Raw genomic sequence first — 461373 nt, 5'->3', positions numbered from 1 at the left:
CGGCTGCGATGACCTTTTCAATAGGTTGAATCGCACCAGTTTCATTATTTGCCCACATGACCGCTGCAACAGCGGCTGGCGTGCTTAACGCATCAACATTTGCAATCGCTCCATGAGAGTCGACGGGAAGGAAATCTAAGTTGGCACCATGCGCTTCCAATGCTTTGACTGTTTCTAACACGCCTGGATGTTCAATTGTTGTGGTCACAATCCGGTTGGGAGCTTGTCCCTGACGGGCCTTCCACAAGCCATGGACCCCAATATTGTCAGATTCGGTGCCCGAGGCTGTGAAAATTACTTCAATAGGCTCACAGCCCAACAACTGAGAGATCTGTTCACGTGCCGTATCAAGCACGCTGCGAGCAGCACGGCCAGAAGCATATTGGCTAGCAGGATTAGCCATGCCTGCGTACTCGAGCCATGCAGCACGAGCTGTCTCACGGATTGGAGTTGTTGCGGCATGATCAAAGTAGCGAGTCTGCATGTTGAGGTAGTTTACTACCGTCTCGTGCTCACTCTACGTCCACGCCGCGATAATGGCTGTTCGTTTATGTGCGGCTGAGTTAACGAAGTTGGATTATTTCGGCGCACTAATTCTGAAAAAATTTGCAGACTTACTAAAAGTGCAACGATGGCGCATGCAGCACTGGGGCGTTGCCATGGGCTCAACCACGCGAAAAATGAACACTACGACGAGCCACCAGATCCACGACTTGGTGACCAACGCATAAAACAGCACCATGAATGTGACAAGACCTGTGATCACCATAGTGGATACGAAACATCCACGTGATCTAATCAATCATCATGACGCCCTTCCTTCATCGTGCTTGATATGTGCTACCTCTATCAATGCGCATAGAAAGCCGCTATGAAGTGCTAAAACACCGAACGCGAGCTATTTTCTAGTCAAAATAACCCGCGTTTGGATATACCACTACTTTTAAGAGCGTTGAGCAATTTCTTTGACGAGCAACGGTGCGATCTCATGGATATCACCGACGACTCCAAGATCTGCAATCTGGAAGAATGGCGCATCTGCATCATTGTTGATAACGACGATTTTCTTCGACGTCTGCATGCCTGATGTGTGCTGGATAGCTCCGGAAATACCCAAACCGATGTACAGATCCGGAGAAACAGTCACTCCCGTTTGTCCCACCTGATATTGCGCTGGATAGTAACCCAGATCTACTGCATCGCGGGTGGCTCCAACTGCACCGTTGAGGGCATCAGCCAGTGGCTCGACAATAGTGGTGAAGTTTTCTGCGGATTCCACGCCTCGACCACCAGCGATCACGACCTTAGCGGTACTTAGATCAGGTCGATCCCCCTGAGCCGCGGGGGTAAAGGAACTAACCTTGACGTCTTTGACGCCGGTTGCAGGAATATCCATCACAGACACTGCTGGCTGCGATGGCGCTGGAACAGCTTCCACAGCACCTGGACGCAAAGTATAGATCGGGCTCGCACCACCCACAGCTGCGGAAACATCGACGGTATCACCGAAAATCGACATCACAGCTGTGCGATCTGCGTTCACGCCTACAACGTTGCACAGCACTCCGGAAGCTAAACGGGCTGCCAGACGGCCCGCGATTTCATTGCCATGAGCTCCGGAGTCCAGCAGAATTGGACCCGGTTGGGCTGCTGCCAGCATAGACAACGCATCAGCCTGTGGAATAACAACTCGACTGTCCGCATCTGCGACCTGTGCGGCCACAATGGCTGTTGCACCGTATTCAGCAATTTGGCTGACTAGTGCTTCATGGCTGCCTGGTGTGCCAACTACAACTGCAGTTACATCACCTAGCGGACGGGCGGCAGTAATAAGCTCTCCGGTTGCGGGAAGAACCTGACCATTTGCGTGTTCTACGAGGACATAAACAGTAGACATATCTGTTCTCCTAAACCTTAAATAAGCTTTTCCGCAGCCAAGAAGTCTGCAATCTTTGCCGCTGCTTCAGCAGAGGATGTGTTAATAACTTCACCGGCGACACGGGCTGGTCGTTCCGTTGCAGCCGTGACTACAGTTGCTGCGTGCGCCAAACCAACTTGTTCAGGTGCTACGCCAATGGATGACAACGCCATGCGGGTAATCTCCGCCTTTTTCGCCGCCATAATGCCTTTGAAATTAGGGAACCGTGGTTTATCTGCTTTTTCGGTTACAGAAATAATCGCAGGCAGTGGTGCCTCAACCGCAAAATCACCATCATGAGTTTCTCGAATGCCTTTGACTACACCATCGACTATAGCCACGGAACGTAGGTGTGTTAATGCAGGCTGTTGGCGATATTCGCTCAAAATTCCAGGTACAACGCCCATTGAGCCATCAGAAGATGCAGAGCCCGTAACAACCATTGCAACGTCAGGGATTTGATTAATCGCGTTATGCAATGCCCAAGCAGTACCCAGAACATCAGAACCTGCGAGGCTGTCGTCGGAAAGCAACACCGCACGATCTGCACCCATCGCCAATGCCTTGCGTAAAGCTTCTTCGGCATTTGTTGGCCCTAAAGACAACGCCACGACTTCGTATCCAGCATCTGGGTTGTCGTCGCGAAGCCGCAATGCCTGCTCCACTGCGTACTCGTTAATCTCATCGATGACTGAATCCACGTTCGTGCGATCCAACGTGTAATCAGCCTCGAGCTTTTTCACCGACCACGTGTCGGGAACATTTTTGACCAGAGCCACAATAGCGGGCATTGGTGCCATTCCTTCCTCATTGTGCGCACAAGCACCGACGCAGTGCTCGTCCGCATAGATGAATATCTATTTGTTTTTTATAGTGCGCTTGGACCCTTGTGGGCCACGCGCCCGACTAGTCTAATGCAGCGCACAAACTTGTGCTTATCGTGAGCATGCATCTGGCATTTTCTTCCTATATCTGTGAATGTTCGCGCGCATGGCAGATCAAAGCTACACCTTTTCGACCAATGCGGGTACATATCACTGCCATAGGAGTATTGCCCTTGAGCTTGAGTTTCTTTCGCAATTGATCCGGATCCACATCCACGCCTCGTACTAGGATTTCTAGGCTTCCGGCATCGTGAGCAACCAAAGCCGATTTCAGCTGTTTAAGCCCCACCATCTCAATGAATCTAAAGCCGCTTCTCCCCTGCGGAATGAGATCACCAGTGAGATAAGCAATGTGCTCATCAAGCATCCATAATTGTTCACGCGCAGCATAGTGTTGGACCAGTCCCGCACGTACAACTGCACCATCGGGGTCGATGATAAAAGTCCCTGGATCCCCAGCGGGTACTTCACCACCGTGGCGGTCGTTGAGGACGTCGACACTTTGATCTGGTCCAATCATGATGGCTTCCCGAGTCAATCCTTCCGATAACTCTGGTGTGTAGAGGCACGCTTCTTTTACGCCACCAGCAACGCTTACAACGCTGACCAGCCCGTCCCATTCTTGAAAATCCAAGCCCGGCGCGCATTTGATTGCCATCGGTGCGGCTGTGGTTGTAGTTATGCGCCAATGGTCAACCAATTGTGGCAGCGGTGGAATGAGTTGGTCGGGCTTGGTGATTCTGCGTCCTCCTGCACGCCGAGCGGGGTCTGCGATGATGACGTCGCTGCTTGTCGACGCTCGTTTTAGTGCGTCTGCTTGAAAAAATAGACCATTAGGCACATTTTGTCGTGCCATAAGGAGGCGTGACATATCGAGGTCGCTGCCGTGGTACGCCATACCGAGATCAGTAATTGCTGCTCCCTCTGTACCGATGGAGCATGTTACGTCGTGGACTATTGCTTCGGATCCACAGACACGGTGGATGCGGTGCGCTCGTTGCTGAGCCACAGCTAGTGGCGTTGCTTGTTGTGCGGAATCGTGGCACATCAGCCAGTCGTGCGGGAGTTTTCCCTGCGCTGATGTTCGAGAGGCGCATAGTTCCATTGCTGCTCGACCATTGGCGCCGAAATGTTTGTGAAACGTTGCGGCGTCTTTTACTGCTGTCGCTTTGGTCATCTCATGGTCGCGAGTGATCGCGCCTGCTACAGCTGTTATTTCTGCATCAAGGTCGAGGAGGAAATGCACCTCGTCGGTGGTGTAACTCACTGGTTGGTGTTCTCGTTTTCAGTGTTTTTTAAAAGTGTTGTTTTAGAAGCGTTCGGGAGGGGTAAAACTATAGAATTCTTCAAAGCGCGGATCGTCTACGGGATCGCCAATGATGGGTGTCATGTCTGCGCGGCGAAGAAATTCTAGTACGTCGCGCACACAATCGAATCGACTGAGGATCAGTAGTTGTGCCCATGTTGGGATTACGAGTCGTATGAGTCCTGCCCGCCATCCGTCGAGGATGAGTGATGGGGAAAACCAACCGGTTGATGCTGCTTCGCGGGTATTTCCGTCGGGTTCTTGTCCAGGGGGTTGTACTGCGACGAAAGCAAACATATCGAATCGTTTTTCGTCTGTTTCGGGGCTTACCCATCGGGTGGAGGGGCGTAGCCATTCAGAGCGTAACGTGAGATCATGTCGTGCCAAGACTTGAGAAAGCGATAGTCTGTGACTTTCCAACGCCAACCGTTGAGGGTGGTATTGCGTGGCATCAGGGATGGGAGTGCCGTCTGAGTGTGTGGCTAGCAGGGTGCCGGTTTCTTCAAAGAGTTCGCGTGCTGCTGCGAATAATAGTGCGCGTGCTCGGTTACGGTTTGTGCCGAGTGAGCGAGCCCAGTGCATGAGGCTTGGCCCACCAAAGGTTTCGTGTTCTGATTCGACACCATCGAGTTCGAAGTCACGGGGATCTACTCCGCCGCCTGGGAATACGGTGGCATTGGGAAACGTCGGCATCGATGAGACTCGTTCTTGAACATAGACTTCGAGTCCAGTGGGGGAATCTCGGATCATGAGCACGGTAACGGCTAGTTTTGCACCGTCGAGCCCTTCAGTGAGGTCCACTGGTGTACTCATGGGAGTTGCTCACCTCGATTCCCAAGTCCGGCGTAGTCGCAAGATATTCTACAGCGTGTTTGATTTGTCGACAGTCCGCTAGCGACGGTGACTACGGGCAGTGCGCTGACGGCGCGCGAAATAACGGCCGTCGATCTTGTCTACTTTGATGGGCTGATGGAATGCCTTGGTGAGGTTTGCACTGGTAAGGACTTCGTCGATAAGCCCTTGGGAGACTACTTCGCCTTCGTCTAGGAGTAGTGCGTGAGTAAAACCTGCGGGAATCTCCTCTACATGGTGCGTAATCATGACCATCGCCGGTGCGTCGGGATCCATTGCTAGTTGAGCAAGGTATCCCACGAGGTCCTCTCTGCCACCTAGGTCCATGCCTGCGGTGGGTTCGTCGAGAAGCAAGAGCTCGGGATTGGTCATAAGAGCGCGGGCAACTAGGACTCGTTTTCGCTCACCTTCGCTTAAAGTCCCCCATGTTTGATCTGCTAGGTGGTACGCACCGACTTGTTCTAGGATCTCAATGGCGCGATCGTGATCCCATTTGTCGTATTCTTCGCGCCACCGCCCCAAGATGGCGTACCCTGCCGAGATCACGAGATCAAGGACTTTTTCGTTGGTAGGAATTCGGTTTCCTAACGCTGACGAAGAAACACCGATCATCGCTCGCAAATCGCGCATATCTGTTTTACCGATGCGCTCCCCCATGATCCACAATGCACCTTTTGAGGGGAATTCTTCGGCAGCCGCCATCCGAATGAGTGTGGTCTTGCCCGCACCATTTGGTCCGAGGATCACCCACCGCTCATCCAATTCGACTTGCCAGGTGATAGGCCCTACCAGCGTTTTTCCACCCCGAGTGAACTCAACCTCTTCAAAATCGAGAAGGAGATCGGGGTTACGCGGATCATTCTTCGGGTTCGTCATAGGTTCCATCATGACGGATTTCTCACTGTGCATGTGGAATAGACACAGCTTGACTACTCTAAGAGACAAGGCTCGGGAAGGATTTTCCCGACAGTGAACAGTCCCCTACGCATAGAGGAATCGGCATATGAGTTCGAAGTCCACACGACTTGCTATTGAAGATGTTCGCCCCAAGGTTTCGTGCGGGCGACGACCGTCGAAAGCCGTGGTCGGGGAAATGATTCCCGTCAGCGCTTTGGTGTGGCGCGAAGGCCACGATGCCATTGCCGCCACTCTCGTGGTAACTGATCCGACAGGTCAAAGTTCCTCCATTGCCATGGCGACCAAGAAGTTCGATCCCGACCGTATGTGGGCAAGTTTCGTTCCTGATCGCCCCGGTACGTGGACTTTTAGAGTCGATGCTTGGTCTGACGCCGTAGCCACGTGGCGCCATGCAGTGACCACAAAAATTGAGGCAGGTCAAAGCCCCGAGGAACTTTACAACGACATTGAGCATGGGGCTGCCCTATTTGAATCAGCCATCGCTAGTGCACCTAAGGCCGAAAGAAAGACTCTAGCGCCAGCGTTTACTCGGGTCATCAACGCACTGCGCAGCGACGCTCCCCTGCGCACCCGAGTCGCTCCTGCACTCAGCGCAGAAATCACGTATCTGCTGGCTGAGCATCCTGTGCGCGAACTGCTCACCCGCGGGCACACCTACTCAATTTCCGTTGAACGTACTAAGGCCCTGTATAGCTCATGGTACGAACTATTCCCGCGCTCAACTGGCGGCTGGGACGATAACGGTCAGCCTGTTCACGGCACATTCGTTACCACAGCTCAGGCTTTGGATCGAGTGGCTGCCATGGGTTTTGATACTGTCTATTTCCCACCAATCCACCCCATCGGTGAGATTAACCGCAAAGGCAAAAACAACACACTCATTGCCCTACCTGGCGACGTAGGGTCACCATGGGCAATCGGCTCTGCTGAAGGTGGCCACGATTCAGTGCACCCCCGTCTAGGAACTATCGACGACTTCCGCGCGCTCATCGCCCGTGCACGCGAGCTGAACCTTGAAGTCGCACTTGATTTAGCGTTGCAAGCTGCACCTGACCATCCATGGGCGAAATCTCACCCAGAGTTTTTCACCGTACTTGCTGACGGATCTATTGCTTTCGCAGAAAATCCACCCAAGAAATATCAAGATATCTACCCATTGAATTTTGATAACGCACAAAAGAAGATCTATGCCGAAATTCTGCGCGTCGTCCTTTTCTGGGTTCAGCAAGGTGTGACCACCTTCCGCGTAGATAACCCTCACACCAAACCAGCAAACTTCTGGGAATGGCTTATCGCCAAGGTTCATGCCAAGCACCCCGAAGTCATCTTCCTGGCGGAAGCTTTTACCCGCCCGGCGCGACTCTATGGCCTAGGCAAAGTGGGCTTTAGCCAGTCCTACACCTACTTCACGTGGAAGACTTCGAAGACTCAGCTGCAGCAATTCGCCGAAGAAATCGCTGAGATGGCTGATGTTAGCCGCCCCAACCTGTTTGTTAACACCCCCGATATTTTGCACGAGTCACTGCAGTATGGCGGTCGCGCCATGTTTGCTATTCGGGCAACGCTTGCAGCAACCATGTCGCCGGTATGGGGTGTGTACTCCGGATTCGAGCTCTTCGAGCATGAAGCAGTAGCCCACGGTAGTGAAGAGTATGCAAACTCCGAAAAATACGAACTACGGCCTCGCAACTTTGACACTGCCCGCGCAGCGGGTAATTCTCTCGAACCGTATCTCACTTTGCTCAATTCGATTCGTGCACAGCACCCTGCTCTCCAGCAGCTACGTGTGATCGATTTCCACCCAACCGATAACGACTCCATTCTTGCCTACAGCAAGGTTGATCCGGTCACCGGCGACACCATCGTGGTAGTAGTCAACCTAGATCCTGACCATGCTCAACAGGCAACACTTGAACTCGATATGGAAGCCCTTGGGCGCGACACCACAGAATCCTTCGATGTCACCGATCTGGTGTCCGGACAGCAATTCCACTGGGGACAACGTAATTTCATCCGCCTCGATCCGTGTGCCAACGTAGCTCATATCGTTGCTATTCCACCTGCACCGAATAGCCGCAAAGCGCAACTATCGTGGCGCGGAGAATCCGATTATCGGAACTAATAACAGTCAACATCCGCCTCATATCGACTTAACGTAAAGAAAGTACTTACTCTCATGGTTTCTCCTACTCAGATCACACCAGTCCATCCTGATGTCCTCCACGCCCTCAAAATCTGCCAGTACCACGATCCGCACGGAGTATATGGCTGGCACGAGGTAGATGCTGAACGCGCAGTTATCCGTACCCGCCACATCGGAGCAGAACGCGTGGAAGCATTACTCAGCGACTCCACTGTGGTAGAGCTCGCCGCCGTAGGTGACGACATCTTTGAAGCAATCGTTGACCACGATGCTTCCTGCGATTATCGCCTACGAATTCACTGGCAAGGTGGACAAGTAACCGAGCAAGCCGATGCATACCATTTCCTGCCAACGCTAGGTGATCTTGACCTCCACCTCATCAACGAAGGCCGTCATGAGCGACTTTGGGAAGTACTCGGCGCAAACCCGACCACTATCACCACGGCCATGGGTGACGTTGAAGGTACTGCCTTTGCAGTCTGGGCACCTAACGCAAGCGGAGTTGCTGTCATCGGCGACTTCTGCGGATGGAACCCCAGCCAATACCCTATGCGGAGCCTCGGCTCGACCGGAATCTGGGAGCTGTTCATCCCTAACATTGGCGTGGGAACAGTCTACAAATTTGCGATCCACACCCACGAAGGTCATCGTCTCGACAAGGCAGACCCCATGGCAAAGCGTGCCGAGGTAGCACCGGCAACCGGCTCTATCATCGCTTCCTCCTCCTACACGTGGAATGACGATACATGGATGACCAATCGTGCGCACACCGACCACGACAACACTGCGATGAGCGTCTACGAGGTCCATCTTGGTTCATGGAGCCAAGGCCAAAACTACGAGGAACTAGCCACCAACCTTGTCGACTATGTCAAGGAAATGGGCTATACCCACGTGGAGTTCCTCCCTGTAGCAGAGCACCCCTTTGGTGGTTCATGGGGCTACCAAGTTTCTGGTTACTACGCTCCTACCTCACGCTGGGGTACCCCAGATCAGCTTCGCTTGCTTATCGACGCCTTCCACCAAGCAGGCATCGGCGTAATCGTCGACTGGGTACCAGCACACTTCCCCAAAGATGCCTTTGCACTCGGCCGCTTCGATGGTCAAGCTCTTTACGAACACCCTGACTGGCGCCGCGGTGAACAAAAAGACTGGGGCACCTACGTTTTCGATTTCGGCCGCAACGAAGTCCGCAACTTCCTCGTCGCCAACGCTTTGTACTGGCTCGAAGAGTTCCATGTCGATGGACTCCGTGTCGATGCTGTGGCCTCCATGCTGTATTTGGACTACTCACGCGAACCCGGTGAGTGGCTTCCTAACATCTACGGTGGCCGTGAAAACCTCGAAGCTGTTCAGTTCCTCCAAGAAATGAACGCCACCGTGCACAAGAGCCACCCAGGCGTGATGACCATTGCTGAAGAATCCACCTCATGGCCAGGAGTTACCTCTCCAACGTGGGAAGGCGGCCTCGGTTTCAGCATGAAATGGAACATGGGCTGGATGAATGACACACTCGAATACTTCTCACACGAGCCTATTCATCGCATGTACCACCACAACGACATCACATTCTCCATGGCGTACGCATACTCTGAGAAATTCGTGCTCCCCTTCAGCCACGACGAAGTAGTTCACGGCAAAGGCTCGCTGTGGACTCGAATGCCAGGCGACGCATGGAACAAAGCAGCGGGTCTACGCACCTTGTATGCCTACATGTACGCTCACCCAGGCAAGAATCTGCTGTTCCAGGGACAAGAATTCGGCCAAGTGAAAGAATGGTCCGAAGAACGAAGCCTTGACTGGGGTGACATGGACGGTTGGGAAGGCGAATACCACCGCGGTATCCGCACCCTAGTGCAAGACCTCAACGCACTGTACAAAGACTCCCCTGCGCTCTACAGCCAAGACAACAACCCAGCAGGATTTAGCTGGACAAAGTCTGACGACGCAGCAAACAACATCTTGTCTTTCGTGCGCTACGGTGCTGATGGATCCAAGATCCTAGCTGTATTCAACTTTGGTGGAGCAGATCACCCAAGCTACAAATTAGGTGTGCCTGAAGGCGGAAACTGGAAGTGCATCCTCAACACTGATGCAGGCATCTACGAAGGAGAAGACAACTACCTCGACAGCGACGTCATGGCGTGGGACACCGACTGGGATGGCTATCAGCATTCCCTCACAGTGCATATACCTGCAATGAGCGGCCAGCTCTATCGTTGGGAAGCATAATCACGCTGTTGTAAGAAGGTACGTTGCCGACCAGCATCAAACTGGCCGGCAACGTACCGTTCTCGCTTTTACTAGTTACTACCCGCGCTTTTCTTAAAAAGTTTTTCGGAACCTACAAAACTCTGGCTCACTTCTGATTGCGCGGCATAAACGGGGGTATTTCGAAGCATTTTTCTCAGAACTTCACACCAAATCGCTTCCAAACCGGCCGTTTGAGTAGATTTGGTGTGAAGTGCCTTCTTTTTCGGGGGTGAGCGGGGGTGGCGCGCGCACCAACGCCCACCAACGCCAGCCAATCCCAGCCAAGCCATGGTTATGGAAAACGTCCCACTCCGCGTAGTGCCACGCCCGAACCCCCGGCGAACTAATCAATGCACTCTAAAACCGGAAGAGCCCATTAACGATCAAAACAATTTGCTTGCCATTTTTGATCGGGCAGCCTGCACACGAGAATCACTAGGCTCAAACACCGAATACAATTCCAGCAACCGCGTCCTAACTTTCTCGTTAGGCAACAGTTCGATGAGACGATCAAACGCTTCCTCTACTTTTCCAGTCGTGATCTCTGCATCAGCAGCAGCGAATGCTTTATCCACGTCCTGTAGATCAGCATCTGCAACAGCAATAGGATCGACGCTCCGGTCAGCATCCTTCAGACGCGACAACAATCTGGCGTTGTCTCGCGCTTGCAAGGCCATCTGATTCTTTGGTTCATGGCGCAAAATTTCCTCATAAACCGCAATGGCCGCATCAAAATCGCCAGCATTCAATGCCTCAGTAGCAGGTTCAAAGCGAGGATCCTCTGCTGGCTCTGCTTCTGCATCATCACCTGTGATGCCCGGTAGTTTCCCTTCGACGGCTTTAACTACGGCAGCTGTCCATTGCTGCAACGCTTCCATTGGCTGACCGCCCTCAAAATTAGCCAAAGGCTGACCTTGAGCCAACGCCACGACCGTCGGCAAGCCCTGAATGCCAAACATTTGGGCAACCTGCGGAGTAGCGTCCGCATCAATATAGGCGAAAATGAAACTCAAGCTTGCGCCGCTGGCAATCTGGCTAAGATCCGCTCGTAACTGTTCCGAGTCGGGGCTTCGTGGAGTACCAATCAACACCACAACGGGAACCTGCATGGAACGCTTAATAAGCTGCTCTTCCACGTTATCCATAGTGATGGTTACTGTGGGCTCCACCTCAGTCACAGACGACTGACCCGCTCGCTGTGCTTGAGAACGCGCCTCCGCACGAGCTTTTACCTCTCCTAGATCAATCGCACCTGCAACAAAACGATTGGGCGTTGTCATGATATTTTTCACTCCTCAGCAAAGTATTTACCTGTGCCAGCCTACGTTCTTCCACCAATTTTTGCGTGGTCGATCGTTTTATATGAAGTAAATCGAAGTATCACTTAAAATAACACTCAGTTTTATAATTTCTGAGCGTGCAGTGAGGGGCGATGGAAGAAAAGGTCCACAACCTAATGAACAAGATGCAGGATCGGCACCTGCACATGAAGGCTGCGTGGTATGGACCTGTCCTTTCTCCTCTTCTCCTAGTGGCAGGTGTGTGCCTGCTAGTCTTTGGCATCATCATCTTGCCTACCCCAGCCCCTGGTTGGCTCTGTATTTTTATCGCGCTAGGAATACTTTCTCTGGTGCATCCACCTACCCACAGGCTTACAATCTGGCTAGCATCCAAGCTGGATATCTTCTTTGCTTGGTACGGTCAGCGCCATCCAGCAGTGCGAACCAGCCTCGTTGGATTATTGATCCTCTTTATGGTGTTGGTAATGGGCGGAACCTACCTATTCATTGCACCCGCCCACTGGCCAAGTATTTAGCCTCAATAAGGCAAAGAAAATGATCCGCTCCTAGTGAACTTGCATCGCAATGATTGTTAGCTCACTAGAAGCGGATCAGAATTTTTCGGAAGGATTTTATTTCTTCAGTAAGTAGTCGTGAAGGTCCGAGACAATCTCCATAGCGCCTGTTGGCCCTAGACCAAGGAACCACACATCGTCATTAACGCGGTGGGCCTTACCCGCAGCCACTGCTTCAAGGTTTTTCCATGCCGGCCCCTCAACTACAGCGGTTTCCCCTGTAGCATCTGGCTTTCCGTAGGAAGTATAGAAGATGACCGATCCTGCAGCTTGATCGATGTTTTCTGGAGAAATTTCAACAGCAAGATCATCAACGTTTTGTTTTTCTGGGCGAGCAAGCCCAGCATCGGCAAGAACAACACCGATCAACGACTTGTTTCCATACAGCCTCAGCTTGTTAGGCATAAACCTAACGAGAGAAACCTCAGTATTTTGAGGAACGTTATTCTTTAACTCAGCAACGCGGTCAGCATACTCATTCAGTTTTTCTTCCGCTTCTTTTTCCATACCAAGTGCCTCGCCAACGAGGAGGAAGTTTTCCTTCCATGGAGAACCTGGTCGGATGGAAAAAACCGTAGGCGCAATGTCAGAAAGCTGCGGATACAGTTTGTCGGCACGCAATTGCGAACCAATAATCAGGTCGGGCTTCAAAGCAGCAATTGCCTCGATATTAAGCTCGTTGATAGTGCCAACTCGCTCCACGTCTTTTACCTTATCGGCGAGATAGCTCGGCACTGGATTAGCACCCTTGGTAGTGGTCATTCCTACTGGGGTGATCCCAAGAGACAAGACGCTATCTAATTCACCGGTATCAAGGACAACAACACGCTCGGGCTTTGTTGTGATCTCCGTTGTTCCAGCAGCATGAACGACGGTACGTGGGAATTGACCAGGTTGTGCATCACTACCAAGCTTGGCAGTTTCTTGATCAGCGGTGCTAAAACGCTGGCCACCCACGGCAACATCAGTGTTACCTTGAGCGTTAGTCGAGGAATTGTCAGAAGAAGAACACGCTGCGAGGGACAGCATCATTACAGTGGCTGTGGCGAGGGCAAGGAAAGGACGCATTGCTTTCGCACGAGATCGGGATATTTCGAACATGTTGGACAGGTTACCCTAATTTCAAATTAATTGGTTAGAATTATCTAATGCTTCGACAACCTCGTGTCCGGCTACCATTGCCTTTAGTTATCACTTTCCTTGTAATCATCCTCCTCTGCATGATCATTATGAGTTTAGGAGTCGGGGCTCGAAATATTACCTCACCTGACATACTTGCAGCTCTTAGACACTACGGCGACCCAACAAACAGCCACATCATCTGGGGACGCCGAATCCCCCGCACGCTCATCGCCATTGCAGCCGGTGCGTCACTGAGCCTCGCAGGTGTGCTAATTCAAGCATTAACCCGTAATCCCCTAGCGGACACCGGTGTATTCGGCATCAACGCCGGCGCAGCTTTTACCATTGTCATCGGCATAGCTCTAGCTGGATCGCTAAGTCACATCAGCATATTCGCGCTCGCGCTACTAGGCGCAATCCTAGCCGGAGCATGCGTATACGCACTCAGTATGAACTCATGCAAAGGCTCTGACCCCTTACGTCTCGTACTTGCCGGTGTAGCGCTAAGCGCAATACTCACTGGCATCGGCGACGGCTTATCACTAGTGAATCCCCAAGCATTTGATCGACTCAAGAGCTGGATGGTCGGCAACATCGACGCCGGTTCTTATCAACCCGCAGCCGTAGCAGGGGTAGGACTAATCCTAGGGATTCTCGTCACTGCAACATGCATGAGACAACTCAACGCATTATCCCTAGGAGACGAGTTGGCCATCACCATGGGGGCGTCGATAGCAAAAACTCGGCTATTCACATTCATCGCAATCGTCGTACTCGCTGCTAGCGCCACTGCCGCAGCTGGGGTAATTACGTTTCTAGGGCTTATGGTTCCGCATATCGCACGATGGATCGTAGGCCCCAACCTCCTACGCTTAGTGGCCACCGCATCTCTCATCGGCCCCATCATCGTGCTATCAGCCGATATCCTCGGCCGAATCATCGTTCCAGGCGAATTCCCCGCCGGCGTGGTCGTCGCATTCATCGGCGCACCATTCCTCATCGCTTACGCGCAGACGAAACGCAAGGAGATTTAGCATGCGTGCACTCGTCATACTCTCCTCCTTCCTCCTAGTCACCGCGGCATACAGCTTGGTAATTCCCGGAGCCGGACTAAGTACTTGGCAGCTTCTCACCAGCGAAACCCCATTAGCACACACGGTTGTCATGCAGTGGCGCTTGCCTCGAGTGGTCACCGGAATCCTAGTAGGCGCAGCACTCGCCATAGCAGGGTCACTATTCCAATCCCTCACACGCAACCCGCTCGGATCACCTGACGTCATCGGATTTTCAACCGGCGCCTACACCGGCGTAATCGCAGCCTTCCTCCTTGGATGGTCAGGCTTTGGTGCCACCATTGTCGGTGCGCTCATCGGCGGTCTAGCAGTTTCAGTCGTGGTGATCGCACTGTCAGTCCGAACGCGTATCGACGGCCTCCGCATCATCCTAGTAGGCCTAGGAATCTCAGCAATGCTCTCGGCCCTCAATAGGTGGCTAATCACCCGCGGAGAACTCGACACAGCACTGTCTGCTGCAAGTTGGGGTGCAGGCTCACTCAATGGACTCCGCTGGACCATAGCGATACCAGCCTGCTGTGTCCTAGCAATTCTTATCATCACAACCATTCCATTGCGGCGATTCCTCGATGTTCTTAGCCTAGGAGACGATCTCGCTGTAGGCCTCGGACTTCGATTGCAGTTAACCAAGCTCCTCCTCCTAGTCGGTGGAGTATTCCTCGTGGCAGCAACCACCGCTGTCGCAGGCCCCATCGCATTTGTGGCTTTGGCGTCTCCACACATTGCCTGTGCACTAACGTCGTCTGCACGAACCCCACTTGTAGAGACGTCGGTAATCGGCGCTTTGCTTATTATCGTTGCCGACCTCATCGGCCAGCGACTTTTCTACCCCACCCAGCTTCCTGTTGGCCTCGTCACCGTCACCATCGGTGGCATGTACCTGCTGTGGCTCATAGCCCGCGGCTCGAAGGAGAACTCATGACCAGCACTTCCCCCATTCTTCGTACCGATTCCGTCACATTGGCGTGGGATAAGCACACAGTAAGTACTGATCTCACGGTCGAGGTGCCGCAAGGACAATTCACAGCCATCATTGGGCCAAATGGTTGTGGAAAATCCACACTATTAAAAAGCTTCGCCCGAATTCTTCAACCACACACTGGGCAAGTATATCTAGGTGACAACCCGCTGGATTCTTTGCACACAAAATACATAGCCCAACGTATCGCTTTGCTGCCACAAACAGCACTTGCACCAACTGATATTACTGTCGAAGAACTCGTAGGCAGAGGTCGTTTCCCCTACCAAACCCTTCTGCGACAGTGGTCAACTAAGGATGCTCAAGCAGTTGATTCCGCCCTCCTAGCAACCGGCACGGCACAACTACGCCACCGCCGCGTTACTGAACTTTCTGGCGGCCAACGTCAACGAGTCTGGCTCGCAATGGTGCTGGCCCAAAACACACCCGTAGTTCTCCTAGACGAGCCCACAACGTATCTCGATGTAGCCCACCAATACCAGCTTTTAGAGCTCGCCCGAGCACTGCGGCAACAGCTCGGACGAACTATTGTGACCGTCTTGCACGATCTACAACAGGCTGTTAGATATGCCGACCATCTTATTGTGATGAAAGGTGGCGCAGTCTATGCCGAAGGCGCTCCAAGCAGCATCATGACACCACAATTGATTTCCGAGGTATTTGAAATCAATGTTGATGTTCATACCATCGACGATCATGTGGTGATCGTGCCCAAAAGCATGCCTCAACCTGATGTATCAGTCCTAGAAAATCTGCAATAGGTTTAGCTCTCCGAATCCCCTGCAAGCACACGCTCCACCGATGCTACCTTCTGCTGCAATTGCCCTGTGTAACTTGGTCGGATATCTGCCTTAATAACAAGGCTTGCCCGAGGAGACACAGCAAGAACAGCGTCGGTGGCTTTCTTCACCACAGCCATGACTTCATCCCACTCCCCTTCGATCAAAGTAAACATGGCATTTGTCTCATTCGGCAGACCAGATTCGCGAACAACTCGGATGGCCTCTGCTACTACATCAGCCATTTCTGCCTTGTTATTTGAGGTTTCGGTAGGTGCTACAGAAAATGCAAGAATCATGTCAATGAGCATAGTCTCACACTCCAAATATGGTTTGAATGCACAAAATCCGCACACATGACAGTCGATGTAGCTAAAGTTGGAAACCATGAGTACCGATATTTCAGCCATTGATATTCCACACGAGCTCGTTATCTGCCTAGACCACGTAGGCATCGCAGTTCCAGACTTCGACGCAGCCGTCGAATTCTACCGTTCTGCATTCGGCTGGGTTAACCACCACGATGAGGTTAACGAGGAGCAAGGCGTTCATGAGGCCATGATTGGCCCTAAGAACCTCAAGGAAACCGATGGAATGATCCAGATTCTCGCTCCATTGAACGAAGAATCCACCATTGCTAAGTTCATCGATAAGAAGGGCCCAGGCTTGCAGCAAATGTGCCTGCGCACCTCAGACATCGACGCGCTCTCTGAGCACCTCAAAGCTCAGGGCGTTCGCCTTCTCTACCCAGAACCAAAGAACGGCACCGCTGGCGCTCGTATTAATTTTGTTCACCCAAAGGATGCCGGCGGCGTCCTCCTAGAGCTCACCGAGCCACAGAAGTAAGGCGTTTCTAGCCAAGAGCGGCCGGTATCCCTTTGACTGCAAGGGGATACCGGCCGCTCTTTTGCATTAGCTGTTTATTAGCGACGTTCCCAACATGAACGATGCCAGTGGCGTCGATCGTCAGCGCCTCGAACAGAATCTTTGGGCCACGCCACAATATGCGCAATTCCCGGAGGAATATTTTGATTACATCCTGGACATACGTAGAACTTCACGGCAGCATGCGAACCCATATGCCGCATCAAGTACAGTTCACCATTAGTCCACTGCGGACCCTCTACAACCTGAGTTCCGTAGTAAGTTGCGCCATCTCGCGGTAAAGCGCGTAATTCCGGCACTGCTCTTCTATTTCTTCGCCCCACGTTAGATCAACCTCTCACACAAAACTAACTAGAACAGTCGCAGTTCTGTCGATTCAATGCCACGCAGAGAATCATAATCAAGTGTGACGCATCGAATTCCACGGTCTTCAGCCAAAGTCCGAGCCTGCGGTTTAATGTGCTGGGCTGCAAATACACCTGCCACTGGTGCGAGTAAATCATCACGGTTAAGCAGCTCAAGGTAACGACTTAATTGCTCAACGCCATCAATGCCACCACGGCGCTTAATTTCGACGGCGACGGAGCCACCTTTATCATCACGGCACAGAATATCGACGGGGCCAATTGGTGTGGGGTATTCCCTACGCACTAACGAGTAGCCGTCGCCAAGCGTTTCAATATGCTCAGCTAGAAGCTCTTGGAGATGCGCCTCAACGCCGTCTTTTTGTAGCCCTGGGTCCTCACCCAAGTCGTAATACATATCGGAGTGCAGTGCTTCAATCGTGATACGCAGCTGCTCACCTTTTTTATTTTCAACGATCCATAGCGGAATCGATTCACCAGTCTCCGATTCCTCATGCGTCGTTTCCGTTAACGTACACGGAGGTGTCATCCAGTTCAGAGGCTTGTATGCACGGTCATCAGCATGAATAGAAACAGATCCATCAGCTTTGACCATGAGTAGACGATCGGCCATCGGAAGGTGAGCTTCGAGGCGACCAATATAATCGACAGAACAACGAGCAATGACAAGACGCATGCTCAATACCCTATCGTGTTAGGGCTATTTACGCTTATTCTGGTCGACTTTGCGATACAAGGCGTTGTAGTCGATCCGTTCTTGACGTCGACTAGGAGCGGATTCAATCCACGAAACAAAAGCCATCGATGCAGATTTGTCGAGTGCTACTTCATATTCTCGAGCCAAATACTTAATCTTGTGAACCGTCGCATCGGAATGAAGCAATAAAATTTCGGAATCTTCAAGTGGGCGTGCCCCCAAATAATCCACTTGCTGGCGATCCACGACCAAATCTGGCCCAGGTTTGAGGGAACGGAGCTTGAAATACTGCAATCCTTCGCCGTGATACCTCATGGATCCATGACGCCAATGTCGGCCACTAGGAGACGGTAACTCACGAATAACTACAGCAGAGCCGCTACATCGTACGTATAAAAAACGCCATGCAGCGACAGCAAGCAGCACGGCGAGGACCAATAAGAGAAGGGTAATACCAATGGCGAACTTCATCACATTGCTCCTTGCGGCGAGGCTGAGAATGTCAGAACAGCTAAAACAACTGCACAAAAAATAGTTAATCTGATATTTTACTACGGTTACCAGCGGGAACAAACTTAATCATTTTTAAAAGTGAAGCTCAATAATATAAATTCACCGAAAACCCCTGCGAGGCTCCCAGACTTAAGCTGAGAATCCCACAGGGGCTTACGAATGGAGAGGGGCTTGTGCCCTTTTCCTAGGCCTCTGCCTTACGACGTACGGCCTTGAGCTCTGCTTCTGCACGAGCCTTGGAAATTTCGTCATCGGCCTGGAGATGCGACTCGGACTCAGCGGTATTAACCTCATCAGCCCAAATAGCGTACTCCGCAAGAATGGTGACCTTTTCCTTAGAAATGGAGAGGAAACCACCCTGGACGGCGGCGACGAGCTTGTCGCCGTCGACCGGACGGATAGTCACAACACCGTTGTCCACCAGTTGGGCGAGCAATGGTTCGTGGCCGGGCAGCACACCGATCTCACCTTCAACGGTCTGTGCAGTAACGATGCTGGCCTTTCCAGACCACAGCATACGCTCTACTGAAACCAGTTCCACGGTGATGTCAGCCATGTGCGTGCCTCCTCTACTTCTCGGTCATCTTCTTGTATGCAGCCTCGACGTCGTCCAAGCCACCCAAGCCGTTGAAGGCCTGCTCTGGGTAGTGGTCGAAGTCGCCGTTGCAGATGCGCTCGAATGCGTCGATGGTGTGAGCCAGCGGCACGTAGGAGCCTGGGATGCCGGTGAACTTTTCAGCAACGAAGAAGTTCTGGCCCAAGAAGCGCTCAAGGCGACGTGCGCGCTGAACGGTGATCTTGTCCTCTTCAGACAGCTCGTCCATACCGAGGATGGCGATGATGTCCTGGAGTTCCTTGTTCTTCTGCAGAATGTTGATCACGCGCTGTGCAACTGCGTAGTGACGCTCGCCTACGATACCTGGCTCGAGGATACGAGAGGTAGAGGTCAGCGGGTTCACTGCAGGGTAAATACCCTTGGAAGCGATTGCACGGTCAAGCTCGGTGGTTGCATCCAAGTGAGCGAACGTGGTCGCAGGAGCTGGGTCGGTGTAGTCGTCGGCAGGAACGTAAACGGCCTGCAGAGACGTAATCGACTTACCCTTAGTAGAGGTAATACGCTCCTGGAGAACACCCATCTCGTCAGCCAAGGTTGGCTGGTAACCCACGGCGGAAGGCATACGACCAAGAAGGGTCGAAACCTCGGAACCGGCCTGGGTGAAACGGAAAATGTTATCGATGAACAGAAGCACGTCCTGGTGCTGAACATCGCGGAAGTACTCCGCCATGGTCAGACCGGACAGAGCAACGCGCATACGGACTCCTGGTGGCTCGTCCATCTGGCCGAACACGAGAGCGGTGTCCTGAAGAACGCCCATTTCTTCCATTTCGAGGAAGAGGTCGGTGCCCTCACGGGTACGCTCACCAACGCCAGCGAAGACGGAGGTACCGGAGAACTCGCGAGCAATACGAGTGATCATCTCCTGGATGAGCACGGTCTTACCCACACCTGCACCACCGAACAGACCAATCTTGCCGCCCTTAACGTAAGGGGTGAGCAAGTCGATGACCTTAATACCGGTCTCGAGGATTTCGGTCTTACCTTCGAGCTGATCGAATGGTGGTGGATCGCGGTGAATTCCCCACTGCTCACCATCGCGGCCGAGACCTGGCTCATCCAAGCAATCGCCCAGTGCGTTGAAAACGTGGCCTTTAACAACGTCGCCAACTGGCACGGAGATTGGCTTGCCCGAGTCGGTCACAACAGCACCACGGACGAGGCCGTCGGTAGGGGCCATGGACACGGCGCGAACGAGGTTGTCGCCCAAGTGCTGGGCAACCTCAAGGGTAATGGTCTTAGCGACTGCCTCGAGGGTGACCTCGACAGTCAACGCGTTGTACAGTGCCGGCAGCTCGCCACGCGGGAACTCCACGTCGACGACCGGACCGATGACGCGCACGACGCGGCCGGCGACGGACGCCTGCTGCGTGTTCTGCTCTTCAAGAGCTGTGGTCATAATCTAGTCACTTTCTCCGCTATCGCCGAGTGCGCTAGCACCACCGACGATCTCTGTGATTTCCTGGGTGATCTGTGCCTGACGGGCCTGGTTGGCAACACGCGAAAGGTCCTTGACCAGGGCCGTAGCGTTGTCAGTTGCAGACTTCATAGCGTTACGACGCGATGCGGACTCTGCCGCAGCAGCTTCTAGGAACATTGCGAACAAGCTGCGTGATACGTACTGCGGAAGCAGTGCTTCCAGCAAGGTATCTGCGTCTGGTTCGAATTCAACGTCCGGAGTCGGCTCGCCAGATTGATCCAAGATGCCATCTGCTTCTGGGATTTCCACAGTCTCGATGACTGGCTCAATCGGCAAAAGCTGATGTGCACGTGCAGTTTGAGTCAACATGGACTCGAACTCGGTGTACACAACATGGACTTGGTCAAAGCCTTGGATTTCTTGGCCCTCATCGGTGTTCAAGCCATCGCGGTACCGTGCGGTGCCGTTAGAGCTGGCGTTGAAACCGTCAATGAGGTGGCGACGAACGTCGTGTGTTTCTTCCCAAGAAGGATCCTGGGAGAAACCGGTCCAAGCACCCGCAACCTCTTGGCCACGGAACTTGTAATAACCAACACCCTTGTTACCGGTGACGTAACGAACAACTTCATATCCGTTTTCTTCGAGCAGCTTTTCAAGTTCTGCTGCTTTCTTGAAAACGTTGTAGTTGTAGCCACCAGCCATACCACGGTCACTCGAAACAACGAGGACTGCGGCACGCTTTCCACCCTCACGCTCGCGGAGCATGGGGTGCTCAAGGGAGCTAGCTGCAGCGAGACGCTCCATCACTTTGTGGATCTCAGTAGCGTAAGGCTGAGAAGCCTCTACCCTAGCCTGAGCCTTAGTGATGCGCGACGTCGCGATCAGCTCTTGAGCCTTGGTGATCTTCTTTGTGGAGTTCACTGACCGGATACGGTCGCGCAGCTCACGAAGATTTGCCATGGTTCATTCGCCTCCCTTCTTTTCCTTGATGGTCGTTTTCAGACTGTAACGTCTTACTTCTTCACCGAAATCGTGTTCTTCTTCACCTGGTCTGCAGACAATGCCTCGACCTCTGGCTCGTTAATCACGGGGGTGCCATCAGTGGTCTGGAAGGTGCGCTTGAAATCCTCGGTTGCAGCGACGAGCGCAGCCTGGGATTCCTCAGACAGCTGAGCGCCGCCGGCGATCTGCTCGAATACCTGTGGTACAGCAGCGTGCAGGTGATCGATCAAATCAAACTCGAAGCGACGGATGTCTTCGACGGGAACGGTATCGAAGTGGCCGTTGCCTGCAAGCCAGATGGAAACGATCTGGTGCTCAACAGACTGAGGTGCGTTCTCTGCCTGCTTGAGCAACTCGACCAAGCGTGCACCGCGGTCAAGCTGAGCCTTGGAAGCAGCATCGAGGTCAGATGCGAAGGTAGCGAATGCCTCGAGGTCGCGATAAGCAGCGAGATCCAGACGCAACGAACCGGAAACCTTCTTCATACCCTTGGTCTGAGCTGCGCCACCAACACGGGAAACGGACACACCGACGTTAATAGCCGGGCGAACACCCTGGTTGAACAGATCGGACTCGAGGAATACCTGACCATCGGTGATGGAGATCACGTTGGTAGGAATGAAGGCAGAAACGTCGTTTGCCTTGGTCTCGATGATGGGAAGTGCCGTCATGGAACCTGCGCCCATGTCGTCGGAGAGCTTTGCAGCACGCTCCAGCAGACGGGAGTGGAGGTAGAAGACGTCACCTGGGTAAGCTTCGCGTCCTGGTGGGCGACGAAGCAGCAAGGAGATGGCACGGTATGCCTCTGCCTGCTTGGTCAGATCATCGTAGATAACCAGGACGTGGTTACCCTGGTACATCCAGTGCTGGCCCAATGCAGCACCTGCGAAAGGTGCCAACCACTTGAAGCCTGCGGAATCAGAAGCTGGTGCAGCAACGATGGTGGTGTACTCCAGCGCACCGTGCTCTTCTAGGGTCTGACGAACGGCAGCAATGGTCGAGCCCTTCTGGCCCACTGCAACATAGATGCAGCGAACCTGCTTGCTCTTATCTCCGGACTCCCAGTTAGCCTTCTGGTTCAAGATGGTGTCGATGCAGACTGCAGTCTTACCAGTCTTGCGGTCACCAATGATCAGCTGACGCTGACCGCGACCGATTGGGGTCATTGCATCGATAGCCTTGATGCCGGTCTGCATTGGCTCTTCGACTGGCTGACGCTGCAGCACAGAAGGTGCCTGCAGTTCGAGGACACGCTGTTCCTCAGCCTCGATAGCGCCAAGGCCGTCAATTGGCTGGCCTAGTGGGTTGATGACGCGACCAAGGAACTTCTCGCCAACCGGAATCGAGAGGACCTCGCCGGTTCGCTTGACTTCGTCGCCTTCTTTAAGGATTTCGTAGTTACCCAAAACCACGACGCCGATACGGTCGGTGTCAAGGTTCTGTGCGACGCCGATGACGCCGCTTGGGAACTCGAGGAGCTCATTTGCCATAACTGAAGGCAAGCCCGAAACCTGGGCAATACCATCAGCTGCGGAAATGACCACGCCGACCTCCTCACGGGAGGCCTCCGCGGAGTAGCTCGAGGTGTAGTTCGCAATCGCGCTACGGATCTCATCGGAGGAGATCGTAAGCTCCGCCATGTTCTTCCTGCTCTCGGTAGTTTCTTCCAGCATTATTTCTATTTGTGTTGTCGCGTTAGCTTACGCGAGGTTCGCACGGAGACGCTCGAGCTTGCCCGAGGTCGATCCATCGATAACTTCGTCGCCAACTCGGATGACCAAACCACCGAGGAGGCTGGGATCAACCTCAGAGTGGATGCTCATCGCACGACCATAAATGCGCTCTAGCTTCTGTGCCAGTGCCTGGTTTTGTTCGTCATTGAGACGTCCTGCGCTTACGACGTGTGCTACGGAGTGGCCCTGCAATGCAGCAGCCTCCTTAGATAGCGCATCAATATCGTCGATCGCATTGGACTCACGACGTCCAATAACCTGGAGTGCAAGGGCTTCAGTCACAGCAGTGACTTTGCCGTACAGCACCTTCGCCAGCAGTTCACGCTTCTTTGCACCGTCTGTGCTGCGGTCATCGAGCAAGAGAGTCAACTCTGGCTCCTTGTCCAAAATGCGGGAGAGGCGGAAGAGTTCGTCTTCAACCTGGCCCAATTGTCCTTGACCTTCAGCGGAACGGAGAAGTGCGCGGCGGCCCAACGTGACCAGACCATCACGGAATTCGCGAGGGTTAGACCACAGTTCGCGTGCAGAGGTAACGAGAACCTCTAGCGTCGCAGGGCTGACTTTTCCGGCGAACACAGCAGAAACCAATCCAGCGCGATCTTCGGCAGACTTCGCGGAATCTGCGACAGCAACGCGCAGTGCGCGGTCGCCATCCAGAACCTCTACGACGTCGAAAAGCTCTGCGCCAGTGTGCGCTGCAGTAGCGATAGCGTTTTCCTTGGCCTCCCACAATGCCTTGTCGAGGTCAGAGGTAACGCGTGCTAGTGCTTCGCGGCTCGCTGCGTGCATGGTGCTCACTTTCCTGCGGGAGACACGGTGTCGAGCTCAGCCAAGAACTTATCGATCGTGCCGGAACGCTTGACTTCGTCGGAGAGCTGGTCTCCAAGCAGACGCTCTGCAAGGCTGATCGAGTTCTGGCCCATCTCGCGACGAAGCTCAGTGACAACCTGCTCGCGCTGTGCTGCCAATTGCTTCTCACCGGACTCGATGATGCGGTTGCTCTCCTCGGTGGCCTTTGCCTTCATTTCAGCTTCGATCTGCTTGCCCTTTGCACGAGCTTCTTCGCGGATCTCTGCTGCTTCGGCACGTGCCTCGGCGAGCTGAGCATTGTACTTCTCAAGAGCGGCTTTTGCTTCAGCCTGTGCAGCTTCTGCACGCTGAATGCCACCCTTAATCCGGTCCTCACGTTCGGTCAGGACTTCCTGATACTTCGGACGAACGAACTTCCAGAAGAGGATCAGGACGATAATGAACACGACGAGCGACCAGACGATGTCGTAGCTCGCAGGGAGCAACACGCTAGGGTGATCCTCCAGCGGTAGTGCCTCGCCTTCAGCGAGGTAATTAATGACGTTCGTCATAATCTCGGCTTTCGTGTCGGACGGTTATTAAAGGATGAAGCCTGCAACCAGACCAATGAGGGCGAGAGCCTCAACGAATGCAATACCAAGGAACATGGTGGTACGCAGCTGGCCAGCCATCTCAGGCTGACGTGCCATGCCCTCGAGAGCCTTACCAACAAGGATGCCGATACCAAGGCCAGGGCCGATGGTAGCAATGCCGTAACCAACAGTTGCGATGGAGCCGGAGACTGCGGTGTCAGAAGCAGCAAGGATGACTTCGTTCATGAGAGTGTCGTTCCCTTTCTAGGTGCCCAGTTATTTACTAGGCAATATGAATAATGTAGAGATTGTGATCCGCGGGTCCGCGGGGTCAGTGTTCGTCGGCGTGCAACGCCAGTTCGATGTACACGGCAGAAAGCAGAGCGAAGATGTACGCCTGCAAGAAAATCACCAGCATCTCGAACAGCGTGAACGCGATCCCCGCAACCAAAGTTACGGCGGACAGCGCAGTCCAACCATTCAGCTGCCAGAAGAAGAAGTTCGTGGCAGAGAAAAGAAGCACCAGAATGATGTGTCCTGCGAGCATGTTGGCCATAAGACGAAGAGTCAGTGTGGCCGGACGCAGAACGAATGTCGAGAAGAACTCGAGTGGCACAACGAGCAAGTGAAGAACTGGCGGAAGGTTAGGAATAACCACCGAAGACTTCACATACTTGAAGAAGCCGTAGCGCTTAGCACCTGCGTAGATGAAGGCAATGTAACCGAACAGAGCCAAAACGAGTGGCATACCAATGCGCGCGTTTGGCGAAATGTTCAGGAATGGAATGACCGAAGGCAGGTTGCAGAACAAAACCACGAAGAAAATGGTGGACAGAATTGGCAAGAAGCGGTTGCCCTCTTTCTTGCCCAGAATGTCTTCTGCAATGTGAATTCGGACGAAGTCCAAAAGGTATTCAGCAACGTTTTGCAAGCCGGAAGGAACAAGCTTCGGGCTACGCATAGCGACTGCGAAGAAGATTACAAGGACCAACGCCATAAGCAGGCGGACGAACATCAGACGGTCGATTGTGAACCAACCGTTCGCCACATCGGCGAACCAGATGGGATCCGGGAAAAATTCGTGATCCAAGGAGGGCGCGTGAAACTCGCCCTTCATGGCCAAAGTTGTAACGCTCAGCGTTCTCTCCCAGTTTCGGGCCGCATATACCTGAGATCAAGCATGCGGTGCGATGGACGTCTGAAAACTCTCTGCAATCATCACGGACTCCGTCGCACATCAGCATGATGATCGCAGGGGACATGGCCTGAGAAACCGAAAATGATCTACTCAAACAACCCGCGGAATACCCTATCAGGCATTAATGTGAAATTCCCACCTGCGTCGGGGGGATAGTTTCCCCTTGTGAATCCATCATTCAAACACCGCCCTTTAGCGGGCAAAATGCAAATTTGTTACCTCGGTCACAGAACATGTGTAGGGGTACCCACCCTCCCCCACCCGACACCCCTAAACAGGCATAAACGCGCAGCAAGGAACACACTAACGGCAATTTTCCTGGCGCCGATTAAGTATGACAAAAAACAAAAAATGAGGTCTATGTCTCCTAGACCTCATTTGTATGATTTTTACCCCCAATCACACTATATATTGTCCGGCGAAACATACGTCACCCGTGACGTAATAACCCCCCATACCTCCGTTCCAAGCACAACAACGAGCGCGATAATGGTCGTGACTACGAAGGCCACTGGATCATAAAAGTCCATTCCACGCAGGATAATGAGCACAATAAGCAAGGCGACGAGCTTAAGAAGCCATCCACCGAGCACCACTGCTCCCGTCGTCGCTGCAGACGTATTGGACGTTACCAAGACGCTCACAACTGTAAGAAGGACAAATCCACCGCCAACAGCAGCACCAAGCACTACTCCCCAGATTCCTGGCAAATCACGGAACCGACCCCATAAAACCAGTGAAATTAGGGTGATTGCCACCAATGCTATGGTTCCAAATTTGAGCGCTCGTAATAACGGCCTGCGGTGGTCGTCGAACTGCGAAGCGTTCGATTGGTCAGATGTAATCACGAAACTTTCCTTTGAGTCTATGAGAGCGGATGTTCACGACGATGCGCTTCCTTTTGGGCGCGTATGACCGGCCCCCTACTGGCAAGTACTGCGAACACGATAGCCGTAATCACACCAACGGTGGCAAAAACGGGGGGAACAATCGAGAACGCAACCGCACCAAAAGCGACCACGGACACCCAAAGATAAAGCACCAGCACGACCCGCCTATGCGTATGCCCCAAAGACAATAGCCGGTGATGCAGATGCATCTTATCGGCAGAAAACGGTGATTTTCCTTTGCGAACACGCCGGACAATGGCCATCACCAAATCAAGCATCGGAATAAAGACTGCCGCTATCACCACAATGATCGGAGACATCAAGGCGATTACGTCAACTGTGCCGTACAGACTCATATCGATCTTGCCGCTAGCCGACGTTGACGCTGCCGCAAGCAATAATCCGATGAGCATGGAGCCAGAATCACCCATGAAAATGCGAGCCGGCTCAAAGTTGTGCGGCAAAAATCCTGCACACATGCCTACGAGGGAAGCCGCAATAATTGCTGGTGGATATGCCGATACCATGCCACCTTGATCGTGGAGAACCGTCATAGAAAACAACAAGATAGATAAACCAGCGATCATGCCCAAACCAGCGGCTAAACCATCGAGGCCATCCACAAAGTTGATTGCATTAATCAAAGTGACCGTAAACAGCACCGTGACCAAGGTCGAAACCACCTGATCAAGAACAAGCGTCGAGCCACCACCAAATGGCAGATAGACCAAAGTCCATGTAAGCCCCAAGATGCTCATGACGGCCGCACCTAGAACTTGACCCGCAAGTTTAGTAATCGCGTCCAGTTCAAACAGATCGTCGAGAATACCCACGATGACGATAATCGCACCGGCCCAGAAAACGGCGCTCATCTCCGGAGTAACCGGCTTGAACCCTCTAGTCAAGGCTGGAAGCTGGTCGGCCAAGAATACTGCGCCGATAAAACCAGAAAACATCGCCACACCACCAAGCCGCGGCTTGGGCTGGGTATGGACATCTCGCTCACGGATTTCACCCATTCGCCCGCTTTTGACCACAGCGTAGCGAACTATCCCCGTGGTCAAAAACGTCAGCGAAGCTGCAACCAGAATGATCAGTGCAAGCTCACGCATGGGCACACCGGCAACACCGGCACCAGCACCCATCTATCGAAGCGTCTCCACGTCGACTTCCAATACTTCTGCGACTCGTTCCGCTGAGATCGCGCCTTCACGAAGAATTCGCGGATGATCACCGGACAGGTCAACGATTGTCGACGCAGTTCCTACGGGCGTCTCACCAGCGTCAAGATAAACGCTTACGTTGTCACCCAACTGACGCTGTGCTTCTTGAGCAGTGGTGGGTGGAGTCTGACCAGAAATGTTCGCAGAAGATACCGCCATCGGGCCTGTTTCTCGCAAAAGTTCAATGGCAACTGGGTGCAACGGCATCCGCAGCATCACAGTGCCGCGGGTATCGCCGAGGTTCCACTGCAAACTTGGAGCTTGCTCCACAACGATGCTGAGCCCACCTGGCCAAAACGCCTCAATGAGTGTTCGCATTTGATCGGAATAGCTGTGCACCAATCCACGAGACGTATCCCAGCTACCAACCAATACTGGTACTGGCATATCGGGGCCACGGTGCTTCGTTTCTAGGAGTTTTGCTACTGCGGTGTTATCAAAAGCATCGCAACCGATTCCATAAAGCGTATCGGTGGGAATGACCACTAGTCGGCCATCTTTTACAGTACTGATGGCTTGCTGGAGGCCAGCTTCACGAGTTTCCGCGTCACTGCAGTCAAAGATTCTGCCCACGTTCGAAAGTCTTTCTCTTCTCGATAGTTTTCGGTCCCTCGATGCTACGGGGGATGCTAATTGTTCTGCATCGCTTCAAAACAAAGATATACATTTGAAGCCACTTCTTAGGGAATCTTACTCGCAACTACAAACCTACTGCGGCCAGTGAGGTCCTTCAGCGGTTCAATGTTGCTAAATCCACCATGATCTATGAGCGCTTGTTGCGTTTGCTCAGACGTTGAATCATCATGCTCGATGCCCACGAGCCCACCAGGGGCCAACAGCCGGTAAATCACTGGAATCATGGCGTTAATGGTGTCCATTCCCGAATCACCAGAAAACACCGCCATACTGGGGTCTTGGTACACTTCGGGCTCTAAATCATTACTTAATGGCACATAGGGTGGATTACTCACGAGGAGATCTACTGCCCCACTGAGGTGATCTAAGATCTCTGGATCTGTAACGTCACCTTGAACCAGATGGACTCGGTCAGGAAGATTTCTACGAGCAAATGCCATGGCTGCATCAGATAGTTCCACAGCCCATACCGAGCACTCAGGATGTTCGTGCGCAATGTAAGCTGCTAACGCCCCTGACCCAGTGCATAAATCGACCACGGTGTCCTTGGAGTCAGTATGACGAACTGCCCAATCGGCTAGCACCTCAGTTTCTGGACGCGGAATAAAAACACCTGGGCCCACATGAAGTTCCAATGGGCCAAACCACGTCACTTGGAGAATGTGTTGGAGTGGCTCACGGTTTTTCCTTCGCTCAACCCATTTCCAGAAGTGCTCTGGAACATCATGATCGCCTTTAAGGAATAACTCCATAGGTTGGCAGTTCAGTAAATGCGCCGCCATAAGGTGGACGTCGTTACGCGGCGAGGCCACCCCCGCTTCAGCGAGAATGGCCTCCGCCTTGTGTAATGCCTGAGCTAGCACGTGGCTATTCCGCCTCGAGCCTCTCGGCACGCTCTGCTGCCTGCAACGCAGAGAACAGATCATCAAGATCACCGTTGAGTACGGAGTCCAGGTTATTGGCCTTGTATCCAATGCGGTGATCCGAGATGCGGTTCTCTGGCCAGTTGTAGGTACGGATTCGTTCCGAGCGGTCCATAGTACGAATCTGTGCAGCGCGACCCTCAGCTGCTTCTGCTTCTGCCTGTTCTTCTGCCATAGCTTGAAGACGAGCAGCGAGCACCTGCATAGCACGAGCCTTGTTCTGGATCTGCGAACGTTCCTTTTGGCAGGTCACAACCAATCCCGTAGGAAGGTGCGTAATACGCACAGCGGAGTCTGTGGTGTTCACGCCCTGACCGCCTTTACCCGAGGAACGGTAGACGTCGACACGCAAATCCTTGTCGTCGATCTCGACCTCAGCTACCTCATCGGGCTCAGGGTAGACCAGTACACCTGCTGCCGATGTTTGGATGCGGCCTTGAGACTCAGTGACAGGCACACGTTGTACGCGGTGAACGCCACCTTCAAACTTGAACACGCTCCACGCACCATCACGAGATAGAGTCTTCGAGCGAATGGACAAGGTCATGTCTTTGACGCCACCCAAATCAGATTCAGACAAGCCCAGAACCTCGACCGTGAAACCATGCTTTTCCGCGTAGCGTTGGTACATACGCACGAGTTCACCAGCGAAAAGTGCAGCTTCTTCACCACCGGCACCCGCTTTGACTTCCATCACGATGTCATCACCATCGTGAGGATCGCGTGGTGCAAGCAGATCAGCGAGCTGTTCCTCCAAAGAAACGATTTCTTCGGCAAGACGTTCGGCCTCAGCGGCGAACTCTTTATCCTCGTAGGCCATTTCCTCAGCGGCTTCGTGGTCGTCACGAGCCTGCACCAACTTGTTGTTTACGTTGATGATGGGCTGCAACTCCGAATAACGCTTGGATAGCTTACGGAATAGCGTTTGGTCACCCATCGTCTCTGGATCAGCCATTTGGGCTTCAATGCCCTGGTATTCCGAGACGATGTCGTCAACTGCAGAAACCTGAGACATTAGTCCTCCTCAGCATCCGCAGCCATCGGCGCAGAACTTGCTACCTGCATCAAGAATTCACCATTGGACTTGGTCTTCTTGAGCTGCTTGATCAACAAATCGATAGCCTGCTGATTATCCAAAGCAGAAAGCATGCGGCGGAGTTTGTGCATAATGCGAGCTTCTTCCGGAGCCAGCAGCAACTCATCCTTACGGGTACCCGATGGGTTGACGTCGACAGCTGGGAATACACGGCGCTCAGAAATCTTACGATCCAGCTTCAGCTCGGCGTTACCGGTGCCCTTGAATTCCTCGAAGATCACGGTGTCGCCGGCAGAACCAGTCTCAACCATGGCCGTGGCGATAATCGTAAGCGATCCACCATTTTCGATGTTGCGAGCCGCACCAAGGAAACGCTTTGGTGGGTACAACGCGTTGGAGTCCACACCACCGGAGAGAATTCGGCCGGATGCAGGTGAGCTGTTGTTGTAGGCACGGCCAAGACGCGTAATGGAGTCTAGGAGGACAACAACATCCTGTCCCTGCTCCACAAGGCGCTTCGCACGCTCAATAGCGAGCTCTGCAACAGCGGTGTGCTCGCTTGGTGGACGGTCGAAGGTCGATGCAATAACTTCGCCCTTCACAGAACGCTGCATATCGGTAACTTCTTCCGGACGCTCATCCACCAAAACAACCATGAGGTAGCACTCTGGGTTGTTGGTAGCAATAGCGTTTGCGATATTTTGCAGGATCGTGGTCTTACCAGCCTTAGGAGGAGACACGATCAAAGCACGCTGACCTTTACCAATCGGCATGATCAAATCGATCACACGGGTAGTCAAAACCTTAGACTCGGTTTCGAGGCGCAGACGCTGGTTGGGGTACAACGGGGTGAGCTTAGCAAACTCAGGGCGTGCCTTTGCTTCTTCCACCGTCATCCCGTTGACTGAATCAACGCGTACCAATGGGTTGTACTTCTGGCGGTTACGGCCACGGTTGTGTCCGCCGTGGTTGTTTTCGCCATTCATACGAACTTGGCCCACAATTGCGTCGCCAGAACGCAATCCCAAGCGGCGAATCATCTGGTTGTTCACATAGACGTCAGCGGCACCGGCGTGGTAACCGGAGGTACGCACGAAAGCAACATTGTTGTCCACGATGTCCAAGATGCCTGCAACATTTTGCAAGACTTCATCTTCACGTGGTTCGTTGTTGTTATTTTCGCGATTATCACGGTTATCATCACGGTCACGGCCACGACGGTTACGACGATTACGACGGTTGCGGTCCCCACGATCGTTACGATCGCCACGCTCCCCACGCTCGTGTCGATTGCCACGGCGGTTGTCCTCACGACCATTGTCGTGAGAGTCCGACTTGGTGGATTGATCAGCTTGATCAGAACGAGCTTGCTCGTTGCTGTTGTCTGCTACCTCAGAGGATTCTGGTGCGACGTCGTTGCGAGAATTCTCATTTTCTGGCTGAGATGCTTCGCTCTCATCTTTAGCGCCAGGGCGATTGTATTCGCGCTGCTCACGACGAGCACGGTTACGACGGGCACGTCGAGCGGCAGAACGAGACTCGTAGTGGTAGTTATCTTTATCCTCAGAACCTGCCTCAGCAGACTGCTCTTCAGAAGATTTGTCAGTAGCTTCTGCTACGCGAACCTCAGCGGGTTCCTCCTGCGTTGTTTTCACAGACGTCTTTACTGCACGACGACGGCGTGGCTGACGCTCGGACTCACCAGCTGGAGCTTCTTTTTCTTGTTTTGGCGCAGGATTCTGTTCTGCAGGCGCAGCAACTTCTGTTACCACTGGCGCTGGCTCGGAACCGGCATCTTGGGCAACGTGCTTAGTCGCACGACGACGTGCTGGACGTTCCTTCTTTGGTGCATCTGCTTTGTTCTCTTCCGAGGGGGCCACAGATGTTGGATGAGCGGCAGAGGTACCGTTAATAGCCGCAATTAGATCACCCTTACGCAGGGCGGACGTACCTTTCAGGCCCATTTCTGCGGCAATTTTGCGCAGTTCGGGCAAACGCAGAGCAGCGAGATTACGCTGTGCGCTGTTATCTGTATTAGTCACAGATGTCCTTTCATTGCGTGATCAGCAGTCAAGGAGTCACTGGGAATAGTTCAACCAAGACACAACCGCTGACAGCATTCTGTGGAATTGACTGGATTCAAACGGGTAAAACCACCGAAATTTCGGCGAGAATCCGTGGCATACCACGACCGATCACCATAAATGTAGCGGATAGCGATGGTGAGGTGTGCCGAGTAATGAACTTCTGCTGCGAAGAGGCTATACACACTGGCGGTTCGGTAAGAAGTAAACATCGAACCGTGGGCAAGCACAGAAAATTTCCGTGAAGTTCGTAGCGATTCTAACCCATAAAGTAGGTTTAAGTGAACTTTGTGCCAAAAACACAACTATGGTGATTATCATGCTCAGCACAATGCAGGACATTCCGCTTAATCTCGCGCGCATTCTCACCTACGGTGCCACCGCCCACGCGGACACAAAGATCACCACCTTTGATGGCGAGGTAGCATCAGAGACGACATATGCGGAAATTGCCGCACGAGCTGCGGCTTTCGCCCACGCGCTTCACGACGAACTGGGTATTGACGATGACCAGCGAGTCGGATCGATGATGTATAACTGCGCAGAACATCTCGAAGTTCTTTTTGCGGTTTCTTGCATGGGTGCTGTATTCAATCCGCTGAATAAGCAATTAATGAATGATCAGATTCGCCACATCATTAATCATGCTGAAGATGAAGTCATCGTTGCTGATCAACGCCTCGCTAAACAACTGGGTACGATCCTGCATCAAGGATGCCCTAGTGTGCGTGCCGTGATCTTCATCGGAACAAGCCCTATCACGGATGCAGCCACGGAAATACCCGAAGGAATTACCTGCTACTCCTACGAATCGCTTCTCGACGGTCGCAGCACCGTCTACGAGTGGCCACAAGTTGAAGAAACCACAGCAGCGGCGATCTGCTACTCCACCGGCACCACTGGAGCACCCAAAGGGGTGGCATATTCCCACCGTGCGTTGTATCTCCAAGCGCTAAATCTTCGCACCACAGACTCGCTCGCCGTTACCCACGGGCAGTCATTTTTGTGCTGCGTGCCGATCTATCACATCTTGAGCTGGTGCGTCCCCATCGCAGCCTTCATGTCCGGCACCCCCCTCGTATTCCCTGGGTCTAGTGTATCGGCTCCCTCCCTTGCACACATCATCGCTACTGCGCATCCTCGTGTCGCTCACGGTGTTCCCACGTTGTGGATCCAGCTCATGGTCCACTACATGCGCCACTCTCCTGAACGTATGAGCCTGCAAGAAATCTATGTGGGAGGTTCCGCTGTACCGGCGATCTTGATCAAGCTTTGGGAAGAACGCTACGGCGTCGATGTAGTCCACGTGTGGGGCATGACCGAAACGGTTGCAATCGGTACAGTGGCACGACCACCATCGGGAGTTTCAGGGGAAACCCGACTGAACTATCGCATTAGCCAAGGTCGGTTCCCCGCCACTTTGGAATATCGCGTAGTCAATGATGGTGAAATCATGAGCTCGACCGACCGTAACCAAGGTGAAATTCAAGTCCGAGGAAATTGGGTCACCGAACACTACTACCACTCAGCGACCGAGGACAATGGCGGTGCCGCGTCGATGTTCCGCGACCACGAAGTAGAGGATGCACCTGAACAGTTCACTGAGGATGGTTGGCTTCGCACAGGTGATGTTGGTTCAGTAACTCGCGACGGTTACCTCACCATCCATGACCGCGCTCGCGATGTCATCCGCTCAGGCGGCGAATGGATCTACTCCACAATGTTGGAAAACGAAATCATGGCAGCAACAGTCGTCGTTGAGGCAGCAGTAATTGGATATCCCGATCCTAAATGGGGCGAACGACCGCTGTCAGTGACAGTCTTAGCTGCAGGTGTGGAACCGAATAAAGAAACAGCTGAACGCCTACGCGAGGGGTTACGCGATACGTTCCCCAACTGGATGCTTCCGGAATACTGGACGTTTGTTAAATCCATTGACAAAACATCCGTGGGCAAGTTTGACAAAATTGACCTGCGCCAACACTTGGCTGATGGCGATTTTGAAATCATTGCACTTAAAGGCCCAGGTAGATCCTCCCATAGCGATTCCGCCGAATAACGACTACCGCCCTCCTAGAGACTTGACTAGGAGGGCGGTAGTTAAATTGGCATGCGGTTATCTAGGCATCGACTTTCACCGATACAGCATCTGCTACATCCAAGGACAGCACACGCAACCCAGCTTCACGCGCGTCATCGAGAACAGCCTCGTCAACTGGCTCAGTATGAAGCACCATGATGGTCGGCCCAGCCCCAGACAAGTAGGCAGCATAGCCACGATTGCGGAGTCGGTTGACCCATTCCGCCGTCACAGGCAAGACATCTGCACGGTACGGCTGATGCAGTCTATCGCGGGTACCTTCCCACAACAGCTCTGGATGGTGCTGCAAAGCTACTGTCATGACGGCACAACGCGAAACATTAAATCGCGCATCTAGGTGAGTAACGTCGCTAGGCAAAACTCGACGAACAGCTTCCGTTGACGCATGGAAATCAGGAACCAACGCTGTCGCTTTAATTCGGCTATCGACGTTAATCGTCACCGCCTTGAATTGCGGTTCAGTACGTCCGTCGACTGGAATTTCAGTCCATGAAACAACCGCATTACCTAGTACTGAAGCAGCGGCATTGTCTGGATGCCCTTCGAATGCTGAGGAAAGCTGAACCACACGGGCGTCGTCAAGCGGGAATCCAGCTAGACCATTTGCCGCCGCAACACCGGCAACAGCAGCAGCCGCAGACGAGCCTAAACCACGTGACTGTGGAATGTTGTTATGGCAGACAACTCTTAGCCCAGGTACCTGTACATCAGCAGCCTTCAATCCCGCACGGATTGCTTTGACAACAAGGTGGGAACCATCAAGGGGAAGCTCTCCTTGGCCTTCACCAAAAACCTCGACTTCAAGACCGTGGTCAGTGACCTCCACTTCAACGGTGTCATACAAAGACAATGCCAACCCCAAAGTGTCAAAGCCTGGGCCCAAGTTTGCCGACGATGCTGGCACCGTGACCGTTACTTTTTTACCTACCGGCAGCTCTATAGCCATGGGTTTACTCCCCTGCTAGACGAATAACGCTGTTGATCTTTTTCACCGAGTCAGAATTCTTAATCTGTTCAACGGTTGCTTCAAGTTCCGATTCCTTGGCCGTATGCGTAACCACAATCAAGCGGGCATGACCATCTTTTTCAGCCTGACGCACAGTGCGCAACGAAATACCATGGCTAGAGAATGTCTTAGCAAGATCCGCTAATACGCCAACGCGGTCTTCTACTTCCATATCGATATGGAAGCGTGTAGGGACCTCACCGAATGGTGCAATGGGAAGATCCGCATAGGTGGATTCGCCTGGGGCACGCCCACCAAAAACCTTGTTGCGAGCAGCGCCGACAATATCGCCGAGCACCGCCGATGCCGTTGGGTTACCACCAGCACCATTGCCGTAGAACATAAGTCGGCCTGCGGCTTCAGCTTCAACGAAAATTGCGTTGAAGGACTTGTCTACGCTGGCCAGGGGGTGATTGCGTGGGACCAAGGTGGGATGAACGCGCGCAGAAACCTTTTCTACGCCATCAACATTGAGCCGCTCGCAGATAGCAAGCAGTTTGATGGTAAAGCCTGCTTCCTTGGCTGCGTTGATGTCGTCTGCCGTGATCTTCGAGATTCCCTCACAGTACACATCCGCATAAGTTACGCGTGTATGGAATGCCAAGGATGCAAGAATAGCTGCTTTCGATGCTGCGTCATGGCCTTCAACATCTGCTGTTGGGTCTGCTTCTGCATAGCCCAATCGGGTGGCTTCTGCGAGCATGTCATCATAGCTTGCACCCGTAGAATCCATGGCGTCCAAGATGAAGTTGGTCGTTCCGTTAACAATGCCGGCAACCGACTGGATTTGGTCACCAGCCAAGGAACGACGTAGTGGGCCAAGCACTGGGATTGCAGCGGCAACTGCGGCCTCGAAGTAGAGGTCAACTCCGGCCTCGTCAGCTGCAGCAGCAAGCTCCTCTGAATGAGCCGCGACCAGCGCCTTGTTTGCTGTCACCACAGACTTTCCGCTGTGTAGAGCCTCAAGAATGAGCTCACGCGGATAGTCGATTCCACCGATGACTTCCACAACGATATCTACGTCATCACGAGCAATAAGCGAGCGCGCATCGTCTGTAAGTAGTCCTAGTTGATCGGCAAGAGATCCACGGTGCTTTTCCACACTGGAGGCAGCAACACCCTTGATCTCAAGCGGTCCACCGGCGCGATGTTGGAAATCATTATGATTCTCGGTGAGGAGACGAAGAACTTGGCTACCCACTGTGCCATAGCCCAAAATCGCGATTCCCACAGGTGATCCTTCACCTTTGCCAGGGTTAAACGTTGCATGATGCTGTGAGTCAGGGTTCATAGCACTCCTCGTAGAGGTTCCTATAGCGGAACAGGTGGGCATTAGGTTTCCCAAATTGTAGCAGCGTTCCGCTTCCCACTTCGGTGCCATGGGGGCACGATACTTCTCTTTACCCCCACTTCACCTGCAATTACAGGAAAAATAAGAACCCCATTTCACGCACAATATATGCATAAAATGGGGGTATTTGGACGTTCGTCTCACGTTACGGGACGTCTAACTGCAATAGATCGTCTATATTTTCCCGTTTCACCATCACGCTTGCTTGTCCGTCGAGCACACTCACAACCGCAGGACGCCCCATCATATTGTAGCGACTGCTCATAGCAAAGCAATAGGCACCGGTAGCAGCCAATGCCAACAAGTCGCCCTCGCGAATATCATCAGGCAGCATCGCATCGTTGATCAAAATGTCTCCGGATTCACAATGCGAGCCCACTACTCGACTCGAAATTTGTGTTCCGGTGATGTTTCTGTTAATCACCCGCGCATCATACTCAGCCTCATAAAGAGCAGGACGAATGTTGTCGCTCATGCCACCATCCACTGCTAGATAACGACGCGTCTGCCGGTCAGTCACGTGGACGTCTTTAACCGTGCCTACCTCATAAACCGTAACGGTTGAGGGACCAGCAATGGCTCGCCCAGGCTCAACGAGGACTTCCGGTGCACTGATACCGATTTCATCAGCCGCAGACTGTACTGCTTTGAGCAAATCTTGAGCCACTGCAGCAACATCCAATGGTGTTTCATCTTCGGTATACGCAATTCCGTATCCGCCACCGAGGTCAAGCTGCTCTAAATCCACACCAAGTTCACGGTGAATTCTGGAGTACAAATCGAGAACACGCTGAGCTGCCAAGCTAAATCCCTGAGCGTCAAATACCTGCGATCCCACGTGACAATGCAGACCAATGAGGTACAAAGACTCAGACGAGATAGCGCGCGCTGCCGCCGCATATGCTGAACCAGAGGCCAACGAGAAACCGAATTTTTGGTCTTCGTGGCTAGTAGCGATGAACTCGTGAGTGTGGGCTTCGATACCAGGTTTAACACGCACCATCACAGGCTGTTGGATACCTGCCGCACCAGCAATTTCCTCAAGGCGTTCGAGTTCCACCATGGAGTCGATGACGACATGTCCCACACGGGCGTCGACAAGCGCTTGCAAAAAGGCACGATCTTTATTGTTGCCATGTGCCGTTATGCGTTGCGACGGAAAACCTGCTCGCAGTGCAACCTGTAGTTCCCCATGAGATGCGATATCGAGGCTTAAGCCTTCTTCTTCAACCCACCGAGCAATTCGGCGAGTAAGAAACGCTTTGGATGCGTAGTGGACCTTATCCGCGCCGCCAAAAGCTGCTGCCATGTCACGACAACGGCTTCGGAAATCTGCCTCATCAACGACAAATACAGGAGTCCCATATTCCTGAGCGATGGACGCCAAAGATACACCGGCGACACTGACATCTCCCCCAGCCTCACGTGCAGCATGTCTTGGCCACACGTGGGAAGGCAGTGCGTTGAAATCCATGACTACATACGCTCCGGCGCAGATACTCCGACAAGCCCCAGCGCATTAGCCAATACCTGACGCGTCGCGTTAGCCAGCGCCAAACGTGCAGTGTGAATAGGCTCAGCAGACTCGCCTACTTTAGGCAAAATCTGGCAGGAATCGTAGAAACGATGGAACGTACCAGCAAGATCCTCAGCAAAACGCGCAATGCGGTGCGGTTCGCGTAGCTCTGCTGCAGCCTTCACTACAGCTGGGAACTCACCGAGTGTACGGATCAAATCGCCTTCACGGTCATGAGTCAAAAGCGAAAGGTCAGGATCGATTGCGGTGATACCGAGATCAGCAGCTTTACGTGCAATCGAGCACAAACGTGCGTGACCATACTGAACGTAATAAACAGGGTTATCACTGCTTTGCTGCTCCCACAGCTGCAAGTCAATATCCAAGCTAGAATCAACCGAAGAGCGAATCATCGAGTATCGAGCACCGTCGATTCCGATTGCTTCCACCAGATCGTCCAAGGTAATAACGGTGCCTGCGCGCTTAGACATACGGACAGCCTTGCCGTCACGCACAAGGTTAACCATCTGACCGATGAGGACCTCGACGTTGGAAGGCTCGTAACCCATCGCAGCTGCTGCCGCACGAAGACGAGAAATATAACCGTGATGGTCTGCACCAAGCATGTAAATGCACAGGTCATGACCGCGGTCGAACTTATCCGCAACATAAGCAATGTCACCGGCAATGTAAGCAGCATCGCCATCAGACTTGATCACTACGCGATCTTTGTCATCACCATATTCAGAGGACTTAAGCCACCAAGCGCCCTCATTGAAATACAGGTTGCCATTGTCTTTCAGCGTCTGAATAGCTTTATCTACTGCTCCCGATTCGAACAACGAGTTCTCGTGGAAGTACACATCGAAATCAGTACCAAACTCATGGAGAGATTCCTTGATGTGCGCGAACATCATCTCAACACCAGTTGCACGGAACCCTTCATTGAGATCCGCTTCGGCCAGAGCCAACACATCTGGGTGCTGCGCAACTACTGCATCAGCGATTTCCTTGATGTAATCTCCGCCGTAACCATCTTCTGGAGTTGGCTCCCCCTTGGCCGAAGCCACCAACGAGTTAGTAAAGCGATCAATCTGACGTCCGTGGTCATTGAAGTAGTACTCACGGGTGACCTGTGCACCGGAGGCTTCCAATACACGGCCCAAAGAGTCTCCTACCGCCGCCCAACGTGTTCCCCCCAAGTGAATTGGGCCAGTTGGGTTCGCAGACACAAACTCAAGATTGACGCGACGCCCCTGATAAAGATCGGAATGCCCGAAGGTAGCTCCCGCCTCCAGAATTTTCGCCACAATCTCACCCTGAGCGGCTGCCGCCAAGCGGATATTAATAAAGCCAGGGCCTGCGATCGACGCCTCGTCGATTGCCGTGTTGGCAGCGAGGGAGTCAGCAAGCACCTGGCCTAACTCTCGCGGATTCATCCCAACTTTTTTAGCAATCTGAAGAGCAACGTTTGTTGCATAATCTCCATGCTCTGGGTTGCGTGGGCGCTCCACCACGACAGTTTCAGGGAGCACCGTGGTGTCGAGCTCACGCGCCGACAAAACATCAATTGCTGTTTGTTTAATTAGTTGAGAAAGATCCGCAGGTGTCATGGGTTAGAAGTTTAGCCCACAACCATCCATCCGAGAATTGGGGTGGACTGAAGGTACGCAATGATGCAGATGTAGACCAGAAGTCCGAGGGAGTATTTCCACGCCTGAGCCATGATCTTGCGTTCGCCGTTTTCCATGTTGACAGCGTTGGCAGCAATGGTCAGAGTCTGCGGGCTCATCATCTTGCCCAAGGTTGCACCAGCAGTGTTGGCACCCACCAGTAGAGTTGGGCTTACACCCACCTGGGTTGCGGTGGTGGACTGCATTTGCGCAAACAACGCATTGGCAGAAGTTGCAGATCCTGTCACCCACGTACCAATCCAACCCAGCAGCGGCGAAAGCAGTGGGAAGATAGTGCCGGTAGCTGCCAAAAAGGCACCAATAGAAGCAGTCTGGCCTGAAAGGTTCATCACATAAGCAAGACCCATCACAGCAGCAATGGTCAAAGCGGAGAAGCGCATCTTGTAGGCACCTTCAGCCAATTGGCTAAAGCCCGCTTTGAACGACATTGGGTATGCACCATTGCTGTTCTTAGCCGCTGCGGAGTACACGAGAACTGTGATCAAACCGCAGAAGAAGAGGATCGTGCCAGGGGTAGACAACCAGTTGAAGTTAAAAATGGTGTTAGGAATTGGCTCGCCGGCTTGGTTGACCAAGTGGCCATGAAGTCCAGGCCACTGAACCTTAATATCTGTCGATTTCAGAGCAGCTGGGATGTTAACGCCTATCTTCCACAAGCTGGTGATCGAGAACACCACGACAACGAGAAGATATGGGAACAGCGCAAGGAATGCCCGATCAGCAGACAGGTGAATGGTCGAGGCATCAATCTCAGAAGCTTGATCCTCTGGAGTCTTTGGCTTCCAGATACGCAAGAACGCAACACCGCAGATGAGGGAAAGTAGGCACGCGACAACGTCGGTAAGCACATAAGAGAAGTAATTAGATGCCAAGAACTGGCCGCCACCGAAGGTGATACCCAGCAAAAGGGCCATTGGCCAAGTCTGGCGAACACCACGGGTGCCATCCATGATCAGTGCCAAAATGAACGGGACGATTAAGGCAATGAGGGAAACCTGTCGTCCGGCCATAGCAGCAACTTGCTCGCCTGGGATCTGAGTGAGCAGACCACCAGTCGTCACAGGAATACCCATGGCACCAAATGCCACAGGCGCACAGTTTGCAACGAAGGTGACAAGAACAGCCTTCATCGGCTTAAGACCAATGGCAAGCAACATTGCCGCAACGATCGCAATAGGTGCGCCGAACCCAGCAAGTGCTTCCAATAGGCCGCCAAATGCAAAGCCAATAAGCATGGCCTGAACTCGCATATCGCCGCGGCCGATCTTGGAGAAGATCGTACGAAGGTCTTCAAAACGACCTGATTTAACGGTGAGATCGTAGATCCAAACCGCCATCCAAATGACGTAAACGATTGGGAATAAACCGAAAGCTACGCCTTCAGCGAAGGAAAGAAGTGCTAGGTTAGCGGGCATCTTGAAGAGGAAAATACCAACAAGAAGCGCCACTCCAACGCTTGAGAGTGCCGCCCAGTGGGCTTTCATCTTGAGCACCATCAAGAATATGAAGAAGCCGATTAGCGGCAGGATCGCGCATAGCGCCGAGAGACCGAGGCTACCGCCCACGGTATCTATGACTGGTGTAAACACGAGGCTTAACTCCCATCATTGGGGGGACAAAAAGTTCACTGATTATTGTGCGCTTTTTTAGCCCATAAGTCATATTTGGGGAAGATTATGATTCCAAACACAGGGTCTGGGTGGACCATATAGTCCAAAAATTGCCCCTTCGCCTTGTATTTATCACCACAATTTAGACCGACGTTGAAGCATGCTACTTGTTCCAATTTGGGTGTCATCGGAGGTCTGTTGTTACATATCCGCACCCTATGCCCATTTCCGTTCGGAAATCCGGAATTAGAAAACAAAAACGTTTCGTTAATAACTGCAGGTTAGGACACACTTACACACTTTGTTTTTCTAGTTTCATCAGTAAGATTGGTTATGTCCAGTGGCATGTCGCGCTTCCGATTCTGTGGAAGTAAAAGAACCAAAGCCACATATCCATAAAGCAAGGAGCAAGTACCGTGAGAGTTGCGCTCTTTTCCACTTGTATCGGCGACGCAATGTTCCCCGATGCATCCAAAGCAACCGCACTCGTGCTTTCCCGCCTCGGCTATGAAGTCGTATTCCCTAAGGGACAGACATGCTGCGGCCAGATGCACGTCAACACCGGCTACCAAAAAGAAGCCATCCCACTAATCAAGAACTACGTGGACGCATTCGCTGACGATTCCATCGACTACGTAGTTGCACCTTCCGGTTCTTGCGTAGGCGCCGTGCGCGAACAGCACGAGCACATCGCAGACCGCTACGGCAACGCCGCACTGAAAGATGGTGCACACATCGCCGCAAAGAAGTCCCTCGATCTGTCGGAATTCTTGATCGATGTTGCCGGCGTTGAAGACGTCGGAGCTTTCTTCCCACACAAGGTCACTTACCACCCATCCTGCCACGGCCTTCGCTTCATTGGCCTAGGTGACCGCCCATACCGACTACTGCAAAACGTTGCCGGCATGGAACTTATCGAGCTTCCAAACAAAGAAGAGTGCTGTGGCTTCGGCGGAACCTTCTCCCTGAAGAACGCAGAAACCTCTGCTGCCATGGTGTCTGACAAGACCCGCAACATTGAGCTGACCGGAGCCGAGTACATCACCGGTGGCGACTCCTCTTGCTTGATGAACATTGCAGGCAACCTGTCCCGCAAGCATGTAGGAATCCGTGCCATCCACATGGCTGAGATTCTTGCCTCCACCAAGGAAAATCCTTGGACCCCGACCACTGCCGCTTACTCCCGAGAGGTCATGCTGTGAGTATTTCACTTGGAACCCCAGCGATGCCACCACGCGCATCGGAGCGCAGCCAGCTGCGCGGTGACGAGAACTTCGTCCACGCCGCTCACCATGAGCTATACAATGCAACCCAGCGCCGAAACCTCACCAAGGCAACGACCACCATTCGCACCAAGCGTCTGAACGTCACCGCCGAGATGCCTGACTGGGAGGCAGTCCGCGAAGCTGGTTCCGGTATTAAGCGCGATGTCGGACAGCGTCTCGACGAGCTCCTCGTTCAGTTCGAAGAAGCCGTAACTGCCCGCGGTGGCCACGTCCACTGGGCACGCGACGCCAAAGAAGCAGGCGACATCGTTACCAAGCTGGTTGAAGAAACCGGTGAGAAAAACGTTGTCAAGATCAAGTCCATGGCAACCATGGAAATCGACCTCAACAACCGCCTCCGCGAAGCCGGCATTTCCGCCCGTGAAACCGACTTGGCTGAGCTTATCGTTCAGCTAGGCAAAGACAAGCCATCTCACATTCTGGTTCCGGCAATTCACCGCAACCGCGCCGAGATCCGCGACATCTTCATTCGCGAAATGCCCAACACCGACGACTCCCTTTCTTCCGAACCTGCAGAGTTGGCAGAAGCATCCCGCTCCTTCCTACGCGAGCAGTTCATGAAGGCAAAGGTTGCCATTTCAGGAGCCAACTTCGGTATCGCTGAAACCGGCACCGTGACCATCATGGAGTCCGAAGGCAACGGCCGTATGTGCCTGACTCTTCCTGAAACCCTGATCTCCGTCATGGGTATCGAGAAGATCATCCCAACCTTCCAAGACCTCGAGGTCTTCTTGCAGCTGCTGCCACGTTCTTCCACCGGCGAGCGCCAGGCACCATACGTTTCCACTTGGTCCGGCGTTACCGAAGGCGACGGCCCGAAGAACTTCCACATCGTGCTCGTTGATAACGGCCGTACCGCAGTACTCTCCGACGAGATCGGCCGCGAAGCACTCAAGTGCATCCGTTGCTCTGCGTGTTTGAACGTATGCCCAGTCTACGAACGCGCTGGTGGCCACGCTTACGGTTCGACCTACCCAGGTCCTATCGGCGCCATCTTGTCCCCACAGATGACCGGTATCAAGGATAAGCATGATCCAAATGCTTACCTGCCATACGCTTCTTCCCTATGCGGTCGCTGCAATGAGGTTTGCCCAGTGAAGATTCCATTCACTGACATCCTTCTCGAGCTGCGCCACAAGAAGATTCAAACCGACGCTCCAAAGATTGAGAAAGCAATGATGGGCGCCATGCAGCTCGCATGGGGCAACTCAACCATGTGGAACATGATCACTCGCATGGTATTCATGGGTCGCATCATGGGCGGCTCAAACGGCAAGATCACCCACCTGCCAAGCTTCTTGGCTGGTTGGACAGACGTTCGCGACACCGCAGTCCCACCAAAGAAGTCCTTCCGCCAGTGGTTCGAAACCGAGGAAGCACAACAGCTGCTTGCCGACGCTCGCCGCGACGGCATCCACCCAAATAATCCAGAAGTTAACCAGAAGAAGGAGAACTGAGATGGATGCCAAAACCGAGATCCTCGAGCGTATCCGTAACGCTAACAAGCTAGCCAAGGCTCCTGAGGGAGCATACCCAGTTGTCCGCGAATACATCACGAACACTGATATGCCACGCGAGGAGCTCAAAGAGCTGCTCGTCGACCGCCTCCTAGACTACAAGGCGCAGGTTGTCGAGTGCACGGACGCCGAGCTCAACGATACCGTGGCTAAGATCCTCAATGATCGCGATGCTAAGGACATTCGTTTCGCGCCTGGCTTGGACACCGCACTGTTCGAAAGCTTCAACGGCACTGCTACCCCAGACTCCGCAGACGTTGATCCTCGCACACTCAACGATGTCGATGCAGTTGTAACCGACTCTCACGTGACTTCCGCACAAGCCGGCACCATCTGCTTGGTTTCCAACGAAGTCTGTGGCCGCCGCGCCCTGACTCTTGTGCCAGACTGCCACGTATGCATCGTCCGCATGGACAACGTTGTCTACGGCGTTCCAGAGATGGTTTCCCGCCTCGACCACACCCGTCCTAACACGATGATTTCTGGTCCTTCCGCAACCTCAGACATCGAGCTCAATCGTGTCGAAGGTGTGCACGGCCCACGTACCCTCATCTGCGTAGTCGTCAGCTAAATTCTAATTTAGGCCGAAATAAACCGCGCGGCTCAAAGTCTTTCCTTGCTTGGCTTTGAGCCGCGTCGCTTTTTTCGTCCAAATAGGTTAAAATAAATCCCGCTGCTTAACACAGCCTGTCTCCGTAGCTCAGTGGATAGAGCATTGGTTTCCGGTACCAAAGGTCGCAAGTTCGAATCTTGTCGGGGACACAATTTTTATAGAGGGTTTCACGAAACTGTTCCAATCTTTTCACAAAACCCCGCGCCGGCCGAAAGAAAACGGCCGCGAACGCAAAAATGACCCGCTCCGTTCGTTCGGATGAACTGCTCCCCATAATCCGGACTGAGAAATCAGAAACCAGATTGTGGGGAGTTTCTCTATGCATCCACGCAGTAAACTCAGTCAGGCTCAGCGTGAGCTGGCAGTCGACCTATTCGAGGAAGGCTACGGCTCGCGGGCAGTGGCTAACCGCCTCGGGGTCAGGCGTGAGCAAGTACGTCATCTCGAAGACCGGTTCCGGTTACATGGCAGACTATGTCTGGTGAGCAAACGAACGAAGAGGCAGTACTCCTTCGATGCGAAAATGGAGATCCTTCGCCGCCATAAAGCTGGCGAATTGAAATCCGATCTTGCCAAGGAATATGGCTTGTCGTCGCCTGCCCTGATTAACCATTGGGTATGGCAGGTCAATAAAGGTGGCCCTGATGCTTTACGGCCGAAACCCAAAGGCAGGCCTAAAGGCTCAGCTCGGCCTGCACCGGTGACGGAAGAAGATAAGCTGCGGCGTGAAAATGAGCTTCTTAAGGCGGAAGTGGCGTACCTAAAAAAAATTGAGGGACTTGAGGGATCAACGACGAGGCTGAAAGTTGCGGCCATCATCACCCTCAAGTCCGATCACCGCCTGGATGACTTGCTTGCCGTCTCTGGCCTGGCTAGGTCAACGTTTTTTTGATCACCAGCGTCGTTTTGACCTGCCAGACAAGTACGCCGACCTCAAGGAACAGATTACGACGATCTTTTACGACTCCAACGCCACGTTTGGCTATCGCCGTATCTGGCGTGCGCTGCGCAACAACAACACGATCGTCAACAAGAAGGTGGTTCGCAGGCTCATGCGCGAGCAAGGATTGGTATCGAAGATCAGGCGTAAGAAGTACAACTCCTACCGTGGCACTGTCAGCCACATTGCTGACAACGTGCTTGGCCGACGCTTCATCCAAGACGCACCGAACAAAGTGTGGGTTAGTGACGTCACAGAGTTCCGGGTAGCCGGCACCAAGGTATACCTGTCGCCAGTCATGGATCTGTTTGACCGAACCATCTTGGCGCATACTCTGTCTACGTCACCGAATACTCAGCTCACATCACGCTCGTTGGCCGATGCCATTGCCATGTTTAGTCCGGGTAAAGGACTGATTGTGCACACTGACCAAGGCTTTCAGTACCAACACGCAAGCTGGCGCACCCTGATTAAAAGCGTTGGCGGTGTGCAGTCAATGTCACGCAAAGGCAATTGCTACGACAACGCGGTGATGGAAAATTTCTTCGGACACTTGAAATCAGAGATGTACTACGGCGCGTTTTTCACCAGTGTCGATGAGCTCTGCCAAGCTATCGATGATTACATACTGTGGTACAACACGTACCGACTCCAAGAACGATTCAAGGGTCTGGCTCCGATGCAATATCGGAACCAGACCCTTGCAAAGACCCTAACCGTTTAGAATTAACCCAGTCCGGAAAACGAGGCTCAGTTCAGGAGGGGTCATTTTTCTTCGTCTCAGCGCCGTTTTAGGACCAATTTCGGCACTCGCCCACGATCTCTAGGCCACGGGCTTCTTCCTCGTTGTTTGAGGACCAGCCGGTGGCCTTGGTCGGGCTACGCTGCCAATGGCGGGGCGTTCGGGTTCGCTGGGTCGTTCGTCTCGTCACGGCCTCGGGTCTCGACTGCCAGCTCAGTGTTGTTTTGGCGTTACTGCCGATTTTGTAGGCCGAGTTTCTATTTCCTTTTCCATGGCTAAGCATGAAGGAATGATGTCTCGAGACAGCCGACGTCGGGATCTCGGGCAATTCTTGCCGGTAAACTGCCCACCGGTACGATATATCGAGACATACACACAGCTAAAGCCGGAACAGTGTCACGAGACATGCAGAACGAGGTCACCGAACCAGACTCTGTCGTTGATACGAAGTGAAGTCATCAGTCGCGACATAGTTGACAGTTCAGTCGCGACAAGGTGGACAAACCGATATCTCGGTTTTTATCTTTTGGGCGCCGGTCTTGTCGTTTTCAGGCCAGGGGTGGTTGGCCCGCGATCACCGGGCCTCCATGGGTGTGCTCACCTTGGCCTGAGAGCGGCTGTCCATCGGGTGTACTCGATGAACCGTAGAGGCGCTTGCACACAGAGGCTGTGCTTCGTTCGTTCGATGGCGGGGTTTTGCAGCGCTCCATGGCGGTCTTGTTGCTGCGATCACGCAGGACTGGCTGCGGGTAGTTGTTGGGGTCTGAGCCGAGAGGGGTGCGTCCAGTCGAGGCCGTTTGGAATGCTGCCGCTACGTCAGAGCCCGAAGGCTCCGCCGCTGACGAGGATCACGATGCCGAGTCCGATGAGAACGATGGGAAAGAGGATGTGCTCCCAGCGTTCGAGCACTTCCGCGATCGGGGGACGGGTGGCGACGAACTTTGCCAGGGCCACCAGCACCGCAACGAGCACGAGGAAGATAACGCAGTAGGCGACTACTGCGAGAGGTTCCACGCTGAGGAATACAGGGGTGTAGACGCCGATGTTGTCGCCACCGTTGGCAAAGGTGACGCCTGCGACTGCCCCCACGCCGACCTTCTTGCCGGCAACCTTGGCCTCGTCGTCATCGTCGTCATCGTCTCCGCGCCAGGTCTGCCATGCGGCCCAGAGGCCGAGGCCCAGAGGGATGAGACCAAAGTATGGAATGGCTGCCGGGGGCAGAAATGCTCCGGCGCCGGTGGTCACAAGGATCGCGGCGACGAGGATGCCCGCGAATCCGAGGTACTGGCCGGCCAGAATGCGGGCGGTGGTGCCGCGCTGGCCTGCCCCTCGCGCGAAGAAGAGGGAGAGCACGATGATGTCGTCGATGTTGGTAGCTGCGAACAGGCCTATCGCCTGCAAGACCGAGGTGAGGATCATGCGTCCTCCCCAGCTGCGTAGCACCCGGGAAGCGTGCAGACGGGATCGATGCACGGGGCGTCTTCGTCTACTGCCAGGGTGGCATCGACCAGTGCTGTCAGTGCCTGTGCCAGGTGCGGATCGGCGATCTCGTATCGTGTCCGACGCCCCTCTGGCTCGGAGACGACAATCCCACAATCGCGCAAGCATGTCAGGTGGTTGGACACGTTCGGGCGTGTCAGGTCCAGATCTCGGGATAGTTCCGCCGGGTAGGCGGGATGGTCGAGCAGGGTCAAGATGATCCGGGATCGAGTGGGGTCGGCCAGTGCACGACCCAGGCGGTTCATCACGTCGAGACGCGAAGCAATAGTCAGCATGCGCTGAACTATACAGCGATCGCTGAACTAGTCAAGTTCCGGATAGCGGTGCAGCTGTGTGCGCTGCTCAAGAGACAGTGGAAGTAGCCGAGATGGCAGAGATTCCGGCAAAGTTGCGATAGCTTCGCCAGATCGAGATCCAAGTTGCGCACGAGCCTGGCGTAGTTCGCGAGATCCGTTTTCAGGCCCCAAGCAATGACCCGAACGGGACAAAACTCGATGGCCTCATCATCTTGAACCGGGAAGGTTCGTACAAACTTATCTACCCCATCCGCAGCCACGACTCGATTCTCGTTGGCAGCGGGGACACCTCGGGGTTCGACGACGGTTCGAGCCGTCAAAGAGAGGCTTGCCGGATAGCTTGTCGAGAGGGACAACGAGGGAGACAACACTGGCGACGGTGCATACTTGGTTGAACCACGCTCGTTTCTGGTGATCGGCCCATGTGCGATTTGTGCCGCGCCGAAGGCAACCGATTTGGCTCGAAGTTCCGTAGCTCTGAAAGTTTCCGCTCGAACCGTAAGTCACCGGAGGTGCTCACCTTTGACGAACTCGTCGAGCGTGCACGGTGGAGCGTGGACCTTGCCGAGAGGCAGCAAGAGGCTGAAGCGGAATTTCCTGACTTCCCGTTCTAAGGAGCGCTCCTGCTCAGGTCGTATAATTGACTTCTGTCGTGTAACCGGAGGCGAAACTGCGTGTAACCGGGGTGTAGCCGCGGACCTGGTATAACCGGTCGGGAGGTTTCATAAAAGCCTCTTATAAAAGTCGGAACGTACCTCAGTTACGCTCCGACTTTTACTTTTCCCCTATCACATAATCCAGGTGTCCGATTAGAACCAGCATGATCGGGCATGTAGAAACAAGCGATATTTGCAACGCTCAAACGACAAAAGCCGCACACTGTGATTCGTGTGCGGCTTCCTTCCCCCTCCTAGCGACGCGGCATAATGAGCCAAGCAATCACATAAAGGATAACCTGTGGCCCTGGTAGGAGGATGGAGCAAACAAACAAAACGCGAAGCAGCGCGATGTTAATGTTGTACGTCTCGCCGATTCCCGACAACACTCCTCCTACCCACTGCTGGCTGTTACTACGGGCGAGCGGACGGTTAAGGCTGTTGGAGAAGTTCATTATTCGAGCCCCTTCATGTGGTTCTAGCTGTTTGCGCTTGCATAATTAATTATCCAAATGAATGGGTTTGTCCGCATCGGGGAAGTCCCTGAATAACACCCTGATTTAGTCGTCTAGTGGATTTCCCGTAGACGCCCCACACTGAACATCGATCACTTTTTGGAAATAGCCACGCAACACTGCGGCTTCTTCCTCGGTCATCACATCAAAGATTAATTTGCGGACTACATCAACGTGCCCTGGTGCAGCCTCACGGAGACGCTTCTCCCCTTCTGGAGTCAGCTCAACGAATACACCGCGTGCATCATCTGAGCATTTCGTTTTTGTGACTAAGCCACGACGCTGCATACGGGTAATTTGATGCGACGTTCTACTTCTGTCCCACTGAAGCGATTCGCAAAGATCGCGAAGGCGAATCTCATGCCCTGGTCGCTCCGAAAGGCTAACAAGGACTGAAAATTCTGGAGTAGTCAGTCTTTGACTGGACTGTAGTTCTTCGTCGATTCCCCTTGTCACTTTACGCTCCATTGCTAGAAAAAGGCGCCATAGGGATTGTTCGTCTTGTGTTAGCCATCGTGGGGTTGTCATGTGGTTCAGATTAGACCGAAAATCCGTAAATGGAAAATAAACATAATGCCCCCTGCCTGCGGATTATCTCGTAAACAAAAAACCTTAAGGAGTTTTGTTGACACGTCAATTGAGTCGTGTATAGTAATCCACGTCAGGGCAATGATGACACGACACCATAATTGTGTGAGTTTTATATGGCCCTGATTCTTATCAAGTCAGATATTTGTAATCTATTACCAACTTTATTTAGGAGACTCCCATGCATAACCTCAACGGAACCTACGTGCTCGATCCAGCCCACTCTGTTATCGGCTTTATCGCTCGCCACGCTATGGTGACCAAGGTTCGCGGCAACTTCGGCGAATTCGACGCTACCTTCACCATCAACGATGAAGATGTTCAGGCTTCTGCAACAATCAAGTCCGCATCGATCACCACCGGTAATGCCGATCGTGATGCACACGTTCGCGGAGATGATTTCTTCTCCACCGAGGCTTTCCCTGAGCTCACCTTTACTGCTACCGATGTAGTAATCAAGGACGAGGACTCCGCTAAGGTCACCGGCGACCTCACCATCAAGGGTGTTACCAAGACCGTCGTCCTTGATGTTGACATCGAGGGCATTGCAGAAGATCCATTCGGCAACGTTCGCTTGGGCTTCGAGGCCAAGACCAAGATCAACCGTCGCGATTTTGGTATCAACTTCAATGCTCCTTTGAATACCGGCGGCATGCTGGTTTCCGATGAGATCAAGATTGAGATCGAGGGATCTGCAATCAAGCAGGCTTAATACTTTCCTCTCAAGATTTAGGGCTCTTAGACGGTGGCCTCTTTCAGTTTCACACTGAAAGAGGCCACCGTCTTTTTTATTGCATAAGGTCAGAGATACGCAGCTCATGCTTTCCGGCTACGTAGTCATAGCGCTGCGGCATACAAGTGAGTACGAATACTTGCTGGTTATGGCCTTGACGTGAAAATAATGTAGCCATCATCTCCAGCCGGTTGGAATCGGTGGATCCTAGGGCATCATCAATAAATACTGGGACTGTTTCCCCACCTTGTGAGGCAAGATCAGCAACCGCAAAACGCTGCACAATAGAAAGCTGTTCTTGGGCACCTCCTGATAGCTCATCTACCCCAACGGTTTGCTCCTTCATGGTACGTTTCACCACGCTGAGATCTGGGCCGAGCTCGAAAACTACACCTTTACCAAAAACTGGTGCAGCAAACTCTGTGAGTCGCTGTGTAAACGGAGCAGCGTATTTTTGGCGTGCTATATCGCGGTGCCGGATGAGAGTCGTGTACAACAACATGGCTGCTTGTGCCCGATGATGCACTGCTTCTAGGGCTCGTAATGCTACATCTCGTTGAGCTAACGCAACATCAAGTTGCTCAGCTGCTCCTGCGGCGTAATCGATCTGTGTTTGAAGTGCTTTGAGGTTCGCCTCGCAATCTCGAATGGTATTTTCCAGCGATTCAACCCTCGCAGCGGCACCAGCGTAAAGATCCTTGGCAACTTGGAGATTGTCAGTTTCTCTAAGCTCAGCAAGATGATCTTGCTGTCTTTTGAGCTCAGCGGTTACGTTGTGAAGCTCGGAGTGTAAAGCTTCAAGCGGCCGTTGTTCTTCCTGTGCTTTTATCTTTTGATCACAGCGGTCAAGGTTTTCGCGTTCGGCTTCTACACGCGCTTTCACCGTTGCATAGCGCACCTGTATATCGTTGGAATCCCAAGCAGCCAATTCTTTCTGATACGCATCTGCATCTTGTTGATATTGGAGATACTCTTTTTCTGCATCATCGATGAGCTGCTGGAGATCGTCGCTTTCTTGAATGTCGAGCTCAGCTACTTGCAGCTCCGCGTCAGCGATGTCACGTTCGAGATCAGCCTTATCGCCAAAGCGCATCGCTATCTCGTTTTTGCGCTTATTTAGGCTCTGAAGTTCTTTTTCTGCATCAACCCACGCTTCGCGTTGCAACCGAAGCGTTGCGATATCTTTCGCATCACCTAGGGCTGCACGGAGTGTTTCTTGAGTTTCTGCTCGTTTTTGTTCGAGTTGTTCTCCTTGTTCACCTGGTTCAATGGTGAGGGAAACATCGCCAATTACAGCGGTTAGTTCCGAAGTAATACGCGTAGTCCACTCTGTATCGTTTAATGCGACGGCTTCACCATCAATCTGAATTGTTATGGGCTGAACAGCGTTTATACGCATGGTAGCGGCGTGAGCTTCAACCACATATGCGGCAGCCTTGGCTCGATCATTGGCTTCTTCTGCCGCGCTTAATTGAGCACCAGTAACTTCGGGAACAGTACGTAATTCTTCTAGTTGTTTCGAGACAGTAAGAAGCTCTTGGTAGGAAGTACGCAATGTGTCAAGCCGCAGCGATTCCTTTAGTTTTTCCAACCGTTGTCGCATTTTTTCGGCGTCAGCACGTGCTTTTTCATGCTGAGAACGCAACTTTTCGCGTGCTTCGCTTAATGAGTCGGTCTTTTCTTTCAGATCCAATTCCTCTTGGATCCGTATCTGAAGGGCTTCGCTTAGTCGGCTTTGTTCTTTACGCAATTCCTCACGGGCATCAATATCGGATTGAAGAATTCGTTCCTGATCTTGGGCAATTTTTAACTGAGCACTGGCGTTTTCCAGCTGTTGGGCAGCTAATTCTGCAGTCTTGAGCTCTTGTTCTCGAGTAGTCAGGGTGTCACGTGCATTTGGAAGATCTTGCTGGGCCCGATCGCGGTCACGTTGAAAACCTGCTACTGATTCAACACGTCGATCTAGGGTTTCCTTTTGTTGAGTGGCCGCAAGTACAGCTTGTTCCGCTTCGGCGACAGTTGTTTCGGCTATGCCTAATTCGCCACCTTTTTTAGTGGCACCCGACTTGGTGAAGTAACGGTCTTTTTCTTTTTCCACAGCCAGGATTAATGCATTGTCCTCGTTACTGGCGTGGTCCGTGGCACCACCAAGGGCCTGTGTAACAGAGGAAATACCTGCGGCGCTTAGCATGGACGTGATGTCGCCTTGTTCCACGAACAGCGCAGAAAAGAGGTCGTAGTCAAGGTGTGCATCAAGAAGCCCAGATAATTGCGAGTCTGCTTCTTTGCCCGTGTAATTTGCTGGTTTCGGTTCAAAAATCGTAAGTTCGGAACTTTTCTTTTTGTTAAACACCTTGCTTACGCGGAATCGCACTGGGCCTAGGTCTGCTTCCAAACAAATGCGCGTTCCAACATCGTGGCCTTTGGGTTGGATAGCTTTGACGCTTTGTTTGTTGGTGTCATGATTTTCTCCCAACACCAACTTGATTGCTTCCATAATTGTTGATTTACCGCGCTCGTTTTCACCACTGATAACGATGACGCCGTTGGAAGGTAGATCTGTTAATACCAGATGCGTGATGGCACGCATGTGCTCGATCTCAAGGGAACGGATACGCACTAATCTTCCTTTGCTAGTCGAAACAGCAGTTTGAGGGCATCATGTGCAACCGGATCGTCACTATCGACGAGCTCGTGCAACGTTTGTTGAGCAAAACCGCTAAGCCCCAATTGGTCAAGCTCATCTTCCCGAGGTTCTAGGTGTAAATCCATGAGTCGCCGACGCTCATAGAGTGCGGCAAAGATAGGTCGTAATTTTTCACACTCCGTTTCGAGGTATTGCATTGTCTGCATGGAAACAGTGCCACGAAGCGCGTATTTCACTACCGTATTTTCCTTTTCGGAATACGCAGTTAAGTGCGAAATAAAGGCTTGTGCATCGTCAAAAGAGTTAATGTCCCATGTGACAGCCTCAAAGGTCCACTTTCCAACTGGCACTTTTTCCACAGATACTTGATGGTCTTCAATGGCAACCATCAGCACATTTCCTGAGTCTATCTCCCCACCGCCGCTAGGAAATTCAACAAAATCTGTAGTCTCTGGAGCGCCGGAGTACCAGACCTGACCTGTGGACCCCAAGCTTTCTGTCGAGTGAGTGTCACCAAGCGCCAAGTAATCGATAGCCCCTTCACTGATACGTTGCTCAACGAAGGCGAGATCAATAACATCCGGTTTCATCTCATTATCGCGGGCAAGTGTTTGTCCATGCCCTACGGCGATACGAGTAGTGGTTCCAGCAGTAGAAAGTTGTTCCAAGGCTAGCCGAACAAGGTCACGCGTTGCTGTTTTTGCAGTCAGTGGCGCCCCCACTAATTCCACTCCTGGTCGAATAACTATGGGTTGAGAATGCGAAATGACATGGACATGGTCGAGTACTTCGGTTCGCGCGAGTTGGGAATCCGCAGTGAGGGGATCATGGTTGCCCGGAAGCAGGTACACCGGTACAGAGACCTTTTTGAGTGCTTCCATGGCGCGTCCAAATGTGGCAGGTTTCAGAGAGTTATGTTCGAAGATGTCTCCTGCCATCACGATGAATTCGCAATCGTGTTGGGCCGCGATCTCTCCTAGCTTGGTGATGGCGGCGATACGGTGGGCGTCGAAACGCGCTTGTGCGTCTGAATCGAGGAATCGCCGAATCATGCCGATCTGGAGATCGGAGGTGTGAAGGAACCTAACTGTCATGAAATTGTTCTATCATTCACCCGTGACACGCTTACCCCTTTTCGTGGGTGAGATGGTAGTAGATGTCTTCGATGTCGCTCACTGCCCGAAGCTCATCAATGTTGGTGTAAGACACGAGCCTCATAGCTTTATGCAGCAACGATGCATCAGAATCGTCTAAAGCTGGGGCGATTTTAGGCTCCGGCAAGGACGGTAAATCGCGGCCTTGCCAGAATCTTTCTTTCAGGTCTTGAGTGCTCGCCGCACGTGCTTGCATCGTTACGGCCTGCTCCAACTGGGCTAGATCTAGCCCGCGAAGTCGAAAGGCCAGCAACGGATCCGCTTCAACTTTTTCAGAGGCCACCGTCACCACAGCGACTGAATGTTTACAGCACACGACGTGATCTGGGCAGTCACAACGAAACGTCACTTGGGTGCCAAGCAACAAATCCAAAATATCTTCTGATAGCTGACCATGACGTGCAGCGTTAAGGCCATCAGGCGAAGCAGCAATGTATTGGGTGATCTGGCTTAAACCGTCGGTGCTTAAATACGGAAATGCGATGCTGACTTGGAATGGGAGGTTTTGGGATCCGGCGACGTCGGCAGTAATGAGCGAGTTCCCAAACTTCACGTTGAGCACATGGCCGGAACGTGCATAATCACGCCCGCGTTTTAACCTGCCGGCGTCTGCTTCCTGCGTAGCCAAGTCGCGGATTCGCAAAGCAACTGGGGAAAAATTGCGGGACTCGACGATCTCTGGCGCCTCGGGTTCAGTGCGAACCGTTGTTTTTGCCCCGAAATTTGCATAAATAACGTTGTCCACTCGCGCGTGTCGACGTCTCTTGTCCTGGGGTGTTTCCTGCTGTGCCATCTATTCCCGTCCTCGATAACTCATGAGCATAGCGAGTTCTTCCGCAGACAGCTCGGTGAGCCAGCCTTCGCCTTCACTGACTACAGCTGAAGCCAATTGAGTCTTACCATCCAAAATATCTTGAATGGATTCTTCAAGAGTCCCAGCGGTAATCATCTTGTACACCGTGACATCTTTACGCTGACCGATACGAAATGCGCGGTCAGTAGCCTGGTTTTCTACAGCAGGGTTCCACCAGCGATCCATGTGCACCACGATGGAGGCATTGGTGAGGTTTAAGCCCGTGCCGCCAGCTTTCAGCGAAAGAATCATTGCCGGAGGTCCATCTGGAGTCTGGAATTCTTCTACCATTCGATCGCGTCCTGTTTTACTCACACCGCCGTGGAGGAATGGAATCGTGGTGCCAAAGTAGTCACTGAGATACGGGACGAGAAGATCACCAAAGGCGCGGTACTGCGTAAAAATCAGAAGTTTTTGATCGGAATCAACGGCGTCATTGATAAGATTCATGAGCTCAGCAACTTTGCCAGATCGGTGTTTGCCTTTAATCGTCATGGCCGAGCCGTCGCCAAGGAAATGCGCAGGATGATTACAAATCTGCTTGATCTTAGTCAGGGCAGACAACACCAGGCCTCGCTTGTTCATCCCCTCAGCCTGATCAAGCTGAGTTTTCACACTATCGACGTAAGCTTTGTACAAAGCAGCTTGTTCCGAGGTCATATCTACCGTCACAACAGTTTCAGTCTTTGCCGGAAGATCATCCACAATCGCGGAATCGGTTTTCAGGCGCCTCAAGATAAAGGGTGCAGTTAATGCTCGCAAGCGCTCGGTCATGTCTTCATCATGTTCGCGTTCAATGGCACGTGCGAAATGATTTCGGAAGAACGAAGCGCTGCCCAATACCCCTGGATTGCAAAAATCTAAGATGGATCGCATCTCTGATAGGCGATTTTCTACCGGCGTTCCGGTCAACGCAACGCGATGTTCTGAGGGAAGCGAGCGTACTGCTTTGGATACCTTTGTTGCCGAGTTTTTAATGTGCTGAGCTTCGTCGAGTACTACGCGTCGCCATGTAATCTTGCCCAAAAGCTCAAAGTCGCGCGCCGCAGTACCATAGCTGGTCACGATCACATCACGGGACTGAGCCAGCTGAATAAACTCATCATCCGCTTTTCGCGAGGTTCCGTGGTGCACTGCCACACGCATGGTGGGCACAAACTTGTGAGCTTCACGCGACCAGTTGCCCACGACAGACGTAGGTGCAATCACAAGCGTGGGACCACGCTGTTGTTCACTGCGTTCAACGGCTTCTAAAGAAAGCAGCTGAAGCGTTTTACCCAAACCCATGTCATCGGCAAGAACAGCACCTAAATGATTGTGTGCCATCCAGTAGAGCCAATCTACTCCCCTGCGTTGATATTCACGCAGATCAGCATGAACGGTATCGGGAATGGAAACACGTTGAGGCGCCGGTGAATCTTTCCCCATGCTCCCGCCCGCGAGGCTGGCGTGCCACGGCGATCCCGTGTAGGCAATCGGCTCATTTTCTTGTGCTTTGAGGGCGAGTTCCCGTAACTCTGCGAGCGTTACTTGTCCGAATTCCGCGAATTCATTGTTAAATTCCTCGGCAAGTTTTTCTGCACGCGCCTCCAGCATCGGCCACCGTGGGTCGTCGTTAGCCTTGGCAAGTTCTGCTTCCATGACGGCGGTATCAAGGGCTTGTTTTTTGCGCTTACGGGATTGCGCAGCGACGTCTTTCATGTAGTCGCCGATGCGTCGAATAGCTGCGGTATCAGCCATAACCCATTCGCCGCGCAAATGGATAAGCCCCGACTTGGAACGAACGAGCTCCACCATTTCGGCTTCGGTCAACTCGATGTCTCCGACCGACATGTGCCAGTCGTAGTCCACTATTTTGTCCAAACCGATGGTGGCTTGGGTTGATGCTTCCGCGGGATCGCTGAGACGCAAATGTGCTTTCGTTACTTGTTGGTCCCATGATCGTGGCAGCAAAACGTTAAATCCGCGTGATTTCAGCCGTGCCGCGGCATCACCGATAAATTCGACAAGCTGATCTGTCGTGACATAGCAATCCCAGTCCCCTGCGCCTTCCTCACGCTGAAGCTCAAAAAGTTGAGTGGGGGTGACATTAGAATCAGTACCCTGTTTTTCCAGGATCGGAGCAACGAGAATTACTTCACGCCTCAGTGCTTTTAAGCGTTCTTTTGTGGCTGAGTCGTAATGCGACAACATGATCGGCTGCGGGGAATCCACACCGGAGCGAACTCGGACACGAATGGGCCAGAGCATATCCGCAGGATCGATTCGATCTTCACGATCTTTCGAGGGTTCTTCCACGATAAACACCAGTTGCACGTTGACTGATGTCATGGAATCGCGCCACTCATTAAGCGCTGAAACAAGTTGTGCTGTGCCACGCCGCAACGGAGTACTCCGCATAAGAGCTTCGGGGAAGCTATGCCATTCGCTCGAACGCGGAGTGTCAAGCAAATCCTGCAATAAGGAGTTAGCTATCCAATGCGGAAGTTCATCTGCAATATCTTCTGCCACAGACGATCCTGCATTAGCAATGAGCACCCCAGGGGCCGCTGCCGTCATTTGTGCAATCCATCCGCGTTCTTGGAGTCCCGCAGATAGCTGCCACGTGGGCCACCATTGATGGTCAGCGTATCCCAATTTGATGGTCAATCGACCAGCACGAACAAATTGTTCTAGGCCTTGATAAAGACGCACCATCCACATCAAATCTGGCGCCAAGGTTGCGCGTTGGGCACTGCTTGCCACCATGGGCGTTATGGCTGCGATCTGAGAGAGCACCCTGACTGCTTGCTCTGGAGTAAAAGCTATGGTGGGCAGTTGGAGGGTAACCTCCCTCCCCTTGGGGGTAAGCAACTTAGTTTTCACTTGATGTGTAAATCGTTTGCCTCGAATCAGCGTTGCGACGCTATCCGGAAAAGTGTTATCCGGCACCGCATCAGATAACACGATTTTGTGCCCTTCCACCTGCTCAATCCACAAATGCAAGCCAGAATTCTTCAGCCACAATGCATGGAGTAGGTGCGTGCTCATTTCATCATTTCTACCAGTTCGAAGACTTTTGGGGAGTAACGGATTTAAAATACACCGCTTCGTGTCTACCTTCCTCCGACAGTTTTTCCGTGAGTGTCACAACGACAGGGTAAAGTTTTCACGTCAATTGTTTTTCGTCGCGTTCGTCGAGCACACGGTCCTTGTCTCAGATATTTCATCTCCGTGCGTCGTTCGATCAGGCACCACGTGAGGAGGCTAGAGAGGATGACCGAACATACGTGGTTCATCGTCGCCATCATCATTTATATGGCGGTGATGTTAGCTATCGGTTATTGGAGCTACCGCAAAACTGACCAGTATGACGACTATGTGCTTGCGGGGCGCGACCTCAACCCCTTTGTTGCCGCACTGTCTGCCGGTGCCTCTGATATGTCCGGTTGGCTGCTCATGGGTTTGCCTGGCGCGCTGTTTGTCACCGGCATGTCGGAACTGTGGATCGCCGTAGGTTTGTTGATTGGTGCATGGGCTAACTGGCGCTGGGTGGCACCTCGCTTGCGCTCCTACTCGGAGGTTGCTCAGAATTCAATTACACTTCCGTCGTTTTTTGAAAATCGCCTTGAGGATTCCTCGCGAATCCTTCGCATTGTCAGCTCGTTGATCATCATTGTGTTTTTCACCTTCTATGTATCTTCGGGCATGGTTTCGGGTGGCCGCTATTTCGAGTCAACATTTGGCGGTGCGTATCTCGACGGCATGCTGATCGTTGCTTGTATCACGGTCATTTACACCTTTATCGGTGGTTTTTTGGCTGTGTCCTACACGGATGCAGTTCAGGGTTCCATCATGTTTGTGTCGCTCGTTCTCGTTCCAGTAGCGGCACTGTTGTATCTGGACGATCCCAGTTCAATTTGGACATGGGCAACATCGCATGACTACGGCCCGTACATGGATGGCGTAGGTAATCCGCATTATTTCTCAATGATTTCTGGTGTTTCAGTTGCTGCGGTGATCGGTAACCTTGCTTGGGGTTTGGGCTATTTTGGCCAGCCCCACATCATCGTCCGTTTTATGGCTCTGCGTAAGCCATCAGATGCGGGCCAAGCACGGTGGATCGGTACAGCATGGATGTTGTTGTCCATTTTGGGCGCAACGTTTACCGCGATTATTGGCACGGCATTTTTTGGCCAAAATCCTCATGTCGAGGTTGTTGATAAGAAAGCATACGAAACAATTTTCTTGGACATGGGTCGCGTACTTTTCCACCCGCTTATCGGCGGTTTGATTCTTACCGCGGTTCTAGCAGCGATTATGTCGACGATCGCTTCACAGCTCCTAGTCACCTCCACCTCGTTGATCGAAGACCTATTTAAGGCCTTTAAAAAGAACCTTCCCAGCGAGACTGTGATGATTAACCTTTCTCGTACTGCCGTCATGGCAGTAGCCATTGTGGCCGGCGTATTGGCTATCGACCCCCAAGATTCCATTCTGAACCTAGTGGGCTTTGCATGGGCTGGTTTTGGTTCAGCGTTTGGTCCGCTCGTGCTGCTCACTTTGTACTGGAAACGTTTGAATTTCGCAGGCACTATCTCAGGCATGGTTACCGGCGCTGTGGTGTCGTTTGCTTGGGGAATGTCGCCTCTAGGAGATAGCTTGTACGAAATCGTGCCTGGCTTCTTCAGCGGATTGTTCGTGATGGTTGTGGTGTCACTAGCCACCCCTGCCCCACCTGCATCTGTACGTTCTGCTTTTGACCGCGCCACTAAGCTGACAAAAGTTTCACAGGCACACCCAGAGCTAGAGGTCAGCGAAGTTCAAGAAAAGTTGCTCTAACAGGGAACCAAATAATGCGCTTTATACGTCCAAACATGTATGAAGCGCATTTTCTTTACCCTCCTAGTCGCGATGACGTGTTTCGCGGTGTATTTGTCGATTCCCCACGGCTGGTATTTTCATGATCTGCGTGAGGTTTCCCACCGCGTGACGGTTATTGGGTATGAGCGTTCGCAGTTCGGTGATGGTTGGGCGCTACAAAACAGTGGATGTTCCACGCGAGACGAGGTGCTAGCAGCCACGCTTATCGACGCCCATCTCACCGTCGATTGCTCACTTACTCGAGGATACGGCGATGATCCTTATTCGCTTCGCCCTATTGCTGTCCATCCAGGCCACGATCGAGAGCCTATTGAGCTCGACCATGTATATCCGCTTTCTGCCGCGTGGGACATGGGCGCATTCGCTTGGGATAAGGAGCGGCGAATAGCGTTTGCTAATGATCCGTTAAATCTCGTGGCCGCCTCCAAACAACAAAATCGTCAAAAATCTGACAAGCTGCCCAGTGAATGGCTACCCTCGGCACGCAAGCAACGGTGCTGGTACGTCAACCGATTAGCCGATGTGGCACGTAAATACGATCTACCTCTTAGCTCCGCAGATCTAAGGGTCATGCGCAGACAATGTTAAGATGTGTTTTTAATCTCACCCATCGTATGAAAGGCTCGTGCGGTTCCTATGAACTCCGTCCTGATTTTGCTGCATGTACTTACAGCTATTTTGTTCCTCGGCCCCGTCACGGTGGCTGTTTCCACTTTCCACACCCGTGCCTTCGCCGCACACAACGGCAATGAGACGGCCAAGGGCGCTGCTGCGGTGTTGTACAAGATCACGCAGACCTACGGCATGCTCTCCCTCCTAGTGCCACTGGTGGGCTTTGCTGTGATGTTCACCAACGATTCTTACTGGAGTAACGGTGTTTACCACGCTTCTATGGCACTGTCTGTGATCGCATGGGCCCTGCTGATTTTTGTCATCATGCCTAAGCAAAAGAAGATGATGGGCAACCTGGGCCTCCTAGAGGCTGACGAGCAGGCCGAGGGTGGATTTGAGATCGCCGATTGGAAGAAGGCTAAGGGCCAACTGTCAATGTTTGGCGGCATCTTCTCCTTGATCTGGGTGATCGTAGCAATCCTGATGGTTGTTATTAAGTAGTTGTAATCACTCATAAAAATCCACACCGGCGATGATTTACTGCCGGTGTGGATTTTTGTATTTTCTAGTGCTAAAGAGACTGCCACGCTGGCTCTAGCCCAGCTTTTGGTTTTCTCTTCGAGAGCGCTTTACTGAACTTCCCACCCTGCTGGTGTGGAGGTCAGAGTCAGTGCGTCGACGTGGTCAAAGGGGTGTGTGCACAAATCCATGGCGCTGCGCTTGTATTTGTGGGTTTCGTATTCACCGTTGGCGGCGTGCATCACGATGAAATTCTCAGAGTCTTTGGCGCCTTGTTCAGGAATGTTGAGGTCTTTCATTCCTAGGCGGTCCGCAGCGGCTTCACGGTCTTCGTAGGGGCATACGGAGCTGACGCTTACCCATTCGCCATCGTAAACATCGTGCACGGTGACTGTAACTGGTGATTCTTTCCCTTTGAGCGCTTGCTCGAGGGGATCGTGTTGCAGGAGCCAGACCATTGTGACGCCAAGGGCTAGGAAGGCGATGAACACGGAAATGACTGCAAATATGTTGCGTTCCACGGTGATTGTCTCCTATCGAGTCGGAGGCTGCGGGGAATGAATAAGGGAGCACGGATAACTACCGTACTCCCTTATTTCAGTTTTCTTATTAGTCGCGGTATCCGCCGCGGCCACCTCGGTAGCCACCGCGATCACCACGGTCGTTGCGGTCACGTCCGCCACGGTATCCGCCGCGGTCGCGTCCGCCACGTCCACCACGACGATCGTCACGGTCGAAGCGGTCGCCGCCACGGTATCCGCCGCGGTCACCGTCGTCGTTACGACGTGGTGGTCGGCCATTGTCCTTTTCGATGTGGATCAATTGGCCGGAGATACGGGTATCGCTGAGGCGATCGATCACGCTTGGATCCATGTTCTTTGGTAACTCGACCAAGGTGTGGTCAACGAAGATGTTGATGCGACCGAAGTCCTTGTTGGACAGGCCACCTTCGTTTGCCAGAGCACCAACGATGGCACCAGGGCGAACATGCTGGCGCTTACCAACTGCTAGGCGGTAGAGCTGCATGTCGTCGTTACGCTCGAAGCGGGAGCCACGGTCACGGTCACGGCCGCCACGGCGGTCATCGCGGTCGAAGCGGTCGCGTCCGCCACGACGATCGTCGCGGTCACGACGCTCGCGGCGCTTTTCTGGTGGTGGCTCCTTCATCAAGAATTCGGAACCAGCGCGTGCCTGGGTAGCCAATGCGGCGGCGATGTCTTCTAGTGGAACATCGTGCTCTTCCGCGTAGGACTTAATCAGGCTACGGAAGATTGCTACCTGATCGTCTTCAAGAGACTCGGTGATGGAGTCAGCAAACTTTGCCTTGCGGGACTCATTGACCTCATCAACGGTTGGCAGATCCATTTCGATCAGCTTTGCGTTGGTGGCGCGCTCGATGGAACGCAACATGCGACGCTCACGTGGAGTGACGAACAAGATTGCTTCACCAGAACGACCTGCACGACCGGTACGACCAATGCGGTGGACGTAGGATTCCGTGTCGTTTGGAATGTCGTAGTTGAACACGTGAGTGATGCGTTCAACGTCGAGGCCACGGGCAGCAACGTCGGTAGCAACGAGGATGTCGAGGCGACCGTCCTTGAGCTGGTCGACGGTGCGCTCACGCTGAGCCTGAGCGATGTCGCCGTTGATAGCGGCAGCGGAGAATCCGCGTGCGCGAAGCTTTTCAGCGACTTCTTCAGTTTCATGCTTGGTACGCACGAACATGATCATGGCTTCGAACTCGGTGACCTCAAGGATACGGGTCAAGGCATCGAGCTTGTTGCGGTGTGCAACGTTGAGGTAACGCTGAGTGATGTTCGTGTTGGTGCGGGTCTGCGACTTCACCTGGATCTCATGAGGATCCTTCATGTAGTCACGGGACAAACGACGAATACCATTTGGCATGGTGGCAGAGAACAAAGCAACCTGCTTGTCCTCTGGGGTGTCCTCCAAAATGCGCTCAACGTCTTCCTGGAAGCCCATGTTAAGCATCTCGTCTGCCTCGTCCAGAACGAGGAAGCGGAGGTTGGAAATGTCGAGGGAGCCCTTCTCCAAGTGGTCGATCACACGACCTGGAGTACCCACGATGATCTGTGCGCCACGGCGCAGGCCGGATAGCTGAATGCCGTAAGCCTGACCGCCATAGATTGGCAGCACGTGGATGTCGCCCAAATGATCTGCGAAGGACTGGAAGGAGTCTGCAACCTGCAAAGCAAGTTCGCGAGTTGGGGCGAGGATCAACGCCTGTGGGTGGCGCTTCTTGACGTCGATACGCGACAAGATTGGCAACGCGAATGCTGCCGTCTTACCTGTACCCGTCTGCGCGAGGCCCATAACGTCATGCCCCTGCATCAACACCGGAATGGTCTGCGCCTGAATTGGGGATGGCGTTTCGAAGCCAACCTTAGCGACTGCCTTCAGGATTGCTTCTGGGAGACCTAGAGCCTCGAATCCATCTTTTTCTGCACTGTCCGCTTCTTTCTGAGCGGAGTCGGTGGCCTCAGAAGTGTTCGCAACCCTGGAGTCGTCTACATCGGCAACGACATCATTATTGATGGTGGTGCCTTCGTCTACCTGCGAATTATCCTGAGATTCCGACAAAATCTTAATGTCCAGCTCGTTCTCGCCGCTGGTGGCGTTATCGGTAATGCTCATTGCCCCACCACGCTACGCCACATCCACATGTTTTACCTAATCATTGAATAATTAGTGTCGCACCTTACACAGTTGCACGCTTTGCGACGTTTCCCCACTGACTACCTACAGTAAATACAGCGAAGTTGATATAAAGTGCGTTCTGTCCGCAGAGCATTCCTGCTCTTGGTAGCATTCAACACGATTCTTTTCAAAAATTATATCGGAGTGACATGAAAAAGCGCATCAAAGTTACCGGCGCAGTTCTCACACGCAACGGCCTCATTCTCGCAGCTCAACGCGGACAATCTAAGAACCAGGGAAAGCTATGGGAATTCCCTGGAGGAAAAATTGAGCCAGGCGAAACCCCAGAAGAAGCACTCCAGCGCGAGCTGCACGAAGAATTACGTTGCGACGCTCACGTAGGCAAATTCATTACTACAACGGAATTTGAATATGACTTTGGAATCGTCGAGTTATCAACTTATTTCTGCACGCTGAATGGATCCGAGCCACAGCTGACTGAACACGAACAAATCAAGTGGCTACGTCCCAGTGAACTCGCTCAGCTGGACTGGGCACCTGCAGATATTCCTACGGTCAAACTTTTAGAAAACTTCACCAACTAAGCGACTAAATATGTCTACTGCCGATTCAGCTCTTCCCTTTGGTGTCTATGAAACACCCATTACTCGTAGGATTTCTGAACGTCTTACAGAAACTCAAAAGCTTTCCCCGGATTCAGTGGCCGAAATCAAGTCACTTGACGATGAAGAGGTAAAACGCCGCTACACCGACGCGCTTGCCCGAGAGTTTTCGCTACGCTTCGAAGCCAAGCTATCAAGCCTTAATGAGGAAAAGGAACGCATAGCGCTTATCAATTCTATGGCTGCGCTTCTAGATACTGATTCCAGTGTTGATTCTGAACAGCTACTTACGTCGATCCGTCCGACTTCTTTAATACAGGCGCCCCAGCTACCAGAGCAACCACTTTCCTCCCTGGCGCTCTTAACAAATGCGAAAAATGAATCCAATATGGATCTCGAAATCCGCCGTGAGCTGGAAACAGCTGATTCGGTTGACCTTCTATGCGCTTTCATAAAAACTGGAGGGCTTCGAGTGCTTGATGAGCCTCTTCTTAAGCTTCGCGATCGCGGTGTTCCCCTTCGCATCATCACCACGACGTACTGCGGTGCTACCGATAAGGAGGCAATTGATAGGCTCGTGGAAAAATACGGGGCGGAAATTAAGATCTCGTACGAGACAAATATGACGCGTTTGCATGCTAAAGCATGGTTATTTAAACGCAACTCGGGATTTGATACTGCATACATCGGAAGTTCAAATTTGTCTGCTTCAGCGTTGGTTAACGGCATGGAGTGGAATGTTCGTACTTCGTCAGGTAAATCCCCTGAGATTGTTTCGAAATTTATTGCAACATTTGATTCGTATTGGGCCGATAAACACTTCGTTTCTTATGATCCACGCACTGATGGACAGGAACTCGAATACGCACTTCAACGAGATCGTTTTGCTAGCGGTGGAAGCGATGAGCTCGCTATATCAGGGTTAGAAGTAAAGCCATATCCTTATCAACAAGACATGTTGGAAAGTCTGCAAGCAGAACGCGAGCAACATAATCGACATAGAAACTTGCTTGTAGCAGCAACTGGCACAGGTAAAACTGTCGTTGCAGCCTTAGATTACAGAAACATGTGCGATGCATTGGGTAGACGTCCCCGTTTACTTTTCATTGCACATAGAAAAGAAATTCTGCAACAAGCACTTCGTACCTTCCGCGAAGTACTATCAGACGGCAATTTTGGAGAACTACTTGTTGATGGCGTTCTTCCTAAAGAATGGACTCATGTCTTTGCAAGTATTCAATCCTTAAATACTTCCCGAATGGAAGCATTAGGAAAAGACCATTTCGAGTTCATCATTATTGATGAGTTCCACCATGCCCAAGCAATCTCTTATCGCAAGGTCATGGATTATTTCGAGCCTCAAGAGTTACTCGGGCTAACTGCTACTCCTGAACGTGGAGACGGAATCAATGTCAAGGAATTCTTCGATTACCGCGTAGCCCATGAGCTACGAATTTGGGACGCTCTTTCGCTTCAATTGCTTGCCCCCATGCAATATTTTGGTGTGAATGATGATACTGATCTGCAGTCAGTTGCTTGGGACAAGCGCAAGCATGAATATGCGGTATCAGCCCTGAATGAACTTTATGTTGCGCGTGGAGAAAAACGGGCAAGGCTTATTTTGCAGTCATTAAACAATTATGCATTCGGTTTATCGGGAGTAAAAGCACTGGGTTTTTGCGTTTCTGTAGAACACGCAACATTCATGGCCGCATATTTTAGTAAACAAGGTGTGCCTGCAGCCGTGCTGAGCGGGCAAGATAATGCGACAACCCGACGCAACCGACTAGATGATCTGAAAACTGGACGTATCAAAGTTATCTTCTCTGTAGACCTTTTCAATGAAGGCCTTGATATTCCAGAAATTAATACCGTCCTCTTACTTCGTCCTACTCAAAGCCCCGTACTATTCCTCCAGCAAATTGGCCGAGGCCTTCGCCTTTATCAAAGGAAAGAATCCTGTCTCATTCTGGACTTTGTTGGTTTGCACAGCCAGGAATTTGATATGGAAAGCCGTTTCCGAGCCCTAACTGGATTTACAGGAAAAGAACTCGTTGACCAAGCCGAAAATGATTTCCCTGCTATTCCGGCTGGCAGCAGCATTATCCTAGATAAATTAACAAAGGAACAAGTCCTTAAAAACCTGAAACAGGTGACACGGACAACATCCAAGCGGATGATCAGTTTAACCGGTGAAATCGGATCAACTTCATTACGCAAATTCATCGATTCAACTGGCATTCCTGTTATGGACGTTTATCGGCCTAAAGACTACAGCTGGAATTTCTATCTGGGGCAAGCTGGTCTAGCAGACAAAGCTGATCCACGTAAGGATCTACTTCTCAACCGAGTCAAGTCGTTCCTTCATATAAACGATTATCAGAGAGCCAATGCATATCGTGACATTATTGCTTCGACTGCGAATACGATCGGTTCCCTTCCCCTCGATCTACAGCCTTACGCGAAAATGTTGATCCTTAATATCTGGGCGAACAGGCCACAGAAAGTCATTCCTGCCACATTCGATAAAGCTTTAGAAGAAATCCACAGACATCGTGCGTTTTGCAAAGAACTATCCGAATTGCTCGAAATTCAAGTTGAAGACAGCAAAGTAAATCCTGCGCCTCTCAAGGGTGACCTAGGAAATACCGTGTTGTTATCGCATGCGCAATATTCACTTGCGGAACTAATGGCAGTTTTAGAAGATGGAGAAGAATTGCCGATTATGGCAAAACTTCCTCGAGAAGGTGTTCGCAAACTTAATAATTTTAATGCCGATCTGTTTCTTGTTACTTTGCAGAAAAGCGATAAACATTTCAACGAAAAAACCTCTTACAAGGACTACCCGATTTCTCCTGATTTGTTCCATTGGGAGTCTCAATCTCGAACAGCTATTAAATCGCCTACTGCACAGCGCTATATCCATCATAAAGAGCTCGATCACTCACTACTTTTGGCAGTAAGAAATGCCAATAAAAATGAAGTTGGTCTTGCGGAGTCATTCACCTTGTTAGGTCAAGTAGATTACGTTTCCCATAAAAACGAGAAGCCAATCCAATTTGAGCTGGCGCTCCAGCGAAGCATGCCACAGCACCTCTTCATCCAAGGCCGTGCAGTGGTGTAACTAAAAGCCCTTCGCAGTCACACACATGATTGCGAAGGGCTCTCCCCTATGCCTTAGCTCAGGCGTCGCGCGCCTCGACCCGGCGAGGCCACCACAAATGTGGGTTCTGGATAGCCTTGGCGTTGCGCAGCGTCTGCAATCGCTGTTGCTACTTCTTCTACTCGGTCAGCGGCGACGAGGGTAATCACCGAGCCACCGAAGCCACCACCTGTCATTCGTGCACCATATTGCCCAGCCGCATCGAATGCTGAATCAAGCTCGGGTGTAGAAACCTCATATTGGTCCCGTAACGAGATATGGGAGTCCTTCATGAGCTCGCGGAAGCGATCAAAGTTCCCCGCATCAAGCGCAGTTGCAGCTTCAGCGGTGCGTTCAGTTTCTTCCACGATGTGCTTCACGCGGCGAACTACTACATCAATATCTTTGTTGTTAGCAGCGGCCCATTCGCGGGTGCGATCAAGGATGTCTCCTGTGGAATTCACGCTGCGAATGGTGGCATTCTCCCCTCCTAGAGCATGAGCGACTTCATCGGTCACGCCACGTCGAGAAGCATATTGGCCGTCGTTAAGCGCGTGCGGAGCATTGGTGTCTGCAATGAGCAGAACCAAACCCCGCGACTCAAGGTCGAAGGGTACCAGCCGAAATTGATTAGTGTGAAAGTCGATGACAAGGGCTTTGCCTTCTTCACCAAAAATTGAAGCCCGCTGGTCGAGTCCGCCTGTCGACGCCCCCACGACCTCATTTTCCGCACGAATTGCTGCCTCGACTAGCTCGGCGCGTGCGGCTGCGTCTGGTGCGTGTCCGACTGCGAGCTCGTATGCTGCTACTCCTATAGAGCATTCCAGTGCGGCTGAGGAGGATAGTCCGGAGCCCACCGGTACGTCGGAGACAACTGCGATGTCGAGGCCGCTGCAACGTGGGATCACTCCTGATTGCACGCCTGCCCACACTGTTCCTACAACATAGCCTGCCCATGAGTCGGGGTTGAGCGGGCCGACTTCAGCTAGGGGGATGCTCAGGCGTGCTGGTTCTTTGGCACCTGGAATGAGCGATACGACGTTGAGGAGGGCGTCGTCACGCTGACGTACTGCTACGGCTGTGTTTTGTTGCAGTGCGAAGGGGATGGACATTCCGCCGGCGTAATCGACGTGGTCACCGATGACGTTGACGCGTCCTGGTGCTGCCCATACGCCTTCGGGTTCGTTGCCGAAGGCTTGGGTAAACAGTGCTCGGGCGTCGGTGTCTAATTGTTCGGGGCTTCGGGTGTTAATCCAGCGTGGCATGTGGCCATACCTCCTTGAATCGTTGTGCGATGCGTTCTGGGGTGGTGTCGTTGATCCAGACCCCTTGGCTTGATTCTGAACCGGCGAGGAACTTCATTCGGTTTGGCGACCTCATTAAGGAAAACAGCTGCAGGTGGAGGCGGCCAAATGGGCGCAGTGCTGGGTCTACTGGTGCTTGGGTCCAGCCTGCGATGTATGGGGTTTTAGCTACTCCTTCGAAGAAGCTGTCCACTGCCGTGTAGAGGCGCTTGAGTAGTGCTGCTAGGTCGTCGCGTTCCACGTCAGTGAGTTCGGTGAAGTCAGCTACGGCACGAAGCGGCATGACCATTGCTTCTACTGGCCATTTTGCGGCTGCTGGGACGAAAACAATGAAGTGCTCTGTGCGTTCAATAACTCGTGTTTGTGCAGCAGTTTCTTCGCGGATGATCGCATCGAAGAGATCATGGCCGTCGTGTGTTTCCGCATAGTATTGTGCACTTTGAACAATTGCTTGTAGCCGTGGGGAAAGGAACGGGTAGGAGTAGATCTGCCCGTGCGGGTGTTGGAGTGTTACGCCGATTTCTTCTCCCCTGTTTTCAAAGGGGAACACCTGTTGGACGCCAGGCAAGGCGGACAGCGCCTCGGTTCGATGTGCCCAAGCATTGATGACAGTGCGAATACGTGACACCGGCAGATCCTTAAAGGACTTGTCTACATCTGGGGTAAAGCAGACTACCTCGCAACGGGCAAGGGCTGGTCGACGTGGATAGAGGTCTATCCCATCGACATAACTTTCCCAATCCTCTCCTACTGCGATGTTCATAGAAAACGACGGGAATCGGTTTTCAAAAACAACGACGTCATACGTAGGCGACGGTATCTCTGTAGGAAGGTTGCCAGGCGTTGTCGGTGCAAGCGGGTTTTCATTCGCTGGTGGCATAAACGTGCGGTTCATGCGGTGGGCTGCGTAAGCCACCCACGTGTTTGTGAGGGGATCGTGGCGGATCTCCGACAGTGGCTGCGTGTGGGGCAGGTCCCTGGAATCGTGAAGAACTCGTTCTCCCTCGCGCAGCTCGTGGTCATCGAAGTAGATGATCTCGCGACCGTCGGCAAGCGTGGAAGTAGTCACGTTCATTATTTTTCACCTGCGGATTCTTCAATAACGATCGGGCGAAGTTTTGCCCAAGCGAAAAACACCACACCAACGATGACCATGATAAGGCCCGCCCACAAATTATCTTGAGCGTTTTTAGCCACGCCCGTATCTGGATTGATACCTGGGTCAAGAGCAAAGCTACAAAGCACCAAGATCACTCCGTAGAGTCCGATCAATGCTCCGATGACATTTCTGATATCAAATGCGCCGGCGAGGTGAGTGTGTGATCCCGCTGGTTTTTGCGTTGTATTGTTATGCATTTTCCTCTCCTCCTAGGCAAAGATAACGTTGAGAGCGATGACCAAGATTAAGCACAGCATTCCTAGTGGAACGGTGCGGCGGTACCACGGCTGGCCGTCTTCGGAATGGTCCTCGAAATGGTCCTTTGGGGTAACAGACTTTACAAAGCCCACCAGCTCGTGATCCGGCTTCGGCTGGGTGAACATGGTAACGATCACGGAGACGAGGATGTCGACGCTAAACGCGATACCGGCAGCAACGAATGCAGTGCCTTGTCCTGGCAGATTAAGCAGCGTTGCAGAAGATTCAGTAAAGGTAGCCAAGTACCAGTAGAAGATTGCCGACGCAGTACCTGCCACAAGGCCGGTCCAACCTGCGTGAGGAGTCATGCGCTTCCAGAACATACCCAAAATGAAGGTGGCAAACAGTGGTGCGTTAAAGAAACCGAACAGTGTTTGCAGATAATCCATGATGTTGCCAAAGTTCTGGGCAAGCAACGCAGTAAACACTGCGATCAAGGTGGCGGCAACAGTGGCAAGGCGTCCGAACTTCAGGTAGTAGTCATCTTCGCGATCTTTGATCACATAGGTTTGCCAAATGTCATAAGAGATCACGGTGTTAAATGCCGAGATGTTAGCAGCCATACCAGCCATGAACGAGGCTAACAGACCTGCAATAGCAACGCCGAGCAGACCGTTGGGAAGAAGGTCACGCATGAGATACAAGATGGCGTCGTTAGGCTTGCCGGCAGGATTATCACCAATCAGCTCAGCAACAGTGACCGATGCGACCATGCCAGGAAGTACCACGAGGAATGGAACAAACATCTTAGGGAACGCACCGATAATCGGAGTCTTGCGAGCAGCGGAGATCGACTCCGATGCCATAGCGCGCTGCACCTCAACGAAGTTGGTTGTCCAATAACCAAATGACAGCACAAAACCCAAGCCGAAGGTAATACCAATCACCGAGATCACTGGGTTATCAAAACCCGAAATCTCTACGCCTGGCCACGTGTGGAAGTTGTGCTCGATAGCAACCTGTTCCTTTAGGCCCTGCCACCCTCCTACTCGATTAAGACCAATGATGGTGATAGGAAGCAGCATGGCAAGAATGACAAAGAACTGCAGCACCTCGTTATAGATCGCGGCAGACAAACCGCCCAAAGTGATGTACGACAACACAATGACCGCGGCCAATACGAGGGCGACCCACAGCGGCCAACCGAGAAGTGCGTTGACAACCTTCGCTAGGAGGAAGAGGTTCACACCGGCGATCAGCAGCTGTGCCACAGCGAAGGACACAGCATTGACCAAGTGAGCTGCGCTACCGAAACGGCGGTGCATAAATTCAGGAACCGAACGGACCTTGGAGCCGTAGTAGAACGGCATCATCACGATTCCTAGGAACACCATGGCAGGTACTGCGCCGATCCAGAAATAGTGCATGGTTTGGAAACCATATTGTACGCCATTAGCCGACATGCCGATGATCTCCACAGCGCCTAAGTTGGCGGAGACAAAGGCAAGACCTGTGACCCAAGCTGGCAGCCCGCGCCCAGATAGGAAAAAGTCAATGGAGGAGGACACGCGAGCTTTCGCAGCCCATCCGATGCCCAAAACAAATACAAAGTACAAGGCGACAAGCAGGTAATCGACCCACGTCGCGTCTAGCCTCAATGCGGTATCCATGAGGATCATCCTTATGTTGTTGATTTTTAATGCTGGTTAAGAGTGCTTGTTATATGCGGAAATCGTGATCGTTCCGTGCCACGGAGATGCCGCGCCGATCGTGTCGATTCCCAAGTTCAGTCCGTTTGGGGATGTTGTCATCGGTTCCACAGCCACCGACCGCCCACGCCCTGGATATGGCATTTCCCATGCCGGATCTGGAGTAAAAATCTGGAACCACGGGAATTGTTCGCTGCAGTGCATGGATACTCCCACCCCCTGCGATTCCAGGACTGTTGTTACGGGAGTGCGCTCGGCCAAGAAGCAGTCGTCGAGAAGCTTTCCCGCCATGGGCAGGCCACCGGAAACGTCGTTAGTAGGTTGAACGAGCTCACCGGTAGGAAGGTTGCGATCATCAAGCATCCATTGCTTATCGACGCCCACACGAAGCGTGGTCTTATCAACCTCTGCGCCTTGGGCCGATAAATAGGTATGCCATCCAAAGCCAAAGGGCACAGCCTCATGCGGCGTCGTAGCCGTGAACTGTGCCCTTAAACCGGAATCCGTTAGTAAATAATCAGCCGCAAGCTCAATAGCCCAAGGCCATCCCTGCTGTGGCTCAATAGTGGTAGAAAGCAATACCCTCTCTGGGCGAATAAGCTCAACCTTCCACACAATGTCTGCCACAAAACCATGGATCGCATTATTACGATCCGGCTCAGTAATCGGCAGCTGATAGCTTTGACCTTGAAAATCGTAGGCACCAGCGTCAGTTCGATTAGGCCACGGTGCTAAGACAACGCCCGCGTTGAGTGGCGGAAACGCATCGTCTGGGTAGGTTTCCACCAACGGGCGACCGTCGTAAGTAAGGGATTTAATTCCGCCACCATAGGTGGCGATCTGCGCTAGATAGTGCCCAGAAGAAATAGTAATAACGGGGGCACGGTTGCTTGGTTGTTCTCCTATTGAATCCATTTCATGTCATCCTCCCTAGTCAAGCAGACTTTCTATAGTCGGGTTTACGCTTGTTATAACCAGAGTGCAACGGTTTGCACTTAATAGGTCTGACATGTCGAGGAGGTCACATATTTTTACCCCCATAATCGGCAAAAATCGCACCAATACTGGGAATGACTTTCAAACCACCCTGCGAGCATAAGCGTTAAAAGGTCTTATACATCCCCCATCTTCGACAAAAATAAACATCCCATTGCTTTTTCGAACACTTGTTTGTATGATAATCCGTATACATGTTCGATGGAGGTTATAGTCTCAAGCCATGAAATTCATTCAGAACCTAACAAAGATCCACCAATCCACCCCTCATACGGCGCACGCACACCGAAGTGACAGTGCTGTCGATTCCCAGGTCGCTTCTACTTTGCGCGAAGACACCGTGGCACGTTTTTCCATGCTCATGAAGCACCCTCGTTCCCTCGCCCGCCCCACAGTAACGTGGCGTCCGCCTTCGCTTAAGCTTGTTGGACTTCACAGCACAATATCTCCGCAACCCCACTTGGTGGCTTCTATTAGCCGGCGACGCATTGGCCCAAACGTCAAAGCACGGCTCAAAGGTTTTGGCGTACGCCAACAACCCGCTTATCTCATGAGCGTGCGGATAAGCGATTCGAAATCCAATAACGTGTCATTCGAACACGCAGAACAATGGATGCTTCAGCTCGTAGGCCCCCAATACGCCGAATGCATCCATATGATCACAGATCATGGACAGTGCCCAGTATTCGTCTGGATCGTCGGAGGAGATTTCCAACCACTGCCATCACCAGCATCGATGTTTCAGACGTTCCAAGCAGCTGCTTAGCCTAGTTGCTAGGCGTCCTCGTCTTCGTCATCTTCGTCAAGATCATCAAATTCGAGATCGTCATCATCGCCTAGCAAATCCTCAGACTCAAAGCTGGTTCCCTCGGATTCAAGATCAGCCTCAGCAAATTCCAACGGAGCCAGCTGTTCTTCCCAATCATCAGCATTTTCAAGAGCAACGGAAAGGACATCAAACAGTTTGTTGCAATCAGAATAGGAACCGAGCTGCAGAACTTCCCCAGCTTCTTCTGTCAGCTCAGCTGCAACATCATAAAACAGGCGATCACGCTCTTCATCGCTAAGCGCATCATTGCTTTGATCACTCCACAGCTCATCAATTGCTTGATCAACCAAGTCATCAAAACTTTCACCGAATGCTACAAAAGTCACCGTGGCGAGCGCCTCACCATCAACAACATCAACAACAACCTGCAGCTCCGAGCTTTCAGCAACTTCAGCATGCACCATATGCGGATCATGCGGATCCTGGAAAAACTCCAGCTCCGCAATACGATCATCAGTGCCTTCCAACAGATCACGCAGCACCGTCACAACTTGGTCCGTCGCAACATGCTCGGCAACCGTGCGCACAGCATCTTCGACCGAGAACACAACACTAACCAGTGCTGCCTCAAACTCATCGTCGTCTTCATCCACGTCAGCAGCAGCGATATACACATTTGCTGCTGGCACCACCGAGTCGATCTCCACAAACTGAATCTCAAGATCAGAAGTAATAGGAACAAACAACACGTCATCATGTACACGAGACTCGATACCCTCGTTATCAAGCGCCGTAGCCAAATCTTCAAAGAAGCTCATTGTGTGTCAACCCTTTCTGAGGTGCTCAATGCCGGCCCCTAGCCTATCGTTAAAAGCTCTCCGAAGCAGCAATCAGGGCATTCTTTCGCACATCTTTGTCCTGATGCGGACACGATGTGCACTTACCAGCCGTAGGCGAATGATAAATCATGCAACACGACACACGGTGCGCCACCACATAATCAGGTTCAACACCTGGATCGATAGGAGCAAAACAACCATCGCAGATCTGCTCAAAGTTATGCTGCGGTATCGCGGCTTTAAACTCCGCTACATCCCCTCCTAGAGAATCAACCCCCTCGCGAAGACCCGCCACCAATTCACGAGCCGTATCTAACGCCCTTGCAGTTTCAAAGTCATCATTCCCAGCAGCTATAGCGGGCTGCACAGCAGCATCAGCAACCACCGCCCACAACGGTGCTGGGCGCATACCAGTCAGCCGACATATGGCAACTATCAATGGTGCAACGGATACCGCCAACGCACGGCCAGACTCCCGCACACTATCGGCGCAGACGTGGGGACGAAAACCAAACCAATACCCAGTATCGTCACGATGAAATACAGTCGACTGGCGTATATCCAGCAACGGCACCACATCAATGCTGACCATCGCCGTTACCGACGGATTGAGGGCGTCGCCAAGCAAACTAAAAAGCCACAACTGTGCAGCGTGCTTATCCGTAGGCACCCCAAAGATGTGCTGCGAAGCCGCAATCGCCGTTTTCACCGTGTCTTCCAAATACAAATGCTCAACATCCACCACGTTTCCCTGCGAGACGCTGGGATCCAACGAAGGGCGAAAACGCTCATGCTCAGCCATTAATCGATCAAATGCAGCATCTAGAACCGAGTCCATATCCGCCTTCCTGCAAAGCTATTGTTCTAATTCCAACGGAGCAAAATAAGTAGGTTCCTCATACAAACCCAGCGCGCGCAGGAGATCCTCGCGCCCCAAACCCCACTCGGTCATATCGTATTCGGACCACGCACGGCGGCGCTGCGAAAACGGGTCATAAATCACCCGCGACTCCTGATCAAATACCATCGTCGCCCGACCAGGCTCTGTATCGCCAGCAGTGTGATACGACGGCCAAGCCTCACTAGGCTGACCATGATGAATAAACCGCGCCCAATGAAACTGCATCTGCTCACCAAGCTGTTCTAAAGCAACCCGTGAATTCCGAACATTAAGACTCGACATCCGAGAAGCATTCATGTCACCAAAAATCGGGGTCAACTCCATCGAATGCATAGCCCCCAACCCCAGCCAGCGCAACAGTGCCGGAGCAAAATCAAAGCGATACATCCACGTCTGAGCAACCGTCGAATGAGCCTGAGCCGCTGCAATACTCGGCGCCCAAAAAACACCATCCGCAATCAACTGCGCAAAATCTCGCCGCCGCTTAGCGCCCTGATACACACCCAACACATGATCGGCGCTATGAGGATCAAAGGTAGTAAGCACTCGATGCGCCGCCCTCGTGCGCGCCTTGGAACGCAAATACATGCCCTTAGCAAACGACGTCTCATCCACATTCGTCCCCACAAGAAGAGGAACCTTCAACTGCTGACCACGCTCAAAAACCTTTAGCGGATGTTCAAACAAAGTAGTGCCGTCCACCGTCGGCGAATAACACGAATTAAGATAAATCAGTTCCCTACTCCGCCACATCATCGACTGCCCTGCGCGGATGATGTCTGCCACCGGGAGGCCGCGGAGCTCTTTCAGAGTGTTTACTCCTAGACGCTGTGCGAGCATCCCCGCCCACAGGGTCGACTGTGCTTTGGAATGAATAGCTGCGATGGGCGGTGATTGCGCGATAGCTTTGTGGAAGAGTCCCATCGCGGTTGGCGTACACATCAAAGTAAGCACTGCCGCACCACCTGCGGATTCGCCCATGACGGTGACGTTAGTGGGATCCCCGCCGAATGCTTGGACGTTGGCTTGAATCCATTTCAGGGCAAGAAGCTGGTCCAAGATTGCGGGGTTGGCTACGCAATCGTCTCCTAGCGAGCGCAGGTCGAGGTATCCCAATGCGCCGAGGCGGAAGTTGATGGCAACGTAAACAACATCCATGCTGGTTGCTAGGTGGTGCCCACGTAAGAGTTGTTCGTGGCTGGATCCGTAGACGAAGGATCCACCGTGAAAGTAGACCACAACTGGCAGGGGGCGGTCGTGGTCTGGTCGCACGATGTCTAGGTTGAGGCAGTCTTCGGAACCACGAATGCGATCACTTGGACCATAGGTTGGCTGCGCGGCTACAGACGCGTAGTGCGTGCAGTCTTTTATTTCTTTCCACGGGTGCGGGGATGTTGGGGCGCGGAAGCGGTCGGCCCGCCCGTAGGGAACGCCACGCCAAGTGCGCACCGCTGGGGTGGTGTCGGTGGCTGTGGTGCTTAACCCTCCTACTCGGCCAGACGTGGTACGTACTACGTCGTTGGGGGTCCAATCACTCATATGTTTTAGAGTAGGTGACATGGTAAATCTCGTCGACCGAAATACCGTTTTGTGTGTCTCATTGGCCGCACGGCCCTCAAATCATGGGGTGCGCTTTCATAATTGGCTATATGACCAGCTGGGATTGAACTTTATCTATAAGGCAATCGCACCGGCAGATATTACTGCTGCCGTGGCTGGAATTCGCGGATTGAACATTCGTGGCGCGGGTGTGTCCATGCCCTATAAGCAGGACGTTATCCCGCTGATAGATGCGCTTCACCCCTCGGCACAACGCATTCATGCTGTGAACACGATTGTTAATGACGACGGTGTACTCACCGGATATAACACCGATTATGTCGCAGTTGCCTCGTTGCTTAAGTCCCATGAGATTCCCGCTGATATGAGCGTTGCAGTCCGTGGTTCAGGTGGCATGGCCAATGCGGTTGTGGCAGCACTAGCTGACCATGGCATGACGGGCACTGTGGTTGCGCGCAATGCAGAAACTGGTTCCGCATTGGCACAGCGCTATGGTTGGAAGCATTCCACCGAGGTGCCGGCTAAAACCAGCATGTTGGTTAATGTGACTCCCCTTGGCATGTACGGCGATCATGAACATGTGCAGGCGTTTAGCAATGCCGAGATCGATGCTGCGCAGGTGATCTTCGATGTCGTTGCCTATCCGGTAGAAACTCCACTGATAAAGGCAGCTGAGTCTAGGGGCAAAAAGATTATTAACGGTGGTGAGGTGATCTGTTTGCAGGCTGCTGAGCAGTTTGCGCTCTACACCGGAGTAACTCCTTCTGCTGCGTTTGTGCGCGCGGCAGAAGATTACGCACAGCAGGGTTAAGCGACTCTTCCGGTTTTAGAGTTCATTGATTAGTTCGCCAGGGGTTCGGGCGTAGCACAAGATACTAGGGTCCTTGGCTTTGTCCGTACAAAACCAAGGACCTACTGTGCAACCTAACGGAAATGCCATCGTCGATACCATCTGCCGCACCGCAGAACACAGTGATAGTTACCGTTATTGAAGCCGAGCCCGTCGAGCCATGAGCGCGCTCATTGACACGCTTGTTGGCATGAAAGACGCTGTGGTCGCTGAGATCGTGCAGCTAGGCAGGACTATGAACAAGCGCCGCAAGGGCATCCTCGCCTACTTCGACCACAAACAATGCACCCTAAAACCGGAAGAGCCACCATTCGGGGGTATTTCGAAGGATTTTTCTCAGAACTTCACACCAAATCGCTTCCAAACCGGCCGTTTGAGCAGATTTGGTGTGAAGTGCCGTCTTTTCGGGGGTGAGCGGGGGTGGCGCGCCCACCAGCGCCCACCAGTGCCCACCAACGCCAGCCAAGCCCAGCCAAGCCATGGTTATGGAAAACGTCCTACTCCGCGTAGTGCCACGCCGCCAACATCCGACACAAAATCAATGCACTCTAAAACCGGAAGAGCCGGTTAATCCCTCTCCTAGAGACGATCGTTGCAGGATTGTGATCAATTGTTGGAACGATCACTGTCCGCTATCCGTTGAACCATGCGTAACCTCGAACACAATGTAAGGAAGAACATTATGGGTTTTGTACGAAAAACGCTGGGATCCCTCGGGGATTCTGTGATGTTTGGTCGCCGCGATTCTAAAGAGCAGGCGGTTACCGACGCATTTGGTTCTGATTCCCAGGCCTTGATTGCAGAATCCGGCATGGCGGGCAAAATCTTGGTTAATTCCTTGGATCGCGTGGTTCATCTTCAGCGCAGTGCCATCACCGGCTATGTCGATTGGTTACGTTCTAAGAACCCAGAGGCAAGCCCTGCAGAGATTCAAGACTTAATGAATAAGCACTTCGTCCGCCTAGCCACAGGTTCGGGCGCTGGTGCTGGTACTGCAGCGGCCATCCCTGGTATCGGTTTTGTTACCGGTGCTCTTACGATTAGCGCAGAATCTTTAGTGTTCCTCGACGCGGCTGCTTTTTATACCGTGGCATCGGCTTATTTGCGTGGCGCAGACATCACGGACCCGGATCGTCGTAAAGCGCTTATCTTGGTGGCATTGTCTGGATCACAAGGCACCGCGCTTGTCGACGCCTCTCTCACCGCCACCAGTTCTGTCAGCGCGATTTCGCGTATGAGCCCTGGCAATGTGCGGGAAGTTAACAACCAACTAGTCAAGATTGCGCTGAATCAGATCAGCAAGCGCATGAAACAAGCGTGGATCGGCAAGATCATGCCAATGGGAATCGGCGCAGTGTTGGGTACGATGGCTAATCGCAAGCTGGCCGCTAAGGTAGTGCACAGCACATCAGAATCTCTTGGCGCATTGCCCAGTGCTTTTGATACCCCGGCACCGAGCGAAGATGAGGTCCAAGAATCCGTCGCGTTGCTCGCCTCACAAGTAAAGGAATAAACCAGATATGTCGCCCAACGTTGGCTCCAAACTTCGTGCCATGTTGTGGCGACAACCGTGGATCGTCATCGCCGCTGTCATCTCCACTGTGATGACAACGCTTTTCGACGCCACCATCCCCCTCCTAGCGGGCTCCGCGGTAGATACTGCCACCGGTTCTCTAGGAGGGGGAAATGCCGAAGTTCAGCGTGTGGTCTGGATTTTGGTCGCCACCGCTCTCGCCCGCTACGTTTTCCAATTCGGGCGGCGATTTTTCGCAGGCGTGTTATCCAACACCTTCCAGCACACCCTGCGCGTCAGCGTTCTTGATTCCTTACAGCGTCTCGACGGCCCCCAGCAAGACAAACTGCGCACCGGTCAAATAGTCTCACGCTCAATTTCTGACCTCAACCTTGCACAAGCAATGGTGGCCATGTTCCCACTGCTGATCGGGCATGTGCTCAAAGTGGTCATCACCATAGGAATTCTGGCGTGGATCAACGTCTGGCTCATGTTCATCGCAGTCGCCTGTATCCCACCGCTGGTGTGGCTCTCACTCCGATCACGCACCACATTGTTTGCCGCAACGTGGTCGGCGCAACACAGCGTTGCCAATCTAGCCACACACATCGAACAAACCGTAAGCGGTATCCGCGTTGTGAAAGCATTCGCGCAGGAGTCACGAGAGCTCGATCGCCTAGACGAGCTCAGCACGCAGGTCTACGCCGAACAGATGCGCTCGGCGCGACTTTCTGCCCGTTACCGACCACTCGTTCAGCAACTTCCTACACTCGCACTGGTCATAGGCATTGGCTTAGGTGGTTGGCTCGCCCTCGATGGGCATATCACTATCGGCTCATTCCTAGCTTTTAGCACCTATCTCACGTCCATGACATCGGTGGTGTCCATGCTTGCCGGCATGGTCGTTCAAATGCAGATGGGACTTAGTTCATTCGACCGCGTTATGGATGTTGTCGACATGACTGCCGAGCACCCCGATCCGGAACATCCTCTGGACCTTCCTGCAGGACCGTTGTCACTCGAACTTGAAAACGTGCACTTTGATGGGATTCTCAATGGCACGACCCTCACCGTTCCCGCCGGCGATACTGTAGCTATTGTTGGCCCACCCGGCTCCGGAAAAACAATGGCCGTGCAGCTACTATGCGGTTTTTATCGCCCCGAGAGCGGGCAGATCCGGCTAGGAGGAGTGGATACTACCCAGCTGCGTCGCCATGACTTACGCAGCGCCGTTTCCTGTGTTTTTGACGATCCATTTCTCTATTCCGCCAGTATCCGCGACAACATCGCTATGGGACGAAACGTCACCGATGTTGAGATCGAACGTGCTGCCCGCATCGCACAAGCCCACGACTTTATTACCGCACTTCCCCACGGGTACGACGAGATCGTAGGTGAACGAGGCCTCACGCTTTCTGGTGGTCAACGCCAACGTATCGCTATCGCACGAGCGGTGCTCGAACGTCCGCGCGTGCTCATTTTGGATGATGCAACCTCAGCTATCGATGCCACCACTGAGCACGCCATCTACGAGCAGGTCAGCACAGAGTTATCGGATGTCACCATCCTCGCAGTAGCGCACCGGAACTCTACGCTATCCCTAGCAGATTCGGTTGCACTTATAGATAACGGACGCATCGTCGATCACGGCAGCCTTAGCCATATGCGCGCGAACCCCCAGTTTGTCTACCTCATGGACATGCAAGAACACCTGCGTGAACGCAACTCCCATGAGCCCTTTGTTCCCTTTGACGACGGCACCGAACCCGAGTGGACACAACTCTGGCCAGAAATCGCATCCTCTCAACACGACTCACGCCTCACTATTAATTCCTCAGCCATGAAAGCGGCGGCATCCGTAGCAGGTGCCAACCCCGCGGCGGGCGGACGGGGACGCGGCCGCGGCGGCATGGCGGCGTCGATACCCGCAACTCCCGAGCTCCTCGCCCGCGTGGATGCCCTCCCTCCTACTCGCGACACACCAGGCCCGCGCCCACTCCTCGATCACGACCACGGCAAGGTAACTGCGCATCAACTTTTTGCCTCAGTGCGTTGGCTCATTGTGGTTGTCATCGGCCTCTACATCGTGGGTGTGGCAGCCAGCTTGACCATCCCCACCTTGGTGCGTGCTGCCATCGACCGCGGCGTCACAGCACATAATCCATTAGCACTGTGGATCGTCACAGGAATAGGAATCAGCGTGGTGATTGTGGCATGGCTTGCCGACATCGCCACCACCATCGTGACCGCTCGCACCGGCGAACGCTTGCTGTACCACCTACGATTGCGCTCCTATGCACAACTGCAGCGTCTTGGCATGGACTACTTCGAAAAAACCATGTCGGGAACCATCATGACGCGCATGACCACCGACATCGAAGCCCTCAATAGTTTCTTACAAACAGGGCTTGCCCAAACTGTCGTCTCCCTCACCACGCTGCTAGGAATCCTCGCCCTCCTAGGCGCGACCAGCCTGCAACTGTTTGCTATCGCGGTCATCGGCGTGCCCCTCATCGGCGTTGCCACCGTCTTTTTTAAACGCATCTCCTCACGGCTCTATACCCAAGCTCGCGAACAAATAAGCGGGGTCAACGCATTATTCCAAGAACACATCGGTGGTCTAAGAAGCGCCCAGATGGCACGTATGGAAGACGCTGCACTCGCTGATTTTTCCACACAAGCAGCACGTTATCGCGCCACCCGCATCAAAACCCAAACCGCAGTCGCCGTGTACTTCCCAGGTATCAACGCCGTGAGCCAAATCCTTCAAGCAGCTGTACTCGGAGTAGGCGCACATCTGGTAGCACATGGAGAACTCGCCGCCGGTGTACTCGTTGCCTTCCTACTGTATTTGGATCGCCTCTACGGCCCGATCCAGCATCTCTCCCAAGTTTTCGATTCCTACCAACAGGCACAGGTGGGTTTCCGCCGAATCTCCGACCTGCTTTCTACTCCTAGTAGCGTTCCCAACGAAGGACGCCTAGTTCCGGCGCAAAGCGAAGACGAAGGAACCGACATCACTTTTCATAACGTCGGTTTTTCCTACTCTCACGACAGTGCTGCCGTGATCGACGACCTCACATTGACGATCCAACCTGGTTCCACAGTGGCCGTAGTCGGTCCCACTGGTGCTGGAAAATCAACCATCGTGAAACTCATCGAGCGCTTCTACGACCCCACAACGGGCAAGGTGGCGTCGAAACGCCACGATATTCGCGACTACGACATCCACGCGTGGCGACGCACCGTAGGATTCGTTCCTCAAGAAACCCACCTGTTTACCGGCACCGTTGCCGAAAACATCGCCTATGGTCTACCCGACGCCACCGCTGAAGAAATCACCGACGCTGCCCGCCGAGTTGGAGCCCTGCGCGCAATCGCTGCCATCGACGGCGGCTTCCGCGCCACTGTTGGCGAACGCGGCCAAGGGTTATCTTCAGGACAACGTCAGCTCATTGCCTTGGCACGAGCAGAGATGATGAAGCCAGAAATCTTGCTTCTCGACGAAGCCACCGCAACGCTTGATCCTGCAACCGAAAAAACGATCTTGTCTGCCGCCGAACGGCTCACGCAAACACGCACCTCGGTCATTGTTGCTCACCGATTAGCCACCGCCGCGAAAGCAGATCGGATACTTGTGATTGCGAACGGGGCCGTTGTTGAAGATGGCGACCATGCAAGCCTACGCACTTATGGGGGTATTTACGCCACAATGTGGGCACACGGCGAACAAGAAATCCCGCGATAAAGGCGCGTACAATAGGTGAAATCCCACTGTGCACGTATGGGGAGGCGATTTTCTTTCTCAGCAGTTCACAGTTGGAGGAAGAAAACCGATAGCCTGTAGTGAAGCTATTACAGTGTGAATAGACGTTAGAAATCTCACAAAGAAATGAGGCGAGCACCTGCAGTGAGCAGCGCTAGTACTTTCGGCCAGAACGATTGGCTGGTAGACGAGATGTTCCAGCAGTTCCAAAAGGATCCGCAGTCCGTAGATAAGGAATGGCGCGACCTTTTCGAGAAGCAGGGTGCCCCGAGCACACCGGGAACTGAGGCTAAGAACACCTCCTCACAGCCAGCCGCCCCCGCAAAGAAGCAACCAGCACCGGCCAAGAAGCCAGCACCAACTACGGCTTCTGCCCCAGCTTCCACCGAAGCTAAGGCTGCACCAAAGCCAGAGAACAAGAAGCCTGCCAAGAAACAGCGGCCTTCCCCACTCGAGCGCACAGGCGAGCTGCCCACAGCTGGTTCCTCCGCAATCAAGGGCATTTACAAGGCAATTGCTAAGAACATGGACGAGTCGCTCGAGGTTCCTACCGCGACCACCGTTCGCGATATGCCAGTAAAGCTGATGTGGGAGAACCGCTCCATTATCAACGAGCACCTCAAGCGCACCACCGGTGGCAAAGTCTCCTTTACCCACATCATCGGCTACGCAGTGGTCAAAGCAACCATGGCCCACCCCGATATGAACAACTACTACGAAGTTGTTGACGGCAAGCCAACTCTCAACACCCCAGAGCACATCAACATGGGTTTGGCTATCGACGTCCAGCAAAAGTCCGGTGCCCGCGCACTGGTCGTTGCTGCCATTAAGGAAGCCGAAACGCTTTCCTTCGCCGAGTTCGTCGCTAAGTACGAGGACATCGTGGCACGCTCCCGTGTGGGCAAGCTCACGATGGATGATTACTCCGGTGTGACCATCTCTTTGACCAACCCAGGTGGCATTGGTACCCGTCACTCCGTACCTCGTCTTACCAAGGGCCAAGGCGCCATCATCGGCGTTGGTTCCATGGATTACCCAGCTGAATTCGCAGGTGCATCCGCAGACCGCCTCGCAGAGCTAGGTGTTGGCCGCTTGGTCACCATCACCTCTACGTACGATCACCGCATCATTCAGGGCGCGGAATCCGGTGAATTCCTGCGCACCATGAGCCAGCTTTTTATCGATGATGCCTTCTGGGATGAGATCTTCGAATCCATCGGTATCCCTTACGCACCGATGCGCTGGGCTTCTGATCTTCCTAACACGGGAATCGATAAGAACACCCGCGTGATGCAGCTCATCGAGGCATACCGCTCCCGTGGACACCTCATTGCAGACACAAACCCATTGCGCTGGCACCAGCCAGGCATGCCAGTCCCAGACCACCGCGATCTAGACATCGCCACGCACGGTCTTACCCTGTGGGACCTTGATCGATCTTTCAACGTTGGTGGCTTCGGCGGCAAGGAAACCATGACACTGCGCGAGGTGCTCGGTCGCCTCCGCGCCGCCTACACCCTCAAAGTGGGCTCGGAATACACCCACATTCTCGACCGCGATGAACGCCTCTGGTTGCAAGATCGCATCGAAGCGGGCATGCCGAAGCCTTCCTACGCTGAGCAGAAGTACATCCTGCAGAAACTCAACGCGGCACAGGCTTTCGAGGACTTCCTCCAAACCAAGTACGTTGGCCAAAAACGTTTCTCCCTAGAAGGCGCCGAGGCACTGATCCCGCTGATGGACTCTGCCATCGACACCGCCGCAGGCCAAGGCCTCGACGAAGTTGTTATCGGTATGCCACACCGCGGCCGCCTCAATGTGCTGGTCAACATCGTGGGCAAGCCACTTGCAACCGTATTCACCGAATTCGAAGGCCACATCGAGCCAAAGGCTGCCGGTGGATCTGGCGACGTGAAGTACCACCTCGGTGCTGAGGGCACTCACATCCAGATGTTCGGCGACAACGAAATCAAGGTTTCGCTTGCCGCTAACCCATCTCACCTCGAAGCAGTCGACCCCGTTATGGAAGGTATTGCCCGCGCAAAGCAAGACCTCCTCAACAAGGGTGACTCCACTGACGGCTACTCCGTTGTTCCTATGATGTTGCACGGCGACGCTGCATTCGCAGGACTTGGCATCGTTCAAGAAACCTTGAACCTCGCCCAGCTGCGTGGCTACACCGTCGGCGGCACCATTCACATCATCGTGAACAACCAGATCGGCTTCACCACCACCCCAGACTCCGGCCGCTCTAGCCACTACGCCACCGACCTTGCCAAGGCCTACGGCTGCCCTGTCTTCCACGTCAACGGTGACGATCCAGAAGCAGTGGTATGGGTTGGACGCCTCGCTACCGAGTACCGTCGCCAATTCGGCAAAGACGTCTTCATCGACATGATCTCCTACCGTCGTCGCGGCCACAACGAAGCCGATGACCCATCGATGACGCAGCCAGAGATGTACAAGCTGATCGACGCCCGCAACACCGTGCGCGAACAGTACAAGGAAGACCTCCTAGGCCGTGGCGAGCTGACCACCGAGGACGCCGAAAAGGTACAGCGCGATTTCCACGACCAGATGGAATCCATCTTCAACGACGTCAAGGAAACCGAAAAGAAGCCATTCGAGGCACAAGCTGGCATCACTTCCTCCCAAGAAGTTCCACACGGCCTTGAAACCAACATCACCCGTGAAGAACTCGTAGAAATCGGTCAGGCCTACGCCACAGCACCAGAAAACTTCGAGTTCCACCAGCGCGTAGCACCAGTAGCAAAGAAGCGCCTCGAGGCAGCTCAAAACGGTGGCATTGACTGGGGTTGGGGCGAGCTCATCGCCTTCGGCTCCCTCGCAGCAGGCGGCAAGTTCGTTCGCCTCGCAGGTGAAGATTCCCGACGCGGCACCTTCACCCAGCGCCACGCAGTGGTCTACGATCCACGCACCGGTGAAGAGTTCAACGGCCTCAACGACCTTGCTGAGCGCAAGGGCAACGGCGGTAAGTTCCTCGTGTACAACTCCGCCCTGACCGAATACGCTGGCATGGGCTTCGAATACGGATACTCCGTAGGTAACGAAGATGCCGTCGTCGCATGGGAAGCACAATTCGGTGACTTTGCCAACGGCGCCCAGACCATCATCGACGAATACATCTCCTCCGGTGAGGCCAAGTGGGGCCAGACGTCCTCCGTGATACTTCTTCTGCCACACGGCTATGAAGGACAGGGCCCTGACCACTCCTCTGCACGTATTGAGCGCTACCTGCAGCTCTGCGCCGAAGGCACCATGACCGTGGCACAGCCCACCACCCCAGCCAACTACTTCCACCTTCTACGCCGCCACGTACTCGGCGGACTGAAGCGACCACTCGTCGTATTCACGCCAAAGTCCATGCTGCGTATGAAGGCTGCAACCTCAAGCGTAGAAGACTTCACCCAGGTGAAGAAGTTCCAGTCCGTCATCAACGACCCACGCTTCGTTAACGGCGAATTGGACAAGAACAAGGTCAAGAAGATCATGCTGGTTTCCGGCAAGCTCTACTACGACCTTGCTAAGCGAGCACAAAAAGACAAGCGTGACGACGTAGCCATCGTCCGCATCGAAATGCTCCACCCAATCCCATTCAACCGTCTCAAAGAAGCCTTCGACTTCTACCCGAACGCCGAAGAAATCCGCTTCTGCCAAGACGAACCAGCAAACCAAGGCCCATGGCCATTCCTGCACGAGCACCTACCAGAGCTCATCCCAGGCATGCTGCCAATGAAGCGCGTCTCCCGTCGCGCACAGGCCTCCACCGCCACCGGCCTATCCAAGGTCCACGCAGTGGAACAGCAGCACTTGCTCGACGAAGCATTCGCTGACTAAGAATTGAAAGGGCGGCCCCTCCTAGAGGGGCCGCCCTTTTTGTTTGATGTGCTTTCTACTCATCAAATAGTTTGTCATTGACAGCCGTTGCCGCACTGCCATGCGACTGCGCATAACTAACTAGCTCATCAAAATCAATCTGCGCCAACCGTGCAGTCACATGATTCAACGTTGCTAACTCACTACGATTAAACACCGGCATGCGATACAACGGAACAATATTTTGCGGAAGAAACTCTTGGTCCTGCTTGCACGCCATCGCATTGGAAGGATCCGTCGCATCAACACGGTTGCCTAAGCGAGCCATCAGCTCCTTATAAGTACGATCACGCCACTGCCCTCGGTTGGAACCAAAGCGGTCCTCATCGGTCGTGTATTCCTTACTTAGCTCTGCCGCAGCCTTCGCATCATGAGCTTTAAGCTCTCGGCCAGTACAACTGATATACAAATCCGCACGCCCAGTAGACAACATGCTCGCCGAATCCGCGCTGTCTTTTTCCCCAACACGAACATGCACAACCGCTAGACGCCCCGCATCTTTAGTTAACGCCTGCTTGTATGCCTCACCAAGAACTGCCTGAGTCCAGTCGTCAGGATCAATAACAATGGAAACAACCTTGGTCTGATCAAAATTCTTTGGGGTTTCCGGCTCAAACTCAGCGCACGCAGCCCCTCCTAGTCCCACTGCAGCAACAGTGCCTAGGAGGAGGGTTTGGGTCACATGACCTCGTTTCATAGCGCCAACCGGCCCCTTTCCGCGTTTAGCAACGTTCATCTGCGTCTAGCTTATCGCGCAGAGCGCATGTAGTTAGCAATGGCATCCCGTGCTTCTCGTGCAGCACTCGGATGACAGAGGACGTCGTAACGCCCTGCGACGATATGCGTACTAGAAGCGAAGTCACGTTTCCCGTTCGTGGAAGCGTATTGCACGGCGGCAAGCCCCATACCAAACACGACGCCAAGCGGGATACCCATCATAAGTGCTGCTCCCCAAGTTCCTGACACCATGCCCATCACAACGGCGACAAAAAGGCCCATCCAAGCGCCGGAAGCAGCTCCGCCAATGAGTACCCTCCCCCATGTGAGTTTGCCCACTACTCGCTCTACTTCCATGAGATCTACACCCACGATGGTGAGCTTATCCACCGGAAAGTTGTTGTCCGCCAACATATCCACGGCCGCCTGAGCCTGCGCATAGGACTCAAATGAACCAACCGGCCAGCCTTCAGGCTTAGCACGATCACGCAGCTGGGCTGGGGTGTTGTCGCTAGGACGAGCATTGAAGTTGAGGGTCATCAGTATTCTCCTCGTGCGGTACGCACAACATATTCGTTCGGTGATGTTCTCCTCCTAGTCAACGACTGAGTCACAAAGATAGTTCCGATGTGGTTCATCGCCTTGAAGCACGTAGACTGGCCGTTATGAGTCAAGTGACACGTGTGTATGCAGGACGTCTCGCCGGCATGATTGTCCGCGGGCCCGATACTGATGCCATAGGCCGTGTACGCGACGTAATTGTCAATGTTCGCCCCAACGGCCAACCCTCGCGCGTTTTGGGTTTGGTTGTCGAGATGATGAACAATCGGAAGATCTTCCTTCCCATGCTTCGCGTTGCTGCTATCGAGCCTCAGGAAATTACGCTGGTTTCTGGATCAGTGTCGTTACGCGCATACAAACCGAGAAACGGCGAGGTGGCGATCATCGCCGATATCGTCGGCTCCAAAGTCCACATCGACGACCCCGAACTCGATCACCTCCACGGGCGCCCCGTCGAAGTCGCAGACATCGAGCTAGAACGCACCCGCACCCGCGACTGGGCAATCTCACGTGTTGCGGTCATAGGCGAACGCCCCAAATTCGGACGCCGCCCCGAACTGTTCACCTGCCCATGGTCGCACGTCCACGGCATCTCCGCAGGTGGTGTAGGAATCACCGACGCAGCCGCCGAACTCATCGCAGAATTCGAAGACATGCGCCCCGCCGACATCGCCACCGTCCTCTACGAGCTACCCGACGCCCAACGCGCCAACGTAGCCAAAGAGCTTGACGACGACCGCCTCGCCGACGTCCTGCAAGAAATGTCCGAAGACCGCCAAGCAGAACTCATCGAAACCCTCGACATCGAACGTGCCGCCGACGTCCTCGAAGAAATGGACCCCGACGATGCCGCAGACCTCCTTGGCGAACTCGATGACGACAAAGCCGACGTCCTCCTAGAGCTCATGGACCCAGAAGAGTCCGCCCCCGTGCGCCGCCTGATGAGTTTTAGCCCCGACACCGTCGGTGCACTCATGACGCCCGAACCACTCATCCTCTCCCCACAAACAACCGTCGCAGAAGCACTCGCGCTAGCACGCAACCCTGACTTGCCCACCTCACTGGCCAGCATTGTGTTCGTCGTCCGCCCGCCAACGGCAACCCCCACCGGCAAGTACTTAGGATGCGTACACCTGCAAAAACTCCTGCGCGAACCTCCTAGCGAGCTCGTCTCCGGCATCCTCGACCCCGACTTGCCACCGTTATGGGCCAGTGACTCCCAAGAAACAGCCGCACGCTACTTTGCTACCTACAACCTTGTATGCGGCCCCGTCGTGGACAACGACAACCACCTCCTAGGCGCGGTGGCCGTCGACGACCTCCTCGACCACATGCTCCCCGACGACTGGCGCGACACCGGCATTCGCCCCGACGAAACACCAAAGGAGGTGTAGCTCATGGCGGAATACAACAACCGTTCCGAGCTCGACACCCCATTTCTCAAACAACGCCGCAGCTTTCTCAAACTTGACGACGACACCATCGGCGCCTACGCCGAAAAAATCGCACGATTCTTCGGCACCGGCACCTACCTCATGTGGCAAACCGTCTTCGTGGTGCTGTGGGTTGCACTCAACTGCGGGGTTTTCGTTTGGCAATGGGACCCCTATCCCTTCATCCTGCTCAACCTTGCGTTTTCTACGCAGGCAGCCTACGCAGCGCCTCTCATCCTCCTAGCGCAAAACCGTCAAGAGGACCGCGACCGAGTCTCCTTAAACGAAGATCGTCGTCGCGCCTTTGAAACCAAAGCAGACACGGAATTTATTACCCGTGAGCTCGCCGGCCTGCGCCTTGCCGTGGGTGACATGGTTTCTCGTGACTACCTGCGCCACGAGCTCGAAGACCTACAGAACATGCTCGACCGCATCGAAGCCAAACTAGACGACGAAGCCGCATCGCGTGTCGCACTAATCCACCAAATTAACGAATCCGGCCACGAAGAGATCTCCGACCCCACCCAAGGTGACCTTCGCGAGCACGATAAAAACGAGTAACCTAACACATCGATGACACATACACTGACTGAATCTGACGTGCGCGCAGCCCTCGCCCGCGTCGAAGACCCCGAAATCGGCAAGCCGATCACCGAAATCGGCATGGTGAAATCCATCAACATCGACGGCAATAACGTCGACGTAGACATCTATCTCACCATCGCTGCCTGCCCCATGAAAAACACCTTGGTCACCAACACCAAGGCAGCAATTGAAGACATCGACGGCGTCGGCACAGTCAACGTCGGCACCGACGTCATGAGTGACGAACAACGTCGTGAACTACGAATGTCGCTACGCGGCAGCGTCGACGAACCCGTCATTCCCTTCGCACAACCCGAATCCACAACACGAGTATTCGCAGTAGCATCCGGCAAAGGCGGCGTCGGCAAGTCCTCCATGACCGTCAACCTCGCCACCGCCCTCGCCGCACACGGACTCAAAGTAGGCGTCCTCGACGCCGACATCTACGGCCACTCCGTACCAGGCATGCTCGGCTCCACCGACCGCCCCCACGCCGTCGACGACATGATCATGCCACCACAAGCCCACGGCGTAAAACTCATCTCCATCGCACACTTCGTCGAAGGAAACGCACCCGTCGTATGGCGCGGCCCCATGCTCCACCGAGCCATCCAACAATTCCTAGCCGACGTATTCTGGGGCGACCTCGACATCCTCCTCCTAGACCTCCCACCAGGAACAGGCGACATCGCCATCTCCGTGGCACAACTCGTCCCCAACGCAGAACTCCTCGTGGTCACCACACCACAATCTGCAGCAGCCGAAGTAGCCGAACGTGCCGGTTCCATCAGCATCCAAACCAACCAAAAAATCGCCGGCGTGATCGAAAACATGGGATCCATGGTCCTCCCAGACGGCAGCACCATGGATGTGTTCGGCAGCGGCGGCGGACAGGCGATGGCAGATCGGCTCAAGACCCTCACGGGTACCCCCGTCCCCCTCCTAGGCAGCGTGCCGCTCGACCCACGCTTGCGAGAAGGCGGCGACGCAGGCACTCCTATCGCAGTCAGCGATCCCCAGTCGCCAACTGGCGCTGCAATCCATAAGATTGCAGACAAGCTCGTCGTCCGCCGTGATTCCTTAGCTGGAAAACCACTCGGGCTAGGAGTTACTAGCCACTAAAACTAAGTGATGTCATCCCAGCTGAAGCCCGCCTTTGGCTGGGATTCTTTGTTGCTTGGAGTTTGAGGAGAGGCTGAATCACCAGCGGGCTGCGGATTTATGCCACGCTCGCGGTATGCCTCGCCTTCAGTGCCACTGGCCATGATCTTTTTCGGATCAAAGTTGTCCATGAAGTTTTCGTCCTCATCAAACAAAGCTTTAGTGAGCACCGCTTTGGGCCCCATGCGTTGAATAGACGCGATCTTGTTAATCGGTTCACGGAACTCATCAAACTCCGTACCCAAATTGCCATTGAGCTCTTCTTTGGCATTGTTAATGGCCTTTTTTGCCGCATAAATCGCAGCGCGAACGTCCTCGATAACTTTCGGGAGTCGCTCAGGACCAATGATGATCAATCCGAGAATGAGAACCGTGAAGATTTCTGGCCAGCCAATGGAGGAAAACACCCCTCCTACTCTAGCCTGTTGACCGAAATTTTAACGATCGTACTGTCGCAAGGCTTCGTTGCGTGCCTCACGAAGAGTCTTTGTAGTTTTGTAAATATTTCTAGCAACCCCATCCAATTTGTCTAGGAGGGATTGGGGGGATAACGGCACTTCCTCCGCCGTAGGCCCATCGGGGCAACAAGCAGCAATCGATTGCAGTTTGGCGATCAAATCAGAAGAAGGCCGCATGTCCGAATTGTTGCCGTCGCGAAGCCGATCGGCTGCGCGACGCTGGCGATGGATTTCCTCCCTGCACTCGGGGCAGTGAACCAGATGAATTTTGGCACGATGTGCTGCCGCGGGGCTGAGCTCGTTGTCAACAAAAGCTGCCACAGCCTCGGGGTTGAGATGCTCCACTGATGCGAAGTGACGCACCTTGTTTTTAGGGGAGTGTTCTTTTTTCATCTGGTAATAGTCACCTCCGCCATCGAACTGTACCCCGATTTTATCTCCCAGTGGCTAGGAGGAGTTGGGCACCTTCATCGCTGGTTGCTTGGTTCTCCAAATGTGCACGCAATTGGGAGCGTCCGCGGTGGATTCGGGAACGAACGGTGCCCATTTTCACACCTAAGGTGTCTGCGATTTCGTCATAGCTCATGCCTACGACGTCGCAAAGCACGACGGCGACGCGGAAGTCAGGGCTGAGGTCGTCGAGAGCCTTTTGAAGCGCTGGATCCAAGTTAGACACGTTGTACGCCTGCTCGGGCGTCATGTCCGTACCTGGAACGCGTTCGTAATCTTCAGGTAGGGCCTCCATACGAATTTTTGTACGGTGGCGCACCATGTCGAGGAATAAGTTGGTGGTGATACGGTGCAACCAGCCTTCGAAGGTTCCAGGTTGATAGCCTTTGAGCGACCGGAATACACGCATGAAGGTTTCTTGGGTCAAGTCTTCCGCGTCGTGCTGATTACCGGAAAGGCGGAAGGCTAGACGGTAAACGCTATCGGCGTGTTGGGCAACGAGTTCTTCCCATGAAGGCATGTCGCCTACGCCTGCGTCGAAAGCTGCGGTTCCAGTCAATTCCTCGGTGGCTACGTCGGCGTCGATGGTGACGTCGTCGGTGCTAGGGAGGGCGGAGCCGTGCGTGTATGTCATGGTTGTTGATTGTGCCGGACTGTTCTGAGGAAAACCAGCCAAGTTCCTGCAAAAAGGCTGGCAACGCATAATTGTTCTCAGATTGTGACCTTATGGTGATCTGTTTGCAGCATTCACACTGTTAACAGGCGTCACAACCTTTGGTGTTGGGCCCATGTCGCCACCACAATCCCCTCCTCCTAGACATACACTGTCGATTGTGAACGCTCCATCAGACTTTATTCGCAACTACATTGACTCCACGACCGACGTGAGTGACGCTTTAGCCACCGCGCGCGAGGATGCGCAGGAATTTGGGCTCCATGTCCCCGATTCCATTACGGGCCAGCTGTTGACCACGTTGGCGGGGGTATCGCGCGCCCACGGCGCTATTGCGGTTACCCCAGCAGCGAGTGTGGTGGGCCTCCACCTCCTAGCCGGCCTTGGCGAAAAAGGCATCTTGACGTGTATCGATCCGGAGCCTGAGCACCAAAAACGCGCCAAGAAAGCTTTCCGCGATGCGGGCTATGGTTCCTCACGGATTAGGTTTTTGCCCTCTCGTCCACTGGATGTGATGGGACGATTAGCACGAGGCCAGTATCAGGTCATTTTCGGCGAAGTAGCCCCTCTTGACCTTCGCGCATTTATCGACGCTTCCCTGCCACTGCTTGCCAGCGGCGGCGTCCTAGTTCTACCTGACACGCTTCTCGACGGCACCGTGGCTGATTCCACGCGCAAAGATCGAGAAACGGTTGCAGCTCGTGAGGCAGATGATTATGTTCGCAACCTCGATCAGGTTGTCGTGTGCCGCCTTCCACTAGGAGGGGGAACAACGCTTATTACCAAGCTTTAACGCTCGGTGGAAACTACAGAGGGAGGCGTCGACAAGCAATCGATGCCTCCCTTAGATTTTATACGACGGAGTTCTTACCGACGACTACCACGCCACCTGGGCTGATCTGGAAGCGTAGCTCATCGCGCTCACGATCAACGCCAATGACTTGACCGTCGGAAACGACCACGTTCTTATCCAAGATGCAGTGACGCACCACTGCCCCCTTGCCGATGCGCGCACCTGGCATAATCACGGAGCCTTCGACTGTGGCGCCTTCTTCCACCACAACATCAGTAGAGACAACCGAGTTACGCACAGTAGAACCGGACACGATGGAGCCTTGGGCAACCATAGAAGCCTGTGCGATACCACCCTGAACGAACTTCGCTGGTGGCAGGTCGCCACGCTCGGTGGAACGAATAGGCCACTGCTGGTTGTAGAGGTTGAACACTGGGTGCACAGAGATCAAATCCATATGCGCCTCGTAGAAGGCGTCGACGGTACCAACGTCGCGCCAGTAAGCCCGATCACGGTCGGTGGAACCAGGCACAACATTCTTGTTGAAGTCGTAAACATTCGCCTGACCCATGCTCACGAAATATGGGATGATGTCTCCACCCATATCGTGCTCGGAATCGGGATTGTTTTCGTCTTCTTTCAACGCCTGAATGAGGGCATCTGTAGAAAAGACGTAATTTCCCATGGAGGCAAACGTCATCGACGGATCATCAGGCGTACCGGGAGGATCCGCTGGCTTTTCCAAAAACTCAGTGATGTTGTTATTTTCATCTGCTTGAATGCAACCAAATGCGCTCGCTTCCGAACGAGGCACACGAATTCCTGCAACGGTCACGGCCTTACCTGAAGCAATATGGTCTGCCACCATTTGCTCAGGATCCATGCGGTAAACATGGTCAGCACCAAACACCAAAACATAATCAGGACGCTCGTCGTACACCAAGTTCAACGACTGCAAAATTGCATCCGCGGAGCCCATGTACCAGCGCTTCCCCAAACGCTGCTGCGCCGGCACCGACGCAATGTACTGACTGGTAGGGCCGCTGAACTGCCACGCCTGGGAAATATGGCGGTCAAGGGAATGAGACTTGTACTGAGTCAGCACACAAATCTTTAAATATCCGGCATTGACTAGGTTAGACAACACGAAATCGATAAGCCGGTACGTACCGCCGAAAGGAACAGCTGGCTTGGCACGATCTTCGGTGAGCGGGAACAGCCGCTTACCTTCTCCACCGGCAAGGACAATTGCTAAAACGTTCTGTTTACTCCTCACAAAGCCCAATCTATCGAGAATTTCCGCCCCGCGGGCAGGTTTGCCAACAATAAGACACAGAACACCCCACAAAATGGTCCATAGCCCGTTACTCTCGGAAGTATGAGAGTTGCGATGATGACCAAAGAATACCCACCTGAGATCTACGGCGGTGCAGGAGTTCACGTCGCCGAGCTCACCCGCCACATGCGCGACATTGTCGACGTCGACGTCCATTGCATGGGCGCTCCACGAAACGAAGACAACGTCTACACCTATGGCGTTGACCCTGAACTCACCTCGGCCAACGCCGCCCTACAAACCATGTCCACAGGACTACGCATGGCACACGCCGCAGCCCACGCTGATGTAGTCCACTCCCACACGTGGTACACGGGACTAGGAGGGCATCTAGCGGGGCTTCTTCACGAAGTACCCCACATCGTCACAGCCCACTCCCTCGAACCCGACCGCCCATGGAAGCGGGAACAACTTGGTGGTGGCTACGATGTTTCCTCCTGGTCAGAACAAAATGCCATGGAATACGCCGACGCTGTGATCGCAGTGTCAGCCGGAATGAAAGACGCTATTCTGCGTGCTTACCCGCGCATCGACGCCGATAAAATCCGCGTCGTACTCAACGGCATCGACACACAGCTTTGGCAACCACGCCCCACTTTTGACGACGCCGAACACTCAGTACTCCGCGACCTCGGGATCAAACCAGACCAGCCCATAGTCGCCTTTGTTGGCCGAATCACACGCCAAAAAGGCGTGGAACACTTAGTCAAAGCCGCTCGCTACTTCAGCCCAGGAGTCCAGCTCGTTTTGTGCGCCGGAGCCCCCGACACCCCAGAAATTGCGGCACGCACCCAACACCTCGTAGAAGAACTACAAGCAGAACGCGAAGGCGTTGTTTGGGTACAAGAAATGCTGAGCAAGGACAAGATTCAAGAGATCCTCACCGCCGCTGACGCTTTCGTCTGCCCCTCCATCTACGAACCACTCGGAATCGTCAATCTCGAGGCCATGGCATGCGCCACCGCCGTTGTCGCCTCAGATGTGGGCGGAATCCCCGAGGTAGTCGTCGACGGCACCACCGGAAGCCTCGTCCACTACGACCCCAACGACACCGATACCTTCGAACACGACCTCGCCGAAGCCGTCAACGCCATGGTCGCCGATCGAAAACGCGCCGCAGCTTTCGGTATAGCAGGACGCAACCGCGCAGTATCCGAGTTCTCGTGGGACTCCATCGCACAACAAACCGTCGATGTGTACTCCTCCCTCCTATAGAAAATAGGGGGTCCGCTGCAAAATCCCGCCCACACGACTATGGTGGGCGGGCATGGATGACCATAACGCGCTGCTCGCTGAGCGCCATACGATTTTCCAAAGCTCACTCATGACCGCCCTCCTAGACGGTATCTATGACGGTGAAATTTCCATCGGCGAATTACTGGGACACGGCAACTTCGGCATAGGCACATTTGATGCCCTCGACGGGGAAATGGTCATCCTCGACGGAGTCTGCTACCAACTTCGTGGCGACGGATCCGCCAGTGAAGCAGCGCTTACACAACGCAGTCCATTCGCCATCGCCACAAACTTTGTGCCACGGCTTAAAGCTCGTGTACCACGAGGCATGCACAGGAGCGAACTCAGTGACTTCATCACCTCCCTCCTACCCAGCGAAAACTACATGTATGCGGTACGTATTTCCGGAATGTTCTCATCAGTCAGCGTCCGCACCGTGACCAAGCAAGAACGCCCTTACCGCCCGATGACACAAGCGACTGGCGACGACGCCGAACTCGAATTCACCAACGTCTCCGGTGTCGTAGCTGGTTTTAGAACCCCCATCTATGAAAAAGGCATAGGCGTACCTGGCTGCCACGTCCACTTCATCGACACCGACCGCACCAGCGGCGGCCACGTCCTCGACTTCACCATGTCTGAAGGCACCATCGAAGTCTGCCCAGGAACCGACCTCCAGCTGCGCCTGCCGCTGACCCAAGACTTCAGCAAAGCATCCTTGGCGCCAGACGACCTCGACGCACAAATCCACGCAACCGAAGTGAAAGGCTAACCCACCGCGATGACACATCGGCCAGAACTCCATGTCACCCCAGAAATCGGAATCCTCGATGCCCCTGCAGGTGCGCTTTTCGACGGCACCACGTGGCACCTCTTCCATCAGTTCCGCCCCAAAGCGACAGCGCCCTCCCGCTGGGCCCACGACTACGCCACCACCGCCCCCTTTAACTGGGAAATCTGTGATGACGTTATCGCCCCACAAGGAGACGAAATCCGACTGCGCGCAGGATCTGTCACCTCTGATGGCAACACCACCCGCCTTTATTTCACCAGCATCACAAACGAAGGCGACTCAATCCATCTGGCCGAAATCACCGATCTAGACGCCACCACCTATGACGTCAACGATGATGCGACAACCACCGACCCCCACGTCACAAGGCTCGGACAAGTAGTCACAGACCAAGGCGGCTACACCAACTTCCGCTCCCCCTGTGTAGTTCCCAACTGGGTCACCGCCGATGACCGCGACGAAGGCCACTCCGGTTGGATCATGCTCGCTGTCACCGGCGACATGGACGAACCCACCCTCGTCATCCTCGACTCCGAAAACGGAACCGATTGGGAACTACGCGGACCACTAAAAGTCGTAGGAAACTCCGGCATCGAAGGCGAACGCCTCGTCGCACCACGAATCATTCGCCTCCGCGACGAAATCGACCAAAACGTCTACGACATCCTCATCGTCACCATCGAAATCGGCGGCATCGACCGCTCCGGCTACCTCGTTGGCAAACTCCACAACAACATCTTCACCGTCGTCTCCCCCTTCACCCGCATCGACTACGGACACGACTTCACCCGACCACGCAACACCAACTACACCTCCCACCTCAGCAGCAGCGTGGCCCCCGAACACCGCTACAGCCACGCCCACGTCTTCGGACTCATGAACGGAATCGGACGTCTCGACGACGCCACCACCCACCTCAGCTTCCGCGAAGAACAATGGGCCAACTGCCTCTCACTACCACGACGCATGACCCTCCAAGGCGGAAAGATCTACCACACCCCCGTCGCAGGGCTTCCCGACGCCATCCGCGACTCCGACCACGCAATCATGTGGACTGGCCTCCTAGACGTACCTCTAGGAGAGAAAGTAACCGTGGAGCTCGTCGATACCACCGGAAATATCGCCGCAAAGATTACTCACTATGGCGACCTCCTAGAGCTCGATCGCTCCATGAATCCTCACCACGAAGGCGATGACATCGCCGTTGCACCATTGACAGAAGACGACACCGACTCCGTAACAATCATCGTTGACGGTTCCACCGTGGAAGTCTTCGCTGACGGCGGACAAATCGCCATGGCTAGCCGTGTGTACTTCAACGGCTACTGTGAAGCCTTTACACCGCAGGCAAGCGACGGCGCTGACATCCTCCGCAGCGACGTGACAAAGCCACTCGGCTAAACGAGCATAAAAGATGGCGACGGGAATAATTCCCGTCGCCATCTTTTTGGTTAAGAACTAATCGATCTTGGCAAAACGTGTGATCATCGCACGCGCGGTCACGTCCATGACACTAGGGAGGGTGGCAATCCTCTCTCCTAGTACATCGGGGTGAATATGGCGAGCTGAGGGGCTCATACCGATCTGGGAGGCGATGGAGTCTTGATCTAAGTGCATGGTGAACTCAATGGGTTCTGGATCAGAAACAGGCACAAGGTTGTCTGCTGCTTGATCAATCATGCGTTGGACTTTGTCCTTTTCCACGCCGATAATGCCCAGAGGCTCGCGCAGTTCTTCGAGGTGACCTGCGTCGGCTGTCAATACGATAACTTGGCCGCCAGGTTTGAGCACACGGGCGAACTCGGAGGCGTTACGAGGTGCAAAGACAACGGTAATGGCATCGATAGAGGCGTCGCGAAGCGGCAATCGCGACCATGCATCTGCTACGACAGCGCCCACGCGTGGATGGCACTTGCTCAACATCTTCGCCGCTGGCACAGAAACGTCAATGCCAATGCCGCGAGAGTTCTCAATGTCATCCAGTGCATGTGCCAAGTAGTAGCCAGTGCCGGCACCGACCTCACAAATCACAGGAGAGGCATCATCCGGAACATTAGCCTCATCCAAGGCGAGGTGAACGGAATTACTCACGGCCTCGACGAATGGCGCGAAATGGCCACCCGAAAGGAACGTCTCGCGGGCGTGGATCATAGAAGAATCATCGCCAACGTATCGAATACCTGCACCGCCAGCGAGGATCACATACCCCTGACGTGCAATATCAAAACTATGGCCGGATTCAGACACCAGACGGCGGTTATCGTCGACAAGCGTCAACGCAGAACCATCCATGGGATCCGCAAGAACATCTACAACATGCGACAGCACCTAGGGCTACTCCTTATTGTGCAAAACTACTGCGAAACTTCTGTCAGCAAAGCACCCAGCTCTGCTGCCTCTTCTTTATTCATCTCGATGACCAAGCGGCCACCACCATCGGTAGGAATACGCATCACAATCTTACGACTCTCAAAAACCGCCTCCATTGGACCGTTTCCCGTGCGGGGTTTCATGGCTGCCATGCAGATCACCGATTCCTTACATGCTTATTCAAATAATAAAAGCCGCCACATATCACAAAGATACGAGACTGCATTTCAGTCTACCCTCATTTGAAACCCCGTGTCTGCCCCTTGAGCTGGTCAATCTCAGACTCCAAGGCCGCAATCACCTGATCTACCTGCTGCTGGTTATACCCCCACAGCGCCGAATCAAAGCGGACATCATCCACCCTGCCCCGACGAACCGCACGCTCATTAGACACCATCAACTGATCGACCTCCGGCAAAACCACACCATCGCCACGACCAAACACCGAACCAAACCCAAAGGTCAACACCACCACAGCCACCATCATGACTAGGAGGAGAACAATCCACCACAGCATCAACTCACACCTTTCCTACGCCACTTTCTAAGGAGGATATCGCAGGGCGCTGTCCAACCCCATCCAGCCCCGAAGCCACACCAGCACGCTGCAGAATTGTCGACGCCACCACGCGTGACATAGGAGCAAGCTCACGCAACGGACGGTGACGATGACCACGATGCCCAGCCTCAACCTCCGCAATCGACGCTGCACCGAAGCAGCGGAAGACGTCGATAAGCAAACCAACCTCAACGCCATATCCGCCAACAAACGGTAGATCAAGAGCTGCGCTGCGCCGAATGGCATACTCCCCTCCTAGAGGCTGACGCACAAACCCCAGCTCAGGGAAGAACGCCTCTAGGAGGGGGCGGGCGGTCAACTCGGTCACGCGCCCGCCGCCGCCAGACGCATCGCCACGGGTGTAGGCGGCTTTCGCAAGCATGACGGAATCGTCGATAAACGGACGAGCGAGGTCCTCGACAATAGTGGGCGAAATTTCTGTGAGATCAGCGTCTAAGAAGACAACAACATCGCCACGTGCGGCAGCAACGCCCCGCCATAGGGCTTCGCCTTTACCAGGGATCGGAGGCAAGGACACAACGTCGCGCCAATTAACGACGCTCGCTCCGGCCGCTTTCGCACGGGCGGCGGTGGCATCTGTGGAGTCGGAGTCGATGACGATGACCTCGTCACTCCCCCTCCTAGACAATGCGACCACATCGGCCACGGTTGCTTCCTCGTTGAGGGCAGGAATTACTACGGAGACGTTCATACAAGCCCCCGTGTGGTAGCCAGAGGTGACACGCGTCCTTGGATTGCGGCGGTCATGCGGATCACGTCGACGGTTTCTGCGACTTGGTGCGAACGAAAAGCCGCAACTCCATGAGCCGCTGCCCATGCTGTAGCTGCAAGGGTTCCGGCTACACGCTGATCGACAGGGCGAGCCAGTGTCTCTCCTACAAAATCTTTGTTAGACAAGGCCATCAGTACTGGCCAACCGGTTGCCACAATCTCATCGATACGCCGCAGCAGCTCCAATCCATGAAAGGTGTTCTTGCCAAAATCATGGGTGGGGTCGATAAGAATGCGGTCCTCAGGAACACCAAGGCGAACCGCCCGCTCAGCTTGAGCTGTTGTTTCCTCAATAACAGAGGCAACGATGTCGTCGAAACGCACGCGGTGCGGGCGGGTGCGTGGCGCTACGCCTCCCGTATGAGAACACACGTATCCCACGCGATAATGTCCCGCTACCTCGGCAAGCTCCGGATCATGGCCGGCCCACGTGTCGTTTACTAACGACGCCCCGGCGCGGATCGCCACATCAGCGACCTCGGCACGCCACGTATCTACCGAAATGGTGATCTCGGGGTGCGCACGGTGAACTGCGTCGATAACTGGTACCACCCGTTCAATCTCCTCACTAGGAGAGACATAAGGGCCAGGACCTGCCTTGACCCCACCAATATCGACGATCCCCGCCCCCTGCGCAATCACAGCACTGGCGCGTGTTATGGCATCTGCTAACGCATGGGTCGCACCGTGGTCGTAAAAGGAATCTGGGGTGCGATTAACGATCGCCATGACCGTTGCGCACTCGGGATCGTGTTGAAACGCACTCCTAGTCATCAACGTGCATCATTCTGCGGTGCGCTTGGCGAATGAACTCCACCGCCTCGTCGACCGAATCAGTGACTAAGAACAAGGACAAATCTTCCTCGGAAATCATGCCTTCTCCTACCAGGCGCTGCTTGATCCAGTCGACAAGCCCACCCCAGAAACTGGTGCCCAACAAAACGATAGGAAAATTGGTCACTTTGCCGGTCTGGACCATGCACAACACCTCGAAGAGCTCATCCAGAGTGCCCATACCGCCCGGAAGGCATACAAACGCCTGCGAATACTTCAAAAACATCGTCTTGCGTGCAAAGAAGTACCTAAAGTGCAAGCCCAGATCAACGTAGTCGTTAATGCCTTGCTCGTGAGGAAGCTCAATGCCCAACCCCACCGAATAACCATCGGCATCAAAAGCACCCTTGTTTGCGGCCTCCATAAGACCAGGGCCGCCACCGGTGATCACAGCGTAGCCGGCACGCACCAACCCCTCTCCTAGACAAACGCCTTGGTCGTAGTACGGGTGATTGGGTGCAACGCGGGCCGAGCCGAACACGGTTACAGCCGGAGGTAGTTGTGATAAGGCATCGAAACCTGCGACGAATTCACTTTGGATTCGCAGTACACGCCACGGATCGGCGTGCAACCAATCATGATCAGCAGGAAGCTCTAGGAGGCGTTGATCGTAGGTACTTGGCGATTGATTCTTTTTGCCTCGCACCAACACTGGCCCGCACAGATGACGTTCATTGCGTTGCGGTTGAGTAGTCATAAAGCAATCAGGCTCCTGTCGTCTGGGAATTCGTACTCGTGAGATAGTGCACCAGCGTGCGAGAGACTTCGGTAATCATGCTGACTGGGCATTGTTCGTCTTTTTTATGGCAATATGCCGGATCCCCAGGACCAAAGTTCACCGCTGGAACACCAATCTCAGAAAACCTCGACACATCCGTCCAACCGTACTTTGCGCGGAATTTTCCGCCTGTCGCCTCTAGGAGGGCGGCAGCTGCCGGACGATCCAAACCCGGACGTGCCCCTGGAACAGCATCGTCGATGTCATAGGTCACCCCCTCGGGTAGATCCAACACCTCCAGCATGTGGGCTAGGGCTTCGTCAACACTCCTATTAGGTGCGAAACGGAAGTTAACAAACATCCAGGCCTCATCGGGGATAGTGTTCGTGGCAACTCCAGACTCGCAATGCACGATGTTGAGGCCCTCCTGATAGAGGCAGCCGTCGACAAGCACTTCTTGGGCGTCGTATTGTGCGATATTCGTAATAACTGGCGCTAATTTGTGCATGGCGTTGTCTCCTAGCCACGACCGTGCCGAGTGTGCGCGCACACCATGGGCGGTGACGCGCAAACGAATCGTTCCTTGGCATCCAGCTTCGATCACAGCACCGGAAGGCTCGCCTAGGAGGGCGAGATCGCCACTTAACCAGTCGGGGTGAGCTGCCTGCACATGCCCCAGCCCGTTGTATTCACTAGCGACTTCCTCGCCCTCATAACAGACGACGGTCAAGTCCTTCGCCAGCGCTGGGTGGTTAGCCAAGGTGGCAAAGGCATGAAGATAGACAGCCATGCCCGATTTCATATCGACGGTGCCGCAGCCGAACATTACGTCGCCTTCCATGTGGCTAGGAACGTTGTCGGCTATTGGGACGGTGTCGATGTGGCCGGCGAGGATTACCCTTTCTCCTAGTCCTCGATGGGTACGAGCAACAAGAGTATTGCCGTGGCGTAGCACTTCAACATTGTCGATGGCATGAAGAGCCTGCTCGATGGCGTCGGCTATGTTCTTTTCGTAATGGGAGGGGCTTTCTATATCAACAAGTGCGCGGGTGAGGTCAATGGGATTCGTAGTCAAATCGAGCATGGCATCGACAATACCGCGCCTCTAGGAGGGGAAGCGCTAACTTCTTCAAATCATGCCTGCTCCGTTAAGGTATTTAATTATGAGTCAATTCGGTGCCACTGCCATCGGTATCGCCAACATTGCCATGAACGGCGAAGTCCTTGATACCTGGTACCCAACCCCAGAATTAGTCCCTGCCAGCACTTCTCCCTCCTACACGGAAAGGCTTGGAGCTCAGGATCTGCCACCTAAGCTTTTGAGCCTTGTGCGTCTCGACGAAGACCGTTTGGTGGAGCAAGTTGCCGTGCGAACCTACATTGGCGATTTAGATACCCCGCCTATCGACGCCCACGATGTGTTCCTGCGTCTGCATCTGTTGTCGCATCGTTTGGTGCGACCTCTCGAGATCAATATGGATAATGCGATGAGCATTCTTTCTCGAGTGGTGTGGACGAACAAGGGTCCTTGTTTGCCGGAAAATTTTGAAAACATCAGAATGTCGCTACGCAACCGTGGCCTTATTCACGTCTATGGTATTGATCGTTTACCCCGCATGGTCGATTATGTGGTTCCCACAGGGGTAGAAATCACCGAAGCGGAACGTGTCCGCTTGGGCGCCTATCTTGCAGAAGGCACCAAGGTTTTGCGAGAAGGATATGTTTCTTTCAATGCAGGCACCCTTGGCGCTGGTCGAATTGAAGGCCGTTTGTATTCCGGAACAGTGGTAGGTGACAACGTCGATCTCGGCATTTCGGCCTCGATTGTTCCTGATAAGCCCCATGCTCAGCTGCGCGTTGGTGCTAATTGCGTGTTCGGATTGGGTTCTGCTGTCATGGGGATCAACCTTGGCGACAACGTCCGCGTGGGCAACAATGTGGTGATCGACAAGGAGACGATGGTGTACTTTGCAGACCGCGACGTCACCGCCGCAGCTGCGATTCTTGACGGTCAATCGGACTGGCAAATTCATGCCGAAAGTGGCCGACCGGAGCCCGTCGTTCGCCCCACATAGACACCCCCGCATAAAATTAACTTGCCGTAGATTATATGCAACGGACCTTGGGAGTTTATTCTCAGATCTATGACACAAGCAACCACTGAGACCGAGCTTGGCACAGGCCTAAAAACTCGGCACCTAACAATGATGGGACTCGGCTCCGCCATCGGAGCCGGCCTCTTCCTCGGAACCGGCGTTGGAATTGCAGCAGCAGGACCCGCCGTACTCATCGCCTACGTCCTCGCAGGCATCTTCGTCGTATTCGTGATGCAAATGCTCGGAGAGCTCGCGGCCGCCCGCCCAGCCTCCGGATCCTTCTCCGTCTACGCCGAGCAGGCATTCGGCCACTGGGCCGGCTTCAGCCTCGGCTGGCTTTACTGGTTCATGCTCACTATGGTCCTCGGTGCCGAAATGACCGGCGCCGCAGCCATCATGGGTCAATGGTTCGGCATCGCACCATGGATCCCAGCTCTCATCTGCGTTATCTTCTTCGCAGTCGTCAACCTCGCACGTGTCAGCGGCTTTGGCGAATTCGAATTCTGGTTTGCTTTTATCAAGGTTGCCGTCATTATTCTCTTCCTCGTCATCGGCGTACTGCTCATCTTCGGGCTACTACCCAACTATGACTTCGTAGGAACCCAGCACTTCCTCGGCGACGGATTTATGCCTAATGGTATCTCAGGTGTAGCCACCGGCCTCCTAGCCGTCGCCTTCGCTTTCGGTGGTATCGAGATCGTCACCATCGCCGCAGCGGAATCCGAAGATCCCAAGACTGCCATCGCCACAGCCGTGCGCTCCGTGATCTGGCGTATCTCCTTGTTCTACCTGGGCTCTGTCCTTGTGATCTGCTTCCTCATCCCATTCTCCAGCATCGGAGGCGCCAAGAGCGCAGCAGACTCCCCCTTCACCATCATCCTTGGCATGGCCAACATTCCTGGTGTGGTCGGATTCATGGAAGCCGTGATCGTCCTCGCACTCCTTTCGGCATTCAACGCCCAAATCTACGCCACCTCACGCATCGTCCACTCCTTCGCAGAACGTGGCGACGCCCCCAAGATCTTCGCAGCCACCAACCCCTCCGGCGTCCCCATGCCAGCCGTACTCCTCAGCATGTTCTTCGCATTCGTTTCCGTAGGACTGCAGTACTGGAACCCCGCAGGCCTCCTCAACTTCCTCCTCAACGCTGTAGGCGGATGCCTGATCGTCATCTGGGTCATCATCGCCTTCGCATACCTCAAACTGCACCCAGAACTCGTCCGCAACGGAGAAATCACCACCGTGCGTATGTGGGGCTTCCCATGGCTCGGCTGGGTCACCATCGCAGGATTCCTCGGACTGACCGTCCTCATGCTGACTGACGACGCCTCCCGCAGCCAGATCACCTCCGTTACGGTCGTATTCCTCCTACTCATAGTCGTGTCATTCTTCACCAAGAAAAAGAGTAAGTAGACTTCCACCCATGACTTCAGCACTAGCAACAGGACTTGCCACCATCACCGCCGACGGCACCGTGCTCGACGCCTGGTTCCCAGCACCAGAGCTCACCACCGTCGACACCACCGGCACCACAGTATTAGACGGCGACGACATCCCTGAGCACCTCCGCCTCCTAGTCGGCGAAGACGCAGATCGCGGGGTGCGTCGACAAGCGATCACCACAACGATCGCTGACCTCGATGCCGCCCCCATCGACGCCTACGACGCCTACCTGCGTCTTCACCTTCTCTCGCACCGCCTGGTCAAGCCACACGGCCAAAACCTCGACGGAATCTTCGGACTGCTCACCAACGTCGTGTGGACCAACCACGGCCCCTGCGAAGTAAAAAACTTCGACATCACCCGCGCCAAACTCCAAGCACGCGGCCCTGTCACCGTCTACCTCGTTGACAAATTCCCACGCATGGTCGACTACGTCCTCCCCAGCGGCGTACGCATCGGCGACGCAGACCGCGTCCGCCTCGGCGCACACCTCGCCGAAGGCACCACCGTCATGCACGAAGGATTCGTCAACTTCAACGCAGGCACACTCGGCAGCTCCATGGTCGAAGGTCGAATCTCCGCAGGCGTCGTCGTCGACGACGGATCCGACGTCGGCGGCGGAGCCTCCATCATGGGCACACTCTCCGGCGGCGGCAAACAAGTCATCTCACTAGGAAAACGCTGCCTCCTAGGCGCAAACTCCGGATGTGGCATCCCACTCGGCGACGACTGCGTCATCGAAGCCGGCCTCTACGTCACCGCAGGTTCCAAAATCATCGTCCGCGGCGCCGTAGCAGAAGCCACCGGCCTCAACGACGGCGACACCACCAAAGCCCTCGAACTCGCCGGAGCCAACAACATCCTCTTCCGACGCAACTCCATCAGCGGTGCCATCGAAGCAACCGCGTGGAAAACCCAAGCAGTCGAACTCAACGACGCGCTCCACGCAAACTAACCGCACACCACCAAGGGAGCCCCTCCTAGAGAGCGGCTCCCTTTTTTACCGCAGAAAAAACACATGACCGAACACACCGCCCCAACCCTCACAAAAGGGCTCAAAGTCCGCCATCTGACCATGATGGGACTCGGCTCCACCATCGGCGCCGGCCTCTTCCTCGGCACCGGCGTAGGAATCAAAGCAGCAGGACCCGCCGTACTCATCGCCTACATCATCGCCGGATTCATCGCCGTCATGATCATGCGCATGCTCGGCGAAATGGGATCCGTCGTCCCCGCCTCCGGCTCCTTCTCCGAATACGCCGACGCAGGCATCGGCCACTGGGCCGGATTCATCCAAGGCTGGGTCTACTGGCTCGCCACCGTCGCAGTCCTCGGCGCAGAAATCACCGGAGCCTCCGGATTCGTCGCCTCATGGCTCGGCGTCTCACCATGGATACCAGCGCTCGTCTTCGTCGCATTCTTCGGACTCGTCAACCTCATGCGCGTCCGCGCCTTCGGCGAATTCGAATTCTGGTTCGCCTTCATCAAAGTGGCAGTGCTCGTCGTTTTCTTGATCATCGGCTCCCTCCTAGTACTCGGCCTCCTACCAAATCACGACTTCGTTGGGCTCAGCAATGTTCGCGCCGAAGGATTCGCGCCCACCGGACTAGGAGGAATCGCAGCCGCCCTCCTAGCCGTCGCCTTCGGCTTCGGCGGCATCGAAGTCGTCGCCATCGCCTCGGCAGAATCCGAAGATCCACAAAAATCGCTCGTCAACGCCGTGCGCACCACCATCACGCGTATCAGCATCTTCTACCTCGGCTCAGTAGCCATCATCGTATTGCTCTTGCCTTACTCGTCTCTAGGTAAGGCGAAAAGCGCAGCAGAAAGCCCCTTCTCCCAAGTACTTGCCATGGCAAACATCCCAGGAGTAATAGGCGTCATCGAAGTCGTCATTGTGCTCGCCCTGCTCTCCGCATTCAACGCCCAGATCTACGCCAGCTCACGCATGATGATGTCCCTCGCGGAACGTCGACAAGCACCAAGCATCTTCGCACGCGTCGACAACCGCGGAGTCCCACTGCCCGCCATCGTGCTCTCCGTCGTACTCAGCGTCATCATGGTGATCCTCAACTACGTCGACACCGGCTGGCTCCTCACCTTCCTACTCAACGCCGCAGGCGCCTCCCTCCTCACCGTCTGGACCTTCATCGCCGTCTCCCAACTCAAACTCCGACGACGCCTCGAAGCACTCCAAGGCAACCTAGCTGTACGCATGTGGGCCTTCCCAGGACTCACCATCGCCACACTCGCCATCCTCTTCGGACTCGCCGTCCTCATGCTTAGCGACGCCGGCGCACGCATCGAACTACTCTCCGCCATCGCCATGGTCGCCATCCTCTTCGCGATCAGCCTCATAGCAGTAAAACGCCCCTTTGACAAGGCCCTCCTGCCAGGAGAGGCTAGTTATCCACAGAACTCCCCCTCCTAGAGAACGCCTCTAGGAGTTATCCACAGAAAACGACGCCCAAGCCCGCCTCCACCACTAGGAGGCGGGCCATCGTCATTACCGTGCGAAGTATGAACACGCACGCAGTACTCCAGTTCCTCTCCGGAAACGGAATCGCCATCCTCCAGTTCTTCCACCAACTGATCCTTCAAGGCAAAACACAAGACGACCTCACACGCGACTATGCGCTCGATCGGGCGTGGGTGGGATCGGTAATGAAGCTCGCCAAGGAGCTGTTCGATCCCCGCCCCTCTCCTAGTCGCGAAGAATGCATTTCGGTGGCTAAGGAGCTAGGACTTGGGATTGAGGTTCTCAAAGCCATCAATCCTGCGCTAGGAAGACTCAACAAGAAAGCCAGCGTCACCAAGGACGATCTCCGCCTCCGGCTTTATCGCGAAGCCCGCGGCATGACGCCCGCCGAGGCAAAAGCACACGCCAACACCCGCGTCGTCGCCCTCAACGACGCATGCGGAGCCACCCCACGCAAACCCGCCGTCCGCATCTCAAAATCCACCGACGCAGCAGGGCAACGCCACATACACGCATCGCTTGACGACGCCACCGCTAGCGCCGTCGCCGAAAAACTCCACGCCGGCGCCCGCTGGCTCACCAAGAAAACCCCCTCCCTCTCCTACTCACAGGCCATGGCGGAAATCTTTGCCATGTCCATCCTGGACAGCCCCGCTCTAGGAGGGAGGAAACGTCGCGAAGGGCTCATCCTCCTACCTGCCGACGGCTACACGCACCGCGGTAACGGAATGCTCGCAACCACGGACGGCAGCCTGATACCCGCGCACAAACTTGCCGAACACCTCCTAGAGGAATACGGCTATGCCATGCTGTATGCGCTCAATGATGAGGGCGTCCCTGAGCCGGTCGACCTGTATCGCACAAAGCGTTACGCCAACGATAAACAGCGGCTCATGATCACAGCGGACCAGCTCACCTGCAGCCATCCGGATTGTCATCGGCTAGCCAATAACAGTCACATCCACCACTGCACAGCCTGGGAGCGTGGCGGTGAGACCAACGTAAACAATTTGGTTGCCGCCTGCGCTACGCATAATCGTCGCAACGATGACGACCCAGAACGGCACAAAAACGGCTACTTTCGACGCATGCCGCATAGCGGATGCGCAGGATTTCAGCCAGCAGATCCCAGCCTTCCTCCTAGACGCACCAGAGTGCCCTTCGCGGCCTATTCTGCGCGAGTGTGGGCATGCGATCACTTCGGAGTGACCGTCTAACTCCTCCTAGTGAGGATCGGCGGCAGCGACTACTTGGACCTTGGGGTTACGGAAAGTCCACAGCTTGTTGATCACAAAATTGACCGGCATCGCAACCAGAATTGAAATCGCGTTCGCCCAGTAGAATTTGGTGCGCAGCCCAGAGGAATCGTCGAAAATTTCTGTAGGAAGAGACAGAGGCGATTCAACATTCATGAGCAACGTGAGCATAATCTGACTAACAACAAACGCGCCAAGACCAGTAATAAAAAACAGGAAAAACCCTCGCCACCACGACAACGTTGCGGCTTGTTTAAACGTCCACATGCGATTGAGCTGATAATTCCACGTGTTGGCGACCACAAAAGCAATCGTCATAAAAACGTGATACCAGCGGATATGAAACGCCGTGCCAAAAAGATTAAAAAACGGCTCATGCTCGCTTATGCCAGCAGTCCACCACGCAATCTTCTTCGACAACACCGCGACTAGGAGGTTCACGATCGTGCCCGAGCCACCAACCAGTCCAAACATAATGAACTGACGAAGATTGCCCAGCACTGAATCAGTTGCTCGGTTGGTCATGTCTTTCCTCCTAGAGACAGCGAACTTTTTGATTTTAGCCTCTAGCGAATCGCCTAGTCACATTGGACACGGGATCAACGAACTCCAAAGACGTGGCGTACAACTCTAATTTCTTGGAAAAATCGTAAATTCTGCGCCGCCGATCGACGGGATATGTGTCGTCGCCAATGATCGGACAACCTAACCACGCTAGGAGGACGCGAAGCTGATGAGTATGGCCTGTGGCCGGCTGGAGCTCAACAACCCCCTCTCCTAGTCGACGCGCCATCGTGCGAGTAGGAGGGCCTGTGGGGTCGGACGACCCGCGACCCCATTTTGCGCATTCCTAGTTCGATCTCTGTCCATTGTGGACCGAACGGGATCGGGCCCTCGACGTGGGCGATATAGCGCTTGGTGATTGCTCTGCGCTGGAAAAGCTGCTGGTAAGCGGCTCGTGTCTCGGGATTGGTTGAGCATAAAAGAATGCCGGTGGTAAGGCGGTCGAGACGATGTAGCGGCACGATGTGCGGGTTGTTTTCGTGAATTCGGGCGCGAGTTTGCACCGTCTCTGCCACGATTCGTCCATTAGAGGTTGCCGGCAGAAAACATGGCTTATTCACCACTAGGAGGTCAGGGGTGCGCGCAATGACCGTGTAGTCGAACGGGGTTGACGGCTCCTCCGGAACTCCTGGCCAGAACCATGCGGGGATGGGTTTCTCTAGGAGGGTGCCAAGGGCAAGCGGGGTCCCTGGGCTAAAGGGACTATCGCCTGCCGACGCCGCCACGTACTCGCCTTCGGGGACGACATCGTGGAGGACGACCTTCTGGTAACTAATTCCCCTTTTGGAGGCGGGCCGCCACTTTTTCGGCATTATCATCAGTAGTGGTCAGAGCGACACGCACGAAGTTGTGGGCGTCGGGGCCATAAAAGTCGCCGGGGGCGACCAAGATGCCATGAGAGGCAAACCAGTCGACGGTGGCACGGCAGTTTTCGCCGCGGGTGGCCCACAGGTACAGACCGGCTTCGGAGTGTTCGACGGTAAAGCCGGCGTCGATAAGCGCGCGCATGAGGAGCGCACGTCGACGGGCGTAGCGAAGCTTTTGGAGTGCTTCCTGGTCGTCGTCACGCAATGCTTCCACCATGGCGGCCTGGATGGGGCCTGGGACCATTAAACCTGAGTGCTTACGGATTTCGGTGAGCTCGGCAATGAGCGCCTCATCTCCGGCCAAGAAACCGGCGCGATACGACGCCAAATTCGACGACTTGGACAACGAATGAATCGCTAGGAGGTTGGAGAGGTTGCCATCGTTGACGCGCGGGTCCAAAATCGACACCGCTTCCCCATCCCACGCCAAACCGAGGTAACACTCGTCGGAAGCGACGATCACGTCGTTAGCCTGACCCCAAGCAACAATGGAACGCAGCTCCTCAACAGAAGCCACACGGCCCGTGGGATTCGACGGCGAATTGATAAAGACCAAATCGATGTCATCGTTGGACAGCTCATGGGGGGCGTCGCAACGCAGCGGGGTCGCACCCGCCATCAAAGTACCCACCTCATAAGTCGGGTACGCCACCTCAGGGATGACGACAGTACCGCGAATCCCTAGGAGGGTGGGAAGCAAAGCAATCGCTTCTTTAGTACCAACTACCGGCAACACCCCTCCTAGAGAAGTTGCGTGATAGCGGCGCTGGAGAGAATCAACAATGGCAGCGCGCAGCTCTTGGGTGCCAATAGTCTGCGGATAACCTGGCGCGGCCGCAGCCTCTGCCAAAGCCAGCCGAATCCCAGGGGCAACCTCGTCGACAGGGCTGCCGACTGAGAGGTTAATCAACCCATCGGGGTGGGAACTTGCCGTCTTTTTGGCGTCGGCAAGCGAGTCCCACGGGAAATCAGGCAAAGTAGCACCAAGAGGTACGCGCGTCATCATCGATCCTTACAACTAGCTAGGAAAAGTGGTTAAACCTGCGGTGGAAGCGACGCCACCAAAGCAGCGTCGAAATCCTGCGGCCCAAGCTTCGCCGCACCACCAGGAGAACCAAGAGAATCGAAAAACGCGGCGTTCGCATCGTTGTAATCGATCCATTCATCAGGGACATCGTCTTCGTAGAAGATAGCCTCGACAGGGCATGCAGGCTCGCAGGCGCCACAATCCACGCACTCATCGGGGTGGATATAGAGTGAGCGCTTACCCTCGTAAATACAATCCACGGGGCATTCTTCAACGCAAGCTCGGTCCATGACATCAACGCAGGGCTGTGCGATTGTGTACGTCATCGGTTAGATATTCTCCAATTCGAGTGATTGAGTGATGCGATTCATTATGTCACCTCCTAGACAAAAGAGGCCAACTGCCCCCAGCAACGCCAGCGCCTAGGAGGAGGATTGCGCGCAAATTCTGCCCCACAATCTGATCCCCAGTAATCCCAGGAGTCATGGTCAAAACCACAAAACCCGCGATCCAAACAAAAATTGGAATCAGGGCAATCGCGGGGGTACGCGACCACAGCAGTGATGTTTTAGTCAAAACTCTATTGAATAGAAATGCGACCACAATGGTGTAGGGCACTGGAAAACCGTCGATACGCGTATCGAGGTACACCACCTCTAGGAGGAGGGAGGTCAAAGCCCCAAGGGTAATCCAGAAGATTCCCCACGCAGCCTCTGCCCTACTGAATCCTTGATAAACATACGATTGATCAGCCATTCCTACCTCCTAGAGAAAACTGTGTGTTAGCGGATGCCCTCGGTGGGGTCATTGGAGGTCAGAGGTGTTCCTCCTCCTAGTTGATAGCATTCGATGTCTAGGAGGGGTTGGGCAATAAGGTTGCTGAGAGCAAAGACGAGGGGTGCGGCTTTGGGGTCGGCGACCCCTGCGATGGCGGCGTGGGGGTTGACGTCGGAAATGGTGGCGTCGGCAAGCCAAAGTTGGGTGGCGTGAGCGCGCATGGCTGCGGCTTTGGCGGCAAAGGCGTGGTCGTCGAGTGCGATGGTGAGGTCAACGTGGTCGACGCAGGCGACTTCGCCTGGAAGTGCACGGCGCCAGCCACTAGGAAGGGTGGTGATTGCCGCCATCCCCTGCTCGAGTTCCGTGCGCGGAGTCACTGCCCACAAGATTCGTGGAATGTCCATGTTTTCGGCCACGGTGTGGGTGATGTTGTGCGCACGAATGTGGTCGGGGTGTCCATAGCCGCCGTCTGGACCATAGGTGATCACAAGGTCAGGTTGGAGGCGTTCGAAGATTTCGGTGAGCTGCTCGATAGATTTATCGCCGGAGCTGATAAAGGCGCGTGGGTGTTCATTGGCGGGGTCGCCGATCATGCCGGAGTCCCGCCAGCATCCCGCCCCTCCTAGAAACTCGCCGCGCACGCCTAGGAGGGAGAGGGACTTGTGAAGCTCGTGGATACGGAATCCGCCAAGCTGATCTGCGTTTTTGTTGGTGAGCCCTTGGTAGGGTTCGCCGATAACTTCGCCTTCTTCGCCGAGGGTACATGTGACCACGGTGACGTCGGCACCTCGGGCAGCTAGGTTGGCGAGGAGGCCGCCGGTCCAGATGGCTTCGTCGTCAGGGTGTGCGTGTACTGCTACTGCTTTAAATCCGATGAGATCTCGCATTATTCCTCGTTGATGCTCCATTGCCCGATGGAGGTAAGTCCCATGGGCCAGTTGGTAAATTTCGTTCCTTTTCCTTCGGGTTGTGTGCCGAGGACTAGGAGGCGGGTGTCGGGTGCGATGACGGTGGTAAGGTGCTGCTGGTGGTCTACGTCAGCGGCGTAGGAATTGAAGTCTTCACGCGTCATGGCTCCGCTGAGCACATCGTTTATGTGTTGGTCAGTATCTGGGTCGCACCACAATGCGATGTTGACGTTGGTCGGTGTGGGAGCACACTGTAGTTTTTCCATGGCGTTAGCGGCACTCCATGTGATGATCGCATCGACAGCTGACGCGGCTAATTTTGAACCAATGAGGTCGGTGGTGTCGGTTTCTACCAACTGGGTTTTCACTGATTTTCGAGCCAGAACATCCGAGAGCACTCGGGCAGCCATCTGGGCTTCTGGGTCACTGGGATCTACTCCGATTCGCACCGGCCTTCCTAGAGACATCAAGTGATCCGCGTGTGGCTCATACGGCTGATCACCAACACCAAGATCAGTACTTCGCCCCATGGCAATGCGAGCAACGGTATGGACGTCGATAAGCGATTGAAGGTCAGCACGCTGCTTAAGAGTCAAATGGGTATTGGCTATCAGCTGAAGATTAAGCGAAGTGGTGGTCGTGCGCACCTGCGTGTTCGGCATGAGCTCAAATGCTTCCCTTGCCACCTCAGTAGGCGTGATATCAAGGAACTTGATCTGACCCGTACGTAAAAGCTCGCGACCTTGGGCAATATCAGTCACCTCGCGGAACTTGATGTTTTCCACGGTAGCCGGCTTTTCTCCCCAGAACCGATCATTGCGATTCAAGGTGACAATCCCCCGCTGACGATCAACACCTGCAAAAGAGTAGCGACCAGCGGAAGCAGGGATGCCGTCGGCAAGCACGGTGGAAAAATCAGAGTCCCCACCACGAAGCACGTGGCTGGGCAACAGATTATTAAAAAGTACGCGCCAATCGTGCAATGGCTGAGCCAAATCGACGTCGACTGTACGGCCGCCATCAGCTGAACGGATTTGCCCGATCGCACGATAGTACGGCGCACCTAGAGTGCCGGGCGTTTCGACGATCGCATGCCACAGGTATTCAAAGTCTGACACCGTGATTGGCGTGGCATCCGACCATTGGGCCTCTGGGCGGATCTTGTAGCGGATTGTTTGTACAGCCTTCGATCCACTAGGAGGGGGAACGTCGTCCACACTTTCTAACAAATCGCTATTGAGCTCACCGCCTATATAAGAACTCGGCAGCACTAAGGTTGCAAGGGATCTGACGAAGGTGGAGTCGTCGGCAAGCATGTGTGGATTGAGGCCGCCGTTGATAGGGTCGATGCCCACCGCGATCTCCGAGGTCTTTTTCGCCTTTTTCGCAGGCGTGGTGGTCGTGGAAGTAGGTTGTTCCTTCTCCACGGGTGCAGGTCCTGGATTGGCTGAACATGACACAAGCGCCGTAGCCAGTAGTGGAACGAGGATACGGTGTTTGTTTGACATGGAACCTATCTTACTTGTTACGAGCCTTTTCGCGTGCACGCGCGCGACCACGCTCGGTTGCATTTAGGATGACCTTGCGTACGCGCAGCACGTCAGGGGTGACCTCAACGCACTCGTCTTGGCCACAGAACTCCATCGCTTCATCCAAGGAGAGGCTACGAGCTTTTGCCAAGGTGACGGTTGCGTCTGCTGTTGCGGAACGCATGTTGGTCAGCTTCTTTTCACGGGTGATGTTAACATCCATGTCCTCGTCACGGTTGTTGGCACCAACAACCATGCCCTCGTAGGCTTCGGTGCCTGGCTCGACGAAGAAGTTACCGCGGTCGGCAAGCTGCTGAAGTGCGTAGGCAGTGATCTGACCGGAGCGGTCAGCCACGAGCGAACCGGTAGCACGGCCCTTGATTTCGCCAGCCCACTCGTCAAGGCCTTCGGAGTAGGAGTTTGCGATACCGGTACCACGGGTTTCGGTCATGAACATGGTGCGGAAAGAGATCAGGCCACGGGCTGGAACCTTGTATTCCATGCGAACCCACTCATCGGAGATGTTGTCCATGGACAGCATCTGGCCCTTCCTAGCGGCCATGAGCTGGGTGACGTTGCCTTGGTACTCGGAAGGAATGTCGATGACCATGTGCTCGTATGGCTCGAAGAGCTTGCCATCGACAGTCTGAGTAACAACCTGTGGCTTGCCCACAGTCAACTCGAAGCCTTCGCGACGCATGGTTTCAACGAGAACGGACAGAGCCATTTCGCCGCGGCCCTGAACCTCCCAAGCGTCTGGACGCTCAGTAGGCAAAACGCGCAGAGAAACGTTACCGATGAGTTCCTGCTCAAGGCGTGCCTTGACCACACGTGCGGTGAGCTTGTCGCCGCCACCACGGCCAGCAAGTGGCGAGGTGTTCACACCGATGGTCATGGAGATCGCTGGCTCATCAACGGTGATACGTGGCAGAGCCACTGGGTGCTCAAGATCAGCGAGGGTGTCACCGATCATGATGGAGTCGATACCGGAGATAGCAGCAATGTCGCCTGCAACAACCTCGTCTGCAGGAACACGGGTCACGCCAACGGTGCGCAGCAATTCTGCGATCTTAGCGGTCTTGGTGTGCTGGTTGCCTTCTTCGTCGTAGTGAATCCACGCAACTTGCTGGCCCTTCTTCAAAGAACCGGAGTGCACACGGATCAGGCCGATACGACCCAAGAAGGAAGAGGAGTCCAAGTTGGTCACGTGTGCCTGCAGTGGGCCATCTACGTTTACGGTTGGCTCTGGCATGACCTCGTAGATCACGTCGAACAATGCCTGCAGATCCTCAGCGTCTGGAACGTTTCCGTTGCCAGGGTTAACGGTGCTTGCCTTGCCCTCACGGCCGGAAGCGTAAAGAACTGGCAGGTCGAGCAGCTGCTCTGCAGCTTCGGCAGCCGCTGGATCATCGAGTGCCGATGCCAACTCTAGGAGGAGATCCTGAGACTCTTCGACAACCTCGTCGATACGAGCGTCTGGACGATCGGTCTTGTTCACCAAAATTACGACTGGCATCTTCGCGGCCAAAGCCTTGCCAAGCACGAAGCGGGTCTGTGGCAGTGGGCCTTCGGAGGCGTCAACAAGCAAAACAACGCCGTCCACCATGGACAGCGCGCGTTCTACCTCGCCACCGAAGTCAGCGTGGCCTGGGGTGTCAATAACGTTAATAACAACGTCATTGCCATCTTTGCCAGCACCGCGGCGACGCACAGCGGTGTTCTTTGCGAGGATGGTGATGCCTTTTTCTTTTTCAAGGTCACCAGAGTCCATCACGCGGTCAACAAGCTCAGCATGCTCATCGAAGGCTCCGGACTGGCGCAGCATAGCGTCGACTAGCGTGGTCTTTCCATGGTCAACGTGCGCGACGATAGCGACGTTACGAAACTCTGGACGTGTCAAAGAAATCTCCTGAAAAATTAAATATGCACTCTCATGCCTCAGTGGCCGCTTTTCGACGAACGCCTGGCAACCGCCATCACGGAAGTACGTCGAAATGAGCGCTTAGTACAGCGTGGATACATTACTCCACCAGAGCCCATTTCGCACCTCCCCTCCTAGAGAAATGCATTTATTACGAATTGGTAACGCTACTGCGGGTGTAGCCGATATCCCCATAGAGATGTACTCCAAACTCAAAAACACTTGAAAGCCATAACTCCAAGCCTCTACTGTGAATGAAGTACATTAATGTGACTAATGTTGCGCATGTGGCCTAAGGATTAGGATTCCCACATCGCACCAAAGAAGGGATTTTCGTGGGACGACTCGCAACCACCGCACTAGCTGCCACACTCGCAGCACTACTCCCCCTTAGTGTGACAACCACCCCTATTGCGAGTGCGCAATCAAGCCAGCAGGTTACGTCGACAAGCAGTACGTCACCACTGTTTCCCCTCGACGAACTCGGACGCCCCAAACCAGAAATCCTCAATGCCGTCCGCCATTTCGCAAGCACCCTCCCACCAGCACTACAAGCCCCCCTCCTAGCCACAGTCGCATTCTATGAAGGCACCGGCACCCCAACAGTTGCGTTGCCCCCTCAAGCACCGCGGTTCTTTCAAGGATTCTGGCCAAGCATTTCCCCACGGTGCATTAAAGGAGACCAAAGCTCAGTAGGATCCGTCATCGCCGTACCGGGTCCCACATCGATCCCAGCACCAGGAGCGGGAGCTGGACAATCCGCCTTCGTTTTCACCGCCCTAGGCACAGCACCGGCCACCGACACCCACACCATGACAGTGCACTGGTTCAACCTCTCCACACTGCGAGGAGGTGCAGCGCCACTAGGCAATAACGGAATAAACCCAGACGGCCCAGCCACAATCTCCGGAGTAGCCAACACCGGTCGCGGGCGCGTAATCGCCGTCGCAGCTGGCACCGTGGGCACCGGCGACGGCCCCTGCACATTCCTTCCTACGACCATGTTCTTCGAGGTGAAATAACCCATGACAGACCTACATCCAGTCAAAGAAGAAACCTTTAACATCACGGCGATGAACAACATCGACCCCAAAGGTTTTCACCGCGATGTAGACACTTACTCCGAAACCGAATTCGGCCTCTATATGGCCCGCGGCGCCAACCACCCGCGCTTCGGATACCTCGAATCTTGGCTTCTGCCCGAGATCAACCTACGGGCCAACATCTTCCACTTCCGCGACGGCATCGACGAACACCAAGACTTCTACTTCGACATCGCCGAAATCAGCCACGACGGCCATACGTGGCACACCCGTGACCTCTACGTCGACCTCATCAGCGTAGTAGGCGAACCAGTACGCGTCGACGACACCGACGAACTCGCCGCCGCCACCTCAGCAGGGCTTATCACCGCAGAAGACGCCGAAAAAGCCATCGATGCCACCCTCCTAGCCGTCGACGGCATCACACGCCATAACGACGACCCCATGGCATGGCTCGCCGCTATGGGATACCCACTAACATGGGCAAAAAACATCACGCTTAAGGAGGCCGAATGATTACCGTCTATCACAACCCCCGCTGCTCCACCTCGCGCAAAGCCTTGGAGTACATAGAACAACACAGCGACGACGAGGTGACCATCATCCGCTACCTCGACGCCCCTCCTAGTGAACAAGAGCTGCGCACTTTGCTTGCCGACGCCCACCTCAGCCCGCACGACGCAATCCGCACCAAAGAAGCCGAATACAAAGAACTCGGACTCAGCTCCACCACCCCCGAATCAGAGCTAATCAAGGCCATGGTCACCCACCCACGCCTCATTCAGCGCCCAATTGTGGCAACATGCAAGGGAACGCGGATCGCCCGACCAACCGAAATTCTGAAAGAAATTCTCTAGATGAAGAAACTTCGTACCCTAGCCGTAACCCTGACCGCAATCGCAGCATCAACCATGGCGACCATGCCAGCACAAGCAGTGATTAGTCCGACACCGTCACATCAAGTTTCGCTAGCGTACGTCAGTTTTGACAACATGCAGTGCACCGGCACACTCGTCAGCCCCACCGCCGTGCTCACAGCACGACACTGCCTCAACGGCGGCCTCGGCCACGTCCGACTCGGCGCCGATCACTTCACCGCCGTACGTGCCGTGGCACACCCCCAAGCAGACCTTGCCGTCCTCCACCTCGATCGCCCAGCGCCAATAGCGCCATCCGCAATCTCTGGACGTCACACCCAACCAGGTAACCGCTTCGGAGTTGCCGGCTACGGAAGCACCTTCACCGGCATCCCCATGGCAGCAGCTGCAACCATGCAACGCCGCGTCACCGACGTCCCCAGCCCCGACCGCCAAGCAGTCATGATCGAAAACCACATCAGCCAAGGTGTACTACGCCCAGGCGACTCTGGCGGCCCCCTCCTAGAGGGCAATCACGTCATAGGAGTACTCAGCATGAGCAGTGCATCCGGCCGCGTCGGCTGGTACATCCCCACCGCAGAACACGCCGACTGGATCGCGGCGGCAGCCGGAATCCCCGCACCGGGAAGCGTCGACAAGCCCGCTCCGCTCGTCGACGCCACAGCCTTCCCGACGCAAGAGCCAAGCCTCGCTAGCCTATCCTCCTAGCCGAATCGCCAGCGATCTCGGAAGCCAAGGAATCCTTCGGCATGTTAAAAAATGTAAAAGTTTAATGCGGGCACAAACGCGTTGAAAGAGCAACACACCACCATCGTTGAACATACTTGATTATTTCCCACTTTCCAGAATTTTAATGAGCATGCCCAGCTCGACATCAAGAACGCAGGGAAGATCTCACTAGCAATCGACGATAGGCCCTTCTTCGACAACCCGGAACATCTTGCCACGTACGACGGAACTACACTGGCAGGATCGTCAATATGTGGTGAATTCCCTGTTAAAGTAGGAAGAACAGAGGGTGTCAGTCCGTTTGTGTACGGGGACTGACACCCTCTGTTCAAATGATTCATCGAAGACGGTTTCACTTTTCTAGCAAAACAGCAAGACCCGCAAGATTTCATATATTGGTCAAGCGCAGCCACAAACTATCACTCATAGCTATGTAGCCCCCTATTAATTCATATCTCAAAGAGTATCCAAGCACTTTGACCATATTAACTTAAAATACAGAATCAGCCGTAAGACTAAATACAACATCCGTCAAGTAGCCCGACAATCAGACATAAGCTTTAATACTCATATCGACGACTTCTCTGAAATAGCAAATTTATAGAAAATAAAACAGAGAATGTCTACCCTTACTTCTAGCAGTAGAAAAATAACGTCAAAATATTTAACCACCACAATACAAAAGAATGAAATAGATTATCACCGTGGAATCTAAAACATATACTGTCACGCTGGAATAGGCGATTAAAATAGTCCACATTTCCATCACCTAAAGCTTTATCTTAAGATAACAGCCCTCCAATCATTAGAGCAGTCAAGCCTAAAGCAAATAATAAATTTCTTATACGAGAAGAAACAATACATAAGCTCGAACCACACTAAGAGCTTTCCAAAATCTGAAAGCGACCGAAATGGCCACACTTTTCGCCATTTACCAGTCAGCAAATCTTACACTTACACAAATTGAAATAATTTTCACCAGAAGAGTGCCGAATAGTAGCGTTTTTATATCTCAAAGAAAACTTCTTGCAAAATAAGGCATTGCAGTTCGTAATTGAGGACAAATGCTTTTAGTCTGCATACATCAACTACTGACCTAATTTATTTGTTTTAAGTGGATCTCTCACCCATATAAGGCTAATTACAAACAAAGAAACGCTAATAATAAACGCAACTTTCAGTGGTGGTTGATTTACGGCAAACATAATGAAGCGAATGGGCAGATTTCTGACGCTCTGCCACATCACTGTCTGAAGCAAAAACTGGCCAATAATAAACAGTATTAGGGTATCTGATCTTAAAAATTGTCCTACAACAACGGCCAGAGCTATTGAGCAAGTAGCAATATACGCAAATTGACTTGCTGGCCTAAATATCCCACACATTACCCATGGTACAATCCATAAAATTAGCAGAATTACGCCATTAATCAGTCGCCACGGGAATAAAGAAAAAAGCTCTAACCTCGTTCCTTCATTCCGAAAAAGCATTACCGGTGTCGCGCCATACGCTATCCCCGCTACCCCGTTAATAGTCACAAGATTTGTTCCATTTAACCAAGGTATATAAACAATCATATGACCTGCAGGCACTACTATCGCCAATAATATTAAAATAAAGCTTGTTGCCTGAATAACACGATGCGCCCTACAGTAAAGTCCAAATCTCGATTGCATATGCTTATAACCTCGTTGGACACAAAGAATGTTCAAGGCGATGCTCAACCGCCTCGATAGATACCAATTCCTCTGGATTCCATGCAAGGCCACTGCGAACGATCCCAATTTTTTCTAATGGCGTACCGCATATTTCAACTCCCGTTCTGGCCAACTCGATCGAACCAACATAGTCCACATAGTCTCCCAATACCCCAGGAAGAGTCCGTTGACCACTAAACTCAATGCTTGATTGATCGTCAGTTTCTCCCCAAACCACAGGCGCTGTTGCATACTCACTCCATTCATTAGGAATAATTTCAGCAAACTTTTCCCGAGCACGAGCATTAAGTGCGATACTATCTTTTGGTATTTCAGGCCAAGCACACACTCCGTCTATACAGACGAGGTCTGCACGGTTACGCGCTATCAAACCATTGTCAGTCAACGAGTGATTCGCCACCGCACTAATCACAATCAGAGCAACTCCTGCACAGCCTGCCATCACCGGTAACTTTTTGGATGATTGCATTTTAATGAGGGAAAACAACGCAATACTGAGCATACTTACACCCAAAATTACGCCACCTGCAATGACCACAGCACGGCGATCCAAATCTGCATCAAGTGAACAACATGCTAGGAAGTCGCCAGACAACCGCCGTATCGCTCCGGGAGCAATCATAGAAGGCAGAAGTGCATACCATCCGTATGACAGTACGCCAGCTAAGCCTACCGATATAGCTGGACGTAACGAAAAGCCTATTACGGTCCCGACAACTACCCATCCAATACCAAGTATGCAGGAATAACCAAGCATACCTATAAAAATAGAAGAATTGAGAGCTGTCAGATTTCCGGCAAGAAAAATAACCGACGCTGTGTAAGCAAGCGGAGGGAATAAAGCAAACCAAAGCAGTCGATCCAAAAGAATTTTTCGTACGGAATTAGCGGCTACCCCAATCACAGGCCGAAACCGAGATGCTTCCCATGCCACTGCCACAGCCATTGCTGGAATGATAATGTAAAACACGATTGTAGCATTCGCTAGAATCGAAGGAGTATATGCCACCACAGTCCACTGAGATAGCGGCAAAAACATACTAAAAGAGCGCCTATGCAACACCATAAAGAGGGACGTTTTATCCAGTGCGATCTAGGGAATTTCCACATACTACCTACGCTCCCTTTTCTTGAATGCTTTAGAAAGTATATGAGCTGGAGAATCTCCTTGCTGCAACGACAGATCTTGAAACTCAGCACATGAGCCATCAAATCGGATTTGACCAGCATCGAGAACGATCACGCGCTCAAACGGGAACTTCAAATCAGCGCTATCGTGAGTTGATACCAATAACGATTGTCCATATTCGACTATTTGACAATATAAGTCGCTAATCGCTTGCTTACTCACTGGATCTAATGCAGCGCTGGGTTCATCCAAAAGCAACATATCGGCACCGGAGTTTAGTGCGGTAGCAATGGCTAAGCGCGAACGTTCACCACCGCTTAGTTTTTCACAACGCTGATGCATTAGATGTTCAATTCCAACAAACTCAAGCCAGTATGACGCCTTTTGACGTGCAACTGACCAAGCTTGTCCACCCAACCAGCCAACATATGCACAGTATTCAACACACGTAAAACCAATGATGGGTTTAAATTGCTGCTCCACGCTAATAACCGATTTAGATCCGTTTACACGCCCCGCAGAAGGTGCTAAACGCCCTGCCAAAATTGATAGAAGTGTTGATTTTCCTGCGCCGTTTACCCCCAATAAAAGTGTGGCACGAGAATCGATCTTTAACGATGGTACATCGAGTAAAAGCTTTCCGGAGCGTCTAACTTTGACATTCTGAAGCTCAAGCATCGTCAGTAACCTACCTTTAGCCAGTTAATAGTCAGGCGATTCCAATCAAAAGTACCCACAACAGCATAGTAGTCACCAGCAGCAACTCGCCCCCAGTTACCACGGTCCCACTCCCTATAGCATCCGTTAAGAATACGGGTACCCAAATCATGGTCCGGCAACACTGGAATCTTTTTCTTCAGAGTAAATTCAACCCTACCTGGCGATCCGTGAGGATTATTCAAACAATTAGCGGCTGTAATTTCGGTGTTATACCCATCATAATTACGGTCATTCCAAGAGCGCGTAATAAATCCTGTACGCACACCGTCGAGACGAGTCTCAAAAAACCTTCTGCATGTGCTGAAATAGGCGATATGAGGGTAGTTGACGCCAGTAATGCGGCAACTAGGTAGTTCGACCTTAGGAAACTTGAAGCTAATCGATAATGGATATGATTATCACATGAGTTAAAGGAGCATTGTCATCACCCCGCCCGCGCTGTAGCGGCATAAAGTAAAAACTGCAGGCCGATGAGTTCACACTCACCGGCCCCTTAGTCATACGACAAAGCACCCCCACAGTTTTGACCACACACAGCCAGCCCGCAGCTTGACAAAAACATAGGGACACCCCCAATACGGGTGGCGCGTAACTCAGCAACGAACAAGCATATTGCTATACCTACCAATTGGTGCGTCCATGCAAGCAGCCCTATTTCATGGCAGCTCTAATCCGTCACTAAGATGAAATTACAGGTTTTCTCCCGTACCGAGCTCAACGCCAAGACCTGGAACAGAGTTGATCAGATCACGGGTGTAATCCTCACGTGCATTGAGGAACAGCTCGTCGGTAGTGCCCTGCTCTACTACGCGACCTTTTTGCATGACGACAACATGATCCGCTGTTTGACGCACAACTGCAAGGTCATGGGTGATGAACAAGTAGCTCAAATCCAACTCCTGTTGGAGATCAGCCAGAAGCTGCAGAATCTGGTTCTGAACAAGAACGTCAAGAGCCGAAACTGCCTCATCGAGCACAATCACCTCAGGGTTCAATGCGAGTGCTCGCGCGACGGCGATCCGCTGGCGCTGACCACCGGAAAGCTCATTCGGGTAGCGACGCATCGCAGAGCGCGGCATAGCAACCATATCAAGCAGCTCAGCTACGCGCTTCTCCCGCTCTTTTCGACTACCCACCTTGTGCACTAGGAGGGGCTCTTCGATACAGCGGAAAATCGAATACATCGGATCCAAAGAACCATAAGGGTTCTGGAACACTACTTGGAGCTTGCGGCGCATGTCGAAAAGCTCCTTCTTTCCTAGTGTGGAAAGATCGGTGCCTTTGTAATAGACCTTGCCCGTCGTGGGATCGATGAGGTTGAGCACCATGTTGGCCACGGTGGATTTTCCGGATCCGGACTCACCCACCAGCGCCAATGTGGTGCCCTTTTTCAGGCTGAAGCTGACGTCATCAACTGCTTTGAGTTCAGCTTTGTCACCGCGTTGGCCGCGAACGTTAAAGATCTTGGTGAGGTTTTCAACGCGGATGATTTCCTCATCGGTCTTCTTTTCCGTTGCAAGGATCTCCGAGCTTTCAACGCCCTTTTCTTGAGCAGATTGGATGCGCGCTGATGCCAGTGATGGTGCAGCTTTGACCAGTCGACGGGTGTAGGGGTGCTGAGGGTTTCGCAAGATATCGAGCGACGGGCCTGATTCCACGATACGACCACGGTGCATGACCACGAGGTGCTCTGCGCGCTCGGCAGCTAGGCCAAGGTCGTGGGTAATGAAAAGCACCGCGGTACCGAGCTCATGGGTGAGATTTTCTAGGTGGTCCAAAATCCGCTTTTGCACGGTGACGTCGAGAGCAGAGGTCGGCTCGTCGGCAATCAAGAGCTTAGGACGTGCGGCCAGGCCGATACCGATCAAGGCGCGCTGGCGCATACCACCAGAAAATTCATGAGGGTACTGCTTGGCGCGGCGGGCAGCGTCGGGAAGCCCCGCCTCCTCCAATAACTGGGTTACGCGCTCGTCCATTTGGGAGCCCGGCACCACGTTGTTGGCTTTGAGGGATTCTTTCACCTGCGTGCCAATGCGCCACACAGGGTTGAGATTGCTCATCGGGTCCTGTGGCACCAAACCAATGTGGGAGCCACGTAACTCCTGCATTTGTTTTTCGCTGTATGTGGTGATGTCTTGGCCATCGAAAATGATCTGCCCATCGGTCACTTTGCCGGTGCCTGGCAACAACCCGATGATGGACATCGCCGTAGTGGACTTACCGGATCCAGATTCACCAACAATTGCGACCGATTGTCCTGGGTAAATAGTTAGATCAATTCCACGGACTGCTTCAACGGTTCCGGTGGTGGAAGTAAAAGCGATGCGAACATCACGCATCTCTAGAAGCGGCTGTTGATTTTTCTCAGACATGATTATCGCTTCCTAGACTTTGGATCGAGGGCGTCGCGGACGGCGTCGCCCATCATGATGAAACTCAAGACGGTAAGGCCAAGGGCAACGGCAGGATAGAACAGCACCATGGGCTGCGTGCGTAGCGACGCTTGCGCCTTGGCGATGTCGCCACCCCACGACACGATGCTCGGTGGGAGGCCAATGCCTAGGAAGGACAAGGTTGCCTCTGCCACGATGAAAGTACCCAATGCCACGGTTGCATACACAATGATGGGTGCTGCGGAGTTAGGAAGAACGTGAGTGGTGAGAATACGCCACCTCGAGGCACCAACAGCGCGAGCAGCTGTAACAAATTCTTCGTTCTTAGTGGACAGCACCGCACCACGAGTAATGCGGGCAATGTTGGTCCAACCGAACAAAGCGAGCACGACGACAACAGTGATGATGGAGCGAGACTCTTTGAACATCTGCATTACAACGATGGCGGCGAGCACGAGAGGCACCGCGAAGAAAATATCTGTCAGGCGCGACAGCAAGGTGTCCAAGAAACCACCGATATAGCCTGCTGCGGAACCAATCGCGGTGCCGATTAGCACCACTGCGATGGTGGTGAGCACGCCTACGGCAACGGACGCACGTGCGCCGTAAATCATGCGGGAGTAAATGTCACAACCTTGACGATCGAAACCAAAGGGGTGACCAGGTACAGGTTTTGCCAACGACTTTCCCAGTTCACAGAACTGCGGATCAGTGGAGGTAAAAAGCTGCGGCACGATTGCCATGAGCAAAGCGAGGAAGATCAACGCTGCTGAAACCCAGAACAAAGGGCGGCGTCGTAAGTAGGTCCATGCTTCGCCCCACATAGAGGTTGGTGCCGATTCATCAGCAACGGCGTCGACAGCACCCAGACCGGTTTCGTCGACGCTGGAAACGAAATGCTCTTGGCCACGACGCGAAAAGTTATTGTTATGCATAGCGGATCCTTGGGTCAAGCAGGGCGTAGATTAAGTCCACGACCAAGTTGGCGATGATGTAGACGATCACGAGAACGGTGGTAAATGACACCACCGTAGTAGGTTCACCCTTCAAAATGGCGTGGTACATAGTTCCACCAACACCGTTAATGCCGAATATGCCCTCAGTCACGATCGCACCGGCCATCAAGGCGCCTAGGTCAGCACCCAAATATGTGGCCACTGGAATCAACGAGTTACGCAGCACATGGCGCATCGTCACGGTCGACCCCTTCAAGCCTTTAGCTCGCGCAGTGCGAACATAATCAGCAGTGAGATTTTCCGATACGGACTGCCTAGTCAAACGAACAACATAGGCAAAAGACAACGCACCCAATACGATGGCGGGCATAAGAAGCGACTTCACCGAGACATTTGAACCAACAGTTACAGGGAGTAATCCCCACTTCACTCCCACAAAGAACTGGAAAACAAAGCCAATCACGAAGGAAGGCACTGCAATAACGAGAAGCGAGAGGACCAAAACGGTGGAGTCAAATATGCCACCGCGACGCATACCGGCGATCACACCAAAAATAACACCGAACACAGCTTCAAAGATCAGTGCCATGACAGCTAACTTGATAGTCACAGGAAATGCATGAGCCATTGCTTCTGCAACTGGGCGGCCGGAAAATGTAGTACCAAAGTCCAGCTGAAAAATACCCTTGATGTAGAGCAGGTATTGAACGAGGAAGGGTTTGTCCAAGTTGTACTCGGCTGAGATGCGAGCGCGGGCTGCTTCGGTTAGGCCTCTGTCGCCGCCGAGGGCGGCCACTGGATCGCCAGGCATCAAGAAGACGAGTGCGTAGAGCAAAAGGGTTGCACCAAAGAACACGGGGATCATTTGGAGCAATCGGCGCCCGATATAACGCAACATATGTGGTTCCTTATTTCAACATCTAGATCCGTCGCCGAAGCCCCGCGTGTGGTGACGCGGGGCTCACGACGGAGTTCACGGGCAGGGGGTGTTATCCCTTGGTGATCTGTTCGTATGCTGCAACGGACTTCCAGTTGAAGGTCACGTTGGAGACTTTGTCAGAAGAGCCACCGTTGACGTTTGCGTACCACAGTGGGATAGCTGGGAGATCTTTGAAGAGGATTTCTTCTGCTTCTTGGTAGAGCTTGAGGCCTTCTTCAACAGACTTAGCGCCTGCGGCTTCTTCTAGCTTGGCGTCAAATGCAGGATTGCTGTACTGACCATCGTTGGAGCTTGCGTTTGTAGCGTAAAGAGGCTGCAAGAAGTTGCCGAGCAGTGGGTAGTCACCCTGCCAGCCGGTACGGAATGCTCCGGTAATGGTGTGGTTAGTGACTTCGTCGCGAAGCGACTTGAAGTCTGGGTATGGCTTACCGCTTGCTGCGATACCGAGGTTGTTCTTGAGCTGGTTTGCTACTGCATCAACCCACGACTGGTGGCCACCATCAGAGTTATAGGCAATGGTGAACTCTCCGGTGAACTTGGAGATCTTGTCAGCTTGAGCCCACAGTTCCTTTGCCTTTGCGGAATCAAACTTGACTACCTCAGAGCCCTTCAGGCCTTCCTTGTAGCCGTCAACGACTGGCGAGGAGAAGTCCTTAGCTGGGGTGCGGGTGTCTTGGAAGATCGTCTTGGTGATTTCTTCACGGTTAATTGCGTGAGAGATTGCTGCGCGACGCAGTGCACCTTCTTCACCAGAGAAGTGTTCCAGCTTTTCTGGGATGGTAAAGGACTGGAAGACAGCAGCTGGCTGGTTAACCGCACGATCGCCTAGCTCATCCTTATAGGTGGCAAATGCGGAGTCTGGAACTTGGTCGAGAACATCCAAATTGCCTGCGAGCAGGTCGGAGTATGCAGCGTCTTGGGATGCATAGAAGACAAACTTCACACCATCGTTTTTCGCTTTGCGATCGCCCTGGTATTCCTCGTTAGGAACGATGGTCAAGGACTCGTTGTGGTTCCACTCCGCTAACTTGTAAGGACCGGAGGACACAGGGTTTTCGCCAAATGCTGCCATATCGTCAAAAGCTACATCTGGTAGCGCGAAGAAGGCAGAGTAACCTAGGCGGGATGGGAAGTCGGATTCTGGCTGATCAAGTTCGACAGTGAAGGTCTTGTCGTCTACTACCTTGAGGCCTTCGAGCTCCTTGACACCTTCTTTAAAGCCTTTGATGCCTTCAAAGAAGGAAGCGTTGAGTTGATCGTTAGCGACGGCATAGTTCCACGTCTTAACAAAGTTCTCTGCCTTGATTGGGGTACCGTCGGAGAACTTCAGGCCATCTTTCAAGGTGATCTTGTAGATACGATCGCCTTCGAGTTCGATGGATTCTGCTTGCTCGTTGTGCGCTTTGCCCTCGGTGTCGTAATAGACCAGACCGCCATAGATGATGTCAACGACTCGGCCACCGCCGACCTCGTTCGTATTGGCCGGAATCAGAGGGTTTTGTGGCTCTGATCCGTTTGCCAAAACATAATTGTCACCCGAACCGCCAGTGCTTCCGGATGAGGAATCCGAAGAGCAGGCAGTCAGGCCTAGAGCTAGTGCCGCGGTCATGCCGACGGCGAGAGTCTTCTTTAGCGTCATGTGAGACCTCCCAAGGGATGTGGACATCATTCGCAACAGCGTCCGCGCGTTTGGCTAGAAGGAAACTTTCGTTGCTTGAGCAAGATCCTATCCCGTAACGCACATCACGACGAAGCCACTTATCCCCCTCCAAGTCACTAAAACTATCAAATAATAGTTTTATTTCATTAAAAATACCTTAGACCTGCATTTTTAAGAGTACGTGATTACATTCACAATGAAGGTGCAGTGCCGACGTCATCACCCCCTAAAGTGCCCCCGTCAGGGATACCCCCGTGTCACATCCGGCGTCTCTACCGTCGCAAAATGTCGAGCTTCTTGCTCAGCCCACATCTCCCACCATGGCTCATAAAACGGATCCCTGGCGAGCGCTCTGCTCCGTCGCATCTGCTCAGGGCCATCAAACAGCATGGTCAATACTGGGCCATGCTGCCGCGCCGCTCGAACAACGCTGGGGGCAAGACTACCCACCCCCTCAATAATTAAGTTCCGTTCGGGCACTTCCACCCACGGCCCCATGACGTTGTTCTCCCAATCCCAACGGTGATATCCTCCCGCTCCCTCTAGGAGGGCAGTAACGATCTCAACTCCAGCAGCCAATCCATGCCACCCTGGGTACAGGTCATCAAAATGCACGATGCGCATTCCTAAAATCTCGCCAAGAAATCCCGCGAAGGTAGTTTTCCCGGAACCGGAGGGGCCGTCGATAAGCACGATCATGCGCCGAGAAACCTAAAACTTCCTGTCACGATCGCCGCCACGATCGCGCTTGTCGACGCCGCCACGCACACCAGCAACAACACCGCATCAGCGGCACCCACCGTAGATTCCCGCGCCCACGTACGCTCAGATTTGCGCCCAAAACCACGGGCCTCCATAGCTGTCGCCAATTTGGAGCCGCGACGAACAGCGAGCACCAACAGGCCAAACACCATCGAAAAACTTGACCGAACCCGATTCGAATCATCAATGCCGCGCACCCGGCGCGCACGTCGCATCGACTGCCAGTCTCTAGTAAAAAGGCTGATCATTCGGGTGCTTGCGACAGCCGAGATGACAAAGCGATGTGGCAGACGAAGGATTTGTGCGAGGCCATCTCCTAGTTCGGTGGGGTCGATGTGTGCGAGAAGAACTATCGCTGGAAGCCCTACTGCCAGCACACGCACCATGATCGCTGCGGCTAGCTGGAGGGAGTTATCAGTAACGTGGGCAAAAAGGAACGAGAAGTATTCGTGTCCTTCGGGTCGACCATAAAGCGCCATGGATATTCCCGCGATGGGGGTAGCAATGAGAAGCGGGAAACCGCGCCGCAGCAGCGTGCCCACGCCAACACCTGCAAGTGGTGACAGCACGATCGTTAGGACAAGAGATACGGCCGCTGACACGACATCGACGCTGAGTAATAGCGGGGTGGTCAACAACATGAGTGCTGCTACTCGGGTGACGGGGTTGGTGGCTTGTAGAAGGTTCATAATGCAATCTCCTTGTCACCCAAGCAACGTCGGTAGAGCTCGTCGTGAGTGATCGAAACAACCGTGGTACCAGCATCGGTTAGCTCGCGCAGCAAGGTAACTAGCTCGATAAACGTCGTGCGATCTTGTCCAAAGGTTGGCTCATCAAGGAAAACTACATCTGGGGTGTTAACCAAAATGGTTGCCACCGACAATCGACGTTTTTGCCCGCCGGACAAGGTAAATGGGTTGGCCTCAGCTAAATGATCAAGCCGCAACCGCTCGAGGAGTAAATCAGCTCGAGCAAGGTGATTGTGGTCATGAAGCCCCACGCGCATTTCTTCCCGAACCGTCGCAGCTACAAATTGGTGCTCGGGATCTTGAAAGACGAAACCAAAACGCGAACTTAGTTCCTTGGATTTCCAACGCAGCGGATCGGTGTGCAGCCCGCGTGCGATGTTGTGGGCAACTTCTACTCGCCCACTGTGCGCAGGTAGCAATCCGGCGAGCGTGAGTAGGAGGGTAGATTTTCCTTTTCCGTTAGCACCGGTGATTACGGTGGAGGCACCAGCGGGAATATCAAAGCTATAAGTTCCTAGTGGTTGATTCCAGCCCACAGCTAGCTCACGGGCATGTATCGCCGTATCGCTGTGAGTAGGGGTCAGTGCCGCTGGTAATTGGGGGTCGTTTTCTGGTACCCAGATTCCTAATTCGCTCAGTTCACGGCCATGTTTGGCGATCACGTCGCGTGCGGGACCGTCGGCAAGCACCCTGCCATCAGGTCCTAGTGCGATAATGCGGTCGACATGATCTAGCCAAGTGCTCACGCGGTGTTCCACAACAATCATGGTGGCACCGGTTGTCTCTACTGCTCTGCTGATATTGGACACCACCTCCCGCACACCATCCGGATCAAGATTGGCAGTGGGCTCGTCGAGAAGCACAATATCCGCCCCCATCGCGATAACACCAGCAAGTGCCAATCGTTGCTTTTGGCCACCAGATAACTCGGATGTGGGATGATCCAACGGCAAATCTAGACCTACCTGCGCCAATGCTTGGGTAACTCGCGGCCAAATCTGATCGCGCGGAACACACATATTTTCGCACCCAAAGGCGACATCATCGCCCACGCGCGAGGAAATTACCTGCGAATCTGGATCCTGTAACACCATGCCAGGGGTTCCCGAAACCTGAAGCTCTCCGCTATGTTCGCCGTCCTCATCAGCCAAAACACCCGCAATAGCCGCGAGCAAAGTAGATTTACCCGACCCCGATGCACCCAAAAGAAGGACCCGTTCCCCACGGGAGATTTTCAATGTGAGATCGACAAGAGCAGGCTTTCGCCTACTCGCATGCCGATAACTAAACGCATGAGCGATGACATGATCAGTCACAGTATGAAGTCTTCCTATCGCTGGTATTACCCAGATCAGGTTCTACGGTTCGGCCAAACAGCCGTCTCAGCCACGTACAGCAAGCACATGGCACCCGGGCATCTCGTGTGTGCACCGGCGTTGATCGTAGTCGCAACGCGCCCATGTGTCATTCTAAAAAGGTGAGTAGGACCGCCATCATCAAAGAAATCGCCGGCATAAGCATCGTCGGTGTTACCACAGGACTCGTCGGAATCCTCACCACACTCCTTCTTCACACCGCAGAACACCAGCTCGCACACCTCACCCACACCACCATGGCACTCATCAGCCTAGGAGTAGGAGCACTTGCAGGAACATGCTGGTGGGCACTACGCCGACGTGGCCCCATCGTCACCGTCACCGCAGCACTATCCACCGATACGCCCCTACCCTTGTGGCGCACGCTTGCCGACGCCCTCCTACAACTGCTCATCGTCACCGCAGGAGCCTCACTGGGTAAAGAACAAGCACCTCGACAACTAGCCGCAGCCCTTGCAGAACGCATCGCCCCCGCCCACAACGACACCGACCGCCATCGTCGTATTCGGCTCCTCGCCGCCGCAGCTGGCGCAGGACTTGCAGCTATGTACCACGTTCCCATCGCCGGAATCTTCTTCGTCCTTGAGCTCCTCCCCGTTCGACGCGACCGCGCCACGATAGCGACCACCATCGCAGTGTGCGCCATTGCCACTACAGTCGCATCGCCGGTAGTTCCAGCGCCTTTGTACGGATTTCCTCACGAAGCGCTAGGAGTCAATGATTTCCTCCCCCTCCTAGTCGTGACAATTGTTGCCACAGTGGTTGCTGTGATGTGGCGTCGTCTGACAGTCACACAGTTGCAGCGTAGCTATACCGGCCCTTGGCTTGTGATTACTCTCCCACTAGCGCTTGCGATCACGTATGCGGTGGGAACATGGTTTCCTGCGGTTCATGGCAACGGTCAGCTCGTACTTGATGTCGCCTTCGGTACTGATATCACCGCCTTAATGGCCTGTGCACTTCTCCTCGCCAAATTGATGGCAACGCTTGTGTGCATTCGTGCAGGTGCTGTGGGCGGTGTACTGACACCATCACTTGCTGTTGGGGCGGCAGCCGGAGTGTGCGTTGCTATTCTTTTTGGCGCTCCGCACGCGGTCATGGCATTGGTTGCTGCCGCTATCGTGTTGGCGATTGCGCAACGGGCTCCGTTGTTTGGCGCGGCGATGGCTATTGAGCTCACCCACCCCGATATATGGCTTGCGGCCACTGTGGTAGTCACAGCGGCCGCAGGTTTTTGGTGTACGAGAAAAATCAGATAGCTAGGATTCCTAGACTAGACAAGTGCTCGGGCTTGCCTACCAGCAGCAAAGCGATCGAGCGCGCCAGTTTGTGCCAGTGCTTTGACTAGAAGGTAGCCAAGGACGCCAGCTAGAACAGCACCGGAAATAGCCATGCTTCCTAGGTAGGTCAGGTTAAAGACAGCGGATTTAGCAAGGTTTCCGGAGGTGAACAGTTCGAGGACGAAGGCACCGACGGCTGCGCCAACACCAGAAAGCGCTGCTACGACTAGTCCGAAGCGTCGATAAAGGAAAAAGGCGAACACGAGCTCAGCGCCGAGGCCTTGTGCTAGACCTGAGTAAATCGTTTCAATTCCCCACTGATTACCAATGCCTGCGGAAACACAAGCGGCGATGAGTTCTACGTAGATCGCCGCAAAGGGTTTACGAATGATAAGTCCACCCAACACACCGCCGATCAGCCAGATTCCAACAGCGATGCCGCCAAACCCAGGTGTGAAAGCGTCGGCCGCCGAATACCAGGCGTATCCGATGGTGTTCCACACCCAAAACAGCAAGCCAGTGGCAATAGCAATGACGGAGGCGATCACGATGTCAATGACACGCCAAGAATTCTTCGATCGGTTCATTATTCTTCCTATCGCCGGTATTACCCGGATCAGGTTCAACGGTTCAGGGGCGTGCACGTCTTCTCGCCCTGTCTCAGCTTTGTGGCAAACGTATGCCGTCCAGCACCCGTGATTTATAAAAATTGTGCGCTTAAAGCATACTCAGTCGCTGTGCTTATGAGAAAGTACGTTGCCTACTAGGTGATGGAGGCGAGCATCTACGCCTACACGCTGCGCCATTCGCACGACCGCACCAACTTGAGCATCGAGCTCACTAGGAAGACCATCGGCTAGATCTCGCTGCATAGAGCTAGTTGCCCCTTTAGGCTGCGCGTCAGCAAAAGCTAATACGCGATCGACCACATCTTCTGGAAAGTCCACACCATGTGCTTGGCCGGCTGTGACAACCTCGTTGATCAGAGATTTAAAATCGTCACGGTACGTTGTTCGCACAACACCCAACGGTTGGTTGACGAGCGCACCTAGGGCACCAAAGCAAGTGACGAACATCGCTTTGAACCAAATATCGGTCATGATCGCTGGGTGCACCACCGGTTCGATTCCGGCTCGATCTAAGACGTGCGCCAGCTTATCGACGATCCCACGTGTCGCCTCACTCATGCACCCGAAGGTAAACGTGAAAATTCCGCCGGAGAACTCCGCTTCGGCTGGTCCACGCTTGGTTAAAAAGCTGCGCACCACGCCCGGTATTACTCGGTCGACACCCAGCGCTTCTACGGCGATGTGGGGCATTTCCACTGAATTCTGAGTGGTAACCAACACGGCATTCTTGGGAAGATTTTTGGGCACATCCACGCTGCCTAAGGTCTTGGTCGCCAAAATCACCACATCGGCGTCGGGAACGTGGCTTAGGTCTTCTACCACCGGAACGCGGATGTCTCGCACACCGGAGGCGTCGTAAAGCCTCATCCCTCGACGTTGCAACGCCTCAAACGATTCCCCACGGGCAACAAAAGTGACCTTCGTGCCCGATTCGTGCAACAAACCACCGAAAAACCCGCCGACTGCGCCGGCACCAACGATCACAATATGCATGCCACCGACAATAGAGCAGTCCTGCGACGTAGACTGGAGGAAAGTTGACCATGTCACAAAGCGAAATTGAGGTTTCCCATGGCCGGTGGCTTAGCTGCCCTTTTAGATGATGTCGCACTGATTGCACGCACCGCGTCGGCAAGCGTCGACGATGTTGCTGCAGCAGCGGCAAAAACCAGCGCCAAAGCAGCAGGCGTAGTTGTCGATGACACAGCCGTGACCCCGCAATACGTTCGCGGCGTTACCCCCGCCCGAGAACTCCCCATCATCTGGCGCATTGCCAAAGGCTCGTTGGTGAACAAACTGTGCATCATCTTGCCGATCGCCCTCCTACTCAACGCGGTTGCCCCGTGGGCGCTCACCCCCATTTTGATGCTAGGCGGCGCATTCTTGTGCTTCGAGGGCGCCGAAAAAGTCTGGGAGATGGTGACTGGAAAACAACATTCCAGCGAAGAAGAAGCCGGTGCAAAAGACGAAAACACACTTGTCCGAGGCGCAATTACCACCGACTTGATTCTTTCTGCAGAAATCATGGTGATCTCGCTTAATGAAGTCGCAGACCAAACCATCTGGATGGAAGCGGCCGTTCTTGTTGCGGTCGGCATTTTTATTACGGCCGTGGTGTATGGTGCAGTCGCCCTCCTAGTCAAGCTTGACGACGTAGGACTTTTCTATCAGCGCAAAGATTCCGGTACTGCCCGCGCCTTCGGTGCTGGACTTGTCAAGGCAATGCCTGTGGTTCTTAACGCTATTTCTTTCATCGGTATGCTCGCCATGCTCTGGGTCGGTGGCCACATTGTTATCGGCGGATTAGATTCACTCAAGCTGTGGCCTGCACCCCACGATGTAATCCACCACTTGGCACATTCCGTGGAACACCTAGGTGGCGCAGTGGCTTGGACAACAGAAACAGTAGGATCGCTGATCTTCGGCCTGATTTTGGGATTTATTGTGGTAGCCTTCATCGCGCCTTTCCACAAAAAGAAGCACTAACCGGATCCCCTTCAACACAGCAAAACCGCGCCCCTTCGTCTCTAGGAGGGGGCGCGGTTTTTAATAGCTTTGGCAGTTAGCCACCGATCTTAAAGTCACACACATCGCCGTCGTGCATGACGTAGTCTTTGCCTTCCATACGCATCTTGCCCTGAGCCTTGGCTTCAGCAATGGAACCAGCAGCATCGAGATCATCAAAGGAGACAATTTCGGCCTTGATGAATTTCTTTTCAAAGTCAGTGTGGATAACTCCAGCGGCTTGAGGCGCCAAAGATCCCTGCTTGATCGTCCATGCGCGCGATTCTTTAGGACCTGCGGTGAGGTAAGTCTGAAGACCCAAGGTTGCAAAGCCGGCTTTTGCCAACGTGGCAAGACCTGGTTCGGTTTGGCCAACGGACTCGAGCAATTCGAGGGCTTCATCCTCGTCGAGTTCGAGGAGCTCAGTCTCAGTCTTTGCGTCGAGGAACACGGCCTCGGCAGGGGCTACGAGATCACGAAGTTGTTGCTTGCGGGCATCGTCGGTCAGTACTTCTTCATCGGAGTTAAAGACGTAGAGGAAAGGCTTAGCCGTCATGAGGTGTAGTTCGCGGACCAGGGCGAGATCGATCTCACCGTTTTTGGATGCTGCGAATAAGGTGCGGTCGTCTTCAAGAATGGCTTGTGCTTTCTTGGTTGCTTCGACGGTTTCGGCCAGATCTTTGTTCTTGCGGGCTTCTTTTTCAAGACGAGGAAGCGCTTTTTCTACTGTTTGTAGATCTGCCAAGATCAGCTCGGTGTTGATCACTGAGATGTCTGAGCTGGGGTCTACTCGACCATCAACGTGAATCACGTTGTCGTCAGCAAAGGCACGAACTACTTGGCAAATGGCGTCTGCCTCGCGGATATTCGCTAGGAAGGCGTTGCCCATGCCTTCACCCTCGGATGCGCCTTTGACAATGCCAGCAATGTCAACGAAGGACACCGTAGCTGGCAAGATGCGCTCCGATTGGAAGATCTCTGCGAGACGGTTCAGGCGAGCATCTGGAAGCTCGACAAGACCAACGTTGGGCTCGATGGTTGCGAAGGGATAGTTCGCCGCCAGAACGTCGTTGCGGGTAAGGGCATTAAATAACGTGGACTTGCCAACATTGGGCAGGCCGACGATTCCAAGTGTAAGGCTCACGAACTATCATACTAGCAAGCAGCCAGCAAAATGGCTCACCACCAGCGCTGTGCACGTATATCAGGGGGAGCTATCACAGAAGCGTCGCAACGCTGAACACATACTCCTGTAAAAATGGGATTTTTATCTTGCAAAAATCTCACACCACGGGACAAAAGGTGTTATCTTTAATACATCTCATTTCCCCTCAAGGCCCCCTCACCCATAGGGCATACCTTATTTATCCTCTCCTAGACACTTCGGCCGCACCACCTTTTCAGCCGCAATGATTCCTCACGGAAAAGAGAGGCTCGTTTTGTATTCCTTCGCCCCCGCGCACTTTGCGTCTGGGGGTTTGTACGAAAGGTACGCTCATGACAAGCACACGTGAGCAAGGCCAGCGCCGTGAGACGTTTTCCTCACGCTGGGTCTTTATTCTCGCTGCCATCGGCTCAGCTGTTGGCTTGGGCAATATTTGGCGATTCCCCTATGTGGCCTACCAAAATGGTGGCGGAGCCTTCCTATTGCCTTACCTCATCGCGCTTCTCACCGCCGGAATCCCGCTGCTGTTCCTCGATTTTGCCATCGGTCACCGCTACCGCGGCTCTGCGCCACTTGCGTTTCGACGTATCAAGCGCTGGGCAGAAGTCGGCGGCTGGATCCAGCTCGGTATCGCTTTCTTTATTACCATCTACTACGCCGCGATCATCGCGTGGGCAGCGCTTTATACCGTAAAGTCCATTAACCAGGCATGGGGCGATGATCCCAACGCGTACTTCTTTGGTGACTTCCTCCAATTCGACGAAACGGCAACCTTCTCCACTGACTTCGTAGGCCCCATCACCATTGCCCTAGCCTTGGTATGGATCGCAGCAATCATCGTCCTTGCCATGGGAGTAGACGCCGGCATCGGCCGAGTATCCAAAATCTTCATGCCCATCCTCACCGTGCTGTTTATCATCGTGGTGGTTCGCGCACTCTTCCTCGACGGCGCCGCCACCGGCCTCAACGCGTTTTTCACTCCGCATTGGGAAGCTCTTAAAGACCCCACAGTATGGGTAGCAGCCTACGGTCAGATCTTCTTCTCACTCTCCGTGGGATTCGGCATCATGCTCACCTACTCCTCCTACCTCAAGCCACGTTCCAACCTCACCGGCACCGGTCTAGTGACGGCCTTTGCTAACTCTTCTTTCGAAGTTCTCGCAGGAATCGGCGTCTTTGCCACCTTAGGTTTCATGGCAACTCAACAAAATGTTGCCGTCAACGAGGTAGCAACATCCGGAATCGGTCTTGCTTTCGTCGCGTTCCCCACCATTATTAATCAGATGCCTTTCGGAGCCGTGTTTGGGATCTTGTTCTTCGGCTCGCTTACCGTGGCTGGTTTTACCTCCCTCTTCTCCCTCCTAGAGGTTGTAGTTTCTGGCGTACGAGATAAAACGAACTTGTCTAGGAAAGCAACGGCAGTAACCGTGGGCATCCTCATGGCGTGCTTGTCCATTGTCTTGTTTGCAACTACGTCAGGCCTGGCCACCTTGGACATCATGGATAAGTTCACCAACAATGTCGGCATTGTTGCCATCGCACTCATCAGCATTGTGATTATCGACTGGATCTTGCGTCGAGTCGATGAATTCTCCTTGCATCTGAATATGGTGTCGTCTTTCCGCGTAGGCACGCTCTGGCGTATCTGTGTGGTCAATGTGACCACGTTGGTTTTAGGTTTTACCCTCTTCCAAGAACTAGCCAGCCTGATTTCTGAGCCCTATGGCGGATACACCAGCACTCAAGTTGCATGGTTTGGATGGAGTGTCATCGCCTTCATCATCGTCAGCTCCATCGTCATGTCAATGATCGGCTGGCCTCGTACCACGCCTATCGACGGCCCACCGGGGTCCGATTTCGGCGTCGAAACAGAAAATGAGCGCACTCCTAGTAAGCCCCAAAAATATGACCACGGAAAACACGGGAAACGTCGTATCGCGGGCTTTGCGATCGAGCAATACAGCAAGGAGGAACTGCACTAATGTCGACCGCAGCTATCCTGATGATGCTCTTATTCATCATCGTCATATGGGGCGGACTCGCTCTCGCCTTGATCACCCTGATCAAACATCCCGATGAAACCTCAGGAATCCTCGGCGAACACGACTTCGCCACTGACGACGTACTGATCGCTCAAGAACACACCTCTTAACACCCACGGGGGATGGCATAGAAAAAAGACATCCCATCATTGGGCATTGCTCTCCACGCTAACGCATGTGATGAGGCACAATAATTGCTGTGACTTCCGACATTCCCACCCCAGAAGAATCCGCACCAGATCGTGTGACACCACGCACCGAACACGCCGGATCTTCTACCGAGGCAACTGATGTCTTTGAGGCCATGTCTCCTCACGACGACCACGCCCGCATCGACCGCTCGGAAGTCATAGCGCACGGCGTTAAAGTTCTCTCCACATGGTGTATCCGCATTCTCATCATTGCAGCCACCGCATTTGCTACCTGGTATCTACTCAAGCAGGTGTGGCGCGGAGTACTGCCGGTCATTCTCGCACTGATCGTCTGCACCGTGCTGTGGCCGCCAACAATCTGGATGCGTCGCAAAGGCATCCCTAGCGGAATCGCCGCGCTCATAAGCATTTTGGCCAGCTTTGGATTCTTTGGGTTCCTCATCTGGATTATCGCCCCAGATGTAGGACGGCAATCTCAAACCCTGTATTTCCAAGCATTCGAAGGAATCCAAAAGATCCAACTGTGGTTGCAAGGACCACCACTTAGCCTCGATTCTGAAGAGCTGAACGACCGCATCAATGCCGCCGCCGGATGGTTCCAAAGTAAAAGCGGCACCATCGCTGGTGAAATCTTCTCCGGACTGGGAGTGGCAACATCCGTACTCGTTACCCTCGGTGTGGTCCTCGTCTTAACCTTCTTCTTCCTCAAAGACGGCGAAAAATTCCTGCCCTGGGTACGTGGGATCGTCGGAAAGCGCGCAGGCTGGCACCTCACGGAGCTCCTCGCACGATCGTGGATCACCCTATGCGGATTCGTACGTGCCCAAGCCCTCGTTTCGCTTGTCGACGCCATCGCGATCGGCGGCGGACTCCTCCTCCTAGGCGTACCCATGGCACTCGCACTCGCAGTGCTCACCTTCATCGCCGGATTCATCCCCATCGTCGGAGCCTTTGTCGCAGGAACTCTAGCCGTCCTCGTAGCACTCGTGTCCTTAGGCTTTACCAAAGCCGTGATCACACTCATCATCGTGCTCGCAGTTCAACAACTCGAAGGCAATGTGCTTTCCCCCATCCTGCAATCTCGCGCCATGAACCTGCATCCAGTGGTCGTCTTGGTATCCGTGACCCTCGGTGGCAGCCTCTTTGGCATCGTCGGAGCCTTCCTCGCAGTCCCCACCGCAGCCATGATCGCCGTCTTATTCCGCTACCTCCAAGACATGACAGCGCTACGAGCTGGCGAAAAAACCGCCGACGACATCAAATTTGTTACTCGCGCAGGCTCCATCACCGGAAAATTCGGCGAACAGAAAAACCAAGAACTAATCGCAGCGAAACTAAAATCCCAAGAACAACAAGCCTCTCCCCCTCCTAGAGAATCAGACACGCAACCAGATGTTGATCACTTCCTTGTTGTCCAAGGGATAAAAGCGAAAATCAGCGACCTAACACATCTGTTCCACAAACCCTGATTTTTAGGACACACCCCCTAGGCCAAAGTTCCCAACCACAGATCCCCTTGAGTAGGATAAACATCCGTGCAGAACAAGACAGAACATAAACGCCACAGCCAGGCACACACCACCTATGCCAACGACCAATTCTTTGGCATCTCTTTGTGGTCCTCTCTTGTTCTCATGACAGCCGCGATGGTCACTGGGCTGCTGATTTCTCAAGCAACAGGCAGCGTCGGCTGGCCTTTTCTCACGATCTTTGTCGCATTCTCGCTGTTTACGACACTCCTTACCCTTCCCAGTGGTCTATTCCTACTCGTGGCAAGCCTGCCGCTGTTTTTCGGTGTAGGAATTCTTGCCACAGCATGGCTCATTGTAAAAAGCTCAGCAGCTGAAGGCGCGCCTTTTAGCACAACGCAGCTTATTACTACTATTTATCCCATTACAGAGCATTTCCCCCTCCTAGCGGCAACGACCATCGGTGCGGGACTGATTGCTTATCTTCGTGTGTCGCTCCTCAAACGCAAATACAAGCGCGTTACCACTATCGCGGAGCGCACTCGACGTGCTCAAAGCGAGACTGATCGTCGGAATTACACGGCCGCGTCGAAGGCTCGCACACAAGCGCAACGATCTAGCAAACCGCAGCGCACTCGGGCCAGCAGCCGATCTCGCCGCGATAACAGTGTGACTGTTGAAGAGCTGATGCGGCGTAGGCAAGAACAGCAACAAACCGGTGCCAAGTCGTTTGCGCCAAGGCCTACACGTACTGCAGCTCAGCGTGAGGCCGCCAAGCGGGACTTGACTCGTCGCCTAGTAAATCCAGATCCCGAAATTCATAGAACTCGCACTTTCGACGACGACTTATACAGTTAAAATCGAAAGTTAGAAAGCACAAGGCGCCACACATATCCCATGTGTGGCGCCTTTTGTTTCGCTCTATGTGCGCGCAGGGCGCAAATCTCTAGGAAGGGCGAAGGTAATCTTTTCGGCCGCAGTAGTGATTTCCTTAACGTCATGGAAGCCACGCTCGTCAAGGAATTCTAGTACTCCGCGCACCAAGATCTCTGGCACGGAAGCGCCTGAAGATACTCCCACGGTGGTGGCACCATCGAGCCAAGACTCATCGATCTGGTGGGCGTAGTCAACCAGATAGGACGCGCCAGCACCGGCTTGTAGGGCCACTTCAACCAGTCGTTTGGAGTTCGAGGAATTCTGGGAGCCGACAACGATGACAACATCCGATTCTGCAGCAATTGCTTTGACTGCCACTTGGCGGTTTTGGGTGGCATAGCAGATGTCATCACTAGGAGGGTCTTGGAGGTGTGCGAAGCGCTCATGGAGCTTTTTCACGATCGTCATCGTCTCATCCACAGACAACGTGGTTTGCGAAAGCCAGATGAGTTTTTCGTCGTGAAGAAATTCGGGGAGTTTGTCCACGCTTTCAACTCCGTCGACAAGGTGCGTTACCTCTGGAGCTTCGCCTGCGGTGCCTTCAACTTCCTCATGGCCTTCGTGTCCGACTAGGAGGATATGGTAGCCGTCGCGTGCAAACCGTTTCACCTCGTTGTGCACTTTGGTGACCAAGGGGCACGTTGCGTCAAGAGTTTTCAGGCTCAGTGCTTCTGCTTCTTTGTGTACGGCGGGGCTGACGCCGTGAGCAGAAAATACTAGGTGGGCGCCTTCTGGAGCTTTGGTTGTCTCATCGACAAAGATGGCGCCGCGTTCGGCGAGTGTGTCCACAACGTAACGATTGTGGACGATCTCTTTACGCACGTAGACGGGCGCACCATATTTTTCTAGGGCCTTTTCGACGGTTTCGACAGCGCGATCCACGCCGGCGCAGTAGCCTCGTGGGGCTGCGACAAGCACACGCTTGTGTGCGGAGGCGGTGTCAGCGGACTCAGAAGCGGTGAGCTGATCGGGTGAAGTCATGCACACCAGCTTAAACTACTGTCCCACTGAGTGCTCCCTCCTGCCGTATGCTTGTGTGTTGGTTCCTGTTGAATACAGTTTGTTGCTCGCCGTGAAGAAGGGGGTTTAAGGTTTGGCTGCACAACCAAATGCACCGGAAAGTGCGTGGCCTGTTCGTGAGCTTAATTCCAAGGTAAAAAGTTGGATCGAGCGATTAGGTCATCTGTGGGTTGAAGGACAAATAACCCAGCTGAATATGAAACCCAGCTGGAAGTTTTCTTATATCACCCTGCGTGATCCTGAAGCTGAAGCCAGCGTGCAGCTCACATGCGCTACTTCGTTACTGCACTCGTTGCCTAGTCGGCTTCAAGACGGCGACCGCGTAGTGGTTTACGGTAAGCCAGCGTTTTATGAGGGCCGTGGCTCTTTTTCGTTGTGGGTTACCGATATCCGCCCTGTGGGCGTTGGTGAGCTACTGGCTCGTATCGAAAGATTACGGCAACAACTCGCAAGCGAAGGACTTTTCGATCCCGCATTAAAAAAGCCGCTGCCGTTTTTACCTCACACCATCGGTTTGATTACAGGGCGTGGCTCCGCCGCCGAGCGCGATGTGCTGGCCGTTGCCCACAGTAGATGGCCTGAAGTGAAGTTCAACGTGATCAATACTGCGGTGCAAGGTGCACGCGCCGTGCCAGAGATCATCGAAGCCCTACAGCGTCTCGACGCCGACCCTAGCGTGGACGTGATCATCATTGCCCGTGGCGGTGGCTCTGTCGAAGACCTACTCCCCTTTTCCGAAGAAGCACTCCAACGTGCCGTTGTTGCAGCGCACACACCAGTTGTCTCTGCCATCGGCCACGAACCAGACAATCCTGTTTTAGATAACGTTGCCGATCTTCGCGCAGCAACACCAACTGACGCTGCCAAAAAGGTTGTTCCAGATGTTGCTGCTGAACGCCAGCTCATCGCCGAACTTCGCTCCCGTAGCGCCGCAGCGTTACGCGGCTGGGTCCACAAAGAGCGCCAACAACTTGCCGCCGTACGCAGTAGACCAGCCCTTGCAGATCCCGTCCGCGCTATCACGCTGCATCGCGAGGAGATTGCTCGGTCAATTTCTTCTATCCGACGCGATATGCGTTACATGCTCAGTACTGAACGCGCCACAGTGGCGTCGCTACGCCAACAAGTCGCAGCCCTTGGACCTTCGGCCACATTGGCACGAGGCTACGCAGTCGTCCAAGTCGTGCCACGAGATGGCAGCGCTCCCGAGGTAGTGACCACCATTGGAATGTCACCACCTGGCAGCCAGTTACGCATCCGCGTTGCCGACGGCTCCATCACCGCCGCCGCAATGCAAACAATCCCAGCAGACTAAGACATACAACAGAAAGACGCATCTCCTCATGCCACATGACATCATCGGTCAAGGAACTGGAACCAACGCCTTTGCACCAGTAGAAGAACTCTCCTACGAACAAGCACGTGATGAGTTAGTAGAAGTAGTCCGGATCCTTGAACTAGGACAAATGGGTCTCGACGAATCACTCGCATACTGGGAACGAGGCGAAGCCCTCGCTAAAAGATGCGAAGAACACCTCAACGGGGCACAACAGCGCATAGAAAAAGCCTTGGGCGAGACATCCCAAGGCCACGAACAGTAAAACCAACGATTATTGTGAGGCGGGTCCAGGCAATGGGCTCGCCTCGATAATTTTGGTGATGACGCGATCGAATTCCGCACGGGGAGCTGCACCGCTGACAATCACACGTGCGTCTCCTAGATCGACGACCCAAATATCACGGACGTCTCTATCTTCAGAGCTATATTCCTCGACTACCTTCCCTCCTAGAGAATGCTCTCCGGAGCGGGTGCGCAGGTTGCCGTCGTAACGCTTGATGGCTTCATCTTTATCGACTCCCGTTTGGGCAAGCTGAACGTAGGAGTCCTTGTTTACAACCCACCCCACGACCGGCGCGCTTGCCTTGGCGATAGTTATGCGGCGGGCCGAGTTTGCCTGCCAGCCCTCGATCTCACCTGGATAGCGCACAGCGAAGTCTGCCCCACGCGCTTCCATTTCTAGGAAGGTCCGAGCGTCTACGCGTTGAATAGGGGCGTTATCTTTATTCCCACGATCGAAGCTGCACATTCCAGTAAAACCGATGGTCACTGCAACGATGAGCAAAATCGAGCCGAGCGACAAAATGATGTCCCGAGTGCCTTGGTAAATGCGAGGTTTTTCTACAGCCACGCACAACAGTATGGCATGAGTGCGCGTTAATCAGCGGATACGTGCGCATGGGTGTAGCTGCAGTAAGGGAAAGTGTCTGCAAGGTTACCTTTAAGATTTTTTGCCTTGCAGGTCACAATTACCCACTTTAGGGTGTGGCTTTCCAGTAAATTCTCACATAGCTTTGCAACAATTAGGCAGGTAGACAAAAACCGTGTGTTCGCGAGGATCTCCCCCGTGTCCCCTCGCTATGCTGTTCGCGTCACCATATAAGCAGTTCCCACTATTGAGATTTTTAACGTCATCCACAGGAGGCATTCCCTTATGACCAACCTCAACCCAGAGATTCCAGATCGCAACCTCGCCCTCGAGTTGGTTCGTGTTACCGAGGCAGCTGCACTGGCGTCTGGCCGCTGGGTCGGTCGCGGCATGAAGAACGAGGGTGACGGAGCAGCTGTCGACGCCATGCGTAAACTTATCAACTCAGTTCAAATGAACGGTGTGGTTGTTATTGGCGAAGGCGAAAAAGACGAAGCCCCTATGCTCTTCAATGGTGAGCAGGTAGGCACCGGCGAAGGCGCAGCAGTTGACATTGCTGTTGATCCCGTCGATGGCACTACGTTGATGGCAGAAGGTCGCCCCAACGCTATTTCCGTTCTAGCCGCCGCCGAGCGTGGTTCCATGTACGACCCATCAGCCGTGTTCTACATGCGCAAGATCGCCGTTGGGCCGGAAGCAGCGGGCACCATCGACATCAACGCACCGGTCAAGTACAACATCAAGGCCGTAGCAAAGGCTAAGGGTATTGCCCCAGACCAAGTCACCGTTGTTGTCTTGGATCGCCCGCGCCACGAAACCTTGATCAAAGACATTCGCGAGGCCGGCGCCAAGGTGCGCCTGATTCGCGATGGCGACGTTGCAGGTGCAGTTGCTGCTGCTCAAGCAACCAACTCAGTCGACATCATGATGGGTACCGGTGGAACCCCAGAAGGTATCATCACCGCATGCGCTATGAAGTGCATGGGTGGCGAGATCCAAGGTGTGCTGGCCCCCAAGGATGATGCGGAGGCCGCCAAGGCACGTAATGCTGGCCACGAGCTCAACCGCGTTCTGGGAACTCATGACCTCGTCTCTTCAGACAACTGCTTCTTCGTCGCTACCGGTGTGACTAATGGCGACATGCTCCGTGGCGTGAGCTACCGTGCGGACGGCGCAACCACCCGCTCGCTCGTTATGCGTTCTAAGTCCGGCACCGTTCGTTTCATCGAATCCACCCACAAGCTGCACAAACTGCAGGAATACTCCGTTGTCGATTACTCCCAGATTTCCCCACGGAAGTAGTGGCATCTAAAAAGTAATTTTTATCACCCACACCCCGTATCCTTTGCCCTAAGCACAGGTGAACGGGGTGTTTTTATTAGCTTACGTAGCCCCGTTACCATCGATTCACCTCACACCATCAGTATTTCCCACATCTTTGCCACATTTGGCTTGGTTTTTGGGCATACTGGTAGTCATGTGTGCACGTGTCCCGCTTACCCGAGCTACCACGCGCACAGATTTCTGCAACCTTCTACTGACAAAGGTGGATACAACTTATGACTGAGCAGCAGTACCGTATCGAGCACGACACCATGGGTGAAGTTAAGGTGCCTATCGACGCCCTCTGGCGCGCACAGACCCAGCGCGCTGTTGAGAACTTCCCAATTTCTGGCCGTGGCCTCGAAGCCGCACAGATCCGCGCTATGGGTCTGCTCAAAGCCGCTTGCGCTCAGGTTAATAAGGACCGCGGACTTCTGGCTCCAGAGCAGGCTGATGCAATCATCGCCGCAGCTACCGAGGTAGCCGAGGGCAAGCACGACGACCAGTTCCCTATCGACGTCTTCCAGACCGGTTCCGGCACCTCGTCGAACATGAACTCCAACGAGGTTATCGCCTCGATCGCTAAGGCTAACGGCGTTGAGGTTCACCCTAACGACCACGTTAACATGGGCCAGTCCTCCAACGACACCTTCCCAACCGCTACTCACATCGCCGCAACTGAGGCCGCCGTTAAGGACCTCATTCCAGGCCTGAAGGTTCTCCATGCCTCCCTAGCCAAGAAGGCTGCCGAGTGGGAGAACGTTGTCAAGTCCGGCCGTACCCACCTGATGGATGCCGTTCCAGTTACCTTGGGCCAGGAGTTCTCCGGCTACGCTCGCCAGATTGAGGCTGGCATCGAGCGCGTCGAGGCATGCTTGCCACGTCTTGGCGAGCTCTCCATCGGCGGCACCGCTGTAGGCACCGGCCTGAACACCCCAGCAGACTTCGGCCAGAAGGTCACCGCCGAGCTCGTTAAGCTTACCGGCGTTTCTGAACTTCGCGAGTGCGTGAACCACTTTGAGGCCCAGGCAAGCCGCGACGGCCTCGTCGAGTTCTCCGGCGCAATGCGCACCATCGCTGTGTCTTTGACCAAGATTGCTAACGACATCCGCTGGATGGGATCCGGCCCACTGACCGGCCTCGGAGAGATCCACTTGCCAGACCTGCAGCCAGGTTCTTCCATCATGCCAGGCAAGGTCAACCCAGTTCTGTGCGAAACCGCAACTCAGGTGGCAGCTCAGGTTATTGGTAACGACGCAGCCATCGCTTTTGGTGGTGCACAGGGCGCATTCGAGCTCAACGTCTTTATTCCAATGATGGCCCGCAACGTCCTCGAGTCCTCTCGCCTGTTGGCTAACACCGCCCGCGTATTCGCAGAGCGTCTTGTCGACGGCATCCAGCCAAATGAGGAGCGCATGCGCACCTTGGCTGAGTCTTCCCCATCGATCGTTACCCCACTGAACTCCGCTATCGGCTATGAAGCTGCAGCGAAGGTGGCAAAGACCGCGCTAAAGGAAGGCAAGACCATTCGCCAGACTGTCATCGACTTGGGCTTTGTTGATGGCGAAAAGCTCACCGAGGAAGAGCTGGACAAGCGCCTCGACGTTCTCGCAATGGCCAACACCGATCGCGACAAGTAAGACTTTAATCTGTCGCATCTGACAACAAAGTGCGCCTCCTAGTCACCTTCAGACTGGGAGGCGCACTTTCTTTTACCTGCAGTTTTGTAGACACATAAATTATCTTTTTGCACTCAGTGTACTTTTGCACTAGGTTTACCTGCTGTGAGTACGCAACCAGCTACATCTTTAAGAGCCACAAAGCGACTCAAAACCCGCATAAACGTTGAAGATGCCGCGACTTCACTCGTGCTTCGCGACGGATTCGACAACGTCACCGTCGAGGACATCTGTGCCGCTGCAGAAATCTCCAAACGAACCTTCTTTAACTACTTCGATTCCAAAGAAAATGCCGTCTTCGGCGACACCCAAGTCGACATTTTGCCGCAGCTGCGAGAAGAATTCCTTTCCCATCCACATGAGGATCTCCCCGAAGCAGTAATTCGACTTCACATGAACCTTGTGTTTTCCGGCAAGGATTTCGACCCCCACACCCGTGGGGAAATAATTCGACGCCGAAAAGCAATTCGCCATAACAATCCAGAGCGAAGCTTTAACTACAACGCCTTATACCACAAGGTGTTTGTCAATTTTAAGACGCTGGTCAACGAATACTTCAAGCGCTTCCCCGAGCAACGCCGACTAGGAGGGGATGTGGATGTTGAAGCAACCGCAGTAGTTCTTTCATCCAGCTACGCCATCCGCTTTGGTTTTACTTTATGGGCAAACAGCCCTTCCGCTAGTTTTTCTACCCTCGAGGAATCGTGCCTCGAGGCCTTGGTCCACCTTCGCACGATCAACAAAGGACTATAACGTGAGCACTCAATTGTCGCTGGAAAATATGCGCGAACCGGCCGCACACCATCGCCCTGTGGGCTGGATTATTGCAGCTTTGATGCTCAGTATGTTGATGGGCTCGTTGGGGCAGATGATTTTTGCTACCGCACTGCCAACTATCGTGGGGGATCTCGGCGGTGTGGAACACATGTCGTGGGTAATCACAGCATTTTTGCTGGGACAAACGATCGCCATGCCGCTCTTTGGCAAGCTGGGCGATGTAATCAATCGCAAGCCGCTCTTTATTTTTGCCAACCTGTTGTTCATGTTGGGATCACTCCTTGGCGGGTTGGCTACGTCGATGTCGATGCTGATTCTTGCGCGTGCCATTCAGGGAGTTGCCGGTGGTGCGTCGATGATTCTTTCGCAGGCAATCACTGCCGAGGTCACCACTGCCCGCGAACGCGGTAAATACATGGGCGTGATGGGCACTGTTTTCGGGGTGTCCTCAGTACTAGGCCCTGTGCTGGGTGGTTGGTTTACCGACGGCCCAGGTTGGCGCTGGGGCCTATGGCTTAATCTCCCACTAGGAGCTGTCACTGTGATCACCATTTGGCTCTTGTTGTCATTGCCAAGCAAAGACGTGAAGTTCCGACTGGATTGGTGGGGAACGCTCACCATGGCCATCGCTACGGCTTCGCTGGTGCTGTTTGTCACTTGGGGCGGTCGCGATTACGCTTGGAGCGATCCCATCATTGTGGGTCTTATTGCATCGTTTGTGGTCTTCGGTATTATTTTTGTCGCTGTAGAGCTGCGTGTCGACGATCCTTTGATCCCCATGACTCTTTTCCAAAACCGCAACTTCACGCTCACAACGATCGCGGGACTTGCTATCGGTGTCATAATGTTCGGATCAATGGCCTACCTACCAACATATTTGCAGATGGTGCACCATATGAGCCCCACCAAGGCGGGTCTAACCATGATCACGATGATGTCTGGGCTCATGATCTCCTCAATCGGAGTAGGAAACCTCGTTTCACGCACGGGTCGTTATAAGACATTCCCACTGATCGGGCAGATCATCACATCCATCGCATTGGTATTGCTCTCTCGGCTGCATTACAACGACTCGCTTGTCACCGTTGGAATATACATGTTCATCTTCGGTGTGGGCCTTGGCTGCACAATACAAATCTTGGTCCTGATCGTTCAAAATTCATTCTCACTCGCAATGGTGGGTACTGCCACTGGATCAAACAACTTCTTCCGCCAAGTAGGAGGCGCTGTAGGTTCAGCATTAATCGGATCGATGTTCATGACCAATCTCAAGGAACAGATCGGAACGCATCTGCCCACGGCAGTTCAGCAGGCTGTGGCTCAGGGCTACCCGATGGATGCCGTCGATAAGCTGCAAAGTGCAAGTAGACTCACGCCGGCATTTGTCAACCACCTGCCCCAGGTGATTCAAGATGCTATTGCTGTGTCGTACAACGACGCGCTTACCCCCGTCTTCCTCCTAGTCGCGCCGTTGTCGATTCTAGCGGCGATCTTGCTTGCCCTTGTTCACGAGACTGAGCTAAGCCAGACCATCGAGCGCTAGTATTTTAGGGTTCTACAGCTGCTGCCTCATGATCAGCGAGTTCTGGCTTGGGCAGCAGTTTTTCCCAAATATCAGTGTCGCGCCATTGGCCTGCCATTTCTCCGTATGTCATCTTGGCGAGGTGGCTGAAAGTACCCACTTTTTCAAATCCACGGGACGCGTGCAGTCTTGCGGATCCTTCATTTTCGGGGAAAATCCACGAGTGGATTGCCCAGAATCCAAGATGCTGGCAGACGTCGATAAGCTTATCCACGAGAGCACCCGCTACGCCACGGCCTCGGGCATCTGGGTGAATGTAGATCGAATCCTCGACAACACCTCTAAAAACCGTCCGTGAGGAAATGGGAGCGGCGGAAACCCAGCCGAGCACCTTGGAATCATCGGTTTTCTCGACGGCAACGAACAACGTCTCTGGGATTTTTGACGTAGAAAACTTTTCCCAACTAGGGGCTTCAATTTCATAAGATGCATGACCAGTTTCCAAGCCCAAAAGATAAATCTGTTGAACTTGGCCGAAGTCCGTCCTACGCAGTGGACGGATGACAAAATCGGGCTGCGACGGTGCGTTCATAATTTCTATCCTTGCTGAAACGTCGGTACCAAAGCAACCGAGTGTATGCGAACACCCAGCAATTGCGCACCCCCTGTACGCTTAACGCTTACGCCGGCCGCCCTTACGCACGGGTTTCTTCCCCGCCTCTTTCCGACGCTTCTGCTTCGCCAGCGTCTTTTCACGAGCTGATACTTTCTTGGCATTCGACTGCCTCGACGACTGCACAGTCCGCCCCTTAGCAATACCAACAAAATCTTGGATATCCTCGCCGTCGCGCTCCTTTTTCCACACCAACGCAATGCGAGTACGCGCCTGACCATACCGCTGCGGATCACTAAACTCGCGATGCTCCACGAGCTTGCCACTGAGAATCTTCAATAGCGGCCGCGGAGCAATCACCACGCCCACATTAGCTGCCACCATCTGCAATTGCGCACGAACAGCTGCGACATCAACCTCAAGACTAGGAGGGGTGACGTAATTAATCATCTCACCATCAAGATCACTTGGCTCTACCACGTCCAGCAGCGTCAAGGTGTGTTCTTTGGGCAATGCCACGCCCATCGACTCTCGATATAGCTCCACCACGTGCACGGTGTCGTCGTTGTCCACGCGAGAATCTGGGAGCCTAACGAGTGTTAGATCCGCGGTGGCGTCGACAAGCAACGAAAGGGGGTCGTCATCACTCAGGGTGCGCAATCCGCCATGATCGGTGCGTTCCTCAAACCGTGTGAACCACTTATTTGGCTCGGTTCCAGTGGCGAAACTTAGTGTCAGCATAAGAATCAATGCTACCGTTAACCCTGTGAATGAAGAATCTGTTAGAAAGCCGTCCGGCACAGCAATGAAGCCGCAGACCGCTGCAAAGAAGCTGGGCATCTTCCTGCCCGCCACGCCAGAGGAGTTCCAGAACAACGCTTTGACTCACGACGAGTTCGTGGAACTACAAGCTAATCCGCCCCAGTGGCTGCAAGATCTACGCCGTAATGGTCCACACCCACGTCCTGTGGTAGCCCAGAAGTTGGGCATCACGATCACCGCGCTCAAGCGTAATGATATGGACAAGGCTTTAACCACCGCCGAGATCAAATCCCTCCTAGAGAACCAGCCAGAGTGGCTTCGTGCTGCGCGTACGTCGTTGGCAGAAAATCGTACTACAGAAACTGGCAATGATCACGACGAAAACTAAGTGATACAACACGAAAGCCGCACATTCTGAAGGAGTTTTACCTTCACGATGTGCGGCTTTTGTTTGAGGTTTAGAGGAGCTTCCAGTCCTCAAGGCCCTCGTAGAGTGGGTACTGCTCGGCAAGCTTAGCGACGCGCGCGCGCAGCTGCTTGGTGTCAGCACCGGCGCCTTGGGCCAATGCGGTAGCGATGATGTCGGCAACCTCGGTGAAACCTGCAGCATCGAAGCCACGGGTAGCCAAAGCTGGTGTACCGATACGCAAACCGGAGGTGACCATTGGTGGACGTGGGTCGAATGGAACCGCGTTACGGTTCACGGTGATTCCGACCTCATGGAGGAGATCTTCAGCCTGCTGGCCATCCATCTGGGAATTACGCAGATCGACAAGAACCAAGTGGACATCGGTGCCACCGGTTAATACGTCTACACCTGCAGCCTTGCAATCAGCACCTGTCAGGCGCTCAGCGATAATCTGAGCACCATCAAGCGTGCGCTGCTGGCGATCCTTGAACTCCTCAGTAGCAGCAATCTTCATGGCAACAGCCTTAGCAGCAACTGCGTGCATCAAAGGTCCGCCCTGCTGGCCTGGGAAGACTGCGGAGTTCAGCTTCTTGGCATACTCCTGCTTGGACAAAATCATGCCCGAGCGTGGACCACCCAACGTCTTGTGAACGGTCGTGGACACAACATCAGCGTAAGGAACTGGCGATGGGTGCAAACCAGCAGCCACAAGACCAGCGAAGTGAGCCATATCGACCCACAACTTAGCGCCAACCTCATCAGCGATAGAACGGAATGCTGCGAAGTCTTGGTGGCGTGGGTATGCGGACCAGCCAGCAATCAGAACCTGTGGTTTCTCTTTCAAAGCCTGTTCACGGATCTTGTCCATGTCCAAGCGGAAATTATCTGGTTCTACCTCGTAGGCTGCAACTTCATAGAGCTTTCCGGAGAAGTTCAAGTGCATGCCGTGGGTCAGGTGGCCACCATGAGCCAAGGACAGGCCCATGATCTTATCGCCGGGGTTGGCCAGTGCCATCAACACAGCAGCATTAGCCTGTGCACCTGCGTGAGGCTGCACGTTGGCAAACTCGGCACCGAAGACTTCTTTGGCACGGTTACGCGCTAGATCTTCAACGATGTCGGCGTTTTCACAGCCACCGTAGTAGCGACGCCCTGGGTAGCCTTCAGCGTATTTGTTGGTGAATACGGATCCTTGTGCCTGCAAAACTGCGCGTGGAACGAAGTTTTCAGACGCGATCATCTCGAGCGTGGAACGCTGGCGGTCAAGCTCACCAGTGATTGCAGCCGCAATCTCTGGATCAAGCTCGGTTAGCGATTGGTAACGGATGTCATCTGTCATGACTTAAGGCCACTAACCCTTTCATCGTTTGTGGTCATATGTGCGCATCATGGATGTTAACGAGCGAAACGCAAGTAAGCGACTTTTGCGTTATACCTGCATCTTAACCATATATCTAACCATTGATAGATTTCCATACTCCACTCCCCCTTATGGTGTTTTTTCACACTGATTTTTTCCTCACGGGCTACGGAAGGCACAATAGAACCCATGGCTCGTGACAAAGACCTCAGCCCATATCTCGACTTTGATCGTGAGACGTGGCGTCATTTGCGCATGTCGATGCCCCAGGTACTCACAGAGCAAGAGGTCGTGGAACTACGTGGTATTGGCGAAAACATCGATCTCGACGAAGTCGCCGAGGTTTATCTACCGCTGTCGCGTCTGATTCATCTCCAAGTCCACGCGCGCCAAGAACTCACGCAGGCAACCGAGACCTTCTTGGGTGAAAAAGCACCCCACATCCCGTTCGTTATCGGCGTTGCTGGATCTGTGGCAGTAGGAAAATCCACCACAGCACGTTTGCTCCAAGTCCTTTTACAGCGGTGGGACGAACATCCTCGCGTAGATTTGGTCACCACCGATGGATTCCTCCACCCCACCGAGATTCTGAAAAAACGCGGCATTTTGGACCGCAAAGGATTCCCAGAAAGCTACGATCAACGCGCGCTATTGCGCTTTGTCACTGATGTAAAAGCCGGAAAAGCGCACGTTAAAGCCCCAGTGTATTCGCATACTCTATACGACCGTGTAGAAAACGAATGTGTCACGGTCAGCCGCCCCGACATTTTGATCGTTGAGGGTCTTAATGTGTTGCAGACCGGCCCCACCTTGTCGGTCAGTGACCTTTTTGACTTCAGTGTCTATGTCGACGCTGCCCTCGAAGACATCGAACGCTGGTATATCGATCGCTTCCTGAAACTCCGGCAGCTAGCATTCCGCGCCCCCAATGCCCACTTCTCCCACTACGCGGACATGGGCGATCGCGCAGCGACTGACGAAGCACGACGAATCTGGCAAACGATCAATCTCCCCAACCTTGTAGAACACATCCTGCCCACTCGGGTTCGAGCGTCTCTAGTGCTGTGCAAAGGCGCAGACCATAAAGTCGCTCGCGTGCGCATGCGCAAAATTTAAACGGAATTCTGACGTTCCAGCACCCAGTGCTGAATTGCATCGAGCTCGGAAAAATCTACCCAATCGGTATCACGCTGGAACATCGAAATCATGCTCTTGTCGTTTGCACTTTTCATTGGCTTGGCAGCCACCAATGCGACTATCGATGCCATCGTCGCCTTATGCCCTGCCTGCATCGTGGAATATTTCAAACTGCCAGGAAGATAGAACCGTCCCCACGAAGCTGGCACCATCGACGCTAGACAGTCTTTAGAGCGAGCCACACTAGGAAGGGTCATGCCTACAGCAGCAACGGCAATCTCCCGTGGGGAAACGCTGCGGGCAAATTTAACGGCAGGAATGCTGGGACCGTGCACTGGGCTAAGGGCTACGAGCGGCTGTGCATCGTGAGGAACTGGCGTATCAAAGTCACAAGCAGTGGTGCCCAAGCGGCGCGCTAGCTCGTGTGCGTAGCGCGCTGTGGAGCCATAAATGGAGTGGAAGCGAACATGAACCATGCTGGGAAATGGTCCCCTTCCTAGAACGAGAAGAATACGTGTGCGTTATTTACCGAAGCGTCGGCTTCGCTTTGAGTATTCTCGCAATGCTCGCAAAAAGTCAACGCGCCGGAAAGCTGGCCAGTACGTATCGGTGAACCAGATTTCTGAATACGCAGCCTGCCACAACAAAAAGCCAGAGAGGCGTTGTTCGCCTGAGGTACGAATCACGAGATCTGGGTCTGGTTGACCCGATGTATACAGATGCTTGGAAATGGAATCGACGGAGATTTTCTCGACCATTTCTGTAGCAGTCGTTCCTGCTGCAGCTTCGGCGTCGATAAGCTCGCGCACCGCATCGACGATTTCTTGGCGGCCGCCATAGCCAACGGCAACGTTGACGGAGACTCCGGTGTTGTCGTTGGTGCTTTCTTGGGCTTGGGTGAGACGCTGGGAGACGTCGTCAGGCAGTAAATCAAGGTGTCCGACAAGCCGCAGACGACAATTGGTTTCTGGAGAGGCGAGCTCATCTACGACGTCGCCAATGATGTCGAACAACATTTGTAGTTCGTCGGAGGCTCGACCTAGGTTTTCCGTCGATAGCAGGTAGACGGTTACGAGTTCAACATCAGTATGCGCACACCACCGCACCATTTCGCCAATTTTCTTAGCACCTACGCGATGCCCATGGGTAACATCGGCAAATCCGGCCTCACGAGCCCACCGGCGATTGCCATCACACATGATGGCAACGTGCTCAGGCTGCCGCACCCCTTGAATTTCTCGCATCAGTCGTTTCTCGTAGAAAGGATATGCAGCGTTATAAGCAAGGTCGCGGAGAGAGAACTTTTTTAGTGTGCGCATTATGATGTCTACTCCCTTAAGTAATCACAACCAGTACTTTTTACTTTGATCGAGAACTCCTGCTTCAGCCATTGCTTTATCAATCGCCTCATGATCAAACGGGTCGATTCCGTGAGTTTGGGCAAACAGATTCCTACGGTGCATGCGCGTGTAGCGGCGTCGAAACGCCCATCCGATGTAAAGCACCACGGCAAGCAGCGCAACAACGACGAACCAGCCGATGGGTGAGGCTTTGCCAAATTCCGACCCCACTGGCCCAGCACCATCTTGCTGTGCCACGATCAACACCGTGTTTGCCATGTCCGCAAATTGCTGTGTCACAGTTCTTCCTACTTCTTTCCACTCGCCGGAGTACGGTAATCGCATTCATCTTATGCGTAACGCGCACAAACCTCTAAGCAGAGGCCACTGTTTGCTAGCTTAATCTGCCGAGATATCGATTCCTTCAAAAAGATCATCCTCCGGCAAGGAAGTAGAAACGCGTGTGCGAGCTAGCTCAAATTCTTCTGTAGGCCACAATTGTTGTTGGGTTTCAATCGGTGTAGCAAAAAATGTGCCTGCCGGATCAATTTGCGTGGCGTGAGCTTTAAGAGCCGCGTCACGACGATCAAAATAGTCTGCGGCATACACCTGCGTTGTTACTCGTGCCATGATGTCTGCACGGTGCTCAAGCCAACGATCTAAAATCCCCTCATAAGGACTCGGTTTCCCTTGCTCAACCAGCAGATTATGGAACATCTCCATGCGTTGGCGAATAAAACCATGTGTGTAATAAAGCTTCAACGGAGCCCACGGCTGGCCTAGGTCAAGACGATAGTCGGGGTCACCCGCCAGATCCCACGCCAGCATAGATACCTCATGAACTTTCAGATGATCCGGGTGTGGGTACCCGCCGTTTTCGTCATACGTAACGATTACGTGCGGGCGAAACTCGCGAATAATCTCCACGATCTTCGCCGCCACTTCATCAGAATCTTCGAGTGCGAAACTTCCTGGCGGAACCGGTGGATGCGGTTCCCCCTCTGGGAAACCAGAATCGTGATACCCCAACCACCGGTGCTGGACGCCTAATTCTTTGACTGCTTGAGCCATTTCTTCACGACGAACCTCAGCAATCCTGCCCTCCACCTCGCTTTTATCGAGTGACGGATTAAGCACATCACCAAGTTCACCGCCGGTGCAGGTCACCACCATGACCTCATGCCCCTCAGCCACATATTTCGCCATCGTGGCTGCACCCTTACTTGATTCATCGTCTGGGTGGGCATGAATAGCAAGCAAACGTGCCGGAGACGAAAGTGAGCTCATGGTCGTTACAGTCCTTTTACCTTGGGGGATCTACATTGCTAGCAACACACAATGGCCACAGTTGCAATAAGTTGTCATCGCTTTAAGAGTATCAACTTCACCCATCATGAGAAGCCGGAACTATTACGGCATCACACTTTGTATTTAGATCCCGAATAATCATAAGTCGCATACAGGCGTGCGCCCCACGTTGCGGTTCTGAGCAAGAACAGGGCTACAATAAGGCACGCACCCCCTCAAGGGCGGTGATCAGGAATGATCAATCGCGCAATTCATCCACGTCAAGGAGCAACTTTTCACGATGCCTACTCCTAAGAATGACACTGAGCAGCCCCAGTTTCAGCCGCGTCAGCGATACGGATCAGGCTCAGCTGCCACCGCCTCAGATCGCGGCACGCTATCAGGAAAGCTCTTGGCAGTACTCCTTGTGGTTATTTTGGCAGCAATTGTCGTGGCGTTGGCAAAATACGTTCAGCACTCACAAATGACCAAAATCAGTGGTCAAACCGCCAATGTCCACGTGATTGACGATCACACTTTTAAGCTCACAGTAGACATCACGCGTAGCGACGTCTCCGTCCCCTCCTACTGCATCGTCACCGCACTGAACTATGACATTGCAGAAGTAGGCCGTCGAGAAATCTTCCTTCCCGCAGGTGGCGACTCCACCCGCCGAATTGATGTGGAGCTTCAAACCACCGAACCGGCAGTATCCGGAGACGTATACGGCTGCGCCACTGACATCCCCTTTTACCTAGACCAGAGCTAGCCACAACAACGCACAATGAGCATTCACTGTGCTAGAATCTGCCAGAAATACCACGCTTGAATGCACTAGGTGACTTTTTAGCCCCGCGCTCGCTGACTGCACAGTCCTGCCGGGGCTTCAATCGTGATCGCCTGCGTGGCTGCATGCAAAATACAAATGTGTAAGGACAAAGACTAAATGGCTGACAACCAGAAGCAGTACATCACCCCAGAAACCAAGGCAAAGCTCGAAGAAGAGCTCAATGCCCTGATCGCTCACCGCCCTGTCGTCGCCGCCGAAATTAACGAGCGCCGCGAAGAAGGCGACCTGAAAGAAAACGCAGGCTACGACGCAGCCCGCGAAATGCAGGATCAGGAAGAAGCTCGCATCAAGCAGATTTCCGAAATCCTTGCCAATTCCACCACCGAGCGTGCCGGCATCGTCGAGGGCGTTGCCCACATCGGTTCCGTCGTCCACGTTTACTACAATGGCGACAAAAACGATAAGGAAACCTTCCTGATCGGTACCCGCGCTGCAGCATCCGACAACAAGGACTTGGAGACTTACTCCGAGCAGTCCCCGCTCGGTGCCGCAGTCGTTGGCGCACAGGAAGGCGAAACCCGCCAGTACTCCGCACCTAATGGCAACACCATTAGCGTTACTATCGTTTCCGCTGAGCCTTACGATTCCTCGAAGGCCGCAACTCCACGTAACTCCTAATGCACAAGGGCACTATTTATGGTGCCCTTTGCTTATCGACGCTTCTCGCCGCCTGTTCCCCACCCCATCAGGTCGACACAGCCACAAAAGTAGTGACCGCGCAAAGCTTTAGCGCTCCAACGTCGACTACTCCCCCTCCTAGTCGCAGTACACCAGAAATTCCTGGATTTATCGACTGTCTAGGGCCTGCGATGGTAAAGCCCACCTCTATCACAATGGATTGTGCTTCTCACGATACAACGATCCAAGAAATTAAGTGGACTAAGTGGACTGAACAAGCGGCGTACGGAACCGGCCGTGTCAAAGAAAAAGGTTCCGCCCCACGTACCGTATCCATTGTGCTATCTCGACCTGTTCAAGGTGTAGGAGGCACAGTGTTTATCGACGTCTCTGTCGATGGCGAGGCATTAAGTTTATAAAGAAATGCGAGGGCGGTACCGAGTCCACACAACATGCGTTACTCGGTACCGCCCTCGCGTTTTTATTTGTTAACGCTGATTAAAGTAGCTCAGCAAGCGCAGGATCTCGGTGTAGAGCCAGACCAAGGTCACTGCCAAGCCCAGAGCCACGCCCCAAGCGTTCTTTGCTGGCGCACCCTGACGGATCAGACGATCTGCGATGTCAAAGTCTTGAAGGAAGCTCATCGCTGCCAAACCAATGCAGAACAGGGAGAAAATGATGGCGATTGGGCCGCCGGAGTACAGACCTAGGCTGTTACCAAAGAAGCCCAGAACCATGTTGCCCAAAGCTAGAACCAGCACACCAATCAATGATCCCGTGAGGATGCGGTTGAACTTAGGGGTTACCTTCACAGCACCCGTCTTATAAACGTAGAGCATTCCGAGGAATACGCCGATGGTGCCAAGGACTGCTTGACCGATCAAGGCACCAGCATTTTGGCCACCCACCATCGCACCAGAAAGCACCAAGGAAATGCCACCGACAAACAGGCCCTCAAATGCCGCGTAGGTCAAGGTCACTGCTGCCGAACCATATTTACGGCCAAAGGTGCTGATCAAGACGGTGATCAAGCCACCGATGGCACCAACGCCGGTAAGGATCAATGCAAGACCAGGGTTAACCGTGGCCAACGCAAAGTTAACCACGGCGAAGGCGATAATAACGCCGACGGTGATACCAGTTTTGGTCACCACATCGTCCACAGTCATAGGACGCTCTGCAGCGCCAGCTGAGGTAACGGGCTGACCATACTGGTCATACTGGGACATAGGGTTGAACGCTTGCTGCTGGTAGCCCGCTTGAGCATAGTTTTGGCGGGTACCCGTCAGAGAATTCAAGACCGGATTGCTACTGCGCATTGTGCGACACTTTCCTTTCAACGCCCTTGGCTCCATCTTTGCCAAAGGAACATCTTCGTACATCTGCAATAACGCATCGCAATGCTTTTTAGTTCCCTAGAAAAAGCTATTTTTAAAAATTTTTATGAACTTACACAGAAGGAACCAAAACCTGCTCAGCATCAGCACGTTCCTGTGCACTCAATCGTTGCAATTCCACCGCAGCAAGTGGGTTAACAGAAGCAGCTAGAACATCGCTCAGCGTTAAGTCGTCATGAGCCGCAGCAAGCGGGACGGGCAATGCTACAGAGCCAGCAGAAACGTCGAGACGCGTACTTGTACCAGAGGGAATGGTGACGGTCTCCCCCGCACCCATAAATCGACAATAACCAGGGGTGGTAACGGTCGCCGTTCCACTGTAAATCCATAAGGCAATGTCGTCCGAAGCCCGCGCAAACGTTGTGGTTGCTGGAATCATCGGCGGCTGTTGCTCGCACACAGCATGCATACGCGGCGAGGTAAAAGAAGAAGGAGTATCACCAGTATGACGCTTAAATGCGCGCGTAAGTGACGACGTCGCACTAAAGCCCACCATCTGTGAAACCTGACCGATCCGGAAATCATGAGCCAATAAATCAGCCGCCACAGACACACGCAATGCCGCACGCCATTCACTAAACGTAAAACCAGTCGACGCGACAAACTGACGCTGCAATGTCCTGCTACTAATGTTGTGAAGCTGGGCAAATTCCAACAACGGTGTTTGATCCGCCGGATAAGCAATCAACTTCTGAGCAACCTTCCGTGCTGCCTGCGGTTCAGGAACACGTGGCGGCCGCGCGCGATCGTCGAAAAGCGCTGCAATGCATTCCGATGGGTGCGTCTCACCTAATAGACTGCGCGAAAACTCGAAAATCATTCGCTTCGACCACGCAGTCCCCATATGCAGGCGACGAGTGTGTTCCCCGCCGTCAAAATCAGGAAATGCCATCGGCAAAACCACTCCATGCCCAGTAACAAAGGCACCGTGAGGTGCAAGAACAACATCACCAGCCATCACCTGGACCACCCGATCTGGAGCGTTAATCGTTGCGCTACCCTGATCGCACCACAGCACCACACAGTAACTATTGGTCGTCTTAATTGATGGAAGACTCACGAGCCGAAACCCCTTTGAACATACAAATGGCACCTATACGGTCTGTATAGATGCCATCAAACCAAAGGATGGTTACAAAGGCAAGCCTAAGGTTACTCCTTGCTCGTTGCGCTACGTACGATGTCGAATCGAATTCACCGACTGTGGCAGCGAACGACTCGACCGATAAGTCTGCGAGCTACCCGTAAGTCCCGCGCAAGGCCGCGACGACGACTCGGGAATATATCCCCACGAATTCTCGGAGTAGGGATCAAGCGGCTCTAAGTAGTACGAGGTTTGCATTGCAGCTGGCATTGCCTTTATCTCCTTCACGGCATTGGTTTTATATGTTGCTACCACCCTAAAAACTCCGCCTTGAACCGACCTATCTGTTTCCTGCCAAAAACCTGTGACTTTCTGAGAAACATTAAGCACAATCCGCCAATAATATGACACCGATCATCACCGCCCCCAAGCGACAGCCCCTTCATATGTAGCTAGCGCCAAACCCTGCAACACCTAAAGCAAAAACTGGACGTTAAATCAGCACTAGCGCACTGAACACTAGCAATTTTCGTCTTCGTAGCCGCTTCCCCTTCAAAGCGTGAAAGCTGGGTTAAGGGTCAAAAGGGGATGCGGACGGAATCTTGGAGGATTCCATTATGAACCGTTCCTACACCAACACGCAGAAGCGCACAGCACTGCGGGTCTACAAACGCACACAATCAGTGACTAAAACAGTCCGCGAACTCGGCTACCCAGGCAGATGGACCCTGTATAAATGGCTACGCGAGCCCAAACCCCACCACAACCACGTAAACAAGCCAAAACCCTGACCCACTACCCATACGAAGTCAAACTTCGCGCAGTAGAACTTTTCCACAATGGTTGGCGACCAGCTGATATTGCCCAGGAATGCTGCCTGCACACTCACGCCAGCGTCTATGCTTGGGCGCAACGCTACCGTGAGGAAGGACAATGGGGCTTGATGTCGAAAAAAGAACGCGCAGGCCATGGCCGCATCCCTACTAAAGCAGCACTAGAAAAATCATTGCCGGATAATCCAACACAGTTAAAACAGCAGATGGCCACGCTGCTGGTAGAAAAAGCCGTGTTGGAAAAGGAGCTGGAAATTATAAAAAAAGACGTAAGCGTCATCCCCGGTCAGCTGAGTAATAAGCACAAAACCGACGTGGTTGACGCTTTGCGTAGCACGTTTCCATTAGCAATGCTGCTCGCTGCTAGTGGTCTTGCTGCATCCAGTTTCTATTACCACCTGAAAAAACGACGCATGCCTGATAAGCACGCAGCTATTCGCAGCATGGTGCACCGCATCAGTTCTGATTCACATAATACCTATGGTTATCGCCGTATCTGGTGGCAATTACGACATTTAGGCATAACTATCAGTGAAAAAGTAGTTCGCAGGCTCATGCGCGAAGAAGCAATTACGGTGCGGTTTCCGAAGCGGAAGGTGAAATATTCCAGTTATCAAGGAGAAATTTCTCCGGCTCCGCCGAACCTGGTCAACCGTTGTTTTCATGCCACTGCTGCGAATACGTTGTGGCTGACTGATATTAGTGTTTTCGCTGCGAATGAGGGGCGGGTGTATTTGTCTGTGATTATTGATTGTTTCGATGGCAAAGTCGTTGCTGCTAAGACGAGTGTGAATCCCACTATGGAGTTAGCAGAATCTACGCTGCAGGCCGCTATTGATGCTGAGGGTCTTCCACCGGATGGTTCATTAGTGATTCATTCAGATCGTGGTGTGCATTACCGTGGTCGGAGTTGGCATAGTCTGACTGCGAAATATGGCATCGTTCGTTCGATGTCGAAAAAAAGGGGTGTAGTCCTGACAATGCGGCATGCGAGGGGTTTTTCGGGCGGATGAAAAATGAGATGTATTACGGCAAGAGGTGGCAGACAATCCAAGAGCTTGACGATGCCATTGCTGCTTATATCGAGTTTTATAACAATCATCGCATTAAAGTTAGTCTCAATGGTATGAGTATCGCGCGTTATCGCATGGCTGCGGTAGCGTGAGGTTGAAAGTGTCTAACAAAACGTCCGCATCCCCTTTTTTGACCCTTAACCCTGAAAGCTCAATAAGGTGCTAAACAAAAAGAACTACCTTGTGCTTTTGTAGCACGAGGTAGTTCTAATGGTGCCCCCAGTGGGACTCGAACCCACACTGAATCGATTTTAAGTCGATTGCCTCTGCCGATTGGGCTATGGGGGCAACACCACAACACTTTACTAGCTAACCCCACTGGGAGGAAATGCAGTGAGGTTAGTCCAGTTCAGAGCCGAAAAAAATTCCCCCCGTTATTCTTCAAGTAAACGAGCAACTATTCCATCAAGGATGTCTTTTTCCGAAATGGTCACGGAATCAGACACACCGAGCCGCTGCATCATCGCAAGGATCTGTTCGATTACAACACTGCCCCCTGCAATGACGTCTGCACGACCTAGGTGCATCACGGAATGCGCTGCGCGCTGCTGTGATGTCTCCCCTATCAAACGCTGAGTTTCCCCACGGAGACGGTCGGCGGTGTGCACCGAACCATGAATTCGCTGCGGGTCATAGGAATCAAGGCCCAAAGCGAGCGCAGCGACAGTGGTAAACGTTCCGGCGCAGCCCACCACCATCGAGGCCTGCATAATCGGCACATTGTCGAGCGCAACAGTCAGCTGCGTATCGACGTACTCCCGTGCTTGAGCGATCTCTTCCGCAGTCGGTGGATCGGATACCATAAGGCGTTCCGTGAGGCGTACACATCCCATTTGAGTGGAATACGCTCCTAGGATCTCACCGGTTTTCTTTCCCACTACAAATTCGGTTGATCCACCACCTAGGTCGATAACACATACGGGCCGATCTGTATCAGGAATGTCAGCTACTGCGCCGATAAAAGACAACTCGGCTTCTTCTGCACCTGAGATCACTTCTGCACATGCCCCTGGTACGACCGCGCCTAGGAGATCAGCAGTCATGGCAAAGAAATCATCCTTGTTGGAGGCATCACGAGTCGCTGATGTTGCCACCATGCGTACAGCTGTCACCTTGTGAGCCAGCATGGTATCCACATAGCCAGACAAGGCGACGCGGGCGCGTTCGATGGCTGCGGGATCGATTTTCCCCGTTGCATCGACGCCTTCTCCTAGACGAATGATCGTCATTTGACGGGTGATCTCACGCAGTCCGGTAGGCGTTTGCTCGCTAATCAGCAAACGTATGGAGTTGGTGCCGCAATCAACGGCAGCTACCACGCTCACTTGGAGGCGCCTGGAACGTCTGCGTGGCTGAAGTCGAATTGGTCAAGGCTTATGCCCAATGATTCAACAGTCGGCCAGTCTTGTGGGATCGCGGTGCCACGCAAACCTCCGTGATCGGCAGCCAAAGCTACAGCCTCGGTACCGAGACGGAAGTGGTCGGGACCTTCTGCCAATGCATAGGCGATCAACACGTGCAGGCATTTGACGCGATCTGGCATACCACCACCGGAGAAGTCGGTGCCAAGATCTTCGATAGCGTTACGCTTGGCTAGGAAGTACTCATGCGCACGCTCGTAGTCTTTGCGAAGCTCCTCATCGCTGTGCAGGCGATCCGTCATCCACTTCATTACATGTGCAACTTCAAGGCGTGACGCCTCAGCAGTCAGACGTGGCTCCGTGAGGTAGTAGAGGGTTGGGAACGGGGTGCCGTCGTCAAGCTTGGGGGTTGTCATCACCACACCAGGTACACCATCTGGGGTGTGGTAGGACACCTCGATAACTCCGCGGGGCTTGCGGCCTAGCTGCTCGGCAACAATGGCAAGATCAGATTCAGAAGCACTCATGCGGGCTATTGTCTCATGAAGCCCGCGCGTTTACCGATTCTTAGGGTTGCTCACTAGGAGGGTCTGCTGGAATCAATGGCAAATTCATCTGCGGTTGATCGCCTTGCTGCTCAGCTTCTTCAGCGGGCTCAACGATGGTCACGGAGTCCCACAGCTTTTCGTACCACGGATTTTTGGCCTTGGTTTCTTCTTTGGTGCTCACGTGCGAGCCTTGGTTTTCCAGCTCGGGAGTCATGACTCGATAGGCCTTTTCGCCAGGGGCGATAACTCCTAGGCGCTTACGTGCTTGTTCTTTAACGTAGGCTTCGGAATCATATTTTTCTAGCTCAGCGAGTAGGCGCTCTTTTTCAATCTGTTTTTCGGCGATCGACGCCTTCAACCGAGCAGTCTCAGCTTTTTGATCCATGTAGGTGTTCAGCGGGCGCAGGATAGCAACACATAGCACGATCACAATCGTGCCGTAGATAACCAACCAGCGGCCATCAACTTTCATGCTGGGGCGTGAAAGCTTGAGTCCGCGCGGTTTCTCTTCGCGGTTGACCACGGGAACCGCTCGTCGCTTTGTAAACACCATAGGTCACCTAGTTTAGCGCTGTTGTCAATCAAGGGTGGTGAAGAAAATTTCAGTCCCCACGGAGATAAAAATATCTTCGTGGGGACTGAAGTGTGTTTCGGGGTTAATTACGAGTTGTTATTAGCCTTGGAAACGTGGGAATGCTGAACGGCCTGCGTAGACTGCTGCATCGTCAAGCTGCTGCTCGATGCGCAGAAGCTGGTTGTACTTGGCAACGCGCTCGGAACGAGCTGGTGCACCGGTCTTGATCTGGCCACAGCCCAATGCGACTGCAAGGTCAGCAATGGTGGTGTCCTCGGTCTCGCCGGAGCGGTGGGACATCATGGTGCGGTAGCCGTTGCGGTGTGCGAGATCAACAGCGTCGAAGGTCTCGGTCAGGGTACCGATCTGGTTGACCTTAACCAGCAAGGCGTTGGCTGCCTTCTTCTCGATGCCTTCCTTGAGGCGTGCTGGGTTGGTGACGAAGAAGTCGTCGCCGACGATCTGGACCTTGTCGCCGATTGCGGCGGTCAGGGCGGTGTAGCCCTCCCAGTCGTCTTCCTGCAGTGGGTCCTCGATGGAAACAATTGGGTACTCAGCGATGAGCTGCTCGTAGACCTTTGCCATCTCCTCAGCGGTGTGCTCGCCGCCCTCGAAGTGGTACTTGCCATCCTTGTAGAACTCGGAGGAAGCAACGTCGAGTGCAAGTGCGACGTCAGCACCTGGCTTGAAGCCAGCCTTCTCAATTGCCTCAACGATGAGGTCGAGAGCTGCCTTGGTGGACTCAACAGAAGGTGCGAAACCACCCTCGTCGCCGAGGCCGGTGGAAAGTCCCTTGGACTTAATCACGGACTTCAAGGAGTGGTAGACCTCTGCACCCATGCGCAGAGCCTCGGAGAAGGACTCGGCACCGATAGGAGCAATCATGAACTCCTGAACATCAACGCCGGAGTCAGCGTGTGCGCCACCGTTCACGATGTTCATCATAGGAACTGGCAGAACGTGAGCGTTAGGGCCGCCGATGTAGCGGTACAAAGGCAGGCCAGCAGACTCTGCGGCAGCCTTAGCTACGGCGATGGATACACCCAAGATAGCGTTTGCGCCGAGGCGAGACTTGTTCTCGGTGCCGTCGAGAGCAATCATGGCCTGATCGATCAGGCGCTGATCGTCGGCTTCTGCACCAGCGATTGCGTCAGCGATTTCCTCGTTCACGTTGTTAACTGCATTGAGGACGCCCTTGCCGAGGTAGCGCTCGCCACCGTCGCGAAGCTCGTGAGCCTCGTGAACACCGGTGGACGCACCGGAAGGAACGCCCGCAACGCCGTGGGATCCGTCATCCAAGAAAACTTCGGCTTCAACGGTTGGGTTACCGCGGGAGTCCAAGATTTCACGAGCAAATACGTGCATAATGTCAGCCACTGTGTGTCTCCTATTGACGTTGTGTGGATGCAAGATTATTCATCCATTGCAAGTTACACACGCTAAAAATGTTGAACAAACAAAAACTACTTTGTCCGTTTTTAGCGTCCTTCAACAATTATGCCAACAAATCGGACACTTTGGAACGCTGTGAGAGTGAGTTATTGCACAGCTGGCTGTCGCAGGGCGTAAGAAGCGGCCGCATTTCGAACCTTAACGAGGTAGTCATTGGACATGTTGTAGGAATAAATAGCATTCGTCCAACCGTCCGCAGTTGCTAAGTCTCTTCCGTCACATAGGAGGTTCGCCGCAGCTAGAGCGGCATCATCGATGTTGTTGGGGTCAGCTACCCCGTCACCATTAGCGTCGCGCCCGTAGCGTTTCCACGATTCAGGGATAAATTGCATCGGCCCTACCGCACGATCGAATTGAGGATCCCCGTCAAGCTCCCCCGAATCGGTATCTTTTACCTCCGCGAACCCAGGTGACCCGTCGAGCGGCACACCAATGATCGGCGGAAGCACGTTGCCGTCGGCGTCAATACTGCGGCTATCAAAAAGGTGGCCTGAGTATGTTCCGTGACGAGTTTCCACAAAACCAAGCCCGGCCAATGTTCCCCAACTGAGGTGACATTCGGGCCACGATTGGGCAGCAACTAACTCCGCGTTGCCATAGGCACGTATCGCCGCCGAGCTTATCGACGTCTCCTCTGCAATCGGATCAGCCCAAAACGCCAACTTATCTGAGGTGCGTCCCGGTGCGTTGATGTCGATCTGCGGAACGGCTTCAGCGCGTGCCGGCGGCACATCCGTGGGGACATCTTCTAATTGCCGTATCGGAGATACCCCACTCATGATGGATAGGGTCCACCCGACGATGGCAATGACCATAATGACTGCCAGCACTACTCCTAGCGCGCACCCTGCGGCTTTTCTCAACCCAAGACTCCCTAGTTTGTTTGAGCGTGTGCAGATCGGTGTTTTCCGGCTTCCCAGAGACGTTCTTGTTCTTCTATGGGTACTACTCCGTCGGAGCCGTCGAAAAGATAGGGCGAGCGTTGTTGCATTTTGGTCACAAAGCTTGCGGCTACATCGTCGAGGTTAAATTCGCCATGTCGTGCACCGATTTCGGCGTGAAAGAGCACTTGGAGTAGTACGTCGCCAAGCTCGGAAACAATGTGGTCGGTGGTTCCGTGGGCAACAGCTTGCGCGAATTCTTCGGTTTCTTCGTCGAGATATTCCAGAAGAGATTCGTGGGTTTGGGTTTGTTCCCATTCCCCACGGGCTACTGCTCGGCGCATCACGTCACGTGCTTGACCTAGGGCGTCGTGCCGGCTGGGAACTTCAATAACGCTTGCTCCATTGTTGATGGCTTCGATCACTTGTGGATCCAACTCATTGGTGCTTACAAGCAGGTCATCGGTTGCGAAACGCACAATGTCGTCGAGGTTCCAGCGAACTTTTACGGGTACCTCGTCGGTGAATCGTAGCTGTCCTTCGAGCTTGCCTACCAAATTAAAGGGGATCATGGATGGCCAACGGGCGTCGAGAAGCAGAACGGTCATGACTGACATAGTAATCATAGAGGCTTTGATAGCGGGTACCCGCTCCGGTGCTGGGCGTTCGTGGCGATATTGATTCTGCGGCAATTTCTTGTAACCTTTAGCTTTACTTAACCGCGTTTAGAATTACTTCATTTATCTGTATAGAGGTGCACATGGCTGCCGTTCCTAAGGGGACAGAATCGATGACCACCCCGGCCACCATCGTCGAAGCAACTTCTGCCAAAAGCCATAGCGTCCGCATCTGGACACTCATTGGGCTCATCATCGGCTCTACCGTTGGCTCCGGAATCTTCTCCCTGCCCCAAAACATCGCCTCCGTAGCCGCCCCAGGCGCCATGTTTATCGGCTGGCTGATCGCGGGAATCGGCATGCTCGCCGTCGCCTTCGTCTTCCAAATCTTGGCACACCGTAAGCCACACCTCGATTCCGGCGTCTACTCCTACGTGCGTGCAGGACTCGGTGACTACATCGGATTTACCTCTGGTTGGGGTTACTGGCTCGGCAGCGTAATTGCACAGGTCGGCTACGCCACCCTGTTTTTCTCCACGCTTGGCCACTACGTTCCGCTTTTTAACAGCGACAACCGCGTAGCCTCCGTCATCGGCGTCTCCCTTCTTACATGGGTAATTTTTGGCATTTTGTCCATGGGCGTCAAACAAGCGGCCTTCATGAATGCCGTCACCACAGTCGCTAAGCTCCTCCCCATTTTTGCCTTCATCATCCTCGTCGCCTTCCTAGGCTTTAGCTGGGACAAACTTACTCTCGACTTCTGGGGCGAATCCACTGGCAGCAGCGTATTCGAACAGATCCAAGGCATTATGCTGTTCACCGTCTGGGTCTTCATCGGCGTCGAGGGCGCATCGGTCTACTCCAAGCAAGCCCGCACGCGTCGCGACGTCGGCCGCGCCACCGTCATCGGCTTTTTCACCGTGCTGGTACTCCTCGTCTCGGTTTCCACCCTCTCCTACGGAGTGCTCACACAAGCCGAACTAGCAGCCCTTCCCGATAACTCCATGGCCAATGTCCTCGAGGCTGTTATCGGCCCATGGGGAGCAGCACTAGTATCCATCGGCCTATGCTTGAGCGTGCTGGGCGCCTATGTGTCATGGCAGATGTTGTGCGCAGAGCCTGTTGCCATGATGGCTTTCGACGGCCTTTTGCCCCGCAAACTCGGCACCATTAATGCCACAGGCTCCCCTGTTATCGCACAGCTGATTTCCACCATTGTGATCCAACTATGGGTCTTCGTGTTCTTCCTCAACGAAACGACCTATATCTCCATGGTGCAATTAGCAACAGTTCTCTACCTGCTGCCCTATGTGTTCTCCTCGCTCTACCTCATTTTGTTGGCTACCCGCGGCAAAGGAATCTCTCACCCTGCCGCAGGCACGCGTTTCGACGACTCCGGCCCCGACGTCAGCGCAGCCGACAACCGCCGACACCTCTTTGTCGGTGCAGTCGCATTCATTTACTCCCTGTGGCTGTTTTACGCAGCCGACTTGAAATACGTGCTCTTCGGCGCGCTCGCAGTTCTGCCAGGATTGATCCCCTACGTGTGGACTCGCCTGTACACAAAAGAACGAGTGTTCAACGCCTTCGAATGGTTTGTTGTTGCACTCATTATCATCGCAGCAGGCTTTGGTCTTTCGGGGATCATGACAGGATCAATGTCGCTATAACCCCGACGCCTTAATCCCAAGGGCTTTGGCCAACATCAAAGCCCTCAATATAGCCACGAATCGCCTCAGTTACCGCGTTGACTCCAAAAACAACTTCAGCCGTGAGCTGTTCTTTAGTCAGTGCGAAGGGGCTACCCAAAATGCGATAGTCGGCGTGCACAATCGTGGCGTTGTTCCCGTCGATAGGCTGCGTGGTTGTAAACATCACGGGCCCTATGCAGTTGACGTTAAATGCAGTAACCCAACGATCGGCGTCACAGGGGGAATCGTCGATACGCGCATCGGCGGTTGTGAGCACACTAAGCACCACACAATTGTCAGAATCGGCAATAATGACCGAGATTCCATCGACATCCGTAGTGGCAAAACCAGCATCGTCGATATGTACGTCACCGCCCTTGGCACGGATCGCAGATACTACCGCCTCGCAGGTTACAGGGTAGAGCTGCGGCCCTGCGGTTGGGCGTTCTTTTTTGTTAAAAAACCACGCCATTGTTATTGCTCCTGTTCTAAGTCCGCACCAGTAGTCACCATGAGCGCTGCGTCAAAGCAGTGGAAGGCGAGCTGGAAGTAGGCATCAAGAATTTGGCATAGCTGCGTGTCAGACAGCGGATGCGATTGATGAAGGTGCAGCCGAAACTCCAATGTTTTGGTGCCATCGCCCATCACGACGGGGATGAGTTTCCCCACGGGGACACGAGCGTTAGTGGAGTTTATGAGCTCTTCGATTTCTTGCTGCTTGTGGTCGGGAATAATCCCGTACCAGTTTGTGCGGGCGGTAACTAGGGTGTCGTCGATAATGAAGACGGTTTCTCCGGAGGGGAATCCAGCACCGACGAGGCCATCGTCGTCGATGGCGGAATCAATATCGAGCTTGTTGAGTATCGCTTGCAGCGATTCGCGGGTGATGTAGGTGTCCACACCACCCAGTGTGTTCTACATAACACTGGGTGTCAATGGAGGGGGTAGCTCAACGATTAACGCATACGGTATTTCCTACGTCGCGCTTCTCTACGATCTTCGTAGTCCTCATCGTCATTTCGCGCTTGTCTGCGCGCCGCTGCCCGTTGCGCTACGCGCTCCGCACGCGCCGCAGCAGGGCTCATGGGCTGCGCCACCGAGATCACTTTATCCGGCAGCTTCTCCCCTGTCACAGATACACGATCGTGTTCAAACATCTCCGCTATAAAGTCAGCAACCCACTGCAATAGTTCAACATCGCGAAGCTGTTTGTCCGTTACCTTCGCGCCTTCTTTAGGAAATGGCACCTGGATGGCCTTAGCAGCAGCGCGATATGTAGCAGACGGTGCCAGACGCTTGAGACGCACCTGCTTAGAATCAGTCAATTCCACTGGGTGCAGCTTGATGCGTGTGCCCTGCACACCAATATCGCTTAGCCCTGTCGCGCGTGCTAAGTGACGCAGGCGCGACACCGCCAGCAGCCGCCTTACCTCGTGGGGAACGGGACCGAAGCGGTCTTTCATTTCCTCAACCACAAGCGCCAAGTCCTTATCATTGGCCGAGGCGGCAAGTTTACGATAGACCTCAAGGCGCAATCGTTCTGAGTTGATGTAGTCCTCGGGGATGTGGGCGTCGACAGGCAAATCGATGCGGATCTCCTTCGGCCCCTGCTCCGTGGCATCGGCAACCTTGCCATCTGCTAGCGCACGGTATGCCTCGACCGCTTCTCCCACCAAACGAACATACAGGTCAAAGCCCACTCCGGCGATATGACCAGACTGTTGCGCGCCCAACACATTGCCGGCACCGCGCATTTCCAAGTCTTTCATGGCCACCGCCATACCAGCACCAAGATCGTTGTTTTGCGCGATCGTAGCAAGACGGTCATAGGAGTTTTCCGTCAACGTGGCACCCTTGGGATACAAGAAGTAAGCGTAACCCCGCTCGCGGGAACGCCCTACGCGCCCACGCAACTGGTGCAGCTGCGACAGACCCATGTGGTGAGCATTTTCCACGATAAGCGTGTTGGCGTTCGCGATGTCGAGACCGGTTTCAACAATCGTGGTACAGACCAGAACATCGTATTCACGATCCCAGAATCCCTGAACAGTTTGCTCTAGTAACTCTTCGCTCATTTGCCCATGCGCCACCACAATGCGTGCTTCCGATACGAGTTCACGCAGTTCCCGAGCCTTTTTCTCGATGTCAGAGACTTTGTTATGCACATAGAAAACTTGGCCATCACGAAGCAGCTCACGCCTAATGGCTGCCGCTACTTGTTTATCTTCTTGGGCGCCCACGTAGGTCAAAATTGGGTGTCGATCTTCTGGCGGGGTCAAAATGGTCGACATCTCACGGATACCCGCCATCGACATCTCCAAAGTGCGCGGGATCGGAGTTGCCGACATCGTGAGCACGTCCACATGGGTACGCAATGCTTTGATGTGTTCCTTGTGTTCAACACCAAAACGCTGCTCCTCGTCCACGATGACAAGGCCCAGATTTTTCCACTGCACACCTGTTTGCAGCAGGCGGTGCGTACCGATCACAATGTCAACGGAGCCGTCGGCAAGCCCTTTAAGGATCTCCTTTGATTCACTAGGAGAGGTAAAACGGCTCAGCCCCTTGATCGTCACGGGGAATCCTGCCATGCGTTCTTCAAAGGTGCTCAAATGCTGTTGGGCCAGCAAGGTTGTAGGAACAAGCACCACGACTTGACGACCATCTTGTACCGCCTTGAATGCCGCACGCACAGCAACTTCGGTTTTGCCATAACCTACGTCACCGACCACCACGCGGTCCATTGGCGAAGGCTTCTCCATGTCCGCTTTCACCGCGTCAATAGCAAGCATCTGATCTTCGGTTTCCACATAGGGGAAGTTATCTTCCATCTCGTGCTGCCACGGGGAATCAGGTGCAAACGCATGCCCCGGCGCGGATTGCCGCTTGGCATACAGCTCGACTAGTTCACCAGCGATTTCTCGCACCGCTGCGCGAGCTTTCCTTTTGGTGTTCTTCCAGTCCGAGCCACCCATTTTAGAAAGGGTAGGTTTTTCACCGCCGACATATTTACTCAGCATGTCGAGGGAATCCATAGGCACATACAGTTGATCTGCTGGCTGCCCGCGTTTCGACGCCGCGTATTCCAACACGATGTATTCGCGCCGCGAAGTCTCATCACCGGACTGAATCACACGCTCGGTCATCTTGAGGAACCGACCGATGCCATGGGTTTCATGGACCACATAGTCGCCGGTTTTCAAAGCAAGCGGGTCCACACGGTGGCGGCGCTTGGCTGGGCGACGCTTCGCACCAGCAATGTCACCAACTCGGTTACCGGTAAGGTCAGTTTCTGTGATCACCACCAGCGGCAATGCAGGCTTCCCAGGTTGCTTTCGTACCTTGGGAAATACCAAACCTGCATGGCTCATCGCCTGATACAGTGTCACTTCACCCAAGGTTGGCTGCCAGCCAGGTGTTGCCACCTTCGTGGGGATTCCTTGTTCCTTAAAGCGTTCCACCATGCGCTTAATAGCGCCTTGAGCAGGAGCAATAAAGGCTGCCGCACCGCCGTCGCGCGTATGTGCAAGTAGCAGAGCCATCATCTGATCGATCTGTTCGAGATCGCCACGCGGCGTAGGTCCCGGCTCAAATTCCAACGGGAGGGTGTCGCCGTCTGAGGTTTCAAACATGCCAGGTGGCGCAAAAGTCCACCATGGCATGGTGTGCTTCTGTGCTGTCTTTTCCAGCGATTCATAGGAGCGATACGAGCTGGCATCAAGATCGAGGCCACGCGTTGCCACGGGAGCATCAGCGCCCATAGCAGCAGCCTCCCAACCAGCCGCCAAAAACTCGGCATCCGTAGCTTGAAGATCTGCTACACGAGTACGAATCTTTTCGGGACCGACCACCACAATATGGGTGTTTTCGGGCATAAGCTCAGCAAGGGTAACCATGGGTTGATCAACCAACGCTGGGATCAAGGCCTCCATGCCATCTGACGGGATAGAGTCAGAAATTTTAGCCAGTAGCTCCTGCAACGTTGGGTTTCCTTGAAACTTCACAGCGAGCTCAGCTGCACGTTGCGCAATTTCTTGGGTAATAGGCAGTTCTCTCGCTGGGAAAACCTCTACCCGCGACACATCCGAATCAGGAATCGCACGCTGATCAGCAACCTGGAATCCACGGATTTCTGAAACCTCATCGCCCCAAAATTCCACGCGTACTGGATGCTGAGCCGTTGTGGGAAACACATCCAAAATGCCGCCGCGCGTCGCAAATTCACCACGCTTAGCCACCAAATCCACATGGTGATAAGCCCGAAACACCAACTGCTGTGTTGCTTCTTCCAAACTGCATTCGGAATCAACTTCCAACACCAAAGGATCTCGACCAGCAACCTGTGAAACAATCGGCTGGCTGAAGCCACGCGCAGCCGTCACCACCACTGAATAGTCTGCAATATGCGACAAGATACGTGCTCGCTGACCAGCAATATCAGCACCTGGGCTCAAGCGTTCATGCGGCAACGTCTCCCATGCCGGAAACCACGTCACCTTTTCCCCCAACATGGCACGCAGCTCAGCAGATAAGTCCTCTGCCTCACGCCCCGTAGCCGTCACCACAAGCACTGGGGCGCGGTGTGCCAACGCAGCAATCGCCCACGGCCGTGCCTGATCGATGCCTGTGATATGCAGATGGGGTTCGCCTACATGCTGAAGCAGTCCCTTGATTTTTGGATCGGTGGCAGCAACTTTGAGCAAACCAGCAAGCATTGGTGGTTGTGCCGCAGGCACGGATTTATCAGGCACGAACATGCCCTCCCTTCGTGAGGAAACGATTCAGTGAGTCTAGCGAGTATTAGTGGGCGCCCAACGTCTCTGGAGGACTATCAATGTTAGACAACTGCGGGTTTGCTTCCATTCCGGCAAGCCCGTTCCAGCACAGATTTACGATGTGAGCAGCGACCTGCTCTTTCGTCGCCGCATTGGGTTCTTTACGACGGTCCAACCACCACTGCGCAGTCATAGAAACCATGCCCACCAGCGCTTGGGCATACAACGTCGCATTCTTCGGATTTAATCCAGAACGCTCAAATGCTTGACCGAGGATATGAGAAACCTGCTCGACTGCGTCGTTAAGCAAGGTGGAATAGCTATGATCTTGACCTGCTTTCATGTCCCGCACCAAGATCTGAAACGCATCCGTTTCTTCCTCAACATACGTCAACAACGCGACCACCGCTTGCTCAATGCGAGCACGTGAACGCCCCGTCTGCATGGAATCGGTGATGACCGATTGGAGTTTCACCATCTCACGATCCACAATCACGGCATATAAACCCTCTTTGCCGCCAAAGTGCTCGTACACCACAGGCTTGGATACCCCAGCGCGAGCTGCGATTTCCTCCATGCTTGCACCATCAAAACCACGCTCAGCAAATACCTCGCGACCAATCGCGATCAATTGCTCACGGCGCTGAATGCCACTCATCCGCTGTCGAACCATAATTATTCAGCCTACCTCCTAGAGGAGCACGGACACTGCAGACCTATGCGCCATGCAAAAATCCCACCGAATCTACACGATTCGATGGGATCGAAATGCTTCCCCACCAGGACTCGAACCTAGAATGACGGTACCAAAAACCGTAGTGTTGCCGATTACACCATGGGGAAAGGTAGTATCCAGGAGTGCTGACTACTTCCGGAAAGGTATCCTACATACTTTTTGTTCTCATGGGAAATCTGCCCCACTAACAGCAAAATTACGCCCATCTCCTATTGCCATTTTTTAAACAGCTCTGCATAACGGCCCCCAGCCTCTAGAAGGAAGTCGTGTGTGCCGTCCTCCACAATCTCACCGTTATCCATCACGATGATGCGATCAGCCAACTGTGCTTGGTCCAACCGGTGAGCAACGATCAGCGAGGTACGCCCTCGGGCGACCGCTGTTGCTGCGGCTTCAAGCTGCCGTGCATTTTCGCTGCCTGCTTCGGCGGTAGCTTCATCCATGATGAGCACCGGAGGTTGCAACAAAATGATGCGGGCCAGACTAATCTGTTGTTGGATTTCAGGTGCAAGCTCTGCAGCTCCTGCGCCGACCATGGTGTCGAGGCCATGTGGGAGCCAGCGTTGCCACATGGCTGATTGCGGATGCAATCCGACTTCGGCGAGAGCATCGAGGATGTCTGCATCACTTGCTTCGGGTTTGGCCATCGAGAGGTCGTCGCGAAGCGTACCGGCGAAGATATGTACTTCTTGACTAATAAGTGCCACGTGTCGCGAGGTCCAGGCGTCGTCGATAGTGTCGGTTGCGTGATCGCCGATATAGACGTGCCCACTAGTGGGACGCTGAAGCCCTGCGATAATTCCAGCTAGTGTGGATTTTCCGGCACCAGATGCCCCAACGAGTGCCGTGGTCGTTCCGGCAGCCAAGGTGAGGTTGATGGAATTAAACACGGTCGCACCACTGGGGTATGCAAAGGTGAGATCACGAACGCTTACCGTCGGCGGGGTGCGAAGATCCGCTGGGGTGGGTTTGGTGTGTTGTTGGTTCAAGGTAGCAAGGCGGACCGCACGACCGAGGCTGGTCAAAGCGTTTTGAATGTCACCGGAGAAAAACATCACGTTAAACACGTGCATTTCCATGCGTGACACCAATGTGATGGCCGCGGTTGCTTGACCAAAGGTGATGTGGCCATTGTGGGTTAGCCACGTTGCGATGCAAAAGCACACCACCACAATCGAGGTATAGGCGATAGTGCCGTGTCGTAGCAATCGTGTTACTAGCGGCATGCGGTCAGCAGCTTTGATTACTGTTTGCCACGAGGTGTGTTCTAAACGCCGTGTAGCCCAGTCGCGTAGTCCCAACGCACGCAGCGTGGGGAGCCCTTTGATGGTGTCTAAAAGCAAGTTGTTGCGTTGCGCCTCAGCATCAGAAAAGCTGTTGGTTGCTGTAGGAAGAAGCGCGAGGTTTGCTTTGGCGAAGGGGTAGATCGCCAGCATGACAACGATGAATGCCACCACAAAGCCCCAGTGGATGAGCCCTAACGCCACAAACGTAAAAGGGAACATAAGGCAGGTGATAATAAGGCGCACGCCGATCATATTTGCGATACGCACTGCCTCGTCAATGTCTTTGGTCAACCGAGTAATCACGTTTCCGGTTCCCAGCGCGACAATGTCGGGGATAGGCGCGCGCAGAGCCGATACCAAGCATGAGCGACGAACATCTACGCTCAACAGTCGGGCTCGCGAGCTCACGATATATTGGCCATAAGCACGACCGACCGTATCGAGGAACAATCCCGTAGCGATAACGACTATCATCAGCCAAAAGGCGCGCTGCCCTGTTCCGAATGGGAAACGTTCAATCCCATTGATGATGTCGACAAGCGCACCGATAGCAGACGACGTCACCACCATGGCCGTTAGCGCTACCGCAAAATTACCTATAAGCAACGCCCACCATGTCAACCTCGGACGAGACGGCAAGGTAGCCAAAAAGGCACCGATTTCGCGTATCGACGCCGGCTGCAGCAGCGCAGACTCAGTACCCGTAGCCATTTATGCCAGCTCCTTATCATCAATAACCGTGTCAGCCACCGCTGCCCACGCCCGCGAAGTCGTAATCACAATCGTGGTCTTTCCTTGACGAAACTCCTTCACATGTGCCGTCACGCGATCAAGAGTCACAGCATCGAGCCCCGTTGTGGGCTCATCCAGAATCAAAATCTCTGGATTCATCCCCAATACCCGCGCTAGGGCGACACGTTGGCGTTGGCCGCCAGACAAGTTGAGGCCGGATTCTCCGATAAGGGCACTCGGCACTCCCCCGTGGGGAACGCCACCAAGGCGTTTCACTACATCGGTACTACAACTAGCCTCAATCACCTGCTCTATTTCTTCAGACGAAAGCTGCTGTAACGGATCGATGTTGTCGGTAAGCGTGCCTTGGAAAACACTGACAGCGTGCGGTGCAGCAATAGCTCCACGGTGCTGGACGAGGTGTTCCGTAAGTTCGTGCACTGTTTCTCGTGCACGAGGAGTCGTAGGCGCCCAAACTGTGAGTCCAGAGTCAACGTGGATACTGCGCTGTGCTTCCCCGTGGCGAGGTTGGGCCAGTTGCTCCGACAGCTTGTTAATACGACGTCCGCTGGCAACCGCGCGTGCCCAGAAGTCGGTAAGAAATCCCAACGAATATCCCGTAATCGAAAGTGCTGGAACGGCAAGCAGCGTTACTGTGAGGAACTGTCCCGAAGAAATGTCCCCATGCATCGTGAGCCATCCGCCGTAGGACAGCACCGCGAGAGTAAAAATCATCGGGATCATTTGGCGAATCAAGGTGGTAATGGAAGACACCTTCGCGTCTTGAAGCATGACCGCCAACGCGGCCGCAGTGGCAGCGTCGAAACGCTGTTCACTAGCATCGACCGCGCCCAGACCTCGAACCACGCGCCCACCTTGGGCTAAATCTGTAGCCAACGACACCGACTCGGACTCCATATTGCGCCGCTGACCAGAAACTTTTGTAATCGCCTTACCCGTGAAATAAGACACTGCCGCCGTGGCCACGCCACCTCCTAGCACGGCCGCGCCCAGTGGAAGCGAAAACTGCGCAATGGCCACCACGGTGCCCAAAAGATAGGCAAACATGGCCACGGGAAAACTGAAATTCTGCTTCACGCTGACCAACTGTTGGACATCCTCGTCCACGGTATTTAACAGCTGACCTGGGGTGAGATCGCTCGGATGAGAGGTAGAAAGACGTCGCACCAGCGCGAAACGCACATGGTGAACACCGCGCTGAATAGCGATCTCAGTCACTGCATCAGCGGTGGACTGACACAGGTACACCATCCATAAAAATGCTGCGACACCAGCCATCGGAGCTAGAGCGTCGGCAAGCGTTCCACTGCCTAGCGTGCCGTCAACCGCGCGGCCTATCACCGCCGACACTCCCACCGACGCCAGCGATGAAGCGATCATCACTGCAACCGTGTAGATACTCACCCACGGGTACATCCACAATATTGACCATGCTGCCTTCGGCCCCGAACCCCATCCACGAGGTGGCAAACAGTCACGACTAACCGAGGGAGTGGCCGGCGCAAGCCACGACCACGTCACCATGCGTGGAGGAACCTGATTCGGCCGAGTAAAAAGACGCCATTGCATAAGAGTTAACCGTACACACCTGCGCCTAATAACCTAAGTGCGGATTCACCTCCGTTGGCATCGTTTCCCCACGGGTAAAAGCTTGGGCATTCGCATCAAAAATCCGCGCCACATGAAGTTCGGCTACATGATCAGAAGCTGCCATATGCGGAGTGATCGTACAGTTCGGCATGCTGTGTAACGCGTGAGAATCTGGTAACGGCTCGGGGTCGACCACTTCTAAGCCAGCACCAGCGATAACGCCTCGTTGGAGGGCATCGACAAGGTCGTCGGTTACAACAGTGGCACCACGGCCTACGTTGATAAAGATCGCAGAAGGCTTCATCTGTGCAAACACATCGCGATCAACTAGCCCTTTGGTTTCTTGGGTAAGCGGCAAAATATTGACAATAAAATCCCCACGCGACCAGAGCGCATGCGCATCTTTCATAGCGAAGGTTTCATCAGCACCCGCCACGCTGCGACCAGAACGGTTCACCGCAATCACATGCATGCCAAAAGGTTCTAAGAGACGGATCAGTTCTTTAGCGATTCCGCCCGCACCAAAGATCACCACGCAACGCGGCTCCCCTACCGAATGTAGCCACTGCTGGCTTCGATCAAGATCGCGGGCTACCCGCCACGTTCCTGCAAGCGCAAAAGCCTTATGGTGATGTGCCTGCGAAAGCATAAGCCCCAAGGCGGATTCAGCAACCGGTTGTGCAAAGCCACCAGCCATATTTGCCCAGCGAACCCCAGTATCGGTGATCACATGGGCGTCGATAAGCTGATTAACGCCTGTAAAACAATGCTGCACAAAACTAACTGAATCTGGGATTGTAGGGATCCGCAGCGGACGCGACTCCGTATTGATGTAAGCCTCAGCATGCTCAAGCGTATCGACGCGCTGATGCCCCAGCGCTTCAAGATCAGCAATCGTGCGCTGCCATACATGTGGACCCATAAAGTACTTCACAAGCCCCCATCATACGGAGATCAGCTACCCACGCAGCACCGCGCGTGCCGACGCCACCAAGCACAACGTCACCGTCCCCACAAGGCACAACGTCCCCACCGCACCCAGCCACACCAAGGGTTGAATCTGAGTACCCGCACCAAGCAACGTAGCCCCCAACGCCAAAGTACCGATGGGGAACGTCAACGCCCACCAACCAGGGCTAAACGGCATACGCTTACGAAAACCGCGAAGCGTAATCGCACACGCCCACGCCACCATGGGAATACCTACGACAACCATAATCCAGCCATAGGTGTGCGCAATCTGATGAACCGACTGCCCAAACCCCTGAACAAGGACGTGTTCTGCTTGCAACGCCATCGCCTGAGCAGCCGCAGTCGACTGGCCTACCATGCCCAGCGGAATCCATGCTGATGCCGAAGCAGCAACAGGGATCGTAGCAACTCGCCAAAAGTGGTGATACACACACGAGAAAATCACAGCACCCGCATAAAACGACAAGAAGAAACACGCCGCCGAGGCCACCTGCAGCCACAACACCACCCCGTGGGGAACGTGCGCAGCCAAATTAGCGCCAGTAGTCGACGACACCATCGGCGCCACTACTGCCAGCCCCCACACAGTCGTGGGATCACCACGATCTACTCCAATAAGTCGGAACGCAAAAACTAGCGCCGTAGATACGCCGACGACAGTTCCAAACACCCACATCCACGTATTTACTACCCAAATCGAATCGTGCCACTGCGGCAAATATGACGGAATGACCACTGTGGACGCCGACCCCACAGACAAATAGCCCATCGACACTGTGGACCAAAACGGTAGCGCCGTCATCGCACGAACCGAAGCCGTAAAAACCTGCGGATCCCGCATCACACGAACAATAAAACCAACGCTTAAAAATAACAGCAATGCCCACGCCACGATGAGGATTGCCAAAGCCAGATCATGTGCACCAGGCAGACGTTCAGCGTGAATCTGCAACAAGTTCGCCAAAATGCCCGTACCCATCACCGAGGGGAACCACACGGGACCAGGCCCAGGCAGTGGAAGATGTTGTGGCTGAGAAGAAGAATCAAGCGGGTTATTATTCACGAATCATTACTGTGGCACGCATTGATACGACAGTGGTAACACACGTTATTCACTCCCCCATGTGCACCGGATATAGCCATTGGTAGAGTGGCCAATGTGAAAACTTTTGTCGAGCCCACAGCTCTCGCACTACTCATCGCAGTCGACGAATACGGCAGCGTGAGCGCCGCTGCGGACATCGTGGGCACGTCGCAAGCAAATGCCAGCCGATCCCTCAGCCGTGCCGAACATCGCCTCGGAGCCCAACTCCTCGACCGCGGCCCCCAAGGCACCACCCTCAACGCAGCCGGACAAATCGTGGTCCAACACGCACGCACCATCATCCGCGGCTACCACGACCTCGAAGCCGCCTCTCGAAACCTCGGTGACTCCCCCGTGGGGCTACGAATCGCTGCCAGCAACACCATCGCCGATCACCTACTCCCACACTGGCTTCATGTTTGGGAAGGCTCAGTACTAGCACTAACCACCACCAATAGTTCAGAAGTAGTCGCTGGCATCCACCGCCGCCAATGGGACCTCGGATTTATCGAAGCCCCAGAATTTAGCGCCGGAATCCATCACAGTGTGGTTGCCCACGACGAGCTCATCGTGGTGTGCACACCCGATCACCCCATGACACAGCTCGACCACGTCACCATCACCGATCTATCTACCACCGCACTCATCACCCGCGAAAAAGGATCAGGTACACGCATCTGTCTCGAACGCGCCTTGGGACAACCGCCGCTGATCAAATTAGAAGTGTCATCAAATGCTGCGGTTCGATCCGCTGTCCTTTCCGGATCAGCTCCAACAGTTTTATCGCATACGGTAGTCAAAGACGATCTAGCTGCAGGATCACTTAAACGAATCCCCACGGAGGGAATCGACCTCACCCGTCCCCTGACTGCTGTGTGGTCAGGGCCACGAGCCCTTCCTCCTACTGCCGCACAATTGGTTGCAGTGGCGCGTGAGCTTTCGTGCACTGAGTCATCGCTATAAGCTAGTACGGCACACTAATTATCAGACGCGGTGGCGATGGAATAGACAGCCACCAGACTTTGCCTCTCCAAGGAGTATGTCACCTGTGAGCAATCCTCATTCCAGCGCAGTGATCGTGTTAGCGGCCGGAGCTGGCACCCGAATGAAATCCGCAAAACAAAAAACTTTGCACTCGATCGGTGGCCGTTCGCTGCTGGCGCATTCCCTGCACGCAGCAGCAGGATTAAGCCCACAGCGCATCGTGGCAGTTATCGGACATCGTCGTGAGCAAGTCCGCCCCGAGGTCGAGGCCGTTGCCGCCACCGTGGGCTGCGAAATCTCCGTAGCGGTCCAAGAGCAACAAAACGGCACTGGCCATGCGGTTCAATGCGCGATGCACGAACTCGAAGGCTTCGAAGGCACTGTCGTGGTCACTAACGGCGATGTTCCATTGTTGCGATCAGAAACGCTTCGCTCGCTTGTCGACGCCCACACCGCCGTCCCCACGGCCGTCACCGTGCTCACCATGTCGCTGAGCGATCCCACCGGCTATGGCCGCATCGTACGCAACGAAGAAGGAGAAGTCACCGCCATTGTTGAGCAAAAAGACGGTGATGAAGAAACCCTCAAGATCACCGAAGTCAACTCTGGTGTTTTTGCTTTCGATGCCGCCATTTTGCGATCCAGCCTCGGCAAACTGGATTCCAACAACGCCCAAGGCGAGCTCTACCTCACCGATGTTTTAAGCATCGCACGCACCGAAGGCCACCCCGTTCGCGCATACCGCGCACACGATCACCGTGAACTCGCCGGAGTCAACGATCGCGTTCAGCTCGCCCAAGCAGGAAAAATCCTGAATCAGCGTCTCGTCGAAGATGCCATGCGTAACGGTGCCACCATCGTCGATCCCGACACCACGTGGATCGACTCCGAAGTCACCATCGGACGCGACGTTATCATCCATCCGGGGACCCAACTTTTGGGGAATACCAGCATCGCGGATAACTGTGTGCTTGGCCCCGACACCACCTTGACCAACATGGTCATTGACGAAGACGCACATGTGATTCGCACCCACGGATTCGATTCACGCATCGGCGCCCACGCCAACATTGGCCCCTTCACCTACATCCGTCCTGGGACCGTTGTGGGCGAAAACGGCAAACTCGGTGGCTTCGTCGAAGCCAAGAATGCCCAGATTGGACGCGGTTCCAAAGTGCCACACCTGACCTACATTGGCGATGCCACGGTAGGTGAAGAGTCCAACATTGGTGCCTCCAGCGTCTTCGTAAACTACGACGGTGTGAACAAGCATCACACCACGATTGGCTCCCATGTACGCACCGGCTCCGACACCATGTTTATCGCTCCAGTCACCGTGGGCGACGGCGCATACTCTGGAGCAGGTACAGTAATTAAAGAGGATGTTCCCGCGGGAGCACTCGTCGTCTCCGGCGGCAAACAACGCAACATTGAAGGCTGGGTGGAAAAAAACCGCCCCGGCACTCCAGCTGCCGATGCCGCCCGTCAGGCACATGCCCACGAAACCAAGGAAGGTTAAGCGAAAACATGACTTCGCACAACTGGACCGCGAACCAGAAGAATTTGATGGTATTAACTGGTCGCGCCCACCCAGAGCTTGCCGACGCCGTCGCAAAGGAACTGGGCGTAGAAATCACCCCCACCACCGCACGCGACTTTGCCAACGGTGAAATCTTCGTCCGCTTCGAAGAGTCCGTCCGTGGCTGCGACGCATTCGTCCTCCAGTCACACACCCAGCCACTCAACAAGTGGCTGATGGAGCAGCTCATCATGATCGACGCCCTCAAGCGTGGATCCGCCAAGCGCATCACCGCAATCCTGCCGTTCTACCCTTACGCACGTCAGGACAAGAAGCACCGCGGCCGCGAGCCCATCTCCGCTCGCCTCGTCGCAGATTTGCTCCGCACCGCCGGCGCTGACCGCATCGTCTCCGTCGACCTGCACACTGACCAGATCCAAGGCTTCTTCGACGGTCCAGTCGACCACATGCACGCGATGCCAATCCTCACGGACTATATCAAGGGCAAGTACGATCTCGACAACGTCGTTGTCGTCTCCCCAGACGCAGGCCGTGTTAAGGTCGCCGAAAAATGGGCTAACACCCTTGGCGATGCCCCCATGGCATTCGTCCACAAGACCCGCTCCGTCGACGTAGCCAACGAAGTCGTCGCCAACCGCGTTGTCGGCGACGTAGCCGGCAAGACCGCCATCCTCCTCGACGACATGATCGACACCGGCGGAACCATCGCCGGCGCAGTCGGAGTCCTTCGCGACGCCGGTGCCGAAGACGTCATCATCGCCTGCACCCACGGCGTATTCTCCGGCCCAGCCCGCGAACGCCTCTCCCAGTGCGGCGCCAAGGAAGTCATCACCACCGACACCCTGCCACAGTCCACCGAAGGCTGGGACAACCTCACCGTCTTGTCCATCGCACCACTGCTGGCAAAGACCATCCACGAAATTTTCGAAAACGGCTCTGTGACCACCCTCTTCGAGGGCCAAGCTTAACCTCTCACGGAACACACAATCCCGCGCGCGAGTACCTCGCACGCGGGATTTTTCTCACTCTACCCACCCATCATGAGACAATAAACAACTGCACAGTTTCCCCACGGGAAGGAGAACCCCACCATGACCACAACCAACTCCTACACCGGCCAACTCGGCGCCTTCCTCACTCCCCACGGGGACACCTGTTTTCGAGTCTGGTCTCCCGACGCCGCAACCGCTGACCTCCTCATCGAAAACCACACCGTGAGCATGCACCCCATCGGCGATGGGGCATGGGAGGCGAAACTAAAGGGCGATCGCCACGGTCAACGGTATAGTTACCGTCTTTCCCTCCGTGGGGAAACGATAGAATCAGTAGACCCCTATGCTCGGGCGGTCACGGCGAACGGAACGCATGGGGTCGTCGTCACGCAATCTCATCCCGTGCCCCGCATGCCGTCCTTTAGCGAACCCACCGACGCCATCATTTATGAAGCACACGTACGCGACCTCAGCATCGCTCCCAACAGCGGAATCCACAACAAAGGCCGCTTCCTAGGACTCACCGAACGCGACACCCACACCACCGCTGGCAACCCCAGCGGCCTCGACTACATCCTGAGCCTCGGGGTCACCCACATCCAGCTCCTGCCCATCTTCGACTTCGGCTCCGTCGACGAAACCGGCGACCTTAGCTACAACGCCCAATACAACTGGGGCTACGACCCCATGAATTACAACGCGCCCGAAGGCTCCTACTCCAGCAACTCCAACGACCCCTTCACGCGCATCGACGAACTCAAACACACCATCCGCACGCTTCACGACGCAGGCCTGCGCGTCATCATGGACGTCGTCTACAACCACGTCTACGACACCACCACCTCCCCACTCGAACGCACCGCCCCCGGTCACTACTTCCGCATGACCGACGACGGCGCCTTCCACGACGGCACCTTCTGCGGCAACGAAACCGCCTCCGAAAACCCCATGATGCGCAAATTCATCATCGACTCCGTCACCCACTGGGCCACCGAATACGGCCTCGACGGCTTCCGATTCGACCTCATGGGCATCCACGACGTCGACACCATGAACGCCATCCGCACAGCCCTCGACGCCATCGACCCCTCCATCATCATCCTCGGCGAAGGCTGGAACCTCGGCAACCACCCACCACACATCCTCCCAGCCAACCAACACAACGCCGCCCACATGCCACGCATCGCCCACTTCAACGACTCCCTCCGCGACACCCTCAAAGGAAGCACATTCCACTCCAACTCCCGCGGACTACTCACCGGCGACCACAACCCCAAACACATGTGGACCCTCTTCAACAACATCAAAGGCGCCCAACACCTCCCAGGACTCAACTTCACCAGCGCCAATCACACCGTCAACTACATCGAAGCCCACGACAACCACACCCTCTACGACCGCCTCCACCTCCTCCTACCCAACACGCCTCACGACGAGCTCATCCGACGCTGCCAACTCGCCACCACCATCCAATACCTCGCCTGCGGAATCACCTTCATCCACGCAGGACAAGAATTCGCCCGCACAAAAAACAACACCGAAAACTCCTACAACTCACCCGACCACATCAACGCCATCGACTACGACCGCGCCGCACAACACCCCCACAGCGTCCAACTCCTTCGCGACCTCAACAACTTCAGAAAAACACACACCGAGCTGTTCCCCACCGAATACGACGACATCAACGAGCTCTACGAAGCAACGCTCGTGAGCGGTGACTTCCTCACCTACTCCGTGGGGAAACAAACAACAGTCGCCATTAACTTTTCAACGCAACCACGCTCGATCCCCACGGAGGGATACTTCGCAGTGCTTCTCGACGACCATGTGTTCCCCACGGACAAACAGATTGAAACGAACTCGTGGACGGTCGCTCCTCTCTCCGTAAGCATCCTCCAGCAAGTTAGTTGATAGAAAACCGCACGTTGTGGTATTGTTTCGTCCGTCTCGGCGAGGGCTGCGAATTTCTCTGAAACATCAAAGCCGTTATCGACGCGATAGTATTCAAAAGCTTTGTTTGCCTGCGAAGACTCGACGACGACATTTTCGAGTTGACCGCAGGCTTTATCATTCCTCGTGCACTTTAGGCGTGATACTGCGGTCGAAAAATACCAACGACAAGGAGTTATCACATGGCTGATTACACCACCATTGCTGCACAACCCCGTAACGAATTCGGCAAGGGCTTCGCTCGTCGTCTCCGCGTTGCAGGTCAGGTTCCTGGCGTCATCTACGGCGTAGACGTTGAGGCTCCAATCCACTTCTCCATCAACCGTCTCGAGCTGCACGCTGTTCTCCGCGCGCACGGCGTTAACGCCATCATCGAGCTCGACATCGAGGGCGAGAAGCACCTCACCATGATCAAGCACGTTGATCAGAACGTCTTGACCCTCAACGCTGACCACGTTGACCTCCTCGCCATCAAACGCGGCGAAAAGGTTGAGGTCGAGGTTCCTGTGGTTCTCACCGGTGAGACCGCACCAGGCACCACCTTGGTTCAGGATGCTGACGTTGTCCTCGTTGAGGCAGACGTTCTCTCCATCCCAGAAGAGATCACCTTCTCCGTCGAGGGCCTCGACGTAGATTCCAAGGTTCTCGCAGGCGACCTCGCAATGCCAGCCAACACCTCCTTGGTTGCAGACGCTGAAACCGTTATTGCTTCCGTCAACCATGAAGAAGTTGCTGAAGAAGCAGAAGAGACTGAAGGCGAAGACGCCGAAGAAGCTCCAGCTGCAGAAGGCGAAGAGTAAAAACTCTCGAAGCCGGCCTGTTTTGTACAGGCCGGCTTTTTGCTGCCACAATACCTTTGTGACTTCGCCATATCTGATCGTCGGCCTTGGAAACCCAGGACCGGAATACACAAAAACACGCCATAACATCGGTTACATGGCTATCGACGAACTCCTCACGAGAACCAGTCCCATGCCAGCCACGCTTACCGTGCATAAAAAGACCAACACGCTAGTGGCAGAAACTCGGTTGGGAACGCAGAAGGTTATCGTCGCAAAGCCGCGCGCGTTTATGAATCTTACGGGCCCTTCCGTGAGGAAACTCGCGGATTTCTTTACGGTAGATAGAGATCGCATCGTTGTCTTATACGACGACTTAGACTTGGAGTTCGGTGCCATCAAGTTTCGCCACGGGGGTGGGGACCACGGGCACAACGGGTTGAAGTCAATCACGCAGGCTTTGGGAACAAAGGATTATATCCGTGGCGGAATAGGAATCGGTCGTCCACCAGGGCGGATGGCTCCGAAAAGTTTTGTACTGAAGCCTTTTTCTAAAATTGAGCAGTCTGAATTGCCAATTGTGTGCGCAGATGCGGCAGACGAGGTGGAGAGGATTACCACTTCCGAGCTTTAGTTAAAGCTTGTTTGAGGGCGGCGTCGTCAAGCTTGAGGGCGCCGGATTTTTTGAGTCGGTGCAGTACAACTGGGCAAGTTTTGCAACGCGGATTGGACTTGCAGCATTTCTTTTTGTGCTTGCCTTTGGCGGCTTTTGATCGCAATTTCGCTAAGTCCATAGGCGAAAAGATATCACAGCCCGAAATGCCTGATTGCCCACGAGCGTGCAGACTTCTGGGCCAACACGTGATTGTTGAAACGAATCGATTTCGTAGGATCTGGGGGCTGCCATCCAATCCGGCCGTTGTGTTTATCCCTCACGTAGTGGCCGTTTTTGTGCTTCCCTTTGGCATGGTCGTCATCGTTGAGTGCATTATGTGGACCGCATGTTAGACAAAGATTCTTCAGATTCGTGTCGCCACCGTTTTTCCAAGCCTCGATGTGATGAGCCTGGCCGCGATACGCAGCACGGGTACACTGCGGATCCGCGCACAACAGTTGATCAGCTGTAAGAATCAAACGCTGTTTGTCATTAGCAAAGCGCTGCGTTCGATAAAGATCCACAGGCTCTGCCATTTCGTCGTAGACGATGGCATATCCGAAATCCGCAAGTAAATGATCAGCAAGCTCAGAAGCGTGAATCTTCGCCCCATCCGTAGAAACTAGCCACTGATCCCCCACGTGACGCCAGCCATCGGCGGGAATCATGATGAGTCCCTCACGGAGAGGACGCGATGACTGGGACACCGGAAAATCGCCAAGCAATGCATCGGAAAGTGCGTCGGCAAGCGCTTGTTGCATGGAGATTGTGTCGCTTTTGCGGGTTTTTGCCTTATCGACGAGTTTCGCTTCGATCGCCGTCATCGTTTCATCAGGCAAGCTCGTAATGAGGTATCGCATGCCATTGGCATCGGGGTGATGGGAAAACCTCGCATACCGTAGAGAATGCTGACGCGCAGGATTAGGGCCATTACGCTTTTCGAGTTGATCGTTGGCGAATTGTTTGATCGCTGTATACCCATTATCAACAGCAAACCGGTGAAGTTCGAGGCGAAATTCCTCACGGAGAGGGGCGTCAGCAAGCCGCCCTACTTTGCAGTTAATCAGTGCCAACACATCAATGCTGAAATTGTTCTTTTGAGCGATGTCAATAGCCTGAGCTCGCAGCTGTGGCTGGTCCGTGGGACCAAAAAGCGCTTTCGCTGTTTTCTGATAGCGCCCCACGCGAGTCGGATCGAAGCCCAAAACAGCGGCAAGGTCCTCTTTGGATTTCAGACTCGTCCCGTGAGCGAAGATTTCCTTCGCTAATTCGATCCCATGGCCCGCGAGCGCAGCCAGCTGTGCGGTAATGCTCATAGGCTCGGACTGTAACGTTTTTCAGAATTTGTTCAGCAGAAAAATTCCACATCCCGCCTTTCGACGTTTCCCCACGGGGGAGAGTTATTCACACTTACGGCTCTTCCCCCTTTTTTGTTCCCCACGGGCTGCCCATTTCTGGGATAATGGATGCCTTTCTTTTCCCCACGGGGAGGTGTGCCAGACTTAGGCCATGGGATTTTTTAGTGATGTTGTCGCTCGTATTCGTGGTGTTGGCCAATCGGGTTTGTCGGGGGCCGAGCCTGTGGATTGGGTTGTTGTGGGATTGGGTAATCCTGGGGTTCGGTATGCGTCGACACGCCATAACGTGGGTTATATGGTGATTGATGAATTGTTGGGGGCTGTTGGGTTGTTGCCGCTGCGGGGGTTTAAGGCGTCTGGTGCTGTCATTGAGGTTGGGGGTCGCCGCGTGTTGGTGGTGCGATCGTCGACGTTTATGAACACGTCCGGTGAGGCTGTGGGGCCAATTGTCCAAGAGTATGGGGTGTCGCCGGATCATGTTGTTGTGGTTCATGATGAATTGGATCTGCCGGCGCATAAGGTTCGTGTGAAGGTGGGTGGTAATGAGAATGGCCACAATGGGTTGAAGTCGGTGTCGCAATGGTTGGGCACTCGTGATTATGTGCGGATTCGTGTGGGGATTGGCCGTCCTCCCCGTGGGGAAACTGTGCCGGATTATGTGCTTGGTGCGTTGGATTCTGGTGCAGATTTTGATGCCGCGGTTCGTTGTGGGGCGGATGCGGTTCGTCTTGTGGTTGAGCGGGGTGTGAGTGTGGCTCAGAATGAGATTCATCGTCGTTGATTAAGAGGCGGATGAGGTTAGAATCGCTTCCATGATGAGTGAACGCACCTTTATTGTTACTGGCGCTTCGGATGGGATTGGGGCTGCTGCGGTACGGCGGCTGCGTCGTCAATTTCCTGGTGATCGTGTGATCATTGTTGGTCGTAATCCGGTAAAGACACAGGCTGTTGCGCGTGAGTGCGGGGTGCGTTTTCATGTGGCGGATTTTGAGGATTTGGGTCAGGTGAGCCGGTTGGCTGCGGAGCTTGGTGATCTGCCGCGTATTGATGGGTTGGCGAATAATGCGGGCGGGCTTTTCGACGGCCCCGTTTTCACTCGTGACGGGTGGGAGCGGACATGGCAGGTCAATGTGGTGGCACCGTTTTTGTTGACGTCGTTATTGCGTCCGCAATTGGAGGCTGCAACGGTGGTTCAGACGGCGTCGATAGCTAATATGTTGATGTCGTGGTTTCGTCCGGATGATCCTGATTCCTCACGGGGGTTTTCGTCTGAGAGGGCCTACGGCAATGCAAAACTGGGCGATATTTTGATGACTCGTTATTTCCATGCGCATGGTCTGCGTTCGGTGGCATTCCACCCTGGTGTTCTGGCTACGGGTTTTGCGCAGGGAACGTCGGGGGTATTGGGGCGGTTGTATTCGGGCGCGATCGGAAAGCGGTTTGATTCTCCTGATGCTGGTGGCCGATTGTTGGTTCGTTTCCTCACGGAGGAGGTGGAGTCGGGGATGTATTACAACAACAAACTTTCGGCAGGCTGGCAGCGTCCGATTGCGCGAAATCCCAAGGTTGCTTCTCGTGTTTTCGATGATCTGAGTTCGCAGCTTGGGGTGAGCTGGGGCTAAGATATTTCCTCATGAGTTCTGTTGCGCAAGAAGCCCATCGCCGTCGTACATTTGCTGTTATCGCTCACCCTGATGCTGGTAAGTCAACGCTGACGGAGGCGTTGGCGTTGCATGCGCATGTGATCAGCGAAGCTGGCGCGGTGCACGGCAAGGGTAATCGTAAGGCGACTGTCTCTGACTGGATGGAGATGGAAAAGGATCGTGGTATTTCGATCGCTTCGTCTGCGCTGCAGTTTGAGTATGCCCCCGAGGGCCATTCTGGCGAACCGTTCATGATCAACTTGGTGGATACCCCCGGTCACGCTGATTTCTCTGAGGATACGTACCGTGTGCTGACCGCAGTTGATGCGGCAGTCATGCTTATCGACGCAGCCAAAGGTCTCGAGCCGCAAACTCTCAAACTTTTCCGTGTATGTAAGGCCCGCGGTTTGCCGATCATTACTGTGATCAACAAGTGGGACCGCCCTGGCCGTACTCCGCTCGAGCTTGTCGACGAAATCGTCACCGAAATCGATCTCCAACCTACTCCCCTGTTTTGGCCGGTTGGCGACGCCGGTGATTTCCGCGGTCTTGCACGCATTAACCCCGATGGTGAAGCAGAAGAATACATTCGATTCCTGCGCACCGCTGGTGGATCCACCATTGCCCCAGAGGAGCACTACACGCCGGAGGAAGCCTCCTCCCGTGAGGAAACGGCATGGGACACTGCTGCTGAAGAAGTCGAATTACTGGCGGCGGATGGGGCTGTGCATAATCAAGAGCTCTTCTTGGAGTGCACCACCTCACCGCTGATCTTTGCCTCTGCCATGTTGAACTTCGGTGTGCATCAGATTTTGGATACTCTCTGCGAGCTCGCACCGCAGCCGCATGGCCGAGAATCAGATGAGCGTGCCGTAGAGGCCGCAACTGGTGCTTTTGATTCCTCACGGGAAGTTACTGACGAGTTCTCTGGCGTTGTGTTTAAAGTCCAGGCTGGTATGGACAAAAATCACCGCGACTCCTTGGCGTTTATGCGTGTGGTTTCTGGCGAGTTCGACCGTGGCATGCAGGTAACGCATGCACAATCTGGGCGTAGTTTTTCCACGAAGTACGCCCTGACTGTGTTCGGCCGTACCCGTTCGACTGTGGAATCGGCGTTTCCTGGCGATATCGTGGGTCTTGTTAACGCGGGATCGTTGGCTCCTGGCGACACTATCTTTGCTGGTCGTAAGGTTCAGTATCCTCCGATGCCACAGTTCGCTCCAGAGCACTTCCGCACACTGCGCGCAAAGTCGCTAGGAAAATACAAACAGTTCCGTAAGGCATTGGATCAGTTGGCAGCTGAAGGCGTTGTTCAGATCCTGAAAAATGATGCGCGTGGCGACGCCGCCCCCGTCATGGCTGCTGTTGGCCCCATGCAGTTCGAGGTCATGATGGCTCGTATGCAAAACGAGTACAACGTAGAAACCGTTGCCGATCCCATCCCATACTCTGTTGCTCGTCGCACCACCCCAGAAACAGCTACAGAGCTGGCAAAACAACGCGGCGTGGAGATCTTCACGCGTACCGACGGCGAACTGGTTGCACTGTTTGGCGACAAGTGGAAACTCGCCTTCATCGAAAAAGAGCACCCCGAATTTGAGCTGCTCCCCATGGTTGCTGATTAACAGCCAGTAAGCTTCACCACCGCCGCGCGAGCTTGAGTTCGCGCGGCAAATTCATATCATCACGCGCCCATGCCCCCGATTTTTCTAAGCGCTGATACACCACGGGACAATTGATACAGCGAGGGTTGTTCCGGCAGCACGTCGATTTGATCTTGAGTCCGAGGGGATTATGGGTCACCTTCACGGCGCTCTTTTTCTTAGCCTTCTTCGATCCCATACTTAGTAAGTGTAGGCAATCCTAGTGCTAAAGGTGAAGTCCGCCGATCAACACCAAAATGATCGAGACGGCATAAGCTGCGTACGTCGAAACGCGCTGCGAGTTCGCTCGGGCCACAGTGAACCATTTCCCCACGGGGGAAGTGGGATTCGCACGCACCACCGCCATCACCACCGCCACGGCCGTCGGCAAGCTTAATGCCAAGCTGGCATAGAGAAATAAGGCCGCGTAATTAACCAACGGCGAAAAACCGGAGACTGAAAGATAGGCAAGGCCGGTAAAAAATGGAACCGACGTCAGAGACTGAATCGCGCCCAGCATAAACCCAGTCGTGACGGTTTTGATACTGGGCTGTTTCAATGGAACGAGGATCTTGTCCACTAAGGCGGAGTTATCCCCGCCTCGCAGCGTCATGATCACGCCAAATACGCCGGTCAGGATCAAAATGATTCCCAAAACCGGCGAAGCAAGAAGTGCCTCCACCTTCTCTTTGACCAAATGGAAAAGCGCCAGCGTCGGGATTGCCGTGACAAATACGCCGAGCCAGTCACCGAGGATCAGGCGACCAACGATGCCACGATATTTCCCCCGTGGGGAAACCATGACGGCCACCGCCACAATAACGCCGATGAGGAGGACGTTGACGGAGTCCAATAGTGCGAATCTTGCGGCGTAGAACATTTAAGAGAGTCTACAAGCCACCTCCCCTCCGTGGGGAATGGATAACTGAGAGCTCGTTGAAGGCGACAGCTGCCACCGCCGCAGCTGCGGGGGTAAGAAAAATCGACTTCTACCCTCATTTTATTAACCCATTCTTGAGATAATGCACGTTTTGGATGGAAACTCACTAGCATTGTGGGGGTATGTAAGCGCGTACTACTGCCCTACGCATGCTTCGATGTACTCCCCCTTTGTAAAACCGACATAAGGAACACACGATTCTCATGGCTCAGGACTGGAACGACAAGATCGAATCCGCTCAAAAGATGCTCCCCCTGATTGCACAGCTTCACAACAACAACAATGTTGTGGTGTCTGTTTTCGGCCGTTTGCTTATCAATGTCACCGATATCGACATTGTGAAGGCGCACCGCTACTCCCGCTTAGCCACGGAAACCGAACTGTCCCCTGCCGATACTCTCCCAGTACTCGAGGCACTTCACTCTATTAATGTTGGCCCAGCCTCTATCGACTTGGGCCGTTTGGTAGAGCTACACCGCAGCAAGGGCGGCAACCTTACACAGTTTCTCACGGAGGAGCTGAGTAGTGTGATTGATACGCGTCCTGCCGAAAACCCAGCAGACGTCGTTCTTTATGGGTTTGGCCGAATCGGCCGCTTGCTCGCCCGCATCCTGATCGCCCGCGAGGCTGCGTATGGTGGCGTGCGCCTTCGCGCCGTCGTCGTCCGCAAGAACGGTGACCAAGACCTACAAAAGCGTGCGTCGTTGCTGCGCCGCGACTCGGTACATGGTGCTTTTAACGGCACGATCACCGTCGACGAGGAAAATAACATCATTTGGGCAAATGGCACCAAGATTCAGATTATTTATTCCAATGACCCTGCCACCGTCGATTACACCGAATACGGCATTAACGACGCCATCGTGGTGGACAACACCGGCCGCTGGCGCGATCGTGAGGGACTTTCCCAGCACTTGAAGTCTAAGGGCGTCAAGCGTGTTGTCCTCACTGCTCCAGGCAAGGGCGATTTGAAGAACATCGTCTACGGCATCAACCACGGCGATATTACCGATGCTGATAGCATCGTCACTGCGGCATCCTGCACCACCAACGGCATTACCCCAACGCTGAAGGTCATCAACGATCACTACGGTATCGAGTACGGTCACGTTGAAACCGTCCACTCCTTTACTAATGACCAGAACTTGATCGACAACTTCCACAAGGGTGCTCGTCGTGGTCGCGCCGCCGGCCTGAACATGGTTCTCACGGAAACAGGTGCTGCAAAGGCAGTGTCCAAGGCACTTCCGGAGCTCGAAGGAAAACTCACCGGCAATGCCATTCGCGTCCCTACCCCTGATGTGTCGATGGCTGTTTTGAACCTGACGCTTGAAAAGGAAGTCACCCGTGAGGAAGTAAATACTCTCATGGATAAGGTGGCACTACACTCCGACCTGCGCCAGCAGATTTCCTACATTCAGTCGCCCGAGGTTGTTTCCTCCGATTTCGTTGGCACGACGCACGCAGGCATTGTCGACGGCCTCGCCACCATTGCTAACGGCAAGCACTTGGTTCTCTACGTGTGGTACGACAACGAGTTCGGCTATTCCAACCAGGTTATCCGCATCGTCGAGCATGTTGCGGGCGCGCGCCCAACAGTACTGCCCGAGCGTATCGCTTCTGCAGAGCTGTAACAGCATTAAGTAAGTAACACTGAAGCCTTCTTTTCGTCATGACAAGGATCACAACGAAAAGAAGGCTTCAGTGTTTTTTAGAAAGAGCGTATTTTCTTTAACCGCCTGCCACAACGGTTGAAGAAAATACGCTCTTGTTCAATTATCGATGTTTGCTCCCCATATCGTAATACGGACTGCCACGGCCACATCACAACATTGACAAGTCGCAAAACAACGAGGCGAGAGCCCGATTCTGCAATGACCAGCTGCCACAGGGAGCTGACATCTCCACATTCCGATCATCGCAGAGCCTCGTTCGCTTAGCGCGAAAATGCACAACTTATCCGTAGGCGTGGGAAAGGAAAACGCCTAACGAAGAGCAAATCACCGTTGTGATTATCGGCAGCCTAAGGACACGGTCCGACAAGTATGTAAAGATTGCACATTTAATGCAGTGCACACAGCCATGGTTCAACCACTTTCTTCCGGAGCCCGAATCCCCGCAGGCTTCTACGTATAAAATGTTGAAGCCGGTCTCCTGGCTACCGCGCCCAGTAAAAAGTGTGTCTTTCTACCCTTCCCGCAGGACTGCAGTGGCTAGAAATGGGCATAATTTGCGGTTACAGTGGCGGGGTCCGCTGCCAGAATTGCACTGGCATTCCCGATCACTTCAACACACCCAACACTAACACCTTGGTGCGATTTGTACAGATCTCACCCATAAATGCGATTTAAATCACAGCTTTAACACCCCCGCAAACGGCAGTGCCTAGGTGATCACACTCACATTCTTTCTTTGGTCATACATATTATTATTCTGACCTTAGAAAATAGGAAGATCATGGGGGCGTCGATACGCGAATTATGCCACCTGAGTGCAATTAAGCAACATGATTTCCGATTAAGTGATTTATGATCCTTTACGACAAGACGACACCCCCAGCGCATAGCGCCCCATCAATCACGGTGTCGCCGCCACACACCGGAAACTCCGCGTTTCCCCACGGAAAGAATGACTATGGCGAGCTTAAGAGAAACAAAAAAGATCGCAACCAAAAAAGCCCTTGCCCATGCCACCGCTTCCTTAGTCGTTGAAGCAGGCCTCGACGCTGCGACCGTATCCGCTATCGCCCAACGCGCTGGAGTTTCTCAACGCACCTTTCACAACTACTTCAATTCCCGTGAGGAAGCGCTGGTTACTTTTACCTTCGAATGCATCACCGCACTCATCGACGACATGACGCTGCTCCCCGACGATTGGTCGCTGTATCGCAAAACCGAAGCGGTTGTGCTCAAGCACCTGGAAAAAGATGAAGCAGACCCCGTGTCTCTCTATTCAATTTCTACGCTCAGCGAACACCTGCACGCCCACGCGACCCAAGCTGAGCTGGCTATGATGAACGAGAATCGGCACCACATCAATGAGCTTGTGGCAAAGATTTTCCCAGATCTTGATCCGTTTACGCTTAGAGTACAACTGGCCATCGCTAGTGCAGTCGCCTCTACCGCGTTGAAGGCTTATTTTGAGCAGCACGGCGTGAATAACTTCACGAATCCAGAGGCAGCGAAAAAACTAGTCACCACAGCCTTTGACCAACTGCGTACGATGGACGTTTAATCAACCGTTTCCGCGACGAAAAGGACCCATCCGCAGTGCTGCTGCCTGAACCAACAACGCTACGCCACGTGCTTATCGACGGCACCATCCCGCAAGTTGCCACCGATGAAGCCCTTATCAAAGACTTTGGTCATCCTTACGAATACGCCTTCAACCGGACGCCACAGGGATACCAAGTCCGATGGAACACCCCCAAAGGGGTCTATATCCTCGACGCCGTAGTAGCAGCCCATATTGATCCCGACGACCAGTGGTACTGGCATCAGCAATTTGCGTTCGCTATCCCCGAGTTAGCCGAAGGTCCACACCACAGTAGCGAAGAGCTGTTAACCGCAGCCCGCACATTAAACGGTAATGGGCCTGCCTACTTGGTCCCCACTGAAGACGGACACACTGATGTCATCGTGGCAACTCCGTCATTTCCGCAGCTCCCCCTCGCTCACGCCCTGACGTTGGGATTAGGACAGGCCCGCAACAACAACCTCACTGACGACGAAATCCGGCGGGCCATCATCGCGTTTGCCGCCCAAAATGATTATTCAGTCGCAGAAGACGGCCTCATTCTGTGCGTTCGCTCCGACAACGGCGAACAGGCTCACGTGGATATTGCCCGACTCAAAGTCCGCGATCTGCAATCCACAACTCCCCAATTACGCCTGACTGATGTGCTAGCAGACGCTACCTTTGTCGCCGCTGAACACCAGCTCCTCCTCAATGGCAGATTCCCCGACGCCCGCGCCACAACGAACGACGACTGCTCCGTGGTTACGCTTACTACTCCAACAGGGCAAACCCTGCGCGCACGAGCATTACTCATAGCCACGCTCCGTGGGGAAACTCTGCAGTGGTCCTGGGCAGATCCGGCCGTATGTGATCTCCCCGGCGCGAAAGCGGCGCTAGGGGTAAAGAATTTTGCCATCGACAATGGCCTCGGCATGTTGTTGGGCCAGGTAGATGCGGCGACAGCTCTTTCCCAGCGGCTCTACGATGCAGCCAAGCCTGTGTCTCGCTTTTGGACTGATGTCCGCGTACCTCTTAGTGATGGCAGTACCGCGATTATGCTCATTGACGCCTCTGAGCTGCGATTACCACCGCCGTCTCATGCGGCCGTGTTTGCAACCTTGCATGAGACGGTTCCCCACGGGAGGGATATTCGACGCGCACTTTCCTATTATGGTGCGTTCCGTCGTATCACTATCGATGATGTGGATTATCGTAGGGTGCGCGTGCATGCGCCATCGGCACCTATTCAGGTATCGATGGACGCATGTGGCAGGGTGTGCAGCATCGTCTAGTTCTTGAGAAGTTTCCTCACGGGCGTGACGTCGACTTCCCCAGTGGTTGCTGGTGTGAAGTCGGCGTTGCGGTCTTTGTCTACGAGGACTGCGCGTACTCCTTCAGCGAAGTTGGGTCGGCTGCGGATGTATTCCCCGAGTACGACTTCGTGATCGAGTTCTTCGCGCAAGGTGGTACTGCGTGCAGAAGCAACCATGAGTTCTACTGCTGCGACGAGTGATTCTGGGTTTGCAGTGCTAAGTAACTCGGTTACGGTGTTGACGAACTCGCGGTCTGGGTAAGTGTCGAGTGCTTCGTTGATTTGTGCCCACGTGGGAAAACCGAAGGTTTTCTCGATGTGCGGTAGCAGTGTCGCGAGTTCGCTGTCGCCGACAGTGTCTACGCTGTAGCGTTCGAGTGCTTCATCGAGAGATTCTGCGTAGACAGTTTCGCGGAAGAGGTCGTGGTCAGCGCTGGGGACTATATCCGTCGCTAGTCCGGACCAGATCATGTCGGCGGCTGTCATACGCCATCCGGTGGTCACGAGGAAGGCGGCGAGTGCGTGGGAGGGGCTTCCTGTTGCGTTGGTCATTCGTTGGAACATGTAGGCCATACCGACATCGGGGGTAAATCCGATAGCCATTTCGGGCATGGCGGCACTGACTTTTTCGCTAATTACTCGGTGAGATCCGTGGGCAGAAAGTCCGAGTCCACCGCCCATGACGAAGCCGTCGATAAGCGAAATGTAGGGCTTGGGGAACTCGGAGATGTTGTTATTCATGTCGTATTCGTCGACGAAGAACTGGTCTGCTTCCCCACCGCGGCCAGCTTGGATTGCTTCGCGAGCTGCGCGGACGTCGCCACCTGCACAAAAGGCTTTGGGCGAATTGGAATAAACGAGCACTCGGTGGACTGCGTCGTCGTCCCACCATTGATCGAGCGCTTGGTCGATGATGTTGACCATCTCGTGGGTTAGCGAGTTGAGTGCTTGGGGGCGGTTGAGTTCTAACACTCCTGTGGAGTTTTCTACGTAGGCGCGTACGGGCGCTGCTGAGGTTTTGTTATTCATGTCCGCCAGTGTTCCACATCACCCACTATTGTGCATGTGGTTTCCGACACTAGGCGGCGAACGCTCGAGTCCCCACGCAGGTAGGTAAAGTGGTTTCTTATGACTCCACGCATCATTGTCACAGATATGGACGGCACCTTACTCAATAGCGAGCACGAAATACCGGCGCGCTTTTGGCCGCTTCTCGACGAGATGCACGAGCAAGGAATCGTGTTCGCTCCGGCAAGTGGCCGCCAGCTCTACACTTTGTTGGATCAATTTGCGCAGGCCGGAAAAGATTTAAGTGTGATCGCAGAAAATGGCACCGTGGTCTATCACGAGGGCGAGATCATTTCCGTGACCACCATCGACCCCGAGGTAGCGCACCGCGTCATTCGTACCATGACGCACAGCGATCTCGACTGGGGCGTCGTTGTCTGCCGTGTCGACGGTGCGTTCATTGCGCGTGGCGACGTCGAGTTCCTCACCGAAACCGTGCGCTACTACGCAAAACTTGATGTGGTTGACGACCTCCACAGCGTTGTCAACGATCAGGTCATCAAACTCGCCATCTATTCTTTCCCCGATGCTGAGACAGTAGCAGCCCCTGCTCTCGCCGAAAGCGTGGGCGACCATACCCTCGCCATCTCTGGGGCGCATTGGATCGACATCATGAGTCCCCACGCGAACAAAGGCGTCGCACTCCAGCAACTAGCAGACAACCTCGGAGTTCCCATTGAGCACACCGCCGCCTTCGGCGACTACCTCAACGACTACGAACTGCTCCAAACTGCCGGAACCGCCTATGCCATGTCCAACGCACACCCTGATATTAAAGACATTGCTGATCACGTCGTCGGTTCCAACGATGAAGAAGCAGTGCTCACAACAATCCACAGCCTTCTGACCGCAGCAAAGTAACCTCCTCGACACCATCACCGTGAATATTCTCAATCAACTCCTCAACGCCACCCTCTACATCGGAGGAATTCCAATCCTGTGGCGAGAAATCATCGGAAACCTCTTCGGCCTCGCATCCGCATATGGCGGAATGAAGCGAGTGGTTTGGGCATGGCCCGTTGGTATCATCGGCAACCTCCTCCTCTTTACAGTCTTTCTCGGCGGTGTTTTCCACACCCCACAAGACCTCGACCTCTACGGCCAAGCTGGTCGCCAAATCATGTTCCTCGTCGTAAGCACCTATGGATGGTGGAAATGGTCGCAGGCCCGCAAGACGGGCCTGAAAGAATGCCAAGACCTCGACCCGTCACGCTCCATCGTCAGCGAACCAGCCGAAGAATTAAGCGCCGTCCAGCCACGCTGGGCAACCCGTAATGAACGATTCGGACTCATCGCCTTCGCAATCATAGGCACCCTCGTATTCGCTTGGATCTTCCAAACACTCGGCTCATGGGGCCCCTGGGCTGACGCCTGGATCTTCACCGGCTCCATGCTGGCTACCTACGGAATGGCACGCGGCTGGACTGAATTCTGGCTCATCTGGATCGGTGTCGACATCGTGGGAGTCCCCCTCCTTCTCATGGCCGGCTACTATCCTTCCGCAGTGCTGTACATGGTCTACGGTGCGTTTGTGCTGTGGGGATTTTTTGTGTGGCTGCGTATCCAACACCCCCGTGGGGAAACTACGCGCTAAACCACTATGAAAAAACTCCCTCGGTCTCTGTTGATCGCATGAGTGCCAAGGGAGTTTTTGCTAGGAGTGCAATGAGTTACTTTTTGTTCTTCTTTGACTTTGGTGTCTTTTTCTTTTTGCCAGATCCTGCGCCTTTTTCAAATGTGGCAGCGACATCGGGAACGTAGCGGAAATCAGAACGTGGTGGCCGCTCGTAGTCTTTGTCTTGGGCTGGGCGTTCAGGGATGTCGGGTAGCGGGCGATCGATCTTCTCGTAGGGGATCGTCGAAAGCAAATGGCTAATGACGTTGATGCGTGAACGCTTTTTATCCTCCGACTCCACGGTGTACCACGGTGCTGAGGGGATGTCTGTGTGCACAAACATCTCGTCTTTGGCGCGAGAATAATCTTCCCAGCGAGTGATCGACTGTAGGTCCATGGGCGAAAGCTTCCAGCGACGCAGCGGATCGTTGCGACGCGACTTAAAGCGCGCAATTTGTTCTTCGTCGGAGACTGAGAACCAGTATTTGCGCAGTATGATGCCGTCTTCGACTAGGAGGCGTTCAAAAATTGGGGCTTGGTGGAGGAAACGTCGATACTCTTGCGAGGTACAAAAGCCCATCACGCGTTCGACACCGGCACGGTTGTACCACGAACGGTCGAAGATCACGATCTCACCTGCGGTGGGCAGCTTTTCGACGTACCTCTGGAAGTACCACTGACCTTGTTCCCGTGAATTAGGTGCAGGCAGTGCTTCGATGCGGCATGTTCTTGGGTTGAGGTACTGCGTAATTCGCTTAATCGCAGAGCCTTTCCCTGCAGCGTCGCGGCCTTCCATGATAATGACCACGCGGGCGCCTGTTTCTACAACCCACTGCTGCATATCGACTAGCTCCGCCTGCAAGCGCTTTAGCTCTGCTTCATAGGCTTGCTTGTCGAGCTTGGCTGGACGTGTGCTCTTTGTCGATTCTGCGACTTTCTTCCCTTGTGCACTCATATTCACTAACCCTACCGACCGCACCTACCGCCTGGGGGCATTAAGGCACACAAACCGGCTCGTATGTCTCCTTTAGGGGTATTCCAGCCGGTGCTTGTTCGTCTGAGTCATATTCCACATCGATTTTCGTGTACACCTCAAGGTTGTAGCCGCACGTGCGTTTGTTCGTGGCCGTCACCTTCACCGGATAGGTCTTCCACTGTCCTTGGGCACAGTTCGGGTCGCAAGCATTAAGCCATGCTTTGCCGTGGGCATGCGCTGCTTCATCGCCCCATTTTCCCCACGTAAGATCAGAAATAACGTGATTGTTATCCCCACATGCAAGAGATAAAAACTCTGGCCCTTGGGTGCCATTCAAACGCACGCAATCGACAATGCCTGCTGTGTCAATACTGGTAGTAACACCGGGGATAAGCCCCACTACGCGTACAAGTTGCCCAGTTGCTGGCAGAATGTCAAAGCTGAGCTGGTCGTTGTTACGAATTACTGACACGATCTCATCGTCACCGTTGTTCTGCGCCTGTTGTGCATGCGCCAGCTCGTTTCCTGGCAGTTGTGCTAGGAAGGCGTAGAGCTGTTTTTGTGCAGCGGGGCTTGCACCTGGGACTAAGAGGAGGTGGAGGGCAGTTTTCGCCTCCGAGCCTTCGCCTATCGACGCCGCATGGTCGCGGATAAAGGCCGCCATATCCGTTGCGGCATTGAGCTGGGCGGGGGAAATTTTCGGTTCTGGAGTCTGTGCTCGCTGTGCGAGCTCGGGGGAAAGTTCGCCATCAGTATCCACACTGTGCGTTACTGCCCCATCGCGGACTTCATAGGCCACGGTGACTTTGCCAGTGCTATCGGTATCACTTCGTCGCAAGAAGTCGGAGGTGGTAGCTGCGATGTCACTAGCTTGGGCTTTATGCCCTGCACGATCGGCAGTAGTTGTCAGTACTTCCTCGGCTGTTGCGACGGCCGGGTTGGTGTCGAGCACGTTGGGAAGAATTAATCCGCCGCCTGCAAGTAAAGCCACGGATGCCGCGATAGCAGCCCACTGCGTAGGGGCGGATACGCGACGACGTCGCAGTGGGGTCACTGTGTCTTGATCGAGGATCGCTGCCAAGGAGGCGTCGCGACGCATCGTTTCCTCACGGGAGAGGGTGTCGTCGGCGACGGGATTGATCGCGCGGAGGGCATCGAGTGTGCGATCGGAAGAGTGGTGATGGTGAGAGGACATGATGATTGTTACCCCCTCCGTGGGGAAAGTGTGGTCACTGAAGCGGTGGTGGATGAGGACAAAATCTGATCGAGATGTGTGCGAGCACGATGTAATTTGACGCGCGCGTTGTTCGCGCTGATGTCAAGAACTTGGGCGATTTCTGCGGGGTCGAGGCCTTCCCATGCGTGTAGGAGGAGGATTTCTCGATCGGATTCATTTAGGCGTTGCAAGGCCGCATGGATACTTAAGCTGGTGTCGACTGCTTCGGTGAGGTCGGGAGTGCGATCGGTTACTTGTTGAGCACTGGCCTGGATGATGCTGGTCTGATGGTCGCGGGCGCGATAGTGCTCGAGGAGTACGTTGCGGGCGATGCCGTAGAGCCATGGCAGGTCGTCGCCGGTGTGTGTTTCCCAATGTCGCCACGCACGGGCGAATACTTCCGCTGTGAGGTCTTCGCTGGTTGCGGTGTCGCTGCGTCGACGAACGTACGCCAAGATCTTGGGATAGTTGGCTACGTAACAGGTGCGGAAGTGCTCGCGCGGGTCGTGAGGGTTGCGTCGTGCCACTGGGTACTTTCTATTGGTTGAAGGTTACTGGCCGCCGTTTCCCGCGGATGGGAAGGTGGCGGTACCGGTAAGTCCGGAGTCGCAGGTAACAGTTACGGTGTGGTAGCCGTCAGCAGGCCCAGGGCCAATGTTGTTGGGGGCGGTAACAAAACCAATGAGCTCTCCCCTATCAGCTGCTGGGGTTAGGTCGGCGGTGGCACCGAAGCTGGTTGTGAGCTTGGCATGAGTGTCGGTGGGAGCGCACGGCGAGCTAATCATGATCTCATTGTTGGGCTTGAGCATGCCGTCGATGTGGACTTGTGCAACCTGTGACGTCGAGGAGATTTGGTTGGAGTTGTGGTATATCCATGCGCCGCCAGCAGTTCCGGCAACAGCGGTGGCACCGATGGCTGCGAGAGCGATTGTTTTGATCATGGTGTTCTCCTAACGTGAGTGAATTCGAAAGGCGAAATTTTCGCTCTTCACTACTGTTTGTGCGTAAAAAAGGGCCGCCATTACAGCGACCCCGAAAAAGTTTTTTTACTCAACAACAAATTCAGCCATGGTGTCCCATTCGGACTTGCCGGGGATGGAGACGTTAATAATCTTTGGTGTTTCTAGGAGGTAGCGAGGAATTTCTTCGCAGGCACGCTGGAACGCCTCGGACTGTACGTGTGCTACATCGCTGCCGTCTTTGAAGCCTTCAACCAGGATAAATTCGTTGTCTTTTTCAGGGTTTTTAAACCAGTCGAAAAAGAGGTTGCCTTCTTCGGCGCGGCAAGCGTCGGTAAACCACTTCACCTCATCAAGAAAGGTATCGACGTATTCGGGGCGCACTTGGTATTTCACGTTGATCAAAATCATGCGCCCCACTCTACACTTCTAGGATTCGAGGCGTTCGCCTAGGTCCATCCATTCCATTTCGAGCTCTTCGCGTTGTGCGGTCAGCTCGTTGAGCTCGGCATCGAGTCGTGTGAGCTCAGCGGTGTCGACGCGTTGCGCAGCCGCCGCCATTTCCTCGTTGATTTTGGCAATCTTGGGATCGAGTTTGCCCATCTTGCGTTCTAGGGCGTTCATCTGTTTGGTAATCTCGCGTTGTTCCTGCGAGCTCAGCTTTTTCTCCGGCACTGGTGCGCTTGCTGCCTCATTGTTGCCGCCAAGGTTGACTACTCCAGATTGGTTCTGGGCAGCCAGTGCTTCACGACGTTTGAGGTACTCGTCGATTCCGCCTGGCAGGTTTGTTAGTTGCCCATCGCCGAAAAGCGCCCACGTAGAATCTGCGATTCTTTCGATCAAGTAGCGATCGTGGGAGATCACGATGAGTGTTCCGGCCCATCCGTCGAGAAGCGACTCGAGCTCCTGAAGGGTGTCGATGTCAAGGTCGTTCGTGGGTTCGTCGAGAAGCAAAAGGTTCGGCTCGCTCATAAGAACCCTCGTGAGCTGGAGGCGACGACGCTCACCACCGGAGAGATCCCCCACGGGAGTGCGTTGGCGTTTTGCCGAAAAACCGAGGCGTTCGGCGAGCTGTGAAGCAGAAATTTCTTTCTTTCCTAGTGTGATGTAGGAAGCGACATCTTCTACCGCATCGAGAACACGCATGGTGGGGTCGAGGTCGTCAAGCTCTTGACGCAGCCATCCCAAGCGCACAGTTCGGCCTTCGATTCGCTTGCCCGCAGTAAGCGCATGGTCGCCTACGATCGTACGCAGCAACGTGGTCTTTCCGGAGCCGTTAACTCCCACTAGGCCGATGCGCTCACCCGGCGCGAGGCGCCACGTGAGGTTGTCTACCAATGTGCGTCCGTCTGGGGTGGCGATGGTGGCGTCTTCTAGCTCGACGACGACTTTTCCTTGGCGCTGTTTAGCAAAGGCCATCAGTTCGATTTTGTTGCGTGGTTCTGGCACATCCGCAATTAGTGCTTCTGCGGCTTCAATCCGGTAGCGCGGCTTTGAGGTTCGTGCAGGTGCACCTCGACGCAGCCATGCTAGTTCTTTGCGGGCGAGGTTTTGGCGGCGCTGTTCGACGGCGTCTGCTTGGCGTGCGCGTTCTGCGCGTGCGAAGGTCCAGTCGTTGTAGCCGCCTTCGTAGGCGTCGACAGTTCCGTCGTGAACTTCCCATGTTTGGGTGGCAATGGTGTCGAGGAACCAGCGGTCGTGGGTGACAACGACGATGGCGAGTTTGCGGGAAAGCAGGTGGTCGGCAAGCCACTGTACACCTTCAACGTCGAGGTGATTGGTGGGCTCGTCGAGCACGATGAGGTCAAGGTCTTTGACTAACGCTGCGGCGAGGTTAACGCGGCGACGTTCTCCACCAGACAGTGACCCCACTTCGGTATCGAGCCCGAGGTCGACAATCCCGAGGCCGCCGAGTACTTCGCGAACTTTTGCATTGGAAGCCCATTCGAAAGTTTCCAGCCCCAGTGGAGACAGGACAACGTCGGCCACGCTGTCGGCTGGGTTGAGTTCTGCGCGTTGGGTCACCACGGCCATGCGTAGGTCGGTGTTGTGGCTTACGCGCCCTGAGTCTGGTGGTTCAATCCCCGTGAGGATTTCTAGCAGTGTGGTTTTTCCGCCGCCATTGAGGCCTACTACGCCGATGCGGTCGCCGGTTTGAACACCTAAGCTCACCGAGTCGAGAAGCGTTGTCAGGCCGAAAGACTTGGAGACGTTTTCTAGGTTGATGAGGTTGGCCACTAGTGTCCTTTCACATGGGCGCCGCGGACAGGTCCGGTAGCGACAGCGGTTCGGTAGTGCACGCTTAATTCCGCGGCTACTGCTTGGGCAGTTTCGGCATCTTCGCAAAGGAAGGCACAGGTGGGTCCGGATCCCGATACGATTCCGGCCAGTGCTCCAGCGGCACGACCTTGTTCTAGGATGGTGCGTAATTCGGGGCGTAGTGAAAGCGCCGCTGCTTGGAGATCATTGTGCAAATGCGCTGCTACTTTATGGGGATCTCCCGTAAGCAGCGCTGCGTTCAGCGCGGTGACATCGAGATGCGGTTGGCGGTCCATCTGATCGATTTTGCGGAATACCTCGGGTGTAGATAGGCCTTGCGCAGAAAACGCCAGTGCCCAATGGTAGGTTCCCCGCGATAAGACTGGGACGAGTTGTTCACCGCGGCCTGTTCCTAGCCGAGTATCACCGAGGTAGGTAAAGGGCACGTCGGAGCCCAGCTGAGCTGCAATGCTCAAGATTTCTTGCTCGGTGACGGTGTTGCCCAAGTACTGTGCCATGGCTGCTAACGTGGCAGCGGCATCGGCCGATCCACCGGCCATTCCGCCTGCGACCGGAATCCCTTTGTCGATGGCGATGTGCACGCGCTTGGCGGGGGCTCCACCATTGCGACGATGTGCCTGATACATTTTCTCGGCTGCCTGCCATGCGAGGTTGGTGGCGTCGGTAGGCACGGCTTGGGCACTGTCGCCGCTCACGCTCAGCGTTGCGACGATTCCTTGGTCCTCGGCATCGTGCATATCATCTGCGGCTGGTGTCACCGTGATGGTGTCGTGCAGGCTCAGTGATTGAAATACGGTGACGAGTTCGTGGTAGCCGTCGTCACGCGCGTTGCCGACTCCAAGATGAAGGTTGACTTTTGACGAGGCGACCGCTGTGATGGCGTAACTTGTCATGCCTGCTCCTGGGCGGCGGTGACGCGGGCAAGACGAACGAAGTCAGCAATATCGAGTTTTTCCCCACGGAGGATGGGGTCGATTCCCGCGGCGCGCAGCGCTTCCTCTGCAGCCTGCCCTGAGCCAAAGTGCCCGCTGAGTGCTGCACGAAGAGTCTTGCGTCGTTGTGCAAAGGCTGAGTCGATCAGCGGGAACACAGCTTTACGCATGTCATCGGTCACTGGCCACGGTTGGTGTTCAGGATCAAAGACATCGATGCGAACTAGGCCGGATTCGATCTTGGGTGCTGGCCAAAAGACGTTCTTTCCGATGGAACCAGCGCGACGGACGTTTCCGTAGAAGGAGGCTTTTACGCTCGGAACGCCATAAACCTTGTTGCCGGGGTCTGCGGCAAGACGATCTGCCACTTCCGCTTGCACCATCACCAGCACGCGGCGAATGGTAGGGAAAATCTGCAATAGGTGAAGCAGCACCGGCACCGACACGTTATAGGGCAGGTTTGCCACTAGGGCTGTCGGGTGATCGATGTCATCCGGCGCAACAGTAAGGGCGTCTTTGTGGATCAGATTGAGTCGGTCAGCAAACTGGCCGGCGCGTTCTGCGACAGTCAGTGGTAGCTGCTGTGCAAGGCGGGGATCAATTTCGACCGCGGTGACTTTTTGAGCCGTATCGAGCAAGGCAAGAGTTAAGGATCCAAGGCCTGGCCCCACTTCGATGACATGATCATCGGAGTTAAGGTCGGCTGCAGAAACGATCATTCTGACCGTGTTTGGATCGTGGACAAAGTTTTGTCCCAGTTTTTTGGTGGGAGTAACGTCGAGCTTTTCCGCCAACTGACGAATTTCCACCGGTCCCAATAACTGCGCAGATGCCTGATCTTCCATGAGAAATAAATCTACCCTGCGCAAGCATGGGGACAGTAGTTGAGGGCGAAACTAGCGCAATCCGAGCTTTGCTGTACATGCCGGCCAAGCACCCCAGCCCTGTGCTGCCAGCACTTTTTCTGCGATGGCGATCTGCTGCTCGCGGGTAGCCAAGTACGCTTGTGGTGCATACACGCCACCGCCTAGGCCGAGCCACGTTGAATCAACGAATTGTAGGCCACCGGTAAAGCCGTTGCCGGTGTTGATCGACCAGTTACCGCCCGATTCACATTGTGCGATCTGATCCCAAACAGAACCACTTGCTACTGCAGCTGCCGACGCAGTGGTGGGCTTTTTGGTGCCGCGCTTAATCGTTGCAGCAACACCAGGAGTAATTATTTCCTCATTAACTACTTCGTTGGCCGTTTCAGCACCATTGACAGTGACGATCCTGCGAGTAACAGTGCGCTCACCCTGTGTGCCAGGGGTAACGAGGGTTTCCTCCCCTTCTAGCTGTTCAGCATCATCAATGTAGGTTGCTGGCTCATCGAACTTCTCGGTAATTTTCTCCTCACGGGAGTCAACCTTGTCCACCTTGATGTTCATGTCTTTCGACACCGCGGTATCCAAGGCAGGCATAACGACGTCGTCTGTATCCACATCAATGCCGCGCTCTTTGAGCACATCCGCTACGGTTGCAGCAGCGATCTGAGTAAATACTGTTTTATCCCCTGTGGTCAGGGAAATAATCTTCGGCGTCACAACGTCCAACGACATACCTTCGGCAGGAATTCGCGCGCCTTTTTCTACATTGAGACTTGCCGAGCTTAACGCTGCTGGAACGTCATTGAGTTGGCTAAATAGTTCTTCGACCGTAATGGCGTTAGTGGTCACGTCCTTTTTAACGCCGTCAATGACCACGGAAACCTGCTTGGACGTACGAACAGTCACTGTGTCGTTATCCGCTACTGTCTCACTAGGAGCAGGATAGACCAAATCCTTTTCGCCAACGTTGACGCCTGCTTGCTTGAGCACGCCGTCAACGTCACGGGAGAACGTCGCCAAGCTGATATGCTCGCCGTTAAGATCCACCGTGATGTCTTTTTTCAATTGCTGTGCTGTCACGCCGCCAACAGCCAAACTAGCGATGACACCGCCTGCCACAATACGCATTGGTACGGCACGAGAAGACGCACCCTTGTTAATTTTGGCTTTTTGACGGTTGCCCACGTTGAAATCTCTTTGCTTTAGACGACATAGCAAGCATCGGATACTTCCGAAGCTGAGGAGTTAATAAAAAATAACAATACGATAACAGCACAGCATTGTCGAGCCCTTCTCTTCGAGCTCAACACACCAATCACAGCTGTTAACTCAGGCCCCAAATGAGGTGCCCACACCATACACACGATCAAATGTCGCAGATATTCCCGCAACGCAGTCAGCCACCGATTCCCCACGGGAGGAAGCAACGCACAACGCTGTATGCCCAATCAATGCCGACTCATTGCGTGCACCTCGAAAAGGCTCGGGAGTCATGTAAGGAGCGTCAGTTTCAATCAGCAACTGTGAAATAGGAGCTATCCGCGCAGCCTCACGTAGCTCCTCGTTACGTTTGAAAGTCACGTTGCCAGCAAAACTCAACACATATCCACGATCAAGGGCTTGCTTCGCCACATCAATCGGTGAGGAAAAACAGTGCAGGATAGTTTCTGGCGGCTGAGGCGAATCCTCAAGAATACGCATGAGGTGGTCATCGCCCTCACGATTGTGAATCATCAAGGCTTTACCAGTGGCAACGGCTAGATCAATGTGCCATCGCAAAGCTTCTTCTTGAGTTTCAAGATCAGCGGTGTTGTCGGGGTCGTGAGTAATCCAGTAGGTATCAATACCGGTTTCTCCAATTGCAACACAGCGCGGATCATGGGCCATCTCAGTCAACCGGTTACGGGCTGCTTGATCAAGCTCACGAGCGCGTGTTGGATGGATAGCGCATGCCGCAAACACACGAGAATTCATCTGCGCTGCTTGAAGCGCAAATTCAGCCTCCGCCAGACCGTCGCCTACGGTACAGATTCGCTCAACACCGGCAGCAAGAGCTCGTTGCACGAAAGCATCTACTTCATCCTGTTCCGTTGCACCACACGAGGCGATGTGTGTGTGGGCGTCGATAAGCCCTGGAATGGTATCGGCTGGAACAGGAATCGGACGAGGCTTCTTTTTTGACATGCTAGCCAGTATAGAAAAGAACTACGGATTAACTGGAGCCCACTCAGGGCCGGTTTCTCCAAGCTCTGGATCCAACTTGGCAATGAGCGGCTTCGGCTTCGATAGTGCAGTACTAGGTTGAACGTCGATACGCGCCCACCGTGCCTGCTGTGCTACGTAGTCACCCATAATCACAGGGTAGGTCTGACCAGCCTCTGGAATACCCACGCCAATAGGTTCAACGGGCATGTCGTCAGTAACCTCAACGATCTGCGGCTTAGCAGCCCACACACCATCGCGTCCTAGCGTCTCATGCACCTGCTGGGCAATGTGAGGCAAGTACGGGGTAAGAAGCACGTTGCAGTCAGACACAACCTGCAAAGCAGTCCACAGCACTGTAGCCAAACGCTCACGCTGCGACTCATCCTTAGCAAGCTTCCATGGCTCTTGCTCCGCAATGTAAGCATTCGCTTCGCCAACAATATGCATAGCGTGCGTAATGCCCTGCTTAAAGCGAGAATGTGCCAGCGCCTCACCAACAACACCAAAGGCTTCCTCGGCCTGAGCGAGAATCTTCTTATCTGATTCCGTCAGCTCACCAGGTGTTGGAACCTCACCGAAGTTCTTATACGCCATCGAAACCGTACGGTTAACCAGGTTGCCCCAACCGTTAGCAAGCTCGTTGTTCACGCGGCGGACAAACTCATCCCACGTGAAGTCCGTGTCGTTGTTTTCCGGTCCCGCAACGGCGATGAAGTAACGCAGCGGATCAGCGCCGAATTCCTTGAGGAAGTCCTTGACGTAAATGACAATGCCCTTGGATGAGGAGAATTTCGAGCCCGACATCGTCAGGAACTCCGAAGACACAACCTCTGTGGGAAGGTTCAGCTCACCCAAGCTGTGGACCGAACCACCTTTAGCTCCCTTGCCTTGGTAGCCCAAGAGCTCAGCAGGCCAAATTTGGGAGTGGAACGTGATGTTGTCCTTGCCCATGAAGTAGTAACCAGAGGACTCCGGATCGTTCCACCACTTCTTCCATGCCTCAGGATCGCCAGTGCGATAAGCCCACTCAATGGAAGCAGATAGGTAACCCACCACTGCGTCAAACCACACGTAGAGTTTCTTTGCTCCGTTGTCCTGCCAGCCCTCGACAGGAATCGGAATACCCCAGTCGATGTCACGGCTCATAGCACGAGGACGCAGGTCCTCCAGCAGATTCAGCGAGAACTTCAAAACGTTGGGGCGCCAGTCTTTGCGATCCTTCAACCACGCAGCCAGTGCATCCGCAAGAGCAGGAAGATCGAGAAGGAAATGCTCCGTTTCAATGAACTTTGGTGTTTCACCGTTGATCTTCGATACAGGATTGATCAAATCCGCTGGATCAAGCTGGTTACCACAGTTATCGCACTGATCGCCACGAGCTCCTGAAGCCCCACAAATAGGACAGGTTCCTTCAATGTAGCGGTCCGGCAACGTCCTACCTGTTGATGGCGAAACTGCACCCATCGTTGTCTCTTTGATCATGTAGCCGTTTTCATACAAGCCCTTGAACAAGTCCTGCACGACAGCGTAGTGATTACGAGTGGTGGTACGGGTGAACAGATCGTAGGACAACCCTAGACCAGCGAGGTCTTCAACGATCTGCCGGTTGTAGCGGTCAGCAAGCTCCTTGACTGAAACGCCTTCTTTATCTGCCTGTACCAACAATGGAGTGCCGTGCTCGTCCGTGCCTGAAACCATCAGCACCTCTGCGCCCGACATTCGCTGGTAGCGAGCGAACACATCAGAAGGAACACCAAAGCCCGCCACATGGCCGATATGGCGCGGACCGTTGGCATAAGGCCAAGCAACAGAAACGAGAACACGGTTATTCATGGTTATATACCTTAATTTATTTCCTACTCAGCACGTGATTCGAGGACGGCATCATACAGTTGTTTCTTGCTCACCCCATAGTGGGCAGCAACTTCACCACACGCAGATTTTAGCCTTTCACCTGCCAAAACACGCTCTTCCACTACTGTAACCAAGGAGTGTACATCTTCATGCTGCACATGTTGTACTCCCTCGATCACAACGCTAATCTCCCCCTTTATTCCCATTGCCGCCCACTCGGCAAGCTCTCCTAGCCCACCGCGGCGAACCTCCTCAAAGGTTTTTGTGAGCTCACGCGCTACGGCCGCACGACGCTTCGCACCGAGCACCTCGGCGGCGTCGGCAAGCGTTGCCGCAATCCGATGAGGCGATTCAAAAAAGCACACCGCACGTTGCTCTTGTTGCAAAGATTCCAACCAAGCACGCCGCTGCCCCTGCTTACGAGGCGCGAATCCATCAAAGGCGAATTTTCCTACATGAAGCCCCGACAACGCCAAAGCGGTCGGCACCGCAGAAGGTCCGGGGAAACATGTCACTGGAACACCTGCCTTATGTGCTGCTTCCACCAACGGGAATCCAGGATCCGACACGATAGGCATACCGGCATCAGTCACTACAACAACGGTGTGTGTTCGTGCCATCTCGACAAGTTGCTGCGCACGACCTTGCTCATTGTGATCAAAGTTGCTGAGCACCTGACCTGTAATTTCCACGCCCAACGCCTGAGCGAGAGCACGCGTGCGTCGAGTGTCCTCAGCTGCGACCACATGCGCTTGAGCTAATGCTTGAGCCAAGCGTGGCGAGGCATCACCAATATTTCCTAGCGGAGTCGCCGCCAAAATAATGCCACGCGGCAGGGGCTCTAGGAAGCGGTAGTCAATAATGGGCTGGTCAGTCATACTCTCCAGTTTCTCACACTGTAGAGATAAGCAAAACGACGCCCTCTCCTCCCTGCTACTGCCTCAGCGGGCACTCGCGGGAGATGGGGGCGTCGGTGTGAAAAAGTTTTTACTGCTTCGCCGCCGGTTTATCAGCTGGTGTGTTAGTAGCAGCCTCCTCAGCTATGTCTTCTTCAAAAGTAGTGAGGTCTTCGAGCTCCGACATAGGACGCGCATGCGATGGCAGACCAAGCGAAGTATCTTCCACGCTGACGGTCGTATCTTCAAACTCGATCGGCTCGTAGGTTGTGGTGATACCGGCAGCCTCATCGATTACTGCGTCGACATCATCACCATCTGCAGCACCTGCAAGTTCTTCCACGACTTCCTCACGGATCGTTTCTTTCAGCTCACTTGGCTTGAGGTTAGATTCACGCGTCAAACGATCAAGCTGACGCTGCTGTTTCGAGCTAAAACGCTTCGTAGGATCCAGTTTACGCTTGATGAGGTTATGGATTTTGTCGCGGCGAGCACGCTCGTCACGAATCTTGGCAAAGCCACGCAACCATGCCACAGCAACCACAACAACAAGCAAAATACCGAGGTAACCCAGTGCCGGGTAAACCACGCCCACCAGCTTTTTAAAGCCGAGGAATGACGCCGCAAAGCCCAACGCAGAAGCGATCAAATATACAGGGTAAAACAGCGCCCTCCGTGAGGAAGTAGCACGCTTAGCAAAGGCGTAAAACATGCCCAACGCCGTGTTAAAAATCATGCCCACGATAACGAGCGACATCACGGTGCCCAAAATTGGGTGGATCTCGTTAATGATGGTCAGCATAGGCACATCGTCAGCAGCTACCTTGTCGGCAACTCGGTAAAGAGCTAACGCGGTGAAGGTCAGCATCACACCGTAGATCACGCCACCGGTAAGTCCGCCTAGGCCAGCGGCACGAGGGTCAACATTGTTGCCACCGATGATGATCGCCATAGAGACACCCATCATAAGAGCCAAACCAACGTAGTTAAGAGATGCTAGCGCCCAGTGTGGGGTCGCGGAGTTAATCGTTGCCGCAGCTTGGTTAAGAGTATCGATGTCAGCGCTGCTGGTGCTCAAAGCGTACACAATCGCGACGATGACAAAGATAATGATAAGCGGTGTAATCGATCCGATAACAGCAGTGAGCTTGTCTACGTCGAGAAGCCCCGCGACCATCACGAGCACCAGCATGAGCAATGAGCCCGCCCACGCCGGCCAACCGAACTGCTGGTTGAGGTTCGAACCAGAACCTGCGAGCATAACCACGCCCGTAGCAAATAGGGTGGTCAAAACAGCGACGTCGAGAATACGCGCCACAATAGGGTGCGAGATTCGACGCAACACCGAGCCGTGATCGTTAGCTAGGAAGTACGACCCCAGCTGGATAGATGCCATACCGGTAACGGTCATAATCACTGCCGATAGCGCCGCGCCAAAAATGCCCATCATTCCGAAGGACACGAAGTACTGGAGTACCTCTTGGCCGGTGGCGAAGCCGGCGCCGATAACAATTCCGACGAACGCCATCGCGATAGTAATTGTTTTTTTGAGCATGGTTAAAGGTGCTCACCTTTCAAAATACGTGTGTGAAATTTTTGTTTAATTGTGCTCTGACATCTTTACGATGCTTGCTTATCGACGGTGCCGTAGGTGGTCACCCTTTCCAGCACGTGGCACGCGAACCTTGTGCTCTTTGTGCTCCTTCGCGTTACGACGCTTCTCACGGGCCTTCTTCCGCTTCTCGTGCTCCAAGTGGATACGACGTTCACGAGCCAAACGTGAAGCAAAGCGCTGCTGCTCACGGTAATCCAAGTAGATCTCATCGTTTCTGAGGTCTTTCAACACGGCAAACATCAAAATGACGATCACCACCAGGAACGGACTTGCAGCAATGATGGTGATATTTTGCAGGTTGCTCAAAACATCGTCGCCACCAGAAACCAACATGGTCATACCGATCAAGGCAACCAACAGACCCCACGCAGCCGACACATATTTATTCGCATCTGTTTGACCATTTTGGCTCATGGATCCCATCACCGTGGAAGCCGAATCGGCAGAGGTAATAAAGAAGGTAGCCAACAAAATCACAGCAACGACACCGGCAATCTTGCCACCTGGCAGTGCATGCAACAGTTCGAAGAGCTGGTATTCAGCAGAGCCGTCGCCGTAGATAGAGCGACCCTCTTGTTCGAAGTGAATAGCAGTGCCACCAAAGATGGCGAACCAAACAACAGACACCGCTGCCGGTACAAGCATGACGCCGAACAGGAATTCACGAATCGTACGGCCACGTGAAATACGCGCTAAGAACATGCCCACAAATGGGCTCCACGAGATCCACCATGCCCAGTAGAAGATGGTCCAGCTGCCCAGCCACTCTCCTGCCGATCCATCGGCAGATTCTGCAGTACGGCCGACCATCTCAAAGAAGTTGGATAGGTATGCGCCCAGCGAGCCTGGGATCAGGTTCAAGATGGTGACGGTCGGTCCCAAAACGAATACGAAAATTGCCAAGAGTGCCGCAAGGACCATGTTGGCATTAGATACGTACTGAATGCCTTTGCCTACGCCAGACATTGCCGACAACAAGAAGGCCAAGGTTAATACCGACACGATGGCCAAAACCGTGCTCATTCCTGGATCTTTCACCACACCTGCGGCATCAAGACCAGCGCTGATCTGGGTAGCACCGACGCCCAGTGAACAAGCAGTACCGAAGATGGTGGCAATAATCGCCAAAATATCGACAATGCGGCCGATCCATCCTTTTGCTCCGTGTTCACCGATCAGTGGGATAAACGCCGAGCTCAATAGCTGACGACGTCCCAAGCGGAACGTGCTATATGCAATAGCAAGGCCAAAAATGCCATAAATTGCCCATGGGTGCAGCGTCCAGTGCAGCAAGGTGGTGCTCATGGCATGCCCCACGGAGCGTGGGTCATGTCCTGGAACGCCGTTGAGGTAATTGCTCAGTGGTTCGGATGCTCCGTAGAACATCAAACCAATGCCCATGCCGGCAGCAAACATCATGGCGATCCACGACGTGGTGGAAAACTCAGGGGCTTCATCATTGCGTCCGAGCTTGATTGTGCCAAAGTTGCTCAATGCAATAGCAATGGCGAAGATCAAGAACACAGTAGTAAAGAAAATAAATGCCCAGCCGAAGCTATCCACAATGTAACCCAGTGAGGATGCCGCAAAGGAGGCAAAGCTTGTCGTTCCGAGGATTCCCCACGCGACAACAGCGAGAACAATCACCATGGCAGGGGCTGTGACTTTCCAGTCCACTCCTGCGTTGTCATCTTCACCTTCGAAAGTAATTTCTTTTTCCGGTGCTGCGGTTGCCTCAGCGATAAGTCCTTCGCCCTCGATCATGGCGGCAAGCTCTGCCGTTGCGCTGACGACAGGTGCTGACGAGGTTGTCGATTCCAGTGCCGTGCTCTCACTGGATCCGGACGAGGGATCCGTACTGAACTCGGGACGAGAGACCTCACTGTTGCGAAGCTCCTCATCCCGTGAGGGATTATTGTGCGAATCGGTCATATATCTATCATGACGATAAGAAAGACCTTTATAAAGACAGGGATGCTCAAAGTAGAAGATTATCAGTCAGTTTCTTCACATTTTTATCAGCTTGTTACATAGCAAAACCCCTGCATAATTATACAAAAGCCCAATCAATGGTCACAAATGCGTAACGATTGACTGTCAATGGAGCTTGTTCAGCGATTTCCTGCAAAAAATCCCACACTTTCGGTCGCCCAACACATATGCACATCACCCCCGACCCGCCTCGCACAGACCCCCCGACAAACAACAAATCCCTGCAGCGCATAAGCGCGCAAGCCCTATAACCGGCGTCACATAAACAGAAGTTTTCACCCCTGCCGCAACTGTACTTCCACCTCCGTGGGGAAACTCCCCAACACCCCCTTCCATCACCAACCGAGTCTTCGTTGGACACCCAAACCTCGTAGACTAAACCGCGTGACTTCTCATTCGGCTCCGGATACCGCCAAGGACCAACCACGCAGTCGCCTCACAGCAGCATGGACTAGGAGGCGTCGATACGCGCCCCGCTTCCCCAGCGCCGCCCACCCGCACGCACCTCACGCGCTGCAATGGTCGCGATACGACACCATCTCGACCGCGATCATCACCATCGCAGCATTTCTCATGCGCGCCATCGGAATTACCTCAGCGACCTCCGCGCATACCCCCGTGTTCGACGAGAAACACTATGTGCCACAAGCCTGGGACATGGTCGAATCATGGATCAACCCCATTACCGGTGGCATCGAATCCAACCCAGGCTACGGGCTGGTCGTCCATCCCCCGCTCGCCAAGCAACTCATCGCCTATGGTGAAGCACTATTTGGATACACCCCCCTTGGCTGGCGCGCGGTGACCGCTCTGTGCGGCACCCTGACCATCGTGGCCATCATGGCGCTTACCCGACGCCTAACTTTATCTTCACGAGCAGCAACCCTCGCCGGTATCATCGCGCTTTTCGACGGCGTCCTCCTAGTCACATCCCGATTCGGAATGCTCGACATCATCCAAGTGCTCTTCATTGTCACCGCCGCTTGGACGCTATGCCGCGACCACCAGCAAGTCTATGCCCGCATGTATAACGCATGGTCACAGAAGCTACTCGACACCGATCTGGGGCCTCGAATCGGTTTTCGTTGGTGGCGTTTCGCCACGGGAGTGCTCCTCGGCTGCGCGGTATCCGTGAAATGGTCCGGACTGTACTACATCATGTTCTTCGGAATCCTAGCCGTAGCCCTCGACGCATGGCGACGTCGTATTTTCGGTGCTCGTAACGCCACGCTGGGCATGCTACTCAAGGATGCATTCCCCGCCTTTGCTTCCCTCGTTCTCGTTCCGCTGGCCGTATATACGTGGAGTTGGCGCGCATGGTTTGCTTCAGAAACCTCTGTATTTAGACATGCTGTTGCCACCGGAGATGTAGCGGACAACAGTATTCTTCGGCTATTCCCAGACGCAGTAGCAAGCTGGCTTTACTATCACGCTGAAGTCTTAGAATTTCACGCCTCATTGACATCGTCCTCGGGGCACAGCCATCCGTGGGATTCCAAACCATGGTCCTGGCTTGCCGCTACCCGCCCGATCCTCTACTACTCCAGCACGGATATTTCTTGTGCGTTTGGCTCGTGCCGACGCATGATTTACCTCTTTGGCACTCCTGCGATTTGGTGGCTCACAGTACCTGTAGTGTGCTGGGCACTGTGGGAAATGATCATTCGCCGCCGCGCAGAATATCTCATCCCATGGGTAAGCTTCATGGCTGGTTTTTTGCCGTGGCTAGCAAGTTACGACCGCCAAATGTACTTCTTCTACGCGACTGCGCTCGTCCCGTTCACCATCGTCATGCTGGCTATAACGCTTAACCACCTCATGGACGCAGGAGCGTATCGACGCCTCCGCCCAGCCGCATTCTGGAAAGGCCGAGTGTTCCCCACGGGGAGAATTCTTGCCATCTGCTATCTCGCCGTCGTGATCGCAATGTTCTTTTACTTCTCGCCACTGCTGTATGGATTTGTTATTCCAGACGCATGGTTTAACGCCATGATGTGGCTACCAAGCTGGCGTTAATGGGGAACTTAACGTGGATCGGACGATAAGCTGCGCACCATCTCACGTACGATGACCCAGCCTTTGTCCGATATCCACAGCCACGACAATGTCACTACTGCAAGAAATAGTAGCCCGAGTTGGATCATGGTGTCGCCGGCTTCTGGGGCTAAGAAGATGTCACGAATTCCAAAGCCGACTTCGAAAGTCCACACAGCAGCGACAACAGGCAATAAGCCGCCTACTACACGAGGCTGCCAAGCAGCGAAAAAGAGGCTAAAAGCTATAGCGAACCGAAGAGATGCTGCCTCCATAGAAACTCGGTTTGCTAGCGGATCTATTTCCGTCGATGTGATGGCAATAAGGTTTATCGCCCACGCGAGCCACAACAGCCCCGCGACCACAATGCTTACTCGAGACAATGCGGTATTCCATGCTCGCGTAGCGGCTTGTTTGCGCCACTGAGGTTCTACATTCGCGAGGATGTCGTCGATAAGATCAGGTGCCTCGGTATAGGCCGCCTCGGGAATTCTAAACGCAAGCGATCGGTTAAGAGCTACGGCCTGATCAAAATATGCTTGGCAGTCGGGACACGAATCCAGATGTGTATCAATGACATCGTCGTCGATACCTGGTGTTTCCCCGTCAAGTCTCGCTGAAAGCGCGGCCTGGATTGTGCTACAAGTCAGCACGGCTGAGCACCCCATCTATGCTGGCGCGTCCTGCACCAAAAACGACGATCATCAACAACGCCACCGCCATGACCAAGGGATATTCCATTCCAGAATCGGCCACAAAGAAGCCATGATCAAGGTGAACAAAGTAGATTGCGGCCACCACTAACAAAGCCAGTGCGCCGGCAACAAAGGTGGTCAGCATCCCCACCACAAGTAACGAACCGCCGAGGAGTTCTCCCGTGGCAGTGAGGTAAGCAGAAAGCTTGGGCTGGGGCACTCCCATAGCGCTAAATTGTCCGGTTGTTTCTACCAACCCGGTACGAAAAAACCGCTCGAAGCCGTGGGCAACAAACACAATGCCCAACACCGCACGAAAAACTAGCAGGGCAATATCACGCACTATGGGCTGATCCATGAATCCCGCTTCCCCTTGTCAGTTGAAGTAAACAACAACACCTTAGCCCACGCGGCGGTGATGATCAGCACCGTCAAAGTGTGGTGTTTGCCCGTCGCGTCGGGAATCAGCCACAACGTCAAGATATTCAAAATCAGGAGACTCATCGTCGATCTCTAGCACTACTGCCCCTGGGCGACGCAACCGGTTCGGGATACCAAGTTCCTCATCAGCCGAGTTGCGCACGCCCCAACGTGCACGACGCAACTGCTGAATACGACGACGGCGCAGCGCTTGCTCCGCAATAACTTGGCGACGCAATGCCCACAGGTACAATGCCAGCAATCCTGCGCAACCACCTGCGCCCGCCCAAGCCCAACCGCCGAAAACCACGGCTGCAACCAACGAGACGATCACTGCGGCACCGAGCCCCATGACGGTCCGCTGACGACGCTGCTGACGGCTTACAACCGCCTGCGCCTCAGATTCTGGATCCCAGCTACCGCGATGGCTACGTCGCTCTGCAAACGCACGCTCCTCATCGGTGAGATCAGAGTCATCATCGAGCACAGGTTCCGCTGTGGCCTCGCTGCGATCGAGAGAGGTAACCACATCGTTATCGGAGGGGTACATCAGATCATCGGGGCCAACGTAAGCATCATCGAAGTCGTAACGTGCCACCTCGTCACCATCGTCAACCGCATCAAGGCTTGCTTCGTCGTGAGCGCTGTCTTCGTCCGCTACAACCTCAGGCGCTGGTAGCTCTGCAACAATTTCACCTTCAATAACCTGTGGCATCACAGACGCATTCGGAGTTTCCCCACGGGAGCGTTTAGCCCCAATCTTTTCTTTTGCGTGTGCGAATACATCACCCAACGTGGTTGCTGGATCTTGATCGATCAGCGGTCCTTGAGTGTCTTCTTCCTCGACTTCGGCAGATTGTTCGATAACCTCAGTTACTTCGGCGTATTCCAACTCATGTTCAGCCGAATCGGCCTCATATCCAGTGTGTACATCATGGGGGCCAACCTTTGGGTGGTGCCGTGGTTGCAGCTCTTCGCTGCCACCTTCGTACACCACGCGGGTATCATCGAATCCCTCACCGGCTTTACGGATCGGCTTTTGGCCACGCAGCAGCCATGGTGCGAGCACGAAGAGCCACACCAAGACGATCAGGACGATCACGACGGTTCCGGACACGTTGTAGGCCTTTCCGGGTTGTTGTACTTGTGATGAGCGTAAAGCACTGAGACTTAACTCGTCTAGTGAGCTAAGAGTCAAACACTGTAATTTTCTAAGGCTATCCCCCGTCTGTTACGGATGGGGTCAGGCGCGCCGCAAAAATCTCGATGCGATCAAGCGATCAACGCACGGTGAAGTGAACTCATCGTTAGTCTGCGCCATAAGGTAATGATCCCGCCACATTCCATTGATGTGCAAGTTTCGTTCCAAATATCCTTCGTGCCTAAACCCGCAGCGCACCAGAACTTTCTGGGAGCCAATATTATGCGGCAAATAGGTCGCCGTCAGACGGTGCACACGAACGCGTCGAAACGCATGATCTACACCTAAAGCGCATGCGGCCGTGGCAATACCTTGGCCCGTAACGGAACTATGCACCCAATAGCCGATCCATGCATCAGAGCTAATGCCATGTTGGATTGAACCGATTGTCAACTGACCGACAAACCGTCCATTGGCCTCAATGCTCATAGGGACCAAGGACCCCGCAAACGCGGCTTGTCTTAGCGAGAAAATATAAGAACGCCACGCAGTAGAAGAATGCGCGGATTGCCACGTATCCTCAACCGTAGGTTCTACCGGCTCCAAAAATCGCTGGTCAGAAAGCCGCATCATACGCCATGCCGATTTGTCGTTCTTATCAAGCGGGCGGAGGCGAACATGGATATTTGCGGGAGTAAACACCGCGGGAGTGGCCTCTGGCCAACCAGGATGGCGGGGATGGACAGCAGCGCGATCGGATCGCATCTGCTTGACCCGAGAAAATAAGCGAGACATACGCGCTAGCGTCCTTGGGACATAAACAGAACTTCGACGATGTCTCCTGGACGGACCTCGTTGACGTCTTCTGGGATTTTGATCATCGCATTCGCTTCAGCCAAGCCCGCCAACAAGTGGGCCGGTGCACCGTTCGCACCACCTAAGCCTTCCACCAGATAGTCCTGCGTCTGGGCGTCACGCATCAATCGAGCACGAATGTAACCACGCCGCCCCACCTTCGAGCCCACATGGTTAAGCGCACGCGCACGCACCAAACGGCGTTGCGATGATCTCTTGCCCAAACTCATGCGCACGACTGGACGGATGAACATTTCAAAAATGACCAACGACGACACAGTGTTACTAGGAAGCAAGAAGACGGGGGTCTGGTTTTCTCCCAGCAACCCAAAACCTTGGACAGAACCTGGGTGCATAGCAACGCGTGTGGTATCGATTTCTCCCAGATCCGACAAAATACGACGAATCTCCTCAGATCCAGAACCACCAACTGCTCCGGCGATAACAATGATTTCGCTACGCAAAAGTTGTGATTCCACAATCTCGCGGAGGCGCCGTGGCTCGCCGGCTGCAATGCCCACACGGTGTACGTCGGCACCAGCATCACGGCCAGCAGCCGCTAACGCATAGGAGTTCACATCAAATACTTGTCCCAAACTAGGCTCGCGGTCGATTTCTACTAACTCATGTCCTACAGAGATCACCGACATGCGAGGACGCGGATACACCAACACCTTGGAGCGCCCCACAGCCGCCAACAATCCAATGTGAGCAGGACTCAGAATCGCACCGTCGCTTACCGCAACATCACCAGGACGAATGTCATCGCCAGCATGACGCACGAACTCCCCAGAGCGCACCGGCCGATGGGCAGTCATTCGTTTACGACCACAATCTGTCCACTCCAGTGGGATAACAGCATCAGAAAGCGTGGGCAACGGCGCACCCGTATGCACTCGCACGGCTTGTTTGGGTTGCAGACGCAACGGGCGCTGCGATCCCGCAGGGACCTCACCGACAACTGGCAACGACGTTTCGATCGGACCAATAGGTGCGTCGATAGGCCGGCCAAGGCCGCGTTCACCACCAACGTCGACCGCACGGACCGCATATCCGTCAATCGCAGCTTGGTCGAAACCAGGAAGTGCACGCGATGCCTGCACTTCCTCAGCACACATAAGCCCCAGTGCCTCAGCGATAGCGATGCGTACAGGCTCTGGCGCTACCGCAGATTGGGTGACAAGGGCTAGCTGCTGCTCCACTGAGCGCACGTCCGACTCCTTTAAAACTGGTGAACTTCTCTCCTAGGCAGTGTGCCCTTTCTCACGAAAACACACAACACCTGCGCTTACCCCAAAGGGTGACTTTTAAGCGCCGTGCTCTTCCAAAATGGTACGCAGGACCTTCTTCAAATGTGGGCCATACGTCGGATCCGACAAACCAAAATCCACCACCGCTGGGATATAACCACCAGGATTTCCCAAATCATGGCGCTTTCCATCGTGAACCAAGATGTGGACTGGATGCCCCTCATTAATAAGCAACGCAATAGCATCAGTAAGCTGCAGCTCACCGCCCGCACCAGGGGTGATACGGCGAAGCGCATCAAAAATCGCACGATCCAAAAGATAACGACCTGTTGCAACAAACGTCGAAGGTGCGTCTTCTACGGCTGGCTTTTCCACCATGCCTTTCACACTCTTGACTTGGTAAGGGCCGTCGTAATCGCACTCCTCAATATCAAAGACGCCGTAGTTATACACATCTTCACGAGGAACATCGAAAGCGCACAGCACAGAGCCTCCCAGCTGGCGACGCACCTCCACCATCTTTTCCACAACGCCCATGGGCAGCACCAAGTCATCCGGAAGCATGACAGCTACGACGTCTTCATCGTCATCCAACACGCTTTCCGCCAACCCCACTGCATGCCCCAGACCAAGCGGAGTCTCTTGAACCACAGAAACCGGCTGAATCAGTTCAGCAGCACGCACAACCTTTGCCAGCTGATCCTTCTTGCCACGACTTTCCAACGTTGCTTCCAGCTCTGGGAACCTGTTGAAGTGATCCAACACTTCCTGCTTTTTCGGCGCCGTAATCACAGCCAAACGCGTTGCCCCCAACTGCGCGGCCTCCTCAGCAATCAGCTCGATACCTGGCGTATCGACGACAGGAAGGAGCTCCTTAGGGACGGTCTTTGTGGCAGGGAGAAACCGTGTACCCAAACCAGCAGCTGGGACGATCACGGTTCTGACGGCACACGAATTACCACTCTTGGGTGAAGTCATAAAGAAAACAGTACCGCGAACTATGCCCCAGATAGGTTTCGGCACCAAGGAAAACCGAAATTAAAAGTCACATTCTGAGCCCCCTCCCCGTGGGGAAACGACCATAAACACCCTCTAAGCTGGTGGCTATGTCCGACGCTTTAACACTCACTGCCGCCAAAAAAAATGCCAGAAATCGCATACGAGCTGCTCGATTAGCCCGCAGCACAGCTGATTTACATGCCGATAACGCTGCCATCCTCAATCAGTTGACCGCCCTCATTCGCACAATCAATGCCACACGCGCCGCCGCTTATATGCCCGAAGTCACAGAGCCTGGCGGGGTTGATTTTGCCGACAATCTCACAGGAATTCTGTCCGAACTGTGGATACCCAAGTCACTCCCCAACCGCCAACTAGTATGGGGACACTACTCCGGCGGCGATTCAGTTGAGCGTGGCACTTTCGGAATATTAGAACCCACCACCCCATCCCGCAGCAGTGACATCCTCCATGACGTGGATCTCATCATCGTTCCGGCCCTCGGCATAATCCCCAGCGGGCGACGACTCGGCCAAGGAGCCGGCTACTACGACCGCGCACTAGCCGGAGTTGCTACCCCGACTGTGGCAATACTCTTCGACTCCGAAGTCAACACCACTATCCCCTTCGAGCCTCACGACGCCACCTGCGATTGGATCATCACCCCCGAGGGAACCAAACAGGTGACTTAATACGTCGAAACTTACGTGACCTCCATTAAATCCATCCTGCGCACTCCAGGAAGGCGCCGAGAAACATTTCTCCGGCGAAGCCTGGCATTAAGCCTTGTCATTCTTGCCCTAGCACTCGCAGTTTTTCCCCGTACCGAATCCACAACAGAAGTGCTGCGCTACGCCACCGCCGTCGAAGCTGGCACCGCCGTCAACCGCACACATTTCACCACCGCCCATGTCCCTCAGCACTTAATACCCGAAAACGCACTGCGCCCTGACGATCTTTTAGCATCAGCCCCCAACGAACGCATCACTATTTCTGCCCACACCGCCGGCAGTATCGCCACAGCGGTTGATTTTCTCGATTCCAGTCACACGCTTTCCTCCGTGGGGAACCAGTTGCCTTTCGGCGAAGACCAACCCATCAATATCGTCCCCATTCGCCTTGCTGAACAATCCGTCTCGCGAGTGGTGCAACCAGGAGACGTGGTTGATGTCATCGCAGCTAACGACGCTCATGACCCGCATGTTGTCGCCGCCGGCGGCGTCATAGTTTTCGCCCCTGTGCCAGAGAAAAATACCTCAAGCTATGGTTCGGACGCTGTTCTTATCGCGCTGCCGGCCGATCAAGCACGAATCGTCGCTTCCCAATCTCTCGCTATTCCGCTCACAGTTGTCATCGCTGGAGCACGAGCGCGTCCACCTAAGACGGAATAGATCAAAACCCCTGTTAAAAAGCATAACTAAATAGTTTTGCACTGGAACTGTAAAGATAATTCCGGTAGCGTAATTGGCGCACATTTATAGAAAGAGGTTGTAAACCATGCTCAAAGGGTTTAAAGACTTTATCCTACGCGGCAACGTTGTCGAACTCGCCGTCGCGGTCGTTATCGGTACTGCTTTCACCGCTATCGTGACCGCATTTTCCGAGCACCTAATTAACCCAATGATCGCCACCCTCGGCGGTGCTGATGTTTCCGGCCTAGGCTTTTATCTACGCTCCGGCAACGATGCTACCTTCATGGACTTCGGTGCCGTTATCACCGCTGCACTGAACTTCCTGATCATCGCAGCAGTTGTGTACTTTATCCTTGTTGCACCTATGAACAAGCTCAATGAGATGGCAGCACGCCGCAAGGGTGTTGTTGAGGAAGAAGAAGCACCAGCCTCCATCGAAGCAGAACTCTTGGAAGAAATCCGCGACCTGCTAAAAAACCGCAACCTGTAATTATTCTGCGGACTATCTCAACCGCCTTCTTTCCCGAACTCTCCGACATGCGCGTGAGTTTAAGGAAAGAAGGCGGTTGTATTTTTCAGGAGCCGTAATGTGGCGGCATCTGGTCTTTCCAAAAGGCTAGGCCTTGGAGTTGATCTTCTTCGCCGTCTTCCAAAGGAACTGCAACATCTGGAATAGCAGAGACGAATTCCGCGGTATCGGCTTTCCGATCGTAGTCTTCAGCGTCTGATAGACGCACAACCCTTCTACGTGCTTTTTTCATCTTGCGACTGTTCCACTTTCTCCTAAAAATTAGTCGTTCACGCTGTATTCGCGCAGCTGATCGATGACGTAGTGCACCAACGGCGTCATAGTCGCCATGCCGTCTCGAATCGCCGAACGTGAGGCTGCCATATTCACCACGACGGTGGAAGCGGATACACCGGAGATTCCACGAGAAGTGCAGGCATCAACCGAGCCACAGGCTAAACCGGATGCGCGGATAGCTTGTGCAATACCAGGTACCTCCTGATCAAGAACCTCCCGTGTTGCCTCTGGTGCATGATCTCGCGGCCTCACGCCCGTGCCACCTATGGTGAGGACTAAGTCCACGCCACCTACAACAGCTGTTTCAATAGCATTTCGAATAAGATGCTGGTCAGCTTGGACATCAACGACCGCATCCACGGTAAAACCGCCTTCGCCCAGTAGCTCTGCCACTACTGTCGCCGTGTTATCCGCAGTATTTTCGGAATGATCTCGGATAAGTACTGCGAGGGCACGACGCGGACCGCCCAGAACCGAGTTATTATCTTCGGCTTCAGTAGCGCGGAAAAACTCAGGATCCGGTTCGATGTAATCGAACACGTTGTCCATTTGGGTGATGTCCGTGATCTCCATGGCGTCTCTTCTCGTAATAGATACTTTGATCTAGCAGTCTATTCGCCTGTGAGGGTTACGTCGACCTGTCGCTCGTTTTGGTCGTTTTCCCCACGGACGGTGAGCTTAACTGTTTGACCAAAATCGCTGCTTCGTACCGCAGCGATCAAAGCATCGGCGCTATCAACATGGCGGTCATTAATTTTGGTGATCACTTCTCCTGCTCGTAATCCGGCGTGAGCGCCTGGACCATCAGGCTGAACATCGGCGATTACAGCACCTTTGGCGTTCGCGTTCGAAATGAGCTGAATACCAATCATGGGTTGGGTGGCATAACCCTTCTCAATGAGCTGGCTGGCTACGCGACGAGCAAAGTTGGAAGGGATGGCAAAGCCTAGGCCGATGGATCCGGATTCAGACTTGCCGCCTGCGCTGAGCGAGGCGATCACGGAGTTCATGCCGATGAGGGCTCCGTTGGCATCAACCAATGGGCCGCCGGAGTTGCCTGGGTTGATTGCTGCGTCGGTTTGGACGGCGTCGATAAGCGACGATTGTCCTGTTTCGGAGCCGCCTGCACGCACCGGACGGTTCAGCGCTGACACGATGCCAGATGTGACCGTAGCCGAAAGCCCCAGCGGCGACCCCACGGCAACCACTTGTTGCCCAACCGTGAGGTTGTTGGAATCACCGAACTTCATGACAGGCAAGCCACTGACGTCTTTGATCTTGATTACTGCGACGTCTGTGTTTGGGTCGCCAGCTATCAATTCAGCAGGATGCTCAGAGCCATCGTTCAAGGTCACAGATATTCGCGCTGCCCCTTGTTCAGCCCCTGCCACCACGTGGTTGTTGGTCATCACGTAGCCATCTTCGGAAATAATGGAGCCAGATCCTTCAGCGGAGCCGTTTCGAGTGGCCACCAAAATCGATACGACAGAAGGCAATACCTTTGCTGCGACGTCTTCAACCGATCCCTCAACGGGAGCTGGATGATCTTGAGATACTGGCTGACGCAAGGATTCCGCTACCTGCGTGCGTGTAGTGGAGCCGGAATTACCCGCACGGTTTGTGGAATAAACCCCAGTCAACGTGCCAGAGGCAATGGCAGCAACCAGCGTCATAGCAACAGCGGTGCCGATGCTGACGCGTCGCTTTTCGCGTTTCGACGTCTCCGGCTCCAGCGGTACAGGGGGTTCCTGAGCTCCCAACGGCTGCGATTGCTCAGTTAGTTGTTCTTCTTGCACGTTGTGAGCATTTCCGTAAGGATTCTCCACCCGATCAAACGCTGCGGTCTGATCGGCGGTGGGTGAAGTGCGGGCGTCATCATGGTTCTGTGGATTTGTCATAGTAAATACTATCGGACCACATACTGGTGACGTTCTGGAACCTCACTGCGGGTAGCGTCGTGAATCGCTGGGAGGTTCCTGTGAACGTATTATTTGCCGTTACGACGCTCCTCACGACGTTGCCGTGCCAGATCAAGGCGCTCAGCAGTGCTGCTTGGTTGAACCACACGAGTCTTTGATGAAGAATGGAGTTCTTCATCCGTAACAGATCCTGGCAACTCGACACGCATTCGCGCGCCTCCGTCGTCGGATTCCCCAGCTGTGACAGTTCCCCCGTGGCGAACGATCGTGGAATGCACAATGGCAAGCCCCAAGCCAGAACCTGGGGTTGAACGCGCGCTCACCGATCTATAGAAGCGATCAAAAACTTTTTCACGATCTTCGACCGGAATACCTGGACAAGAATCAGAAATGTCCATATGCAAAACGCGATCGCCGTCTTCACGCTCTACGACCTGCATGGTGAAACGAACAACACCATCAGCAGGTGACCACTTTGATGCGTTATCAAGGAGGTTCAAAATTGCGCGCCCCAAGGCAAAGCTGTCACCTTCGAGGTACCACGGAATCGCCTGGATTTCGAAGCGCACATCGGGGCGACGCCGCCGCACGCGCTCGACCGAAGAATTAACCACATCAAGCAAATCGATGGGTTCTAAAGTTTTCTCCGAGGTTTCTTGGCGTGCCAGATCGATGAGATCACCGATCAGCGTGGAAAGCTCCTCCATCTGTGCAATAACATCCGACTGCAATGCCTGCTTATCTTCTTCACTAATCGCAGCAGAGTCCGTGTTATGCATCATCATCAACAATTCAATGTTGGTGCGCATAGAAGTAAGAGGCGTCTTCAGCTCATGGCCGGCATCGGCAACAAGCTCGGTTTGACGCTGACGCGAACGTCGTAACGCCTCAAGCATCTCGTTGAAACGAGTCGTAAGCTCCGAAAGCTCGTCATTACCTTCTACTTGGATCGGTTTGAGATCGTCTGTTTCCGTAATATAACGAACCCGGTTGCGCAACCGCCGCAAAGGACGAAGCACCGTAGATGCGACAGCTACACCTGTAGCGATCGCCATTAGCACACCAAGACCTGCTACCAGCAACAGTGTAATTGCCAAGCTAGTAATCATCTTGTGGGTGGCTTCCATTCCGCGCGCCAAAATGACGGTGGCACCGGAATCCGACACCTTAGTTAAAACTCGCTCACCGTTGATCGTGGCAGCACTATACCCCTCGACATCGTCGCCGCCACCCTTGACCATCGGCAAATCGTCGCCGACAGAATAGTTCCAGCCGGGCATTCGCAACGAGATACGGGTATCCGCGTTATACTCACGAAACTTGTCGATCTCGTACTGAGAACGGAAGAAAAAATCAGGCTGATCCATCCGACTAATCAACGCCGTTGCCTTGGCGTTCAAAGCGCGGTCCATCGAACTACGCAGCGTGCCAGAAACAGACCAATACGACACGATAAGCATCATGCCCACAGCAATTGCCACCATCGATGCAGTAAGCAGAGAGATACGTGATTTAAGCGACGCACGCGAAAAGTGCGAAGTGCGGGCATCCCCAGACATACCTAAAAAGCCTGCCCCTCCCGGCAGGCTTTCGCGGAAACGGCGCAGCATCACGGCGCAGTTTCCCTCAGCACGTAGCCAACACCGCGAACGGTATGGATCAAACGTGGCTCCCCTTCTGATTCAGTCTTGCGACGCAAATAGCCAATATAGACTTCCAGTGCGTTTCCAGAAGTTGGGAAGTCATATCCCCACACTTCTTCCAAGATCGACGCACGCGAAAGTACGCGACGAGAATTCGCCATCAGCAACTGGAGCAGCGCAAACTCAGTGCGAGTCAAGCTAATAGGGCGACCACCGCGGGTGACATCGCGCGTATCGGGGTTTAGGCGAAGATCCTCAAAGGAAAGCTCCCCTTGGCTGCCGGAGCCGACGGACTCTGCAGCGGCACGGCGAAGCAGGGAACGCACACGAGCTAGTAGCTCCTCAAGTGCGAATGGCTTAGGAAGGTAGTCGTCTGCACCAGCATCAAGGCCGGCAACACGATCAGACACACCATCGCGAGCGGTCAGAACCAAAATCGGACGGTCGTCACCGCTACCACGCAAGGTGCGGCAAACCTCAAGACCATCCATGCGTGGCATCATCACATCAAGGATGACCAGCTCTGGTTGTTCACGTTCAATTACTTCAAGTGCCTCGAGTCCATCTTGAGCCAGATGCACTTCATATCCGTTAAAGGACAACGAACGACAAAGCGACTCGCGCACCGCCTGCTCATCATCTACGACCACAATCTTCATTCAGTCTATTCTGCCTTGTCCCGCCGAGACCGACCCTCAAGCAACGCCCAGAGTCAGCTATGAATAATTACATTTAGTGCAACAATTTTATAGTGCGTTGAATGTTGACAATAGCAGCCAACCGACACACACTCCGAAAGAAGTCTTCTAAATTACAAATGAATAAAGGCTGACTTCGATCTAACCGAAATCAGCCTTCATTGATAGTGGAATTATATCCACAAGAGCTTAGAACTGCTCAACCTCAACGAGACCAAGCTGAGCTGCCTTAACCAGGCGACGTGGGATGCGAACGGTCTGACCGTTGATCTTCACTTCTTGGAGGGCAACGTTATCTGCCTTCCACTGGGAACGACGTGCGTGGGTGTTTGCACGCGACATACGACGCTTTGGAACTGCCATTTTTGTTTCCCTCCTTTATTACTTGTTCTTCTTACGGCGAGCGAGTGCACCGTAACGCTGGTTGAACTTCTCAACACGGCCTGCGGTGTCCATGACACGCTGCGCACCGGTCCAGAATGGGTGAGACTCACTGGTCACGTCAACGACGATCAATGGGTACTCGTTGCCATCTTCCCATGCAACCGTGCGGTCACTGGTAGCGGTTGACTTGGTCAGGAACTGGTGGCCAGTGCCTGCATCCTGGAATACCACTGGGTGGTAATCAGGGTGGATATCTTTCTTCATATTCTCTCGATTTCCCTCAGGATTGATACTTCGAGTCGGTTCTCCACATCACGGTGAAGATCGTGCTCGAGTTGGGTTTCGCGATGCTCGCCGACACTATACAAGTGTAAGCAACCTGCCAAAGTGTACACCCAACTACTCCTTTGAGAAAATCCAGCCCTCCCCCACCCCGACAAAAAGCCGGCTACCCACACTTTTATATAGAGGTATTTCACTAACTGTCTAATCACATTTCAGCAGCACACATACCTTCTGACACGACTTTTTCTGACAACACACGCAAGAAATCTAAAATTTTTTCGGAATTGATTAGGATTTTCGCCCCACCGCAGGTATGGTTGTCTCTTGCTGTTGTCGAAATTGTTCGTTTATCGCCCCGTCAGCACTTGCAGCACAGGCAGTTCCACACACTGTGGCCCTGTTACTGCAGCAGCAGGTTTGAATGTGGGCGGCTAGGAGAAAGAAACCTATGTCGGCTATTTGCCAGGTTACGGGACGCCAGCCGGGTTACGGCAAGTCTGTCTCGCACTCGCACCGACGCACGTCTCGCCGTTGGAACCCCAACGTGCAGCGTCGTAAGTTCTACCTGCCCTCTGAGGGCCGTACCATCACCCTGAACGTATCCACCAAGGGCCTGAAAGTCATTGACCGCGACGGCATCGAGTCCGTTGTGGCTAAGATTCGCGCACGTGGGGAGAAGATCTAAAAGATGGCACGTAACGATATCCGCCCAATCATCAAGCTCAAGTCTACGGCTGGCACCGGTTACACCTACGTCACCCGTAAGAACAAGCGCAACAACCCAGACCGTATTTCTTTGAAGAAGTACGATCCGGTAGTCCGCAAGCACGTCGAATTCCGCGAGGAGCGTTAATCTATGGCTAAGAAGTCCAAGATCGCCAAGAATGAGCAGCGCAAGGAAGTCGTCGCCCGCTTTGCGGAGCGCCGTAACGAGCTCAAGGCAATCATCAAGAACCCGAACACCTCTGATGAGGATCGTCTCGATGCACAGTTCGAATTGAACCGCCAGCCTCGTGACGCTTCCCCAGTTCGCGTCCGTAACCGTGACTCCCGCGATGGTCGCCCACGTGGCTTCCTGCGTAAGTTCGGTGTTTCCCGTGTCCGCATGCGCGAGATGGCTCACCGCGGTGAGCTTCCGGGCGTCCGTAAGTCCAGCTGGTAATCAGGGAGTTTTCAATGAAGCGCAATAACATAAAGAAGGCGCGGATGGAGCAGTCCCGCCGCCCCAAGAAGAACCCTCTTAAGGCCGCAGGCATCGAGAAGGTTGACTACAAGGACATCAACACCCTTCGTCAGTTTATCTCCGATCGCCACAAGATTCGTTCTCGCCGCGTAACCGGCCTGACGCCGCAGCAGCAGCGCCAGGTTGCAACCGCTGTGAAGAACGCCCGTGAGATGGCTCTCCTGCCGTTCACCAGCCGCTAAATCGACTGGGAGAACAAACAACGCCTCCGAAAGTTAACTTCGAAGTGCGATGACAGCACAAGGCACCCACTCTTGTATAAGAGATGGGTGCTTCGTCATATTCTGGACAGTTTTTCTGCTGGTAAGTGGCACGTTTACCGCGTGCGCCACGCGGCTGGTAGCTTAGGTACTTGTATATTTCACCTGACGGGAAGGCAAGTGACCTTGTTGCATGAGTCTTTAACTGAGCTCGCCGAGCTCGCACCTCAGTGCTCAGACACCCCCACTGTTCGCGGTGTCCTCGCCGAAAGCCAAGATCTAGTGCGCAATGCCATCGATCACGGCGAACGGCCACAAGCACTTGTCGAATGGTTTTCCCGTCTCGTCACCGACGTCCTACACAGCGAAGCAATCGCTGATATGACAGGCGGTGCGCAACTGGTACTTACAGGGGCAATCGGACGCGGAGACGCCCTTCCGTCATCACCAATTAAATGGCTTACCGTCGGAGAAAGCCATGTTGATACCACCCCAGTATCTGACCTGATTACGAGCGTGGGTCTGGTCGCCGAACACACTCGTCTGGGCCCCACTGCACGCACAAAGCAAGAGTGGTTGTCAATGATTGGTACCGCACAAGGATCCGACCTTGCGGTCTTTGCCGATGCTGGAACTTGGTGCCTTGAGGAGGTAGTGGCTCTCCCCGACCACAGGCCACTGCTTATCGACGCCATTGAGCATCGCCCACCGACACTACGCATCCACGATGGTTTACCATCACGCGACATGGTCGTTGACATCCGCAAAGACCTGCTCTACCCCATCATTGCGATCGCCCGCTGGGCTGGTGTAGCGGCTCACTCCACGGATTTTTCCACGCGTCGCAGAATCCCAGCAGCTGTAGCAGCAGGAATACTGACCACATCGCAAGCTGATTTCCTGCGCCAGGCGTGGGATGCTGGATTGCAATTGCAGTTCCGGCGTTGGACTGACCGCGTACATTCTCACGCGGCCACGGCAGAAAGCCTGCCTGCTATCCAACGCAGCATCTATGGTGCATCGTCTCGTTTGGTTTCTGATGTCATCCGAGCGCTCGCTCAACAATATGGCATTCCCCTAAAGTCCTAAGGTTTCTAGGTTTTAGTGGCCGTCGATAGTAGGCTTTGAGCCCACGTCGTATAACATTTATTCGTTCATGGCGCTTTGCGCACATTTTTAAGGTTTTGTGAAAGGAAAGGGGCAGGTACTCGTTATGGCAGGAGCTGTAGGTCGTCCCCGTAAAAATAGTCCTCGGCGACGTGGAAGTACCGCCCGTGAGGAAATCCTTGATGCCTCAGCGGAGCTGTTTACTACACAAGGTTTTGCTACCACGTCTACCCATCAAATCGCCGACGCAGTAGGAATTCGTCAAGCCTCGCTGTACTACCACTTCCCGTCCAAGACGGAAATCTTCCTCACCCTGCTTCAGTCCACCGTGGCACCTTCAACGGCTCTCGCAGAGGCCTTCGTCGATAACGAAGCACCAGCGCCGTTACGCTTGTGGGCATTAACAGCCACAGAATGTCGCCTGTTGCTTTCGACACGTTGGAATGTCGGACGCCTCTACCAATTGCCGGTTGCAGCTTCCGCAGAATTCGCTTCCTACCAAACACAGCGCGATCAGCTACGCCAAACTTTTAAAAACATTGCTTCCGAGATCCTCAGCCCCGACGATCCCCGTACAGATCTGCCATTCCACATCGCGCTGTCGGTAATTGAAATGCGCAGCAACGATGGTGTGGTACCCGAACCATTGCGCGATGAGGAACTTCCCGCTCTAGCAATCATGCTTGCCGACGCCGCACTCGCCGTCGTAGGTGCGGCCCTGCCCGATGACCGCGTGGAATGGACACTGAACCTGATCCGCACCCTGAACAACTAATTGGCTGCGGCGTGACGCTGCAGCAACCGATGCGCCAACGCAATAAGTGGTGTATCCACCATCTCCCCGTCGAGCTGAAAAGCTCCGGGGTGTTTTTTCGTCTCCTCAGCGATACGCTGCGCCCATTCCAGCTGCTCTGAGCTAGGTGCGAAAGCCCGCCGGACCACATCGACTTGGTTCGGATGGATGCATGGATATGCCGCAAATCCCATACGGGCAGAATCCAGTGCTTCTGTATAGAGGCCATCAAGATCTTTGAAATCCTGATATACCGCATCCAGCGCCCACTTACCGTTTGCAGCAGCGTGCAGCAGCGTCTGCACACGTGCGTATTCGATGGGTGCTCTGTAGAAGGAGGGCTGGGGCTCGTCTATACGCCTGCGCGAATATAAGCCACCCAGCGCAATCGTCAGGTCATCCGCGCCCCAGTACAACCCGACTACGTGGGGATCCGCCGCGATCGAGGCTATGTTGATAACAGCCAATGGGGTTTCGATAATCGGTACAACATTAAGGCCATCAAGACCATCGGGAAGAGCCGCCCCAATTTTGGGCACAATGACGTTGTAATACTCGGTGGTCTTTACAAACGCGAGATCCACAGCATGGTGAGGATCTTCTGGTCCCACAATCCGAACAAACGTTGTGGCCGGATCCAAACCCGCGTTGCGAATGTTGGCATAGGCTTGGTCGCGGTCAATAGAGCCCGCCCCATCCTCTAAATCTAGGATGACCATATCTGCACGGGCGGCAGCTTTGGGAATAATCTCAGGCCTATTCGCTGGGGCAAAAAGGACCGCGGGCCGTAATGTCAGCTCTCGATTCGTCATAATGACAATTCTAGCGGCGCACCCGTTAGCCTATGATGCCCAAAAGATCACACACATTCCGCTGACGGAACACTTCCATTAAAGCTAGCAAGCTTAGTCGCCATCCGAGTAAGAAGCTGCTGTCCCGACTCATATGCTCCATCAGAAGCCTGAGCAGTGACAGCCACCGGCACGATCACCCCACCAATCGGAACCAAACCAAACTGCCGTACGTCATAAGAACCCGAAGGATTAGGCCCCCACCCGCCTTTAAAACGGGAACCAAGAATAGATCCCAAACCATAGCGTTGGCTACTTGCGATCTCCCCCATAGCAGCCAGTACTGACTCAGAACCGGCAACACATCCCATGTGTCGAGCAAACAGTGCTTGAGGTCCTAACGCCCATTGTGTTTGGCCGAAAACACTGAATTCAGGCCGGACAGGCTGATCGTTAACTTGAGTTTGTGGATCACCACCTTGTGCTAGGACAGCCCCCACTTTTCCCGTGGGGAACCAAGCGAATCCCACAAAGCACGAGCTGCGTCATTATCCGAGACAGTAATAGCTTGGCGCATCAATACATCGTTGCCGGGATTGGCACGCAACGCAGCAATACTGATGGGTACTTTTATGGTCGACCAAGCTGGAACGCCTGCTTGCGTGCCGGCCGTCAATACTCCTTCTGGACCTGCAATAGCGATACCCACTGCCCCGCCCAACTCATTTTGGGTATCAGTAACAATGCTTTCTAGGGCCGCAGCAAGATCACTTGGCAGCCCTGTTGCATTCGAATCAGGGACAGATGCCGGAGCTGGTGGTTGTTGTGCCAGAGTCGGTGATGGTTGGCGCAGCGTGGTGCGTGAGGTTGTTTCACCATCGACGTCTCCAATAGTGCAACCAGTGATCATGACGCTCAAACAACTTACTGCGATGAACAAAGGTGATAGGTGGTGACGCATGAAAACCACTACTTCCTTGTGTTTTGAGTCGTTCGATTAGCCGATATACACCACGGCGTTGTTGCCGCCGGTGCATGTGACAAATTAGCCATTATCAGAACATTGCATGCTGTAGTCCAAACCAGTGACCTCAGAATGGACAGACAACGTTGCGTTGAGCTGTTGAGTTGCCACATAGTTCGAGGCATAAGCATCACGAACCGCACGAGCAAATTGGGGACTGGTTACTGACGATCCGATCCAAACATTGTTGAAGTTACCTGCGGGTTCTCCAGCTTTTGCTGCGTCATTAGCAGACATGCGCCCGCTGGCAGTGTTGGATATTGAGGACGCGCAGCCGCCTGCTCAGGTGCATCGTTTTTCTTGGATTCTGGTGCGCTAGCTGCTGTAGCAGGAGTCTTGTCATTGGACCCTATGACTCCCGTTTTGAGTCCTACTAACACGAGTGCAGCGACAACACACAACGTTGCTAAAACCGCTATGAGCACTATTGCCACAGGACTTTTAGGCGCCTGCAGCGGGGGTTGCGGAGCGGGGTCGACAGCTCGAAATGAGGATGTTTCTGGATGTGGATCGTAAGAATTTGATGGCTGCTGAGAGGTCACGGTGGCAACAATCTCCAAAATTGACAAGAGGGGCAATAGAAAAAGTAGCTTGATTACGACCTCTGAGAAACGGAAGCGGAAGTACGCGATCACCTGCGTTTTGTGGGCACTTTATAGCCCTACCGGTGACCAAGAGGCATCGCTAATTGAATAATTGAACGCGCTGAATTTTAGCAGTTCTGCTACGCAAATCTGTGAGATTAATAAAGGTTACCCCCATCGTTGCCCAGAAAGCAGCCCATAAAAGCACAAGAAAACACGCCACGGTGCAGTCGTACATCGTGGCGTGTTGATAAGAAATTAGTGAGCGAAGTGGCGTGCACCCGTAAGGTACATGGTCACACCAGCCTTGTTAGCGGCCTCGATCACTTCAGCATCACGGATAGATCCACCAGGCTGAACCACAGCACGAACGCCAGCTTGCGCTAGCACCTCAAAACCGTCAGCGAATGGGAAGAATGCATCAGATGCTGCAACCGATCCCTTGGCACGCTGTTCGTCGCCGGCAAGAGAGTTAGCGCGCTCGACAGCAAGCTTGGCTGCGTCGACACGGTTAACCTGCCCCATGCCCACGCCTACCGTTGCCCCGCCTTGCGCGAGCAAAATAGCGTTAGACTTCACGGCACGCACAGCACGCCATGCGAACTCCAGCTCTGCCAGCAATTCCTCAGATGCGCCTTCACCGGCAGCAAGTGTCCAGTTAGCTGGGGTATCACCTTCGGCATCGACGAGGTCGCGTCGCTGAACAAGGACGCCACCGGAAATCTGACGTTGTTCGAGTTCGTCGCGCTGTGGCTGCGGAGCTACAAGGATTCGGATGTTCTTCTTTTGCGAAAGGATCTCTACAGCACCGTCTTCGTAAGCAGGTGCGATGATGACCTCAGTAAAGATTTCGGAGACTTGCTTCGCCATATCTACGCTGACTTCGCGGTTGGAAGCGATCACGCCGCCAAATGCGGAGACTGGGTCACACGCGTGTGCAGTGCGGTGAGCTTCAGCAATGGAGACGTCGGAAACTGCGATACCGCAGGGGTTTGCGTGTTTGATGATGGCCACGCATGGGCGCTCGTGATCCCATGCAGCACGCCAAGCTGCGTCGGAGTCCGTGTAGTTGTTGTAGCTCATTTCCTTGCCGTGTAGCTGCGTTGCTTGAGCAAGGCCAGCAGGAGCTGCTGGGTCAGTGTAGAGGGCTGCCGCTTGGTGCGGATTTTCGCCGTAACGCAAAATGTTGGCGCGCTCATAGCTTGCTCCGATCCACTCGGCGAATGGTTTATCGGCATCCGCGATTTGCTCGCCCATCCACGTTGCTACGGCGACGTCGTAAGAAGCAGTGTGGCGGAAAGCGTCGACAGCCAAAGCCGTGCGCTCAGCACGGGTGAAGCCACCGTTGCCAACTGCTGCGATGATCTCAGAGTAACGAGATGGAGATACAACGACCGCTACCGATGGGTGGTTCTTAGCCGCAGCACGGACCATCGATGGTCCTCCGATGTCGATCTGCTCGACGCAAGCGTCGAAATCGGCACCCGAGGCAACGGTCTGGGTAAATGGGTACAGGTTGACGACCACGAGCTGGAACGGCGCTACGTTGAGCTCGTCTAGTTGCTTGAGGTGGTCCTCCTTACGCGTGTCAGCAAGGATTCCTGCGTGAACCATGGGGTGTAGGGTCTTCACACGGCCTTCAAGACATTCTGGGAAGCCGGTGAGTTGCTCTACGGGAGTTACAGGGACTCCGAGATCAGCGATTTTAGCGGCGGTCGAGCCGGTGGAAACGATCTCCACACCCGCATCATTGAGGGCACGGGCCAGATCTTCCAGTCCGGTCTTGTCGTACACACTAATTAATGCGCGCTTGATCTGCTTGCGGTCATCGCTCATGAGTGAAGGAAACCTCTCCTGATTCTTTCTCCGTCACGGCGGAGTTCAACACGGACACGATGAGCTGGCGCTCAACTTGTTTGATTCTTTCATGAAGATGTGACTCGTCTTCTCCCCGTTCGATGGAAACGGGCCGTTGCGCAATAATGGCGCCAGTGTCAACGCCACTGTCTACAAAGTGAACAGTGGAACCGGTGACTCTGACGCCATAGTTCAATGCATCTCGCACGGCATGTGCTCCTGGGAATGCAGGGAGCAACGCAGGGTGCGTATTGATGGTACGACCTTCGAACGTTCGCAGGAATCCTTCGCCGAGGATCTTCATAAATCCGGCGGAGACTACGATTGTTGGCTCATAGCGTTCTACGTTGCGTGCGAGGGCGAGGTTCCATTCATGACGATCTGCGCCTTTTTCTAAGGGCACAATGTGCGTTGGAATCCCTGCTTGTTTGGCTCGTTCGAGTGCAAAACACTCGACGTCTGCCACGACGGCGACCACGCGATATCGTTCCTGATTGTCGATGATGGCCTGCAAGAGGGTTCCGGAACCTGACGCAAGTACCACAATCGGCGTTGCTTGCTCCGTACTGGATAAACTCGTCACAGCCACCATCGTAATGGTTTAAGCCTGTTATCCCCTATTCCGTGTCATCTTTCGGCTTCGAATCAGACTCCTGATCGCTTTCGGCTGTGTCTTCTCCCCCTTCATTTTCGACTGTTTCGTCGTTGTCATGAGTAGTTGGGTTGATCTCAAGAGCTTCGAGCATTTCTGCATTATCTAAGCCGTCATCTACCAACTCGTAGGTTTCACGCTCTTCAGCTTCCACCACACCTTGTCCTTCTTCAGGCTCGCCAGTTTCCGCTTCTTCTAATTCTTCCGCTTCTTCCGGCGCGTTTTCTTCACTCTCCTGCGCTATCGCCACAGAAGCTTCTGCTCGGTTTTTAAGGAATAGCTCCACGGCAAAAATAGCGAAGCCACAGATAAGCGTCCACGCCATCATCAACGCCACCGAAAGCCAGAGCAACACTCCCACATAACCATAAACACCCAGCTGACCACTGCTTAAAGCACCCAGCACCGCTAGGATTACTGCAGCCCACGCCGCAGTCAGAAGAATATGCGCAGGCCGTTTTACTGTCCCCCGAAGCGTGACGACGACCCCTGCAAACGGGATCACTAGAGCCCCAAGGGCGTATGGCGACATTTCCCCAGGAATTGCAGCAAAAAGTGGTACCGCTGGCGTAGGTACCAGTCCTACTCCCATGAGCGAAACAAAACCTTCGCCTATCTCAAATGAAGCGCCCAAAAGAACCGCTAACACGGCGATGACAGCATTGGGTAGGTAGAGCAGACAAACGATTATTACCGCCAGCATTCCAGCTGGGGTGTAACCTTCCAAGGATTTCGCCACGTCAGCGGCATGGAATCCCAGTAGTACGACAAAGACAACCAATGCGAGCAACAATAGGTTTCGTACCAAACGAGCAGCTAAACGGGCGGCGTCAACAACGTCTTCGCTTACCCCATAGCGTCGCGCAAGCGCCTTCCATAGCCTCGTGCGCATTCCGATCACCAATGCTGTGCCATGAACAAGAAAAGTAGTAGCCAAGGCCATGGCGACATTAGGCGAGGCAACGTCAAACACCGAGGAGGCGTCGTACAGCATTGCGCACGCGGTAGCAGTAAGCAGTAAAGGGAAACCTACAACACCGAGCGTAACAACCGCTAAATCTGCAAGACTTACCCGTTGTTTTACCGCACGAAAAACTCTCTGTGACACAACCCACATAAAAAATATTGCAGGCATCAAGGGTAACGCTCCGATGGACATACCTCGCCCCGTAGCCGGCCCCAGATTAAGCACCAACCAGCCTTCTGCGATGGTGGCCGGCAACCCCGCCATTGTTGTATTCGTAGCCAATAGCGAAACAAGGGAAGCAATGATGATAACAATTACTGCCACCACACAGGGCAGTAACACAATAGGAAAGTATGCCCGCACCCGAGATTTAAATGTCGGATCAACGGATTTTACCGCCTCATCAGTACTTTTTCGCCCAAAACGACGCAGTTTTCTGCCCGGACCTTGCACAGAATAAGAAGAGTCTTTCGGCGATTGACGTACTCCACTACCGGAGGGACGCGTACGTGGACGACGGGCAGGACTCGATTGCGGACTGGACTTCTTGTTCATCCTTTAAACTGTGCCACGATTACACTCAGTGAGTGGCTAAGCGCCCGCGCGTTTTATACTTTTGCCCCCGACGCTAGGTCATTCACATGCGCCACATAAGTCATCTCTTGGCTCGAATTTTTATGTAACTCGCCATATTTTTCTTCAAATCCTCAAAACAGGTTGCCCTCACTGTAACGACGCGCTATCGTTACCCCTCGGAACATAACGAGTTGGTTACAAAATCGAATGGGTTGTAACAAGCCGGATACGAGACACCAACTTAGAATCGTTACACAAAGTTTTTACAGAAAGTTGAGCCTCATGCAGCAGACGCAGCGCACAACCGGTGGTAAGCATCGCAAGCAAGCATCACCAGTTAAAGGCCGCGTTGCCGTCGTCGCTTTGGCTACAGGCGCAGTTTCGAGCGCAGGCGCTACCGGCGCTTCCCTTGCTCACGCTACGCACGACAATTCCACTGTAAAAATCAACCTTGCGTCGGATTCCACCACGCAGACCAATAACGATTCCCCGCAGGTTCTTTCCATCGCAGAGTTTAAACCTGCGGCTTCTGACCTGAACCAGCAGCTTTCCAAAGCAATCCATTACAGCCAAGTGGTTGCTGAAAAAGATCTCGAGGCTCGTACTCCTAAAATCAGCGTTCATACCCCTGCAAAAGGCACTCTGACTTCACCATTCGGTATGCGTTGGGGCACACTGCACTCTGGTGTGGACATCGCTAATGCAATGAACACCCCGATTTATTCCGTGATGGACGGTCTAGTAATCGATTCGGGCCCAGCATCCGGCTACGGCCAATGGATTCGTGTCCGCCACGAGGACGGCACCATTACCGTGTATGGGCATATGGAGACGCTCAACGTTGCTGTCGGTGAAACGGTCACTGCTGGCCAGCAGATCGCAGGAATGGGCACTCGTGGTTTCTCTACTGGCGTTCACCTCCACTTTGAGGTTCATCCAGGCGGTGGCGATGCCGTAGATCCACAGTCTTGGCTTGCTGAGCACGGCATCTTTATCTAAATAATCTAAATACTTTGTGTGGGGCGCTTACGAGACTATCTCGTAAGCGCCCCACACACGTCCCCCTAAGACGTCCTAGAGCTTTTCCATAGGCACTGAACCGATCAGCATTAGCCGCACTGTTCCTGACGACCCAAAGTCAATGGTGACAGAATCTGCGGGAGCCATCTTGTCTACCTTGGTTACTGTGCCAAGCCCATACTTTTCATGGTTTACACGATCACCAACGTTGAGTGCTATTGCCGGCTTGTTGGAATGCTTAGGTAACTTGGGAGTTCGCGGAGAACTATAAGAACGAGAGTTCTGGGATCCATAAGAACGCGAATGAGATGAACCGTAGCCCATACCCCAGCTGTTGTCATAGGAGTGTTCTGGTTCTTCTCTACGCCAATCCATTAGTTCATCAGGTATTTCTGATAAGAACCGTGACGGAGGGTTGGTCACTGGATTTCCCCACGAGGATCGAAGCATCGCGCGGGACAAGTAGAGGGTTCGGCGTGCACGCGTAATACCGACATAGGCTAGTCGACGCTCTTCTGCTAGCTCCTTAGGCTCTCCTAGAGCACGCAGATGCGGGAACTGACCGTCTTCCCAGCCGGTGAGGAACACGACGGGGAACTCAAGGCCCTTTGCGGTGTGCAGTGTCATTAATGTGACGACGCCTTGTTCGTTATCTGGAATCTGATCGGCATCAGCAACCAACGACACGCGCTCTAGGAAGGCCATAAGGCTACCTGGCGCTGCTTCGCCTTCGCTTAACTCTGGGATCTCTGGGGCTTGGTTCTCCGCCCCCATGCGCTCATAGGCTACTTGGTTGGCAGCTTCTGAGGAGAATTCTCGGGCAACTGATACCAGTTCGTTGAGGTTATCGAGCCTTGCACCATCTTGAGGATCATTGCTTTTTTCTAATTCGGCTTTGTATCCGGTGACGTCCAAAATGTAGGACACCATATCTCCGATATCAGGCATCCCGGTCACTTCATTGACTTTGTTTGCGGCCTCTTCGCGAATCCCCTTCATCATGTCAACGAATCCAGTGACAGCATTTCGGCCACGTGCGCCAAGCATGGAAACTTTATCTTCGGTGGCATCTAGCAATGCTTTGTGGAAGCCTACGTTGTGGTTATCTGCGTGGAGTGACAGAAATGCTACGGCTTTATCGCCAATGCCTCGGCGTGGAGTATTAATGATTCGACGCAAAGACACCGCATCATCGGGGTTATCAATAAGACGAAGATAAGCAATGATGTCGCGAATCTCTTTACGCTCATAAAAGCGGGTACCGCCTACGACTTTGTACGGTATGCCGGTTCGCATAAAGACGTCTTCTACAGCACGAGAAGAGTTGTTCGTACGATACATGACAGCAATATCGGAATATGCCACCCCTTTATCAGCCAACGCGTCGACCTCATTGGCAATAAAACGGGCTTCATCGTGCTCGTTGTCGGCGACATATCCGACAATGGGATCACCGCTGCCTAGAGCTGTCCATAATTTCTTTTCTCGACGATTCTCATTTTGAGCGATCACCGAATTGGCAGCATTAAGAATCGTTTGGGTGGAACGGTAATTTTGCTCAAGCAGAATCGTCTCAGCATTAGGGTAATCGCGTTCGAATTCCTCAATATTTCGAATTGTGGCACCACGAAACGCATAAATTGACTGGTCCGAGTCACCAACGACGCACAACTCGCTAGCATCAGGTCCACTTCCAACAAGCTCATGAATTAATGCATACTGCGCGTGGTTAGTGTCCTGATACTCGTCGATAAGCACGTGCCGGAACCTACGCCGATAGTATTCCGTAACCGGCGGGTGCTCACGGAAAATCCGTACTGTCTCCCCGATGAGGTCATCAAAATCGACGGCGTTCGACGCTCGTAGTCTCTTTTGATATTCAGCGAAAACGCTTGCGATCGTAGTCTCATAGGGATTCTTCGTGCTTTCCGCATCAGCGCATGCTTGGTCGGCATCGATCAGCTCATTTTTAAGATTAGAAATTCCAGTTGCCAGCAACCGTGGTGTGAACTTCTTAATATCCAAGCTGAAATCCTTGGAGATCATGGACAACAATCGCTTGGAATCATCCGAGTCATAGATCGTGAAATTAGTGTTAAGCCCAGGAACAAGCTGTGCCTGTTCCCGCAAAATACGCACGCACGTGGAGTGGAATGTCGATACCCACATGCGCTGGGCTACAGGCCCCACCAAAGAGCTGACACGCTCACGCATCTCTGCTGCTGCTTTATTGGTAAACGTAATTGCCAAGATGTTCTGCGGTTGTACACCTCGAACACGCATCAAGTAGGCAATTCGCCGTGTCAGCACAGATGTCTTACCAGATCCAGCGCCTGCAACGATCAGCAGCGGGGATCCATAATGCTCCACTGCTGCTTTTTGCTGCGGATTCAGACCTTCGGTGAGGTCGGCACCGGTGTACTGCGATACGGGCTGAGCTTGGCGGAGAAACGGATTCGCTTGCGATGCCATGCTCGTCGACGGCGCCGCTGCTGCGTTGGTTCCAAAGGGAGACTGAGAGAAGGGTTCGTTGTTGTTCATCAACTATCCAACCTACAACGAACCCTCAACATTCCTTACCCCCGCGCCCCACCTGTGGGCTCAGCAGCGACGATGCCGAGGTGGCACAATGGTCAACCATGAGCACAGCCGATAGAGATTTTGTTGTTCGCTTCCCCACAGGAACCTCTGATCCCCTCTCCGATGCGGAGATCCAGCAATACCGCGAAGAAATCGACCGACTAGACAAAGAAATTCTTGCTGCGGTGAAACGCCGTACTGAAATCTCTCGAGCTATTGGCAAAACGCGCATGGGTTCCGGCGGCACCCGTCTCGTGCACACCCGTGAGGTGGCCATCATTAACCAGTTCCGTGAGGAAATCGGTGAGGAAGGCCCCGCCCTAGCAGGTATCTTGCTCCGCATGGGCCGAGGCCGTCTCGGTGAGGCTCGTTAAAGCGGTAACGAAATAAGCTTGGTTTCGAGGAACTCTCCTATTCCTTCGAAGCCACCTTCCCTACCAAGACCTGATTCTTTGACACCACCGAATGGTGCTGCGGGATCAGACAGCGCGCCTTTGTTCACAGCGATCATTCCGGCATCGACACGTTCTGCTACGTTGAGAACTCGTTGTAGATCGCTGCCAAACACATAGGCGGCAAGACCAAACTTTGTGTCATTGGCACGTGCGACTGCTTCGTCGTCATCATCAAAAGTAGAGATAACGACAACTGGACCAAAGATTTCTTCGCGGTGAATGTCAGCGTCTTCGGGGACATCAACAAGCACGGTTGCCGGATAGTAGCTTCCGTGTTCTGGCAACCCCTTGGGAAGATCACCAAGAAGCTTGGTAGCTCCACGGCTGAGGGCATCGTCGACAAGCGTGGTGACTATGCTGACTTGATCGTCGCCGGAAAGCGCACCGAAATCTACGCCCGGCGCGGTGGCTGGTCCTTGGGTGAACCCGCGCATGATGTTTACTACACGCTGTGTAAATTCCTCCGCGATGCTGCTATGTACTAGGAAGCGATTGGCTGCGATGCATACTTGGCCGGCACCTCGCATTTTGGCTACAGCGACCGCCTGCGCTGCGGTGTCGATGTCGGCGTCGTCCAAGACGATGTAGGGGGCATTCCCTCCAAGTTCAAGGGATACGGCGGCGCTGTGTTCGGCGGCCATCGCGGCGAGTTTTTGTCCTACTGCGGTCGAGCCGGTGAAGGTAAGTTTTCGGATGCGCGCATCGTGCAATAGGTCGGATACCACGCTAGCGTTTGCGGTCGGCAGCACGGAGACAACACCGTGGGGAACTCCTGCTTCCGCTAGCAGTTGTGCTAGGTACAGCATGGTCAGTGGGGTTTTTGATGCTGGTTTCAGGATCATGGTGCAGCCTGCTGCTAGGGCTGGGGCGAGTTTGCGTGCGCCCATTGCAAGCGGAAAGTTCCATGGGGTGATGGCAAGGCAGGGGCCTACCGGCTGCTGGTGGGTAATAATGCGGGCATTTCCGGTGGGATTGTGGCGGTAGTCGCCGCGAATCCTTACTGCCTCTTCTGCGAACCACCGGAAAAATTCAGCGGCGTAGGTTACCTCTGCTTCGGAGTCTGGCAGGGCGCGTCCTAGTTCTAGGGACTGAATCAGGGCAAGGTCGTCTTTGTGCTCGATGACTAGGTCGTAGGCCCGACGAAGGATTTCTGAGCGTTCGCGTGCGGGTGTCGCAGCCCATGTGGGTTGGGCTTTTTCAGCGGCGTCGAGGGCTGCGTGTGCTTCTTTTTCGCTTGCCGACGCCACTGTGGCAAGTTCTGAGCCGTCAGAGGGATTGGTCACGCTCAGTGTTGCGCCGTTGTGGGCAGGTTGGAATTGCCCTGCAATAAAAAGCTCCGTGGGGATTCGTTGCAGTAGTTCGTGGATGCGATCATCGAGTGTTTGTGTTGTGTGTGTCATAGGTCCCACTATGCACCGCGCTACGGTGGTTGCGCCACTATCAGGTCACGGGCTGCATCTGGGATTACTGTGACAAAAGTCCGATCAAAAGTATTGTTGGGAATCCGACAGGACAGGCGTATTTTCGATACCGTGGGAATTGAGCGATTGCCACACTATCTGGGCACAAACTCGCATAAACCAACAGAAATGGAGCAATGCAATGTCCTTCGATGTTACGACCACTGAGCCATGGGCTACGCTCTCTGAGCGCTGCACCGCCATGAAGGCAACCACTCTTCGTGATTTGTTTGCTAGCAACCCCAACCGCGCACAGGAGTTGAGCTTCGAGGCAGCAGGTCTTCATGTCGACTTGTCCAAGAACTTGATCGATGCCGACACCGTGGCTGCGTTTACTGAGCTGGCTAAGGCCTCTGGTATGCGCGAAAAAATCAAGGCCATGTTTGATGGTGAGCACATTAACAACACCGAAGACCGCGCTGTGCTTCACACCGCACTTCGCCTTGCAGTCGATGCCGAGCTTAGCGTTGATGGCCAAGACGTGGCTGCAGATGTGCACGAGGTACTCGGCCGTATGCGCGACTTTGCTACGTCTTTACGTAATGGCTCTTGGCGCGGTTACTCCAACCACACCATCAAGACCATTGTGAACATTGGTATCGGCGGATCTGACCTTGGCCCTGCGATGGCAACAAAGGCGTTGCGTACTTATGCAACCGCCGGTATCAACGCGAAGTTTGTTTCCAACGTCGACCCAGCTGATATGCATGCGGTTCTCGACGAGCTCGATCCAGAGTCCACACTTTTCGTCGTCGCCTCCAAGACCTTTACCACCCAAGAGACTCTGGCTAATGCCCACGCAGCGAAGCGCTGGTTGGTTGCAGCTGCCGGTGGGGATGAATCTGCAGTGGCTAAGCACTTTGTTGCGGTCTCGACGAATGCAGACAAGGTTGCCGAGTTTGGTATCGACACCAAGAACATGTTCGGTTTCTGGAACTGGGTGGGTGGTCGTTACTCCGTAGATTCCGCAATCGGCTTGTCACTGATGTCTGTTATCGGACCGATGGACTTTATGCGATTCCTTGATGGCTTCCGTGCCATGGATGAGCACTTCCGCACCGCCGATTTTGAGTCCAACATCCCTGTACTCATGGGTATGCTCAACGTGTTCTACAACGATTTCTTCGGTGCAGAAACACACGCGGTTCTCCCCTATTCCCAAGATTTGGGTCGCTTCCCTGCTTATCTGCAGCAGCTGACCATGGAGTCCAACGGCAAGTCTGTTCGCCACGACGGTAGCGCTGTGACCACCAACACCGGTGAGATCTACTGGGGCGAGCCAGGCACTAATGGTCAGCACGCGTTCTTCCAGCTGATTCACCAAGGCACCAAGCTGATTCCAGCCGACTTCATTGGTTTTGCGCGCCCGAAGGAAGACCTGCCTACTGCCAGCGGTGAAGGCTCCATGCATGATCTGCTCATGAGCAACTTCTTCGCACAAACCAAGGTTTTGGCTTTTGGTAAGACTGCCGAAGAAATCGCTGCAGAAGGCGTTTCCCCAGAGCTTGTAGCTCACAAGGTCATGCCTGGTAACCGTCCTACCACCACCATCATGGCTGAGGAACTTACACCTTTCGCTCTCGGCGCACTGATCGCGCTCTACGAGCACATCGTGTTTGTCGAAGGCGTGATCTGGGACATCAACTCCTTCGATCAGTGGGGTGTTGAGCTTGGCAAGCAGCAGGCTAATGATCTAGCCCCAGCTGTTGCCGGCGAGGTTGCTGTTGACTCCGGCGATAGCTCCACCGATGCGTTGATCTCTTGGTACCGCTCCCACCGCGGTTAAGACTGCATTAGCTCCCTAAAATAACGGGCCCTCACACCAGCACATCAATAATGCTGGTGTGAGGGCCCTGTGTGGATTCTTGGGCTACATAGAGCTCATAGGGCGGTAGCCAACTGGGATAGCGTCGGAATCAACGATGCGTTTTCCAAAGGGGAAGCATGTCACAGGGATCATCTTCAGGTTGGCAATCGCGAGTGGAATACCAATAATGGTGATTGCTTGTGCGAATGCGGTTGTGAGGTGACCAAGTGCGAGCCAGAAACCTGCGATGATAAACCACACCACGTTGCTAACGGCATTGAGAGGCGATCCGCCGCCTACTTCTTCAATGACGGTGCGACCAAAAGGCCATAGCGCATAGTTGGCCATTCTGAAGCTTGCTACTCCTATAGGGATCGTAATAATCAGTGCACAGGCGACCACGCCAGCCACTATGTATCCAAGAGCAAGCCAAATTCCGCCGGTAATCAACCAAATCAGGTTGAGAATTGTTTTCATGGTTCTCACCCTAATGCACCATTGCAAGCGTTTCCTCACGGGGGTGCTACCCCCGTTTTGGCCACATTGGCATTTATTACCAATATGTTTTCATTTTCTGGCACGATCGACATTGTGGATATCTTCGTGGCAAACCCGCTGTTGGCGCTTTTTGTCATCATGGCGGTTGGATTAGCAATCGGTCAGGTTAAAATCCGAGGTTTTAGTCTCGGAGTGGCAGCAGTGCTTTTTGCAGGCGTTGGATTTGCGGCTGTAGAGCCTGATATTCACATCCCACACTTGGTGTACATCTTGGGATTGTCTATTTTTGTGTACTCCATCGGTTTGGAATCAGGCCATGCGTTTTTCGCCCTGTTTAAGTCGCAAGGAGTCAAACAAAACGCGCTCGCTATTACCGCGTTGGCGCTGATAACAGGCATTTCTATCGCTTTGTTTTCGCTGATACATCTCAACGGGGTCACCGCTGCTGGGTTGTTTACCGGCGCGGTAACAAATACACCGGCCATGGCTGCCGTGGTGGATTCGTTACCCAGCATCTTTGGGGATGCGAACAAGGTACACGAGGTGGAATCGTTGCCCTTAGTTGCATATTCGCTGGCCTACCCCATCGGCGTATTGGGAGTTATCGCGGCAATTGGGTTGTGTGCAAAGTGGTTCCGTATCGATCACGTGCAAGAAGCTCACGACGCAGGTGTTGCTGTTGAGGATTTGTTCACCCGTCAAATCAAGGTCAATCATGTGGTTACGGGCTCTGATCTTGTGATTGATATCCACCACACGCTGGGCCTAGAGATTATTGTCTCGCGTATTGAGCGTGATGGTCAGCAGACTCTCCCTACTGCGTCGTCTCGTATCCATATGGGAGATGTGTTGTCTGTGGTGGGCACGGCCGAGGAACTCGACAAGGCCGCGCATGTGCTAGGTGATTTGCTCCCAGGCGATCCTTTCCATGGTCACGACTTAGATTATCGGCGCATTTTTGTTTCCAATCAGGATTTAGTGGGCATACCTCTGGCTAAACTTCGGCCTCGATTGTCAGGAATTTTGATTACTCGGGTCCGTCGTGGCGACCATGACCATGTAGCTACTCCGGAAACAGTTTTGCAGCTTGGCGACCGTGTTCGGGTGGTGGCAGCTCATGATCGTATGAAATCCGTGACGGCACTGTTCGGCGATTCCTATCGTCGCCTTTCTGATTTCAATCTTTTCCCCCTCGCTGCCGGGCTCGCGCTTGGATTGCTCGTTGGCATGATTGAGGTACCACTTCCTGGCGGTGCTGCGTTGTCTTTAGGAAGCGCCGGCGGCCCATTAGTAGTAGCTCTCGTTCTAGGCGCAGTGGGACGCTCAGGTCGTTTTGTATGGCAGGTTCCTTACGGAGCAAACTTGGCACTGCGGCAACTAGGCATCACCTTGTTTCTCGCCGCTATTGGTACCACCGCAGGAGCTAGTTTCCGCGCATCGCTATCAGATCCCGCATCGTTGACCATCATTGCCGTTGGTGCCATCATCACCTTGACATTGGCTATCTTTGTTCTGGTTGTGGGCTATAAGGTGATGAAGATCCCGTACGGCCAAACAGCGGGCATGCTTGCGGGTATTCAAACGCATCCAGCTGTACTGTCTTATGTTTCTGCGATGACGAAAAATGATCTGCCGGCATTGGGCTACACCTCGGTATATCCACTGGCCATGATCGCCAAGATCATTGCAGCACAGGTTGTGCTATTCGCTTTGACATAGTGGGCACCACCAGATGATTCTTTCGAGTTCGGTGGTGGGGTCGTCGACAAGCGTGCTTTTGCGTATGAGGGTGCCGCAGCGTCTGCACGGCTTATGATTGCGCCCAAATACATAGCTAGTTTCGCCTGGGCGACGAATACCAGTGGTAACGCGTATCGGAGAAAACCGGTTGGCCCACATGAGGCGTCGGGTAACCGAAAGCACACGATCAACATCCACGTCTTTGATACGGGTCGCGGGGTGGATTCCGCAGATAAAACAGATTTCGGCGCGGTATTCATTTCCCACACCTGCTAGTACTTTTTGATCAAGCAGCGCCAAGCCGATGGCACGTTCGGGTTGTCCAAGGAGACGTTTTCGTGCTTCTGCTTCCCCACGGGTAGGCCACGATTCAGCGAGAACGTCCGGACCAAGGTGGGCGATTCGCTGCGGATACTCATGGTCCGGAAACACGCGCACAAACCCAAGTTCGTGACCCACAACTTCAATGGGGTCATGCGGAGCGTCATCAAGGTGAAGCACAACGCGGGCAGTATGGCCGGGTTTTCGCCACCGATCCCCCGCCCTATGAACCGCCCATGTGCCCTCCATTTTGAGATGCGTATGCAAAATTTCTGAACCGATATGCATGAAAAGGTGCTTTCCGTAGGGCCACACTTTTGTTATGGTGCGTCCGTCGAAACGCATGGTGGCATACGCCGGTACCCGAAGACTCGTATGCGTTATGGTGCGGCCTTGCATAAAGCTAAGCCGCCGAGCTAGTTGAAATACAGAATCACCTTCGGGCATAGAACCAGTATCACGCAGCCTTATCTTGATGAGGGGGGTACAAAAGGTAGGTATGAGTACAGCGCATCCTTCCCCATTGGGCGGGGCTAAGCCTACCCGCGATCAGCTTGCACAGTTTGCCAACGCCACGGTGTCGGATCGAATTCCCAATTCCGACCTCCGATTATTAATCGTGGGCGTCAACCCAGGATTATGGACAGCCGCCGTTAACGCACCCTTCGCTCATCCAGGAAACAGATTTTGGCCCTCCCTTGACCGCGCAGGCATTGTCACCCCACGCTTTGACGTCTCCCACGGAATGAGCGATGAACAAGAAAAACACCTAGCCCACCTCGGAATCGGCATGACAAACCTCGTAGCACGAGCTACTGCCCGCGCCGACGAACTCACCACACAAGAGCTTATCGACGGCGCCCAACGCGTCATCCACCTCGCTAATGATTTGCGCCCGCGCGTAGTCGCCGTGGTGGGAATTACCGCTTATCGCGCTGGGTTTCAACACCGTAAGGCAGTGTTGGGCAAGCAGGATCCACCCCTCATTGCTGGCTGGCCCGAAGATGTTGCGTTGTGGGTTGTGCCCCAACCGAGTGGTCTTAATGCCCATGAAACAGTGGAGACTCTAGCCCAGCGCTGGCGCGACGTCTGGGACGACAGCGCACTATCTTCTCGATCTCCTCACTAGCGTCGCCCACCAGATTGGAATCCGCCTCGGCGCGGTCGTGAATGCTGCTCCTGCTGATCCTCAAGATCGCTTAGGGCTTGGCTTAGCCTGCGACCTCGCGCATGGGAAGTCGTAGCTTGCTGAGTAACGGCAGAAATCCGGATTCCTTGGGGAACGATATGGGCTCCTGCTGCACGCAAAGTCTCCGCCCATTGCGACTGAAACACCTGCTCACCATTAATTTTTTCCACCACGATGCGTTTCATCATATTGCGGCTGATGGCTTCCGAAAGCGCACTGACCACCATGGGCATGACATCTACTACCTCGATTCCGGTAGGAAGATCGAATACTGTCAACGTGCGACCGCCACGGGTGAGATGGGCGATGAGGAGGCCGTCGATAAGCACGACAATGCTGCCCGCTGCACGGGTGGGGCCCGATTCGGGCCACGGCAACGCCGCCCCGTAAGGATTCGCAGGATCAGCTGCAGCAAGAACATACACCTCAGGATCGGTGGTACCCGATGGCCAACCAGTCACATCATCGCTATCTCCGAGTCCGCGCAACCGATCGATAACCGCCGGCGTAGAAAACTGGGCAGCCCCTAACCCATCAATGAGGTAACCACGCATGGCTTTATCAGCTTCCTCAAAACGAGAAAGCACCTTATATGCCAAAGCGAACCCACCTAAAGTGTTCTCTGCAACAACGCTGCCGCGCGTGACCACCCCATAGCGATCCAACCAGGCTTCTCCGTGAGCAACAGAGCGCGCAGTGGCATCGGTATCAGCGGGGATAGTCAGCGACCACCGCCCCACCATATCGGCGGCGATCCCTGATTGGTGGGATTGCGCAAAACGCGTTCGGCCCATACGTAACCGCCCGCGGGCCGGCGTGCGCTTCGCACGATGCGCGGAACTTGCCCCACTTCCAGCGCTGAGTCGCGCACGTATCGGAGCCATGCCATCTGGGCTTATCATCCCCAGCTCAAAAAGCTCCCAGATAGCAGTGCGCACATCTGTATCGCTGCCAAGTATCTGGTCTCGGATGCTGCTTATCAAATAGCCACCACCGTTGCTGAAAATCTCAACGATTTGTTGTTGGATCGGGCTTAAAGTCTCCACGTCGGGCGCATCAATCAGCTGAGCTGCATAGTCCGTGGGGACGAGCATCACCCACGGGTCCGAGCTACCGGCACTTCCGGCACCGATAACGGCCACTTCTCCGTTGGCAGTGAGCTCATCAAGATCACTTGGTTGATAGCCACTCACCCGCTGCGGCAACACCATCGTCTCCCACGCCGATGCCGGCAGCCGCACACCGGCGAGCTGCTCTACCACCGCAAACACACCATCAGCACCGCGCAGCTGCGGTTGCTGTCCCATCGCAGCAACCTGTTGCCACTGTGGTAAAAACCGACCCAGTGCCGACTGCGATACAGGCTGGGTTTCGGCTCGCGCAGCCGCCAACGAACGCTGCCGAATGATCTTTAAAACCTCAGGAGCCACATACTCCGACTGGTCAACACCAGCCCGAAAACGCCCCATCGTCACCACACCGCTCTTGTGCAGCGTATCGACGACCCCATGTGCCACCCCAGCGGCCAACCCGAAAGCACTTTGAACATCTGCGAGTACAAACGGTCCGCGTGCCCTAGCCCAACGAGTCACCAGCTGTGCCACCGCATCAGTAATCGTATCGACCTGCGCTGGGATCCCCGGCGGAACCGGCACACCTAACGCATCCCGAAGCAACGCAGCATCATCAGCCAATGCAAGATGCGCCACCCCAGCAATACGCACCTCCATGACTCTGCGCCCGAGCTCCTGGAGCGCAGCGGGCACGTCCACCTCGGCGATCGCAGGAATCTCTGTTAGCGGAACTGGCCCTAAAACCCGAAGCGCATCAACCAACTGTTCGGCGGTGTGTGCACGCCGACGCTGCGAACGCCGCCGCACGTCTTGATCCACCTCAGCGATAATTGTCGGATCTAATAAATCTCGAAGCTCTACTGTGCCCAACAATTTGGCAAGCAGCGCTGGGTCTAAGGCCAACGCAGCTGCACGCTTTTCCGCCAGCGGGCTATCGCCCTCGTACATAAAAGCGCCCGTGTAACTAAACAAAATAGACGTAGCAAACGGACTCGGCTGCTGCGTCGTCACCTCAGCGATACGCACCTTACGCAGCTTCAATGCAGCAGCTAGCTCCACTAACGCATCAAGATCATAAACATCATGCAAACATTCCCGCGCCGTTTCCAACACAATAGGAAAACTCGGGTATTTTCGCGCCACATCCAACAACTGCGCAGCACGCTGTCGTTGTTGCCACAACGGCGCACGTTTACCTGGCGTGCGACTCGGCAACAACAACGCCCGCGCCGCACATTCCCTAAACCGCGCAGCGAAAAGCGCTGAGTTGCCCACCTGCTGGGCCACCAACTCCTCAACCGTGTCCGGATCAATTTCAAACAAATCCGCACTAGGTTCAGCATCCGACTCTGGAACCCGCAACACAATGCCATCATCCGAGGCAACCGGCTGGGCATCCATACCAGTACGCTGCGAAAATGCCGCACCAGCTACTAAAGCCCACGCAGCATTCACACCCCTGCCATACGGTGAATGAAGCACCACCCGCCAATCGCCTAATTCATCACGAAACCGTTCTAGTACCAGTGTCACCTCATCAGGTACTACTCCCGTGGCCTCTTGCTGCTGCTGAATAAACGCAACCACATTCGACCGCGCACGAACATCCAGCCCCATGCCCTCAACCACACTGGGATCAGCGACTAGGGTGCGTCGAAAAGCCCCCAACGCCTTACCCAACTCCGCCGGACGCCCCGCCTGATCCCCCGTCCAAAACGGCAACCTGCCCGTATGCCCCGGCGCAGGCGTAACCAACACCTGATCCTTATTAATCTCCTCAATACGCCAGCTCGACGCCCCCAACGTAAACACGTCCCCCACCCTGGACTCATACACCATCTCCTCATCAAGCTCACCCACCCTGCGAGGCGCACCAGATTCTCCGCTACCGACCAAAAACACACCAAACATGCCACGATCGGGAATCGTCCCACCATTAATCACCGCAGCACGCTGCGCGCCGGGGCGTGCGCTGAGAGTGCCGGTTATGCGGTCGTAGATAACCTTCGGACGAAGCTCAGCAAAATCAGTAGAGGGATACACCCCAGCGGTGAGATCAATAGCTGCATCAAAAGCCTCACGAGGAAGATCGCGATAGGGATAGGCGCGCACCACCGTTGCGTACCAATCCTCAACATCAAGATCATCCATAGCAACCGCAGCAACCGTGTGCTGAACCAGCACATCAAGGGCATTAGTAGGAACGTGGAGTTCCTCGATAAGCCCCTCGGTCATCCGGCCTACAGTGACGGTGGTTTGGACAAGATCTGCGCGATGCTTCGGATAAAACGAACCATGCGATACCGCACCCACCACGTGACCAGCACGCCCCACGCGTTGAAGCCCCGAGGCTACCGAGGGTGGCGACTCAACTTGGATGACCTTATCCACTGCACCCATGTCGATACCTAGTTCCAGTGAACTGGTCGACACCACAGCGCGCAGCGCACCTTGCTTCAGCATTTTCTCGGTAAGGGCGCGCTCGTCTTTAGACACCGAACCATGATGTGCACGGGCAATAATCGCTGTGGCTTCGCCGGCGATGTCGGTACTTTTCATCAGCTGCGCAGGTGGGCGTCGTAACGCCGGCGATAACGCCTCGGGCTGAAAACGCTGCGCGTATAGCTCATTAAGCCTGCTGGTCAGGCGCTCTGCAGTCCGCCGAGAGTTAACAAAAACCAAGGTAGAGCGGTGTTCCATCACCTCATCGAAGACATCTTGTTCAATGAACGGCCACATAGAGCCCTGAGCGGGAAGAGCGGATTCGGCAAATCCTTCCGGCTGGGTAGTCAACCCCAACGGATCGTCGATTGTGGCTTCCCCGATCTCACTTACTGGTTCGGGTGTGGGCAAATCACTCATGTCATCGACAGGAACATGCACCGCTAGCTGCCACTTCTTCTCCAACGGCGGATTGATAACCTCCACAGGGCGATCCCCGCCCAAAAACCTCGCCACTACGTCGAGGGGACGTACCGTTGCAGAAAGACCAATTCGTTGCACCGGTTGCGCAGCCAGGCGCTCAAGGCGCTCAAGACTCAAGGCCAAATGTACCCCGCGCTTTGTGCCCGCCATCGCGTGGATTTCATCCACGATCACCGTATCAACGGTGGTCAAAATAGATCGTGCTTTAGACGTCAGCATCAAATACAACGACTCCGGCGTGGTAATCAAAATATCCGGTGGGTTACGTACCTGTTTGCTGCGCTCGCTCGCCGGAGTATCTCCGGAGCGCACACCCACAGTGATATCGCTTTGATCAATACCTAAGCGAGCAGCCACCTGATTAATGCCCGTCAAAGGCGCACGCAGATTGTTTTCCACATCCACACCCAAGGCCTTCAACGGAGAAATATAAACAACCTTGACCCCCTTGGCGCGTGATGCCTCGACTTCTGCTGATCCTGCAGCCTGCCTACTGAGCAACGCCGTTTGACCCGACCCTTGAACAAGCTCGTTGAGTGCCCACAAGAAGGCAGCGAGTGTTTTACCCGAACCTGTGGGGGCTACCACTAACGCATTCTCCCCCGCCGAAATAGCCGCCCACGCTTGACGCTGCACCACCGTGGGCTGGGCAAACACATCGCTAAACCAGGTTGCTACTTGGAGAGCGAAAGTATCCGCAAAGCTGAAATCATGCGAGGAATCCATAATCACTATTAAACACGTCTCACACACAACAGATCACTCATTGATTTCCACTACACTAGGGACTTATGACTGCTCAGTTTGACGATGCAACACTTACCAAGCGACTAGCCAAAGGCACAGGCGAGATCCTCAAAGGAGTGCGCAACGTGGGTCTTCTGCGCGGACGCGAACTCGGCGAAGCCGGCGACGACCTCGCACAAAACTGGATCGCCCGCGTACTCGAGCAGCACCGCCCCGACGACGGCTTCCTCTCCGAAGAAGCAGCCGATAACCCAGAACGCCTCGGCAAAGATCGCGTATGGATTATCGACCCCCTCGATGGCACCAAAGAATTTGCCACCGGCCGCCAAGACTGGGCTGTTCACATCGCGCTTGTAGAAAACGGCGTACCCACCCACGCTGCCGTTAACCTTCCCGACCTTGGCGTGGTATTCCACTCCTCCGAGGTTCGCGCAGTAGGCGGCCCCTACGCCAAGAAGATCGCTATCTCTCACAACCGCCCACCAGCGGTAGCCACCCACATCGCGGAATCCTTAGGCTTTGCCGCAGAACCCATGGGATCCGCTGGTGCAAAGGCCATGCACGTACTGTTGGGCGACTACGATGCCTACATCCACGCAGGTGGACAGTACGAGTGGGACTCCGCGGCCCCAGTTGGCGTGAGCCTCGCCGCAGGTCTGCACTGCTCGCGTCTCGACGGCACCCCGTTGAACTACAACAACAAAGACACGTATCTTCCAGACGTACTGATCTGCCGCCCCGAGCTTGCCGACGACATCCTCACCATGGCCGCAGCTTTCCGTGAGGAAAACGGCTCCTACTAATCGTATAGTTGTCACCCAGCGGGAAACCTCTCACATTGAGCACGGAGGTTTCCCACCGGAATTTCTTTGCCCGCTATCGACTTGATTGTGAATATGAGCACCAGCAACACCATAAAAACCCCGTATGAAGACCTTCTTCGCACAATCCTTGAACAGGGCTCCCACAAAGACGACCGTACCGGCACCGGTACAACCAGCCTTTTTGGCCAACAGATGCGTTTCGATCTCTCCGAGTCATTCCCGCTCATCACCACCAAGAAGGTGTATTGGAAAGGTGTAATCGGAGAACTCCTCTGGTTCCTGCAAGGCTCCTCCAATGTTCGCTGGCTCCAAAAGCGCAACATTCACATCTGGGATGAATGGGCTTCCGAAGAAGGCGAACTGGGACCTGTTTATGGTGTTCAATGGCGCAGCTGGCCTACCCCTGATGGGCAGCATGTGGACCAGATCGCCCAAGCACTAGATATGCTCAAAAACAATCCGGACTCTAGGCGCAACATCGTCTCAGCGTGGAACGTGGCAGAGCTCAACAATATGGCGCTTCCACCGTGCCACTTGTTGTTCCAGCTTTATGTTGCCGATGGAAAGTTGAGCTGCCAGCTCTACCAGCGCAGCGCAGACATGTTCTTAGGTGTTCCGTTTAATATCGCCTCCTACTCCGCTCTCACACATATGCTCGCGCAACAAGCAGGCCTTAAGGTCGGCGAGTTCATTTGGACTGGCGGCGACTGCCATATCTACGACAATCATCGCGAGCAGGTTCTCACCCAGCTCTCACGTGAGCCTCGCCCCTACCCTCAGTTGACATTGCGGAAAGCCTCCTCGATCTTCGACTACGACTTCGACGATTTCACTATCGAGGGCTACAATCCTCACCCAGCGATTCGTGGCGAGGTAGCAGTGTAATGCTGCGCGCGATTTGGGCTCAGTCCACTGATGGGGTGATTGGCGATGGCAACGACATGCCCTGGCATGTTCCCGAAGACCTCGCCTATTTCAAGGCCACCACTTTGGGCGCACCTGTGATTATGGGTCGCACCACGTGGACTACGATCCCAGAACGCTTCCGCCCGCTGCCAGGGCGTCGTAACTTTGTGCTCTCCTCCCGAGCACCCGGCGCGTGGAGCACGGGTGCCGAGGTCGTCACTGCAATCCCCGAGCTCGACTGCGATGCATGGATCATGGGCGGCGGCGCCGTCTACACAAGCACACTTCCGCTGGTAGACGAGGTAGTGATCACGCTTATCGACGCCACCCTCGCTCCCGTACTCGGCGACGCAGCAGTATATGCACCAGCCCTCGACGATAGCTTTGAGGTTGTTGAGGAATCCCCATGGCAGCAATCTGCTTCCGGGACCGTGCTGGGTACTCCGGCCCGCTATAAGTTCCAAAGGTTGCGCAGGCGTTAAAAGCAAAGGAAGATGGTCACATGTCTGATAACAACCATGTGACCATCTACGCTGCCGACTGGTGCCCATTTTGCCAGCGCCTGATTAAGGCGCTCAACCGCACCGAAACTCCTTTTACCTTGATCGATGTTGAAGCCGACGAGGCCGCTTCTGAGTGGGTTAAGTCCGTCAACAACGGCGACCGCATCGTGCCAACCGTGAAGTACTCTGACGGCACCACTGCTACTAATCCCCCAGCTTCCGACGTTCGCAAGAAGCTAGAGGAACTAGCAGGATAGTTTTCAAATGATTCCTACCTAATCGAGCTCTCGCAGCAGGTAGGTATCCATAATCCACCCGTGCTCGGTGCGCAGCTGCTGCTTCAATTCGGCAACCTGCGCGCCGATTTCATGGACATACCCCTTGCGCAGCACTTGCTGCTCGGTGCCCAAAAACGCACCCCACCACATATAGGTGTGCTCCGTGGCAACGTCTTGCCACGCAGTTTTACCGTCCAGCATGACCACGCAGTTGCGACGATCCTTCGCCGATGTTTCGGGGAGGTTTCGGCCCGTCGTAATGTGAATGGCCTCGCCAATACGGTTGATCAAAATACCGTGCTCAGCGGTGAGAACTTGAACAGCGGTAATACCTGGGATCACCTTGACATCCGCGTGGAGATCCTCGAGGTTACGCATGTGCTCGATAATGCGCAGCGTGGAATCGTAGAGCGAAGGGTCACCCCACACTAAAAACGCCACAGCGCCGTCGTCGGGCGTGCGCTCACGGATCGTTGAGGCCAACAGATGGGCGCGCTCTGCATGCCACCGGCGCACCTCTTCCTCATAGTTGTCAGGATTGCGGTCGCGCTCCGGATCCGTAACTGCATAAATGGGGGTACCTGGCGCATGAGTATCGACAATCTTCTGACGAAGCGCCAGAAGATCGGACTTCTGCTCGCCCTTATCTAGGGCTACTATAGCTTGTGCGTGACGAAGCCCCGAGATCGCCTGAAGAGTCAGGAACTCGGGGCTTCCAGCACCAATTCCAATTACATAAATGGTGCGCATTGATTCTTAGTCTTCGTCGTCCACGTGAAGGTTATGGCGGTCAATATCAGTCAGCAACGTATTCACATTGGCAAAGTCAATGGAATTCTGCTGGTGCAAATAACGGTCACACGCAGCGGAAAGCTGCTTGGAGTCAAACTTGTTCAGAGTCAAGACACGCGTAGTCGAACCATCCTCAGCGATCTGCTCCAGAGCCAGCACCGTGGTGCCATTTTCCTCTACAACAGTCGCAGCAATCGGACGACGCTCAACATCATGAAAAATAGGTTGTTTCAAAGCCATGAGAGTACCTCCACAAGAAACTTGTAAATACAGCTTGGATAGAGTTTCCTCCAGCATAGTTGGATAACCATCGACGTGTGGCGAATCAGTTAACTTCGCTGCCCGCCAGCCCGATTCCCACCTACTCCCCTTCGTGCGGTACTCTATTTACTCAGAAAGCAATCCCGCCGCTTATCGACGAATTGTTTTTGCTGCCCTAGTAGCTCAGTGGATAGAGCACGGCTCTCCTAAAGCCGGTGTCGGAGGTTCGATTCCTCTCTGGGGCACTTTTGGGAGTTTTACATATGTGATCTGCAGTTATTTGCGAAACTCAGCGACACCAGAAAATCCCTCCGATTCACGTGCGAATCGAAGGGATTGTCGTGTTTTCGAGGATGGGAACAGCGTCTAACCCGAGCCGCGAGAGCAGGTCAGGCAAGGGCGAGGCTAGGCAGCCACAGGAGGATCGAGTCCAGACATTTCATCGAGCGTCTCGATTGAGGTAAACCGTTCACAGTCTGGCGGAACAGAGGCGGTCGCTTCTTGGGACGTGGATCCGGCAGGGAGCGCAGGAAAGCATCAATGAGTCGCGCATTGACACCGAGGCCAAAGACACCGTTCTTGAGCAACGTGTTACGCGGCTCAATCGTGTTGCGCCCACGGCGATAGATATTCGCCTACTCTTGTGTTCCCTAGGCAGGGCCAAATAGTCTACCGGGGAGATCCTTCTTCAGGACCTTACGCAGGGTTCGCGTACGCGCCTTGATAGGAACAGGGACGCCCGGAACCTTCAACGAGGCGTAGTCATTTCTCGCTGAGGAACGATACGTCACCGAGCCGTCCGCATGGACTTCCTTCTCGCGCAGCGCAAAGGCTTGTCGCGCGTCGACGATGAACTCGAGTTCTTCCTGAATAATCGCTCGGCTGTCGTAGTAGTCGACGCTAGCGTTCTTCCATTCTTGAGGCATTCTTGGGAAGAACTAGGCGCCGCAAAGGCACGGCAAGCTTCTCTGCCTTGGCTCCCAGCCGGTAAGCACGATCGCCCATGAAGTGTCCCTTGGGAACTGTCTCGCCCTCCATGATGCGCATCAGGACATCGACAGCCCTCTCAGCGATGTTGTGGCATGGTTTGTCGATGCGCTTGCCCGAGTGCTACTTCAGGTTGGGGAGGTTCCGGCAGACTGGGAGATCCTTTACCCAGGCGTGTCGCAACGCGGGGGCGGGAATCCCTTAACGTCTTTTCGAAGCACTAGACTCAAGGTAAAGTGGTGAAACCCAATACCCTCGAAAGGAGAGAACCATGATCAGCATCCACGATGTTGCAGCGCGTGTACTTGAGCTGCACCCTTCCTGCGACAAGATGAAGCTGTACAAACTGTGTTACTTCTCCCAGGGGTGGCACTTGGCATGGACAGGTCGTCCACTATTCAACGAAGAGCTACAGGCGTGGAAGTACGGGGCCGTATCTCCTACTTTGCGTCAGGCTAGCGAGCTTCGTGCCGATGATGACCGTCGAGTGACCCAAATTTGGAGCGGGGACAGTTCTCAACTCACCGATTACGAGCGGTCAGTCGTGGACACTGTTGTTTCGTTCTATGGAGATCTTGGGTCTTTTCACCTGTCCGATTTAAGCCACGGCTTCGCCTGGTCCACCGTACGAGGCGACCTTCCTCCAGACGCCTCGTGCAGCGATGTGATCCCTCACTCTCTGATCCGTCGTGAGTTTGTCGAGAATGCTTGGGGCGAAGCTCCTACGCCAAACGCTCCTGAACGCCTGCCTTCCATGGCACTTGATTCTCTCGAGCAGGCAGCCGATGACGTTGCTGCCGAAAATGCAGAGACGCTTCGACTTCTCGCTTTCATCTAGGTTCACACTTCGTGTCGGGAAATAGCGGGGCGTCACCGCAGGACATGGTGAACAAGTTGGTCTACTTATCCTGCACCTTAAATCAGGAGTGCGGGAAGCGAACAGGTCCTCACAGAGAACCTGAACCTTTTCTTGGATTCTCCGTGAGGGATCGGAGTGGGCTAGAGGGCGCGATCGCTTCAGTATTTCAATCGTCGTTTGGCGTCTTGCTGTACCCGACCATCTACGACCAAGCGGCCGCACTCCTGTTCAAGCTGGCAAACGGGCATTACTTCCAAGACGGAAACAAGCGAACAGCATTCCACCTGTGCTTAGCCTACCTACGGGCCAATAACGTTCACGTCAGTCCCCCTCGGTCTGATGACGTCATCACTTTACTTCAGACCACGGTGAGTCGCTCAGGAAGCCAAGAAAACGGGATAGCGTTCGTTAGACAAAAGCTTTTGGACTGGACCGTAGACTGAGCCTGCGATCTGGTTCGCGCTGCCTGCATCACCCCTTTTCCACCGAAGAATCGCTGTCCTAGAGGTTGTGCAAGAATCCACTTTTTCATGTTGGCACGACGCCGTGAGTAGTTCGTGCCAACTTTCACTTTTTCTTATATCTCCGACCTGCGGAAATGCCCCGCGACTCAAAAAGTTTTGGCACGAACTACTCACGGTGACGTGTCAACACGTTTTTCCATAGCAAGAAAACCTCAGAGCACCAGTATTATTCTTCCTCATGCTTCTTGATGCTGATCCGCTTGTGTCTTTTGCATGGATTATGAGTGCGGCCCTTCTTGCTCCGTTGTTGTCATACGCCACTGGGAAACGTTTACCGGCGGTGGTGTTGCTTATTTGTTTTGGCCTCGTGATCGGCCCTAATGTGCTTGGCCTAGCTTCCCTAGACGGTGGCGTTGGGCTGATTAAAGAGATCGGCCTGGGAATGCTGTTTTTGTTGGCTGGTTATGAGATTGAACCTGAAACACTACGAGGCAAAGAGGGTCGCACGGGGTTGGCTACTTGGCTGATGTGTGCTGTGTTAAGTTTCCTTGGCGCGATGAGCATTGTGGGCTTTCATAGCTCCTCCACGGCGATTGTGTTGGCGATCGCGCTGACGTCGACAGCTATTGGCACCTTGCTTCCTATTATGAAGCAGCACGATATGTTGGATACTCCTGTGGGAAGGTCGTTGTTGATCCACGGTGCTATCGGCGAGATTGCCCCGATTCTTGCGATGGCGTTGTTGTTGTCTTCGCGTTCGACGTGGCTTACCACGGCTGTGTTGTTGGCGTTTTTCTTGGTTGCCGCGGTTGTTGCGATTGTGCCGCGGACGGTGAAGTTCTTCTTGCCGTGGATGGGGCGTGCCATGGTTGATGGCGCTGGTTCGACGAATCAGACGGTGCTGCGGCTGGTGTTGCTTATGCTGGCGATTTTGATGGCCGTTGCCGCGGTGTTTGAGCTGGATGTTGTGCTGGGTGCGTTTGCGGCTGGGTTTATTTTGCGCCAGATGGTTCCGGAAAAATATCGCACTCCTTTAGAGCAGCGGCTCGATATTGTGGGCTATAGCTTGTTTATTCCGGTGTTCTTTGTATGTTCCGGCATGGCGATTAATCCGCAGGCGGTTGCTGAGAAGCCGTGGTTGTTGGTGGCGCTGGTGCCGCTGTTTTATGTCACTCGTGGATTGCCGATTTTCCTTCGCGAAATGTTCTTTTCTACCGGTTCTGAGGTGTCTGGTTGGAAGGAAAGTTTGCAGTTATCGTTGTATGCGGCGACAGCGCTTCCGATTATCGTGGCGGTGACTGAGGTGGCTACGCATTCGAAGCTGTTGAGTGCGGATAATGCTTCTATTTTGGTTGCGGCGGGTTCTGTGACGGTGTTGCTGTTTCCGCTTATTGGCAATTTGATTACGCAGGGGCGTCGTATTGCTGCGAGGGGTTAGATTGCGCAGAATGTAGTCTCGATTTTCCACGTCACTACTGTTACTATTGTGACTTGAAATATATTCCGAGGCTTATATTGACTCATGAGTCACGTGAGCCTCTCCCTTTCTCAAGGATCACACATCTCATGAACCATTCCATCTCCCGTAGGAGTTTCCTCACGGGGGCAGTTGCCGCGATCGGCGGAACCGCCCTCGCCGTCGCCACCGCTGGCACCGCACACGCAGCCCCTGGCCCTATCCGCGGCACTGTTATCGACTTCGCCGCTGGCGTCCCCTCCGCACAAGGCATCAAAAATGCTGGTCATTTGGGTTCGGTGCGCTATGTTTCGCGTCGCCGCCCAGGCACGGAATCGTGGATGACGGGCAAGCCAGTCACAGCTACGGAAACTCATGCAGCTGGTGCCGCTGGTTTGCTCACGGCGTCGGTGTATCAGTTTGGTAAGGATGCGACTGCCGATTGGAAGCAGGGCGCTGCGGGTGCTGCGGTGCATGTTCCGCAAGCGATTGCGTTGCATGTTGCTGCAGGTGGCCCTACTCGCCGCCCGATTTACATGGCAATTGATGACAATCCCACGCGCCAGCAGTATGACGCACAGATTCGTCCTTATCTTCAGGCTAGTGCTGCCGCGTTGAATGCCGCCGGTTACCAGCTGGGCATTTACGGTAACTACAACGTGATCGATTGGGCGATTGCCGACGGCCTCGGCGAGTTCTTCTGGCAGCACGATTGGGGTTCTCAAGGCCGCATCCACCCACGGACCACTATTCATCAAAAGGCCGGTTACCAGCGGGTTATCGATGGCGTCACGGTAGATGTGAACAATGTCTACGCCTCGGATTGGGGTCAGTGGCTCCCAGGCGTAACCCAGCCGGCAGCCCCAACTCATGTTCCAGCGCCAGTGCCAGGACCTGCTCCGGTGCCGCTATCGGATCCTTCTGTTGTTCAAAACCTGCAGCAGAATCTGCCACCGCTGCCAGCGGGTATGCCTCCGGTGGATCAGATCATCCGCGATATCTCTAAACTGTCTAGCTAGCAGAGGTACGAACGTGGCCTGAAAGCTGCGTTTTTACTAGTTGAGTAAGGTCGTCGGCGGATCCCATGCTGGAAACCGCCACGACAAAGTCCTCACCGAAGCTGACCGATGAGTGCAGTTCACCATCGGTGGACCAACCAAATTTACTGCCCTGCACCCCTGGCAAAATGGCGGTTCCGAAGTCTTGATCGGTGCCGTCGGCGGCTTTGGGGGCAACGTTGCGCATGGCCTCTAACACTGGGGAATCTGGGTCCGTGCGCAGCAAAGAGACGATGAAGTGTACAACGTCGTATGTGGACGTGTAGGAGTATCCCCAGCGCCCGTAGGTCTGGGTAGCCTCAAGCTGGTATTTCTTGGCAACGGAGTCGATGCAGTTGGGGTAGGCGTCGAAAAGCTTGTCGGCGATGTCATCGTCTGATTTCCGAATCATCTCGACTGCTTGTTCTTTTTCTTTTTGTGTTCCGTGATCGAACACATAATCCGCAATGTATAGCTTGCTCAGGCTTAACGACGCCCGCGCTAGCCGTTCCGCGCCTGATCCTAGGTGAGCCCCAGTCCTTAAATCAACGTAGGTGATCTGAGTGTGCTCCCACGCCTGTTCCACCTCATCGGTTTTCAACGGCGTGGTGTCTTCGAATGTGGATAGTGCGATCTGATCGATTGGCCTGTGATGCACAACGGGTGAAGTCGATTGCGAGGAAGAAAGATCTTGGGAATCCCCTCCGGCAACAAAAGGAAGTGCTATCACGCCGAGTGCAGATACCACCAGAGGTAACGCCTTCCATCTCGGCAAATAGGGGGCGGAATAGTCAAAGGACTGCTGCCCCCTATCACTGCCATAATTCATATGCTCATAATAATGTCCGGGGCGGAATAATCCACGCCGGACACCACCAGATTTCCCCGAACACCGTGACAAGCTCTGGTGTGTACTCGTCACGGTAGCTTTAGTGGGATTGTCTTATCGGGATCTAGTGATCCACTGGAGCCTCAACGCCTACTCCGGTAAGCGAACGGACTTCCATTTCTGCTTGTAGATGATCGAGGTTATCTGGACGACCAAGGTAGGTGCCCACAATTCCGGCAATGAAAGCCAGCGGAATGGATACCAAGCTGGGGCTCGATAATGGGAACCATGCGAAGTCTGCACCCAAAATCATCGAGGTTTCGGACCCAGATACTGCAGGCGAGAAGATGATGAGCACCAGTGCGGAGATCAAACCGGTGTAAATAGAGGCCACAGCGCCTGTGGTGTTAAACCGCTTCCAATACAGCGAGTACAAGATGGTCGGCAAGTTAGCCGAGGCAGCAATGGCGAAGGCAAGCGAGACGAGGAAGGCTACATTTTGTTCCATCGCAAGGATTCCCAAAATGATGGCCGCTACACCGATGGCTACCACTGTGATACGAGAGACGCGGACCTGCTCTTCCTCGGTGGATTTGCCGTCACGGAGCACTGCATCATAAAGATCGTGTGCAATAGACGCGGAGGCGGTAATGGCAAGACCTGCTACCACAGCGAGCACCGTAGCAAAGGCTACTGCGGAAATCAGTGCCATAAAGACGGGACCTGCGAGTTCAAGTGCCAGCAGCGGTGCTGCAGCATTAGCAGTTCCTGGGGCTTTCATAATGCGGTCTGGGCCAACTAGAGCTGCTGCACCGAAGCCCAAAACGAGGGTCATCAGGTAGAAAGAGCCAATCAAGATGATGGCCCACACCACCGAGCGGCGCGCCTCTTTAGCTGTAGGAACGGTGTAGAAGCGCATGAGCACGTGTGGCAAACCGGCAGTACCGAGAACCAGTGCAATACCGAGCGAGAGGAAGTCCAGTTTCGACGTTTCCGACTTTCCGTACTTTAGGCCTGGCTCCAAAATCTGGGAAGCCTCATAGCCCTTCTTTGCCAAGTAATCCGACTGGGAGTGCGTGTGCACGGCAGCGTCGAAAAGCTGGCTGAAACCACCTTTGACCGAGAAGAACACGAGGATCGTCATGCTGGTCACACCACCAACAAGAAGCACGGCCTTGATCATCTGCACATACGTTGTGCCCTTCATACCACCGATGAGCACGTAGACGATCATGATGACGCCCACCACAGCAACAACGATTGCTTGAGCCGAGTGATCATGAAGATCGAGCAGCACCGACACCAGCGAACCCGCACCAGCCATTTGAGCAATGAGGTAGAACAAGGAAACAAATAGAGTGCCAAACGCCGCCGCCACGCGAACTGGCTTTTGCTTGAGACGGAATGACAGCACATCTGCCATGGTGAATCGACCAACGTTACGCAGTGGTTCAGCCACTAGGAGTAGCGCTACGAGCCACGCAACGAAGAATCCTATGAAGTACAAGAATCCGTCGTAGCCACTGAGAGCAATAGCACCAACAATGCCCAAAAATGATGCTGCCGAAAGGTAGTCGCCCGCGATAGCAAGGCCATTTTGTTTTCCGGAGAAGGATCCACCACCGGTGTAAAAATCCGATGCTTCGTTGGTGGATTTTCCAGCGCGAAGAACCACAGCCATCGTGATCATGATAAAGGCAATGAACACAATGATGTTCAGTACTGGGTTGCCGGCAGCAGAGCCTGGGGCATCAGCTGCCAAAGTATAAATGTTCATTGCTTATCCTTCCATGGACTCGCGGATCGCCGCTGCGCGTGGCTCGATGTTTTTGTTGGCAAATTTGATGTAGACCCACGTAATAATGAATGTGGTAACAAACTGAGCAACCCCGAGGACGACTCCCACATTCACGGAGCCCACTACTGCCTTACCCATGAGATCAGGCACATAGGTGGCAGTGATCACAAAAACCAAGTACCACACGAAGAAGACGATACTCATGGGAAAAGTGAAGGATCGATACGTTCGTTTGAGATCAACAAACTGTGGACTTGCCTGCATTGCGCGGAATTCCTCGCTGGAGGGTTCCCGCCGCTGCATGGGGGTTACTGGGGCATTCATAATTGTTAATGCTCCTTTTGCTGTCTAGTTGTTCGGGGAATTGTCACGAGGTGACTCAAACCTGCAGAACGGCACCCATCCATTCATGTGTGCTGCACCACAAATCTTTAACAGTGAAAGTTACCCAAGTCACAAAAATTCCGATAGTGAAGAATGTCCTTTTCTCCTTTCACAATCATTTACTTACCCCCAGACAGCCAGTGAACTGCCACAATATCCGCTCCCATTCCACCCCCAACACACTCATCCAGAGACTTTTGCAAAGTTTGTTAATGCCCCCTACACAATAAAAAATGACCTCATCACAAGGAAAACCCTTGCAAAGAGGCCACCACAGTCCTAGCAGAATCAGCGACCAGTAAACACCGGATCTCGCTTTTGTTTTCGAGCCAGCTGCCCTTCGCGAGCATCCGTACTAGCCCAACATTGGGCAAAAAGATCACGAGATTCCCCAACAAGCGCATATTCAAAATCAGCACTGTTGAGCGCGGATTTAAGTTGCCGCAGCGCCAAGGGTGCCATTCCAGCAATACGATGAGCATAGGCAATCGCAGAATCGGAATCAGCGATCTCCAGCGCAAAACCAGTTGCCACCGCCTGCGGTGCCGATAGCGTTGCGCCGCCCAAGAAAATTGATCGCGCCCAACCACCGCCCAGCAAACACTGTGCCCTATTAATAGTCCATCCGTCGAGCGCGAACCCAAGAGACGCCGCCGGCACCTTAAACCATGCAGCATGATGAACCAAACGCAGGTCGCAGCTCAATGCCAGCTGCATGCCAGCGCCAACAGCTGGTCCTTGAATATCAGCAATAACTGGGACTCCACAGGAAACAACCGATTCCAACATGCGCGTAAGAGAGTCATGGAAATCCGACTGCGTTACCTCAGCCGCATCATCACTTTGGGTGGTACTGCCCAAATCTGCTCCGGCACAAAAGATCGTACCAACAGAACGGATGAGCACGGCGCGAATAGCTGCAGTGTCACGCGCCTGCTCATCTGCATTATTAAGAGCAGATGTAATATCATCGCACATCTGTGCAGAAAGTGCGTTGCGAGCCTCGTGTCTATTTACGGTGACACACATCAGGTGGCCGTCGATACGCACCTCTACCTGCGCCACTACTCCACCTCGCCTGGGAAGTCGTGCGGATCAACAAACAGCCGACCACCTTGCTCGTCGAGCGATGTAATGCTGTTCATGTCCTCCGTGTTGAGCTCAAAATCGAAAATGTCGAGGTTCTCACGCTGCCGCTGAGGGTTCGCCGATTTAGGCACCACAGAGCAACCCAACTGATGAATCCACCGCAACGTCACCTGCGCCGGCGTTTTCTCATAACACTGCGCGATCAACGTAATAGCCTCCGCGTTCAGCGAATCACCCCGTCCCAAAGGCGACCATGCCTCCGTAACCACTCCCAGTTCACGGTCCACGGTGCGCTGCTCGGCTTGAGAAAAACCAGGATGCAATTCCACCTGATTCAACACAGGCGCAATACCAGTCTCCGCGACGATCTCGCGCAGAACTTCAGGATAGAAATTAGCTACCGCAACCGACTGCAGCTGCCCCAACCCCTGAATCTTTGCCAATGCTGCAAAGGATTCTACGTAGAGCCCCTTTTGCGGCCACGGCCAATGCACCATGCAGCAATCGATGTAATCTAGGCCAAGCCGCTGGAGGGATTCTTGGAACGAGCGCTGCGTGAGCTGGTCCCCGTGCATGTCATTCCACACCTTGGTGGTGATAAAAAGCTCGTCACGAGCTACCTCGCCTGCAGTGATCGCGTCAGCCACCGCACGGCCTACCTCCTCTTCGTTCTTATACAAAGAAGCAGTATCAATATGGCGATACCCCACCTCGATGGCGCTACGCACTGCCCTATAGGCATCTTGTTCACGCAACTTATATGTACCAAAACCAATCGCGGGCATTTCCGTACCATCATTGAGCGTGATGGTGGGAATGATGTTCTCGTGTTGTTTCATGGTCACCATTCAACACCGATAATCCACCCTATGCACCCCCTATTGGCAAATTTTTGCACAATTTCTGCACCAACCACTCGTGTTCTTTATAGGGTGGTGCCATGACCCGAACGACCGCACACGAGCTCATAGCCCAGGTTCTCGACACCGATTCTTTTCATAGTTGGGATACCGCACCGGTCTATGGGGATATCTCAGAAAGTTACCAACAATTCCTTGCCAAGGCCCGCGAAAAATCAGGGGTAGACGAATCCGTAATCACAGGTGAGGGCACTATTTATGGCCACCGCGTTGCCGTGGTCCTCAGCGAATTCAACTTCCTCGGTGGCTCTATCGGAGCCGCTACCGCCCGACGCATCATTGCAGCAATTCACAAAGCAACTGAACAGCGCCTACCGCTCCTTATTTCGCCTTCTTCAGGCGGTACTCGTATGCAGGAAGGCACCCCCGCTTTTGCCCTCATGGTATCCATCACCACCGCCGTGTACCGACACAAAGACGCACACCTGCCCTACTTGGTGTATCTTCGCAATCCCACGACTGGTGGCGTTATGGCTTCTTGGGGGTCTGCGGGCCACTTCACTTTCGCTGAACCCGATGCATTATTGGGTTTTCTGGGTCCGCGCGTCGTTGAGCTCACCACTGGCCGCCCGCTTACCCAAGGTGTGCAGTCGGGTGAAAATCTGGCCGAAAAAGGAGTCATCGACGGCGTTATTTCCCCACGGGAGCTACGCGCGTCGCTGAAAAAGATTGTCGAGGTCATTCTGAGCCCCGCAGACGTGACCGCAACACCCCACAGCGACCCCTGCCAAATCGATTCTGATCGCCACAGCGTATGGGAGTCGATTGAGACTACTCGGCATATTGATCGACCCGGCGCGCGCAGCATCATGCATGCCATCGGTCGCGATAATTATGTTCAGCTTTTTGGCAGTGGCGACGGCCGACGCTCCCCCGCTGTGATTGTGGCCGTGGCCCGTCTTGCGGGGCGCAGTGCTGTGATTATTGCTCAGGATCGTCATGCGCAGCCCCCTCATGCCACCACGGAGCTTGGCACTGAGGCATTACGCTGCGCTCGGCGCGGCATTCTACTTGCCCATGAGCTGCAGCTTCCGTTGATTTCTATTATCGATACTCCGGGTGCTGAGCTCAGCGACTATGCCGAAGAGCATGGTTTGGCAGGTTCGATTGCTCGTACTCTCAGTGAGCTTGTGTCGGTAGATGTTCCGACGCTGTCTCTCATTTTGGGCCAAGGCTGTGGCGGGGGTGCTTTGGCTATGCTTCCGGCGGACAAGGTTCTTGCGACTTCTCATGCATGGTTGAGCCCTCTTCCTCCAGAGGGTGCCTCTGCGATTATTTATCGCGATACGTCCCATGCGGCACAAATGATGGAGGAACAGCAAGTTTCGGCGGTAACACTCAAAGAGGTTGGCATTATCGACGCCATTATCGACGAACCTGTCGCTGCGCATCAGCATCCTGACGCTTTTGCAACTTGTGTGCTTGAGAAGATTACTGTGGCTCTCGCCGAACTGGATGATTCTCCCGCGGTGGGACGCGAGTCCCGTTTACAGCGCTACGAAAAGCTCGCCCACACATTGATCTAACGGTGTGACGGTGATTTGATATGCATAACGCCCGTAGATCGCGAATTTGTCTACGGGCGTTATTGTTGCTTCTTACTGTTGTGTGCGATTAGCCGACGTTGAGAAGGTCAATCACGAACACGAGGGTGCGACCGGACAGTGGGTGTCCGCCACCGGCAGGACCGTAGGCTGCCTCTGGTGGAATGGTGAGCTGGCGGCGACCGCCAACCTTCATGCCTGGGATGCCTTCTTGCCAACCAGCGATGAGGCCAGACAATGGGAACTCGATGCTTTGGCCGCGGTCCCAAGAGGAGTCGAACTCTTGGCCGTTTTCAAAGTCGACGCCTACGTAGTGAACCTCTACAAGGCCACCTGGCTGTGCTTCTGCACCATCGCCCTCAATGAGGTCGACGATAACGATGTCTTCTGGGGCTGGTCCTTCGGGAACCTGGATCTGGGGCTTTTCCATGGATCTCTAACTCCTTGGATCGATGTACAAATTGCTCGGAATATTAACGTGTGAACTCGGCTGCGGATCGCCGCCGAGGAGGTGTATCAACACAGCGAAAACCGAGCGCGTGGATAACAGTGTACTGAAAATCCACTCGCTCGGTCGAAATTAGCAGGTCATCAACTTAACGCTGCTCGCGTGGAGTGACCTTTCGCAAGGTTTCTCCGGTGTAAATCTGACGTGGGCGGTTGATCTTGGTGGTGGTTGCCAACTGCTCGCGGTACTGAGCGATCCAGCCTGGCAGACGACCGATGGCAAAGAGGACGGTGAAGAAGTCCGTGGGGAATCCCATTGCGCGGTAGATCAAGCCGGTGTAGAAGTCGACGTTCGGGTACAGCTTGCGCGATACGAAGTAGTCATCGCTCAGTGCGATCTCTTCGAGCTTCATGGCAAGATCCAAAAGTTCGTCGCCACCGAGGTGTTCGAGGATCTCGTGTGCGGTTTCCTTCACGATGGCTGCGCGTGGGTCGTAGTTCTTGTACACGCGGTGGCCGAATCCCATCAGGCGAACGCCTTTTTCCTTGTTCTTCACGCGGTTCATAAAGTCGGTAGCGTCGCCGCCGTTGGCCTTGATCTCTTCGAGCATTTCCAAAACGGCCTGGTTTGCGCCACCGTGCAGTGGGCCGGAAAGGGCGTTGAAGCCACCAGCAACAGCAACAAACATGTTAGCCTGCGCGGAGCCGATCATGCGGACGGTGGAGGTTGAGCAGTTTTGCTCGTGGTCTGCGTGCAGAATGAGCAGCTTATCCAGTGCCTTTGCTACTACTGGGTCAACCTCGTATGGCTCGGTTGGGTAACCGAACATCATGCGCAGGAAGTTCTCACGAGCATTCAAGGAGTTGTCTGGGTACATGTATGGTGCACCCTTGGATGCGCGGTATGCGTAAGCCGCGAGCATTGGGACCTTAGCCAGCAGGCGAACGGTTGCCTTGTCTAGCTGCTCCTCATCGAGTGGGTTGAGCTGATCTTGGTAGTAGGTGGACAAGATGTTCACGGAGGAAGCCAGCACGGACATTGGGTGTGCGTCACGTGGGAAGATGTTGAACTGGCTCTTAAAGTCCTCGTCCAGCAGGGTGTGGTGACGGATTTCGTTGTTGAACTTGTGGAGTTCATCAACGGTTGGCAGGTGGCCTTTAATCAGAAGGTAGGAGACTTCGTTGAAGGTTGCGTTTTCCGCTAGATCCGCGATGTCATAGCCGCGGTGGCGCAGGATGCCGTTGTCGCCGTCAATGTAGGTGATCTTCGATTCAGTAGAACCGGTGCTTACATAGCCGGGGTCAAAAGTGACCATGCCGGTTTGGGACAGCAATTTATCCAGTACAACACCATCGTTGCCCTCGGTTGCATGGATGATATCCATCTCATACTCGCCACCAGGGTAGTGAAGAACCGCCTTATCCTTGTTTTCAGTAGCCACAAGCATCCCTTTCAATTTGTTTTTCCGTGCACTTTTGCACTGTTGTGTGAAAGTGCACTGTTGAGATCCAAGACTGCAGTGTTACTCGCCTTCTGCCTTAGGTTAGCCAGCTCACTGCTGATCCGTCACCTAAAACCACATACGGAAACACCCCCATAAAGGGGAAGCATTCCTGCCATGTCACCACAAAGGTGATCCGCGGAGACTTGCAGGGCAATAGCCCACCTTGGAATCTAATGACACTTTTTAATTTTGGCCCCTCACCTTGCCGGTCACCCATGAGGGTAAGGGTGTGCTCACCATTCATACACCTTTATTCGCTGTTGCGAAACTATGATGTCGCCGCTTTTGCTAAAAATTGGGCACGAATGCATGGAACACTGCACAGTGTAACAAAATCTGTGGCATACATAACATTAGTTTGAAAACGAACATAAAATCAGCGTTGCTACCTGTGGAAACATGACAGTCCCACCCACGCAACTTTGCATACGATCCCCCCATTTTTGCAACAAAATCGCCTATTTCTACTGTTCAGCAGGTGATGTCACAGCAGAGGCTTCCAACTATGCAAGCATTCGGTACTATTCCACCTCATGGGCGGCACTGCCACCCCACTGATGCGGACAAATCTTTTGAGTCCTTATCCCTTTTTGTGCGTTGTCCTACAACGAGAAAGCGTGACACATGAGCGAGTACCCTACTCTTCCCAGTACCCTGATCCCCGCCGATCCGCGCTTTGGATGTGGCCCATCTAAAGTTCGCCCAGCACAACTGAACGCCATCGTTAATGCTGGCGCAGATGTTATCGGCACTTCTCATCGTCAGCCAGCTGTGAAGAACATTGTTGGAAGTATCCGAGAGGGGCTTTCTTCCCTGTTCTCGTTGCCAGATGGCTACGAGATCGTACTTTCTTTGGGTGGCGCCACCGCTTTCTGGGATGCAGCAACCTTCGGCTTAATTGAGAAGAAGTCCGGACACCTCACTTTTGGCGAGTTCTCCAGCAAGTTTGCAAAAGCCTCTGCGCAAGCACCGTGGTTGGACGAACCTACGATTATTTCCGCCGAGCCAGGCGATACACCTACCCCTGTGGCTATGGAGGGCTGCGACGTTATCGCGTGGGCACACAACGAGACGTCGACAGGCGCTATGGTTCCCGTTATTCGTCCAGAAAATTCTGATGGCCAGCTCGTAGCTATCGACGCCACCTCTGGTGCCGGCGGACTGCCCGTGGATATGCACAATGCCGATGTTTATTACTTCTCTCCTCAGAAGTGCTTTGCCTCCGATGGTGGTTTGTGGCTTGCAGCGATGAGCCCTGCAGCGTTGGAGCGTATTGAGAAGATCAATGCTTCGGACCGTTTCATTCCGGCATTCCTCAACCTCCAGACTGCTGTGGACAATTCCCGTAAGAACCAGACCTACAACACCCCTGCTGTAGGCACGCTTTTGATGCTGGAAAACCAAGTGGAGTGGATGAACGCCAATGGTGGCCTTGATGCCATGGTTGAACGCACCACCGCTAATTCTTCCGCATTGTACGAATGGGCAGAAAAGCGCGCTGAAACAACTCCTTATGTAACCGATCCTGCGAAGCGTTCTCTGGTCGTGGGCACTATTGACTTTGATGATTCCATTGATGCCGCTGCGCTAGCTAAGGTGCTACGCGCCAACGGAATCCTCGACGTAGAGCCTTATCGCAAGCTAGGCCGCAACCAGCTGCGTATCGGTATGTTCCCTGCCATCGATACCGCCGATGTGGAAACACTGACCGCCGCCATCGACTACGTCCTCGACAACGGTTTCGCCCAAGCGTAATTCCTATCCGTTTCTTTTCCCCTTAGCTCAGACGATGCCACTTTTATGGTTGCCGCTGAGCTAAGGGATATTTTGTCAGTTCGGCAATTTCTTTCGGCACGCTACCTCGTCGTAGAACCCGCAACGCCTTGGGCTGCGTTACAGTAGACGATAGTGATATCTGCACCTTGCAGTACCATTTCCCCAGTCGAAGGAGTATTGATGAAGGAACTAATCCTCGTCCCCACGGAATCCTCCGCAACATCGTTGGTCTTCCATGCTGCGGATAATCCCGAGGAACAGTTTTTTCTAGAGGTCACCGACGCGCTTCGCGCGGCACTTCTTCATCAGGAAGACCCCGATCAGCCTGAAGATTCTGAGAACTCTGTCGAAGAGACTTGCGCACCATCTCCCAACGATGATGCCGACGTTGAGGTTGAAGTAGAAGACGCCAGCGTTGAGGACGACACTCCCGATGACAAGACTCTTTCGCGCCCACGCGGATCCCTTACCACCCGAGAGCCACGCCCGAGCCGGGAGGTCGATCCTCGTTTATCTACGCCATTATCAATGCGCCCACGCGAGATCCAAGAACGTATTCGTTCCGGGGCCACAATCGCAGAAATCGCCGAAGAAAATGGTGTAACCGAATCGCGCATCGAACCCTATGCGCACCCAGTTCTATTGGAACGCGCTCGTATCGCGGAGCTATCTAAAAAATCTCACCCCGTGCGTAACGACGGCCCCGCGGACCTCACACTGTGGGAAGTCTTGGCAACAGCCTTCGCTGCGCGTGGCGAAGACCTGACTCGCTCCCACTGGGACGCTTACCGCGATCCTTCTGGACAGTGGGTTGTTAGTGTGAAGTGGGGCCCAGAACTAGGCGAAACAGTCGCCGAATGGTCCTATCATCGACACGGCACGAGTGCCGCTACTGCTGTTGCACGCAATGCGGTGGCAGCAGACCTCATCGATCCAGAATTCTCGCAGCCAGTACGCTCATTGTCTGCCGTTGCCACTGGGCGACCACATTTGGTTTCCGCAGAAAGCGAAGCAGAACAAACTCGCGACGACCTCATGGCTATCGACGACTCCGCATCTGCACCAACCGATACCCAAGAACCAACCACAGAGGTAACCGGTGATGACTTCGCACAGCACTCCCAAGATGAGCACAAACAAGGTGGCAAGAGGCGTCGTAAAGCAGTAACCCCGCACTGGGAGGATGTGCTTCTGGGTGTGCGCACGAACACCAAGCGGCCGCGAAAGTAATCTGAGGGGACTCACGAGCCATGGAAAATGCGCCACAACATAGTGCCGTTGTCACGCTGTGGTTTGTCACCACTGCCCATCCCGAAGCAGTCATCGCCGCTTCCCCACGGGCCGACCGTGGTTTCGGGCGCAAATTGTTGGCTCAGATGAATTCCCGCTGGCCGATTACCCCCATCGGACAATTTTCGCTCAATCGCTCGGCGCAAGCCTCACAAGGCGAGTTTTATATCGCAGGTTTTCCAGGCCTTTCTGTAATTCAAACTGTTATCACCGATGCCCGCGATATTTCAGCGATTGACTCCAAACTACGAGGTGCTATCCCCGCAGCAGACGTCTACGCCTTCGCGGTCAACCCAGAATCGGGTTTGGGAGCCTTCGCTCACTGGTCTGGAGACACAGTCAAGCGTGCGTTTTCGGCGCGCCGCGAACGCGTCTACGAAGACACCGGCCTGCCCGAACCTTTTGAAAATGCTTACTGGGCCGGCGAAAAAGCCGAACAAATCGGCGGCATCGCACTACCATTCCAGCCGATCGACCTTGTCGCTGAAGCGCAACGCCATTGGCTAGGCTTTGATATTGATACCGCCCAAGATATCAACGTGGTGGCCTATGCCATCGACGGTCGCCCCGAGCCGAAACTGGTTACCCACCCAAACAAAAAGAAATTGTCTGCCGATCGTATTGCACACCAAGCATCTGCAAAACTGGGGCTTGGAGAATCTCGGCGCGACTATGACGATTACGAAGAACACGACGATTCCACAACGGAAGCGGAGCTGGTCCGTTTCGCGGATGCTGCCGAAAATACATATCGGCGCACCCGTCGAATCTTATCGGTAGCGTCCGACGTGGCGGTGAAAAAGTACCGCGCATTTATCCATGCGCTACGCCACACGGATAAGCCATCATCTGATTAACGTAGTGAGCGGTCCCGCTCATAAAAAGCAATCGCTGCCGAGGTTGCAAGGTTGAGGGAATCAGTACCTGATGCCATGGGAATGCGCGCGCGTTGATCCGTTGCCCGCATAGCGTGCTCGGTAAGCCCTGGCCCTTCTGCCCCGACGAGTAGTGCAACCTTGGCATATGGCGCACCGTTGGTATCAACTAAGGCGTCTGCTAGATGGTCGGCTTGCGGATTCGGAGTCAGCGATACGATATGGAATCCAGCATCGCGAAGTTCTTGTAGTTCGCGCTGCCACGTTGTGGATTTTCCGCCAAAATGCGCGAAAGGTGTACGCAGGACATGCCCCATCGATACTCGAACCACACGACGATAGAGCGGATCCGCACAGCCATTGCCAAAGAGCACAGCATCGACGCCCATACCTGCGGCGTTTCTAAACATCGATCCAATGTTTTCGTGATCGCCCACACCCTCGAGAATGACCACGGTGCGTGCGCCTTCAATAGCTTGCGCAATGCTCATCCCTGGTACTCGATCCGCAGAAGCCAACAAGCCACGGTGCATGTCAAAGCCAGCTACTTGTGTAAGAGTTTCTCGGTCCACGGAGAACACGGGGACGTCGGCAAGCTGGGCACGCAGATGCTCATTAGCGAGGAGTTTTTCCAGTTTGTTGGGAAAGCCTACAAGGCAGCGTACTGGAAAACGGGAGTCTACTAGTCGTGGGATAACCAGTGGCCCTTCGGCGATGACGAGCCCCTTGCCTCCTGGTAGATCGGGGCGATTATCCGAATGGTTAAGATCACGGAAATCATCCAATCGTGGATCAAGGGGGTCGGTTAGGTGCTCAATATGAATGTCAGGGCTAGTCACGGTGACTATGTTAGTGACCCTGCCCGCTAAATACACGAATCCCCCTTCCCAGTACGCTCCGTGGCTGTTTGCAACCGCATGCTGAGAAGAGGGTTCGGGTGAAAACGTTTCTTTTTATGAACCGATAGCGTTCAAGATTGGATCCATAGCAAAGTACACCACGAATAGTGCTGAAATCAGCCACATGATCCAGTGGATCTGCTTGATCTTGCCGGCGAATACTGCCAGCAGAGTAAAGGAGATGAATCCGACGCCGATACCGTTTGCGATCGAGTAGGTAAATGGCATGATCACGATGGTCAAGAATGCTGGCAACGCGATATGGAAATCGGTGAAGTCGATGTCTCGGACCTGGCCGATCATAAGAGCACCAACGACCACGAGGACAGGTGCGGCGGCTTCGATAGGCACGATCTCATACAGCGGGGTTAAGAACATAGCCAGCAAGAACAGTACGCCTGTGACCACGTTGGCAAGTCCTGTGCGAGCTCCATCTGCGATGCCTGCTGCGGAATCCACATAGACAGTATTTGAGGAAGCTGACGCTGCGCCACCGATGATCGCACCGGTGCCCTCGACGATCAGAGCCTTCTTCATGTCTGGCAGTACGCCGGAATCGTCGACAAGTTCAGCCTGCTTGCCCAACGCGGTCATGGTGCCCATTGCGTCGAAGAAGTTGGCCAACACGAGAGTAAACAGCAACAGGGTCGCACCAAGTGCGCCGACGCGGGTAAATGCGCCGAAGAGGGAGATGTCACCGATCAAGGAGAGATCTGGCAAACCGCCCAAGCCCTCAGGCGTGGTAGGAACAGCGAGGCTCCAGCCGCCGGTTGGGTTATCTACCGAGGAGCCAGCACCAGTGATGGCTTCAACGATCATGGCGATGATGGTGGTAACAACAATGCCGAGGAAAAGACCACCGCGGACGCGGCGAACCACCATGAAACCGCAGATGAGCAAGCCCATGATGAATACGAGGGTTGGCCAAGAAGAAATGGATCCGCCGGTACCAAGCCCCACGGGAACTGTAGTGTGAGCCGCGTCTGGGATACGGCGAACGAAGCCTGCGTCGACAAGACCGATCAAGGCGATGAACATACCAATGCCGACGCTCATAGCGGCGATCATGGGCTTCGGGATGGCAGAAAATACAGCAGCGCGGAAACCAGAGATCGCGAGTAACACGATAATAATGCCGTCGAGGACAACAAGACCCATGGCCTCTTCCCAAGACAGCCCTTCGGTTGCCACCATTGTGACGGCCACGAGGGTGTTAATACCAAGTCCTGCTGCGATACCGAAGGGGTAGCGCGCAATCAGGCCAAAGGCAATGGTGGCTACGCCTGCAGCTAATGCTGTTGCCGCTGCTACCTGAGGAATCCCCAGCACTTTGCCGTTGATGTCCTCGCCCGTTCCTAGGATCAACGGGTTAAGGATGATGATGTAGGCCATCGCGAAGAAGGTCACTACGCCTGCGCGAACCTCGGTGCCTACTGAGGAACCGCGTTCGCTGATTTTGAAGTATCGGTCAAGCGCGCTGCGCGGCTGCGAGGTGCTAGCCGTGGGCGCTGAGGTTTGCGACTGAGGGGCCGTCGATGCCATCTACTTTTGCTCCATACAAGTACAGGGGGGAACCGGAATTTCATCCGCATTCGTAGATAGTGGCACGCATTTGACCTGCAATCAAACCGAAAACCAGTACCAGACAAGCCCTTGTTATAACCAGTTGTCTGACGTGGCCGCCCTCTCCCCCGTCCCCAACGCCTTCGGACGCACCTAAGAAATGGTGTCTACGCTTACTGGGTGCTCATCGTCAAAAGGCTGTAATTCCACTACACCGAGGGGTTCTACAGGTGGAGTATCAGTGTGAGCGCCGCAGCCATATCGGGAGTGAACGATATGACCATCTGCAGAGTACTCATTGGTACATACCCCGAAATTTTTTCCTACCGGATCCGTCATAGGAACGTAAAAAGCGCAGGTATAACACGGAAGCTTCGCTTTTTCCGCATACTCAGACTGCGGGCCAAAAGCTCCATTTTGCCACCGAACTTTGGTTCCGTTAAGTCCTGCCTTCGAAAGCTTTTTCGTGGTACCAAAATCCATCGCCGCAGTCCGCTCGTCCGCGGTGAGGCGGGGGTCGTCGTCACGCGGCGGCATGACGTCGTTAGGCCCTAGATCACCTGGGCGCACTCGTTCGTGATAAGGCACCCACCGTGGCGGCTGGAGCGCAGATCCACCCAGCACCAATGCCACTTCACTCAAGGTCACGTATTTCGAGCCAGGAACGCACGCTACCACTGCATTCCACTCCCAGCCGTCATACCCAGGCACTTCCGCCGCAAAGCGGTGGGTCGCTGATTCAAGGCTCACCTGCTGAACACCGATATGCTCACCAACTGCGCCCTCCCCGAGTTCTTCAAGCCCACGTCGCGCAACTGCGACTGCATTCTTGCCGATGAGTGGCGTGGACGGCATACCTTTTTTACGCCGTTTGGTATGGCTTCTCATTCTTTTCTTTCGGGGTGACACGTCCCCCATTATTCAACACCCCGTTACTATTTCTGCGATCAACCACGCATGCAATGCATGATAGATGCTATGCGATCGATCGTCTCGTTAACATCTCATGCCACTTTAGCGCTTGCGGGATCACTTGCCGTTGCAGGTTGCAGCCTATCACCACAGCCCGACCATGATACCGCAGCTACAACCCCAGAACGTTTAGAGGCACGCATCCATAAAGTCCACCGCTTTGACCCACAAGCTTTTACCCAAGGGCTCGAACTCGATGGCGACCGCCTCCTAGTCAGCACCGGTTTTTATGGCGAAAGCGGCATGTTTTCCATGGAGGTTGGCAACGCCCCGCAGCAGCGCACCCCACTCGCCCCTGAACTTTTCGGCGAAGGAATCACAAAAACCGGCGACCACATTTGGCAATTGACGTGGCACGACGGGATCGCTTTCAAACGTGACGCCACCACTTTTCAGCAGCTGGGCACCGTAGCCTACGAGGGCGAAGGCTGGGGTCTTTGCCACTTTGATGATCGCATAATCATGTCCAACGGCTCCGATGAGCTCATCATCCGCGATCCCGAATCGTTCGACGAGCGCTCTCGCATCCAGGTAACCAACCAAGGAAACGGAGTGTCCAACCTCAACGAGCTCGAATGCGTCCCCAATGACCCAGCCACCGGTAAGGACACCATCTACGCCAACGTTTTCCTCAGCACCGACATCATGCGTATCGACGCCACCACAGGTGCGGTCACCGGCATTATCGACGCCTCCAACATCCCCAACAATGCCGTCGCCGATAGCAATAACGTACTTAATGGAATTGCGTGGATTCCAGGTTCGGATCGCTTCTATATCACCGGTAAAAGGTGGCCGGACCTCTACGAGGTCACATTTGTTAGTAAGATGAGCAACCATGGCCAGTCGTAAGACCCGACGTAAGAATCTCATCCAACTGTTGTCACTCGTTATCGCCGTTGTGGTGGTAGTGCTGTGCTCTATTGCGTTCCAAAGCTGGTGGAATAACCGCCCAGGGCCAGAACCCAACACGGTGACCATCACCGTATCCTCCGGCGATGTTTCCCAAGACATCACCCCGTTTAGTGTCTGCGAACCAGGGGTGCCGTGCGATGAAAACGAGGTGCCAAGTATCGCTGTGGATAAAGACGGCGAGCTTAAAATCAGTGTGCCTAAGGAAGTATCCGACCATGACTGGTCGCTGTTGAAGATCTACGATGATCCAGCCGCAAACGACCAAAGCTTCTTTGGGGCCAACGAGGCAACAGAGGCGACAGTGGCGGGATCTGTCGATCCCGTGAGAAAGAAAGACGACAAACGTCCTCGCCTCGTCGTTGCTGAGGTGACCTCGGTTCTTATCGGACACGATGACCAAGGAGTAGAAACGCCTTACACCGTCACATGGTCGGTTTCGGCAAAGTAATAAGCGTTTTGTCTCCCATATAGCAAGGGCGGGACATCGTACCTACAGTTTGTAGGAGGATGTCCCGCTCTTGTTATATGTAACCCTCTCAATCACACAAAGGAAGTTACATATCGAGTTCTTTGGCAACAGCGCGCAAAATGTTAGCAACCTGTCGGCCTTCTTTACGGTCGGGGTATCGCCCAGCGCGTAGCGACGGCTGCACTTTGATCTCCAGCAGCGTAGCCAGATCAGAGATCATGCTGTTGAGCTCTTCGGCAGAGTACTTATGTTGTGCTGGGCGGCGAAGCCTAGGGGTGTCTAGGACCTTGATGCGCAACGCTTGTGGACCACGACCACGCGCAACGTAGTCGAATTCAACGCGCTGACCTTTTTCTAGCTTCTGTACGCCTTGAGGCAAAACGTCCTTGCTGACAAAGCAGTCGTCTCCTTCGGGGTTGGACACAAATCCGAATCCCTTATCAACGTCGTACCAAAGCACCTTCCCTTGAGGCACTGCACTCCTCTCCCTTCTTTACGATCCCATGAGCCCAGTGCACCTTAAATAAGGTGCAGGAGATCCGGCTTGGATCCACGGCTGGAATTAATAGTCGTGCATAGTTTTTAAGGATCTGGGGAGTTCACTTACACCGAAGATCCTCACATTTAGCAAACTAAAAACTATAGCCCATTATTCCGCTAGCCAAAACCACTATGCCACCCCACTACTGCCCAACCTCATGAGTTGTAAATAATCACATCAAAAACATCAACTGCGTGCACTTTTAGATACAACGGCCGTTTATAACGAATTGTGACCTAAAATTTCAAAACCTCTCAAATCCGAAGCGACCTGCGGTTTCTCCAACAATTTTCTAGATTTTCTAGCGCATCATCAAAGAAAAACGTGACAGAAACGTTATAAACCGCTACCGTGGATGAACAAGCACAGCATCGTGCCATACGTCAATATCTTCGCCAGCCACTGTCTGGATATTTTCCGGTCGATGCATTATGTGCACGAGTACATGCCCACGTTCGAAGCAAGACGATCGTTTTGCCGACTACCAAAACACTACTCAGCAGACAGTGGCCCAACACGTGCAGACATTCACGTGCGCATCGCATTCTCGGTGCCATGTCATGGTGCACACTTTCGTTGGTTTTGGGCGGCAATTCGAGAGGAAAACAACCCTAATGGCACGTCACGCTCGCAAGACCGCTTCCACGAAGGCAAAATTCGCAGCTTCTACCGTTGCATTCGGCACCGCCGCAACCCTTCTTGCCCCTACCGCTTCCGCAGCACCAGATTCCGACTGGGATCGCCTCGCAGGATGCGAAGCCGGCGGCAACTGGGCTATCAACACCGGCAACGGCTTCTTCGGCGGCCTGCAATTCACCGCTAGCACCTGGAACGCCTACGGTGGCGGACAGTACGCCCCAACCGCCAATGGTGCTACCCGCGAACAGCAGATCGCTGTTGCAGAAAAGGTCTTGGCAGGCCAAGGCTGGGGCGCATGGCCTGCATGCTCTGCAAAACTTGGACTGAACTCTGCCCCTACCCCACGCGACGTCGTTGCTAACGCACCCGCTCCCGTCCAAGCCGCAGTCGCCGGCGCACAAGAGTACGCTGCTCAGGCAGGACTTAATACCGAAGAGCTCGCAGTCGACGCCCTCTACAACGCCATCAAGGTACGCTTGGCAGGCACTGGCCTAGGTATCCCACCTCAGATTGAGGCTTTCTACCAAGCTAACCGCACTAACTTCAACGGCTTCTACATGGCTAACCGCGGCGCTATCGACTTCATCTTTAGCATGTAACTTTCAAAGCTGATCCGCTTGCTCAAAGAGGGGGTTTCTCGTACAAATACGAGAAACCCCCTCTTCTTGTGTTTCCTCATCTAGGCAGTGGACAGCACCCATGCGACGCTAATACAAAAAGGTGGATGCCAGCTCGCTGAAAACTGGCACCCACCTTTTCAAGCAATACTGCTTGAGGTTGGTTTTACTTGTTCACACGGGTGTAAGGGTGAACGTAACCGGTCTGCTCCGCAGGAACAGGGAATTCGATATCGCCCCAAGGGCTGTTGGCGCCAGCAACCTTAGCAACCATCTCAGTAACAGCGTGACCGCCACCAGGGACGTGCTTTGGCCAGCCCGGATCGACGTAACCTTTTTTCTCCATGTTTGACATAGGTTCTATTGTTTCAAATCCGCTGGCCAAAGTCACCTGAACAACCAACTAAACTATGGAGTCATCATGACCAGTTCCAACGATTCCACCTCAACTACTGCGATTTTCCGCCAATGGCTACACAACTTAGACGAGGATGCACTCCATCGCGTCCTTGAGCACCGGCCCGATACGACACATCCGCTACCTCCGGGAATCAGCTCTTTAGCAGCACGTTTATCCCTGCGGGCGTCGATCATGCGGGCTCTGGTGCGGTTAAATGCACGCGAACTCGCTGTGCTCGAGGCTGCCAGCATCGCCGGCGCAGAAATCGAACCTGTGGATGCCCCCAAACTGGTGGAACTCGTGCGTTCATATAGCGAGCAGAATACCCACGACACCAACCGTTGGGCTCCTAGTGAGTCTGAGCTGCTAGCGACAATAGACACCTTGCGCGACTACGCGCTACTTTTCGGCGAATTGGCTGCACTACGAATCGCCCCCGACGTTATGGACGCGCTGCCAGCGGGATGGCAGCTTTTGCCCTCAGCACACGTGCCCAACGCCACCGAGCTTCCCGAGATACTCGAAGGCCTCACCACCAAACAACGCAGCATCTTGCACACCCTCGCGCAATCAGGTGGTACCGGAGTAACAAAAGATGCAGCAATCGACGCTGACCCCTCTCGACCAATCCCGCAGCTTATTGCCCTCGGCTTGGTCACCCGCCATAACAGTCACACGGTTACTCTTCCCATGTCAGTGCGCTTTGCACTCAGCGGTAAACCTGCCCCCGTTTTGCCACTGTGCCCAGTGGCAGTGTCACAGGAAATCTCCTCAGCATCTCGAGTCGAGGAACAAAGCACCGCAGCAGGTCTAGAAGCCGTACGACTCACACGCGTTCTTATCGATGTTCTCAGCGATTCCCCCATTGCTTTATTAAAAGACAATGCTGTGGGTGTACGTCCCGTCGCAACGCTGTCACGTGCACTGGATGTCGAAGAAACCACACTTTATCGTGTCATCGCAGCTGCAATGGGAGCTGGGCTTATTGCTAAAGGCGTACCCGATCCGCTTCCTACCAATGACACCGGCGGGGACTACCTAGCGCCCACCGGACGTGCCGACGAATGGAACGCCCAGCCGCTATCTGTGCAATGGGCGTGGCTCATGCTCGGTTGGTGGGAGCACGCAACGCTCAATGTCGCAGCAATTGGGCAGCCCGATGAGAAGAACAAACCTCATCGCCTGCTCAGCGCCGCAACTATCTCTGATAAGTTGCCTAGCACTCGCGTGCTTGTCCTGCAGTCCGCAGCATCCCATGTGTTTCCCCACGGGGGAGATAAAGGCGTTTTGCTAGCGAACTTCGGCTTCGATTCTCCTATCAGAGCTTCACGGCTTGCTCGCGACGTTTTCGATGACATCACGGATTCTGCTCAATTCTTGGGAATTCTTGGGCCCCGTTGGGAACCGACCACAGTGCTTCGCCTCCTTGCTCACAACGACCACCATGTAGATCTTCTGGGTCGCCTCTGTGAAGCCACCGCTAGTCTCACTCCCGCTGAATCCGATCGGCTGATCCCCCAAGGCGACATGACCATCTTGGCGCCAGCACCGCTTCCCTTCGAGGCCCACACCATGATGGCTCTCATGTCGGATACCGAATCCATGGGGTTGGCCACCGTGTTTAGGCTTAATAGCACTAGTGTCCGCCGCGCCCTAGACGCTGGCAAAACAGATTCGGATCTTGTCGGATTCCTCAAAGACCACACGATCGGCGATCTGCCACAATCCTTGGTCTACTTGATTAGCGATACCGCACGCCGCCACGGGGCACTTCGCGGCGGACCAGCGCTGAGCTATGTGCGTTGCGACGACCCTGCGCTCCTCCTAGAGGTTTCTCGTATTGAGGCCGCAGCCGATCTAGGTTTTCGGATCATCGCCCCGACAGTCTTGATTGCCCAGGCACCACTGGCACAAGTACTCGAGACAATCCGCTCAGCGGGTTTTGCGCCCGCCGCTGAAAACGCCCAAGGGCTTAGTATCGACATCCGCCCTCACCCCACACGGGTAGCTACTCCAACCGTGCGACCGACGATGCCGCAGGAAGATCCGGCGCACATTCGACAAGCACTATTAACGCTGCTTCGAGATCGCGACGCATCCCGTGGGGAAACTCATGACATAGAGGGTTCCGACGCTGTCAGCGTGCTCCATTCCGCTATGAGGGCTAATCATAAGGTCCACGTGGGAATCGTCGATAAGCAAGGCCAAGCGTTGCGCTACACCGTAACGCCGGTGACGATCACAGGCGGGCACGTCAGCGCAGTTGATGCTGATTCAGGCGAGGTCATCCACTTCATGCTGCACCGAATCACGGAAGTCGCACTCGATTCCGGTGCATAATAGAGTGTTCATCGACTCATATGTTCTAGTTTCAGGAGATACTCCGTGGTACTTGGCGACGGCCCGCTGATCGTCCAATCTGACAAAACCGTGCTGCTTGAAGTGGATCATCCCCGCGCACAAGAAGCCCGCATCGCTCTGGCGCCTTTCGCTGAGCTCGAGCGCGCTCCCGAGCACGTCCACACTTACCGCATCACCCCACTGGCGCTGTGGAACTCCCGCGCAGCTGGTCACGACGCCGAACAAGTAGTACACGCACTAGAAACCTATTCGCGTTTCCCCGTCCCCCAAGCCCTGCTTATCGACGTCGCCGAGACGATGTCACGCTACGGCCGAGTGCGCCTGCACAAGCACCCCGCCCACGGACTGATCTTAGAATCCGAAGAACCAGCAATTCTGGCCGAGCTTCTTCGCCATAAGAAGATCAAACCCATGCTAGGTGCTCGTATCGACGACGAATCCATCATCGTCCACCCCTCCGAACGCGGACGCTTAAAACAAGAACTCCTGAAAGTCGGTTGGCCAGCAGAAGACCTCGCAGGCTACGTCGACGGTGAGGCTCACCCCGTAGCATTGTCCACCGAACATGAGCAGTGGGAACTTCGCGACTACCAGCGCATGGCTGCAGACTCCTTCTGGGAGGGCGGCTCCGGAGTCGTGGTACTGCCCTGTGGCGCTGGAAAAACCATGGTCGGTGCCGCTGCCATGGCAAAAGCCCAAGCCACCACACTGATCTTGGTGACCAATACCGTAGCCGGCCGCCAGTGGCGTGACGAGCTCCTTCGCCGCACCACCCTCACCCCCGAAGAAATCGGGGAATACTCAGGCGAGAAAAAAGAAATCCGCCCCATCACCATCGCCACCTACCAAGTTGTCACCCGCAAAACTAAAGGTGAATACCGCGCACTCGAACTATTCGACTCACGCGACTGGGGACTCATTATCTACGACGAAGTCCACCTCCTCCCCGCCCCCGTCTTCCGACTCACCTCAGACCTCCAATCACGTCGCCGTCTAGGACTTACCGCAACACTCGTCCGCGAAGACGGACGCGAAGGCGACGTATTCTCTCTCATCGGCCCCAAGCGCTACGACGCCCCATGGAAAGACCTAGAAACCCAAGGTTTTATCGCCACCGCCGAATGCACCGAAGTGCGCACCACCATGACCGAATCGGAACGCATGGTCTACGCCACGGCCGAAAATCAAGACCGCTACCGCCTTGCAGCCTGCGCGGCCAGCAAACTGCGTGCCGTCGATAAGCTCGTAGCACAACACACAGGACAGCCCACCCTCATCATCGGCGCCTACGTCGACCAACTAGCAGAAATCGGCGAACGCCTACACACCCCCGTGGTTGATGGTTCCACATCCAATAAAAAACGTGAAGAACTCTTCTCTGCCTTCCGCAACGGTGAAATCACCACCCTCGTCGTGAGCAAAGTAGCAAACTTCTCCATCGACCTGCCCGAAGCCGCCGTAGCGATTCAAGTCTCCGGAACCTTCGGATCCCGCCAAGAAGAGGCCCAACGACTCGGCCGCCTGCTACGCCCCAAAGCAGACGGTGCCCACGCGCATTTCTACACTGTAGTAAGCCGCGATAGCCTAGATAGTGACTACGCAGCCCACCGGCAACGATTCCTCGCCGAACAGGGCTACGCCTACCGCATCATCGACGCCGCCGACCTGCCCGCACTCACCAAGGACTAACACCATGGCACACTTCTCCTTCCCCATCGACGCCGACTTCGCCGCAAAAAACAACGAGCTACTCAAAGACACCAAACGCCTCCAACTCTCCGCAGGTCTATTTGGAATCATTCAAATCCTCATCGGCGTGGGCCTTTACTTCTGGCTAGGTGGAGCATTCGGCATCATCTGTCTTGCAGTATTCGCCATCATGGCACTGATTAGCTTCGCCATGATCTTCGTTGTGCCCAAACAAGTAGGAAACGCACAACACCTCTACGACAACTACGACCTCGTCCCCGCCATGATCGCCGAAGTCAACCCCCGCGACATGGTTGTGATGGCACTGGTCAACACCAACGTCGACCCCACCCTTCCACCCCGATGGGCACTAGCAACGCGCAACATCACCGCAATCCCAGGCATCGAAGGCGACACCCGAAAAGTAGGCACCCGCATCCCAGCAGTCGCCGTCACCGGCCAACGCTCCGTGGGGAACCAAGACTCATGGGACCAAATTTCCCCCATGCCTATCGCATGGGCTACTCCAGATTCTTCAGTGATTGCTCGGGCAGAATCGACGATTCCTTCCGAACAATGGACCACATTGAGCAAGAACCTGAATAAGTTAGATCAAGTACGCGAAACAAAATTTGATCTACTGGAGTTGTAACTCAATGTCACACCCCGTTGGAATCCATCGTCTCGCTGAATTCGGCGAGACGATTTTTGCTACTATGAGCGCCCACGCGCAACAACACGGTGCCATTAATCTAGGTCAAGGCTTCCCCGATTATGACGGCCCCAAGGACATGCTGGGCATAGCCCGTGACCAAATCGCACGAGGAAATAACCAATACGCACCAGCACAAGGATTTCCAATACTACGCGAAGCAGTTGCACGACACCAACGCGACTACTACGACATGGATGTAGACCCCGACACCGAAGTCCTTATCACGGTAGGAGCCACAGAGGCGCTTACAGCCGCAATTATCGGACTTGTGGAACCGCATGAGGACGTGATCGTCTTAGAGCCCTATTTCGACTCCTACGCCGCAGCCATTGCATTAGCAGGCACGCACCGTATCGCAGTGCCTTTAGCCCCCAACAATAATTCGTGGAACCTTGATATCACAGCGCTTCGCGACGCCATCACGCCCCAAACGCGAATGATCATCGTGAATTCGCCACACAATCCTACCGGGGCTGTATTTAGCAAGGAAGCAATTACCGAGTTGTGCGCCCTAGCAACCGAGCATGACCTTATCGTGGTTAACGATGAAGTCTACGAACACATGCTTTTCGACGACACCACGCACCGTCCCATTGCTACCTACGATAGATATGCGCGAACCAATACCTCAGCTTTGTCGGTGCTAGCCCTTTCCAACCAGCTGTCGCTTACGCCCTAGATAACGAGCGTGAATGGATTGCTCACCAACAACGAATACTCCAAGGCAACCGAGACTTGTTATCACATGCGCTTAAAACCGCTGGATTCCACGTAAGCAACACAAAAGGAACGTTTTATATCGTCGCAGATTCTTGTGATTTATCTACTAACGACGGTCCGGATTTCTGTTACAACCTAATTACTGACTGCAACGTCGCTGCTATCCCTATTTCTGTGTTCACCGACCACCGGGAACCATGGCGTACCAAACTTCGTTTCACGTTTGGTAAAAAACGAATCGTTATTGAAGAAGCAGCACAAGCTCTTATTAGTGCCAGCCGATAAGGACCAGGGATTTTACGAAGGCTCTTTACGAAAGGGGGCGGTGTGTGTAGAAACACCGCCCTAATTATTCATCCACAAATAAAACGACACACGACGAAATCGAACACGCGCCAAGGTGTGTTTCTGGTCTTGGTTGGTTGTTGGTGTGTTCTCGTATCCTCCAGTACGAAACCATGATCACGAATCCGTGATCACGAAAACCCCAGCATCACCATGCCCACACCTAGGCACCGACCATGGGTTTACGTAGTCACGAATACGAAAACACGAAAACCAACCCCACCCCTAGGCACATGCACTCCACCACCCCTGAGGATCAACAGCCCCCAGCCCCTATCCTTGGCGACACCATCTACCCCACAATACTTGCCGAAGACGCAGAAGACTATTCCCGACCCATGCACCTGACCAGTACTGAGCTCGAGTTTATCGACCCTCTCACCGGCCGGCCCTGCTTGTTCACCGGTGCAGTGATTCGGTAGCAGGGTGTGGTTGTTGGTGTGTTCTCGTATCCTCCAGCACGAAACCATGACCACGAATCCGTGATCACGAAAACCCCAGCATCACCATGCCCACACCGAAGACCCCACCATGGGTTTACGTAGTCTCGAATACGAGAACACCACAAACACACCCCGCCCCCCTTAGTGTGGGCGTAAAAAACAGGGATACACCCCATTACGTTGTTGGCAGTTCCGCTTAAAGGAGCCCAGGATTCGTACTCCTAGCCCCATGCTGGGGCAGGCTATGTTTATCTGCGTTCCTTCTGCCTTGTGGCAGCGGAACTAGTCGCTGGCTTCGGTATGGCTTATTTTCGTCCCTGTTAAGAAAATGATCCGGGGGGGTGATGCCGCCGAAGGCAGTGACATACTCCAAACTGCTAATAGGAACCTGACCCGCACACAATGTGCGAGGTCTCAAAGTAATGTGGATGCCAGCGTGAAGTATGTCCGACCACCAGCGATGAAATAAGTCCCATACTCATTCAATTCGCTAGGAGGTCAGACATGACCTACGACTATGTCATCGGCATGGACGCCTGCAAATACTTTCACCACGCTTGCGTCTTAGATATCGACGGCACCCAGGTGCTATCTAAGCGCATCAATCAAAATGAACAATCCCTGCGCGCACTGTTTTCAGCGTTCAGCGCATACGACCACAAGGTCCTTGTCGTCGTGGACCAGCCCAATAACATTGGGCGACTAACTGTCGCAGTTGCCCAAGATATCGGAATCGACGTGCGCTACCTTCCAGGTTTGGCTATGCGTCAACTCTCACGCATCCACGCTGGTAATGCCAAAACTGATATCCGGGATGCATATATCATCGCCCACGCTGCAAAGAACCTTCCGGAATCCCTCCGCAGTGTCGACCGCGTCGAAGAAGCCTTCCTCCAGTTGAAAGTCCTCAACGGCATCGACGAAGACTTAGCGCGCTCCTACACCAGGCTCATCAATCAGATTCGAAGTGCATTAGTTGGCTGTTACCCGCAATTCGAACAAGCCCTTCGCGGCCAGATAATCCACCGCAAGTGGGTTCTGCACCTACTTGCACGCTACGGCGGGCCCACCAAAATAAAGCGCTTAGGTAAGGCCAAGGCAGCCGCCTTTGCTCGACGATATAAGGCACGAAATCCCGAACCTGTCCTCGATGCCATATTCGCTGCCATCTCTGAGCAAACAGTCACTATTGCAGGTGCACACTATGCCGAAATGGGCGTAGCAATGTCGGCGAAGGACGCACTTTTAAAGCTCGAGCACCGCCAACAAATCGAAAAGGAAGTCATCGAGCTCATCAACGACATCCCCCACACCCAATTCCTGCTATCCATGCCGGGAATCGGGCCAAAGACAGCTGCCCAAATTCTCATGACCGCGGGCGATATGTCCGACTTTCCGTCAGCTGGGCACCTAGCCTCCTACGCTGGCTTATCGCCCCGAACGAATCAGTCCGGAACCTCAATCATGTCGAACTCACTGAACCGAGCCGGCAATAAAAAATTAAAGAACGCCCTATGGCAATCATCTTTTGCATCCATCAGATTCCACGAGCGTTCCCGGCAATTCTATGAACGAAAGCGCCGTGAAGGCAAAAGGCACAACGCCGCAGTAGTAGCACTAGCCCGCAGACGACTCAACGTCCTCTACGCCATGATGCGCAACCACGAGCACTACCACGATCCCGCACCATCACAGGAAGACCTAGCAGCCTAGACACTAAGAGTAAAGCTAGCCGACCGGGTAAAATCCCAGTCGGCTAGCTGTCATGCCCGAAAACAAACCCGTCCACACAACCCCACAGAGAGAATCCGCCCCCGATTTCTCCACCCGCGAGGTTGACAACCTATATAGGAACACCCCCCACACACCCCACACGCATGCGCATGCGATACACGCACACGCACACGCGCCTACACATACAAAAATAGGGGTTGTGGAGGGATAAAACACACACTGTGTTTCATTTTCTCCACAACCCCATATCATTATTTAAGTTTTAGGTTGGCAGCGACCTACTCTCCCACACCCTCCCAGGTGCAGTACCATCAGCGCAATCGGGCTTAGCTTCCGGGTTCGGAAAGGGACCGGGCGTACCCCCGACACAATAACCACCAACACACACAACCAACCACCCACGGTGACAAGGTGTGCCATGCCAGACACTGCACAGCAGACGCAAGCAACACTCATTATCCATTTAAACCATCACCCACAACAAAAAGCGGTGAGATGTTCATAGATGTTTATTTTTTGCTCGTTACACACTGTTATTACTCGGTAAAATTAGTACCAGTCACCTTAACGCATTACTACGCTTCCAGATCTGGCCTATCAACCCCCTAGTCTAGAGGGAACCTCAAAAGAAACCTCATCTCAAAACAGGCTTCCCGCTTAGATGCTTTCAGCGGTTATCCCTCCCGTACGTAGCCAACCAGCCCTGCCACTGGCGTGACAACTGGCACACTAGAGGTACGTCCGTCCCGGTCCTCTCGTACTAGGGACAGCCTTCTTCAAGTTTCAACGCGCGCGGCGGATAGAGACCGAACTGTCTCACGACGTTCTAAACCCAGCTCGCGTGCCGCTTTAATGGGCGAACAGCCCAACCCTTGGGACCTACTCCAGCCCCAGGATGCGACGAGCCGACATCGAGGTGCCAAACCATCCCGTCGATATGGACTCTTGGGGAAGATCAGCCTGTTATCCCCGGGGTACCTTTTATCCGTTGAGCGACACCACTTCCACAAGTAGGTGCCGGATCACTAGTCCCGACTTTCGTCCCTGCTCGACCTGTCAGTCTCACAGTCAAGCTCCCTTGTGCACTTACACTCACCACCTGATTGCCAACCAGGCTGAGGGAACCTTTGGGCGCCTCCGTTACACTTTAGGAGGCAACCGCCCCAGTTAAACTACCCACCAGGCACTGTCCCCAACCCAGATCATGGGCCAAGGTTAAGGTGCTCAATCCGATCAGAGTGGTATTTCAACTTTCGACTCCACAACCACTAGCGTGACCACTTCACAGTCTCCCACCTATCCTACACAAACCGAACCAAACACCAATACCAAGCTATAGTGAAGGTCCCGGGGTCTTTTCGTCCTGCCGCGCGTAACGAGCATCTTTACTCGTACTGCAATTTCACCGGGCCTGTGGTTGAGACAGCAGGGAAGTCGTTACGCCATTCGTGCAGGTCGGAACTTACCCGACAAGGAATTTCGCTACCTTAGGATGGTTATAGTTACCACCGCCGTTTACTGGGGCTTAAATTCTCCGCTTCGGACAACAATGCCCTAACAGGTCCTCTTAACCTTCCAGCACCGGGCAGGCGTCAGTCCGTATACATCAACTTCCACGTTTTCGCACGGACCTGTGTTTTTAATAAACAGTCGCTTCCCTCTATTCTCTGCGACCACCACCAGCTCAACCACGTCGGTCACCAGCAATGGTCCCCCTTCTCCCGAAGTTACGGGGGCAATTTGCCGAGTTCCTTAACCACAGTTCACCCGATCGCCTTAGTATTCTCTACCTGACCACCTGTGTCGGTTATGGGTACGGGCCATATATGCACTCGCTAGAGGCTTTTCTCGACAGTACAGGATCACCAACATCAACCACAAAGGTCTACGCATCACGCCTCACCCAAATATGCGACACGGATTTACCTATGCCACGGGCCACACGCTTACACCACAATCCACTACATGGCTCAGCTACCTCACTGCGTCACCCCATCACTTGGCTACTACCAACGAAGATCCCACGCACATCACCACCAACCACACACAAAGCATGACCAGCAGATCCATGGATGGTTAGTACCACTGATTCACCACTGGGCGCACATACACGGGTACCAGAATATCAACTGGTTATCCATCGACTACGCCTGTCGGCCTCGCCTTAGGTCCCGACTCACCCTGGGAAGATTAGCTTAACCCAGGAACCCTTAGTCATCCGGCGGAAAAGTTTTCCACTTTTCATTCGTTACTCATGCCTGCATTCTCACTCGCACACACTCCACACCATCAAGTCACCCAGGTGCTTCACAGCAGTGCACGACGCTCCCCTACCCAACCAACAAAAAAATTGTTGACTGCCGCGGCTTCGGCGGTGTACTTGAGCCCCACTACATTGTCGGCGCAGAACCACTCGACCAGTGAGCTATTACGCACTCTTTCAAGGATGGCTGCTTCTAAGCCAACCTCCTGGCTGTCTTCGCGATCCCACATCCTTTTCCACTTAGTACACCCTTAGGGGCCTTAACCGGCGATCTGGGCTGTTTCCCTCTCGACCAACGGAGCTTATCCCCCGCAGTCTCACTGCCATGCTTAACATTACCGGCATTCGGAGTTTGGCTGACATTGCTAAGATTGTAGTCCCGCTCAACCAACCAGTAGCTCTACCTCCAGCAAGAAACACACAACGCTGCACCTAAATGCATTTCGGGGAGAACCAGCTATCACGGAGTTTGATTGGCCTTTCACCCCTACCCACAGCTCATCCCCTCAGTTTTCAACCTAAGTGGGTTCGCGCCTCCACAACCTCTTACAGCTGCTTCACACTGGCCATGGGTAGATCACCCCGCTTCGGGTCCAGGACATGCCACTAACAACACCCTCATTAGGATTCGCTTTCGCTACGACTACCCCACACGGGTTAACCTCGCGACATGCCGCTGACTCGCAGGCTCATTCTTCAAAAGGCACGCCATCACCTAACAAAAAGAGGCTCTGACGGATTGTAAGCACACGGTTTCAGGTACTATTTCACTCCCCTCCCGGGGTACTTTTCACCATTCCCTCACGGTACTATCCGCTATCGGTCATCATAAGTATTTAGGCTTACCGGGTGGTCCCGGCAGATTCACAGCAGATTCCACGAGCCCGCTGCTACTCGGGAACATCATCCACTCGCATGCACATGTTTTCACGTACGGGACTCTCACCCACTACGGCAGGCCATTCCAAACCACTTCCGCTAACACACACATCACAAGCGAGGAGCCGGCAGCCTCCTCCAACAACGCCCCACAACACCACACACGCAACCCCTGCCAGGTATCACACGCATACGGTTTAGCCTCATCCACGTTCGTTCGCCACTACTAGCAGAATCATTAATTATTTTCTTCTCCTACGGGTACTGAGATGTTTCACTTCCCCGCGTCACCCCCACACCAGCTATGAATTCACTGATGGGTAACCACACATAACCATGGCCAGGTTTCCCCATTCGGACACCCTCGGATCAACGCTCTATTGGCAACTCCCCGAGGCCTATCGCGGCCTTACACGTCCTTCATCGGCTCATAATGCCAAGGCATCCACCGTGTGCCCTTAACAAACAACACACATGTAACAAACAAAACACCAAGAACAATTAAAGAATAAAGATTACTCGCGTCCACTATACAGTTCTCACACAACACACCAACCACGAAGATCCCATGAAGCACAACCAGCACACAACCAGCCACACCAACACAAAAACCACATGAGTGATCAACCAGAACAACCATGTTGTCCCAGACACCCAACAGCGCACCAACACACAAAAAAAATAAGAACAAACACACGCAACAACAACAAACACAACAACCACAACAGCCCCACACCACACAGCGTGAGAAAAAACCATCATGGGTCACACGCATCCACCCGGATACAAAAAACAAAACAGGCAACAACTGTCACCCAACAATAAAAACTCCTTAGAAAGGAGGTGATCCAGCCGCACCTTCCGGTACGGCTACCTTGTTACGACTTCGTCCCAATCGCCGATCCCACCTTCGACAGCTCCCCCCCACAAGGGTTAGGCCACTGGCTTCGGGTGTTACCAACTTTCATGACGTGACGGGCGGTGTGTACAAGGCCCGGGAACGTATTCACCGCAGCGTTGCTGATCTGCGATTACTAGCGACTCCGACTTCATGGGGTCGAGTTGCAGACCCCAATCCGAACTGAGGCCGGCTTTCAGCGATTCGCTCACCCTCACAGGCTCGCAGCGCGTTGTACCGACCATTGTAGCATGTGTGAAGCCCTGGACATAAGGGGCATGATGATTTGACGTCATCCCCACCTTCCTCCGAGTTAACCCCGGCAGTCTCTCATGAGTCCCCACCATCACGTGCTGGCAACATAAGACAAGGGTTGCGCTCGTTGCGGGACTTAACCCAACATCTCACGACACGAGCTGACGACAACCATGCACCACCTGTATACAGACCACAAGGGAAAACGTATCACTACGCCGATCCTGCATATGTCAAGCCCAGGTAAGGTTCTTCGCGTTGCATCGAATTAATCCACATGCTCCGCCGCTTGTGCGGGCCCCCGTCAATTCCTTTGAGTTTTAGCCTTGCGGCCGTACTCCCCAGGCGGGGCGCTTAATGCGTTAGCTACGGCACGAAAGTCGTGGAAGACCCTCACACCTAGCGCCCACCGTTTACGGCATGGACTACCAGGGTATCTAATCCTGTTCGCTCCCCATGCTTTCGCTCCTCAGCGTCAGTTACTGCCCAGAGACCTGCCTTCGCCATCGGTGTTCCTCCTGATATCTGCGCATTCCACCGCTACACCAGGAATTCCAGTCTCCCCTACAGCACTCAAGTTATGCCCGTATCGCCTGCACGCCCGAAGTTAAGCCCCGGAATTTCACAGACGACGCGACAAACCACCTACGAGCTCTTTACGCCCAGTAATTCCGGACAACGCTCGCACCCTACGTATTACCGCGGCTGCTGGCACGTAGTTAGCCGGTGCTTCTTATCTAGGTACCGTCACAAAAGCTTCGTCCCTAGCGAAAGAGGTTTACAACCCGAAGGCCGTCATCCCCCACGCGGCGTCGCTGCATCAGGCTTGCGCCCATTGTGCAATATTCCCCACTGCTGCCTCCCGTAGGAGTCTGGGCCGTATCTCAGTCCCAATGTGGCCGTCCACCCTCTCAGGCCGGCTACCCGTCGACGCCTTGGTAGGCCATTACCCCACCAACAAGCTGATAGGCCGCGGGCTCATCTCGTACCGAAAAACTTTCCACCACACACACTAAAGCATGGTCCTATCCAGTATTAGACCCAGTTTCCCAGGCTTATCCCGAAGTACGAGGCAGATCACCCACGTGTTACTCACCCGTTCGCCACTCGAGTACCTAGCAAGCTAGGCCTTTCCGTTCGACTTGCATGTGTTAAGCACGCCGCCAGCGTTCGTCCTGAGCCAGGATCAAACTCTCCATAAAAAATCAGTCAAAAGACCAACCCTTCAAGCTGGAACGAGTCCAACCAACTGGCTAAAAACCACCACAAACAACACACAATTGTTTGCAACTGGCAAAATAAAAAATTAATGATTTGCTCTATCAAAAACGTGGCCATCATCCCTTGACGGGGAAAAAATAACAATGACCACCAACACAACAATTCACAACAACCATCATGTTATTTACAAGCCATGGCACACTTGCCGGCCGTATGACAACATCACGTTCATCATCATTGCATGTATCTTTATTCCTATACCGATCCCCACCCACAATAAGGATGGGAACCACAAGTACATTGGCACACTATTGAGTTCTCAAACAACACGCACACACAACACCAATCACCATCACAATGATGACCAGAACTTTGCGGTGAATGAAACGTTAACCCCTGATGAACACAAAGTCAAACAGGATCAACACTTTTTTAATTTTGTCTTATCCGAACAACCTCTCAGTGTCGGCGACTCGCTATAAGTTACACACGTTCACACAAACACACAAACCCGCAGGTAGAAGAGCTATCTGCAAGTTTAGGTAGCAAGTTTCAGTCGAGCGATGCCTGGAGATCATTCAATGAGTGAATTTTCTGTCCAACAATGCGCGATCCGCGCACAATCCCCTATTCCGAAGGTGGAACATGTTCTGCCGCTATCTGCGGTTATGGAACTGACGAGAATGGAAACGACCTCAACGCCATTAGAGAAAATGTACATCGTTGGTGGAACAGTTGCATGAGCACAAACACGGGCGAATACTGCCGAGCCAATGATCCCTACCAAAAGTAAAATACGAGCTAGAGTGATCGAACCTGAGTTACGGGGGCCGATATTATTCCCGCTACTGTATACCCCGCGAAGCCGTAGAATCCGCACCCAATGCCAAAACGGAAGAACCCCCCAGCTAGATGAACTAGCCCCCAAAAGTTGGACTGGTTTAATTCTAGGTGGTTAGGGGTTCAAGGGCCTGATTCCGATAGTGCATCGGGGTCAGGCCCTTGAGTCGTTGTTGGATGCGTTCGGTGTTATACCACTGGATGTAGTCTTCGACAGCTTGGGTGAATTCCTCGACGGTTTTAAAAACTTCTCCGTGGTACATCTCGGTTTTTAAGTGTCCGAAGAAGTTCTCCATTACTGCGTTGTCGTAACAATTAGCTTTACGCGACATTGACTGAACACCGCCGTTGTCGTGGATTAGATTACGCCAAGTTGAATGCTGGTACTGGAAGCCTTGATCGGTGTGCATCATCCATCCAGACTTCGGCGCACAGGCTGCAATCGCCTTTGTTAGGGAATCGGCGGTAAATGCTATCGACGGTGATGTAGCCACGGTGTGAGCGACAATACAGCGGTCGAAGAGATCCATTACCGGTGATAAATACACTTTGCAGCCTGCAACCCTCAATTCGGTAACGTCGCTGACAAAGACGGTATTGGGCTTGTCTGGAGTGAATTTACGGGCAAGCTTATTGTCAGCAATACGACTGATAGTTCCTGTGGAGGAATTATAGGGCCTGCGCTGACGGATTTTGGCCGAAGACCCATCTGGTGCATAAGCGTGTAGACGAGTTTGTGGTTGACCACCCAGCCCTTGTTGCGCAAGTCCAGCAACACTCGCCGGTAGCCGTAGCGATGCTTGTTGGCTTCGAAACTTTCTAGGATTGCGTGCTTTACCGCAGCATGTTTATCCGGCTTATCGAGTCGGGTTTGATGGTAGAAGAATGTCGCCCGCGGCGTATCTGCCGCCGCGAGGAGATCTGCCAAGCGGTGTTGTGACTTGAGGATGACGATTGCCTGGGCTTTCAGGCGTGTCCCTGGTTCCTCAAGTCCCGCATTTTTTTAAATAAGCATTTTCAGCCCGCAACCGTTCGTTTTCGCGACGCAGCTTATCTTCTTCAGTAAGCACTTTCGGCTTAGCTGAACCTTTAGGCCTGCCCTTCGGTGTCAGCTTTAACGCGTCATCACCGCCTTTGCGCCATTTTCGCGACCAATATCCGACCACTTGATCCGATGACAGACCAAACTCACGGGCCAGATCCATCTTCGACTCGCCAGCTAGATGGCGTTGGACAACTTCCTTTTTGATTTCGAAAGAGTACTGCTGCTTTGAAGGCTTTTCCACAAGACATAGCTTGCCATGGAGCAAGAACCGACGAAACAAAGCACGGACTGGGTAAACACCAACACCAACATGATGAGCTGCAGCCTAATAACTATAACCCTGCTCGAAAAGAGCCACTAATTCTTCCCGCTGTCCCGCCGACAACGAACTACGTGCACGCATACAACTGCTCCCCGCTAGTAGGTAACTGATTTCTCAGTCCAACTAATGGGGAGCAGTTCACTTTTTTCACCAGCTACACAGGAATATACCGCGCCCTAGTAGCTAGGGATTTAGCTCAACTTCTCTTGAGGGCAAAGCACGAACGTTTAAGTTTTGTGCTGGAGCTTCAGTTGTAACAGTAAGTTTTTCGATCTTACCTACAGCCGTGCAGTGCTTTGGTGCTTCTGGTAGCACTCCCTCGACGATTGCAACTTCAATGAGACCATCAGTTTCCTTGGTAACGATGCGTAGTTTGAAACACTTAGGATCGCCCGTGTTGGCAATAAAAGTTAATTCATGTGAATCTGAAACTTCATACTTAGTCCAGTTTATTAATTTTTCTGAGTGCAAACCGGCTTCGCTGTTCGAGCATCCGCATAGCATGGCAACGATGCCCAGAATAACTATTAGCCATCTTCCAAAATTCATTTAATCATTCCGGGTGGAGTTAAATAGATTCATTACACCATCATCAAAATACGGACCACCGTTATAAAAGTTATCTACTGGCCCGAACGAGGTAACTGATCGAACGTGTCCAAGCCCCGTGGAGTTGCTGTAGTCATCTAGCCAAGGACCTCCGGAAGATCCGCCTCCAAAATCGCATCCTGTGATCTTGGGGAAGCTGCTTAGCCACCATCTGTGCGTCGTAGTTCTTCTCCAGCAAGCCCACATCCTCTCGCCGCCATCAAGGTTTCCAGGATATCCAAATACGGTGACATCAAAATTTTTGGAACCTCCGGTCCTTAAACCGTACCCACCGACGGCATCTACGACCTTCTGTCCTGAGACATTAGTGTAGGTAGTGACGAATGCTACGTCTCTTTCGAAGCCTAGTCGACCTTCACCGTTGTCTATCCATCCTTGGAAAGTGGTGAGGGTTTTTGCTTGGAACGTCCCGTAAGGCCGATGGTTGTAGTGATAATCTGGGATGAACACCCAGTTCTTATGCCATGCCCCATTATTGCCACCGCCATGCACGCAGTGTCCAGCAGTGATAACCAACCGTTTCGAATGACTGTTTAATGCAGACCCAGAGCACATATAATCGAGACCATCTTTCGCATTAGTGAAGAGGACCTTACCGTTTACTTCAGAAAAATTACTTACTGAACGAGTGCTGCGTTCCTTAGTTTTCCGACAGTCCCGGAAACGGGATCGCTTAGTACTCGTTGTGGCGAGACTGAAGTGTCCTGATTTTTGTTCCGCTTTTTATACTGGAGTCAGTTTGTTGAGCTGTGTTTGATTATAACTGGTTATTATCTCGCTAACCGCCCTCACTCTCGAAATACATAAGGTACGCCGAATGATTGAATTAGGTATGCCTTAGTTGTTAAAATTTCGGTATGGATTACTCGTCTTCTTTGCCTCAATCTGATCGTTCAACAAGTACCGCTGCCGGGCATTGGGTGCTCGCTCGCGCTGGTAAGCGGGTGCTTCGCCCTGGCGGGTTGAAGTTGACGAAACGTATGTTGAGTGCCGCCGATATGCAGGGAAAAGAAATCGTGGAGTTTGCTCCAGGCCTTGGTCGTACTGCCCAATTGATCGTGACCGAAGGTGTATCCTCCTATGTTGGTGTTGATCAAGACTCGGCGGCAGTCGCACGGGTGGAAGCCATCGTCAAACCTCACGGCGGAACAGTCATTAATGCTAAAGCGCAAGACACCGGATTAAGTGGCGAAAGTGCCGAGGTGGTGGTGGGGGAAGCGATGCTAACCATGCAAGGCGAAAAAGCCAAAGCCGAAATCGTTGCCGAGGCATTCCGCCTCCTCAAACCAGGCGGTTATTACGCCATCCACGAGCTTGGCCTCACCCCAAATGACATTGACCCAGAGTTGGCTGATGGGTTACGCAAGCAATTAGCCCAGACGATTCGAGTTAACGCGCGCCCGCTGACCGAGAATGAATGGCGTACGGTGCTAACTAATGCCGGTTTTGAGGTGGAATGGATTAGTTTCGCACCGATGGCGCTATTGTCTCCCAGGCGTAATCTTGCCGATGAAGGTTTCTTGGGAGTCGTCCGGATTATCCGTAACCTAATCCGCGATAAAGCCCTACGAGCCCGAGTTTTTCAGATGCGATCCACTTTCAACAAATACCGCGACCACCTGTCCGGAATCGCTATAGTAGCTAAGAAACCATCCGACTAAATTATTTCCCTAATCACCTGAAAGGTCACCGTCATGAGCGCTGAAACTCCAGCATCCCCAGCCCTAGGCTTTATTAACAATCTAGCTAATGAAATCGAGTACGCGTCAGGCTCAACTGTCTCCAAAACCTTGCTGCGTGCCGAGGGAGTCAACGTCGTCCTATTTTCTTTCGATGCCGGGGAGGAACTTTCCGAGCACACGGCTGCAATGCCAGTGCTCGTTGAAACCTTAGAAGGTGAGCTTGAAATCACCGCCGAAGGTAAAACCGTGACTCTGCTACCTGGTGGGATAGTGCATTTCACTACCCGATTACCGCATGCCGTTAAAGCCATCAAGCCGTCAAAAATGGTGCTCTACATGCTGGCAAGACCTTAAACTCAAAGAAACGGCTAGTCAAAAGAGAAATCACACAGTTTAGTTTTATCTTTCAGCCGGGTAGCGCAGCGCCCCGCTAAACCAGCAGCAACTTAAGCATGCGAAGGAGATATTGCTGGGCAAGGGTATAAAAAAGTACCCGCCCAGCAAGATAGCGTCCAAATATACGAGCCGTAACGAGAACGTGGGGTCAGTTTTTTACCGAAGGGTAGGTCTCAGGCGCATCGCCTCAGCGACCACTGCATAGGAAACCAAGCGGATCAATAAAATAGAGAACCCTATGTTGAGCTGTCAAAATGGCTCTTTATCCAGCATAAAAATAGGACGCTCATTTTGTATCAAAATGAGCGTCCTAGTAGTGGAGCTGCCGGGAATTGAACCCGGGTCCTACGTCACCTCGCTAGGGCTTCTCCGTGCGCAGTTCGCGCGTGGATCTCTACTCGGCTCTCCGGCTTGGACGAACACACCCGGATGATGAGCCCAGTCATCGGTGAAAGTCCCGGTTTGCCCCGTTGACACAACAAACCAGCAAGTCTCTTAATCGATGCCAGACACTAAACCAGAGACGAATCTAGGCTGACAGACACGCAGGTCGCTGCAAATTAGGCAGCGAGGGCGTAGTCGCGCTGAGTGTTCTCTGCGCTTATATATTTGCTACGACGCTTAAAATCGGTGGTCTCTAGCCTGCACCGGCACGCTTCCCCTAGCTTAATGCACGCAGTCGAAACCAAAATCAGCCCCGTTGGTGCTTCTACAGTTGGGTCGCCGTACAACGAATAACTGTAGAACCGCAATATTAGCTGGCTGGAGTGAGCTTTTCAACCCCTGTTTCTAAGCGTGGATTCCTTTGACACGACGCCCCAGATCGCGAACCACTTCTCGTTCTTCGGTGCGACGCTTGATGTCTTGGCGTTTGTCGTAGTCTTGTTTACCCTGGGCAAGTCCGAGTTCCACTTTGAGTCGCCCTTCTTTGAAGTACAAGGACAATGGAACCAGAGTTTTGTTTCCGTCACGCACCTTGCCCATGAGCGAATCAATTTCGCGTCGGTGCAGAAGAAGTTTTCGGGTGCGCATTGGCGAGTGGTTCGTCCACGATCCGCGGGAATAGATTGGGATATTGAGATTACGGATCCAGGCTTCGCCTTCATCGATAGTGGCAAAGGAGTCGGTGAGGGATACTTTGCCCTCACGGATCGACTTGATTTCTGTTCCCAACAGCACGATTCCGCACTCGAAGGTGTCCAAAATCTTGTAGTCATGCCGCGCTTTGCGGTTAGAAGCAATAACTGGGTGGCTATTTTTCGCCTTTTTCTTCTTTGCCATAGTGGCATCGATAGTACCCGTAAATACACCACATCCCCAAGAAATTCCACGGTAAAGGTACGTGTGGTTTTCTTGGGGATGTGCAGCGCTTATGAGGATGCAGTGGTTACTTACGCACGTACCACCGTAATGTTGCCTGAGCAGTGATAGCTGCAAATATAATGCCAATGACTGCAACGACGGGAGCCACTGCCCAAATATCGGCATTGCTTACTCGTGCGATGAGCTGCGAATCGTAAAGGCCTTTGAGAGTCTTATCAACCACCCACATTTTGCCACCGAAAAGCGCAAGGCCAGACAAGATTGCACCGAACAGCGCCGCCACCATTGCTTCGATTACAAAGGGGGCTTGGGTGTACCAGCGGGAAGCACCCACCATGCGCATGATGGAGATTTCTTCACGACGATTAAATGCGGCGATCTGGACCATGTTGACGATCAGGAAGATGGCGGCAATCGCTTGGATTGCAGCGAAAATGAAGGTGGAGTTTCTGATCGCGTCGAGATTGTCAGTAGCACCGCGAAGGTCATCGACTTGGTCGACGATGGTATCTACCTGTTCCATGTCGCGAACCTGGTCAAGAGGCTTTGTGTCTAGGGGGTCTTCGAGACGAACGTGGAGTGCCGCAGGCAGTGCGTCTGGTGAAGTTTCTGCGACCAGTTGGGGGTCGGTGTCTTTGAAAACTTCAACGAAACGGTCATAAGACTGTTGGCGGGAACGATAGGTTACTGTCTCGATACCATCGGCACCATCGAGCTTATCTCGCACGTCACGGCACGCTTGACTTGAACAATCCTTGTCATTAGCGGAGATGTCCTCGTTGAGCTGAACCATGACCTCCACACGGTCAAGGTAGATATCTTTGGTTTCTTTGGTCATGTTGGTAACCAAAAAGCCGGTTGCCAGCAGCGCGAGCGAAATCGCGGTGGTGATGATCAACGCAATGGTCATCGTGATGTTTCGGCCGAGGCCTCGGAACGCTTCACGGAATACAAATCCAAGTTTCATCGTGTGCACTCTCCTCCTACTGTGCCTCGCCGTAGACGCCGTGGGCGTCGTCACGCACTAGGGTGCCCAAATTGAGCTCGATCACGCGTCGACGCATGTCGTTCACCGCTCGTGCATTGTGCGTCGACATAACTACTGTCGTTCCGGTTTTATTGATCTGGTTGAGCAACACCATGATGCCGTCGGAAGTTTCGGGATCAAGGTTGCCGGTGGGTTCGTCGGCAAGCAAAAGAAGCGGCCGGTTAACAAACGCACGCGCGATAGCTACTCGCTGCTGCTCACCACCGGAAAGCTCGTGTGGCATTCGGTTAGCTTTGCCAGAAAGTCCCACGAGTTCGAGGGTTTCTGGAACGAGTTTGTCGATACGCGCTTTACGGGTGCCGATGACCTCGAGTGCGAACGCTACATTGTCGTAAACATTTTTTTGTTGGAGCAATCGGAAGTCCTGGAAGACGTAGCCGATATTTTGGCGCAACTTGTTAATTTGGCGGCCACGAAGTTTATTCACGTGGAAATCTGACAAGTACAGGTCGCCGCTGGTCAGATTCTCCTCTCGGATCATCAGCTGCAGAAAAGTGGACTTTCCGGAGCCGGAAGGCCCAATGAGGAAAACAAATTCGCCCTTGTTAATGGTAAGCGAAACATTGTTGAGCGCTGGTCGGGTCGAGGTCTTATAGAGCTTGGTGACATTGTCGAACGTGATCACAAACGTCCACCTTAGCTAACATCCGCCCCAATGGAAACAGCAGTCACAATTTTTACATTCGGACATCGCTGCCATCGCACACGGCGCAGCACCCCCCACACAGCAAACCCTATGACCACCATCACATCATCGTCAGTACACTGGCGGACATCATTGTTGCCGACGATCGGAGCCCAGAAATGAGCACGACCACACCGCCCCACAAGACTGCCCCTTCTGGCTTTCTCGGAAAAATAGAACAGCTAGGCAATCGATTACCAGACCCTTCTGGATATTCGCCTTCCTCGCCATCATTGTGGCCATCAGCAGCTGGATAGGATCCGCCATCGGCATGACTGCTGTTAATCCTCAAGACGGATCGACAGTAGAAGTGACAAACCTGCTAACAAAAGAGGGCGCCACCAAAATGGTGAGCGAAGCGGTGAACAACTTTGTAACCTTCCCACCGTTAGGCGTCATCATTACCGTCATGCTGGGTGTTTCCGTGGCCGAACACTCTGGCTTTATCAGCGCACTAGTACGCGCCATGGTAGCCAAAGTCGGTCCGAAGACCCTGACATACGTTGTCGCACTGGCAGGTGTGACCGGCTCAATTGCTTCAGACGCTGTCTACGTGATGCTCATTCCGCTTGGCGCCATGAGCTTCCGTGCCCTCGGCCGCTCCCCCATCGTGGGCGCCATGGTTGCCTTCGCCGCGTCGTCAGCCGGGTTTAATGCCAGCTTGATCCTTAACATCACAGATGTTCTCCTTAGCGGAATTTCTACCTCCGCAGCGCAACTGGTCGATCCGGAATATCACGTCTCACCCCTTGCCAATTACTTCTTCGTTGTCGCTTCTTCCCTCGTCCTTGCGTTGATTATCACCGCAGTGACAGAACTGTTCGTTAAAAACAAGGCACGCCAGCTCGTCGATCACAACCACATCGATCACTCGGAATTAAGCTTTCGCGACGACGATCACCCCGACCCCAGCGCGAAAACCGATGAGGAACTAGCCGAGGAAATAGCACTCCATTCAGGGGAAATCCGCGCACTAACAATTGCAGGTGCGGCCTTTATTGGCATGTTGGCCGTATATTTTGCGCTCCTGTTTGTGCCGGCCTCGCCGTTTTATTCTGAAGAATCAGCGATGTCCAGTCCGCTCGTCAAGGCTGTTACTGTTCCGATTTCCTTGATGTTTTTAGGCCTTGGTGTGGTTTATGGGATCACGATAAAAAGCATCACGTCTCTAGGCGACATTCCGGCTTTTATGGCCAAGGGCTTGACCACTTTAATCCCCATGGTCGTGTTGTTCTTTATGGTTGCCCAATTCCTCGCATGGTTCCAATGGTCAAATCTTGGCATTTGGACTGCGATCAAGGGCGCGGAGCTGTTACAGCGTTGGGATCTGCCGGTCTATGTTTTGTTTGCTGCTGTAGTGCTCGCTGTGGCTCTTCTTAATCTCACGATTACATCGGGCTCTGCACAATGGGCATTAATGGCACCTGTGATTGTGCCGATGATGATGTATGTGGGCATTTCCCCTGAAGTCACGCAGATGTTGTTCAGGATTGGCGACTCCCCCACTAACATCATCACTCCGATGAGCCCTTATTTCGCGCTCGCGCTGACATTCTTGCAGCGTTACTACAAACCAGCTGGTGTGGGCACACTGGTGTCGCTTGCATTGCCGTATTCCATTGCGATGCTTGTTGGCTGGTTTGCCTTCTTTATTGTTTGGTACGCACTAGGGATTCCGCTGGGTCTTGGAACCCCTATGCACTTCCAGCAGGGTTAGTTTTGCCCCTGTTGTTCCGCCATGCGCCAGCGAATACCTGCCTCTAGGAGGCCATCGATGTCGCCGTCGAGAACCTTCTGGGGGTCATTGACCTCATAGTTTGTACGCAGATCTTTCACCATTTGATATGGGTGCAGCACATAGGAGCGCATTTGGTTGCCCCATGAGGCGTTACCGCCTGCGCCGAGCGCATCAAGTTCGGCACGTTCTTCTTGGCGCTTACGCTCCAAAAGTTTTGCCTGAAGAACGCGCATGGCTGATGCCTTGTTCTGGATCTGGGACTTCTCATTCTGACACGTCACGACGATGCCCGTTGGGATGTGCGTTAGACGCACGGCAGAGTCGGTGGTGTTCACGGACTGCCCACCTGGCCCCGAGGAACGGTAGACGTCGACACGCACTTCGGAGTCAGGGATATCGATGTGGTCTGTTTGTTCAACAACGGGGAGAACCTCGATCTCAGCGAAAGAGGTCTGGCGACGCCCCTGGTTATCAAAAGGACTAATACGAACCAAGCGGTGAGCACCCTGTTCGACCGATAATTGTCCGTACATGTACTCACCATGAACTACGAACGTTGCGGACTTAATGCCTGCTTCTTCGGCATAAGAAATGTCGTAAATATCTACTTTGTGGTCGTTTTTCTCAGCCCAGCGGATGTACATACGCATGAGCATTTCCGCCCAGTCAGCGGCATCCACGCCACCGGCGCCAGAACGGATATTGATCACTGCCTCACGGGAATCGTACTCGCCAGACAACATAGTCTTTACTTCTAAGGCTTCAACGTCTGCGGTCAGCTCGGCGAGTTCTTCGTCGGCAAGCGCTAAAGCATCCTCGCCTTCCTCATCGGCGAGCTCATACATCACGGGGAGGTCGTCGATACGCTGGCGCAATGTGCTGAGCTTTTTCAGCTTGGCTTGCACCGAAGACAACTCGGTAGTCACCTTTTGCGCGGTGTCAGGATCGTCCCACAGCGTAGGATCGGAGGCTTGCTGTTCCAACTCGCGAACACGCGACTCCAAATCCTCGGGATTCATCACTTTTTCGATGGTCGTCAAAGTCGAGTCGAGTTGAGTTACAGCAGATTGAGTTTCCGGTCGCATAAGCGATAATTCTAGCGTGTCTGCCCGCCGTGCTTGATACTGGCCTGATCTCCCCCTCAAGTGGGCAGACCCCCGTGGGGAAATGTTGGCTCCATCCCTAAGAGCCATGCACAATAGACCACATGGAGAATTCATCCGACCCACGCACGCAATCAGCAGCGACAGCTTCCCTCTCGGAGATGATTGCCACCATTACCAAAACGTTCATCATCGCCCACGTTGACGATTCAGATGAGCACCTAGCGCAAGCGTTGGTGTACAACGCAGGCCGACTAGCATGGCGTATGCGTGAACAAGGCGTCCACACGGACTACAAAACATCCCTATCAGATGTGGTCACTGACGCCGACCGCGCCGCGGAAGAATTTGTTTCAGGAGTACTAACAACCCTGCGCCCCGAAGACGGAATTGTGGGCGAAGAAGGCGCAACCCGAAACAGCACCTCAGGGCGCACATGGGTGATCGACCCCGTCGACGGCACCTACAACTTTGTCAACGGATCAGACTTTTGGTGCTCCGCGCTTGCACTGATCGAAGGTGAACCAGAAGATCCCACCCGCATCATCTTCGGCGCAGTACACCGCCCTGCTATGGGCTACACCTGGTTCGGTGGACCAGAGATCCCCACCACCCGCGACGGGCAACCCGTAGCCAAGCTAGAAAATAAATCCACCGAGCTGATCAACTTTGCCACCTACCTCAACCCGCCATATCTTCAGCAGCCAGAGATCGTCACCCGCTGGCTCACCATTGCCCAAGCCTTTTTAAGCTGGCGAATGATGGGATCCGGTTCAGTAGAGCTGGCCAACGTTGCCGATGGCACTATTGGAGCCTACGTGCAACATTCGGTAAAAGACTGGGATTGGTTACCTGGTCGCGCCCTTGTTGAAGGCGCGGGCGGAAAGTGCATCAAAGTGGAATCCGGTGGCGTGACGTGGTCAATTGCTTCTAATCCACAAGCAACCGATGAAGTCGCAGCGATGTTGTCTCGCTAATACTGTTCTTACATCTCTCCAGTTTTCCGGCTATTTTCAGGAGCACGTACCACCCATGAGTTACCACGACGATCTTGAGTTTGCTCTCCAGCTTGCAGATGCCGCAGACGCCATCACCTTGGCACGATTTGCAGCCTCTGACCTGAAGGTTTCTTCTAAACCAGATATGACGCCGGTCAGCGATGCCGATATTGCCACGGAGCGTGAACTTCGAGATCTCATCGCGCAGCGCTTCCCCGAGGACGCAATTCTCGGCGAGGAATTTGGTGGCACCGCCGAGTTCACCGGCCGGCAGTGGATCATCGACCCCATCGATGGCACCAAAAACTACGTTCGCGGTGTTCCCGTGTGGGCCACACTTATAGCATTGCTTGTCGACGGCCACCCTGTTGTTGGCGTGGTGTCTGCGCCAGCCATTGCACATCGTTGGTGGGCTGCTCAAGGAGAAGGTGCATGGCGCAGCAACCCAGCTCAAGAATCCCGCCGCATCCACGTCAGTAACGTAGCGCAGCTAACCGACGCCTCCGTTTCGTTCTCCTCCCTCGATGGCTGGAAAGAACGCGGTCTATTGAACAACTTTGTCGCTCTTTCCGACGAGACGTGGCGTCTACGCGGATTCGGTGACTTCTTCTCCTACTGCCTCGTTGCCGAAGGCGCAGTCGATATTGCTGCGGAACCAGAAGTATCCCTGTGGGATCTAGCTCCCTTGTCCATATTGGTTGAAGAAGCCGGCGGAGTGTTTAGTTCCCTCGACGGAAGCCTAGGACCTCATGGTGGAAACGCGCTGGCTACTAATGGGCTGCTTCACGATGAAGTCCGCACAATGCTGACCTCATCGCGATAACAACTCCCCCGCTATCTATTAAGAGTTAGCAAGCCGGAAACCATGTCCGACTGATTTCTTAGAATTGAGGTCGGATACGATTGCATCCATGTTCGTGCTGATAGTGGGCACAAAGAACGGCCCCTGCCATGGGGTTGTGCATGGGTAGTTCACATTAGGGATCATGCCACCGTTGATGATGCCAACCACACGATCTCCCACCAACATTGGTGCACCGGAATCGCCCTGCATTGCGCAGACTTGGGAAGCCGTGGTGCGGTGGTCATGATTCCACACCAATCCACAGCTAAACCCAGTAGCAACGCCCTGTTTGCAGGCTGTATTACCTGTGACAGGCATCGGGCCACCGACTGAATTAACGCGGATATTGTTGTAATTTTGGGTGACTTGAGCATTGGAGCCAAGCTCTACGACTGCATAGTCCAAGTTAGAGCCTTTAGCTACCACGGTACCGCTTGGGCCTACCTGCCACGAATCAGCAGAGCTGACCGCATCTCCTACATTTCCGCAGTGCCCTGCCGTAATAGCGATTTTCCGCCCATCGGCATCGTAGCCAGAAGCACCTACTGTGCATAGGCGGTCTTTGCCCACGTAGATCGGGGTGCCAGGGCCATACAGAGATGCCCCCTGAGCTTGCGCCTGCAATGATTCTTCTGGAATGTCTGGTGCATTAAACCAACTACCCTGAACACGGTGCAGCACTGGACCAGGTTTTTGAGCCATTACCTGCGAAACAGGGTCGTTCGTCCAGTGATAATTAGGACCATCAACGGGGCGTTGCGCGACCGCATGCCGCTCAGGGGCAGGTGCAGCCACCTGGGGATCTGCATAGGGCATGACAGGGGCTACGAATGCTTGAACTTGTTGAGCTAGCGTATCGACGGCCGCCGCAATCTGGGGATCGATTGCAGGTGCTGGAATCCCCCAGCTATTAACCATCGTGGTGACAGTTTGTGTCAGGGTCGGTGCATGCTGTGGCTGTGTTACTGGCTGAGGTGTGGATTGGACCTCATCAGCGTAAGCTAGCGGCCCCGCAAAAAATGCCGCACCCGTGGTTGCAGCAGCGAATAATAGTGGACGATACAGGCGCGAAAAACAAAGGTGGCGCATAAGATTTGATGAACCTTCACGTGGATTGTGGAAGTGAATAACAACGACGATCTCCCCTATATAACCACGTGTGCGGTAAAAAATTAAGTGCCCTGAATACCTCTCCCCTAAATGCGCAAACGCGCTGTGCAAGTCCCTGAAAACAGGGAGTTTTTGCACAGCGCGCACGTGTCACATAGGTGTTGTGCACACCTTGTTTGATTAGTCGATGGTGACCAACGCTTGGCCGCCTTGGACGGACTCGCCGACCTCGACTCGGATGCTGCCAACCTTGCCAGCATTGGGAGCGGTGATCTCGGTTTCCATCTTCATGGCTTCCAAGATCAGCAGAACCTGACCGGCTTCAATCTCTTCGCCTTCTTCGACCAAGATCTTGAATACCGAGCCTGCAAGAGGTGCGACCACTGCGTTAGCGCTCACACCGGACACGCTGGCAGTAGCTGGTTCGGAGTGGGTAGCACCGCCACCGGAGCCGCCGCCGAAGTAGATTGGCGCAATCTGGCGCTTTTCTTCCTCGACCTCGACTTCGACGGAGTAAGCGATGCCGTTGACTGTCACATTAAGTTTCATGATTTACCTTCTATCCTCGGCTGCTTACAGCGTGCCCGGAATATGATGCTGGACGCTCTGACGACCCTGAGCGGCCCACGTGCGGTGACGCGAGTACTTCACGGCCTTGATCTTGCCTCGGTTACCCAAGAATGCGGAGACTGCTGCAGAAATTGCGATGATGACGTCTTCTGGGATGGACGCATCAGAGCGCTTACGCAACTCTTTGATCTCTGATTCTGCGGAATCGAGGCGCGCGCTTAACTCGTTGACTAGTTGAAGCAGTTGCTCGTTGTTTAAATCGCTCATGACTGACGCTTCCTTACACTGGTCCCAAGCCGTGCTTCTTAGCAGGGCGGGTAACGCGCTTGTTGGTCAGAACCTCAAGTGCATTGGCGATGTGCAGGCGAGTCTCTGCTGGATCGATGATGTCGTCCACCAAACCACGGGATGCGGCCATAAATGGTGTGGAGAACGTATCCTTGTACAGCTGGATAAGCTCTTCGCGCTTTGCTTCCTTGTCTTCGGCAGCCTCAATTTCTTTACGGAAGACCACGTTGACGGCACCTTCTGCACCCATCACAGCGATCTCAGCAGTTGGCCATGCGAAGACACGGTCTGCACCAAGATCCTTGGAGCACATTGCCAAGTGAGCGCCACCGTAGGACTTACGCAGCTCGATGGTCACCTTTGGCACCGATGCTGCGGAGTATGCGTAAAGCATCTTTGCACCGTGGCGGATGATACCGCCGTGCTCTTGAGCAACACCTGGCATAAAGCCTGGAACGTCCACGAAGGTAACGAGTGGAATGTTGAAAGCGTTGCAGAAACGGATGAACTGGCTGCCCTTGTCAGAAGAGTTGATGTCTAGGACACCCGACATCACGTTTGGCTGGTTGGCGATGATACCGACAGTACGACCGACGATACGTGCAAAACCGACCACGATGTTTGTAGCGTAGCCTGCCTGGACCTCGAGGAAGTCACCGCGGTCGACAACACGGCTGATGATGTCGCGGACATCGTAGCCCTTCTTGCCTTCCACAGGAACAATGTCACGCAGCTCTGGATCAGGCTCAACTACTGGGTCAGGATCCACCACAGGTGGCTCCTCAGTGTTGTTCTGAGGCAGGAAGCTCAGCAGCTTCTGAGCGATCAGGACGGCTTGCTCGTCGTCATCAGCAATGAAGTGGATGTTGCCGGCCTTGGTCATGTGTGCGTCTGCGCCACCAAGTGCATCAGCGGTGACTTCTTCGCCAGTAACGGACTTGATCACACCGGGGCCAGTGATGAACATGTTGGCCTTGCGGGTCTGGATGATGAAGTCAGTCAGCGCTGGCGAGTATGCTGCACCACCGGCACAAGGGCCAGCAATGATCGAGATCTGTGGGACCAGACCCGATAGCAGCACGTTGTGGTAAAACACCTTGCCGTAACCGGACAGGGAGTCGATACCCTCCTGGACACGAGCTCCGCCGGAGTCATTAATGAAGATGAACGGTGTACCGGTGGTGGCCGAAGCCTCCATCATCGCAGCGACCTTGTTGGATTGCGTCTCACCTGCAGAACCACCCATGACGGTGAAGTCTTGAGAAGCGATGTGGACAGGGCGACCGAACACAGCTCCGGAACCAGTCACAACACCATCTGCTGGGGCATTCGCCTTGTCCATACCAAAGTGAGTGGTGCGGTGCTTAGCAAACATGCCAGTTTCAAAGAAGGTGCCGTCGTCGACAAGCGCGTCGATACGCTCGCGAGCAGTAAGCTTGCCCTTTTCGTGCTGCTTATCAATCTTGGCTTGGCCACCACCAAGGCTTACCTCGGCCTTAGCAGCTGCCAGCTTTTCGAGGCGCTCGGCCATCGACAATTCTTTAGCCATTAGTCAAACTCCTTATTCAGCTGGCTCAACCTTGACGGTCTGGCTGCGACCGCCCACGGTGACCTTGTAGGTGATTGGTTCCAAGACCGCCTGGTTATCGCGGGTCTTGATCTTCGATGGATCCTTGCCCACGTTCTTTGGCCCCTCTGGACGGGTCTTAAAGAACCCTGGTGCAACACCTGGGAACAATGCGTTGGTGAGCACGTCCTCATCGGTACCATCAAAGCCTTCCAGCTTGGATGCCTCCTCGACGAGGTGATCCCACTCTGGCTCGAGAAGATCTGCAGGACGAACGGTGATCTGTTCCTTCTTGGTTTGAGCCTTTGCCTGCTCAACCAATTCAGCGTTGCGCTCACCGATGCATTCGCCGTAGTAACCCAGCATCAAGTCTGCGAACTCTGCAGTCATGACCTTGTAACGGCCCATGAGAACGTTGAACACTGCCTGCGTGCCGACGATCTGCGAAGAAGGCGTCACGAGTGGTGGGTAACCAGCGTCTTTACGAACAATTGGAACTTCGCGCATCACTTCATCGATACGGTCGCCTGCACCTTGAGCGGTGAGCTGGCTTTCCATGTTGGAGAGCATGCCGCCAGGAATCTGTGAAAGGAAGATGTTGGTATCCACCAACGTCTTGGACTCAAACTCTTTGTACTTCGGGCGAATTGTCTTGAAGTGGTCACGAATCTTAATCAGACGATCCATGTCCAGATCTGTGGTGTACTCGGTACCCTCAAGCATTTCAACAAGAGACTCGGTTGGGTTGTGGCCTGGGCCGAGCGACAAGGAAGAAATTGCGGTGTCGACAACATCTGCGCCAGCCTCAATGGCCTTCATCAAGGTCACCAAGGTAACACCAGTGGTCGAGTGGCAGTGGACATTGATCTGAGTGTCTTCGCCGTAGGTTTCCTTGATACCGCGAATGACATCATAGGCAGGCTGTGGCTTCAAAAGCGCAGCCATGTCCTTCAAAGCAATGGAATCTGCACCCATGTCGAGCAGTCGACCTGCCTGCTCAATGTATCCTTCTACGGTGTGCAGTGGCGACACGGTGTAGCAGATCGTGCCTTGGGCGTGGCCGCCCACTTTTTTCACCGCTTGCATAGCGCGTTCCATGTTGCGCGGATCGTTCAAAGCGTCAAAGACACGGAAAACGTCCATGCCGTTTTCCTTTGACTTCTCCACAAACTTGTCCACCACGGTGTCCTCATAGTGGCGGTATCCCAGAAGATTCTGGCCACGAAGCAGCATCTGCAGCTTCGAATTAGGCATCAACTTGCGGAAAGTACGCAAGCGCTCCCATGGATCTTCGTTGAGGAATCGGATGCAGGCGTCGTACGTTGCGCCGCCCCAGCACTCCACACTCCAAAAGCCTGCGTTGTCAATATCCTCGCATGAGGCAACCATGTCTTCCATGGCCATGCGGGTTGCAAACAAGCTCTGATGTGCGTCGCGCAGAGCGACTTCGGTCACTCCAATTTTTCTCGGGCTCATAACTCACAAATTTAGGCATTTTTGTCCTGTAACGCACGTTGAAAACACTAGGAAAAGATCACAAAACCAACCAAACCCAAACATATGACCATGTCCACTTTTGTTTTAAGTGGTCATAACGTGTTTCCCAATGAGCAAACCTCGAAATTGTCACTTTTTAACACGGATGTGAGTTTTTTCACTAAAGCTGTAAATACTGAATGAACCCACACAATTGCTCTGTTTCTCGCCAAAAATAAACGAGACCTATCCCCTCAAGAAACTGACATCGCCGCGGTTCCAGCACAAATACGAAGCACATCGTTTCGGAAAAGCCCAGCGTCGATGGCATTCCGCTGAGACTGCATCACGCCCTTCGCCTGCGCCGAATACACTTGGCACCTCGGACCAGGTGAAACTCGTCAGCATTGATCTCATGCCACTAGGTTACGCGTGCCCCTGGACTCTTTGAACACGCTAGCTTCCCAGAGAAAACACAGACAAAACACTGTGTTTTACACATAATCACTTAATGTATTGTCAGATACGGTTGTTACAACTAGGAAGTCGTTTTGATTAAGACGTTTATAGGGAATACTTCTTTACCAAAGAGCACCTCCCGATAAGCTGTAGTAAAGGAGAAATCTGGGGTGAATAAACCTTCACGAATTGTGGGGCTTGATATAGCGCGCTCACTCGCCATCATCGGCATGATCATTGTCCATATGGCCTCACTGCTTTGGAGCACAAAGGTTGTGCTCTCCGGCCTGCCTTCATCATTGTTCGCCATTATTGCCGGCGCCACCATGATGATTATCGGCCGAAATTACAGCAGCACCACTTTCTTGCGCCTCATCACTCGCGGCGCTCTGATTATTCTCATCGGCTTGGCCTTGTTGCCGGTCGGTGGACAAATTCAAGTAGTCCTCGTCGTCATGGGTCTGGTAATGATGTTGGTTTCCTGGATGCCAGCACTCGGAACCTGGTGGCGAGTCGGCTTCTTCATCGCCGCAACTATCGCCGCAACAATTAAGTACGCGCCCATGACGCTGCCACAGATTTATCCGCTACTGGCATGGATCGCATATTTCATCGGCGGCATGCTGCTTTACGACGTCTACCTACGCGGTCGTCTTAAAGGCACTTCCACCTCCGAGACCAGCGCTAATACTCGGTTGAGTTGGATTGTTACCGCTGTCAGCGTTGTCATCACAGCCGTCGGCATTTACTTCCGATTTGATCCCGAGATTGCTGGCTGGCTCCGATTTACCGGACATACCGGTGTCTTCGGCGAAATCATTCTCTCCTTCGCCGTTGCCGCTATCGTACTGCATTTGTGCCTGTTCGTAGGCGACCGCTTCCCGACCGCGGTTTACCCATTCGCGGCCATGGGAACAATGTCGCTGACCATTTACATCCTGCACGTCCTCACCGCGTTTTATTGGCAGCAGAATGTGACTTTGCATTCCACGATGTCCGCAACAGGATTCATCGTATTCTTCCTCGTCATCGCAAATCTCTGGAAGAAGTTTGTGGGACAGGGCCCTGCCGAAAAACTCGTTGCCACCGCAATCAAGGCCATTGTTCCTTCTGGGAAAGGGAAATAACCGTGAAGAAAACATCTTTTTCCATCGCAGCACTTGTTAGCAGCACCCTGCTTCTATCTGCCGCCCCAGCTCTTGCATTGGAATTCGGCGAACCCGCACCCGCAAATGCTGAGAGCAGTTCTGTGGCCGCCCTGAAGATTGGCAAAATCGGCAATTTCGGTGACTGCACCGGAACGCTGGTTGCAGATCAGTGGGTGCTCACTGCACGCCACTGCCTGGAGTCTGTGAACAACGAAGGAACCCAGGCCCGCATTGGCGGGAAGGTCTACGATGCCGATTCTTGGGCACTGTCTCCAGTGTCCGATGCAGGATTACTTCACTTGACCGAGAAAGTCACTGACGCAACCCCTGCGAAAGTCTCCCGCGATATCCCAACACCTGGGCAGACGGGAACTCTTTACGGCTGGAGCAGCAGCTCGTCCCTGGCACGCTCCGGGCAGCTTCCGATGGCCAAGATGGTCGTCAAGGAACTGTTGGGCGGAGGCCCCTCTCAAGGAGCCCCTAGTGAGGGCGCGCCTGGAGGAGCTACTCCAAGTGAGGCCGCGCCTGGAGGAGCTACTCCAGGTGAGGCTGTTCCGAGTGAATCCAAAACTGAGTCAATCCCTGCTGGAACCGAAAGCATCCCAGCAGACGGCGCCATGATGCCAATGATTCAAAGCGCCATCTTGGACGCACATTCCGTCTCTGGTGCAGGTATGCAGGGCGGCGACTCCGGTGGCCCATTCTTCGTCGATGGAAAGCTCGCCGGGCTTGCTACCGCCGGAACTGCCAATGGCGACCCTGACCTGCCCTCCCCCAGCGCGGCAATCACTACCCTCGCAGGCACCGCCGACTGGATTGACGGTGTCACCTCTGGTCACGACACAAAAAGCGTCCTAACCGCAGAGAACACTCCTGCTCCACCAAAGACCATTCAGACCAGCGCCGATCACATGTGGGGTTACCTCGCCATCGCGTGCGTTGGCCTAGTTGCCGCAGCAGCTTGGTCGCGCATTAGGAATGGCCGACAGTAGAATCGTCTAGCCACAACCACAAGCCGCCTCCCCAGCAAGTACTGGGGAGGCGGCTTTTATCGTGCATACGAAGAACTTAATCGTGACTGAAGCCACAAAATCTCTCAGTAACTGCCGTACAATCGTGAGGTATTCCTATGTTTTTATTCCAATTTTTCTAAGAATCGACGATGCGATCCACATGATTGCTAATTGGTGAAACCCCACCAACGAGAAAGGTAATCAATTCCCGTGGATGGTTACACGCTCTTCGACGTCTTGATGGATACCGGTTGGATTTCGTTGCTGCTCATCATAGGTAATTTGATGCGGCGATTACTGCAGGCCTACTCGACTTGCTACTAGGCCCCAACGCTTTGGGGATCATCCAGTTCATCGAGCACTTCGGCGACTATGCGACGATTCTAATCACCGCAGTCTTCGGTGCCCTTCCGTTCACAATGGACTTCGATGCCAAGGTTCGCCAGCGTGCACGAACAATGTGGTCCTATTCCGTGGGCATGTACTTGGCACAGTGGGGCTTTTTCGCACTTCTTGGCGTGATTCTTTTCGCCCCGCTGTTCAATACTCAGGACCGGTTTGGCATCATGCTGCTCGTCGGCTTCGTCGGCGGTTTCGGTATGGCAGCAGCAGTTGGTGGCGCACTGGACTCGACCGGCATGACTTAGGCCACGAGTTTGGGCTTACAGCCGCCGCGGTGGGCATGTTTTCCGCAATTGTCGGTGGCGTTATCTTTGCCCGCTGGGGTTCAAAGAAGGGGCGCACCAACGAGCTGCCTGCCTTGGATAAACTACCGGAGGACATGCGTACCGGTATCATCTCTCTTCCCGGCCAACGACCAAGCGTGGGACGCGCGACCACGAGCCCGTCCTCAATTGAGCCGATCGCGCTGCACGTGGCGGCACTGGCGGGAGTAGGTGTGCTACACCTGATTAAGGCACCGCACTACCTAGATACGAAGTTGATGGGTTCAGTCTCCGGTGCGTCGACGGACTTCCTAGTTGCAGTGGGCATCGCGTCAATTGTGCCAGCAGTGGTGGCCACCTACATTCTCCCGCTGATTATTCTGTTCGTCGTGGGGCTGGCCTTCTGCCTGGTGTTGTTCTTCTACGTCGCACCACGAGTCATCGAACATGGTTGGTTCGAGCGCGCCGTATTCAGCTGAAGCTGGGCAACCGCTTCCGTAGCCACGGGCATCGGCGTCCTGAAGATTGTGGACCCGCAGCAGAAATCCGGCACCCTCGAAGAATTCGGTATGGCCTACGTCGGCTTCGCACCCTTCGAAATCGCGGCGGCCATCCTCGCTCCCATCGCCATCATCGCCGGACTGGTGTGGCTATTCGGTGGCCTGGCTCTGCTGATTCCGCCGATGATAATGCCGAAGAAATCGAAAGTCAGGGCTTCGTAAAATTATGAATTCGGCTTAATTAGGTAGGTTGTGTCTGGTGAAAGGCGAATAGGCAAAAGGAAAGCGGGACGGAGCAAGACACAAGAGAGCACCATCCTTTCCTACCTACACCCGCTGGGTTGATAGCTATACCGTGCCTAGCCCCCGATTTTCGTTCAAGACTTTGGGATGGCCCCCACATAGGAGCGCCAGTTACTCGGGCTGCGATAAGAGCAATACGCCGAACTATAGGTGCGGAGGACTTGAGCATATGCACCAAAAAGCAAGAAGCCCCCAATTCACTTTCGCGAACTGGGGGTTCCAACTTAGTAGCGGGGGCAGGATTCGAACCTACGACCTCTGGGTTATGAGCCCAGCGAGCTACCGAGCTGCTCCACCCCGCGACGGATGCCAAGAACAATTTTTTTGTTACTGTTCTCTGCAACGGGATGTAACTTTACATACATCCGGCAAACAACACAAATCCGCTGTTCACCGGATGTTTCGAGCTCGATTGCTTCACGAGCAATAGCAACTAATTGCTACTGCCCAGCAACCTTGCGGTATTCCTCCACTGCTTTGTCGAGCTCGTCAAGAGCACGCCCGTACTCTTCATTCGAGCCGTTCTTTGCCGACTGTAGTTTGTTCAGCGCGTCGTTAATCTTGCCAATGGCTTCACCGGTCGTGCCTGAACCCGATGCAGGGGCGGAAGGAGTACTTGGCACTTTTCCTTCCTTGTCTTCTGGCTTGTCCCTGTTCTGGGACTCCGGCTTGAGTCCCTTAGCTTCTCCTAGATCCTGGGCTTCCTTGGGGTCAATACCTACCTGCGAGAGCGCTTCTGCGATCGTCGGAGCGTAACCCACCTTGCCTTGGTACGAAACCAGAACGCGCAACAGCTTAGGGAATGCCGACGCTTGATTCTTACGCTGGGAGTACAAAGGCTCCACATAAAGGATGTCACCGTCACCCACTGGCAGTGTCAGCAAATTGCCGTTGAACAGGTCGTTGGTATCTTTCCACAATGTGCGATCAGATGCGATCTGATCAGATGACATCATGGTGTCCTGTGCCTGCTTTGGACCCTGCGTCAGAGTGTCTGTTGGCAACACACGCACGGTGATCTTGCCGTAGTTATCTGGATCCGAGCTCACCGACATGTGCGCCGCGAGGTACTCGCGCTGGAGGCCACGGAATGGCGTAATCAGCTGGAAGCTAGGCTTGCCCGTGTCTGGATCGGCAGCGACAACATAGTAGGCCGGCTGTGCCACGTCTTTTTGACCTTCAGTTGCGGAAGGATCAGAAGGAACAGACCAGAAGCGGTCGTTGGTAAAGAAGTCGCGCGCATCATCAACGTGGTAACGCGCAAGCATCTTCCGCTGCACTTTGAACATGTCTTCTGGGTAGCGCAGGTGATTCATGAGCTCTTCGGAGATCTCAGACTTTGCCTTCACTGTGTCTGGGAAAACCCCCTTCCATGCCTTAAGCACTGGGTCGTTTTCGTCGAACTCGTAAAGGTCAACGCTGCCGTCGTAGCTGTCCACGACTGCCTTCACCGAGTTGCGGATGTAACCAACGTTGTCGGTGACCAAACGCTGGGCGCTGTTTCCTACTTGAGCAGTGGTGTCATTCGTTGCTTCTGATAGCGACGTGCGCTCAGCATAAGGCAAGGAAGTCAGTGTGGTGTAACCATCCACGATCCACTTCACACGGCCATCAATCACAGCTGGGTAGGTGGTGGAATCTGTGGTCAACCAAGGGGCGACATTGTGAACACGTTCGCGAGGATCGCGGTCGTACAAAATCTTAGAATTGCCGTTCACACGATCCGACAGGATGAGATTTAGCTCCTGGTAACGCATGGCAAATGCCGCACGGTTGATCACGTTGCCGATATTCACGCCACCTTGGCCCTGATAAGTGTAGGTGGAGGAATCAGTGTCGTATTCCACCGATGAATCATTCTCGGAGCCCACTACGGCGTAGTCCGCGCCGTCAGTAGCAGAAGCAATCACTGGACCGTAGTAGATACGAGGTTCCTTGACTACGATGCCGAGTTCTTGAGCTTCTTTATCCGTAGTCTGCAGATCAGAGACTGTGTAGACGGGGTATCCGCCACGGGCTGATCCGACATCGCGCGCAACCTCATCAACCTGGTTTGCTTGGGCTGCAACGATTCCGTTGCCGTGGGTATACACAGTGTGTCGGTTGATCCAGTCACGCTGGTTTTCTTTCAGCGCATTGGGGTCTAGCTCGCGGGCAGCCACAACAAAGTCGCGCAGTTCACCGTCGATAACGTAACGGTCCATCGCTAACGACTTGGGGAATCCATAGAAGTTACGCAGCTGCTGTTGCTGGGTAAACGTTGGAGAAATGATCTCTGGATCCAACAGACGAATGTTGCTCACCGTTGCAGAATCCGAAGCGACCTTTTCTGAGGAAGCACCCTTGGCACCCCAGTTGTCCTTGTAGGTCACGGCATCGTCGGTAATGCCATAAGCGTAGCGGGTTGCCTCGATATTGCGGGAAATGTATTCCGATTCTTTTTCGGCACGGTTTGGGGAAACAGAGAAACGCTCCATCATGATTGGCCAAGCGTTACCAATAGCCAACGAGCTCACGATCATCAGCACTGTAGAAATAGCGGGGATACGCAGGTCCTTGGTCACGATGACAGAGAAGAACGAAATTGCCACGACTGCTGAGATAACCAAGAGCACAATCTTGGCAGGCAACACAGCATTGATGTCGGTGTAGCTACCACCGGTGAAAGTTTCGTGGGAATTATTCAACAAGGAGTATCGATCCAACCAGTAGCTAGCCATGCGAACCAGCAAATACAACCCACCAGTAACAGCAAGCTGTACTTTGGCGTAGTTGGTGATCGATCCTTTTACCCCTGCGGCTTGGTTACCCGCACGAATGCCACCCAGCAAGTAGTGCCCTACCAACGCAATGAGGAATGCTACGACCAGCAAAACAGAGAACGTACTAACTACCAGACGTAATGCCGGCAGCGTAAACGCGTAGAAGCCGTAGTCCATCCCAAATTGTTGATCAGAAACCCCGAAGTCTTGGCGGTTGAAGAACAACTGAACTGTTTGCCATGCCTGCTGGCCAAGGAATCCTGCGGCAATGCCGATGACTACAGGCAACACGACGAGGAAGCGGTGCACTCCCTTTTCTACGGCTGCTCGGTATTGCACAACGGGGCTGTCAGGGTCGAAGAACTCGAGTTCATCTGGACGGCCACGGTATGTGAACCAGCCAGCGAGGAATGTCACGATTCCGGCAAGTAAGCCGAATCCGACAAAGAGCCCAATACGGGTGGCAATGACCTTGTTAAACACCCCCCTAAAGTCAACTTCACCGAACCACAACCAGTCGGTATAGAGGCCAACAACGGTAGGAACGAGCGCTCCCAAAATCATCAATAGTGGAATCAACCACGTTAACCGCCGTTGCGGCCGCTTCGGTGCAGCAGCTGGGCGCGTAAAACCGGTCGCCAACTTGGAACTCCTTAAATTATTTTTCAGTTAGGTTTTGTCCACCATAGCGTTGCCGAGCAGGCAGCCTTAAAACTGCACATTCTTGGCAACCCAGGTGCCACCTTTCTGAGCCAGCAAAGGTAATGTCCTACTTTACGATAGTTTGCCGTCACGTGATTGCGAAGGAATTGATATGAGTGGCATGCAGTACCCACCTCAGGCGTTAAATAAGGCCATGCTCGAAGCCGTTGACTTCATCCACGCAGAAGGTTGGGATGCTCCCCCTACCCTGTTCGCGTTGGTTCCCGCAGAGCTCATCGGCCAAGCACTACCTGATGACGATGACTCCCCGCTCGCTCTTGTTGTCCAAGACAATCTCCCTGAGCACATTCGCCCTGGTTCTGAAGAACTTGGCGACTACGTTTCACGGATTTCTTGGCCAGAACAGGTTGTGGGCGCGGTGCTCGCACAGGAGATCATGTTCCGCGATTCTTCCGCAGATAGTGATGAAGCACGCCCAGCTCGCTTGTTCAGCGGCGTTCTTCGTGGCGACGCCGACCTGACTTTGTTGCAGATCCGCCCGACGGAGGAAGAACTCGCAGAGCGCGGCCCCTTTGCAGAAGATGACATTGAACTACGGGGCGGCCCAGGTGTAGCCCCTGGTGTTATCGCCGCACTGCGTGCCACCCTCGATTAAGATAGTTCTTTATAGTTTGTGTCTCACCCCCTCGTTAAAGATAGGTCTTGGTGTCTTTCGTGCCTTTTGGTTTTGCTGCTGTGCAGCGTTCTAGCGTGGTTCGTTGTTTTAGCGCGTGCGCTGTCGTTGTCGCTATTAGTGGTGTGAGTGGGTGTTCACGTGACACCCCAGAAGCACCACAATCGACGTCGGCTACCAGTAGCGCAGCACCTAGTACCACTTCGGCCAGCACCACTGCACCAAGCAGTGCTTCGGCAAGTAGCACCACACAGACGTCTAAGGTTTCTTCACAGGCTGAAGCACCAACCAGCGTGCCTCCGATGTTGGATTCGAAACACAAGAATGTTCAACGAGCCTTTGAACAATTCGGGGCACTAGCTCCAGAATCGCTTTTTGCTCAATTTGATACTTGCGACGCCAACGGTATGCAAAACTCTATGGCTTGCTCGGGTCACGATGTCGGCCAGTTCCAATTTTTTAAGTCGGATGCTAAGGCTGCATCCACCACTCAGCTGTTGACTGAGCTGCGTAGCTCTCGGGTCATTGAGGATACCGGTCGTCGCGTGGTGGGATGGTCTACTCTTGGTGGTACTGCGGTTATTACCGTGGTGGATAACGATAACGGGCTTGTCATGCAGCAGATGGTGTCCACTGACGAGGTCGATCCTGCCGAACACATTTATGAGTTGGGTCTTGCGCAAGCTCCAAAAAAGGAGTCGGCTGCGGAACCGACTCCTTCTTCAAAGTAAAGCGCTGCTCTTTATGAGCAGGTTTTTACTTCTTTACCAGCTTTGAAGTTATCCAGTTGGTGGATGGCGTCGCTAAGCGAATCAACGCTGATGACCACCATGTCGCCTGGTTTTCCTTTGAGCGCCTCGCTGCAGTTTTTCTCTGGGGATAGGAATACCTCGGCGCCGGCGTCACGCGCTGCGCGAACTTTATGGCGAATGCCGCCAATGGGACCGACTGTGCCGTCGTCGTCAATGGTGCCGGTTCCGGCGACGAATTTTCCGCCGTTGATCTCATCTGGACTGAGCTTATCTACTACCGCGAGCGAGAAAATCAAACCTGCAGAAGGTCCGCCGATATCTTCAAGGTTGTAGTCGACGGTGATTCCGTCGGCAGGCCGTGCTGTCATGCTCACACCCAGAAAAGCGACTTTGTCATCCTCGGGGTGTGTCCCTAGCGTGACCTCCCGTGTCAGTTGCTTGCCATCGCGAAGGAAACCGATCGAGATCGTCTCGCCTGGCTTCTTCGCGCGCACCGAATCACGAACTTGGCTTGGGCCGGTTGCTTTAGCGCCTGCGACCTGCGTAATCACGTCTCCTTCTGCCATCACTTTGGCGGCTGGAGCTTCGGGGCTGATGTGGGCGACAACGGTATCTACTGGCTTGTGCAGCTGATTCATCGCCGCAATGGTTGCCGATGCCTCTGAGGTGCTAAAAGCGGCCTTGTTCACCTCGTCGACTTCCTCAGGTGTTTTTCCTTGAGGGAAGATCTGTTCAATCGGCACGAGCGTGTCGTGAGCGATCAGCCAACGTCCAAGCGCTTGCCCAAGGGTCAAGTGTGTGCGCACGGAAACGGTGGTCATGTTGAGGTTTCCAGTGGTTTTATGAATTTCTGTACCAGAGACGTTGACAACAGGTTTGCCATCAACATCGCCCAAGGTATTCACGGTGGGTCCTGGGCCTTCGGCCGCATAGGGCACGGTGAGATCAATGTCGGTGCCTGGAATATGGTCCAGAGTTACCAAAGCTGCCAATGCGACCACGGGGATTGCGCCGAGGACGAGAGTGTTCACGCGTCGTTTCACGAGAGACTAGGTTACATGTTCGCTGACAGCGTTGTACCAATCATGGCGCCAGCGTCGGGTTTTTCTGTACCGTTTATGCCATGAATAGCAATGGCTTCGGATTCTCCTTCAACTTCGGTGGGCGCGGCGACGACGATGACAACTCCCGCGACTCCAACCCGTTTGGTTCCGGCGGCTTGGGGGACATGCTTAATCAATTTGGGCAGATGTTGTCCGGCATGGGGTCTTCCATGAATTCCCCCGAGGGTCAAGGAGCGGTGAACTATGCACTGGCGGAACGCATTGCGCGCCAGCAAATTGAGTCGGCGAAGGCTCCTGCCGCCACAGAAGCAGATACCAAGGCCGTCACCGAGGCTGTTAACCTTGTGGAACTTTGGCTTGACGACGCCACCATCTTGCCTACTGCCAGCAATAAAGTCGAGGCGTGGTCGGCTAACGACTGGCTTACAAACACTCTGCCGATGTGGAAACGCATGGTCACTCCTGTTGCCGAGCATATGGCTCAGGCTCAGCTCGATTCCCTTCCTGAGGAAGCGCGCGAGATGGTCGGCCCCATGATGCAGATGATGAATCAGATGTCGGGTATGAACTTCGGCATGCAACTAGGCCATGCTCTCGGCGATCTTGCTACGCAGACCCTTTCCGGCACCGATTTTGGTGTTCCTATTGCACCAGCTGGTGTTACTGCGCTGATGATCAATAACGTGCGCAAGGAAACCCAAGGCCTCAAGATCGAACAGCGCGAAGTGCTGGTCTACCTTGCTGCGCGTGAGGCTGCGCGTCAGCGGTTGTTGCGTCACGTTCCGTGGCTTGCTGAACAGATCGTCGCCTCCGTTGAGGAGTACGCTGCCGGTTTGGTCATCGACACCTCCCATATCGAAGAAGCTATGCGAGAAATGAACCTTGAATCCGGTGATCCTGCCGCCATTCATGAGGCTATGGAGCGGATGCAGAACTTGGATATGAGTCCTCGTATTACTTCTCGTAACGCCAATGCAGTTTCTCGTCTGGAAACCCTGCTCGCGTTGATCGAGGGCTGGGTTGAACACGTTGTCACCGAGGCAATGGGCTCCCGTGTTCCTTCGACCGCAGCATTGAATGAAGCATGGCGGCGTCGTCGTGCAACCGGCGGTTCCGCCGAAAAAGCATTCGCCCAGGTTGTTGGCATTGAATTCGGTGCTCCCAAAGTTGCAGAAGCCCAAGAGCTTTGGCGTCGTGTAGACGTAGCCGTGGGGATGGAAAAACGCGACCACGTGTGGGACCACCCCGATTTCCTCCCTGTTGCTGAAGACCTAGACAACTCTGCAGAATTCATCGACGGCCTACTCGATACTGCCTCAGCCGATGAGTTTGATCCCATCGCAGAGATCACCAAGCTCGAAGAAATGCTCTCCCAGCAGCCCGAAGAGCAGCAAAAGGAACAGCGAGAAAACCCCTCCGATCCTGATGAGGATTCCCCCAAGAACGATTAGCCAACGTCCCCCATGCGCTGCCACGCCTCAAGGTATCCCTTGGCGCGTTCAGCCTTGGGGGCTTTGTCTGCCCATTGCCAAAACTCTGGGGAATGTCCGCCTTCGATAAAGGTATGCACCATCTCGTGGATGATCACGGCGTCGAGAACATAATCTGGTACGCCTTGTAACCGGTGTGAAATACGGATGTCGTTCGTCGTTTGAGAACACGACCCCCATCGCCGTGTTTGGTTTGTCACCCAACGAATAGACCCAATCGTGGCTCGGTTTTCTAACACCGTGCGGTTAAGGTGCTGTGCACGGTGAAGCAATGCCTCATCGGTAGGAGCTGAAGACTGCGTTTTAGTGCGTACTTTATCTACCATTTCAGCGACGAATTTTTTCTCGTCTTTCTTAGACATCGACGCTGGAATTCTGATGAGAATTTTGCCACCCACCAAGCGTGCCGACACAGTCCGAGTACGTCGATCCGACCGGATCACTTCGACCGGATAGGTGGGGGTTGTTCGCTTGGACATGACAGCAACCCGCTTTCTGTGGTGCAATAGTGGACATGAATCAGGGGGGACTCATAAGCCTTAGCCCGCACGCCCAAGTGCTGCTACGGCCAGAAGGTATTCAATTTGGACTCGACTCAGCCAATGCAGGTATTTTTGCTGCACCAGAAAGCCTCATTGTTGCGATCGTACAAGTATTACGCGGTTTCTGGCAGCCAATTGCAAAAACAACCGCTATCGAACAGCTAACTGAGGCCGGATTACAACCCGTGGCGGCCCGCGGGCTTATCGACGATCTCCTGCATCACCGAGTGCTCTCCATCGTAGAAAGAAACCTCACTGTTGCTGTCGGTGGCTTCGGGCCGCTGGTCGCGCCGATAAAAGCGGTGTTCGGTAGTGCTGGTATCAGTGTGGTGCAAGCACACACTATCCAACGCTGTATGACTTTGGAATCCCTGTTATCTCGTGAGGTTCCTCTCATCTGGATTAACTCCACTCCTAGTTTTTCTCATATCGCCCAAGAACTGGTGGAAGTAAAAACCATGATTCCTGTGGGTTTGATGGATAACCATGCGATTATTGGGCCGGTGCGTATCGACGGCCGCGGACCTTGCGGGCTATGCACAGATCTCTACCGTAGTGACGCTGATCCGCAATGGCCGGCACTGTTAAAAAATGCTACTGCTCCCCTCACAGCACCTGCGGCATTAACGTATGCGACTGCCGCTCGTGTAACACGGTTAGTAGAGCAGCTGAGTGAACCGCGCCAACGTGTCACGGTGACAGCGGGGCTTGTTATCCGCGTCTTTCCCGATGGGGAGCTTTCATCCGAGATCATGAGTCCGCATTCCCGTTGTCCATTATGTTGGTCGAGCCGCTGGGACTGCGATCCGCTTACTGGAACTGAGCAAGCGTTTCTAGCAGACTTGGGCCAAAACGTTCTACTTTGACCTGCCCTATTCCAGAAATCTGCATCAGCTCTTCGGCGGATTGGGGAAGATTTTCGGCTATCGCATGCAAGGTAGCATCGGTGAACACAATATAGGCCGGAACGTTGAGTTCACGGGCTGTATCCGCTCGCCATTTCCGCAGAGTTTCAAACACTTCTCCATCAACTCCGCTGGGGCATTGGTCACAGCGTCCTACGATGCGTTCTGCGGGACTGTTCAATGTGGTGCCGCATACACGACAGCGCTGGCGTCGTTTAGAGCGTGGTGGTACGGAGGAAACATCGAGTTCAGGAACTATGCTGTCCAAAAAACGAGTCCGCTTTCGTGTTGCACGTCCGCCTTCTTGACGAGCTTTTGCCCACGAGCAATATAAAATTTCTCGGGCACGCGTCACGCCCACATAAAACAGGCGGCGTTCTTCCTCGATGGCATGGTCGCCGGCTTTCATTGCGTGAGAGATCGGCAGGGTGCCGTCGACAAGCCCGACGAGGAACACGGCATCCCATTCCAAGCCCTTCGCTGCATGGAGGGATGCCAAGGTAACCCCTTGCATGGTGGGGGGATGCTTGGCGCTTGCTCGCTGGCTGAGTGCTGCTAATAACCCTTGAAGGTTTAAGTCTGGTGTCGCTTGGCCAATTTCCAAGCTCAGTTCTGCAAGAGCTTCCAACGACTGCCAGCGTTCCCGTGCGCGGGCGCCTTCTGGTTCATGTTTGCTCAAGCCCAGCGGCGCTAATATTGCACGCACGATGCGTTCTAGGTCTACTCCACGAGCGTCGGGAAGGTCATCACGCTGGGTTGCTCGGATGATCTCTGACATCGCTTGTTTGATTTCCGAACGCTGGAAGAATTCCTCACCGCCGCGAACTTGATACACAATTCCGGCGTCATCGAGGGCTTGTTCGAAAGTCGCGGATTGGGCATTAATGCGGTACAAAATCGCAATCTCGGAGGCAGGAACGCCTTGTGCTAGAAGCTGCTTGATTTTCAAGGCTACGGCGTGTGCTTCTGCGGGTTCGTCGCTGAATTCTTGAAATTCTGGTTGTGGCCCAGCTGCTCGCATGCCTTCTAATTCCAACCGAGTCCCTGCGATCCGCCCTACTGCTTGGTCGATCACGCGGTTAGCAAGATCTGTAATTTGCGGTGTAGAACGGTAGTCTCGTTGCAGTTTCACCACCGTGGCATGGGGATATTTGCGTGAAAACCCCAGCAAATAGCCCGGTGAAGCGCCTGTAAACGAGTAGATCGTCTGATTGGCATCGCCCACCACGGTCACATCATCGCGTTCGCCAAGCCATGCGTCTAAGACTCGCTGCTGAAGTGGTGTCACATCCTGATACTCATCGACAACAAACGTGCGGTATTGTTGCCGAAATTCCTCAGCGATAGCAGCAGAATTCTCGATGGCTCCCGCGGTATGAAGCAAGAGATCATCAAAGTCGAGCAGCATTCCTTCCGGTGTAGTTTTCGACTGCTCGTATCGTCGATATACTTCCGCCACTTTTTCGGCTGCTACTGGGGTCTTGCGCCCGTTGAGGCGTTCCACATAGTTATCAGGAGTGATCAGTGCTGCTTTGGCCCATTCGATTTCGCTGAGTAGATCTCGAACATTTTCTGTTGAGGATTCCACCCCGACGCTACGAGTTGCGCGACCCACCAGTGAAAATTTGTTGTCAACAATTCGCCATGGCAAATTCCCGGCTACCTGGGGCCAAAAATAGCGTAGTTGTCGCAGCGCAGCAGAGTGAAATGTTTGGGCTTGAACGCCGCCAACGCCCATCAACCCCAGACGATGCCGCATTTCCCCAGCAGCACGACGCGTGAAGGTAACTGCGAGCACGCGATGAGGGCTTGCCATGCCACGGTCAATCAAGTGCGCTATCCGGTAGGTGATCGTACGAGTTTTACCTGTTCCTGCGCCTGCCAAAATGGCTACCGGACCACGCGGCGCCTCGGCGGCTGCACGCTGGTCATCGTCAAGATCATCCAAGTTAATCATGTTGTCCCACCCATTCTGTGATCAATTGGAACGCTAGAGAATTCCTATGTGGCAAGGTAAATACCCCTTCGCGGAGCTCGCTTCGCGACGCCCACGTTATCCTCCCTAGCTCGCCATCGAGGGGTTGTATGGGGTGCTCATCTGTTGTGGTTGCCACCATGCCCATCATGAGTGCACCGCTGTAGGGCCAAGGCTGACTGCGCACATAGCGCACCTGCGAAATACGACGTCCGGTTTCTTCAAGAGCTTCTCGCACCATGGCTGCCTCACAAGTTTCACCAAGTCCCACATAGCCTGCAATGAGCGAGTAGAAACCGCGACGCTGGGCGTTTTCAGCGATGAGTATGCGGTCTTGTCCTGCAAGTTCGATTAGCCCGATTACTGCGGGATCGATACGAGGAAAGACTTCTCTACCAGTTTCGGTTGCTCCTGCAATGGAGTCGTTGCGAAAGTCCAGTGGGCCACCTGTCAAAGGATCAAACAGAGTGTTTTCTCGATGATGTAGTACAGCGATAGCCTTCATTACCCAGCCCTCGGTCACCCGCTTGGTTTCTCCTGTAACAGCTTCTGCTTCCGCGTCTGACACTCGTTGTACACACAGGTCGTTCGTTACTGGATAGGTAGCGATATGTGGGCAGGGAGTGGTGGTGACCGGCGTTCCGTGTGCTACTGGCACTCGTCCTGCAGAGTCGACACGAAGGCAGGTGTTAATCGCGAACATCCTCACTAAACACGCGACGAACGTAGAGCAAACGATCACCTGGTTCTACTGTTTCAGCTTCTGGGGAGTCGATTCGGTACAGCTCACCGGAACGCACTACACCAAGCACGATGTCGGCGAGGTGGCGTGGGTTAGCACCTACTTCGTCTTCACCGATGGGGCGCTCTGCAACAGAGAAGCCTTCGTCTGGGGACAATAGGTCTTCCATCATCTCCACAACCGATGGAGTTACGGTAGCTAGTCCCAACATGCGACCTGCAGTTTCAGAAGAAATAACTACGGAATCAGCTCCTGATTGCTCGAGCAGGTGCTGGTTTTCCGATTCACGCACGCTTGCAACAATCCATGCACTGGGGGAAAGCTCTCGTACAGAGAGCGTGACCAGCACGGCAGTATCGTCAATATTGGGGGCTACGACCACTGCTTTTGCTTTAGGAACGCCAGCGAGTTTGAGCACTTCCGATTTAGTAGCCGATCCATTCACGGTGACGAGTCCAGCATTGTTTGCGGCTTCCAATGCGACACTGTCGGTATCTACTACCACAATGTCTTTGGGAGCTACACCATCTGCCAGCAGTGCCGCAATGGCCGAGCGGCCTTTGGTTCCGTATCCGATAACAACTGTGTGGTTACGCATTCGTTTTCTCCAGCGTTGAATCTTCCATGCACGACGTGATTCTTCTGTCAGCACCGACAAGGTGGTACCGACCAAGAGAATCACGAATGCGAGGCGCAGCGGTGTAATGATAATAATGTTGAGCAAGCGGGCGCTTTGGGTAATGGGTGTTATATCGCCATAGCCGGTGGTTGATAGCGATACCGCTGAGTAGTACAGCGCATCGATGAAGGTCAGGTGCTCGCTGTACCCTCCTTCGTCGAGATAAACCACTAGCGCCACGATGATGATGAGTGCAAGCGCATAGCCGAATCGCCGTGCGATCAGACGAATAGGGCTGACCAAGGGGTTACCGGGGATACGAATAATGTTGAGCAGTGTGTGCTCGGGCAGCTCGGTGAGCTCGTCGTTTCCACGGAACCTGTAGGTTTCGCGATTAGGCAATGGCTTTGCCGACATATTCGTTGAGTGCTCCTAGAATCTTTCCAAATTGCTAGTCAAGACTACACGCTTGGGTCTAGTTTCAATGCAAGTTCTTCCCCATCAGGCAATTGTTGTGGCCGGTATGTCACATTTCTGCCTACATAGTGGAATACTGCGTCGACTCGATCCACATCAATTCCTTGGAGTCGTGCCCATGCGAGTCGATAAACTGCCAGCTGCATGGCCACTGATTCTTTTTCGTGATTGTCTGTTGGGGGCTGTCCCGTTTTCCAATCCACAACGATCCATCGTCCGTCGGGGTTTTTAAACACTGCGTCCATGCGCCCACGAACTATGTGGTGCCCAATTGATACTTCAAAGGGGTGCTCTACATGTTCTGGGGTTCGGTCTGCCCACTCACTGTCTAGGAACGCCTCTTTCAATCTATCGAGGTCCGAGTCATCAAGTTCTTCTCCGATACCCGGCAGCTCAGTTTCATCAAGTAATGCTTCTGCACCAAAGCGGTTTTCTAGCCATTCGTGGAAGGCCGTACCGCGCTTGGCGTATGAGTTTGGTTTAAATGGCACTGGACGCCGTCTGCGTTGAGCAAAGTTCTCGGGGTTCTTTGCAAGGTTCACAATGTCTGTGGCTGTAAGCTCTACTCCGATATCGACTGCAACGACGGGTGCGGAAAGTTGCTCGTGTTCTTCGATCAGAGCGCTTACTTCTTTTTCCCATCGTTCAAACAGATCGTCGTCGCTGATCAGATCTGGTTGTTTTTGCATGGCGGCGAACACGTCTTCTGCGCCGACAACGGTGTAGTTCGGCGGGAATACGGCTTCTTGAGGCGTTGGTGGCACATAGTCTTCTGCTTCACCACGTTCATGCCATTCTTCTACGCTGTCAGGGAAATCGTTGCGCAGCATAGTGAGGTATTCGTAAGGCAGGACTGGACGTTTTTTTGAAGGGTCCGCAGAAGCTGTGACAAGTACTTGTTGTTCGGCACGGGTGATCGCTACGTAAAACAGGCGCGCGTTTTCTTCTGCGGCTACTTGTTTAAAGTCCGCAATATGCGCTTTTCCAGCTTTTGCTAGTTCCGCTGCGGTTTCTGGGGTGTCGATTTCAAAAACGGGTGCGCCTACGAGGTCTTCGTCGCCTTTGGCATCTCCGCGAAGTGCTGAAGGCACGGCAGAAGCATTGGTGAGCCATGTCGATGCTTTGGCCACGTAGGTGTTGGCGTCGGCATGCAAAACCGCAACGTGTTGCCATTCCAGGCCTTTGGCTTTATGTACGGTGAGGATCTGTACTCGGTCAGCAGTCACTTGTACTTCGCCAGGTTCTAAGCCATTTTCTTCGGATTCTGCCAGTGAAAGGTAGTCCAATAGCAAACTCAAGTTGGCACCTGGAATACGAGAGAAATCTTGGACAACCTCGGCGAACCGATCGAGATGTGCGGTGCCGGTTGCACCATCGCTACGGGGATCTTCTCGTTGTAGGACCTCGGTGCGTATGCCGAATACTCGTTCAATATCGGCAAAGAGGTCCGGTAATGAGTTGCTCAAGCTATTGGTGCGTAGATAGCGCAGCCGTGCCGCTAGTGTGCGGAGTCGCTCGCTACCTTTGGCGCTATATCGTGGACCATCGCTGCTGTCGAGGCGTTCATCGAGGTCAGCCACTGCTTCTGCAAGACCCACTATAGAATCTTGGTCACTGGGAATTGTATCGGCAATGATCTGTTTTAATCGTTCGAGGGGGTCACGCGATAATTCCGTTGTGGCACGTCGATCTCGGCCACTGAGGTTGTATGCGCGATCGCTCAAAGCCATGAGGTCCGCCATACCAAGTCCTACGCTGGGTCCTGCCAAAATACGCATAGCGGCTTGAGTATCGTAAGGACGCACCAACAATGTGGCAATGGCTACTAAATCCGCAACTTCTGGAATACCGAGTAGTCCTGCGAGTCCAACAATTTCTACTGGGACGCCGCGTTGTTGTAATTCCAGAGCAATTGCCGCCGAGTGCTTGCGTTTGCGAACAAGCACAGCCGCAGTAAAGGGATGATTCCCATCGTGTTGCTCATATGCTTGAGCTAAATGATCAGCAACATAGGATCGCTCTTCATCCATCGATGGGAAAAAACCCAATCTCACTGTGCCGTTTAATGCTGCAGGGCCTGGCTCGAGAGGTTGCACTGGTCGTCGCGGATCTTCGGGTACGCCCAGCAGTTCCCGAGATACTCGGTTAGCTAAGTCGAGGACCTCAGGAGGGTTTCTAAACGACACGGTGAGTTCTTTTTTGGTGGCGGGAGCACCGTTACTTCCGAAGTCTGTAAGGAACCTTTCGAGGTTGGCTGCAGTGGCACCACGCCATCCGTAAATAGATTGCATGGGGTCACCAACTGCGGTGACTGCGGTGCCAGCAAATAGGCTTTTGAGCAAAACACGCTGCGCATGGCCAGTATCTTGGTATTCATCAAGCATGATGATCTGATACCTATTGCGTTGCGACGCTCCCACCTGTGGATTTTCTGCAGCGAGGCGGGCTGCTAAAGACATTTGCTCGCCAAAGGTCATGAGGTGGTTGTCAGCTAGATGTGTTTTGAGCTGTTGAACTAGTGGCAGGAGTTCATTGCGCAGCACCTGTGTGTCTCGCCATTTGTACACCTCTTTGCTTGGTGCCCGTTTACTTGTTGCTTCGACGTCTTCGATCATGGCAAGAAATGCCGCTGATTCTTCTTCAATGTCTGTGGGCGACACCATGTGGTTGTCCATTTCCGAAACCAAAGACATCAGCGTGGAGGTCACGGTATTGGGTGAATTCGAGGTATTGAGTGCACCCGTGTGAGCAGACACTATCGAATGCGCAATTTGGAATAGCTCCGTTTGCGAAATCAAGCGTGATGATGGCTCCACTGGTAGCAATAGACCGTATTCGCTAATTAATCGTCCTGCGTAGGAGTCGTAGGTAGATACCGTGGGGGCGATCGCTTCTAGTTTGGTTGCTAATGCGCCTGTCGGGTCCAGATCTCGCAGGTTCTCAATCCCTGCCAATTGCTCAAGCCGATCACGAATTCGCTTGGATAACTGCTGTGCTGCTTTACGCGTGAAGGTGAGCCCTAAAACACGATCTGGGTCAACGAGTCCACTAGCCACGAGCCACACCACGCGGGCAGCCATCGTTTCCGTTTTTCCTGCACCTGCTCCAGCAACCACGAGTGTGGGGGCAAGGGGTGAGCTAATAACGTCTGCTTGTTGCGGCGTTGGTGGAAATTTTTGTCCCAGTGCGCGCGAGAGTTCTTGAGGGCTTAGCATTCTGGGACCATCTTTCCTTCCGGCTGAACTGGGCACATCGTTTTGATTTTGCATTGATCGCATCGTGTATTTATTCGTGCAACGAGCTGAGGTCCAGACAAACTTTCTAGCAGTGCTGGCAACGTCGCAGAAAACTTTTCTAGTTCTACTGCGTCCTTTGGGGCTTGTTCCCTCGTCGTCACAGTTTTTGTGTCTGTTGCGGGGTACACCAGTACCGCTTGGTCGACAGTCAGTCCTGGTTGTTCTGCCGTGGTGTTAATTGCCGGTTCGCCGTTTCGCTGCATCAGCTCTCCACGATGAAGGGCTAGCTGATACGCCAAGAGTTGTTTGTTCTCGTTGGCTTCGTCTTTAGTTACGGCTTGTTTTCCGGTTTTAAAATCGACAATGTGGAATTCCCCAGCATCGTTTCTTTCTAGGCGGTCAATGCGTCCTCGCAATTCCACTCCTGGCGCAACCGCAACGTTGACTGGTACTTCTACACCCACGAGCTCACGCTGAGCGTGCGATACATCGATCCAGTGAGCTAGCCGTTGCAGCATGGTGGACCATTGCGACATATGGTGTGGAAGGCTCCACGCTGGTGCATCGAGTAGTGCTTCGAATGCTTGGGTTACAAGCTGTTCTGCTTCGTTAGGGTCTATTCCCCTGCTAATGGCTTCGGCGAATGCGTGCGCAAGGGTGCCCTTGAGCTTGTGAATCGGCGTATTTTCTTCTTCTACCAATCGTTCCAGCCGCGCTCGCAGTGGGCAGAGCAAGGCATTTTCAATCAACGAGGGGGACACCTTACTGATGTCCAATGATGTCGTTTCTGATGGCCCACCATATCCCCACCACTGTTCAGGCCGCGCACCTGGGACTTGATGAAGTGCCAACCGCGCGAGTTGGCGTGCGGCCTGCTCACGACGTCGCTGGGGCGAGTCTGGATTGGCTAACTCACGGCGTAATTCGGCAACAATCGAAGGAACACTGAGCAGGCGAACGTATTGATCGAGATGGACGGTTTCAGTATCAATCTCGGATTGAACGCTTGCGGCTTCAGGGTCTGTTGTTGGGCCTTGTTCTTTTGATTCTGCGATTCCCTGTAAAAAGCGCGAAGGCTCGGCAGCAGTATCCGATTCTGGAGATTCCACTGCGGTGATCACAACGCGATGGGTTCCTCGAGTACGAGCTACGTGGAAGAGCCGTTTTTCTTCTTTTAGTTTTTCTGCGGAGCGAGAAATGTAGGTATTGGGCTCGATCCCAGAGTCTATTAGGTCGATCAGGTCTTCTTGGCCAAATAAGGTGCCAGTTTCTTGCAGCGATGGCCACGTTCCTTCTTGAACACCTGCGACGATGACTGTGTGCCACTGCTGTCCGAGCGATCCGTGGGCGGTGACGATTCGCACCGCGTCGGCAGTAGCAAGGCGTCGGTCACGAACACCGGTAGGAAGTTCTTGTTCTGCAATATGCCGAACAAAAGACGTGATAGAGGCGGTCGGTCGACGTTCAACCCAGTCACCAGCTGCGTCGAATAACGCCATGACGGCGTCAAGATCGCGATCGGCTTGTGCACCGCGCACTCCTCCACGCAGGCTGACGGTTTGTAAATGGGATGATAATGCGGAGGCATCCCAGATCTCCCAAAGGATTTCTTCCACGCTGCCAGGTTGCGCACCGCGTACTAAAACGACCCGAATTTTATCCACCACTGCAAGTTCTCGGTCAGTGAGAACTGCCTCTACTTGCTCTCGTAGTTGGGTTTGTTCTTCAGACTCTTTGGGATCGATCAGCTCACGCATGATCTCGATAGCACGACGATTCCCACCAGCGTGCATTTCAGCTTTTCTGAGCCCGCGGAACAGACGTCGCAACGTCACGGTGTCTGCACCACCGATAGGGCCTAACGCCAATTCTTCGAGTTCTTGAGCTGATAGTTCTTGATAGATTGCACGAACTGCGAGAATCAATGCCGATACGATTCGTTGTTCACTCAAGATAATGTCGGAAGGATCTTCTTGTACTGGGACACCAGCAGAAAGCAGTGCTCGTCGTAACGATGGAATATCCGCGGTGGAACGGACGATTACAGCCATATCATTCCAGCGAATACCTTCTAATAAATGTGATCGGCGCAAAAGATCCGCAACGAATTCTGATTGATCTCCTGTGCTTCCTAGAACTTTGGCTTCTACGGTAGGCTGCCGAAAACTGGAGTATAAGGTCAGCTCATGGTCGACTGGGGCATGGAGCAAAAATTCTGGGCTGGCGCCACGGAAATGGAACACCGACTGCTGTGGATCTCCCGCGATCACGGTGAAATCTGTATAGCGCATGAGTGCTTGGAGCAGTTGCGCTGATTGGGGGTCAAGATGTTGTGCGTCGTCAATGATGATGGTGCGCCACCCCATATCAGGAATGTCAAAGCGCAAAAGTTTGCTGACCAGCTCAGAGGCGTTCAGGCTGTGGGTACCGCCCAAATTCATCACTTGCTGATATTCGCGCATAAATTTGCCAGCCGAAGCCCACATTGGGCGCCCGTACCTGGCTCCTAATTCTTCGAGATCTTCTGGTTCTAATCCCCGCTCTCCGCTGCGGAGAAGAAAATCACGGACTTCACGTGCAAAACCGATGAGTCCAAGTGCTTGACGTGCTTCAGCAGGCCACATCGCTGCCAATGAGGGGTTGTCCACATGTCCTTGCAGTAGCTCTCGAATCACCGCATCTTGCTCAGCACCTGTGATCAGACGCAGCTGATCGTCGCTAAGCGATCGCAATAATGCAAAAGCTAAGGAGTGCACTGAACGTACCAAGGATGCTGGTGACGTATAAGAACCATCGGCGATCCGATGCGCTATACCGGCTCTTAGGCGTGCTGCGGACTCCCTAGATGCTGCCACCACAATGATGGATTCGGGTGATATACCGCGGCGGATTCGCTCTGCGACGATATCCATAAGCAAGGTACTCACGCCTGCGCCTGCAGCACCAGTCACCCGCCAAGTGCCGCGTTGTTCTTGGAACAGCTGATTGTCCCATTCCCGAATAGGCTCTGTGTGATCGTTATATAAGATTTCTACTCGTGGACGTTGAGCGTAAACAAAGCTCTGCTGTAATGGCGGAATACCAGCTGTGAGGTCTTCGCCTACGACTTGCGCTGATGTAGTCGGTGAGTCCTGTGGAGTAGAAAACGCATCCATGCCTCATAGTGTGACAGACGCACGTGACATTATGGTTTGAGACACCCACTCCAAATTCGTACCTGTGTTCGAAGTTGATTCTGGGTGCAACGCATGCACCGCTATGCGATAAACCAAAGCGCGCAATAATAGCTGGTCACGGTGCTGTATGTGCGAGAAGCGATCGATTATCCCCTCGTCTACTGCGCCGGCCAAGAGGGCATCAACTATGCACACAGCAGCAGTGTAGCCATAAGGTCGAGCTACCCCCACTAGGTCAGTCACCACTGGCATTTGATTACCAGAGTAGATAGTGGTGGCAAACATATCAGCGTGGGTCACTTGGATTGGTGCGTCAATATCTCGAAGCAAAAGAACAATCTTTGGCAACAATCTCTGGGCTGTCAGCTGAGCAGGGTTAAGAAACACCGCTTCTGCATCCGAGGTGACTCCCAGTGCCACCATTGGTTCTGGAGCCCACGCACTATGGTCTGCTAGCGAAAACAGATCGTGACTATCTGGCTCCGAAAAAGAATCAGGAACATCAATGTCAGCAAGGGCGGTGTCGAGACGCAGGGCGGCAACTACAGTTTCATCTACCCGGCGCGCAAGCGTACCTTCCTCGAAGGAATTTGCGCGCCAACCTGCGTTGATGTAGCGCCCGTCAGTAGATTTCAGCGGACGTACAACTCGTAGACCTTGGGGTTGGAGTTTATCGCGTACTCGCGCTGACCAAGCAGAGCGATCGGGATGGATTACTTGGCTAAATGCCACGTTGCCTACGCGCCAGCCGTAGTCCCATGCGACACCGAGCTGACGGGGAGTCGTATTGGGGGCATGGAAGGCATCGCGAACATGTTGTGGCAGCTGCTGCAGTTCCATTGGTTGCTCTTTCTAGGAGGGGTTAGGCGAATGGATACGGCCATGGGTTGGCCGAACACACGGCTCCATCGTCGTTATAGATTTCATTCGCGTCGATGGCAAACAACTCTGAGTTAGATAAGGAGAGGGTTTGTTGCATCATGATGGGCGCGAGCTCACCGTTTTTGCCGCATGGTTCATGGTTGGCAAATCCGATTCCATGCCCTACCTCATGGTTGATCAGGTACTGACGGTAGGCGCCGAGATCACCTTGGAATGGTTTTGCGCCGCGCACCCACCGGGATTCGTTAATCACAACGCGGTTGCCTATTCCATAGAAGCAGCTCGTTTCCATTGCGATGTTATTTCCACACAGGCCATGCGTGGTGTCAACGGAGGACAACTGGATGCGAAGATCTGGGTCTTTTACTGCGCCGGCATCCACGTGTTCAAAGCCAAAGCGCTTATCGTGTGTCCAGCTTTTCGGGTTAGTCAAGGTGGCGTCGACCATTGCAGCGAAGGCATCATCACCGCCATAGGCGGCGGTGTTAATTCCGTTTTCTACCTCGATGACGTAGGTAAACACTTTGTCGCGGTCTTTGCCTGCGTGGGCTCCTGCGTTTCCTACTGTGCGGTAGGTCCCTTCGCCCTTTTGGGTAAATTCTGGGCCTGATGGTAATTCCGTGATGGCGATATCGGGACGGTTTTGTCGTGCAGGATCTGGCCCTTTTTCCTGCGCTGATGTTGCGGTGGCGGTAGGGGCTCCGCCGACGGTTGCTGTGGTCGTGGTTTCCGCTGGGGTGCGGAAGACGTCGATAAGCACCCACACGGTGATAACCGCGAGTACGGGGATGGCGTAGGCGCGCCAGCCGTAGTCTCGGGCAAATCTTACAAAGAAGCTTTCAGCGTGTGGGTCGGTCACAATTATGCTCCCGCGAATCCGACGGTGCGAGGAGCGGTGGAGCCTACCTCTACGTAGGCGATTCGAGCATTACGCACTAGGTAACGGTTGCCGTGGTCGTCGACAAGGTCAAGCACGCCCTCGGCATCGCGCAAGGCATTGTGGATACGATCGACGATCTCGTTATGGTCTTCGCGGCTAGAAACCACGAGCTCACGAGGCGAGTCTGAAAAACCGATCTTAATGTCCATATATTTTAGTCTCCTCTTGTTTCGGCCTAACGTGAGTTAGAGAACCTCGGTTGAAGTACAGATCTCACAACATCATAGTCTGCTCGTTGATTCCACCCCAGCTCCCCATCAAAGCTAGGCACATCCCTGCGAAAATCCCTAGCTCCCCACTTGTTCGCATTGTTGAACTTCCATGACGTTGTGATGCGTGCCTACTCCCCCACAGATTCGACCCCCGAGCGAGACGATACCTAGGTAAACCCGTTAGTATCAGTGATGTGTCTGAAGCATCTGTACAACCGACCTTCGTAGAGTTGGGCGTCGCCCGAGAAATTACCGACGCCTTGGCAACCGTAGGCGTGAAGCGAACTTTTGCCATTCAGGAGCTCACGCTACCTATTGCTTTGGATGGCCGTGACCTGATCGGCCAAGCACGGACAGGCATGGGCAAAACCTATGGATTCGGTGTTCCACTCATCGATCGCGTTTTTGATGCAGCAGACGTTGCAGAGCTCGACGGCACTCCTCGTGCACTCGTTGTTGTTCCTACCCGCGAACTCGCCCACCAGGTAGGTGACGATCTCAAGCTATTGTCTCGCAATATCCCCATCACGGTGGCCACGATTTACGGCGGCCGCCCCTACGATGAACAAATTGCGCAATTAGAGTCCGGTGTCGATGTAGTGGTGGGCACCCCAGGCCGCCTCATTGATCTTTATCAACGTGGCAACCTTGCACTCGATCATGTGGCCGTCTTGGTTCTTGATGAGGCCGACGAGATGCTTGATCTGGGATTTTTCCCCGACATCGAGAAGTTGCTTGCCGCGTTGACGCACCCTCATCAAACAATGCTCTTCTCAGCAACGATGCCAGGTGCCGTGGTCACGCTGGCTCGCACTTTTATGCACCAACCTGTACATATCCGTGCCGAAGATACTGGGGCAGCACAAACCCATGCATCGACCACACAGGTAATTTTCCAAGCTCATCGGATGGATAAGTCAGCGGTCACCGCACGCGTTTTGCAGGCGGAAGGCCGTGGAAAAACTATTATCTTCGCCCGTACCAAGCGCACCGCTGCTGAACTGGCGGACGACTTAGCGCAACGAGGATTCCGTGTCGCCGGCGTTCACGGCGATCTAGGCCAATCAGCCAGAGAAGCCTCCCTCGATGCCTTCCGCACCGGCAAAGCCCACATTTTGGTGGCAACAGATGTGGCAGCCCGTGGCCTTGACATTGACGACGTCACCCACGTGATCAACTACCAAACGCCCGATGATCCGATGACCTATGTACACCGCATCGGCCGCACTGGACGTGCGGGACATACCGGAACTGCAGTCACACTCGTAGGTTACGACGAGCTACCTAAATGGCAGTTGATTAACGACGAACTCAACCTCGGCCAGCCCGAGCCACCTCAATGGTTTTCCACCTCACCTGAGCTATTCCAAGCTCTCAATATCCCCGATACCGCCACCGACTCCGTAGGACGCTCCCGTACAGCGGTGGGATCCCGCAAGTTTAATAAAAGCCGTTCGCCACGCTCGCAACACCGCCCCCGCAACAAATCTGGAAAGCGCTCATGAAACCATCCGGCCAGGAAAAACCTCGCCGTAGGAGTCCTAAGACAGGCGCACTACAAGGCAGCCGGCGCGACTATGTTGCCACAGCAATCATTTCGGTGATGTGTACGGGCGCAGTGGCCAGCGTATGGGCGACTGCACCCGCGAGACATTCGCACCTCACGCCTGCATCATCTCAAGCAAATTCTGCACAGGACTCCTACGCCGTACCCCGTGCACTTACAGCATTGCCTTCCGAAGCAACTCCTGTAAAAACGCTTCCAGCGGATCCATGGTCACCGCGGCCGATCATTGCCGAAGGCCTAGTGATTTCTTATAAGGACACGACAGTAACCGCAATCGATCCCAATGATGGCAGCACAGTGTGGAGCTATTCCCGCGACGTACCACTGTGCTCACTAACTCAAGCATGGGGTGAGGTGGTGATGACATATAAGACGGGTCGCGGCTGTGGCGATGTGATAGCAGTATCCGCTAGCTCAGGACAGTACTCGGCAACAAGGAGTGCGTCGGCAAGCGAAAATGTCTCACCTATTATGTCCAACGATCGTGTCGGTATCGTCTCCGACCAGCGTGTGGAACTGTGGCGTTCTGATTTAGTACGCACCGTGGAATACGGTGACGTCCCCATTAAGCAAGAGGCCCACCTACAGCCACACGAAGACTGCAGCATTACTTCTGCACTGACGCGAAAAGATCTGTTGGCCGTTGTGGATTCCTGCGAAGGCTCATCGTGGTTACGTTTGCAAAAGACGACGCCGGAAGATTCTCGGCAACCAGAAATTACTCAAGATATTGATCTCGGCAACACCACCGCTCATGTTGTTGCGGTGGGACAAACAGGCGCTGCAGTAGCCGTAAAATCCCCCACGCCTGCGATTATTAGCTTCGACGCGCATGGGCACGAAGTCGCACGCCATGAGATCCCCCAAGCCCCAGAGATCACGAATACCGCGCCGCTCGTTGCCGATTTAACGCATTACATCACGTGGTACCACAATCACACACTGTATTTAATGCGCCCCGACACCCTCGCTGTAGAGCGGGAACTTCCCGACGCTGTAGGCACCGGAATCAGCCTCGGAGCTCACGTGGCTTATCCCACGGCCGAAGGGTGGACAGAGATCGAACCTATGTCTGGGCAGGTAATACGCACTGTCCCAGTCGATCGCGGCGGCTACACCGGCTTTGTATCGATGGGCATTGCGGAACTCCACATCGTGGAAAAACGCGGGGACCAAGTAGTCATTTTCCGTCAGTAGTTTCGCGCAGCCCAATCGAGCGAACGAGGGCTGAACAAATACACAAGGGTTGCGATCGCCGAAGCACATGTCACCACGGCGAGAAGCAAGGCGTGGCCACTCATCATATAGAAGCCGATAGGTAGCAATAGAATTTCCAGCATGATGACGGGGCCACGACCCCAACGCTTTCCGCGCATCATCATGATCGCACCTGCGATGACAGTGCCAAATACGATCACAAAAAATATCGCTGTGCCCACCCCAACCGAGGTGACTGCAGTATCAGTTTCGTACACAATGGACTCTTCGGGCGCGCCGGTGATGCTTCGCAAAACGAGAAATACAGCAAAGCCTAGTCCGATAGCGGACTGCACAATAGCAATAATCCCGGCATTTCGAATCGTCGTAGGCGGAAGAGTACCTAACGATGCATTGCCATAGGGTTCGTTGGATTCTTTTTGTTCGCTGTTCACCGTGAAGAGTGTAGTGCAGCAGCCATCGGAGTTCCTTAACCACAAGCCCATTGCACACAACTTTTTACATCGCCAACGCGTTATTCGTTCTTACAGCTCGACTATTTACCCCTTTTATTTGCCACTTCCTTAACGTAGACCTATCTAAATAAATTAATTTTCACTAAGAAAATCGCCCCACTCGACCCGACTCCAGTGCTACACATTTGGGGGTTACCGAATCTGCGATTTGACCCACCCCAAGCAACCATCCCACGCATAGACCAAAAGATGGAACCCAAAACCACTGGAAGCAAGGTTTTGATTCTCAATCCCCCCTTAAGTTACTCGCCAATATCCCACATTGAGACTGATAGCAACCCTCCCCCAACATGTGATCCTTAACACTTTTTAAGCGTTAACTCTTCCCAAGCGCGAGCGGACATGTCATTATTTCCAAGTACCTCAGGCGAGAACATGTGTTTCCCGCCCACCTTGAGGCATACAAAGAACCCCCACCGCACTCACTCAGCATCCATGATGTGAGTCTTTGCGTGATTCTGCCACCTTCCCCAGCCAACAACTGTCGGAAAGTGAGTTTCGTATGCCCTCAAAGTGCCCTGTTGAACGTGTAGTGATTTTAGGAGACCACAATGGATTGGCGCCATGAAGCCGTTTGTCGCGATGAAGATCCCGAGCTCTTCTTCCCTGTCGGCAACTCTGGCCCAGCGTTGGCACAGGTCGCTGCAGCAAAAGTAGTGTGCAACCGCTGCCCAGTTACCTCCCAGTGCCTCGCATGGGCATTGGAAACCGGCCAGGATGCCGGCGTTTGGGGCGGCATGAGCGAAGATGAGCGTCGCGCGCTCAAGCGCCGTAAGAACCGCGGCCGTGGTCGCGCACGCGCTAACGCATAGCTGTTACCCCCTGCGGGGTTTCCCCACCGATTTTCCGAGTCACCTCCTCACCTACTAAGGTGGTGTTTCGATATTGACATTTTCTGCAACCTATAAGGAGCACCGCCATGAGCAAGCGTGGACGTAAGCGCAAGGACCGTCGTAAGAACAAGGCTAACCACGGTAAGCGCCCTAACTCTTAAGTCATTAAGAGCACAACAAAGCTCGCGATTCGAGGCCATCTCCCAGATAATGGAAAAGATGGACTTTGCATCGCGAGCTTTTTCCTTTACGCACGGTTTGAGATGATGCTTGGCGGAAAAGATCCCTTAAGCCACTAGGTCTTTACTGGTATTTGATCTGGGTAATGGAGATCGAATACGTGATCTTTTCCCGCAGTGTAGCCGGTGCGGTGCCACAGCAGCAGCGTTTTAGCAATCCACGTAGTTCGGTTTCTGCTTCTACAATCTCAGCACAATGTGGGCACTGAGCTAAATGCGCCTGCAGGCGAGCACAATCGACTGGAGAAAGCTCCCTGTCGAGTAAGGCGTACATGTACTCGCGTAATTCGGAACAAGAACATCCCTCGTGGCTCATGCTTTGTTCTTCCTTCCTGCAGTATCAGTGGTGTGATCTGCATGTTTATCCTCAACCGCAATTCCGTGTTCTTGCGCCACGTCTTTCAACGCCTCACGCAACTGTTTTCTTCCACGATGGAGTCGACTCATCACGGTTCCCAGTGGGGTACCCATGATCTCTGCGATCTCTTTGTATGCCAAACCCTCAACATCTGCGTAGTAAACGACCATGCGGTAGTCCTCGCTGAGGTCGTACATGGCTTGGGCAATGCGCTGATTAGGAAGGTTTTTCAAGGCTTCCACCTCAGCGGATTCTAAACCGACTGATTCATGGGAGGACGTGGCCAATAGCTGATGATCGGTCACATCTTCAGAAGATTGCTGCGTAGGCTGCCGCTTCTTTTTCCGATACGAATTGATGTACGTATTGGTCATAATGCGGTACAGCCATGCTTTGAGGTTGGTTCCCTCGCTAAAGCTATTGAAGGCTTGATATGCCTTAACGTAAGTTTCTTGGACTAGGTCCTCAGCGTCTGCTGGGTTACGCGTCATCCGGAGTGCGCCACCATAGAGTTGATCGAGCAACGGTAGCGCGTCACGCTCGAAACGTGCGTCAAGGTCGCTTGTTTTCGTAGCCACTGGTCTCCTTAGATATTGTTAAAACCATTCTAGTAGGAGGCATAAATGAGCAAGAAAAAGCCGTCCGGTGCTACACCTGCACTCGCTGTGTTGGAAGCTGCGGGTATCGAACATTCGGTGTCTACTTTTGAAGGTGGCACAGACCATTTTGGTGACGCGGCAGCTGCGGCACTCGACGTAGATTCGGATAGGATTTTTAAAACACTGGTCATCGATTTAACTGCGGGTAAAGGACCCAAGCGTCAACTTGCGGTGGCTTGTATTCCGGTGACCTCAAAGTTGAGCTTAAAAAAGGCAGCGGCTGCGTTGGGCGCGTCAAAAGCCACGATGGCGGACCAACACGATGCGGCTAAGTCGTCAGGTTATATTCCTGGCGGTATTTCTCCTATAGGTCAGAAACACCCGCTGCCCACTGTGGTAGATGAGACAGCCATTTTGTTTGACACGATTTTTGTTTCCGGCGGCAAACGTGGTCTTGATGTGGAACTCAGTGGCGAAGATCTTATTCGCGTCGTTGACGGAAGTTTCGCGGATTTACAGGCTGAATAGATCCGTGGGGGCGTCGATAAGCTCTGGGTAGTCGTTTCGGATATTTCCCACGCTGGGGTCAGCTAGGCTCGTATGAAAGGCGGATGCATCGCCGGGAGTAAGAAGTCCGCTGGCCTCGTCGGCGCTGCCACGCAGCCATATGGCAAGCTCGTCGTTGTTTAAAAACCTCGGCATGCGATGATGCAGCCAGTCCAAAGGCGCAACGGAATCTGTGGTAATCATCGTGGCTGAAAGCATGCCAGCACCGCTATCCCACAGACCGGCAACCCATGTGGGTGCACCAGTAGTAATCCAATATGGTTTCTTGTTGTGCCATTCGTAATAGCCATCCATGGGGATCGCACACCGCTGAGTACTAAACGCCTGACGAAAACTCGGCTTGGTAGTCACTGTTTCTGCGCGCGCATTAAACAACGGTGGTAACGTGACCTCGCGCTTCCATGCAGGAATCAGTCCCCAACGTGCTGGCTCAATAACAGCCTCCGTTGGTGTTGTTCCCACCCTAAGAATCGGAATGATCGTGGTTGGAGCGATGTTATAGCGCGCCGGTGGCATACCTTTCGGCGCGTGAATGCTGTGAAAAATCCGCAGCGCTGGGTGTCCCAAAAGCGACTCGTCGGTGGTAAACAAAACAAAGCGTCCGCACATGCCTTTATTATGGAGGAATGGCACAATTGTGGGACGCACCAACCCCAACCAATGCGGTACATGCAACTGTACGGGTTCCGGGGTCTAAGTCGATGACCAACCGCGCGCTTATCTTGTCCGCGATCGCTCATCGCCCAGCACAGATAAACGGGGCGCTACGTTCACGCGACACCGACTTAATGATCCGCGCGCTCACCGCCCTAGGTGCTAGCGTGCGTTTCGACGACCCCAATCACGGTGCGGCATCCACATCACTGTACGTCACCCCCGCGCCTTTCCACAGCGCCACCATCGACTGCGGCCTGGCCGGAACAGTCATGCGTTTTGTTCCGCCCATTGCTGCATTAGCGCATGGCAGTGTGTTCTTTGACGGAGATGTGCAAGCACGTACTCGCCCCATGGGAGAAATCCTCGATGCCCTCCGCACGCTGGGGGTAACTGTTACCGGCACCCAGCTCCCCTTCCATGTGGAAGCCTCAGGACAGCCCGCCGGCGGTGTAGTCGACATCGACGCGTCTGGATCCTCCCAGTTCGTCTCGGGACTTTTGCTTGCCGGCGCACGCTATCGCACCGGATTGACCGTGCGGCATATCGGCGGCAAGTTGCCAAGCCTGCCGCATATTGAGATGACTGTTGATATGCTGCGTCTTGCTGGTGTGCAGGTGGATGATTCCGTAGAAAACGAATGGCGAGTAGAACCAGGTGACGTAGAAGCTCGAACTTGGAACATCGAACCGGATCTCTCCAATGCCACGCCGTTTCTCGCAGCGGCAGCCGTGACCGGCGGGACGGTCACCATTCCGGATTGGCCACAGCGCACGACCCAAGCCGGCGACGTGATCCGCGATATTTTAAGTCGTATGGGCTGCACCGTTGAGATGATTTCTCGAGGTTCGAGTTTTGATCTGCGCGTAACTGGCCCAGCGCGCGGTCAGCTGAAGGGAATTTCTCTCGACATGTCCGATATTGGTGAGCTCACCCCCACTGTTGCAGCTCTGGCGGCTCTTGCCACAACACCTTCAAAGTTGGTGGGAATCGCTCATCTGCGTGGGCATGAGACTGATCGGCTAGCGGCGTTGACTCAAGAAATCACAGGTCTTGGTGGCTCATGTACCGAGCTTGCCGACGGCCTCCACATCACACCCAGTACGCTTCATGGCGGGACGTGGCATTCCTATGCGGATCACCGAATGGCTACTGCTGGTGCCATCATCGGCCTTGTTGTTGGCGGTGTCCAGGTTGACGACATTGACACGACGTCGAAGACTCTGCCTGGTTTTGCCGATATGTGGCACACGATGGTGCGGGGCTAGGTCGATGGCACGCAGAAACTCTCATCGCCAATGGGATGAATCCGACGTACGTGTACGCCCCGGCAAAGGCTCACGCCCCCGTACGAAAGACCGCCCGAAGCATGACAACGCTGAATTCGGCATGGTTGTGACCAAAGACCGCGGACGCTGGGGTGTTGTCCTTGACGGTCAGGACACACCAGTGGTGTGTATGCGCGCCCGCGAGATGGGGCGCACACCCGTGGAAGTTGGCGATCGAGTAGGAATTGTGGGTGATACCTCAGGACGGCCAGGCTCTCTTGCGCGCATTGTGAAACTCGCAGAGCGCAGCAGCGTGTTACGGCGAACTGCAGATGACACCGATCCTTACGAGCGCATTGTTGTTGCCAACGCGCAGCAACTGCTCATCGTCTGCGCCGTTGCCGATCCCGCGCCACGCGCAGGTTTTGTCGAACGCGCTCTGGTAGCTGCATTCGTGGGCAATCTTCAGCCAGTGATCTGCCTGACCAAATCTGATCTCGCAGACCCCACCGAGTTCGCCTCCGAGTTCGCAGCCCTCAACGTTCCCGTTGTGGTGTGCGGTGTAGAAGACCCACTGGCGCCGCTTCAAAAATTCACCCACGGTGCTATTTCTGCGACCATTGGGCATTCTGGGGTAGGCAAATCGACGTTGGTAAACCGCCTAGTGCCCTCCGCGGCACGCGAAACCGGTGAGGTATCCGGCGTGGGTAAAGGTCGCCACACCTCGACTCAAGCCGTCGCATTGCAGTTGCCGGAAGGCGGCTGGATCATCGATACCCCAGGTATCAGATCCTTCGGCCTCGCCCACGTCGATGCCGATACCGTCATCGGTGTATTTGAAGACCTCCATGAAGCAGTCGAACGATGCCCGCGCGGTTGCATCCACATGGGTCCTCCCGCCGACCCCGAATGCGTCCTCGACACTTTCGACGCAGACTCCCCCACTGGTCGCCGCGTTGTCGCGGTGCGCAAGTTGCTCGGCGCCTTGCGCACCAACGTGGATTGGGAATAGATCAGTGCTGTTGATTTCCCCGCGGCTTGCGTCCTGAATAGATCAAGATGGCATCTTTGATACTCGGGCGCAGGCGTTTGAGTAGTTTTAGGCCCGTGCGTAGGCCGCTTCCGTTGCTTCCGCCTGCCAGTTGATTTTCAATCTCAGGGTTTTGCGAAAATGCTCGGTTCGAGCGCACCTCGGGGGCATTATCTGGGCTCGCCACTAAGTACTTATTGGGAAGGGTGAGCTTGAGCAGTGTTTTTTGCACCTTGAACAACTGTGCTGGGAAAGAATCGACGTTGTATGGCAGATCGTATTCGTCGCACAGCGCACGCACTTTCTCTCCTACTTCTGCCAGACGATTCGATGGTATATCTGGGAACAGGTGATGTTCAATCTGGTAATTCAAATTGCCCGACATGATGGTGAGCAACTTGCCGCCATAGAAGTTTGCAGACCCCAGCATTTGGCGTAGATACCACTGATTGTGGTCCTCGTTTTTAAACTGTTCTTTGGTAAATGTCTCGGCCTCATCAGGAAAATGTCCGCAGAAGATAACAGAATATGCCCACACTGAGCGCACTAGGTTGGCAACCGCATTTGCCTTCACTGCCTGCGGAAAGGCCTTTCTAGCAAGTGCTGGATAGAAAACGTAGTCGCGAGCAAGCTGGCGACCTGCTTTGTTCGTCGTCTCCCAGAATTTGTCTTTTGTGTCATTCCAATCAGCGCGTTTAGTCAGATAGCGCCCAAGTTCCACATCGTAGTACCCCACCGCCCACTGGAACATCGCTGCCAGCACGGTATTCACCGCTGGTTGGAAAGCATGTAGTGGTGTCCATTTTCGGTCGCGGGTCACGCGCAAGATTCCGTATCCCACATCGTTGTCCATTCCCAGCACATTGGTGTAGGTGTGGTGAACAAAGTTATGTGAGTGCATCCATTGTGATGATGGGCAGACAATGTCCCACTCCCATGTGGTGGAGTGGATTTCGGGATCATTCATCCAATCCCATTGCCCATGAAGCACGTTATGCCCGATTTCGAGATTTTCTAGGATTTTCGCAGTGCTGAGCAACCCTGTTCCGAGCCACCAACACTTCTTATTTCCCGCAAACAACAGCGCGAATCGACCAGCTGCCTCAAGGCTACGTTGGGTACGAATCAAACGCTTGATGTAGGCCACGTCCCGAGCACCTAGTGATTGCGTTACCTCTGCTTTGATCTGATCTAGGCGACGACCGATTTCTTCGATGTCTGCGTCGCTTAAGTGTGCATACGCTTTAATGTTGTCGATTGCCATGAAATTGTTCCGTCCTATGCTTCGATAGTGATGTCGCCTGCAGCTACGCACACGCAGGTACGAATACGTGACCCCGGCTCATGAGTCTCACCGGTTACGAGGTTGGTTGCGTGGCCATGAGTCAGCGGACGCACACAGGTGTGGCACAACCCCATACGGCAGCCGAAGGGAAGTTGTACTCCCGCCTGCTCTCCTGCCTCGAGAACCGTGGTGGCACCGTCGACAAGCACGCTGGCACGCTGCCCAAAGCTCACCGTGCCACCCTGCGCTGTTGTGGCCTTTCGATTCAGCAAAAATCGCTCGGTCGTGAGGTTAACGTGATTCTTATTCGCCCATGACTCGTACGCATCAAGCATGGTGGACGGACCGCAGGCGAACACAGTGCGGCTTGTTATATCAGGAACTATCGACGCCACCGTCTCCGGCGCCACCCGCCCCTGCGAGGACGTCTCTTGTACCACCACACGCAGCTGCGGGTGTTGCGTTGACATTCGCGCTAATGCCTCAAGAAACAACCCATGGGCGCGATCGCGTATCGAATACACCAGCACCACGTCAGTTTCGGCAAACTGTTGGCGCTCAGCCATCGTGCGCAGCATGGAGATAATCGGCGTAATGCCTGTTCCTGCAGCAATGAGTGCAAGCTTTGGGGGCAACGGAGTGGGGAGATGAAAACTGCCAGCAGGGGCAGACAAGCGCACCGTGGTTCCTGGAGTAGCGTGGCCTACCAAGTGATTTGAGAGCTTGCCATGTTCTACCGCGCGCACCGTGATCGATAACAATGAGTCAGAGGTTGTCGGTGTGCAGGTCAGTGAATAGCTGCGCCAGATGTATCTGCCATCGACTTCCACACCAATTCCGATAAATTGACCAGGTTCAAATTGGGTGGGCACACCCCAGCCCGGCACGATGTCAAGATGAACAACGTCTGCTTCTCGACGAACAGCTGCGATAGTTCCACGAAGTTCGCGTGTTGACCAGCGTGGGTTAATCAGCACCGAGTAATCATCTGGCAGAAGTGGCGTGGTAAATCTACCAAGGATTTTTCGCACCTTTGAGAGACGATCTTTCGACGTCCGTGCCATGACATTCTTCCCTTCCCAAACGTAACCTACGGTTAGGTAACCGAAGTGAGTATGCATGTTACGTCAGAGTAAGTTTTTGCGTCAAACATTTAGAGAAAAAAGTATCTCTGTCTAAGAAAGACCACCCCCTAACCCTCATGCTGAACATGCCCTCCGAACAGCGAAAACACAAAAAACGCACCCCTGCCACAACCGTGACAACAGTGCGCCTTAAAAAAGATGATCTACAGCAGATCCACCAAAGCCGACAATTCCGAAGGGTCATACCACGCCAAGAAATTATCCAAAGCATCACCTACCGCCAACTCGGCATCCTCATCACCCAAATCAGCGGCATCGATAACCTCAATAGCCTTAGCCGTGGCAGCCTCCGAGCCTTCTACATCAACATGGATCGCTGCCACAGAGTCGAAGCCCACAACGGCAGGATCCAACACCACAACAGACTCGCCAAGATCCGGCCGAAGAATAATCACCTCATCAGGAACATCCACCGACACCACCACACGGCGATATGGAAACGCCTCTTGGTCACCAATCGCCAGCAAGCGAATAGACGCCAACGCAGCATCCTCAAACGCAGACTCCGCGATTTCCTCCTCATCACCTGCCGTATAAAAATCCCGCAGCGCAGGCGTTACCGCAAAGCCATACCCCGAACGCGCAACAATACTGCCCTGCGCATCCAGCTCTTGCAGCATGGAAAAAGTAGCCGGAAGATAAACCCGCATGTCGAACTCCCCTAGAACTCGCCGTCAAGACCGAAAAGGCCCGCAATCTCTACAACCGCACGGTCAAAATGCTGATAAAACACACCAACAAGACCGCTTTCCACAGCACCACGCACATTCAAAATCGAATCATCCACCATCACGCAATCACGCATAGGCAAATCAATCGCATCCGCAGCCGCTTGGAACGCAGCCTCCGAAGGCTTCTCCGCACCAATCTCACCGCTCAAAATCACCGCATCCACAATGCCCTGTGTCTGCAACACACGGATAGGATCAGCCGCTGGGCCACCAGGATCGTTCGACAACACCGCAGTGCCAATGCCATGCGCACGGGCAGCAGCCAAGAGGTTACGCCAGCGACGCTGGTCCTCATCCGGTCCATCGAGGACACCTACATAATCGACGATCAAGCCACGCACGGCCTATCCCCACCTCCGCATATATGGTATGGAATTTACGAACTTTCTTCGCTATTGTGTCACACAAGTCGGTCCGAACGCGCGCCCACGCGTCACACATGCCCAAAATTGTCTGCCTTGAGTACTAACAATCACGCTCAAGGAGCCACTACAACCATCATGCTAACCCCAATCCCAGGGATGAGCTATCTCAAATCCTTTCGGAAGGAATCGACGATTCCTTCCGAAACTCCCCGTCGCCTACCAACAAAAATCAAGCGCGACGCGTTCACCCTTTCTGCAACAGCACTCAATGCCGCATTTGGACGTCGTCACGCGTCAACGCTTGCCGACGCCCTCTACTCCGAGCAAATTCGCCGCCTAGTATCTGCCAGAAGACGCGGCAAAGCCCCAATGGCATCAACCCCACTAATCGTGGAAAGCCTGCATTTTCATCAACGCAACCAGCTCATCGATGCAGTAGGGGCAAGCACCTTTCAAGGTCGCCACATTGGATTTCTTGCACAATTCGAACCGCGCGATCCAACCAGTACCCATCCACAGGTGATCCGAATGCGCAGTCTGCGACTTATCGAGCCACCGCCTAATAAACCTTCGCCATAGAAACGACAACGCCGCCTCCCTAAAACAACAGGAGGCGGCGTTGTTATGGCGGTGGAAGAATTAGGCTTCTACGGTGCCTTCTTCCGTTTCCGCTGGCTGCTCATTTGCAACTGCAAACTGCTTGCGCAGCAAGAATAGTTGGCGAACAGTTTCTTCCTTTACGGCGTCTTTCATGGCATTGAACATGTCGCCACCCTCCTTTTGGTACTCGACCAGTGGGTCACGCTGAGCCATGGCACGCAGACCGATACCTTCCTTGAGGTAATCCATCTCGTAGAGGTGCTCGCGCCACTTGGTATCGATAACCGGCAGGATAACCATGCGCTCAATGTTGCGCATCTGTGCCTCGCCACCGATAGCGGTGACGTTTTCCTCTAGCTCCGCGTACTGCTTGTGTGCGTCTTCCAGAACAGCTTTACGCAGATCGGAAGCAGAAAGCTCACCAGATTCACCATAGGAATCACCATCAATGAGCTCTTGTGCGCTAAAGGATGGGCCATAGAGAGACTCGAGAGCGTTCCACAGGGTTTCTAGATCCCAGTCCTCAACGTAGCCGGTCGCGGTAGCAGCATCGACATAGGCACCGATGGTGTCATCAATCATCTTTTGAATATCGGCCGCGATGTCAGCCGATTCGAGGATCTCACGACGCTCGGTGTAAATGACCTTGCGCTGCTCATTCATGACCTCGTCGTACTTCAAGACGTTCTTACGCATCTCAAAGTTCTGATTCTCCACCGATGTCTGGGCCGACTTGATGGAGTTGGTCACCATCTTGGCCTCGATAGGTACATCGTCTGGAACGTTGAGGCGGTTCATCATGTTTTCCATGGTCTGGCCAACGAAACGAACCATGAGGTCATCACGCATAGACAGGTAGAAACGAGTGGTGCCAGGATCGCCCTGACGACCAGCGCGACCACGCAACTGGTTATCAATACGACGCGACTCGTGGCGCTCGGTACCCAGCACGTAAAGGCCGCCAGCTTCACGAACCTCCTCCGCTAGCTCAGCACCTTTTTCCTTGACGCGTGCCAGCTCGGCATCCCACGCTGCCTCGTACTCTTCAGGAGTATCAACTGGGTTGAGACCACGCTCACGCAGGTTAATGTCAGCAATGATGTCTGCGTTGCCACCGAGCACGATGTCGGTACCACGACCGGCCATGTTTGTTGCCACGGTAACTGCACCAGGCAGACCCGCCTTGGCCACGATCTGGGCTTCCTGCTCGTGGAACTTAGCGTTGAGCACGCTGTGCTTGATTCCACGGCGCTGCAGCAGCTGGGAGAGATACTCGGAGCGCTCAACAGAGGTGGTACCAACGAGAACAGGCTGTCCCTTTGTTACGCGTTCAGAGATGTCATCCACCACGGCAGCAAACTTGGCTTCTTGGGTCTTGTACACCAAGTCAGTCATGTCTTCACGCTGGTTCGGACGGTTGGTAGGAATCGGGATAACGTCCAGCTTGTAGATCTGGTGGAGCTCAGATGCTTCCGTTTCTGCAGTACCCGTCATACCCGAGAGCTTGTCGTACAGGCGGAAGTAGTTCTGCAGCGTGATGGTTGCCAGAGTCTGGTTCTCGTTTTTGATCTCGACGTTTTCTTTCGCCTCGATCGCTTGGTGCATACCCTCATTGTAGCGACGTCCATCAAGAACACGACCAGTGAAATCATCAACGATCAGAACTTCACCGTTGCGCACAATGTAGTCCTTGTCACGGTTGAACAGCTCTTTGGCCTTGATGGCATTGTTCAGGTAGCTCACCAGCTGGGAGTGCTCAGGAGCGTAAAGGTTATCGATTCCGAGCTGATCTTCGACAAAGGCAACGCCTTCTTCACGTACACCGACGGTACGTTTACGGTTATCCACTTCATAGTGGATGTCGCGAGTCATACGAGGAACGATCTGAGCGAAAACGCTATACCACTGCGATGATCCTTCTACTGGACCAGAAATAATTAGCGGCGTACGTGCCTCGTCGATAAGAATGGAGTCAACCTCGTCAACGATCGCATAGTGGTGACCGCGCTGAACGAGCTCATCGAGAGAGCGCACCATGTTATCGCGCAGGTAGTCAAAGCCCAACTCGTTGTTGGTGCCGTAAGTGATGTCAGCATTGTAGGCTTCACGACGCTCCGCAGGCTGCATGTTCGCCAAGATCACACCAACATTAAGGCCTAGCCAGCGGTGCACACGACCCATCCACTCAGCGTCACGCTTAGCCAAGTAGTCGTTCACGGTAACAACATGAACACCCTTGCCTTCGAGAGCATTGAGGTATGCCGGAAGCACACAGGTCAAGGTCTTACCCTCACCAGTTCGCATCTCGGCTACGTTGCCAAAGTGCAACGCAGCACCACCCATAATCTGCACTGGGTAGTGCTTCTGACCCAGCACGCGCCACGACGCCTCACGGGCAACCGCAAATGCCTCAAGCAAGAGGTCATCTACTGGTTCACCTTGTGCAATGCGCTCTTGAAATTCATGGGTCTTAGCCTTGAGCTCCTCGTCAGTAAGATCGGTGTAATCCGCCTCAAGTGCGATCACATCATCAGCGATCTTCTTCAGGCGCTTGACGGCCCGTCCTTCGCCAACGCGAAGCATCTTGGAAAGTCCAAACACGTGTACTGAATCCTTTGAAAATAGTTTCGTCTTAACGTAGACATTCTAGGTCATTGCTACCTTATACCAAGAACCCAGATCACCGAGTGCCGGAGATCTGGGTTCTCAATTTAGCCTAGGCTAACACAATAGCGCTATCAGCAATAGCGATATCGTGCGCTGACTTTGGGAGAAGGCCTATCCTTCTTTAGCGAGAGAAATCAAGCCGTAGTCGAATGCGCGACGGCGGTAAACCACCGATGGCTGGCCGGTTTCTTCGTTAACGAAGAGGTAGAAATCGTGTCCCACGAGTTCCATCTCAGATAGAGCGTCATCCACGCTCATTGGAGTAGATGGGTGCTCCTTGGTACGAACGATCTGCCCTGGGATGACATCTTCTACCTTGTCGGCATAAGGATCGTGATCGTATTTGTTTTCCTCGCGAGCAACTTCCGCTTCCTTAACAAGCTCAGCTGCAGCCTCGCCAGTACCCAAAGGTGCACGGTGGCCGGACAAGGAGATGGAACGACGAGCCTTTACTTTACGCAGCGAACGCTCCATACGAGCCAGCGCAGTCTCAAGAGCAGCGTAGAAGCTGTCTTCCTTAGCCTCGGCGCGGGCGATGTGACCCTTACCTGTAGCGGTGATCTGAATACGATCAGATTGCTCAGAGCGACGAGGGTTTGGCTCATGCTGCAACTCAACATGGAAGAAGTTCAGCGTTGGATCGAGACGGGAGATCTTTGCAAGCTTGGTATTCACCCGCTCCGCGAAGTGCTCAGGCACTTCTACGTTACGTCCGGTGATTGTCACCTTGACATCTGGGCTCAAGGTCTCGTTGCTTCCAGCAGGCGTGGTCATGATCACGTACCTTCCTGAGTCGGCCGCCACGGTTTTTAGTAAGTCGGATACTTACTTTCCGCTATCTGGCGGGGTTCAACTTCTACTGCCAACACTACATCTGGTCATAACCTTTTCGCTACCGGTTTCACCAACTTAAGAGCTAGCCCACCCCAAAGCTCCCCTTACTTTCACTCCGGCACTGGTCAGCACCGCTACCGACTCTGCTATCGTTGCCCCCGTTGTCACCACATCATCCACTAAAAGCACCGGACGAGAGGGACGCGACACAAGTTCCACCTTGCCCATCACGTTGCGTCGTCGCGCAGCTACATCAAGTCCCACGGAATCGCGCATCGATTCTTTCTCCCATAACGCCTGTTCAGAGCGGTATCCGGTCTTTTTGCATACTGCATACACTGGATCTCCACCGCGTTTGCGCGCCGATGATCGCTTTGTGGGAGCAGGTACCAAAATCGCATCATGATCTAGCTCACCAGCCGCTATGAGATATTCCACAGCAGCTGCCACACTAGCTGAAATGAATGGAATCAAGTCGCGGCGACCACGTTCTTTCAGATGAATGATCGATCGACGGCGCGACTGGCCGAATGCCCCCATGGACCACACGGGTACATGAGGATCAGTGGTAGTGGAAATACGTCGCGGGGGTGCCAGCCATTGCCGTTGGCACCGCTGGCACCATCGCACACCAGCTCGTCCACATCCCCCACACGAACGTGGTAATAACAATTCCATCATGTTCCCCCTAAATGTTGCTACCGAGGCACGACCAAGACTGAACGGCTCCCTTCTAGGCCTTGGACTTCACGCCAATATGTGGTTGAGGTATCAGAGTTGGGCAGCTCCAACGCTGCACGCGCATCTGAGATATACAACGTGGACTGCGAAGCAGCCACGTTCATCACAGGTGTAACAATGTTGCCTGCAGAAAGCTTAGAGCCCAACGATCCGTCTTGGGCAACGATCCACACTGGTGCATCTGGCTTAGAGGTTCCGATGATCAAGGAGCCATTAGGCTGCCATGCGAGTGACTGAGCTACATTCGCCAGCGATGGAATAATTTCTTGCACATTGACAAGTTTTCGCTGACCAGGGTTGGGTCGCGCCACTGTGGCGGTGTACACGCTTCCGTCGACAATAAATGCGGCGCGGACACCACTTCGAGAAAGCTGCAATGCGGAAATATTTTTACCTAAAGAACCCAGCTCCGATGTATCCACAACGGTTTCTACGATGCCCTCATTTTCCGATGACCGCGACAGGCGCACGACTTGATCAGAATCCTTGACCACCCACAATGATGAGGAAGAAAGCTCGAAACTCGGCGAAGTCAGCCTGCGAGCTTTCAGCACATCGACAAATTGTCCGCCGATAGGGCCGAGCATAAGCGTCGACGTTTTTGTATCTCCTTCGACTGTGGTACGCACAGCAGCTGTGGCGCCTGTTTTCGCTGACACCACCATCGACTCGATGTTATGGGTATTACCTAGCGTGCCCGTGGTAGGGGTTGCTAGCCCCTGATTAAGCTTCTTCACGCCATTGGAATTGAAGGCATACAGGCCACTATCAAAGGCTTGTTGAGGCAGCGGATTGTATTCGGCGAAGTCATCAACAGTTAGATCTTCGGAGCCGTTAATCGGAGACTTCATCGTAGCCCCATCGAACTTGAAACGGTACGGACCTGGTACTTCGGCTAGGGCGAGCGTCCATACGCTTTGCGCCGTTAGACGCTTGAGGCTGTCTTCATCCAGCGAAGATAACCCAGTGAACTGATAATAGTCGTCGTGGTAGCCCGCATAGGCAGCACCCGAAGGCACCTCGTTGACAACACCAGGAGCAAGGCTTTTCGACGGTCCTGTGAGGATAAGCGACAACAACGCACTTTCGTGGTTATCGTTATGCCCCATTTTTTCTTGGAAAATCCAACGACGATCCGCCACCAAAGTGGTGCCAGAGGTGTCAAAGAAATAGACCTGCTTTTGGCGGTAATGGTTCCACAGCTCATTTCTTTGCACCACAATTTGATCCGGCAAGGTAGAAATTCGCCACTGTCCATCTACCTTTTCCAAGCCAATCGTTGTGGAATAACGCTCGTTGCGTGGGCGATACTCGCCGCCCTCACCGATGGAACCAACGATGAGGCCGCGGACGTCGTAACGCCTATTTTTTGTGCTACTATCCGCCGCCGAATTGATTTCGATACCATCGAGTACGAGCGTTTCCGGCGCTGGATTCCAGCTTTGCGACGCTCGATGCGTCAAATAGCGACGTGCCAACGAATAGCGTTGCTGCGGATTGTTATTTGCCTCGTAAAAATCACGAAGCAGCAAATCAGGCTCTTGGTCTTCTACCGGCCCTTGAGGCTCCTCCGACGCAGACGCCTCGAAGCTTCGTAACGCCTGAGGTTCCGAGTTCGATGGCAACGACGTACATGCAGCGGTTGCTGCGGCACAACCCACAGCGATCAATACTGTGAGATACCTCGAAACATGGTTACGCATCGGCGTCCTCCAACGGGGGCTCTGGGGCAGCTAACTCAATAGGGGCTTCGGTAAATGATTGTTTAGGCACACGAGGAACCGTCAACAGGAACATAGTTCCAACCCCTGGGCGGCCCGCAGCACTGAGCTGGCCACCATGCAAAATGGCGTCTTCTCGGGAGATGGCAAGGCCCAAACCGGTGCCTCCGGAGTGGCGGACTCGGGAAGGATCCGCTCGCCAAAAGCGATTAAATACTAGGTCTTCTTGACCAGGCTTCAGGCCCACCCCGTGGTCGATAACCGCGACGGATACAGCCTCGTCATTTTCACGGCACAGCAAGGTGACGGGTTTGCCCTCAGAATGGTCAATTGCGTTGGCCAAAAGATTACGAAGGATTCGCTCGATACGACGGGAATCGCCCTTGATCTCTACCGGATTTTCAGGGACATCAATGATGATGTCTACTCCGAGCTCTTGGGCAAGATGGTCTACTTGCTGATGCGCTGAAGAAATACAAATTCGAATATCGAGGGTTGTTTCGGCAAGATCAGCTACACCGGCATCATGGCGCGAGATCTCCAGCAGATCCGCCAACAACGCCTCAAAGCGATCAAGTTCACGCACCATCAACTCCGAGGCTCGTCGAGTGCCAGGAGAAAGGTCATCGGCTTCGTCCACAATGAGATCAGCAGCCATACGTACCGTTGTCAACGGGGTACGCAGCTCATGTGAGACATCCGACGTAAACTGTTTTTGCAGGTTGCCGTATTCTTCCAGCTGATGAATCTGCCGCGACAAAGACTCCGCCATCGAGTTAAAGCTCATCGCTAGTCGTGCCATCTCATCTTCACCCGTAACCACCATGCGTTCGCGCAGATGACCCGAACTGAAACGCTCGGCAATACGCGAAGCCGAACGCACAGGAGTAATTACCTGCTGTGTGAGCAACCATGTGATTCCCACGAGGAGCACAACAAGGACTACCGCTGCACCGGAAAATAGGCCGCGTAGCAGCGCAAGAGTTGCCTCATCCGATTCCATCGACAACACCAAATACACCTGGGTGTTGGGAATATCAGAAGCCGTAGGGCTACCAATGATGAGGGCTTTGTATGTGCTGCCATCAACACGGTCAATAGTGGCAAATTGATACGAGACTTGCCCTTGGTCTACAAAGCTACGCAATCGTTCAGGAATGCGGTAGCCATCAGGAGAAGTAACAGTGGATCCATCGGGGTTAGACACCACAAGAACAGGCTCATAGGCAGCCGTATCGTCCGCGCTTGTTGCCCTACTGGTCAGTACCGCGCGCGCGGAATTGAGTCGAACTTGCACGCTGCTCGATGAGCCTGTTGATTCAATCTGTTGCTCGACTGAAGCACGGGCTCGATCAATTTCAGAACTGGCAACATCCAGTTTTGTGTTAACCAATCGCTGGGTAACAAAACTGACCAAGACAAATGCCAGCACCATCATCACCACGAGTGAAGCGGCAAAAATGGAGCCTAGAACCTTAAATTGCAACGAGGTACGCCACAGTTCTGCAATGCGATGACGTACCCGAGAAACACCCCGATAAATAGCGAGCTACTCCTGCCCTGTCTTATACCCCACTCCGCGCACTGTTAACACGATGTGCGGGTTTTCTGGGTCTTTCTCGATCTTTGAGCGCAGTCGCTGCACATGGACATTCACCAGTCTCGTGTCTGAGGCATTGCGATAGCCCCAAACTTTTTGCAGAAGTTCCTCACGTGTGAACACCTGCCCTGGTTTGCTTGCAAGCTCAAGCAGCAAATCAAACTCTAAAGGAGTGAGTTGAATTACCTCATCTCCTCGAGTGACTTCGTGGCCTAGGACGTCGATCGTAAGATCCCCGATCTCAATGGTTTCGGACGGAGAGTCCTCTGTACGACGCAAGCGTGCACGTAGTCGAGCGATGAGTTCTTTCGGCTTAAACGGCTTGTTGATGTAGTCATCTGCACCCGATTCCAAACCAAGGACTACGTCCACGGTGTCGGTTTTCGCCGTGAGCATGACGATAGGAACTGCCGATTCCTGCCGGATTATCCTACAAATGTCGATGCCGTTCATACCAGGCAGCATCAAATCGAGTAGGACTAGATCAGGCGATTCTGTCCTAAAGGCATCAACTGCTACTGCCCCATCAGTGACCGCGACCGGCTCAAATCCCTCGGCCTCCAGCACGATGGTCAGCATCTCTGAAATCGCAGGATCATCGTCGACAACCAAAATTTTCGGTGCCATACCGTCCGTGGTCCTTTCCATGTAAGCGGCTCACATGCGAGCCCAATAAGCGTCTTAGCACCTCATCGTAGTCTCAGTTATGCACTGAGCGCTTGAATAATTCGTTGTGCCACCGTATCCGGTGACTCATCTGGGTGTACTAGCAGCCATGGAGACATCCATTTTTGCTGTGCCAGCGACTCATACGCTTGGAAGGTTCGTTCCTGTAGACCAGCATCTTCCTCATAGCGGTCTAGTTTGCGAGATGCGTCGGCAGCCTCGCGGCGTTGCGTCCGCTGCGCGGCTAATTCCGGAGAGGTATGCAGCAAAATATGAATATCGGGTACCGGTAAGCCCAATTCCTCAAATTCGAGTTCTTGAACCCACTGCACCATGGCATCATTTCGAGTTCGCGCAGCTGAATAAGCAGCGTTAGAAGCCACGTAGCGATCCAACAGCACTACTTTCGACGTCCCGACATAATGCCCCAGCACCGCCTTTGCGTCGTAGCGGTCCAGCGCAAACAGCGTAGCCATCGCGTAGGCAGAATCAGTCAGATCTCCCATCGAGCCATATAAGGCACGCTGCGCAAGCTTGGCATGAATGGACTGCTCGTAGCGCGGGAAACCGATCACATCGGCGTCGAAACGCTCCTTGAGGGCGCTGACCAAAGTGTTCTTGCCAGCGCCATCAATACCCTCAATCGCGATGATCATTAGTAGCGGTAGTGCTCCGGCTTGTAAGGGCCAGCAACATCGACTCCGATGTATTCGGCTTGTTCCTTTGTCAGTTCGGTGATCGTGCCACCCAATGCCTCGACATGGATACGAGCGACCTTCTCGTCCAAGATCTTTGGCAGGCGGTATACCTCGTTGACGTATCGGCCATCGTTTTGGAACAGCTCAATTTGTGCAATGGTCTGGTCGGCAAAGGAAGTAGACATCACAAAGCTAGGGTGACCGGTTGCATTGCCCAAATTCAGAAGGCGACCTTCAGACAACACCACAATGGACTTGCCGTTAGGCAACGTGAACTCATCAACCTGTGGCTTGATGGTCACACGCGAAACATCATCGCGGTGCAGTAACGAGGCCATGTCGATCTCATTGTCAAAGTGGCCGATGTTGCCCAACACTGCGTGATCTTTCATAGCGAGCATCTGCTCAAAGGAGATGATGCCCATGTTGCCAGTCGCAGTAATCACAATGTCGGCATCGCCAATAGCTTGATCAACATGGACCACTGGGAAACCATCCATCAAAGCCTGCAAAGCATTGATCGGATCAGCTTCGGTGACCTTTACGCGTGCACCCTGGCCAGCCATGGCTTCTGCACAGCCCTTGCCCACATCGCCATAGCCACAGATCAGCACGTTCTTTCCGCCCATCAGCATATCGGTGGCGCGGTTGATTCCGTCGATAAGCGAATGGCGAGTGCCGTACTTGTTGTCAAACTTGGACTTGGTCACTGCATCGTTGACGTTCATTGCAGGGAACGGCAAAACGCCTTCTTCTGCGAAATGGTAGAGACGGTGGACACCAGTGGTGGTTTCTTCCGTCACGCCCTTGACGGACTCGGCAATGGCGGTCCATTTACCAGGCTGCTCTGCCAAGGTCTTGCGCAACATGCCAAGGAATGCTTGGTACTCATCCGAGTCGCCTTCTTCGACTGGTGGGACCATGCCAGCTTCCTCGAACTGCTTACCGCGGATCACAGCCATGGTGGCATCGCCACCATCGTCCAAGATCATGTTAGGAAGCTCATCGCCCCAGCTAAAGATCTTATCTACGCAGTCCCAGTACTCTTCGAGCGTCTCACCTTTCCACGCAAACACCGGGACACCTTGGGGGTCTTCAGGAGTGCCATGCGGACCAACGACGACAGCTGCGGCAGCCTCGTCCTGAGTAGAGAAAATATTGCAGGAAGCCCAACGCACCTGAGCGCCCAAGGCAACTAGAGTCTCGATAAGCACTGCGGTCTGAACCGTCATATGGATCGAACCGGTGATTCGAGCGCCCGCCAATGGCTGCTCTTGCTTGTATTCCTCACGCAACTGCATAAGGCCAGGCATTTCATACTCGGCTAGACGAATCTGGTGGCGGCCGGCCTCAGCCAAGCTGAGGTCTTTCACGTTGTAATCAAAAGCAGCCATCGTGGCTATTCTCTCCTTGGGGAAATTGCGTCAAAAAAGGGAGTGCAGAAACAAATCGAACCCAGCCTACAGGTAGCACGTGACACACAAGCTGGGAAAAGAAACTTAGCTTAGTGCCTCGGTAAATGCCTCGAGGTCATGCTCGGTTTCCACCGTGTCGAGCAAGGAAGCTGCAACCTCATAGAGCTCCTCGTCGCCTTCGCCGATATTGGCACGGATGAATGAGTGTTCGTTGACTGCGTCGGCATCAGTAAATGGTGCACCAGCCCAGATAGCAACAATGGTGGCTGCTGCGCGCCCGTTTTGGCGCTCGTCTTCCGAAACATTGCCCTCGCCGGCAGCAAGAACACATGCGTCGCGGATAGCCTCGACAACTTCTTCCGTGTCCAAATCATTGAGTTCGTCGAGAAAATCAGCGTTGACTTCTTCCAACAAAATCTCGGTTTCCCATGCAGACATGGTGTAGATACCTTTCCAAAAGTCTCAGACGTATTCGTCATTCCATGCTCAACGCATAATCTGCGGCTTCAAAATCAGACGAACACGATGAAAATTGCAATGTTTTCCTATAGGGACAAGTTATACCCATAAAGACTAATGCGCGTTCCTTGCACACCCAACTGTGCAGGGAACACTCTTGCCGTCGAGCAACACATATGCACTCTTCCTCATAAATAATTTTTATGATAGCGTGACTTTTGTTATCAAAATGTGACACAGTAGTCACTGTGACGCATCCGAGTATCCACGACGTCTACCTAGCAGCCATGCGCGCTGCTGACTCGCGTGAGGAGAACCAGTGACCATGACCAACACCCGACGCTTTGCCATTTTCATTGCCTCGGGAGTCTCCGCCGCGGTTTTTATTGGCGTCGCAGTGTGGAAGTTCGGAAGCACCGACAACTTAGCCAGCAAAAATGAATCCATTGCCGGCCCTGCTGCCGTAGCAACCACATCAGCCTCTGGTACTCCAGTTGCTCATAGCACCAGTACCGACAAACCGGCCCCTTCGGCGACAGCCACACCAGACGTCTCCAGCCAAGACTCCCTATCCCACCGCGCAATGACGCAACCTGGCTCAGCCACCGAAATGCACTCCCAACGGTGGGAAGAAGATATTGCAAAGCAGTTGCGCAACAATGAGTTGCCACACACGGCAAAAACGCGACGCCTTCCTACTTACGACGCCGACCAGCCAGCAACAACGACGCATTCAACAGCACAAGCCACACCAGAAAACGCTACGTCGAGCGCTCCTGCGACACCATCAACGCCTCGCAGCGAAGGATCAGTGCCTACCCCAGATCACAACACTGAAACATCGGCACCAAACAGCACTCCACAGGCCCCGCCCGCTCAACCCCAACTCTTAGATCAACTTCCCCACATTGAGCTACCAAAGGTGCTTCCTGCACCTCCAGTAGCTCCTGCCCCACCTGTAGCTCCTGCACCGCAGGCTGATACCCCGACTTCTATCGTAGAGGAATCAACTGTTCCACTAATACCGAAGCTTCATTTGTCCAGCGGAACCTCTCGCGAAAATCGCAGTGCTGAAGAAACCCCACAAACCGCAGATCCGCGCAAGCAAAATGCAAAACCTAGCCCCGCACCATCTACTGATGCGCGCCCCGCGGCTCCCACTGCGCAGTAATAGCGCAGCTCAGAGCCTGCTAAAGCTATACGGAAGCGACGAAAAGCTCACCTGATCCTGTAACTTCAACTGCTGGATCGTCAGCAGAAATCCACAGTGCTTGGGTAGGTGCTAGCACGACATCATTAATAGTCAACTCACCGGAGGTGCACACCGCGATCATCGGGCCATCATGCTCGAGACGCGCATCATGCTCTGTCTCAGAATCGATGTGCAAACATTGAAGCGCAAACTCATTAATAGGAACCTCGTAACGGCCATCCACAGACCGCACAATGGGATCCTCGAGAGACTCAAAACGAAGCACTCGAACCAACTCGGGAACATCAACATACTTAGGGGTAAGACCACCACGCAGTACGTTATCCGAGTTTGCCATGATCTCTACGCCCAAACCTTTGACATAAGCATGCAGGTTACCGGCACTGAGGTAAATGGCTTCTCCCGGTTGGAGCACCACATAGTTGAGCAATAACGCCCCCAGAACTCCGATGTCATTGGGGTAGCGATCATTAAGCTGGGCAACATTGCGAGCCGCTACCTGGATCCACTCAGGACTCGTGGTGCTCAGCCCGTCGATAGCCTCGATAATGGCGGCAATAAGCTGCTGGCGACTTGCTACGGGGATCGTGATCCATGTGGTAAACAGCGCACGAAGATTCTCGCCTTCATGTTCTGGGGAAGAATCGAGCATTCCTACGTAGCGGTTGAGCTTCTCGCACTGCAATGCTTGGAAAAGCTCCCGAGTTTTATCCAATGGCCGGAAACCTGCCATCGCATGGAACTCAGTAAGTGCTACCAAAAGCTCTGGCTTATGGTTGTCATCCTTGTAGTTTCGGTTGCTCGCACCAAGCGCAATGCCGAGATCATTTTCGCGGCTAAATCCTTCTTCTGCCTGCTGCTTTGATGGGTGTGCCTGCAAGGATAACGGTTGATCCGCGGCGAGAAGTTTAAGAAGGAATGGAAGTCGGTGACCGTGCTCGGTAACAACACGGTGCCCTAGCTGCGTGGCAGGGTCTTGTGCAATGACGTCAGCAAGAGTCCGCTCGCCATCAATCACAGACGGACCACTTGGATGAGCCCCGTACCAGAGTTCTGCGATGGGCCGAGAATCGGCCGCATCTCCCCGAAGCTGTTGAATTAGCGTTCGAGAGCCCCAAGCATAGGCTTGAGTTGCTGGTGCTAGTAGCTGCATCGTAGTTGTTCCTCCACAACAAGTATCCCCCGAGATGTTTTATGCATCTGTGGCACCAAAAAATGCCGTCGCTGCATAACCTCGAGCCAACATCCTGATGACACCATCACGCTCATGCGTGGTGTCCTCCGATACTTGGCTTCGTGCCCACGTCACCGTCTCCGCACTTAGCCACAACACAGTGTGCAGTGGTAACTCGGAGTTCGATGATGGCGGGGCATCAAACTCGGGATCATAAAAAATATTTTGTTCTTTAGGTTCTAAACGCGGCAGAGCCACTTCTAGTTCCTGTGCTTCCATGCTTGCCGACGCCCTTCCGAACGCCGTCCACAAAGCGGACATGGTATCAGCCAACGACGCTGCAACTAAACCTCGACCGCTATGAATCACACGGCCTGATAAAAGTGCCAGTTGACGGGCAGGATTTACTAATTGATCCCGCTTCGGTGAGCATTCTTGCAGCTCACGGTCAGCGTGATCGGCGCTCACGTTTAACTCAGCACTGATGTCTCCCGCTGCTCGCACAGTGTGATCAAGACAACGTAAAACCGCAGTGACAACCGCAAAGACGCGAGCAGGGCTTAGCCCTTGCACAAGCGGCAACGCCGGTACCACTATCGCAGCCACGTCCTCAGCATCAGCAGCTATATGCCCATGAGGTGCACAGGCCACCACCACGTGGCAGCCACGACGTGCCGCAGTCACAATACTTTGCGAAAGTCCATCGTGATCTGCACGTTCACTGATTGCCACCACAATGTCTAAGGATCCGGCAAAGCGCGGTAGTTGATCGCTAATGTGTACGGGGCATCCCATAGGTTCTGCAACTGCGAGCGCTAATCGAGCCGCAGCTCTGCCCCAGTGCTCGGGACATAAGATGATGACGCTTCGCGGCTGCAACGTACAGAGTTGTTGAGCTTGTTCAGATTCGCACCACTGCGCTACAGCCCGTATCTGTGCGCCTTCATGCGCAATGTCATAGAAAGCAACGGCTAGTGGGTCATATGCCCCACTAGCCGTTGGTGTAGTCCACGAAGAAGTATGCATCAGTGGCCATTATAGGCTTCGCCACTGTGATGCTTCTTCTCCTAAAGATTATGCGCGAATGATAGCGAGAATCTCTTCGACGAGCGCTGCCACTTCTTGGTCGGTTTCAGCCTCAACATTGAGCCGTAGCAGGGGTTCGGTGTTCGATGCACGAACATTAAACCAAGCCTTGGTGTCCTTGAGTTCTACAGTGACACCGTCGAGGCGATCAACGCTTTCGATACGATCGGCAAAGGCATCTAGTACCGCTTGGGTACGCTCTGCCTGTGCTTCGGAGCTTGCCAGCCTAGAGTTGATCTCTCCGGATGCTTGGTAACGGTTGTACTGATGCATGAGCTCCGAAAGCGGCTTATCTTGGCCACCTAGAGCCGCCAAAACGTGCATGGCAGCAAGGATTCCGGAGTCAGCGTTGAAGAACTCCGAGAAGTAGTAGTGCGCGGAATGCTCGCCACCGAATACTGCGGAGTGCTCAGCCATTTGGGCTTTGATAAAGGAGTGTCCCACGCGAGTACGTACGGCGCTACCACCGTTTTCTGCGATGATTTCCGGCACAGACTTCGATGTAATCAGGTTGTGGATTACTGTTGCGCCTGGGTGTTGTGCCAAATAGCGTTCAGCGACGATGGCACAAATGGCCGAAGGGCTGACCGGCTGGCCAAGCTCATCGACAACAAAGCAGCGATCCGCATCTCCGTCGAATGCTAGACCGATGTCAGCACCGACCTCAGGGGTGAACTTTTGCAGATCCACCAAGTTCTTCGGGTCTAGTGGGTTGGCCTCATGGTTAGGGAACGTACCGTCGAGTTCAAAGTAGAGCGGTTTAATCTCAAGTGACAGACCCGCAAATACTTCAGGAACGGTGTGGCCACCCATGCCATTGGCGGCGTCAACAGCCACAACCAGCGGACGAATGTTGGACAAATCGACCAAGTTGCGCAGGAATGCTGCGTAATCAGCCAAGGTGTCTCGATGTGAGATTTCGCCTTGTGGACCATCAAATGCTGGGATTCCGTCGACAAGCATGTCGATGATCTGCGCCAACCCGGTTTCTTGTCCCACGGGACGGGCGCCACTGCGGCACATCTTGATGCCGTTGTACTCGGCAGGGTTGTGGCTCGCCGTGAACATCGCGCCAGGGCAATCCAGCTCGCCCGAGACGCAGTACAGCTGGTCGGTAGAGGTAAGCCCCAGTTGGATGACATTGACGCCCTGAGATACCACACCGCGAGCGAAGGCGTCGGCAAGCTCTGGCGAAGATGGCCGCATGTCATGACCGATGGCAACCTTAGCTGCGCCTTCACCGCGCATCAGCGCACCAAACGCTGCGCCAACCTCTGCAATGAAGTCGCTGTCGATGTCAACGCCGACGACGCCGCGGACGTCATATGCCTTAATCACCTTCGTTACCGATTCACGGGTACGCATGAAAGAAAATCCCACCTTTCAGGGATGCACAAAAGTATTCACAGGGATTCTACCCCCTAGGACGGATACGAGTCCGCCCGCAGTCCAGCTTTATGCCCTAATCGTTATCGTCATCGTCTTCAGGTTCCGGCACAACGCTCAGATGCGCACGCCGCCCACGCTGACGCTTGACGCGATTAATGGGATGGTTACCGCCAATGTCCTCTGGAACAGGGGTATCTACCCGAATGGGATCAACCAAACCAGAAGCGTGTGTTCCCGCTTCTCGCACAGCTTCTGCCAACGCGGTGAGGTCCGACTCATCATCAAATGTGAGGTCCTCATGAACCAACTCCCAACCCAGTGGTGCTGTGGTTCGCGCTGCATGCGCCTCACACAGATCCCAACTATGGGGATCATCATTAGGTGACAAGGGACCAACCACCGCCGTTGATCGCGCATAGGCGTATGTCAGCGTAGCCACCGCGGGCTTACCGCAACCGGGACGAGAACAACGACGGATATGATTCACGGTGATTAAGTCTAGACTGCAACTTGAGGTTTAGGTAGTAACGAGCACATCGGCGCGCTATCGCCACCATAGACACGCAACACATTATCCTGATCCCCATGACTCAGCGGCTACATAGGGATCGACATGATCGCGGAGTACGCGGCCCGCTTTTCTCCAGCGCACTGCCACGTTACCGCTCCAGACGGCAGCGTTTCGACGCCACCGTCCTTGAGGCATACGCGCCCCTGCAACAACGCTACGCCGCACAATTAACCCACCTTGATATTGCCGTGGATACCGTTCCACGCATGCGCCTGGGCTTTGATCCCGCACTTGTGCCCGATGAAGTCGTAGCCGATGGCCCCGTCCCCTTAGGGCGCGTTATCCCAGCGGGCGTGGATTCTTCAGGCCGCCCCACCCGTGCTCGCCTCGTTCTCTTCCGCATGGCTATCGAGCAACGGGTGGTCAGTGCACAAGAGCGCCGTGAGCTCGTCACCACCGTCTTGACTGCCCTAGTGGCCAATTACCTTAATATCTCACCAACAGATATTGACCCGAATTTCCAGTGGTAGACATCAGCAAAACCCCTCTGCCACATATTTCGTAGCAAAGGGGTTTGATGCTGCATGCTCTCAGAGCTAAGCGCTACCCAATCTCACGCTTTAGTCGACGACGCTCACGCTCGGAAAGGCCTCCCCAAATACCGAAGCGCTCATCGTGCTCCAATGCGTATTCAAGGCATTCATCCCTTACCGCACAGGCTTGGCAGATACGTTTTGCCTCACGAGTCGATCCGCCCTTTTCAGGAAAGAATGCCTCTGGGTCAGTTTGCGCACAAAGCGCTTGTTCTTGCCATTCCTGCTCAACCGCACCAAAGAGCTCATCAATGGATAGGTCAAGCGCTGCGCGAGTCCGAGGCGCGGCGTTACTGGCCATATCTTCCACGCCACACTCCTCTCCTCGTATTGTTCAGTATTGACAGGCTCCCATAAACCCTGATGCATGGGTTGGGAGCGATTCCGCCTACACAAGGCGAATTACATAACTGAGATTCAACACGCCAACACAAGATAACGTCAACCTGAACATGTAATTCCGATCGGAAAAATCGCATTTCCGCAGGTTGTTAACTTCATTAGTCACACCAGTAACATTGCCACCACCATAGGGGTATACGGTGGGGGTACTACATATAGTGGTGCCTCTAAAAATACTTCGCTAGTCGGCTCATTATCGGCGTGTCGTATAAAAGTGTTTGAACACAAACGTGCTAGCACTCAGCAGCTACTAAGAAATCGCTTCAGCCAGCCTCCATAAAATGCGAAAGCTCCCACCACAACGAGGGGGTCTACCCTGCCGTGGTGGGAGCCTATGACTAGGTTGCGCTAGGTATTACTGCAGCTTAGGCATCCGAACTAAAACGGATACCAGCAGTTGGAATCACAACTCCTGGCCACACACGCATGCCGTCGCGAAGCTCACAACGTGCACCGATTTCCGCGCCTTCACCAATCACACAGCCGGTAATGCGAGCATTGGCTCCAATACGAGCACCATGCCCAATAATCGAATCTTCAATCACAGCACCCGGCTCAATGGTCACACCATCAAACACCACGGTGTCGTCCAAACGACAGCCCGCACCGATTTCAGTGCCGCGACCAATCACGGTACCGCCCAAAAGCAACGCACCATCGCTAACACCAGCGGATTCGTCGACAAGGCACTCCCCCGTCTTACCTTCCAACAACGGCGACGGCGCAATACCACGAACCAAATCTGACGAACCGCGCACGAAGTCAGAAGGAGTACCCATGTCGCGCCAATATGCATTGTCTACATAACCGAACACGCGGCGTCCCTCCTCCAGCAAGCGTGGGAAAGTCTCGCGCTCCACAGACACCACTCGATCTGCAGGGATCTCACCGATCAGCTCACGACGGAACACATAGCAACCAGCATTAATCTGGTCCGTTGGTGGATCCTCGGTCTTTTCCAAGAAAGCAGAAACTCGTCCCTCAGCATCAGTGGGCACACAACCAAACGCACGAGGATCTGGAACTCGTACCAAATGCATGGTCACATCAGCGTTTTTGGCATGGTGAGCATCAAGGATTCCACCAAGATCAGTGCCGCCAAGAACATCGCCGTTAAACACCATCACGGTGTTAGCACGAAGCTTGTCATACACGTTCCGAATGCCGCCACCGGTACCCAATGGCTTATCCTCCACCACGTACTCAATCTCCAAGCCGAGATCAGCACCATCACCGAAGTAGTCCTCAAACACCTCCGCCTTAAACGACGTACCCAGCACCACATGCGTGATACCGGCAGCCTTGATACGCGCAAGCAAATGCGAAAGGAACGGCACACCTGCCGTAGGCAGCATGGGCTTTGGAGTCGACACAGTCAGCGGACGCAACCTAGTGCCCTTACCTCCAACAAGGATCACAGCATCTGTGTCGCTGCGCAGTGTTGTTTCAGTCATTAGTTTCGAGTGCCTTTACTTATCGGTGTAGAAGGATTATCCCCATCGCATAAACACAACAATTGCTTTGCACCAACGTTATGCCGTAGCCGAGGGTCCTTACTTCAAGGTAAATAGTGTAACAATCCTAGAAAAGTAAGTTAATTATTGAACTCACTTGAACTTCGCAGCCGCCACCGCAACTACCGCGCGAAGTTTCAAACCTACTCGCAGCAGGACACGTAACGGCAGGTAACGAAGCCCCGGATGGCGATCTGCTTGGAAACGATACGCCGAATCGTGATGCGCAGGAAGCATCTTCTCTGGGTGCTTACCAGCCGCGTGCCCAACAGCATGCGTAATCACCGCATCGGGACAAAAGACGTTATCAAAACCCGCACGGCCAAATCGATCACCAAGATCCACATCTTCCATGTACATGAAGTAGCGTTCATCAAAGCCACCGATCTGCTCGAAAGCATCCCAGCGCACTAGCAAACACGATCCCGACAACCAGCCAGCCGTACGCTCAGTAGTCATGTCTCGGTTATCACGATATGCCCGCGACCATGGGTTAGAAGGCCACACCGAGCTAAACAACGCATGTCCCACGCCATTTTTGATGGTGGGCACTTGGCGCGCTGATGGATACGCCGAGCCATCAGATTGGCGAATATACGGCCCAATATCCGCTGCTTGCGGATGACGAGAAGCACACTGCACCATGGCGTCGATAGAACTTGGTTCAAAAACCACATCGGGATTAGATAACACGAAAAATTCCGCATTGATCTTTCCAGATTCCCTCAGCGGCGCAAGCTTGCGCACAGCCGCATTAATTGCTGAACCGTATCCAATATTTCCGCCCGTGGGGAAAAATTCCACTGAAGGATCTGCCTGCGCAGCCGCCTCTGGCACACCATCTACTGAGCCGTTATCCGCCAACACAACATACGTGGGCTGTGCAGTCGCCTCTTTTACAGAAGACAAAAACGCGCCCAAGTGTTTGCCAGGCGAATATGTCACAGTAATGATTGCTAAAGCTGGTTCAGTGGAATTACTCACGGCAATCAGCCTAGCGGTGTACGTCCACCAGATAGGGAGTGCCACGCGGTGTAAACCCATCACGGTGTGGCTGGGACACGAGGATAAAGAAAAAAGTTACTGATTTAAAGGTATCTCCCCTAAACTTTGAGCAGATCGTGAACTTGATTTTCTTCGGAGCACCCCACAATGTCAGATAATTTTCGCCGTAACCGTGCGATCCAGGCACCACCACCAGCAGGCCCAACCACGGCACAGGCAGGACCAAAACCTGTCAAAGTGCTGCTGTCCTTATTATCTGCCTTAGTGCTGATCGTCTCGGCAGCTGGTTATTTCACTGTTGGACGAATCGGTAACACGGTCGCTTCTGCCGGCAACCTCGTACTCGGCGGCGATAAAGGCATGAAAGAAGCTGCCGACGGCGCCACCGACATCCTGCTCGTTGGCTCCGACTCGCGTACGGATGCCCAGGGTAATCCGCTCACTCCGGAAGAAATCGAGTTGTTGCACGCAGGCGACGAGGAAAACGACAACACCGACACCCTCATGGTTATTCGCGTGCCTAACGACGGCTCCTCTGCCACCGCGATCTCAATTCCTCGTGACACCTATGTGCATGATGAAAACGAGGGCAACCTCAAGATCAATGGTGTCTACCGCGCCTACAAAAACCGCAAAGCTTCCGAACTAGTCAATAGTGGGGAAAGCGATCAAAAGCACATTGACGAACTATCCAAGGAAGCTGGACGCAAGGCTCTCATCTCTAGCATCTCCGATCTCACTGGTGTCACCGTTGACCATTACGCAGAAGTAGGCCTCCTCGGGTTCGTACTGCTCACCAATGCTGTTGGTGGCGTCGACGTTTGTCTTAACAACGACGTTTACGATGAGTTTTCTGGTGCAGACTTCAAAGCCGGCCAACAAACCCTACGCGACGGTCAAGCTCTCGCATTCGTTCGCCAACGCCACGGTCTACCACGCGGTGACCTTGATCGTATTGTTCGCCAGCAAGCGTTTATGGCATCGCTTGTTGCCAAAGTTCTTTCTTCGGGCACACTGACCAACCCATCCAAGCTCTCCGATCTAGGTGAGGCAGTATCTCGCTCCGTGGTGATCGATAAAAACTGGGACGTCATGAGCTTTGCCAACCAACTCCAAAACTTGGCCGGTGGCAACGTAAAATTCAACACCATCCCCGTGACATCCATTGATGGCGTAGGCGATTATGGCGAATCCGTGGTCACCGTGGATAAAAACCAAGTCCACCAATTCTTCGATCGCCTCCTCAACGGCAACAACGGCGAAGAAGCCCCAACCTCGGATAGCGAAGCACCGGCAGAAAACCCCCACACGTCCACCACTATCGACGTGCTCAATGCCACCAGCACCACCGGGCTTGCTTCGCAAGTAGCAGGCCATCTCTCCGCAAAGCACTACACCATCGGCAACATCGGCAATGCATTAGAAGGCATGTACCACGAAAGCCAAATTGTTGCCGCCGACCCAAACAATGAAGCAGTCAAGGCTATTGCCGCCGAACTCGGAGGCCTACCCATTACCCAGCGCAGTGACCTAGATGCCGATTCCGTCGTCGTTGTTATCGCATCCGATTACTCTGGCCCAACCGGCGATGGCGCAGAATCATCTGACTCTTCTAGTAGCACCACCACCGTTGGCAAGCCTGGCAGCGACGAAGGCGAAGCAATTGTCTCCCCTGAAATCGACGCCGGTGGGCAAGGACCTCGCTGCGTGAACTAGCATGAGCAGGCATGGAGCTACTCGCAAACATCCTTGCCACTGAACCCGCCGCCCCACGTGTCACCGTGTATAACGAAGACACTGGGGCGCGTCTTGATTTCTCCGGAATCACCCTCGATAACTGGTCCGCAAAAGTAGCCAACATGCTGCGCGAAGAATCCGGACTCGACGCCGGCGCCACCATCTGCATCGACCTGTCACCAAGTTGGCAATCAATCGCCATCGCCCTCGGTGCGCTCGCAGCCGGAATCACACCACACTTTGGCGCCACGAGCGATCATCCAGAATCCGAAGCACTATTTGTAACGCCAGACCACACAGTCAGCGGAGACGTCGATACGTATCTTGTCACCGACGACCCCTTCGGCCGCGGCGTGGAAGAATGCGGCGCAACACTGCCCGACGGAGCCATCGACTTCGCCCCCACCGTGCGATTCTACGGCGACCAATTCTTCGAACCCACCCCACGCATCCAAGACCTCACCGCCACCAACCCACTCCAGCCCAACACCCGACTCATCAGCCGCGGCTGGACCGACCTCGACGGCTTCACCCACGCAGTTATCAACCCCCTCGCCGCCGGCGGCTCAGCAGTCATCGTCGCAGGCACCCCCACCCCCGAGCGTATCGACGCCATCTGCGCCGCCGAAAAAGTCAGCGCACGAAACCTCTAACGCGGCTCCCGTGGAGCAAGCTGAACCTGCTGCACCAAATTGAATTCGGCGATCGTAGCCAACGACTCCTGGGCCGACTTCTCATCCAACACCTCCATGGCGTAGCCATTCTGCAGCAGCACAAACTGCCCCACCTGCACCTCCGGCACATACATCACCGAACACGGCCGCTGCTCACCAGCCATATCCACCACCGCCATCGGCAATGGGCCATCAAGAACCTCAACAACACGCGCTGGAATACCAAGACACATCTGCTCTAGTTTCCTTTCTCAATCACAACGCCCATATGCCCCTCCGGAGCCGAACTACACGGCAAACATGGATTCGCCGTCCTAATCGAATTCTCCACGCTCAGTTCTACTCCCCTATCCGAATCCTGTTGCAACGACGCCTCCAACATCGACGCCAACCACGCCTCATTTTGAGCAGTCGGAGTCAAAATCTGACAATCCACCAACACGCCATCCTCATTAGCGACGTAACGATGCACCAGCAATCCCCGTGGACCTTCAACCGCGCCAACTCCAATTCCGGAAAGAATCGACGATTCTTTCCGGAATTCTCCTTCGCACAACCGCGGATCGGCGATGATGCGTCGGATCTCAGCCAGTGACCGCGGCACCATCGCTTCTCCGTGAGCGTAGGGGCCTACGCGATAAGGATGACCATGGACCAGTGGTCGAGGCGCAGGATCGCCAGGGCGTGATTCTGCTACATGGTCAGCCCAGGTTTGCAGATCAAAGGTGATGCGTTCTTCACCAGAACGAGCGGTGACATGATCGCCAAGGGGGTCGAGGGTTCCATGACTGGTGAGCATCATGTCGAAACCGTCGTAAGGAACTGGTTCAAATGACTCCTCGTAATTTTCCGGTAGGCGCAGCTCTGCGAGTGCCTGCGGATCTGGAAGTGCACGCACACCACCGGGGATCGCAACGTCAGGGAAATGGCCAGGCGAACCTGCAGCAGCCATTACTGCCTTGCCAAGGCGCTTGATGTCCATATCGGGGGAAGCATAAAGAATCGACCCGTGGTGAAGCAGCAATCGAACAAGTTGTGCGGATTGGGGAACTTCTACGCCACAGAGGGCGTCGAGTGCTCGTACCCCCGCGAGGTGATGAGCGACTGGGCATAGTCCGCAGAGTCGTTTGACGATGTCTGGTACTTCAGCAACGTTACGACCGACGAGCATGGGGTCGAGACGCGGCAAGCCAGAAAGATCAAAGTATGCACCCGAATCGGTGTACACCACCTTGGCTTCGAAGGGATCAACGAACTGATCCAAGCGCAGTGTTGTACTCACTGGTTATAGCTCCTCATAATGGTTATATGCATGAACTTGGACTGTTATCTGGTGTGGTGTCTGCGACGGAATCGTCGATTCCTTCCGGAAAGAATCGACGAGTCCTTCGGATAGCGCTACGCGTCGGCGCGCGTTTGGGGGCGATTCCGGAGGCCTTGGAAGGCGCGTGGCCGATCGCTTCGAGTGGCAGTGCATGCGATGGTGCTGAGCTTCTCATTGATTTTATTCCCGCATCGGTGTGGTGTCCGCAGTGTGATGGTGAGGTGGAAATCGATGAGTTTTTTGCGTTGTGTTGTCCGGTGTGTGGAACCCCGACGGCTGATTTGCGGTCGGGGCGGGAGTTTGAGATTGCTTGGGTGGATATTGAAGATCCCAAGGACGAAGAACCTTAATTCGCGTGGGCGGCTTCGAGACGTTGCCATTCAGCGATGACGTCTCGGGCTGCGTCGGTGGCGGTTTCGATAGCGTCTGTTACTGCTTGGCTGAGGCCTACGTGAAGGTCGCAGTGCTCGACGACGATTCCCACTACTGCTACCTCGTTGGGTTCACGGCCAAGAAGGCGTGCTGCAGAAAGCAGGTCGAGCAGACCTACTTGGTGTGGGGATAGCCGTGAGCTCAGCAGACGTGGGATCTGGTCGCCGTGGAGGCGAACAACATCGCCTGGCGCGCCTGGACCTGTGACGGCGTCGAGAAGCAGAAGTTTGTCTGCGTCTTGGACTATGGGGAGCAATTCCATGCCGGAGGTGCCGCCGTCGATGTAGTTGGGGGCGGCGGGGTCGGATGTGGATAGTCGCGGAACCCAGTCAAGGTCATTGGTAATGCCTTGGAGACGGCGCAAAACTGCGAGGTCTGCGCCGTCGTCTCCCATGACTGGGTTTCCTACTCCGATTACTGTGATCACGCTGTTTTCGTTATCCGATCTCTGGGGCGTCGACTGGGCGCGCACCTCGACGCATCCATACGGCACCGTTGAACATAGAGGAGACACCTCCATGGCGTTCGAGGGCGTCGGCACGCACAGCTAGGTAGACGTGAATGATTACGAACGCCCAGATGATGTACATGATCACGGCGTGAATCAGACGAATCACGGGGATTCCCCACCAGTGTGCTGGGTAGGACATCATGATCCAGAACCAGTTGGTTTGGTTGGCAAGGCCGTAAAGGGTCATGCCGGTGACCATCTGTGCCAAACACAGCACGTAGATGCCGGTATAGGACAGCTGCTGAAGTGGGTTGTGTGCCAAGAATAGCGGGCCGTGGCGTTTGATAAACGCGTAGTACTGGATGATGCCCAACAGGTTTTTAAAGTCCTGTTTGTTATTTAGTGGCCAGAAGGCTCGCCAGCGCATTTGTCGGTCTTTGGACGTAAATGCCAAGACCACACGGGAAATCCCTAGGGCGATCCAGAGGAACCCTGCAACAAAGTGGATGAGACGAATCCAGCCCATCATGTAGCCCACGTCGCCGCCGGTGGGTCGGTAGTAGGGGTCCATGATGTAGTAGCCGGTGAGTGTCATCGCGATGATGAGGAACATGTTGGCCCAGTGTTGGAAGCGCAGCATGCCAGACCAGACGTTGACGCGCACCCATTCGCTGCGGCCACTGTGCTGGCGAATTTCATCGTCATCTTCTACCCCAACGGCGACGAATCCCTCCATGTGGAATCTGCCATCGGCTTCTTTGGTGGCAATGCCGAGGCAGCGTCGACCGCTTTTGGTCAGCACATCAGCGTTGCGCTCTAGGAGGGTTTTTTCCTCACGGGTAGCGTGAGCTTTGCTCATCACGGTGGCGAGGTCGCCACGCATGATGGTCACGGGGCGGTCTTCACCGGCCATGCGAAAGTTGTCCACTCGGGCGAGTGAGTACTTGCGTTGCGGAGTTGCTGGCTCATATGCCGACGCCTGTGGCAGATCAATGTCGGGGCGATTGACTGCTAGCGAGTTGGCTAGTGCGTGGTCGATGGGGTCCTCAGTGTGCTCAGGTGCTGCAGCCGCTAGGGCGAGCAGACGCCCTGGGCTGAGCTTGCGCACACTGTAGGACTGTGCGACGTGGATGAGTTTCATGACGTCATCACCTGGAATTCTTCGTGTCCCTCCACATCGAGCACATGGACTGCGCAGGACATGCATGGGTCGAAGGAGTGGATGGTGCGTAGTGGTTCCAAAGGCTGCTTTGGATCAAGCAGTGGGTGTCCACCACCGGCGAGTGATTCCTCATAAGGGCCCATGTTGCCTTGTGGGTCACGGCCACCGGCAAGCCAGGTTGTAGGAACAACCGCCTGGTAGCGGGTTACTTTTTGGTCTTCGATGGTGACGTAGTGTCCGAGGCAGCCACGAGCAACTTCCATCAGTCCGAAACCATCAGAGGCTTCTTTAGGCCACGTATCTGGCTCCCACTTGGATGAGTCGAAGACTTCGTAGTCGCCGCCAACGATTCCTTGGACGAAGGCTGGTAGCAGATCGACTGCCATGTGATCGGCAGTGGTGATGGCTTCGATTGCACGTGCCAAGGTACGACCCGCTGTGGAATTGAGGTCCTTAACCTGCATGTCTACGCTGCGCAAAGCGTCGTCGACAAGCTTGCGGGTGTGGGCGTGACCTTGAATGTAGGCGCTGAGCACGCGGGCAACAGGGCCTACTTGGGTGGGGCGGCCGTCGTAACGCGGTGCTTTAGACCAAGTGTACTTATCGTCGTCGGCAAGCCATGTGTATGGCGGGGTTGGGCCGGTGTAGTTGACGGTTGTTTCACCGACGAGTGGCTGCAAGCCGGCGTCGTCGCCTTCTTCGTAGCTGTACCACGCTGAGGAGATGTACTCACGGATCTTGTCGTGATCAAGCGGATGGATCTTGCTGTAGTCGCCGTCGAGGATCACGCCCGGTTTGATATCGCGGTTGCTGTGAGAACGTGGTGTTCCTACTACCCCACCTGCGTAACGTGTACCTGCCATACCGATGGCTAGGAAGTTTGGCGAGGAGGCACCGATCTTGAAGTAGTCCTTGTAGGCGCCCATGATGGCGACAGCATCTGGGTAGTAGCATTCCTTGACAAATTCTTGGATCTCATCGGTCCAGTCTTTGATTTGATCAAGTTGTACTTGGTTAAACGTCTCAGACTTGTTGGGGTCGATGTTGCAGGCCATGCCGCCCACGAGGAAGTTGGGGTGTGGGTTTTTGCCACCGAAGATGGTGGTAATGCGGATGATCGAGCGTTGGAATTCTAGGGCGTCGAGGTAGTGCGATACCGCCATCAAGTTAGCTTCTGCGGGAAGGCGGTAGTCGGGGTGGTCCCAGTAGCCGCCAGTGAAGATGGACAATTGTCCTGAATCGAGGATGCCTTGGACGGTCTTTTTCACCTTGGCGAATTGTGATTCGGTGTTGCCCTTCCACTTGGAGCCGATCTTGTTAGCAAACTCAACGGCTTTCTTGGGGTCCGCTTCTGCAGCGGATACCACGTTGACCCAGTCCAGGGCGTGGAGGTGGTAGAAGTGCACCACGTGGTCATGGATTTCTTGTGCGCCAAGCAAAATGTCACGGATTAGTTCTGCTTGCTTGGGCACTTGTGAACCAATGGCGTCTTCAACAGCCATGACGGAAGCGACCGAGTGGGTGGAGGTGCACACGCCGCAGATACGGCCAACGAATGCCCATACGTCGCGGGGGTCACGCCCCTTCACGATGGTTTCGATACCACGGAACTGGGTGGTTTCGCTCCACGCATTGGTGATGTTTTTGCCATCGCGTTCTAGCTCAATACGCAGGTGGCCTTCGATTCGGGTGAGTGGATCAATAACTACGCGCTCAGCCATGTGCTTTACGCCTCCTCGTTCTTGCTAGATGCTGATTGTCCGCGCTTATCGACGCCCCCATCACCGTTGCCAGCAGCGTTGACTGTGGGGAACGGCAGTGCAACAGGCCCTGGCCCATCGCCGAAGGCAGCTAGAGCAACGTCGTTTTCGCGGCTGAGCCGGTTTTCTTTTTGCGAACGCAGCGCGGTAATACCGCCGTGGACCGCCACGCCTGCTGCGGCTGCGCCCATGAGGCCCAGTCCGATCTTCTCAGTTGTCGACTCGATACCAATGCCTTTGATATCGGGCAGCACTGAGTAAAACGGCGTGAATTTATCAAAGAAGTCTTTTTCCGTACAGCCGATACATGGGTGACCTGCACCGATAGGCCAGCCGGCTTTCATGTTCCACTGAATGATCGGGCATGGGCTGAATGTGGATGGCCCCTTACAACCGACTTCGTAGAGGCACCAACCATTTTTGGCACCGTCGTCATCAAAGGAGCGCACGAACTGGCCGGCATCGTAGTGTGCGCGACGTGGGCAGGAATCGTGAATACGCTGGTCGTAGGCGAAAAGCGGACGACCTTCGGCATCCACCTTCGGTGCTTCACCGTGGGTAAGAATGTAAGTGATGGTGGCGGTAATAACCTCGCCAATTGGTGGGCAACCGGATACGTTGATCACTGGTTTATCAGTAATGATGTCCTCTACACCTACCGCACCTGTGGGATTGGGCTTGGCAGCCTGAACAGAACCATAGACTGCGCATGCACCGACAGCGAGCACCGCCGTAGCGTTTTCTGCCGCCTCGCGCAGTACCTGCTCAGCGGACTTTCCGCCGATGGTGCAGTACACGCCGTTTTCATTCAACGGTACGGAACCGTTGACTACCAAGATATGTGGCTCGTGGGAGACTTCTTCGAGCGCTTTTTCAGCTGCTTCGCCGGAGGCCGCCATGACCAGCTCGTTGTAGTTCAAGGAGAGCAGTCCCAAGACCATGTCTTCTACGGTGGTGCCACCGGATCGCAGTACCGATTCCATGCAGCCGGTGCACTCTTGTAGCTGCAACCATGCAACATTGGGTTTGGTTACGGCACCAAGTTTTTTAGCGATCTCCTCGGCGCTGGATTTCAGCTCTTCTGATCGCGCGCTAATGGGAGCACCAAAGGTAAATACTGCAGCTAATCCGCTACAGAGCTTCATAAAATCACGGCGACTAACACCACGACGCTCTAGGTTGTCTTGGAGGGTTTCCCCTTGCCAGCCGGCGTCAATATTCATAACAGCAGCCCCTCCTCGGGGGTAGTAACCAATACACCCAGTGCCCTGTTCAACACTAACGTACATGCGGCACTTTTCACTGAAAGAATATCATTTCACCTGCATTTTTAGGATTCACGCCGATAGCCCCCACGGTATAACGTCCGTGAGATTTTTAGTCTGCGCCGCAACCTTCGTATCCACCTGCGATTCTTAGTTTGCACACCGTTTTTCACAACTAAATTGTGTCGAAAATACAAAGGGCGGGCACACCCACTTTGTGGGGTAGCCTCGCCCTAAGAGATCAGATGGCTTACTCGTCTATTTGGCCCCGACCAACCATTCAATCCAGCCGTCGAGTCCTTCACCCGTCTTGGCAGAAACCTCAAACACTTTGGCGTCGGGATTGACTTGGCGCAGATTCTTCATAAAAAGCTCCATGTCAAAATCCAAATATGGCAGCAAGTCGATCTTGTTAATCACGACTGCATCCACGCTACGGAACATCACAGGGTACTTCAGAGGCTTATCTTCCCCCTCCGTGACCGAGTAGATCATCGCTTTGCTGTGCTCACCGACTTCAAATTCCGCAGGGCACACCAAGTTGCCAACGTTTTCAATGAGCACCACGTCGAGGGTGTCAAGGTCTAGGCCACGAAGCGCACGGCTCACCATAGGGGCATCGAGGTGGCACTCTCCACCAAAACCATTGCCAGTGTTCAGCAATGAAATCTGGGCACCAAAGCCAGTGAGACGATCTGCGTCTAGGGAAGTTTCAATGTCGCCTTCAACAACACCTACGCGCACTTTTCCTTCAGCAGCTCGCAATACATGCTGCAACACCGTGGTTTTACCTGCACCAGGCGAGCTCATGATGTTGATGCAACGCACCTGGTGGGCGTCGAAAAGCTCCTTGTTATCCGCAGCGCAGTGGTCGTTTTCGTGGAAAATATCCTCTAGGACCTCAATGCGCTCCCGCCCAGTTTCGTAACCGGAGTGATCCCCAACATCATGAGAATGACCGTGGTGGTCATGGTCGTGGGAATGCACCGTACCGTCGTCGTGGCGATGAAAACGCCCCATGAAAACTCCTCCTAGGATTGCTCGACTTCTATGTCCATAACTGTGAACTCTTCCCCACTGATTATCTCAGCGGGCGCACCACAAGTGGCACAACTAAACTTCAGTTCCCCGTCGTCAGTGATATGCCCGTTAGGGCAGCGCAGCCGCAGGGGCACGGAAGTGGTTTCTAACACCGCGCCGTCCAGAGGCGTTCCCTTGATAACAAAACCCCACGCGTACTCCAAGGTTTCGGGGACCACCTGACGCAACACGCCAATACGCACCCGTACGACAAGAACGCGGCGGCCTTGCGCTGCCCGATCGACAGCACGCGCCAACTGAGAACTTAACGCCACTTCATGCACAAGCACTAGCCTAGAACTATGTTGCGCACTCGATACCTTCTCAGGGGTGTAGTTCAGGGGGTAGGCTTTCGCCCCCACGTTGCCGCCGTCGCCGCCCGTCATCGCATAACTGGCTTGTGTGGCAACAACGATCTTGAGGTGTTTGTCGAGGCCCAAGCCCTATCCGAGGACATCCTCGATGCATTCATTTCCGACGTGCTCGCCACCCTCCCACCACTCGCACACGTGGTAACCGTCACGCAGTCATCATGCCCACCGATCAGCCACGAAACAGACTTCCGCATCGTCGCATCCGAGCATCTCCCCGGCGCGCGCACACTGATCCCACCCGATGTTGCGACCTGCCCTGATTGTTTGGCGGATATGGCGGATCCAAACAATCGCCGTTATCGCTACCCTTTTACAACGTGTACTCATTGTGGACCGCGTTTGAGCATCATTGAGGACCTTCCCTATGACCGACCGCTGACAACAATGAAGCTTTTCCCCATGTGTCCGCAGTGCGCCAAGGAGTATTCCGATCCGCACGATCGCCGCTATCATGCCCAGCCAATTAGCTGTCCTGATTGCGGTCCGTCGTTGTGGGTAGAGGCTACTGAAACGCATGGCAGGCCACCGCTACGCTTGCGTGTCGACGACCCCATCGCTTACTGCCGTGACGCAATCTCGAGGGGAAAGATTGTAGCCGTTAAGGGCCTAGGCGGATTCCATCTCATGTGCGACGCAACCAATGACGAAGCAGTGCGAACGCTGCGCGAACGTAAGCATCGCCCCACAAAACCGCTGGCCGTTATGATTCCCGATGTGGAAAAAGCCCGTGAGCTAGCCAGATTAGATGCCGATACCACGGCGGCGCTTACTGATCCTGCGCATCCCATCGTTTTAGTGCCCACGACAAGCAAGCAACGCCTCAAACTCAGCCTACTCATTGCTCCAGGCTTGGACTATGTAGGACTCGTGCTGCCCTATACACCACTGCATACGCTCTTGGTTGACTCCCCTGTCGTAGCGACTTCTGCCAATAACTCCGGCGAGCCCCTGTGCTGGGATAATGACGTAGCGCGCGAGAATCTGACGCATCTTGCCGATGTGTTCCTCATGCACGATCGCCCGATTCATATTCCTGTGGAAGATTCGGTGGTCGTTCCCAGCGCACACGGCATTGTTCCCATTAGACGATCGCGGGGGTTTGCCCCACTGCCACTGACGATTCCCACTTTTGCCGAAGCTGGCCAACCGGCACTGAGCACGCTCGCAGTCGGTGGAGAATTAAAAAACACTTTTACCCTTGCTCACGAAGACTACGCACATATCTCTAGCCACATTGGGGATATGGGATCGTGGCCAAGCCAGCAGGCGTTCCATCGCGCAGTTGATCAAATGCTGAGCATGCAGCGCACCCGCCCCGACTTGTTGGTCTGCGATCTTCATCCCAGCTATGCCACCACCGCTTGGGCACAGCGCTATAGCGAATCCAACGATATTCCGCTTGTTCAGGTTCAGCATCATGAAGCCCATGCGATGGCGCTTCTTGCTGAACACCGCGCATGTGGTACACCAGCGGTCATTCTGGCCGCAGACGGCACCGGCTATGGGCACGACAATACGATCTGGGGTGGCGAGCTTCTTTCCTATCATCCTGATACTGGATTCGAGCGCACGTGGCACGTCCCCACCTTTGAACTTGTTGGTGGCGATCGCGCGGTCCAGCATCCGTGGCGGATCGCGGCCGGCATCGCACATGCATGGGATTTGGACTGGGATTGTGGGAAAGAATCGTCGATTCTTTCCCACACATCTGCGGCAGAGATCGAACTAGTAGAAAGTCAGTTGTCGTCTGGCTTTGGCGTGGTGCGTACAAGTTCGCTGGGCCGCGTGTTTGATGCTGCGGCTGCAATCGTGGGGATTCGCCCGCCGAGTTTTGAGGCGGAGTCCGCGATGTTGTTCGAGGCTGCGGCTAGAAATTGCGAGAAACGAGAATCAGAGGCGACGTCGTTTCCGGAGGCATTTGCGGAACTTCTTGAGACTCGAAACCCGTGGACGTTTCATCATGCGGTAGCGCAGATTCTTCAGCACCACATCGATGAGGCTGCAGTCGGCATGAGTACCGGTCTTACTGGTGGTTGCGCATTGAATCAACTGTTGTCGAGCATGTTGCGCGTTGATATGCGCCATCAAATTGTGCCGCCGAATGATGGCGGGTTAAGCCTCGGCCAGGCGGTGCTGGGACGTTGGACTGTGAGCACCGCCTAGCTTAGTCATTAGCAGATTCGTGGTAGCGGGTCACCGACCAACATGTCCACCATGCGGGAACCGCCAAAACCGGTACGCAGAACGACGGATGCGGCTGGTTGTTCCACGATCTGGCCGATGCAGCTGGCTTCGGGGATGGTTGCCAGTGCGGTGTCTACTTGGTCGGCGGGAACGATCGCCACGAAGGTGCCTTCGTTTGCTACGTACATGGGGTCGATGCCGAGCATGTCGCAGGCGGCTCGGGTCATATCGCGAACTGGCAGCGGGTCGTTGAGGGCTACGCCTAGGCCGGTGGCTCGGGCGAGCTCGTTCATGACAGTAGCAAGTCCGCCACGGGTAGCGTCGCGCATCCAACGTGGGGTCACGCCAGCAGCATAGAGCGCTTCAATTTGGCCGTTCACGCTTCGGGTGTCGGATTCAATAGGAGCGCTGATGGCGAGATCACCACGTGCCATCATGACGGCCATGCCGTGGTCGGCGATGGGGCCAGAAACGATGATCGCATCCCCTACTTGGGGGTCAGCACTGGTACGGCCCTCAGGAATGATTCCCACACCTGCGGTAGTGATGTAGAGCTTGTCGCATGTGCCTTTGGGAACCACTTTGGTATCACCGGTCACGATGTGTACACCAGCAGTTTCAGCAGCTGCATGCATGTCTGCAACGATGCGCTTGAGCGTGGCGATCTCAAGGCCTTCTTCGAGGATGAAGGCAGTAGAGATCATCGTGGGGATCGCGCCGGATACCGCGAGGTCGTTGACTGTTCCGTTAACCGCAAGATCACCGATACTGCCACCTGGGAATTCGATGGGGTTGACCACGTAGGAGTCAGTAGAAAACGCAAGGGTTCCGCCAGCCACATCTGTGGGTACCACGGCGGCGTCGCCACGCATCTCGAGGTGATCGTTACCGTATCCGGAGTAGAATATGTTTTCTACCAAAGCGGCCGAGGCTTTTCCGCCTGCTCCGTGCTGAAGCGTGACTTTGTCGTCTGTGAATCGAAAAGGTCGGGCGCGTACGCGATCGATGTTGATATTTACCTTGTGTTCGTCGTCGTTTAGTCGATTCTTGGGTTCCATCGATTGTTTCCTTGGTAGTGTTTTCTAGCGGTATTGAAGGATATGAGGAGTAAATCTATGTGCCTTGGGGTGCCCGCCCAAATTGCGGAAATTCATGACTCTACGAGAGCTACTGTAAGCATGAGTGGCGTCTCGCGCATGGTTTCCACCGATCTTCTTGCCGAAACAATTGATGTAGGTGACTGGGTTTTAATTCACGTAGGTTTTGCACTGAGCAAGATTGATGAAGACGAGGCGGCAGTGACGCTTCAACAAATTAAGCAGCTGGGCGGCTTTGATGAGGAACTGCAATCTTTTGAGTCATCGGAGATTTGATGAAGTACGTAGATGAGTTCCGCGATCCTGAAGCAGCCAAAGCACTTCTGAATCGTATCGAAAAAGATGCAGCTCAGCTTGGCGAGATCTCGCTCATGGAGATTTGTGGTGGTCACACGCACACGATCTATCGCTACGGCTTGGAAAACCTCCTCCCCGACAACATCGACCTCGTCCATGGCCCAGGTTGTCCTGTGTGCGTCATCCCCATGGGACGCGTCGACGATGCCTTGTGGTTGGCCTCTCAACCCAACGTCATCTTGACCACCTTCGGCGATATGATGCGCGTTCCTGGTTCTACCGGCTCGCTTCTCGACGCCCGCGCGAACGGCGCCGACGTCCGCTTCGTGTACTCGCCTCTCGACGCCCTCAAAGTAGCCAAGGACAATCCCACCAAAATGGTGGTGTTTTTCGCCGTAGGTTTTGAAACGACTGCCCCGTCGACTGCTGTAACACTCGAGGCGGCCAAACGCGAGAATGTGACCAACTTTGCGGTGTTTAGCAACCATGTGACCATCGAGCCACCTCTACGTGTTTTGGTCAACGACACCAAAGTTGATGGCTTTATCGGCCCAGGCCACGTGGCCACCATCGTCGGAACCGACACGTTTAAGTTCCTCCCCGAGGAATTTAACAAGCCCGTTGTCGTCGCAGGATTCGAGCCTCTCGACGTTCTTCAAACCGTGGACATGCTGCTCCAGCAGTTCCTCCGCGGCACCTCCGAGGTAGGAAACCAATACGCCCGCGTTGTGCGCCCCGAGGGCAACACTGCCGCACTCAACTTGATGTCACGAGTGTTCCGTGTTCGCGAGACCTTCGAATGGCGCGGTCTTGGCTGGATCCCCAACTCTGGCCTCGGAATCGCAGACGAGTATGCGCAGTGGGATGCAGAAAAGCTTTTCGACGTCCCCGGCCGCCGAATCCCCGACCCCGTCGCCTGCGAGTGCGGCTCCGTTTTGACCGGAAAAATCAAGCCGTGGCAATGCCGTGTCTTTGGCACCGCCTGCACCCCGCAGACCCCCATCGGAACGTGCATGGTATCGCCCGAAGGCGCCTGCGCTGCATATTACAACTTCGGACGTATCAACCGTGAGGAGGCCGCGGCGCTACGCTAGGAGGCGTCGCCACGCAATGCGCAACAGCGAGTGCGGCAAAGCGAAGCACTCGCGCACAAAATTATTGACTCGAAATGGCGGCTTAGTCACCGCCGAACTCACGCGAATGGGCACCCCAAGATGGCGTGCCCACGCAAGGGTACGCAGCTTATGAAAATCGCTGGTAACCACCAGCCACTCTTGAGTATACGGCAACAACGCGTGAGCATTTTCTATGTTTTCGTTGGTGCTTGTCGCCTCCGGTTCCACGATCAAACGACGATAATCCACCCCGTGGCGAATCAACCAATCGTCCATCACATAGGCCTCCCCCTTGCCAGAAACAACAATAGGCCCCGTGGTGTGCCGAGATAGCTCAAGCGCATGCTCGAGTCGCCAGCGCAACACGTGACCTGGTTGGGCTCCCCTGACTTTGGAGCCCAAGACAAGAATCGTCGATTCCTTCCGGAACAAAAACTTACTCGCCCATCAATTTCTTCTTGAGGTTGGCATCTTTGCGCTCAACTTCTTGGCGCATGTTTTCTTGGTAGTCAGCCATCTTGGTTACTAGTTCTGGGTCGCCGGCACCGAGGATGCGTGCTGCTAGTAGGCCGGCATTTTTAGCGCCTCCGATGGAGACGGTAGCAACGGGAACCCCGCCTGGCATTTGGACGATGGAGAGCAGAGAATCCATGCCGTCGAGTTCTTTGAGAGCGCGTGGGATTCCGATGACGGGTAGCGGGGTGGCTGCTGCGACCATGCCAGGTAGGTGTGCGGCACCGCCGGCGCAGGCAATGATACATTTTAGACCGCGCTCATGTGCGGTTTTTGCGTATGCCAGCATTTTCTCTGGAGTACGGTGTGCAGAAACTACGCCTACTTCGAAGGGGATGCCGAATTCGGCGAGTACCTCGGCGGCTGGTTCAACGGTGGGCCAGTCGGAGTCGGAGCCCATGATAAGGCCTACGAGTGGTGTCATTATTGTTCCTTCCATTCGGCGTGAACGAGGTAGTAGGCGGCGTTTTCAGCTGCGGTTTTCAGTTCTTCTACATCCGTGCCGGCCATGTTGACGTGGCCAATTTTGCGGCCTAGTCGATGGTCTTTGCCATACATGTGGATTTTCGCTTCTGGGTAGCGCTTCCACACGTCGATCATGCGCTGTGGCATGGGGGTTTCGGGGTCTTCGGCAGCACCGAGAACGTTTGCCATGACGGTGTAGTTTTGCAGCGGTGCGGTCGATCCTAGCGGTAGGTCGAGTACAGCACGGATGTGTTGCTCGAATTGGTCGGTCACGCAACCATCTTGGGTCCAGTGCCCTGTGTTGTGGGGGCGCATGGCTAGCTCGTTAACAAAGATGCCGTCGGGAGTTTCAAACAGTTCAACGGCGAGGTTGCCGGTCACGCCGAGTTCGGTGGCAATGGTGATGGCAACGTTTTCGGCTTGTTCTTTCAGCTCTGGAGAAAGATCAGGAGCAGGTGCGATAGCGAACCAGCAGATGCCATCTTTTTGGATGGATTCTACGACTGGCCAGCCTTTGACTTCTCCGGATGGGGTGCGAGCGACCATTGCGGATAGTTCACGAACAAGGGTCACTTTGTGTTCGCCCATTAGTGGGGTTCCGGCTGCTAGTAGTTCGGAGACGAGCTCGGTAAGTTCCTCGAGGGTGTCGGGGAACCACACGCCTTTGCCGTCGTAGCCGCCGCGGCGGGCTTTCAAGCAGACGGCACCGTCAACGGTGTTCCAGAATGCGGTGGCGTCTTCAACGCTATCGATGGCTGCGAATGCGGGAACTGGGGCACCGAGTTCTGCTAGCCGCTGGCGCATCACGAGTTTGTCTTGTGCATTGACCAATGCAGCTGGCCGCGGTTGGACGTTGATTCCTTCTGCGATCAGTGCTTCTAGGTGCTGGTTGGGCACGTGTTCGTGATCGAAGGTGACTGCGTGTGCACCTTCGGTGACGCGGCGCAGATCGTCGAGGTTGGTGTAGTCCCCCAGCACAACGTCGGCTGCTACCTGCGCTGCGGAGGCATTAGGAGCTCCTGCGAGAATACGCACCGATTGCCCTAACTCGATAGCTGCGGTGTGCATCATTCGTGCCAATTGACCGTCGCCGATCACGCACAGAATTGGCATGTTTGTCGCGTGGGCTGCTGGATTACCGTTGCTGTGAGTCACGGGTAACAACTATAGCGTGCACCCCTGCACCACCCCATGCCGGTTATAACCAGATACGGGGGTTACCGATAGCCAATATGTTGCTCTATTTCGTTAACTACATATTTAGCCTTGGCAACATTGGGTAGAAGAATGGGGCGGGAATAACCAGCCACGGCCAAGGATATATTTTTCCTTTTGCGCCCGATATAGCGCACGGCGTGAAACGGAATCGATTCTTTCGCCCCCATAAGACCTGGCGCTCGCAGGATGATTCGCTGGTTAGTAACGATTATGCGTTCCTTCCGAGCACGCACGACTGGCAGCACAAAGCGCCAGCAGCTCAAGGCAGCCCACAGCAACACAACACCATTGCGCATGGTGGGGTCATTGTTGGGGTCTAGTGTCGACTTATCAAGGAAGCCGATCCCCATCCAACACAGTCCAGTAATAAGGAGCAATTCACATACGGGAAGCATCAAACGTGTCAGCGGTGCGGTGACGTCGACGCGAACTTCTTCCCCCTGCTGCAATCGAATTCCTGCCACTTATTTATCCTGAAGGCGCAGATGGGTCACGTCACCGACCATAAATTCATGGAGTTCACCGCTAGCATCGCGCACGCAGATGAGGCCTTCATCGGTGACAGACTCAGCCACTCCAAGCAGTTCCTTATCTTCTGACAACACGACGCGCACATCCGCGCCTATCGACGTACACACGCGTCGATAGTCCCCCATCAGCGAGGGATCACCCGCAATCCATTGGTTCAGGCGCTTATACAAGGCGTTGAGCACATCCACGGCCAGCTGGTTGCGCTCATAAGCAATGCCCTCAAGATCAAGGCTGGTGGCGTGGGCGACAGGGAGTTCTTCTTTGGTCAGCGCGGTATTAAGCCCTAAACCAATTACGACGGCAGGGTGATCACCAAGGCTTACAGCTTCTGCCAAAATGCCGCAGAGCTTGCGACCGTCGCATAGCAGGTCGTTGGGCCATTTGAGGCCGATACGGGGATCGGAGCCGAGGACGTCGACAAGCGCGAGACCTGTGGCAAGTGGCATGGTACCTAACCGAGAAACCGATTCTTTGCGGGGACGGATAAGAACGGAAAGGGTGAGCTGTGCGCCCACAGGTGATTCATATTTGCGCCCCATACGCCCGCGACCTTGTGACTGGTGTTCGGTAAGAAATGCTGTCCATTCCGGTGCCCCAGCATGTGCTGCCGCCACGAGATCCGTGTTTGTCGATCCTGTTGCCATCGTGTGCTCGAGACGGTTGTAGGGCCCGTTTTCAACGAGCTGTTCGCGAAGCCAAGCAATGTCCAAGGGGGCGCGGGAATCAGAAGACACGGGGGAAGTCATTCCTTAGATAATAGTCGTTGCCGCAAAAAGGTGGGTATGCCGGCTGCCGGTGACCTTTGTGGAGAAATTTTTTAATTTTCGACACGCCGAACGTTTTTGTATTGAAAACTAACCATCGAGGCGCTATCCTCTCAAAACATGACCATTTCCTCATCTTTTATCGACGTGGACGCTTTACACCACCCAAGCACCACCGCAGGCAAGATCGCCGACTTCAAGGCACGGCGCGCTGAAGCCAACACTCCGATGGGCGAAACGGCACTCAACAAAGTGCGCGGACAGGGCCGAATGACAGCACGCGAACGCCTCGACTATCTCCTCGACGAAGGCTCCTTCATCGAAACCGACCAGCTCGCACGACACCGCACCCACGACTTCGGCCTCTACGGCAAGCGCCCCGTCACCGACGGAATCGTCACCGGCTGGGGCACCATCGACGGCCGCGAAGTGTGCATCTTCTCCCAAGACGGCACCGTTTTCGGCGGCGCCCTCGGCGAGGTCTACGGCGAAAAAATGATCAAAATTATGGAACTTGCTGTCACAACCGGCCGCCCCCTCATCGGCCTTTACGAAGGCGCAGGCGCCCGCATCCAAGACGGTGCGGTCTCCCTCGACATGATCGCCCGCACCTTCTACCACAACATCAACGCTTCCGGAGTTGTCCCCCAAATCTCCGTCATCATGGGCGCCTGCGCGGGAGGAAATGCCTATTCCCCAGCACTCACGGACTTCGTGGTCATGGTGGATCAAACCTCCAAAATGTTCGTCACCGGCCCCGACGTGATCAAAACCGTCACCGGCGAAATGATTACCCAAGAAGAACTCGGCGGCGCCTCCGCACACATGGCTGCCGCCGGCAACAGCCACTACACCGCATCCAGCGACGAAGACGCACTCGAATTCGTTCAAGAACTCGTAGGCTTCCTGCCCTCCAACAATCGCAGCATGGCACCACGCGAGGACTATGACCGTGAGGACGGCAGCATCGACGACAACCTCACCCCTGATGATCTGCGCCTCGACCACATCATCCCCGACTCCCCCGCCAGCCCCTACGACGTACGCGACATCATCGAGTCCCTCACCGACGACGGCGACTACCTTGAGATTCAAGCCGACCGCGCCGAAAACGTCGTCATCGCATTCGGACGCATCGAGGGCGAATCCATCGGCTTTGTTGCCAATCAACCTACACAACTCGCGGGATGCCTCGACATCGACGCCTCCGAAAAAGCAGCACGCTTCATCCGCACCTGCGATGCCTTCAACATCCCCGTCGTCATGCTTGTCGACGTCCCAGGTTTCCTCCCGGGCGCCGGACAAGAACATAACGGCATCCTGCGCCGCGGCGCCAAACTCCTCTACGCCTACGGCGAAGCAACAGTGCCAAAGATTACCGTCACCATGCGCAAAGCCTACGGCGGAGCCTACTGCGTGATGGGGTCCAAGGGACTCGGCGCCGACGTTAACCTCGCCTGGCCCACCGCCCAAATCGCCGTCATGGGCGCCGCCGGAGCCGTAGGATTCCTACACCGCAAAGAACTAGCCAAGGCAGTAGAAAACGACGAAGATGTTTTCGCCCTCACCCAAGCTTTCGAGCAAGAATACGAAAACCACATGCTCAATCCATACATGGCCGCCGAACGCGGGCTTATCGACGCAGTCATCCTCCCCAGCGAAACCCGCGGACACATTTCCCGCAACCTCCGCCTACTGCGCAACAAGCACGTGCAACGCCCAGCCCGCAAACACGGCAACATCCCGCTCTAAAAGCGTTGTACTGGTGAGATCCTTTTAAGCTTCTCGCACTAGCGCGGATACTCGGAGCGAGCGTTAGTACGAGATAAGAATGTGGCTGCCCTTCCTAGGTTTCAGGAGAGGCAGCCACAGGTATTTATTCACAACGTAACTGCTATCGCCCAATAGCCAGATAGCACAAAACTGGCCTAGATCATCCACTGTTCATGAGTAATCTAGGCCAGTTTTTCTACTGAGAAACGTAGAAGTTCGATTTAGCGGTTGAAAAATTTCATGATCATTGGCATGAAGTAAGCAACCAAGCCAGCCAAACCAAGGCCACCTAGAACTGCAGCAAGAATACCGAAGAACTTGGAGTTGCCCTCAGACTTCTCTCCCTTTTTTGCAACCTCATCCGCTGCACATTTTTCAGCAGCTTTTTGATCAAGAACAGCCTGATCATTCAACTTCTTAGCTTCTTCTTCAGCTTTCAAGACCTCTGGGTCCTGCTTTGCAGCTTCAAGCGCATTCCCAACAGAGATCTTAGAGTAGGTTTCTGCAGCTTCAATCAAAGGCTTTGCAGCCTCAATCGCAGCCTTCGCTTGAGCAATGTACTTTTCAGCAACTTCGTGACGTTTTTCCTGCGACTTTTCCACCGCAGCCTTATCGTCAATAATGTCCTGTCTTATGAAAGTCAGGGCAAGCAGCGCCGCAGATAGCCTTTCATCCGCTTCTGACATTTTTTTCAAAGCTTTATCTAAGTTATTTTCTATTTCAAGTCTTTCGTCACGGTTAACACCTACCCCAATGCCATTAATTCCACTCTGAATCCAATTCTCTTTAGATTCATGGAGAGCCAATTCAGCACGCTCAAAATTTTGACGAGCTTTAGATGTTGCAGACAAAGCGTTCATCAGCTTCCGGTCCAAGAGAGCTTTTAGTGCATTCCCCGCAGGTTTCGACTCATCATTCAGATCTTCAGCTGCACCCAATTCCCACTTTGCAGTTTCAAGCGCTGATTTCGCTTGCTCAAGTTCGCGCATCGACTGAATAACATCAGGATCTGCAGAAGTAATTTCTTGGATTTTTTTTATCTACATACGCTTGAGCTGCAGCAGCTTTTTCTTTCGAAGCACTCGCCTTGCTCTCTGCGGCAGCACATGCAGAAACTTTAGCCTCTTCCGCACCAGTCACAGCGGTTCCTACAGCAAGGACAGATAGCGCGGTGGATGCAGAAACAACCGCAAGCTTGACAGACTTCATCGAATCTCTCTTTCAGAATGAGGGAATATAGAAAGATTTCAGGCAGATTTTTACACAAAAGCTGCAAAATTTCTATGGACAACCTTGGTTTAGATGTTGGATCAATTTATTGGTAACAGCTTTGCATTAAATGAGCAACCTAAGTGGGGGCACCCTAACCGAGTCTCCATCCATCTTTTATAAAACCTACCCAAACAACAGTTTTACATATTTTAAGAAAGTTTTCAGTGAAAACCTTTGGTAACCCTCCGCTTTTAAATTGATCAAATCAACAAGCTACCCAAAACAAAATAACACTGGTCACAATACAAAAATCTAACAATTAGGTATTAGTAAAAATTAAGCCGGAAAACTGTGCAATACATCCCAAAGTGCTACCCCACTACTAAAACCAGATCTTCACCCCACATAAGAACTTGCCAGACCACCCGAAATCACGATATACATGCTTTTCTCCAGAAAATCCCTAATTAAAGTCCATCACCCCTCCCCCGAATAAAACAATAACCGCAGGTTAATACCTCCCGAGAGAAAATCATCTACCCCCACATGCAAAGTTTTTTGCCGTGGATTCGACAAAATTGTCAAACAGTTCACAAGTTTTTGCCCCAGCCCCTACACTATTGTGTCATGACTGCCGCAACGATTAACGACGCAGGGGCCCAAACCCCCGACCTGACAACGACCGCAGGCAAGCTTGCGGATCTTCGTGCACGTATCGCAGAAACCCAAGCTCCTATGGGTCCTGCATCCATCGAAAAAGTTCACGCAAAGGGCAAGAAGACCGCCCGTGAGCGCATTGAGTACCTCCTTGATGAAGGCTCCTTTGTAGAGGTTGACGCTCTCGCCCGTCACCGCTCTAAGAACTTCGGTCTTGATGCCAAGCGCCCCGTTACCGATGGCGTGGTCACCGGCTACGGCACTATCGACGGTCGCAAGGTCTGCGTTTTCTCCCAAGACGGAGCAGTGTTTGGCGGTGCTCTTGGTGAGGTCTACGGCGAGAAAATCGTTAAGATCATGGATCTTGCCATTAAAACCGGCGTTCCACTGATCGGTATTAATGAAGGTGCAGGCGCTCGTATTCAAGAGGGCGTTGTATCCCTTGGCCTTTACTCCAAGATCTTCTACCGCAACACCCTCGCTTCCGGCGTTATCCCACAGATCTCGCTCATCATGGGTGCTTGTGCAGGTGGCCACGTGTACTCCCCTGCCCTCACCGACTTCATCATCATGGTGGACAAAACCTCCAAGATGTTCATCACCGGACCAGACGTGATCAAGACGGTCACCGGCGAAGAAGTCACACAAGAGGAGCTCGGTGGTGCACACACCCACATGGCCACCTCTGGTACCTCTCATTACACCGCATCCGACGATGCTGATGCCCTCGACTGGGTTCGTGACCTCGTAGGCTTCTTGCCTTCCAACAACCGCGCAGAAGCCCCTCGCGAGCCCGCCGAGATCATGGTGGGCTCCATCAAGGAGAACATCACCGACTCCGATCTCGAGCTGGACACGATCATCCCTGATTCCCCTAATCAGCCATACGACATGAAGGACGTGATCACTCGCATTCTTGATGATGGCGATTTCTTCGAGATCCAGGAAAACTACGCAGGCAATATCATTGTCGGCTTCGGCCGCGTCGAAGGACGCAGCGTTGGTATTGTTGCTAACCAGCCAACCGAGTTCGCTGGCTGCCTCGACATCAAGGCCGCTGAGAAGGCTGCTCGTTTTATCCGCACCTGCGATGCGTTTAATGTTCCGATCATCGAATTCGTTGACGTACCTGGCTTCCTACCAGGCACCAGCCAAGAATACGACGGAATCATTCGCCGTGGTGCTAAGCTCCTTTATGCCTACTCCGAGGCAACCGTCGGCAAGATCACTGTGATTACCCGCAAGTCCTACGGTGGCGCTTACTGCGTGATGGGTTCGAAGGACATGGGCGCTGACCTCGTCTTGGCATGGCCAACCGCACAGATCGCTGTCATGGGTGCCGCTGGTGCCGTGGGATTCATCTACCGCAAGGAAATCAAGGCCGCTGCTGCCGAGGGCAAGGACATGCTCGCTGTAGCTAAGGAATACGAGCGCGAGTACGAAGAAACTTTGGTCAACCCTTACATGGCAGCTGAGCGTGGCTATGTCGACGCCGTTATTCCACCAAGCGAAACCCGTGGTCAGATCATCGAAGGCCTCCGCCTTTTGGACCGCAAGGTTGTTAACGTTCCTGCAAAGAAGCACGGCAACATTCCGCTGTAAACCACCACAGGTACGTCTTCTACCTCACCCCTTGCAGTCTAGGTGAGGTAGAATGCCTCGCATCCATCTTCCCCATATTTTGAAATAGGTTTGACATGTCTGACTCAGTATCTGACGCACAAGCTCAGTCAACGCCAGAGAGCGCACAGCAAAAGCCGATTCTGCGTGTTGTTAAAGGCAACCCCGATCCAACACAAGTAGCTACCCTGACGGCCCTTTTTGCGTCCATGGCAGATAATGCTGCACAGCAATCCAAGCAAGAGCGCGAACGCAACTTGTGGGGAAGCATAGAAGAGCGCCTTCAGCGCCCCAGAACCTACAACCCCACCGCGTTTAGAAACATGAGCTTCTTCTAAAGTTACTCAGATCATTAGTCAAAAAGGCTTGACCTGCCCCTCACTATGGGGTAGATCAAGCCTTTTTGCATACTAAATGCGAGGTTTTTCGGCTCTTCCGGTTTTAGAGTGCATTGATTAGTTCGCCGGGGTTCGGGCGTGGCTCTGTGTGGAGTGGGACGTTTTTCACAACCATGGCTTGGCTGGCGTTGGTGGGCGCTGGTGGGCGCTGGTGGGCGAGCCACCCCCGCTCACCCCCGAAAAGACGGCACTTCACACCAAATCCAGTCAAACGGCCGGTTTTCTTGCGATTTGGTGTGAAGTGTCGAGAAAAATCCTTCGAAATATCCCCGAATGGTGGCTCGGAGGAACCGGAGCGCCCTTCGGTGGCAAGACCTTCGGGTATGTACGGGTCAAACCCTGGGCCGGAACCGCAGCAGCACCTGTAAGACCAACCAGGATCACTAGGACGATGCCGAGCGGACCACCTACGCGAGCGCCGCCACCGACGAGCATGCCGAACCATCCGAAGTCGGCATCGCCGAAGGTCGTATTGACATCACCAAAGTGGCTCTTCCGGTTTTAAAACATTACTTATATAAATAACACAACAATTTCGCACCCAGAACATTAGTCAACTTTGTAACGAAAAAAATAAAAATAATATCCTTTTAGCGCGCAAAAAAATACACGAAACCACAGCTAGAAGCATTATTCCAAGTACAGAATATTTGCTAATTTCCCAAGGAAATCTATTCCATTTTTAACATACCTTTATGGCGCCCATCACTGATGGGTTTCTCAATCTTGACTTAAAAACAGCAACCTCAGTAGATTCAAAATTAACAATAGACACGCAAACGTTTGCAGAAAAGTAGGTACGCATGAGTGACATCTCTCAACCAACAGTTGAGAACGCAGAGAAATCACCTACATGGCGCAGAGGGCGACAAAGCATCACCCTAAAAGACATTGCCGCCGACACTGGCTTGTCTATCAGTACCGTGTCGCGCGCGCTAGCCCGTAACCCCGTTATCTCCGAATCAACCCGCAGCGTAGTCGAAGAAGCAGCTGCTAGGCTCAACTATCGGCCAAATGCTCAGGCAAAGGCGCTCCGCAGCCAAAAGTCCAACACTATTGGCATTGTCCTGCCAAATATCCGCAACCCTTACTTCAACCAGCTAGCATCAGCTATTCAAGAAGCCGCAAGTCTTAAGGGCTACTGCTGCATGATGGCTAACTCAGCGGAATCGCCCGAGCTTATTAACAGTGCTTTGGATATTCTCAACAGCCAGCAGGTTGACGGCATCATCGTAGTCCCCCACGTTCAGTCTGCTCAACAAATCACTACCATTACAGAACAAGGCACACCCATCGTTGCAGCCGATCGAACAGTCACCCACAATGCGGTTCCATCCGTCACCTCTGATCCACTGCCAGCGATGAAAGAGGCTCTGCGAATGCTAAGCCTGAACCCAGGGGCGGCGATAGGATACCTTGCCGGGCCACAAGATACGTCGACAGGCAGGGAACGCCTCGAAGCGATCACGTCAATCAAGAGCGAACTGGGAATTCCTTCCCCTGACGTTTATTTTGGCGGCTACTCCAGCGAGGCCGGTTTTGCTGGTACGCACGAGCTCCTCGATCGCGGAGTCAATAGCATTTTGACCGGCGATATGATGATGACGGTCGGCGCGATTCAGGCGATCTACGCCCGTGGACTTCGCATCGGTAAGGATGTGGCGTTGATCGGCTACGACAACACCCCAGCGTTTATGCTCCAAGAGCGGCCTATTACCACCATTGACCAGCAGGTCGATGACATGGGACAACGCGCATTCGACATGCTTTACTCGCATATGAATAACGGCGAACGAGCAACGTCATGCGTCATCCCGACAACGCTTGCGCTGCGGGCTTCCCATTCGTTGGCGGTGTAGCACTTCTCACCCCCACGACAGAAATCCAGCCACCGACCATATATTTCCTTAATAATGGTGAATAAGTACTTCCCAAGGACTACCTACGCCCTTGACGTAGACGGTGGCTGCCATGCTGCTGTGGAAAGGAGAGACTGAAAAAGTATGTCCTCATCTATGACTGTTGTTGGTTCGATCAACGCTGACGTCAGCATCCAAGTAGCACGACATCCCAGCCCAGGCGAAACCCTCCTTGGCCACGACTCCACCATCAGCCCAGGCGGCAAAGGCGCAAACCAAGCCGTTGCCGCCGCGCTGCAAGGTGCAACTGTGTCGTTCGTAGGCGCGGTAGGAAACGACACCTATGCCGACCACGCACTGAAAATCCTGCGATCTTCCGGCGTGAACTTAGACGCGGTCGAAGCAATCGACGGCAATACCGGCGTTGCTTATATTCAAGTTTCTGATGACGGCGAAAACAGCATCATCGTTATCCCCGGCGCGAACGCGCATGTCACCGCGGACTACGTGGAACACCATCGTAAGCCCATCGAGGATGCCGACATCGTGCTCTTACAGGGTGAGATTCCCGCGGATGGTTTTAGCGCCGCAGTGCAGGCAGCTCGAGGCACCGTGGTAGTCAATCTTGCGCCTGTGATTGATGTCGATCGTGACTGCCTCCTGCGCGCGGATCCGTTGATGGCTAATGAGCATGAGGCGGCGTTGATTCTAGAGCAACTCGGCGCTCCTGTAACCAGCGAGGATCCCCACGTTCTCATCGAAGCGTTGCGTTCTCAAGGTTTTGCCTCCGTGGTGTTGACCCTTGGTGGACATGGCGCGCTGGTCGCCGATGCTTCTGGTGTGACACCGATTGCCACCCCATACGTCACAGCAGTAGACACCACGGGTGCTGGTGACGCATTCGCAGGGGCTTTCGTGGCACGTCGTTTGCAAGGAGACTCGCTTATCGACGCCGCCACGTTCGCAGCCCGTGTCGGAGCGTTCTCCGTTCAGGGTCGCGGGGCGCAAACTTCTTATCCTTCTGACTCCGATACGCTGCCCGCGGTGTAGCGCCTACTATAGGTGAGCATGAATATCGTGCTCGCCTCATCTTCTCCATCTCGGTTATCAATTCTGCGCAGCGCTGGTGTCGAACCACTCGTGTGCCCCGCAGATGTTGATGAAGACGCCCTGCTGGATTCCCTTGTAGAGCGTAGCCCTGCTGATAAAGTCGCCGCCTTGGCGCAGGCCAAGGCCGAGGCTATTGCTGGCGACTACCCCGATGATGTAGTCATTGGGGGTGATTCCATGCTGCTGCTTGATGGGGCCCTTCAAGGAAAACCGCACACCGTAGATAAGACTATTGAACGGTGGAAACAACAGCATGGTAAAACCGCTGAACTCATTACCGGCCATTGTGTGATCACCCCGCGCGGTCGGTATGTAGAAACCTCCACAACGACTGTCACGTTTGCCCACGCCGACGATGCCGATATTGAAGCCTATGCGCGTACCGGCGAGCCCTTGCAGTGTGCGGGTGCTTTTACGCTCGAGGCCATCGGTGGTTGGTTTATCGACTCCATTACTGGCGATCCATCCAGCGTTATCGGGTTGTCGCTGCCGGTGGTACGTCGTGCGCTATATGCGGCAGGCTACAACGTCAGCGAATTCTGGAACAATAACTAATATGACAGCTTTTAACGATATGCTCGCTCCCTTACCCGTTCAGCTTCCGCAAGACCCAGCGCTTGACGGCATGGATCTCGAAGCAGTCACTGCTACGACCGCCCTTGAACACCCCGAAAGCCCATCCGTGTGGGCACAACTCGCACACAAAGCCCTTGCAACAGCGCACAGTGATGAGCAACGCGCCATCGCCTACGCCTACGCACGAACCGCCTACCACCGCAGCCTCGATCGCCTCCGCGCCAACGGTTGGAAAGGTTGGGGGCCAGTGCCATTTGCACACGAGCCAAACCAAGGCGTGCTGCGTGCTATTGCCGCGCTTGCCTTAGCCTCACAAAAAATTGGCGACACCGCCGAATACGAGCGATGCCGCCAGATGCTTCTCGACGCCGACCAGAGCTGCGTCGATACGCTGCTTCCACCAGCCTAAAGCTGGGAGACCACTGGTTCCATCTTCTCCCACAACAGTGGGACAAGACTCAACGCGTAGGCATCGGAAATGTGGTTGCCATCGCGATAAACATAGATATTGCCGATCACACCGGGGCAAAAACCATTCGGGCAGAACCAGTCGGCGGTGTCAATAGAGATCATCGTCTTGGACTTCAAGAAACGTGCCGCGGGATCCACAGGAGAATAAATTTCCTCCCGCGGCTTACCACATTCCATTATGCTGCCACCGCTTGCAATACACTGCGATAGGGGCCACGCTTGGCCATCTTTATCCAAGAACCACGGATTATCCCGCAAACCAATAAACGGAATCTTTTCTTTTTCTAGAACCGCCCACAGCGTGCGATAGCTTTCTGGAACCTCGTCCAAACCGCGCAGCTTCTCCAGCAACGGACGCGTGGAATTAGAAATCACCAGATCAGGCTTATCCTTACGGACCTTCTCCAGCATGACCTTGTTAAAAGTCGCACAGTCATCGCTAAATACACCGTCTTCTTCCGTGGCAAACGCAGGACAACCCTGACGCACAATCGGAATAATCTTCAGACCATGATCGCGACCGATCTGATCCAACGCAGCCATCCACTGCTCCGCATGGGAACCACCGATCACATAGGCAACCTTCTTGGCATTCTTGTCGCCATAAACACAGTATTCCTCGCCGAAGTTGTCGTTCGCGATCTTCGTGGGGTCGTCGTCAAGCTCCGACATGCAGCCGTCCGTCCACGCTGGTGACAAACTATTAGCCAAAACATAGGGATCCGGCGCAAACTTCACCTGCGGCACACGCCCGCCAACCAACGCCATCGCACCCGGATACAGCACCGGATCCAGCTGAGTCTTCGACAGCGCCTGTACTTCCTTTTGCCATACGGAAGGAATCCACAATGCTGTCCCGCACAGCGCAAGAACCACTACGCCGGCGAGCGCACGCGTAGCCCCCGTTGCCTTACGCAACGTCGCTGCCGCACTACGCACTCGACGCGCTTGGCGTTCGGGGCGTTTGGCATGCTGTTTGAAAGGTTCCTCGATGAGCTTGTGCGTCAGGTGTGCCAAAACGACCGACACCGCAATCACCGAGATACCGAGTCCAGTACTTGGACGATCGAGTCCAAGATAAATCGTGGACATAATCAACAGCGGCCAGTGCCACAGGTACAACGGGTACGCGATCGAACCAAGCCACAGCATGAAACGGCTCTTCATCCAGCCAGCGCCGTGGCCTTGCCCAAGGATGACCATTGCAGCGCCGCCCAGAGGATATAAAGCGCCAGGACCTGGGAATACTTGGGCGCCGTCGAAAAGCAAGCCGGTGGTCAACACCATCGCTAGGCCTAGGTATGTCAACACCACGCCCACGACGCGACTGAACCGAATCTTATCGGCGTACAACACAAGTACCGCGCCGAGCGTCAGCTCCCACACACGCGACCACGTGGAATAATAATTCAGTGGCTGATCCACCGGATGCAAGTACACCGCATAGCTCAACGACGCCACCGTCACCGCGATCAGCGGAATACCGGCCAAATGACGCACCCGCTCGGCTTCATGGCCGCGTCGACGCCGCAGCTTCAACACCACAGATACAAACAGGGCGAACGCAATCGCCGCCAGATAAAACTGTCCCTGCACAGACATCGACCACAGATGCTGCAACGGACTGACCACACTGGAGGCTGCACCATAGGCAGAGCCCTGCGCACTTAACTCCCAGTTTTGGTAATACCCCACGCTAGCCAGCACCTGATCCGCAACATTTGTGGTGCGAAGCTCGGGGATCGCTGACTCAATAATCAGCACCGTAGACATCAGCACCACCATGAGTGCTGGAAGGAGTCGACGAATCGTTCGCCACAACGGCCACCACGGGTTCAAGCTGGCATTCGGTTTAGCGGCATAACGCAGCTGCGAACCAAGGAAAAAATAGCCCGACAGCAAGAGGAAAACATCCACGCCACCCGACACACGGCCCACAAACACGTGGAAGATGACCACGAATGCAATAGCAATACCGCGTAGACCATCAAGGTCATAGCGGTATTTAGTAGTCGAAGGCCTAGAAGATTGTTGAGTTTTAGGTTGCGGCACCGGAAATCTCGCGTCTTAGAATTGATCGTTGTGTAGAAAATAACCTCAATATTTTAACCAATGCACATCGTGGAATACGAAAGACACGTTACGCGGGGAGGCGTCGAAAAGCACGAAAGCGGCGCACCACCTTTTGTCTCCCCATCGAGAGAATAAGGGCGTACGCCGCTTACGCTTATACGTAACGAAAACGTTTATGCGTGCTTCTTTTCCACGCGCTCGACGGCTTCCTGAGCAACGAGCTCCTGGATGCCCATGTCCAGCTCAGAGGTGAAGCCCACGCATGAGCAGTTGATCTCGCCGAGAACGTAGGTGTCCTCGCCGTTCTCGCCATCAGCGAGCATGAAGTCTGCGGTCCAGATCAGCGGGATGTTGTCGCCACCAAGCTTTTCAGCGATCACAGGGCGAGCAGCTGCGAACATGTCGACGAGCTCCTGCCATGCCTCTGGCTTGTCGTAGGTGTACTTTGCGCCGGAGAACAAGGTTGCTGAGAAGTTGTCGCCACCAGCGGCCGGCTTTTTGTGCACCACGAAGACGGGGTGTGGGCCAACCATCAAGATGCGGATTTCGCCCTCGACAATGCGAGGCATGAAGCGCATATCAACGAGCATGCCGTTGTCGCCGACGATGTACTGGTCACAGAAGTTCATGAACTCACCGAGCTCACGGATCTCGGTGTGGTTATCAACCGCCTCGGTGCAGCGCAGCTTGGTATCCAGTGGCAACGCAGTACCTGGTGCTACCGACGCAGCAAGCTCCTTGTCTTCAAGCTGCACACGCCAGATGCCCGAACCCGTGGAGCCACGGTTTTGCTTGAGAACGCGCTCACCATAAGAAAGCGAGGTTGGGAAGGTGTTGTGGAAGGTCTCCACGTCGTAGTAAGCAGCGGTATCGGAAGGAACCAAATCAGTGTCATTGAGCTTGACCAAGGCGTCCTTTGCGCCATAAGCCATCATCTCAGCTGGGGTAGACATACCCACAAGGCCAGCCTCAGACAGCTTGGTCAGCAGATCAAAGTAGCCCTTCTCGCCGCCAGGAATGTTGCCTGGGTTAACACGAGAAATGTAGCCGTCGAAGTTCTGAGAAACATACTCGAACAGGCCTTCGCTCCACTCAGGACGGTAGAACACAACCTCAGCGTGCCAGCCCTTTTCCTTGATGGCATCAACGATAGGAAGCGTGTCTTTACGGTGACCGTTAAACTGCTTATCGTTTCCGCCTTCGACCTCGAAGACAACAATGCTCTTGTGCAATTTATGAACCTTTCGGGGTGTTATGTGGGAATCTTCCTTCTGCAAAGAACAACCGCCTTCGCGCATAAGAAATCAGCCACAAAATAGGACGCGAATATACCGCGATACAACATCCGAGGAGCTTGGCAGTGCGGCCACGCTAGACATACCGGCTTTTACTGAGTGAGCGCCTCAAAGCTGATGCTATTAAACATCTCACTCCTAGGGGATAGAACACACTAAGGAGTAATCAACAACACACAAACTACAAGCTCATCCTTATATCTAGGGGATGAGTGCGGACATGGGGAACGTCGATAAGCACTGACCACTTTGGTCCAATATTTCCCTGCTCAGCGATACTTTTACCGAGCTAGCTACACAGCTCAGCTCACGTGCGGTAGGCTATGCGCGGCCGCAATGCATAAAGAAAGAATAATGGCAGCTGTAAGACTGCTCACAATGTGAACTTTGTATGGAACAATCAACTGAGCTGCCACGTTGTGACAATATTGCTTAAAGGTGGGTCAACCCCGTGACTTTTCACGCCAGCCCACTGCCATAGTGGAATCTTTCAGCGATTGCGCGTCACCGTTTAGTCATTGAAGAAGGTAAAAATGCCAGCACCATTCGATCCACACCCACAGTTCCAGGAGTACGCACACCCCGAAAAGCTCGTCTCCGCCTCGTGGCTGAGCGCTCGCCTAGGCACTAAAGGCCTTCGCGTTGTGGAATCCGACGAGGACTCACTCCTCTACGACATCGGACACATCCCCGGTGCCGTACGCATCGACTGGGCCAAAGACCTTAACGACGCCACCATCCGCGATTACATCAGCGCCAAGGATTTCGCAGCGCTCATGGACGCTAAAGGCATCGCCCGAGACGACACCGTAGTGATCTACGGCGACAAGTCCAACTGGTGGGCAACCTTTACCCTATGGATCTTCGAGCTCTTCGGCCATGAGGATGTCCGTATCCTCAACGGTGGCCGAGACGCATGGATGGCCGAAGAACGCGACACCTCGTATGCCGTTCCGGAGTACCCCGCAACCGGCTACCCCGTTGTCACCGATACCAGCGCACCAGCGCGCATTTTTGTCGACGAGCTCGTGAGCAAACTGGGCACGCAACAGCTTATCGACGTCCGCAGTGAATCCGAATATGCGGGCACCACAGACAATGATTACCCCTCATCTGGGGTGTTACGGAGCGGCCATATCCCAACCGCAGTGAACATTCCATGGAATAAGTCAGTACACCCGAACAGCCGGTTCCGCTCCTTTTCCGAACTCAGTGAGATCTACGGTGGACTCGACAAAAATGCCGAAACCGTCACCTACTGTCAAGTAGGCGACCGCGCAGCACACACTTGGTTCGTCCTAAAGTACCTGCTTGGACACGACATTGCCCGCACTTACGACGGATCTTGGGCCGAATGGGGCAACATGATTCGCATGCCTATCGCGAAAGGCGAAGAGCCCGGCGTGGCACCCTAGAAAAATAATAGTTTTGACTATAAAATGAATTCCTCGGGAGCAATTCTTCCGAGGAATTTGCCGTTCAATGGCTACCTAATGTGGAAGAATATGTGATGCCTACCGCATTAAGTGCACTATGTAGACCATCTTACTTTTAATGTCGGGCACTCAAACGACTGACAATGGTGTAGCAACCTATAGCAAGATGTCATGCCACGCCCCTAGAATTGCTACACCAGCCCCAAAAATTTTCATCAGAACCAGGAGAGCTTCAGTGTCTGTGGAACAGAAGAAGATCACTAAGGTGCTCATCGCAAACCGCGGTGAGATCGCCGTCCGCGTTATCCGTGCAGCCCGCGATGCCGGCATCGCCAGCGTCGCCGTGTACGCAGAGCCCGATGCAGACGCTCCTTTCGTCTCCATGGCTGACGAGGCATTTGCACTAGGTGGCCAAACCTCCGCCGAGTCCTACCTTGTCTTTGACAAGATCCTCGACGCGGCCAAGAAATCCGGCGCCGACGCCATCCACCCAGGCTATGGCTTCCTCTCTGAAAACGGCGACTTCGCCGAAGCAGTTATCAATGCAGGCCTGATCTGGATCGGCCCATCGCCGCAGTCCATCCGCGACCTCGGCGACAAAGTCACCGCACGCCACATCGCGCTTAAAGCCGAAGCACCTATGGCACCAGGCACCAAAGAGCCAGTCAAAGACGCCTCCGAGGTCGTCGCCTTCGCAGAAGAACACGGACTTCCCATCGCTATTAAGGCAGCATTCGGCGGCGGCGGACGCGGCATGAAAGTTGCCTACACCATGGATGAAGTAGCCGACCTCTACGAATCCGCAACCCGCGAGGCAGTGGCAGCCTTCGGTCGCGGCGAATGCTTCGTCGAGCGTTACCTCGACAAAGCACGCCACGTCGAGTGCCAAGTCATCGCAGATATGCACGGCAACGTTGTTGTCGCAGGCACCCGCGACTGCTCCCTCCAGCGCCGATTCCAAAAGCTCGTCGAAGAAGCACCAGCCCCATTCCTTACCGACGACCAGCGCACCCGCCTTCACGAATCCGCCAAAGCCATCTGTAAAGAAGCTGGTTACTACGGTGCCGGCACCGTAGAGTACCTCGTCGGCTCCGACGGACTGATCTCCTTCCTTGAGGTCAACACCCGCCTCCAGGTGGAACACCCCGTCACCGAGGTCACCACCGGCCTCGACTTGGTACGCGAGCAATTCCGCATCGCAGAAGGCAAAGAACTCCACATCAAACAAGACCCAACCCCTCGTGGACACGCCTTCGAATTCCGAATCAACGGCGAAGACGCAGGCTCAAACTTCATGCCCGCACCAGGCAAGGTCACCAAGTACATCGAGCCTTCCGGCCCAGGTGTGCGCATGGACTCCGGTATCGTCGAAGGCTCCGTCATCGGCGGCCAATTCGACTCCATGCTCGCCAAGCTCATCGTCTTCGGAGAAACCCGTGACGAAGCACTCCAACGCGCATCCCGCGCTCTTAATGAGTACGTCGTCGAAGGCATGCCTACCGTCTTGCCATTCCACCGCCACATCGTGGAAAACCCAGCCTTCATCGGCGACGGCGAAAAATTCGAGGTCTACACCAAGTGGATCGAAGAAGAGTGGAACAACCCTATCGAGCCATACGTCGACCCAACAGATGTGGATGATGAAGAAGCAGCACTGCCATCCCAGAAAGTTGTCGTGGAAATCGACGGCCGCCGCGTAGAAATCGCACTACCAGGCGACCTCGCACTCGGCGGCGGAGCAGGTGCACCAAAGAAGAAAGCCAAGAAGCGCCGCGCAGGTGGCTCCAAGGCTGCCATCTCTGGCGACGCTGTTGCAGCACCAATGCAGGGCACCGTCATCAAGATCAACGCCGAAGAAGGCGCCGAAGTAGCTGAAGGCGACACCGTCGTCGTCCTCGAAGCAATGAAGATGGAAAACCCCGTCAAGGCACACAAGTCCGGTGTTGTCACCGGCCTAGCCATCGCTGCCGGCGAAGGTGTGACCAAGGGCCAAGTTCTCCTCGAAATCAAAGACGCCTAAGCGCCCTTAAGAAGGCTCAGGCTCGTCACCTCGCTGGCTTACTGCCTTACTGCGCTGACATTACGAGCCTGACGTCACCCCACGTGGACCTTCCCGCAGGTACTCAAGTAGTACCGTGGGAAGGCCCACTTTTGTTTTACTTTCACACTGTCGCCCCAAAACTACTGAACAGTGTTCGAGAAAAGCTTTACACTATGTGACATGGAACCAACCGAAATCAACGGCGGCCGCTTCTACGCACGCCCACTCCACAACGACGAAAGAATCGACGACTCCCCCGCCCTCCAGCTTGTCGACGCCCACCTCACCGTCGACGAAGCCCGCACCGCTTGGGACCACGACACCATCTACACATGGGCAGTCTGCGAACAAACAAACGTCGAAATGATCGCACTCGCTGCACTTCACATCACCGACACCGCCACTGTTCTCGACATCGCCCCCGTGGGCGACCTCAACCGCAAACTCCCCAACGATCCCGTTCTCACCCCCAAAACAGTCGGTGACGCAGTCACCGAAATCCGCGGCCCCATCACCCGCTGGTGCACCGCACACGGAATCAACATCAGTAACTAATACAATAAGGCGCTATGACCAATAGCCCCACCGACGCTCAAGTAACAGCAGCACGGAATTTTCTCCACGCCCTAGAAGCCGACGATCCCCGAAATGCCATTGTTGTATCGGAAGGAATCGACGATTCTTTCCAACACACACTTTCTAGTATCGCTGCGATGGTGAATATGCGTGATCCGCGCGCGGCTTCTCAAGAACTCCAAGAGGCCCAATCAGCTTTCCTCAAAGCCACCACGCCTGCGGCTACAGTCATGGTAGGAGACATCACAGAGTTGCCATTTTCGGCAATGGTGGTGCCGGCTACTCAAACGTTGATTGGGCCGACGTCGCCGTCGATAAGCGATCTCGCGGCCCGAATCCATCAACGCGCTGGTTTCGGTCTTCGCCTTGAATGCGCACGACTGCTCAAAGAATCCCACGAGCACATAGAGGTAGGATCTGCGTACGTTACAAGCGGTTTTTTGCTTCCCACGCCATGGCTTATTCACATTGTGACCCCACAGCTTAATTTGGCAGCGCGAGGCGAAAGTATCGAATTATTACGTCAGTGTTTCCGAAATATTTTTGCCACCGCTGCGGGAAGGGATTGGAAGGAATTGACGATTCCTTCCCAACTAACAGGACCGTTAGGGTACCCCGCGGGAATGGAGGCCCAAATCCTCAGCGAGGAGCTAGCAGCCGCCAGGAAAACAGGATTCTCGGCGCATGTGGTTATCGTATGTGACTCGGAATCGGCAGCCGGAGCGTATCGACGCACCTTCGCACCAGTAACGGATTAAACACACGAAAACAACAGCAGCCGGTTCGAATCTCCGCGCGGGAGATAATCGAACCGGCTGCTGTGTGTCTAACCGTTAGACGGTGATGGCTACTTGATCACGAGGAGCAAGTCGCCGCCTTCCACCTTGGTTGCCTGCGTCAAGTCGATACGGTCGATAGTTCCGTCTATGGTTGCAGAGATCGTTGCCTCCATCTTCATTGCCTCAATGACAGCAACTGGATCGCCGGCTTTGACGGTAGCGCCTTCCTCGATAGTCACCGTGACAACGCCTGCGAATGGCGCTGCAACGTGTCCAGTATTGGAAGGATCAGCCTTTTCCACCGAGGCGGTCACTGACTCTACGCTGCGATCACGCACGAGGATGGGGCGAATCTGGCCGTTGACATTGCACACAACGTTGCGCATGCCCTTTTCGTCGGGCTCGCCGACGGCGTCGAGACGCACCAACATTGGGACGCTGCTGTCTGCGGTACGAATGACCGTTTCTTTGCCTTCTTTGAGGCCATAGAGGAATTCTGCGTCACCGAGTTTGGTGGTATCGCCAAACTGACGGCGGTGCTCTGCGAATTCTGCCGCAGGCTTCGGGAAGAGCAGGCGATCCAGCGTTGGGCGAACGGTCGCACGATCTGCAAGCAGAGCTTCATCTTCTGCTGGCAGCGGTGCCAAGGTGTCCTTTGATTCCTTACGTCCTGCCAATGCCTTAGCACGCAGTTCTTCTGGCCAGCCGCCCGGTGGGGTGCCGAGCTCACCACGTAGGAAGGCAATGACGGAGTCAGGAATATCGTACTTTTGGGGATCTGCTGCAAAGTCCGCTGGGTTAACTCCTGCGCCGACTAGGTAGAGTGCAAGATCGCCAACGACCTTTGAGGACGGGGTGACCTTGGTGGGGCGTCCCAGCATCTCATTAACGGCTGCGTAGTAGTCCTCGATGAGCTCGAAGCGATCTGCCAAGCCGAGTGCAGTTGCCTGTGCGCGCAGATTGGACAGCTGGCCGCCTGGGATTTCGTGCTGGTAGACGCGGCCAGTTGGTCCTGGGGTTCCGGATTCGAAGGGTGCGTAGAGTTTGCGCACTGCTTCCCAGTACGGTTCCATCGATCCGACTGCGTCCAGAGAGAGACCCGTATCGCGGTAGGTGTTAGCGAATGCTGCCACAATTGCAGACAACGATGGCTGCGACGTTGTGCCCGACAGTGGCGCGGAGGCACCATCGACGGCATCTGCACCAGCGGCTGCTGCAGCCCAATACGTAGCCAGCTGGCCACCAGCAGTGTCGTGGGTGTGAACATGAACCGGCAGGTCGAAGTTGCGTCGTAGTTCGGTGACCAGCTTGGTTGCTGCGGCTGGCTTCATCAGTCCAGCCATGTCTTTAATGGCTAGAACATGTGCACCGGACTTAACGATTTCCTCGGCAAGCTTAAGGTAGTAATCCAGTGTGTAGAGCTTCTCACTTGGGTTGGTCAGATCACCGGAGTAGGCCATGGCGACTTCGGCAATCGTGGTGTTGGTTTCGAGCACTGCGTCGATTGCTGGACGCATCTGGGAGACGTCGTTAAGCGCGTCGAAGATGCGGAAGATATCAACACCAGAGCGTGCGGCTTCGTCGACAAAAGCCTTGCATACAGAATCTGGGTACGGTGTGTAGCCGACTGTGTTGCGGCCTCGCAGCAGCATCTGAATGTTGACGTTGGGCATGGCCTCACGCAGGTGGTCGAGACGCTCCCAGGGGTCCTCGTGGAGGAAGCGCATAGCAACGTCGTAGGTAGCGCCACCCCATGCTTCTACAGAGAGCAGTTCTGGGGTGAGCTTTGCGACGTGCCGTGCTGCGTCGATCAGCGTGTTGGAGCGCACGCGGGTTGCGAGAAGCGACTGGTGCGCATCACGAAAGGTGGTATCCGTAACCGCGAGCGCATCCTGTTTACGCAGTGCGCGTGCAAATCCCTCTGGGCCGAGCTGGAGCAGGCGATCACGGGAACCACGTGGTAGCTCGCCTTTGATCTCTGCTGGGAGCTTTTCTACCGGGTTGATCACGGCTGGGCGCAGACCATGTGGCTTGTTTACAGTCACATCAGCTAGGTAGTTCAAAATGCGGCCAGGCTCATCGTCGGCAGGTGGTGCCTGCAGCAGCCATGGGTGATCTGCGATGAAGCCAGTGGCGATGCGCTTGTGCTGGAAGTCTTCTTCGCGTAGCAAAGCACGCAGGAATCCGATGTTGGTGGCAACACCTGAGACAACGAATTCTGCGAGTGCACGCTGAGCGCGAGCGACTGCGGTGGCGAAATCGGCACCACGGCAGGTCATCTTGACCAGCATGGAGTCGAAATTCGGGGTGATCTCACCACCGAGCATGGCAGCACCGTCGAGACGAACACCTGCGCCACCTGGGGAACGATAAGCGGTAATCGTTCCGGTGTCAGGACGGAAACCGTTGTTGGGGTCTTCAGTAGTGATACGGCACTGCAGGGCAGCGCCTTCGGTGTGGATGTCTTCTTGGCGCAGACCGAGATCTTCGAGTGTCGCACCGGAGGCGATCATGATCTGGGACTTCACCAAGTCGACTTGGGTGACCTCTTCGGTCACGGTGTGTTCGACCTGGATACGAGGGTTCATCTCGATGAAGACGTGGTTGCCTTCCTCATCGACTAGGAACTCGACCGTGCCTGCACCTTGGTAACCGATGTGGCGTGCAAACGCGACTGCGTCTGCACAAATCTTTTCGCGTAGTCCGGGCGCCAAGTGCTGTGCTGGGGCGATCTCTACGACCTTTTGGTGGCGACGCTGCAGCGAGCAATCACGCTCGTACAGGTGGATGATGTTGCCAGCGGAGTCACCAAGGATCTGGACCTCAATATGCTGAGGATTGATTACTGCACGCTCGGCGTAGACTCGGCCATCGCCGAATGCTGCAGCCGCCTCACGGGAGGCTTCTGCTGCTAGCTTTTCTAGGTTTTCGGGGGCGTCGACAAAACGCATGCCGCGGCCACCACCACCGGCAACGGCTTTGACGAATAGCGGGTAGGTCTGCCCCTTGGTCAGCTCTGCGAGCTTCTTTGGATCGTCTGTTGCTTCTGTCTCAGTCAGCGTGGGCAAACCTGCCTCGCGTGCTGCGGTAACAGCAGCTGCTTTATCACCGGTAAGCTCCAGCACTGATGGAGGTGGACCGATAAAGGTTATGCCGTTTTCAGCGCACTCACGAGCAAGCTGGGCGTTTTCGGAAAGGAAGCCGTAGCCTGGGTAAATTGCGTCGGCACCCGTTTGTTTAGCAGCACGGATGATTTCGTCGATATCGAGGTACGCTTTGACCGCAGATCCGCCCTCACCAATGAGGACAGCTTCAGAGGCAAACGATCGGTGGAATGAATTACGGTCTTCGTTCGGGTAGACAGCTACCGTGGCAGCACCGGTTTCAAAGGCTGCACGAAAAGCTCGCACGGCGATCTCGCCACGGTTGGCAACGAGGATCTTTGACAATGGATTTACCGTAGAGGTTCCACGTTCAGATGATTGTTGAGACACTGTTAGTTTGTCCTTGTTTGAAAAAGAAAGTCAGCGCTTTTGTGAAACAAAGCACTAGACCATGTACCTTGATTCGCACGACGGCGAAATCTGTGATCGCAGTTACTTTTACAGGCTTCGAGCTTACCCGTCGTTTTACCCCTACGAAACCTCCGCTGCCACATTAATTGACAACAGTTGCCTAATTTCGAGGTGAGAATAGAAATATCCATGGTCACGGTGCCCGATCGCACTTGCGAAGCCCCCCCAAACCTTGCACGGACTACCCCCGCCCCCGCAGCATTACATGTCAAAGAAAACGACCACAGTTCAGCGCATTCCTTGCGGCCATCCCCCATTTCATATTCACCCCCGCTGCATAAAAAAGAGAACACTCACAACTGTGAAAAATGCAATACCCCGACTGCAATGACCTAAAACATGAGGTCAAGACATTTAAAGTCATAAAATGACACCGAGGCGTCCTGTAGCAAACAGAAAACGCCTCGGCTACACCCCTATTTGATTACCCCTACAGTTTTATTGCAGGTCATCATGCTGCACTAATTGACGCGCAGCCTCAGTAATCGAACCCGATAATGATGGATAGACGGCAAAGCTCTCCGCCAGATCAGACACGGTGAGTTGGTTTGTCACAGCAACAGCAATCGGCAGAATCAGTTCTGAGGCAGTAGGAGCAACAACCACGCCACCGATCACGATGCCGGAGTTCTTACGGCAGAACATCTTGACAAAACCGTGGCGCAATGAACGCATCTTGGCACGCGGGTTGGTCTGCAGCGGCAACATCACCGTACGTGCAATTACCTCACCAGACTCAATTTGTTTCTGGGTAACACCCACAGCGGCAATTTCTGGACGGGTAAATACTGCGGTAGCCACAGTCTTCATGCGAATCGGCTTTACGCCCTCACCAAGAGCGTGGTACATGGCAATTCGCCCCTGCATAGCTGCTACTGACGCCAGCGGGAACAGATCAGTACAGTCGCCACCTGCATACACGCCTGCAACATTGGTACGAGAAACGCGGTCTACACAAATGTGGCCTGAACGTGTTGTCTCAATGCCAATTTTTTCTAGACCAAGATCTTTGGTGTTGGGCACAGAACCGACGGTCATCAAGGCGTGAGAACCGAAGATCTCTCGACCATCGGAAGTCTTCACACATACGCCGCCATCCTCGGTACGGATAACAGAATCAACGCGAGCATGCTTTTCCAAGGCCACGCCACGTTCTGCTAGCACGGTTTCTAGGACGTCGGCAGCATCGGCGTCGTCGTGAGGCAAAATGCGGTCACGCGAAGCGACCATTGTCACTTTCACACCAAGCTCTGCGAACGCAGAAACAAACTCAGCACCAGTCACACCCGAGCCAACCACAATGAGGTGCTCTGGCAATTCGGCGAGCCCGTAGATCTGACGCCACGTGAGGATTCGCTCGCCGTCTGGCTGCGCGTCAGGAAGGATACGTGGGGTTGCACCAGTAGCAATCAAAACGAGGTCGCACTCAATAGTTTCTGTGGTGCCATCGGCACGGTCGACCTTAATGTAGTGCACGGTTTGCTTGGGGTTGTAATCATCAAAGGAGCCGCGGCCGTCGATAATGCGCACGCCGTGGGCATCCATCGACGCCCGAATATCGGAGGATTGTTCGTAAGCAAGGGCCTGAACGCGGTTGTTGAGGGCGTCGATAAGCAGGTGCGCTTCGCCGATCCCCTTGTTCAGTCCCATGTCGTCGGCGCGGCGCAAGTCAGTCTTAATGTTTGCGCCGGCGATGAACGACTTGGATGGCACGCAGTCGTTGATAACTGCTGCGCCGCCTAGACCACGGTCCTCAATAATGGTGATTTCGGCGCCATATTTTGCGCCGGCCAACGCTGCTTCATAGCCTGCGGGGCCGCCGCCGATAATCACGATTCGAGTCACTGTTCCTCCAGTATGGGTGTGCCGGTTAGATGAGTCCAACGCCCAAGTGTATCGGAGACATCCCACAGCGCGAATCGCGCACTTTACCCCCACGGGAATCGCATCAGATTAATCCTCAATAAACATCGCGTTGTGGGAGTTGTAGCGATCGGCTACCGCACCGAAGAGACGCACTCCTACTTCAAGGCAACGCTCGTCTGCATACATATCGGCTTGATGCAGGTCACCGGGGGTCCCTTCCCCATTCCAGCAGCCTAGACGGGCCATTGAACCTGGAACATGCTCGAGGTACCACGAGAAGTCTTCACCGCCTGAAGACTGCGGTGCTTCCACTACGGTGCTGGGGTTAATCGTGCGTGCCGCGTCGGCAATGACGGCGGTCGCGACATCGTCATTGAGCACCGGCGGTACCCCTTTATGGTGGATCAGCTCGTAAGTACATCCTGTAGGAGCAAGCACCTGAGGTACCAACTCTGCAAGGAGTCCTTCCATCATTCGCCACACCCCAATATCTGCGGTTCGTATGGTGCCCTTCACAGAGCCTTCTTCTGTAATGGCGTTAGGTGCATAGCCTGCGTTAATCATCCCAAAGACTAAGACGGTGCCTGTGCGCGGATCGACCCGGCGCGAAAGCAAGCCTGGCAGGTCAACGACCAGCTTGGATAGCGCGTAGACGACATCGGCGGTAAGGTGCGGACGAGAGGTATGGCCACCGGATCCAAATACTTTGATTTCGATAACGTCGGACGCACTCGTGATGGCTCCTGCCCGAACCCCTACTTTGCCGACTGTGAGTTTGGGTTCGGCATGAATAGCGAAGATGTTGGACACACCTTTCAGCGCCCCGAATTCGATGACTTCTGGGGCACCGCCTTCCATGACTTCTTCGGCAGGTTGGAAGATCACGCGCACGCCGATGGTGAGTTCTGCAGAAGCGAGTGCGCAGGCGGTTGCAAGTGCGACGGTGATGTGAACGTCGTGTCCGCAGGCGTGCATGACGCCGTAGTTTTCCGAGATCACATCATGATCGTCGTTTTCTGTGATGGGGAGGGCATCGATGTCACCGCGGAAAGCGATTTTTTGTGGGGTGTCGGGCCCGATGTCCACCATGAGCCCAGTGTTGGGGAATCGTTGTGGGTTAAGCCCGTAGCGACGCAGGGTGGCCTCGATAAAGTCGGTGGTAGCAAATTCCATGTGCGAAAGCTCTGGGTGTCGGTGAAAGTGCCGTCGCCACTCGATCACCTCGTCACGGTGTTGTTCTGCCCATTGCGTGACATGCTCTGCAACCGATTGCGCCACGATACTTCCCTGCCTTTCACCTTTTCCGCATGCAATCTTTCATCCTAACCACAGCAAGAAGAAAGGAAAGTTATAGCGCCACGTTCGTAGGAAAGTATCTAGGCGTTGGGGTCGTCGTCGCGCTTATCGACGTCTCCATTGTCTTTTGTGCCTTCTCCGCTCTTCGTCGTGTCGGCGTCGTTGTTATCGGGTGTTTCGGGCATGACTGCGATACCAAAGTCTGGGTCGTCAGCGTGGTCATCATCCCAGTCTTCGTCATCAAATAGTGGCGACTGCTCATCCCAGTAGCGGTAGCGATACTGGATGGAGAATTTTTGGGTGTCTTGGCTGCTGGTAGGCCATGCGATGTCGATGGGCAGTTCACTGCCAGTGTCTTGACAAATGTCGGTGACGTAGTCCCCTACCGCGGGCATGAGTGCAGCTGGTGGGACATGGAGGGCACGCGCGAGTCGATAAATTGTCGACATCGTGGGATCGGAGCTTTTGGTTGCGCTATTTTCGTTGCGTTCGAGATTGGAGATTTGGTTGCGGCTTAAGTTGGCGATTTCTGCAAGTCCGTCTTGGGTAAGGCCACGCAGTCGCCGTAGTTTATGTAGCCTCACCCCAAAGGCGTGGCCATAACTGGGCCACTGCGTCCAACCTTCATTCATGCGCTCAAATGTGCCCAATACAGTGGTCAACGTCCGCCCAATACATTGTGCAGAGCACTGTAAATAAACAAAATCTTATGGTAAAAGATGGTGGTTACGCATAACAAAAATCCCCATGCCAACCGCAGGCCATGCACAATCACATGGCGACGACAAGCAGGGGGAAACGACTACGAGACGCTACGAAGCAGTTTTAGAGGTCGATGTTACGTGGCCCGTAGAGACGATCGCCCGCATCACCTAGGCCAGGCACGATGTAGGCGTCGTCGTTAAGCTCGGGGTCGATGGTGGCCGTGACCAAACGGCAAGGCAGACCCGACTCAGCCAAGGCATCAACACCCTCCTGCGCCGACACCATACAAATAGCGGTGATATCGGTAGCGCCACGATCCGCCAGCAGCTTAATGGCGTGTAGCAAAGAACCCCCCGTAGCTAGCATCGGATCCACGCAGAACACGGTGCGACCGCTGAGATCGTCGGGTAATGCTTCAAGATAAGGAACAGGCTGATGAGTGGCCTCATCACGCGCCATGCCAATAAAGCCCACCTGAGCATCAGGGATCATCGACAACGCTGGATCCACCATGCCCAAACCGGCACGAATGATCGGCACGATAATGGGAGGATCCTGCAAACGAGTCCCCTGCGTATCAGCAACAGGGGTGCTGACTGGGAACTGCTCAATTGCGAGATCACGAGACGCCTCATACACGAGCATGGCGCCGAGATCTGCAAGCGCAGCACGGAATCCCGCATTGTTAGTGCGCTTATCGCGCATGATGGTAAGACGTGAAGCTGCCAAGGGGTGGTCGACGATCCGAATTTCCATACCAGCCATCGTAGCGCCGGAATGCGTGGGAACCAGAACCCACACTCATTACGTCTAAACATATATGGACTCTCACATCACCATCGACGTACCTCTCATGCACCAATGGCTGCGCACGCTTATCGACGAAGCCACGCACCCTCCCAGCGAACACCACGACATCGCCTCGGACTGCGCCGGAGTTGGCGACTTTCTCAGCGCCTATAACCGCTGCGTTGCATCCTTGACCACACGTGCAACCGAGCACTGCCACCAAGCAGAAGAACTAGCCGCCACCGCTCACCAGCTTCTCCAAAACGCCGAAGACATCGACGCCGATACTGCCCGACGAGAGGACACCCTGTGATTAACCTCCCCGGTGTGGTTTCCATGCTGGCCACACTCGCACCCCCGCAGCTTAACCTTGCTATCCCCGAAACCCCATTTTTTCCCACCGCCGACCTAATCACGCACGCTTTTGGCACCACCACACCACTTATCCATGCAGCACAAACCCTAGCCGCCGACGCACACCGCGCACGCAGCGTCATACCCCAAGCACTGCACGAAATAGACAATCTCCGCGCAGAACTCGGTCACATGGCCACCGACTTTCTAAGCGAGGCCACCCGAATCTTTCCGAAACTCTTTAGCCCCCTGCCGGGATCCGCCCTCGCAGCCCATGCCGAGCTTGCAGCCCTACCCGGCAAATACATCGATCTAGCATTCGCACGTCTCGACCTGGCCAATAAAAACCTCACCAACGCCACCATGACACTGCTCTCGGTAGCAGATAGGGGCGTCGATACGCGAGGCGAACTCCCACCACCTGCAGCACCCCCTGCCACTCCACCTGCGTCTCACCTCGGACAACGAGCCGTCGACGCTGCTATGAGCGCCCTAGGCACCCCATACCTGTGGGGCGGAACAACACTCGCCGGCTTCGACTGCTCCGGATTTACCCAATGGGCATGGCGACAAGCAGGCATTGAGCTGCCCCGACTCGCCGAACACCAAAACGTCGGCACACCCGTCGCGCGTGAAAACCTCCAACCAGGCGATCTACTCGTCTGGGACGGCCACGTTGCCATGTACGCCGGTAACGGAAACATCATCGAAGCCGGAAACCCCGTCGCACTCAACCCCATCAGAACCACCAACATGGGAATGCCGTTTAAAGGTTACTTCCGACCCACAGGGTAGACCCGCTAAGATGCATAGCCATGGCTAATAAAGGAATCGTACCCGTCAAAATCTCATTGACCGAGGGCGACTTTTACACTCTCTGGGCACCACAATGGCGCGAACACGGCGCCGAGTGGCAGGCGTTTCTCGGTAGCGGGGACGACCTTTACGTATTCGAATCCCCCGCGGCAGTCCTCGCCTACATCGAATCCGGCGCGCGCCACGACCTCAGCGACCACCCCAAGTGGGGTGCCTTCATGGCCGGTGCCGACGATCGAGTTGTGCCCACCGATCGCCAAGAATACGACCTCATTGGAGTACCTGCACTACTCGCAGAACGCCCAAGTCACACCAACGTCTCTGCAGTGGCACGTTGCTTTGCCATCACACGCAGCCTCGGCGATGTGACCGCAACCATCCCAGTACAAAGCTTCTTCTCCTCGCACTCCATCCTCATGAACACCGAACGTGGCGGCAACCACTTCACCGGCGACTCCGGCCTCGGCGAATGGACCGGTATCGGACGCATCGTCTTGACCAGCTGGAATAACGTCATCGACGCCCTCGACAGCGCGATCACCGTCCACACTGACGGAAACGCCGAGGCCATCAGCGCCGCAGCCGCGCGTATCGACGCCGCCACCGCCGAAGCAGAACAGCGTCGCATTGCCGAAGAAAAAAAGAAAAAGGCCGACGCTGAAAAAGTCGACCCTTACGACGCCACCCCATGGGCAGCCGCAGGTATCGACCCCATCAAGATCTCCATCGATGGGCGCACCGTCTATACCCTGCGCACCTACATCGAAGCACAGCCCGTATTCCTAGGAAAATACGGGGAAATCTTCACCTTCAACTCCGGGAAATCCCTCGTCCGCTGGCTCGTCGAACACGACGACCACGACCTCGCACGCGTATCTACCTGGGAAGACCTCATGGTTCCCGTCAACGCCGGCGAGCTCGACATCACAGTCCACCCCGACAATGTTTACTCATTCAACGGCCTCACCCGAGACATCAACACCAGCGTCGAAGCCGTAGACACCGCCCAAATGGCCCGCGCCTACGAACTCCTCGCCGACGCCGCCGACTGGGCAGCCGACGACTCCCTCAACTCATACTTCCTCACCAACCCCCGCATGCAGGACTACATCTCCTACATGATCGGATCCACCCGAGTCTCCGGCTACACCCCCACCCCACCATTTACCGAGCACTCCGAAAGCTGGGCTGAAATGGAGAAAATGCTGACCAAACGATTCAGCAAATTCTAAACACTCCCTGGACTTATAACCGCGATAACCGCGATAGCCGCGGCTGGACTAATCCCCATGAGAAGGACTGAGAAATCAGACACCAACTCATGGGGAATATTTTTATAAAACTGCACCTGCTTGACGCACTCAGGAAGAAAAGCAGCTATGCGGCTGTGGTGCAAGGCTGCTGTGTGGCCGTGCGGCTGTGTGGCTGTGTGGCTGTGAATGCCGCTTTCTACTGGTTGCTGGCTACCAAAAAGCAATTCAGCACTCATGACCCAGTCAGCCCCCACAATCTCCTAGAGATCTAGGTCATCAAACTCAATCCCCATCTCATCGAGAAACTGCGGATCCACGCCTTCTAAGCCTGCAGCCCCACCATGATGATCCGTGTGCGCATGGCCTGCATGCTCTCGCTCAGAGCGCAGCTCTGTTGTACTTTCTGCATCGTCGGTAGTGGAATGATCAGCAAAATCTTCACCCAACTGCTCAAAGAACGGGAAAACCAATTCTTCCCACAACTGCACCCTCAGCGGCTGTGGCAACAACGACACCGCCACGGCATCTCGAGTCAACTCGAATAGATCCTCGATCTGTAATTCCAAGTACTCCGTCAATTCCAAAAGGCGATCTGTGGAAAGAATCGACGACGCTGTCCGGTAACCCAACTTAGACATCAACGGCAACGGATGATCCGCAAGCTCTGCAACCTCGCCATTTTCAAGATCAGCAAATGGCTCCACAAGTACTGGATAATCACGATCGCGGACCCACGCCGAAAGCCTTCCAGGAACAATATCGTCATCTTCGAAACGAAAATCCTCAAACAAACCAATGCCATGAATGATGCGGCTAGCTCCCACACGAACCTGATCTGCGACGCTGCCATCGAACTCAAAAGGAACATAATTTTCCCGCAAAATGGCAGCTACGTCAGCGGATTGCGTCGAAAAGCCCACGACGACAGGTGTCCGCGAACGGTCTGTGTAGTGGGAAGAATCGTCGATTCTTTCCAGAATCCCCACGGTAAACGGGGCTTGTTCGGCAACAGAAATCGCGCGCTCAATATCCTCATGTGGCACCGTGCACTCAAAATACGCCACGTGGTCATCTGCCAGCTGCTGCACCCGAGATTGCATATAAGCAGCATCACCAGACTCGCCGAGAATCACTTTCGGTAGTGCGTGAATTAGCTCATGCGAAATTACTTTAAATTCTGAACGGAAAATAGGGGTGTCATACATGAACTACACCTTAAGCCACGGCACCATCATAAGTATGAAACGTGTGCCCAAAACCCTCATCGCGCTGACCGCCATCACTGCAGCACTCTCACCCACCGCACTTAGCGCAACCATGGCACCAGTATTAGCTGATCCCGCACCGCGTTCCTCCGCGCCGAACACCGACAAATGCGACAACGCTACCACCCCACCATCGGCCGAGACGACCTCCGAAAAACTCGCACCAGGCCGTACTTCAATCGCACCTCTTCCCACCGTCGACAACGAATTTGGCAGCTGTGGGATAACAAAAGCAACAGGATTCGACGTCCCCACCAATACCGCTTCGGCATGGATGGTTTTTGACCTCGATACCGGTGCTGTCATCGCCACCAAAGACCCCCACGGACGCTACCGTCCTGCATCCGTCATCAAAGCACTCATCGCGCTCGTAGCCATCGACGAACTCGATCTTTCGAAAAAAGTCACCATCACCAATGACGACGTGAACCAAGAAGGCTCCGCTGTCGGATTTGTGGAAGGAATCGACTATTCCGTCCAACAACTACTCGACGGACTACTCCTCGGCAGCGGAAACGATGCCGCCAGTGCACTCGCACGCGCCCTCGGCGGCGAAGACACCACCATCAAAAAGATCAACAATCTTGCCCAGGAATTGGGAACCGTCGACACGTACGCCGCCTCATACACTGGCTTGGATGCCCAGGGCATGTCCACTTCTGTGCGCGACCTTGCTGTGATCTATCAAGCAGCATGGCAAAACCCCGTCTTCGCAGACACCGTGAAAAAGGAATACTCAGAACTCCCCGCCGATAAAACCGGCACAACGTTCCAAGTCTGGAATGACAACGGCATCCTCATGAACACGGAGCACGGCATCGGCGGTAAAACCGGTTTTACTGACGACGCCCACCACACCTTCGTCGGCGCGAAAAATATCAACGGTCGCCGCATCGCCGCCGTCATCCTCGACACCACCATCGATCTAGGACGCCCATGGGAACAAGCCAACAAGCTTATCGACGCCGGCTACAAAGTCGCCGAAAACCAAGCAGTAGGGTCGATTCTTCGGAAGGAATCGTCGATTCCTTCCGAAGAATCGCAACCAAAAGAACTCTCGCGCCCATCGTTTACTAATCCTTCTGATAACCGCGACACGACACCTCGTTTTGTGATTCTGGGGGCGTTGGTGGCGCTGGTGGTGCTCGGGGCGCTGGCGTGGATGTTCGGTAAACGTGAAGATCGCGTGAATAGCTAAAACAGGAAAACCCCTAGGTACGGAGACGATGTGTGTCATCTCCTGTTGTCCCTAGGGGTTGTTTTTATTTTGTTGAATCAGGCGGATTCTAGGAGTCGTTGGGAGTTACTTTCGCTTCCACAGTGACAGCAAGGCGGTAGCGGCTGTAGCACCGGCGATGCCGATTCCGATGCCTTTGCCCTTGTCACCTCCGGTGCGGATTTCTTCACGAACGCGGATGACGGCTGGTGCTGGTGGCTCGAGTTTGGCAATGGCGAGGGATTCCGCGGTGGTTGCAGCCCAAGCGCAGCAGTACATAAGGATGCGCCAGACGAAGTAGAGCAAGACCATGAGTCCGATGATGGGGCCGAAGGTAGCTCCTGCGGGGTTGCTCAATGCGTTTGAGAAGAATTGCGATGCAAGTTGCTTGAAGATCTCAAAGAGCACAGCACCAATACCTGCGGCTTTAAGGGCAGATTTTGCGGGGACTTCACCTCGGGGGAGGTATTTGATGAGCCAGAGGAATACGCAGAAGTTGGCGATGAGTCCCACGACTAAAGAGATGACGAATGTGAGGAGGAAGATACCGGGGACGTCGGCAAGCCCGATAGCGTCGATAAGCTGCGTCGTCAGGCCGGAGGAGCCGATAGCAGTGATGCCCAGCGCGATGCCCATGGCTACGAGCAGGCTAAGGAATCCAAGAAAATCCTGGAATTTGGTTTTCGCAAAGTTATCGCCAGTGACTGGGTAGCGCCACATTTTCGACGCCCCGTAGCGCAGGTGCGACATCCAGCTTAGGCCGGACCACAAGGCAGTAAGACCACCGATGCCGAACATGGCACCACGTTGACTGATGGCGGTATCGAGGATTTCTTTGAGAGTATCTGCAATAGATGCGTCGACAGAATCGGTGATTCTTTCCTGTAATTGCTGCAGTGTTTCTGGCTGACGAGCAAGGATAGTTGCTGCCGCGGCCATCACCAGCATGAGGATCGGGAACATCGACAACACAGAAAAATAAGTAATGCCCGCGGAGTACTGGTTGCCGCCTTCTTGGCTGTACCGCTCATTCATACGCATGAGATGGTCAAACCACCCCCACTTAAGACGCAGCTTGTCGACGATCCCAGGGTCGTCGGCGGTTGATCGTTCAATGCCGAACTCGTCTGTCTTGTTGCGGTTTTGGCGCGTGGACATGGCGCGAATGCTCTCACGTTGGTGCGCGGCACGCGATGATGCGGGCACAACGGTGTTTGCTGAGATTTTTCCTGAGCCTCGAGACGCCATAAGAATTTCTGCCTTTTTAAATCATTGTGAGCTGGGGACTTAATCCAGACTATAGGCAGAAACAGCAATCCGGCTGCCTCATAGTGGCGAAGCAGTCGGATCGTTGCAAAGTTGTAATTGTCAGCGCTTTAGCGCTTTGGCGGCAAAAAACCGATGTGCTCGTAGGCGTCCGCAAGGGTGCGCGATGCAATCTCACGGGCTTTTTCGGCGCCAAGAGCCAACACATTTTCCAGCTCAGCACGGTCAGACATGTACATGTCGTACTGAGCCTTCAAAGGTGTAACGAAGGCCTCGAGGGCATCGGCGGTGTCGACCTTCAAGGCGCCGTAGCCCTGGCCTTGGTAGGCGTCGACAAGCGAGTCGATGCTCTTGCCCATCAGTGCCGACTGAATGACCAGCAAGTTGGACACACCAGGCTTGTTTTCCTTATCAAAACGGATCTCGCCGTCGTTGTCGGTCACAGCAGAGCGAATGCGCTTCGCAGAAACCTTGGGGTCATCAAGCAGATTAATCAAGCCCTTGGGGTTCGAACCCGACTTGCTCATCTTGGAGGTGGGTTCTTGAAGATCATAAATCTTGGCAGCACCCTCAGGAATAATTCCGTCTGGCACCACGAAGGTCTTTTTAAAACGAGAGTTAAAACGCTCAGCAAGCGTACGAGTGAGCTCCAAGTGCTGGCGTTGGTCCTCGCCCACCGGCACGAACTGCGGACGGTAAAGCAGAATATCCGCAGCCATCAACATGGGATAAGTGAACAGACCTGCTGAGGTACGATCCGCACCTCGCTTGGCGGACTTGTCCTTGAACTGTGTCATGCGGCTCGCTTCGCCGAAACCGGTCAAGCACGTAAGAACCCAACCAAGCTCAGCGTGTTCCGGCACGTGAGACTGCACAAACAGAGTGCTCTTGTGAGGATCAATGCCCAAAGCCAAGAGCTGTGCAGCACCGGCGATGGTACGCTCCCGCAGCTCACGGGGGTTTTGATCAACCGTGATGGCGTGCAGATCAGGGATGAAGTAAAACGCCTCGTAGTTATCCTGAAGGTCGATCCACTGCTTCAGGGCACCCAAATAGTTTCCTAGGTGGTACGAGTCGGCTGTTGGTTGAATTCCCGACAGCACACGTTGCTTCTTCTGCGTATTTTCTTGCACGGTTGCAGTCATGGTGAACATCCTACAGCGCAGTCACAACACACGAGGAATACGACCCCACCTGTTGATGTAAAACAAAACCGTCTTCCGGTACGGATCCGCTGTGTGCTTTCCACAAATGGATCTGTACCAGAAGACGGTTGACAATGTGCGCTGGGCGGATACCTCTGGCTCACCGTGGAAGAATTCTTTGAGCAGAATTCCTACTGCATACGAGGGCGGGGAGCCACAATAGCGATGAGACCACCAATGGTCGTGGCACCGCCTACTCCCATGAGGATGCCGCCGAGCACACCCGCAACGTCATTGTTACCGGTTAAGAAATAACCGCCTAGGACGGCAGCGATACCGACAACAAGGGCGATGATTCCAGAAATTCGCATGATGTAACTGCTCCTGATTCTATTGTCAACGTCGACGCACTGACAGTACTACCGCACGCAAAATTAATCGAAACGAGGTGTCTGACCTTAGTCCCACGCCTTAGAGTAAACAGGGCGTCGTCAGTGCGTAATGGCGTCTCGACGACTAGGAATACACCACCGTCAAAGGTGAGTGATCCGACCAGCGCAAATCATATGCTGCTGCCTTATCGACCCAGCACCGAGTCGCACGCTCCAGCATCGCAGAAGTTGCTGCTTGATAATCAATACGCCAACCAGCATTCGTATCAAACGCCTGGCCACGATAAGTCCACCAAGTATAAGCAGCGTCCTCGGGAGCTAATCGACGCGCCACGTCAAACCATTTCGGGTCGTTCGCCGGAGTACGACGCTGCTGCGAGGTGTAGTCCACCGCACCTGCCCATTGGCCAGCATCGGACACCTGGCTTTCAGAATCAGGGAAAACACCAAATACCGAATCCATAAAAGCCCGTTCGTCTGGAAGGAATCCAGACTTCTTTCGGTTTGTTTTCCAATTCTTCAGATCTTGCATGCGGTGACAAATGTTCCAATCGCCACCGACCACCATGTGCGGATTATCCTGCGCTGCCTGCTCAAGAAACGGACCGAACACATCAAGGAAACGGTATTTCTCGTCTTGCTTATCAGTGTCGGCAGAACCAGAAGGCAAGTAGAGCGACGCCACCACCACGTCATGACCTGTATCAGGATCAGACAGTGTTGCTTGGATGTACCGGCCAGAATCGACGAATCCTTCCAACCCCACCTGAACATCACGCAGTGGCTGGCGACTTAAAATACCCACCCCGGCGCGGCCTTTGGCAGCAGCAGGAGCGCCAACATAGTGCCATCCGGCATCGAGGGCAGGTGCCAAAGCAGTAAGAGAATCTTTTTCCGAAGCACGAACCTCTTGCAGCAACACGACATCGGAGCCACACTGCTCTAGCCACGGGAGCATTCCGCGGTTGGCGTCGCTACGCTGCTTGACGGCAGCACGAATTCCATTGACGTTAACTGTTGTAATTTGCATGCTGGCCATCCTAGCGGTGCTGTTTGCGTTCTTGTTTGCTGCGCGTGATATGCGCTGGGATCCAAATGATGATGGCGGCACAACCTAAAGCAGCGCCCGCAAGAGCAGGAGCAGAATAGCTATATCCTGCGCTGATCACTACGCCACCAAGCAGTGCGCCACAAGCATTCGCGATGTTAAGCGCAGAGTGGTTAAGTGCAGCAGCTAGGGTCTGGGCACGACCGGCAACGTCCATAAGTCGGATCTGAAGAGACGGGATGAGCATCGAACCGGAAAGCCCCACGAGAGCAAAGTTAATGATGGCGATCCACGCATAGGCACTGGTGAAGTAGAAACTCACCAAGGTGAGCACAATGCAGATAAGAGCAGTAAGAATTCCGTATTCCACACTCCAGTCGGAGAGGCGTCCGCCGATAAAATTGCCCGCAATCATGCCAAGTCCATAGGCCATCAGCACGATCCACATGAGCGCCTCAGGCAAACCCGCGCGCTGCGTCATCGTCCAAGAGATATAGGTGTACACAGCAAACATGCCACCAAAGCCCACGGAACCGATCAGCAGTGACGCCCAAACTTGACCGTTCTTTAACGCACCGAGTTCTGTGAGTGGGCTCGTCGGTTTCATCTTGGACATGTGCGGCATGAGCGTCCACAACAATGCCAAGGTAATAGCACCGATGATGGTGACCACCACGTACGCGGCTTTCCACGTGGTAGCAAATCCCAGAGCTTGGACAGCGGGTACACCGACCACCGTCGCTACGGGCAATCCCATGCCGACAAAAGCGAGAGCACGGCCGCGTTGCCCTTCAGGGGCCATCGACGCCACGGCAAGGCCCGCTACTGAGAAAAACGCACCATGCGGCAAGCCAGCTAAAAAACGTGCAGCCATCAGCACAGGATAAGAAGTGGTAAATACTGTCAACGCGTTGCCGATTGTAAAGGCAATCATCAACAAGATCAGTAGACGTCGGCGCGGAATCATTCCGGTAAAAGCGGTGATGACAGGCGCACCGACGACCACGCCCATCGCATAGGCGGTAATCACGTGACCGGCAGTGGACTCCGCCACGTTGAAGTCCTCAGCGATAAGGCTAAGCAATCCCATGGAGACAAATTCGGTAACACCGATACCAAATCCGCCGAGTGCCAACGCCAACATGGCGATGAGTCGGTGGCGATGAGTGATCTCTGTTTGGCGGGGTACAGGTTTTCTTTTATTGAGGTGGTTGACAAGCACGACGAGATACCTTAACAGCGTTTGCATGTTTCCCTGATGAGCGTCCCCCATACCCCACGTTGTAGCGCGCGACAATACCCGCGAAACAGGACGCTTGTACTGTTTTTACCCCCGCTGCCCCGTACTCAAAGCCCAGCTAAGGGCGTTTTTTACAGCTGAAGACTGAAAAAGTGCTGGGTGACAGGTATTCTTGTCGGTTGTACTACGAGCCCAATGAATACCTGATGAACGAGGAGACTCATGGCGAAAATCATTTACACCCGCACCGACGAAGCACCGTTGCTTGCTACGTACTCCCTGAAGCCAGTCGTCGAAGCCTTCGCTTCCACCGCCGGCATCGAGGTTGAAACTCGCGATATTTCCCTCGCGGGCCGTATTCTTGCTCAGTTCCCTGATTACCTCAACGAGGATCAGAAGGTCGACGACGCACTTGCAGAGCTCGGCGAGCTGGCCAAGACCCCAGAAGCAAACATCATTAAGCTTCCTAATATTTCGGCATCCCTGCCACAGCTCAAAGCAGCCATTGCAGAGCTCAAAGCACAGGGCTTCGCCCTTCCGGAGTACCCAGACTCCCCAGCCACCGATGAAGAAAAAGACGTCCGTGCGCGCTACGATGCCGTCAAGGGATCTGCCGTCAACCCAGTACTTCGTGAGGGCAACTCCGACCGCCGCGCCCCCATCGCCGTGAAGAACTTTGCCAAGAAGAACCCTCACAAGATGGGTGTTTGGTCCTCCGATTCCAAGACCAACGTAGCCACCATGGACGCAAACGACTTCCGCCACAACGAGAAGTCCGTCATCATGCCTGCTGCAGACACCCTCACCATCAAGCACATCGCCACCGACGGCACCGAAACCATCCTCAAAGATGGCCTCAAGGTTCTCGAAGGCGAAGTCATCGACGGCACATTCCTGTCCGCCAAGGCTCTCGACGCCTTCCTCACCGAGCAGGTACAGCGTGCCAAGGATGAGAACGTTTTGTTCTCCGCCCACCTCAAAGCAACCATGATGAAGGTATCCGACCCCATCATCTTCGGACACGTCGTCCGTGCATACTTTGCCGACGTCTTTGCCACCTACGGTGACCAGCTCAACGCAGCTGGCCTCAACGGCGAAAACGGCCTTGCCGCAATCTACAGCGGCCTCGACGCCCTCGACAATGGCGCCGAGATCAAGGCAGCTTTCGACGCCGCTCTCGAAGCAGGTGCCGACGTTGCCATGGTCAACTCCGCCAAGGGAATCACCAACCTCCATGTCCCATCCGATGTGATCATCGACGCCTCCATGCCAGCCATGATCCGCACCGCAGGCCACATGTGGAACAAGGACGATCAGGAACAAGATACCCTCGCAGTCATCCCAGACTCCTCCTACGCAGGCGTCTACCAAGTCGTCATCGAAGACTGCAAGAAGAACGGCGCCTTCGACCCCACCACCATGGGCACCGTGCCCAACGTCGGACTCATGGCACAAAAAGCCGAAGAGTACGGCTCCCACGATAAGACCTTCAAGATTGCAGCAGACGGTAAGGTAATCGTCGTCAATGCCGCAGGCGAAGCACTCATCGAGCACGACGTAGAAGCAGGCGACATCTGGCGCGCATGCCAGGCCAAGGATGCCCCAATCCAAGACTGGGTCAAGCTCGCCGTCACCCGCTCCCGACTCTCCGGCATGCCAGCAGTATTCTGGCTCGACCCAGAACGCGCCCACGACCGCAACCTGATCACCCTAGTAAAGAAGTACCTCGCTAATCACGACACCGAGGGCCTCGACATCCAGATCATGAGCCCCACCGAGGCAACTCAGTTCTCCATCGATCGCATCCGCCGCGGCGAAGACACCATCTCCGTCACCGGCAACGTGCTGCGCGACTACAACACCGACCTATTCCCAATCCTCGAGCTCGGCACCTCCGCCAAGATGCTCTCCGTCGTGCCACTCATGGCAGGCGGCGGACTCTTCGAAACTGGCGCCGGCGGATCCGCACCAAAGCACGTCCAACAGCTCGTTGAAGAAAACCACCTGCGCTGGGACTCCCTCGGCGAATTCCTCGCCCTAGCAGAATCCCTGCGTCACTTCGCCAACACCGAAGGCAACACCAAGGCAGGCGTACTTGCCGACGCCCTCGATCGCGCGACCGAAACCCTCCTCAGCGAGGGCTACTCCCCATCGCGCAAAGCTGGCGAAATCGACAACCGTGGCTCCCACTTCTTCCTCACCCTCAACTGGGCCAAGGAACTAGCAGCCCAAACCGACGACACCACGCTAGCCGAAACCTTCGCACCTGTCGCCGCACAGCTCGAAGAAAACAAAGACACCATCGCAGCAGCGCTTATCGACGTCCAAGGCACACCAGTAGACCTCGGCGGCTACTACCAGCCTGACGACGCCAAGACCGCAGCAGTCATGCGCCCCGTCGCAGAATTCAACAGCATCATCGATGCACTGAAGTAAGGTCGCGCTCTTTTATAGCTAAAAAATGGGAAGGAATCGTCGATTCCTTCCCATTTTTTATGCCCCTGCCCCATATTTTCTCTGCGATCGCTCCAACCAACTACCCCCAAATGCGCACCACTTTGTCTAGAATTTTATTCACTAACTGAACTGGACTTTTAGAATTTTATAGACCGATCGGTTTCTTTTTCTCTGACGTCGCCCTAGCGTTGCTTGGAACGAAAACATCTTAGGGAAGGAATCGACGATTCATGCCAACAAAATACGATAATTCCAATGCCAACAAATGGGGTTTCGAGACTCGCTCCATCCACGCAGGACAAAGCGTCGATAGTGATACCGGTGCCCGCAACCTACCGATTTATCTGACATCGTCGTACGTTTTTAATGACGCCGAACACGCAGCAAACCGCTTCAACCTTTCCGACGCCGGCCCGGTCTACTCCCGCCTGACCAACCCAACTGTCGCGGCAGTCGAAGAACGCCTAGCCAATCTTGAAGGTGGCGTACACGCCGTACTTTTCGCTTCCGGAATGGCCGCCGAAACCGCCGCAATCCTCAACATCGCCCGCGCGGGTTCTCACATCGTGTCCAGTCCTCGCATTTACGGCGGCACCGAAACACTCTTTGCCGTCACATTGGCACGCCTGGGCATCGAAACCACTTTCGTAGAAAATCCTGACGACCCAGCCTCATGGGAGGCTGCAATTCAAGACAACACGGTCGCACTCTACGGTGAAACCTTCGCTAACCCACAAGCCGATGTGCTTGATATTCCCGCAATCGCAGAGGTTGCCCACAAACATCAAGTACCACTGATCGTCGACAACACCCTCGCGACCGCAGCCCTTGTACGCCCACTCGAACTCGGTGCAGACGTCGTCGTGGCGTCCCTAACCAAGTTCTACACCGGAAATGGCTCCGGACTCGGCGGAGTGCTTGTCGACGGCGGAAACTTCGACTGGACCGTCACACGCAACGGCGAACCCATCTTCCCCGACTTTGTCACCCCAGACCCCGCCTACCACGGCCTCAAGTATTCCGATCTTGGTGCCCCCGCCTTCGGACTGAAGGCGCGCGTCGGACTTCTGCGCGACACCGGTGCAGCCCCATCACCACTCAACGCATGGATCACCGCACAAGGGCTCGACACCCTCTCGCTACGAGTACAACGCCACAACGAAAACGCACTCGCAGTAGCACAATTCCTCGCCAACCACGACAAAGTAGCCAAGGTTAACTACGCAGGCCTTCCCGACTCCCCCTGGTACCCAGTCAAAGAAAAACTCGGATTCGACTACACCGGCTCCGTGCTTTCCTTTGACGTTAAAGGTGGAAAAGACGAAGCATGGCGCTTTATCGACGCACTCAAACTACACTCGAACCTCGCCAACGTCGGAGACGTACGTTCCCTCGTAGTCCACCCAGCGACCACCACGCACTCGCAATCGGAAGAATCGGCACTTCTAGCCGCAGGAATTAATCAAGCAACCATTCGACTCTCCGTCGGCATCGAATCCATCGACGACATCATCTCCGACCTCACAGCAGGTTTCGACGCAATCTAAACCTAGACCCGAATGACTAAGAATGGTGCTCCAGAGCTTCGACAAGTTAAAACCAGAGGTAGAACTTGTTGGAGCAGATGAAGCGGACTCCACACCCGTACGGCCCGCTGACTGACGTTGAGCAGCCTTTTGGTTAGCAAGCTCTACATTTTTCTTATACTCAGCCTTGAGCTTTTCTGCTTCGTCCTTACAGACTTTCTTGAGCTGGAGGTCAACTTTTACATCGTCAAGGTTTGAGTTGTAGTCACCATCGTACTGACCCATAAAGATGACATCGACGCCGTCAATCACGTTATCTTTAGTCTTAGGCTGCGGAACATAGCGCATATTAGATCCGCTAAGTGTGGCGGCAGTCTCGTTTAGAGTCCAACCAGCAGTTGTTACTTCACCAAAGGTGTCACGCCTTGAACGCTTGTTGGCTTCAGTTCGGTCAGCGTCCTTGTATTCAGTCATATTCTTGCCGAGAACATAATATCCAACGTAACTTACACTTGCTTTAACCGCATTATCTTTGGTCGTGACGTAGGGGTTGTGCAATTGCGAATAAAAGGAGCCGTGATGCCCTTCAAAAACAATGCTTGAATCCTTAGTATTGATTTCGGCCTCTACGATTTTATTGTCTTTTATCTCAAGGTTCGATACCTTCGGATCAACGGGAACCTCAAAGTAGAAGTCTTTCCCCCTCTTTTCTCCGACTTCTTTAATATCTCCGGCAATTTTCCAATTACCGTTAGCTAGCTTTTTATTAAAAATATACTGACGGTAGGACTGATTTACACCCCACTTCAGCGTGCCACTTTCGATCACCTGCACCATCTCACACTGAGATGCGGCTGCCGGTTCTTCAGCGACAGCTTGAGGAACAAGAAAACCTGTCATTGCCACAGCAGCAACGGGTAGAACGAAACGCTTCAACATAGAGGGATAGCCCTTCCTAAAGGGAAATAAAGGCAAAGCGTACTTATAACGGTTTGCCTTAACTTTCAATCGGCTGAGATAAATAACCCCACGTCATACCCCCAAAACCTTCGACAAAAATCAAAGTGTCGCTTCCGATAACAGAAACGACACCATGAAATAGAGGAAAACGTCGACAGCGAAGTACTAGACCAACGACTGCAGAGACAACCCCACAAAATCATCTTGGTTTTGCGTAGTACGACCTCGCAACGGCTGGACAGAATTGACGATTCCTTCCGAAACATCAACATGAATAGGCCAACCGTAAACAGACGAAAGGGTTTCATCGGTGTAAACGTCGGCAACAGAACCATCTGCAACAATGCGCCCGTCAGCAAGGCACACAATGTGATCACAATACGCAGCGGCAGCGTTAAGATCATGAAGAACTACGATCACAGCTATGCCTGTGCGCCTAGCAATTGACTGCATCAAACCGAGAACTTGCTCCTGGTGACTGATATCGAGAGCTGCTGTTGGCTCGTCGAGCATAACAACAGGCGTTTGCTGAGCCAGCACTCGAGAAAGCGCAACGCGGGCTCGCTCACCACCAGAAAGCGTAACAATATCGCGACCGGCGAGATGTGCGGCATCCGTGGCAGACAACGCGGCGTCGATAAGCCTGTCATCGAACTCCTGACGATCCGTCCCCTCCCACGGACGACGTCCCATCGCGACAACATCCCGCACCAAGAACTGAAACGTTACGCTCACGTCCTGCAGCATAACCGAACGTACCCGAGCTAATTCACGCGCAGAACTATCCACGGGATCAAGACCACAAATATCAATCGAGCCCGATTGACGCTCTAAATCACCGCTCAATGCAGCCAACAACGTGGACTTACCAGCACCATTCGGACCAATAAGACCTGTGACTTCACCCGCATATGCATCAAAATTGATATCGCACAGTAAGCGCTTCTGCCCAACAGAGACCGATAGATCACGGACACGAACCAACGCCTCAGGCTGCACGCTACTTTGATCATCAGCACTCAATAGACAGAGCCTTTCTTCAACATTCGATGTAACAAAACAAAAAATGTTGGGCCACCAACAAGTGCCGTAAAGATACCAATCGGCAAATCCGCAAACGGAATCATCGTACGCGCAGCAACATCCGCGCACGCGATCAATACCGCTCCTGCCAACGCAGATGCTGGAAGGAGTAGACGATTCTCTGGGCCAGAAATACTCCGCAGCAAGTGAGGAACAATCAAACCAACAAAACCAATCAATCCAGCAAACGACACAGCCGCTGCAGTCAAAATCGTCGAGGCAGCAATAGCAATAACGCGCAATCGTCCAACATTGATACCCGTGTGCCCTGCCGCACGTTCGCCAAGGGCTAGCACATCTAGTTGTTTACCAATTAGGGAAGAAATGACGATTCCTACCAGTGCAATAGGGGCAACTACCCAGACGTGTTTCCACTGTGCTCCATTAAGCGATCCCATTTGCCAAAAAACAATCTCTTCACGATTCGACGTAGGAGCAAGGTACACAAGAAAAGAAATCAATGCATTACACACGGCATTGATGGCAATACCAGTCAAAATTAAATTGACGATCGCAACCTTACCTTGATGTCGAGCCAGCTGATAGATAATCACCGTCACAACAACCGCACTCAAAAATGCTGCCGCAGGAACAGTAAAAGTACCCAAAATTCCCACGTTGAATACGATCACCGCTGCTGCACCCACACCGGCTCCAGAAGTAACTCCGATAATCGACGGCTCCGCAAGCGGATTCGCAAAAACGGCTTGCATCAGAGTGCCAGCCACACCAAGGCATGCACCAACCAACAAACCCAACACAATTCGAGGAAGACGGATCTCCCAAATAACGTTGTGCATCAAACTGCTTGAATCAGGCTGAGTAAGAATCGTCAATAAGTCGCGAAGCGGAACATAGTACTGCCCCAACGCCAACGACGTAACAACTGACGCCAGCACCAACACCACTAAGACAACAAACAACATCACTCGCCGACGCGCCCGAAGAACGAACACGTCGTCGCTACGCTTGCTATACCTGTGGATCATACAAAGCCTGTGCCGTGCGAAGAAGCGTCTGACCAGTCATCGGACCGAACGCCAAAGACTGTCCATCAGGGATCGTAATGACTCGACGATTCTTTCCAGCAATCGTCTGCGCCACACCTGGTCGTGCCAATAAACCATCAATTCCACCAGTCGATTCCAAACCAGCTGTCATCATGATGATCGCCTCAGGATTAATCTTTGCCAAAGCCTCAGCGTTTGCAGGCTCAGCATAAGAAAGCTTGTATTCAGCGCCCATGTCCTTCGCGCCAACGCCCTCAATCAAATCTTTAGCCCCAGTTCCTTCACCCATAATGAAGAAAACACCACCGTTACCACGCGCATACAAAAATGCCACGCGCATGGGATCAGAAGGAGCGATCGCAGCAATCGCCTCACGAGCCGCAGAAATTTCATGAACACTACGTTCGGCAAGAATCGACGCCTCGTCGCTAAGCCCGACTACGCTACCCAACGTCTTGATGTCCTCCGCGACAGAATCAATCGTACGAGTTGGCTTCATCACCACAGTAGTAACGCCAGCATTGCGAATCTGATCAATCGCATCACGCGGACCAATCGAGTGATCAACGATCAGCAATGACGGATGCAGGCTCAACACGGCCTCAACATTGATATTATGACCACCCTCGGTCACAACAGGAACATCTTTAAGCACGTTCTCTGTCGACGACACAGTCCTGCCAACAATTTTGTCAGCGAGCCCCAAGCCTTCCAAAGTCTTCGTATACGTGCCATAAATATCCAAGGCAATAATGCGAGAAACATCCGTAACCTCAACATCAAAACCATCAGCATCCGTGAGATGTACAGGCAACGAAGGGCTCACAGATTCCGAAACAGGCTGCACATCATCAAAATCGCGCACATCAGACACACCTGTAAAAGAACGCGGATCCTTGACGTCACCAGCCTTGGGCAATGACTCTCGGAGATCCTTCGTCGAATCATATGTGCCCTGGACACCACAACTCACCAGTGCACACGCACACACCACGGACATACAAACACGAAGCAAAGATTTCATCACACATCACCTACACCGGATTATTAACAACTAGTCGCCCCATACTTCCGCCATCCACAACAAACGCAGCGATCACGAGCAGAACATACATATTGGGATCAATACCGGAATCGTCCGTTGCCGCAGAACGAATCTTGAAGTTTTTAGCGCCACTCTCATAGCCTGCAGAGGTGCCCCCTTCAGATTTTCCGGAAAGAATCGACGATTCCTTCCCACCTGAAACAGGAACAGCAGCTGCATTTGTTCCAGTAGAACAATCGGCTGCTCCGCCGAGTTGGGCATCGAAAGTGATCAGATCAAGGTCAGAGCCAGCGTCATAGAAGCCAGCGAATGCGCCAGCACCATCTGGATGCAATGTCATTGTGGCTTTGCCACTAACCAAGGTTTCAGAAGCATTCAAAGAGCTAAAAGTAAGATTGCCGATAGCTACTCGACCATAATCTGACTTCTTGCCTTCCATGTCAGACGAGCGAACTTGGGCGAACAAAGTTCCGGTAGCACCGTTGAAAACAATTTCTGGATTGGAAATATTGAGATCCAAGATGCCGTGATGACCACTAAAACGCATCGTTCCGCCGAATTTTACCGATCCAGATTTTGCTTGTGGATCTACTGCTCCCGACTCACCAGAGAAGGCGAACTCTCCGTTGGAATAACCAACGCCATCAAGGTTCCATTGCCCCTTTGCTATAGAACCAGTGATGCAAGACTGGAACGAATTTTTCAAGCCCCACGCTGCGTGAGCCTGAGTAATACCCCGAGAGGATGCATCGCATTGAGGGGAAGAATTGGCGATTCTTTCCGAAGATCCTCGTGTCATTTTAGCGCTTCGTTGCGTTTGAGGAGACGTTCGAGGCGCATCTGAAATGTTGGAGCTCGCTGTCGTCGACTCTGGTGAGCTTGCATGAGCATTGTCGGTAGGTTCTGTTCCTCGACGATTAAATTCATCGAGCTCGTCTAGAAACTCGCCAGCGTTATTCATGAAGATAGTGACGGCGTTCATGGTGTCATTGGTTTCGGAAAGAATTGCCATGGCTTCTTTATTAAAACCCGTGAAGTTTCCGCTGATGGATTGGACACTACGTTTTGTTTCCATTGCGACCATTGCCATCAGAGTTTGATCCAATGGGCGATGGGGCAGCTGCCGTCGAGAGCAACGGTGCCGCTCGTTGGATCAAGCGGTGAAGCAACGTCATACGCGATAAAGAGCTTGGATCCTTCAGGACTCAGTGTTGTGCTGCCGCTTAAGTCGATGGCACCCGATGCTGGATCCGCTGGAGTATTCAGATTGATAGTGGCAAGAACGACGTCGTCTCCGGTGATTTTTGGCCCACGACCCTTGGTATTGGACATGCCGGAATCGCAGGAAACATAGTCGACAAGAATATCTGCTGTTGAGCCATGGGTTACGACCTTCCAGTCAGAAAAAGTCATATCGAGAAGATAGACCCCAGACCCGTGATCATGGCCTTTGAAGTGGATAAGCCCAGGGAAAGGGATGGTAGCGCTATTGCCGTCGATACGTGCTTTTCCAGGAGTGAAATTGAAAGCTCCGTCGTTACCCGTTTTGTCGCCACTAAAGCCGATACCTTGGGTGGCCCACTGACCCCCCGTTTTACCAGCAGCACCTTTGAGAATGTAATGGCGATAACTTTGACGAATTCCCCAGTTAAACGAGCATTGATTGCTATCAGCCGCTTGCGCTGGGGCGGTACTAATAGCAAGCGGTGCCAGCGTCAACACGGCAGCAGCCATTAGCCCTAGAGATCTTTTTTGAATTGTCACGGTACGGGGACTCCTCATTTCTTTCTGGCCGCCGAGTAGAGGGGAGGCTCGGTTTGTCGAAGGGCTCTATGCATAAGCCCACTAGGTGAGACTCGGCGCACCGTCTGAAAATGCAGACGTCATTGCAAGTTTTTCTACACCCAAAACATGTATAGGCTACACTTACCTAAATTTCTAGTCCAGCGCCCCCATCAAACTCTTGAAAGAAACAATGAACCCTCAATCAACCTCTGCTTTTCAGAGTCTCTACCCCGACATCAATCCTGCCCACAGTCCCCCTTACAACTTGGGAACGCATCTCCATGGCACTTGCCGTCGGAATATTTTCCTTTGGAGTCATCTTTGGCGATCTCATCATTGCAGGAGCAGGACTTGGACTGGTTCTTTTCACGATCATCGCGTCTTTACAAAAACGTCACGAAAAATCCGCACTGAAGCAAAAAATCGATTCCCCAACGAACCATGGGCAGAAACACATCACAATGCCAACGCCACCACCGTCGCAAACAACATATCTTGCAGCAGGCGTGTCGATTCTTTCCGCCATCATTGTTTGGTTTCTTCCCGGCGCACACCCGCTATGGAATCGCCGTCGCATTGCTTCACACTAACAACAGCCCACCGGTAGACGTCGACAAGCCCCCAAACGATCAAGCCACCCTCAAACGGCGGAATTTAGCCAACAACAATAGACTAGACAGAGCTGTCCATGTAGCATGAACTCGATTATCAACTGCCACGAGAGGTCGGGGTCATGCTCACCACCACAGGGACGCTCACGCACCAAAAAATCGGAGACTTTCACACCGAAGCCGGAGCGACGCTTCACGACGTCACCATCGCCTACCAAGCATGGGGCCACTACACCGGCAACAATCTCATCGTTCTCGAACATGCTCTGACCGGCGACTCTAACGCTATTTCATGGTGGGACGGACTGATTGGCCCTGGCAAAGCACTCGACACCAACCGCTACTGCATCCTATGCACCAACGTGCTCGGAGGATGCAAAGGATCCACCGGACCGAGCAGTCCACACCCAGACGGAAAACCATGGGGATCCAGATTTCCAGCCCTTTCAATCCGTGACCTTGTCAATGCCGAAAAACAACTTTTCGACCACCTCAGCATCAATAAAATTCACGCAATCATCGGCGGATCCATGGGAGGCGCACGCACCCTCGAATGGGCTGCACTCCACCCACACATGATGACGACTGGATTCGTCATAGCAGTCTCAGCACGCGCAAGCGCTTGGCAAATCGGTATTCAAACTGCACAAATCAGCGCCATAGAACTCGACCCCAACTGGAACGACGGCGATTACTACAGCGGTCACGCACCATGGGAAGGAATCGCCGCCGCTCGCCGGATCGCCCACCTCACCTATCGCGGCGAACTAGAAATAGACGAACGATTCGGCACTTCCGCACAACACGGTGAAAACCCACTCGGCCCCTTCCGAGATCCACATCAACGTTTTGCGGTCACGAGCTACCTCCAACACCAAGGCATCAAACTCGCTCAACGATTCGATGCAGGTAGTTACGTCGTGCTTACCGAAGCCCTCAATCGTCATGACATCGGACGCGGCCGAGGCGGACTCAACAAAGCCCTCAGCGCAATCACAGTCCCCATCATGATTGCTGGCGTTGATACCGATATTCTCTACCCCTATCACCAGCAAGAACACCTATCACGAAATCTAGGCAACCTACTCGCTATGGCAAAAATCAGCTCACCAGTAGGCCACGACGCTTTCCTCACAGAATTCCGACAAATGGAGCGAATCCTAAGACATTTCATGGAGCTTTCGGAAGGAATCGACGATTCCTTCCGAACCAAACTAGAGCGCTGAGTCGATCACAGATCTAAATAAACTGCAACCACCACGATCGGGTCTGTGGATAACGTATGCAGCCAACTCGTAAATCTTGGAAAAATATGACAGTTGGAAGCGTCGAAAGGCCTGAAAAGCACAGTTATCCACAACCTCGTATCACTGGCAGTACACGTCGGGGAGGCCGACGTAATCTCGGAGTATTCATCAACATTGGGGGAATTTTTATGAATACTACGGCTTGTTTCGCACATACCGATATGAACGATCCTTTTTCACGACACCTGATTCGACTCAACCAGGCAGAAGTGGATTTTTGGCTTTCCGTGGAGCCTGATAAGTTCCGTGATTTTCACACACAAATTGACGAGATAGCTACTCGAATGAGTCTGTCACGACGCGAAGTAAAGGAAAATCTTCGCGTCGGTGAAATGCTACGACGCTTTCCAAAGCTGCGCGCATGCGTCGAAAAGCATCACCATATTACGATGTCGCGGCTAAAAGCCATCGAACGACAAGTCATGGCTATTGAACCGAAATATATTGCACGCGTCGACGCCCACTTGACCAACTACTTCACCCCGAAGGTGAAAAACCAAGTGATTCCGCAAGTAGCAACCCTCAGCAAACAACTTCGCGATTACATCACAACGATCGATCCCTCGGCCGCCAAAAAGCCACAAGATCAGCAAAAAAGAAGCGCCACTTTTAAACGGAACCTCAATGGACACACGCGGTTAAGCATTCATATCACCGATGCCGAAGCTGTCGAAATTCGTACCTTAATGAAAAAGCAACACGAAGACGAACCCGTTGATGCGTTTATGAAGCTCATCCGTTCAAAAGCTCGCACAAAAGTCGTGCTCAATACCTTCAGAACTGGAACCGGCCACCTGTATATGGTCGGTGCCGGCACCATTCCAGAAGAAAGCATCACCATTGATTCGCAAAGAACCATAGACCTCAACGACCACACCCACAGCTACGCACCCACTGAAGAGATTCGAGCCGCCGTCATGCTTCTCGACCGTCACTGCCGATATCCAGGCTGCACCGTCGACGCCCTCGAATGCGATCTGGACCACGTAATAAATCATGACGAAGGTGGCGAAACCTCAATCGCGAATCTCGCCTGTCTATGCCGCTTCCACCACAACATCAAAACCGAACAACGCATTCACTACAGCCTCGACGCCAACCGAATCGCAACATTTCATTTCCGCAACGGGGCAACAAAAACCACCCAACCCGGGGGAATAAAAGTTAAACACAGGTTCAGCCAAACATGGCAACGCCACGAACAACAACGCATCCGCACCAGACGAAACCAATCCGCTTAAACCACGCGTTTCGACGTATTCCGATACCTGGACTTCTCACTTTTCATAGACAAATTTTCACAATAGACAAGACAAAAGCGCTGCAAAACAAAAGCTTCGCAGCGCTCAGTCCACTATGTCATTTCTCTACCCCATCACGATCCCAAAGAATCAATCGAATAGGACAAAAACACCATCATCCCACCTACTACAAGACTGAAAGCAACATCAAAAACTACGGATCGAACCGCCAATACACCAAGAATTTTCGAATCACATACAATCCGGAGCACAGCCAAAAACAACAGCGCCACGCCCAGCGCAAATGTCGCGCGCCTCCAATGCTCTGTAAAAGCGAATATTCCAGAAGAAACGACAATTCCTACAAACGCCGCTACCGCGATGTACTGGAGGTAGGAAGGAATCGGCGATTCTTTCCTACCCACATCATGCGGATTGTCAAAAGGCGAAAGCCTAGGCACGCTCAGCACGCTCTACTACGTTACGAATCAAGAAAGCGCGAGTCAGCGGTCCAACCCCACCAGGATTTGGAGAAACTGCACCTGCAACATCCCAGACATCAGGGTGAACGTCGCCAAGCAGTTTGCCGTCAACACGCGATACTCCCACATCAAGAATCGCAGCACCCTGTTTGACCATATCAGCCGTTAGCATGTGCGCTTTACCCGCAGCAGCAACAATGACATCAGCTTCACGAGTCTCCGCAGCAAGATCACGAGTACCCGTATGACACAGCGTAACGGTAGAGTTCTCACTTCTCCGCGTCAACATCAAACCAATAGGACGCCCAACAGTCACACCACGTCCAATTACAACTACTTTTTTGCCATCTAGCTCAACTCCAAAACGACGCAACAGATGAATTGCACCATTAGGGGTACATGGCAACGGAGCAGGCTCATTCAAAACCAATTTACCCAGATTCACTGGGTGCAAACCATCGGCGTCTTTCGTAGGATCAATGCGCTCTAGCACCGCATTCTCATCCAAGTGCTTTGGCAACGGGAGCTGCACAATGTAGCCAGTGCACTCAGGATCAGCATTTAGCTCATGAATAACAGCCAACAGCTCTTCTTGAGTCACATCAGCGGGAAGATCCTTACGGATCGACTTCACACCAACAATTTCACAATCCTTGTGCTTCATACGGACATAGGCGTGGCTGGCAGGGTCATCGCCGACAAGAACAGTCGCAAGACCTGGCACGATCCCCTTCTCTCGGAGAGAATTGACACGTCCTTTAAGATCTTCGAAGATTTCGTCGCGGTACAAGTTTCCGTCAAGTTTGATAGCACTCACGGCCTTGATTATTGCATGTGTTGAGGCAAGAATCGACGATTCCTTCCCATAACCGCAGGTCCATTGTTAAAAATGCGCAAAATACTTTTGGTAATTTAATGAATTGCCAATGTTTCTCAGCCCACACACCTAATCCTGTACGCATAAATAAATGAAACAGGGCAACTAGCGCCAACCATGGCAAAAGTTTCCCTGTTAAAAAACGACTATTTTGCACAAACCTAAGAATCTATTTTGCGAGCGTTTATAGCCCACAAACTACTTTCTGCGAGTGGGATGTCTCTGTCGCCTACCTTCACAATATTCATGCCTGGATAAGCAGGTTCACCAATAATGACACGAACACCTGGCAATACTCCGTGCTCGGCTAAATAGCGCAGCAGGTTGGCATCGCGATCATGGATTCGCTCGATTATGACTTCTTCTCCAACCGCAAACTCACCAAGCTGATGAATCGGGACAGAATCGACGATTCCTTCCTCAGATGGGATTGGATCTCCATGTGGGTCACGAGACGGGTTACCAAGGTGATCGTCGATACGCTGAAGAAGCTTGTCCGTCATCGCGTGCTCAAGAATCTCGGCTTCCTCATGGACTTCATCCCACCCAAAACCTAGGGTTTCAAAAAGAAACATTTCCACAAGACGATGACGACGCACCATCTGTTTAGCCAAGGCTTCGCCCTGCTCAGTGAGCATGATTCCGCCATAGCGTTCATGATCGAGCAGACCACGAGCAACAAGTTTTTTAACAGCTTCAGATGCGGTGGGAGTTTTTTGAGACATTCGGGACGCTAACTCGCCGAGGGAGACGGGCTTGCCAGTAGCCTCGTGCATATCCCACACGTTTTTCAAGTAGTCCTGGGACTTTTCAGGCAGCTCAGAGACATGCATAAACAGTAGAATACACCGGCAACGATGGCGATCGTGCCTCCAACGGACAATTTGAAGTAAACCGCGATAAATAATCCCGCGAGGCTTATTACAACACCAGCAGCTGGTGCCGCAACAATTAATTGTCGCGGTGACGCTACGACAGTTTTTAATCCAGCAGCCGGCGCTGCAATTAACGCAATAGACAAAATGGTGCCAATAGCTGGAATAACGCACACTACCGTTGCAACGATCATCCCAAGAATCAACGCTTCAGCGCGATGCTGTTTTCCACCTGCAGCAACAAATCCTGGTTCGTCAAAGCAATACAGCATAAGAGATGTGTGGAAAGAATTGACGATTCCTACCACTACAACCAGAACTACGGCTGACACAATGACGTCGATAAGCCTCACGCTCAGCACTGAACCGGCAAGAAAACCCTCGATACGAATGGGAAGTGGTGCAAACCACTTGTTCAGGAAATAACCGAGGGCAAATCCTACGGTGAGAACAACACCGGCAGAGGCTTGTGCTGTTTGCGTAGAAAGTCGCGTCAAACGTCGCATCAGCCACGACATGCCGACACACATCAATAATGCCCCAAGGAATAGGCCATTCCTTCCAGCAATCACAACGCCAAGGATCGCACCTGGAAACGTCGCATGCGTAATGGATTCAGTAAAGAAAACTCTGCCTTTGAGGACCGCAAACACGCCAACGATGCCGCAAAGGGCACCGACGATCATCAATTCAACTGTGGGAAGGAGCAAAATTGCGGTCATGATCTTCTCCCAACCGAACCACGCAGACGATAGATGATAAGGCCCACGCCGTACATAGCGACCACGCTAAGCGCGACTGATGCTTGCGGAGAAACACGTGGCGATAGACCTGACAACCACACCCCGAGATAACCACCCACAATTCCAAAAGCCATGGCAAGAGGCACCATGGTATGCACACGGGTAGCGATCAATCGTGCCGCAGCACCAGGAATACACAGATATCCGATTACTAGTAGTGTGCCGATTGCAGTCGACGACGCCACCACAACCGCAGCAATCGCAACGTTAATCGCAAGATCGATGGTTAAAAGGTTAACACCCGTCGCGCGAGCGCCTTCCCTATCAAAGGCAACGAAGATATGAGTTCGCCACGTCCATAACATAACGGCCACAGCAATCGCGCACACAATGAGAGCTTGAATCAACCGTTCATCGGTAACTTCCAAAAGACGTCCAAACATCAATGCTTCTAATTGCCCAGACATGTCTCCCTTTTTGAGAGACAAGACGATTCCTACCGAAAAAAACGACGTCAAAACCACAGCTGTACCGGCTTCCGAGTGGCGCGAAGCAAAAGTCAACGCAATAGCAACAAGCGCGGCGACGGCCGATGCAGCAGGGATAATCATGTCGATTCCACCAAAAACTGCCCCTGCAACAATCCCTGGAAAAACTGAGTGGACTACCGCTTCGGCATTGAATTCCAAAGAGCGCAGGTTTACCACGACTCCGACAAGTCCAGAAACAAAACCGAGTACGGTGAGCAAGATTAGTGGCCGAAGCAGATACGGCGCTATTCCAGTGATCTCAGAAAGCTCAATGAGCATGGTGTCCCCCATATGCTTGGGCAATCACATCGGGTTGCAACACATCGTCGATAGGCCCGAACGCCACTTGTCTACCCGCAAGAAGTAGCACTTTATCGCAGGTTTCTTCTGCGAGAACAAGATCATGCGTAGATACGACGATTGCAACTCCTTCCTTTTTAATTTCGGAAAGAATCGCCAATAATGCTTTACGGTTCGGATCGTCTAATCCGTTGAACGGTTCGTCGAGAAGCATCAACATTGGTTGGGACACCAGAGCGCGCGCGATCAGAACACGTTGACGTTGCCCGCCTGAAAGCTGCCCAAACCGATAATTAGCGCGATCTGCCAGACCAACGCGTTGCAAGGCTGCCATAGTCCGTGGATCTTTCGCCGGATTCGGCTGTAAAAATGACGGACACCACCACCGATTCTTCTTCGCCCCGCGTATCCCCATCGCAACGACGTCGCGAGCTGTGACTGGGAAGGTCGGATCAAGTTCAGCCGTCTGTGGCACGTAACCGATCGAACCAGACGCCAGATGTAGTTGGGAAGAATCGACGATTCCTACCAACCCTTTCAACACGGTCGACTTTCCCGCGCCGTTGGGGCCGATGAGTGCGAGTGCTTCGCCTCTGTGGAGAGAACCGTCGATTCCTTCCAATACAGTGACGCGATTAGAACCGTGGCCATAGGAAAAGCTGGCTGCGTCGAAACGCACGACCGGCGCGCTGTCAGTAGCGGCACCGGTCGTGCGTTCGAAGTTCTTGCCAGCAGCTGAGCTGTCTGTATGCATAGTTGAGAGTGAACTTTGTGTTGAGATGTGTGAGTCGGTTATTTATTGAATGTGTTTACCGATTGCTGTTAGCGTGCGATGGATGCTGGTTTTTCGGCGATTTTTCCACCCCAGCCGTCGATAAGCGTTTCCACGTTGTGAACAATCGACTGCGTGTAGGTGACGTCTGGGCCGAGAGAATCTCCGTAGAGTTCGCCACCGAGCTTCACTCCGGCTGCTTTTGCTACTGCTTCGATGGATCGAGGGTTATTGGAGTTTTCCGCGAACAGTGCCTTGGCTTTGGAATCGCGCACCTGCTGTGCAGCCTTGGCGATATGGTCGGCGGTGGCATCTTGCTGTTCGTTGAAGTCGCTGAGTGCGGCGCCGATGAACTTGACGTTGTAGTCACGAGAGAAGTAGCCGAAGGCATCGTGAGAGGTGAACAGAATTCGTTCAGATTCTGGGACCGATTTCAGAGATTGGGTCGTCCATGTGTCGAGGTCTTCAAGCTGGCTGATGTAGCTATCAACGTGCTTCTTGTAGTCATCAGCATGGGCAGAATCGGCAGCTTCGAGAGCTTTGCCGATATTTGCGACCTGGATTTTTGCGTTCTTAGGGCTGGTCCAGATGTGCGGATCGTTATTGAATTCTGGCTCCTCGCCGTCTTCTGGGGCGAATGGCCATGGTGCAATGTTCACACCTTCGGAGGTGTCAACGGTGGCGCCTTTGAATCCAGAGGAAGCCACGGCGTCGTCAAGGAAGTGTTCTAGGTCGACACCGTTTTTCAGCAAAATATCGGCTTTGGATAGCGCATCCATTTGCTCGCGAGTCATCTCGTGATCGTGGGCGGAGGCGTTGGGTGCGAGCAGGCATGTGAGGTCGACGTCAGCGTCGATTTGTTTGACATAGTCGCAGATTTGGGTCGTGGTGGCGATAACTCCAAGTTTGGAGTCGTCGGCCTTCGTGCTTGTCGACGCCCCCTGGCCGCCCGAACAACCAACGAGGAGGGAGGAGATAACGATTCCTCCCACAACACCACCAACGATTTTACGCATGATACTTCTCCTGTTTGACAAACTTGTTCACCAAGGACGGTAACATCTTTGTTCACAAGTAACAAGATTAATTGTTCAGCATATTGAATTTACGATCCCCCATGAGGGTAAGCAGCTTCGAAGCATCGTCACAATCCAAATCTCTAGCACTCATAGCTACCGGACCATGCACCAAATCCAAACGCACTGTGCGCAATCTCGTCCAACGTTGAATCGGCCCTTCAACACACGTCAGCTCCTGGACATGACTACGCTGCACCAGCGCAGCCCGGCGCGACACCACACCCCACCGAACGACCACAATGTCGCCCAGTAGTTCCACAACTTGGGAGGAAACGTCGATAGGCGAAACCCACCGCGCACGCCGCGGACTTGAAAAGGCCGCGTCCTTCGGCGACTCGGGGTCAACCGTGACCCCTTTTAGCATCGCCACCAACGCCATCGCCTGCGCTTTCGACCCCACTGGCAACAACACCGAGGTCCCCGCCTTTTTATCTCCTACCCCATAACCTGCAACTGTCACCGTTACTTTCCACCAACCACACAAACGCCACAACACCGGCTGCGACATACGCACAGCATGGATACGTCGCAATGGAATCGACTGCTTACGGCGATCCGCCAAACCATATTCCACATGAATCGTTGGCTCCGAATCACTGTCAGCGCTGCCCTCGTCAACCAGATCCCCACCAAACGACTGGCCTAATCGCAGCGTAAACCGCCAACCTGTATCAATAACATTCCACACCGATGGCCCAACACCCACCAGCATTGGGATCGCCACCGCTGCCCCACCTGGCACAAACCACAGACCAATAAAAGCAGCCATCCACACGCCATGTGTCAACGCTGTTGCCAATAAAATGCGTTCTACTGGAACAACTAGATCATTTTTCGTGGATTCTATCTCCCCTTCTATAAGGAATCGTCGAATCTTTCCAGCACGATCCCTAGAGACATACCCAATAGTCAGAACTGAATCATTGCCGCCCGCTGTCTCGATACGTACCTCAGCAACCCGAAAAATTCGTGCAAGAACTGATTCCACAATGTCAACCGCCTGGATGCGATCTCGCCGCGCGCTACGCACTGACCGATTGATCACACCTTTAGCAACGATAACTTCGGTGTCAGTAATGCTGTATCCAATACTGCGCCACCACACGCCCGAAATTGCCCAAACGACCAGGAAAGAAACGACGATTCCTCCCAACAACCACCAAAGATATTTCTGGTGCTGCAGCACAGTTATGACTTCGTCTTTATCCACATTGAGGGCAATGACAACAAAGAGAGCAAAAATGCTGTGCCAAAATTGCAGTAAGGGGGTGAGCCTATGAACACGATGCATAGAGGAGACGTCGATACGCTGCTCGTGCAACGCGGTTTGTTCGATCGCACTCATAGCCCGCTAAGCCTCTCGCGCGCTTTATCGGTTAGTCGCTGACGCAACGCATACGCGTCCGCGACCGGAAGACCCGCGATGCTGGCATCGCTTGTCGACGATGCCGTGTGGATCTCTACTTCTGCAAGACCACAACGCCTCGCAATAGGCCCTTCTTGAACGTCCACGAACTGCAAACGCCCATAAGGAACCACGGTGAGAGTTCGCCACAATTTACCCTTCGTAATCAGCAGTTCGTCGGGATCTTCGCGCCACCCTATCCTGCGCACCTGTGCTGGAATCAGCCATACAGCCCACGCCAAAATCGCCACCCACACCCCTGTGACGATCCACATCCATGACCACAAAAAGACAGCGGACGCAGCGCTTCCTAGTATCGTCACAACGAGAAAAGGCACCACTGCCCAATATCGAGCTTTCACCAGCTTTGGCGACACCGCATTCATTGTGCTACCCATAAGCATCATATTTTCACAATAAAAACTCCTAGCGGAAGTCTCGTGACCCAGCACTCATCATCTCCGCGAAAGGCAACTCCTCCACGCGATCAGCCGTCACCGACGCCACCCCATCCGCATTGTGCACCACCCCACGAACAAGTACCGCCCGCGCCACTTTTACAGCACGGCTCCGCTTCCACAAGCCAACTGAGACGACCACATTGGCCAAACCTGTCTCATCTTCTAATCCCAAAAATGTGACACCCGCAGCCGTCTGCGGACGCTGCCGGTGTGTAACTACTCCCGCGAGAAGGATCCGACGAGCATTCTCACAGTTCAGCAATTCCGATGCGGGTATCACACCACGAAGTTCTAACTGACGACGCAACAACGCCACTGGATTCTCACTGCTCACCCCCGTCATCGCAATATCTGCCACTATCAGCTCAAACGCATTCATCCCAGGTAATGAGGGGGCAGATACCATCGACAACCCCGGCAACATAGCAGCCTTCTCTGTTGCCGCCACCCCCGCCTGCCACAACGCTTGTCGACGCCCCACCCCTAGCGTTTCCAATGCTCCAGATCGCGCCAATGCTTCAATCACAGCTACCCCCAATCCTGCCCTGCGCGACAAATCAGCAATGTCCCGATAAGGCGCATGGGCCACGATTGCCTCTGCCTCTGTTTTCCCTACTCCTTTAATCATGTTCAGTCCTAAGCGAATAGCCCCGTTTTCTACGGTGGCTTCTACCTGAGATTTATTGATGTTGTGGGAAAGAATCGTCAATTCCTTCCTACGAGCATCGGCTAATAACGACTGTGGCGAGTAAAAGCCCATCGGTTGAGCACGAAGCAGTCCCACATAAAATTCGGCGGGATGATGGTATTTAAACCATGCGGAGAAATACACTAGCGAGGCAAAAGATTGCGAGTGGGATTCCGGAAATCCGTAGGCGGCAAAGGCAACGATTTTGTTCCATAAGATGCCTGCAATATCGCCTGTAATGTTGTTTCTTCGTAGTCCCGCAAAGAATCGCCGTTTCATTCTGTTCATCGTGTCAACGGATCGCCGAGAGCCCATCGCACGGCGCAGTTCGTCGGCTTCACCACCACTAAAACCTGCAGCGTCGACAGCTATGTGCATGAGTTGTTCTTGAAAAAGCGGAACTCCAAGGGTTTTGCGCAGGCTGCGTTCGAGAATCGGATGCTCGTAGGTGACTGCTTCGAGACCATTTCGTCTGCGGATGTAGGGGTGAACGGATCCGCCTTGGATGGGACCTGGGCGCACGAGGGCTACTTCGACAACGAGGTCGAAGAATTCCCTGGGCCGAAGCCTAGGCAGTGTGGCTAGTTGTGCTCTGGATTCGACTTGGAATACTCCGACGGCATCACCGTTGCTGAGCATGGTGTAGATTTCGGGTTCGGCAAGGTCGAGTTCCCAGAGGTTAATGGTCGTTCCGGTGGTTTCCGCAACAAGGTCGATCATGTGATGGAGCGCTTCGAGCATGCCGAGTCCGAGTAGATCAAATTTGACGAGCCCTGCACTCGCGCAGCTTTCTTTGTCCCATTGGACGACACTGCGGCCGTGTTTTCTAGCCCATTCCGTGGGAACAACTTCTGCGATGGGTCGGTCGCAGATCACCATTCCTCCCGCGTGGATTCCTAGGTGCCGAGGTTGCCCTTTGAGTTGTTCTGCAAGGAATCGCACTGCGTTGGGCGCTTCGTCGGGGTTAGTGGACCAGGCGTCGGCGCTGGCGTTGGGGTAGCCAAGGGCGCGGGCGGCGTCGCGAAGCGCTGATTTAGTGCGGTAGGTGATCACATTGGCTACTTGAGCTGCGTTATCGCGACCATAGGTGTCGTACACGTAGGCGATGACGGCGTCGCGACGCCCCGATTCAATGTCAATATCAATATCTGGGGGACCTTCGCGATCACGGGAGAGAAATCGTTCGAAGAGTAAACCGGTGCTGATCGGTTCAACATTAGTGATGCCAAGGACAAAACAGACGACAGAGTTGGCCGCAGACCCCCTACCCTGGCACAAGATGTTGTTTGTGTGGCAGAAGCTTACGATGTCGTCGACGATGAGGAAGTATCCAGGAAATCCTAGTTCTTTAATAACAGCTAACTCGTGGTGAATTTGAGCCCGCGCCCGGTTTTTAACGTCTTCGCTTCGCCCACGGTAGCGTGCGTCGAAACGCGCGTTCACCAGCCCAGTAAGGTGAGCCATCTCATCGGGGACAGGCCAGCGTGGAAGGTTCGGCGCCACTAAATCGAGCGCAAAGGCACAGTCACGGGCCACCTCAACAGAAGCGTCGAGCAGTTGCTTATCGACGCTTCCCGCCAACTCATCCCCGCCTCGCATCCATGTGCTTCCCATCGGGTGCAGACGCGGTGTAGCTTGTGGCAATGATTCCCGCTGCGCTAAGGCTTGTTTCGCCCCAGCGACGCGCGCGGATACTCGATCGACTGCGCTCGGCACTGCGCTCGCGATCGCGATAAATCCGTAGCGTTGCCGAATGCTATCAAGTAGTTCGTGGTGATCTACGTCCTCGGGTCGCATGGTCACGCCGTATTCCAAAACCACGGTGTCGGGATCGAATATTTCTAGCAGTGATTCGTCAGTGCACCATGAATGGTTGAGAAGGAATCGGCAATTCTTTCCCATACTTTCAACAATCTCAGCCAGTGGCGGGTAGATAGTGACATCTTTACTACCCCGCATCCGCGCTTGGGTTATGAGGCGGGATAAGCTGGTATAGCCTTCCACTCCACGTGCTAAAACAGTCAAAATTCGATCAGGGGCAAGAGTTAGTTCTGCACCAAAGACCGTGGGCAAACCACTAGTGGCCGCAGCCTCGGCAAATTCCATTGCCCCATAAAAACCGTCACGGTCGATAAGCGCTAAGGCACTCATGCCTTGCTGGCATGCCGCAGCAACCATGTCTTGTGGTGAATTAGCACCATGGAGGAAATGGTAATAACTCGCTGCATGGAGTTCAGCGAATGGTTGCGATGAATAATATCGAATCTTTTCACTACCACTCCCACTACCCCCGACATCCGCCAGTTTGAGCTCTTGGGGATATGTTCCCGATAAAACACCTTCTAATTGCGACCATTTGAGAGGTTTTCCATTGACGCCAGATACCCAATCCACCATCCTAGAACTACCACATTCACACACATGTTCACATATATATGAATAAAAAAGTAGACAAAGCTGTACATTTTTTCCGAACTGGGCTACGCTCGCTAATCACACGCAGACGCCGCCTCCACTTAGCGCTACATGCAGGGCATACGCAGCATGTCTACGCACAAGGAGGCGTCGAAACGCATGAAACTTTTACATAAACCTCATAACAGAAAGACAAATCATGAAACTCCGCCGCAGCGTCGCTTTAGTCTCCGCCTCTCTTATCGCAGCAACCGGACTTGTTGCTTGCTCCAACTCCTCCGATAGCTCCGATCAGGCAACCGTTAAGATCGGCACCACCGACGGCTCCAAAAAGTCATGGAAGGTATTCGAGGACAAAGCCAAAGAAGCCGGCATCAAGCTCGACATTAAAAACTTCTCCGATTACTCCACCCCTAACGACGCCCTCGCACAAGACCAGCTCGACGTTAACCTCTTCCAGCACCTCAAATTCCTCGCCGAGTACAACGTCGGAAAGAATGCTGACCTCACCCCAGTAGGCGCTACCGAGATCGTTCCACTCGCACTGTTCTGGAAAGACCACACCTCTCTCGACGGCATCGAAGGCAAATCCGTAGCCATCCCTAACGACCCCTCCAACCAAGGCCGCGCTATCAACGTCCTCGTCCAAGCCAAGCTCATCACCCTGAAAAAAGAAGGCCTGATCACCCCAGCACCTAGCGACGTCGACGAGGCAAAATCTAAGGTCAAGCTCACCCCTGTTGATGCAGCTCAGACCACCACCGCCTACGGCGAAGGCACCCCAGCCATCATCAACAACTCCTTCCTCGACCGTGCCGGCATCGACCCTAAACTCTCCGTATTCCAGGATGACCCCAACTCCGCCGAAGCAGAGCCATACATCAACGCCTTCGTAACCAAAGCCGAAGACAAAGACGACGCCAACATCGCAAAACTCGTTGAAATCTGGCACTCCAAGGAAGTTCAAGACGCTGTAGCCGAAGACTCCAAGGGAACCTCCGTCCCAGTCCAGCGCACCGCCGAAGAGCTCAAAAAGATCCTCGATCGCCTCGAAGCAGACCAAAAGAAGTAACCCTTTACATCACATCAAGCCCCGTAACCTCCGCGCGAGGTTCGCGGGGCTTGGCCCCTTAAATAAGGACACGAAAAACGCCACATCGCTTCCCCACTAGACCGAGCTGTACATAATGCGGCTTTCTGCGATAGGCTGCCTGTGCGTTAACGAAAATAGAAAAGAGTTTTCCCATGAACTTCACGAAATTCCGGACAGCATTGTCGATTCTTTCCGTAAGTGTCGTTGCAGCGACCGGTTTGGTTGCATGCTCGGGCGGGTCTTCCGATGCCAACACCATCAAAATTGGTACTACGGACTCTACAAAGAAGGCGTGGGATGTATGGAAAGACAAGGCGAAGGAACAGGGCATCGACTTGGAGGTCGTGGACTTTTCTGATTTCTCCACGCCGAACCAGGCACTGTCGCAAAACCGACTCGATGTGAACTTGTTCCAGCATTTGAAATTCCTTGCGGAATATAACGTGAAGTCCAAGTCCGATTTGGTCCCCGTGGGATCGACGGAGATCATTCCGTTGGCGTTGTTCTGGAAGGGTCACGATTCTCTTGACGGTATTGAGGGGGAATCGGTGGCGATCCCTAACGATCCCACGAACCAAGCTCGTGCCATCAATGTTCTAGTGGCCAACAAACTGATCACGCTAAAGACCCCTGGGATGAGTACTCCTACCCCAGCGGACGTCGATACGGCGAAGTCGAAGATCACGCTCACGCCTGTTGAGGCGGCGTCGGCGCCTGCAGCATATGGTGAGGGCAAGCCAGCAATTATTAACAACACGTTCTTGGAGCGGTCCGGCATTGATGCTAAGACTGCGATTATCCAAGATGATCCAGCATCTACTGAGGCCGAGCCTTACATTAACGTCATGGTAACCACCAAGGAGAACAAAGATAATCCTCAGTGGGCTCAGCTCATTGAGTTGTGGCATACCGATGAGGTGCAAAAAGCTCTCGCGGAGGATTCTAAAGGTACCTCTGTGGAAGTAAAGCGTCGCCCCGAAGAGCTTCAGGCCATCCTGGATCGCCTTGAGGCTGAGGTGAAGTAAACCCCCTTAACACGAGACGGAAGCAATTACTACACTCATGAACGGAACCCGTATCGAGTTCGAAGGCATCACCAAGGTCTTCGACTCCGGTAAAAAGAACATCACGGCTCTCGACGGCGTGACCTTAACGGTCGAGCCAGGTGAGATTCTCGGCGTGATCGGCTACTCCGGTGCCGGCAAGTCCACCTTGGTCCGCATGATCAATGGTCTTGACACTCCCACCTCCGGCAAGCTGCTTCTCGACGGCACCGACATCGTCGGAATGTCTGAGAAAAAACTGCGCGACATTCGAGCGCACATCGGCATGATCTTCCAGCAGTTCAACCTGTTTACATCCCGCACCGCCGCCGGAAATATTGAGTATCCGCTCAAGCTGGCGGGCGTCGATAAGGCTGAGCGCAAGCGGCGTGTCGACGAGCTCCTCGCGTTCGTGGGTCTTAGCGACCGCGGCGGCAACTACCCTGAAGAACTGTCCGGTGGTCAAAAGCAGCGCGTCGGCATCGCACGCGCGCTGGCTAACAACCCAGCTCTCCTGCTTGCCGACGAAGCCACCTCCGCACTTGACCCCGAAACCACACATGAGGTTCTCGAACTTCTACGCAAGGTCAATCGTGAACTTGGTATCACCATCGTCGTCATCACCCATGAGATGGATGTTATTCGTTCCATTGCCGACAAAGTTGCCGTCATGGAAGCCGGTAAAGTTGTGGAATACGGCAGCGTTTATGAGGTGTTCTCGCACCCACAAACCAACGTCGCTAAGCGATTCGTGTCCACCTCATTGCGCAACACCCCCGATGCCATCGAATCCGAAGATCTCCTCGCACACGAAGGTCGCCTCTTTACCATCACCTTGTCGGAGAACTCTGGATTCTTCACCGCTGCTGCCAAAGCAAAAGACGCAGGCGCCAGCATCGGCATCGTCCACGGCGGTATCACCACCTTGCAGAAGCATTCCTTCGGCAAAGTGACCGTACGCCTCAACGGCGAAAAGTCTGTCATTGACGACTTCTACGCCTACCTCACCACCACCACCGACATCCAGGAGATCCAGCGATGACCACACACATCCTCGCCGCCGACTGGTCCCGACTCGGCGACACCTTCACCGAAGCAATCCTGGACACCCTCATCATGGTTTCCGTCACTCTCGTAGTCGGCGGACTCCTCGGCCTCGGCCTCGGCGTGCTCCTCTACACCACTCGCACAGGCGGAATCCTGCGCAACCGGTTCGTCTACACCGTCATCAACATCTTGGTGAACTTCGTGCGCCCCATCCCGTTCATCATCATGATCACCGCATTCGGGCCACTCACCCTCCGCGTCGTAGGCACCACCATCGGACGCGAAGCAGCAATGTTCATCATGTCCATTGCCGCTACCTTCGCCGTCGCCCGCATCGTGGAACAAAACCTCGTCAGCATCGACCCAGGTGTCATCGAAGCAGCCCGCGCCATGGGCGCCAGCCCCTGGAAGATCATCACCTCTGTGATCATCCCCGAAGCCCTCGGCCCCCTCGTCCTCGGCTACACCTTCATCTTCATCGCCATCGTCGACATGTCTGCAATGGCCGGCTACATCGGCGGCGGCGGACTCGGAGACTTCGCCATCGTCTACGGCTACCGCGCCTACGACTGGCAGGTCACCTACGTTGCCACCTTCGTCATCATCCTCATCGTCCAGATTGCCCAACTCTTCGGTAACTGGCTATCCAAGAAGATCATGCGTCGATAAGCACAGCACTACTCGGCGAAGGCGCCCCCGTGAGCACAGATACGGGGGCGCCTTCGCATCTCTTCCCCGCGACACCCGCCACAGGACTACCCTTGGGCGCATGCCTTACGCCTACATCATGGAACTCACGAAACATTGGATCATCGCGCATGGATTCGCGCTGGCCATCCTCGTGATCATAGGTTTTCTGATTCCCCGTATCGGCCGCCGCATCATCAACGACATGAGCCACGCCATCGACGAAGACACCGAAGCATCCAAAGGACGCAAAGCCATCATCGGAGCCATCGTCTACATCGCAGAAGCCATTGCTTATGCAGCGCTCATCATCACGGCCATGCACAACCTCGGCATCAATCTCGCGGCCGCCGCAATCCCCGCCACCGTCGTATCCGCCGCCGTTGGCTTCGGATCCCAAAAAATCATCGGAGACCTTCTCGGTGGATTCTTCATCATCACCGAAAAGCAATACGGTGTCGGCGACTGGGTGAAATTCTTCGGCTCCGCAGCCACCGTCGAAGGCGACGTGGTCAAGATGACCCTCCGCGCCACAACAATCCGCACCATTAACGGCGACGAAATCACCGTCCCCAACGGCGAAGCCCGCATGTGCGTCAACTCCTCAGCCCGCTGGGCCCGCGCAGTCATCTCCATCCCCGTGCCCATCACCGCCGGCAGCTCCATGGCCGAAATCAAAACGCGCACACTCGCCGCCGCACAACACGCAATCAACGACCCAGAGCTCTCACCCCACATCCGCAGCGACATCACATTCCAAGCCGCCACCGACGTCATCCCGCCCACAGCCATGGGCCTACCATGGACCGCCACCATGCGCCTGCTTATCGACGTCGCCCCCGGCAAACAATGGCTCATCGAACGAGGCGTCCGCGCCGCAGTCATCGACGAATGGTGGAAAGACTACGGAGAAAAAGCCAGCTCCGCAGTGGTGTTGTCGGAAGGAATCGACGATTCCTTCCGACAATTCTCCTTAGATACGCACACGCCACCAGTTTTGGACGAAGAGACTCACTCCACTAACCCACCTGCCGATCCTGATCCAGAAACCGCTCGGGCGCTTACTCACGCAGCCGAAACTATCGACCTACCTCGTACAGAAGTAATGCGAGAAATCCAAGAACAAAGCGAAGAGGACGCTCCGCCCCAGCGCTCTCATGGGTTATTGTCCTTCGGCGGCCGTGTGCGACCGTCGACAAGCATCTTGATCATCTGCCTGCTCGGTTTTCTAGCACTCGGATCTATGACCTTATCCGGTGGTGAAAACAACAAAGCTGGATGGTTGGCTCCCACGCAGACGCCAATCCCTACTGTGCCTGCGACTCCGATGAGGACGGAATCGTCGATTCCTTCCGAAAGTGTGGAGCCTTCCACGCCTTCCATGCCTTCCAGCTCCGCCGAAAGCACCATGCCTGTGCCTAGTAGCAGCCCGAGTTCGACTCCTTCGGAAACAACACTAGAAACACCAACGACTATCGACGAGCCCACTGTGGAATCGAGTTCGTCACCATCAGCTTCCGAAAGTACTACTGCGCCTTAGCCATCAACAGTGGTGTCTAGGCTCCGTTTTCCTTAACGCGATCTGCAACCCATGCGGTGCCTGTTTTAGGAGGTTTGTGGCAGGAATCGACGATTCCTGCCACAACTTCTTCCCGGAGGAACACCGTCCACGTCCTCGCCGTATGAGAATCGACGACATGAGCTTGTGCTTCTTCTATGGACTCAACGCGCAACTGTCCTAGTGTGACGGTTTCGCCTTCCTGCGCAAGCTGCTGTGCGACAGCGACCTCCGCTATCTGGCCTTTCATCGGCCAAATTCCACGTCCTCGATTGCCGGGGAGGAAAAGCTGACCGCGTTGGGCGTACCGATACATGTCAAATGCGGCAGGTTTGTTCAGTTGTCCCCATGTATATCCCCACGGCATGAGGACCATTGATGGCGCAAAACGATGCCCCTTGGTGTGGCTGCATTCCCAGACTGGGGAATCTGGAAACTCCTCTGTCAAAGCTTGCGCCATAGGCCGACCTTTAATCGCACAACAAGCATCACGTTTGGCATGGGTGCATACCAAAATGATGGGCTGTGTCTCTTGCTCCGCACCGAATTGTCGATTCTTTCCAGGCCCACTGATGTCTAATTTCAACAGGTCAGTTACATCATCGACCATGAGTTTTTCTGCAACGCCTGCACTGCCAAACACTAGGTAGGCAGTTTTCTTAGGACGTTCGATACGCCCTTCCCGCCCGTGTCGACGAATGAGGTAAAAGCCACAGCCCATCGCTTTAAGCGCTGCGCTTGTCTCTTTATCAAACGTCCCACCATCTAAGATGTCGTGACTCCACGACCCATGGTGCTCAAACAAAATGTAGGTATCTCCTACTTTTGCAGTTCCTGGTAGTGGACTTACGCGAACATCGGAGCACAGTTGAGTCATGCCTCTAGAGTACCTCCCCGAAGCACATATCATTTTGGCAACGATTTGCCGAAGTCTCTCTTCTGGCTTCCCCCTAATAGGCCATAACAGGTTACGGTAGGGATATGCATAAAAATCCCATGGACGGTTTTGCTGCCGCACTCGGCCGCGACGTTGAGGCTTCGACGAATGACTGTGCACCGGTGTTCACGCCCGCTTATCGACGCCGCACCTTGCCAACCGCACGCGCTCTCGTTGCGGTAGGAACAGCATGCCTCATGGGATTAGTTGGTTGTTCCATTGGATCGGATGCCCCCGACACTGTGCAGGGAACTGCGGGGAAAGCCTCTTTAGCGTCATCGTCTACTTCTTCCAATGCGGGTCTGACACCACTCGGGGATGCCAGCATCGAATCCAAGACTCAGCGCCCTGATATGTCGGAAGGAATCGTCACTTCTGTCCGTGTTGGGCACCATGAAACATTCGATCGTGTCGTTTTTGATTTTGAGGGCACCGGCGCACCAGGTTGGTTTGTGGATTACACCGATTCCCCAGCCCAGCAAGGTAGCGGTTTTCCTATCGAGATAAAAGGCGATGCTGCTTTGATGGTGAATATTGATGGTATTGCGCTGCCGTTCGAGCTAGGCAAACCAGATCCCCAGATTGGTGTTGTGCCAGGGGTGGGCAACATTACTGAGGTAAAAGCAGCAGGAACCTTCGAAGGTCGCTCCCAGTTTGTAGTCGGCTTGGATCGCAAACATCCTTATTCTGTGCAGATGCTTCGCGAACCTACCCGTGTAGTCATCGACATTCGCAGTCAGTCTTAGTCACTATTCGTAACGTCCTTCCGCTAGCCATCGGCCGTGTTCTTCTTCCCACGCCACGACCCATGCCTGTGCTGCAGTGTCTTTTTCTGCAACGATTTGTAATCTCGCACGCATTCCGGAATATTCGTATCGCCACCAAGCGTCATCTACAGGCCATGGCCCAGCCCAGTTCACCACTGTGTACACATCGCGACCATAGTGGAATCTTTCAGGCTCGCGGCTCAGTTGCATCGTCGCGGTGATCGTCACTGCGTTTCCCCGAGCATCTGTAAGTTTTATGTCTTCCGTGTCGACTATTACCGGTAGCGGCGCAGGTAGCGCAGCATTCCAGACTCGTTCATCAGCGTATCGACGTTCCCCCACGGGTGCCCATCCCACACAATCGGTGCTTCCCCTACCTCCTTTTTGAAAAGGTGCCACAAAAAATTCTGGCCCGACGAGCGCCTGCACACGAGCGATCATTCGTTGTTCCGATTCCTCATCGCTCTTGTTTGTTCCCCATAGCTGCGGCTGCGATGGTCGCATACATTCATAAGGCCGCAATGTCAGTTGAACGATTCCGACAGAATCGTCGATTCCTTCCGGAAAAGAGGTCAGCCATGCTTCTAGTTGCCAGCGGACGCGATCGCTGATTGCGTGGTCGCTTAGATCACCGCGGGTGCGCCAAGTGCGTTCGTGGGCTTGGTTTCCGATGACTGCAATAATTTTTATGCGGTGGCAGGTCAGACTTGCATTATGCAGTTGAGTGTGCAGCTGGGCTGCTAGTGAACGTGCTAGAAAGGAGGCTTCGTCGATACGCGTAATGGGGTCTTCGGGAGTGATGCTCACGCTGTGGTCGATTTCTGACGTGGGTGTACTCATAGTGCGCTGTGTCTGTGCTGTTGCGATAGTCCAACAGTGGTGTCCGCGTGGACCGAAACGCGTGGCGATATCGCGAAGCGATATTCGGGCGATGTCCCCGAGAGTAGTAAGGCCAC

At 53.9% G+C, this 461373-nt stretch carries 425 protein-coding genes, 4 tRNA genes, 3 rRNA genes, 1 other RNA gene, 8 pseudogenes and 2 riboswitches (2 of these 443 cut by a window edge); of the genes and pseudogenes, 169 read left to right on the top strand and 272 right to left on the bottom strand.

Annotation, left to right across the window (positions count from 1 at the left end):
* Window positions 1-484, bottom strand: partial view of a cysteine desulfurase family protein gene (locus AT687_RS04790; protein ID WP_014310328.1) — the start only. The gene continues 653 nt to the left of window position 1, outside the view; only the first 484 of its 1137 coding nucleotides appear in the window; its start codon is at window positions 482-484; its stop codon lies off the left edge, out of view.
* Window positions 485-536: 52 nt separating this feature from the next.
* On the opposite strand from AT687_RS04790, the gene AT687_RS11870 reads away from it, so the two are divergent.
* A complete protein-coding gene (locus tag AT687_RS11870; RefSeq protein WP_014310327.1) occupies window positions 537-731 on the top strand; it encodes a hypothetical protein in 195 nt (64 codons plus the stop codon).
* A 212-nt stretch (window positions 732-943) separates the two neighbouring features.
* Here the strand turns inward: AT687_RS11870 and AT687_RS04780 are convergent, their stop codons facing one another.
* From AT687_RS04780 to AT687_RS04760, 5 genes are all read right to left on the bottom strand, one after another.
* The gene (locus AT687_RS04780) at window positions 944-1897 is read right to left on the bottom strand and encodes an electron transfer flavoprotein subunit alpha/FixB family protein (protein WP_014310326.1); all 954 of its coding nucleotides are present in this window, start codon (window positions 1895-1897) and stop codon (window positions 944-946) included.
* A gap of 17 nt (window positions 1898-1914) precedes the next feature.
* Window positions 1915-2709: an electron transfer flavoprotein subunit beta/FixA family protein gene (locus AT687_RS04775; RefSeq protein ID WP_021334990.1), complete on the bottom strand. Its 795-nt coding sequence runs from the start codon at window positions 2707-2709 to the stop codon at window positions 1915-1917.
* A 175-nt stretch (window positions 2710-2884) separates the two neighbouring features.
* Window positions 2885-4069 carry a THUMP-like domain-containing protein gene (locus AT687_RS04770; protein ID WP_014318952.1) on the bottom strand — a complete coding sequence of 395 codons (1185 nt, stop codon included), beginning with the start codon at window positions 4067-4069 and terminating at the stop codon, window positions 2885-2887.
* A 42-nt stretch (window positions 4070-4111) separates the two neighbouring features.
* Window positions 4112-4921: an NUDIX hydrolase gene (locus AT687_RS04765; RefSeq protein ID WP_010934782.1), complete on the bottom strand. Its 810-nt coding sequence runs from the start codon at window positions 4919-4921 to the stop codon at window positions 4112-4114.
* A 78-nt stretch (window positions 4922-4999) separates the two neighbouring features.
* Window positions 5000-5848 (bottom strand): ABC transporter ATP-binding protein, encoded by an 849-nt coding sequence (locus tag AT687_RS04760; protein WP_003851131.1) that lies wholly within the window; start codon window positions 5846-5848, stop codon window positions 5000-5002.
* A 115-nt stretch (window positions 5849-5963) separates the two neighbouring features.
* Here AT687_RS04760 and AT687_RS04755 point away from each other — a divergent pair, with 115 nt between their 5' ends.
* Both AT687_RS04755 and glgB read left to right on the top strand, forming a co-directional pair.
* Window positions 5964-8000, top strand: a complete 2037-nt coding sequence (locus tag AT687_RS04755) for an alpha-1,4-glucan--maltose-1-phosphate maltosyltransferase (RefSeq protein ID WP_014318951.1) — start codon at window positions 5964-5966, stop codon at window positions 7998-8000.
* Window positions 8001-8054: 54 nt separating this feature from the next.
* Window positions 8055-10253, top strand: a complete 2199-nt coding sequence (gene glgB, locus AT687_RS04750) for a 1,4-alpha-glucan branching protein GlgB (RefSeq protein ID WP_014318950.1) — start codon at window positions 8055-8057, stop codon at window positions 10251-10253.
* A 404-nt stretch (window positions 10254-10657) separates the two neighbouring features.
* Here glgB and AT687_RS04745 read toward each other — a convergent pair whose 3' ends face one another.
* The gene (locus AT687_RS04745) at window positions 10658-11554 is read right to left on the bottom strand and encodes a tetratricopeptide repeat protein (protein WP_010934778.1); all 897 of its coding nucleotides are present in this window, start codon (window positions 11552-11554) and stop codon (window positions 10658-10660) included.
* Between the two features lie 152 nt (window positions 11555-11706).
* Between AT687_RS04745 and AT687_RS04740 the strand changes: the two genes are divergently transcribed.
* Window positions 11707-12090 (top strand): TIGR02611 family protein, encoded by a 384-nt coding sequence (locus AT687_RS04740; protein WP_021334989.1) that lies wholly within the window; start codon window positions 11707-11709, stop codon window positions 12088-12090.
* A 96-nt stretch (window positions 12091-12186) separates the two neighbouring features.
* Here the strand turns inward: AT687_RS04740 and AT687_RS04735 are convergent, their stop codons facing one another.
* Window positions 12187-13230, bottom strand: coding sequence for an ABC transporter substrate-binding protein (locus AT687_RS04735; protein WP_010934776.1), 1044 nt, complete (start codon window positions 13228-13230; stop codon window positions 12187-12189).
* A 47-nt stretch (window positions 13231-13277) separates the two neighbouring features.
* Here AT687_RS04735 and AT687_RS04730 point away from each other — a divergent pair, with 47 nt between their 5' ends.
* The 3 genes from AT687_RS04730 to AT687_RS04720 are packed head-to-tail and all read left to right on the top strand — an operon-like array spanning window position 13278 to window position 16064.
* Window positions 13278-14285 carry a FecCD family ABC transporter permease gene (locus AT687_RS04730; RefSeq protein WP_003851121.1) on the top strand — a complete coding sequence of 336 codons (1008 nt, stop codon included), beginning with the start codon at window positions 13278-13280 and terminating at the stop codon, window positions 14283-14285.
* 1 nt (window position 14286) lies between these two features.
* Window positions 14287-15246: a FecCD family ABC transporter permease gene (locus AT687_RS04725; protein ID WP_014318948.1), complete on the top strand. Its 960-nt coding sequence runs from the start codon at window positions 14287-14289 to the stop codon at window positions 15244-15246.
* A complete protein-coding gene (locus AT687_RS04720) occupies window positions 15243-16064 on the top strand; it encodes an ABC transporter ATP-binding protein (RefSeq protein WP_014303260.1) in 822 nt (273 codons plus the stop codon). The genes AT687_RS04725 and AT687_RS04720 overlap by 4 nt, the downstream gene beginning before the upstream one ends.
* 2 nt (window positions 16065-16066) lie before the next feature.
* On the opposite strand, the gene AT687_RS04715 is transcribed toward AT687_RS04720, so the two are convergent.
* A complete protein-coding gene (locus AT687_RS04715; RefSeq protein ID WP_041740643.1) occupies window positions 16067-16381 on the bottom strand; it encodes a thiamine-binding protein in 315 nt (104 codons plus the stop codon).
* Window positions 16382-16469: 88 nt separating this feature from the next.
* Here AT687_RS04715 and mce point away from each other — a divergent pair, with 88 nt between their 5' ends.
* Complete coding sequence (mce, locus tag AT687_RS04710; protein WP_003851112.1) at window positions 16470-16928, top strand: methylmalonyl-CoA epimerase; 459 nt, start codon at window positions 16470-16472, stop codon at window positions 16926-16928.
* Between the two features lie 77 nt (window positions 16929-17005).
* On the opposite strand, the gene AT687_RS11860 is transcribed toward mce, so the two are convergent.
* The 18 genes from AT687_RS11860 to AT687_RS04625 form a co-directional block, all read right to left on the bottom strand.
* Window positions 17006-17290: a hypothetical protein gene (locus AT687_RS11860; RefSeq protein ID WP_014301750.1), complete on the bottom strand. Its 285-nt coding sequence runs from the start codon at window positions 17288-17290 to the stop codon at window positions 17006-17008.
* A gap of 28 nt (window positions 17291-17318) precedes the next feature.
* A complete protein-coding gene (gene nucS, locus AT687_RS04705; protein WP_003851110.1) occupies window positions 17319-18008 on the bottom strand; it encodes an endonuclease NucS in 690 nt (229 codons plus the stop codon).
* A 24-nt stretch (window positions 18009-18032) separates the two neighbouring features.
* Window positions 18033-18500: a DUF2550 domain-containing protein gene (locus tag AT687_RS04700; protein ID WP_014318946.1), complete on the bottom strand. Its 468-nt coding sequence runs from the start codon at window positions 18498-18500 to the stop codon at window positions 18033-18035.
* A gap of 226 nt (window positions 18501-18726) precedes the next feature.
* Complete coding sequence (locus AT687_RS04695; protein ID WP_003851106.1) at window positions 18727-19098, bottom strand: F0F1 ATP synthase subunit epsilon; 372 nt, start codon at window positions 19096-19098, stop codon at window positions 18727-18729.
* A 13-nt stretch (window positions 19099-19111) separates the two neighbouring features.
* Window positions 19112-20557 (bottom strand): F0F1 ATP synthase subunit beta, encoded by a 1446-nt coding sequence (atpD, locus tag AT687_RS04690; RefSeq protein ID WP_003851105.1) that lies wholly within the window; start codon window positions 20555-20557, stop codon window positions 19112-19114.
* 3 nt (window positions 20558-20560) lie between these two features.
* Entirely contained in the window at window positions 20561-21538 is a 978-nt protein-coding gene (locus AT687_RS04685; RefSeq protein WP_003851103.1) for a F0F1 ATP synthase subunit gamma, read from the bottom strand.
* Window positions 21539-21591: 53 nt separating this feature from the next.
* Entirely contained in the window at window positions 21592-23220 is a 1629-nt protein-coding gene (gene atpA, locus AT687_RS04680; RefSeq protein ID WP_014318945.1) for a F0F1 ATP synthase subunit alpha, read from the bottom strand.
* 60 nt (window positions 23221-23280) lie between these two features.
* On the bottom strand, window positions 23281-24102 hold the full coding sequence (locus AT687_RS04675; RefSeq protein WP_003851097.1) for a F0F1 ATP synthase subunit delta: 822 nt from the start codon (window positions 24100-24102) through the stop codon (window positions 23281-23283).
* 5 nt (window positions 24103-24107) lie between these two features.
* A complete protein-coding gene (locus tag AT687_RS04670) occupies window positions 24108-24674 on the bottom strand; it encodes a F0F1 ATP synthase subunit B (protein WP_014318944.1) in 567 nt (188 codons plus the stop codon).
* Between the two features lie 27 nt (window positions 24675-24701).
* Window positions 24702-24941: an ATP synthase F0 subunit C gene (locus AT687_RS04665; protein ID WP_003851091.1), complete on the bottom strand. Its 240-nt coding sequence runs from the start codon at window positions 24939-24941 to the stop codon at window positions 24702-24704.
* Between the two features lie 85 nt (window positions 24942-25026).
* Window positions 25027-25812, bottom strand: a complete 786-nt coding sequence (atpB, locus tag AT687_RS04660) for a F0F1 ATP synthase subunit A (RefSeq protein WP_003851089.1) — start codon at window positions 25810-25812, stop codon at window positions 25027-25029.
* 485 nt (window positions 25813-26297) lie between these two features.
* Window positions 26298-26741 carry a Cg1360 family ATP-synthase-associated protein gene (locus AT687_RS04655; protein WP_003851088.1) on the bottom strand — a complete coding sequence of 148 codons (444 nt, stop codon included), beginning with the start codon at window positions 26739-26741 and terminating at the stop codon, window positions 26298-26300.
* A 17-nt stretch (window positions 26742-26758) separates the two neighbouring features.
* Complete coding sequence (locus AT687_RS04650; RefSeq protein ID WP_014306791.1) at window positions 26759-27928, bottom strand: MraY family glycosyltransferase; 1170 nt, start codon at window positions 27926-27928, stop codon at window positions 26759-26761.
* Window positions 27929-28579 (bottom strand): L-threonylcarbamoyladenylate synthase, encoded by a 651-nt coding sequence (locus AT687_RS04645; RefSeq protein WP_014303257.1) that lies wholly within the window; start codon window positions 28577-28579, stop codon window positions 27929-27931.
* A gap of 107 nt (window positions 28580-28686) precedes the next feature.
* Window positions 28687-29505: a peptide chain release factor N(5)-glutamine methyltransferase gene (gene prmC, locus AT687_RS04640; protein ID WP_014318943.1), complete on the bottom strand. Its 819-nt coding sequence runs from the start codon at window positions 29503-29505 to the stop codon at window positions 28687-28689.
* A gap of 4 nt (window positions 29506-29509) precedes the next feature.
* A complete protein-coding gene (gene prfA / locus AT687_RS04635) occupies window positions 29510-30580 on the bottom strand; it encodes a peptide chain release factor 1 (RefSeq protein ID WP_014318942.1) in 1071 nt (356 codons plus the stop codon).
* Complete coding sequence (gene rho, locus AT687_RS04630) at window positions 30580-32643, bottom strand: transcription termination factor Rho (RefSeq protein ID WP_014318941.1); 2064 nt, start codon at window positions 32641-32643, stop codon at window positions 30580-30582. Before rho ends, prfA begins: the two co-directional genes overlap by 1 nt.
* A gap of 50 nt (window positions 32644-32693) precedes the next feature.
* On the bottom strand, window positions 32694-32897 hold the full coding sequence (locus AT687_RS04625) for a hypothetical protein (protein ID WP_133060886.1): 204 nt from the start codon (window positions 32895-32897) through the stop codon (window positions 32694-32696).
* Window positions 32898-33004: 107 nt separating this feature from the next.
* Between AT687_RS04625 and AT687_RS04620 the strand changes: the two genes are divergently transcribed.
* Entirely contained in the window at window positions 33005-34744 is a 1740-nt protein-coding gene (locus AT687_RS04620) for a long-chain fatty-acid--CoA ligase (protein WP_014318940.1), read from the top strand.
* Between the two features lie 61 nt (window positions 34745-34805).
* Here the strand turns inward: AT687_RS04620 and thrB are convergent, their stop codons facing one another.
* The 5 genes from thrB to AT687_RS04595 form a co-directional block, all read right to left on the bottom strand.
* The gene (gene thrB / locus AT687_RS04615) at window positions 34806-35732 is read right to left on the bottom strand and encodes a homoserine kinase (RefSeq protein WP_014318939.1); all 927 of its coding nucleotides are present in this window, start codon (window positions 35730-35732) and stop codon (window positions 34806-34808) included.
* 4 nt (window positions 35733-35736) lie between these two features.
* Window positions 35737-37083, bottom strand: a complete 1347-nt coding sequence (locus AT687_RS04610) for a homoserine dehydrogenase (protein ID WP_021334987.1) — start codon at window positions 37081-37083, stop codon at window positions 35737-35739.
* Between the two features lie 205 nt (window positions 37084-37288).
* A complete protein-coding gene (lysA, locus tag AT687_RS04605; protein ID WP_014318937.1) occupies window positions 37289-38617 on the bottom strand; it encodes a diaminopimelate decarboxylase in 1329 nt (442 codons plus the stop codon).
* 2 nt (window positions 38618-38619) lie between these two features.
* Window positions 38620-40272, bottom strand: a complete 1653-nt coding sequence (argS, locus tag AT687_RS04600; RefSeq protein ID WP_014318936.1) for an arginine--tRNA ligase — start codon at window positions 40270-40272, stop codon at window positions 38620-38622.
* A gap of 11 nt (window positions 40273-40283) precedes the next feature.
* Window positions 40284-41942 carry an L-lactate permease gene (locus AT687_RS04595; protein WP_014310311.1) on the bottom strand — a complete coding sequence of 553 codons (1659 nt, stop codon included), beginning with the start codon at window positions 41940-41942 and terminating at the stop codon, window positions 40284-40286.
* Between the two features lie 437 nt (window positions 41943-42379).
* Between AT687_RS04595 and AT687_RS04590 the strand changes: the two genes are divergently transcribed.
* The 5 genes from AT687_RS04590 (at window position 42380) to AT687_RS11855 (ending at window position 47043) form a co-directional block, all read left to right on the top strand.
* The gene (locus AT687_RS04590; protein WP_003851065.1) at window positions 42380-43165 is read left to right on the top strand and encodes a (Fe-S)-binding protein; all 786 of its coding nucleotides are present in this window, start codon (window positions 42380-42382) and stop codon (window positions 43163-43165) included.
* Window positions 43162-44706, top strand: a complete 1545-nt coding sequence (locus AT687_RS04585; protein ID WP_014306781.1) for a LutB/LldF family L-lactate oxidation iron-sulfur protein — start codon at window positions 43162-43164, stop codon at window positions 44704-44706. Before AT687_RS04590 ends, AT687_RS04585 begins: the two co-directional genes overlap by 4 nt.
* Window position 44707: 1 nt before the next feature.
* Window positions 44708-45337, top strand: a complete 630-nt coding sequence (locus AT687_RS04580; protein WP_003851061.1) for a LutC/YkgG family protein — start codon at window positions 44708-44710, stop codon at window positions 45335-45337.
* 118 nt (window positions 45338-45455) lie between these two features.
* Window positions 45456-45528, top strand: a tRNA-Arg gene (locus tag AT687_RS04575).
* A 170-nt stretch (window positions 45529-45698) separates the two neighbouring features.
* A protein-coding gene (locus AT687_RS11855) for an IS3 family transposase (RefSeq protein WP_227889275.1) occupies window positions 45699-47043 on the top strand; the annotation gives its coding sequence in 2 pieces (ribosomal slippage) (window positions 45699-46262 and window positions 46264-47043; 1344 coding nt in all).
* Window positions 47044-47877: 834 nt separating this feature from the next.
* Here the strand turns inward: AT687_RS11855 and AT687_RS04560 are convergent.
* Genes AT687_RS04560 through AT687_RS04550 form a run of 3 tightly spaced genes read right to left on the bottom strand, consistent with a single transcriptional unit; the run spans window position 47878 to window position 49049 of the window.
* Window positions 47878-48480 (bottom strand): cadmium resistance transporter, encoded by a 603-nt coding sequence (locus AT687_RS04560; RefSeq protein WP_014318933.1) that lies wholly within the window; start codon window positions 48478-48480, stop codon window positions 47878-47880.
* The gene (gene cmtR / locus AT687_RS04555; protein WP_003849933.1) at window positions 48477-48836 is read right to left on the bottom strand and encodes a Cd(II)/Pb(II)-sensing metalloregulatory transcriptional regulator CmtR; all 360 of its coding nucleotides are present in this window, start codon (window positions 48834-48836) and stop codon (window positions 48477-48479) included. The genes AT687_RS04560 and cmtR overlap by 4 nt, the downstream gene beginning before the upstream one ends.
* Before the next feature lie 27 nt (window positions 48837-48863).
* Entirely contained in the window at window positions 48864-49049 is a 186-nt protein-coding gene (locus AT687_RS04550; RefSeq protein WP_014318932.1) for a hypothetical protein, read from the bottom strand.
* 230 nt (window positions 49050-49279) lie between these two features.
* Between AT687_RS04550 and AT687_RS04545 the strand changes: the two genes are divergently transcribed.
* Window positions 49280-49471: a hypothetical protein gene (locus tag AT687_RS04545; RefSeq protein WP_014310307.1), complete on the top strand. Its 192-nt coding sequence runs from the start codon at window positions 49280-49282 to the stop codon at window positions 49469-49471.
* Between the two features lie 296 nt (window positions 49472-49767).
* On the opposite strand, the gene AT687_RS04540 is transcribed toward AT687_RS04545, so the two are convergent.
* Window positions 49768-49968, bottom strand: a complete 201-nt coding sequence (locus AT687_RS04540; RefSeq protein ID WP_010934754.1) for a PspC domain-containing protein — start codon at window positions 49966-49968, stop codon at window positions 49768-49770.
* 105 nt (window positions 49969-50073) lie between these two features.
* Window positions 50074-50556: a MarR family winged helix-turn-helix transcriptional regulator gene (locus AT687_RS04535; protein WP_014318931.1), complete on the bottom strand. Its 483-nt coding sequence runs from the start codon at window positions 50554-50556 to the stop codon at window positions 50074-50076.
* A 241-nt stretch (window positions 50557-50797) separates the two neighbouring features.
* On the opposite strand from AT687_RS04535, the gene AT687_RS04530 reads away from it, so the two are divergent.
* Entirely contained in the window at window positions 50798-51328 is a 531-nt protein-coding gene (locus AT687_RS04530; RefSeq protein WP_014308241.1) for a YceI family protein, read from the top strand.
* 76 nt (window positions 51329-51404) lie between these two features.
* On the opposite strand, the gene AT687_RS04525 is transcribed toward AT687_RS04530, so the two are convergent.
* The 4 genes from AT687_RS04525 to AT687_RS04510 are packed head-to-tail and all read right to left on the bottom strand — an operon-like array spanning window position 51405 to window position 59033.
* Window positions 51405-53969, bottom strand: coding sequence for an AAA family ATPase (locus AT687_RS04525; protein ID WP_014318930.1), 2565 nt, complete (start codon window positions 53967-53969; stop codon window positions 51405-51407).
* Window positions 53969-55090, bottom strand: a complete 1122-nt coding sequence (locus AT687_RS04520; protein WP_014318929.1) for a metallophosphoesterase family protein — start codon at window positions 55088-55090, stop codon at window positions 53969-53971. The genes AT687_RS04525 and AT687_RS04520 overlap by 1 nt, the downstream gene beginning before the upstream one ends.
* Window positions 55091-55121: 31 nt before the next feature.
* A complete protein-coding gene (locus AT687_RS04515; protein ID WP_010934750.1) occupies window positions 55122-55943 on the bottom strand; it encodes an SWIM zinc finger family protein in 822 nt (273 codons plus the stop codon).
* Window positions 55944-59033, bottom strand: coding sequence for a DEAD/DEAH box helicase (locus tag AT687_RS04510; protein ID WP_014318928.1), 3090 nt, complete (start codon window positions 59031-59033; stop codon window positions 55944-55946).
* A 225-nt stretch (window positions 59034-59258) separates the two neighbouring features.
* Here AT687_RS04510 and putP point away from each other — a divergent pair, with 225 nt between their 5' ends.
* The 3 genes from putP to AT687_RS04495 are packed head-to-tail and all read left to right on the top strand — an operon-like array spanning window position 59259 to window position 61979.
* Window positions 59259-60824: a sodium/proline symporter PutP gene (gene putP, locus AT687_RS04505; protein ID WP_014318927.1), complete on the top strand. Its 1566-nt coding sequence runs from the start codon at window positions 59259-59261 to the stop codon at window positions 60822-60824.
* A 39-nt stretch (window positions 60825-60863) separates the two neighbouring features.
* A complete protein-coding gene (locus AT687_RS04500) occupies window positions 60864-61454 on the top strand; it encodes an HNH endonuclease family protein (protein ID WP_014318926.1) in 591 nt (196 codons plus the stop codon).
* 48 nt (window positions 61455-61502) lie between these two features.
* Window positions 61503-61979, top strand: coding sequence for a DUF2269 family protein (locus AT687_RS04495; protein ID WP_014318925.1), 477 nt, complete (start codon window positions 61503-61505; stop codon window positions 61977-61979).
* Between the two features lie 128 nt (window positions 61980-62107).
* On the opposite strand, the gene AT687_RS04490 is transcribed toward AT687_RS04495, so the two are convergent.
* Both AT687_RS04490 and AT687_RS04485 read right to left on the bottom strand, forming a co-directional pair.
* Window positions 62108-62518 carry a hypothetical protein gene (locus AT687_RS04490; RefSeq protein WP_014318924.1) on the bottom strand — a complete coding sequence of 137 codons (411 nt, stop codon included), beginning with the start codon at window positions 62516-62518 and terminating at the stop codon, window positions 62108-62110.
* 88 nt (window positions 62519-62606) lie between these two features.
* A complete protein-coding gene (locus AT687_RS04485; RefSeq protein ID WP_014318923.1) occupies window positions 62607-64655 on the bottom strand; it encodes a DEAD/DEAH box helicase in 2049 nt (682 codons plus the stop codon).
* Window positions 64656-64867: 212 nt separating this feature from the next.
* Between AT687_RS04485 and AT687_RS04480 the strand changes: the two genes are divergently transcribed.
* Window positions 64868-65263, top strand: coding sequence for a (deoxy)nucleoside triphosphate pyrophosphohydrolase (locus AT687_RS04480; RefSeq protein WP_014303243.1), 396 nt, complete (start codon window positions 64868-64870; stop codon window positions 65261-65263).
* Between the two features lie 10 nt (window positions 65264-65273).
* On the top strand, window positions 65274-68405 hold the full coding sequence (locus AT687_RS04475; protein ID WP_014318922.1) for a DEAD/DEAH box helicase: 3132 nt from the start codon (window positions 65274-65276) through the stop codon (window positions 68403-68405).
* Between the two features lie 53 nt (window positions 68406-68458).
* Here the strand turns inward: AT687_RS04475 and galK are convergent, their stop codons facing one another.
* Genes galK through AT687_RS04450 form a run of 5 tightly spaced genes read right to left on the bottom strand, consistent with a single transcriptional unit; the run spans window position 68459 to window position 73708 of the window.
* Window positions 68459-69688, bottom strand: coding sequence for a galactokinase (galK, locus tag AT687_RS04470; protein WP_014306772.1), 1230 nt, complete (start codon window positions 69686-69688; stop codon window positions 68459-68461).
* A complete protein-coding gene (gene galT, locus AT687_RS04465) occupies window positions 69672-70802 on the bottom strand; it encodes a galactose-1-phosphate uridylyltransferase (RefSeq protein ID WP_014318921.1) in 1131 nt (376 codons plus the stop codon). Before galT ends, galK begins: the two co-directional genes overlap by 17 nt.
* Complete coding sequence (locus AT687_RS04460) at window positions 70802-71083, bottom strand: hypothetical protein (RefSeq protein ID WP_014318920.1); 282 nt, start codon at window positions 71081-71083, stop codon at window positions 70802-70804. The genes galT and AT687_RS04460 overlap by 1 nt, the downstream gene beginning before the upstream one ends.
* Window positions 71084-71095: 12 nt before the next feature.
* Window positions 71096-72754, bottom strand: coding sequence for a sodium:solute symporter family protein (locus tag AT687_RS04455; RefSeq protein WP_014306769.1), 1659 nt, complete (start codon window positions 72752-72754; stop codon window positions 71096-71098).
* A gap of 36 nt (window positions 72755-72790) precedes the next feature.
* Entirely contained in the window at window positions 72791-73708 is a 918-nt protein-coding gene (locus AT687_RS04450; protein ID WP_014318919.1) for an aldose 1-epimerase family protein, read from the bottom strand.
* Window positions 73709-74012: 304 nt separating this feature from the next.
* Between AT687_RS04450 and AT687_RS04445 the strand changes: the two genes are divergently transcribed.
* Entirely contained in the window at window positions 74013-74555 is a 543-nt protein-coding gene (locus AT687_RS04445) for a hypothetical protein (RefSeq protein ID WP_014318918.1), read from the top strand.
* Between the two features lie 8 nt (window positions 74556-74563).
* On the opposite strand, the gene AT687_RS04440 is transcribed toward AT687_RS04445, so the two are convergent.
* The 3 genes from AT687_RS04440 to AT687_RS04430 are packed head-to-tail and all read right to left on the bottom strand — an operon-like array spanning window position 74564 to window position 77837.
* On the bottom strand, window positions 74564-75376 hold the full coding sequence (locus AT687_RS04440; protein WP_014318917.1) for a hypothetical protein: 813 nt from the start codon (window positions 75374-75376) through the stop codon (window positions 74564-74566).
* Between the two features lie 49 nt (window positions 75377-75425).
* On the bottom strand, window positions 75426-76235 hold the full coding sequence (locus AT687_RS04435) for a (2Fe-2S)-binding protein (RefSeq protein ID WP_014318916.1): 810 nt from the start codon (window positions 76233-76235) through the stop codon (window positions 75426-75428).
* 18 nt (window positions 76236-76253) lie between these two features.
* A complete protein-coding gene (locus AT687_RS04430) occupies window positions 76254-77837 on the bottom strand; it encodes a carboxylesterase/lipase family protein (protein WP_014318915.1) in 1584 nt (527 codons plus the stop codon).
* A 19-nt stretch (window positions 77838-77856) separates the two neighbouring features.
* On the opposite strand from AT687_RS04430, the gene AT687_RS04425 reads away from it, so the two are divergent.
* On the top strand, window positions 77857-78669 hold the full coding sequence (locus AT687_RS04425) for a shikimate 5-dehydrogenase (protein ID WP_014318914.1): 813 nt from the start codon (window positions 77857-77859) through the stop codon (window positions 78667-78669).
* A gap of 328 nt (window positions 78670-78997) precedes the next feature.
* Here the strand turns inward: AT687_RS04425 and AT687_RS12945 are convergent, their stop codons facing one another.
* On the bottom strand, window positions 78998-79189 hold the full coding sequence (locus tag AT687_RS12945; protein WP_106622747.1) for a hypothetical protein: 192 nt from the start codon (window positions 79187-79189) through the stop codon (window positions 78998-79000).
* Between the two features lie 201 nt (window positions 79190-79390).
* Here AT687_RS12945 and AT687_RS04410 point away from each other — a divergent pair, with 201 nt between their 5' ends.
* The 3 genes from AT687_RS04410 to AT687_RS04400 all read left to right on the top strand — a co-directional run bounded on the left by AT687_RS04410 (window position 79391) and on the right by AT687_RS04400 (window position 87845).
* The gene (locus AT687_RS04410) at window positions 79391-80221 is read left to right on the top strand and encodes a hypothetical protein (protein WP_014318912.1); all 831 of its coding nucleotides are present in this window, start codon (window positions 79391-79393) and stop codon (window positions 80219-80221) included.
* Between the two features lie 7 nt (window positions 80222-80228).
* Window positions 80229-83969, top strand: coding sequence for an ABC transporter ATP-binding protein (locus AT687_RS04405; RefSeq protein WP_014318911.1), 3741 nt, complete (start codon window positions 80229-80231; stop codon window positions 83967-83969).
* A gap of 162 nt (window positions 83970-84131) precedes the next feature.
* On the top strand, window positions 84132-87845 hold the full coding sequence (locus AT687_RS04400) for a multifunctional oxoglutarate decarboxylase/oxoglutarate dehydrogenase thiamine pyrophosphate-binding subunit/dihydrolipoyllysine-residue succinyltransferase subunit (protein ID WP_014318910.1): 3714 nt from the start codon (window positions 84132-84134) through the stop codon (window positions 87843-87845).
* A gap of 55 nt (window positions 87846-87900) precedes the next feature.
* Here AT687_RS04400 and AT687_RS04395 read toward each other — a convergent pair whose 3' ends face one another.
* Together AT687_RS04395 and AT687_RS04390 are read right to left on the bottom strand one after the other, a co-directional pair.
* On the bottom strand, window positions 87901-88581 hold the full coding sequence (locus AT687_RS04395; protein ID WP_014318909.1) for a hypothetical protein: 681 nt from the start codon (window positions 88579-88581) through the stop codon (window positions 87901-87903).
* Between the two features lie 50 nt (window positions 88582-88631).
* Window positions 88632-89141 carry a YflT domain-containing protein gene (locus tag AT687_RS04390; protein WP_014301711.1) on the bottom strand — a complete coding sequence of 170 codons (510 nt, stop codon included), beginning with the start codon at window positions 89139-89141 and terminating at the stop codon, window positions 88632-88634.
* Between the two features lie 125 nt (window positions 89142-89266).
* On the opposite strand from AT687_RS04390, the gene AT687_RS04385 reads away from it, so the two are divergent.
* Genes AT687_RS04385 through AT687_RS04375 form a run of 3 tightly spaced genes read left to right on the top strand, consistent with a single transcriptional unit; the run spans window position 89267 to window position 92302 of the window.
* Entirely contained in the window at window positions 89267-90556 is a 1290-nt protein-coding gene (locus tag AT687_RS04385) for a magnesium transporter MgtE N-terminal domain-containing protein (RefSeq protein ID WP_010934729.1), read from the top strand.
* A 3-nt stretch (window positions 90557-90559) separates the two neighbouring features.
* The gene (locus AT687_RS04380; protein WP_003850992.1) at window positions 90560-91156 is read left to right on the top strand and encodes a DUF1003 domain-containing protein; all 597 of its coding nucleotides are present in this window, start codon (window positions 90560-90562) and stop codon (window positions 91154-91156) included.
* Between the two features lie 12 nt (window positions 91157-91168).
* The gene (locus tag AT687_RS04375; RefSeq protein ID WP_003850990.1) at window positions 91169-92302 is read left to right on the top strand and encodes an Mrp/NBP35 family ATP-binding protein; all 1134 of its coding nucleotides are present in this window, start codon (window positions 91169-91171) and stop codon (window positions 92300-92302) included.
* Window positions 92303-92304: 2 nt separating this feature from the next.
* Here AT687_RS04375 and tatB read toward each other — a convergent pair whose 3' ends face one another.
* The 3 genes from tatB to sigE are packed head-to-tail and all read right to left on the bottom strand — an operon-like array spanning window position 92305 to window position 93883.
* On the bottom strand, window positions 92305-92748 hold the full coding sequence (tatB, locus tag AT687_RS04370; protein ID WP_003850987.1) for a Sec-independent protein translocase subunit TatB: 444 nt from the start codon (window positions 92746-92748) through the stop codon (window positions 92305-92307).
* A 30-nt stretch (window positions 92749-92778) separates the two neighbouring features.
* Window positions 92779-93192, bottom strand: a complete 414-nt coding sequence (locus tag AT687_RS04365; RefSeq protein WP_003850985.1) for an anti-sigma factor family protein — start codon at window positions 93190-93192, stop codon at window positions 92779-92781.
* Between the two features lie 40 nt (window positions 93193-93232).
* Window positions 93233-93883 (bottom strand): RNA polymerase sigma factor SigE, encoded by a 651-nt coding sequence (gene sigE / locus AT687_RS04360; protein ID WP_021334972.1) that lies wholly within the window; start codon window positions 93881-93883, stop codon window positions 93233-93235.
* Window positions 93884-94037: 154 nt separating this feature from the next.
* Here sigE and AT687_RS04355 point away from each other — a divergent pair, with 154 nt between their 5' ends.
* Window positions 94038-94715 (top strand): O-methyltransferase, encoded by a 678-nt coding sequence (locus AT687_RS04355; RefSeq protein ID WP_003850980.1) that lies wholly within the window; start codon window positions 94038-94040, stop codon window positions 94713-94715.
* 58 nt (window positions 94716-94773) lie between these two features.
* Here AT687_RS04355 and glgC read toward each other — a convergent pair whose 3' ends face one another.
* Window positions 94774-96000 carry a glucose-1-phosphate adenylyltransferase gene (gene glgC / locus AT687_RS04350; RefSeq protein WP_014318908.1) on the bottom strand — a complete coding sequence of 409 codons (1227 nt, stop codon included), beginning with the start codon at window positions 95998-96000 and terminating at the stop codon, window positions 94774-94776.
* A gap of 93 nt (window positions 96001-96093) precedes the next feature.
* Here glgC and glgA point away from each other — a divergent pair, with 93 nt between their 5' ends.
* Genes glgA through AT687_RS04335 form a run of 3 tightly spaced genes read left to right on the top strand, consistent with a single transcriptional unit; the run spans window position 96094 to window position 99481 of the window.
* Window positions 96094-97266 carry a glycogen synthase gene (glgA, locus tag AT687_RS04345; RefSeq protein ID WP_003850976.1) on the top strand — a complete coding sequence of 391 codons (1173 nt, stop codon included), beginning with the start codon at window positions 96094-96096 and terminating at the stop codon, window positions 97264-97266.
* Window positions 97267-97318: 52 nt separating this feature from the next.
* Window positions 97319-98059, top strand: a complete 741-nt coding sequence (budA, locus tag AT687_RS04340) for an acetolactate decarboxylase (protein WP_003850974.1) — start codon at window positions 97319-97321, stop codon at window positions 98057-98059.
* A 9-nt stretch (window positions 98060-98068) separates the two neighbouring features.
* A complete protein-coding gene (locus AT687_RS04335) occupies window positions 98069-99481 on the top strand; it encodes a GH32 C-terminal domain-containing protein (protein WP_003850973.1) in 1413 nt (470 codons plus the stop codon).
* Between the two features lie 57 nt (window positions 99482-99538).
* Here the strand turns inward: AT687_RS04335 and AT687_RS04330 are convergent, their stop codons facing one another.
* From AT687_RS04330 to dapE, 7 genes are all read right to left on the bottom strand, one after another.
* A complete protein-coding gene (locus AT687_RS04330) occupies window positions 99539-100408 on the bottom strand; it encodes a methyltransferase domain-containing protein (protein WP_014318907.1) in 870 nt (289 codons plus the stop codon).
* Between the two features lie 26 nt (window positions 100409-100434).
* Window positions 100435-100602, bottom strand: coding sequence for a DUF3117 domain-containing protein (locus AT687_RS11850; protein ID WP_003850969.1), 168 nt, complete (start codon window positions 100600-100602; stop codon window positions 100435-100437).
* A gap of 86 nt (window positions 100603-100688) precedes the next feature.
* The gene (locus tag AT687_RS04325; RefSeq protein ID WP_003850966.1) at window positions 100689-100967 is read right to left on the bottom strand and encodes a hypothetical protein; all 279 of its coding nucleotides are present in this window, start codon (window positions 100965-100967) and stop codon (window positions 100689-100691) included.
* Between the two features lie 4 nt (window positions 100968-100971).
* Window positions 100972-101721 carry a glucosyl-3-phosphoglycerate synthase gene (locus AT687_RS04320; RefSeq protein WP_003850962.1) on the bottom strand — a complete coding sequence of 250 codons (750 nt, stop codon included), beginning with the start codon at window positions 101719-101721 and terminating at the stop codon, window positions 100972-100974.
* Complete coding sequence (gene folP / locus AT687_RS04315; RefSeq protein WP_003850960.1) at window positions 101718-102575, bottom strand: dihydropteroate synthase; 858 nt, start codon at window positions 102573-102575, stop codon at window positions 101718-101720. Before folP ends, AT687_RS04320 begins: the two co-directional genes overlap by 4 nt.
* Window positions 102568-103332 carry an LOG family protein gene (locus AT687_RS04310; RefSeq protein WP_003850958.1) on the bottom strand — a complete coding sequence of 255 codons (765 nt, stop codon included), beginning with the start codon at window positions 103330-103332 and terminating at the stop codon, window positions 102568-102570. Before AT687_RS04310 ends, folP begins: the two co-directional genes overlap by 8 nt.
* Before the next feature lie 7 nt (window positions 103333-103339).
* On the bottom strand, window positions 103340-104437 hold the full coding sequence (gene dapE, locus AT687_RS04305; protein ID WP_014318906.1) for a succinyl-diaminopimelate desuccinylase: 1098 nt from the start codon (window positions 104435-104437) through the stop codon (window positions 103340-103342).
* Between the two features lie 79 nt (window positions 104438-104516).
* Between dapE and AT687_RS04300 the strand changes: the two genes are divergently transcribed.
* The 5 genes from AT687_RS04300 to AT687_RS04280 all read left to right on the top strand — a co-directional run bounded on the left by AT687_RS04300 (window position 104517) and on the right by AT687_RS04280 (window position 110588).
* On the top strand, window positions 104517-105428 hold the full coding sequence (locus tag AT687_RS04300; protein ID WP_014316612.1) for a DapH/DapD/GlmU-related protein: 912 nt from the start codon (window positions 104517-104519) through the stop codon (window positions 105426-105428).
* A gap of 69 nt (window positions 105429-105497) precedes the next feature.
* Window positions 105498-106862, top strand: a complete 1365-nt coding sequence (locus AT687_RS04295) for an amino acid permease (RefSeq protein WP_010934714.1) — start codon at window positions 105498-105500, stop codon at window positions 106860-106862.
* 10 nt (window positions 106863-106872) lie between these two features.
* The gene (gene dapD, locus AT687_RS04290; protein WP_014318905.1) at window positions 106873-107847 is read left to right on the top strand and encodes a 2,3,4,5-tetrahydropyridine-2,6-dicarboxylate N-succinyltransferase; all 975 of its coding nucleotides are present in this window, start codon (window positions 106873-106875) and stop codon (window positions 107845-107847) included.
* 63 nt (window positions 107848-107910) lie between these two features.
* Window positions 107911-109323 carry an amino acid permease gene (locus AT687_RS04285; protein ID WP_014318904.1) on the top strand — a complete coding sequence of 471 codons (1413 nt, stop codon included), beginning with the start codon at window positions 107911-107913 and terminating at the stop codon, window positions 109321-109323.
* Between the two features lie 89 nt (window positions 109324-109412).
* Window positions 109413-110588 (top strand): HNH endonuclease signature motif containing protein, encoded by a 1176-nt coding sequence (locus AT687_RS04280; RefSeq protein WP_014318903.1) that lies wholly within the window; start codon window positions 109413-109415, stop codon window positions 110586-110588.
* Between the two features lie 6 nt (window positions 110589-110594).
* Here AT687_RS04280 and AT687_RS04275 read toward each other — a convergent pair whose 3' ends face one another.
* The 8 genes and pseudogenes from AT687_RS04275 to typA all read right to left on the bottom strand — a co-directional run bounded on the left by AT687_RS04275 (window position 110595) and on the right by typA (window position 118198).
* Window positions 110595-111152 carry a GtrA family protein gene (locus tag AT687_RS04275; RefSeq protein WP_014308207.1) on the bottom strand — a complete coding sequence of 186 codons (558 nt, stop codon included), beginning with the start codon at window positions 111150-111152 and terminating at the stop codon, window positions 110595-110597.
* A 34-nt stretch (window positions 111153-111186) separates the two neighbouring features.
* Window positions 111187-111916, bottom strand: a pseudogene (locus AT687_RS04270) (pseudouridine synthase).
* 46 nt (window positions 111917-111962) lie between these two features.
* The gene (gene dapC / locus AT687_RS04265; protein WP_014318902.1) at window positions 111963-113060 is read right to left on the bottom strand and encodes a succinyldiaminopimelate transaminase; all 1098 of its coding nucleotides are present in this window, start codon (window positions 113058-113060) and stop codon (window positions 111963-111965) included.
* Between the two features lie 32 nt (window positions 113061-113092).
* Window positions 113093-113410, bottom strand: a complete 318-nt coding sequence (gene fdxA / locus AT687_RS04260; RefSeq protein ID WP_003850933.1) for a ferredoxin — start codon at window positions 113408-113410, stop codon at window positions 113093-113095.
* 49 nt (window positions 113411-113459) lie between these two features.
* Window positions 113460-113840 carry a hypothetical protein gene (locus tag AT687_RS04255; RefSeq protein WP_014318901.1) on the bottom strand — a complete coding sequence of 127 codons (381 nt, stop codon included), beginning with the start codon at window positions 113838-113840 and terminating at the stop codon, window positions 113460-113462.
* Between the two features lie 26 nt (window positions 113841-113866).
* Window positions 113867-114748 carry an N-acetyl-1-D-myo-inositol-2-amino-2-deoxy-alpha-D-glucopyranoside deacetylase gene (mshB, locus tag AT687_RS04250; RefSeq protein ID WP_010934705.1) on the bottom strand — a complete coding sequence of 294 codons (882 nt, stop codon included), beginning with the start codon at window positions 114746-114748 and terminating at the stop codon, window positions 113867-113869.
* Window positions 114748-116277, bottom strand: a complete 1530-nt coding sequence (locus AT687_RS04245) for an ABC transporter family substrate-binding protein (RefSeq protein ID WP_021334967.1) — start codon at window positions 116275-116277, stop codon at window positions 114748-114750. Before AT687_RS04245 ends, mshB begins: the two co-directional genes overlap by 1 nt.
* A gap of 10 nt (window positions 116278-116287) precedes the next feature.
* The gene (gene typA / locus AT687_RS04240; protein ID WP_003850924.1) at window positions 116288-118198 is read right to left on the bottom strand and encodes a translational GTPase TypA; all 1911 of its coding nucleotides are present in this window, start codon (window positions 118196-118198) and stop codon (window positions 116288-116290) included.
* A gap of 33 nt (window positions 118199-118231) precedes the next feature.
* Here typA and AT687_RS13275 point away from each other — a divergent pair, with 33 nt between their 5' ends.
* From AT687_RS13275 to AT687_RS04220, 5 genes are all read left to right on the top strand, one after another.
* Complete coding sequence (locus tag AT687_RS13275) at window positions 118232-118357, top strand: hypothetical protein (RefSeq protein WP_014308203.1); 126 nt, start codon at window positions 118232-118234, stop codon at window positions 118355-118357.
* A gap of 197 nt (window positions 118358-118554) precedes the next feature.
* Window positions 118555-119241, top strand: coding sequence for an Rv1157c family protein (locus AT687_RS04235; protein WP_014318899.1), 687 nt, complete (start codon window positions 118555-118557; stop codon window positions 119239-119241).
* 3 nt (window positions 119242-119244) lie between these two features.
* Complete coding sequence (locus AT687_RS04230; protein ID WP_010934701.1) at window positions 119245-119778, top strand: ribonuclease FAU-1 family protein; 534 nt, start codon at window positions 119245-119247, stop codon at window positions 119776-119778.
* Window positions 119775-120119, top strand: coding sequence for an arsenate reductase (glutaredoxin) (arsC, locus tag AT687_RS04225; RefSeq protein WP_010934700.1), 345 nt, complete (start codon window positions 119775-119777; stop codon window positions 120117-120119). The genes AT687_RS04230 and arsC overlap by 4 nt, the downstream gene beginning before the upstream one ends.
* A complete protein-coding gene (locus AT687_RS04220; protein WP_014318898.1) occupies window positions 120120-120848 on the top strand; it encodes a S1 family peptidase in 729 nt (242 codons plus the stop codon). It abuts the gene before it with no gap.
* A 1109-nt stretch (window positions 120849-121957) separates the two neighbouring features.
* Here AT687_RS04220 and AT687_RS04215 read toward each other — a convergent pair.
* The 11 genes from AT687_RS04215 to AT687_RS04165 form a co-directional block, all read right to left on the bottom strand.
* Entirely contained in the window at window positions 121958-122461 is a 504-nt protein-coding gene (locus tag AT687_RS04215) for a hypothetical protein (RefSeq protein ID WP_129060460.1), read from the bottom strand.
* 88 nt (window positions 122462-122549) lie between these two features.
* Window positions 122550-123533: a hypothetical protein gene (locus AT687_RS04210; protein WP_226813734.1), complete on the bottom strand. Its 984-nt coding sequence runs from the start codon at window positions 123531-123533 to the stop codon at window positions 122550-122552.
* Between the two features lie 165 nt (window positions 123534-123698).
* On the bottom strand, window positions 123699-124394 hold the full coding sequence (locus AT687_RS04205) for an ATP-binding cassette domain-containing protein (protein ID WP_014318896.1): 696 nt from the start codon (window positions 124392-124394) through the stop codon (window positions 123699-123701).
* A gap of 2 nt (window positions 124395-124396) precedes the next feature.
* Window positions 124397-124699, bottom strand: coding sequence for a hypothetical protein (locus AT687_RS04200; protein WP_010934696.1), 303 nt, complete (start codon window positions 124697-124699; stop codon window positions 124397-124399).
* Window positions 124700-125125: 426 nt separating this feature from the next.
* Complete coding sequence (locus tag AT687_RS04195) at window positions 125126-126808, bottom strand: dipeptide ABC transporter ATP-binding protein (RefSeq protein ID WP_014318895.1); 1683 nt, start codon at window positions 126806-126808, stop codon at window positions 125126-125128.
* 2 nt (window positions 126809-126810) lie between these two features.
* Window positions 126811-127764, bottom strand: coding sequence for an ABC transporter permease (locus AT687_RS04190; protein ID WP_014318894.1), 954 nt, complete (start codon window positions 127762-127764; stop codon window positions 126811-126813).
* On the bottom strand, window positions 127757-128683 hold the full coding sequence (locus AT687_RS04185; RefSeq protein ID WP_003850902.1) for an ABC transporter permease: 927 nt from the start codon (window positions 128681-128683) through the stop codon (window positions 127757-127759). Before AT687_RS04185 ends, AT687_RS04190 begins: the two co-directional genes overlap by 8 nt.
* Window positions 128684-128774: 91 nt before the next feature.
* Window positions 128775-130364, bottom strand: coding sequence for a peptide ABC transporter substrate-binding protein (locus AT687_RS04180; RefSeq protein WP_014318893.1), 1590 nt, complete (start codon window positions 130362-130364; stop codon window positions 128775-128777).
* Between the two features lie 261 nt (window positions 130365-130625).
* The gene (locus AT687_RS04175; RefSeq protein ID WP_014306741.1) at window positions 130626-131084 is read right to left on the bottom strand and encodes a nucleoside/nucleotide kinase family protein; all 459 of its coding nucleotides are present in this window, start codon (window positions 131082-131084) and stop codon (window positions 130626-130628) included.
* Window positions 131081-131836: an energy-coupling factor transporter transmembrane component T family protein gene (locus AT687_RS04170; RefSeq protein WP_003850895.1), complete on the bottom strand. Its 756-nt coding sequence runs from the start codon at window positions 131834-131836 to the stop codon at window positions 131081-131083. Before AT687_RS04170 ends, AT687_RS04175 begins: the two co-directional genes overlap by 4 nt.
* On the bottom strand, window positions 131833-133212 hold the full coding sequence (locus AT687_RS04165; protein WP_014301674.1) for an ABC transporter ATP-binding protein: 1380 nt from the start codon (window positions 133210-133212) through the stop codon (window positions 131833-131835). The genes AT687_RS04170 and AT687_RS04165 overlap by 4 nt, the downstream gene beginning before the upstream one ends.
* Window positions 133207-133319, bottom strand: a riboswitch (TPP riboswitch). Its footprint overlaps the gene before it by 6 nt.
* A 36-nt stretch (window positions 133320-133355) precedes the next feature.
* Between AT687_RS04165 and AT687_RS04160 the strand changes: the two genes are divergently transcribed.
* Window positions 133356-134531, top strand: a complete 1176-nt coding sequence (locus AT687_RS04160; protein WP_014318892.1) for a chloride channel protein — start codon at window positions 133356-133358, stop codon at window positions 134529-134531.
* Window positions 134532-134545: 14 nt separating this feature from the next.
* Here AT687_RS04160 and AT687_RS04155 read toward each other — a convergent pair whose 3' ends face one another.
* Both AT687_RS04155 and AT687_RS04150 read right to left on the bottom strand, forming a co-directional pair.
* Window positions 134546-135139, bottom strand: coding sequence for an ECF transporter S component (locus tag AT687_RS04155; protein ID WP_003850888.1), 594 nt, complete (start codon window positions 135137-135139; stop codon window positions 134546-134548).
* Window positions 135140-135280: 141 nt separating this feature from the next.
* Entirely contained in the window at window positions 135281-136174 is an 894-nt protein-coding gene (locus AT687_RS04150) for a 2-dehydropantoate 2-reductase (RefSeq protein WP_021334963.1), read from the bottom strand.
* Between the two features lie 78 nt (window positions 136175-136252).
* On the opposite strand from AT687_RS04150, the gene AT687_RS04145 reads away from it, so the two are divergent.
* A complete protein-coding gene (locus tag AT687_RS04145) occupies window positions 136253-137167 on the top strand; it encodes a DUF808 domain-containing protein (RefSeq protein WP_014318890.1) in 915 nt (304 codons plus the stop codon).
* A gap of 76 nt (window positions 137168-137243) precedes the next feature.
* Here AT687_RS04145 and ychF read toward each other — a convergent pair whose 3' ends face one another.
* The gene (ychF, locus tag AT687_RS04140) at window positions 137244-138329 is read right to left on the bottom strand and encodes a redox-regulated ATPase YchF (protein WP_003850882.1); all 1086 of its coding nucleotides are present in this window, start codon (window positions 138327-138329) and stop codon (window positions 137244-137246) included.
* 353 nt (window positions 138330-138682) lie between these two features.
* Here ychF and AT687_RS04135 point away from each other — a divergent pair, with 353 nt between their 5' ends.
* The 4 genes from AT687_RS04135 (at window position 138683) to AT687_RS04120 (ending at window position 142871) form a co-directional block, all read left to right on the top strand.
* Window positions 138683-140332, top strand: coding sequence for a sodium-dependent transporter (locus AT687_RS04135; RefSeq protein ID WP_014318889.1), 1650 nt, complete (start codon window positions 138683-138685; stop codon window positions 140330-140332).
* Window positions 140332-140502 carry a methionine/alanine import NSS transporter subunit MetS gene (metS, locus tag AT687_RS04130; protein WP_003850879.1) on the top strand — a complete coding sequence of 57 codons (171 nt, stop codon included), beginning with the start codon at window positions 140332-140334 and terminating at the stop codon, window positions 140500-140502. The genes AT687_RS04135 and metS overlap by 1 nt, the downstream gene beginning before the upstream one ends.
* 89 nt (window positions 140503-140591) lie before the next feature.
* The gene (locus tag AT687_RS04125; protein ID WP_014318888.1) at window positions 140592-142013 is read left to right on the top strand and encodes an AI-2E family transporter; all 1422 of its coding nucleotides are present in this window, start codon (window positions 140592-140594) and stop codon (window positions 142011-142013) included.
* A gap of 66 nt (window positions 142014-142079) precedes the next feature.
* Window positions 142080-142871 carry a DUF6542 domain-containing protein gene (locus AT687_RS04120; RefSeq protein WP_014318887.1) on the top strand — a complete coding sequence of 264 codons (792 nt, stop codon included), beginning with the start codon at window positions 142080-142082 and terminating at the stop codon, window positions 142869-142871.
* Between the two features lie 63 nt (window positions 142872-142934).
* On the opposite strand, the gene AT687_RS04115 is transcribed toward AT687_RS04120, so the two are convergent.
* Window positions 142935-143930, bottom strand: a complete 996-nt coding sequence (locus AT687_RS04115; RefSeq protein ID WP_014309323.1) for a 4-hydroxy-3-methylbut-2-enyl diphosphate reductase — start codon at window positions 143928-143930, stop codon at window positions 142935-142937.
* 112 nt (window positions 143931-144042) lie between these two features.
* Here AT687_RS04115 and xseA point away from each other — a divergent pair, with 112 nt between their 5' ends.
* Complete coding sequence (xseA, locus tag AT687_RS04110) at window positions 144043-145284, top strand: exodeoxyribonuclease VII large subunit (protein WP_014301668.1); 1242 nt, start codon at window positions 144043-144045, stop codon at window positions 145282-145284.
* A 28-nt stretch (window positions 145285-145312) separates the two neighbouring features.
* Window positions 145313-145570, top strand: coding sequence for an exodeoxyribonuclease VII small subunit (locus tag AT687_RS04105; RefSeq protein ID WP_003850869.1), 258 nt, complete (start codon window positions 145313-145315; stop codon window positions 145568-145570).
* Window positions 145571-145579: 9 nt separating this feature from the next.
* On the opposite strand, the gene AT687_RS04100 is transcribed toward AT687_RS04105, so the two are convergent.
* A complete protein-coding gene (locus AT687_RS04100) occupies window positions 145580-146158 on the bottom strand; it encodes a DUF4245 domain-containing protein (protein WP_014318886.1) in 579 nt (192 codons plus the stop codon).
* Window positions 146159-146461: 303 nt separating this feature from the next.
* Here AT687_RS04100 and glpX point away from each other — a divergent pair, with 303 nt between their 5' ends.
* From glpX to AT687_RS04080, 4 genes are all read left to right on the top strand, one after another.
* A complete protein-coding gene (gene glpX / locus AT687_RS04095; RefSeq protein WP_014318885.1) occupies window positions 146462-147478 on the top strand; it encodes a class II fructose-bisphosphatase in 1017 nt (338 codons plus the stop codon).
* A gap of 257 nt (window positions 147479-147735) precedes the next feature.
* Window positions 147736-149139 (top strand): class II fumarate hydratase, encoded by a 1404-nt coding sequence (locus AT687_RS04090; RefSeq protein ID WP_014318884.1) that lies wholly within the window; start codon window positions 147736-147738, stop codon window positions 149137-149139.
* Between the two features lie 144 nt (window positions 149140-149283).
* Window positions 149284-149931, top strand: coding sequence for a TetR/AcrR family transcriptional regulator (locus AT687_RS04085; protein WP_014318883.1), 648 nt, complete (start codon window positions 149284-149286; stop codon window positions 149929-149931).
* A gap of 1 nt (window position 149932) precedes the next feature.
* Window positions 149933-151498 (top strand): MDR family MFS transporter, encoded by a 1566-nt coding sequence (locus AT687_RS04080; RefSeq protein ID WP_014318882.1) that lies wholly within the window; start codon window positions 149933-149935, stop codon window positions 151496-151498.
* Window positions 151499-151502: 4 nt separating this feature from the next.
* Here AT687_RS04080 and AT687_RS04075 read toward each other — a convergent pair whose 3' ends face one another.
* Both AT687_RS04075 and AT687_RS04070 read right to left on the bottom strand, forming a co-directional pair.
* Entirely contained in the window at window positions 151503-152069 is a 567-nt protein-coding gene (locus AT687_RS04075) for a GNAT family N-acetyltransferase (RefSeq protein ID WP_003850857.1), read from the bottom strand.
* Between the two features lie 81 nt (window positions 152070-152150).
* Window positions 152151-152831, bottom strand: a complete 681-nt coding sequence (locus AT687_RS04070) for a LysR family transcriptional regulator substrate-binding protein (protein WP_014318881.1) — start codon at window positions 152829-152831, stop codon at window positions 152151-152153.
* A gap of 64 nt (window positions 152832-152895) precedes the next feature.
* On the opposite strand from AT687_RS04070, the gene AT687_RS04065 reads away from it, so the two are divergent.
* Window positions 152896-153240 (top strand): DUF5997 family protein, encoded by a 345-nt coding sequence (locus AT687_RS04065; RefSeq protein WP_010934678.1) that lies wholly within the window; start codon window positions 152896-152898, stop codon window positions 153238-153240.
* Between the two features lie 70 nt (window positions 153241-153310).
* Here the strand turns inward: AT687_RS04065 and glyA are convergent, their stop codons facing one another.
* Window positions 153311-154600, bottom strand: coding sequence for a serine hydroxymethyltransferase (glyA, locus tag AT687_RS04060; RefSeq protein ID WP_014318879.1), 1290 nt, complete (start codon window positions 154598-154600; stop codon window positions 153311-153313).
* A 210-nt stretch (window positions 154601-154810) separates the two neighbouring features.
* Here glyA and coaA point away from each other — a divergent pair, with 210 nt between their 5' ends.
* Window positions 154811-155737 carry a type I pantothenate kinase gene (gene coaA, locus AT687_RS04055; protein WP_003850853.1) on the top strand — a complete coding sequence of 309 codons (927 nt, stop codon included), beginning with the start codon at window positions 154811-154813 and terminating at the stop codon, window positions 155735-155737.
* On the opposite strand, the gene AT687_RS04050 is transcribed toward coaA, so the two are convergent.
* From AT687_RS04050 to mca, 4 genes are read right to left on the bottom strand one after another with little or no spacing between them, the layout of a single operon-like run.
* Window positions 155734-156234, bottom strand: a complete 501-nt coding sequence (locus AT687_RS04050) for a flavodoxin domain-containing protein (RefSeq protein ID WP_014301660.1) — start codon at window positions 156232-156234, stop codon at window positions 155734-155736. The two genes, coaA and AT687_RS04050, sit on opposite strands and share 4 nt — an antisense overlap.
* A gap of 45 nt (window positions 156235-156279) precedes the next feature.
* A complete protein-coding gene (locus tag AT687_RS04045) occupies window positions 156280-157077 on the bottom strand; it encodes an isoprenyl transferase (RefSeq protein WP_014318878.1) in 798 nt (265 codons plus the stop codon).
* A 24-nt stretch (window positions 157078-157101) separates the two neighbouring features.
* Window positions 157102-157443, bottom strand: coding sequence for a hypothetical protein (locus AT687_RS04040; RefSeq protein WP_010934674.1), 342 nt, complete (start codon window positions 157441-157443; stop codon window positions 157102-157104).
* 54 nt (window positions 157444-157497) lie between these two features.
* Complete coding sequence (gene mca / locus AT687_RS04035) at window positions 157498-158385, bottom strand: mycothiol conjugate amidase Mca (protein WP_014318877.1); 888 nt, start codon at window positions 158383-158385, stop codon at window positions 157498-157500.
* A gap of 301 nt (window positions 158386-158686) precedes the next feature.
* Here mca and AT687_RS04030 point away from each other — a divergent pair, with 301 nt between their 5' ends.
* The 3 genes from AT687_RS04030 to AT687_RS04020 all read left to right on the top strand — a co-directional run bounded on the left by AT687_RS04030 (window position 158687) and on the right by AT687_RS04020 (window position 160272).
* Window positions 158687-159154, top strand: a complete 468-nt coding sequence (locus AT687_RS04030) for a DUF4307 domain-containing protein (RefSeq protein WP_014318876.1) — start codon at window positions 158687-158689, stop codon at window positions 159152-159154.
* Window positions 159155-159331: 177 nt separating this feature from the next.
* Window positions 159332-159853: a transcription elongation factor GreA gene (greA, locus tag AT687_RS04025; RefSeq protein WP_003850846.1), complete on the top strand. Its 522-nt coding sequence runs from the start codon at window positions 159332-159334 to the stop codon at window positions 159851-159853.
* Window positions 159853-160272 carry a hypothetical protein gene (locus tag AT687_RS04020; protein WP_014318875.1) on the top strand — a complete coding sequence of 140 codons (420 nt, stop codon included), beginning with the start codon at window positions 159853-159855 and terminating at the stop codon, window positions 160270-160272. Before greA ends, AT687_RS04020 begins: the two co-directional genes overlap by 1 nt.
* A gap of 69 nt (window positions 160273-160341) precedes the next feature.
* On the opposite strand, the gene AT687_RS04015 is transcribed toward AT687_RS04020, so the two are convergent.
* Window positions 160342-161172, bottom strand: coding sequence for a Bax inhibitor-1/YccA family protein (locus AT687_RS04015; protein WP_014303187.1), 831 nt, complete (start codon window positions 161170-161172; stop codon window positions 160342-160344).
* 130 nt (window positions 161173-161302) lie between these two features.
* On the bottom strand, window positions 161303-162310 hold the full coding sequence (locus AT687_RS04010) for a helix-turn-helix domain-containing protein (RefSeq protein ID WP_014303186.1): 1008 nt from the start codon (window positions 162308-162310) through the stop codon (window positions 161303-161305).
* A 641-nt stretch (window positions 162311-162951) separates the two neighbouring features.
* Between AT687_RS04010 and AT687_RS04005 the strand changes: the two are divergent.
* Window positions 162952-164332 (top strand): annotated as a pseudogene (locus AT687_RS04005) (IS3 family transposase).
* 119 nt (window positions 164333-164451) lie between these two features.
* Here AT687_RS04005 and AT687_RS03995 read toward each other — a convergent pair.
* From AT687_RS03995 to AT687_RS03965, 7 genes are all read right to left on the bottom strand, one after another.
* Window positions 164452-164528: transfer RNA gene (locus AT687_RS03995), tRNA-Leu, on the bottom strand.
* Window positions 164529-164614: 86 nt separating this feature from the next.
* A complete protein-coding gene (locus AT687_RS03990; protein ID WP_014316580.1) occupies window positions 164615-165565 on the bottom strand; it encodes a Ppx/GppA phosphatase family protein in 951 nt (316 codons plus the stop codon).
* Window positions 165562-166128: a DUF501 domain-containing protein gene (locus tag AT687_RS03985; RefSeq protein ID WP_014318873.1), complete on the bottom strand. Its 567-nt coding sequence runs from the start codon at window positions 166126-166128 to the stop codon at window positions 165562-165564. The genes AT687_RS03990 and AT687_RS03985 overlap by 4 nt, the downstream gene beginning before the upstream one ends.
* 40 nt (window positions 166129-166168) lie before the next feature.
* Window positions 166169-166702 (bottom strand): septum formation initiator family protein, encoded by a 534-nt coding sequence (locus AT687_RS03980; RefSeq protein ID WP_021334958.1) that lies wholly within the window; start codon window positions 166700-166702, stop codon window positions 166169-166171.
* 120 nt (window positions 166703-166822) lie between these two features.
* Entirely contained in the window at window positions 166823-168100 is a 1278-nt protein-coding gene (gene eno, locus AT687_RS03975) for a phosphopyruvate hydratase (RefSeq protein WP_014318871.1), read from the bottom strand.
* Window positions 168101-168261: 161 nt separating this feature from the next.
* On the bottom strand, window positions 168262-169038 hold the full coding sequence (locus AT687_RS03970; RefSeq protein WP_010934667.1) for a lytic transglycosylase domain-containing protein: 777 nt from the start codon (window positions 169036-169038) through the stop codon (window positions 168262-168264).
* A gap of 11 nt (window positions 169039-169049) precedes the next feature.
* Window positions 169050-169748 (bottom strand): MazG nucleotide pyrophosphohydrolase domain-containing protein, encoded by a 699-nt coding sequence (locus AT687_RS03965; RefSeq protein ID WP_014318870.1) that lies wholly within the window; start codon window positions 169746-169748, stop codon window positions 169050-169052.
* A gap of 98 nt (window positions 169749-169846) precedes the next feature.
* Here AT687_RS03965 and AT687_RS03960 point away from each other — a divergent pair, with 98 nt between their 5' ends.
* Entirely contained in the window at window positions 169847-171343 is a 1497-nt protein-coding gene (locus AT687_RS03960; RefSeq protein ID WP_014318869.1) for an amino acid permease, read from the top strand.
* 10 nt (window positions 171344-171353) lie between these two features.
* Here AT687_RS03960 and AT687_RS03955 read toward each other — a convergent pair whose 3' ends face one another.
* The 8 genes from AT687_RS03955 to AT687_RS03920 form a co-directional block, all read right to left on the bottom strand.
* Window positions 171354-171836 (bottom strand): hypothetical protein, encoded by a 483-nt coding sequence (locus AT687_RS03955; protein ID WP_014318868.1) that lies wholly within the window; start codon window positions 171834-171836, stop codon window positions 171354-171356.
* Between the two features lie 2 nt (window positions 171837-171838).
* A complete protein-coding gene (locus tag AT687_RS03950) occupies window positions 171839-172264 on the bottom strand; it encodes a hypothetical protein (protein ID WP_014318867.1) in 426 nt (141 codons plus the stop codon).
* A 56-nt stretch (window positions 172265-172320) separates the two neighbouring features.
* Window positions 172321-176121: a transcription-repair coupling factor gene (mfd, locus tag AT687_RS03945; protein ID WP_014318866.1), complete on the bottom strand. Its 3801-nt coding sequence runs from the start codon at window positions 176119-176121 to the stop codon at window positions 172321-172323.
* Between the two features lie 43 nt (window positions 176122-176164).
* Window positions 176165-176812, bottom strand: coding sequence for a TetR/AcrR family transcriptional regulator (locus tag AT687_RS03940; RefSeq protein WP_014318865.1), 648 nt, complete (start codon window positions 176810-176812; stop codon window positions 176165-176167).
* A 272-nt stretch (window positions 176813-177084) separates the two neighbouring features.
* Window positions 177085-178872: an ABC transporter ATP-binding protein gene (locus AT687_RS03935; RefSeq protein ID WP_003850814.1), complete on the bottom strand. Its 1788-nt coding sequence runs from the start codon at window positions 178870-178872 to the stop codon at window positions 177085-177087.
* Window positions 178873-180438 (bottom strand): ABC transporter transmembrane domain-containing protein, encoded by a 1566-nt coding sequence (locus AT687_RS03930; RefSeq protein ID WP_014318864.1) that lies wholly within the window; start codon window positions 180436-180438, stop codon window positions 178873-178875.
* 70 nt (window positions 180439-180508) lie between these two features.
* A complete protein-coding gene (locus AT687_RS03925) occupies window positions 180509-181438 on the bottom strand; it encodes a D-isomer specific 2-hydroxyacid dehydrogenase family protein (RefSeq protein ID WP_014318863.1) in 930 nt (309 codons plus the stop codon).
* A gap of 24 nt (window positions 181439-181462) precedes the next feature.
* Window positions 181463-182539, bottom strand: coding sequence for a TDT family transporter (locus AT687_RS03920; RefSeq protein ID WP_014318862.1), 1077 nt, complete (start codon window positions 182537-182539; stop codon window positions 181463-181465).
* A gap of 87 nt (window positions 182540-182626) precedes the next feature.
* On the opposite strand from AT687_RS03920, the gene AT687_RS03915 reads away from it, so the two are divergent.
* The 6 genes from AT687_RS03915 to pth (AT687_RS03890) all read left to right on the top strand — a co-directional run bounded on the left by AT687_RS03915 (window position 182627) and on the right by pth (AT687_RS03890) (window position 189442).
* On the top strand, window positions 182627-183523 hold the full coding sequence (locus AT687_RS03915) for a LysR family transcriptional regulator (RefSeq protein ID WP_014318861.1): 897 nt from the start codon (window positions 182627-182629) through the stop codon (window positions 183521-183523).
* Between the two features lie 76 nt (window positions 183524-183599).
* Window positions 183600-185063 carry a bifunctional UDP-N-acetylglucosamine diphosphorylase/glucosamine-1-phosphate N-acetyltransferase GlmU gene (gene glmU, locus AT687_RS03910; RefSeq protein WP_041740469.1) on the top strand — a complete coding sequence of 488 codons (1464 nt, stop codon included), beginning with the start codon at window positions 183600-183602 and terminating at the stop codon, window positions 185061-185063.
* An 8-nt stretch (window positions 185064-185071) separates the two neighbouring features.
* On the top strand, window positions 185072-186052 hold the full coding sequence (locus AT687_RS03905) for a ribose-phosphate diphosphokinase (RefSeq protein WP_014310239.1): 981 nt from the start codon (window positions 185072-185074) through the stop codon (window positions 186050-186052).
* Between the two features lie 123 nt (window positions 186053-186175).
* Window positions 186176-187990, top strand: a complete 1815-nt coding sequence (gene pulA, locus AT687_RS03900; RefSeq protein WP_014318860.1) for a type I pullulanase — start codon at window positions 186176-186178, stop codon at window positions 187988-187990.
* Between the two features lie 221 nt (window positions 187991-188211).
* Entirely contained in the window at window positions 188212-188829 is a 618-nt protein-coding gene (locus AT687_RS03895; RefSeq protein ID WP_003850802.1) for a 50S ribosomal protein L25/general stress protein Ctc, read from the top strand.
* A gap of 58 nt (window positions 188830-188887) precedes the next feature.
* Window positions 188888-189442 carry an aminoacyl-tRNA hydrolase gene (gene pth / locus AT687_RS03890; RefSeq protein WP_014317749.1) on the top strand — a complete coding sequence of 185 codons (555 nt, stop codon included), beginning with the start codon at window positions 188888-188890 and terminating at the stop codon, window positions 189440-189442.
* Here pth (AT687_RS03890) and AT687_RS12935 read toward each other — a convergent pair.
* Both AT687_RS12935 and AT687_RS03885 read right to left on the bottom strand, forming a co-directional pair.
* Complete coding sequence (locus tag AT687_RS12935) at window positions 189423-189602, bottom strand: hypothetical protein (protein ID WP_071569904.1); 180 nt, start codon at window positions 189600-189602, stop codon at window positions 189423-189425. The genes pth (AT687_RS03890) and AT687_RS12935 overlap by 20 nt on opposite strands.
* A gap of 13 nt (window positions 189603-189615) precedes the next feature.
* On the bottom strand, window positions 189616-190779 hold the full coding sequence (locus tag AT687_RS03885; protein ID WP_014318859.1) for an HNH endonuclease signature motif containing protein: 1164 nt from the start codon (window positions 190777-190779) through the stop codon (window positions 189616-189618).
* 193 nt (window positions 190780-190972) lie between these two features.
* On the opposite strand from AT687_RS03885, the gene pth (AT687_RS03880) reads away from it, so the two are divergent.
* Genes pth (AT687_RS03880) through AT687_RS03870 form a run of 3 tightly spaced genes read left to right on the top strand, consistent with a single transcriptional unit; the run spans window position 190973 to window position 194089 of the window.
* On the top strand, window positions 190973-191602 hold the full coding sequence (gene pth / locus AT687_RS03880) for an aminoacyl-tRNA hydrolase (protein WP_014318858.1): 630 nt from the start codon (window positions 190973-190975) through the stop codon (window positions 191600-191602).
* Window positions 191603-191633: 31 nt separating this feature from the next.
* Window positions 191634-192443, top strand: a complete 810-nt coding sequence (locus tag AT687_RS03875) for an SDR family NAD(P)-dependent oxidoreductase (RefSeq protein WP_014303167.1) — start codon at window positions 191634-191636, stop codon at window positions 192441-192443.
* An 11-nt stretch (window positions 192444-192454) separates the two neighbouring features.
* Window positions 192455-194089 (top strand): peptide chain release factor 3, encoded by a 1635-nt coding sequence (locus AT687_RS03870; RefSeq protein WP_010934649.1) that lies wholly within the window; start codon window positions 192455-192457, stop codon window positions 194087-194089.
* A gap of 13 nt (window positions 194090-194102) precedes the next feature.
* Here AT687_RS03870 and AT687_RS11835 read toward each other — a convergent pair whose 3' ends face one another.
* Together AT687_RS11835 and AT687_RS03865 are read right to left on the bottom strand one after the other, a co-directional pair.
* Window positions 194103-194306, bottom strand: coding sequence for a hypothetical protein (locus AT687_RS11835; RefSeq protein ID WP_074513136.1), 204 nt, complete (start codon window positions 194304-194306; stop codon window positions 194103-194105).
* Window positions 194307-194333: 27 nt separating this feature from the next.
* Window positions 194334-194987 carry a hypothetical protein gene (locus AT687_RS03865; RefSeq protein ID WP_014318857.1) on the bottom strand — a complete coding sequence of 218 codons (654 nt, stop codon included), beginning with the start codon at window positions 194985-194987 and terminating at the stop codon, window positions 194334-194336.
* A 263-nt stretch (window positions 194988-195250) separates the two neighbouring features.
* Here AT687_RS03865 and AT687_RS03860 point away from each other — a divergent pair, with 263 nt between their 5' ends.
* The 3 genes from AT687_RS03860 (at window position 195251) to AT687_RS03850 (ending at window position 199576) form a co-directional block, all read left to right on the top strand.
* Complete coding sequence (locus tag AT687_RS03860; protein ID WP_014318856.1) at window positions 195251-196681, top strand: glyceraldehyde-3-phosphate dehydrogenase; 1431 nt, start codon at window positions 195251-195253, stop codon at window positions 196679-196681.
* A 493-nt stretch (window positions 196682-197174) separates the two neighbouring features.
* A riboswitch (cobalamin riboswitch) is annotated at window positions 197175-197351 on the bottom strand.
* Window positions 197352-197675: 324 nt separating this feature from the next.
* Window positions 197676-198281 (top strand): TetR/AcrR family transcriptional regulator, encoded by a 606-nt coding sequence (locus AT687_RS03855; RefSeq protein ID WP_014301635.1) that lies wholly within the window; start codon window positions 197676-197678, stop codon window positions 198279-198281.
* Between the two features lie 35 nt (window positions 198282-198316).
* A complete protein-coding gene (locus tag AT687_RS03850) occupies window positions 198317-199576 on the top strand; it encodes a DUF6882 domain-containing protein (protein WP_014308164.1) in 1260 nt (419 codons plus the stop codon).
* Here the strand turns inward: AT687_RS03850 and AT687_RS03845 are convergent.
* Complete coding sequence (locus AT687_RS03845; RefSeq protein WP_014318855.1) at window positions 199573-200625, bottom strand: enoyl-CoA hydratase/isomerase family protein; 1053 nt, start codon at window positions 200623-200625, stop codon at window positions 199573-199575. The two genes, AT687_RS03850 and AT687_RS03845, sit on opposite strands and share 4 nt — an antisense overlap.
* A 99-nt stretch (window positions 200626-200724) precedes the next feature.
* Between AT687_RS03845 and AT687_RS03840 the strand changes: the two genes are divergently transcribed.
* Together AT687_RS03840 and AT687_RS03835 are read left to right on the top strand one after the other, a co-directional pair.
* A complete protein-coding gene (locus AT687_RS03840) occupies window positions 200725-201525 on the top strand; it encodes a Cof-type HAD-IIB family hydrolase (protein WP_014318854.1) in 801 nt (266 codons plus the stop codon).
* Between the two features lie 19 nt (window positions 201526-201544).
* Entirely contained in the window at window positions 201545-202258 is a 714-nt protein-coding gene (locus AT687_RS03835; RefSeq protein ID WP_010934638.1) for a nicotinamide mononucleotide transporter family protein, read from the top strand.
* 76 nt (window positions 202259-202334) lie between these two features.
* On the opposite strand, the gene ppk2 is transcribed toward AT687_RS03835, so the two are convergent.
* The 14 genes from ppk2 to AT687_RS03765 all read right to left on the bottom strand — a co-directional run bounded on the left by ppk2 (window position 202335) and on the right by AT687_RS03765 (window position 218013).
* Entirely contained in the window at window positions 202335-203234 is a 900-nt protein-coding gene (gene ppk2, locus AT687_RS03830) for a polyphosphate kinase 2 (RefSeq protein ID WP_014318853.1), read from the bottom strand.
* A gap of 40 nt (window positions 203235-203274) precedes the next feature.
* A complete protein-coding gene (locus tag AT687_RS03825; RefSeq protein ID WP_014318852.1) occupies window positions 203275-204450 on the bottom strand; it encodes a hypothetical protein in 1176 nt (391 codons plus the stop codon).
* 8 nt (window positions 204451-204458) lie between these two features.
* Window positions 204459-204998 (bottom strand): RNA polymerase sigma factor, encoded by a 540-nt coding sequence (locus tag AT687_RS03820; RefSeq protein ID WP_014308159.1) that lies wholly within the window; start codon window positions 204996-204998, stop codon window positions 204459-204461.
* Window positions 204999-205022: 24 nt separating this feature from the next.
* Window positions 205023-205412, bottom strand: coding sequence for a hypothetical protein (locus AT687_RS03815; protein ID WP_003850775.1), 390 nt, complete (start codon window positions 205410-205412; stop codon window positions 205023-205025).
* A 105-nt stretch (window positions 205413-205517) separates the two neighbouring features.
* Entirely contained in the window at window positions 205518-205841 is a 324-nt protein-coding gene (locus AT687_RS03810; protein ID WP_003850774.1) for a putative quinol monooxygenase, read from the bottom strand.
* A gap of 18 nt (window positions 205842-205859) precedes the next feature.
* A complete protein-coding gene (locus AT687_RS03805) occupies window positions 205860-207668 on the bottom strand; it encodes an ABC-F family ATP-binding cassette domain-containing protein (RefSeq protein ID WP_014318851.1) in 1809 nt (602 codons plus the stop codon).
* The gene (locus tag AT687_RS03800; protein WP_014318850.1) at window positions 207668-208603 is read right to left on the bottom strand and encodes a 4-(cytidine 5'-diphospho)-2-C-methyl-D-erythritol kinase; all 936 of its coding nucleotides are present in this window, start codon (window positions 208601-208603) and stop codon (window positions 207668-207670) included. Before AT687_RS03800 ends, AT687_RS03805 begins: the two co-directional genes overlap by 1 nt.
* On the bottom strand, window positions 208600-209487 hold the full coding sequence (gene rsmA, locus AT687_RS03795) for a 16S rRNA (adenine(1518)-N(6)/adenine(1519)-N(6))-dimethyltransferase RsmA (RefSeq protein WP_014309285.1): 888 nt from the start codon (window positions 209485-209487) through the stop codon (window positions 208600-208602). Before rsmA ends, AT687_RS03800 begins: the two co-directional genes overlap by 4 nt.
* 51 nt (window positions 209488-209538) lie before the next feature.
* Window positions 209539-210696 carry a resuscitation-promoting factor gene (locus AT687_RS03790; RefSeq protein WP_014306689.1) on the bottom strand — a complete coding sequence of 386 codons (1158 nt, stop codon included), beginning with the start codon at window positions 210694-210696 and terminating at the stop codon, window positions 209539-209541.
* A 144-nt stretch (window positions 210697-210840) separates the two neighbouring features.
* Window positions 210841-211695 carry a TatD family hydrolase gene (locus AT687_RS03785; RefSeq protein ID WP_014318849.1) on the bottom strand — a complete coding sequence of 285 codons (855 nt, stop codon included), beginning with the start codon at window positions 211693-211695 and terminating at the stop codon, window positions 210841-210843.
* A 21-nt stretch (window positions 211696-211716) separates the two neighbouring features.
* Complete coding sequence (metG, locus tag AT687_RS03780) at window positions 211717-213549, bottom strand: methionine--tRNA ligase (protein ID WP_014318848.1); 1833 nt, start codon at window positions 213547-213549, stop codon at window positions 211717-211719.
* A 23-nt stretch (window positions 213550-213572) separates the two neighbouring features.
* Window positions 213573-214448, bottom strand: coding sequence for a 16S rRNA (cytidine(1402)-2'-O)-methyltransferase (rsmI, locus tag AT687_RS03775; protein WP_014318847.1), 876 nt, complete (start codon window positions 214446-214448; stop codon window positions 213573-213575).
* A 109-nt stretch (window positions 214449-214557) separates the two neighbouring features.
* On the bottom strand, window positions 214558-216021 hold the full coding sequence (locus AT687_RS03770) for a YkvI family membrane protein (RefSeq protein WP_014318846.1): 1464 nt from the start codon (window positions 216019-216021) through the stop codon (window positions 214558-214560).
* Window positions 216022-216099: 78 nt separating this feature from the next.
* On the bottom strand, window positions 216100-218013 hold the full coding sequence (locus tag AT687_RS03765; protein WP_014318845.1) for a BCCT family transporter: 1914 nt from the start codon (window positions 218011-218013) through the stop codon (window positions 216100-216102).
* A gap of 366 nt (window positions 218014-218379) precedes the next feature.
* Between AT687_RS03765 and AT687_RS03760 the strand changes: the two genes are divergently transcribed.
* Window positions 218380-220089, top strand: coding sequence for a dolichyl-phosphate-mannose--protein mannosyltransferase (locus AT687_RS03760; protein ID WP_014318844.1), 1710 nt, complete (start codon window positions 218380-218382; stop codon window positions 220087-220089).
* Window positions 220090-220097: 8 nt separating this feature from the next.
* On the opposite strand, the gene AT687_RS03755 is transcribed toward AT687_RS03760, so the two are convergent.
* The 6 genes from AT687_RS03755 to AT687_RS03730 form a co-directional block, all read right to left on the bottom strand.
* Entirely contained in the window at window positions 220098-220760 is a 663-nt protein-coding gene (locus AT687_RS03755; RefSeq protein WP_010934624.1) for a zf-HC2 domain-containing protein, read from the bottom strand.
* Complete coding sequence (locus AT687_RS03750; RefSeq protein WP_003850760.1) at window positions 220747-221160, bottom strand: DoxX family protein; 414 nt, start codon at window positions 221158-221160, stop codon at window positions 220747-220749. The genes AT687_RS03755 and AT687_RS03750 overlap by 14 nt, the downstream gene beginning before the upstream one ends.
* Window positions 221161-221202: 42 nt before the next feature.
* A complete protein-coding gene (gene sepX, locus AT687_RS03745; protein WP_021334937.1) occupies window positions 221203-222339 on the bottom strand; it encodes a divisome protein SepX/GlpR in 1137 nt (378 codons plus the stop codon).
* Window positions 222340-222465: 126 nt separating this feature from the next.
* A complete protein-coding gene (locus tag AT687_RS03740; RefSeq protein WP_014318842.1) occupies window positions 222466-223128 on the bottom strand; it encodes a GNAT family N-acetyltransferase in 663 nt (220 codons plus the stop codon).
* Between the two features lie 35 nt (window positions 223129-223163).
* Window positions 223164-224429: a molybdotransferase-like divisome protein Glp gene (gene glp, locus AT687_RS03735; protein WP_003850757.1), complete on the bottom strand. Its 1266-nt coding sequence runs from the start codon at window positions 224427-224429 to the stop codon at window positions 223164-223166.
* Window positions 224430-224525: 96 nt separating this feature from the next.
* Window positions 224526-225446: a UTP--glucose-1-phosphate uridylyltransferase gene (locus tag AT687_RS03730; RefSeq protein WP_003850756.1), complete on the bottom strand. Its 921-nt coding sequence runs from the start codon at window positions 225444-225446 to the stop codon at window positions 224526-224528.
* Window positions 225447-225574: 128 nt separating this feature from the next.
* On the opposite strand from AT687_RS03730, the gene AT687_RS03725 reads away from it, so the two are divergent.
* The 3 genes from AT687_RS03725 to mscL all read left to right on the top strand — a co-directional run bounded on the left by AT687_RS03725 (window position 225575) and on the right by mscL (window position 227369).
* Window positions 225575-226159, top strand: a complete 585-nt coding sequence (locus AT687_RS03725; protein WP_014318841.1) for a 5-formyltetrahydrofolate cyclo-ligase — start codon at window positions 225575-225577, stop codon at window positions 226157-226159.
* Between the two features lie 15 nt (window positions 226160-226174).
* Complete coding sequence (locus AT687_RS03720; RefSeq protein ID WP_010934619.1) at window positions 226175-226858, top strand: CpaB family protein; 684 nt, start codon at window positions 226175-226177, stop codon at window positions 226856-226858.
* A gap of 106 nt (window positions 226859-226964) precedes the next feature.
* A complete protein-coding gene (mscL, locus tag AT687_RS03715) occupies window positions 226965-227369 on the top strand; it encodes a large conductance mechanosensitive channel protein MscL (protein WP_014318840.1) in 405 nt (134 codons plus the stop codon).
* Window positions 227370-227454: 85 nt separating this feature from the next.
* On the opposite strand, the gene AT687_RS03710 is transcribed toward mscL, so the two are convergent.
* From AT687_RS03710 to AT687_RS03680, 7 genes are all read right to left on the bottom strand, one after another.
* Window positions 227455-227640, bottom strand: coding sequence for a hypothetical protein (locus AT687_RS03710; RefSeq protein WP_003850752.1), 186 nt, complete (start codon window positions 227638-227640; stop codon window positions 227455-227457).
* A gap of 29 nt (window positions 227641-227669) precedes the next feature.
* The gene (locus tag AT687_RS03705; RefSeq protein WP_014306681.1) at window positions 227670-228257 is read right to left on the bottom strand and encodes a MogA/MoaB family molybdenum cofactor biosynthesis protein; all 588 of its coding nucleotides are present in this window, start codon (window positions 228255-228257) and stop codon (window positions 227670-227672) included.
* 38 nt (window positions 228258-228295) lie between these two features.
* Entirely contained in the window at window positions 228296-229582 is a 1287-nt protein-coding gene (locus AT687_RS03700) for a S1C family serine protease (RefSeq protein ID WP_014308148.1), read from the bottom strand.
* 89 nt (window positions 229583-229671) lie between these two features.
* On the bottom strand, window positions 229672-231213 hold the full coding sequence (locus AT687_RS03695; RefSeq protein WP_014318839.1) for a HAMP domain-containing sensor histidine kinase: 1542 nt from the start codon (window positions 231211-231213) through the stop codon (window positions 229672-229674).
* Window positions 231213-231905: a response regulator transcription factor gene (locus tag AT687_RS03690; RefSeq protein ID WP_014308146.1), complete on the bottom strand. Its 693-nt coding sequence runs from the start codon at window positions 231903-231905 to the stop codon at window positions 231213-231215. The genes AT687_RS03695 and AT687_RS03690 overlap by 1 nt, the downstream gene beginning before the upstream one ends.
* 228 nt (window positions 231906-232133) lie before the next feature.
* Entirely contained in the window at window positions 232134-232307 is a 174-nt protein-coding gene (rpmF, locus tag AT687_RS03685; RefSeq protein ID WP_003850747.1) for a 50S ribosomal protein L32, read from the bottom strand.
* An 18-nt stretch (window positions 232308-232325) separates the two neighbouring features.
* Window positions 232326-232592 (bottom strand): type B 50S ribosomal protein L31, encoded by a 267-nt coding sequence (locus AT687_RS03680; protein WP_003850746.1) that lies wholly within the window; start codon window positions 232590-232592, stop codon window positions 232326-232328.
* A gap of 469 nt (window positions 232593-233061) precedes the next feature.
* On the opposite strand from AT687_RS03680, the gene rpmB reads away from it, so the two are divergent.
* The 6 genes from rpmB (at window position 233062) to AT687_RS03650 (ending at window position 235938) form a co-directional block, all read left to right on the top strand.
* Window positions 233062-233298: a 50S ribosomal protein L28 gene (gene rpmB / locus AT687_RS03675; RefSeq protein ID WP_003850745.1), complete on the top strand. Its 237-nt coding sequence runs from the start codon at window positions 233062-233064 to the stop codon at window positions 233296-233298.
* Between the two features lie 3 nt (window positions 233299-233301).
* Window positions 233302-233466 (top strand): 50S ribosomal protein L33, encoded by a 165-nt coding sequence (gene rpmG, locus AT687_RS03670; protein WP_003850744.1) that lies wholly within the window; start codon window positions 233302-233304, stop codon window positions 233464-233466.
* Window positions 233467-233469: 3 nt separating this feature from the next.
* Entirely contained in the window at window positions 233470-233775 is a 306-nt protein-coding gene (rpsN, locus tag AT687_RS03665; protein WP_003850743.1) for a 30S ribosomal protein S14, read from the top strand.
* Between the two features lie 14 nt (window positions 233776-233789).
* The gene (gene rpsR, locus AT687_RS03660) at window positions 233790-234038 is read left to right on the top strand and encodes a 30S ribosomal protein S18 (protein ID WP_010934614.1); all 249 of its coding nucleotides are present in this window, start codon (window positions 233790-233792) and stop codon (window positions 234036-234038) included.
* A gap of 198 nt (window positions 234039-234236) precedes the next feature.
* Window positions 234237-235145: a putative nucleotidyltransferase substrate binding domain-containing protein gene (locus tag AT687_RS03655; protein WP_014306678.1), complete on the top strand. Its 909-nt coding sequence runs from the start codon at window positions 234237-234239 to the stop codon at window positions 235143-235145.
* A 124-nt stretch (window positions 235146-235269) separates the two neighbouring features.
* Complete coding sequence (locus tag AT687_RS03650; protein WP_014310214.1) at window positions 235270-235938, top strand: TetR/AcrR family transcriptional regulator; 669 nt, start codon at window positions 235270-235272, stop codon at window positions 235936-235938.
* On the opposite strand, the gene AT687_RS03645 is transcribed toward AT687_RS03650, so the two are convergent.
* The 7 genes from AT687_RS03645 to AT687_RS03615 form a co-directional block, all read right to left on the bottom strand.
* A complete protein-coding gene (locus AT687_RS03645; RefSeq protein ID WP_014310213.1) occupies window positions 235935-236768 on the bottom strand; it encodes an HpcH/HpaI aldolase/citrate lyase family protein in 834 nt (277 codons plus the stop codon). The two genes, AT687_RS03650 and AT687_RS03645, sit on opposite strands and share 4 nt — an antisense overlap.
* Window positions 236769-236815: 47 nt before the next feature.
* Window positions 236816-237247, bottom strand: a complete 432-nt coding sequence (locus tag AT687_RS03640; RefSeq protein ID WP_021334934.1) for a hypothetical protein — start codon at window positions 237245-237247, stop codon at window positions 236816-236818.
* A complete protein-coding gene (locus AT687_RS03635) occupies window positions 237232-237708 on the bottom strand; it encodes a serine hydrolase (RefSeq protein ID WP_016829440.1) in 477 nt (158 codons plus the stop codon). The genes AT687_RS03640 and AT687_RS03635 overlap by 16 nt, the downstream gene beginning before the upstream one ends.
* 84 nt (window positions 237709-237792) lie before the next feature.
* Complete coding sequence (locus AT687_RS11830) at window positions 237793-238008, bottom strand: hypothetical protein (protein ID WP_014303140.1); 216 nt, start codon at window positions 238006-238008, stop codon at window positions 237793-237795.
* Between the two features lie 605 nt (window positions 238009-238613).
* The gene (purH, locus tag AT687_RS03625) at window positions 238614-240191 is read right to left on the bottom strand and encodes a bifunctional phosphoribosylaminoimidazolecarboxamide formyltransferase/IMP cyclohydrolase (protein ID WP_014318838.1); all 1578 of its coding nucleotides are present in this window, start codon (window positions 240189-240191) and stop codon (window positions 238614-238616) included.
* Window positions 240181-240804, bottom strand: a complete 624-nt coding sequence (gene purN, locus AT687_RS03620; protein ID WP_014318837.1) for a phosphoribosylglycinamide formyltransferase — start codon at window positions 240802-240804, stop codon at window positions 240181-240183. The genes purH and purN overlap by 11 nt, the downstream gene beginning before the upstream one ends.
* Before the next feature lie 25 nt (window positions 240805-240829).
* A complete protein-coding gene (locus AT687_RS03615; protein ID WP_014318836.1) occupies window positions 240830-242386 on the bottom strand; it encodes a cell division protein PerM in 1557 nt (518 codons plus the stop codon).
* Between the two features lie 303 nt (window positions 242387-242689).
* Here AT687_RS03615 and AT687_RS03610 point away from each other — a divergent pair, with 303 nt between their 5' ends.
* Window positions 242690-243406, top strand: coding sequence for a M23 family metallopeptidase (locus tag AT687_RS03610; RefSeq protein WP_021334931.1), 717 nt, complete (start codon window positions 242690-242692; stop codon window positions 243404-243406).
* A 75-nt stretch (window positions 243407-243481) separates the two neighbouring features.
* Here AT687_RS03610 and pcrA read toward each other — a convergent pair whose 3' ends face one another.
* The gene (gene pcrA, locus AT687_RS03605) at window positions 243482-245899 is read right to left on the bottom strand and encodes a DNA helicase PcrA (protein WP_407080820.1); all 2418 of its coding nucleotides are present in this window, start codon (window positions 245897-245899) and stop codon (window positions 243482-243484) included.
* A 167-nt stretch (window positions 245900-246066) separates the two neighbouring features.
* On the opposite strand from pcrA, the gene AT687_RS03600 reads away from it, so the two are divergent.
* Window positions 246067-246381 carry a chorismate mutase gene (locus AT687_RS03600; RefSeq protein WP_003850709.1) on the top strand — a complete coding sequence of 105 codons (315 nt, stop codon included), beginning with the start codon at window positions 246067-246069 and terminating at the stop codon, window positions 246379-246381.
* Here the strand turns inward: AT687_RS03600 and AT687_RS03595 are convergent.
* Window positions 246378-247862 (bottom strand): NAD-dependent succinate-semialdehyde dehydrogenase, encoded by a 1485-nt coding sequence (locus AT687_RS03595; RefSeq protein WP_014318833.1) that lies wholly within the window; start codon window positions 247860-247862, stop codon window positions 246378-246380. The two genes, AT687_RS03600 and AT687_RS03595, sit on opposite strands and share 4 nt — an antisense overlap.
* A gap of 202 nt (window positions 247863-248064) precedes the next feature.
* On the opposite strand from AT687_RS03595, the gene pgi reads away from it, so the two are divergent.
* A complete protein-coding gene (gene pgi, locus AT687_RS03590; RefSeq protein WP_014318832.1) occupies window positions 248065-249708 on the top strand; it encodes a glucose-6-phosphate isomerase in 1644 nt (547 codons plus the stop codon).
* A gap of 84 nt (window positions 249709-249792) precedes the next feature.
* Here the strand turns inward: pgi and AT687_RS03585 are convergent, their stop codons facing one another.
* Entirely contained in the window at window positions 249793-250206 is a 414-nt protein-coding gene (locus AT687_RS03585; protein ID WP_014306665.1) for a YccF domain-containing protein, read from the bottom strand.
* A gap of 114 nt (window positions 250207-250320) precedes the next feature.
* Between AT687_RS03585 and AT687_RS03580 the strand changes: the two genes are divergently transcribed.
* Window positions 250321-251946, top strand: coding sequence for an aspartate:alanine exchanger family transporter (locus AT687_RS03580; RefSeq protein WP_174510713.1), 1626 nt, complete (start codon window positions 250321-250323; stop codon window positions 251944-251946).
* On the opposite strand, the gene AT687_RS03575 is transcribed toward AT687_RS03580, so the two are convergent.
* Complete coding sequence (locus AT687_RS03575; protein ID WP_014301600.1) at window positions 251929-252735, bottom strand: DNA-formamidopyrimidine glycosylase family protein; 807 nt, start codon at window positions 252733-252735, stop codon at window positions 251929-251931. The genes AT687_RS03580 and AT687_RS03575 overlap by 18 nt on opposite strands.
* A gap of 52 nt (window positions 252736-252787) precedes the next feature.
* On the opposite strand from AT687_RS03575, the gene AT687_RS03570 reads away from it, so the two are divergent.
* The gene (locus tag AT687_RS03570; protein WP_014318830.1) at window positions 252788-253417 is read left to right on the top strand and encodes a mismatch-specific DNA-glycosylase; all 630 of its coding nucleotides are present in this window, start codon (window positions 252788-252790) and stop codon (window positions 253415-253417) included.
* On the opposite strand, the gene AT687_RS03565 is transcribed toward AT687_RS03570, so the two are convergent.
* Window positions 253414-258228 carry an ATP-dependent helicase gene (locus tag AT687_RS03565; protein WP_014318829.1) on the bottom strand — a complete coding sequence of 1605 codons (4815 nt, stop codon included), beginning with the start codon at window positions 258226-258228 and terminating at the stop codon, window positions 253414-253416. The two genes, AT687_RS03570 and AT687_RS03565, sit on opposite strands and share 4 nt — an antisense overlap.
* Window positions 258229-258266: 38 nt before the next feature.
* On the opposite strand from AT687_RS03565, the gene AT687_RS03560 reads away from it, so the two are divergent.
* From AT687_RS03560 to AT687_RS03545, 4 genes are all read left to right on the top strand, one after another.
* Complete coding sequence (locus tag AT687_RS03560; RefSeq protein WP_014318828.1) at window positions 258267-259025, top strand: 3'(2'),5'-bisphosphate nucleotidase CysQ; 759 nt, start codon at window positions 258267-258269, stop codon at window positions 259023-259025.
* Window positions 259026-259118: 93 nt separating this feature from the next.
* Window positions 259119-259931 (top strand): thymidylate synthase, encoded by an 813-nt coding sequence (locus AT687_RS03555; RefSeq protein WP_014318827.1) that lies wholly within the window; start codon window positions 259119-259121, stop codon window positions 259929-259931.
* Window positions 259931-260434: a dihydrofolate reductase gene (locus AT687_RS03550; RefSeq protein ID WP_014303129.1), complete on the top strand. Its 504-nt coding sequence runs from the start codon at window positions 259931-259933 to the stop codon at window positions 260432-260434. Before AT687_RS03555 ends, AT687_RS03550 begins: the two co-directional genes overlap by 1 nt.
* Before the next feature lie 20 nt (window positions 260435-260454).
* Window positions 260455-260712 carry a mycoredoxin gene (locus tag AT687_RS03545; RefSeq protein ID WP_010934589.1) on the top strand — a complete coding sequence of 86 codons (258 nt, stop codon included), beginning with the start codon at window positions 260455-260457 and terminating at the stop codon, window positions 260710-260712.
* An 18-nt stretch (window positions 260713-260730) separates the two neighbouring features.
* Here AT687_RS03545 and cobF read toward each other — a convergent pair whose 3' ends face one another.
* Both cobF and AT687_RS03535 read right to left on the bottom strand, forming a co-directional pair.
* Window positions 260731-261483 (bottom strand): precorrin-6A synthase (deacetylating), encoded by a 753-nt coding sequence (gene cobF, locus AT687_RS03540; RefSeq protein WP_014318826.1) that lies wholly within the window; start codon window positions 261481-261483, stop codon window positions 260731-260733.
* A gap of 6 nt (window positions 261484-261489) precedes the next feature.
* Window positions 261490-261765: a cg0963 family protein gene (locus tag AT687_RS03535; protein ID WP_014301596.1), complete on the bottom strand. Its 276-nt coding sequence runs from the start codon at window positions 261763-261765 to the stop codon at window positions 261490-261492.
* Between the two features lie 193 nt (window positions 261766-261958).
* Between AT687_RS03535 and AT687_RS03530 the strand changes: the two genes are divergently transcribed.
* Window positions 261959-262031, top strand: a tRNA-Arg gene (locus AT687_RS03530).
* Between the two features lie 405 nt (window positions 262032-262436).
* Here AT687_RS03530 and AT687_RS12780 read toward each other — a convergent pair.
* Window positions 262437-262712 carry a hypothetical protein gene (locus AT687_RS12780; protein WP_014309249.1) on the bottom strand — a complete coding sequence of 92 codons (276 nt, stop codon included), beginning with the start codon at window positions 262710-262712 and terminating at the stop codon, window positions 262437-262439.
* Window positions 262713-263044: 332 nt separating this feature from the next.
* Between AT687_RS12780 and AT687_RS03515 the strand changes: the two genes are divergently transcribed.
* The 4 genes from AT687_RS03515 to AT687_RS03500 all read left to right on the top strand — a co-directional run bounded on the left by AT687_RS03515 (window position 263045) and on the right by AT687_RS03500 (window position 266571).
* Complete coding sequence (locus tag AT687_RS03515) at window positions 263045-263611, top strand: Panacea domain-containing protein (RefSeq protein WP_014318824.1); 567 nt, start codon at window positions 263045-263047, stop codon at window positions 263609-263611.
* Window positions 263612-263655: 44 nt separating this feature from the next.
* A complete protein-coding gene (locus AT687_RS03510) occupies window positions 263656-264075 on the top strand; it encodes a type II toxin-antitoxin system death-on-curing family toxin (RefSeq protein ID WP_070794874.1) in 420 nt (139 codons plus the stop codon).
* A 259-nt stretch (window positions 264076-264334) separates the two neighbouring features.
* Window positions 264335-265534: a cation:proton antiporter gene (locus AT687_RS03505; protein WP_014318823.1), complete on the top strand. Its 1200-nt coding sequence runs from the start codon at window positions 264335-264337 to the stop codon at window positions 265532-265534.
* A gap of 128 nt (window positions 265535-265662) precedes the next feature.
* Entirely contained in the window at window positions 265663-266571 is a 909-nt protein-coding gene (locus tag AT687_RS03500; RefSeq protein ID WP_014309246.1) for a DUF1906 domain-containing protein, read from the top strand.
* Here AT687_RS03500 and AT687_RS03495 read toward each other — a convergent pair.
* The 5 genes from AT687_RS03495 to AT687_RS03475 form a co-directional block, all read right to left on the bottom strand.
* Window positions 266564-267418, bottom strand: a complete 855-nt coding sequence (locus AT687_RS03495) for a hypothetical protein (RefSeq protein ID WP_014303121.1) — start codon at window positions 267416-267418, stop codon at window positions 266564-266566. The genes AT687_RS03500 and AT687_RS03495 overlap by 8 nt on opposite strands.
* A 124-nt stretch (window positions 267419-267542) precedes the next feature.
* Window positions 267543-269195 carry a solute symporter family protein gene (locus AT687_RS03490; RefSeq protein WP_014318822.1) on the bottom strand — a complete coding sequence of 551 codons (1653 nt, stop codon included), beginning with the start codon at window positions 269193-269195 and terminating at the stop codon, window positions 267543-267545.
* 3 nt (window positions 269196-269198) lie between these two features.
* Window positions 269199-269540, bottom strand: coding sequence for a DUF485 domain-containing protein (locus AT687_RS03485; protein WP_014301583.1), 342 nt, complete (start codon window positions 269538-269540; stop codon window positions 269199-269201).
* Between the two features lie 348 nt (window positions 269541-269888).
* The gene (locus AT687_RS03480) at window positions 269889-270665 is read right to left on the bottom strand and encodes an enoyl-CoA hydratase (RefSeq protein ID WP_014318821.1); all 777 of its coding nucleotides are present in this window, start codon (window positions 270663-270665) and stop codon (window positions 269889-269891) included.
* Window positions 270665-271537, bottom strand: coding sequence for an aldo/keto reductase (locus AT687_RS03475; protein WP_014318820.1), 873 nt, complete (start codon window positions 271535-271537; stop codon window positions 270665-270667). The genes AT687_RS03480 and AT687_RS03475 overlap by 1 nt, the downstream gene beginning before the upstream one ends.
* 92 nt (window positions 271538-271629) lie before the next feature.
* Here AT687_RS03475 and AT687_RS03470 point away from each other — a divergent pair, with 92 nt between their 5' ends.
* Window positions 271630-273135, top strand: coding sequence for a carboxyl transferase domain-containing protein (locus AT687_RS03470; protein WP_014318819.1), 1506 nt, complete (start codon window positions 271630-271632; stop codon window positions 273133-273135).
* A gap of 88 nt (window positions 273136-273223) precedes the next feature.
* Here AT687_RS03470 and fkpA read toward each other — a convergent pair whose 3' ends face one another.
* Both fkpA and AT687_RS03460 read right to left on the bottom strand, forming a co-directional pair.
* On the bottom strand, window positions 273224-273583 hold the full coding sequence (fkpA, locus tag AT687_RS03465) for an FKBP-type peptidyl-prolyl cis-trans isomerase FkpA (RefSeq protein ID WP_003850674.1): 360 nt from the start codon (window positions 273581-273583) through the stop codon (window positions 273224-273226).
* 166 nt (window positions 273584-273749) lie between these two features.
* On the bottom strand, window positions 273750-275048 hold the full coding sequence (locus AT687_RS03460; RefSeq protein ID WP_041740463.1) for a citrate synthase: 1299 nt from the start codon (window positions 275046-275048) through the stop codon (window positions 273750-273752).
* A 681-nt stretch (window positions 275049-275729) separates the two neighbouring features.
* On the opposite strand from AT687_RS03460, the gene serC reads away from it, so the two are divergent.
* The 3 genes from serC to AT687_RS03445 all read left to right on the top strand — a co-directional run bounded on the left by serC (window position 275730) and on the right by AT687_RS03445 (window position 279028).
* Entirely contained in the window at window positions 275730-276860 is a 1131-nt protein-coding gene (serC, locus tag AT687_RS03455; protein WP_014318817.1) for a phosphoserine transaminase, read from the top strand.
* 201 nt (window positions 276861-277061) lie between these two features.
* The gene (sepH, locus tag AT687_RS03450) at window positions 277062-278111 is read left to right on the top strand and encodes a septation protein SepH (RefSeq protein ID WP_014318816.1); all 1050 of its coding nucleotides are present in this window, start codon (window positions 277062-277064) and stop codon (window positions 278109-278111) included.
* Between the two features lie 20 nt (window positions 278112-278131).
* The gene (locus tag AT687_RS03445) at window positions 278132-279028 is read left to right on the top strand and encodes a DUF6928 family protein (protein ID WP_014318815.1); all 897 of its coding nucleotides are present in this window, start codon (window positions 278132-278134) and stop codon (window positions 279026-279028) included.
* On the opposite strand, the gene AT687_RS03440 is transcribed toward AT687_RS03445, so the two are convergent.
* The 3 genes from AT687_RS03440 to AT687_RS03430 form a co-directional block, all read right to left on the bottom strand.
* On the bottom strand, window positions 279025-279921 hold the full coding sequence (locus AT687_RS03440) for a TrmH family RNA methyltransferase (protein ID WP_014306646.1): 897 nt from the start codon (window positions 279919-279921) through the stop codon (window positions 279025-279027). The genes AT687_RS03445 and AT687_RS03440 overlap by 4 nt on opposite strands.
* Window positions 279922-279999: 78 nt before the next feature.
* Window positions 280000-281487 carry an NCS2 family permease gene (locus AT687_RS03435; protein ID WP_014318814.1) on the bottom strand — a complete coding sequence of 496 codons (1488 nt, stop codon included), beginning with the start codon at window positions 281485-281487 and terminating at the stop codon, window positions 280000-280002.
* Between the two features lie 174 nt (window positions 281488-281661).
* On the bottom strand, window positions 281662-282426 hold the full coding sequence (locus tag AT687_RS03430) for a DUF3027 domain-containing protein (protein ID WP_010934549.1): 765 nt from the start codon (window positions 282424-282426) through the stop codon (window positions 281662-281664).
* A 39-nt stretch (window positions 282427-282465) separates the two neighbouring features.
* Between AT687_RS03430 and AT687_RS03425 the strand changes: the two genes are divergently transcribed.
* Entirely contained in the window at window positions 282466-283332 is an 867-nt protein-coding gene (locus AT687_RS03425; protein WP_014318813.1) for a glutaminyl-peptide cyclotransferase, read from the top strand.
* Window positions 283319-283843 (top strand): DUF2771 domain-containing protein, encoded by a 525-nt coding sequence (locus AT687_RS03420; protein WP_014303111.1) that lies wholly within the window; start codon window positions 283319-283321, stop codon window positions 283841-283843. Before AT687_RS03425 ends, AT687_RS03420 begins: the two co-directional genes overlap by 14 nt.
* Before the next feature lie 106 nt (window positions 283844-283949).
* On the opposite strand, the gene AT687_RS03415 is transcribed toward AT687_RS03420, so the two are convergent.
* Window positions 283950-284339 carry a cold-shock protein gene (locus AT687_RS03415; protein WP_003850654.1) on the bottom strand — a complete coding sequence of 130 codons (390 nt, stop codon included), beginning with the start codon at window positions 284337-284339 and terminating at the stop codon, window positions 283950-283952.
* Window positions 284340-285019: 680 nt separating this feature from the next.
* Here AT687_RS03415 and AT687_RS03410 point away from each other — a divergent pair.
* Window positions 285020-285643: a resuscitation-promoting factor Rpf1 domain-containing protein gene (locus AT687_RS03410; RefSeq protein WP_010934546.1), complete on the top strand. Its 624-nt coding sequence runs from the start codon at window positions 285020-285022 to the stop codon at window positions 285641-285643.
* 184 nt (window positions 285644-285827) lie between these two features.
* Here the strand turns inward: AT687_RS03410 and AT687_RS03405 are convergent, their stop codons facing one another.
* Window positions 285828-286016, bottom strand: coding sequence for a hypothetical protein (locus AT687_RS03405; protein WP_014301577.1), 189 nt, complete (start codon window positions 286014-286016; stop codon window positions 285828-285830).
* Window positions 286017-286082: 66 nt separating this feature from the next.
* Between AT687_RS03405 and AT687_RS03400 the strand changes: the two genes are divergently transcribed.
* From AT687_RS03400 to AT687_RS03370, 6 genes and pseudogenes are all read left to right on the top strand, one after another.
* Window positions 286083-288401 carry a helicase-associated domain-containing protein gene (locus tag AT687_RS03400; RefSeq protein ID WP_014311333.1) on the top strand — a complete coding sequence of 773 codons (2319 nt, stop codon included), beginning with the start codon at window positions 286083-286085 and terminating at the stop codon, window positions 288399-288401.
* Between the two features lie 45 nt (window positions 288402-288446).
* The gene (locus AT687_RS03395; protein WP_010934543.1) at window positions 288447-290111 is read left to right on the top strand and encodes a DNA repair helicase XPB; all 1665 of its coding nucleotides are present in this window, start codon (window positions 288447-288449) and stop codon (window positions 290109-290111) included.
* Window positions 290112-290115: 4 nt separating this feature from the next.
* The gene (locus AT687_RS03390; protein WP_010934542.1) at window positions 290116-290763 is read left to right on the top strand and encodes a DUF3239 domain-containing protein; all 648 of its coding nucleotides are present in this window, start codon (window positions 290116-290118) and stop codon (window positions 290761-290763) included.
* Between the two features lie 4 nt (window positions 290764-290767).
* Window positions 290768-291831: pseudogene (locus AT687_RS12590) on the top strand (aminotransferase class I/II-fold pyridoxal phosphate-dependent enzyme).
* Window positions 291832-292163: 332 nt separating this feature from the next.
* A pseudogene (locus AT687_RS03375) lies at window positions 292164-292313 on the top strand (23S rRNA pseudouridylate synthase); the annotation flags it as partial.
* Window positions 292314-292838: 525 nt separating this feature from the next.
* Window positions 292839-294047, top strand: a complete 1209-nt coding sequence (locus tag AT687_RS03370) for an IS110 family RNA-guided transposase (protein ID WP_010935562.1) — start codon at window positions 292839-292841, stop codon at window positions 294045-294047.
* Between the two features lie 286 nt (window positions 294048-294333).
* Here AT687_RS03370 and rrf read toward each other — a convergent pair.
* From rrf to AT687_RS11805, 6 genes and pseudogenes are all read right to left on the bottom strand, one after another.
* Window positions 294334-294450 (bottom strand): 5S ribosomal RNA (gene rrf / locus AT687_RS03365).
* A gap of 146 nt (window positions 294451-294596) precedes the next feature.
* A 23S ribosomal RNA gene (locus tag AT687_RS03360) occupies window positions 294597-297682 on the bottom strand.
* A gap of 364 nt (window positions 297683-298046) precedes the next feature.
* A 16S ribosomal RNA gene (locus AT687_RS03355) occupies window positions 298047-299565 on the bottom strand.
* The 16S, 23S and 5S rRNA genes sit together here, the layout of an rRNA operon.
* A gap of 966 nt (window positions 299566-300531) precedes the next feature.
* Window positions 300532-301719 (bottom strand): annotated as a pseudogene (locus AT687_RS11810) (IS3 family transposase); the annotation flags it as partial.
* Between the two features lie 255 nt (window positions 301720-301974).
* A complete protein-coding gene (locus AT687_RS03335) occupies window positions 301975-302340 on the bottom strand; it encodes a hypothetical protein (RefSeq protein WP_014301568.1) in 366 nt (121 codons plus the stop codon).
* Entirely contained in the window at window positions 302341-302955 is a 615-nt protein-coding gene (locus AT687_RS11805) for a trypsin-like serine peptidase (protein WP_014318806.1), read from the bottom strand.
* Between the two features lie 302 nt (window positions 302956-303257).
* Between AT687_RS11805 and AT687_RS03330 the strand changes: the two genes are divergently transcribed.
* Both AT687_RS03330 and AT687_RS03325 read left to right on the top strand, forming a co-directional pair.
* Complete coding sequence (locus tag AT687_RS03330; RefSeq protein WP_014301566.1) at window positions 303258-304061, top strand: class I SAM-dependent methyltransferase; 804 nt, start codon at window positions 303258-303260, stop codon at window positions 304059-304061.
* Window positions 304062-304094: 33 nt separating this feature from the next.
* Window positions 304095-304436: a cupin domain-containing protein gene (locus tag AT687_RS03325; RefSeq protein ID WP_014301565.1), complete on the top strand. Its 342-nt coding sequence runs from the start codon at window positions 304095-304097 to the stop codon at window positions 304434-304436.
* 356 nt (window positions 304437-304792) lie between these two features.
* On the opposite strand, the gene ssrA is transcribed toward AT687_RS03325, so the two are convergent.
* The 4 genes from ssrA to ftsE form a co-directional block, all read right to left on the bottom strand.
* Window positions 304793-305177: a transfer-messenger RNA gene (gene ssrA, locus AT687_RS03320) on the bottom strand.
* A 90-nt stretch (window positions 305178-305267) separates the two neighbouring features.
* On the bottom strand, window positions 305268-305759 hold the full coding sequence (gene smpB / locus AT687_RS03315; protein WP_014303095.1) for an SsrA-binding protein SmpB: 492 nt from the start codon (window positions 305757-305759) through the stop codon (window positions 305268-305270).
* Between the two features lie 106 nt (window positions 305760-305865).
* A complete protein-coding gene (gene ftsX / locus AT687_RS03310) occupies window positions 305866-306768 on the bottom strand; it encodes a permease-like cell division protein FtsX (RefSeq protein ID WP_014318805.1) in 903 nt (300 codons plus the stop codon).
* A gap of 16 nt (window positions 306769-306784) precedes the next feature.
* Window positions 306785-307474, bottom strand: a complete 690-nt coding sequence (ftsE, locus tag AT687_RS03305) for a cell division ATP-binding protein FtsE (protein WP_003850596.1) — start codon at window positions 307472-307474, stop codon at window positions 306785-306787.
* 179 nt (window positions 307475-307653) lie between these two features.
* On the opposite strand from ftsE, the pseudogene AT687_RS03295 reads away from it, so the two are divergent.
* Window positions 307654-309251: pseudogene (locus AT687_RS03295) on the top strand (AbgT family transporter).
* Here the strand turns inward: AT687_RS03295 and prfB are convergent.
* Complete coding sequence (prfB, locus tag AT687_RS03290) at window positions 309248-310357, bottom strand: peptide chain release factor 2 (RefSeq protein WP_010934526.1); 1110 nt, start codon at window positions 310355-310357, stop codon at window positions 309248-309250. The pseudogene AT687_RS03295 and the gene prfB sit on opposite strands and share 4 nt — an antisense overlap.
* A 122-nt stretch (window positions 310358-310479) precedes the next feature.
* On the opposite strand from prfB, the gene AT687_RS03285 reads away from it, so the two are divergent.
* The gene (locus AT687_RS03285) at window positions 310480-311352 is read left to right on the top strand and encodes an inositol monophosphatase family protein (protein WP_003850590.1); all 873 of its coding nucleotides are present in this window, start codon (window positions 310480-310482) and stop codon (window positions 311350-311352) included.
* 55 nt (window positions 311353-311407) lie between these two features.
* Complete coding sequence (hisN, locus tag AT687_RS03280; RefSeq protein WP_014318803.1) at window positions 311408-312196, top strand: histidinol-phosphatase; 789 nt, start codon at window positions 311408-311410, stop codon at window positions 312194-312196.
* A gap of 18 nt (window positions 312197-312214) precedes the next feature.
* Here hisN and AT687_RS03275 read toward each other — a convergent pair whose 3' ends face one another.
* From AT687_RS03275 to AT687_RS03255, 5 genes are all read right to left on the bottom strand, one after another.
* A complete protein-coding gene (locus AT687_RS03275) occupies window positions 312215-313306 on the bottom strand; it encodes a S1 family peptidase (RefSeq protein ID WP_014318802.1) in 1092 nt (363 codons plus the stop codon).
* 201 nt (window positions 313307-313507) lie between these two features.
* Window positions 313508-313876, bottom strand: a complete 369-nt coding sequence (locus AT687_RS03270; protein ID WP_003850583.1) for a biotin/lipoyl-containing protein — start codon at window positions 313874-313876, stop codon at window positions 313508-313510.
* Window positions 313877-313900: 24 nt separating this feature from the next.
* The gene (locus tag AT687_RS03265) at window positions 313901-314164 is read right to left on the bottom strand and encodes a hypothetical protein (RefSeq protein ID WP_003850577.1); all 264 of its coding nucleotides are present in this window, start codon (window positions 314162-314164) and stop codon (window positions 313901-313903) included.
* 13 nt (window positions 314165-314177) lie between these two features.
* The gene (locus AT687_RS03260; protein WP_014318801.1) at window positions 314178-315734 is read right to left on the bottom strand and encodes an acyl-CoA carboxylase subunit beta; all 1557 of its coding nucleotides are present in this window, start codon (window positions 315732-315734) and stop codon (window positions 314178-314180) included.
* 12 nt (window positions 315735-315746) lie between these two features.
* Window positions 315747-317228, bottom strand: a complete 1482-nt coding sequence (locus tag AT687_RS03255; protein ID WP_010934521.1) for a methylmalonyl-CoA carboxytransferase subunit 5S — start codon at window positions 317226-317228, stop codon at window positions 315747-315749.
* 629 nt (window positions 317229-317857) lie between these two features.
* On the opposite strand from AT687_RS03255, the gene AT687_RS03250 reads away from it, so the two are divergent.
* From AT687_RS03250 to AT687_RS12390, 5 genes are all read left to right on the top strand, one after another.
* Window positions 317858-318814, top strand: a complete 957-nt coding sequence (locus AT687_RS03250) for a DUF418 domain-containing protein (RefSeq protein ID WP_014318800.1) — start codon at window positions 317858-317860, stop codon at window positions 318812-318814.
* A 2-nt stretch (window positions 318815-318816) separates the two neighbouring features.
* Window positions 318817-319827 (top strand): trypsin-like serine protease, encoded by a 1011-nt coding sequence (locus tag AT687_RS03245; protein ID WP_014318799.1) that lies wholly within the window; start codon window positions 318817-318819, stop codon window positions 319825-319827.
* Between the two features lie 356 nt (window positions 319828-320183).
* Entirely contained in the window at window positions 320184-320495 is a 312-nt protein-coding gene (locus AT687_RS12930; RefSeq protein WP_021334917.1) for a sodium/glutamate symporter family protein, read from the top strand.
* Between the two features lie 35 nt (window positions 320496-320530).
* The gene (locus tag AT687_RS12395; protein WP_021334916.1) at window positions 320531-320992 is read left to right on the top strand and encodes a sodium/glutamate symporter family protein; all 462 of its coding nucleotides are present in this window, start codon (window positions 320531-320533) and stop codon (window positions 320990-320992) included.
* Between the two features lie 48 nt (window positions 320993-321040).
* Window positions 321041-321235: a hypothetical protein gene (locus AT687_RS12390; RefSeq protein ID WP_014318796.1), complete on the top strand. Its 195-nt coding sequence runs from the start codon at window positions 321041-321043 to the stop codon at window positions 321233-321235.
* 309 nt (window positions 321236-321544) lie between these two features.
* On the opposite strand, the gene AT687_RS03235 is transcribed toward AT687_RS12390, so the two are convergent.
* A tRNA-Met gene (locus AT687_RS03235) sits at window positions 321545-321618 on the bottom strand.
* A 138-nt stretch (window positions 321619-321756) separates the two neighbouring features.
* Complete coding sequence (locus AT687_RS03230) at window positions 321757-324720, bottom strand: UPF0182 family protein (RefSeq protein ID WP_014318795.1); 2964 nt, start codon at window positions 324718-324720, stop codon at window positions 321757-321759.
* A 172-nt stretch (window positions 324721-324892) separates the two neighbouring features.
* Between AT687_RS03230 and AT687_RS03225 the strand changes: the two genes are divergently transcribed.
* Together AT687_RS03225 and AT687_RS03220 are read left to right on the top strand one after the other, a co-directional pair.
* The gene (locus AT687_RS03225; protein ID WP_014310156.1) at window positions 324893-325396 is read left to right on the top strand and encodes a PPA1309 family protein; all 504 of its coding nucleotides are present in this window, start codon (window positions 324893-324895) and stop codon (window positions 325394-325396) included.
* Window positions 325397-325446: 50 nt separating this feature from the next.
* On the top strand, window positions 325447-326145 hold the full coding sequence (locus tag AT687_RS03220; protein ID WP_014318794.1) for a hypothetical protein: 699 nt from the start codon (window positions 325447-325449) through the stop codon (window positions 326143-326145).
* An 11-nt stretch (window positions 326146-326156) separates the two neighbouring features.
* Here the strand turns inward: AT687_RS03220 and AT687_RS03215 are convergent, their stop codons facing one another.
* Window positions 326157-327209: a YlbL family protein gene (locus tag AT687_RS03215; protein WP_014310154.1), complete on the bottom strand. Its 1053-nt coding sequence runs from the start codon at window positions 327207-327209 to the stop codon at window positions 326157-326159.
* 80 nt (window positions 327210-327289) lie between these two features.
* On the opposite strand from AT687_RS03215, the gene AT687_RS03210 reads away from it, so the two are divergent.
* Entirely contained in the window at window positions 327290-328681 is a 1392-nt protein-coding gene (locus AT687_RS03210) for a zinc-dependent metalloprotease (RefSeq protein ID WP_014301554.1), read from the top strand.
* Here AT687_RS03210 and AT687_RS03205 read toward each other — a convergent pair.
* Window positions 328678-329199 carry a M48 family metallopeptidase gene (locus AT687_RS03205; protein ID WP_010934510.1) on the bottom strand — a complete coding sequence of 174 codons (522 nt, stop codon included), beginning with the start codon at window positions 329197-329199 and terminating at the stop codon, window positions 328678-328680. The genes AT687_RS03210 and AT687_RS03205 overlap by 4 nt on opposite strands.
* 35 nt (window positions 329200-329234) lie before the next feature.
* Between AT687_RS03205 and AT687_RS03200 the strand changes: the two genes are divergently transcribed.
* Window positions 329235-330128 carry a hypothetical protein gene (locus tag AT687_RS03200; protein ID WP_014318792.1) on the top strand — a complete coding sequence of 298 codons (894 nt, stop codon included), beginning with the start codon at window positions 329235-329237 and terminating at the stop codon, window positions 330126-330128.
* Here AT687_RS03200 and AT687_RS03195 read toward each other — a convergent pair.
* The 8 genes from AT687_RS03195 to AT687_RS03160 are packed head-to-tail and all read right to left on the bottom strand — an operon-like array spanning window position 330073 to window position 342363.
* Complete coding sequence (locus AT687_RS03195; protein ID WP_014318791.1) at window positions 330073-332124, bottom strand: ATP-dependent DNA helicase UvrD2; 2052 nt, start codon at window positions 332122-332124, stop codon at window positions 330073-330075. The two genes, AT687_RS03200 and AT687_RS03195, sit on opposite strands and share 56 nt — an antisense overlap.
* Window positions 332117-332800, bottom strand: coding sequence for an NAD(+) diphosphatase (locus AT687_RS03190; RefSeq protein WP_014318790.1), 684 nt, complete (start codon window positions 332798-332800; stop codon window positions 332117-332119). Before AT687_RS03190 ends, AT687_RS03195 begins: the two co-directional genes overlap by 8 nt.
* 31 nt (window positions 332801-332831) lie before the next feature.
* Window positions 332832-333920 carry a potassium channel family protein gene (locus AT687_RS03185; protein ID WP_004567149.1) on the bottom strand — a complete coding sequence of 363 codons (1089 nt, stop codon included), beginning with the start codon at window positions 333918-333920 and terminating at the stop codon, window positions 332832-332834.
* A 44-nt stretch (window positions 333921-333964) separates the two neighbouring features.
* Window positions 333965-337195, bottom strand: a complete 3231-nt coding sequence (locus tag AT687_RS03180; protein WP_021334909.1) for an ATP-dependent helicase — start codon at window positions 337193-337195, stop codon at window positions 333965-333967.
* Entirely contained in the window at window positions 337189-340371 is a 3183-nt protein-coding gene (locus tag AT687_RS03175; RefSeq protein ID WP_014318788.1) for an ATP-dependent DNA helicase, read from the bottom strand. The genes AT687_RS03180 and AT687_RS03175 overlap by 7 nt, the downstream gene beginning before the upstream one ends.
* 3 nt (window positions 340372-340374) lie before the next feature.
* A complete protein-coding gene (locus tag AT687_RS03170; RefSeq protein ID WP_004567143.1) occupies window positions 340375-341232 on the bottom strand; it encodes a TIGR02569 family protein in 858 nt (285 codons plus the stop codon).
* Window positions 341233-341254: 22 nt separating this feature from the next.
* Window positions 341255-342133 (bottom strand): DUF3152 domain-containing protein, encoded by an 879-nt coding sequence (locus tag AT687_RS03165; protein ID WP_004567141.1) that lies wholly within the window; start codon window positions 342131-342133, stop codon window positions 341255-341257.
* Window positions 342134-342135: 2 nt separating this feature from the next.
* On the bottom strand, window positions 342136-342363 hold the full coding sequence (locus tag AT687_RS03160) for a DUF3107 domain-containing protein (RefSeq protein WP_004567139.1): 228 nt from the start codon (window positions 342361-342363) through the stop codon (window positions 342136-342138).
* A gap of 257 nt (window positions 342364-342620) precedes the next feature.
* Here AT687_RS03160 and AT687_RS03155 point away from each other — a divergent pair, with 257 nt between their 5' ends.
* Both AT687_RS03155 and AT687_RS03150 read left to right on the top strand, forming a co-directional pair.
* Window positions 342621-343931: a DEAD/DEAH box helicase gene (locus tag AT687_RS03155; RefSeq protein WP_014318787.1), complete on the top strand. Its 1311-nt coding sequence runs from the start codon at window positions 342621-342623 to the stop codon at window positions 343929-343931.
* Window positions 343928-345190, top strand: a complete 1263-nt coding sequence (locus tag AT687_RS03150) for an Rv3212 family protein (protein ID WP_014318786.1) — start codon at window positions 343928-343930, stop codon at window positions 345188-345190. The genes AT687_RS03155 and AT687_RS03150 overlap by 4 nt, the downstream gene beginning before the upstream one ends.
* Here the strand turns inward: AT687_RS03150 and AT687_RS03145 are convergent.
* Window positions 345184-345645: a hypothetical protein gene (locus AT687_RS03145; RefSeq protein WP_042381623.1), complete on the bottom strand. Its 462-nt coding sequence runs from the start codon at window positions 345643-345645 to the stop codon at window positions 345184-345186. The genes AT687_RS03150 and AT687_RS03145 overlap by 7 nt on opposite strands.
* 632 nt (window positions 345646-346277) lie before the next feature.
* On the opposite strand from AT687_RS03145, the gene AT687_RS03140 reads away from it, so the two are divergent.
* Together AT687_RS03140 and AT687_RS13485 are read left to right on the top strand one after the other, a co-directional pair.
* Window positions 346278-346538: a WhiB family transcriptional regulator gene (locus AT687_RS03140; RefSeq protein ID WP_014310146.1), complete on the top strand. Its 261-nt coding sequence runs from the start codon at window positions 346278-346280 to the stop codon at window positions 346536-346538.
* 107 nt (window positions 346539-346645) lie between these two features.
* A complete protein-coding gene (locus AT687_RS13485) occupies window positions 346646-346720 on the top strand; it encodes a 50S ribosomal protein bL37 (protein ID WP_014300525.1) in 75 nt (24 codons plus the stop codon).
* A 142-nt stretch (window positions 346721-346862) separates the two neighbouring features.
* On the opposite strand, the gene rsrA is transcribed toward AT687_RS13485, so the two are convergent.
* Entirely contained in the window at window positions 346863-347114 is a 252-nt protein-coding gene (gene rsrA, locus AT687_RS03135) for a mycothiol system anti-sigma-R factor (RefSeq protein WP_004567129.1), read from the bottom strand.
* The gene (locus AT687_RS03130) at window positions 347111-347734 is read right to left on the bottom strand and encodes a sigma-70 family RNA polymerase sigma factor (protein ID WP_014318785.1); all 624 of its coding nucleotides are present in this window, start codon (window positions 347732-347734) and stop codon (window positions 347111-347113) included. Before AT687_RS03130 ends, rsrA begins: the two co-directional genes overlap by 4 nt.
* Before the next feature lie 45 nt (window positions 347735-347779).
* Between AT687_RS03130 and ybaK the strand changes: the two genes are divergently transcribed.
* Window positions 347780-348283, top strand: coding sequence for a Cys-tRNA(Pro) deacylase (gene ybaK, locus AT687_RS03125; RefSeq protein ID WP_004567125.1), 504 nt, complete (start codon window positions 347780-347782; stop codon window positions 348281-348283).
* On the opposite strand, the gene AT687_RS03120 is transcribed toward ybaK, so the two are convergent.
* Entirely contained in the window at window positions 348269-348955 is a 687-nt protein-coding gene (locus AT687_RS03120) for an SOS response-associated peptidase (protein WP_014318784.1), read from the bottom strand. The two genes, ybaK and AT687_RS03120, sit on opposite strands and share 15 nt — an antisense overlap.
* Between AT687_RS03120 and aroA the strand changes: the two genes are divergently transcribed.
* Window positions 348949-350244 carry a 3-phosphoshikimate 1-carboxyvinyltransferase gene (gene aroA / locus AT687_RS03115; protein WP_014318783.1) on the top strand — a complete coding sequence of 432 codons (1296 nt, stop codon included), beginning with the start codon at window positions 348949-348951 and terminating at the stop codon, window positions 350242-350244. The genes AT687_RS03120 and aroA overlap by 7 nt on opposite strands.
* A gap of 4 nt (window positions 350245-350248) precedes the next feature.
* Window positions 350249-351256 (top strand): ribosome small subunit-dependent GTPase A, encoded by a 1008-nt coding sequence (gene rsgA, locus AT687_RS03110; protein ID WP_014318782.1) that lies wholly within the window; start codon window positions 350249-350251, stop codon window positions 351254-351256.
* Window position 351257: 1 nt separating this feature from the next.
* Here the strand turns inward: rsgA and AT687_RS03105 are convergent, their stop codons facing one another.
* The 4 genes from AT687_RS03105 to AT687_RS03090 all read right to left on the bottom strand — a co-directional run bounded on the left by AT687_RS03105 (window position 351258) and on the right by AT687_RS03090 (window position 354776).
* Window positions 351258-352538 carry a fatty acid desaturase family protein gene (locus tag AT687_RS03105; protein ID WP_014310142.1) on the bottom strand — a complete coding sequence of 427 codons (1281 nt, stop codon included), beginning with the start codon at window positions 352536-352538 and terminating at the stop codon, window positions 351258-351260.
* Window positions 352539-352552: 14 nt separating this feature from the next.
* Window positions 352553-353623, bottom strand: a complete 1071-nt coding sequence (locus AT687_RS03100) for a ferredoxin reductase (RefSeq protein WP_014318781.1) — start codon at window positions 353621-353623, stop codon at window positions 352553-352555.
* Window positions 353624-353847: 224 nt separating this feature from the next.
* Window positions 353848-354354, bottom strand: a complete 507-nt coding sequence (locus AT687_RS03095; RefSeq protein ID WP_014318780.1) for a DUF6912 family protein — start codon at window positions 354352-354354, stop codon at window positions 353848-353850.
* 11 nt (window positions 354355-354365) lie between these two features.
* Window positions 354366-354776 (bottom strand): HAD-IA family hydrolase, encoded by a 411-nt coding sequence (locus tag AT687_RS03090; RefSeq protein WP_004567112.1) that lies wholly within the window; start codon window positions 354774-354776, stop codon window positions 354366-354368.
* 117 nt (window positions 354777-354893) lie between these two features.
* On the opposite strand from AT687_RS03090, the gene AT687_RS03085 reads away from it, so the two are divergent.
* Window positions 354894-355379, top strand: coding sequence for a hypothetical protein (locus AT687_RS03085; RefSeq protein WP_227917073.1), 486 nt, complete (start codon window positions 354894-354896; stop codon window positions 355377-355379).
* A gap of 60 nt (window positions 355380-355439) precedes the next feature.
* Here the strand turns inward: AT687_RS03085 and secA are convergent, their stop codons facing one another.
* The 9 genes from secA to AT687_RS03040 form a co-directional block, all read right to left on the bottom strand.
* Window positions 355440-358001 (bottom strand): preprotein translocase subunit SecA, encoded by a 2562-nt coding sequence (secA, locus tag AT687_RS03080; RefSeq protein ID WP_014318778.1) that lies wholly within the window; start codon window positions 357999-358001, stop codon window positions 355440-355442.
* Between the two features lie 177 nt (window positions 358002-358178).
* The gene (gene hpf / locus AT687_RS03075; RefSeq protein ID WP_004567106.1) at window positions 358179-358841 is read right to left on the bottom strand and encodes a ribosome hibernation-promoting factor, HPF/YfiA family; all 663 of its coding nucleotides are present in this window, start codon (window positions 358839-358841) and stop codon (window positions 358179-358181) included.
* A 135-nt stretch (window positions 358842-358976) separates the two neighbouring features.
* Window positions 358977-359579, bottom strand: coding sequence for a ComF family protein (locus tag AT687_RS03070; RefSeq protein ID WP_014310139.1), 603 nt, complete (start codon window positions 359577-359579; stop codon window positions 358977-358979).
* Window positions 359580-359599: 20 nt separating this feature from the next.
* Window positions 359600-361345: an MtrAB system accessory lipoprotein LpqB gene (gene lpqB, locus AT687_RS03065; protein WP_014318777.1), complete on the bottom strand. Its 1746-nt coding sequence runs from the start codon at window positions 361343-361345 to the stop codon at window positions 359600-359602.
* The gene (gene mtrB, locus AT687_RS03060; RefSeq protein WP_014318776.1) at window positions 361338-362849 is read right to left on the bottom strand and encodes an MtrAB system histidine kinase MtrB; all 1512 of its coding nucleotides are present in this window, start codon (window positions 362847-362849) and stop codon (window positions 361338-361340) included. The genes lpqB and mtrB overlap by 8 nt, the downstream gene beginning before the upstream one ends.
* 63 nt (window positions 362850-362912) lie before the next feature.
* Window positions 362913-363590: an MtrAB system response regulator MtrA gene (gene mtrA / locus AT687_RS03055; protein WP_014318775.1), complete on the bottom strand. Its 678-nt coding sequence runs from the start codon at window positions 363588-363590 to the stop codon at window positions 362913-362915.
* Between the two features lie 77 nt (window positions 363591-363667).
* Window positions 363668-364285: a dTMP kinase gene (locus tag AT687_RS03050; protein ID WP_014318774.1), complete on the bottom strand. Its 618-nt coding sequence runs from the start codon at window positions 364283-364285 to the stop codon at window positions 363668-363670.
* Complete coding sequence (gene ahcY, locus AT687_RS03045) at window positions 364285-365721, bottom strand: adenosylhomocysteinase (protein ID WP_014310133.1); 1437 nt, start codon at window positions 365719-365721, stop codon at window positions 364285-364287. Before ahcY ends, AT687_RS03050 begins: the two co-directional genes overlap by 1 nt.
* 105 nt (window positions 365722-365826) lie before the next feature.
* Complete coding sequence (locus tag AT687_RS03040; protein ID WP_014318773.1) at window positions 365827-366180, bottom strand: DUF4259 domain-containing protein; 354 nt, start codon at window positions 366178-366180, stop codon at window positions 365827-365829.
* Window positions 366181-366784: 604 nt separating this feature from the next.
* Between AT687_RS03040 and AT687_RS03035 the strand changes: the two genes are divergently transcribed.
* Window positions 366785-367372, top strand: a complete 588-nt coding sequence (locus AT687_RS03035; RefSeq protein ID WP_014318771.1) for a hypothetical protein — start codon at window positions 366785-366787, stop codon at window positions 367370-367372.
* 25 nt (window positions 367373-367397) lie between these two features.
* On the opposite strand, the gene manA is transcribed toward AT687_RS03035, so the two are convergent.
* From manA to AT687_RS03015, 4 genes are all read right to left on the bottom strand, one after another.
* A complete protein-coding gene (manA, locus tag AT687_RS03030; protein WP_014303056.1) occupies window positions 367398-368567 on the bottom strand; it encodes a mannose-6-phosphate isomerase, class I in 1170 nt (389 codons plus the stop codon).
* Window positions 368568-368606: 39 nt separating this feature from the next.
* On the bottom strand, window positions 368607-369614 hold the full coding sequence (locus tag AT687_RS03025; protein WP_014306601.1) for a hypothetical protein: 1008 nt from the start codon (window positions 369612-369614) through the stop codon (window positions 368607-368609).
* A gap of 48 nt (window positions 369615-369662) precedes the next feature.
* Window positions 369663-371039, bottom strand: a complete 1377-nt coding sequence (locus AT687_RS03020) for a phosphomannomutase/phosphoglucomutase (protein ID WP_014318770.1) — start codon at window positions 371037-371039, stop codon at window positions 369663-369665.
* Window positions 371040-371136: 97 nt separating this feature from the next.
* Window positions 371137-371550 carry a DUF3499 domain-containing protein gene (locus tag AT687_RS03015; protein WP_010934479.1) on the bottom strand — a complete coding sequence of 138 codons (414 nt, stop codon included), beginning with the start codon at window positions 371548-371550 and terminating at the stop codon, window positions 371137-371139.
* A 98-nt stretch (window positions 371551-371648) separates the two neighbouring features.
* Between AT687_RS03015 and AT687_RS03010 the strand changes: the two genes are divergently transcribed.
* Entirely contained in the window at window positions 371649-372104 is a 456-nt protein-coding gene (locus tag AT687_RS03010; RefSeq protein WP_004567086.1) for a metallopeptidase family protein, read from the top strand.
* Between the two features lie 73 nt (window positions 372105-372177).
* On the opposite strand, the gene AT687_RS03005 is transcribed toward AT687_RS03010, so the two are convergent.
* The 3 genes from AT687_RS03005 to AT687_RS02995 all read right to left on the bottom strand — a co-directional run bounded on the left by AT687_RS03005 (window position 372178) and on the right by AT687_RS02995 (window position 375112).
* Window positions 372178-372477 (bottom strand): WhiB family transcriptional regulator, encoded by a 300-nt coding sequence (locus AT687_RS03005; RefSeq protein WP_004567085.1) that lies wholly within the window; start codon window positions 372475-372477, stop codon window positions 372178-372180.
* Between the two features lie 457 nt (window positions 372478-372934).
* Window positions 372935-374023, bottom strand: a complete 1089-nt coding sequence (manB, locus tag AT687_RS03000; RefSeq protein ID WP_004567082.1) for a mannose-1-phosphate guanylyltransferase — start codon at window positions 374021-374023, stop codon at window positions 372935-372937.
* Between the two features lie 153 nt (window positions 374024-374176).
* On the bottom strand, window positions 374177-375112 hold the full coding sequence (locus tag AT687_RS02995; protein ID WP_014318769.1) for a glycosyltransferase family 2 protein: 936 nt from the start codon (window positions 375110-375112) through the stop codon (window positions 374177-374179).
* A gap of 123 nt (window positions 375113-375235) precedes the next feature.
* Between AT687_RS02995 and AT687_RS02990 the strand changes: the two genes are divergently transcribed.
* On the top strand, window positions 375236-376804 hold the full coding sequence (locus AT687_RS02990) for an LCP family protein (RefSeq protein WP_014318768.1): 1569 nt from the start codon (window positions 375236-375238) through the stop codon (window positions 376802-376804).
* Window positions 376805-376815: 11 nt separating this feature from the next.
* Entirely contained in the window at window positions 376816-377478 is a 663-nt protein-coding gene (locus AT687_RS02985) for a TIGR03089 family protein (RefSeq protein WP_014318767.1), read from the top strand.
* On the opposite strand, the gene AT687_RS02980 is transcribed toward AT687_RS02985, so the two are convergent.
* Together AT687_RS02980 and AT687_RS02975 are read right to left on the bottom strand one after the other, a co-directional pair.
* Window positions 377475-377732: a HypC/HybG/HupF family hydrogenase formation chaperone gene (locus tag AT687_RS02980; RefSeq protein ID WP_004567074.1), complete on the bottom strand. Its 258-nt coding sequence runs from the start codon at window positions 377730-377732 to the stop codon at window positions 377475-377477. The genes AT687_RS02985 and AT687_RS02980 overlap by 4 nt on opposite strands.
* A 5-nt stretch (window positions 377733-377737) precedes the next feature.
* The gene (locus AT687_RS02975) at window positions 377738-378781 is read right to left on the bottom strand and encodes a nickel-dependent hydrogenase large subunit (protein WP_014318766.1); all 1044 of its coding nucleotides are present in this window, start codon (window positions 378779-378781) and stop codon (window positions 377738-377740) included.
* A 26-nt stretch (window positions 378782-378807) separates the two neighbouring features.
* On the opposite strand from AT687_RS02975, the gene AT687_RS02970 reads away from it, so the two are divergent.
* Window positions 378808-379173 carry a hydrogenase maturation nickel metallochaperone HypA/HybF gene (locus AT687_RS02970; protein WP_021334898.1) on the top strand — a complete coding sequence of 122 codons (366 nt, stop codon included), beginning with the start codon at window positions 378808-378810 and terminating at the stop codon, window positions 379171-379173.
* Here the strand turns inward: AT687_RS02970 and AT687_RS02965 are convergent.
* The 6 genes from AT687_RS02965 to AT687_RS02940 all read right to left on the bottom strand — a co-directional run bounded on the left by AT687_RS02965 (window position 379170) and on the right by AT687_RS02940 (window position 385257).
* The gene (locus tag AT687_RS02965; RefSeq protein ID WP_014318764.1) at window positions 379170-379682 is read right to left on the bottom strand and encodes a HyaD/HybD family hydrogenase maturation endopeptidase; all 513 of its coding nucleotides are present in this window, start codon (window positions 379680-379682) and stop codon (window positions 379170-379172) included. The two genes, AT687_RS02970 and AT687_RS02965, sit on opposite strands and share 4 nt — an antisense overlap.
* Window positions 379683-379692: 10 nt before the next feature.
* Window positions 379693-380847, bottom strand: coding sequence for a Ni/Fe-hydrogenase, b-type cytochrome subunit (gene cybH, locus AT687_RS02960; protein WP_014303049.1), 1155 nt, complete (start codon window positions 380845-380847; stop codon window positions 379693-379695).
* Complete coding sequence (locus tag AT687_RS02955) at window positions 380844-382589, bottom strand: nickel-dependent hydrogenase large subunit (protein WP_014318763.1); 1746 nt, start codon at window positions 382587-382589, stop codon at window positions 380844-380846. The genes cybH and AT687_RS02955 overlap by 4 nt, the downstream gene beginning before the upstream one ends.
* Window positions 382590-382594: 5 nt before the next feature.
* Window positions 382595-383851, bottom strand: a complete 1257-nt coding sequence (locus tag AT687_RS02950; protein WP_041630892.1) for a hydrogenase small subunit — start codon at window positions 383849-383851, stop codon at window positions 382595-382597.
* A 300-nt stretch (window positions 383852-384151) separates the two neighbouring features.
* Window positions 384152-384913, bottom strand: coding sequence for a hydrogenase nickel incorporation protein HypB (gene hypB / locus AT687_RS02945; RefSeq protein ID WP_010934469.1), 762 nt, complete (start codon window positions 384911-384913; stop codon window positions 384152-384154).
* Between the two features lie 11 nt (window positions 384914-384924).
* Window positions 384925-385257, bottom strand: coding sequence for a hydrogenase maturation nickel metallochaperone HypA (locus AT687_RS02940; RefSeq protein ID WP_041740630.1), 333 nt, complete (start codon window positions 385255-385257; stop codon window positions 384925-384927).
* An 18-nt stretch (window positions 385258-385275) separates the two neighbouring features.
* Here AT687_RS02940 and hypF point away from each other — a divergent pair, with 18 nt between their 5' ends.
* Window positions 385276-387510: a carbamoyltransferase HypF gene (hypF, locus tag AT687_RS02935; RefSeq protein WP_014318761.1), complete on the top strand. Its 2235-nt coding sequence runs from the start codon at window positions 385276-385278 to the stop codon at window positions 387508-387510.
* Window positions 387511-387518: 8 nt separating this feature from the next.
* Here hypF and hypE read toward each other — a convergent pair whose 3' ends face one another.
* On the bottom strand, window positions 387519-388589 hold the full coding sequence (gene hypE, locus AT687_RS02930; protein WP_014318760.1) for a hydrogenase expression/formation protein HypE: 1071 nt from the start codon (window positions 388587-388589) through the stop codon (window positions 387519-387521).
* 57 nt (window positions 388590-388646) lie between these two features.
* Between hypE and AT687_RS02925 the strand changes: the two genes are divergently transcribed.
* Together AT687_RS02925 and hypD are read left to right on the top strand one after the other, a co-directional pair.
* On the top strand, window positions 388647-388904 hold the full coding sequence (locus tag AT687_RS02925; RefSeq protein WP_004567055.1) for a HypC/HybG/HupF family hydrogenase formation chaperone: 258 nt from the start codon (window positions 388647-388649) through the stop codon (window positions 388902-388904).
* Window positions 388904-390019, top strand: coding sequence for a hydrogenase formation protein HypD (hypD, locus tag AT687_RS02920; RefSeq protein WP_010934465.1), 1116 nt, complete (start codon window positions 388904-388906; stop codon window positions 390017-390019). Before AT687_RS02925 ends, hypD begins: the two co-directional genes overlap by 1 nt.
* Here the strand turns inward: hypD and AT687_RS02915 are convergent.
* Genes AT687_RS02915 through AT687_RS02895 form a run of 5 tightly spaced genes read right to left on the bottom strand, consistent with a single transcriptional unit; the run spans window position 390011 to window position 393501 of the window.
* Entirely contained in the window at window positions 390011-390472 is a 462-nt protein-coding gene (locus AT687_RS02915; protein ID WP_014316455.1) for a YdcF family protein, read from the bottom strand. The genes hypD and AT687_RS02915 overlap by 9 nt on opposite strands.
* A gap of 4 nt (window positions 390473-390476) precedes the next feature.
* The gene (purE, locus tag AT687_RS02910; RefSeq protein ID WP_004567050.1) at window positions 390477-390977 is read right to left on the bottom strand and encodes a 5-(carboxyamino)imidazole ribonucleotide mutase; all 501 of its coding nucleotides are present in this window, start codon (window positions 390975-390977) and stop codon (window positions 390477-390479) included.
* Complete coding sequence (locus AT687_RS02905; RefSeq protein WP_014318759.1) at window positions 390977-392182, bottom strand: 5-(carboxyamino)imidazole ribonucleotide synthase; 1206 nt, start codon at window positions 392180-392182, stop codon at window positions 390977-390979. Before AT687_RS02905 ends, purE begins: the two co-directional genes overlap by 1 nt.
* 53 nt (window positions 392183-392235) lie before the next feature.
* Window positions 392236-392700, bottom strand: coding sequence for a hypothetical protein (locus AT687_RS02900; RefSeq protein WP_014318758.1), 465 nt, complete (start codon window positions 392698-392700; stop codon window positions 392236-392238).
* Complete coding sequence (locus AT687_RS02895; protein WP_014318757.1) at window positions 392701-393501, bottom strand: biotin--[acetyl-CoA-carboxylase] ligase; 801 nt, start codon at window positions 393499-393501, stop codon at window positions 392701-392703.
* A 150-nt stretch (window positions 393502-393651) separates the two neighbouring features.
* On the opposite strand from AT687_RS02895, the gene AT687_RS02890 reads away from it, so the two are divergent.
* A complete protein-coding gene (locus tag AT687_RS02890) occupies window positions 393652-395283 on the top strand; it encodes an acyl-CoA carboxylase subunit beta (RefSeq protein WP_014303039.1) in 1632 nt (543 codons plus the stop codon).
* A gap of 242 nt (window positions 395284-395525) precedes the next feature.
* Here AT687_RS02890 and AT687_RS02885 read toward each other — a convergent pair whose 3' ends face one another.
* Window positions 395526-396293, bottom strand: a complete 768-nt coding sequence (locus tag AT687_RS02885) for a hypothetical protein (RefSeq protein WP_014318756.1) — start codon at window positions 396291-396293, stop codon at window positions 395526-395528.
* A 13-nt stretch (window positions 396294-396306) separates the two neighbouring features.
* The gene (locus tag AT687_RS12925; protein WP_014318755.1) at window positions 396307-396513 is read right to left on the bottom strand and encodes a hypothetical protein; all 207 of its coding nucleotides are present in this window, start codon (window positions 396511-396513) and stop codon (window positions 396307-396309) included.
* Between the two features lie 630 nt (window positions 396514-397143).
* On the opposite strand from AT687_RS12925, the gene AT687_RS02880 reads away from it, so the two are divergent.
* Window positions 397144-398775 (top strand): acyl-CoA carboxylase subunit beta, encoded by a 1632-nt coding sequence (locus tag AT687_RS02880; protein ID WP_021334890.1) that lies wholly within the window; start codon window positions 397144-397146, stop codon window positions 398773-398775.
* Between the two features lie 95 nt (window positions 398776-398870).
* On the top strand, window positions 398871-399131 hold the full coding sequence (locus tag AT687_RS02875; RefSeq protein WP_014318754.1) for an acyl-CoA carboxylase subunit epsilon: 261 nt from the start codon (window positions 398871-398873) through the stop codon (window positions 399129-399131).
* Between the two features lie 267 nt (window positions 399132-399398).
* On the opposite strand, the pseudogene AT687_RS13340 reads toward AT687_RS02875, so the two are convergent.
* Window positions 399399-399680: pseudogene (locus AT687_RS13340) on the bottom strand (PTS ascorbate transporter subunit IIC); the annotation flags it as partial.
* A gap of 314 nt (window positions 399681-399994) precedes the next feature.
* Between AT687_RS13340 and AT687_RS02870 the strand changes: the two are divergent.
* The 4 genes from AT687_RS02870 to AT687_RS02855 all read left to right on the top strand — a co-directional run bounded on the left by AT687_RS02870 (window position 399995) and on the right by AT687_RS02855 (window position 403145).
* Window positions 399995-401050, top strand: coding sequence for a LacI family DNA-binding transcriptional regulator (locus AT687_RS02870; RefSeq protein ID WP_014318752.1), 1056 nt, complete (start codon window positions 399995-399997; stop codon window positions 401048-401050).
* Between the two features lie 144 nt (window positions 401051-401194).
* Entirely contained in the window at window positions 401195-402100 is a 906-nt protein-coding gene (locus AT687_RS02865) for a ribokinase (RefSeq protein ID WP_014318751.1), read from the top strand.
* An 18-nt stretch (window positions 402101-402118) separates the two neighbouring features.
* Window positions 402119-402715 carry a Maf family protein gene (locus AT687_RS02860; RefSeq protein ID WP_041740452.1) on the top strand — a complete coding sequence of 199 codons (597 nt, stop codon included), beginning with the start codon at window positions 402119-402121 and terminating at the stop codon, window positions 402713-402715.
* A gap of 1 nt (window position 402716) precedes the next feature.
* Window positions 402717-403145: a DUF3151 domain-containing protein gene (locus AT687_RS02855; protein WP_004567033.1), complete on the top strand. Its 429-nt coding sequence runs from the start codon at window positions 402717-402719 to the stop codon at window positions 403143-403145.
* Here AT687_RS02855 and AT687_RS02850 read toward each other — a convergent pair.
* Complete coding sequence (locus AT687_RS02850; RefSeq protein WP_014318748.1) at window positions 403142-405259, bottom strand: acyltransferase family protein; 2118 nt, start codon at window positions 405257-405259, stop codon at window positions 403142-403144. The two genes, AT687_RS02855 and AT687_RS02850, sit on opposite strands and share 4 nt — an antisense overlap.
* A 194-nt stretch (window positions 405260-405453) precedes the next feature.
* A complete protein-coding gene (locus AT687_RS02845; protein ID WP_041740449.1) occupies window positions 405454-406512 on the bottom strand; it encodes a Cj0069 family protein in 1059 nt (352 codons plus the stop codon).
* Between the two features lie 596 nt (window positions 406513-407108).
* Between AT687_RS02845 and AT687_RS02840 the strand changes: the two genes are divergently transcribed.
* From AT687_RS02840 to AT687_RS02825, 4 genes are all read left to right on the top strand, one after another.
* The gene (locus tag AT687_RS02840; protein WP_010934451.1) at window positions 407109-407990 is read left to right on the top strand and encodes a sulfurtransferase; all 882 of its coding nucleotides are present in this window, start codon (window positions 407109-407111) and stop codon (window positions 407988-407990) included.
* A 256-nt stretch (window positions 407991-408246) separates the two neighbouring features.
* Window positions 408247-410031 carry an acetyl/propionyl/methylcrotonyl-CoA carboxylase subunit alpha gene (locus tag AT687_RS02835; protein ID WP_010934450.1) on the top strand — a complete coding sequence of 595 codons (1785 nt, stop codon included), beginning with the start codon at window positions 408247-408249 and terminating at the stop codon, window positions 410029-410031.
* 201 nt (window positions 410032-410232) lie between these two features.
* The gene (locus AT687_RS02830) at window positions 410233-410607 is read left to right on the top strand and encodes a hypothetical protein (RefSeq protein ID WP_014318746.1); all 375 of its coding nucleotides are present in this window, start codon (window positions 410233-410235) and stop codon (window positions 410605-410607) included.
* Window positions 410608-410621: 14 nt separating this feature from the next.
* A complete protein-coding gene (locus AT687_RS02825; protein WP_014318745.1) occupies window positions 410622-411386 on the top strand; it encodes a macro domain-containing protein in 765 nt (254 codons plus the stop codon).
* Between the two features lie 89 nt (window positions 411387-411475).
* On the opposite strand, the gene AT687_RS02820 is transcribed toward AT687_RS02825, so the two are convergent.
* The 5 genes from AT687_RS02820 to upp form a co-directional block, all read right to left on the bottom strand.
* Entirely contained in the window at window positions 411476-414901 is a 3426-nt protein-coding gene (locus AT687_RS02820; RefSeq protein WP_014318744.1) for a pyruvate carboxylase, read from the bottom strand.
* A gap of 519 nt (window positions 414902-415420) precedes the next feature.
* Complete coding sequence (locus AT687_RS02815; RefSeq protein ID WP_014318743.1) at window positions 415421-416827, bottom strand: NAD(P)H-quinone dehydrogenase; 1407 nt, start codon at window positions 416825-416827, stop codon at window positions 415421-415423.
* A 108-nt stretch (window positions 416828-416935) separates the two neighbouring features.
* The gene (locus AT687_RS02810; RefSeq protein ID WP_014318742.1) at window positions 416936-418126 is read right to left on the bottom strand and encodes an amidohydrolase; all 1191 of its coding nucleotides are present in this window, start codon (window positions 418124-418126) and stop codon (window positions 416936-416938) included.
* Between the two features lie 98 nt (window positions 418127-418224).
* A complete protein-coding gene (locus tag AT687_RS02805) occupies window positions 418225-418776 on the bottom strand; it encodes a helix-turn-helix domain-containing protein (RefSeq protein ID WP_014301502.1) in 552 nt (183 codons plus the stop codon).
* A 193-nt stretch (window positions 418777-418969) separates the two neighbouring features.
* Entirely contained in the window at window positions 418970-419605 is a 636-nt protein-coding gene (gene upp / locus AT687_RS02800) for a uracil phosphoribosyltransferase (protein WP_004567014.1), read from the bottom strand.
* A gap of 64 nt (window positions 419606-419669) precedes the next feature.
* Between upp and AT687_RS02795 the strand changes: the two genes are divergently transcribed.
* Genes AT687_RS02795 through AT687_RS02785 form a run of 3 tightly spaced genes read left to right on the top strand, consistent with a single transcriptional unit; the run spans window position 419670 to window position 422040 of the window.
* Window positions 419670-419951: a hypothetical protein gene (locus AT687_RS02795; RefSeq protein ID WP_010934443.1), complete on the top strand. Its 282-nt coding sequence runs from the start codon at window positions 419670-419672 to the stop codon at window positions 419949-419951.
* Window positions 419948-420787, top strand: a complete 840-nt coding sequence (locus AT687_RS02790; protein ID WP_014318741.1) for a C40 family peptidase — start codon at window positions 419948-419950, stop codon at window positions 420785-420787. Before AT687_RS02795 ends, AT687_RS02790 begins: the two co-directional genes overlap by 4 nt.
* Before the next feature lie 20 nt (window positions 420788-420807).
* Complete coding sequence (locus AT687_RS02785; RefSeq protein ID WP_010934441.1) at window positions 420808-422040, top strand: hypothetical protein; 1233 nt, start codon at window positions 420808-420810, stop codon at window positions 422038-422040.
* On the opposite strand, the gene AT687_RS02780 is transcribed toward AT687_RS02785, so the two are convergent.
* Both AT687_RS02780 and AT687_RS02775 read right to left on the bottom strand, forming a co-directional pair.
* Window positions 422037-422315, bottom strand: coding sequence for a hypothetical protein (locus AT687_RS02780; RefSeq protein ID WP_014318740.1), 279 nt, complete (start codon window positions 422313-422315; stop codon window positions 422037-422039). The genes AT687_RS02785 and AT687_RS02780 overlap by 4 nt on opposite strands.
* Window positions 422316-422321: 6 nt before the next feature.
* Window positions 422322-423266, bottom strand: coding sequence for a hypothetical protein (locus tag AT687_RS02775; protein ID WP_010934440.1), 945 nt, complete (start codon window positions 423264-423266; stop codon window positions 422322-422324).
* Between AT687_RS02775 and AT687_RS02770 the strand changes: the two genes are divergently transcribed.
* Complete coding sequence (locus AT687_RS02770) at window positions 423265-424524, top strand: D-alanyl-D-alanine carboxypeptidase family protein (RefSeq protein ID WP_014318739.1); 1260 nt, start codon at window positions 423265-423267, stop codon at window positions 424522-424524. The genes AT687_RS02775 and AT687_RS02770 overlap by 2 nt on opposite strands.
* Window positions 424525-424629: 105 nt before the next feature.
* On the opposite strand, the gene AT687_RS02765 is transcribed toward AT687_RS02770, so the two are convergent.
* The 5 genes from AT687_RS02765 to AT687_RS02745 form a co-directional block, all read right to left on the bottom strand.
* Complete coding sequence (locus AT687_RS02765) at window positions 424630-425790, bottom strand: YhjD/YihY/BrkB family envelope integrity protein (protein WP_014318738.1); 1161 nt, start codon at window positions 425788-425790, stop codon at window positions 424630-424632.
* A gap of 128 nt (window positions 425791-425918) precedes the next feature.
* Window positions 425919-426962, bottom strand: coding sequence for a tryptophan--tRNA ligase (gene trpS, locus AT687_RS02760; protein ID WP_014318737.1), 1044 nt, complete (start codon window positions 426960-426962; stop codon window positions 425919-425921).
* 182 nt (window positions 426963-427144) lie between these two features.
* Complete coding sequence (locus AT687_RS02755) at window positions 427145-427324, bottom strand: hypothetical protein (RefSeq protein ID WP_014318736.1); 180 nt, start codon at window positions 427322-427324, stop codon at window positions 427145-427147.
* 145 nt (window positions 427325-427469) lie between these two features.
* Entirely contained in the window at window positions 427470-428375 is a 906-nt protein-coding gene (locus tag AT687_RS02750) for an exodeoxyribonuclease III (RefSeq protein WP_010934436.1), read from the bottom strand.
* A gap of 10 nt (window positions 428376-428385) precedes the next feature.
* Window positions 428386-429642, bottom strand: coding sequence for an MFS transporter (locus AT687_RS02745; protein WP_014318735.1), 1257 nt, complete (start codon window positions 429640-429642; stop codon window positions 428386-428388).
* A 213-nt stretch (window positions 429643-429855) separates the two neighbouring features.
* Between AT687_RS02745 and AT687_RS02740 the strand changes: the two genes are divergently transcribed.
* Window positions 429856-432069: an NADP-dependent isocitrate dehydrogenase gene (locus tag AT687_RS02740; RefSeq protein ID WP_014318734.1), complete on the top strand. Its 2214-nt coding sequence runs from the start codon at window positions 429856-429858 to the stop codon at window positions 432067-432069.
* A 251-nt stretch (window positions 432070-432320) separates the two neighbouring features.
* Complete coding sequence (locus AT687_RS02735) at window positions 432321-433637, top strand: O-acetylhomoserine/O-acetylserine sulfhydrylase (protein WP_014318733.1); 1317 nt, start codon at window positions 432321-432323, stop codon at window positions 433635-433637.
* Here the strand turns inward: AT687_RS02735 and AT687_RS02730 are convergent.
* The 5 genes and pseudogenes from AT687_RS02730 to AT687_RS13380 form a co-directional block, all read right to left on the bottom strand.
* A complete protein-coding gene (locus AT687_RS02730) occupies window positions 433536-434555 on the bottom strand; it encodes an HtaA domain-containing protein (protein ID WP_014318732.1) in 1020 nt (339 codons plus the stop codon). The two genes, AT687_RS02735 and AT687_RS02730, sit on opposite strands and share 102 nt — an antisense overlap.
* Window positions 434556-434741: 186 nt before the next feature.
* Window positions 434742-435575 (bottom strand): heme ABC transporter ATP-binding protein, encoded by an 834-nt coding sequence (locus tag AT687_RS02725; protein WP_014310089.1) that lies wholly within the window; start codon window positions 435573-435575, stop codon window positions 434742-434744.
* A 20-nt stretch (window positions 435576-435595) separates the two neighbouring features.
* A complete protein-coding gene (locus AT687_RS02720; protein ID WP_014318731.1) occupies window positions 435596-436648 on the bottom strand; it encodes a FecCD family ABC transporter permease in 1053 nt (350 codons plus the stop codon).
* On the bottom strand, window positions 436632-437693 hold the full coding sequence (locus AT687_RS02715; RefSeq protein ID WP_014318730.1) for a heme/hemin ABC transporter substrate-binding protein: 1062 nt from the start codon (window positions 437691-437693) through the stop codon (window positions 436632-436634). Before AT687_RS02715 ends, AT687_RS02720 begins: the two co-directional genes overlap by 17 nt.
* Before the next feature lie 10 nt (window positions 437694-437703).
* Window positions 437704-439478, bottom strand: a pseudogene (locus tag AT687_RS13380) (HtaA domain-containing protein).
* 302 nt (window positions 439479-439780) lie between these two features.
* Here AT687_RS13380 and AT687_RS02705 point away from each other — a divergent pair.
* The 3 genes from AT687_RS02705 (at window position 439781) to AT687_RS02695 (ending at window position 442658) form a co-directional block, all read left to right on the top strand.
* A complete protein-coding gene (locus tag AT687_RS02705; protein ID WP_014318729.1) occupies window positions 439781-440089 on the top strand; it encodes a hypothetical protein in 309 nt (102 codons plus the stop codon).
* Window positions 440090-440232: 143 nt separating this feature from the next.
* On the top strand, window positions 440233-441336 hold the full coding sequence (metX, locus tag AT687_RS02700; RefSeq protein ID WP_014318728.1) for a homoserine O-acetyltransferase MetX: 1104 nt from the start codon (window positions 440233-440235) through the stop codon (window positions 441334-441336).
* Between the two features lie 209 nt (window positions 441337-441545).
* Entirely contained in the window at window positions 441546-442658 is a 1113-nt protein-coding gene (locus AT687_RS02695; RefSeq protein WP_014310084.1) for an HNH endonuclease signature motif containing protein, read from the top strand.
* A 134-nt stretch (window positions 442659-442792) separates the two neighbouring features.
* Here the strand turns inward: AT687_RS02695 and AT687_RS02690 are convergent, their stop codons facing one another.
* The 10 genes from AT687_RS02690 to AT687_RS02645 form a co-directional block, all read right to left on the bottom strand.
* The gene (locus AT687_RS02690; RefSeq protein ID WP_004566976.1) at window positions 442793-443119 is read right to left on the bottom strand and encodes a DUF3017 domain-containing protein; all 327 of its coding nucleotides are present in this window, start codon (window positions 443117-443119) and stop codon (window positions 442793-442795) included.
* Window positions 443112-443957 (bottom strand): bifunctional methylenetetrahydrofolate dehydrogenase/methenyltetrahydrofolate cyclohydrolase, encoded by an 846-nt coding sequence (locus AT687_RS02685; protein ID WP_014306563.1) that lies wholly within the window; start codon window positions 443955-443957, stop codon window positions 443112-443114. The genes AT687_RS02690 and AT687_RS02685 overlap by 8 nt, the downstream gene beginning before the upstream one ends.
* Window positions 443958-444178: 221 nt before the next feature.
* Entirely contained in the window at window positions 444179-444850 is a 672-nt protein-coding gene (locus tag AT687_RS02680; RefSeq protein ID WP_014318727.1) for a metal-dependent transcriptional regulator, read from the bottom strand.
* A complete protein-coding gene (locus AT687_RS02675) occupies window positions 444808-445614 on the bottom strand; it encodes a metal ABC transporter permease (RefSeq protein ID WP_014308038.1) in 807 nt (268 codons plus the stop codon). The genes AT687_RS02680 and AT687_RS02675 overlap by 43 nt, the downstream gene beginning before the upstream one ends.
* Complete coding sequence (locus AT687_RS02670; protein WP_014308037.1) at window positions 445611-446444, bottom strand: metal ABC transporter permease; 834 nt, start codon at window positions 446442-446444, stop codon at window positions 445611-445613. The genes AT687_RS02675 and AT687_RS02670 overlap by 4 nt, the downstream gene beginning before the upstream one ends.
* Window positions 446434-447219, bottom strand: coding sequence for a metal ABC transporter ATP-binding protein (locus AT687_RS02665; RefSeq protein WP_014318725.1), 786 nt, complete (start codon window positions 447217-447219; stop codon window positions 446434-446436). The genes AT687_RS02670 and AT687_RS02665 overlap by 11 nt, the downstream gene beginning before the upstream one ends.
* A 68-nt stretch (window positions 447220-447287) precedes the next feature.
* Window positions 447288-448253, bottom strand: coding sequence for a metal ABC transporter substrate-binding protein (locus AT687_RS02660; protein WP_014318724.1), 966 nt, complete (start codon window positions 448251-448253; stop codon window positions 447288-447290).
* Between the two features lie 67 nt (window positions 448254-448320).
* Window positions 448321-449661: a PH domain-containing protein gene (locus tag AT687_RS02655; RefSeq protein ID WP_014309133.1), complete on the bottom strand. Its 1341-nt coding sequence runs from the start codon at window positions 449659-449661 to the stop codon at window positions 448321-448323.
* Window positions 449658-450107: a PH domain-containing protein gene (locus tag AT687_RS02650; RefSeq protein WP_014306557.1), complete on the bottom strand. Its 450-nt coding sequence runs from the start codon at window positions 450105-450107 to the stop codon at window positions 449658-449660. The genes AT687_RS02655 and AT687_RS02650 overlap by 4 nt, the downstream gene beginning before the upstream one ends.
* Before the next feature lie 40 nt (window positions 450108-450147).
* On the bottom strand, window positions 450148-453267 hold the full coding sequence (locus AT687_RS02645; RefSeq protein WP_174510711.1) for an error-prone DNA polymerase: 3120 nt from the start codon (window positions 453265-453267) through the stop codon (window positions 450148-450150).
* Between the two features lie 217 nt (window positions 453268-453484).
* On the opposite strand from AT687_RS02645, the gene AT687_RS02640 reads away from it, so the two are divergent.
* From AT687_RS02640 to AT687_RS02620, 5 genes are all read left to right on the top strand, one after another.
* Window positions 453485-454357 (top strand): MetQ/NlpA family ABC transporter substrate-binding protein, encoded by an 873-nt coding sequence (locus tag AT687_RS02640; RefSeq protein WP_014318722.1) that lies wholly within the window; start codon window positions 453485-453487, stop codon window positions 454355-454357.
* A 173-nt stretch (window positions 454358-454530) separates the two neighbouring features.
* A complete protein-coding gene (locus AT687_RS02635; protein WP_014316424.1) occupies window positions 454531-455403 on the top strand; it encodes a MetQ/NlpA family ABC transporter substrate-binding protein in 873 nt (290 codons plus the stop codon).
* A 37-nt stretch (window positions 455404-455440) separates the two neighbouring features.
* Window positions 455441-456463 carry a methionine ABC transporter ATP-binding protein gene (locus AT687_RS02630; RefSeq protein WP_010934418.1) on the top strand — a complete coding sequence of 341 codons (1023 nt, stop codon included), beginning with the start codon at window positions 455441-455443 and terminating at the stop codon, window positions 456461-456463.
* A complete protein-coding gene (locus AT687_RS02625) occupies window positions 456460-457137 on the top strand; it encodes a methionine ABC transporter permease (RefSeq protein ID WP_004566952.1) in 678 nt (225 codons plus the stop codon). The genes AT687_RS02630 and AT687_RS02625 overlap by 4 nt, the downstream gene beginning before the upstream one ends.
* Before the next feature lie 100 nt (window positions 457138-457237).
* Window positions 457238-458695 carry a mechanosensitive ion channel family protein gene (locus tag AT687_RS02620; RefSeq protein WP_014317625.1) on the top strand — a complete coding sequence of 486 codons (1458 nt, stop codon included), beginning with the start codon at window positions 457238-457240 and terminating at the stop codon, window positions 458693-458695.
* 16 nt (window positions 458696-458711) lie between these two features.
* On the opposite strand, the gene AT687_RS02615 is transcribed toward AT687_RS02620, so the two are convergent.
* Entirely contained in the window at window positions 458712-459590 is an 879-nt protein-coding gene (locus tag AT687_RS02615; protein ID WP_014317624.1) for a sucrase ferredoxin, read from the bottom strand.
* Between the two features lie 104 nt (window positions 459591-459694).
* Here AT687_RS02615 and AT687_RS02610 point away from each other — a divergent pair, with 104 nt between their 5' ends.
* A complete protein-coding gene (locus AT687_RS02610) occupies window positions 459695-460396 on the top strand; it encodes an AMIN-like domain-containing (lipo)protein (protein WP_014317623.1) in 702 nt (233 codons plus the stop codon).
* A gap of 3 nt (window positions 460397-460399) precedes the next feature.
* Here AT687_RS02610 and AT687_RS02605 read toward each other — a convergent pair whose 3' ends face one another.
* Window positions 460400-461373 carry the 3' portion of a Y-family DNA polymerase gene (locus AT687_RS02605; RefSeq protein ID WP_074513116.1) on the bottom strand. It continues 565 nt past the right edge of the window, so 974 of the gene's 1539 nt are visible here — the last part of the coding sequence; its start codon lies beyond the right edge, outside the window; it ends in the stop codon at window positions 460400-460402.

Origin of the sequence: Corynebacterium diphtheriae (genome assembly GCF_001457455.1) — a bacterium.
Lineage (GTDB): Bacteria > Actinomycetota > Actinomycetes > Mycobacteriales > Mycobacteriaceae > Corynebacterium > Corynebacterium diphtheriae.
This window is presented reverse-complemented; position numbering and strand designations above follow the sequence as displayed.

Coding starts and splice junctions, on each gene's coding strand:
- AT687_RS11870 (WP_014310327.1), top strand. CDS start 537: ATGGCTGTTCGTTTATGTGCGGCTGAGTTAACGAAGTTGGATTATTTC.
- AT687_RS04780 (WP_014310326.1), bottom strand. CDS start 1,897: ATGTCTACTGTTTATGTCCTCGTAGAACACGCAAATGGTCAGGTTCTT.
- AT687_RS04775 (WP_021334990.1), bottom strand. CDS start 2,709: ATGCCCGCTATTGTGGCTCTGGTCAAAAATGTTCCCGACACGTGGTCG.
- AT687_RS04765 (WP_010934782.1), bottom strand. CDS start 4,921: ATGAGTACACCAGTGGACCTCACTGAAGGGCTCGACGGTGCAAAACTA.
- AT687_RS04760 (WP_003851131.1), bottom strand. CDS start 5,848: ATGATGGAACCTATGACGAACCCGAAGAATGATCCGCGTAACCCCGAT.
- AT687_RS04755 (WP_014318951.1), top strand. CDS start 5,964: ATGAGTTCGAAGTCCACACGACTTGCTATTGAAGATGTTCGCCCCAAG.
- glgB (WP_014318950.1), top strand. CDS start 8,055: ATGGTTTCTCCTACTCAGATCACACCAGTCCATCCTGATGTCCTCCAC.
- AT687_RS04745 (WP_010934778.1), bottom strand. CDS start 11,554: ATGACAACGCCCAATCGTTTTGTTGCAGGTGCGATTGATCTAGGAGAG.
- AT687_RS04740 (WP_021334989.1), top strand. CDS start 11,707: ATGGAAGAAAAGGTCCACAACCTAATGAACAAGATGCAGGATCGGCAC.
- AT687_RS04735 (WP_010934776.1), bottom strand. CDS start 13,230: ATGTTCGAAATATCCCGATCTCGTGCGAAAGCAATGCGTCCTTTCCTT.
- AT687_RS04730 (WP_003851121.1), top strand. CDS start 13,278: ATGCTTCGACAACCTCGTGTCCGGCTACCATTGCCTTTAGTTATCACT.
- AT687_RS04725 (WP_014318948.1), top strand. CDS start 14,287: ATGCGTGCACTCGTCATACTCTCCTCCTTCCTCCTAGTCACCGCGGCA.
- AT687_RS04720 (WP_014303260.1), top strand. CDS start 15,243: ATGACCAGCACTTCCCCCATTCTTCGTACCGATTCCGTCACATTGGCG.
- AT687_RS04715 (WP_041740643.1), bottom strand. CDS start 16,381: ATGATTCTTGCATTTTCTGTAGCACCTACCGAAACCTCAAATAACAAG.
- mce (WP_003851112.1), top strand. CDS start 16,470: ATGAGTACCGATATTTCAGCCATTGATATTCCACACGAGCTCGTTATC.
- nucS (WP_003851110.1), bottom strand. CDS start 18,008: ATGCGTCTTGTCATTGCTCGTTGTTCTGTCGATTATATTGGTCGCCTC.
- AT687_RS04700 (WP_014318946.1), bottom strand. CDS start 18,500: ATGAAGTTCGCCATTGGTATTACCCTTCTCTTATTGGTCCTCGCCGTG.
- AT687_RS04695 (WP_003851106.1), bottom strand. CDS start 19,098: ATGGCTGACATCACCGTGGAACTGGTTTCAGTAGAGCGTATGCTGTGG.
- atpD (WP_003851105.1), bottom strand. CDS start 20,557: ATGACCACAGCTCTTGAAGAGCAGAACACGCAGCAGGCGTCCGTCGCC.
- AT687_RS04685 (WP_003851103.1), bottom strand. CDS start 21,538: ATGGCAAATCTTCGTGAGCTGCGCGACCGTATCCGGTCAGTGAACTCC.
- atpA (WP_014318945.1), bottom strand. CDS start 23,220: ATGGCGGAGCTTACGATCTCCTCCGATGAGATCCGTAGCGCGATTGCG.
- AT687_RS04675 (WP_003851097.1), bottom strand. CDS start 24,102: ATGCACGCAGCGAGCCGCGAAGCACTAGCACGCGTTACCTCTGACCTC.
- AT687_RS04670 (WP_014318944.1), bottom strand. CDS start 24,674: ATGACGAACGTCATTAATTACCTCGCTGAAGGCGAGGCACTACCGCTG.
- AT687_RS04665 (WP_003851091.1), bottom strand. CDS start 24,941: ATGAACGAAGTCATCCTTGCTGCTTCTGACACCGCAGTCTCCGGCTCC.
- atpB (WP_003851089.1), bottom strand. CDS start 25,812: ATGAAGGGCGAGTTTCACGCGCCCTCCTTGGATCACGAATTTTTCCCG.
- AT687_RS04650 (WP_014306791.1), bottom strand. CDS start 27,928: ATGGGTGCTGGTGCCGGTGTTGCCGGTGTGCCCATGCGTGAGCTTGCA.
- prfA (WP_014318942.1), bottom strand. CDS start 30,580: ATGTCTCAGGTTTCTGCAGTTGACGACATCGTCTCGGAATACCAGGGC.
- AT687_RS04625 (WP_133060886.1), bottom strand. CDS start 32,897: ATGTTTACTTCTTACCGAACCGCCAGTGTGTATAGCCTCTTCGCAGCA.
- AT687_RS04620 (WP_014318940.1), top strand. CDS start 33,005: ATGCTCAGCACAATGCAGGACATTCCGCTTAATCTCGCGCGCATTCTC.
- thrB (WP_014318939.1), bottom strand. CDS start 35,732: ATGGCTATAGAGCTGCCGGTAGGTAAAAAAGTAACGGTCACGGTGCCA.
- AT687_RS04610 (WP_021334987.1), bottom strand. CDS start 37,083: ATGAACCCTGACTCACAGCATCATGCAACGTTTAACCCTGGCAAAGGT.
- lysA (WP_014318937.1), bottom strand. CDS start 38,617: ATGGATTTCAACGCACTGCCTTCCCACGTGTGGCCAAGACATGCTGCA.
- argS (WP_014318936.1), bottom strand. CDS start 40,272: ATGACACCTGCGGATCTTTCTCAACTAATTAAACAAACAGCAATTGAT.
- AT687_RS04580 (WP_003851061.1), top strand. CDS start 44,708: ATGGATGCCAAAACCGAGATCCTCGAGCGTATCCGTAACGCTAACAAG.
- AT687_RS04560 (WP_014318933.1), bottom strand. CDS start 48,480: ATGATCCTCACCTCGGTCTTGCAGGCGATAGGCCTGTTCGCAGCTACC.
- cmtR (WP_003849933.1), bottom strand. CDS start 48,836: ATGCTGACTATTGCTTCGCGTCTCGACGTGATGAACCGCCTGGGTCGT.
- AT687_RS04545 (WP_014310307.1), top strand. CDS start 49,280: ATGTGCGATTTGTGCCGCGCCGAAGGCAACCGATTTGGCTCGAAGTTC.
- AT687_RS04540 (WP_010934754.1), bottom strand. CDS start 49,968: ATGAACTTCTCCAACAGCCTTAACCGTCCGCTCGCCCGTAGTAACAGC.
- AT687_RS04535 (WP_014318931.1), bottom strand. CDS start 50,556: ATGACAACCCCACGATGGCTAACACAAGACGAACAATCCCTATGGCGC.
- AT687_RS04530 (WP_014308241.1), top strand. CDS start 50,798: ATGCATAACCTCAACGGAACCTACGTGCTCGATCCAGCCCACTCTGTT.
- AT687_RS04520 (WP_014318929.1), bottom strand. CDS start 55,090: ATGACAGTTAGGTTCCTTCACACCTCCGATCTCCAGATCGGCATGATT.
- AT687_RS04515 (WP_010934750.1), bottom strand. CDS start 55,943: ATGGCACAGCAGGAAACACCCCAGGACAAGAGACGTCGACACGCGCGA.
- AT687_RS04510 (WP_014318928.1), bottom strand. CDS start 59,033: ATGAGCACGCACCTACTCCATGCATTGTGGCTGAAGAATTCTGGCTTG.
- putP (WP_014318927.1), top strand. CDS start 59,259: ATGACCGAACATACGTGGTTCATCGTCGCCATCATCATTTATATGGCG.
- AT687_RS04500 (WP_014318926.1), top strand. CDS start 60,864: ATGAAGCGCATTTTCTTTACCCTCCTAGTCGCGATGACGTGTTTCGCG.
- AT687_RS04495 (WP_014318925.1), top strand. CDS start 61,503: ATGAACTCCGTCCTGATTTTGCTGCATGTACTTACAGCTATTTTGTTC.
- AT687_RS04485 (WP_014318923.1), bottom strand. CDS start 64,655: ATGAGCATTACCGATAACGCCACCAGCGGCGAGAACGAGCTGGACATT.
- AT687_RS04480 (WP_014303243.1), top strand. CDS start 64,868: ATGAAAAAGCGCATCAAAGTTACCGGCGCAGTTCTCACACGCAACGGC.
- AT687_RS04475 (WP_014318922.1), top strand. CDS start 65,274: ATGTCTACTGCCGATTCAGCTCTTCCCTTTGGTGTCTATGAAACACCC.
- galK (WP_014306772.1), bottom strand. CDS start 69,688: ATGCCACGCTGGATTAACACCCGAAGCCCCGAACAATTAGACACCGAC.
- galT (WP_014318921.1), bottom strand. CDS start 70,802: ATGAACGTGACTACTTCCACGCTTGCCGACGGTCGCGAGATCATCTAC.
- AT687_RS04460 (WP_014318920.1), bottom strand. CDS start 71,083: ATGCATAACAATACAACGCAAAAACCAGCGGGATCACACACTCACCTC.
- AT687_RS04455 (WP_014306769.1), bottom strand. CDS start 72,754: ATGGATACCGCATTGAGGCTAGACGCGACGTGGGTCGATTACCTGCTT.
- AT687_RS04450 (WP_014318919.1), bottom strand. CDS start 73,708: ATGGATTCAATAGGAGAACAACCAAGCAACCGTGCCCCCGTTATTACT.
- AT687_RS04445 (WP_014318918.1), top strand. CDS start 74,013: ATGAAATTCATTCAGAACCTAACAAAGATCCACCAATCCACCCCTCAT.
- AT687_RS04440 (WP_014318917.1), bottom strand. CDS start 75,376: ATGAGCTTCTTTGAAGATTTGGCTACGGCGCTTGATAACGAGGGTATC.
- AT687_RS04435 (WP_014318916.1), bottom strand. CDS start 76,235: ATGGACTCGGTTCTAGATGCTGCATTTGATCGATTAATGGCTGAGCAT.
- AT687_RS04430 (WP_014318915.1), bottom strand. CDS start 77,837: ATGAGTGATTGGACCCCCAACGACGTAGTACGTACCACGTCTGGCCGA.
- AT687_RS04425 (WP_014318914.1), top strand. CDS start 77,857: ATGGTAAATCTCGTCGACCGAAATACCGTTTTGTGTGTCTCATTGGCC.
- AT687_RS12945 (WP_106622747.1), bottom strand. CDS start 79,189: ATGGCTTGGCTGGGCTTGGCTGGCGTTGGTGGGCACTGGTGGGCGCTG.
- AT687_RS04410 (WP_014318912.1), top strand. CDS start 79,391: ATGGGTTTTGTACGAAAAACGCTGGGATCCCTCGGGGATTCTGTGATG.
- AT687_RS04405 (WP_014318911.1), top strand. CDS start 80,229: ATGTCGCCCAACGTTGGCTCCAAACTTCGTGCCATGTTGTGGCGACAA.
- AT687_RS04395 (WP_014318909.1), bottom strand. CDS start 88,581: ATGAAACGAGGTCATGTGACCCAAACCCTCCTCCTAGGCACTGTTGCT.
- AT687_RS04390 (WP_014301711.1), bottom strand. CDS start 89,141: ATGACCCTCAACTTCAATGCTCGTCCTAGCGACAACACCCCAGCCCAG.
- AT687_RS04385 (WP_010934729.1), top strand. CDS start 89,267: ATGAGTCAAGTGACACGTGTGTATGCAGGACGTCTCGCCGGCATGATT.
- AT687_RS04380 (WP_003850992.1), top strand. CDS start 90,560: ATGGCGGAATACAACAACCGTTCCGAGCTCGACACCCCATTTCTCAAA.
- AT687_RS04375 (WP_003850990.1), top strand. CDS start 91,169: ATGACACATACACTGACTGAATCTGACGTGCGCGCAGCCCTCGCCCGC.
- AT687_RS04365 (WP_003850985.1), bottom strand. CDS start 93,192: ATGAAAAAAGAACACTCCCCTAAAAACAAGGTGCGTCACTTCGCATCA.
- sigE (WP_021334972.1), bottom strand. CDS start 93,883: ATGACATACACGCACGGCTCCGCCCTCCCTAGCACCGACGACGTCACC.
- AT687_RS04355 (WP_003850980.1), top strand. CDS start 94,038: ATGTCGCCACCACAATCCCCTCCTCCTAGACATACACTGTCGATTGTG.
- glgA (WP_003850976.1), top strand. CDS start 96,094: ATGAGAGTTGCGATGATGACCAAAGAATACCCACCTGAGATCTACGGC.
- budA (WP_003850974.1), top strand. CDS start 97,319: ATGGATGACCATAACGCGCTGCTCGCTGAGCGCCATACGATTTTCCAA.
- AT687_RS04335 (WP_003850973.1), top strand. CDS start 98,069: ATGACACATCGGCCAGAACTCCATGTCACCCCAGAAATCGGAATCCTC.
- AT687_RS11850 (WP_003850969.1), bottom strand. CDS start 100,602: ATGGCAGCCATGAAACCCCGCACGGGAAACGGTCCAATGGAGGCGGTT.
- AT687_RS04325 (WP_003850966.1), bottom strand. CDS start 100,967: ATGCTGTGGTGGATTGTTCTCCTCCTAGTCATGATGGTGGCTGTGGTG.
- AT687_RS04320 (WP_003850962.1), bottom strand. CDS start 101,721: ATGAACGTCTCCGTAGTAATTCCTGCCCTCAACGAGGAAGCAACCGTG.
- folP (WP_003850960.1), bottom strand. CDS start 102,575: ATGACTAGGAGTGCGTTTCAACACGATCCCGAGTGCGCAACGGTCATG.
- AT687_RS04310 (WP_003850958.1), bottom strand. CDS start 103,332: ATGACTACTCAACCGCAACGCAATGAACGTCATCTGTGCGGGCCAGTG.
- dapE (WP_014318906.1), bottom strand. CDS start 104,437: ATGCTCGATTTGACTACGAATCCCATTGACCTCACCCGCGCACTTGTT.
- AT687_RS04300 (WP_014316612.1), top strand. CDS start 104,517: ATGAGTCAATTCGGTGCCACTGCCATCGGTATCGCCAACATTGCCATG.
- AT687_RS04295 (WP_010934714.1), top strand. CDS start 105,498: ATGACACAAGCAACCACTGAGACCGAGCTTGGCACAGGCCTAAAAACT.
- dapD (WP_014318905.1), top strand. CDS start 106,873: ATGACTTCAGCACTAGCAACAGGACTTGCCACCATCACCGCCGACGGC.
- AT687_RS04285 (WP_014318904.1), top strand. CDS start 107,911: ATGACCGAACACACCGCCCCAACCCTCACAAAAGGGCTCAAAGTCCGC.
- AT687_RS04280 (WP_014318903.1), top strand. CDS start 109,413: ATGAACACGCACGCAGTACTCCAGTTCCTCTCCGGAAACGGAATCGCC.
- AT687_RS04275 (WP_014308207.1), bottom strand. CDS start 111,152: ATGACCAACCGAGCAACTGATTCAGTGCTGGGCAATCTTCGTCAGTTC.
- dapC (WP_014318902.1), bottom strand. CDS start 113,060: ATGACGCGCGTACCTCTTGGTGCTACTTTGCCTGATTTCCCGTGGGAC.
- fdxA (WP_003850933.1), bottom strand. CDS start 113,410: ATGACGTACACAATCGCACAGCCCTGCGTTGATGTCATGGACCGAGCT.
- AT687_RS04255 (WP_014318901.1), bottom strand. CDS start 113,840: ATGGCTGATCAATCGTATGTTTATCAAGGATTCAGTAGGGCAGAGGCT.
- mshB (WP_010934705.1), bottom strand. CDS start 114,748: ATGCGAGATCTCATCGGATTTAAAGCAGTAGCAGTACACGCACACCCT.
- AT687_RS04245 (WP_021334967.1), bottom strand. CDS start 116,277: ATGTCAAACAAACACCGTATCCTCGTTCCACTACTGGCTACGGCGCTT.
- AT687_RS13275 (WP_014308203.1), top strand. CDS start 118,232: ATGCCTCAGTGGCCGCTTTTCGACGAACGCCTGGCAACCGCCATCACG.
- AT687_RS04230 (WP_010934701.1), top strand. CDS start 119,245: ATGACAGACCTACATCCAGTCAAAGAAGAAACCTTTAACATCACGGCG.
- arsC (WP_010934700.1), top strand. CDS start 119,775: ATGATTACCGTCTATCACAACCCCCGCTGCTCCACCTCGCGCAAAGCC.
- AT687_RS04220 (WP_014318898.1), top strand. CDS start 120,120: ATGAAGAAACTTCGTACCCTAGCCGTAACCCTGACCGCAATCGCAGCA.
- AT687_RS04210 (WP_226813734.1), bottom strand. CDS start 123,533: ATGGCTGTGGCAGTGGCATGGGAAGCATCTCGGTTTCGGCCTGTGATT.
- AT687_RS04205 (WP_014318896.1), bottom strand. CDS start 124,394: ATGCTTGAGCTTCAGAATGTCAAAGTTAGACGCTCCGGAAAGCTTTTA.
- AT687_RS04195 (WP_014318895.1), bottom strand. CDS start 126,808: ATGTCTGAGAAAAATCAACAGCCGCTTCTAGAGATGCGTGATGTTCGC.
- AT687_RS04190 (WP_014318894.1), bottom strand. CDS start 127,764: ATGCATAACAATAACTTTTCGCGTCGTGGCCAAGAGCATTTCGTTTCC.
- AT687_RS04185 (WP_003850902.1), bottom strand. CDS start 128,683: ATGTTGCGTTATATCGGGCGCCGATTGCTCCAAATGATCCCCGTGTTC.
- AT687_RS04180 (WP_014318893.1), bottom strand. CDS start 130,364: ATGACGCTAAAGAAGACTCTCGCCGTCGGCATGACCGCGGCACTAGCT.
- AT687_RS04175 (WP_014306741.1), bottom strand. CDS start 131,084: ATGATCGTGCTTATCGACGGCCCCTCCGGTTCCGGGAAAACTACCTTC.
- AT687_RS04170 (WP_003850895.1), bottom strand. CDS start 131,836: ATGAACCTTCTACAAGCCACCAACCCCGTCACCCGAGTAGCAGCACTC.
- AT687_RS04160 (WP_014318892.1), top strand. CDS start 133,356: ATGTGTCATTCTAAAAAGGTGAGTAGGACCGCCATCATCAAAGAAATC.
- AT687_RS04155 (WP_003850888.1), bottom strand. CDS start 135,139: ATGAACCGATCGAAGAATTCTTGGCGTGTCATTGACATCGTGATCGCC.
- AT687_RS04150 (WP_021334963.1), bottom strand. CDS start 136,174: ATGCATATTGTGATCGTTGGTGCCGGCGCAGTCGGCGGGTTTTTCGGT.
- AT687_RS04145 (WP_014318890.1), top strand. CDS start 136,253: ATGGCCGGTGGCTTAGCTGCCCTTTTAGATGATGTCGCACTGATTGCA.
- AT687_RS04135 (WP_014318889.1), top strand. CDS start 138,683: ATGACAAGCACACGTGAGCAAGGCCAGCGCCGTGAGACGTTTTCCTCA.
- metS (WP_003850879.1), top strand. CDS start 140,332: ATGTCGACCGCAGCTATCCTGATGATGCTCTTATTCATCATCGTCATA.
- AT687_RS04115 (WP_014309323.1), bottom strand. CDS start 143,930: ATGACTTCACCCGATCAGCTCACCGCTTCTGAGTCCGCTGACACCGCC.
- AT687_RS04105 (WP_003850869.1), top strand. CDS start 145,313: ATGCCACATGACATCATCGGTCAAGGAACTGGAACCAACGCCTTTGCA.
- glpX (WP_014318885.1), top strand. CDS start 146,462: ATGACCAACCTCAACCCAGAGATTCCAGATCGCAACCTCGCCCTCGAG.
- AT687_RS04090 (WP_014318884.1), top strand. CDS start 147,736: ATGACTGAGCAGCAGTACCGTATCGAGCACGACACCATGGGTGAAGTT.
- AT687_RS04075 (WP_003850857.1), bottom strand. CDS start 152,069: ATGAACGCACCGTCGCAGCCCGATTTTGTCATCCGTCCACTGCGTAGG.
- AT687_RS04070 (WP_014318881.1), bottom strand. CDS start 152,831: ATGCTGACACTAAGTTTCGCCACTGGAACCGAGCCAAATAAGTGGTTC.
- AT687_RS04065 (WP_010934678.1), top strand. CDS start 152,896: ATGAAGCCGCAGACCGCTGCAAAGAAGCTGGGCATCTTCCTGCCCGCC.
- glyA (WP_014318879.1), bottom strand. CDS start 154,600: ATGACAGATGACATCCGTTACCAATCGCTAACCGAGCTTGATCCAGAG.
- coaA (WP_003850853.1), top strand. CDS start 154,811: ATGGCTCGTGACAAAGACCTCAGCCCATATCTCGACTTTGATCGTGAG.
- AT687_RS04050 (WP_014301660.1), bottom strand. CDS start 156,234: ATGGTTCATGTTCGCTTCCACTCCATTTATGGCTCCACAGCGCGCTAC.
- AT687_RS04045 (WP_014318878.1), bottom strand. CDS start 157,077: ATGCGCACACTAAAAAAGTTCTCTCTCCGCGACCTTGCTTATAACGCT.
- AT687_RS04040 (WP_010934674.1), bottom strand. CDS start 157,443: ATGCGATTACCGTACTCCGGCGAGTGGAAAGAAGTAGGAAGAACTGTG.
- mca (WP_014318877.1), bottom strand. CDS start 158,385: ATGAGCTCACTTTCGTCTCCGGCACGTTTGCTTGCTATTCATGCCCAC.
- AT687_RS04030 (WP_014318876.1), top strand. CDS start 158,687: ATGCCTACTCCTAAGAATGACACTGAGCAGCCCCAGTTTCAGCCGCGT.
- greA (WP_003850846.1), top strand. CDS start 159,332: ATGGCTGACAACCAGAAGCAGTACATCACCCCAGAAACCAAGGCAAAG.
- AT687_RS04020 (WP_014318875.1), top strand. CDS start 159,853: ATGCACAAGGGCACTATTTATGGTGCCCTTTGCTTATCGACGCTTCTC.
- AT687_RS04015 (WP_014303187.1), bottom strand. CDS start 161,172: ATGCGCAGTAGCAATCCGGTCTTGAATTCTCTGACGGGTACCCGCCAA.
- AT687_RS03985 (WP_014318873.1), bottom strand. CDS start 166,128: ATGAGTGCTTCTGAATCTGATCTTGCCATTGTTGCCGAGCAGCTAGGC.
- AT687_RS03980 (WP_021334958.1), bottom strand. CDS start 166,702: ATGGTGTTTACAAAGCGACGAGCGGTTCCCGTGGTCAACCGCGAAGAG.
- AT687_RS03960 (WP_014318869.1), top strand. CDS start 169,847: ATGACCACCCCGGCCACCATCGTCGAAGCAACTTCTGCCAAAAGCCAT.
- AT687_RS03955 (WP_014318868.1), bottom strand. CDS start 171,836: ATGGCGTGGTTTTTTAACAAAAAAGAACGCCCAACCGCAGGGCCGCAG.
- mfd (WP_014318866.1), bottom strand. CDS start 176,121: ATGTTCGTGCCTGATAAATCCGTGCCTGCGGCACAACCACCAATGCTT.
- AT687_RS03940 (WP_014318865.1), bottom strand. CDS start 176,812: ATGGTTCGACAGCGGATGAGTGGCATTCAGCGCCGTGAGCAATTGATC.
- AT687_RS03935 (WP_003850814.1), bottom strand. CDS start 178,872: ATGGCTACGGGTACTGAGTCTGCGCTGCTGCAGCCGGCGTCGATACGC.
- AT687_RS03930 (WP_014318864.1), bottom strand. CDS start 180,438: ATGGTGACGTGGTCGTGGCTTGCGCCGGCCACTCCCTCGGTTAGTCGT.
- glmU (WP_041740469.1), top strand. CDS start 183,600: ATGTCACCTGTGAGCAATCCTCATTCCAGCGCAGTGATCGTGTTAGCG.
- AT687_RS03905 (WP_014310239.1), top strand. CDS start 185,072: ATGACTTCGCACAACTGGACCGCGAACCAGAAGAATTTGATGGTATTA.
- pulA (WP_014318860.1), top strand. CDS start 186,176: ATGACCACAACCAACTCCTACACCGGCCAACTCGGCGCCTTCCTCACT.
- AT687_RS03895 (WP_003850802.1), top strand. CDS start 188,212: ATGGCTGATTACACCACCATTGCTGCACAACCCCGTAACGAATTCGGC.
- AT687_RS12935 (WP_071569904.1), bottom strand. CDS start 189,602: ATGGACTTAGCGAAATTGCGATCAAAAGCCGCCAAAGGCAAGCACAAA.
- AT687_RS03885 (WP_014318859.1), bottom strand. CDS start 190,779: ATGAGCATTACCGCACAGCTGGCTGCGCTCGCGGGCCATGGGATCGAA.
- pth (WP_014318858.1), top strand. CDS start 190,973: ATGGGATTTTTTAGTGATGTTGTCGCTCGTATTCGTGGTGTTGGCCAA.
- AT687_RS03875 (WP_014303167.1), top strand. CDS start 191,634: ATGATGAGTGAACGCACCTTTATTGTTACTGGCGCTTCGGATGGGATT.
- AT687_RS03870 (WP_010934649.1), top strand. CDS start 192,455: ATGAGTTCTGTTGCGCAAGAAGCCCATCGCCGTCGTACATTTGCTGTT.
- AT687_RS11835 (WP_074513136.1), bottom strand. CDS start 194,306: ATGGGATCGAAGAAGGCTAAGAAAAAGAGCGCCGTGAAGGTGACCCAT.
- AT687_RS03865 (WP_014318857.1), bottom strand. CDS start 194,987: ATGTTCTACGCCGCAAGATTCGCACTATTGGACTCCGTCAACGTCCTC.
- AT687_RS03860 (WP_014318856.1), top strand. CDS start 195,251: ATGGCTCAGGACTGGAACGACAAGATCGAATCCGCTCAAAAGATGCTC.
- AT687_RS03855 (WP_014301635.1), top strand. CDS start 197,676: ATGACTATGGCGAGCTTAAGAGAAACAAAAAAGATCGCAACCAAAAAA.
- AT687_RS03845 (WP_014318855.1), bottom strand. CDS start 200,625: ATGAATAACAAAACCTCAGCAGCGCCCGTACGCGCCTACGTAGAAAAC.
- AT687_RS03840 (WP_014318854.1), top strand. CDS start 200,725: ATGACTCCACGCATCATTGTCACAGATATGGACGGCACCTTACTCAAT.
- ppk2 (WP_014318853.1), bottom strand. CDS start 203,234: ATGAGTGCACAAGGGAAGAAAGTCGCAGAATCGACAAAGAGCACACGT.
- AT687_RS03825 (WP_014318852.1), bottom strand. CDS start 204,450: ATGTCCTCTCACCATCACCACTCTTCCGATCGCACACTCGATGCCCTC.
- AT687_RS03815 (WP_003850775.1), bottom strand. CDS start 205,412: ATGATCAAAACAATCGCTCTCGCAGCCATCGGTGCCACCGCTGTTGCC.
- AT687_RS03810 (WP_003850774.1), bottom strand. CDS start 205,841: ATGATTTTGATCAACGTGAAATACCAAGTGCGCCCCGAATACGTCGAT.
- AT687_RS03800 (WP_014318850.1), bottom strand. CDS start 208,603: ATGACAAGTTACGCCATCACAGCGGTCGCCTCGTCAAAAGTCAACCTT.
- rsmA (WP_014309285.1), bottom strand. CDS start 209,487: ATGGAAGATCAGGCATCTGCGCAGTTATTGGGACCGGTGGAAATTCGT.
- AT687_RS03785 (WP_014318849.1), bottom strand. CDS start 211,695: ATGTCAAAAAAGAAGCCTCGTCCGATTCCTGTTCCAGCCGATACCATT.
- metG (WP_014318848.1), bottom strand. CDS start 213,549: ATGAATAACCGTGTTCTCGTTTCTGTTGCTTGGCCTTATGCCAACGGT.
- rsmI (WP_014318847.1), bottom strand. CDS start 214,448: ATGACTGACCAGCCCATTATTGACTACCGCTTCCTAGAGCCCCTGCCG.
- AT687_RS03770 (WP_014318846.1), bottom strand. CDS start 216,021: ATGCTCAAAAAAACAATTACTATCGCGATGGCGTTCGTCGGAATTGTT.
- AT687_RS03765 (WP_014318845.1), bottom strand. CDS start 218,013: ATGACCGATTCGCACAATAATCCCTCACGGGATGAGGAGCTTCGCAAC.
- AT687_RS03750 (WP_003850760.1), bottom strand. CDS start 221,160: ATGGATCAGCCCATAGTGCGTGATATTGCCCTGCTAGTTTTTCGTGCG.
- AT687_RS03740 (WP_014318842.1), bottom strand. CDS start 223,128: ATGCGATCCGATCGCGCTGCTGTCCATCCCCGCCATCCTGGTTGGCCA.
- AT687_RS03730 (WP_003850756.1), bottom strand. CDS start 225,446: ATGACTTCACCCAAGAGTGGTAATTCGTGTGCCGTCAGAACCGTGATC.
- AT687_RS03725 (WP_014318841.1), top strand. CDS start 225,575: ATGTCCGACGCTTTAACACTCACTGCCGCCAAAAAAAATGCCAGAAAT.
- mscL (WP_014318840.1), top strand. CDS start 226,965: ATGCTCAAAGGGTTTAAAGACTTTATCCTACGCGGCAACGTTGTCGAA.
- AT687_RS03710 (WP_003850752.1), bottom strand. CDS start 227,640: ATGAAAAAAGCACGTAGAAGGGTTGTGCGTCTATCAGACGCTGAAGAC.
- AT687_RS03705 (WP_014306681.1), bottom strand. CDS start 228,257: ATGGAGATCACGGACATCACCCAAATGGACAACGTGTTCGATTACATC.
- AT687_RS03700 (WP_014308148.1), bottom strand. CDS start 229,582: ATGACAAATCCACAGAACCATGATGACGCCCGCACTTCACCCACCGCC.
- AT687_RS03695 (WP_014318839.1), bottom strand. CDS start 231,213: ATGCTGCGCCGTTTCCGCGAAAGCCTGCCGGGAGGGGCAGGCTTTTTA.
- AT687_RS03690 (WP_014308146.1), bottom strand. CDS start 231,905: ATGAAGATTGTGGTCGTAGATGATGAGCAGGCGGTGCGCGAGTCGCTT.
- rpmF (WP_003850747.1), bottom strand. CDS start 232,307: ATGGCAGTTCCAAAGCGTCGTATGTCGCGTGCAAACACCCACGCACGT.
- AT687_RS03680 (WP_003850746.1), bottom strand. CDS start 232,592: ATGAAGAAAGATATCCACCCTGATTACCACCCAGTGGTATTCCAGGAT.
- rpmB (WP_003850745.1), top strand. CDS start 233,062: ATGTCGGCTATTTGCCAGGTTACGGGACGCCAGCCGGGTTACGGCAAG.
- rpmG (WP_003850744.1), top strand. CDS start 233,302: ATGGCACGTAACGATATCCGCCCAATCATCAAGCTCAAGTCTACGGCT.
- rpsN (WP_003850743.1), top strand. CDS start 233,470: ATGGCTAAGAAGTCCAAGATCGCCAAGAATGAGCAGCGCAAGGAAGTC.
- rpsR (WP_010934614.1), top strand. CDS start 233,790: ATGAAGCGCAATAACATAAAGAAGGCGCGGATGGAGCAGTCCCGCCGC.
- AT687_RS03650 (WP_014310214.1), top strand. CDS start 235,270: ATGGCAGGAGCTGTAGGTCGTCCCCGTAAAAATAGTCCTCGGCGACGT.
- AT687_RS03645 (WP_014310213.1), bottom strand. CDS start 236,768: ATGACGAATCGAGAGCTGACATTACGGCCCGCGGTCCTTTTTGCCCCA.
- AT687_RS03635 (WP_016829440.1), bottom strand. CDS start 237,708: ATGCGTCACCACCTATCACCTTTGTTCATCGCAGTAAGTTGTTTGAGC.
- AT687_RS11830 (WP_014303140.1), bottom strand. CDS start 238,008: ATGTCTGCTAATGACGCAGCAAAAGCTGGAGAACCCGCAGGTAACTTC.
- purH (WP_014318838.1), bottom strand. CDS start 240,191: ATGAGCGATGACCGCAAGCAGATCAAGCGCGCATTAATTAGTGTGTAC.
- purN (WP_014318837.1), bottom strand. CDS start 240,804: ATGGTGGCTGTGACGAGTTTATCCAGTACGGAGCAAGCAACGCCGATT.
- AT687_RS03615 (WP_014318836.1), bottom strand. CDS start 242,386: ATGAACAAGAAGTCCAGTCCGCAATCGAGTCCTGCCCGTCGTCCACGT.
- AT687_RS03610 (WP_021334931.1), top strand. CDS start 242,690: ATGCAGCAGACGCAGCGCACAACCGGTGGTAAGCATCGCAAGCAAGCA.
- pcrA (WP_407080820.1), bottom strand. CDS start 245,899: ATGGCATCGCAAGCGAATCCGTTTCTCCGCCAAGCTCAGCCCGTATCG.
- AT687_RS03600 (WP_003850709.1), top strand. CDS start 246,067: ATGAGCACAGCCGATAGAGATTTTGTTGTTCGCTTCCCCACAGGAACC.
- AT687_RS03595 (WP_014318833.1), bottom strand. CDS start 247,862: ATGACACACACAACACAAACACTCGATGATCGCATCCACGAACTACTG.
- pgi (WP_014318832.1), top strand. CDS start 248,065: ATGTCCTTCGATGTTACGACCACTGAGCCATGGGCTACGCTCTCTGAG.
- AT687_RS03585 (WP_014306665.1), bottom strand. CDS start 250,206: ATGAAAACAATTCTCAACCTGATTTGGTTGATTACCGGCGGAATTTGG.
- AT687_RS03575 (WP_014301600.1), bottom strand. CDS start 252,735: ATGCCCGAAGGTGATTCTGTATTTCAACTAGCTCGGCGGCTTAGCTTT.
- AT687_RS03570 (WP_014318830.1), top strand. CDS start 252,788: ATGAGTACAGCGCATCCTTCCCCATTGGGCGGGGCTAAGCCTACCCGC.
- AT687_RS03560 (WP_014318828.1), top strand. CDS start 258,267: ATGACTGCTCAGTTTGACGATGCAACACTTACCAAGCGACTAGCCAAA.
- AT687_RS03555 (WP_014318827.1), top strand. CDS start 259,119: ATGAGCACCAGCAACACCATAAAAACCCCGTATGAAGACCTTCTTCGC.
- AT687_RS03550 (WP_014303129.1), top strand. CDS start 259,931: ATGCTGCGCGCGATTTGGGCTCAGTCCACTGATGGGGTGATTGGCGAT.
- AT687_RS03545 (WP_010934589.1), top strand. CDS start 260,455: ATGTCTGATAACAACCATGTGACCATCTACGCTGCCGACTGGTGCCCA.
- cobF (WP_014318826.1), bottom strand. CDS start 261,483: ATGCGCACCATTTATGTAATTGGAATTGGTGCTGGAAGCCCCGAGTTC.
- AT687_RS03535 (WP_014301596.1), bottom strand. CDS start 261,765: ATGGCTTTGAAACAACCTATTTTTCATGATGTTGAGCGTCGTCCGATT.
- AT687_RS12780 (WP_014309249.1), bottom strand. CDS start 262,712: ATGCCTCAAGAATGGAAGAACGCTAGCGTCGACTACTACGACAGCCGA.
- AT687_RS03515 (WP_014318824.1), top strand. CDS start 263,045: ATGATCAGCATCCACGATGTTGCAGCGCGTGTACTTGAGCTGCACCCT.
- AT687_RS03510 (WP_070794874.1), top strand. CDS start 263,656: ATGGTGAACAAGTTGGTCTACTTATCCTGCACCTTAAATCAGGAGTGC.
- AT687_RS03505 (WP_014318823.1), top strand. CDS start 264,335: ATGCTTCTTGATGCTGATCCGCTTGTGTCTTTTGCATGGATTATGAGT.
- AT687_RS03500 (WP_014309246.1), top strand. CDS start 265,663: ATGAACCATTCCATCTCCCGTAGGAGTTTCCTCACGGGGGCAGTTGCC.
- AT687_RS03495 (WP_014303121.1), bottom strand. CDS start 267,418: ATGAATTATGGCAGTGATAGGGGGCAGCAGTCCTTTGACTATTCCGCC.
- AT687_RS03490 (WP_014318822.1), bottom strand. CDS start 269,195: ATGAACATTTATACTTTGGCAGCTGATGCCCCAGGCTCTGCTGCCGGC.
- AT687_RS03485 (WP_014301583.1), bottom strand. CDS start 269,540: ATGAATGCCCCAGTAACCCCCATGCAGCGGCGGGAACCCTCCAGCGAG.
- AT687_RS03475 (WP_014318820.1), bottom strand. CDS start 271,537: ATGGTGACCATGAAACAACACGAGAACATCATTCCCACCATCACGCTC.
- AT687_RS03470 (WP_014318819.1), top strand. CDS start 271,630: ATGACCCGAACGACCGCACACGAGCTCATAGCCCAGGTTCTCGACACC.
- fkpA (WP_003850674.1), bottom strand. CDS start 273,583: ATGGAAAAGCCCCAGATCCAGGTTCCCGAAGGACCAGCCCCAGAAGAC.
- AT687_RS03460 (WP_041740463.1), bottom strand. CDS start 275,048: ATGCTTGTGGCTACTGAAAACAAGGATAAGGCGGTTCTTCACTACCCT.
- serC (WP_014318817.1), top strand. CDS start 275,730: ATGAGCGAGTACCCTACTCTTCCCAGTACCCTGATCCCCGCCGATCCG.
- sepH (WP_014318816.1), top strand. CDS start 277,062: ATGAAGGAACTAATCCTCGTCCCCACGGAATCCTCCGCAACATCGTTG.
- AT687_RS03445 (WP_014318815.1), top strand. CDS start 278,132: ATGGAAAATGCGCCACAACATAGTGCCGTTGTCACGCTGTGGTTTGTC.
- AT687_RS03435 (WP_014318814.1), bottom strand. CDS start 281,487: ATGGCATCGACGGCCCCTCAGTCGCAAACCTCAGCGCCCACGGCTAGC.
- AT687_RS03430 (WP_010934549.1), bottom strand. CDS start 282,426: ATGGGGGACGTGTCACCCCGAAAGAAAAGAATGAGAAGCCATACCAAA.
- AT687_RS03425 (WP_014318813.1), top strand. CDS start 282,466: ATGCAATGCATGATAGATGCTATGCGATCGATCGTCTCGTTAACATCT.
- AT687_RS03420 (WP_014303111.1), top strand. CDS start 283,319: ATGGCCAGTCGTAAGACCCGACGTAAGAATCTCATCCAACTGTTGTCA.
- AT687_RS03410 (WP_010934546.1), top strand. CDS start 285,020: ATGGCACGTCACGCTCGCAAGACCGCTTCCACGAAGGCAAAATTCGCA.
- AT687_RS03405 (WP_014301577.1), bottom strand. CDS start 286,016: ATGTCAAACATGGAGAAAAAAGGTTACGTCGATCCGGGCTGGCCAAAG.
- AT687_RS03400 (WP_014311333.1), top strand. CDS start 286,083: ATGACCAGTTCCAACGATTCCACCTCAACTACTGCGATTTTCCGCCAA.
- AT687_RS03390 (WP_010934542.1), top strand. CDS start 290,116: ATGGCACACTTCTCCTTCCCCATCGACGCCGACTTCGCCGCAAAAAAC.
- AT687_RS03370 (WP_010935562.1), top strand. CDS start 292,839: ATGACCTACGACTATGTCATCGGCATGGACGCCTGCAAATACTTTCAC.
- AT687_RS03335 (WP_014301568.1), bottom strand. CDS start 302,340: ATGAATTTTGGAAGATGGCTAATAGTTATTCTGGGCATCGTTGCCATG.
- AT687_RS11805 (WP_014318806.1), bottom strand. CDS start 302,955: ATGTGCTCTGGGTCTGCATTAAACAGTCATTCGAAACGGTTGGTTATC.
- AT687_RS03330 (WP_014301566.1), top strand. CDS start 303,258: ATGGATTACTCGTCTTCTTTGCCTCAATCTGATCGTTCAACAAGTACC.
- AT687_RS03325 (WP_014301565.1), top strand. CDS start 304,095: ATGAGCGCTGAAACTCCAGCATCCCCAGCCCTAGGCTTTATTAACAAT.
- smpB (WP_014303095.1), bottom strand. CDS start 305,759: ATGGCAAAGAAGAAAAAGGCGAAAAATAGCCACCCAGTTATTGCTTCT.
- ftsX (WP_014318805.1), bottom strand. CDS start 306,768: ATGAAACTTGGATTTGTATTCCGTGAAGCGTTCCGAGGCCTCGGCCGA.
- prfB (WP_010934526.1), bottom strand. CDS start 310,357: ATGCGACCGGAAACTCAATCTGCTGTAACTCAACTCGACTCGACTTTG.
- AT687_RS03285 (WP_003850590.1), top strand. CDS start 310,480: ATGGAGAATTCATCCGACCCACGCACGCAATCAGCAGCGACAGCTTCC.
- hisN (WP_014318803.1), top strand. CDS start 311,408: ATGAGTTACCACGACGATCTTGAGTTTGCTCTCCAGCTTGCAGATGCC.
- AT687_RS03275 (WP_014318802.1), bottom strand. CDS start 313,306: ATGCGCCACCTTTGTTTTTCGCGCCTGTATCGTCCACTATTATTCGCT.
- AT687_RS03270 (WP_003850583.1), bottom strand. CDS start 313,876: ATGAAACTTAATGTGACAGTCAACGGCATCGCTTACTCCGTCGAAGTC.
- AT687_RS03265 (WP_003850577.1), bottom strand. CDS start 314,164: ATGAGCGATTTAAACAACGAGCAACTGCTTCAACTAGTCAACGAGTTA.
- AT687_RS03260 (WP_014318801.1), bottom strand. CDS start 315,734: ATGGCTAAAGAATTGTCGATGGCCGAGCGCCTCGAAAAGCTGGCAGCT.
- AT687_RS03255 (WP_010934521.1), bottom strand. CDS start 317,228: ATGAGCCCGAGAAAAATTGGAGTGACCGAAGTCGCTCTGCGCGACGCA.
- AT687_RS12395 (WP_021334916.1), top strand. CDS start 320,531: ATGTTTTCCGCAATTGTCGGTGGCGTTATCTTTGCCCGCTGGGGTTCA.
- AT687_RS03225 (WP_014310156.1), top strand. CDS start 324,893: ATGAGTGGCATGCAGTACCCACCTCAGGCGTTAAATAAGGCCATGCTC.
- AT687_RS03210 (WP_014301554.1), top strand. CDS start 327,290: ATGAATAGCAATGGCTTCGGATTCTCCTTCAACTTCGGTGGGCGCGGC.
- AT687_RS03205 (WP_010934510.1), bottom strand. CDS start 329,199: ATGTCCAAGCGAACAACCCCCACCTATCCGGTCGAAGTGATCCGGTCG.
- AT687_RS03200 (WP_014318792.1), top strand. CDS start 329,235: ATGAATCAGGGGGGACTCATAAGCCTTAGCCCGCACGCCCAAGTGCTG.
- AT687_RS03195 (WP_014318791.1), bottom strand. CDS start 332,124: ATGATTAACTTGGATGATCTTGACGATGACCAGCGTGCAGCCGCCGAG.
- AT687_RS03185 (WP_004567149.1), bottom strand. CDS start 333,920: ATGTCGGCAAAGCCATTGCCTAATCGCGAAACCTACAGGTTCCGTGGA.
- AT687_RS03180 (WP_021334909.1), bottom strand. CDS start 337,195: ATGCTAAGCCCTCAAGAACTCTCGCGCGCACTGGGACAAAAATTTCCA.
- AT687_RS03175 (WP_014318788.1), bottom strand. CDS start 340,371: ATGGATGCGTTTTCTACTCCACAGGACTCACCGACTACATCAGCGCAA.
- AT687_RS03170 (WP_004567143.1), bottom strand. CDS start 341,232: ATGGAACTGCAGCAGCTGCCACAACATGTTCGCGATGCCTTCCATGCC.
- AT687_RS03160 (WP_004567139.1), bottom strand. CDS start 342,363: ATGGACATTAAGATCGGTTTTTCAGACTCGCCTCGTGAGCTCGTGGTT.
- AT687_RS03150 (WP_014318786.1), top strand. CDS start 343,928: ATGAAACCATCCGGCCAGGAAAAACCTCGCCGTAGGAGTCCTAAGACA.
- AT687_RS03140 (WP_014310146.1), top strand. CDS start 346,278: ATGGATTGGCGCCATGAAGCCGTTTGTCGCGATGAAGATCCCGAGCTC.
- rsrA (WP_004567129.1), bottom strand. CDS start 347,114: ATGAGCCACGAGGGATGTTCTTGTTCCGAATTACGCGAGTACATGTAC.
- ybaK (WP_004567125.1), top strand. CDS start 347,780: ATGAGCAAGAAAAAGCCGTCCGGTGCTACACCTGCACTCGCTGTGTTG.
- aroA (WP_014318783.1), top strand. CDS start 348,949: ATGGCACAATTGTGGGACGCACCAACCCCAACCAATGCGGTACATGCA.
- rsgA (WP_014318782.1), top strand. CDS start 350,249: ATGGCACGCAGAAACTCTCATCGCCAATGGGATGAATCCGACGTACGT.
- AT687_RS03105 (WP_014310142.1), bottom strand. CDS start 352,538: ATGGCAATCGACAACATTAAAGCGTATGCACACTTAAGCGACGCAGAC.
- AT687_RS03100 (WP_014318781.1), bottom strand. CDS start 353,623: ATGGCACGGACGTCGAAAGATCGTCTCTCAAAGGTGCGAAAAATCCTT.
- AT687_RS03095 (WP_014318780.1), bottom strand. CDS start 354,354: ATGCGGGTTTATCTTCCGGCTACTTTTTCCATGCTGCAAGAGCTGGAT.
- hpf (WP_004567106.1), bottom strand. CDS start 358,841: ATGACCACGCCTGCTGGAAGCAACGAGACCTTGAGCCCAGATGTCAAG.
- AT687_RS03070 (WP_014310139.1), bottom strand. CDS start 359,579: ATGGAATTGTTATTACCACGTTCGTGTGGGGGATGTGGACGAGCTGGT.
- lpqB (WP_014318777.1), bottom strand. CDS start 361,345: ATGCGTAACCATGTTTCGAGGTATCTCACAGTATTGATCGCTGTGGGT.
- mtrA (WP_014318775.1), bottom strand. CDS start 363,590: ATGGCACCGAAAATTTTGGTTGTCGACGATGATCCTGCGATTTCAGAG.
- AT687_RS03050 (WP_014318774.1), bottom strand. CDS start 364,285: ATGATCATCGCGATTGAGGGTATTGATGGCGCTGGCAAGAACACTTTG.
- ahcY (WP_014310133.1), bottom strand. CDS start 365,721: ATGGCTGCTTTTGATTACAACGTGAAAGACCTCAGCTTGGCTGAGGCC.
- AT687_RS03040 (WP_014318773.1), bottom strand. CDS start 366,180: ATGTCTGCATGGGAAACCGAGATTTTGTTGGAAGAAGTCAACGCTGAT.
- AT687_RS03035 (WP_014318771.1), top strand. CDS start 366,785: ATGACGCAACCTGGCTCAGCCACCGAAATGCACTCCCAACGGTGGGAA.
- manA (WP_014303056.1), bottom strand. CDS start 368,567: ATGCAGCTACTAGCACCAGCAACTCAAGCCTATGCTTGGGGCTCTCGA.
- AT687_RS03025 (WP_014306601.1), bottom strand. CDS start 369,614: ATGCATACTTCTTCGTGGACTACACCAACGGCTAGTGGGGCATATGAC.
- AT687_RS03020 (WP_014318770.1), bottom strand. CDS start 371,039: ATGCGTACCCGTGAATCGGTAACGAAGGTGATTAAGGCATATGACGTC.
- AT687_RS03010 (WP_004567086.1), top strand. CDS start 371,649: ATGACTCAGCGGCTACATAGGGATCGACATGATCGCGGAGTACGCGGC.
- manB (WP_004567082.1), bottom strand. CDS start 374,023: ATGACTGAAACAACACTGCGCAGCGACACAGATGCTGTGATCCTTGTT.
- AT687_RS02990 (WP_014318768.1), top strand. CDS start 375,236: ATGTCAGATAATTTTCGCCGTAACCGTGCGATCCAGGCACCACCACCA.
- AT687_RS02985 (WP_014318767.1), top strand. CDS start 376,816: ATGGAGCTACTCGCAAACATCCTTGCCACTGAACCCGCCGCCCCACGT.
- AT687_RS02980 (WP_004567074.1), bottom strand. CDS start 377,732: ATGTGTCTTGGTATTCCAGCGCGTGTTGTTGAGGTTCTTGATGGCCCA.
- AT687_RS02970 (WP_021334898.1), top strand. CDS start 378,808: ATGCATGAACTTGGACTGTTATCTGGTGTGGTGTCTGCGACGGAATCG.
- cybH (WP_014303049.1), bottom strand. CDS start 380,847: ATGAAACTCATCCACGTCGCACAGTCCTACAGTGTGCGCAAGCTCAGC.
- AT687_RS02955 (WP_014318763.1), bottom strand. CDS start 382,589: ATGGCTGAGCGCGTAGTTATTGATCCACTCACCCGAATCGAAGGCCAC.
- AT687_RS02950 (WP_041630892.1), bottom strand. CDS start 383,851: ATGAATATTGACGCCGGCTGGCAAGGGGAAACCCTCCAAGACAACCTA.
- hypB (WP_010934469.1), bottom strand. CDS start 384,913: ATGGGGCGTTTTCATCGCCACGACGACGGTACGGTGCATTCCCACGAC.
- hypF (WP_014318761.1), top strand. CDS start 385,276: ATGTTGCGCACTCGATACCTTCTCAGGGGTGTAGTTCAGGGGGTAGGC.
- hypE (WP_014318760.1), bottom strand. CDS start 388,589: ATGGAACCCAAGAATCGACTAAACGACGACGAACACAAGGTAAATATC.
- AT687_RS02925 (WP_004567055.1), top strand. CDS start 388,647: ATGTGCCTTGGGGTGCCCGCCCAAATTGCGGAAATTCATGACTCTACG.
- hypD (WP_010934465.1), top strand. CDS start 388,904: ATGAAGTACGTAGATGAGTTCCGCGATCCTGAAGCAGCCAAAGCACTT.
- purE (WP_004567050.1), bottom strand. CDS start 390,977: ATGACACCACTCGTAGGCCTTATCATGGGCTCCGACTCCGACTGGCCC.
- AT687_RS02890 (WP_014303039.1), top strand. CDS start 393,652: ATGACCATTTCCTCATCTTTTATCGACGTGGACGCTTTACACCACCCA.
- AT687_RS02885 (WP_014318756.1), bottom strand. CDS start 396,293: ATGCGCGAACTTGAGCAAGCGAAATCAGCGCTTGAAACTGCAAAGTGG.
- AT687_RS12925 (WP_014318755.1), bottom strand. CDS start 396,513: ATGAAGTCTGTCAAGCTTGCGGTTGTTTCTGCATCCACCGCGCTATCT.
- AT687_RS02880 (WP_021334890.1), top strand. CDS start 397,144: ATGACTGCCGCAACGATTAACGACGCAGGGGCCCAAACCCCCGACCTG.
- AT687_RS02875 (WP_014318754.1), top strand. CDS start 398,871: ATGTCTGACTCAGTATCTGACGCACAAGCTCAGTCAACGCCAGAGAGC.
- AT687_RS02870 (WP_014318752.1), top strand. CDS start 399,995: ATGAGTGACATCTCTCAACCAACAGTTGAGAACGCAGAGAAATCACCT.
- AT687_RS02865 (WP_014318751.1), top strand. CDS start 401,195: ATGTCCTCATCTATGACTGTTGTTGGTTCGATCAACGCTGACGTCAGC.
- AT687_RS02860 (WP_041740452.1), top strand. CDS start 402,119: ATGAATATCGTGCTCGCCTCATCTTCTCCATCTCGGTTATCAATTCTG.
- AT687_RS02855 (WP_004567033.1), top strand. CDS start 402,717: ATGACAGCTTTTAACGATATGCTCGCTCCCTTACCCGTTCAGCTTCCG.
- AT687_RS02840 (WP_010934451.1), top strand. CDS start 407,109: ATGCCAGCACCATTCGATCCACACCCACAGTTCCAGGAGTACGCACAC.
- AT687_RS02830 (WP_014318746.1), top strand. CDS start 410,233: ATGGAACCAACCGAAATCAACGGCGGCCGCTTCTACGCACGCCCACTC.
- AT687_RS02825 (WP_014318745.1), top strand. CDS start 410,622: ATGACCAATAGCCCCACCGACGCTCAAGTAACAGCAGCACGGAATTTT.
- AT687_RS02805 (WP_014301502.1), bottom strand. CDS start 418,776: ATGAATGAAGGTTGGACGCAGTGGCCCAGTTATGGCCACGCCTTTGGG.
- upp (WP_004567014.1), bottom strand. CDS start 419,605: ATGGAAATTCGGATCGTCGACCACCCCTTGGCAGCTTCACGTCTTACC.
- AT687_RS02795 (WP_010934443.1), top strand. CDS start 419,670: ATGGACTCTCACATCACCATCGACGTACCTCTCATGCACCAATGGCTG.
- AT687_RS02785 (WP_010934441.1), top strand. CDS start 420,808: ATGGCTAATAAAGGAATCGTACCCGTCAAAATCTCATTGACCGAGGGC.
- AT687_RS02770 (WP_014318739.1), top strand. CDS start 423,265: ATGAACTACACCTTAAGCCACGGCACCATCATAAGTATGAAACGTGTG.
- AT687_RS02775 (WP_010934440.1), bottom strand. CDS start 423,266: ATGTATGACACCCCTATTTTCCGTTCAGAATTTAAAGTAATTTCGCAT.
- AT687_RS02765 (WP_014318738.1), bottom strand. CDS start 425,790: ATGGCGTCTCGAGGCTCAGGAAAAATCTCAGCAAACACCGTTGTGCCC.
- trpS (WP_014318737.1), bottom strand. CDS start 426,962: ATGTTCACCATGACTGCAACCGTGCAAGAAAATACGCAGAAGAAGCAA.
- AT687_RS02755 (WP_014318736.1), bottom strand. CDS start 427,324: ATGCGAATTTCTGGAATCATCGCCCTTGTTGTCGGTATCGCTGCCGTC.
- AT687_RS02750 (WP_010934436.1), bottom strand. CDS start 428,375: ATGCAAATTACAACAGTTAACGTCAATGGAATTCGTGCTGCCGTCAAG.
- AT687_RS02745 (WP_014318735.1), bottom strand. CDS start 429,642: ATGCAAACGCTGTTAAGGTATCTCGTCGTGCTTGTCAACCACCTCAAT.
- AT687_RS02740 (WP_014318734.1), top strand. CDS start 429,856: ATGGCGAAAATCATTTACACCCGCACCGACGAAGCACCGTTGCTTGCT.
- AT687_RS02735 (WP_014318733.1), top strand. CDS start 432,321: ATGCCAACAAAATACGATAATTCCAATGCCAACAAATGGGGTTTCGAG.
- AT687_RS02730 (WP_014318732.1), bottom strand. CDS start 434,555: ATGTTGAAGCGTTTCGTTCTACCCGTTGCTGCTGTGGCAATGACAGGT.
- AT687_RS02720 (WP_014318731.1), bottom strand. CDS start 436,648: ATGATCCACAGGTATAGCAAGCGTAGCGACGACGTGTTCGTTCTTCGG.
- AT687_RS02715 (WP_014318730.1), bottom strand. CDS start 437,693: ATGAAATCTTTGCTTCGTGTTTGTATGTCCGTGGTGTGTGCGTGTGCA.
- AT687_RS02705 (WP_014318729.1), top strand. CDS start 439,781: ATGGCACTTGCCGTCGGAATATTTTCCTTTGGAGTCATCTTTGGCGAT.
- metX (WP_014318728.1), top strand. CDS start 440,233: ATGCTCACCACCACAGGGACGCTCACGCACCAAAAAATCGGAGACTTT.
- AT687_RS02695 (WP_014310084.1), top strand. CDS start 441,546: ATGAATACTACGGCTTGTTTCGCACATACCGATATGAACGATCCTTTT.
- AT687_RS02680 (WP_014318727.1), bottom strand. CDS start 444,850: ATGCATGTCTCTGAGCTGCCTGAAAAGTCCCAGGACTACTTGAAAAAC.
- AT687_RS02675 (WP_014308038.1), bottom strand. CDS start 445,614: ATGACCGCAATTTTGCTCCTTCCCACAGTTGAATTGATGATCGTCGGT.
- AT687_RS02670 (WP_014308037.1), bottom strand. CDS start 446,444: ATGCTCATTGAGCTTTCTGAGATCACTGGAATAGCGCCGTATCTGCTT.
- AT687_RS02665 (WP_014318725.1), bottom strand. CDS start 447,219: ATGCATACAGACAGCTCAGCTGCTGGCAAGAACTTCGAACGCACGACC.
- AT687_RS02660 (WP_014318724.1), bottom strand. CDS start 448,253: ATGCGTAAAATCGTTGGTGGTGTTGTGGGAGGAATCGTTATCTCCTCC.
- AT687_RS02655 (WP_014309133.1), bottom strand. CDS start 449,661: ATGAGTGCGATCGAACAAACCGCGTTGCACGAGCAGCGTATCGACGTC.
- AT687_RS02650 (WP_014306557.1), bottom strand. CDS start 450,107: ATGAATGCGGTGTCGCCAAAGCTGGTGAAAGCTCGATATTGGGCAGTG.
- AT687_RS02645 (WP_174510711.1), bottom strand. CDS start 453,267: ATGGTGGATTGGGTATCTGGCGTCAATGGAAAACCTCTCAAATGGTCG.
- AT687_RS02640 (WP_014318722.1), top strand. CDS start 453,485: ATGAAACTCCGCCGCAGCGTCGCTTTAGTCTCCGCCTCTCTTATCGCA.
- AT687_RS02635 (WP_014316424.1), top strand. CDS start 454,531: ATGAACTTCACGAAATTCCGGACAGCATTGTCGATTCTTTCCGTAAGT.
- AT687_RS02630 (WP_010934418.1), top strand. CDS start 455,441: ATGAACGGAACCCGTATCGAGTTCGAAGGCATCACCAAGGTCTTCGAC.
- AT687_RS02625 (WP_004566952.1), top strand. CDS start 456,460: ATGACCACACACATCCTCGCCGCCGACTGGTCCCGACTCGGCGACACC.
- AT687_RS02620 (WP_014317625.1), top strand. CDS start 457,238: ATGCCTTACGCCTACATCATGGAACTCACGAAACATTGGATCATCGCG.
- AT687_RS02615 (WP_014317624.1), bottom strand. CDS start 459,590: ATGACTCAACTGTGCTCCGATGTTCGCGTAAGTCCACTACCAGGAACT.
- AT687_RS02610 (WP_014317623.1), top strand. CDS start 459,695: ATGCATAAAAATCCCATGGACGGTTTTGCTGCCGCACTCGGCCGCGAC.